This window comes from Furfurilactobacillus rossiae, from assembly GCF_013394005.1.
Lineage (GTDB): Bacteria > Bacillota > Bacilli > Lactobacillales > Lactobacillaceae > Furfurilactobacillus > Furfurilactobacillus rossiae.
In genome coordinates, this window is sequence record NZ_CP040586.1 from 57,672 (window position 1) to 519,044 (window position 461,373).

Annotated in this window: 403 protein-coding genes, 1 tRNA gene, 2 pseudogenes, 1 CRISPR repeat array, 2 riboswitches and 1 other annotated feature (1 of these 410 cut by a window edge); of the genes and pseudogenes, 254 read left to right on the plus strand and 152 right to left on the minus strand. The window is 43.7% G+C overall.

What is annotated here, in order from left to right:
* Both LROSL1_RS00380 and tkt read left to right on the plus strand, forming a co-directional pair.
* On the plus strand, positions 1-776 hold the 3' portion of the coding sequence (locus tag LROSL1_RS00380) for a PTS ascorbate transporter subunit IIC (RefSeq protein ID WP_017261379.1). The gene continues 601 nt to the left of window position 1, outside the view; only the last 776 of its 1,377 coding nucleotides appear in the window; the start codon falls outside the window, past its left edge; the stop codon is at positions 774-776.
* Between the two features lie 60 nt (positions 777-836).
* Positions 837-2,822 (plus strand): transketolase, encoded by a 1,986-nt coding sequence (tkt, locus tag LROSL1_RS00385; protein WP_178913318.1) that lies wholly within the window; start codon positions 837-839, stop codon positions 2,820-2,822.
* A gap of 296 nt (positions 2,823-3,118) precedes the next feature.
* Here tkt and LROSL1_RS00390 read toward each other — a convergent pair whose 3' ends face one another.
* Positions 3,119-4,324 (minus strand): IS110 family RNA-guided transposase, encoded by a 1,206-nt coding sequence (locus LROSL1_RS00390; protein WP_225440509.1) that lies wholly within the window; start codon positions 4,322-4,324, stop codon positions 3,119-3,121.
* Positions 4,325-4,678: 354 nt separating this feature from the next.
* On the opposite strand from LROSL1_RS00390, the gene LROSL1_RS00395 reads away from it, so the two are divergent.
* The 4 genes from LROSL1_RS00395 (at position 4,679) to LROSL1_RS00410 (ending at position 8,695) form a co-directional block, all read left to right on the plus strand.
* Positions 4,679-6,013, plus strand: coding sequence for an MFS transporter (locus LROSL1_RS00395; protein WP_178913320.1), 1,335 nt, complete (start codon positions 4,679-4,681; stop codon positions 6,011-6,013).
* Positions 6,014-6,082: 69 nt separating this feature from the next.
* The gene (locus LROSL1_RS00400) at positions 6,083-6,688 is read left to right on the plus strand and encodes an NAD(P)H-binding protein (RefSeq protein WP_178913321.1); all 606 of its coding nucleotides are present in this window, start codon (positions 6,083-6,085) and stop codon (positions 6,686-6,688) included.
* Positions 6,689-6,704: 16 nt separating this feature from the next.
* Positions 6,705-7,745: a zinc-dependent alcohol dehydrogenase family protein gene (locus LROSL1_RS00405; protein ID WP_178913322.1), complete on the plus strand. Its 1,041-nt coding sequence runs from the start codon at positions 6,705-6,707 to the stop codon at positions 7,743-7,745.
* Between the two features lie 122 nt (positions 7,746-7,867).
* Positions 7,868-8,695 (plus strand): histidine phosphatase family protein, encoded by an 828-nt coding sequence (locus LROSL1_RS00410; RefSeq protein ID WP_178913323.1) that lies wholly within the window; start codon positions 7,868-7,870, stop codon positions 8,693-8,695.
* A 92-nt stretch (positions 8,696-8,787) separates the two neighbouring features.
* Here LROSL1_RS00410 and LROSL1_RS00415 read toward each other — a convergent pair whose 3' ends face one another.
* A complete protein-coding gene (locus tag LROSL1_RS00415) occupies positions 8,788-9,462 on the minus strand; it encodes a hypothetical protein (protein ID WP_178913324.1) in 675 nt (224 codons plus the stop codon).
* Position 9,463: 1 nt separating this feature from the next.
* Positions 9,464-9,943 (minus strand): NUDIX hydrolase, encoded by a 480-nt coding sequence (locus LROSL1_RS00420; protein WP_178913325.1) that lies wholly within the window; start codon positions 9,941-9,943, stop codon positions 9,464-9,466.
* Between the two features lie 173 nt (positions 9,944-10,116).
* Here LROSL1_RS00420 and LROSL1_RS00425 point away from each other — a divergent pair, with 173 nt between their 5' ends.
* The 10 genes from LROSL1_RS00425 (at position 10,117) to LROSL1_RS00470 (ending at position 19,765) form a co-directional block, all read left to right on the plus strand.
* Positions 10,117-10,659 carry a PadR family transcriptional regulator gene (locus LROSL1_RS00425; RefSeq protein ID WP_178913326.1) on the plus strand — a complete coding sequence of 181 codons (543 nt, stop codon included), beginning with the start codon at positions 10,117-10,119 and terminating at the stop codon, positions 10,657-10,659.
* A complete protein-coding gene (locus tag LROSL1_RS00430; RefSeq protein ID WP_178913327.1) occupies positions 10,643-12,223 on the plus strand; it encodes an MFS transporter in 1,581 nt (526 codons plus the stop codon). The genes LROSL1_RS00425 and LROSL1_RS00430 overlap by 17 nt, the downstream gene beginning before the upstream one ends.
* A gap of 564 nt (positions 12,224-12,787) precedes the next feature.
* Positions 12,788-14,158 (plus strand): branched-chain amino acid transport system II carrier protein, encoded by a 1,371-nt coding sequence (gene brnQ / locus LROSL1_RS00435; RefSeq protein WP_178913328.1) that lies wholly within the window; start codon positions 12,788-12,790, stop codon positions 14,156-14,158.
* 130 nt (positions 14,159-14,288) lie between these two features.
* A complete protein-coding gene (locus LROSL1_RS00440; protein ID WP_017261368.1) occupies positions 14,289-14,888 on the plus strand; it encodes a TetR/AcrR family transcriptional regulator in 600 nt (199 codons plus the stop codon).
* Positions 14,878-15,456, plus strand: a complete 579-nt coding sequence (locus tag LROSL1_RS00445; RefSeq protein ID WP_178913329.1) for an NAD(P)H-dependent oxidoreductase — start codon at positions 14,878-14,880, stop codon at positions 15,454-15,456. The genes LROSL1_RS00440 and LROSL1_RS00445 overlap by 11 nt, the downstream gene beginning before the upstream one ends.
* Positions 15,457-15,467: 11 nt before the next feature.
* Complete coding sequence (locus tag LROSL1_RS00450) at positions 15,468-15,857, plus strand: hypothetical protein (RefSeq protein ID WP_178913330.1); 390 nt, start codon at positions 15,468-15,470, stop codon at positions 15,855-15,857.
* Positions 15,858-15,932: 75 nt separating this feature from the next.
* A complete protein-coding gene (locus tag LROSL1_RS00455; RefSeq protein ID WP_178913331.1) occupies positions 15,933-16,520 on the plus strand; it encodes a DJ-1/PfpI family protein in 588 nt (195 codons plus the stop codon).
* A 117-nt stretch (positions 16,521-16,637) separates the two neighbouring features.
* The gene (locus tag LROSL1_RS00460; RefSeq protein ID WP_225440538.1) at positions 16,638-17,183 is read left to right on the plus strand and encodes a PadR family transcriptional regulator; all 546 of its coding nucleotides are present in this window, start codon (positions 16,638-16,640) and stop codon (positions 17,181-17,183) included.
* Complete coding sequence (locus LROSL1_RS00465) at positions 17,176-18,540, plus strand: MFS transporter (RefSeq protein WP_178913332.1); 1,365 nt, start codon at positions 17,176-17,178, stop codon at positions 18,538-18,540. Before LROSL1_RS00460 ends, LROSL1_RS00465 begins: the two co-directional genes overlap by 8 nt.
* Positions 18,541-18,961: 421 nt before the next feature.
* A complete protein-coding gene (locus tag LROSL1_RS00470) occupies positions 18,962-19,765 on the plus strand; it encodes a MetQ/NlpA family ABC transporter substrate-binding protein (RefSeq protein ID WP_178913333.1) in 804 nt (267 codons plus the stop codon).
* Between the two features lie 189 nt (positions 19,766-19,954).
* Here the strand turns inward: LROSL1_RS00470 and xylB are convergent, their stop codons facing one another.
* The 10 genes from xylB to LROSL1_RS00520 all read right to left on the minus strand — a co-directional run bounded on the left by xylB (position 19,955) and on the right by LROSL1_RS00520 (position 29,467).
* Positions 19,955-21,457, minus strand: coding sequence for a xylulokinase (gene xylB / locus LROSL1_RS00475; protein WP_178913334.1), 1,503 nt, complete (start codon positions 21,455-21,457; stop codon positions 19,955-19,957).
* 2 nt (positions 21,458-21,459) lie between these two features.
* Positions 21,460-22,500 carry an aldose epimerase family protein gene (locus LROSL1_RS00480; protein WP_178913335.1) on the minus strand — a complete coding sequence of 347 codons (1,041 nt, stop codon included), beginning with the start codon at positions 22,498-22,500 and terminating at the stop codon, positions 21,460-21,462.
* Positions 22,501-22,515: 15 nt separating this feature from the next.
* A complete protein-coding gene (locus LROSL1_RS00485) occupies positions 22,516-23,874 on the minus strand; it encodes a sugar porter family MFS transporter (protein ID WP_178913336.1) in 1,359 nt (452 codons plus the stop codon).
* A gap of 105 nt (positions 23,875-23,979) precedes the next feature.
* Positions 23,980-24,675 carry a D-lyxose/D-mannose family sugar isomerase gene (locus LROSL1_RS00490; RefSeq protein WP_178913337.1) on the minus strand — a complete coding sequence of 232 codons (696 nt, stop codon included), beginning with the start codon at positions 24,673-24,675 and terminating at the stop codon, positions 23,980-23,982.
* Positions 24,676-24,831: 156 nt separating this feature from the next.
* Positions 24,832-25,809: a LacI family DNA-binding transcriptional regulator gene (locus tag LROSL1_RS00495; protein WP_178913338.1), complete on the minus strand. Its 978-nt coding sequence runs from the start codon at positions 25,807-25,809 to the stop codon at positions 24,832-24,834.
* 263 nt (positions 25,810-26,072) lie between these two features.
* The gene (locus LROSL1_RS00500) at positions 26,073-26,657 is read right to left on the minus strand and encodes a hypothetical protein (protein WP_017261360.1); all 585 of its coding nucleotides are present in this window, start codon (positions 26,655-26,657) and stop codon (positions 26,073-26,075) included.
* Positions 26,658-26,685: 28 nt separating this feature from the next.
* Complete coding sequence (locus LROSL1_RS00505; protein WP_225440539.1) at positions 26,686-28,110, minus strand: MFS transporter; 1,425 nt, start codon at positions 28,108-28,110, stop codon at positions 26,686-26,688.
* 56 nt (positions 28,111-28,166) lie between these two features.
* Positions 28,167-28,379, minus strand: a complete 213-nt coding sequence (locus tag LROSL1_RS00510; protein ID WP_017261358.1) for a hypothetical protein — start codon at positions 28,377-28,379, stop codon at positions 28,167-28,169.
* Between the two features lie 66 nt (positions 28,380-28,445).
* Positions 28,446-29,027, minus strand: a complete 582-nt coding sequence (locus tag LROSL1_RS00515) for a hypothetical protein (protein ID WP_178913340.1) — start codon at positions 29,025-29,027, stop codon at positions 28,446-28,448.
* A gap of 17 nt (positions 29,028-29,044) precedes the next feature.
* Positions 29,045-29,467: a MarR family winged helix-turn-helix transcriptional regulator gene (locus tag LROSL1_RS00520; protein ID WP_017261356.1), complete on the minus strand. Its 423-nt coding sequence runs from the start codon at positions 29,465-29,467 to the stop codon at positions 29,045-29,047.
* Between the two features lie 350 nt (positions 29,468-29,817).
* Here LROSL1_RS00520 and LROSL1_RS00525 point away from each other — a divergent pair, with 350 nt between their 5' ends.
* A complete protein-coding gene (locus tag LROSL1_RS00525; RefSeq protein ID WP_178913341.1) occupies positions 29,818-30,753 on the plus strand; it encodes an aldo/keto reductase in 936 nt (311 codons plus the stop codon).
* 197 nt (positions 30,754-30,950) lie between these two features.
* Here the strand turns inward: LROSL1_RS00525 and LROSL1_RS00530 are convergent, their stop codons facing one another.
* On the minus strand, positions 30,951-31,508 hold the full coding sequence (locus LROSL1_RS00530) for a TetR/AcrR family transcriptional regulator (RefSeq protein ID WP_178913342.1): 558 nt from the start codon (positions 31,506-31,508) through the stop codon (positions 30,951-30,953).
* Positions 31,509-31,622: 114 nt separating this feature from the next.
* Here LROSL1_RS00530 and LROSL1_RS00535 point away from each other — a divergent pair, with 114 nt between their 5' ends.
* From LROSL1_RS00535 to LROSL1_RS00545, 3 genes are all read left to right on the plus strand, one after another.
* Entirely contained in the window at positions 31,623-32,657 is a 1,035-nt protein-coding gene (locus LROSL1_RS00535; protein ID WP_178913343.1) for an SDR family oxidoreductase, read from the plus strand.
* 192 nt (positions 32,658-32,849) lie between these two features.
* Positions 32,850-33,965, plus strand: a complete 1,116-nt coding sequence (locus LROSL1_RS00540; protein ID WP_178913344.1) for an exonuclease SbcCD subunit D — start codon at positions 32,850-32,852, stop codon at positions 33,963-33,965.
* Position 33,966: 1 nt separating this feature from the next.
* Entirely contained in the window at positions 33,967-37,095 is a 3,129-nt protein-coding gene (locus LROSL1_RS00545) for an AAA family ATPase (RefSeq protein ID WP_178913345.1), read from the plus strand.
* Between the two features lie 65 nt (positions 37,096-37,160).
* Here the strand turns inward: LROSL1_RS00545 and LROSL1_RS13260 are convergent, their stop codons facing one another.
* The 3 genes from LROSL1_RS13260 to LROSL1_RS00560 form a co-directional block, all read right to left on the minus strand.
* The gene (locus LROSL1_RS13260; RefSeq protein WP_178914898.1) at positions 37,161-37,730 is read right to left on the minus strand and encodes a helix-turn-helix domain-containing protein; all 570 of its coding nucleotides are present in this window, start codon (positions 37,728-37,730) and stop codon (positions 37,161-37,163) included.
* A 128-nt stretch (positions 37,731-37,858) separates the two neighbouring features.
* The gene (locus LROSL1_RS00555; RefSeq protein ID WP_178913346.1) at positions 37,859-38,953 is read right to left on the minus strand and encodes a DNA alkylation repair protein; all 1,095 of its coding nucleotides are present in this window, start codon (positions 38,951-38,953) and stop codon (positions 37,859-37,861) included.
* Positions 38,954-39,027: 74 nt separating this feature from the next.
* The gene (locus LROSL1_RS00560; RefSeq protein WP_178913347.1) at positions 39,028-39,933 is read right to left on the minus strand and encodes a helix-turn-helix transcriptional regulator; all 906 of its coding nucleotides are present in this window, start codon (positions 39,931-39,933) and stop codon (positions 39,028-39,030) included.
* A gap of 234 nt (positions 39,934-40,167) precedes the next feature.
* On the opposite strand from LROSL1_RS00560, the gene LROSL1_RS00565 reads away from it, so the two are divergent.
* A complete protein-coding gene (locus LROSL1_RS00565; protein WP_178913348.1) occupies positions 40,168-40,599 on the plus strand; it encodes a nuclear transport factor 2 family protein in 432 nt (143 codons plus the stop codon).
* Between the two features lie 133 nt (positions 40,600-40,732).
* Positions 40,733-41,524, plus strand: coding sequence for a class I SAM-dependent methyltransferase (locus LROSL1_RS00570; RefSeq protein ID WP_178913349.1), 792 nt, complete (start codon positions 40,733-40,735; stop codon positions 41,522-41,524).
* Positions 41,525-41,624: 100 nt separating this feature from the next.
* Here the strand turns inward: LROSL1_RS00570 and LROSL1_RS00575 are convergent, their stop codons facing one another.
* Both LROSL1_RS00575 and LROSL1_RS00580 read right to left on the minus strand, forming a co-directional pair.
* Positions 41,625-42,158, minus strand: a complete 534-nt coding sequence (locus LROSL1_RS00575) for a PadR family transcriptional regulator (RefSeq protein ID WP_017261345.1) — start codon at positions 42,156-42,158, stop codon at positions 41,625-41,627.
* A gap of 62 nt (positions 42,159-42,220) precedes the next feature.
* Entirely contained in the window at positions 42,221-43,963 is a 1,743-nt protein-coding gene (locus LROSL1_RS00580; RefSeq protein ID WP_178913350.1) for an MFS transporter, read from the minus strand.
* 158 nt (positions 43,964-44,121) lie between these two features.
* Here LROSL1_RS00580 and LROSL1_RS00585 point away from each other — a divergent pair, with 158 nt between their 5' ends.
* On the plus strand, positions 44,122-45,066 hold the full coding sequence (locus LROSL1_RS00585) for a zinc-binding dehydrogenase (RefSeq protein WP_178913351.1): 945 nt from the start codon (positions 44,122-44,124) through the stop codon (positions 45,064-45,066).
* A 54-nt stretch (positions 45,067-45,120) separates the two neighbouring features.
* Here the strand turns inward: LROSL1_RS00585 and LROSL1_RS00590 are convergent, their stop codons facing one another.
* On the minus strand, positions 45,121-46,050 hold the full coding sequence (locus LROSL1_RS00590) for a cation diffusion facilitator family transporter (RefSeq protein ID WP_178913352.1): 930 nt from the start codon (positions 46,048-46,050) through the stop codon (positions 45,121-45,123).
* Between the two features lie 75 nt (positions 46,051-46,125).
* Between LROSL1_RS00590 and LROSL1_RS00595 the strand changes: the two genes are divergently transcribed.
* The 9 genes from LROSL1_RS00595 (at position 46,126) to LROSL1_RS00635 (ending at position 54,418) form a co-directional block, all read left to right on the plus strand.
* Positions 46,126-46,728, plus strand: a complete 603-nt coding sequence (locus LROSL1_RS00595; RefSeq protein ID WP_178913353.1) for a TetR family transcriptional regulator — start codon at positions 46,126-46,128, stop codon at positions 46,726-46,728.
* 288 nt (positions 46,729-47,016) lie between these two features.
* The gene (locus tag LROSL1_RS00600; RefSeq protein ID WP_178913354.1) at positions 47,017-48,471 is read left to right on the plus strand and encodes a YhgE/Pip family protein; all 1,455 of its coding nucleotides are present in this window, start codon (positions 47,017-47,019) and stop codon (positions 48,469-48,471) included.
* A 331-nt stretch (positions 48,472-48,802) separates the two neighbouring features.
* Positions 48,803-48,967: a hypothetical protein gene (locus LROSL1_RS00605; protein WP_178913355.1), complete on the plus strand. Its 165-nt coding sequence runs from the start codon at positions 48,803-48,805 to the stop codon at positions 48,965-48,967.
* A gap of 12 nt (positions 48,968-48,979) precedes the next feature.
* Positions 48,980-49,183, plus strand: a complete 204-nt coding sequence (locus LROSL1_RS00610) for a hypothetical protein (protein ID WP_178913356.1) — start codon at positions 48,980-48,982, stop codon at positions 49,181-49,183.
* Positions 49,184-49,282: 99 nt separating this feature from the next.
* A complete protein-coding gene (locus LROSL1_RS00615; RefSeq protein WP_178913357.1) occupies positions 49,283-49,447 on the plus strand; it encodes a hypothetical protein in 165 nt (54 codons plus the stop codon).
* A gap of 11 nt (positions 49,448-49,458) precedes the next feature.
* Entirely contained in the window at positions 49,459-49,659 is a 201-nt protein-coding gene (locus LROSL1_RS00620) for a hypothetical protein (RefSeq protein ID WP_178913358.1), read from the plus strand.
* A gap of 199 nt (positions 49,660-49,858) precedes the next feature.
* On the plus strand, positions 49,859-50,317 hold the full coding sequence (locus LROSL1_RS00625) for a hypothetical protein (RefSeq protein ID WP_178913359.1): 459 nt from the start codon (positions 49,859-49,861) through the stop codon (positions 50,315-50,317).
* A 301-nt stretch (positions 50,318-50,618) separates the two neighbouring features.
* Positions 50,619-52,391 (plus strand): ABC transporter ATP-binding protein, encoded by a 1,773-nt coding sequence (locus LROSL1_RS00630; protein WP_178913360.1) that lies wholly within the window; start codon positions 50,619-50,621, stop codon positions 52,389-52,391.
* A 101-nt stretch (positions 52,392-52,492) separates the two neighbouring features.
* Positions 52,493-54,418: an ABC transporter ATP-binding protein/permease gene (locus tag LROSL1_RS00635; RefSeq protein ID WP_178913361.1), complete on the plus strand. Its 1,926-nt coding sequence runs from the start codon at positions 52,493-52,495 to the stop codon at positions 54,416-54,418.
* A 166-nt stretch (positions 54,419-54,584) separates the two neighbouring features.
* Here the strand turns inward: LROSL1_RS00635 and LROSL1_RS00640 are convergent, their stop codons facing one another.
* Together LROSL1_RS00640 and LROSL1_RS00645 are read right to left on the minus strand one after the other, a co-directional pair.
* Complete coding sequence (locus LROSL1_RS00640; protein ID WP_225440540.1) at positions 54,585-55,580, minus strand: agmatine deiminase family protein; 996 nt, start codon at positions 55,578-55,580, stop codon at positions 54,585-54,587.
* Positions 55,581-55,701: 121 nt separating this feature from the next.
* Positions 55,702-56,514 (minus strand): MerR family transcriptional regulator, encoded by an 813-nt coding sequence (locus LROSL1_RS00645; RefSeq protein WP_178913362.1) that lies wholly within the window; start codon positions 56,512-56,514, stop codon positions 55,702-55,704.
* A gap of 93 nt (positions 56,515-56,607) precedes the next feature.
* Here LROSL1_RS00645 and LROSL1_RS00650 point away from each other — a divergent pair, with 93 nt between their 5' ends.
* From LROSL1_RS00650 to csn2, 9 genes are all read left to right on the plus strand, one after another.
* Complete coding sequence (locus LROSL1_RS00650; protein ID WP_178913363.1) at positions 56,608-57,216, plus strand: NAD(P)H-dependent oxidoreductase; 609 nt, start codon at positions 56,608-56,610, stop codon at positions 57,214-57,216.
* A gap of 341 nt (positions 57,217-57,557) precedes the next feature.
* Entirely contained in the window at positions 57,558-58,475 is a 918-nt protein-coding gene (locus LROSL1_RS00655) for an aspartate carbamoyltransferase catalytic subunit (protein WP_178913364.1), read from the plus strand.
* Entirely contained in the window at positions 58,459-59,778 is a 1,320-nt protein-coding gene (locus LROSL1_RS00660; RefSeq protein WP_178913365.1) for a dihydroorotase, read from the plus strand. The genes LROSL1_RS00655 and LROSL1_RS00660 overlap by 17 nt, the downstream gene beginning before the upstream one ends.
* A complete protein-coding gene (locus tag LROSL1_RS00665; protein WP_178913366.1) occupies positions 59,765-60,850 on the plus strand; it encodes a carbamoyl phosphate synthase small subunit in 1,086 nt (361 codons plus the stop codon). Before LROSL1_RS00660 ends, LROSL1_RS00665 begins: the two co-directional genes overlap by 14 nt.
* Complete coding sequence (gene carB, locus LROSL1_RS00670; protein WP_178913367.1) at positions 60,843-64,019, plus strand: carbamoyl-phosphate synthase large subunit; 3,177 nt, start codon at positions 60,843-60,845, stop codon at positions 64,017-64,019. Before LROSL1_RS00665 ends, carB begins: the two co-directional genes overlap by 8 nt.
* Positions 64,020-64,210: 191 nt before the next feature.
* Positions 64,211-68,332 carry a type II CRISPR RNA-guided endonuclease Cas9 gene (cas9, locus tag LROSL1_RS00675; protein WP_178913368.1) on the plus strand — a complete coding sequence of 1,374 codons (4,122 nt, stop codon included), beginning with the start codon at positions 64,211-64,213 and terminating at the stop codon, positions 68,330-68,332.
* A gap of 208 nt (positions 68,333-68,540) precedes the next feature.
* Positions 68,541-69,446: a type II CRISPR-associated endonuclease Cas1 gene (gene cas1, locus LROSL1_RS00680; protein ID WP_178913369.1), complete on the plus strand. Its 906-nt coding sequence runs from the start codon at positions 68,541-68,543 to the stop codon at positions 69,444-69,446.
* A complete protein-coding gene (cas2, locus tag LROSL1_RS00685; RefSeq protein WP_017261329.1) occupies positions 69,424-69,729 on the plus strand; it encodes a CRISPR-associated endonuclease Cas2 in 306 nt (101 codons plus the stop codon). Before cas1 ends, cas2 begins: the two co-directional genes overlap by 23 nt.
* Positions 69,726-70,394 carry a type II-A CRISPR-associated protein Csn2 gene (gene csn2 / locus LROSL1_RS00690; RefSeq protein WP_178913370.1) on the plus strand — a complete coding sequence of 223 codons (669 nt, stop codon included), beginning with the start codon at positions 69,726-69,728 and terminating at the stop codon, positions 70,392-70,394. Before cas2 ends, csn2 begins: the two co-directional genes overlap by 4 nt.
* A gap of 29 nt (positions 70,395-70,423) precedes the next feature.
* A CRISPR array of direct repeats spans positions 70,424-72,242; the repeat unit is 36 nt; unit sequence GTTTTAGATGTATGTCAGATCAATAGGGTTAAGAAC.
* 114 nt (positions 72,243-72,356) lie between these two features.
* Here the strand turns inward: csn2 and LROSL1_RS00695 are convergent.
* On the minus strand, positions 72,357-73,235 hold the full coding sequence (locus tag LROSL1_RS00695; protein ID WP_178913371.1) for a DMT family transporter: 879 nt from the start codon (positions 73,233-73,235) through the stop codon (positions 72,357-72,359).
* Positions 73,236-73,406: 171 nt separating this feature from the next.
* On the opposite strand from LROSL1_RS00695, the gene LROSL1_RS00700 reads away from it, so the two are divergent.
* Positions 73,407-73,769, plus strand: a complete 363-nt coding sequence (locus tag LROSL1_RS00700; RefSeq protein WP_178913372.1) for a bacteriocin immunity protein — start codon at positions 73,407-73,409, stop codon at positions 73,767-73,769.
* A gap of 95 nt (positions 73,770-73,864) precedes the next feature.
* Here LROSL1_RS00700 and LROSL1_RS00705 read toward each other — a convergent pair whose 3' ends face one another.
* Positions 73,865-75,037, minus strand: coding sequence for an iron-containing alcohol dehydrogenase (locus LROSL1_RS00705; RefSeq protein ID WP_017261324.1), 1,173 nt, complete (start codon positions 75,035-75,037; stop codon positions 73,865-73,867).
* A 266-nt stretch (positions 75,038-75,303) separates the two neighbouring features.
* Positions 75,304-76,548 (minus strand): peptidoglycan bridge formation glycyltransferase FemA/FemB family protein, encoded by a 1,245-nt coding sequence (locus LROSL1_RS00710; RefSeq protein WP_178913373.1) that lies wholly within the window; start codon positions 76,546-76,548, stop codon positions 75,304-75,306.
* Positions 76,549-76,836: 288 nt separating this feature from the next.
* On the opposite strand from LROSL1_RS00710, the gene LROSL1_RS00715 reads away from it, so the two are divergent.
* The 4 genes from LROSL1_RS00715 (at position 76,837) to LROSL1_RS00730 (ending at position 80,905) form a co-directional block, all read left to right on the plus strand.
* Positions 76,837-77,127, plus strand: coding sequence for a hypothetical protein (locus LROSL1_RS00715; protein WP_178913374.1), 291 nt, complete (start codon positions 76,837-76,839; stop codon positions 77,125-77,127).
* Positions 77,128-77,658: 531 nt separating this feature from the next.
* Positions 77,659-78,255 carry a helix-turn-helix domain-containing protein gene (locus LROSL1_RS00720; protein WP_178913375.1) on the plus strand — a complete coding sequence of 199 codons (597 nt, stop codon included), beginning with the start codon at positions 77,659-77,661 and terminating at the stop codon, positions 78,253-78,255.
* A gap of 405 nt (positions 78,256-78,660) precedes the next feature.
* Positions 78,661-80,316, plus strand: a complete 1,656-nt coding sequence (locus LROSL1_RS00725) for a peptide ABC transporter substrate-binding protein (RefSeq protein WP_178913376.1) — start codon at positions 78,661-78,663, stop codon at positions 80,314-80,316.
* Positions 80,317-80,440: 124 nt separating this feature from the next.
* A complete protein-coding gene (locus tag LROSL1_RS00730; protein ID WP_017261318.1) occupies positions 80,441-80,905 on the plus strand; it encodes a MarR family winged helix-turn-helix transcriptional regulator in 465 nt (154 codons plus the stop codon).
* 153 nt (positions 80,906-81,058) lie between these two features.
* On the opposite strand, the gene LROSL1_RS00735 is transcribed toward LROSL1_RS00730, so the two are convergent.
* The 4 genes from LROSL1_RS00735 to LROSL1_RS00750 all read right to left on the minus strand — a co-directional run bounded on the left by LROSL1_RS00735 (position 81,059) and on the right by LROSL1_RS00750 (position 85,259).
* Entirely contained in the window at positions 81,059-82,756 is a 1,698-nt protein-coding gene (locus LROSL1_RS00735) for a hypothetical protein (RefSeq protein WP_178913377.1), read from the minus strand.
* A 66-nt stretch (positions 82,757-82,822) separates the two neighbouring features.
* The gene (locus tag LROSL1_RS00740) at positions 82,823-83,695 is read right to left on the minus strand and encodes an IS3 family transposase (protein ID WP_017260421.1); all 873 of its coding nucleotides are present in this window, start codon (positions 83,693-83,695) and stop codon (positions 82,823-82,825) included.
* A 50-nt stretch (positions 83,696-83,745) separates the two neighbouring features.
* Positions 83,746-84,438 carry a helix-turn-helix domain-containing protein gene (locus LROSL1_RS00745; protein ID WP_178913378.1) on the minus strand — a complete coding sequence of 231 codons (693 nt, stop codon included), beginning with the start codon at positions 84,436-84,438 and terminating at the stop codon, positions 83,746-83,748.
* A gap of 77 nt (positions 84,439-84,515) precedes the next feature.
* Positions 84,516-85,259, minus strand: a complete 744-nt coding sequence (locus tag LROSL1_RS00750; RefSeq protein WP_178913379.1) for an ABC transporter ATP-binding protein — start codon at positions 85,257-85,259, stop codon at positions 84,516-84,518.
* A 451-nt stretch (positions 85,260-85,710) separates the two neighbouring features.
* Here LROSL1_RS00750 and spxB point away from each other — a divergent pair, with 451 nt between their 5' ends.
* From spxB to ribH, 6 genes are all read left to right on the plus strand, one after another.
* The gene (gene spxB, locus LROSL1_RS00755) at positions 85,711-87,576 is read left to right on the plus strand and encodes a pyruvate oxidase (RefSeq protein WP_017261315.1); all 1,866 of its coding nucleotides are present in this window, start codon (positions 85,711-85,713) and stop codon (positions 87,574-87,576) included.
* 110 nt (positions 87,577-87,686) lie between these two features.
* Positions 87,687-88,328 (plus strand): hypothetical protein, encoded by a 642-nt coding sequence (locus tag LROSL1_RS00760; RefSeq protein WP_178913380.1) that lies wholly within the window; start codon positions 87,687-87,689, stop codon positions 88,326-88,328.
* A gap of 64 nt (positions 88,329-88,392) precedes the next feature.
* Positions 88,393-88,539: riboswitch (FMN riboswitch) on the plus strand.
* A 235-nt stretch (positions 88,540-88,774) separates the two neighbouring features.
* On the plus strand, positions 88,775-89,863 hold the full coding sequence (ribD, locus tag LROSL1_RS00765; protein WP_178913381.1) for a bifunctional diaminohydroxyphosphoribosylaminopyrimidine deaminase/5-amino-6-(5-phosphoribosylamino)uracil reductase RibD: 1,089 nt from the start codon (positions 88,775-88,777) through the stop codon (positions 89,861-89,863).
* On the plus strand, positions 89,863-90,474 hold the full coding sequence (locus LROSL1_RS00770; RefSeq protein ID WP_178913382.1) for a riboflavin synthase: 612 nt from the start codon (positions 89,863-89,865) through the stop codon (positions 90,472-90,474). Before ribD ends, LROSL1_RS00770 begins: the two co-directional genes overlap by 1 nt.
* Positions 90,458-91,666, plus strand: coding sequence for a GTP cyclohydrolase II (ribA, locus tag LROSL1_RS00775; protein WP_178913383.1), 1,209 nt, complete (start codon positions 90,458-90,460; stop codon positions 91,664-91,666). The genes LROSL1_RS00770 and ribA overlap by 17 nt, the downstream gene beginning before the upstream one ends.
* 46 nt (positions 91,667-91,712) lie before the next feature.
* Complete coding sequence (ribH, locus tag LROSL1_RS00780) at positions 91,713-92,183, plus strand: 6,7-dimethyl-8-ribityllumazine synthase (RefSeq protein WP_178913384.1); 471 nt, start codon at positions 91,713-91,715, stop codon at positions 92,181-92,183.
* Between the two features lie 68 nt (positions 92,184-92,251).
* Here the strand turns inward: ribH and LROSL1_RS00785 are convergent, their stop codons facing one another.
* The 4 genes from LROSL1_RS00785 to LROSL1_RS00800 form a co-directional block, all read right to left on the minus strand.
* On the minus strand, positions 92,252-92,728 hold the full coding sequence (locus LROSL1_RS00785) for a glutathione peroxidase (protein ID WP_178913385.1): 477 nt from the start codon (positions 92,726-92,728) through the stop codon (positions 92,252-92,254).
* 274 nt (positions 92,729-93,002) lie between these two features.
* Complete coding sequence (locus LROSL1_RS00790; protein WP_012390893.1) at positions 93,003-93,890, minus strand: IS3 family transposase; 888 nt, start codon at positions 93,888-93,890, stop codon at positions 93,003-93,005.
* Positions 93,887-94,423 (minus strand): helix-turn-helix domain-containing protein, encoded by a 537-nt coding sequence (locus LROSL1_RS00795; RefSeq protein ID WP_178913386.1) that lies wholly within the window; start codon positions 94,421-94,423, stop codon positions 93,887-93,889. The genes LROSL1_RS00790 and LROSL1_RS00795 overlap by 4 nt, the downstream gene beginning before the upstream one ends.
* 63 nt (positions 94,424-94,486) lie before the next feature.
* Positions 94,487-94,744, minus strand: a complete 258-nt coding sequence (locus LROSL1_RS00800) for a GlsB/YeaQ/YmgE family stress response membrane protein (protein WP_161000695.1) — start codon at positions 94,742-94,744, stop codon at positions 94,487-94,489.
* A gap of 177 nt (positions 94,745-94,921) precedes the next feature.
* On the opposite strand from LROSL1_RS00800, the gene LROSL1_RS00805 reads away from it, so the two are divergent.
* The 3 genes from LROSL1_RS00805 to LROSL1_RS00815 all read left to right on the plus strand — a co-directional run bounded on the left by LROSL1_RS00805 (position 94,922) and on the right by LROSL1_RS00815 (position 98,106).
* Positions 94,922-95,143 (plus strand): helix-turn-helix domain-containing protein, encoded by a 222-nt coding sequence (locus tag LROSL1_RS00805; protein ID WP_017261307.1) that lies wholly within the window; start codon positions 94,922-94,924, stop codon positions 95,141-95,143.
* Between the two features lie 50 nt (positions 95,144-95,193).
* Positions 95,194-97,320 (plus strand): ATP-dependent Clp protease ATP-binding subunit, encoded by a 2,127-nt coding sequence (locus LROSL1_RS00810; RefSeq protein WP_178913387.1) that lies wholly within the window; start codon positions 95,194-95,196, stop codon positions 97,318-97,320.
* Between the two features lie 426 nt (positions 97,321-97,746).
* Positions 97,747-98,106 (plus strand): DUF6176 family protein, encoded by a 360-nt coding sequence (locus LROSL1_RS00815; protein WP_178913388.1) that lies wholly within the window; start codon positions 97,747-97,749, stop codon positions 98,104-98,106.
* Here LROSL1_RS00815 and LROSL1_RS00820 read toward each other — a convergent pair.
* Entirely contained in the window at positions 98,103-98,600 is a 498-nt protein-coding gene (locus LROSL1_RS00820; RefSeq protein WP_161003797.1) for a MarR family winged helix-turn-helix transcriptional regulator, read from the minus strand. The two genes, LROSL1_RS00815 and LROSL1_RS00820, sit on opposite strands and share 4 nt — an antisense overlap.
* A gap of 112 nt (positions 98,601-98,712) precedes the next feature.
* On the opposite strand from LROSL1_RS00820, the gene LROSL1_RS00825 reads away from it, so the two are divergent.
* The 8 genes from LROSL1_RS00825 (at position 98,713) to LROSL1_RS00860 (ending at position 107,444) form a co-directional block, all read left to right on the plus strand.
* Positions 98,713-99,663, plus strand: a complete 951-nt coding sequence (locus tag LROSL1_RS00825) for a quinone oxidoreductase family protein (protein WP_178913389.1) — start codon at positions 98,713-98,715, stop codon at positions 99,661-99,663.
* 498 nt (positions 99,664-100,161) lie between these two features.
* The gene (locus LROSL1_RS00830; RefSeq protein ID WP_178913390.1) at positions 100,162-100,935 is read left to right on the plus strand and encodes a glucose 1-dehydrogenase; all 774 of its coding nucleotides are present in this window, start codon (positions 100,162-100,164) and stop codon (positions 100,933-100,935) included.
* A gap of 13 nt (positions 100,936-100,948) precedes the next feature.
* Positions 100,949-101,890, plus strand: coding sequence for a phosphoglycerate dehydrogenase (locus LROSL1_RS00835; protein WP_178913391.1), 942 nt, complete (start codon positions 100,949-100,951; stop codon positions 101,888-101,890).
* A gap of 12 nt (positions 101,891-101,902) precedes the next feature.
* A complete protein-coding gene (locus LROSL1_RS00840; RefSeq protein ID WP_178913392.1) occupies positions 101,903-102,928 on the plus strand; it encodes a LacI family DNA-binding transcriptional regulator in 1,026 nt (341 codons plus the stop codon).
* Between the two features lie 97 nt (positions 102,929-103,025).
* Positions 103,026-103,484 carry a LytTR family DNA-binding domain-containing protein gene (locus LROSL1_RS00845; RefSeq protein ID WP_178913393.1) on the plus strand — a complete coding sequence of 153 codons (459 nt, stop codon included), beginning with the start codon at positions 103,026-103,028 and terminating at the stop codon, positions 103,482-103,484.
* Positions 103,481-104,263, plus strand: a complete 783-nt coding sequence (locus LROSL1_RS00850; protein ID WP_178913394.1) for a LiaF transmembrane domain-containing protein — start codon at positions 103,481-103,483, stop codon at positions 104,261-104,263. The genes LROSL1_RS00845 and LROSL1_RS00850 overlap by 4 nt, the downstream gene beginning before the upstream one ends.
* A gap of 341 nt (positions 104,264-104,604) precedes the next feature.
* Positions 104,605-105,645 (plus strand): hypothetical protein, encoded by a 1,041-nt coding sequence (locus LROSL1_RS00855; protein WP_178913395.1) that lies wholly within the window; start codon positions 104,605-104,607, stop codon positions 105,643-105,645.
* A gap of 173 nt (positions 105,646-105,818) precedes the next feature.
* Positions 105,819-107,444, plus strand: coding sequence for an ABC-F family ATP-binding cassette domain-containing protein (locus LROSL1_RS00860; protein ID WP_017261293.1), 1,626 nt, complete (start codon positions 105,819-105,821; stop codon positions 107,442-107,444).
* Between the two features lie 172 nt (positions 107,445-107,616).
* On the opposite strand, the gene LROSL1_RS00865 is transcribed toward LROSL1_RS00860, so the two are convergent.
* Complete coding sequence (locus LROSL1_RS00865) at positions 107,617-108,021, minus strand: VOC family protein (RefSeq protein ID WP_178913396.1); 405 nt, start codon at positions 108,019-108,021, stop codon at positions 107,617-107,619.
* 249 nt (positions 108,022-108,270) lie between these two features.
* Here LROSL1_RS00865 and LROSL1_RS00870 point away from each other — a divergent pair, with 249 nt between their 5' ends.
* Positions 108,271-109,668, plus strand: coding sequence for a flavocytochrome c (locus tag LROSL1_RS00870; protein WP_178913397.1), 1,398 nt, complete (start codon positions 108,271-108,273; stop codon positions 109,666-109,668).
* A gap of 38 nt (positions 109,669-109,706) precedes the next feature.
* On the opposite strand, the gene LROSL1_RS00875 is transcribed toward LROSL1_RS00870, so the two are convergent.
* Together LROSL1_RS00875 and LROSL1_RS00880 are read right to left on the minus strand one after the other, a co-directional pair.
* On the minus strand, positions 109,707-110,153 hold the full coding sequence (locus LROSL1_RS00875) for a hypothetical protein (protein WP_017261290.1): 447 nt from the start codon (positions 110,151-110,153) through the stop codon (positions 109,707-109,709).
* 119 nt (positions 110,154-110,272) lie between these two features.
* Entirely contained in the window at positions 110,273-111,328 is a 1,056-nt protein-coding gene (locus LROSL1_RS00880; protein WP_178913398.1) for an FAD:protein FMN transferase, read from the minus strand.
* Between the two features lie 206 nt (positions 111,329-111,534).
* On the opposite strand from LROSL1_RS00880, the gene LROSL1_RS00885 reads away from it, so the two are divergent.
* Positions 111,535-111,777 carry a hypothetical protein gene (locus LROSL1_RS00885; protein ID WP_178913399.1) on the plus strand — a complete coding sequence of 81 codons (243 nt, stop codon included), beginning with the start codon at positions 111,535-111,537 and terminating at the stop codon, positions 111,775-111,777.
* A gap of 655 nt (positions 111,778-112,432) precedes the next feature.
* Here the strand turns inward: LROSL1_RS00885 and LROSL1_RS00890 are convergent.
* Together LROSL1_RS00890 and LROSL1_RS00895 are read right to left on the minus strand one after the other, a co-directional pair.
* Positions 112,433-113,128, minus strand: coding sequence for an amino acid ABC transporter permease (locus LROSL1_RS00890; RefSeq protein WP_178913400.1), 696 nt, complete (start codon positions 113,126-113,128; stop codon positions 112,433-112,435).
* 9 nt (positions 113,129-113,137) lie between these two features.
* The gene (locus tag LROSL1_RS00895; protein WP_178914900.1) at positions 113,138-113,956 is read right to left on the minus strand and encodes a transporter substrate-binding domain-containing protein; all 819 of its coding nucleotides are present in this window, start codon (positions 113,954-113,956) and stop codon (positions 113,138-113,140) included.
* A 291-nt stretch (positions 113,957-114,247) separates the two neighbouring features.
* Here LROSL1_RS00895 and LROSL1_RS00900 point away from each other — a divergent pair, with 291 nt between their 5' ends.
* Both LROSL1_RS00900 and LROSL1_RS00905 read left to right on the plus strand, forming a co-directional pair.
* A complete protein-coding gene (locus LROSL1_RS00900) occupies positions 114,248-114,634 on the plus strand; it encodes a winged helix-turn-helix transcriptional regulator (protein WP_017261285.1) in 387 nt (128 codons plus the stop codon).
* Between the two features lie 114 nt (positions 114,635-114,748).
* Entirely contained in the window at positions 114,749-115,591 is an 843-nt protein-coding gene (locus tag LROSL1_RS00905) for an aldo/keto reductase (RefSeq protein WP_178913401.1), read from the plus strand.
* Between the two features lie 236 nt (positions 115,592-115,827).
* Here LROSL1_RS00905 and LROSL1_RS00910 read toward each other — a convergent pair whose 3' ends face one another.
* Positions 115,828-116,823, minus strand: a complete 996-nt coding sequence (locus LROSL1_RS00910) for a LacI family DNA-binding transcriptional regulator (RefSeq protein ID WP_178913402.1) — start codon at positions 116,821-116,823, stop codon at positions 115,828-115,830.
* A gap of 194 nt (positions 116,824-117,017) precedes the next feature.
* Here LROSL1_RS00910 and LROSL1_RS00915 point away from each other — a divergent pair, with 194 nt between their 5' ends.
* The 7 genes from LROSL1_RS00915 (at position 117,018) to LROSL1_RS00945 (ending at position 127,879) form a co-directional block, all read left to right on the plus strand.
* A complete protein-coding gene (locus LROSL1_RS00915) occupies positions 117,018-118,400 on the plus strand; it encodes an SLC45 family MFS transporter (RefSeq protein WP_178913403.1) in 1,383 nt (460 codons plus the stop codon).
* Positions 118,401-118,453: 53 nt separating this feature from the next.
* On the plus strand, positions 118,454-120,127 hold the full coding sequence (locus LROSL1_RS00920) for a glycoside hydrolase family 13 protein (RefSeq protein WP_178913404.1): 1,674 nt from the start codon (positions 118,454-118,456) through the stop codon (positions 120,125-120,127).
* Positions 120,128-120,355: 228 nt separating this feature from the next.
* On the plus strand, positions 120,356-121,039 hold the full coding sequence (locus LROSL1_RS00925; RefSeq protein WP_178913405.1) for a WxL domain-containing protein: 684 nt from the start codon (positions 120,356-120,358) through the stop codon (positions 121,037-121,039).
* 126 nt (positions 121,040-121,165) lie between these two features.
* Positions 121,166-122,191, plus strand: coding sequence for a DUF916 and DUF3324 domain-containing protein (locus LROSL1_RS00930; protein ID WP_178913406.1), 1,026 nt, complete (start codon positions 121,166-121,168; stop codon positions 122,189-122,191).
* A gap of 27 nt (positions 122,192-122,218) precedes the next feature.
* Complete coding sequence (locus LROSL1_RS00935; RefSeq protein WP_178913407.1) at positions 122,219-124,513, plus strand: Ig-like domain-containing protein; 2,295 nt, start codon at positions 122,219-122,221, stop codon at positions 124,511-124,513.
* 75 nt (positions 124,514-124,588) lie between these two features.
* Positions 124,589-125,815, plus strand: a complete 1,227-nt coding sequence (locus LROSL1_RS00940; protein ID WP_178913408.1) for a multidrug efflux MFS transporter — start codon at positions 124,589-124,591, stop codon at positions 125,813-125,815.
* A 768-nt stretch (positions 125,816-126,583) separates the two neighbouring features.
* Positions 126,584-127,879, plus strand: a complete 1,296-nt coding sequence (locus LROSL1_RS00945; protein WP_178913409.1) for an ammonium transporter — start codon at positions 126,584-126,586, stop codon at positions 127,877-127,879.
* On the opposite strand, the gene LROSL1_RS00950 is transcribed toward LROSL1_RS00945, so the two are convergent.
* Together LROSL1_RS00950 and LROSL1_RS00955 are read right to left on the minus strand one after the other, a co-directional pair.
* Positions 127,874-128,473, minus strand: coding sequence for a TMEM175 family protein (locus tag LROSL1_RS00950; RefSeq protein ID WP_178913410.1), 600 nt, complete (start codon positions 128,471-128,473; stop codon positions 127,874-127,876). The two genes, LROSL1_RS00945 and LROSL1_RS00950, sit on opposite strands and share 6 nt — an antisense overlap.
* 300 nt (positions 128,474-128,773) lie before the next feature.
* Complete coding sequence (locus LROSL1_RS00955) at positions 128,774-129,148, minus strand: RepB family plasmid replication initiator protein (RefSeq protein WP_178913411.1); 375 nt, start codon at positions 129,146-129,148, stop codon at positions 128,774-128,776.
* A 314-nt stretch (positions 129,149-129,462) separates the two neighbouring features.
* On the opposite strand from LROSL1_RS00955, the gene LROSL1_RS13215 reads away from it, so the two are divergent.
* Together LROSL1_RS13215 and LROSL1_RS00960 are read left to right on the plus strand one after the other, a co-directional pair.
* Positions 129,463-129,597 (plus strand): hypothetical protein, encoded by a 135-nt coding sequence (locus LROSL1_RS13215; protein WP_017261273.1) that lies wholly within the window; start codon positions 129,463-129,465, stop codon positions 129,595-129,597.
* A gap of 235 nt (positions 129,598-129,832) precedes the next feature.
* A complete protein-coding gene (locus tag LROSL1_RS00960; RefSeq protein ID WP_178913412.1) occupies positions 129,833-130,594 on the plus strand; it encodes a MerR family transcriptional regulator in 762 nt (253 codons plus the stop codon).
* 120 nt (positions 130,595-130,714) lie between these two features.
* Here the strand turns inward: LROSL1_RS00960 and LROSL1_RS00965 are convergent, their stop codons facing one another.
* Positions 130,715-131,464: a hypothetical protein gene (locus LROSL1_RS00965; RefSeq protein ID WP_017261271.1), complete on the minus strand. Its 750-nt coding sequence runs from the start codon at positions 131,462-131,464 to the stop codon at positions 130,715-130,717.
* A 352-nt stretch (positions 131,465-131,816) separates the two neighbouring features.
* Here LROSL1_RS00965 and LROSL1_RS00970 point away from each other — a divergent pair, with 352 nt between their 5' ends.
* Positions 131,817-133,223: an MDR family MFS transporter gene (locus LROSL1_RS00970; RefSeq protein WP_178914901.1), complete on the plus strand. Its 1,407-nt coding sequence runs from the start codon at positions 131,817-131,819 to the stop codon at positions 133,221-133,223.
* 72 nt (positions 133,224-133,295) lie between these two features.
* Here the strand turns inward: LROSL1_RS00970 and LROSL1_RS00975 are convergent, their stop codons facing one another.
* Positions 133,296-134,168, minus strand: coding sequence for a LysR family transcriptional regulator (locus LROSL1_RS00975; protein WP_178913413.1), 873 nt, complete (start codon positions 134,166-134,168; stop codon positions 133,296-133,298).
* Positions 134,169-134,276: 108 nt separating this feature from the next.
* Here LROSL1_RS00975 and LROSL1_RS00980 point away from each other — a divergent pair, with 108 nt between their 5' ends.
* The gene (locus LROSL1_RS00980; RefSeq protein WP_017261268.1) at positions 134,277-134,765 is read left to right on the plus strand and encodes a GNAT family N-acetyltransferase; all 489 of its coding nucleotides are present in this window, start codon (positions 134,277-134,279) and stop codon (positions 134,763-134,765) included.
* 50 nt (positions 134,766-134,815) lie between these two features.
* On the opposite strand, the gene LROSL1_RS00985 is transcribed toward LROSL1_RS00980, so the two are convergent.
* The 3 genes from LROSL1_RS00985 to map all read right to left on the minus strand — a co-directional run bounded on the left by LROSL1_RS00985 (position 134,816) and on the right by map (position 138,051).
* Positions 134,816-135,607 carry an SIR2 family NAD-dependent protein deacylase gene (locus LROSL1_RS00985; protein WP_178913414.1) on the minus strand — a complete coding sequence of 264 codons (792 nt, stop codon included), beginning with the start codon at positions 135,605-135,607 and terminating at the stop codon, positions 134,816-134,818.
* A gap of 125 nt (positions 135,608-135,732) precedes the next feature.
* Positions 135,733-137,118, minus strand: coding sequence for a DUF2252 domain-containing protein (locus tag LROSL1_RS00990; protein WP_178913415.1), 1,386 nt, complete (start codon positions 137,116-137,118; stop codon positions 135,733-135,735).
* Between the two features lie 150 nt (positions 137,119-137,268).
* Positions 137,269-138,051 (minus strand): type I methionyl aminopeptidase, encoded by a 783-nt coding sequence (map, locus tag LROSL1_RS00995; RefSeq protein WP_178913416.1) that lies wholly within the window; start codon positions 138,049-138,051, stop codon positions 137,269-137,271.
* Positions 138,052-138,215: 164 nt separating this feature from the next.
* On the opposite strand from map, the gene LROSL1_RS01000 reads away from it, so the two are divergent.
* The gene (locus LROSL1_RS01000; RefSeq protein ID WP_178913417.1) at positions 138,216-139,091 is read left to right on the plus strand and encodes an aldo/keto reductase; all 876 of its coding nucleotides are present in this window, start codon (positions 138,216-138,218) and stop codon (positions 139,089-139,091) included.
* Positions 139,092-139,645: 554 nt separating this feature from the next.
* Here the strand turns inward: LROSL1_RS01000 and LROSL1_RS01005 are convergent.
* Positions 139,646-140,101, minus strand: coding sequence for a MarR family winged helix-turn-helix transcriptional regulator (locus LROSL1_RS01005; RefSeq protein WP_178913418.1), 456 nt, complete (start codon positions 140,099-140,101; stop codon positions 139,646-139,648).
* Between the two features lie 374 nt (positions 140,102-140,475).
* Here LROSL1_RS01005 and LROSL1_RS01010 point away from each other — a divergent pair, with 374 nt between their 5' ends.
* The 11 genes from LROSL1_RS01010 to relB all read left to right on the plus strand — a co-directional run bounded on the left by LROSL1_RS01010 (position 140,476) and on the right by relB (position 152,806).
* Positions 140,476-141,951 carry a Na+/H+ antiporter NhaC family protein gene (locus LROSL1_RS01010; protein WP_017261260.1) on the plus strand — a complete coding sequence of 492 codons (1,476 nt, stop codon included), beginning with the start codon at positions 140,476-140,478 and terminating at the stop codon, positions 141,949-141,951.
* Between the two features lie 29 nt (positions 141,952-141,980).
* On the plus strand, positions 141,981-142,649 hold the full coding sequence (locus LROSL1_RS01015; protein WP_017261259.1) for a Crp/Fnr family transcriptional regulator: 669 nt from the start codon (positions 141,981-141,983) through the stop codon (positions 142,647-142,649).
* A gap of 16 nt (positions 142,650-142,665) precedes the next feature.
* Positions 142,666-143,883: an NAD(P)/FAD-dependent oxidoreductase gene (locus LROSL1_RS01020; protein WP_178913419.1), complete on the plus strand. Its 1,218-nt coding sequence runs from the start codon at positions 142,666-142,668 to the stop codon at positions 143,881-143,883.
* Between the two features lie 47 nt (positions 143,884-143,930).
* Positions 143,931-145,760, plus strand: a complete 1,830-nt coding sequence (locus LROSL1_RS01025) for an aryl-sulfate sulfotransferase (RefSeq protein ID WP_178913420.1) — start codon at positions 143,931-143,933, stop codon at positions 145,758-145,760.
* Between the two features lie 414 nt (positions 145,761-146,174).
* The gene (locus LROSL1_RS01030; protein WP_017261256.1) at positions 146,175-147,122 is read left to right on the plus strand and encodes an L-lactate dehydrogenase; all 948 of its coding nucleotides are present in this window, start codon (positions 146,175-146,177) and stop codon (positions 147,120-147,122) included.
* 347 nt (positions 147,123-147,469) lie between these two features.
* Complete coding sequence (locus tag LROSL1_RS01035; protein ID WP_178913421.1) at positions 147,470-148,855, plus strand: class II fumarate hydratase; 1,386 nt, start codon at positions 147,470-147,472, stop codon at positions 148,853-148,855.
* 240 nt (positions 148,856-149,095) lie between these two features.
* Positions 149,096-150,514 (plus strand): anion permease, encoded by a 1,419-nt coding sequence (locus LROSL1_RS01040; RefSeq protein WP_152323483.1) that lies wholly within the window; start codon positions 149,096-149,098, stop codon positions 150,512-150,514.
* Positions 150,515-150,825: 311 nt separating this feature from the next.
* Positions 150,826-151,071, plus strand: a complete 246-nt coding sequence (locus LROSL1_RS01045; protein WP_017261254.1) for a type II toxin-antitoxin system Phd/YefM family antitoxin — start codon at positions 150,826-150,828, stop codon at positions 151,069-151,071.
* Positions 151,064-151,225: a hypothetical protein gene (locus tag LROSL1_RS01050; RefSeq protein WP_017261253.1), complete on the plus strand. Its 162-nt coding sequence runs from the start codon at positions 151,064-151,066 to the stop codon at positions 151,223-151,225. Before LROSL1_RS01045 ends, LROSL1_RS01050 begins: the two co-directional genes overlap by 8 nt.
* 329 nt (positions 151,226-151,554) lie before the next feature.
* Entirely contained in the window at positions 151,555-152,475 is a 921-nt protein-coding gene (locus LROSL1_RS01055) for an aldo/keto reductase (protein ID WP_178913422.1), read from the plus strand.
* Positions 152,476-152,557: 82 nt separating this feature from the next.
* Positions 152,558-152,806, plus strand: a complete 249-nt coding sequence (gene relB / locus LROSL1_RS01060; RefSeq protein ID WP_017260628.1) for a type II toxin-antitoxin system RelB family antitoxin — start codon at positions 152,558-152,560, stop codon at positions 152,804-152,806.
* A 210-nt stretch (positions 152,807-153,016) separates the two neighbouring features.
* Here relB and LROSL1_RS01065 read toward each other — a convergent pair whose 3' ends face one another.
* Together LROSL1_RS01065 and LROSL1_RS01070 are read right to left on the minus strand one after the other, a co-directional pair.
* On the minus strand, positions 153,017-153,301 hold the full coding sequence (locus LROSL1_RS01065) for a bacteriocin immunity protein (RefSeq protein WP_178913423.1): 285 nt from the start codon (positions 153,299-153,301) through the stop codon (positions 153,017-153,019).
* A 63-nt stretch (positions 153,302-153,364) separates the two neighbouring features.
* Positions 153,365-154,306 (minus strand): sugar-binding transcriptional regulator, encoded by a 942-nt coding sequence (locus LROSL1_RS01070; RefSeq protein ID WP_178913424.1) that lies wholly within the window; start codon positions 154,304-154,306, stop codon positions 153,365-153,367.
* Between the two features lie 240 nt (positions 154,307-154,546).
* Between LROSL1_RS01070 and citC the strand changes: the two genes are divergently transcribed.
* The 5 genes from citC to LROSL1_RS01095 all read left to right on the plus strand — a co-directional run bounded on the left by citC (position 154,547) and on the right by LROSL1_RS01095 (position 159,728).
* Positions 154,547-155,605, plus strand: coding sequence for a [citrate (pro-3S)-lyase] ligase (gene citC, locus LROSL1_RS01075; RefSeq protein WP_178913425.1), 1,059 nt, complete (start codon positions 154,547-154,549; stop codon positions 155,603-155,605).
* A complete protein-coding gene (gene citD / locus LROSL1_RS01080) occupies positions 155,595-155,888 on the plus strand; it encodes a citrate lyase acyl carrier protein (protein ID WP_178913426.1) in 294 nt (97 codons plus the stop codon). The genes citC and citD overlap by 11 nt, the downstream gene beginning before the upstream one ends.
* A 1-nt stretch (position 155,889) precedes the next feature.
* Positions 155,890-156,804, plus strand: coding sequence for a citrate (pro-3S)-lyase subunit beta (gene citE, locus LROSL1_RS01085; RefSeq protein ID WP_017260633.1), 915 nt, complete (start codon positions 155,890-155,892; stop codon positions 156,802-156,804).
* On the plus strand, positions 156,794-158,332 hold the full coding sequence (gene citF, locus LROSL1_RS01090) for a citrate lyase subunit alpha (RefSeq protein WP_178913427.1): 1,539 nt from the start codon (positions 156,794-156,796) through the stop codon (positions 158,330-158,332). The genes citE and citF overlap by 11 nt, the downstream gene beginning before the upstream one ends.
* Before the next feature lie 505 nt (positions 158,333-158,837).
* On the plus strand, positions 158,838-159,728 hold the full coding sequence (locus LROSL1_RS01095) for a LysR family transcriptional regulator (RefSeq protein ID WP_017260635.1): 891 nt from the start codon (positions 158,838-158,840) through the stop codon (positions 159,726-159,728).
* A gap of 262 nt (positions 159,729-159,990) precedes the next feature.
* Here LROSL1_RS01095 and LROSL1_RS01100 read toward each other — a convergent pair whose 3' ends face one another.
* Positions 159,991-161,841, minus strand: coding sequence for an FAD-binding protein (locus LROSL1_RS01100; RefSeq protein WP_225440541.1), 1,851 nt, complete (start codon positions 161,839-161,841; stop codon positions 159,991-159,993).
* A gap of 169 nt (positions 161,842-162,010) precedes the next feature.
* Between LROSL1_RS01100 and LROSL1_RS01105 the strand changes: the two genes are divergently transcribed.
* Positions 162,011-162,937: a LysR family transcriptional regulator gene (locus LROSL1_RS01105; protein WP_178913429.1), complete on the plus strand. Its 927-nt coding sequence runs from the start codon at positions 162,011-162,013 to the stop codon at positions 162,935-162,937.
* Here the strand turns inward: LROSL1_RS01105 and LROSL1_RS01110 are convergent.
* Positions 162,934-163,839 carry a LysR family transcriptional regulator gene (locus tag LROSL1_RS01110; RefSeq protein ID WP_178913430.1) on the minus strand — a complete coding sequence of 302 codons (906 nt, stop codon included), beginning with the start codon at positions 163,837-163,839 and terminating at the stop codon, positions 162,934-162,936. The two genes, LROSL1_RS01105 and LROSL1_RS01110, sit on opposite strands and share 4 nt — an antisense overlap.
* A 124-nt stretch (positions 163,840-163,963) precedes the next feature.
* Between LROSL1_RS01110 and LROSL1_RS01115 the strand changes: the two genes are divergently transcribed.
* The 3 genes from LROSL1_RS01115 to lpdD are packed head-to-tail and all read left to right on the plus strand — an operon-like array spanning position 163,964 to position 166,476.
* Positions 163,964-165,439 carry a UbiD family decarboxylase gene (locus LROSL1_RS01115; protein ID WP_178913431.1) on the plus strand — a complete coding sequence of 492 codons (1,476 nt, stop codon included), beginning with the start codon at positions 163,964-163,966 and terminating at the stop codon, positions 165,437-165,439.
* A gap of 45 nt (positions 165,440-165,484) precedes the next feature.
* Positions 165,485-166,054: a UbiX family flavin prenyltransferase gene (locus LROSL1_RS01120; protein WP_178913432.1), complete on the plus strand. Its 570-nt coding sequence runs from the start codon at positions 165,485-165,487 to the stop codon at positions 166,052-166,054.
* Complete coding sequence (lpdD, locus tag LROSL1_RS01125) at positions 166,051-166,476, plus strand: prenylated flavin chaperone LpdD (RefSeq protein WP_178913433.1); 426 nt, start codon at positions 166,051-166,053, stop codon at positions 166,474-166,476. Before LROSL1_RS01120 ends, lpdD begins: the two co-directional genes overlap by 4 nt.
* Positions 166,477-167,075: 599 nt before the next feature.
* Here the strand turns inward: lpdD and LROSL1_RS01130 are convergent.
* A complete protein-coding gene (locus LROSL1_RS01130) occupies positions 167,076-168,305 on the minus strand; it encodes an ABC transporter permease (protein WP_178913434.1) in 1,230 nt (409 codons plus the stop codon).
* Complete coding sequence (locus LROSL1_RS01135) at positions 168,298-169,191, minus strand: ABC transporter ATP-binding protein (RefSeq protein ID WP_178913435.1); 894 nt, start codon at positions 169,189-169,191, stop codon at positions 168,298-168,300. Before LROSL1_RS01135 ends, LROSL1_RS01130 begins: the two co-directional genes overlap by 8 nt.
* A gap of 187 nt (positions 169,192-169,378) precedes the next feature.
* On the opposite strand from LROSL1_RS01135, the gene LROSL1_RS01140 reads away from it, so the two are divergent.
* The gene (locus LROSL1_RS01140) at positions 169,379-170,227 is read left to right on the plus strand and encodes an aldo/keto reductase (protein ID WP_178913436.1); all 849 of its coding nucleotides are present in this window, start codon (positions 169,379-169,381) and stop codon (positions 170,225-170,227) included.
* Positions 170,228-170,403: 176 nt separating this feature from the next.
* Here the strand turns inward: LROSL1_RS01140 and LROSL1_RS01145 are convergent, their stop codons facing one another.
* The 3 genes from LROSL1_RS01145 to LROSL1_RS01155 all read right to left on the minus strand — a co-directional run bounded on the left by LROSL1_RS01145 (position 170,404) and on the right by LROSL1_RS01155 (position 173,313).
* Positions 170,404-171,045 (minus strand): NAD(P)H-binding protein, encoded by a 642-nt coding sequence (locus LROSL1_RS01145; RefSeq protein ID WP_178913437.1) that lies wholly within the window; start codon positions 171,043-171,045, stop codon positions 170,404-170,406.
* Positions 171,046-171,127: 82 nt separating this feature from the next.
* Complete coding sequence (locus LROSL1_RS01150; protein WP_178913438.1) at positions 171,128-172,522, minus strand: DHA2 family efflux MFS transporter permease subunit; 1,395 nt, start codon at positions 172,520-172,522, stop codon at positions 171,128-171,130.
* Between the two features lie 101 nt (positions 172,523-172,623).
* Positions 172,624-173,313, minus strand: coding sequence for a YoaK family protein (locus LROSL1_RS01155; RefSeq protein WP_017260652.1), 690 nt, complete (start codon positions 173,311-173,313; stop codon positions 172,624-172,626).
* Positions 173,314-173,617: 304 nt separating this feature from the next.
* Here LROSL1_RS01155 and LROSL1_RS01160 point away from each other — a divergent pair, with 304 nt between their 5' ends.
* The 5 genes from LROSL1_RS01160 to LROSL1_RS01180 all read left to right on the plus strand — a co-directional run bounded on the left by LROSL1_RS01160 (position 173,618) and on the right by LROSL1_RS01180 (position 182,765).
* Positions 173,618-177,157 carry a MucBP domain-containing protein gene (locus tag LROSL1_RS01160; RefSeq protein WP_178913439.1) on the plus strand — a complete coding sequence of 1,180 codons (3,540 nt, stop codon included), beginning with the start codon at positions 173,618-173,620 and terminating at the stop codon, positions 177,155-177,157.
* 152 nt (positions 177,158-177,309) lie between these two features.
* Positions 177,310-178,659 (plus strand): amino acid permease, encoded by a 1,350-nt coding sequence (locus LROSL1_RS01165; RefSeq protein ID WP_178913440.1) that lies wholly within the window; start codon positions 177,310-177,312, stop codon positions 178,657-178,659.
* Between the two features lie 244 nt (positions 178,660-178,903).
* Positions 178,904-181,531 carry a cation-translocating P-type ATPase gene (locus LROSL1_RS01170; protein WP_178913441.1) on the plus strand — a complete coding sequence of 876 codons (2,628 nt, stop codon included), beginning with the start codon at positions 178,904-178,906 and terminating at the stop codon, positions 181,529-181,531.
* Between the two features lie 114 nt (positions 181,532-181,645).
* Positions 181,646-182,182, plus strand: a complete 537-nt coding sequence (locus tag LROSL1_RS01175) for a phenolic acid decarboxylase (RefSeq protein WP_178913442.1) — start codon at positions 181,646-181,648, stop codon at positions 182,180-182,182.
* A gap of 43 nt (positions 182,183-182,225) precedes the next feature.
* A complete protein-coding gene (locus LROSL1_RS01180) occupies positions 182,226-182,765 on the plus strand; it encodes a PadR family transcriptional regulator (RefSeq protein WP_178913443.1) in 540 nt (179 codons plus the stop codon).
* Positions 182,766-182,938: 173 nt separating this feature from the next.
* Here the strand turns inward: LROSL1_RS01180 and LROSL1_RS01185 are convergent, their stop codons facing one another.
* Positions 182,939-184,054 (minus strand): TMEM175 family protein, encoded by a 1,116-nt coding sequence (locus tag LROSL1_RS01185; protein WP_017260658.1) that lies wholly within the window; start codon positions 184,052-184,054, stop codon positions 182,939-182,941.
* A gap of 146 nt (positions 184,055-184,200) precedes the next feature.
* Between LROSL1_RS01185 and LROSL1_RS01190 the strand changes: the two genes are divergently transcribed.
* A complete protein-coding gene (locus LROSL1_RS01190) occupies positions 184,201-185,595 on the plus strand; it encodes an FAD-binding oxidoreductase (protein ID WP_017260659.1) in 1,395 nt (464 codons plus the stop codon).
* A gap of 594 nt (positions 185,596-186,189) precedes the next feature.
* Here the strand turns inward: LROSL1_RS01190 and LROSL1_RS01195 are convergent.
* The 3 genes from LROSL1_RS01195 to LROSL1_RS01205 form a co-directional block, all read right to left on the minus strand.
* Positions 186,190-187,146 (minus strand): DNA/RNA non-specific endonuclease, encoded by a 957-nt coding sequence (locus tag LROSL1_RS01195; RefSeq protein ID WP_178913444.1) that lies wholly within the window; start codon positions 187,144-187,146, stop codon positions 186,190-186,192.
* Positions 187,147-187,265: 119 nt separating this feature from the next.
* Positions 187,266-189,980 (minus strand): HAD-IC family P-type ATPase, encoded by a 2,715-nt coding sequence (locus LROSL1_RS01200; RefSeq protein WP_178913445.1) that lies wholly within the window; start codon positions 189,978-189,980, stop codon positions 187,266-187,268.
* 629 nt (positions 189,981-190,609) lie between these two features.
* Entirely contained in the window at positions 190,610-191,176 is a 567-nt protein-coding gene (locus LROSL1_RS01205) for a TetR/AcrR family transcriptional regulator (RefSeq protein WP_178913446.1), read from the minus strand.
* Between the two features lie 107 nt (positions 191,177-191,283).
* Here LROSL1_RS01205 and LROSL1_RS01210 point away from each other — a divergent pair, with 107 nt between their 5' ends.
* From LROSL1_RS01210 to LROSL1_RS01230, 5 genes are all read left to right on the plus strand, one after another.
* Entirely contained in the window at positions 191,284-191,862 is a 579-nt protein-coding gene (locus tag LROSL1_RS01210) for a YbhB/YbcL family Raf kinase inhibitor-like protein (protein WP_178913447.1), read from the plus strand.
* 15 nt (positions 191,863-191,877) lie between these two features.
* Positions 191,878-192,627, plus strand: a complete 750-nt coding sequence (locus tag LROSL1_RS01215; RefSeq protein WP_178913448.1) for a sulfite exporter TauE/SafE family protein — start codon at positions 191,878-191,880, stop codon at positions 192,625-192,627.
* Positions 192,628-192,814: 187 nt separating this feature from the next.
* Entirely contained in the window at positions 192,815-194,185 is a 1,371-nt protein-coding gene (locus LROSL1_RS01220; protein WP_178913449.1) for an FAD-dependent oxidoreductase, read from the plus strand.
* A gap of 179 nt (positions 194,186-194,364) precedes the next feature.
* Positions 194,365-195,294: an ABC transporter ATP-binding protein gene (locus LROSL1_RS01225; RefSeq protein WP_178913450.1), complete on the plus strand. Its 930-nt coding sequence runs from the start codon at positions 194,365-194,367 to the stop codon at positions 195,292-195,294.
* 1 nt (position 195,295) lies between these two features.
* On the plus strand, positions 195,296-196,060 hold the full coding sequence (locus LROSL1_RS01230) for an ABC transporter permease (protein WP_178913451.1): 765 nt from the start codon (positions 195,296-195,298) through the stop codon (positions 196,058-196,060).
* Here LROSL1_RS01230 and LROSL1_RS01235 read toward each other — a convergent pair.
* The 4 genes from LROSL1_RS01235 to LROSL1_RS01250 form a co-directional block, all read right to left on the minus strand.
* Positions 196,041-196,940, minus strand: a complete 900-nt coding sequence (locus tag LROSL1_RS01235) for a sensor histidine kinase (RefSeq protein WP_178913452.1) — start codon at positions 196,938-196,940, stop codon at positions 196,041-196,043. The genes LROSL1_RS01230 and LROSL1_RS01235 overlap by 20 nt on opposite strands.
* A gap of 14 nt (positions 196,941-196,954) precedes the next feature.
* Positions 196,955-197,617, minus strand: a complete 663-nt coding sequence (locus LROSL1_RS01240) for a response regulator transcription factor (protein ID WP_017260669.1) — start codon at positions 197,615-197,617, stop codon at positions 196,955-196,957.
* An 86-nt stretch (positions 197,618-197,703) separates the two neighbouring features.
* Entirely contained in the window at positions 197,704-198,171 is a 468-nt protein-coding gene (gene greA, locus LROSL1_RS01245) for a transcription elongation factor GreA (RefSeq protein WP_017260670.1), read from the minus strand.
* A 60-nt stretch (positions 198,172-198,231) separates the two neighbouring features.
* Positions 198,232-198,981: a glycosyltransferase family 2 protein gene (locus tag LROSL1_RS01250; protein WP_178913453.1), complete on the minus strand. Its 750-nt coding sequence runs from the start codon at positions 198,979-198,981 to the stop codon at positions 198,232-198,234.
* A 200-nt stretch (positions 198,982-199,181) separates the two neighbouring features.
* Here LROSL1_RS01250 and LROSL1_RS01255 point away from each other — a divergent pair, with 200 nt between their 5' ends.
* Positions 199,182-200,405: an MFS transporter gene (locus LROSL1_RS01255; protein ID WP_178914902.1), complete on the plus strand. Its 1,224-nt coding sequence runs from the start codon at positions 199,182-199,184 to the stop codon at positions 200,403-200,405.
* Between the two features lie 130 nt (positions 200,406-200,535).
* On the opposite strand, the gene LROSL1_RS01260 is transcribed toward LROSL1_RS01255, so the two are convergent.
* Complete coding sequence (locus LROSL1_RS01260; protein WP_178913454.1) at positions 200,536-201,456, minus strand: LysR family transcriptional regulator; 921 nt, start codon at positions 201,454-201,456, stop codon at positions 200,536-200,538.
* Between the two features lie 151 nt (positions 201,457-201,607).
* Between LROSL1_RS01260 and LROSL1_RS01265 the strand changes: the two genes are divergently transcribed.
* The 5 genes from LROSL1_RS01265 to LROSL1_RS01285 all read left to right on the plus strand — a co-directional run bounded on the left by LROSL1_RS01265 (position 201,608) and on the right by LROSL1_RS01285 (position 207,283).
* Complete coding sequence (locus LROSL1_RS01265) at positions 201,608-202,498, plus strand: shikimate dehydrogenase (protein ID WP_017260674.1); 891 nt, start codon at positions 201,608-201,610, stop codon at positions 202,496-202,498.
* A gap of 14 nt (positions 202,499-202,512) precedes the next feature.
* Complete coding sequence (locus tag LROSL1_RS01270) at positions 202,513-203,757, plus strand: MFS transporter (protein WP_178913455.1); 1,245 nt, start codon at positions 202,513-202,515, stop codon at positions 203,755-203,757.
* On the plus strand, positions 203,738-204,499 hold the full coding sequence (gene aroD / locus LROSL1_RS01275; protein ID WP_404825827.1) for a type I 3-dehydroquinate dehydratase: 762 nt from the start codon (positions 203,738-203,740) through the stop codon (positions 204,497-204,499). The genes LROSL1_RS01270 and aroD overlap by 20 nt, the downstream gene beginning before the upstream one ends.
* A gap of 99 nt (positions 204,500-204,598) precedes the next feature.
* Entirely contained in the window at positions 204,599-205,534 is a 936-nt protein-coding gene (locus tag LROSL1_RS01280) for an FAD:protein FMN transferase (RefSeq protein ID WP_225440542.1), read from the plus strand.
* Positions 205,535-205,552: 18 nt separating this feature from the next.
* Positions 205,553-207,283, plus strand: coding sequence for an FAD-dependent oxidoreductase (locus LROSL1_RS01285; RefSeq protein ID WP_178913457.1), 1,731 nt, complete (start codon positions 205,553-205,555; stop codon positions 207,281-207,283).
* A gap of 426 nt (positions 207,284-207,709) precedes the next feature.
* Here the strand turns inward: LROSL1_RS01285 and LROSL1_RS01290 are convergent, their stop codons facing one another.
* From LROSL1_RS01290 to LROSL1_RS01305, 4 genes are all read right to left on the minus strand, one after another.
* Positions 207,710-209,689: a KxYKxGKxW signal peptide domain-containing protein gene (locus LROSL1_RS01290; protein WP_178913458.1), complete on the minus strand. Its 1,980-nt coding sequence runs from the start codon at positions 209,687-209,689 to the stop codon at positions 207,710-207,712.
* A 210-nt stretch (positions 209,690-209,899) separates the two neighbouring features.
* Entirely contained in the window at positions 209,900-210,298 is a 399-nt protein-coding gene (locus LROSL1_RS01295) for an ArsC/Spx/MgsR family protein (RefSeq protein WP_178913459.1), read from the minus strand.
* Between the two features lie 63 nt (positions 210,299-210,361).
* Positions 210,362-211,255, minus strand: coding sequence for an IS3 family transposase (locus tag LROSL1_RS01300; protein ID WP_178913460.1), 894 nt, complete (start codon positions 211,253-211,255; stop codon positions 210,362-210,364).
* Positions 211,252-211,923, minus strand: a complete 672-nt coding sequence (locus tag LROSL1_RS01305) for a helix-turn-helix domain-containing protein (protein WP_178913461.1) — start codon at positions 211,921-211,923, stop codon at positions 211,252-211,254. The genes LROSL1_RS01300 and LROSL1_RS01305 overlap by 4 nt, the downstream gene beginning before the upstream one ends.
* Positions 211,924-212,362: 439 nt before the next feature.
* On the opposite strand from LROSL1_RS01305, the gene LROSL1_RS01310 reads away from it, so the two are divergent.
* The gene (locus LROSL1_RS01310) at positions 212,363-212,935 is read left to right on the plus strand and encodes a hypothetical protein (protein WP_178913462.1); all 573 of its coding nucleotides are present in this window, start codon (positions 212,363-212,365) and stop codon (positions 212,933-212,935) included.
* Positions 212,936-213,028: 93 nt separating this feature from the next.
* Complete coding sequence (locus LROSL1_RS01315; protein WP_178913463.1) at positions 213,029-216,190, plus strand: bacterial Ig-like domain-containing protein; 3,162 nt, start codon at positions 213,029-213,031, stop codon at positions 216,188-216,190.
* Positions 216,191-216,283: 93 nt separating this feature from the next.
* Here LROSL1_RS01315 and LROSL1_RS01320 read toward each other — a convergent pair whose 3' ends face one another.
* Positions 216,284-217,360: a DNA glycosylase AlkZ-like family protein gene (locus LROSL1_RS01320; RefSeq protein ID WP_178913464.1), complete on the minus strand. Its 1,077-nt coding sequence runs from the start codon at positions 217,358-217,360 to the stop codon at positions 216,284-216,286.
* A 155-nt stretch (positions 217,361-217,515) separates the two neighbouring features.
* Between LROSL1_RS01320 and LROSL1_RS01325 the strand changes: the two genes are divergently transcribed.
* Positions 217,516-218,190: a GntR family transcriptional regulator gene (locus tag LROSL1_RS01325; RefSeq protein ID WP_178913465.1), complete on the plus strand. Its 675-nt coding sequence runs from the start codon at positions 217,516-217,518 to the stop codon at positions 218,188-218,190.
* Positions 218,191-218,295: 105 nt separating this feature from the next.
* On the opposite strand, the pseudogene LROSL1_RS01330 reads toward LROSL1_RS01325, so the two are convergent.
* Positions 218,296-218,541 (minus strand): annotated as a pseudogene (locus tag LROSL1_RS01330) (type II toxin-antitoxin system PemK/MazF family toxin); the annotation flags it as partial.
* Positions 218,542-218,633: 92 nt separating this feature from the next.
* Positions 218,634-218,912 carry an AbrB/MazE/SpoVT family DNA-binding domain-containing protein gene (locus tag LROSL1_RS01335; protein WP_178913466.1) on the minus strand — a complete coding sequence of 93 codons (279 nt, stop codon included), beginning with the start codon at positions 218,910-218,912 and terminating at the stop codon, positions 218,634-218,636.
* Between the two features lie 127 nt (positions 218,913-219,039).
* Positions 219,040-219,103: riboswitch (Fluoride riboswitch) on the plus strand.
* 56 nt (positions 219,104-219,159) lie between these two features.
* On the opposite strand from LROSL1_RS01335, the gene LROSL1_RS01340 reads away from it, so the two are divergent.
* A complete protein-coding gene (locus tag LROSL1_RS01340; protein ID WP_178913467.1) occupies positions 219,160-221,436 on the plus strand; it encodes an HAD-IC family P-type ATPase in 2,277 nt (758 codons plus the stop codon).
* Positions 221,437-221,478: 42 nt separating this feature from the next.
* Here LROSL1_RS01340 and LROSL1_RS01345 read toward each other — a convergent pair whose 3' ends face one another.
* Complete coding sequence (locus LROSL1_RS01345; protein ID WP_178913468.1) at positions 221,479-222,330, minus strand: alpha/beta hydrolase; 852 nt, start codon at positions 222,328-222,330, stop codon at positions 221,479-221,481.
* 171 nt (positions 222,331-222,501) lie between these two features.
* Between LROSL1_RS01345 and LROSL1_RS01350 the strand changes: the two genes are divergently transcribed.
* Entirely contained in the window at positions 222,502-223,011 is a 510-nt protein-coding gene (locus LROSL1_RS01350) for a GNAT family N-acetyltransferase (protein WP_178913469.1), read from the plus strand.
* 95 nt (positions 223,012-223,106) lie between these two features.
* Here the strand turns inward: LROSL1_RS01350 and LROSL1_RS01355 are convergent, their stop codons facing one another.
* Positions 223,107-223,538 (minus strand): flavodoxin family protein, encoded by a 432-nt coding sequence (locus tag LROSL1_RS01355; protein ID WP_178913470.1) that lies wholly within the window; start codon positions 223,536-223,538, stop codon positions 223,107-223,109.
* 129 nt (positions 223,539-223,667) lie between these two features.
* The gene (locus tag LROSL1_RS01360) at positions 223,668-224,906 is read right to left on the minus strand and encodes a S41 family peptidase (protein ID WP_178913471.1); all 1,239 of its coding nucleotides are present in this window, start codon (positions 224,904-224,906) and stop codon (positions 223,668-223,670) included.
* 85 nt (positions 224,907-224,991) lie between these two features.
* Here LROSL1_RS01360 and LROSL1_RS01365 point away from each other — a divergent pair, with 85 nt between their 5' ends.
* The 4 genes from LROSL1_RS01365 (at position 224,992) to LROSL1_RS01380 (ending at position 228,050) form a co-directional block, all read left to right on the plus strand.
* Complete coding sequence (locus LROSL1_RS01365) at positions 224,992-225,909, plus strand: helix-turn-helix domain-containing protein (protein WP_178913472.1); 918 nt, start codon at positions 224,992-224,994, stop codon at positions 225,907-225,909.
* 185 nt (positions 225,910-226,094) lie between these two features.
* Positions 226,095-227,075 carry an aldo/keto reductase gene (locus tag LROSL1_RS01370; protein WP_178913473.1) on the plus strand — a complete coding sequence of 327 codons (981 nt, stop codon included), beginning with the start codon at positions 226,095-226,097 and terminating at the stop codon, positions 227,073-227,075.
* A gap of 461 nt (positions 227,076-227,536) precedes the next feature.
* Positions 227,537-227,767: a type II toxin-antitoxin system RelE/ParE family toxin gene (locus LROSL1_RS01375; protein ID WP_178913474.1), complete on the plus strand. Its 231-nt coding sequence runs from the start codon at positions 227,537-227,539 to the stop codon at positions 227,765-227,767.
* 4 nt (positions 227,768-227,771) lie between these two features.
* Entirely contained in the window at positions 227,772-228,050 is a 279-nt protein-coding gene (locus LROSL1_RS01380; protein WP_178913475.1) for a helix-turn-helix domain-containing protein, read from the plus strand.
* An 87-nt stretch (positions 228,051-228,137) separates the two neighbouring features.
* Here the strand turns inward: LROSL1_RS01380 and LROSL1_RS01385 are convergent, their stop codons facing one another.
* Positions 228,138-229,004, minus strand: a complete 867-nt coding sequence (locus LROSL1_RS01385) for an oxidoreductase (protein WP_178913476.1) — start codon at positions 229,002-229,004, stop codon at positions 228,138-228,140.
* Between the two features lie 214 nt (positions 229,005-229,218).
* Between LROSL1_RS01385 and LROSL1_RS01390 the strand changes: the two genes are divergently transcribed.
* From LROSL1_RS01390 to LROSL1_RS01400, 3 genes are all read left to right on the plus strand, one after another.
* Positions 229,219-229,806, plus strand: coding sequence for a TetR/AcrR family transcriptional regulator (locus LROSL1_RS01390; protein ID WP_178913477.1), 588 nt, complete (start codon positions 229,219-229,221; stop codon positions 229,804-229,806).
* 86 nt (positions 229,807-229,892) lie between these two features.
* Entirely contained in the window at positions 229,893-230,660 is a 768-nt protein-coding gene (locus LROSL1_RS01395; RefSeq protein ID WP_178913478.1) for a spr1630 family ClpXP-sensitive toxin, read from the plus strand.
* 37 nt (positions 230,661-230,697) lie between these two features.
* Positions 230,698-231,888 carry a spr1629 family repressor/antitoxin gene (locus LROSL1_RS01400; protein WP_178913479.1) on the plus strand — a complete coding sequence of 397 codons (1,191 nt, stop codon included), beginning with the start codon at positions 230,698-230,700 and terminating at the stop codon, positions 231,886-231,888.
* Between the two features lie 66 nt (positions 231,889-231,954).
* On the opposite strand, the gene LROSL1_RS01405 is transcribed toward LROSL1_RS01400, so the two are convergent.
* The gene (locus LROSL1_RS01405; RefSeq protein WP_017260694.1) at positions 231,955-232,887 is read right to left on the minus strand and encodes a YczE/YyaS/YitT family protein; all 933 of its coding nucleotides are present in this window, start codon (positions 232,885-232,887) and stop codon (positions 231,955-231,957) included.
* 275 nt (positions 232,888-233,162) lie between these two features.
* On the opposite strand from LROSL1_RS01405, the gene LROSL1_RS01410 reads away from it, so the two are divergent.
* The gene (locus LROSL1_RS01410; RefSeq protein WP_225440544.1) at positions 233,163-234,308 is read left to right on the plus strand and encodes an acyltransferase; all 1,146 of its coding nucleotides are present in this window, start codon (positions 233,163-233,165) and stop codon (positions 234,306-234,308) included.
* A 52-nt stretch (positions 234,309-234,360) separates the two neighbouring features.
* Here the strand turns inward: LROSL1_RS01410 and zwf are convergent, their stop codons facing one another.
* Together zwf and LROSL1_RS01420 are read right to left on the minus strand one after the other, a co-directional pair.
* Entirely contained in the window at positions 234,361-235,824 is a 1,464-nt protein-coding gene (zwf, locus tag LROSL1_RS01415) for a glucose-6-phosphate dehydrogenase (protein WP_178913481.1), read from the minus strand.
* A gap of 153 nt (positions 235,825-235,977) precedes the next feature.
* Positions 235,978-236,274: a putative quinol monooxygenase gene (locus LROSL1_RS01420; RefSeq protein WP_017260697.1), complete on the minus strand. Its 297-nt coding sequence runs from the start codon at positions 236,272-236,274 to the stop codon at positions 235,978-235,980.
* Positions 236,275-236,379: 105 nt separating this feature from the next.
* Here LROSL1_RS01420 and rihA (LROSL1_RS01425) point away from each other — a divergent pair, with 105 nt between their 5' ends.
* Positions 236,380-237,315: a pyrimidine-specific ribonucleoside hydrolase RihA gene (rihA, locus tag LROSL1_RS01425; protein WP_178913482.1), complete on the plus strand. Its 936-nt coding sequence runs from the start codon at positions 236,380-236,382 to the stop codon at positions 237,313-237,315.
* Between the two features lie 47 nt (positions 237,316-237,362).
* Here rihA (LROSL1_RS01425) and LROSL1_RS01430 read toward each other — a convergent pair whose 3' ends face one another.
* Genes LROSL1_RS01430 through LROSL1_RS01445 form a run of 4 tightly spaced genes read right to left on the minus strand, consistent with a single transcriptional unit; the run spans position 237,363 to position 241,318 of the window.
* Positions 237,363-238,298, minus strand: a complete 936-nt coding sequence (locus tag LROSL1_RS01430) for an NADP-dependent oxidoreductase (RefSeq protein WP_017260699.1) — start codon at positions 238,296-238,298, stop codon at positions 237,363-237,365.
* A 36-nt stretch (positions 238,299-238,334) separates the two neighbouring features.
* On the minus strand, positions 238,335-238,793 hold the full coding sequence (locus LROSL1_RS01435) for a heme-degrading domain-containing protein (protein WP_017260700.1): 459 nt from the start codon (positions 238,791-238,793) through the stop codon (positions 238,335-238,337).
* A gap of 9 nt (positions 238,794-238,802) precedes the next feature.
* Positions 238,803-239,834, minus strand: coding sequence for an inositol 2-dehydrogenase (gene iolG / locus LROSL1_RS01440; RefSeq protein ID WP_318653000.1), 1,032 nt, complete (start codon positions 239,832-239,834; stop codon positions 238,803-238,805).
* A gap of 26 nt (positions 239,835-239,860) precedes the next feature.
* Positions 239,861-241,318 carry a sugar porter family MFS transporter gene (locus tag LROSL1_RS01445; protein WP_268885891.1) on the minus strand — a complete coding sequence of 486 codons (1,458 nt, stop codon included), beginning with the start codon at positions 241,316-241,318 and terminating at the stop codon, positions 239,861-239,863.
* Between the two features lie 419 nt (positions 241,319-241,737).
* Between LROSL1_RS01445 and iolG (LROSL1_RS01450) the strand changes: the two genes are divergently transcribed.
* Genes iolG (LROSL1_RS01450) through LROSL1_RS01470 form a run of 5 tightly spaced genes read left to right on the plus strand, consistent with a single transcriptional unit; the run spans position 241,738 to position 247,261 of the window.
* Positions 241,738-242,748, plus strand: coding sequence for an inositol 2-dehydrogenase (gene iolG, locus LROSL1_RS01450; RefSeq protein ID WP_178913483.1), 1,011 nt, complete (start codon positions 241,738-241,740; stop codon positions 242,746-242,748).
* A 16-nt stretch (positions 242,749-242,764) separates the two neighbouring features.
* Positions 242,765-243,673, plus strand: a complete 909-nt coding sequence (gene iolE / locus LROSL1_RS01455; RefSeq protein ID WP_017260704.1) for a myo-inosose-2 dehydratase — start codon at positions 242,765-242,767, stop codon at positions 243,671-243,673.
* Positions 243,674-243,701: 28 nt separating this feature from the next.
* Positions 243,702-244,739 (plus strand): Gfo/Idh/MocA family protein, encoded by a 1,038-nt coding sequence (locus tag LROSL1_RS01460; protein ID WP_178913484.1) that lies wholly within the window; start codon positions 243,702-243,704, stop codon positions 244,737-244,739.
* A 27-nt stretch (positions 244,740-244,766) separates the two neighbouring features.
* Positions 244,767-245,807 (plus strand): Gfo/Idh/MocA family oxidoreductase, encoded by a 1,041-nt coding sequence (locus LROSL1_RS01465; RefSeq protein ID WP_178913485.1) that lies wholly within the window; start codon positions 244,767-244,769, stop codon positions 245,805-245,807.
* Between the two features lie 32 nt (positions 245,808-245,839).
* Positions 245,840-247,261: a sugar porter family MFS transporter gene (locus tag LROSL1_RS01470; protein ID WP_178913486.1), complete on the plus strand. Its 1,422-nt coding sequence runs from the start codon at positions 245,840-245,842 to the stop codon at positions 247,259-247,261.
* Between the two features lie 124 nt (positions 247,262-247,385).
* Here the strand turns inward: LROSL1_RS01470 and LROSL1_RS01475 are convergent, their stop codons facing one another.
* A complete protein-coding gene (locus LROSL1_RS01475; RefSeq protein WP_178913487.1) occupies positions 247,386-248,231 on the minus strand; it encodes a MurR/RpiR family transcriptional regulator in 846 nt (281 codons plus the stop codon).
* A gap of 181 nt (positions 248,232-248,412) precedes the next feature.
* Here LROSL1_RS01475 and LROSL1_RS01480 point away from each other — a divergent pair, with 181 nt between their 5' ends.
* The 10 genes from LROSL1_RS01480 to LROSL1_RS01525 all read left to right on the plus strand — a co-directional run bounded on the left by LROSL1_RS01480 (position 248,413) and on the right by LROSL1_RS01525 (position 257,602).
* Complete coding sequence (locus tag LROSL1_RS01480; protein ID WP_178913488.1) at positions 248,413-248,874, plus strand: PTS sugar transporter subunit IIA; 462 nt, start codon at positions 248,413-248,415, stop codon at positions 248,872-248,874.
* Positions 248,874-250,199, plus strand: a complete 1,326-nt coding sequence (locus LROSL1_RS01485; RefSeq protein ID WP_017260710.1) for a PTS ascorbate transporter subunit IIC — start codon at positions 248,874-248,876, stop codon at positions 250,197-250,199. Before LROSL1_RS01480 ends, LROSL1_RS01485 begins: the two co-directional genes overlap by 1 nt.
* 32 nt (positions 250,200-250,231) lie before the next feature.
* Entirely contained in the window at positions 250,232-250,519 is a 288-nt protein-coding gene (locus tag LROSL1_RS01490) for a PTS sugar transporter subunit IIB (protein ID WP_017260711.1), read from the plus strand.
* Positions 250,520-250,533: 14 nt separating this feature from the next.
* Positions 250,534-251,607: an L-ascorbate 6-phosphate lactonase gene (ulaG, locus tag LROSL1_RS01495; RefSeq protein WP_017260712.1), complete on the plus strand. Its 1,074-nt coding sequence runs from the start codon at positions 250,534-250,536 to the stop codon at positions 251,605-251,607.
* A gap of 44 nt (positions 251,608-251,651) precedes the next feature.
* On the plus strand, positions 251,652-252,272 hold the full coding sequence (locus LROSL1_RS01500; protein ID WP_178913489.1) for an orotidine 5'-phosphate decarboxylase / HUMPS family protein: 621 nt from the start codon (positions 251,652-251,654) through the stop codon (positions 252,270-252,272).
* A 231-nt stretch (positions 252,273-252,503) separates the two neighbouring features.
* Positions 252,504-253,511 carry a ribose utilization transcriptional repressor RbsR gene (rbsR, locus tag LROSL1_RS01505; RefSeq protein ID WP_225440545.1) on the plus strand — a complete coding sequence of 336 codons (1,008 nt, stop codon included), beginning with the start codon at positions 252,504-252,506 and terminating at the stop codon, positions 253,509-253,511.
* Positions 253,512-253,761: 250 nt separating this feature from the next.
* A complete protein-coding gene (gene rbsD / locus LROSL1_RS01510) occupies positions 253,762-254,157 on the plus strand; it encodes a D-ribose pyranase (RefSeq protein WP_017260716.1) in 396 nt (131 codons plus the stop codon).
* 17 nt (positions 254,158-254,174) lie between these two features.
* Positions 254,175-255,659: a sugar ABC transporter ATP-binding protein gene (locus LROSL1_RS01515; protein ID WP_178913491.1), complete on the plus strand. Its 1,485-nt coding sequence runs from the start codon at positions 254,175-254,177 to the stop codon at positions 255,657-255,659.
* Positions 255,659-256,630 carry an ABC transporter permease subunit gene (locus LROSL1_RS01520; RefSeq protein WP_017260718.1) on the plus strand — a complete coding sequence of 324 codons (972 nt, stop codon included), beginning with the start codon at positions 255,659-255,661 and terminating at the stop codon, positions 256,628-256,630. The genes LROSL1_RS01515 and LROSL1_RS01520 overlap by 1 nt, the downstream gene beginning before the upstream one ends.
* A gap of 12 nt (positions 256,631-256,642) precedes the next feature.
* Entirely contained in the window at positions 256,643-257,602 is a 960-nt protein-coding gene (locus tag LROSL1_RS01525; RefSeq protein WP_161003918.1) for a substrate-binding domain-containing protein, read from the plus strand.
* Between the two features lie 167 nt (positions 257,603-257,769).
* On the opposite strand, the gene LROSL1_RS01530 is transcribed toward LROSL1_RS01525, so the two are convergent.
* The gene (locus LROSL1_RS01530; RefSeq protein ID WP_178913492.1) at positions 257,770-258,810 is read right to left on the minus strand and encodes a CdaR family transcriptional regulator; all 1,041 of its coding nucleotides are present in this window, start codon (positions 258,808-258,810) and stop codon (positions 257,770-257,772) included.
* A 193-nt stretch (positions 258,811-259,003) separates the two neighbouring features.
* On the opposite strand from LROSL1_RS01530, the gene LROSL1_RS01535 reads away from it, so the two are divergent.
* The 3 genes from LROSL1_RS01535 to LROSL1_RS01545 all read left to right on the plus strand — a co-directional run bounded on the left by LROSL1_RS01535 (position 259,004) and on the right by LROSL1_RS01545 (position 261,830).
* Positions 259,004-260,314, plus strand: coding sequence for a GntP family permease (locus tag LROSL1_RS01535; protein WP_178913493.1), 1,311 nt, complete (start codon positions 259,004-259,006; stop codon positions 260,312-260,314).
* A gap of 12 nt (positions 260,315-260,326) precedes the next feature.
* The gene (locus tag LROSL1_RS01540) at positions 260,327-261,469 is read left to right on the plus strand and encodes a glycerate kinase family protein (RefSeq protein WP_178913494.1); all 1,143 of its coding nucleotides are present in this window, start codon (positions 260,327-260,329) and stop codon (positions 261,467-261,469) included.
* Between the two features lie 103 nt (positions 261,470-261,572).
* The gene (locus tag LROSL1_RS01545) at positions 261,573-261,830 is read left to right on the plus strand and encodes a hypothetical protein (RefSeq protein ID WP_178913495.1); all 258 of its coding nucleotides are present in this window, start codon (positions 261,573-261,575) and stop codon (positions 261,828-261,830) included.
* 157 nt (positions 261,831-261,987) lie between these two features.
* Here the strand turns inward: LROSL1_RS01545 and LROSL1_RS01550 are convergent, their stop codons facing one another.
* Positions 261,988-262,386, minus strand: a complete 399-nt coding sequence (locus LROSL1_RS01550; protein ID WP_178913496.1) for a hypothetical protein — start codon at positions 262,384-262,386, stop codon at positions 261,988-261,990.
* A gap of 197 nt (positions 262,387-262,583) precedes the next feature.
* Here LROSL1_RS01550 and LROSL1_RS01555 point away from each other — a divergent pair, with 197 nt between their 5' ends.
* Entirely contained in the window at positions 262,584-263,990 is a 1,407-nt protein-coding gene (locus LROSL1_RS01555) for a DNA cytosine methyltransferase (RefSeq protein WP_178914906.1), read from the plus strand.
* A 353-nt stretch (positions 263,991-264,343) separates the two neighbouring features.
* On the opposite strand, the gene LROSL1_RS01560 is transcribed toward LROSL1_RS01555, so the two are convergent.
* Both LROSL1_RS01560 and LROSL1_RS01565 read right to left on the minus strand, forming a co-directional pair.
* Complete coding sequence (locus LROSL1_RS01560; protein WP_178913497.1) at positions 264,344-265,039, minus strand: SinI family restriction endonuclease; 696 nt, start codon at positions 265,037-265,039, stop codon at positions 264,344-264,346.
* 112 nt (positions 265,040-265,151) lie between these two features.
* Positions 265,152-265,463, minus strand: a complete 312-nt coding sequence (locus LROSL1_RS01565) for a nucleotide pyrophosphohydrolase (protein ID WP_178913498.1) — start codon at positions 265,461-265,463, stop codon at positions 265,152-265,154.
* A gap of 133 nt (positions 265,464-265,596) precedes the next feature.
* Between LROSL1_RS01565 and LROSL1_RS01570 the strand changes: the two genes are divergently transcribed.
* Positions 265,597-267,345, plus strand: coding sequence for a DUF2075 domain-containing protein (locus tag LROSL1_RS01570; protein ID WP_178913499.1), 1,749 nt, complete (start codon positions 265,597-265,599; stop codon positions 267,343-267,345).
* Positions 267,346-267,663: 318 nt separating this feature from the next.
* On the opposite strand, the gene LROSL1_RS01575 is transcribed toward LROSL1_RS01570, so the two are convergent.
* Entirely contained in the window at positions 267,664-268,362 is a 699-nt protein-coding gene (locus tag LROSL1_RS01575; protein WP_178913500.1) for a hypothetical protein, read from the minus strand.
* Positions 268,363-268,589: 227 nt separating this feature from the next.
* Between LROSL1_RS01575 and LROSL1_RS01580 the strand changes: the two genes are divergently transcribed.
* The 3 genes from LROSL1_RS01580 to LROSL1_RS01590 all read left to right on the plus strand — a co-directional run bounded on the left by LROSL1_RS01580 (position 268,590) and on the right by LROSL1_RS01590 (position 271,145).
* Positions 268,590-269,381 carry a DUF6414 family protein gene (locus LROSL1_RS01580; RefSeq protein WP_178913501.1) on the plus strand — a complete coding sequence of 264 codons (792 nt, stop codon included), beginning with the start codon at positions 268,590-268,592 and terminating at the stop codon, positions 269,379-269,381.
* Positions 269,382-270,515: an AAA family ATPase gene (locus tag LROSL1_RS01585; protein ID WP_178913502.1), complete on the plus strand. Its 1,134-nt coding sequence runs from the start codon at positions 269,382-269,384 to the stop codon at positions 270,513-270,515.
* A gap of 348 nt (positions 270,516-270,863) precedes the next feature.
* Complete coding sequence (locus LROSL1_RS01590; RefSeq protein WP_178913503.1) at positions 270,864-271,145, plus strand: hypothetical protein; 282 nt, start codon at positions 270,864-270,866, stop codon at positions 271,143-271,145.
* 90 nt (positions 271,146-271,235) lie between these two features.
* On the opposite strand, the gene LROSL1_RS01595 is transcribed toward LROSL1_RS01590, so the two are convergent.
* The 5 genes from LROSL1_RS01595 to LROSL1_RS01615 form a co-directional block, all read right to left on the minus strand.
* Positions 271,236-272,228, minus strand: a complete 993-nt coding sequence (locus LROSL1_RS01595; protein ID WP_178913504.1) for an ornithine cyclodeaminase family protein — start codon at positions 272,226-272,228, stop codon at positions 271,236-271,238.
* A 3-nt stretch (positions 272,229-272,231) separates the two neighbouring features.
* Complete coding sequence (locus LROSL1_RS01600; protein ID WP_178913505.1) at positions 272,232-273,116, minus strand: sulfite exporter TauE/SafE family protein; 885 nt, start codon at positions 273,114-273,116, stop codon at positions 272,232-272,234.
* 10 nt (positions 273,117-273,126) lie between these two features.
* Positions 273,127-273,939: a TrmB family transcriptional regulator gene (locus LROSL1_RS01605; RefSeq protein ID WP_178913506.1), complete on the minus strand. Its 813-nt coding sequence runs from the start codon at positions 273,937-273,939 to the stop codon at positions 273,127-273,129.
* A 325-nt stretch (positions 273,940-274,264) separates the two neighbouring features.
* Positions 274,265-274,543, minus strand: coding sequence for a helix-turn-helix domain-containing protein (locus LROSL1_RS01610; RefSeq protein ID WP_017260611.1), 279 nt, complete (start codon positions 274,541-274,543; stop codon positions 274,265-274,267).
* A 173-nt stretch (positions 274,544-274,716) separates the two neighbouring features.
* The gene (locus LROSL1_RS01615; protein ID WP_017260610.1) at positions 274,717-274,965 is read right to left on the minus strand and encodes a hypothetical protein; all 249 of its coding nucleotides are present in this window, start codon (positions 274,963-274,965) and stop codon (positions 274,717-274,719) included.
* Between the two features lie 819 nt (positions 274,966-275,784).
* Positions 275,785-275,973, plus strand: a binding site (T-box leader).
* 50 nt (positions 275,974-276,023) lie between these two features.
* On the opposite strand from LROSL1_RS01615, the gene tyrS reads away from it, so the two are divergent.
* The 14 genes from tyrS to LROSL1_RS01685 all read left to right on the plus strand — a co-directional run bounded on the left by tyrS (position 276,024) and on the right by LROSL1_RS01685 (position 291,531).
* Positions 276,024-277,280 (plus strand): tyrosine--tRNA ligase, encoded by a 1,257-nt coding sequence (tyrS, locus tag LROSL1_RS01620; protein ID WP_178913507.1) that lies wholly within the window; start codon positions 276,024-276,026, stop codon positions 277,278-277,280.
* 282 nt (positions 277,281-277,562) lie between these two features.
* Positions 277,563-279,422, plus strand: a complete 1,860-nt coding sequence (gene tdc / locus LROSL1_RS01625) for a tyrosine decarboxylase (protein ID WP_178913508.1) — start codon at positions 277,563-277,565, stop codon at positions 279,420-279,422.
* 47 nt (positions 279,423-279,469) lie between these two features.
* A complete protein-coding gene (gene tyrP, locus LROSL1_RS01630) occupies positions 279,470-280,891 on the plus strand; it encodes a tyrosine-tyramine antiporter (RefSeq protein ID WP_017260606.1) in 1,422 nt (473 codons plus the stop codon).
* A 65-nt stretch (positions 280,892-280,956) separates the two neighbouring features.
* Positions 280,957-282,369, plus strand: a complete 1,413-nt coding sequence (gene nhaC, locus LROSL1_RS01635) for a Na+/H+ antiporter NhaC (RefSeq protein WP_178913509.1) — start codon at positions 280,957-280,959, stop codon at positions 282,367-282,369.
* Positions 282,369-282,971, plus strand: coding sequence for a TIGR01440 family protein (locus LROSL1_RS01640; protein WP_178913510.1), 603 nt, complete (start codon positions 282,369-282,371; stop codon positions 282,969-282,971). Before nhaC ends, LROSL1_RS01640 begins: the two co-directional genes overlap by 1 nt.
* Before the next feature lie 27 nt (positions 282,972-282,998).
* On the plus strand, positions 282,999-283,805 hold the full coding sequence (gene thiD, locus LROSL1_RS01645) for a bifunctional hydroxymethylpyrimidine kinase/phosphomethylpyrimidine kinase (RefSeq protein WP_178913511.1): 807 nt from the start codon (positions 282,999-283,001) through the stop codon (positions 283,803-283,805).
* Between the two features lie 144 nt (positions 283,806-283,949).
* Positions 283,950-285,044, plus strand: a complete 1,095-nt coding sequence (locus LROSL1_RS01650; protein WP_178913512.1) for an ABC transporter substrate-binding protein — start codon at positions 283,950-283,952, stop codon at positions 285,042-285,044.
* Positions 285,045-285,052: 8 nt separating this feature from the next.
* The gene (locus tag LROSL1_RS01655; protein WP_178913513.1) at positions 285,053-285,970 is read left to right on the plus strand and encodes an ABC transporter permease; all 918 of its coding nucleotides are present in this window, start codon (positions 285,053-285,055) and stop codon (positions 285,968-285,970) included.
* Positions 285,967-286,752 carry an ABC transporter permease gene (locus tag LROSL1_RS01660; RefSeq protein WP_017260600.1) on the plus strand — a complete coding sequence of 262 codons (786 nt, stop codon included), beginning with the start codon at positions 285,967-285,969 and terminating at the stop codon, positions 286,750-286,752. Before LROSL1_RS01655 ends, LROSL1_RS01660 begins: the two co-directional genes overlap by 4 nt.
* A 1-nt stretch (position 286,753) precedes the next feature.
* Positions 286,754-287,803, plus strand: a complete 1,050-nt coding sequence (locus tag LROSL1_RS01665; protein ID WP_178913514.1) for an ABC transporter ATP-binding protein — start codon at positions 286,754-286,756, stop codon at positions 287,801-287,803.
* Positions 287,803-288,675, plus strand: a complete 873-nt coding sequence (gene hisJ, locus LROSL1_RS01670) for a histidinol-phosphatase HisJ (RefSeq protein WP_178913515.1) — start codon at positions 287,803-287,805, stop codon at positions 288,673-288,675. Before LROSL1_RS01665 ends, hisJ begins: the two co-directional genes overlap by 1 nt.
* A 12-nt stretch (positions 288,676-288,687) precedes the next feature.
* Complete coding sequence (locus LROSL1_RS01675; protein ID WP_178913516.1) at positions 288,688-289,539, plus strand: metallophosphoesterase; 852 nt, start codon at positions 288,688-288,690, stop codon at positions 289,537-289,539.
* Positions 289,540-289,884: 345 nt separating this feature from the next.
* A complete protein-coding gene (locus tag LROSL1_RS01680) occupies positions 289,885-290,469 on the plus strand; it encodes a hypothetical protein (RefSeq protein ID WP_178913517.1) in 585 nt (194 codons plus the stop codon).
* Between the two features lie 147 nt (positions 290,470-290,616).
* Entirely contained in the window at positions 290,617-291,531 is a 915-nt protein-coding gene (locus LROSL1_RS01685) for a hypothetical protein (RefSeq protein ID WP_178913518.1), read from the plus strand.
* Between the two features lie 264 nt (positions 291,532-291,795).
* On the opposite strand, the gene LROSL1_RS01690 is transcribed toward LROSL1_RS01685, so the two are convergent.
* The 3 genes from LROSL1_RS01690 to LROSL1_RS01700 all read right to left on the minus strand — a co-directional run bounded on the left by LROSL1_RS01690 (position 291,796) and on the right by LROSL1_RS01700 (position 294,721).
* The gene (locus tag LROSL1_RS01690; RefSeq protein ID WP_178913519.1) at positions 291,796-292,569 is read right to left on the minus strand and encodes a CPBP family glutamic-type intramembrane protease; all 774 of its coding nucleotides are present in this window, start codon (positions 292,567-292,569) and stop codon (positions 291,796-291,798) included.
* A 90-nt stretch (positions 292,570-292,659) separates the two neighbouring features.
* Positions 292,660-293,730 (minus strand): YdcF family protein, encoded by a 1,071-nt coding sequence (locus LROSL1_RS01695; protein WP_178913520.1) that lies wholly within the window; start codon positions 293,728-293,730, stop codon positions 292,660-292,662.
* Between the two features lie 76 nt (positions 293,731-293,806).
* Positions 293,807-294,721, minus strand: a complete 915-nt coding sequence (locus LROSL1_RS01700) for a helix-turn-helix domain-containing protein (protein WP_178913521.1) — start codon at positions 294,719-294,721, stop codon at positions 293,807-293,809.
* Positions 294,722-294,853: 132 nt separating this feature from the next.
* Here LROSL1_RS01700 and LROSL1_RS01705 point away from each other — a divergent pair, with 132 nt between their 5' ends.
* Positions 294,854-296,053, plus strand: a complete 1,200-nt coding sequence (locus tag LROSL1_RS01705; RefSeq protein ID WP_178913522.1) for an MFS transporter — start codon at positions 294,854-294,856, stop codon at positions 296,051-296,053.
* 65 nt (positions 296,054-296,118) lie between these two features.
* Here LROSL1_RS01705 and LROSL1_RS01710 read toward each other — a convergent pair whose 3' ends face one another.
* The 5 genes from LROSL1_RS01710 to LROSL1_RS01730 all read right to left on the minus strand — a co-directional run bounded on the left by LROSL1_RS01710 (position 296,119) and on the right by LROSL1_RS01730 (position 301,324).
* Positions 296,119-298,899 (minus strand): cation-translocating P-type ATPase, encoded by a 2,781-nt coding sequence (locus tag LROSL1_RS01710; protein WP_178913523.1) that lies wholly within the window; start codon positions 298,897-298,899, stop codon positions 296,119-296,121.
* Between the two features lie 173 nt (positions 298,900-299,072).
* Complete coding sequence (locus tag LROSL1_RS01715) at positions 299,073-299,492, minus strand: GNAT family N-acetyltransferase (RefSeq protein WP_178913524.1); 420 nt, start codon at positions 299,490-299,492, stop codon at positions 299,073-299,075.
* 24 nt (positions 299,493-299,516) lie between these two features.
* The gene (locus tag LROSL1_RS01720) at positions 299,517-300,272 is read right to left on the minus strand and encodes an SIR2 family NAD-dependent protein deacylase (RefSeq protein WP_178913525.1); all 756 of its coding nucleotides are present in this window, start codon (positions 300,270-300,272) and stop codon (positions 299,517-299,519) included.
* 69 nt (positions 300,273-300,341) lie between these two features.
* Complete coding sequence (locus LROSL1_RS01725) at positions 300,342-300,665, minus strand: HIT family protein (RefSeq protein WP_178913526.1); 324 nt, start codon at positions 300,663-300,665, stop codon at positions 300,342-300,344.
* A gap of 17 nt (positions 300,666-300,682) precedes the next feature.
* Positions 300,683-301,324: a TetR/AcrR family transcriptional regulator gene (locus tag LROSL1_RS01730; RefSeq protein ID WP_178913527.1), complete on the minus strand. Its 642-nt coding sequence runs from the start codon at positions 301,322-301,324 to the stop codon at positions 300,683-300,685.
* A 165-nt stretch (positions 301,325-301,489) separates the two neighbouring features.
* Here LROSL1_RS01730 and LROSL1_RS01735 point away from each other — a divergent pair, with 165 nt between their 5' ends.
* Positions 301,490-302,287 (plus strand): alpha/beta hydrolase, encoded by a 798-nt coding sequence (locus tag LROSL1_RS01735; RefSeq protein ID WP_178913528.1) that lies wholly within the window; start codon positions 301,490-301,492, stop codon positions 302,285-302,287.
* A gap of 172 nt (positions 302,288-302,459) precedes the next feature.
* Here LROSL1_RS01735 and LROSL1_RS13220 read toward each other — a convergent pair whose 3' ends face one another.
* Complete coding sequence (locus LROSL1_RS13220; protein ID WP_263863243.1) at positions 302,460-302,582, minus strand: hypothetical protein; 123 nt, start codon at positions 302,580-302,582, stop codon at positions 302,460-302,462.
* Between the two features lie 130 nt (positions 302,583-302,712).
* On the minus strand, positions 302,713-303,720 hold the full coding sequence (locus tag LROSL1_RS01740) for a helix-turn-helix domain-containing protein (protein ID WP_178913529.1): 1,008 nt from the start codon (positions 303,718-303,720) through the stop codon (positions 302,713-302,715).
* Positions 303,721-303,864: 144 nt separating this feature from the next.
* Here LROSL1_RS01740 and LROSL1_RS01745 point away from each other — a divergent pair, with 144 nt between their 5' ends.
* Genes LROSL1_RS01745 through LROSL1_RS01755 form a run of 3 tightly spaced genes read left to right on the plus strand, consistent with a single transcriptional unit; the run spans position 303,865 to position 307,312 of the window.
* The gene (locus LROSL1_RS01745) at positions 303,865-304,986 is read left to right on the plus strand and encodes a glycoside hydrolase family 88/105 protein (protein ID WP_178913530.1); all 1,122 of its coding nucleotides are present in this window, start codon (positions 303,865-303,867) and stop codon (positions 304,984-304,986) included.
* Positions 304,983-306,461, plus strand: coding sequence for an MFS transporter (locus LROSL1_RS01750; RefSeq protein ID WP_178913531.1), 1,479 nt, complete (start codon positions 304,983-304,985; stop codon positions 306,459-306,461). Before LROSL1_RS01745 ends, LROSL1_RS01750 begins: the two co-directional genes overlap by 4 nt.
* 2 nt (positions 306,462-306,463) lie before the next feature.
* Positions 306,464-307,312, plus strand: a complete 849-nt coding sequence (locus LROSL1_RS01755) for a sugar phosphate isomerase/epimerase family protein (protein ID WP_178913532.1) — start codon at positions 306,464-306,466, stop codon at positions 307,310-307,312.
* Between the two features lie 98 nt (positions 307,313-307,410).
* Here the strand turns inward: LROSL1_RS01755 and LROSL1_RS01760 are convergent, their stop codons facing one another.
* A complete protein-coding gene (locus tag LROSL1_RS01760; RefSeq protein ID WP_178913533.1) occupies positions 307,411-309,060 on the minus strand; it encodes a malolactic enzyme in 1,650 nt (549 codons plus the stop codon).
* Positions 309,061-309,167: 107 nt separating this feature from the next.
* Here LROSL1_RS01760 and LROSL1_RS01765 point away from each other — a divergent pair, with 107 nt between their 5' ends.
* The 17 genes from LROSL1_RS01765 (at position 309,168) to rihA (LROSL1_RS01845) (ending at position 346,927) form a co-directional block, all read left to right on the plus strand.
* Positions 309,168-310,046 carry a LysR family transcriptional regulator gene (locus LROSL1_RS01765; protein ID WP_178913534.1) on the plus strand — a complete coding sequence of 293 codons (879 nt, stop codon included), beginning with the start codon at positions 309,168-309,170 and terminating at the stop codon, positions 310,044-310,046.
* Between the two features lie 540 nt (positions 310,047-310,586).
* Positions 310,587-320,606 carry a KxYKxGKxW signal peptide domain-containing protein gene (locus LROSL1_RS01770; RefSeq protein WP_178913535.1) on the plus strand — a complete coding sequence of 3,340 codons (10,020 nt, stop codon included), beginning with the start codon at positions 310,587-310,589 and terminating at the stop codon, positions 320,604-320,606.
* A 195-nt stretch (positions 320,607-320,801) separates the two neighbouring features.
* Entirely contained in the window at positions 320,802-322,772 is a 1,971-nt protein-coding gene (locus LROSL1_RS01775; protein WP_178913536.1) for a hypothetical protein, read from the plus strand.
* Positions 322,773-323,354: 582 nt separating this feature from the next.
* On the plus strand, positions 323,355-333,161 hold the full coding sequence (locus LROSL1_RS01780; RefSeq protein WP_178913537.1) for a KxYKxGKxW signal peptide domain-containing protein: 9,807 nt from the start codon (positions 323,355-323,357) through the stop codon (positions 333,159-333,161).
* Positions 333,162-333,382: 221 nt separating this feature from the next.
* Positions 333,383-335,329, plus strand: coding sequence for a hypothetical protein (locus LROSL1_RS01785; protein WP_178913538.1), 1,947 nt, complete (start codon positions 333,383-333,385; stop codon positions 335,327-335,329).
* A gap of 409 nt (positions 335,330-335,738) precedes the next feature.
* The gene (gene asp1, locus LROSL1_RS01790) at positions 335,739-337,301 is read left to right on the plus strand and encodes an accessory Sec system glycosyltransferase Asp1 (protein ID WP_178913539.1); all 1,563 of its coding nucleotides are present in this window, start codon (positions 335,739-335,741) and stop codon (positions 337,299-337,301) included.
* Between the two features lie 3 nt (positions 337,302-337,304).
* Entirely contained in the window at positions 337,305-338,030 is a 726-nt protein-coding gene (locus tag LROSL1_RS01795) for a glycosyltransferase family protein (RefSeq protein ID WP_178913540.1), read from the plus strand.
* 160 nt (positions 338,031-338,190) lie between these two features.
* Positions 338,191-338,847 carry an HAD family hydrolase gene (locus tag LROSL1_RS01800; RefSeq protein ID WP_178913541.1) on the plus strand — a complete coding sequence of 219 codons (657 nt, stop codon included), beginning with the start codon at positions 338,191-338,193 and terminating at the stop codon, positions 338,845-338,847.
* A gap of 11 nt (positions 338,848-338,858) precedes the next feature.
* On the plus strand, positions 338,859-339,452 hold the full coding sequence (rdgB, locus tag LROSL1_RS01805) for an RdgB/HAM1 family non-canonical purine NTP pyrophosphatase (protein ID WP_178913542.1): 594 nt from the start codon (positions 338,859-338,861) through the stop codon (positions 339,450-339,452).
* Between the two features lie 7 nt (positions 339,453-339,459).
* Positions 339,460-340,548 (plus strand): PfkB family carbohydrate kinase, encoded by a 1,089-nt coding sequence (locus LROSL1_RS01810; protein ID WP_178913543.1) that lies wholly within the window; start codon positions 339,460-339,462, stop codon positions 340,546-340,548.
* A 287-nt stretch (positions 340,549-340,835) separates the two neighbouring features.
* On the plus strand, positions 340,836-341,795 hold the full coding sequence (locus LROSL1_RS01815) for a PfkB family carbohydrate kinase (protein WP_178913544.1): 960 nt from the start codon (positions 340,836-340,838) through the stop codon (positions 341,793-341,795).
* 14 nt (positions 341,796-341,809) lie between these two features.
* A complete protein-coding gene (locus tag LROSL1_RS01820) occupies positions 341,810-342,502 on the plus strand; it encodes a phosphoribosylanthranilate isomerase (protein WP_178913545.1) in 693 nt (230 codons plus the stop codon).
* A gap of 40 nt (positions 342,503-342,542) precedes the next feature.
* Positions 342,543-343,172 carry a YczE/YyaS/YitT family protein gene (locus LROSL1_RS01825; RefSeq protein ID WP_178913546.1) on the plus strand — a complete coding sequence of 210 codons (630 nt, stop codon included), beginning with the start codon at positions 342,543-342,545 and terminating at the stop codon, positions 343,170-343,172.
* 6 nt (positions 343,173-343,178) lie between these two features.
* Positions 343,179-344,336 (plus strand): iron-containing alcohol dehydrogenase, encoded by a 1,158-nt coding sequence (locus LROSL1_RS01830; protein ID WP_178913547.1) that lies wholly within the window; start codon positions 343,179-343,181, stop codon positions 344,334-344,336.
* 24 nt (positions 344,337-344,360) lie between these two features.
* A complete protein-coding gene (locus LROSL1_RS01835) occupies positions 344,361-345,545 on the plus strand; it encodes a NupC/NupG family nucleoside CNT transporter (protein WP_161003469.1) in 1,185 nt (394 codons plus the stop codon).
* 26 nt (positions 345,546-345,571) lie between these two features.
* Positions 345,572-345,958: a hypothetical protein gene (locus tag LROSL1_RS01840; RefSeq protein WP_178913548.1), complete on the plus strand. Its 387-nt coding sequence runs from the start codon at positions 345,572-345,574 to the stop codon at positions 345,956-345,958.
* Between the two features lie 27 nt (positions 345,959-345,985).
* A complete protein-coding gene (gene rihA / locus LROSL1_RS01845) occupies positions 345,986-346,927 on the plus strand; it encodes a pyrimidine-specific ribonucleoside hydrolase RihA (protein ID WP_178913549.1) in 942 nt (313 codons plus the stop codon).
* A 65-nt stretch (positions 346,928-346,992) separates the two neighbouring features.
* Here rihA (LROSL1_RS01845) and arfA read toward each other — a convergent pair whose 3' ends face one another.
* Both arfA and LROSL1_RS01855 read right to left on the minus strand, forming a co-directional pair.
* The gene (gene arfA / locus LROSL1_RS01850; protein ID WP_178913550.1) at positions 346,993-348,498 is read right to left on the minus strand and encodes an arabinosylfuranosidase ArfA; all 1,506 of its coding nucleotides are present in this window, start codon (positions 348,496-348,498) and stop codon (positions 346,993-346,995) included.
* 10 nt (positions 348,499-348,508) lie between these two features.
* Positions 348,509-349,828: a glycoside-pentoside-hexuronide (GPH):cation symporter gene (locus LROSL1_RS01855; protein WP_268885892.1), complete on the minus strand. Its 1,320-nt coding sequence runs from the start codon at positions 349,826-349,828 to the stop codon at positions 348,509-348,511.
* A 285-nt stretch (positions 349,829-350,113) separates the two neighbouring features.
* On the opposite strand from LROSL1_RS01855, the gene LROSL1_RS01860 reads away from it, so the two are divergent.
* Both LROSL1_RS01860 and LROSL1_RS01865 read left to right on the plus strand, forming a co-directional pair.
* Positions 350,114-350,968, plus strand: a complete 855-nt coding sequence (locus tag LROSL1_RS01860) for a helix-turn-helix domain-containing protein (RefSeq protein ID WP_017263022.1) — start codon at positions 350,114-350,116, stop codon at positions 350,966-350,968.
* Positions 350,969-351,100: 132 nt separating this feature from the next.
* A complete protein-coding gene (locus tag LROSL1_RS01865; protein ID WP_178913552.1) occupies positions 351,101-353,464 on the plus strand; it encodes a hypothetical protein in 2,364 nt (787 codons plus the stop codon).
* A gap of 90 nt (positions 353,465-353,554) precedes the next feature.
* On the opposite strand, the gene LROSL1_RS01870 is transcribed toward LROSL1_RS01865, so the two are convergent.
* The 4 genes from LROSL1_RS01870 to LROSL1_RS01885 all read right to left on the minus strand — a co-directional run bounded on the left by LROSL1_RS01870 (position 353,555) and on the right by LROSL1_RS01885 (position 357,561).
* Positions 353,555-354,427 carry an IS3 family transposase gene (locus tag LROSL1_RS01870; protein WP_178913553.1) on the minus strand — a complete coding sequence of 291 codons (873 nt, stop codon included), beginning with the start codon at positions 354,425-354,427 and terminating at the stop codon, positions 353,555-353,557.
* Positions 354,428-354,477: 50 nt separating this feature from the next.
* On the minus strand, positions 354,478-355,170 hold the full coding sequence (locus LROSL1_RS01875) for a helix-turn-helix domain-containing protein (protein ID WP_152323476.1): 693 nt from the start codon (positions 355,168-355,170) through the stop codon (positions 354,478-354,480).
* A gap of 115 nt (positions 355,171-355,285) precedes the next feature.
* Positions 355,286-356,557, minus strand: coding sequence for an oligosaccharide MFS transporter (locus LROSL1_RS01880; RefSeq protein WP_017263020.1), 1,272 nt, complete (start codon positions 356,555-356,557; stop codon positions 355,286-355,288).
* Positions 356,558-356,586: 29 nt separating this feature from the next.
* The gene (locus LROSL1_RS01885; RefSeq protein ID WP_017263019.1) at positions 356,587-357,561 is read right to left on the minus strand and encodes a glycoside hydrolase family 43 protein; all 975 of its coding nucleotides are present in this window, start codon (positions 357,559-357,561) and stop codon (positions 356,587-356,589) included.
* 255 nt (positions 357,562-357,816) lie between these two features.
* Between LROSL1_RS01885 and LROSL1_RS01890 the strand changes: the two genes are divergently transcribed.
* The gene (locus tag LROSL1_RS01890) at positions 357,817-358,707 is read left to right on the plus strand and encodes an ArsR/SmtB family transcription factor (RefSeq protein ID WP_161003458.1); all 891 of its coding nucleotides are present in this window, start codon (positions 357,817-357,819) and stop codon (positions 358,705-358,707) included.
* 304 nt (positions 358,708-359,011) lie between these two features.
* Here the strand turns inward: LROSL1_RS01890 and LROSL1_RS01895 are convergent, their stop codons facing one another.
* From LROSL1_RS01895 to LROSL1_RS01905, 3 genes are all read right to left on the minus strand, one after another.
* A complete protein-coding gene (locus LROSL1_RS01895) occupies positions 359,012-360,979 on the minus strand; it encodes a glycoside hydrolase family 127 protein (RefSeq protein WP_178913554.1) in 1,968 nt (655 codons plus the stop codon).
* Positions 360,980-361,062: 83 nt separating this feature from the next.
* Entirely contained in the window at positions 361,063-362,466 is a 1,404-nt protein-coding gene (locus LROSL1_RS01900; protein WP_318653001.1) for an MFS transporter, read from the minus strand.
* Between the two features lie 36 nt (positions 362,467-362,502).
* Positions 362,503-362,697: a hypothetical protein gene (locus LROSL1_RS01905; protein ID WP_178913555.1), complete on the minus strand. Its 195-nt coding sequence runs from the start codon at positions 362,695-362,697 to the stop codon at positions 362,503-362,505.
* Between the two features lie 253 nt (positions 362,698-362,950).
* Between LROSL1_RS01905 and LROSL1_RS01910 the strand changes: the two genes are divergently transcribed.
* Complete coding sequence (locus tag LROSL1_RS01910) at positions 362,951-363,916, plus strand: AraC family transcriptional regulator (protein WP_225440546.1); 966 nt, start codon at positions 362,951-362,953, stop codon at positions 363,914-363,916.
* Between the two features lie 76 nt (positions 363,917-363,992).
* On the opposite strand, the gene LROSL1_RS01915 is transcribed toward LROSL1_RS01910, so the two are convergent.
* Together LROSL1_RS01915 and LROSL1_RS01920 are read right to left on the minus strand one after the other, a co-directional pair.
* Positions 363,993-365,033: an aldose epimerase family protein gene (locus LROSL1_RS01915; protein WP_178913556.1), complete on the minus strand. Its 1,041-nt coding sequence runs from the start codon at positions 365,031-365,033 to the stop codon at positions 363,993-363,995.
* Positions 365,034-365,132: 99 nt separating this feature from the next.
* Positions 365,133-366,062 (minus strand): IS30-like element ISLpl1 family transposase, encoded by a 930-nt coding sequence (locus LROSL1_RS01920; RefSeq protein WP_085844568.1) that lies wholly within the window; start codon positions 366,060-366,062, stop codon positions 365,133-365,135.
* 293 nt (positions 366,063-366,355) lie between these two features.
* On the opposite strand from LROSL1_RS01920, the gene LROSL1_RS01925 reads away from it, so the two are divergent.
* Positions 366,356-367,459: a GntR family transcriptional regulator gene (locus LROSL1_RS01925; protein WP_178913557.1), complete on the plus strand. Its 1,104-nt coding sequence runs from the start codon at positions 366,356-366,358 to the stop codon at positions 367,457-367,459.
* 92 nt (positions 367,460-367,551) lie between these two features.
* Here LROSL1_RS01925 and LROSL1_RS01930 read toward each other — a convergent pair whose 3' ends face one another.
* Positions 367,552-368,928 (minus strand): sugar porter family MFS transporter, encoded by a 1,377-nt coding sequence (locus tag LROSL1_RS01930; protein WP_178913558.1) that lies wholly within the window; start codon positions 368,926-368,928, stop codon positions 367,552-367,554.
* Between the two features lie 514 nt (positions 368,929-369,442).
* Here LROSL1_RS01930 and LROSL1_RS01935 point away from each other — a divergent pair.
* From LROSL1_RS01935 to LROSL1_RS01950, 4 genes are all read left to right on the plus strand, one after another.
* On the plus strand, positions 369,443-371,053 hold the full coding sequence (locus tag LROSL1_RS01935) for a xylulokinase (protein ID WP_178913559.1): 1,611 nt from the start codon (positions 369,443-369,445) through the stop codon (positions 371,051-371,053).
* A 12-nt stretch (positions 371,054-371,065) separates the two neighbouring features.
* The gene (locus LROSL1_RS01940) at positions 371,066-371,794 is read left to right on the plus strand and encodes an L-ribulose-5-phosphate 4-epimerase (RefSeq protein WP_017263012.1); all 729 of its coding nucleotides are present in this window, start codon (positions 371,066-371,068) and stop codon (positions 371,792-371,794) included.
* Positions 371,795-371,962: 168 nt separating this feature from the next.
* Complete coding sequence (gene araA / locus LROSL1_RS01945; protein WP_017263011.1) at positions 371,963-373,387, plus strand: L-arabinose isomerase; 1,425 nt, start codon at positions 371,963-371,965, stop codon at positions 373,385-373,387.
* 340 nt (positions 373,388-373,727) lie between these two features.
* Positions 373,728-374,297, plus strand: a complete 570-nt coding sequence (locus tag LROSL1_RS01950; protein WP_178913560.1) for a sugar O-acetyltransferase — start codon at positions 373,728-373,730, stop codon at positions 374,295-374,297.
* A 55-nt stretch (positions 374,298-374,352) separates the two neighbouring features.
* On the opposite strand, the gene LROSL1_RS01955 is transcribed toward LROSL1_RS01950, so the two are convergent.
* Together LROSL1_RS01955 and LROSL1_RS01960 are read right to left on the minus strand one after the other, a co-directional pair.
* Positions 374,353-375,054 (minus strand): ABC transporter ATP-binding protein, encoded by a 702-nt coding sequence (locus LROSL1_RS01955; protein WP_178913561.1) that lies wholly within the window; start codon positions 375,052-375,054, stop codon positions 374,353-374,355.
* A gap of 300 nt (positions 375,055-375,354) precedes the next feature.
* A complete protein-coding gene (locus tag LROSL1_RS01960) occupies positions 375,355-376,419 on the minus strand; it encodes an ABC transporter permease (protein ID WP_017263008.1) in 1,065 nt (354 codons plus the stop codon).
* A gap of 192 nt (positions 376,420-376,611) precedes the next feature.
* Here LROSL1_RS01960 and LROSL1_RS01965 point away from each other — a divergent pair, with 192 nt between their 5' ends.
* Together LROSL1_RS01965 and LROSL1_RS01970 are read left to right on the plus strand one after the other, a co-directional pair.
* Complete coding sequence (locus tag LROSL1_RS01965) at positions 376,612-376,845, plus strand: hypothetical protein (protein ID WP_178913562.1); 234 nt, start codon at positions 376,612-376,614, stop codon at positions 376,843-376,845.
* A 244-nt stretch (positions 376,846-377,089) separates the two neighbouring features.
* The gene (locus LROSL1_RS01970; protein WP_178913563.1) at positions 377,090-378,076 is read left to right on the plus strand and encodes an aldo/keto reductase; all 987 of its coding nucleotides are present in this window, start codon (positions 377,090-377,092) and stop codon (positions 378,074-378,076) included.
* A gap of 78 nt (positions 378,077-378,154) precedes the next feature.
* Here the strand turns inward: LROSL1_RS01970 and LROSL1_RS01975 are convergent, their stop codons facing one another.
* Both LROSL1_RS01975 and LROSL1_RS01980 read right to left on the minus strand, forming a co-directional pair.
* On the minus strand, positions 378,155-378,649 hold the full coding sequence (locus tag LROSL1_RS01975) for a GNAT family N-acetyltransferase (protein ID WP_178913564.1): 495 nt from the start codon (positions 378,647-378,649) through the stop codon (positions 378,155-378,157).
* 140 nt (positions 378,650-378,789) lie between these two features.
* Positions 378,790-379,740, minus strand: a complete 951-nt coding sequence (locus tag LROSL1_RS01980; RefSeq protein WP_178913565.1) for a helix-turn-helix transcriptional regulator — start codon at positions 379,738-379,740, stop codon at positions 378,790-378,792.
* A 127-nt stretch (positions 379,741-379,867) separates the two neighbouring features.
* Between LROSL1_RS01980 and LROSL1_RS01985 the strand changes: the two genes are divergently transcribed.
* From LROSL1_RS01985 to LROSL1_RS02015, 8 genes and pseudogenes are all read left to right on the plus strand, one after another.
* Complete coding sequence (locus tag LROSL1_RS01985) at positions 379,868-380,143, plus strand: Mor transcription activator family protein (RefSeq protein WP_178913566.1); 276 nt, start codon at positions 379,868-379,870, stop codon at positions 380,141-380,143.
* A 73-nt stretch (positions 380,144-380,216) separates the two neighbouring features.
* Positions 380,217-380,480 (plus strand): Mor transcription activator family protein, encoded by a 264-nt coding sequence (locus LROSL1_RS01990; RefSeq protein ID WP_017263002.1) that lies wholly within the window; start codon positions 380,217-380,219, stop codon positions 380,478-380,480.
* Between the two features lie 128 nt (positions 380,481-380,608).
* Positions 380,609-380,878: a Mor transcription activator family protein gene (locus tag LROSL1_RS01995; RefSeq protein WP_017263001.1), complete on the plus strand. Its 270-nt coding sequence runs from the start codon at positions 380,609-380,611 to the stop codon at positions 380,876-380,878.
* A gap of 13 nt (positions 380,879-380,891) precedes the next feature.
* The gene (locus LROSL1_RS02000) at positions 380,892-381,497 is read left to right on the plus strand and encodes a DUF805 domain-containing protein (protein WP_017263000.1); all 606 of its coding nucleotides are present in this window, start codon (positions 380,892-380,894) and stop codon (positions 381,495-381,497) included.
* Positions 381,498-381,509: 12 nt separating this feature from the next.
* Positions 381,510-382,142, plus strand: coding sequence for a hypothetical protein (locus tag LROSL1_RS02005; RefSeq protein ID WP_178913567.1), 633 nt, complete (start codon positions 381,510-381,512; stop codon positions 382,140-382,142).
* Positions 382,143-382,214, plus strand: a pseudogene (locus LROSL1_RS13265) (zinc-ribbon domain-containing protein); the annotation flags it as partial.
* 99 nt (positions 382,215-382,313) lie between these two features.
* Complete coding sequence (locus tag LROSL1_RS02010; protein WP_225351486.1) at positions 382,314-383,081, plus strand: hypothetical protein; 768 nt, start codon at positions 382,314-382,316, stop codon at positions 383,079-383,081.
* Positions 383,082-383,101: 20 nt separating this feature from the next.
* Complete coding sequence (locus LROSL1_RS02015; protein WP_178913568.1) at positions 383,102-383,686, plus strand: hypothetical protein; 585 nt, start codon at positions 383,102-383,104, stop codon at positions 383,684-383,686.
* A 121-nt stretch (positions 383,687-383,807) separates the two neighbouring features.
* Here LROSL1_RS02015 and LROSL1_RS02020 read toward each other — a convergent pair.
* A tRNA-Asn gene (locus LROSL1_RS02020) sits at positions 383,808-383,879 on the minus strand.
* Between the two features lie 237 nt (positions 383,880-384,116).
* Here LROSL1_RS02020 and LROSL1_RS02025 point away from each other — a divergent pair.
* A complete protein-coding gene (locus tag LROSL1_RS02025; protein WP_178913569.1) occupies positions 384,117-384,944 on the plus strand; it encodes a mechanosensitive ion channel family protein in 828 nt (275 codons plus the stop codon).
* A gap of 17 nt (positions 384,945-384,961) precedes the next feature.
* Here the strand turns inward: LROSL1_RS02025 and LROSL1_RS02030 are convergent, their stop codons facing one another.
* The 4 genes from LROSL1_RS02030 to LROSL1_RS02045 are packed head-to-tail and all read right to left on the minus strand — an operon-like array spanning position 384,962 to position 388,535.
* A complete protein-coding gene (locus LROSL1_RS02030) occupies positions 384,962-385,858 on the minus strand; it encodes a polysaccharide deacetylase family protein (RefSeq protein WP_178913570.1) in 897 nt (298 codons plus the stop codon).
* Positions 385,839-386,156, minus strand: a complete 318-nt coding sequence (locus LROSL1_RS02035; RefSeq protein ID WP_017262994.1) for a hypothetical protein — start codon at positions 386,154-386,156, stop codon at positions 385,839-385,841. The genes LROSL1_RS02030 and LROSL1_RS02035 overlap by 20 nt, the downstream gene beginning before the upstream one ends.
* Positions 386,156-387,370, minus strand: coding sequence for a glycosyltransferase family 2 protein (locus LROSL1_RS02040; RefSeq protein WP_178913571.1), 1,215 nt, complete (start codon positions 387,368-387,370; stop codon positions 386,156-386,158). The genes LROSL1_RS02035 and LROSL1_RS02040 overlap by 1 nt, the downstream gene beginning before the upstream one ends.
* Before the next feature lie 19 nt (positions 387,371-387,389).
* Entirely contained in the window at positions 387,390-388,535 is a 1,146-nt protein-coding gene (locus LROSL1_RS02045; protein ID WP_178913572.1) for a family 20 glycosylhydrolase, read from the minus strand.
* A 347-nt stretch (positions 388,536-388,882) separates the two neighbouring features.
* On the opposite strand from LROSL1_RS02045, the gene LROSL1_RS02050 reads away from it, so the two are divergent.
* From LROSL1_RS02050 to LROSL1_RS02085, 8 genes are all read left to right on the plus strand, one after another.
* On the plus strand, positions 388,883-389,818 hold the full coding sequence (locus LROSL1_RS02050) for a phosphate/phosphite/phosphonate ABC transporter substrate-binding protein (RefSeq protein ID WP_017262991.1): 936 nt from the start codon (positions 388,883-388,885) through the stop codon (positions 389,816-389,818).
* Between the two features lie 71 nt (positions 389,819-389,889).
* Positions 389,890-390,672, plus strand: a complete 783-nt coding sequence (gene phnC / locus LROSL1_RS02055) for a phosphonate ABC transporter ATP-binding protein (protein WP_404825817.1) — start codon at positions 389,890-389,892, stop codon at positions 390,670-390,672.
* Positions 390,669-391,454: a phosphonate ABC transporter, permease protein PhnE gene (gene phnE, locus LROSL1_RS02060; RefSeq protein ID WP_178913574.1), complete on the plus strand. Its 786-nt coding sequence runs from the start codon at positions 390,669-390,671 to the stop codon at positions 391,452-391,454. Before phnC ends, phnE (LROSL1_RS02060) begins: the two co-directional genes overlap by 4 nt.
* Positions 391,454-392,257, plus strand: a complete 804-nt coding sequence (gene phnE, locus LROSL1_RS02065) for a phosphonate ABC transporter, permease protein PhnE (RefSeq protein ID WP_017262988.1) — start codon at positions 391,454-391,456, stop codon at positions 392,255-392,257. Before phnE (LROSL1_RS02060) ends, phnE (LROSL1_RS02065) begins: the two co-directional genes overlap by 1 nt.
* A 10-nt stretch (positions 392,258-392,267) precedes the next feature.
* Complete coding sequence (locus LROSL1_RS02070) at positions 392,268-393,212, plus strand: nucleoside hydrolase (protein ID WP_178913575.1); 945 nt, start codon at positions 392,268-392,270, stop codon at positions 393,210-393,212.
* A gap of 287 nt (positions 393,213-393,499) precedes the next feature.
* Complete coding sequence (locus LROSL1_RS02075) at positions 393,500-395,878, plus strand: ATP-dependent DNA helicase (RefSeq protein ID WP_178913576.1); 2,379 nt, start codon at positions 393,500-393,502, stop codon at positions 395,876-395,878.
* Between the two features lies 1 nt (position 395,879).
* Entirely contained in the window at positions 395,880-396,494 is a 615-nt protein-coding gene (locus tag LROSL1_RS02080) for a uracil-DNA glycosylase (RefSeq protein ID WP_178913577.1), read from the plus strand.
* 167 nt (positions 396,495-396,661) lie between these two features.
* Positions 396,662-397,303: an SDR family oxidoreductase gene (locus LROSL1_RS02085; protein ID WP_178913578.1), complete on the plus strand. Its 642-nt coding sequence runs from the start codon at positions 396,662-396,664 to the stop codon at positions 397,301-397,303.
* 178 nt (positions 397,304-397,481) lie between these two features.
* Here the strand turns inward: LROSL1_RS02085 and LROSL1_RS02090 are convergent, their stop codons facing one another.
* On the minus strand, positions 397,482-398,342 hold the full coding sequence (locus LROSL1_RS02090) for a VOC family protein (protein WP_178913579.1): 861 nt from the start codon (positions 398,340-398,342) through the stop codon (positions 397,482-397,484).
* A gap of 268 nt (positions 398,343-398,610) precedes the next feature.
* On the opposite strand from LROSL1_RS02090, the gene LROSL1_RS02095 reads away from it, so the two are divergent.
* From LROSL1_RS02095 to LROSL1_RS02105, 3 genes are all read left to right on the plus strand, one after another.
* Positions 398,611-399,801, plus strand: coding sequence for a sensor histidine kinase (locus LROSL1_RS02095; RefSeq protein WP_162129512.1), 1,191 nt, complete (start codon positions 398,611-398,613; stop codon positions 399,799-399,801).
* Between the two features lie 1,069 nt (positions 399,802-400,870).
* Entirely contained in the window at positions 400,871-402,025 is a 1,155-nt protein-coding gene (locus LROSL1_RS02100) for an MFS transporter (protein WP_178913580.1), read from the plus strand.
* Between the two features lie 677 nt (positions 402,026-402,702).
* On the plus strand, positions 402,703-403,845 hold the full coding sequence (locus LROSL1_RS02105; protein ID WP_404825818.1) for a cation diffusion facilitator family transporter: 1,143 nt from the start codon (positions 402,703-402,705) through the stop codon (positions 403,843-403,845).
* 84 nt (positions 403,846-403,929) lie between these two features.
* Here LROSL1_RS02105 and LROSL1_RS02110 read toward each other — a convergent pair whose 3' ends face one another.
* Positions 403,930-404,148 carry a P8 family protein gene (locus tag LROSL1_RS02110; RefSeq protein WP_161003424.1) on the minus strand — a complete coding sequence of 73 codons (219 nt, stop codon included), beginning with the start codon at positions 404,146-404,148 and terminating at the stop codon, positions 403,930-403,932.
* 133 nt (positions 404,149-404,281) lie between these two features.
* On the opposite strand from LROSL1_RS02110, the gene LROSL1_RS02115 reads away from it, so the two are divergent.
* Positions 404,282-404,596 carry a DUF7671 family protein gene (locus LROSL1_RS02115; protein ID WP_178913581.1) on the plus strand — a complete coding sequence of 105 codons (315 nt, stop codon included), beginning with the start codon at positions 404,282-404,284 and terminating at the stop codon, positions 404,594-404,596.
* A 564-nt stretch (positions 404,597-405,160) separates the two neighbouring features.
* Here the strand turns inward: LROSL1_RS02115 and LROSL1_RS02120 are convergent.
* Positions 405,161-407,461, minus strand: a complete 2,301-nt coding sequence (locus tag LROSL1_RS02120) for a cation:proton antiporter (protein ID WP_178913582.1) — start codon at positions 407,459-407,461, stop codon at positions 405,161-405,163.
* A 402-nt stretch (positions 407,462-407,863) separates the two neighbouring features.
* Between LROSL1_RS02120 and cysE the strand changes: the two genes are divergently transcribed.
* Both cysE and cysK read left to right on the plus strand, forming a co-directional pair.
* Positions 407,864-408,436 carry a serine O-acetyltransferase gene (cysE, locus tag LROSL1_RS02125; RefSeq protein WP_017260732.1) on the plus strand — a complete coding sequence of 191 codons (573 nt, stop codon included), beginning with the start codon at positions 407,864-407,866 and terminating at the stop codon, positions 408,434-408,436.
* A complete protein-coding gene (gene cysK / locus LROSL1_RS02130; protein ID WP_178913583.1) occupies positions 408,429-409,346 on the plus strand; it encodes a cysteine synthase A in 918 nt (305 codons plus the stop codon). Before cysE ends, cysK begins: the two co-directional genes overlap by 8 nt.
* 57 nt (positions 409,347-409,403) lie before the next feature.
* On the opposite strand, the gene LROSL1_RS02135 is transcribed toward cysK, so the two are convergent.
* On the minus strand, positions 409,404-409,991 hold the full coding sequence (locus tag LROSL1_RS02135; RefSeq protein ID WP_017260734.1) for a MarR family winged helix-turn-helix transcriptional regulator: 588 nt from the start codon (positions 409,989-409,991) through the stop codon (positions 409,404-409,406).
* Positions 409,992-410,115: 124 nt separating this feature from the next.
* Between LROSL1_RS02135 and LROSL1_RS02140 the strand changes: the two genes are divergently transcribed.
* The 4 genes from LROSL1_RS02140 to LROSL1_RS02155 all read left to right on the plus strand — a co-directional run bounded on the left by LROSL1_RS02140 (position 410,116) and on the right by LROSL1_RS02155 (position 413,336).
* On the plus strand, positions 410,116-410,553 hold the full coding sequence (locus LROSL1_RS02140) for a hypothetical protein (RefSeq protein ID WP_017260735.1): 438 nt from the start codon (positions 410,116-410,118) through the stop codon (positions 410,551-410,553).
* 361 nt (positions 410,554-410,914) lie between these two features.
* Positions 410,915-412,039 carry an A/G-specific adenine glycosylase gene (gene mutY, locus LROSL1_RS02145; protein ID WP_178913584.1) on the plus strand — a complete coding sequence of 375 codons (1,125 nt, stop codon included), beginning with the start codon at positions 410,915-410,917 and terminating at the stop codon, positions 412,037-412,039.
* A gap of 7 nt (positions 412,040-412,046) precedes the next feature.
* A complete protein-coding gene (locus LROSL1_RS02150; protein ID WP_178913585.1) occupies positions 412,047-412,883 on the plus strand; it encodes a ribonuclease H family protein in 837 nt (278 codons plus the stop codon).
* 24 nt (positions 412,884-412,907) lie between these two features.
* Positions 412,908-413,336, plus strand: a complete 429-nt coding sequence (locus tag LROSL1_RS02155) for a hypothetical protein (RefSeq protein ID WP_178913586.1) — start codon at positions 412,908-412,910, stop codon at positions 413,334-413,336.
* A gap of 63 nt (positions 413,337-413,399) precedes the next feature.
* On the opposite strand, the gene LROSL1_RS02160 is transcribed toward LROSL1_RS02155, so the two are convergent.
* On the minus strand, positions 413,400-414,080 hold the full coding sequence (locus tag LROSL1_RS02160; RefSeq protein ID WP_178913587.1) for an SDR family oxidoreductase: 681 nt from the start codon (positions 414,078-414,080) through the stop codon (positions 413,400-413,402).
* Between the two features lie 267 nt (positions 414,081-414,347).
* Here LROSL1_RS02160 and LROSL1_RS02165 point away from each other — a divergent pair, with 267 nt between their 5' ends.
* Entirely contained in the window at positions 414,348-415,223 is an 876-nt protein-coding gene (locus LROSL1_RS02165; protein ID WP_017260741.1) for an alpha/beta hydrolase, read from the plus strand.
* Positions 415,224-415,879: 656 nt separating this feature from the next.
* On the opposite strand, the gene LROSL1_RS02170 is transcribed toward LROSL1_RS02165, so the two are convergent.
* The gene (locus tag LROSL1_RS02170; RefSeq protein WP_035143922.1) at positions 415,880-416,257 is read right to left on the minus strand and encodes a hypothetical protein; all 378 of its coding nucleotides are present in this window, start codon (positions 416,255-416,257) and stop codon (positions 415,880-415,882) included.
* Between the two features lie 56 nt (positions 416,258-416,313).
* A complete protein-coding gene (locus LROSL1_RS02175) occupies positions 416,314-417,036 on the minus strand; it encodes a demethylmenaquinone methyltransferase (protein WP_178913588.1) in 723 nt (240 codons plus the stop codon).
* Positions 417,037-417,198: 162 nt separating this feature from the next.
* On the opposite strand from LROSL1_RS02175, the gene LROSL1_RS02180 reads away from it, so the two are divergent.
* From LROSL1_RS02180 to LROSL1_RS02210, 7 genes are all read left to right on the plus strand, one after another.
* A complete protein-coding gene (locus LROSL1_RS02180) occupies positions 417,199-418,956 on the plus strand; it encodes a sensor histidine kinase (protein ID WP_017260745.1) in 1,758 nt (585 codons plus the stop codon).
* Positions 418,937-419,671 (plus strand): LytTR family transcriptional regulator DNA-binding domain-containing protein, encoded by a 735-nt coding sequence (locus LROSL1_RS02185; protein WP_178913589.1) that lies wholly within the window; start codon positions 418,937-418,939, stop codon positions 419,669-419,671. Before LROSL1_RS02180 ends, LROSL1_RS02185 begins: the two co-directional genes overlap by 20 nt.
* A 763-nt stretch (positions 419,672-420,434) precedes the next feature.
* Positions 420,435-420,890 (plus strand): CidA/LrgA family protein, encoded by a 456-nt coding sequence (locus LROSL1_RS02190; protein WP_017260747.1) that lies wholly within the window; start codon positions 420,435-420,437, stop codon positions 420,888-420,890.
* Between the two features lie 15 nt (positions 420,891-420,905).
* Positions 420,906-421,685, plus strand: a complete 780-nt coding sequence (gene lrgB / locus LROSL1_RS02195) for an antiholin-like protein LrgB (protein ID WP_178913590.1) — start codon at positions 420,906-420,908, stop codon at positions 421,683-421,685.
* Positions 421,686-421,928: 243 nt separating this feature from the next.
* Positions 421,929-422,384 carry a CidA/LrgA family protein gene (locus LROSL1_RS02200; protein ID WP_178913591.1) on the plus strand — a complete coding sequence of 152 codons (456 nt, stop codon included), beginning with the start codon at positions 421,929-421,931 and terminating at the stop codon, positions 422,382-422,384.
* Between the two features lie 9 nt (positions 422,385-422,393).
* Positions 422,394-423,173: an antiholin-like protein LrgB gene (gene lrgB / locus LROSL1_RS02205; RefSeq protein WP_017260750.1), complete on the plus strand. Its 780-nt coding sequence runs from the start codon at positions 422,394-422,396 to the stop codon at positions 423,171-423,173.
* A 92-nt stretch (positions 423,174-423,265) separates the two neighbouring features.
* Entirely contained in the window at positions 423,266-423,787 is a 522-nt protein-coding gene (locus tag LROSL1_RS02210) for a GNAT family N-acetyltransferase (RefSeq protein ID WP_017260751.1), read from the plus strand.
* A 401-nt stretch (positions 423,788-424,188) separates the two neighbouring features.
* Here LROSL1_RS02210 and LROSL1_RS02215 read toward each other — a convergent pair whose 3' ends face one another.
* Positions 424,189-424,818 carry an HAD family hydrolase gene (locus tag LROSL1_RS02215; protein ID WP_017260752.1) on the minus strand — a complete coding sequence of 210 codons (630 nt, stop codon included), beginning with the start codon at positions 424,816-424,818 and terminating at the stop codon, positions 424,189-424,191.
* Between the two features lie 165 nt (positions 424,819-424,983).
* Between LROSL1_RS02215 and LROSL1_RS02220 the strand changes: the two genes are divergently transcribed.
* The 3 genes from LROSL1_RS02220 (at position 424,984) to LROSL1_RS02230 (ending at position 427,629) form a co-directional block, all read left to right on the plus strand.
* The gene (locus LROSL1_RS02220; RefSeq protein WP_178913592.1) at positions 424,984-426,411 is read left to right on the plus strand and encodes a C69 family dipeptidase; all 1,428 of its coding nucleotides are present in this window, start codon (positions 424,984-424,986) and stop codon (positions 426,409-426,411) included.
* A gap of 332 nt (positions 426,412-426,743) precedes the next feature.
* Complete coding sequence (locus tag LROSL1_RS02225; protein ID WP_178913593.1) at positions 426,744-427,457, plus strand: zeta toxin family protein; 714 nt, start codon at positions 426,744-426,746, stop codon at positions 427,455-427,457.
* Positions 427,447-427,629: a hypothetical protein gene (locus tag LROSL1_RS02230; protein WP_178913594.1), complete on the plus strand. Its 183-nt coding sequence runs from the start codon at positions 427,447-427,449 to the stop codon at positions 427,627-427,629. The genes LROSL1_RS02225 and LROSL1_RS02230 overlap by 11 nt, the downstream gene beginning before the upstream one ends.
* Positions 427,630-427,726: 97 nt before the next feature.
* Here the strand turns inward: LROSL1_RS02230 and gap are convergent, their stop codons facing one another.
* Complete coding sequence (gene gap / locus LROSL1_RS02235; protein ID WP_178913595.1) at positions 427,727-428,734, minus strand: type I glyceraldehyde-3-phosphate dehydrogenase; 1,008 nt, start codon at positions 428,732-428,734, stop codon at positions 427,727-427,729.
* Between the two features lie 399 nt (positions 428,735-429,133).
* On the opposite strand from gap, the gene LROSL1_RS02240 reads away from it, so the two are divergent.
* The 4 genes from LROSL1_RS02240 to LROSL1_RS02255 all read left to right on the plus strand — a co-directional run bounded on the left by LROSL1_RS02240 (position 429,134) and on the right by LROSL1_RS02255 (position 432,850).
* The gene (locus LROSL1_RS02240; RefSeq protein ID WP_017260757.1) at positions 429,134-429,469 is read left to right on the plus strand and encodes a hypothetical protein; all 336 of its coding nucleotides are present in this window, start codon (positions 429,134-429,136) and stop codon (positions 429,467-429,469) included.
* Between the two features lie 72 nt (positions 429,470-429,541).
* Positions 429,542-432,076 (plus strand): M1 family metallopeptidase, encoded by a 2,535-nt coding sequence (locus tag LROSL1_RS02245; RefSeq protein WP_178913596.1) that lies wholly within the window; start codon positions 429,542-429,544, stop codon positions 432,074-432,076.
* 145 nt (positions 432,077-432,221) lie between these two features.
* Positions 432,222-432,530, plus strand: coding sequence for a type II toxin-antitoxin system Phd/YefM family antitoxin (locus LROSL1_RS02250; protein ID WP_017260759.1), 309 nt, complete (start codon positions 432,222-432,224; stop codon positions 432,528-432,530).
* Positions 432,531-432,532: 2 nt separating this feature from the next.
* Complete coding sequence (locus LROSL1_RS02255; RefSeq protein WP_178913597.1) at positions 432,533-432,850, plus strand: addiction module toxin RelE; 318 nt, start codon at positions 432,533-432,535, stop codon at positions 432,848-432,850.
* Positions 432,851-433,093: 243 nt separating this feature from the next.
* Here LROSL1_RS02255 and LROSL1_RS02260 read toward each other — a convergent pair whose 3' ends face one another.
* From LROSL1_RS02260 to rihC, 5 genes are all read right to left on the minus strand, one after another.
* Complete coding sequence (locus LROSL1_RS02260) at positions 433,094-433,345, minus strand: YdeI/OmpD-associated family protein (protein ID WP_017260761.1); 252 nt, start codon at positions 433,343-433,345, stop codon at positions 433,094-433,096.
* A gap of 3 nt (positions 433,346-433,348) precedes the next feature.
* Positions 433,349-434,005, minus strand: a complete 657-nt coding sequence (locus LROSL1_RS02265; protein WP_178913598.1) for an NAD(P)H-hydrate epimerase — start codon at positions 434,003-434,005, stop codon at positions 433,349-433,351.
* A gap of 28 nt (positions 434,006-434,033) precedes the next feature.
* Complete coding sequence (locus LROSL1_RS02270; RefSeq protein WP_178913599.1) at positions 434,034-435,905, minus strand: FAD/NAD(P)-binding protein; 1,872 nt, start codon at positions 435,903-435,905, stop codon at positions 434,034-434,036.
* A 587-nt stretch (positions 435,906-436,492) separates the two neighbouring features.
* Positions 436,493-439,228 carry a lectin-like domain-containing protein gene (locus LROSL1_RS02275; protein ID WP_178913600.1) on the minus strand — a complete coding sequence of 912 codons (2,736 nt, stop codon included), beginning with the start codon at positions 439,226-439,228 and terminating at the stop codon, positions 436,493-436,495.
* Between the two features lie 412 nt (positions 439,229-439,640).
* A complete protein-coding gene (gene rihC / locus LROSL1_RS02280) occupies positions 439,641-440,555 on the minus strand; it encodes a ribonucleoside hydrolase RihC (RefSeq protein WP_161002220.1) in 915 nt (304 codons plus the stop codon).
* A 281-nt stretch (positions 440,556-440,836) separates the two neighbouring features.
* Here rihC and LROSL1_RS02285 point away from each other — a divergent pair, with 281 nt between their 5' ends.
* Positions 440,837-441,595 carry a tyrosine-protein phosphatase gene (locus LROSL1_RS02285; RefSeq protein ID WP_225440568.1) on the plus strand — a complete coding sequence of 253 codons (759 nt, stop codon included), beginning with the start codon at positions 440,837-440,839 and terminating at the stop codon, positions 441,593-441,595.
* Between the two features lie 522 nt (positions 441,596-442,117).
* Here LROSL1_RS02285 and LROSL1_RS02290 read toward each other — a convergent pair.
* Both LROSL1_RS02290 and LROSL1_RS02295 read right to left on the minus strand, forming a co-directional pair.
* The gene (locus LROSL1_RS02290) at positions 442,118-442,819 is read right to left on the minus strand and encodes a B3/B4 domain-containing protein (protein WP_178913602.1); all 702 of its coding nucleotides are present in this window, start codon (positions 442,817-442,819) and stop codon (positions 442,118-442,120) included.
* A 111-nt stretch (positions 442,820-442,930) separates the two neighbouring features.
* Positions 442,931-443,566, minus strand: coding sequence for an NAD(P)-dependent oxidoreductase (locus tag LROSL1_RS02295; protein ID WP_017260767.1), 636 nt, complete (start codon positions 443,564-443,566; stop codon positions 442,931-442,933).
* Between the two features lie 126 nt (positions 443,567-443,692).
* Between LROSL1_RS02295 and LROSL1_RS02300 the strand changes: the two genes are divergently transcribed.
* Positions 443,693-444,340: a GyrI-like domain-containing protein gene (locus LROSL1_RS02300; protein WP_017260768.1), complete on the plus strand. Its 648-nt coding sequence runs from the start codon at positions 443,693-443,695 to the stop codon at positions 444,338-444,340.
* On the opposite strand, the gene LROSL1_RS02305 is transcribed toward LROSL1_RS02300, so the two are convergent.
* Positions 444,332-445,765: an MFS transporter gene (locus LROSL1_RS02305; RefSeq protein ID WP_017260769.1), complete on the minus strand. Its 1,434-nt coding sequence runs from the start codon at positions 445,763-445,765 to the stop codon at positions 444,332-444,334. The genes LROSL1_RS02300 and LROSL1_RS02305 overlap by 9 nt on opposite strands.
* A gap of 89 nt (positions 445,766-445,854) precedes the next feature.
* Between LROSL1_RS02305 and LROSL1_RS02310 the strand changes: the two genes are divergently transcribed.
* On the plus strand, positions 445,855-446,664 hold the full coding sequence (locus tag LROSL1_RS02310) for a CPBP family intramembrane glutamic endopeptidase (RefSeq protein ID WP_178913603.1): 810 nt from the start codon (positions 445,855-445,857) through the stop codon (positions 446,662-446,664).
* Between the two features lie 353 nt (positions 446,665-447,017).
* Here LROSL1_RS02310 and LROSL1_RS02315 read toward each other — a convergent pair whose 3' ends face one another.
* Both LROSL1_RS02315 and LROSL1_RS02320 read right to left on the minus strand, forming a co-directional pair.
* Positions 447,018-447,461 carry a universal stress protein gene (locus LROSL1_RS02315; protein ID WP_017260771.1) on the minus strand — a complete coding sequence of 148 codons (444 nt, stop codon included), beginning with the start codon at positions 447,459-447,461 and terminating at the stop codon, positions 447,018-447,020.
* Between the two features lie 36 nt (positions 447,462-447,497).
* Positions 447,498-449,087 carry an Nramp family divalent metal transporter gene (locus LROSL1_RS02320; RefSeq protein ID WP_017260772.1) on the minus strand — a complete coding sequence of 530 codons (1,590 nt, stop codon included), beginning with the start codon at positions 449,085-449,087 and terminating at the stop codon, positions 447,498-447,500.
* Positions 449,088-449,393: 306 nt separating this feature from the next.
* Here LROSL1_RS02320 and LROSL1_RS02325 point away from each other — a divergent pair, with 306 nt between their 5' ends.
* From LROSL1_RS02325 to LROSL1_RS02335, 3 genes are all read left to right on the plus strand, one after another.
* Positions 449,394-449,573: a hypothetical protein gene (locus LROSL1_RS02325; protein WP_178913604.1), complete on the plus strand. Its 180-nt coding sequence runs from the start codon at positions 449,394-449,396 to the stop codon at positions 449,571-449,573.
* A gap of 172 nt (positions 449,574-449,745) precedes the next feature.
* A complete protein-coding gene (locus LROSL1_RS02330) occupies positions 449,746-450,642 on the plus strand; it encodes a cation diffusion facilitator family transporter (protein WP_178913605.1) in 897 nt (298 codons plus the stop codon).
* A gap of 40 nt (positions 450,643-450,682) precedes the next feature.
* Positions 450,683-450,988, plus strand: a complete 306-nt coding sequence (locus tag LROSL1_RS02335; protein ID WP_017260775.1) for an HU family DNA-binding protein — start codon at positions 450,683-450,685, stop codon at positions 450,986-450,988.
* Positions 450,989-451,130: 142 nt separating this feature from the next.
* Here the strand turns inward: LROSL1_RS02335 and LROSL1_RS02340 are convergent, their stop codons facing one another.
* Positions 451,131-452,414 (minus strand): ABC transporter substrate-binding protein, encoded by a 1,284-nt coding sequence (locus LROSL1_RS02340; protein WP_178913606.1) that lies wholly within the window; start codon positions 452,412-452,414, stop codon positions 451,131-451,133.
* A 202-nt stretch (positions 452,415-452,616) separates the two neighbouring features.
* Between LROSL1_RS02340 and LROSL1_RS02345 the strand changes: the two genes are divergently transcribed.
* Complete coding sequence (locus LROSL1_RS02345; RefSeq protein WP_178913607.1) at positions 452,617-452,961, plus strand: hypothetical protein; 345 nt, start codon at positions 452,617-452,619, stop codon at positions 452,959-452,961.
* 3 nt (positions 452,962-452,964) lie between these two features.
* Here LROSL1_RS02345 and LROSL1_RS02350 read toward each other — a convergent pair whose 3' ends face one another.
* Positions 452,965-453,531 (minus strand): GNAT family N-acetyltransferase, encoded by a 567-nt coding sequence (locus LROSL1_RS02350; RefSeq protein ID WP_017260778.1) that lies wholly within the window; start codon positions 453,529-453,531, stop codon positions 452,965-452,967.
* A 154-nt stretch (positions 453,532-453,685) separates the two neighbouring features.
* Between LROSL1_RS02350 and LROSL1_RS02355 the strand changes: the two genes are divergently transcribed.
* On the plus strand, positions 453,686-454,288 hold the full coding sequence (locus LROSL1_RS02355) for a hypothetical protein (RefSeq protein WP_178913608.1): 603 nt from the start codon (positions 453,686-453,688) through the stop codon (positions 454,286-454,288).
* 42 nt (positions 454,289-454,330) lie between these two features.
* On the opposite strand, the gene LROSL1_RS02360 is transcribed toward LROSL1_RS02355, so the two are convergent.
* The gene (locus LROSL1_RS02360; RefSeq protein ID WP_178913609.1) at positions 454,331-455,143 is read right to left on the minus strand and encodes a Cof-type HAD-IIB family hydrolase; all 813 of its coding nucleotides are present in this window, start codon (positions 455,141-455,143) and stop codon (positions 454,331-454,333) included.
* Between the two features lie 144 nt (positions 455,144-455,287).
* Entirely contained in the window at positions 455,288-456,481 is a 1,194-nt protein-coding gene (locus LROSL1_RS02365; protein ID WP_178913610.1) for a CynX/NimT family MFS transporter, read from the minus strand.
* Positions 456,482-457,315: 834 nt separating this feature from the next.
* Between LROSL1_RS02365 and LROSL1_RS02370 the strand changes: the two genes are divergently transcribed.
* Positions 457,316-458,167, plus strand: a complete 852-nt coding sequence (locus tag LROSL1_RS02370) for a methyltransferase domain-containing protein (RefSeq protein ID WP_178913611.1) — start codon at positions 457,316-457,318, stop codon at positions 458,165-458,167.
* Between the two features lie 90 nt (positions 458,168-458,257).
* On the opposite strand, the gene LROSL1_RS02375 is transcribed toward LROSL1_RS02370, so the two are convergent.
* Complete coding sequence (locus tag LROSL1_RS02375; RefSeq protein WP_178913612.1) at positions 458,258-458,722, minus strand: ASCH domain-containing protein; 465 nt, start codon at positions 458,720-458,722, stop codon at positions 458,258-458,260.
* Between the two features lie 159 nt (positions 458,723-458,881).
* On the opposite strand from LROSL1_RS02375, the gene LROSL1_RS02380 reads away from it, so the two are divergent.
* Together LROSL1_RS02380 and LROSL1_RS02385 are read left to right on the plus strand one after the other, a co-directional pair.
* Positions 458,882-459,829, plus strand: a complete 948-nt coding sequence (locus LROSL1_RS02380; RefSeq protein ID WP_178913613.1) for an NADP-dependent oxidoreductase — start codon at positions 458,882-458,884, stop codon at positions 459,827-459,829.
* Positions 459,830-459,840: 11 nt separating this feature from the next.
* Positions 459,841-460,212 (plus strand): DUF1304 domain-containing protein, encoded by a 372-nt coding sequence (locus LROSL1_RS02385; RefSeq protein ID WP_017260834.1) that lies wholly within the window; start codon positions 459,841-459,843, stop codon positions 460,210-460,212.
* Between the two features lie 356 nt (positions 460,213-460,568).
* Here LROSL1_RS02385 and LROSL1_RS02390 read toward each other — a convergent pair whose 3' ends face one another.
* A complete protein-coding gene (locus LROSL1_RS02390; protein WP_404825820.1) occupies positions 460,569-461,303 on the minus strand; it encodes a hypothetical protein in 735 nt (244 codons plus the stop codon).
* Positions 461,304-461,373 lie beyond the last annotated feature (70 nt).

Genomic DNA, 461,373 nt, shown 5'->3' on the forward strand with positions numbered 1-461,373 from the left:
TTGGTAATAAGAAAAACAGTACTGAAGACATTGAAATGCCTAAAGGATTGAGTTTCTTACGTGATTCAACCGTATCAATCACGTTATTAATGGGAATTGTTTATATTATTTTAGCAATTGTAGCTGGACCGCATTTTGTTGAAACAAAACTCAGTGCTGGTACTAATTACCTGGTTTATGCACTGGTTCAAGCAGGTACATTTGCCGCCGGTTTCGTCGTTGTTCTTCAAGGTGTTCGCATGATCTTGGCCGAAATTGTCCCCGCCTTTCAAGGGATCGCGACAAAACTTGTGCCTAATTCTAAACCTGCTTTGGATGTTCCAATCATCTTTCCATATGCGCCTAACGCTGTGCTAATTGGCTTTTTCACTAGTTTCATCGTCGGCACAATTAGCATGTTTATCATGATTGCTTTGAAAACAACGGTTATTATTCCCGGGGTTGTCGGTCACTTCTTCTGTGGCGCTGCGGCAGCAATTTATGGGAACGCGACGGGTGGCCGTCGTGGTGCGATTATCGGGTCGGCGGTCAACAGTTTATTGATTAGTTGGTTACCGCTTCTCATCTTGCCTGTCTTAGGTACGTTAAAACTGGCGGCTTCAACGTTTGCTGACACTGACTACCTAGTTCCTGGTATCTTACTTGGAAACCTTGGTAACTTGGGCACGGTCGCCGTTGTGGCTGGAATACTAGGCTTCTTAGTAATTGTTGTTTTGATTAGTCTGATTTTAAATGGACGCGATAAAGCAAACTCGAAGGCAGAAGCAACAAAATAGTGTTTTTGACCCGGTCAAGTTATTCTACCGGGTCATTTTTGAAAGGAAGATAAAAGAGAAATGACATTTACTGAAAAAGATACCGCAGCCGTTAATGCAATCCGCTTTCTGAGTGTTGACATGATTCAAAAGGCTAACAGTGGACACCCAGGTTTGCCAATCGATGCTGCACCGATGGCCTATGTTTTATGGGAAAGATTGATGAATTTCAATCCCGAAGATCCTAAGTGGCTTAATCGTGACCGCTTTGTATTGAGCGCCGGTCATGGATCCGCACTGCTTTACAGTTTGTTGCATCTTAATCACTTTGGCTTAACAACTGACGATTTAAAACAATTTCGTCAGTTAGGGTCGCTAACGCCTGGACATCCAGAGGTAACTGAAACAGCAGGTATCGATGCGACAACCGGTCCTCTTGGACAGGGATTGGGAATGGCCGTTGGAATGGCCATGGCGGAAAAACATTTAGCAGCTATGGTGAACAGACCAGGATACAATGTGTTTGACCATTACACGTATGCGCTTGTTGGTGATGGTGACTTGATGGAAGGCATCAGTCATGAAGCGATTAACATTGCTGGTGATAAGCGCCTAAATAAGTTGATTGTGCTTTATGATTCAAACGATGTGTCATTAGATGGTCCACTTTCGTTAAGTGCTAATGATGAGGTCAGCGCGCGTTTTAAAGCAGCTAAGTGGGACTATGAACGTGTTTTGGATGGCAATAATTTGGACGACATCTACGCCGCAATTAAACAAGCTCAGCAAAACGATCGGCCAACCTTAATCGAAGTCAAAACAATTATTGGTTACGGTACGCCTGAAGCGGGGACGAATAAGGTTCACGGCTCTGCACTGGGTGAAGAAAATGTTGCCAAGATGCGTGAATTTTATGGCTGGTCTGCTGCTCCGTTTGAGATTAGTGATGAGATTTATGATACTTACAGTGCAGCCGTGGATAAAAAGCAACGCGGTTACAAGAATTGGCAAAGCATGTTTGCCGACTACCAAACGAAATTTCCAGATGTTGCTAAGAAATATTTGGATAATAAGCTAGATTTAGCAAATGTTTCGCTGGACTATGATACGTATAAGACGCCAACAGCAACTCGGGTGGTTAATGCTGATTTGATGCAACAGATTGCCGCAGAGAATGACAATTTTTGGGGCGGTGCCGCTGATTTGTCTTCGTCCAATAAGACAAGTTTGAAAGCCGACGAAGCCTTTACACCATTAACGCCAAAAGGTCGCAATATTTACTTTGGTGTGCGTGAGTTTGGCATGGCAGCAGCAGTTAACGGTATTACGTTGCATGGTGGTACGCGCGTGTTTGGTAGTACGTTCTTCGTCTTTAGTGACTATCTAAAGGCGGCCGTTCGTTTGGCTGCTATCCAGCAAATACCATCAACCTTTATCTTCACACATGATTCACTGGCCGTAGGTGAAGATGGGCCAACCCATGAACCAATTGAGCAGTTAGCCGCTTTGCGAAGCATTCCAAACGTTAATGTGCTTCGCCCAGCAGATGCAAACGAAACATTGGGCGCTTGGCAGACTATTGCCCAGACGACTGATCGGCCCAGCGTACTTGTCTTGACGCGACAGGCCACACCACTGCTTGAAGGGGCAGACGCTGACAAAGTGTCAAAGGGTGCGTACGTAATTTCACCCGCTAAGAGTCAAACACCCGATGGCATTTTAATTGCTACTGGTTCAGAAGTGGCCCTAGCGATAGAAGCACAGCAAACATTACGTGATCGCTCGTATGATGTGTCCGTTGTTTCGATGCCAAGTATGGATATTTTTAAACAACAATCGGCCGAGTATCAAGAATCCGTCTTACCCAGAGATGTTCAGTTACGTATATCCATCGAAATGGCGTCTTCATTTGGATGGGGTGCCTTCACGGGTACTCGCGGTGCCAACGTGAGTGTTGATCGCTTTGGCGCAAGTGGTAAAGGACCAGAAGTTGTTGCTAAGTATGGTTTTACGACTGACACGATTATTAAGACCTTTGAACGATTATGGAAGGCGAACGATAAATAGCTGATTTTTAAACATCCCCTAGTCTATTGAGTGATTTTAAGAATACAGGATTGTGAAAGATTAAAAATAGAACTGCTAATTGATTACCTAGTGAGGGTAGCGATTAGTAGTTTTTTCTACCTCTAGTCAAGTATTAATATAGGTCTAGCAGTATTTATGTCTTTGAATTGATTTGAACTTAGGGATTCAAAACGGTTTCTTTGCGATTTGAACAGTTTGGAATACGATTTTTGAGTACACTAAATAGACCTTAGCCATTTTATTTTTTGAGTAAGGCTAGTACACTATAGACGTAATCAGAATGATTGGCGCTTGACGCCGTATATATACATCTGATTCGTAATCACGAGATGGTAAATCGTTCGTAACAGGCGACCCATCGCAGCGATGGCAATCCTCTTAGTCCCTGACTGAGGAGATTGTTTTTTTCTGCGTTGATAAAAGTCGTTAATATGATTCGGATGGTAGTGAGCGACCGTCGCGATATTACTGATTGTGCGAAATAGTAGCTTACGGGCAAATGTGTCACCACGCTTACTGATATGGTCAGCGGCCACGAATTCGCCGGATTCATAATGGCGTAAGTCAATGCCAATAAAGGCATTGAGCTTATTAGAGCTACTGAAACGCCGAATATCGCCCAGTTCACCGATTAATAACACAGTGGTTGTCTCCGCAAATCCAGGGATACTCATTAAAATATCAAACTCTGGAAGGGACTTAGCTAACGCTGTCATGGCTTTAATCAGCTGTTGTTTATGACGGGTTAGTTCGCTGACTCGTTTAGCGTGGTAGCGCGTCTGCGACACCGACGGTGCCTCAACGCGATCCGCTGGATACGATGCTTGTGCTAGATGGAGTAATTTCTTTGCGACCATGATCGCGCGATTTAGAGAAATATTCTTGGGAGTCGTTTCCATGATTATTTTTCCTAATCCGTCTGGACTGAGTTCTTCAAGCAGATCGGGGTGTGGATAACGCTGCACGATGTTCCAGTATTGTTCGCCATCCGGTCTACTAAGCAAAGATTCTATTTCCGGGAAAGTTAATTGTAAACTACGATGTAATCGATTCTTCTCACGAACGACATCTTCATTGAGTTGTTCATAGAAGTGACTATCGTCCATCAAGTCGTGGTAAACCGGCTTCTGGTAATATTCCAATCGACGCTTTATAACGAGCTGTGTTTGAGCTAAATGCAAAGCATCGTTATTGTCTGTCTTATTTGGCCGTAGGCTATCTAACTGCTTTTTGGCAGCCAATGGATTCAAACGCGTATAAGCATAATGATTATCTTCTAGAAATCGCTGTACCCGACGAGAGTATACACCTGTGGCTTCAAACACGATTTGCGGTTTTGCGTACTCTTTCATCTCTTTGAGTAAGTTTTGAAAGCCAAACCAGTTATTATCAATCTTGAATTGTTTAACGGTGACACCATCATTCACTATGGCTACTGCCGAAGTAGCCTTACTAACATCAAGACCAAATGCGACTGTCATTTGATTCACCATCTTTCTGAAGTTGTTCCACGTTAATATGATCAATTTAATTTTCAAAACACGACCTGAAGGCCAACAGACTAAGAACAAATTTGGATCATACCGGTGAAGTTGCCATTTTTTATTACGACGTCAAAGCGCCAAAAACTACCACGGCTTGTCAACTTCACCACCACTTTAACAGAAACTAAAAGTGGCGAGAAACGATTCCGTCGAATCATTTCTCGCCACTAAGGTTAGTCTGTTTTTATCCATATGAATGACGATTCGCCGAAAAAAGAAACTTTTCTTGTTGCGTTGAAGTGCAGTTGAAGGTCTAAGCTTTCAAACATTGCATAACAACAGGAGGACAACATGGCAACGAAGAAAAGATTCGATTGGATACTATTAGTTATTTTGATGAGTTATTTTATGATCTTGCTTGATAATTCAATTATTTTTACGGGAACTGTCAAAATTGCTCAAGATTTACAGCTAAATCAGCAAACTTTATCTTGGATTAGCAGCGCCTATTCGTTAACGTTCGGTGGATTTTTACTGCTTGGCGGTCGGGCAGGGGATTTGTTTGGTCGGCGACGTGTATTTCAAATTGGTCTGGTTATCTTTGGAATAGGTTCACTACTAGTTGGATTATCAGTTAATGCACCGATGATTATCGCTTCCAGAGCCTTTCAAGGAATTGGCTCGGCCATTCTTGCACCAACGACCTTGGCTATTTTGATGGATACTTATGACGGTCCTGCACGTGTACGTGCCATTGCATATTATGGTGCTATGGCCGGAATTGGTGCGAGTGTTAGCTTAGTTATTGGCGGCGTGTTTGCCAGCCTGCTGACATGGCGTGTTGGATTTTTCATCAACGTTCCTATCAGTATGTGGATGTACTACTTATCTGTTCGTCATTTACAGAAGGATGGCGGTCAATCTGGAAAGCTGGATTGGCTTGGTACGTTAAGCTCTTTATTTGGAATGAGTGCGTTGGTGTACAGCATTGTTGGTACTTGGGGAAAGTTATCCGCGCTCATACTGGCAATTGTGCTACTGGTGATCTTTGTTTACCAAGAATATCGAACGAGCCAGCCGATTATGCCGTTACGGTTGTTTAAGAATCGTGAACGTATTGGCGCGTACTTAGGACGTTTCTTATATTTGGGCGCAATGCTTGGCTTTTGGTTTATTACACCACAACTGATGCAAAGACAATTAGGTTTTAGCGCGTTAATGGCTGGTGTCGCTTTCTTTCCATTGACGATCGTTAACTTTATCGTGGCTTTACAGGTCGCGCGTTTAACGGCGAAGTTTGGTAATGGGCGCTTACTGACAATTGGTATATTCTTAACGTTGATTGGTATGACATGGATGAGTTTCTTTACGGTTAGCACTGGCTATTGGCTGGGCATTGCCTTACCAATGGTTATCATTGGCGTTGGACAAGGACTCTCGCTTAGTCCATTTACTGCTGCGGGCGTGGCGCACACTGATGTAAGGGACGCTGGTGCGGCATCTGGTGTTGTCAACGTGATGCATCAGATTGGTGGATCCGTGGGATTGTCAATTTTGGTTAGCGTTCAAGGTCTGTTTAAAAATCAGGTGATAGGCTTTCACTATGCTATTTTAATCGGCGCAGGTTTATTGCTGATTTCGTTGTTGGCAGCGATTTTCTTAATTTTGCCAGAAAAGCAAAAGTAAGTGTTGCCTTCAAGTTACTGTAAGGTTGTAAAGTAATCATTGTTACACGTGAAACAGGAGGTAAATTAAATGGCAAACGTACTTATTATCGGCGCCACGGGCTCAATTGGTCAGGTGACACGTCAATATTTCTTGGAACGCACGGATGATCAGTTAACGTTAATGGCACGCATTCCAGATCGGTTAGGCAAACTGAATGAGCAGCGCGAGCGAGCAATTCAGGGAAATGTGACTGACACTCAAATCTTAAACGATGCACTTCAAAAGCAGGATGTTGTATTTGCTGCTTTAAGTGGCAATTTACCAGAAATGGCAACGGCAATTGTGTCAGCGATGGATCGTGCCAATGTTGACCGACTGTTATTCATTACGTCGATGGGAATCTACAACGAGATTCCGGCCAGCGTTGGTGCAGACGGTAACCTTGAACATAATCCAATGTTGCAAACATATCGGGATGCTGCCGATATTATTGAGGCATCTGATCTGAACTATACGGTGATTCGTCCGGGATGGTTTGATAACCGGGATGATACGGACTATCAAGTGACGAAAAAAGGAGAACCGTTTGGCGGCCACGATGTTTCACGCGAAAGCCTTGCTGACTTAGTGATGCATCTTGCCCATGACGCCACGTATGGGTCACGTGATAGCCTCGGTATTAATAGAAAATAATTGGAGGACGTTAATAATGAAAACAGCAGTGTTTGTAGAGCCAGGAAAAGTTGAAACGCAGGATTTACCTAAGCCAGAAATTAAGCAGCCAACAGACGCAATTTTGAAAATCGTTCGGGCCTGTGTTTGTGGATCAGACTTGTGGTGGTATCGTGGCATTTCTGACCGACCAAAGAATACGCCAGTCGGGCATGAAGCCATCGGCATTGTCGAGGAGGTCGGCTCAGAGGTAACTGACGTTAAACCTGGTGACTTTGTCATTGCGCCATTCACACACGGTTGTGGTCACTGTGCCGCTTGTCTGGCCGGCTTTGATGGTGATTGTTTGAATCCAAGTGACGATGAAGTGGTCGGCTATCAGGGTGAATATTTACGATTTAAGAATGCAAATTGGGCGCTGGTTAAGGTGCCTGGACAGCCATCAGATTATACAGATGACCAATTGAACGATCTGTTAACATTAGCCGACGTTATGGCAACAGGTTATCATGCTGCGTCATCCGCTGAGGTTAAGAAGGATGACACCGTTGTTGTTATGGGCGATGGTGCTGTTGGTCTGTGCGGTGTAATTGCCGCTAAGTTGCGTGGTGCCAAACGGATTATTGCGATGAGTCGTCACGAAGATCGTCAAAAATTGGCCAAGGCATTTGGTGCAACAGATATCGTTGCAGAGCGCGGAGATGATGCAGTGAAGGCTGTGATGTCCCTGACAGATGGTGCTGGCGCCGATGCCGTTTTGGAATGTGTCGGAACGGAACAATCAGTTGACACAGCAGTTAAGGTCGCACGTCCAGGTGCCGTTGTTGGTCGTGTCGGTGTGCCACAAAAAGCGGACATGAATACCAATAGTTTATTCTGGAAAAATATTGGTCTCCGTGGTGGAATCGCTTCTGTAACGACTGATGATCGGAACATTCTCTTGGACGCAGTGTTAAAGGGTGAGATTCATCCAGGTAAGGTGTTCACCAAACGGTTTGATTTAAAACACATTGAGGATGCTTACGAGGCGATGGACAAACGTGAAGCAATCAAGTCGTTGCTCATAGTGCGTCAATAATTTACATTATGAACATTTCCTAATAAAATTGGCGAGTTCTCTAATAAACAGAGAACTCGCCAATTTTATTTGATATGCTTATGTAAGCGGTTTCTAGAACACTTAATTGAGGAGATTTTCATATGTCATTTAAGAAGAAATTTGCACTTATTCTAGGTACTATTACAGCTTTAGGGACGTTTGGAATGGCCAACGTTACTAGTGAACCGGCTATGGCTACTAGCACAAAACCAGTGACCATATACTTAACTCGGCACGGAGAAACGACTGCCAACGTTATGATGCGTGTCCAGGGCTGGAGCAACTTTCCACTGACTAAGAACGGGATTAAAGTAGCCGATGATTTAGGCCGTGGCTTGAAAAACACTAAGTTCAAGGCAGCCTACACAGGGGACTTAACCCGACAAACAGTAACAGCGCAGGAAGTGTTGAAGTACTCAGGCAATAAACATGTCTCTGTTAACCAGAACAAAGATTTGCGCGAAGGTGGTTACGGTAGTTTTGAAGGTGACAGTATCGCTGCCGATAATAACAAGATTGCCGGCGTATATGGCTACAAGACTGGCGATGAGTTCATGCAGAAAACGGGTAAGGATTACTGGAATCAGCTGCAGGACGCCTACCACAAGCTCGACACTCAAAACAGCCAGGATACTAAATTAGTCAAAGCTGATCGTGCCGAAAGTGCTAAAGAGGTGCAGCAACGGATGACGACGGAACTCAACCACATTGCGAAGACAACTTCGAAAGATGGCGGTGGTAATGTGTTGGTGGTTAGTTCAGGAATGTCCATCAACGAATACTTGTCCACAATGAGCAAGAAGTACGAGGGCAAGCCATTAAAGAACGCGGCTGTCACTAAGCTTGTTTACAAGAATGGTAAGCTCCAAGTATCTGGTCCAATTGGAACATTAAGCTACGTGGATAAAGGCGCAAAGGCCAGCAAGTAATTTTCACATAATGAAACAAATTTAGAAACCGCGAAAAGCCCTGCATAGGCGACCAAACATTGGTCGTCTAGCAGAGCTTTTTTGAGTTCGGTTCACTTTTGTAAAGCATCAGGAGTAAGCGAGTCTAGCTCTGTCAGCCATTGGACGCTATCTTCGTCTGCGTCTGCAGGGATGGTGTATTTGAGCGGTTGAAAAACGGTGGCAACGGCTTGCCAATCCAGACCCTGCTCAGTCTGGAAACTGTGACGCAATTGATCAATTTGTTGATTGGACACACTGCTTAACTGTTGTTGATTCCCTTTAAACATCAACAAGAAACTGTTGACCGTCAGTTGTGTGCTAAGAGATGTGTGCCAATCATTTGGAGTTAGTTGATTGTCTGTAAGATGTTGATCTGCAAGCGGCACTGCAGGCACTTCTTTGGTCAAAAAACGTTGCAGGTGTGACCATTCGTGATTAATGATTGCGTAAAATTGCCATGGCACCTGAATGGCGAAGGCTTTCAAAGTATTGGTTGTAATTGTCGCAATATTCCAAACGGACGTGTTAGTTTGTTGAGCCTGTTCGAGCCAAGTGCGTAAGAAGTGTTGCGTGGTTTGTTCAACCAACTGCGTCTGATTATGCCGAGTTAAATGCCAGCGGACGAGCAAAAAGTCGACTAAATCGGCCTCACCAATCGTATGTTGGCCCTTATTACTAATTCGCTGGCGTAAATTGCGTAGCTGCTTTTGCCGACTACTGCCAGCGTATTTACCTTGTTTAACCATGTTACAAATTGTCCCTCCATTGGATGTTAACGTGCTTTTCAAACTGACGTACAATCGCCAAGTCGACTGGATCAATATTGATTGTATTCAGGTCTTGGCTGGGCACAAACTTGATTTTATCCATTTCGTCACCCTTGTGAAAAATAAAGGGCGTTGGTTGTGAAATATCACCGGCACAGACGGCACGATTTCTGGTTTCTTTTTTGTCTTCATCGAAGATAGTAGCTATTCCGCAAAGCGTCAAGTGCTGTGCGGTTTGATGTGTTTCTTCACACAGTTCGCGAATAGCCGTTTGTAAAACTGATTCAGTTGGCGCTTCTTTAGGCTCACGTTTGCCAGCGGGAATTTCCCATCGCAAACGCCAGTTGTTAAAGCCGACGAGGTAACATGCTTGAAATTGACAGATGACAAACGCACTGGAAAATAGGTCATCCGGATATTGTGATGGATCAGTTATAGTTGTGTAGTCTTTTAAAAGCATTAGGCCATCATCTTTCATATTGCGCTATTTTAAAACTATCGTACAAGTGTGCCGCTACGGATGAAAGCAATTTAATTAAAAAAACGTTTTAAGTTCATTATTGACGAATGTATCAGTCTGATATATGATAATTTCACAAATAACATATCTGACTGATATATGGAGGCGTCTTAATGTACGAATTATTTGTTTTGGGACAACTGACAGATAAACCGATGACTGGCTATCTGTTACGGAATGTTTTACAACGAATTGTCGGTAACCGGCGAAAAATTAGTTTTGGCATGATCTACCCGCTATTGGATCGACTGGAAACAAAGGGATTTATTACATTGACGGACAGTCAGGATGACGCTAATCGTGGCAAAAAGGATGCCACACTGACTGAGCTGGGTAGAGAACGATTTGAAGAACTCATGACGGCTCCAGTTCCATTGAATCAAAACACTGATTTTACGTATGAAGTTAAGTTTCGTAATTTTCATCAAATTGACCTGAGTTTGCAACTCAGTATTTTAGGCGAATTTGAACAGTATTTGGAAAATAAAATTGAAGATGTTGCAGATGCCGAAGCTTATTTACAGCAGACGAAGATCACGCCAGATGATCTTAAAGATGCCGTTCGGCTGATGGCGTTAACCAAGGTTCAGGCAACAGCGGCATTGAAATGGACTAAGTCAACAATTGAGGAGGTACAGAATGGAAACAAAGACTAATGTTGGTGGGGCTCGCCGCTGGTTGAGCTTGGCAACACTGTGTGTGGCGGTGTTTATGTCACTGTTGGATGTGACGATTGTTAACGTGGCGTTGCCAACGATCCAAAAAAGCTTTAATGAATCATTTAGTGACGTTCAATGGATTATCAATGCGTATACCCTGGCGTATGCTGTTGTCTTATTGGTTGCTTCCAAACTCGGCGATATTTTTGGACGCAAACGAATTTTCTTTATTGAATTAACAATTTTCACGTTAGGATCACTCGCCTCAGCATTATCAACAACGGGGTTACGGCTTAACTTATTCAGAACGATTCAAGGAATTGGTGGCGCAGGCATTATGGGGCTGTCGATGACGATTGTGGCATCTACCTTTGTCGGACGTGACCGTGGACTGGCGTTTGGTATTTGGAGTTCCGTGATTGGGGTCGCCACCGCTATGGGGCCGCTACTTGGCGGGTACTTAATTCAGCTATTCAATTGGCGGGCTATTTTTATGATCAATGTGCCGATTGGTGTTATCGCATTGTTAGGTGCTATCTACTTTGTTGATGAAAGCTACGGTAATCGCCAGGGGTCAATTGACTGGATTGGTATGTTGATAAGTATTGCAATGGTGTTTAGTCTTGTATTCGGCCTGGTTCAAAAAGAGACTCATTCAGCATGGCATTGGTCGAACTTGCACGTTGCCGGTTATTTGATTGCGGGAATTGTGCTACTAATTGGTTTTATTTTGCTGGAACGTCACCTTAAGAGTCCGATGATTGACTTGACCATTTTTAAATCAATTTCGTTCGATGGCACCATTATTGCTGCTTTCTGTTTGGGCGCTGGGTTATATGCTTTCTTCACGTATTTGACGATTTGGATGCAAGATTATCTTGGATATTCTGCTATGCAAACGGGGGTTAGACAGTTAGCAATCAGTATTTTCAGTATGATTTTAGGCCCTATTGCTGGCATGTTGTCCGGCCGTTGGCAAAAACGTTGGATGATCAGTGGCGGGTTGTTATTAATTGGTTGCGGCTTTTTGATTATTTACCACGCCGTTAGCCTCAAGGTTATGTATATTGACTTTGTGGCTGGCTTTGCGCTTTTAGGCATCGGTAATGCAATTGTGAACCCGCCTTTGTCCTCGGCAGCGATGGATAGCGTGAAAATGAGTCAGGTTGGTATGGCAAGCGGCGTAATGAATGTCTTTCGGCAATTAGGGATCAGTTTTGGAGTGGTTATTTACGGTTTACGTTTGAGCCATATTTATGACCCTGCAGTTACGACAAACATAAAAGCAATTAGCCAGTTACCACAACAAGCAGTGGCAGGAATTACGAAAGGCCTTCACCAGGCAGGACCAATGGCCGGCCATAGCGTTGTTGAAGGCGCAAAGAGATTTACTGCACATTATGTAAATGGATCGGAAGTTTTACGACAAATGAACAAAGCGGTGTTCAGCGCATTTAATCAGGGCTATAAAGGTGTTCTTGTGACAGCTATTACCCTAGTTGTTGTGGGCGCAATTGCTGCAGGTCTTATGATTAAGGAACCGCATCACGCGCAAAAATAATGATGTGACATTTCCCGGGAAATACATTTCACACTGTTTCAGATTAAAATCTATTGACATTTCTCATCAATTATTTAGAATGGCTAACAATAGATTAAACAAGTTATGAAGCAGAGGAGTAACAGGCAAGATGTGCTTGAAGCGAGCCCTAGTTGATGAGAATGGGTGGCACAATGTTTGTGAAAGTAACCTGTGAGCTTTTGAATTCCAAACGAAATTCAGTGGGGTGGTGCCCATTATCGTCACCAAACTCTAGTCGATTGATGGCTGTAGTTTATGAGATTATGCTGGCGACAGTATAACGATGCAAGGTGGTACCGCGTTCGCGCCCTTCGCAACAGAGATGTTGCGGGGGACGTTTTTTTGTATGTGAGTGTGACCAGCTCCGGTTTGAAGCCGAGCGATAAGGAGAAAGGCGAACCATTCGGTGAATTTCTGAATGATTTGTCTTTCAGCTTATGCACAGGATTCAGGAGTTGGGAGCGCGTTATAGCCATGTAGCAGTAAGCATTCCAAAGACACTAGTCTCCTTAAACTTGGACCACAGAAAGCGAGGTTGACCATATGGATCAACGAGAAAAACATTTAACAAGACGCGATTACTACGTCTTAGGATCACTACTATTCGGTTTGTTCTTTGGTGCCGGCAACTTAATTTTCCCGATTCACTTGGGTCAACTGGCCGGTAAGGGATGGATCACCGCTACAATTGGTTTCCTACTCTCTGCAATTTTATTGCCATTGTTGGCGATTATTGCTATCAGTGTGACACGTAGCGATAGCATGTATGATCTTGCTAGGCCAGTGAGTAGACGATTTGCATCATTCTTTCTGCTAACTACGCACGCCAGTTTGGGACTGTTGATTGCCTCACCCCGGACGGCGACGGTTACGTTTGAAATCGGCGTCGTTCCTTTTATTCCAAAAGGGACTGAAACAATCAGTTTAGCCATTTTTTCATTTTTATTCTTCTTGGCGACATTCCTGCTGGCCAGCAATCAACAAAAAATCACGCTGTATGTTGGCAAACTCCTCAATCCAATGTTTCTCCTGTTATTAACGTTTATTTTCTTCTGGGCCTTGGTAATCAAAGGTGATTTAACCCATGTGCCTTTTGTGAGCGCGGCTAATTCAATTGGTGGGCTGACAAACGGGTTTCTACAAGGGTATAACACGATGGATGCTCTGGCCGGTCTTGGATTTGGGGTAACGATTGTCAATGCGCTCAAGTATATGGGGGTGCACAATGAGGGCGCTCAGTCACGGGCCATCGCTAAGATTGGTCTTTTCTCAATGTCACTAGAAACAATTATTTACACGTTTTTGATCATGCTTGGTGCCGTTAGTTTACGGTACACATCAATGAGTGCTAACGGTGGGCTAGCCTTTGGTCAGATTATGGAACATTATACCGGGCTGATTGGGACGGCCTTATTAGCCGCACTGACGTTGCTAGCCTGCCTGACCACCGCCATCGGGCTCATCACATCACTGGCACAAGACCTCAGTCGTCGTTTTCCACGTGTTCAGTACCGGACTTTTTTGCTGGGGACGACGGTGGGAGCTTTTCTGATTGCTAATATCGGCTTAACTCAGATTATTGCCTTCTCAACGCCATTATTAATGTTGTTATATCCATTGGCTATCAGTCTGATTGTGCTGGGGATCTTGCAGCCTTTGATTCATCAGAATGCCACAATTTATCGGACGACGATTTATCTAGTCCTAATTCCGGCAATCTTTGATTTCATTCACGCTTTGCCACCAGTGTTTGCCAAATTGACGGTGGTTAAAGCCTGCAATCATTTTGCCCAGCAGTTCTTCCCCTTGTTCAAAGATGGACTGGATTTCTTACCGTTTATGCTTATCGGTTTAATTGTCGGTCTGGGATTAGTCGCCTTGCAACGAGAGCCAAAACAAAATTCGGTTGAATAGTGTTGCACTTAAAGTGAATTAACGAAGCGAACTTTATTGCCTGATGAGAATTAGGATGAAGTTCGCTTTTTATTGTCAATTTAGGTGAACAGTGTTATCCTAAAATCAAAATTCAAAGGAAATGATAGATGTGGCAGATTTGAGGACAACGGATACGCGTCAGCGAATTGTTGAGTATGCCGTTGAGTTTGTCGGTGAGAACGACTTTCACCTGCTATCTTTACGGACGGCGGCTAAGACCGTTGGTATTGCGCCATCGGCAGTGTATAAGCATTTCAAATCAAAAGATGATTTGTTGGATGCGGCCTTGCAAGAGGTCTCACGTCAGTTTGAAACCGAAGCTATTCAAAGTGTGGCGCAACTTAGTCCCAAGGAACACCGGGAGATTATTGCAAAGCTAGGGAAAATGATTGTGTCTTGGGCAGGAATAAAACCGCACGCAGTGGCGTTTCTTTTCTTTAGTCCTAGGGCACTTGCTGAGTATCGGCAGCAGAATTTTTTCAGTAATACTGAGGAACCCTTTTTACGTTATATGAGTCAGGAAGTCTCAGGGTTAAAGCATGACTATCATCTGACCGAAGAGAGTGACTTGTTGTTTACCAAGCTGTGGTCTTTCATCTTTGGCTACGCACAACTCATTGTTAACGGTGCGCTAACTTATGATGAGGCTGTTGTGGACAGTATGATTGATGACATTGTGAAAAACGGGGGCGTTAACGATGCAAAGTAAAACAACAATTGTTTATTGCCATCCGTATGATAAAAGTTTTAATCATCAGGTGTTGATGACGGTTCAAGAAAAGTTAGATCAGTTAGGTGAGGCGTATGACGTTATTGACCTGTATAAAGATCAATTTGATCCCCGCTATTCTGTAGCTGAACTGGCTAAGTTTAAAAATGGTGACACCACGGATCCACTAGTCACTAGATATCAAACGGTGCTGCGAAATAGTACGAACCTCATTATCATTACGCCGATTTGGTGGAACGACCTGCCAGGTATGTTGAAAGGCTTTTTTGATAAGGTGATGAAACCTCAGTTTGCCTACATCAACACTCCAAGAGGCGTTAAGGGTTTGATGACGAATATCAAACGGGCTGATGTTTTAACAACATCCACGTCACCAACATGGTATTTAAAGTTGTTTTCTGGGAATGCAATTAGCCGTGTTTTTATGGGGGCAACGCTTAAACAGCTGGGAATCAAGCAGCGGCACTGGACCAATTGCGGCGGCATTACGAACAGCCATTTTAGTCAACGACAAGCGTTTTTAAAACAGATTGTGAATCAAATTTGAGGGTGATCTTAATGCAAATTGGATCTTTAGCGGATTGGTTTACGGGTGCAGCGACGTTTGCAGCGGTGCTCACGACATTACTTTTCAACTTTTTCGAACGACGACGGGCGGCCAAACAGAGCATTTACAGGGCTAAGACAGCCATGGCACGTTTAAGTTTGGATGTGATTCGACAAGTTGATGGTTTGACTGACGACGTTAGCGATGGTGATTCATTGAGTGCCATTCATACAATGAGGATCTACGTCTTTGTGCTAACACTGATCGGCAACCAGCAAGTCAGTGAACTCTTGGAGGCTAGCGAACTATTTTTAGTGACCGCCAACAAGACGGCTGTTGGTAAAACAGATAAGTCTGAGTTGAAGGAAGCTTATGATCAGTTAGTAGCAAGGACAATCTAGAGCAGTTCTGATAATCTTTCAAAAGGTGTACACTATAAATGCGAACGTACATTCGAGAAAAGTGGGAGATTATTTATGAAAATAGCAGAGTTTGTCCTTTTGGATCAATATGCTGACTGGGAGGGAGCCTATCTTTCCAGTCAATTGAATCAGAAGAAAGATTGGCAGGTTAGGACGGCATCAATCAAGTCGTCAGTCAAATCTATCGGTGGATTTACAACCCAAGTCGATGATCTGATTTCTGATGTCCCTGAGCATATTGATTTATTGGTTCTAATCGGTGGCAATTCTTGGAGCATTACCGATGAGGCACTTTATCAGCTTATTTCGGGTAGTCTAACAAACGAAATTCCAGTTGGGGCCATCTGTGGGGCCGTTGATTTTCTAGCGAGAACAGGTTTGTTAACAGGATTTAAGCACACTGGGAATGCCCAATATTTGTGGAAAGATTATGTAGACTATAAAAACCCAACAGATTTTCAAAACGTTCAGGTTGTCAGCGATCGTAATCTCGTTACTGCCAACGGGACTGCTGCGTTAGACTTTACAGAACGGGTTCTTAAAATGATTGGTTCCTCAGCAAAGGAGATTGCGATGGGCGTCGAGTTACATAAACTTGGTTTTTATGCTTATACGGAGAAGTACGGCAACCCTTATCAGTAATGATGCTGAATTACGCGGACACATCAAATGTGGCCGTTTTTTTGTTTGCTTTTTATATCTTTTAGATATATATTGTTTGCATCTAAAAGATATAAAGGGACGGCAAATTCTAAAATAATGAATGAATTATATATTTTGGGCGAACTGATGGAGAACCCTAAAACGGCTTATCGTTTGCGTCAATCAATGCAGGTTTCACTTGGCCGTCACCGAAAGATTAGCTTTGGTGTCATCTATCCATTGTTTGAACGTTTGGAAAAAGAGGGCTACATTACGCTAACGGTTCAAGGCGATGACAAACGGTCGACAAGATTGGCAGCCATCACCAAGAAAGGTGAAGTGCGATTCTTGGAATTAATGTATGCGCCAGTTCCTGAGGGCGCTCACACGGATGATATTTTTCAAATCAAGCTGGATTCAATGCAGCATTTGCCATTAACCGATCAACAGGGATTGCTGGATCAGTATATGAACGAGCAGATTGCCATTGTGAATGACTGTCAAACGGAGTTGGAGCACTTAAAGAAGCACGAGCACAAGGATCACTGGTATGCGGCACAGAAGATGCAGTTACGTCTCCGCCAAGCGCAGGTGACAGAGCAGTGGATCCAAGGCTTTAAAGTAGCACTGGAGAAGAACGGGGGCTTTCAGTCGAATGACTAAAGAAATCAAAATTGCGTTATTAATGGCGGCGAGCCTCTTCATGGAAATCATGGATGGGACGATTGTGACCACGGCGTTGCCGAGTATGGCGAAATATTTTCAGACAGGATCAGCCACAGTCGCACTGCTAGTGAGCATTTACCTAATTACTGTTGCGATTTTTATTCCATTAAGTGGGTGGCTCGCTGATTGGTTTGGCAAGAAACGCATGTGGTTATTGGCCGTTGGCTTATTTACGTTGAGTTCGCTGGGCAGTGCGCTGGCGCCTACGTTTGCCATTCTGCTGGGGATGCGGGTGATCCAGGGAATGTCAGTCGCAATGATGACACCAACGGCTCGACTGATCGTGTTGGAAAAGACGATCCCGTCACAATTGTTGCGAATGACGAGTTACTTAGTATGGCCGGCCTTAATTGCGCCAGCGATTGCGCCGTTAATCGGTGGTTTGATCGTGACATGGTGGAACTGGCGCTGGATTTTTCTGATTAATTTACCGATGGGAATTATTATTATTTTGATTGGGATTTTTCTGATTGATCAAGATAATCAATCAGCAGAACATCGCCAGTTTGACGTTATCGGTTTTGTTGAGATCGCAATTGCATCAGGATTAATTTTAGCTGGGGCAGAATTAGCGACTCATGGTCGTTCGGAATGGCTATTAGCAGCACTGATGGTGGTCATTGGTGCGGGGATGTTAGTCTTTTCCTATTTTCACTTACGCAAAGTCGAAAATCCTTTGTTTTCCGTTTCGTCACTACGAATTGAATCATTTCGGTTCACACAAACGGGCGATAGCGTTTTGTGGTTATCAGTTGGGGCCATGCCATACTTAATGACGGTTTATTTGCAAACGATTTTTCAGTGGTCACCGGTAAAAGCATCAGGTTTCGTGATTTTTATTTTTCTGGGAAATATTGGCATTAAACCCTTCACGACAGTGATTATCAAAACGCTAAAATATCGTGGCGCACTCTTTAGCGCCTTCTTGATGGTGATGGTCAGTTCGTTCTGTTTGGCACTGATTACGATATCAACATGGCCATGGATAATCGCATTGTTGGCGTTTATTTCCGGGGTTGGGCGTTCCTTAGCGTTAACTGCCTACAATGGGCTGACATTTGCTGATGTGCCGTTGGCTGAACGTAACAGTGCGAACACGTTAACGGCCGTGATTATGACCTTAGCGCAAGGATTAGGTGTGTCCTTAATTACAGTGATCGTCTCCGTTCTCAGTCAAACAATGACGTTGGGACATGCTTACCAGTTTGGTTTTGTTTTCTTAGGATTGCTCATGTTGTGGCCAATGTTTGAGTTAACGACGGTCAGTCGAAATATTGGTGAAAGTACGATTTAGTTTTAAACGAGTTACTTTCAGTAGATTATTTTTTCTCATTGACTTTTAATGATAACGGGCGTATATTTTTGTCAATCAAACAACAAAACGAATTGATCAGGAAAGTAATGTTGATTGCCAGCGCTTAGAGAGCCTCTTTAGCTGAAACGAGGTCGCAGGGCACAATATGAAAATGGCCTGTGATTGGTGTCACCGAACTGCAAGGACAGGTGGCAATGACCGGCACTCATTATTGTGCACGCCATGAAAATGGCTAGTAAGCATCAAGATGCAAGTCTTGGTGAAACAAGAATGGTATCGTGCGCGAGCGCTTCTTAAGTGGTGGACTTAGGGAGCGCTTATTTTTGTGCGCGATGTAAATGTTGCCAGTTGTTTGTTTAGTTGACCGTCGTAAACTTGATTTGATAGGGAGAGGTTCAATATGAAAAAAACGGGACGTTTATTAGCAGCATTAGGAATCACTTTTGGATTAGCATTAACATTAGCAGGCTGTGGAAAGAGTAGTAATAAAACGGTAAAGGTCGGTGTTGTGGGCGACCAGGACGCAGCTATTTGGAAGGCCGTTGGCAAGGAGACTGAGAAGAAGGATCACATTACCTTAAAGATTGTGAACTTTACCGATTATACTCAGCCGAATGCGGCACTGTCAGACCACAGCGTAGACATTAATGCGTTTCAAAGTTTAAACTTCCAAGATGCGTGGAACAAAGCACATCACACTAACATCGTTGCTATTGGGAATACTTATTTTCAACCATTAGCGCTGTATTCTAATAAGTTTAAGAAATTGTCAGAAATCAAACACGGTGCGCAGATTGCGATTCCAAATGACGCGGCTAACGAAACACGGGCATTAGTGCTTTTGAAACGGGCTGGATTTATCAAACTGAACAAGGCTAGCTTGCCAACGACTAAGGACGTCACTGAGAATCGATTGGGCTTAAAGTTTACAACTGTTGATGCGGCACAAACAGCGCGTTCTCTGTCCAGTGCGGATGCTGCAGTCGTTAATGGTAACTACGCTTCGGCTGCTAAGCTGTCACTTAAGGATGCTCTTTACGCTGAACACTTAAAGACAGGTGGTCAGTACATCAATGTTGTTTCAACCTTGAAGAAAGATAAGAACAACGCAACGTACAAAAAGATCGTGAAGGCCTATCAGACGGAGGCAACCAAGCAGAATTTGAAGAAATACTACAAAGGAAATACGTTACCGGCCTGGTAGAATTAATGCCAAATTAACGAGCATCTGAGAATGTTATCAGACACAAAAATACCCCTGAATGAATCTTCAACCGGATTCATCCAGGGGTATTTACTGTCTAAGCAGTTAATAAATGTTCCACGTGTAACATGAATCAATATTCATGCGTGCACGAGTGTCAATAAATTTATAAGGTTAGTCACACACCGACTAACTGTTTTGACGACGCAATTGCAACAGTTGATGGCTTAGAGATGCCGTTGCCTCGTAAACTTGATGGTAAACAGCGTAAAATTGCTCATATTGTGCGACATGCTCCGGTTGCGGCTGATATATTTTACCGTACTGAACAAACTTTGCGACACAAGTTTTCCAGTCAGGATACCAACCCAATCCCATGGCGGCAATCATGGCAGCTCCTAATCCAGGGCCCTGTTCATTAACAAGGCTGGTGACTGGTGCATTAAAAATATCTGCCTGTAGTTGCAGCCAAAACGAACTTTTGGCGCCACCGCCAATAGAGACAACCTGTGAAAATGTACGATGGTTGTTCTGATAAATTTGCAAAATATCTTTAAAAGAATAAGTGATTCCTTCCAGCACTGATCGGATAAAGTCGCCTTGAGTCTGAACACCATCTACGCCAATAAAACTGCCGCGAATATCGGCATCTGCGTAGGGTGCTCGCTCTCCTACAATGTATGGTGTAAAGATAAGCCCGTTTGCGCCGATTGGCCGCTCGGCGGCCAGACTAGTGAGTTCATCAAAAGAATGGTCTGGAAGAAAAGTTCGTTTGAACCAGCAAAGACTGTAACCCGCGGCTAGGGTAACGCCCATGGAATAGTATTGGTCAGTGATCCCATGATCTTCAAATTGAAGCACGCCACGGTAATTGCTTGTTTTAGGTTCCGTCTTCAGAACAACGCCAGAGGTCCCAATGCTTACCATAACTTGTTTGTCATCAACAATACCGGCGCCAATCGCGCCTGCAGCGTTATCTGCTGCACCTCCGAAGACTTTAGTGCTAGTAGATAGACCAGAGAAGGATGCATAACTGCTCGTAATATTGCCGACAAAATCCGTGGAATTAATTAACGGCGGGCATAAATCGATGTCGATATTTAATGAATCCAGGATTTCTTTGCTCCAAGTGCCTTCGTTAACGTCAAGCATGACCGTTCCAGTGGCATCAGAGTAGTCGATAGCTAATTTGCCAGTCATTCTAAAACGAACATAATCTTTGGGAAGCAAAACCGTAGCAATCTGTTTATAAATTTCTGGCTCATTTTCTTTGACCCACAGTAACTTGGGCAGCGTGAACCCTTCTAAAGGTTGATTCTTAGTGATTGTTTCAAAACGATCACCCAAAACGTCTGTAATTTCATGACGCTGTTTTGCTGCGCGGGTGTCATTCCACAAGATTGCAGGCCGCAGTATTTGATGATTTTCGTCAAGCAGGACGAGACCGTGCATTTGACCAGAATAACTGATGCCTTCAATGTCTTCTGGTTTGAGATGATCTTTCAAGATTAAATTTACAATGGCAACAGTAGTCCCAGATACCCAGTCTTCAGGATTTTGTTCACTGTACCCAGGATGTGGTTGGTTGAGTGGATAATCAAACGATTGCTGAGCAACAATCACACCTTCCTGATTAACGGCTGAAACCTTGACAGCACTGGTGCCAAGATCAATGCCCAATACATAACTCATGCTTAGACCCCCTCAGAAACATGATACCGTGCGTGGTAGGTTTGATTAACGTCTGCTTTTAAAATCATGTTACCAAAACCTTCGAGGTTAATCGCATTGGAAAGAATATGTGGTTCCACTGCAATACCAAGGAATGGTTTTCCTGCACCCTTATTAGTTTGCATGGCTGGTGTAAACCCATTGGCTGTAAAAATAGTAACCCCGTTACGATCTGCAGTCGTTTGCAATGTTAAGTTGCTTTCTTGATCACGAATGGTAACGTCGGCACCTGCAGGCGTGAGAAAAGTATCATCAATCCCAGCGCCGTGATTACTGTCAATAATGCTTTTAATTGCCTGACCAACATTTTTAAAATTTCTATAATCATACATGTCGTTGTCGATAGGGGCCAGAATGCCGTTTGGCACATGTTCCTCATCCAATGCTTCAACAAATTGAGCATTACTCTTTATGTCATGGTTTTTGATGTCTTGATTATCCTTATTTAAGTTGAAGTAGGCGTGACAAGTGGGACTGAACAAAGTGTCAGTATCACAGATGGCTTGGTAAGTGATGTCAACAGTGTCGTCTTCTGAAAGCGAATAAGTGACTGTGACTGTCATGGTGCCAGGGAAGCCGTCCAAAGACTGGTCTACCTGTCGACTGAATTGAAGGTAGTTATCACCATCGTCCGTGGATAAAATAGTTCCTTCCCACTGCAAATAAGCAAATCCGTGGGGACCACCATGAAGAGTGGTAGCGCCTTCATTTTGCTGTAATTGAAACTGCTTTCCGCCAAGCGTAAAGCGACCATTTTTAATTCGACCAGTTACGCGGCCAATTGTGGCACCTAAATAGAATGGATTGTTCAAATAATGCGCAATATCAGGTTCATTTAATAACACATTTTGTGTCGTTTTATCGTGACGTGCTAAACGGTATTCGTACCAGGTTGCCCCAAAATCCAATACACTAATACTCGAACCACGTTTATTGATTAATGTAAACTTCTTAATAAGACGACCGTTATGATGATCAAATTCTTCGATTTTATTAGTAATCATAATGTCCTCCTACCATTATTTAGCGCGGTTATGCAGCTCTTGTTCAATATCTTCAAGGCTGCGGCCGCGGGTTTCGAATACGAATTTTGAGACGAATACAATTGCTAAAATACAAATAATCCCGTAAATAGCGAAGATTGATGTTCCTAACCAAGTTAATAAAATTGGGAAAGTTAATGAAACGATTAAGTCAGCAAACCAGTCGATAACACTCGCGAAACCAGTTCCTAACCCACGCACATTTAACGGGAAAACTTCTGCCATTACGACCCAAGCAATTGGTCCCCAAGTTGCAGAAAAAAAGACAATGTACACGGCAAGAGCAATCATAACGATCCAGGCAGAGAGTCCAGAACCTTTTTCAGCAAAATTAGTCACGATTGCAAGTGTAAATAGTGAGACCGCCATACCAACGGAACCAAAGTTAAGCAGCGTGCGACGGTTAAACTTATCCATGATAATGACAGCGATACCGGTGGTAATAACGGAGACGACACCTATCCCAACAGTCCCTAAAATGGCAGCCGAATTTCCGAGTCCCACCTGTGAAAAGATGGTTGGAGCGTAATATAAAACAGTGTTACATCCAGTAATCTGTTGGAAGATACATAGTCCAACAGCAATTACCAATGCAGGGTGGACAAGTTTTGAGAATAAGTCTTTTAGAGTACCAGATTCTTGTTTGTTAGCTTTTTCAATAACTGAGAGCTCATCGTTAACTTCTTCTTCATTGTCTCCCCGAAGACGCATCAATACATTTTTAGCATCCTCAGTTCGCCCAACTTTGTATAAGAATCGTGGACTTTCAGGTAGCAATACACCACCAATCAATAGGATGATCGCTGGTAGTGCAGCAAACGCTAACATATAACGCCAGCCATTTGTGACGTTAGCAAAACTATAGTCAATGATGTAGGCCAGTAAGATACCAGTCATAATCATTAATTGGTTAAGACTGGAAAGCGTGCCCCGGATACGAGCAGGAGAGATTTCAGCTAGGTACATTGGTACTAGTGCCGACGCACCACCGACGGCGACACCTAAGATGACCCGGGCGATGACCAAGACTATCACATCAGGTGAAAAACCTGATAGTAGGGCACCAATTAAGAAAATTAATGCTGAGAGCATCACCATTTTCTTGCGCCCGAACCGATCGGACATTGGACTGATGATAGCAGCCCCAATAATGGCACCTAAAAGAACAGCACTAACGACTAGGCCCTGCTCAAGGGAGGTAAGTTTCATTTCTGCTCGAATGTAAAGCAATGCACCAGAGATAACACCTGTATCGTAACCAAATAATAATCCGCCTAGCGCACCAAAAAAGTAAATATACCAACTGCTGCGGCTTTTTGCCGTTTTGTTTGTCATGATGCTTCTCCTTTCAAGAAAAGTGTCCTTATTCCTAACTCGGGAACGAGGACACGGCATGTTCAAACATTAGTCAGAACATGAATACCAGCTATTAAAAGACGATTATTTGTTACCACGCAGTGTAGGATAATCAGCGAATAGAACATGACGAATAGGTTCATCTTCGTCCACGTTCGAAAAACGTGGTACTGGTTCAAAGAAGCGATTGTCGACGTTGTCATCATTTGATGAAGAAACTTCCCAAACCATGATCTTGCCTGTGCCTTTGCGACCCATCCAACGGTGATAGATGCGTTGTGTCATCGTGACACTTTCTCCGGGTTCCAATGAAACGACGCCACCGGCAGGAACAGTGATTTTCTTGCCATCCTTAACTAAATGCACATCCGATTCTTTATCGAGTTGTTCATCGGCTGTTGCGTTGTAAACGGTAATGTCGAGAATACCGCCGCCACGGTTGATAGTGTCTTCTTCCTTAATCTTGTGGAAGTGCATTGGTAATTCTTGACCGTCTTCAAGGATCAAAATTTTTTCACAGTAAGGTTTTGGATAAGTTTTTTTGTCGTTGAAATTACCATTACGGAAAGTGAACGTAGCCAAGCCACGTTTAGCAAAGTCATCACTGCCAAAGTCTGTGACATCCCATCCCAACATGTTGTCAAAGGTTTCCTGATATTCTGGGCCGGCATTCTTCACGTCTTCGGTTGTCCAGTTAGCAAATTCTGGGAAATAAACTTTGTGTTCTGAGGCAAAAGCAATTAAGTTGTCCAAAATGGTGTTAATTTGTGAACGTTTCATGATATATAAATCTCCTTAGATATAAGACTAGGTATTTGTTAGTTAATTTAATGAAATGAAATCGATTTCATAAAAGACCATAAAAATCGGTAATTGATTTTTATGTAATGCGCTTAAGGAAGCGCTTACAAAAGTTTTGATTAAAAAAGTAATCTATTATCGAATTACTAATTTAGTCTGGACGATATCATGCGTCACGGGGCGATCGGGATTAGCGAGGCGATCCATGAGTGTAATAAAAGCTTTGGTACCAATAAGATATGCTGGTTGATCTACTGAAATAATAGGATATTGAACAAAATCAAACCAAGGTTGATCATCAAAAACAGCTAGTTTCATATCCCCAATTTGCCATTCTTTAAGGACTTTCAGCACATTCATTAGAATCACATTGTTACCACAGAAGAGGGCATCACACTGATTAGTTTGAATGAGATTAAGTGCCAATTCTGCTGTGTGCTGACCAAGGTAATCATCGAGTGCAATATCTTGCTCACGAATTGGGAAATCGTGAGTTGTTAGTGCTTTTCGGAAGCCATTTAAACGCTCTGTACCGGTTGTGGCGACGGGGCTAACAATGGCATTAACGCGGGTCGCGCCTTGCTTAATTAAAGCGTCAACGGCGTTAAAACTGCCCTTCTCGTTATCAACTAAAACTGTGTCATATAAATTGGCATCCTTACCTTGTGGCATACGGTCGATGAAGACGAGAGGCATGTCATTGACCATTGAATGATAGTTGGCATGATTACCAGTGCTAGCCAAAATGATGCCATCTGCCTGATGATCAACTAGCATATTGATATAACGCTGTTCTTTATCTGGATTTTCGTCAGTGTTGCAAACAATCACAGAGTAGCCACGTTTAGTAGCCGCATCTTCGATACCACGGACGAGGGTAGTAAAAAATGGATTTAATACGTTTGAAATGACCACACCAATAGTTTTTGTAGTGTGATTTCGCATGCTTTGTGCGAGAGCACTCGGCCGATACTGCAATTCGTCCATCCCATCTTTAACCTTCTGGATTGTTTGTTTGCTGACCAATTCAGGTTGGTTAAGAACACGAGAAACGGTTGCTTCTGATACTCCCGCATATTGTGCTATTTGTTTAATAGTAACTTGCTTTGACAATTTTTTACCGCCTTTATGAAATCGATTTCATATACAAGATAAACCCTAAAAATTTGTGTGTCAAGATAACTTTATTATTTTTGATAGCGCTTTCTTAATTTGCTATACAGATGTTTGGATATGTGTAAACAAAAACGACATGCACTTAATGTGGCTAAGTACATGTCGTTTTATGGCAGTTAAAATTCACTACGATTTTTGTCTTTTGTAACTGGAAGTCCTTGAGAAACATTCCTTTGTTACACGTGAAACAGACAGATCTTTTAGGCGAGTGCGGATGGCGCCTTAAGTTGTGGCCCTTTGCCTTCACGAGCTAAGACCCAGTCATCAAGGTTCCACTCTTCTGTTCCACGACGCCATTGACCGAAGTCCCAGCGTGATTCACGTTCGATTTCAACAATTTCGTTGTTTGGTCCAATTGAGACCCAATTATAGGAACCGTTGTGATGAGCGAACTTGACCCACAGAATCGGTGTGGTTACGAGTTGACCAGCATCATTGGTGAAGGTGCGCGTTTCTTGGTCAATGCGCATGAAGCTCAGTTGATGAGCGTAGGCTGAATCAATGGATTGAAAGACCTGAGTAGCAAGGTTGATTGCTTGTTGACTCCTTGGCAAGTTGCCTGGTTCTTCGAAACTGAAGTTGTTGTAGCTGATGAGGCGGTTGTCGCTACCGTAAATAACCGTTACGTGAGCGTTATTGAGAACTACTGGACCTTCCTTTTGGTAGCGAACGACGGTTACCTGTTCGCCATTACGAGGGTGCTGTTCACGGCTAACTGCAACAAAATCATCTGGAATAACAAGGTTGCGGTTTTCTTTGCCGTTAACGTTCAAATACTTTGTCATAAGGAACTCCTCCAAATTTAAAGAGATATTAGTGTTGATGAGCGAGATTGGCGTTTTTAGCAATCGTCCGTTTGCGTGCACGATTGAACACAATGATACCCGCGCCAGCTAAGAGCAATAAGCCAAACAGATAGGCGGTTCGTTGTGCGGCAATAATATTAGCTGCAGACTGACCGATAGCTGTGGTTGTTCGATGACCTGCATCAAACGAAAGGTGAACATAGAAGGTTAGTGTTGAAAGCGTAGTTCCCAACACGAGTCCGAATTCACGCATTAATGAGTTAATCGATCCTGCCATCCCACGGTCGGCGGTTGAGACACTTTGCATGATCAGCGTGTTGTTTGGTGTGCCGAAGACAGCCGTGCCGATAGCGATCAGTGCTGAAACACCGATGAAGACGATTGGTTCAACATGACCATTGCTGAGCACTAGGCCAATCTGAGCCAGCAGAAGGATGATTAAGCCAGCAGCCATAACACGCTGTTTGTTGAATTTATCCGTTAGTGTGCCGGCAATAGGGTTTGCTACTAAAGCGACAATCGGTGAGGCCATTAGCAGCAAACCACTGACTTGACTGGAATACTTCAACACGATTTGCAGGTAGATTGGTGCCAACAATGTGAAGAAGTAACCGACAACAAAACTGATCAATGCGGCAACAACGTTTTGCGTAAACGCGTTGTTTTTAAGCAGGTTGAGATTTAATAATGGACGCGCTGCCCGACGTTCGTGATAGACGAACACAGCGATCATCGCAAAGAAAATGATCAGGCCAATAGTGGCCCACAGCGGATGGGTCATGATGACACTGGATGCAACGAAGAAAGAAATGGCCAGGATGATCAAGTCACCGACGCCCAACCAATCTACATTTGGCCGGGAAAGTTTGCCAGGTCGTGGAAAGATAAACCATTCGGCAATGAGGCAGATAATACCCAGCGGAACGTTGATCCAGAAAATGTAACCCCAGGGGAGGAAGGCCAAAATGAGTCCGCCTAACCCTGGTCCCGCAAGTGATCCTAATGAGATGAACAAAGCTTCAATGCCAAGTGCACGTCCCAGATACTGTGGTGGGAAAGTATCCGTTACGATGGCATAGCTGTTAGCCATCGTCATACTGGCACCTACAGCCTGAACAAAGCGACCGAAGAGGACAAACGGTAAGTTGATTCCAAAACCTGCCAGTCCTGAGCCAATCAGGAACAGTGCGGTGCCAATTTCAAAGATGAATGGTCGACCGAGCTGATCGCCAAGTTGACCGAAAAATAGTAACAACGCACTGATGGTGATGAGGTAAATGCCAATAATTGTCGTTGTTGCGTTTGTTGAGACGCCCAAATCTCTTGCAATGGTCGGAATGGCGATGCTAACGATGCTACCGTCAATGATGACCATGAAGAAGAATGAGCCAAGAATACTTAAAATAAGCCATCTTTTAAGCAACGATTCCACTTCCTTTCTTTCACCTTTTTTAAACAGGATTGCGTAAAGTGAATGAGGGAAGGTGTTTATTCGCCGTCTTCATCGAGTTCACGTTCCAGTTGGCGAATCTGTTGCTCGAGATCCTTGATGGTGTCCCGAACTTCATCCAGCGTTAGACCCTCTGAGCTGTAGCCCTTGTAGTAAGCAGTGACGTAATCGTTGTCTTCGAGACGTTGCAGTTCATCGCGTAATTGGCCTAAACGTTCAACGTCATAATCGTACTTGTCTTCGTTTAACATGATGAAGCCTCCTCGGAATTGTGTGGTTTCAAACGGAAAATAGTGAGCGGAGTAGGGCAGACGGTGCTATCCCAATGGCTGTGGTGCCGGTAATTGCCGACGTTTGCCCTCACGAACCAGAACCCAGTCGTCAAAATTCCACTCTTCGGTTGAACGGCGGGAGAGCAAGTAGTTCCAGCGGGAGTCACGCTCAACTTCAACGATTTGTCCGCCTGGCCCTACAGAAACCCAGTTATATGAGCCATTGCGGTGTGAAAATTTGACCCAGAGGATTGATGTTTGAACGGTTCGGCCACCGTCTGTGAAAGTTCGTGTTTGCTTATCAATGCGCATGAAGCGCAAATGGCGAGCAAAGTTCGGATCAATCGATTCAAAGGTTTGTTGTGCAATCTGTAATGCTTCTTCGCCACGTGGCAACGGTGCGTCACTATCGATACTAAAGTTGTTGTAGCTTAGTAGCCGACCGTCGTTGCCGAAGATAACTGTGACGTGGGCATTGTTGGGAACGACTTTGCCAGCTCGTTGATAACGAATTACCGTCACGGTTTTGTGATTTCGCGGGCGTAGATCACGGGCGACTTCCACGAAATCATCTGGTAACGTCAACATCTTGTTTGGCTCATGGTGAATATCAACAAATTTTGTCATCAGGTATGCCTCCTTAATTACGTTAAACTAACGGCAATTTGGACTAAGGACTCTGTAAACGCGTCCACTTGTGCTGCAGATAGGGCGCCTAAACTTTCCTGATTAATGTGGGCTAACACATGTTTAAGAGCTGGAATCAAACGAGTGCCTTTGTTGGTCAAACTGATATTCCAGGATCGCTTATCATCTGTGGCCCGTGTCTTTTTGACTAGTCCCAGCCGGATCAGTTCATCCAAACGACGCGTCACGTTGCTTGGACTGAGATAAATTTGGTGAAATAACTGATCCTGTGTCATTTGTCCTACCAAGTTCAGTTTTAAGAGGAAATAGTAGTTACTGGCGGTTAGTTGAAGTGGCATGAGTTCATTATTTAACTGCATTTGCAACTTACGAGAAACGATATTGAGTTGTGCTAAAATCCCGTCATCTGTTGCCAGCATTGGTTTCACCTTCCTTACCTTTTTAGTGTCTAGAATTATAAAACCAAAGATTTATTTGCGCAAGCAAGTAAATATCAAAAACTTCGCAAATACAAATCTTTTTGTATTTGGCGATGTTCAGTTTACTTATTAAGTCAGTTAATGATTCATCACGCCCTGATGGGACAGCTTCTGACGGTTTTCTATTTGGATAGCTAGCCGGTGCTGTTTTTAACAAGGGGGGTTACGGAGTTGAAATTGGTTTGCTGAGTTAAAAGTTTCGTAGCAGGGGTAACCACTTGACCGCACCCCCATTGTTAGTTTTATAGTTAAAGCGAATACACAACAACTTTTGATTTGGAGGAAAAACTATGAAACAACGCAACATTGGCGGTACCGATTTTAAGGCATCCGCAGTCGCCTTGGGAATCATGCGAATGGAAGCGTTATCCGCTGACGATGCTGCAAAAACGCTAGACAGTGCGTTTGACGCTGGCATCAATTATATTGACTCAGCTGATATTTACGGGATGGGCAATTCCGAAAAGGTCTTCAAACAGGCCTTGGCAAAGTCATCTGTCAAACGTGATCAGCTCTATATTCAATCGAAGGGTGGGATTATTTTTGATCCTGCTCGCAGTCATGGCAGCTTTGTGTTTGGCCAACGCTATGATTTTTCAAAACAACATTTGATTGAATCAGTTGATGGTATCTTGGAACGGATGGGCATTGATTATTTAGATGCCTTTCTGTTGCACCGGCCAGATCCACTGATGGAGCCTGACGAAGTGGCAGCTGCTTTCGATGAACTGCAGGCTTCTGGTAAGGTGCGTCATTTTGGTGTATCAAACTTCAATCCTGAACAAATTGAAATGTTGCAAGCAGCAACGAGCCAACGTTTGCTCATTAACCAATTACAGTTCAGCATTATGCATTCTGGCATGATCGATGAAGGATTGCACGTCAACATGACGGATGATCGTAGTGTGATGCATGATGGCGGACTGTTGGAATATTCACGTCGTAAGCATATGACGGTCCAGACATGGTCACCATTCCAGTACGGTTTCTTCGACGGAACATTCATTAATAACGATAAGTTCAAAGAGTTAAATGACAAACTACAAGAACTGGCTGAAAAGTACGATGTTTCTAAGAATGCTATTGCCACAGCCTGGATTTTACGTCACCCAGCTAACATGCAAGTGTTGTTATGCACAGGATTCGGGGTCAGGATCGCGTTTTGGATATGTAGTAGCAAGGACAGCACGGATTCTATGGGGAGTGAGCGCGTTTTAGATACATAGAAATGGGTGCGTCACATAACGGTCAGAGACAGGATAGCGTTATATCAATAAGCGCAAAATAACCCCCATCATTCGCCAATAATGATGGGGGTTTGACGACGCATTTCAATTTCAATGTGATAATACTAGCGTTGTTATGGAAGAGCAATCATTAGGCTGATCATTGATTGACATCCTTGGACGACATAGAAAGGCTTTTACTCTTTAAGGGCCGCCAACGTTGATTGTTGAAACTTTGCTAGGATTTCATGAATTGTTTCTATAGACTCCCTTTGTCCGTTACTCAGCCATTCACGCCAAATTGCGTAGACACCAGCGCTCATGAACTTAACCCAGTAGGTTTGTTGGGCAATGCTGATATCCTTCCAATTGATGGTCTCCTTATAGAAAGTGGCCATGTTTTCGTTGAACACAGTTTGAATAATGGGTTCAAATCCACGTTTGGCAGCCAGATTAAAAGTATCAGTCATGTCCGTAAAAAATTTTCCTAATGCTGCAATTTTCTGATCCTGTGGCGTGTTGGTCATAATGTCATTAAAGCGTGCGTCAATCTGCGGTTTAAAATACGCGATCAAAACATCCGCTAGTGTCTCAAAGTTTCGGTAGAATGCCATGCGACTGACGCCGGCTCGGCGGACGACCTGAGCGATAGTAATCTCAGCCAGGTCTTTAGTTTCCAACAGTTGTAGTAAAGCTGTGGTGAGATATTCTTGCGAGTCTTGTTTGATTTGTTGCGCATGTTTGGTGGCTGCCATTACAATTCTCCTATTCTGTCACAGATGCCCGTTTTTGGCTTGTTTAGCTATAAGAAACACTCTACAATTCTTCTACAGATGTTACAAGTATAACGTAAGCGGAGGAATTCAAAAATGGATAAGAAATTAGTTGTTGTTACAGGTGGTAGCGGGTTTATCGCTGTTCATATTATTTTGCAATTATTGCAGCAGGGTTATGCGGTTCGGACAACTGTTCGATCAATGAAGAAGACAGACTTAATCCATGAAATGTTAGCAAAGGGTGGTGTGGCGGATTTTAGCAACTTGGCGATTGTTGAAGCGGATCTCACGAGTGATGATGGTTGGACCGAGGCTGTAAAGGGTGCAACCTATGTGATCCATCCCGCATCACCGACGCCAACATTAAACTTTAAAAATGAAGACGAAATGATTCGTCCGGCCGTGGATGGCGTGCTTCGCGTTATGCGTGCCTCACGTGATGCTGGGGTCAAACGTTTTGTATTGACCTCCGCTTATGGCGCGATTTTTGCCGGTCACAAGAACCGGACCACGCCATACACCGAAAAGGATTGGACGGATCTGTCGGCCAAGAATATTCATCCTTACCAAAAGTCTAAGACAATGTCTGAACACGCGGCGTGGAATTTTATTAACAGTGAAGGTAATGGGATGGAATTGGCCACGGTTAACCCAGTTGGTGTTATGGGGCTCGTGTTGTCCTCAGATTACTCACATTCAAACATTCAAATTCAAGATTTATTAGAAGGTAAAATCAAAGCTGTACCAAAGGTTGATTCCGGTTATGTTGATGTTCGTGACGTCGCAAGTCTGCACATTTTGGCGATGACGTCACCTAAAGCTGTGGGTGAACGTTTCTTAGCGACGACGGGTGAAACATTGTCGATGTTGGATGTGGCAAACATTCTTCGTGAAGCGTTCCCACAATTTGCGTCAAAGCTACCAACGAAGACAATGCCAAACACACTGGTGAAAGCTGTTGCACTGACTAATCCGATGTTGAAAATGGTGGCGCTACTAGTTGGACAGTATGCCGAGACAAGTAACGAAAAGGCAGTCACCATGTTGGGCTGGCATCCACGTTCAGCACGTGAGGCAATTATTGCCACTGCACAGTCAATGATTGATTTGGGAATTGTGAAAGCTTAATTTAAATAGCAGTGAAAGACGGAATCCGGATAAGATTTTGTCTTTTTTTAGTCTGGCAAACATTGCGCTATCAAAATGCGTATGTAAATGTGTAAGAACCTAAATTACTCGATGTAAAAAGACTGTTCCACGATATTTGAGCTTGGGTGTAAACTTGTAGCACACGATTAACTCGTAAAATAGGAGACCATTATGAAATTTTTGCACACGGCTGACTGGCATATTGGTAAAAAGTTGCATGGTTTTGATTTACATGAAGAACAGGACGATGCGTATCAACAAATTTTACAAATTGCGTTAGCAAATAAAGTCGATGCGGTCGTTGTTGCAGGCGATTTATATGACCGATCATTGCCCAGCGAAGATAGTGTCAAACAACTGAATCATATGTTGATTGATTTAAATTTGACTAATCATTTTCCGGTTTTGGCAATTAGCGGAAATCATGATAGTGCCACACGTTTGCATGTCGGCAGTGAGTGGTATGCCCAAACCAATTATTTCTTAAATACCGAGTTGGCGGATGCATTCGAGCCAGTTGAACTGGGCAATACGCAGTTTTTCTTGTTGCCTTATTTTGAACCGTGGCAGGCTCGAAACGTGTTTGAAGACGATAGCATTAAGACGGTTGAACAAGCGATGACATTGGTCGTAAATCGTCAACAAAAAGCGTTTAAGGCAGGGATGAAACACGTCCTAATCGCGCATTTCTTTGCCGCGGGCAGTAGTCAAACGGACTCTGAAACGAAAGTCGTTGTTGGTGGGCTTAATGCGGTGCCACTGGATTTGTTGGGTGCATTTGATTATGTTGCACTTGGGCATTTACACAATCATCGAGCGCTAACTGACGACAAGATTAAATACAGCGGCTCACCCGTCAAGTTTTCACTGTCCGAGGCTGACGAGCAAAAAGGCGTTTGGATTGTGGATTCAGATGCCGGAACAACAACGTATGTACCAATTAAGCCATTACGGGATGTCGTTAACTTAACGGGTTCTTTCGAAGAATTAACCGATCCGGAAACGTATGACAAGTTAGACCGCGATGCCTATTATGGCGTGACATTGACAGACAAGGCCATCATTCCAGATGTAATGAATCGCTTGCGTCAGGTTTATCCACGAATCGTTAGTTTGGATCGACAGAACGGCCGCGATGAGCTACCGACTGTCCAAAGGGTGGACCCAACCTTGGCACCAATGGCGTTGTTTGGAAAGTTCTTTGAGCACGTCAATGATGACGAAATGAGCGAGCAACAACAGAAGTGGGCTGAACAAGGCCTGCAGGAAGCTGAACACGAGGATTAACATGCGACCATTACGAATTCGCTTAGTAAATTTCGGGCCCTATAAGGACCAAACAATTGATTTTGAAGATTTTAACGACGCACCACTATTTCTGATTAGTGGCAAGACGGGTAGCGGTAAAACAACCATTTTTGATGCGATGTGTTTTGCGCTGTTTGGCCGTTCATCTGGTGGTGACCGCAATCCCGATGAAATGCGCTCGGACTTTGCTGACCAAACGGAAGAGACGTTTGTAACATTCATTTTTGAACATCACGGGCAACAATATGTGATCAATCGCAAACCTAAGCAGACGCTTGCTAAAAAGCGTGGCACGGGGACAACTGAACAAGTTGCCAGCGTAGATCTGACCGTTACTGATCGCGATGGCAAAGAACAAAGCTGGACGAAACGCGGAACAGTGGATCAGAAACTATTTGATTTACTCCATCTGACGCCGGCACAATTTACTCAGATCGTCTTGTTGCCTCAGGGCCAGTTCAGACATTTTCTTGAGGCAAACAGTAATGATAAGGAAGCTTTGTTGGCCGATTTGTTTGGGACCGATTTATACAAACGCTGGGCCAACAATTTAAATGATCAGCTAAAAGCGATGCGTCAGGCCTCAAAAGATCAGAGTACGCAATTGGCGACGTATGCAAAAATGATTAAGTGGCAAGATGACACAGAAGTCCCAGTCGCCGATGCGCCGGCAACAGACATTTTGGCCGCTCTGATTCAGCAAAATGAAGCGATGAAGCAGGAGTTAGCACGCAGGCGGCAAGTAAATGACAAGGAATCAGCCCGGTTGAGCCAATTGACGACCCAGGTTAAAACAGAAGAAAGTTTGTTAGCTGTCTTTAACCAACGTGAGCAAGCGCAATTGGCACTGACCAAGCTCAATCAGCAGACGGCTGATATAGAAAAACTAACTGCGCACATCAAACAGTTGGAGTGGGTTCAACAAACTGTGCCACTGCGAGAAAAGGCAGTAGAAACGAAACAACAGGAAATGCGGACCACGGAACGACTGGCCTCGACTAAGACTAGTTTGACCACCGCTCAACAGACATTGACTGACGCTGTAGCAGTTGTCGAACAATTAAATGCGCAGAAACCAGAAGAGGTCAAACGGCAATCTGAACTGACACGCCTAAGACAAGTGCGACCGTTGTTTGAAACTGTGGCGACATTGAATAAACGGCAAGTGGCACAACAACAGCAGTTAAAGACGGCTCAAACAAACGCTGAGCTAATTGCTAAGCAACTCAGTGAACAACAGCAATTACGCGATCAGCTGGATCAGCAACTCACGACACTGCAATCATTGGGCGCTCAACAACTGACGGTTAGGGATCAACAACATGCGTTAAAAACGTTAGTCGCTCAACAGACTGACCTTGATCAACAGCAGCATGCGTTGCAACTTCGTCATCAACGAATAGAGAAAACAGCACAACAATTGGCGGAACTGACTGCCAAACAAAAAGGTGCGGCGGACAACTATCAACAGCTAGATCATGATTGGACTGTCGGGCAAATTCAGCGTTTGAGTGCGAAATTGGAAGATGGTGAACCCTGTCCTGTATGTGGTTCTACGGAACATCCTAAGGTTGCAGTGGCAACAGTCACAGCTGTAACCGAAGATGAACTGAAGGAAGCGGATAAACAGCGACAAGACCTAAATCAGCGCGTTGCTAATGTTACGGGACAACTCAATGAATTGAAGGCAGGGCAAGAAAAAGATCAGTCTGTTTATAAGGAAAACGAGTCAAATTGGGCTAAACGTATTGCGCAGTTAACGGATCAGTCAGTGGCTACCGATAATGCACGCACCGCGTTATCACAATTTAAGCAACAACTGGCCAATACAGTTCAGCAACTGAGCGATGCTTTGGAGCACCGTACTCGACTCCAGCAGCAATTAGCCGTCGTCAAACCTCAATTAGAAACGTTGACCGCTCAGCGTGATGAGGCTAATAAACAGGTACAACATGTGCAAACGGAATTAGCTACCGTGACAGCACAACTCGAAGATCGCCGTCATGATCTTCCAGACCAATTCAAAGATTTAGCTTCCTTAGATGCGCATATTAAGCAAGTTGAACAGGCGAGTCAGGCTTATATAGAGCAGACGACCAAACAACAGGATGACCAAAATAAGGCACAACAGAACGTTACACAATTACAAACTCAGGTAACGAGTCTGACTCAGACTCAAGCTGAACAGCACAAGACTGCCACGGCCGCCCAGCAGACATTTGATGAGGCATTAAATAAACGGCGTCCCGTTGTGGAACTGGCAGCGTTCAATCAATTGGCAAATGAAGTTGATGAACTTGATGAGCAAAGAAAAGTTCATCAACGTTTCTTAACAGATAAAAGTCGTGCTACTGCGCAAGTTGAGACACTGACGAAACAAATTGGTGACCAAACCAAGCCAAATGTGGAAGAAACTGTCAAAGCCCGTGAAGTACAGACTGAAAAGCAACGGACTGCCCAGCAAGCATTCTATGACTTTCAACAGGTGGTTCAAAGTAATGAAGATGTGGCGACCAAGATGAAGACGTTAATGGATGAAAGCCGTGAAGCACAACAGCAATTGGCCGAAATGGCTGAGTTAGCTGACACTGCTACTGGTAGAAGCGATATGCATCTGAGTTTGGAACGGTATATTTTACAAACTTATCTTCAAAAAGTGCTGACAGTGGCCAATGTGCGACTGGCCGTACTGACGAATAGACGCTATCAATTCCGTTTGGATACGTCGGCTGGTTCGCGGGCCACAGATACTGGGTTAGAGATCAATGTATTCGATGATCAAGCTGGTAAAGTCCGTAGTGTGCATACCTTGTCTGGTGGGGAAAGCTTTATCGCAGCATTGTCACTGGCCTTAGCGCTAGGTGAAGTCATTCAAAGCGAAGCGGGCGGAATCACAATTGAAGCACTCTTTGTGGATGAAGGCTTTGGTTCACTGGATGGCGAGGCTTTGCAGATGGCGATGGAAGCTTTACAGACCATTGAAGGCAATAATCGGATGATTGGTATTATCAGCCACGTGACAGAAATGCAGGAACAAATTCCGGATCAACTGCAGGTTGTTTCGTTAGCGAATGGGCAGAGCACGATTAAGTATCAGCATGAGCTGTAGTTAAAGATATTTCCTGGGAAATAAAAAATCGACCAATTTGAGAAAATTGATCGATTTTTTGAATTCTATTTGAAGAAAATTGATTTAAAAAGAAGGATTACGCCTAGATAACCATCTTTTTCACTTTGCATGATACCAGCCCACATTCCTGAAATCATATCATGAATAGACTGCGTTATGCTCGGAATAAGCAGAAATGTTAAACAGAGTCCGCCGATTATTAACGTTTTCTTTGACAAGATTCGGTTCATTTGTGTCCAGTTGATTGTACAAAGGAGCCAAATCAATGTCACAATGAAAGGTAATTCTAACCAATCACGAAGGTTACTAGCAGACATGTGCAGTGCCAAGCCGATCAAGTACCCAACAATTGATAGGCCTGTCACACTAAGAACAAATTTGCTTAGTCTTGATAACGGTTCTGGCTCGTGTGACTCAAAGTTGTGAATCAGCTTGTCGTCGCCCTTAATTAAATCATCTAATGATAAATCAAAAAGTTCACCGAGCTTAATGACATTCGTGAAACTTGGTAACGCAGTGTCACTTTCCCATTTCGAAATAGATTCACGCGAAATATTCAAACGTTTAGCCAGATCAGCTTGTGACCAATGTCGTTGTTCACGTTGTTGCTTGATTTGTTAACTGATTTTCATACGCTTCGCCCCCTCAATTTCTCCTATGACCCAAGTGTAAAGAGTATTTCGCGGAAGAGGTAGGACTTTATAGTTACATCAAGCTGTTATTGACATAAAAAATTAGTTAACTAGGAAATTGTTAAATCAACATTTGTGTCGGCGACTGGCACTGTATTGACCAATAGCTCAATGTGATGCACCCCAGCATATAACGTGCGGGTGGTAAGCTGCTTCCACTTTATTGAGAAATGCCCGTTTATCGCTTGTTGTGATTTTAAGTTGACACGTTTGATAAAGAAATTCTTGGCAGATGTTTGCTGGTTCTTCTTAACATAGTGTACGCGGTAACCGAGATAAAGTGGTAAATCGCTCTTTGTTGAATTCGAGAGCTGATAACTAAAGTCAGAATTTTGATTTAGGAAAATGGTCGGTGAAGATGTTGTTAACGAGATGTTTGTCAGTAATGATGCATCACGTTGGCTGTAGCCTAGTAGTGTCAATACATCCGGATTTCCCGCCTTAAACAGTGTTCGCAGGGCTCGGTTAATAATCCAGTCCGTCGTTTGGGAGTCATGCCAGTGTGTCTTACAGAAATCGATGACCAACTGGGGATGATCTTTACTAATGTCGTTTAGGTTATTAGCGACACTTTTTTGAACGTACGTGCTTTGATCGTGAACTAAATTTTCCAGAATCGGGAAAATTGGTGTTGGATCTTCCACAAACTGTTTGAGACGAATCCCCCAGGGCAGACGTGGCCGAATGCCTTCGCTAGCAAGGCGACGCTGATCTTCATTTTGACTCTGAGACCAAGTGACCATTTGCTGAATTGTTTGTTCTGGTGAGTCGACTAGAAAGGGACGGATGGCAAATTCTGCCGAGGATGTTTCGGTCAGAACGCCCAGTGTGCTCATGGAGGTTTGCCAATTGTTGCGGCCATAAAGCGCCACGTAGTTTGGCAGACATAGTGCGGCAAGGCCGGTAATAGTTGTACTAATATCACACAGAATACCGGCAGCCTCTGTAAAGTCGCTTGGCAACTGATGATGCAGCGCCCGTGTGATTTGGTCGCGACGTTCCATTAACTTGAGTGCCGGCCATTGCTCATCAACCGTGTCTCGAATAAATGTCGGAACATCAAATGTTGAATAGTGTTGTGTAATCGCTGTGCCTAGCTGGGTTAAGAAAGGTGTTGAATATACATCCTTTAGAGCATCTGCCATGGTTCGTCCTCCATAAAAAGTTGATTATATTCTGATTATCATACAGTACAAAACATGACACCCTTTGTCAGGCTTTAATAATGAACCAAACATTTCTGAATTTCATCTTTCATTCGCTGCCGTAGTGAGCTTGGTTGTACCACGGTTAAGTGTGATCCAAAAGACAACAAGTAAGTAATTAACCAGTCATCGTCATTCATCTTTGTGTTAACCAGATAGTCACCGTTTGATTGTTGAACAATTTGATTTGTTGGAAAGGCTTCAAACAAGCGGTACTTCAAGACTGCATCCGCGTGCAACTGAATGTCGATACGGTTGGATGCGCTAGACTGTTGAACAGAATGGTTAGTCAACCACGGTTGTTTGCCATCTGCCAACGATTGTTTGTTCGTCACGCGTAGATGATCAATTCGTGACAGTTTAAATAATCGGTCTGCTCGACGCTCTACTGAGTATCCCCTTAGATACCATGCTTTATCTTTAAAAATGACTTGGTAGGGAAACACTTCACGGGGCAAATATTCATTTTTAGCGCTTAAATAATTAAACGTAATTAGTCGAGAATGAATAATCGCATCGCGAAGCTTAGCTAGTGTGCTCTTTTGGTTACGTGAGTCAGACCATGTCGATGGGTCGATCGTGATCCAGGCAACGGGCTGTTGATGAAACAGGGCCGATAACTTTTCGACCGTTTCATTGTTGTCGACGCCGAGGTTTTTTAAGCCATTCAAGGCAGCTAAAATGGTCGTTTGTTCCTGCTTATTAACGATTGTATTGTCGATTTTATATTCCGGCAGGAGGGCAATACCACCATTGCGACCTTGTAGAACATAGATGGGGACACCGGCGGCCGACAAGTCATCGACATATCGGTATACGGTTCTGACCGAAACACCTAGTTGCTCAGCTAGAGCCGGCGCAGCGACTTTATTATGGTTCATTAGTAGATAAATCATTTGGAATAATCGATTGGACTTCATGGGATTGGGCCTTTCTATAGAGGATAGGCGTTATTAATCTGCGTTAAATTGACTGCGATAACGGAGACGAATAAAAGTAAACTTGCTCAATTAAGTTTGCTCTTTTTTTGGAAAACATGACAGTCTATTGTCAGGTTTATGCTGGTAAGCTGAATTCAATCAGTAAGGCAGCGTGCGTTTGACACTAAGCCAGCTGATTATTTATGACACACGAAAATTTAGGAGGAATTAGTTATGAGTAGTGAACAATTTGCATATAAACCAGGTACCGAGGCATTTTTCAATATTGTCATGGAAGGTCTAAAGGGTGAGGTAGACACAGATAATTACTGGGAAGCCGTTGATGAAAATGCTGTTTTTGAATTCATGTACAATATTCCTGGTTTTACCAACAAAATTGAGGGGCGTCAGGCCTATATGGATTGGTTTGCAGGTTATTCAGCGGTGTTGGATAGTGCGGATGGTTTGCGAGTTTACAAGGATGCTGACAAACACGCGGTGATTTTAGAATATGCTGTTCACGGCGTGGTACCCAGTACAGGTAAGAAATATGACAACAATTTTTGTTCCATCGCAATTCTTAAAAATCGTAAAATTGTTCACTGGTATGATTACATGGACACGATGGCCGTCATGCTCAGCAACAAGCCGGAAGATAAGAAATAATCGTTAACTTTGTTTTGAAGCAAAAGAAATTATTGTCTTGCAGGCAGCTTACCAAAAGGTGATAGTTAGACTATTAAAAGCGAATATAAGGTTATGGGTATGCTATTATTCGTTAATTTGGGAGAGTGCCTACATGACAATCCAGCAGTCAGAAGACAATGCACAGTATCAAACGGATAATAACTTATCAATTCGACAACGCCTGCATCAGCAATATAGCACAAATAAGCAGGGACTAATGCCATGGCTGCGTCACCAAATGACCATTCACTCAGGTGATCGCATCTTAGAGTTAGGCTGTGGCAATGGTAGCTTGTGGCAAGGATATTTGGGGCAACTGCCTTCAACGGTTGCGTTAACGCTGTCTGACTATTCACAGGGGATGATCGATTTAGTGACAAACCAGTTTGGAAACGACCAACGAGTCAACTGTATGAAAATTGACGCACAATCAATTCCTTTTTCTGATGAATCATTTGATATTGTTATCGCAAATCACACGTTGCACACTGTGCCTGATATTGCACTGGCTATTCGTGAGATTGCTAGGGTATTGAAACCACACGGCACCTTTTATACCGCGGTCAATGGCAATCAGGGGATGGAACATTATCTGCACGAAGCGATTCAATCAATTCAACCGACGAACATGGCGTTTGCCGAGCAGTTAAGTTTTAATTTGCAAAATGGCGTGCCACAGTTAGACAGGGCTTTTAGTCAAGTTCATCGACGGGACTATCCCGATAGTCTGCATATTACCAAGACACAAGATTTAATTGCGTGGATCCAGTCGACTAACATGGCAGATGATGGGATTGATGATAAGTTACTGCAAGAGCTGACCGTTTATTTTGAAACGTTAAGACTGCGTAATGGTGCGATCGATATTCCCAAGCAAGTCGGGTTATTAATTGCTGAAAAATAAACTAGGCTTAACAATGCTTGACTAAACAAATAGGCTGACGAGGAAATTAATCTTCGCCAGCCTATTTGCTTATTCAGTTTTGTGCGTAAAGACGAGAACTTTACTTACCATCTGGATGTTCCTGCAACCATTGTTTCAAAAAGGCGATTTCTGTTTTGCTCGAATTAATGCCGTATGCAAAGGCTAATTTTTGCCCGGTCGACATGCACCGATTATGTGATGGTAGATAGTCGCTAAGTCGCTGTTGAAGTTGCTCAATTTCTTCCGATTCCTGCTGGATTTCATCCTTAACGATTTGTACGATTCGTTCTGGATCGACAAATTCGCCAAACATTAACCGTGCCAAAAAATCGGATTTGACGCTTTCTGCTTCTACGGGCGAATGAAGGTACTCGGCAAATTCCGCTTCACCTGCTGGCGTAATCGAGAAAACGTTTTTATCAGGTTTACCCTGCTGGGGGACAATTTCCTTAGTGACCATTCCGTCTTTTTCGAGTTTTCGTAGCGCAGGATAGACCATTCCGGCCGAGCTATCAAAGAAGAATGCAAAACTTGTTTGAAACAGTTGGGTGATGTCATAACCTGTTTGAGGACCGCTTTTTAAAATACCGAGGACGATTTGCCGACTTTTCATGGTCTATTAACTCCTTTAGTGATTAAGTACAGGTTATCATAGAATCTTCAAGAACCGCTTTTTTATCGCGCAATTTTAACATCGTGCTTGATAATCGCCAAGTAATCTTTGCGCCGGTAAAATAAGAGCGCTACGAAAATGAAGCTAATTGCAAACGGAAAGGCGTGTCGATATAAGACCAGGAAGGCCTGCGATATCATTGATTTAGTGTGCTTAGCAATACCGTCACCAGTGCTTTTGATTTCGTAATTATCCTTTTTCACAATAGCGACAACCTTCTGTGTTACCCGTTCTTGAATTTGTTTACGTACAATAACTTGTTGTTGAGCAGGAAGCTGATTAACGTGCGCTCTTTGGGTCGCAAGTTTTGTTTCCCGGGCAATAATCTGTGCCTGTTGGTGCTTGCTGATACCATTGTTCTGGTGAGTTGAGGTCTTGGCTCCTGTGCCTATGAAACGTTGATGAGTGGCACTTAGCATTTTCTGCTTGGTCGTTTGAGAGAGGGAGGTTTGCTCAATTCGGGTTTGCGCGTCATGCCAGGCGGTTGTTTTGGCCGTGCTGATGTTACTAGTAAGCAGTGAGACGAAGATGGCGACAGCGAGAACATTGCCAATTTGACGCAGAACGCCCATCACTGATTGAGACGCAGTTAGCTTTTCACCTTCAAAGTCGGACGCGGCTAAGACGGTGATTGGGCCGATAATCACACCATAACCAGCGCCGAGCAGCATGAGCCCGATCAATGTTTGCCAGTAGTGGTCTGGGTTCATAAAGCCAAGGATGCCATAACCAATCGCCATAGAAAGGAAGCCAAAGCCAATAATCAAACGGGGGCCATAATGTTCAATCAAGGTACCGGCGATGGGCGACATAACAAAAATCATAAATGAAGCCGGCGTGATGAGTAATGCGGCCACTAGCTCTGTTTTCCCCTGAACCTGTGTGAAAAATGTCGGCATGATTACCATGACTGACACTAACAGTAGACCGGCCAAGATAACGGTCAGGGACGCGCCGGAAAACTGCCGATCTGCGAAGAGATCCAGACGAACCATAGGTGATTTGACACGCGATTCTAGGAAAATGAAGGCGACAAAAGCAATTATGGTTAGCCCGGCAAGAGATAAAATACGAGCGCTTGTCCACCCCCAGTCAGTGCCTTGCGTGAGTGATAGTGTCAATGAGAATAACGTGATCATTAAGAGAAACATGCCGCCAAAGTCGATTTTAGCGTTGGTTCGTGACTCGTGTCGCAGTGGTAACTGCAATGTCACGCCGATAAAGGCAATAAGTAATAACGGCAGGTTAATGTAGAAGACCCAACGCCAGCCAAGAAACTCTGTTACAACACCGCCAATGGTTGGTCCTAAAGTTGATGCCAGTCCTTGTGTGAGGCCAATGGTAAGCAGTGCCGTTTTACGTTTGGACTGAGAAGTTGATGCAATGGCGATGGTCATACTAGTTGGGAAAATGATGGCAGCACCAATACTTTGGATACCACGACCAATGATCAATGTTGCGGGAACGTTGGCGTCTCCGGAAACAAATGAACCAATCGCAAACGTCAACAACCCAATCAGATAAACTTTGTTGCGCCCGAAAATGTCGGCAATCCGTGCTAGTGGAATTGTGAGCACGGCAAACGTAATTGTGTAAATGTTAAGCGCCCAAGATAAGCGATCTAAAGGCACGTTCATGCTAGTCTGAATTGCTGGGAGCGCAATGTTCATTACCGTTGTATCCAACATGCATAAGAATGTTCCGATACACATGGTTAGGATTAGTAGCATATTTTTATTTTTCATATTCAATGTCACTTTCATATTAACAATTATAGTATTGTTCGAACGTTTGATACTATAATTGTTAATAGTAACATTGTCAATATAAATTTATTTTCCTTAAATCAAGAAAAGGCTTACAGTAGAAGTGAACATTAAACAAATCGAATGGAGGAGTTAAGATGCGTTCAGTTGTTATTAATGAGCCAGGGGATTCAAGTGTCTTAAAAATTGAGGAACGGCCAATTCCTAAGGCGGATGCTACGCACACCGTAATTCACATCAAGGCTTTTGGGATTCATCGCTACGAAGTATTGACGCGGGCTGGTGGTTCTCCGTCGGTAAAGTTTCCACGAGTTATCGGCGTCGAGGCTGTTGGGGAAGTGTCTGAGCCAGCGACAAACTCAAGATTTACTAAGGGGCAACGTGTTCTTGTTATCAATGGTGGTTTTGGTCGTGAATTTGATGGCAGTTATCAAGAGTACGCATTGGTTCCAGATGATTTATTGTTTGCAGTTGATTACGATGTTGACTGGCAAACACTGGCACAGTACCCGGAAAACTTTTACACAGCATTTGGTGCTATGAAAATGACGCGTGTGAAAAAGGGTCAATCACTGCTGGTTCGGGGCGGGACTACGGCTGTTGGCATGGCAATGATTGGACTGGCAAAGTCACTTGGAATTGAAGTTTCGGCAACCACAAGGAAGCCAGAACGAAAGCAATTGTTACTGGATCAAGGAGCCGACCATGTGGTCCTTGATAAGGATAATCAACTGCAAACAAGCGAAAAGTATGATGGCATTGTTGATATGGTGGGCACGGTCAGTTGTCAAAACTCAATTGAACACGTCAAACGTGGTGGTGTCTGCTGTATGATTGGTTTGTTAGCTGGTGAATGGGTCTTTAAAGAGTTTGACCCCTTCACATTAGGTGGTGCATATTTGTCTGTGTTTGACGGTGGCGAACCGAGTCAGGCATTATTTGATGAAATTTTCGATTTAATCAAACGTAATCACCTCAGTATTCCTATTTCCAAAACGTTTAAACTGTCGGAAATTGCTGCCGCACAAGATTACGTCATGGCCAATCCTCAACCAGGACAAGTGATTGTCACTACGGAATGATGCTATTTAGGTCAAAAAATAACGTGTAACCCATTCAAATTTTTGGGTGACGCGTTATTTTTTTGATTCAAGAGCGTTGGGGCGAACTTGAATACAACAATATAAAACTGGCAAGTGCGTTTGAATTTCCCCTTCAATTGCTTTGCAAAGGCGGTAACTATCCGCTGTTGTGAGGCGATTATCGACCATGATTTCAGCTTCGATGATAATGTTGTCACCTGTGAATCTACCATTGACATAATCTGTGTGAATAACGTCGTCGAACTGATCAATGAAGTGCCAAATTTGGCTTCGCAATTTGGGATTGAATCCATTAGACAATTTTTCGGCACTGGTACTGAGAATTTGGTTGCCATTAATGATGATGTAAAGGCCTAATATGAATGTTGACAGGCCATCAAACCAGTTGATACGTAGCCAGTAAGCAAGTAAGATTGCCAGCATGGTCCCGTAAGATGTGAGTGCGTCACTGAGCGAATCACGTGCTGAGGCGATGAGTGAGCTATCATGTGCACGAACACCAATGAGGTGGTTAATGTGACTGATGACGAGCATTAAAGTTCCTGAAATCGCTGCGGCGTAGGCGGCAATAATACGAATTTGGCTTGCTCGACCGATGATAATGGCGGCGATGCTTCGACCTGCAGACCACAAGCAGTTGAGACCGACTAAGTCCATAATAATGCCAGTTAAGAATACTGCGATAGTTTCATACTGCCAATGACCTTCCTGGTGCATGGTGTCTCTTGGCAAACTTGAAAAGTGCAAACCAACCAACAGCAAAATAGATGACATGACGCCAGTAACGTTATTTTTACCATCTGCGACTAAGATCATTGCGTGGCTAAAGTGGCCGACAATCAGTTCGCCAATTGACATTAACAGGTAAACGCTCATATTGAGGTAAATTAGCCGTTTGGCAATGGCCATTTTGCGTTTACTATTCGTTTGTAACTTCTGTGAGACCGCGACTTCTTTTGACATAGGGCTCCTCTGGGTTTTATTCGCAAAAATGAGTAAAATAAACATATTAGGATGCATCAGAAAGAGGGCGTTGGCATGACGGAGAGCACTAAGGAAACTAATACAGAATCGGCACTCAGAAAGGCCTTTATTAAGCTAGTGGCCGCCAAGAGTTTTCGGAAAATGACAGTCCGTGACATTGCCACGACTGCACACGTTAGTCGAGGGACTTTTTATCTGCACTACGTGGACAAATATGCCATGCTGGACGCCTATGAAGATCAATTGGTAACGGGAATTGCGCAAATATTTGATACCTATGCGAAGACTTCTTGGGAAGTTGGCAGTCGGGTTGAGGATAATGTCTTTTATCACATGTTTGTTTACCTCAATCGGCACAAACAGATGGTGCAAACGCTGTACCGAATTCCGGAGTCAGATGTAATGCGGAAAATGACGGCGTTTATTACTGCCGAGGTTGCCCGTGAGACAGTCGCATCTGTTTCGAGTCCGAATGGTAAAGATATCCCACTAGATTACGCGCAAGCCATTCTTGTACAGAATGTTTCCGGCATCATTACACAGTGGTTTCAAAAGGCACAGCCGGAATCGCCCCGTGAGATTTTTGCCATTTTCATGAATAGTCGAACGTTATCGCCGGTCGATTTAACGTTACTTGTTCAGGATAACAATCAATAAGTTGCTACCATTTAGTCTTGGTCGCAACTTATTTTTAGTATAGGGACGCGCAGCGAGCACACACAATGAGCATTTGGGTAAAAAGTGTTCATTTGGCGTTGTCACTTGAAGATATGAACCGGCCCATAACGCCGGCATAGCAGGTATTTATGCCATTTGAGTGATTAATCAACCCCGTGCTAAATTGACACTTTCGGCTATCTTGCACATTGATTGGCCTTCTTTTCTCACTTAACATCGACAACCGAAATGAGTTACGAACTTCAGTTGAAGGAGAGTTTAAGAGAGATGATTAAAAAAGAATGGCAGCAATTATGGCATAGCCGCAGGATGCTCATTGGATTAATTTTAATTGCATTGATCCCGGCGATTTATTGCCTTTTATACCTATCGTCGATGTGGGATGCTTACGGAAAAATGGACCGGATTCCCGTTGCAATTGTGAATCAGGATCAGCCGCAAAACTATTCTGGCAAACGGATTGCGATTGGTAAACAATTAACAACTAAACTACGTCGTTCGGATTCACTTGATTATCATGTGACAACGGCTAAGACGGCTGCCGCAGGGATTCGGAACGGTAAATACTACATGGTCGTGACGATTCCCAAACGGTTTTCTAGTGACGCGACAACATTATTAACAAGTTCACCACAACGTTTGCATATCCGCTACACAGTCAATTCTGGCCGTAACTTTGTTGTTTCCAAAATGACCGCAGGGGCGGCAACGGCGATTCAATCGAAGGTTTCAAACCAAGTCAGTACGATGTACGTCAGTGTGTTGCTGACGACAATTGAACACGTACAAGTGGGGATGGCGAATGCAGCTAAGGGCAGTAATCAGGTGACGACTGGATTGACCAGTCTAACTAACGGCATTCAGCAAGTTGGGACGGGAACAACTAGCTTGCAGCGGGGATTGCAAGCTGCTAACGTAGCGTCACCAGAGATCGTTGGTGGTGTGGGTAAAATGAATGCTGCCCTAGCAAAGCTCCATGATGGTAGTTCGGCGCTCACTCTAGGAAGTACGCGACTTACCACTAGTCTTGCAGGTAGCACTCACCAACTACAGCAATTGCATGAGCAACGTCGGACAGCCGATGACATTGCCTCGCCAGTGGTTGCTGACACAACAGACGTGGCGAAAGTGCCAAACAACGGAACAGGCATGGCACCATTCTTTATTGCCATCGGACTGTTTGTCGGCGGCATTGGTTTAGGAACTATGTTCGATGCCTATTTACCAAAGTCAAGGCCTAAGTCTGCTGTTGCTTGGTGGCTGTCAAAATTTTCAGTTATCGGCGCACTTGGTGTTGTACAAAGTGGTTTACTCTTATTGGCGTTGACTTGGGGTAATCACTTAATGCCGACTTCCCAGATTAAATTGGCAAGTATGCTGTTGTTAGGTTCGCTGACTTTCTTGTCATTGATATTTTGTTTGCGAATTGTGCTTGGCGGTTTCGGTACCTGGTTGATCACAATTATCTTGGTGCTCCAACTGTCTGCTTCGGCAGGTGTGTATCCGGTCGAACTGACAAGTGGTTACGCTCGAGTTATCAATCCGTATCTTCCGATGACTTATCTCATCGACGGGTTGCGACAGTCAATTTCGCTCAATGGCAGTATTGCAACGGATGTACTTGTTTTGAGTGTAATGATGATTGTTTTTAACGGGTTGATAATTATGAAGTACCGATCTGACTTGCGGCGAGACGTATTTAAACTAGTCGATTTTGCATAATTCCATCAAAAAGCACGGGCCGGTTGGCTCGTGCTTTTTTGCACAAATATGAATACTAGACAGCAAGTCACTAAAAGTCGGTAAAACTTGGGGAGCTTAGAAATATGTAGCCCTTATTAAGATCAGAAAAAGCTAGGTATCAAACGTCCCACCGCGTAGCCTTCAATGACATATTTACCTGTCCGGAAAATATGTTATCTGGAATCAAAAAAGAAAAAAGTTCAAAAAAAGAATTGACAGCATATATAACATGTTATATAGTCATCACGTTGTCAGATATATAACATGTTATATACAAACCAAACCACATTAAAACAAAGGAGATCTATTTATGAATACTGCTGTAATTATCGGAGGAGGCACTCTCATCCTTTGGATTATATCTTCAATATTTATCTACGTGCATTATGGTGCAAAACCAGATCAACGAATGAATATTACTAAACTTGCTGGACTATATACTGCCATTGCAACTGCTGCATGGCTGATTATTTAAGGAGAAAAGAATATGAAAAACGCGATTAAACTTGGTAAATATGCTGGTATTAGTTGGGCTACACTGAGTGCTGCCATCTATTTAATTTATGGGAATAAACCAGACCAGCTATCAAATATTGGTGAACTAGCCCTAATTATCGGTGCGATTTCAAGCATAGCGTGGCTATCAATTGACGCACCAGACGACAAGATGTTAGTTCAAAAAAACAAATAAAAAGTTGACAATATATATAACATGTTTTATATTCAAAAACGTTGTTTTATATATAACATGTTATATAAAATGCTACATGATGAAAAAGGAGATTTATTTATGAACACTGCTTTAATTATTGGAGGAATTACACTTATTGTTTGGATTCTATCGGTTATTTTTATTTACGCACGCTATGGTGCGAAACCGGATCAACGAATGAACATTACTAAACTTGCTGGACTATACACTGCCATTGCTGTTGTTGCATGGCTTGTCATTTAAGGGGAAAAATTATGAAAAACGCTATTAAAATTGCTATGTATGCCGGTATCAGTTGGATTGTATTGAGTGCTGCTATCTACTTGATTTATGGAAATCAGCCGGACCAGCTATCAAACATTGGAGAACTAGCTTTAATTATTGGTGTGATCTCTGGTGTCGCGTGGTTATCAATGGATGCGCCAAAAGACAAAAAGGTGATTAACAAAAAGTAATTGTGAAAGCTTCGTAACAATGTCAGTGCACCCTCGTGTTTTTGGGCAGCATTAACTTTAGTCGTTGACTGATATACCGGAATTAACCTGATCGACTGTTTGATTTTGGGTCGCGTACACTAATTATTTGTGGTATTTATAGTGTAACTGAGTTATTAGTGAAGGCACTCTAATTTAAAAAAGCAAAGGATGTTTCAATATGGCAGTGACAGAAGCTCAAAAACGGGCACAAAAAAGGTACAACGAGAAGAATAAAAAACGGCTAAAGGTCGCATCCTATCGTAATTCCGCTAAGACATTTATTCGAACTTATGCAAGTGATGCAGAGCTCGACGAACTATCCGATCTTATAACCGAACGCCGGCGCATTAATCAATTACTGACAAATCTTGATCAGATACGGGCTTTTATTAACGATGAAGCGTTTCTTGAAAAGCATGCACTCAAGGTTGAAATTTGGCGACGGCCAAAAGAGCTGCTGAAACATAGAAGTGAACAAACAGATGATGTTACAGCCGTTCAATCCTGGTTTGATGAAAAAATTGCGCCTCGATTTAATAAGGAAGAACCCATTGTTGAGATCAATCAGCAAGGTCATAGCGAATTCTATGATGGAAATACAGGTGTTGAAGTTTTAAACGAATTTGCTCAAAAATAAAAAAGCGTTTCAATGAAGCACAAACCCTCAAGGTTGAATGACATTCGGCCTTGAGGGTTTGCTTTAAGAAGAGTCTTTAAACACTAAAAAACTTATGATTCACGTAAGCTTATTTAGTTGTACGTCTAGTGGGATGGAAATAGTGCGAAATACGAACATTAAGCACATTTTGAGATTAATTAATTTCCATTAGTCAGGTGAGGCGACACCAACTGACTAATGGAGATTTGGACTAAGACCACACTTAGGTCAAGGAAACTGAGTGTAAAAGAAAAATTAAGTAATCATTGGAGAAAACATCATGGAATTAAGGACTGATAGATCGAAAATCGCAAAAGTTGATCGGTCACGGAAAAGATTCGACTTTACCGGCTTTCTACAGTTAATTCGAAATACTCAACCGAAGTATTGGCAACTCTGGCTTGGACTCTTTTTAGGGCTGATTGCGACAAGCGCACAACTAGCAGTTCCTAAGCTAGCTCAAGGTTTGATAAATGATTTGAAACATAGCTTAAATACACAGTTGTTAGCAACAGTTGTTATCTTATTTCTGCTCAGCGCATTGATTAGTGCAACTTCAGGGGCATTATTAGGTATTTTTGGGGAGAATGTCGTTGCTAGGCTACGCGAAAGATTGTGGAAGAAGCTCGTACGTTTACCAGTAAGTTATTTCGATAGTGTGAAAACTGGAGAAATGACTTCACGATTGGTCAATGACTCGACACAAATTAAAGACCTACTTGCCAATTCATTTCCGCAGATGGCCACGTCACTACTGCAACTGGTAGGGGCTTTAGTAATCATGGTCCTCATGGACTGGAAAATGACCGTCATTATGTTTGTTGCCATTCCACTACTGATGCTTTTTATGTTACCAATCATGAATCAGACCAGTAAAATTGGCCGTCAACGACAAGACGCGTTGGCCCATTTTAATGGAACGACTGGCGAAACACTGAGTGAAATCCGGCTAGTTAAGTCTTCTAACGCAGAAGAATACGAAACAAGGACGGGATTTGAACAAATCGATAATCTATATCACATTGGTTTACGTGAAGCCGTTTATGACGCAATGGCTAATCCTATTATGTCTGCAGTAACACTGGCACTTCTAGTTGGATTACTGGCATATGCTGCAGCGCGTGTTTCAGATGGCACCATGAGCTTGGGAACGATGTTGTCACTCATGATGTATTTGTACCAAATCATGGATCCGATTGAGAGTCTGGGCCAATTTTTCACTTCTCTATCAAAGACAAGTGGTTCTACTCAGCGAGTTCGGGCCTTGCTTGAAGAGCCAGAAGAAAACTTTCGAATTGGCAAACCGCAATCTGTTACTGACCAAACATTGGTAATGAGCCATGTCGACTTTGCGTACGCCGATGACAAACAAATGGTTCTTCACGACGTTAATTTTGAGGCAAAACCTAACAGTGTTGTGGCATTTGCTGGCCCATCGGGTGGCGGTAAATCAACTATTTTTGGAATTCTCGAACGCTACTATCAACCTACAAATGGCCAAGTTACTATCGGTGGCAAAAGTATTACGGACATTAGTCTGAAAGATTGGCGTTCACAAATCGGTTATGTCAGTCAAGACTCTGCCATTATGGCTGGAACGATTCGGCACAACTTGACTTATGGTGCTAGTCAAAAATATTCAGACGATGAATTGTGGCATGTTTTGCAGTTGGCGTACGCCGATCAATTTGTACGCGATATGCCAAGCGGATTAGATACACAAGTTGGTGAACGCGGTGTGAAAGTCAGTGGCGGTCAACGACAACGTTTGGCTATTGCCAGAGCATTTCTTCGCGATCCAAAGATTTTGATGTTAGATGAGGCAACGGCCAGCTTAGATTCTGAATCAGAAGCGATGGTCCAAAAAGCCCTTGGAGAATTAATGCATGGTCGGACAACTTTCATTATTGCTCATCGATTAAGCACCATCGTCGACGCCGATAAAATCTATTTTATTGAACATGGACATGTCAGTGGTAGCGGCACTCACAATGCATTAATGAACACACTGCCGCTATATCGTGACTACGTGAAAATTCAATTTAAAAAATAGCAGATTGTCGAGAGTTGAACGTAAAATGATTCATTTTATCGATTCCAATCGCAAGTTTAACTGGAGTCGATGGCCAAACAAACGAAAATGAGGACATCGTATTGAACTTCTTAGAATTAAAGAATATCCATAAAACTTATTATGTAAATAAAGAACCATTTCCTGTTTTGAAAGGAATTGATCTTAAATTTGACCGAGGTGAATTTGTTTCTATATTGGGCGAGTCAGGTGGTGGTAAATCTACACTGATGAACATCATCGGGGGATTAGACCACGCATATGAAGGGGATGTCTTGCTAAACGGGAAGTCTATGCATGATGCTAATGAACAAGCCATGGACAATTTTCGCCGTCAAACAATAGGCTTTATCTTTCAAAGCTTTAACCTGATTAGTCATTTAACGTTGTTAGATAACGTCATGATTAGCCTGGAAATGACTGACCTGCCCCATTATGAACAGGTTAAACGGGCAAAAAGATTATTAAAACAGGTGGGGTTGGAAAATCACATCAGTAAGTATCCAAACCAAATCTCAGGAGGTCAAAAACAACGTGTTGCCATTGCACGAGCATTAGCATCTGATCCAGATATTATCGTTGCAGATGAACCGACTGGTGCTTTGGATGCAGAAAATACTCAGGAAATTTTGGAGCTAATGAATGACATTGCTGAGAAGGGCAAACTGGTTATTTGTGTCACGCACAGTCAGGATGTTGCAAACTATGGTACACGGATAATTCACATGGAAAATGGAAAGATTGACGAAGATCGTCAATTAAAGCCTTCATTTCGAAAAGAGGGTAAACAACTTTCGGTTAAGACAAGGCATCTGAGTTTTCGTTCAACGCTGAAAATGAGCTTGCAACACCTGCGGTACAATACCAAAAGGAATTTATTAATTGTGGTTGGCGGCTCTATTGGTATTTTCAGTGTTATCTTAATGCTTGCGTTGGGCAATGGCGTTAAAGGATATATGAATAAACAGATTATGTCGCACATTAACCCGACCACAATTCAAGTGGCCAAAAAAGTTAGTGGTGATGTCACTTCCGAACAAGATCTAGAGGTGACTAAAGCAGATCGTGATCGAATCCAAAAAGTTAATAATGTCACTCGGGTCGTGCCAGGATACCAAAGGGACAGTGGTGTTCAAGTGAAATACAGAGGAAAGTCACAGCAAGTTAAACAATTTCAAACATGGAACAAAACAGAAAAGGTTAGTGACATCAAGACGGGGTCTCGACCCGAAAAAAATGAAATTTTGTTAAAAAGAGAAACCGCTCAAAAATTTGCTAAAAATTACAAGTCGTTGGTTGGTCAAAGAGTGAATTTCAGCATCGCTGCTGTGGATAATAATGGGCAGCCAATTATAGTTACACGGAATATGCGTGTTTCCGGCATTATCAATTTTGGCAAAGACACTGTTAACTACAATAGTTTGAAGGACATGTATAAGCAAAATGGGGCAAAGTTACGATCTAACTTCGTGACTGTTTCCACAAAAAATATCCAAACAACGAAACGTGCGCAAAATGAAATTAAGGGTATGAAGGTTAATGGTAAACTAGCTTTTTCCATTACCGGTGTTGGCGCGATGTTGGGGACGGTGAATACGTACATTTCGTTAGCTTTTTATGTATTAGCAGGCATTGCGGCTATTTCACTACTGGTCTCAGCCATCATGATTATTGTTGTCCTGTACATCAGTGTTTCGGAGAGGACGAAAGAAATTGGTGTACTCAGAGCGTTGGGCGTTCGCCGACGTGATATACGCAATTTGTTCGTGTCGGAAGCATTTTTTATTGGATTATTCAGTGCGACACTTGGAGTCGTCATTGCGGGGTTGGCACAGCTATTAATTAATCAATTTGCTGTCCCTGCCATTCACTTCAGCATCATTCAGATGAGCGTAAGTTATGCCTTTTTTGGAATTTTCGCTGGTGTAATAATTAGTCTGTTGTCAGCAGTGGCTCCAGCCCATCAGGCATCTAAATTAGATCCAATTGAATCGTTATCGGTCGAATGATAGCTTATTAAATAACTCAAAGAACTTTTTATAGTGGCTTTTAATGACGTAATCGCTGCTCATTTAAAAGCACGAAGGCCAAAAGCACTCACGTGATCCGTGAATGCTTTTGGCTTTTTTATGTCGTCATGATTTTACTACCTGAATTGTTACACGTGAAACGCGGTTACGGTTTTGGTGCAAACTTCGCTGGCACATCCCAGGTAGTGCAATGAACCGCGCCACCAAGTGTAGAAACCTTGGTGATGGGGATGCCGACGACGCGTTTAGACGTGTGTGCTTGAATGGCATGGAGTGCTTCTTTATCTCTGGCCAAATTGAACTGTGGCACATAAATCGTGTGTGCCGTTTCCAGCATGTTGATATACAAACCGCGGGCAGACGCAATTTTTTTGTCATATTGTCCGGCATCAGTATAGGCCGATTTGAGCGTAATCAAACGGACGTGAGGGAGTGACTTTTTAACAATCTGTTTGAATTTGTTTTGGAAAGCTCGATCTCCTTCAAAATCACTTATAAACGCGGTGTTTGGTGTCAGAAACTTGATCATGCCATCGGTGTGGGCGAGCGTATCGCCCGGCTCCGCAGGTACAATGACAACTTTGCTGACATTAAGCTTGTGTTTAAGCTCGTTGATGATGTCATGATGTGACCAGTGTGGATTATCTTTAAACACCCGATTGGTAATTACTACTGCGTTATCTTTGTCCCACTGAACGTTGCCACCGTCTAAGACCAACTTAGATGAGTGATAGTCGAAATGTGATTGATTCAGCCAATTGGTGAAGTTCGTATTCAAGTAACTACTGTCGGCTTTGGGCAAATAGGCAGGTGAGTATCGGAACTTCACCATTGTTGTCGTGATAATCGGTGCCACATCACGGACCCATATATCGTCATATGTGTAAGGAGTGGTTGCAAACTTACCACGCTGATTAGTTTTGGTGAGGCTGGTTAGTTGGTCGGCGTTAGCCAATCGCTCAGAAAATGTTTGATTATATTGAATTAAATCTGGATAAATACGGTGGTAATAGTGATCCGATTGTTTGGGCAGTGCCGTATAAATTATGGTTGAATCTCCTCGTGCGGACATTGGCAGGAACAACAATAGACTTGCCAGTAGAATACTGAACATGAATATCGATAACCGTTGATACTTCATATGTCTGACCACCTTTCAAGATGGCCTAAGTCTAACATGAGGTTTGGCTTATATATTTATATAAAAATATAACCCCGACAGGAGTGGAAAAGGTCGGGGTTGACAGGTTTGGTTTATATTTTTAATTAGCAATTAAACATTCCAGTCGTAGCACCGCAGTGGTGGCTTCTGGTAAACGGATATCTTCATCCATGTTGATTTGCCACAGTGGGCCACGGAGCGTGAGTTTATGTGCGACAGCGTATTGATGAATCAAATCGATTCCGTTACAAATAGCGGTATCGTCATTGTCGATATCGATTGCCAGATAATCGCCAGCTGGTCGATTGACCGTAGTAATGAACGCGTTATTAATATCCGTAGTCGCTTCTTTAATTAAACGGAAGGGCGCATTGATGAATTGAGCTGCATTTGCATTTGGCAGATCGAGGACAAAACCCGAACATTTACCATTAATACTAACGAGTGGATCCAGCCGTTTGTAAAACTCTGCAAAGGCCTCGGCAATTTGTTGGCGGGAACAGTCGTGTAACGTCGTCGATTGCCAAAAAGATTGCGTTTTATGTTCATGAATATAGGGCGCGTCACAGTGAATCGGTGTCTCTGAATTAATAGCCGTCATTCTGCTGCCTAACGACTGTTTGACCGCTAATAAATCGTGAATTTGTTCATCAACGCGAGACTGCAGGTTTGTCAGTAGAACGTTTGGTGATTTCTTACTCTCGGTCGAACTAATTTGCTTGATCTCATCGAGTGAGAGACCGAGTTTGCGTAGCGTCAGAATGAAGGATAACTCATACAGCTGATCATAATTGTAGAATCGGTAGCCTTCATCGCTAACCTCAGCTGGTTTAAAGACGTTTTGTTCATCGTATAGAATCAATGTTCGCCGTGTCGTTTGGGCAAGCTTAGCAAACGCACTAATCTTCAACATAAAATTTCTCCAAATAATTTGCACTTTCGAATTGACTGTAACGTAGCGTGACAGTTTAGTGTAGGTTACATCAGTTAGAGGAGGAATTCAATTATGAGTGATAAGGCACAAGTGACGATTATTTACGTGCATCCGTGGGGTGGTAGCTTTTCGCATGCTGAACTAGAACAAGTTACGCAAACGTTGGCTGCACGCCAACAGGATTACAAGCTTATTGATCTGTACGCGGATGGGTTTGATCCCGTTATGCGTGCCACCGACCTTTCCGTTTATGGCAAAGGTGACTTTAAGGATCCGATGGTGGCTAAATATATCGACATCATTCAGAAGACCAATAAGGTCATCGTGATGTTCCCAATCTGGTGGTTGAGTATGCCTGCCATGTTGAAAGGTTTCTTTGATAAGGTCTTTCTGGCCAACCATATTATTAATTTTGTTGGCAAAAAGGCTGTGCCACATACTGCAGTTAATAGTGCTATGGTATTATCCACTTCGGAATTAACCAACGATGAATTATTCAAGGGTTATGAAGGTTCTGTTGAAAGAATTGTGAACTTCCCGTTGGAATCGATTGGTGCAAAACAAGTGACGTGGCATAACATGGGTGATATTATTGTTGCCAAGCGTCCAGCATTAACGGATTATCTCAAACAGATTCCAGGTTTTGTGAACGCATTTTTGGACGAAGACGACACTAAGTAGTGATTGTTAGTTTCAAATTAAGCACTTCAAATTCACGATGATGTGACCAAGTTGGCTCATCATCTTTTTTATAATCGCGTATGTTAATTCCAATAACGACCGGATTTGTTCGTAAAAGTCACAATTTCCTCTTTGCAAACGAAAAGGACAGTGCTACACTAAACCAAATTAAATAACCTTTAATTAAGTCCGAGAGGCTTAAAAGGAATTCGGTTTGGTTGCAGTACTGCATGACAATACTCGCAGACCATTTATAAGCAAACACAGCGAAGCCCCTGAAAGATTCTCGGAATTTTTCAGGGGCTATTTGTTTGCCAAAAAACAAATGAAGGAGCTGCAACATGAATCAATTTACGAATTTGAACACGTTGACGAACGAAGAGGTTATGCAGTTAATCGAGCAAGCGATAGCGTTTAAACAAGGTATCGCAGAGATTCCAGAACAAAAAAGAACCGTTGCTAATTTGTTTTTTGAAAACTCGACGCGCACCAAAAGTAGTTTTCAAATGGCAGAGCTTAAACTTGGCTGGTCGCAGATTGTGGTTGATCCAAGTAGCAGCTCAACGGCGAAAGGTGAAAGCCTGTCGGACACCCTTAAAACCCTAGGTGCTATTGGTGTCGATGCCGTCGTGGTTCGCCATCGACAAACAAACTGGTATGAACCCTTGCTACATGATGAATCCGGGCTAATGCCGATTTTAATCAACGCCGGTGATGGTTCTGGACAACATCCTTCACAAAGTTTGCTTGACCTCATGACGATCTACGAAGAGTTTGGTCATTTCGAAGGGTTACATATTCGTATTGTTGGCGATTTGAGTCACTCACGAGTTGCACGTTCAAATGCAGAAATCTTGCAACGGTTGGGCGTTAGCGTCAGCTTTGCCGGTCCAGCCAGTTGGTATCCGGAGGATTTCAATCAGTTTGGCCAGCGTGTTGAGCTTGATGATGATTTGTCAGCAATCGACGTGATGATGATGCTCAGAGTTCAACACGAACGGTTGTCAGAAGCAGCCGATGAGCAGTTTGACGCGGCATCTTATCATGAAGCCTACGGTCTTACGGTAGCTCGGTATGAACGTCTGGCACCACAAGCGATTATTATGCATCCCGCACCTGTGAACCGCGGTGTTGAAATTGCGGATAGTCTAGTTGAATCACCAAAGTCACGGATTTTTAAGCAAATGGCAAACGGTGTCTTTGCACGGATGGCTATTTTGACAAGTGTTACGGAGGCGAAACATGCGGTTAATAATTAAAGGTGCCACGATTGTTGACGAAACAGGTGCGGTGGCCCGTCGAAATGTTCTGATTCAAGGTGACAAGGTAATGGCAATTGTGGACCATGATCTTGAACCAAACGATGACGATCATGTTATTGAGGCACAAGGAACAGTACTAATGCCCGGCTTAATTGATGTTCATGTTCATTTCCGTGAACCAGGTTTTGAGGATAAAGAAACGATTGCTACAGGGAGTCGAGCCGCTGCACGAGGTGGTTTCACAACTGTGCTGGCGATGCCGAACTTAAATCCGGTACCAGTAACGGCCACACTATTGCGGCAACAACTGCGTCGTAATGAAGAATCGGGATTGATTCACGTGAAACAATACGGTGCTATTTCCGCCAATCTGACGGCTGAGACGGTGAGTCCTATCGAAGAGCTGGCAGCGGCTGGGGCCATTGGCTTTACGAATGATGGCAAGGGGGTCCAAAGTGCCGCTACAATGTTGGCTGCGATGAAAGCTGCTAAGGCTGTTAACCGGCCACTCGTTGCCCACCTTGAAGATCAATCGTTGATGAATGGTAGTGTGATGAATATGGGCGAACGGGCAGACCAGTTGGGATTGCCAGGTGCAGATCCACTGGCGGAGACATCTCAATTGGCGCGTGATCTGGTGCTAGCGCAAGCAACGGGCGTTCATTATCATGTTGCTCACCTTTCAACGAAGGTTGGTGTGGAACTCGTCCGGGTTGCCAAGACGATGGGAGTGCATGTGACTGCTGAAGTTTCACCACATCATCTATTGCTGGATGAGACGGACATTCAATCTGCTACGCAAACAAACTTAAAGATGAATCCGCCATTACGTACACCGGCTGACCGTGAGGCGGTTATTGCTGGCTTGTTGGATGGCACGATCGATATGGTGGCGACTGATCATGCACCACATAGTGTGGCGGACAAACGTGGCGATTTTCGCACTGCAGCATTTGGTATCACAGGATTGGAAACGTGTTTCCCACTGCTCTACACCCACTTCATTGAGAGTGGCTTGGCTACCTTGGCGCAGTTACAACAATGGTTAGTAAAGGCACCTGCATCGGCATTTGATTTAGATGCGCCAACTGTCCTGAAAGTTGGGATGAAAGCTGATTTAGCGATGTTTGATATTTCGCATCGACATACAATCAACGCAAATGAGTTTGCGTCTAAAGCGGTTAACAGTCCGTTTGTCGGCCAGACAGTGACGGGGATGACGTTATTAACGATGGTCGATGGTGAAATTGTGTATGACGCAACAACTGATAACACAGGAGGTCATGATGACAACGAATAAACGGGCACTGGTGTTAGAAAATGGATCAGTTTATTGGGGAGAAGGCTTCGGTGCCGACTGTGATGCGATGGGTGAGTTAGTGTTCAATACGGGCATGACCGGTTATCAGGAATCTCTTACAGATTTGTCCTACCGCGGTCAATTACTGACGTTTACGTATCCGCTAATTGGTAATTATGGCATTAACGCAGTCGATTTTGAATCACTAAAACCAGCTGCCAGTGCGGTGATTGTTCACGAAGTCGCTACTCAGCCATCCAATTGGCGTGCTACGCAGTCGTTACCAGAATGGGCTAAAGCGATGGGGTTACCAGGGCTAACCGGCGTTGATACACGGACGCTGACGAAAGAAATTCGCTCACTCGGAACAGTTAGGGCAGCACTGGTTGATGCACCATCAGATGACATTTTTGAACAGTTGAAGTCGTTTGAACAACCGGACTTAGTCGAACAAGCCACCACAAAATCGGTTTACGTCGCGCCGAATACAGGCTTGAACGTTGCCTTAATTGATTTCGGGATGAAAAATTCAATTCTTCGTGCATTAGCCAAACGGCAAATAAATGTCACTGTGTTCCCGGCAGATACAGATGCTGAAACGATTTTGAACACGCATCCTGATGGCGTTTTGCTCTCAAACGGACCTGGCGATCCACGGACAATGACGTCTTGTCTGACGCAAATTAGAACGCTCGAAACACGCGTTCCATTGATGGGTATTTGCCTAGGCCATCAATTATTCGCACTAGCCAATGGTGCCGAAACATTCAAAATGCACGAAGGTCATCGTGGCTTCAATCATGCAGTGAAAAATTTACAAACAGGCCATCTTGCTTTTACCTCGCAGAATCACGGTTACGCGGTGGATGCTGCATCAGTTGTTGGCACCTCACTGGTGGTTACCCATGAGGAAGTAAATGATCACATCGTTGAAGGATTACGTTTGAAGGACCAGTCAGCATTTTCCGTTCAATTTCATCCAGATGCAGCGCCTGGTCCACACGATGCTGACGACCTGTTTGACCATTTTGTTGACTTAATGACGCAGAAAGGAGCCCCTCAACATGCCTAAACGGACAGATATTCATAAAATTATGGTCATTGGTTCTGGCCCGATCGTGATTGGTCAAGCCGCTGAATTTGATTATTCCGGTACGCAGGCGACGATGGCATTGCGCGAAGAGGGCTATGAAGTCGTACTGGTAAATTCAAATCCGGCGACGATTATGACTGATCCGGAGATTGCCGATAAAGTCTATTTGGAGCCATTGACGTTACCGTTTTTAAAGCAAATAATTCGCCAGGAACGGCCGAAAGCAATTCTGCCAACACTTGGTGGACAAACAGGTCTGAACATGGCCAAAGCGTTGGACGAAGACGGTATTTTGGCCGCATTAAACATCGAATTATTGGGCACTAAGCTCACCGCTATCGAGCAAGCCGAGGATCGTGAGCAGTTTAAAGAACTTATGGCCAAACTGAATGAACCGGTACCTGCTTCGAAAACGGTCACGGAATTAGCGCCGGCATTGGCGTTTGCAAAACAAATTGGTTATCCCGTCATCGTTCGGCCAGCATACACACTTGGTGGCACTGGTGGGGGGATCGCTAATGATGAGGATGAGTTGCGGGCAATCGCTGCAAATGGACTGGAATTATCCCCGGTAACGCAGGTTCTTATTGAACGTTCAATTGCGGGTTACAAGGAGATCGAGTTTGAAGTGATGCGCGACCATGCGGACACAGCACTCATTGTGGCATCTATGGAAAACGTTGATCCTGTGGGTGTTCACACCGGTGATTCGATTGTTGTATCCCCGGTGCAAACATTGTCTGACCGTGATTATCAAATGATGCGTGATTCGGCGCTAAAGATTATTCGCGCTCTTAATATCGAGGGTGGCGTCAATATTCAGATGGCGCTTGATCCAAACAGCGATCATTACGACATTATTGAAGTGAATCCGCGGGTGTCTCGCTCGTCAGCACTAGCTTCCAAGGCCACTGGTTACCCCATTGCAAAAATGGCCGCAAAGATTGCGGTCGGATTGAACTTAGATGAAATCAAAAATCCGGTGACGAACAAAACTGTAGCAGCGTTTGAACCAGCAATGGACTATGTAGTGGTTAAGATTCCGCGCTGGCCGTTTGATAAATTTCCATTAGCTGACCGTCAATTAGGGACTCAAATGAAGGCAACTGGCGAAGTGATGGCGATTGGTCGCAACTTCGAGGAAGCACTCAACAAGGCGGTACGATCGCTAGAAATTGGTGTTACAGACCTAAGAGAGTTACGCTTCGAGCAGGTCACCACGCCACTTTTGTTAGCGAGTTTAATGCCAGCACGCGACGACCGATTGTTCAGGGTCTCAGAATTATTGCGACGAAATGTGTCACGTGAAACAATTCATAACAAAACGAAAATTGACATGCTTTTCTTAAGCAAAATTCAGCATGTCGTGGAACTTGAACAGTTGCTAGTTGACCATATTGGCGATGAAACCACGCTACGTCTCGCCAAACAAAACGGAATTAGTGATGCACTGATTGCGTCACTATGGCACTGGTCGTTTGACCAAGTTCGCAGTTGGCGAGAAGAACAAAAAGTTACCGTCAGCTACAACATGGTTGACACTGTCGCAGCGGAGTTTGATTCGCAAACACCTTATTATTACGCAACGTATGATGGTGCCAATGAAGCCGTGAAGAGTGGCCGGACGTCCGTTCTGGTGCTGGGTTCCGGCCCCATTCGAATTGGGCAAGGAGTTGAATTTGATTACGCCACTGTCCATGCGGTTAAGGCAATTCAGCGTGCCGGCTACGAAGCGATTATCATGAACTCTAATCCAGAAACGGTTTCGACGGACTTCTCAATTTCGGACAAACTGTACTTTGAACCCTTAACGCTGGAAGACGTCTTGAACGTGGTGGCACAAGAACAACCGCTGGGTGTCATGGTTCAGTTTGGCGGGCAAACGGCAATCAATTTAACTCAAGGATTGGCCGACCATGGCATCAAAGTTTTAGGTACCAGCGTGACTGACATGAACCGGGCGGAGGATAGACAGGCGTTTGACGACGTGATCAAGCAACTGCAATTGCCGCAACCGGTGGGGATGACGGCGACAACGGTGAATGGTGCGGTTAGTGCAGCCAGCGAGATCGGTTACCCCGTGTTGATTCGGCCGTCGTATGTCTTAGGTGGCCGAGCGATGGAGATTGTCGCCGATGAATCAGAATTGCGTGACTACATGGTTCGAGCGGTGCAGGTTTCAAACGACCACCCGGTACTGATTGATTCGTACTTAGAGGGCACTGAAGCAGAATTGGATGTCATTTCAGATGGTGACACCGTTGTTATTCCGGGATTAATGGAACATATTGAGCGGGCTGGCGTGCATTCCGGCGATTCAATGGCCGTTTATCCGCCACAGCATTTGAGTGAGCACGTGAAACAATCGATGGTGAAAGCCGCCATTGATCTGACTAAATCCTTAAATGTGTGCGGCATGATGAACGTGCAGTTTGTAATTCACGACAATAAAGCATATGTGATCGAGGTCAATCCACGTGCGTCACGGACGGTGCCATTCATTGCCAAAGTGACGCATACGCCAATTGCACAGCTAGCGGCACGCGTAATGCTGGGCGATAAGTTGGCCGACCTCGGCTTTGAAACGGGATTGTTGCCTAACAGTAGCCAAGTTGCGGTAAAAGCACCAATCTTCTCCTTTACCAAACTGCCAGATGTTGATGCACTGCTGGGACCAGAAATGAAGTCAACGGGCGAAGTTATGGGGATGGCACCAACGTTTGAAAAAGCGCTATACAAAGCTTTCGTTGCGGCTGGGATTCAGGTGCCAACGTTCGGTCGGGTGCTGATTACTGTTGCCGATCGTGATAAACAGGAAGCATTGGCACTTGCCCGTCGTTTGACAGACCTCGGCTATGATCTGGTTGCCACAAGTGGAACCGGAGCAATGCTTGAACAAGCAGGTATCAAAACTGATGTGCTCGGTAAGGTATCCGAGTCTGACGATAATGCTGTAACCGCCATCCACGCGGGGAAACTGCAGATGGTGATCAATACTTCGAGATTAGATGAGTCTGCTAAAAGCGACAGTCTCCAGATTCGTGAAGCTGCAATCGCAAATGATGTACCGTTGTTTACGGTGCTGGATACGGTGGCAGCATTGCTGACGGTGCTGGAGTCGCGGAGTTTGGGTGTAGCGGCGATGTAAAAACAACAAAATTTGGCATCATTGATTTGTGTTTTACAATCAATGATGCTTTTTATTCAGTTATACACAGATAAAAATATTAATAGATCGTAAATGCATTGGTTCTGGGCGAAAAGTTCTTATTGTAAGGTTCAGTGAATGTAATAAAATGTAATTGTACAGCGATGAAAACGTTTGCGGAGGAATACGTGATGGATAAATCAAAACCATATGGAATTGGCCTAGATATTGGTACAAATTCTGTCGGGTTCGTGGCGACTGATGCTGAGGGGCACCTTATCCGATTGAAAGGAAAGACGGTTATTGGAGCGTACCTGTTTAATGCTGGAATATCGGCAGCGGAAAGACGGGGGTTTCGGACGACAAGACGTCGATTATCGCGGGTTAAATGGCGCCTAGGACTTCTTAGAGAAATATTTGAGACTCATTTTCAGGAAAGTATGGGAGAAAATGAGGATAATGATTTCTTTTTACGTTTCAAATACTCGAATATTTCACCTAAAGACCCACAATTTTCGACGGCTAAGGGTTTATTTAATGATCGAACGGATAAGGAATTTTATGATCAGTATCCGACTATTTATCATTTGCGTCGGGCTTTGATGACTGAAGACCATCAGTTTGATATTCGGGAAATATACATCGCAATGCATCACATTGTTAAGTATCGTGGTCATTTTTTGAAAGAAGGACGTGCCAAAGATTTTAAGGTTGGAGATTTAAGACTGCTAGATAATTTCAAAATGATGAATGAGCAAATTGACGAAATTAATCCTTTGTGGCAGTTAAAATTACCAACTGATGATGCATCTATTGAGTCGATAACCGCTACTTTACTAGACAATACTCAGAGCCAAAATGATCGTCAAAAAGCAGTGACGAAAGTAATTCTGGCAACACTTGTTAAGGCGAGTGACAAAGACATTAACGCTGCACGTAAACGGTTTGTTGGCGAATTGAGTAAGGCTATGGTTGGTCTTAAAACAAAACTTTGGGTTCTTGCAGATGTTTCGCAGAATGGTGATTGGGAAATTAAGTATGAAAACTACGCTGACTTTGCGGAGACGATCGGTTCCGGTGAAAATGATACCATTCAAAGTCTTTTTAACGAGATCAATGATCTTTATGGGGTTATTACGTTGGCTGGCATTATTCCCAAAGAAGCTGAGTCATTTTCTGACGGGATGGTTCACAAATATGAACATCATCGCAAAAATCTAGAAGTGTTAAAAGCTTATTGTGCGGAACAATCAGATGGTAAACGGGGACGACAGATTCGTCAGACTTATGATAAGTATATTGACGGGGTAGATAGCAAACAGTTTACGCAGGAAGACTTTTATAAGGCATTAAGCAAGTTCACTGCGGAGGATGAAGCGACTTGTGAAAATGCCAAATTAATTGCTCAGGAAATTGCAGTTGGAACGTTCATGCCTAAGTTGCGAACAAAGGCTAACGGAACCATTCCACATCAATTGCACCAAAAAGAACTAGATGCAATTATTGAAAATCAAAAAAAGTATTACCCATGGCTTGGTGAAGTCAATCCCGTTGAAGGTCATCGTCGCGCATTGCCATACAAATTGGATGAATTAGTCAGTTTTAGGATTCCATATTATGTTGGACCAATGGTCACACCAACAAAGGGAGATCCAGAAAAAAGTAAATTTGCATGGATGGTTCGAAAAGAACCGGGTACCATTACACCATGGAATTTTGATCAAAAAGTAGATCGATCCGCGTCTGGTGAAGCGTTTATTCAACGAATGAAAACGACTGATACATTTTTAATTGGCGAAGATGTATTGCCACAACAAAGTCTGTTGTATCAAAAATTTGAAGTACTAAATGAATTAAACAAAATTATGATAAACGGCAAGCCAATTTGCAGAGAACAGAAACAACGGCTTTTCAAACAACTGTTTATGCAATATAAGACTGTGACAGTGAAGAAAGTTCAACAAAATTTAATAGCGAATGGTGAAGAGTCTGAAAATGCACCAATTACTGGCTTGTCAGATCCTTTATGGTTTAATAGTTCATTCAGCACTTATATCGATTACAAAGATATTTTGGGTACAGCTGCTGTTAACGATAATGCAAAGCAAAGCGATATTGAGCAGATAATTGCATGGTCCACAATTTTTGAAGATGCAGCCATTTTCCGAGAGAAGTTAAATGATATTAGTTGGCTTAATGACAATCAACGCAATAAGCTCAGTCATAAACGTTATCGCGGCTGGGGTCGTCATTCTCGCAAATTGTTAGCTGGTCTTCGTGACGGAGAAGGCCAGACTATCATCGAACGGCTATGGAACACAAATGACAACTTCATGCAGATTCAAAACGATAGTGAAATAGCGCGTCAAATTACCGAAGCAAACTCAAGCAAGATGGCAACCGCTGAGGGAACAGATGAAATTATCGATGGTTTCTACACTTCACCCGAAAACAAAAAGGCCCTGCGTGAAGTAATGAAAGTTGTGAAGGATATTCAACGTGCGCATCATGGTCAGGCACCTGCTTGGGTCTATATTGAAAGTCCCCGAGAGGCGCCAAGACCCGGTCAGCGGACAGTTAGTCGAGAACAACAGTTAACAGATTTGTATGAGGGTGCAGCAAAAGAAATCGTTGATGATGCTATATCAAGTGAGCTGAAAGACAAGATTAAGTCCAAGGCTAAGTTTAGTGATCGGTTAGTGCTTTACTTTTTGCAAAATGGGCGCGATTTATACACTGGCGAACCATTGTCAATCGATAATTTATCTTCCTACGATATTGATCATATCTTGCCACAGAGCTTAATTAAGGATGACTCTATTGATAATAGAGTGCTAGTTCACTCTGCCGTGAACAGAGATAAAAATGCTTTATTTGCCTCTGAATTGTTTATGAACAAAATGGGAAAACTTTGGAATCAATGGCATCGACAAGGTCTGATTTCGAGTAGAAAGTTACAACATTTGATGATGCGGCCAGATCAGATTGACAAATTTGCAACGGGATTTGTGGCACGACAGTTGACGGAGACCCGGCAAGTGATTCGTTTAACGGCGAACGTACTATCGAATTTGTATCAAAAAGATGATACTAAGATTGTTATGATTAAAGCCGGGTTAAATTCCGAATTCAGAAAAATATTTGATTTCCCGAAGAACAGAAACGTAAATGATTACCATCACGCATTTGACGCGCTATTAACTGCAAAAATAGGGCGCTATTTGCTGAAACGTTATCCACGTTTGGAACCATTCTTTGTTTATGGAGACTTCGTTAAGAATTCGGATGCGATGAAACGATTGCGCAGCTTTGATTTTGTTGGCCAGTTGGCGACAAAACAGACAAATGGTCAAAAGCAGCTTGTAGATCAGCGAAATTTAGAAAATGTTAAATTAGCGAATAAAGATACTGGTGAAATTGTTTGGGATAAAGCTGCCGAATTGAAAGAATTAGATCATGTTTATAATTTTAAAACGATGCTGATTCAGCATGCAATGGAGCAACAGCATGGGGCAATGTTTCAACAAACCGTTTATAAGGCCAGTGAAAATAAACATAAGAAGCTTATTCCAATAAAGGAAAATAAATCGACTGCTATTTATGGTGGTTACAGCAAGGGAGCAACAGCTTATTTAGCTATTGTATGGATTGAAAGTTTAAATAAATATCGAGTATTGAGTGTTGACGCTAATAATGCTGACATGGTTGAAAAAATCAGAAAAGAGTCGATTGAGGAAGCAAATGCATATTTGCTACAGTCTTTTATTAGCTATTTAAATAATGAATCTAAAAAGCAGTTCGATTCTAAGGATGTTAAGTTGGTAGTCCCCAAAATGTTAATGGATCAGGTCGTACAGGATGAGGGAATGCTGTTTGCAATTGGAACCACTATTTATTATCACAATTTACAACAGTTGTACTTGTCTAGAAAAGATCAATTGATACTGAAATCGAAAGAGTCAACTAGTGAGCAAGTTAATGAAGTGATTGAAGACACTTTTAAACAAATGAATCGGTACTTTAAACGCTATGATGTGAATAATTTTAGAAAAAAACTGACCGAAAAGAAACAATTTATTGAAGATTTGCCGTTACAGGATACAGATAAAACTATTGGTAAAAGGTCAGTAGTTGACAGGATATTTGTAGGTCTTCATGCTAATAAATCTTTTGGAGATTTAAAAACTGTCGGAATCGGAACACCCTTTGGTCAGTTGAATAAAAGAAAAATGGTATTAACTCGCAATGCAAAGCTTATTTACACTTCACCATCAGGTCTTTTCACTCGCACTGTTCCACTGAGTTCTTTGTAAAACTAAAGGGCGCCATCGAATGTGAACTCGATGCCGCCCTTTTACTATGTACGGTCCGAATAGCGGACCCAAAGATTTAAACTTGGCTCGAAAGCCTTGCTTGATTTTAACGCTGTATGTCAGATCAATAGGGTCAAAAGTTGAGGTATGTCGGTCTCAACAACAAAAATATAGCACATAATTTTTCGAACTACAAGGAGGAACATATATGGGGTGGCGTAACGTGGTTATCACACAACATTCAAAGTTATCTTTATCAGCTAACAATCTTGTTGTGCAGACGAATCAGAATGTTTATCGAATACCAATTGATGACATTGACGTGTTACTAATTGGCACTACTCAAGCGGTCATTACAACTGCAGTGATTGCTGCACTGGCGAGTACACACGCTAAAATAATTTTTTCTGGAAAAGATGGCCAGCCGGTTGGCGAATTTTGGGGAACTCAAGCACGTAAACGAACAGCTGACTCAATTACAAATCAAGTGAACTGGGAGACGGATAGATGTCAGCGACTTTGGACAAATGTCGTACAGGCCAAGATAACAAGTCAAATGCAGGCGTTAGATAATACGGGAATAGATACAACGCCTTTGGTAGATGAACTAGATCAGCTGGAAGTAGGAGACATCACTAATCGTGAAGCAGTGGCAGCACACAAGTATTTTCCACTACTATTTGGCAACAAATTTTCTCGTCGCCAGTTGGATTCTACAAATGCAGCATTAAACTATGGCTATGCAATTCTATTGTCATTAGTAGACCGTGAAATTGTTAGCAACGGGTACTTAACTTGTATTGGTATGCATCATCGGAGTGATGAGAATCCGTATAACCTGGGATCAGACTTGATGGAACCTTTTCGTCCAATCGTTGATTACTGGTTGAGTCAGCAGAAATTTAATGAGTTAACACCAGATGTGAAGTTCGGTTTGGTCCAGCTTCTGGATTTAGAAATTCATTTTAATGGCAAAACGATGCTGGTACGAAATGCTTTAAGCGAACACGTTCGTAACTGTGTGAATTACCTAACTGGCGATGTGGAAAAAGTTGAAATCGATGTGGAGGTTCCAAATGAGGTATCGAGTCATGCGATTAATGGTCATGTTTGATTTGCCAATGGATACAACTGAAGATCGCCGAAATTATCGGCACTTTCGAAAGGCGCTGATTAACGAAGGATTTTTGATGATTCAATATTCAATATATGTGCGTGTTTGTGTTACACGGCAGTCGGCCGAATTGATGGAAAAAAGAATTGCAATGGTGACACCATTACAAGGAATCGTTCAGACTTTAATGGTCACCGAAAAACAATATCAAGCGATGAACTTTCTCGTGGGTTCTCCAAAAGAAGATTTGCGAAATTCAGCTGAAAGGACGTTGATTATATGAACTTGGCTTTTGCATCTTTTAAACCCTTTACTTTGAAGGACAGTACTATTTCAGTAATTGATGTTGCCAGTTCAAACTTATACTTAAAACTGATTCAAAGTTTTAGAGATGAAATCGATTTTGTCCATGTTAGTGATAAGGAATGGAAATTGCTACCAGTGACAAAGCTTTGTGAGTGGACAGGCGATTTAATGCTAGATGTGGAGCTCGATAAACTATTATTACGAAAGGTACTACTGCATTTTGGAACAGTTATTGGGGATGAGTGGTCAAGCATGGCCGATGAAGCTAGGCAACTGAATGCGCATGTGCTTGAAGCCAGTTATTTAATGGATTTGCCTTTGGAAGTTAAACCGATACTCGATGTCGAAACAGTGTTGAAGAATACAGGATTGTCGTTTTCCGATGACGTGTCTAAGGATCCATATGCTAAAATAGAAGCGTTAATTAAAACTTTTTCGGAAATTAATGAGCGTCGAATTATTGTTCAAACTAATCTGAGCCATTATCTCAATGTCACCCAGTTTTGTCAGCTGGAGGAGTTAGTGGAAACGATTGGTACTCAATTGTTTCTAATAGAATTCTCAGACCGCGACCGTCACGAGTTGTTTAAGAAATGCGATTATACCTTCATTGATGCCGATTTTGTTGATTGGCGTAGTTAACAAGGTTAAAAATGCGTGAAAGAAAAACGGTTTTAGATGTATGTCAGATCAATAGGGTTAAGAACCTAACTTTTGCGGATCATATGCCAACGGTGGTTTTAGATGTATGTCAGATCAATAGGGTTAAGAACTGTGGGCGCGCCTGCTTGTTCTTATCAGTCGTTTTAGATGTATGTCAGATCAATAGGGTTAAGAACGTGTCTCATTATTCAGCATTAGCTTCTGAGGTTTTAGATATATGTCAGATCAATAGGGTTAAGAACTTAACAGAATTCCGAATTCTATCAAAATCAGTTTTAGATGTATGTCAGATCAATAGGGTTAAGAACCACCATCACGCATGCTCACATCCGTTAGTCGTTTTAGATGTATGTCAGATCAATAGGGTTAAGAACCCGTCATTGTCGCTGTAGACGTAGGTGCCAGTTTTAGATGTATGTCAGATCAATAGGGTTAAGAACGGCGAAGAACCCTGAATTAAATGTAGATACGTTTTAGATGTATGTCAGATCAATAGGGTTAAGAACAAATTCGTCAGACAGTAACTATTTCAACATGTTTTAGATGTATGTCAGATCAATAGGGTTAAGAACATCCGTCAATAGCTGGGGATGCAACGGCAGGTTTTAGATGTATGTCAGATCAATAGGGTTAAGAACTCTATGGATGGGTTCTAGACAAAGATGGTAGTTTTAGATGTATGTCAGATCAATAGGGTTAAGAACCCTTGATCAGAAGCGGCTTAATAACTTCAAGTTTTAGATGTATGTCAGATCAATAGGGTTAAGAACTTCGTATTTGTCATTGTCGTTACGTGGCTCGTTTTAGATGTATGTCAGATCAATAGGGTTAAGAACTGAAAGAAATTAATTACAGGCGACAATGTGGTTTTAGATGTATGTCAGATCAATAGGGTTAAGAACTCACAAATTCTCGGATGTGTCCACAAACCCGTTTTAGATGTATGTCAGATCAATAGGGTTAAGAACTCAATCCTATCAGCTTCATTATTTACCGCGGTTTTAGATGTATGTCAGATCAATAGGGTTAAGAACAACGAACAGGCTCGTTCGTCTGAGTTTTTACGTTTTAGATGTATGTCAGATCAATAGGGTTAAGAACGCCGTATATAATTTATAACTATCACGTATCGTTTTAGATGCATGTCAGATCAATAGGGTTAAGAACTGTTGGCGTCATTCTGTGAACCGCCCTTGCGTTTTAGATGTATGTCAGATCAATAGGGTTAAGAACTGCCCGGGTTCGGTTAAAATCTTATTACATGTTTTAGATGTATGTCAGATCAATAGGGTTAAGAACTAACAAGTTCATCATTATTATTTGGCTGAAGTTTTAGATGTATGTCAGATCAATAGGGTTAAGAACTGTAGTTCTTACCTACATTTATATAGTACCGTTTTAGATGTATGTCAGATCAATAGGGTTAAGAACCAATGTAATGATAATAATTATCAAAAGCAGGTTTTAGATGTATGTCAGATCAATAGGGTTAAGAACACAACGTTCCAAGTGACTTTCCCAATATGTGTTTTAGATGTATGTCAGATCAATAGGGTTAAGAACTGACTGGTTTGTCGATCCTTTTGTCACGTTGTTTTAGATGTATGTCAGATCAATAGGGTTAAGAACTATAGCGTCGATATTTTCGACAAAGCCACTGTTTTAGATGTATGTCAGATCAATAGGGTTAAGAACGTGTTATTCTATTTTCATACCAATAGAACGGTTTTAGATGTATGTCAGATCAGTAGGGTTAAGACAGACAGTCACCACGTGTTATCAACGAAACTTGTTTTAGATGTATGCCAGAGCAATAGGCCTGAGAATAAAGTTTAAGAAAACTATGTACAATTTCGTTGGTTTAGGCGCATATTAACAAAACTAAGACACGTCTCAAACTGTAAGGAATAGTTTGGGGCGTGTCTTAATTTTGCTTTTTTGTTAGTTTCTCGCCGATAACACCAACCCGCCAATAGTCAGCACGATTCCGACAATCATCGCCGGTGTAATTGGTTCCTTCAGTATGAGCCACGCGGCGATTACGGTAACGACGGGGACAAGGTACAGGTAGATGCTGGCCTGTACCGGACCGAGTTTTTGCACGACAAAGGTCCATAGCAGAAAACATAGCGCGGAGGCGCCCAACCCTAAGAACAGAATGTTGGCCAGATTTAATGGCTCTGCTAGGGTGGGAAGATTGATGCTGCCATGGGTCAGCCAGAAAATCGGCAGAATGAAAATGATACCGTACATAAATGTGCGTCGCGTCATTTGAAACGAATTGTAGTGAAAAGTATTCATACGTGTCACGATGTATGAATACAACGCCCAAATGACAGCCGCTAACAATGCCAATACATCGCCAACAATGCTGCCATGACCACTGCCGCCGGTTCCGTTGAACGAAATGAGTGCGATACCTGCGATAGCTAATACGAAACCGGCCATGAAGCTACCAGATAACCGTTTGTGATCAAGCACAGCGGACAAGATGGCGATGAAGAGCGGGGAAACCGAGACAATGACCCCAATGTTAGCCGCAAGGGTGTAGGTCAACGCTAGATTTTCGCACAAGTAATAGAGTGAAATTCCTAGTAAACCGGCAAGGGCAAACGTCCCTTCACGTTTCCACGACGTAAACTTAAAAATTTTCGGATAAATGAGGAATAATGCGATTGCGCCAATGATAAAACGAATGAGTAAAATTTCTACCGGCTGAAAACTGCGTAACAGTACTTTTGTTGAAATAAACGTTGTACCCCACAGAAAAATGGTAATGAGTGCCCCGATATGGCCACTTAATGATGATGTCTTTTTCATGATGCCCGCCTTTTACACTGATATTATTCAACGCTATCATGCTGTAGCTACGATTGTAAACACCGTTTGGTAACATTGTGTCTTTCTCTCTTACTAGAAAACGTTTACAATAGGAAAGGTAGAGTTATACAACAATATTTTTTCTGCTAATACCTAAAAAGGAGCGATTATATGAGTACAGACAAGGATTTAACAGTTAGAGCAAACGCAAAGCAATACATAGATGATTTATACAATCAGTTGATTGTTCGAAAAGATCAGTCGTCGGAATTACGTGATATCACAGATGTGTTATTACAATCATACAAGAAAATGGATGACGTCAAGAATCCCGAAGCGCTGGTTAACAGACTCGTTAACTATATTAGAAGTCAGGCGCTGAAGGCCAAGATTCATTTTCCATCCGACCAAGAAAATCTGGTTATTGAACTGGAAACGATTGGTCAAAAGGCAGGGCTAAATGGCGTCTACATGGCAGATTACTCTGACAAATCGCAATTCTACAGTTTGCTAGAAAAGATTCCTAAGCGATAAACAGTAATTTTGAGACATAAAAATAGTGGTCATCCAACATTTTGGATGATCACTATTTTCAGTTACTACTCAAATTTAATGTATCTTGTCAAAGCTTATTTAGCGTCGTAAGCTGCTTGGAAGATCTTGATGATATCTTCTTTAGTACCTTTACGAGGGTTGGAGAAGGCGTTCCCATCCTTCAAGGCATTTTCAGCCATCAATTCAAAGTCTTCAGGCTTTGCACCGATTTCCTTGATGGACTTTGGAATACCGACATCTTGTGACATTTGCTTCATGGCCTTGATGGACAATTCAGCGGCGTCACGAGTTGACAAACCATCAGTGTTTTCGCCCATGATCTTAGCTAATTCAGCAAAGCGTTCTGGGTCAGCAACGATGTTGTATTCTTCAACGTAAGGCAACAGCAATGCACAGCAGACACCATGTGGGGCGTCATATTGACCACCAAGTTGGTGAGCCATGGCGTGAACGTAACCTAAGTTAGCATTGTTGAAGGCCATTCCGGCTAACATTTCAGCCTCAACCATCTTAGTACGAGCTTCTAGGTTATGACCGTTTGCAACGGCTTCGCGTAAGGAAGTTTCGATTAATTTGATTGCTTCAATACACTGTGAGTCAGTGATTGGGTTGTGGTCAACGGAAACGTAAGGTTCGATGGATTGAACGAAGGCGTCCATCCCAGTTGCGGCAGTTAAACCGGCTGGTACGTCCAACATCAAAGTTGGGTCGTTGAAGGAAACCAACGGAATGTTACGCCATGAAACAACAACGAACTTCAAGTGTGTTTCTTCGTTCGTGATAACGGCGTGACGGGTCAATTCTGAACCTGTTCCGGCAGTCGTGTTAACGGCAATCAATGGTGGCAAAGCCTTGTCCAAGGTTTCAATTCCGGCCAATTTAGTAATGTCGTCACCGTTTGTCAGGATGATACCGGCACCTTTACCAGTATCGTGAGCAGAACCACCACCGACAGTGATGATTGAGTCGGCACCAGATTCTTCATATAACTTCTTAACTTCTTTAATATTGCGGATCTTCGGGTTTGGTTCAACATTGTTGTAAACAACGTAATCAACGCCAGCTTTGTCCAATGAAGCCAAAGTTTGTTGAACGGCACCATCTTTCAAACCTTCCAAAAATTTGTCAGTGACGATAACAGGTTTCTTCATGCCTAACATCTTGGCACGGTCACCAATCTTTTCAATGACACCAGGGCCAAAGAAATTAACACTTGGCATTAAGAAATCGTAACTACGTTCAGCCATAACTGAAAAACCTTCTTTCATTATTTGTGAAAACATTTAACAACTCATTCACAAATAAACTATAACTATAAAAGTTACAATTATCAAGACCATTTTTAACGATTCACAAACTCGATTATTGCGCGGATTGTATGCTAGTTATCAGATTGCCGTTTTCACGGAATCGCTTTCATAGATAATAAACAAAATTCACAAGCATGACTATTTATTTGTTGCGTAATTTAACTGTTAACAAACGACACGTATTTGAAATAGTAGGGAAATTTTTAAGAAACGAGCTGTTTGAGACCTTTTAATGTTGAAATAATTTGGTGTTTTGCTGGTCGTAAAATCTTGGTAAATTCACCAATTTCTTCAGCCGGATAACCATTAAATCCCTTTTTGAACTCAAACACGCCATCAGAGCCATCGAACTCACCAGCAATGCCGAGAAAATTGTAGGTTTGGATGTGCTGCCGGAGTGCTTCATGCATCATGGCATCTTGAATGAGAAATGGGCCACGAAACATCTTGAATTCTTCGTTTGTGTAACTGAAAACATAGTCCATTTCTTGTGGTTGGATGATAAACATTGCACCGGCGATATTTAACGTCGTGCCATATTCGTCAGCAAACATTTTAGCTTGAGCGATTTTTCGCGTGTGGTTATTTAATTGACGTTTGAGATCAGCAATCTTGGCTTCGTTGTAACCTTTATGCTTGGCGGTCAGTTCGTTGATTTGTGCATCGTTGTGCGTGATTTTTTTCTGATAAATGGCAATGTAATTGTTCAAATTCAGTTCCGCAACGACAAACTGAACCTGGTTGCCATACGTTTCAAAAGCATCTTGGTAATAAGCGAGCGACTTGTCTTTAAAGTGCAGCCGCTCAGCCGTTTTATTGGTGTTGTATTTAAATTCACTGAGTTCATCAAACGGAATTTCTCGGAGGGTGACGCCAAATTCTTTGGCTTTATTAAGGTTATAGCGTGCTTTAGGACTGTAACTTTTGGTCAAGGTGTCAGTGTTCAAGTGACTTAGATCCTTTTTATAAACATAGTGATTAGCATGCGCAGCGGTCTTATACCCAACGGACTTGAAGTCAGCGTAATGGTAGCCGATTTCAGAGAATGCTTGCGTTAGTGTTTCATTTTGCGAATCAATGATTGTGCCGTCGTTATCCAAAACGTGACAGTCTAGGTTCGGCACGAGTTTCAATTCGAGTCCTTGATGCTGAAAGGCATATTGCTCCAAGTCAGCAAGAAAGACGCGTAGTCGGGCGACGCTGACTTTGTTCGGTGCAATCACTGGTCCACCGTATACTTCGAACCGATAACCGAAATGAATTTTTCGACCAACCAATAGTGCGGCCATAACTAATTCATTGTCCTCATATAGGCCACGAAACGTGGTGAGGTTATGTTCCCGTAATAAGAGTCGTTGTTGCCAGATGGTTTGATAAAAATTCCGGGTGGGGCAATGTTGTTCAAACGACATAAATTCGGTAGGATTGATTTCTTGTACAGTTAACATAGGCAAACCTCCATCAAATCAAGATTAGACTCACTATCAGGGTTCGACCTTTAAATGGCCTTAAAGTTGATTATTAAAACGGCAACAGGGAATTTTTTTAAGAAAGTTATCAGTAGTTTTAAAAGATGGTGACCTAACTATGCCTTGGAAATATTAATACTGTTTTTTATTGAAATGAAAACGTTTTTAATGCAGCACTGCCTCCCTCGGTGATAGCTTACTGACCTACGTCAAGATTGCAGCTGATAAGCGCAGAGTTCACATCGAGTGTCTAAGGGTGACGGCTGTATGTCGATGATCATTGCCAACAACACGATCTCTGCAGGACCAGTCAAGATTCCGGTATTCATGATTGAATCCATTCGCCTTGATGGTGACGGCAACAAGGTCTGGAACGTCAACACCTGGGTCGGCCGCGGCTATAATAATGGCAAGCCGGTATCGATGAAGCTGCCAATGCGCGACAAGATCGCCACGAACGTCGGCATGCTGATCGTGCACAGCAACAAGGAAATGGCCCACCTCAACACAGTGCTGCCAGGCCTGTATCGCGATTACAGCAACAAGCCGCTGATCTAACTAAAGAAATAGGATTAACCAACGCGCATCTTGCCACTTGGGTAATCCTATTTTTGGATGCTGCACAGATTTCAGATTATTTTTATTTTGAATTTTTTTCGAATGTGCCAAGCCAAGGTAAACTCAACAATTGCGATGATCAAAACAATATGGTGAAAAATCATCTTAAATAAATAAGACTGCCTGAGTAGTGGCAGTCTTAATCATTAGGGTGGTACCCACGTAGCACAAATTCATAATCGTTTTATATAATGTTAGTATCATAATGCGCCTCAATAAGTGCATTACAGCAAGATTCTGTAAATTGGTTGGTCGACTAATTTATTTCCTGGGAAATAATTAGAAGCACCGGTAGAGAATGCTGGCGCTTTTTTATGTTTGCTGCGTTGCAGTGGAATGTCCTAAAAGAATGGAAAGCCGACCAACAAGCACTAACAAACGGCAATGTAAAAACGATTTATCGTGACTGACAAACATCTTGGATGGTAAAATTTGCGTATCCTGAGACAATTCAAAATGAGAGGTGCCAACATGCATATTGGTAAGCAGATTCAGTCTCATCGCCAGCAACTAAAATTAACCCAAGATGAGCTTGCCGAGAGACTATATGTGTCGCGACAAACGATTTCTAACTGGGAAAATGGCCGTAATTATCCAGACATTGAGAATCTGTTATTGCTTAGCAAGCTGTTTGACACATCTCTAGATGAATTAGTGAAAGGAGATGTGGCGGCGATGCAACATAAAGTGTATACCGACAAAACAGATCGTGATGTGAAATGGATGCTTGGTTTGACAGTCGCTGGATTTATTGCGATAGTGCCATCAATGTTCTTACCAAGAGGAGGATGGGTGCTTCTGGCTCCCGGATTTTTCTTTATTGCGGCTTTCCTGTTCAGTTGCCATATAGATTATCTAAATCACAAAGCTGATGTGCACACATATAAAGAAATCATCGCTTATATGAATGGTGAAAATGTTGATCAACTACGCCAGCAACGTAATTGGTGGCATGATGGGTGGGACAAAACTAAAATTGTGCTGGCTTTCACGCTGTGTGGCCTAATCTTAACGTTTGTGGCTATGGTTCCGTATTTTATTTATCGTTTTATTGTTCAGTTAAGTTGATTGCGGAGCGTTGAATCTTTCAAATGTCAAAATCCCATAAAAAATCGTTGACGTGCTGAACTGAAATGGTTATGCTTACTTTCAGTTAGTCATGGGCTAATAAATTTTAAGCAAAAGGAGTGCCAAACATGTCATTAAAACAATTCTGTTGTTGTCAAAACTGTTTATCAACCAAGTCGATGACCATGGTGAACAATGTCTGTTGACACAACGGGATTTCTTTAATGACGATGGCACGCTAGCTTGAAATTTGGCGGTCAACGTAAAAAAGAATCATGTGACAACGCATTTTGTCCATCTGTGGATAAGATGCGTTTTTTGTGTACGAAGACGATACTCTTCGTCCTCGGTCGCTGATACTACTCTTATCCACGACAATTGATAAATTTGAGGGGTATGACAAGTATGGAATTTTCTTTAAAGCGACGTAGACGAATTTTAACGTTAATGACGGTATTACTGGCACTTATGGCATTGGTACTAACGACATGTGGCAAGAAAGGTACTAGCAGTGATCGTCAAACACTTAAATTGTCGGCACAAACACCGCTAGATACTATTGATTTATCTAAAGCCACTGGCTATGGTCAAACCGGTAACGTATTCGAGAGCTTTTATCGGTTAGGCAAAAAGGGCAGTCTTACGCCCGGATTAGCCAAGTCCGCTGAGGTTAGTCAGGATGGTAAGACGTACACTTTCCATTTGCGACCAAACTTAAAATGGAGCAACGGTGATGCGCTGACTGCAAAGGACTTTGTTTATTCATGGCGGCGCACACTAACGCCTTCGACCAAGTCGCAATACGCTTACCTGTTTGACGGTATTAAGAATGCTAACCGCGTAAATGCTGGTCAAGCATCTGTTAAATCGTTGGGAATCAGTGCACCGAATAAAAGCACGGTTGTCGTTCAGTTAGAGCGGCCAATTGCGTACTTTAAACTGTTGATGGCGTACCCGCTGTTTGCACCGCAGAACCAACGGATTGTTGATAAATATGGTAAAAAGTATGCCACCTCTTCAAAGTATATGGTATACAGCGGTCCGTTTAAGATGACGGGTTGGAACGGGACCGGTAACCATTGGCAGTTCGTCAAGAACAATCAGTACTGGGATAAAAAAGTCGTTAAGCTACACAAAATTACGTATCAAGTTATTGGCAATAACACGACCGGTGTAGAAATTTTCGATCAAAAGAAATTAAGTTTGACGTTATCGTCTAACCAACAGGTCAAAAACTACAAAGATGATCCGCGCTTCCGGCAGTATCCTTATTCGTACATGACATATTTGAAATGGAATTTTCATGATTCTGATGCTACGAATAACAAAGCAATCAATAACTTGAACATTCGTCAGGCGGTCGCATTGTCTGTCAACCGAGCTCAGCTGACAGAGAAGGTTTTAGGTGATGGTTCTCGCGTGCCAACTGGGTTTGTTCCAGGTGGATTAGCCACTGATGCCAAGAACAAAAAGGACTTTGCTAGTGAGCAAAAAGTTGCCCATACAGTCGCTTATGAACCGGCACTAGCCAAGAAGAAGTTTGCCACAGGCTTGAAAGAAATTGATCAGAAAAAAATCACACTTACACTGCTGTCGACAGACGATGATGGCACGAGTCCGATGGTGGCACAGTTCCTTAAGAGTCAGCTTGAAAAGAACTTACCAGGATTAACGCTGAACATTCGCTCAATTCCTTCTAAGGCCGCTAATCAGCAAGGTCAAAAAGGTGAGTTTGACATTATGCTCTCAGGTTGGGGTGGCGACTTTAACGATCCGGTAACCTTTTTGCAAATCCCCCAGACCAATACGGCGTATAATTACGGTAAGTGGTCAGACACGAAGTACGACGATTTAATTGATCGTGCTCAGAATGCAGACGCTAATGATTCTAGCAAACGTTGGCAAGACCTGGTTCAGGCAAGTCAGTATTTAAATCAAGTACAGAGCTTTACGCCACTGTATCAAGCAAACTATGCATATTTGCAGCAGAACAACGTTCAGGGGATCATCCATAACACGGCCGGCACGCAGTGGAATTATAAATACACAAGCATTAAGTGATGGAAGTTTGTCGGTTGTCATGAATGGTTCACAATTATGTAACTGGATTTTTAAGGGTCCTATGTGATAGTCTTGTTGGTATTAAAAAGGATCTTTAAGTGGCATTGTAAATGGAGGAATCACCATGGCAGCAGACGTTAAACCACGTTTGATCGACGACCAGCTTTGTGTCGCCGTTTATAACGCGAATAAATTATTTAATCATTTTTATATTGAAACACTGAAGCCTTACGGACTAACATTCCCGCAATACATTGCCCTATGTGTGTTATGGGAGCAGGACAAGTTAACGGTCAATGAAATTGGTGAACGTGTCAGTTTGGACAGTGGTACGTTAACGCCATTACTACGTCGCTTGGAAACCAACGGCTGGGTCAAACGGACGCGGTCAAAGGTTGACGAACGTCAGGTTGTTGTTAAATTGACGGCTAAAGCCAAGTCTAAACGCGATGAAATCTACCAACATGTAACTGATTGTCAGGATTTGCTGAATTACGATGACGATACCTATGTAAACTCACGTTCAGCAATGTTCGATTTGTCAGATCGGTTAAAAGCTGTCGAAGGCGAAGATTTGTCCGCTAAGTAGTTGTTGTCGACACTCAGAAATAAGTTATACAAAAACGCTGTGTAAGAAAATGGGTCACTAATGGCTCATTGGCTTGCACAGCGTTTTTTATGTGGAATCGAGTGGTAGGTGAAGTCATCACAGACTGCTAACTTTTAACATTTTGTATTTTTACTACGCTTGAGGACTAATAGTCGCGGCCTTGTTTGAACGATACAAGGTGAGACTCAAAATAATTAGCCATACACCAGTAATTAAGAAGTTTCCCCAACCGAGTTTTGGAAGTAACGCAACCGCATTAAGACCAACACCGGGGATGAGGACTAACACGGTTATAAACGAGTTGGCTAGGCCAAGACTACTGGATTGACTGGCTGTATATACAGCGGCAAACGGCAATCTCATGCTTTGCCCAGCAATGATTTGAGAAATTAATAACGCATAAAGCGTTGCATTAATATCAGTGATTAAGGCCTGCCAGCCAAGTAAAGGTGTTAATAACACGGCAAGTAGTAATGCCTGTGGGATTAATAATCTAGCCACGACCATCCAAACGGTTGCTTGGCGAAAGTCATGGGCGTGAAAACCAGGAATGATTTTGAAAACGCTCATGGCTTCGGGAGTACTGCTGTATCTAAGGTTGATGATCAGTTGCGGAATACTAAAGGCCATTGCGTAAACGGTCAGCGTTAGCCAACGATTCTGCAGAAGTGCTTCCCAATGACCGCCGTCGATACCGAATTCGACAAGGAAAACGAATACGATGACCACGGTGAGCCCCAAAACAGGATATACCCGCAGATGGTAGTCTCGTTCCGTTTGGTTGAGCCGCCAAGCCAGGTTGAAATACTCACGTTTGCGAAGATTGTGACGGTACGGCAAGACCATTAATCGTTGCCAAACGCCAACACGTGGCCTTTTATCCGAGTGAGTGGCTAATTTTTCTAGCATGACTTCAAACTGACTACTGATGTGAAGGTAGTAGATGACACTTAAGATTAACCCCAGGATAGCAAAGCCAGTGAAGATGATTAGGCTTGGCGTCCATGTGCCTTGCCACGCAGCCAATGGTGCGGCGAACCAGAATGGAAAAGCGATGACGCTCCACCAATGCCAAATTGGCGAAATCGTAAAGCTGACATTGAGATTGTCTAACAAGTTTGGCAATTGGGTAGCCGCATAGATTAAAATCATGAAAGCAACTTGAAAGATGTTAATCATGTTGCGTAGCTTGTCACCTTTAAATGTATGAAGAATGACAAAGTACAATAACAAAGCAACAAACGATGTGAATATTGTGAATAAAATGGTATCAATTAAAAATAAGATGGCAAATATTGGGGATGCTCGCCAAATCAATATCAGAGATGCTGGACCAATGAGTAGAAAGGCAATAATACCAACATAGTAGCTGATGTGAATCAAACGCGCAGCATTTAGCGTTTGATCATTAACGCCACGGATACCAATAATCTGTCGATCTCGTGGATCGAGTAATACAGACGAAAAACTCGATAAAATAGTGGTGAATAATATCATGAAATAAGCGAGAAAAAAGTAGCACATGGCTGAAAATGAAGTGCCAAATAATAGCAATAGGCCGAAAATTACGCCGTAAATGCCGTAATACCACAGTGACCGTAAAAGACCACGAGCGGTGGGAATTTCGTCATCTTTCTTAACGTTGTCCGTTTTCATTTGCATAAAGACAGTGAAGAAGGAAGTGTCGCTAGTATCAAGTAATAGCTTATATTTCAAAATAAGTCGCAGTTTCTGGTAATTAATATGACGCTTGGCGAACAACGATTGAAAGCGATCCAAAAAAACAAGTAGTCCACTTTCTTTGTTAGCTTTTCCTTTTTTATAGAGCATTTAGGACACCCCCAATACGTCGATGTGGACATGACCCAGTCAAGTAAACAGTCGAAATAATATAAATTAACTTGCTTTGCGAACGGTCTGATTCCGATATTCATTCGGAGTCAGGCCGTTTAGTGTTTCTTGCGGACGACCATTGTTATACCAGTCGATCCCAGCGTCGACTAAGGCGACAAGTTCTTTGAACGTGCCGGCCGGTCGTAGATCAAACCATTCATCTTTGATATGACTCCAAAAGGTTTCCATGGCGCCATTATCAATAGGTTTACCACCACGAGACATACTGTGTGTGATGTGATGTTGACGTAATTCTAAGTCATAGATTCGAGCTGTATACGCAGAACCACGGTCAGTATGTAACAGTGGTTCTGCGTCTGGGCAAGTTTCTAAGGCCCGGTGTAATGTGATAGTCACAGCCGCCGCTGTTTCTGTGTCACTAAGATTATAGGCAATGATTGAATGGTCATAGAGGTCTTTAATGGCACTTAGTTTCACTTTGTTAAGGGTATCTATGCCGTACTGTAATTCAGTGCAGTCGGTAACCCATCGTTGGTTTGGTTCGTTAGCGGAAAACTTACGGTCAAGGATGTTTGCGGTAATGACTTCAGCTTTCTGGGACTTACGGTCAACCTTCGCTTTACGAATTGAAGCGGTCATGCCGTGAGCATCCATCAAGCGATACACACGCTTGCGATTAACGTGAAACTCAGTTTCACGGTTAATCAGCCGTGTCATTCGTTGTGAGCCATAGATGCCATAGTCACGAGCTTCACGTTCTTCAATGAACTGCCAAATGACTTCATTATCAAGCTCACGTTGATTAGGCTTTCGGTGTGTCCATTTGTAATAGGCGGCGCGCTTGATACCTGTAAGGGCACAAAGCTGTTCGATGACATAAGGTTTGTGCGTTCGTGGATTAGTTTGTTCAGACAATTCCTGAATCGCCTGATAACGTTCGATTCGGGTTACTGGGTGTAACCAATCTATTGATTCCTCCTTTGAATCTCCCGTAATTTTTTTGCCAAATCTTCACGTGTTTCTAAGAAGTCATTGCGCTCTTCCAGCTCTTTGATGCGCAACTCTAAACGCTCTTTTTCGCTTAGCTCCTCAGGTTCACGATTTAGTCGCTTTCCACGACGATCCTGAAGCGCATGAATCCCATCCTTCTCGTATTTACGTACCCATGTGTAAACCTGTTGATAGGACACGTTAAAATGATTGGCAGTTGTGTGATAATCCTTCTCATGAACGAGGGCATATTTTGCGATTTCAATACGTTCTTGATAGCTGGTGGTTCGACCTTGTTTCATATGGGTTGTTTGTCCTTTACTAGTGGCTTTGATTTCCTTGCCATTAGTATACTGATTTACCCACCTTCGTAAAACAGAAGTAGAACTAATCTGATACTTTTTAACGATATCTAGTTGAGACAGTCCATTGACTAAGCGATCATGAACTGCGGCATTCTTTGTATCTTGCGAATACCGTTTCCATTCATGACTTGGTTCAAGCGCTTTAAAATCTTCTAATTGTTCAAGGCCAAGCCACTTTTTAAGTGTTACAAATGCGATTCCAAAGTCCTTGGTGAACGCCCTCATGCTTTTGCCTGAGTGTTTGAACTGATAAAGAGTGTCTAGCTTTTGTTCAAGACTATACGAACGTCCTTGTTTTTCCATACAAAAATCCCCTTAGAAATAGATAGACGATTTATTATTTCGTCTGTCTACTCTAAGGGGACAATAACAATGAACGCTTAGGCTTTTTCACCATGCTCTTTGAAACCGGTCATGTCATTGAACAGCTGTTGGAGGGTAGTGTCAGTGCTGTTTGATAGATCAGCAAACGTTCCGTGGGCCGCTACCCTGCCATCGTGAAGTAACAAGATTTGATCACTAACGGCCTGGACGACATCTAAAATATGAGAAGAGTAACAGATGGTTTTGCCTTGATCCCGAAGTTTACCCAAGACCTCTTCAATGATTAGGACGGTGTTGGCATCAAGTCCGTTCAGTGGTTCATCCCAAAACAGTAAGTCAGGATTGTGTAGAAGACTCGCAATAATCAATACGCTCTGCCGCATGCCTTTTGAAAAGCTGCTGATGGGTTTGTTGAAACTATCTCCATTACCTAGGATGGTGAGCAGCTGTTGCGCTTTGTAGCGAGCATCCGCCTCGGTTAACCCATAGAGTTGGCCAATAAAACTAAGGTATTCATTGGCAGTGAGGGCTTCAAAAATATCAGCATTTTCGGGTACATAACCGATTCTCTGCATGAGTTCATCACGATGTTCGTGCAGTGACTGGCCTAAAATAGTTATCTCACCGTCACTAGGTTGCTCTAGGCCAAGAATGATTTTTAAAGTGGTACTCTTACCAGCACCATTTTGACCGATATAGCCGACGATTTGACCAGCTGGAATTGCAAACGTCACGTCTCTTAGCACCTGATGATTTTCAAAATGTTTGGCAACATGGTTCAATGATAAAACATCTGTCATTTTTAAACGCCTCCTCGATAATAACTTTTTTATTATTTTATCGTAAGATAGCGTTTGGGTGGCGAAAAGACTACCGATTGAAGTGCTAACCTTCGGCACATTATGGCGGAATTTTTGTTAACTGGTGACCAGAAACCTGATTACGTTTCACGTGTAACAAATGGCCTAAAATTGTGAAAATGGGCTAGCTTGACTGCCGGAAAGTGAACTAAATATTGAGCTTTATATTCTCTAACCATCTTTTCTGAAAAGCTAGGCTAAGACTGTTGTGGCAAGGCATTTAGAGCACGTATTGTTAACTATTTCACAGCTTCACAGATGAAAAAGATGCGTTTACATTAATCACCGAAAGCGATTTCATTTTTCACAAAGTTTCGATATTGAAAATTTATATTGAAACTTTGATAAACAGTAATTAAAAACTGTCATGATTTATGAAAGGAGACCAGATATGGCCAATAAGATTAGTGGTTCAGATGCAGTACTGAAGGTAATTGAAGCGTGGGGCGTGGATCATATTTTTGGTTACCCCGGTGGTTCGTTTGATTCAACAATGAACGCTCTTTATAACCAGAGTAATAAATTGAAGTTCATTCAGGTTCGTCACGAAGAAGCTGGCGCATTGGCTGCCTCAGCAGAATCAAAGTTGACTGGTAAAATTGGTGTTTGTTTTGGATCAGCGGGTCCTGGTGCCATCCACTTAATGAATGGCTTGTATGATGCTCGTCATGACCACGCACCGTTGCTGGCCATTGTGGCTCAGGTACCTTCAAGCAATATGAACCGGGATTTCTTCCAAGCCATGGATGAGGAACCAGCCTTCAACGATGTTGCTGTTTGGAATAAAACCGCAATGAATGCTGAAGGGTTGCCACAGCTAGTTGACGAGGGGATTCGGCACGCCTATAAGTATCACGGCGTTGCCGTATTGACGATTCCTAAAGACTTTGGCTGGGCCATGATTGATGATACGTATGAATCAAACGCAGTTAATCACGTTGCGCCACTATATCCAGAACCAGATCCGCAAAAAATCGAAGAAGCTGTCAAACTGATCGAACAGGCTAAGGCGCCCATGATTTACTTTGGCAAGGGTGCGTTTGGTGCCGCTGATGAATTAAAGGCTGTTTCTGAAAAGTTTAAGATGCCACTGGTTTCATCTGTTTTGGGCAAAGGTGTCTTGGATGAAACGTATCCAGCTTACATGGGCTCAACGGGTCGAGTTGCACCTAAACCTGGTGCTGACCTTGGCTTTTCTACTGACTTGATCGTTTGGGTTGGGAATGACTCGCCGTTTAGCTCGATGCTCTTTACTCCGAAGGCGAAGGTTATCCAGATTGATGTAGATTCTGAAAAGCTTGGCAAACGGCATCATATTGACGTGCCAGTTCTCGCCGATGCCAAGAAAGCGCTAGCAGCTATTGCAGCTAAAGGTGAACAGCAGGAACCGAGTGCTTTTTATAAAGCTGCGCTAGCTGACAAAGAAAATTGGCGCTCTTGGCAAGATAGTTTCAAAGATGATGAAGAAGTACCACTTCGGCCAGAACCAGTCTTTAATGTGTTGAACCAAACGGCTAGTGATAAAGCTGTCTTTGCTGTTGATGTTGGTAACGTCAACATCAATTTTGAACGTTTAGTTGATATTCACGGCGATCAAAAATGGACGACTTCCGGTCAATACGCAACCATGGGTTATGGTTTGCCGGCTGCGATTGCTGCGAAAATCAATTACCCGCACCGCGATGTATACAGTCTGAGCGGTGACGGTGCGTTTGCCATGCTGATGGAAGAAATCCTGACTCAGGTCAAGTATCATCTGAATATTGTGAACATCGTCTTCAGCAATGAAACGCTAGGCTTTATCGAAGCTGAACAAAAAGACGACAGTAATCAGCCACTCTCTGGTGTTGATCTGCCAGCAACAGATTGGGCCGCTATTGCCCGTGGGATGGGTGCAGAGGCTTATACCGTTAAGACATTGGACGATTTCAAACAAGCCATGGCCGCCGCAAAACAGGCAAGTGCGCCAGTGGTCATTGATGTGAAATTTACCCATGAAATGCCACTAACAACGCAACACATGTTCCTTGATCCGAGTTTCCAGCCTAAGGACAAGGTAGATGCCTTCGTCGAAAAGTATCAGGCTCAGGCATTAAAGCCGTTTAGTTACTTTTTGAAACAAGCTTCTGGAGACAACGGAAACGAAGCCGATGCATCGACGGGCGCTTCTGAAGACACGGAGGAGGAAACACCAGTGGAAGCTGACCCACAATCAGGTGATATCGACGCGTCTACTGGAGCCTCGGAAGAAGATTAATTGCTAATATAAAATTTAGTTTGTTCGCTAACCGACAAATGCAAGATTGAATTTCAGCAAACACAAAATGCCATGTGATAAAGTCGCCACAAAAAGTGGGGATGATGCACATGGCATTTTTGTTTAATTGGGCCGAAGTTGAGCCAGACGAATACGCAATGACAACGACTGATGGCAGTATTGTTGACCTTGGTGAACGGAACTATCTGCGGATTGATGGCGAAGGGGATGAAAGTAGTGCCGAATTCATGCGTGATGCGGCAATTTTGCTAGCGTTGGGGAAATTCCTGTCAACTGCACCGACACATGGGATTCCCATTGCAACCTTTCGTAAATTTGTACACTACCCGTTGATGGTGAACTGGTACGGCACTTTGCACGATGACCATGAACGCTACCAGATGCGAATGAAACAACCCAATTTTATGCCTGCAGATGCTGTGATTGCTGCTATCAATCAACTAAGGGAAAGTATGCCAATGATTGGTGATGTTACTTATGAACGGTTCAAAGAGGGGCTGGAAGCACAGGTTAGCCAAATCGGTCTAGTTACACCAGCATTGGTTGAAAAACTGCAAATGTTTATCGGCAATAGCCCATTTGTTATTGATCATGGCGATGACTGGCACCGAGAACTGTACTTAAACGACGTGACGGCGTTGCCACGATCACAGTGGCAAATTATTTTGCGCCAGCAGATTAGCGTTGCTGATCCAGTAGCGGCGCGCAATTACCCCATCGTCATAAATTGAGTCATCATAATTTGTGCGTTGACAATTAATTTGAAAACTAATATCTTTATGCCAGTTGAATAAATCATTTCTTCGGGGCAGGGTGAAATTCCCGACCGACGGTGACAACAAGGTGTCGTTTGACAGCTTGTTGAAGTCCGTGACCCGCGCAAGCGGTTGATGCAGTGTGAATCTGCAACCGACAGTACAGTCTGGATGGGAGAAGAAATTGGTGATGATCATTTGTGGCCGACCAGTTAATTATGCAGTACGTTTTTTAAATTGGTGCAGTCTCACAACAATCATCGTTACAAACGTTGATGGAATGCTTTCATCAGGGTTTGTTTACCTAGGCAAATTTACCGCCCCGTGAATTTTTATATTCGCGGGGCGTTTTTTTGTAGAGTGATGCCGAAGCTCGGGAAGAACCGAGCAATTTTCAATACATTTAAAAACGGGGTGGTTGGATGATACAGTCGGACTATATGGCGCAAGCGATTGCTGCAGCACGTTTGGGCGCTGGTTTAACGTATCGGAACCCACTGGTGGGTGCTGTGATTGTGAAAAACGATCGCGTACTGGCTGTGGGACATCACGTTGGCTTTGGTCATGCCCATGCTGAAGTTGACGCGTATCAACATGTAACACACCCCGAAGATGTGATTGGTTCAACGATGTATGTCACTTTGGAACCATGCAGTCATTATGGCAAAACACCACCGTGTGCACACCAATTGGTGAAGTGGGGTGTCAAAGAAGTTTATGTTGCGCAACAGGACCCGAATCCCTTAGTTGGCGGGAAAGGCATTGCCTATTTGCGTGAGCATGGGGTTCAGATTCATGTGGGCCTGATGGAAACGGTCGCTCGGCAATTGAATCGTGCCTACAACTTTTACTATGAGTATCAACGACCGTTGGTGACTGTCAAAGTTGCTCAAAGTTTGGATGGTAAATTGTCATTGAACGATGGCAAACGGACTTATTTGACTGATATAGTAGCCAATGCGGACGTTGATCACTTACGCGCAACACAGCAGGCAATTTTGATCGGCAGTCAAACGGCAATCGATGATGATCCACGTTTGCTGGTCAAAGGAAGGGTAGCCTACCCACCTGTTCGTGTTCTTTTGGATCGCAGAAATCGAGTATCTCATACATCACGTTTGTGGCAAACGAATGAGGCGCCCCTATGGCACTTTGTGACAGGGAAAGAGTCGACAAAAGGCATTGAAGACAAAGATACACGGCGAACCTTTAAAACGTCGGAGTGGTCAATTGACAAGGTTATTCAAACGTTATCGGATCAAGGTGTTCAATCTGTGTTAGTCGAAGGCGGCGCTCATATCCATGATGCTTTTCTTCGTGCTGGATTGGTCGATCAGCTTATTATTTATCAAGTTCCGGAAATCTTTGGTGGTCGGTCACTGGCATCCTTCGCCAGTCGTGCGGATTCAATGCGAATGAGATTTACCCCAGTGACGATAGAAAGCTGTGGGAATGCCACTAAAATGACATTCATCCGGCCATCACTGGCGGCAGATTGGGGGCTGGACTGATGTTTACTGGAATTATTGGTGGTCTTGGTAAGATCACACAAATTCATCGTCAGGGCCATACCCTAATGCTAGAAATCACGATACCGTCGAATATTAGAACGGGTCTGCAGCTGGGCGACAGTTTGTCAGTAAACGGCGTTTGTCTGACGGCGACATCGGTGAGTGACTCAAACGTAACCCTTGACGTAATGCCGGAAACATTCAAACGAACGACGCTGTCCTCAATGAACATTGGGCAACCTGTCAATCTTGAACGAGCGCTTCCTGCAGATGGCCGATTTGACGGTCATATCGTGCAGGGACACGTGGATGGCGTCGGCCGCATTATTCGAGAATGGCAGGATGAAAACGCACGGTTTGTTCAGATTCGATTGCCACAAGCGTTAGCTAATCAAGTGGTGACCAAAGGTGCAATTGCCGTTGATGGCACCAGTCTGACGGTTGTGAAGGCAATGGCCAACTGGTTCACTGTCAGTCTTATCCCGCAAACACAGTCCGCTACTATCCTTGCGATTAAACGGACGGGTGCTGAGGTGAATATTGAAATCGACGTCATTTATCGCTACTTACAGAACATGAAGGGAGACCAAGCATATGGCAACGCTTACTGAAAAAATGACAACGGCACTGACGGCCTTGAAGCATGGCAAACTGATTCTAGTGGTCGATGATGCCAACCGAGAAGCCGAAGGGGACTTGATTGGACTTGCCTCGCTAGCAACGCCAGATTCAGTTAACACAATGACGAAGGATGGTCGCGGTTTGATTTGCGTGCCTATGACAGCCACAAAAGCTGAGCAGTTAAACCTGACTTTGATGACTACGGAAAACACAGAACATTTTCATACTGCGTTCACGGTTAGCGTGGATGAACGTCACACGAGCACCGGTATTTCAGCATATGAACGCGCAACGACAATCCGCCGCTTGGGTCAGGTTGACGCGGCTGAGGCTGACTTTGAACGACCAGGACACATTTTCCCATTGATTGCACGGGAAGGTGGTGTGCTGGTTCGGCGTGGACATACAGAGGCGGCAGTCGACTTGGCCCGTCTGGCAGGCGAGGAGCCAGCAACTGCGTATATTTGTGAAACATTAACCACTGACGGTCATATGCGACGTTTGCCAGAACTAAAACAGTTAGCGACGAAGTTAGGAATTCCGTTGATCACAATCGATGACTTGACTCAATACCGTTACTTGATTAATGACAGGGCAGTCACGGCTGATGTACAGGTTAAGTTACCCACGCAGTATGGCAAGTTTACATTAACCGATTATGAGAGTGCGACGGATCAACGTTTGCAGTTACTCCTTCATTCAACTTCGGCGAGTGCAAGTGATGTTCCGTTAGTACGTTTGCACTCGGAGTGTTTTACAGGGGATGTGCTGGGTTCCAAACGTTGTGACTGCGGTCAACAACTTGCTACGGCGATGACTAAAATCGGCGCGGAAGGTGGCTATTTGTTGTACTTACGCCAAGAGGGTCGCGGGATTGGACTGAAAAACAAACTGCGCGCCTATCAGTTACAAGAACAGGGGCTCGATACTGTAGAGGCAAACGAACATCTTGGCTTTGAACCAGATGAGCGTGACTACGGGATTGCCGCAGCCATGTTACATGATCAGGGTGTCGACAGAATTCGTTTGATGACCAATAATCCAGATAAAATTGCTGGTCTACAAAAATATGGCATCGAAGTGGTTGAACGTGTGCCACTTGAAGTGCCTGTGTACGCCGAGGATCACGATTATTTAAGAACAAAGCAGTTTAAATTTCATCATGCTTTACATGTTGATTAAACGGTGGATAAATTCATAAGAACTATTAATAGTGGAGGATAAGAAAATGACAGTTTTTGCAGGAGAGTACTTAGCACATCCAGGTAAAATTGCGATTGTCGTCAGCCGTTTTAACGAGGCGGTGACAGGCAAACTACTGGGTGGCGCGCAAGATATGCTACACCGGCATGAAGTAAACGATGATAACATTGACGTTGTCTGGGTACCAGGTGCGTTTGAAATTTCAGGGATGGTCAGGCAATTACTAGCAACAAATCGTTACGCAGGGGTAGTTACACTTGGTGCGGTGATTCGTGGCGAAACTAGCCATTATGATTATGTCTGTAACGAAGTGGCCAAGGGCGTGGGTCAATTGGCCTTGAACAGTGACGTACCAGTCGTCTTCGGTGTATTAACAACGGATACCTTAGAGCAGGCGCAACAACGGGCTGGTGGCAAGGCCGGTAACAAGGGGAGCGACGTAGCAGCGGATATTCTTGAGCTAATTGATCTGCATAAGCAATTAGCCAATGCTTAGGTGATCTACTGTCCGCATGTAGATACAAAAAATCACGAGCCAACAGAACTCGTGATTTACATAGATAATTATTCAGCTTGGCTTAATGCGTCCACAATATCCGTTTCAAACTTCTCAGGCTTTGTCTGTGGTGCATAGCGTTTGATGACCTGGCCGTCGCGACCTACTAAAAACTTGGTAAAGTTCCATTTTATTCGACCATGACCAGCAGCGTCCTTTAAATAGGTGAATAACGGATCTTCATCGTCACCATTCACAGTAACACGCTTTGTCATCGGAAAGGTTACGCCATAGTGAACTTGGCAGAAATCATCCGTTTCCTCATCCGTCGCTAGTTCTTGGTGGAATTGATTCGACGGCAGGCCAAGAACATTGAAACCCTGATCATGATACTGTTTGTACAGGCTTTCTAAGCCTTCCAGTTGTGGCGCAAAACCGCATTTGCTAGCAGTGTTTACAATCAAGAGAACTTGACCGCGATAGTTGTCTAATGGGATGGTTTGGCCGCTCATTTCAGTTTCCGAAAAATCATAGATTGATGCCATTAAATATGCTCCTTTCTAGTTGCTTGATATTGTTACACCATTGCTTGTGGTTATTGTGCGTCAATTTCATAAATAATGCGAGAATCGAGATTTTCCGATTTCGAGGATGGCACGGGACGTTTCACGTGAAACGGAGAAAATGGAAGTACTCTTCCAAAATCAAGAATTAGCCAAACATGGAAATATACTTCCATTCCTCGAAAGGTAAATCATAGAAAAAAGCCATCCAGAGGGGGATGGCTTTGAAGTGAACCCACAAGTTTGGACAACTAAATTAAGCTACTAACTGATTGGCAAGTTCTCGGTATTGTACTGGTGACTTGCCTTTTAGCTTGGTCCTGATTCTACGGTTATTATAAAACTCAATCCATTCAGTCATCGCTTGCGCGAGACTCTCTGGATTTTCGAAGTGTTCATCCATCATCTCTGCTTTCATGAGATGAAAGAATGATTCCATGGCGGCGTTATCTAAGCAAGTCGCCTTACGGGACATACTCTGAAAGGTATGATGAGTTTTAAGCGTTTTTTGCCACTGCTTATGTTGGTACTGAAATCCTTGATCTGTGTGTACCGTTGTTCGATAAGGAAGCTCAGGTAGTCCATCTAATGCTTCTTTTAGTGGCTTCAACGCAAACTCAAGAGTTGGATGTGCGCTAATGTTAAATGCCAAAATTTCACCCGAAAATAAATCCATGATGGGCTCTAAATAGATTCGTTCACTTTGACTCATCTGACCGTATCGAAATTCACTAACGTCGGCGACAAGTTTTTGATATGGTCGATCTGTCTTGAATCGCCGGTGTAACTTGTTTTTGGCGATTCTACCAACAACTCCTTTGTATGAGTTATATTTACGAGTTTGCTTATTAAAGGCCTGACATGTCCAGCCTTGTTCCTTCATAATTCGGAGGACGCGTTTGTGATTAACTTTAAATCCCTGTTCATGCATAACTAACGTTATGCGACGGTAACCGTATTTTTGAGTATACTTGGCATCTGTTTGGCGAATTTCATCAATGGCTTGGATAACCTGGTCATCATCATATTTTCGTCCCTGGCTGTGCTTAGTGTAATAGTACGTGCTACGTGGTATCTTAACGGCTTTGAGGATAAAACTAATCGACGTTTTGAAGACTCGCCTCAGATCATCAATTAAGGTCACGGTTTCGCGTGAGCTGATTTTTCGTGATCTAAGGCATCGAGTTTTTTTAGGAATTCATTCTCGATTCTTAACATCTTATTTTCTTGCTTGAGTTGCTTTAACTCATCTTTATCGTGGCGTGCTTGAATTTGTGCTGTTGTGGGTTTGGTTACTTTTTTATGCTTATGCTTAGCCATAGTCTTTGGATCTCCTCTCACTCTATTTAGGCCACTGAGTCCCTTTAAATCAAACTTTCTTTGCCATTTCCAGATAGTACTTGGTGAAGAGAGATTGAAGTGTAGTGCTGTTTCTGAAAGCGAAGCTTGGTGCTGTTGTTTCCAGTTTAATACTTCTATCTTGAACTCACTAGAGTATTCCAAGTTCATAGGTCTCGGTTTTAATCCTGCAATGCCAAAACGATTAAAGCGATGAACCCATAGGAGAATCGTTTCATTGTTGGCAATATGGTATTTTCTGGCCAATTGAATGGAACTAATACCCGTTAAATATTGTGTCACAATAGAAATTCGTAACTCTAAATTAAATTTAGTCATAATAAATCCCCCGAGATTGTTGTCCAATCTCGGGGGTTCACTTCACTTTTTTTCTATGAAACCTCATTCTTTACGTTTACGCATGCCGAAAATTGCTGAAACAATCAACACCAGAATTACCGCTCCAATAATGGACGGGAAGACTGCCATGCCAGCAAGCATTGGGCCCCAGTGACCGAAGATCATTTGACCCAGCCACGCTCCGACCAGACCGGCAATAATGTTACCAATGATGCCGGCTGGCAAATCACGATTTGTGATCATCCCAGCAACAACACCGATTAATCCACCAACAATAAGCGACCATAACCATCCAAACATAAGCAAGCTCCTTTCTTATGAAAGCAATAAGGTTTTGCGTTGATTTAACGTTATCAAGAAATGATGAATAGCTCAATTTTTATGCCTAAAATAATTCGCATTTGTGGTACATTTACACTTGTGCTACATTCACAGATGTGATATAGTATTTATCGAAGGGAGGTTACCGAGAATGTCATGAAAATTGATGTGAAGACGTATTTGGTCGAGCATGACTTGACCATCTATGAGGTGGCTAAGCGTAGTGGCTACGGGTATACCACCTTACACAAGTCGTTTAATAAACGACAAACAGATGCGACCCCGTTGAATATTAGGGATCTAGATGCATTGGCGCGTGCACAGCACGTTCAAATGTGGGAAATCCTAAGGGATCTGGAGTCACATTATATGAACTAACCTTTAAAGAGCTTTGAACTGAAGCATTAGTACAGAGGAGGAAATTAAATATGGCACAACAAAACTTTTCTAACGATCCGTTTGGCAACAACATGGACGATATTTTTAATCAATTAATGGGTAACATGAATGGGATTAACTCAGAATCACGTTATCTAGTTAATGGTCGCGAGATGACACCGGAAGAATTTGCAGAATACCGAAAAAATGGTCGTTTGGCAGCGTCTGAACAAGGGCGTAGCAAACAGGCGGCTCAAAGCGGAAAGAAGCAAGGCATTCTGGAAAAACTGGGTCGTAACTTAACTCAGGAAGCTCGCGACGGCAAGCTGGACCCGGTGATTGGCCGGAATAAGGAAATTCAGGAAACAGCCGAAATTTTAAGCCGTCGTACTAAGAACAATCCTATTCTTGTTGGAGATGCTGGGGTTGGTAAAACGGCCGTCGTTGAAGGACTGGCACAAGCAATTGTGAATGGCGATGTGCCAGCAGCCATCAAGGACAAGCAGATTTGGTCAATTGATCTATCTTCATTAGAAGCAGGTACACAATATCGTGGTAGCTTCGAAGAAAATATTCAAAACCTGATCAAAGAAGTTAAAAAAGCTGGCAATGTCATCCTATTCTTCGACGAAATTCACCAGATTTTAGGCACTGGTTCAACTGGTGGTGAAGATGGTGGCAAAGGCATGGCCGACATCATCAAGCCAGCACTGAGCCGTGGTGAATTGACGGTCATTGGTGCAACTACACAAGACGAATATAGAAACACCATCATGAAGAACGCAGCACTTGCTCGCCGATTCAATGACGTTACGGTTAATGCGCCTAGTGCAGAAGATACCGTGGCGATTCTGAAAGGGATTCGCAAGTTGTATCAGGACCACCACAACGTTGACTTGCCTGACGAGGTTCTGAAGGCCGCTGTTGATTACGCGGTTCAGTACATTCCACAACGCTCGTTGCCTGACAAGGCGATTGACTTGCTGGACATGACAGCTGCACACTTGGCTGCACAGCATCCAGTTACTGACAAAGTTAGTTTGGAAGCACAATTGAAGCAGGCTGAACAAGACAAACAGGCTGCCGCTGATAAGGAAGACTTTGAAGCCGCTGGTAAGGCAAAAGCCAAAGTCGATGCGTTAACCAAACAGTTGAAAGATGGCGGTCACGAAGAACGCCCAGTCGCAACTGTCAATGATGTCGCCGCCGCTGTTGAACGGTTGACTGGAATTCCGGTTTCACAAATGGGCGCCAGCGATATTGAACGGTTGAAGACCATTAACAAACGCCTTAAGGGTAAGGTCATCGGTCAGGATGAAGCGGTTGACATGGTTGCTCGGGCAATCCGTCGTAACCGTGCCGGCTTTGACGAAGGCAATCGTCCAATTGGGAGCTTCTTGTTTGTCGGCCCAACCGGTGTCGGAAAGACGGAATTGGCTAAGCAACTCGCGCTCGACATGTTTGGTAACAAGAATGCGATTATCCGTTTGGACATGAGTGAATATACGGATACCACCGCTGTTTCCAAACTAATTGGGACGACTGCTGGTTACGTTGGTTATGAAGACAACGCCAATACGTTGACGGAAAAAGTTCGTCGTAACCCATACTCCATCGTGTTACTTGATGAAATTGAAAAGGCTAACCCACAAGTGTTAACCCTGTTACTGCAAGTCATGGATGATGGCCGTTTGACAGACGGTCAAGGAAATGTGGTCGACTTTAAGAACACCATTATCATTGCCACATCTAACGCCGGCTTTGGTAACGAGAGCTTGAGTACCGATGAGAATCAGAACAAGAGCTTGATGGACAAGTTGGCACCATACTTCCGTCCAGAATTTTTGAACCGGTTCAACGGAATCGTCGAATTCAGTCATCTAACTAAAGATGACTTAGGTCAAATTGTGGACCTGATGATCGATGACGTTAACCAAACGTTGGCTAAGAAGCAAATCACCTTGAAGGTAACGGATGATGCCAAAGCTTGGTTAATCGATCAAGGGTACGATGAAGCGATGGGCGCACGTCCATTACGTCGGGTTATCGAACAACAAATTCGTGACCGTGTCACTGACTTCTACTTGGATCACTTGGATGCCAAACATCTGGAAGCAGATTTGGTTGACGGTGAAATCAAGATCAAGGATTTGGACAAAGACGGCGTTACCGAATAGTGTTTGAACGCATAAAGACCCAGTGCCGCATGCTGACACTGGGTCTTTAGTACATATATATTTTCTTGCAGTGCTATGGTCGTCTGCCGTTGCGGCAACCAGAGACGCCGTTCCATGAGGACCGGACTCAACCCGCTAAGACCGCGGTTTTCGTCTTCGATTTTGAGCCGAAGTTCCGTCTCAAAAGTCGTCCCACACTACTAAACGACCAAAAGCGTGCCATTAAGTAGCGTCGACACGGAACTATGTCTCTGGTTGCCTCCACTACCACATGCTTATGGATATAGGATTAACTTGTCCTCAGGATTGCACCAAGGTATTTACAATAGTTTAGAGTTTCGTTACAACTATTTTTTGAGGGACGAGTATACGAAATTAGATTTCTGGTAAAAATTGATACACAGGACAAAGGAGAAACAAATAACAATGAAGACAGAACTGGAAGGTTTCAGGGTCAAGTCAGATAAACACGCAGAAGCCCAGGAATGGTTGAAATTTCTGGCAGATAATCGGCAAGCGTTCTTGGCAACCTTACCCGCAGAAAAGATGTTAGTAGAATCAGTCTTTTCGACAATGATTGGCAATGATCTGTATCTGTGCTGGTATTCTATTCAGGGCGATAATCCAAGGCCGGTTGAGGATTCTGAGAGTGAGCTGGACAAACGGCATGTCGCATATTGGGAGGACTGTATTGATGAAAGTGTGCCATCGTTGAAGTTTGATCATGTAGTGAACTATGTTCCGGAAGAGTTGACGAAGAAGATGGCAGCGCTGTATGAGAATTAAAGTTTGATTGTTGCTAGTGCGTGCATGACGTCCACGGCGTTTTGCATTTGCGTGTCATCGAAGGGTGCCAGCGCTTTAGCGTAAAGGTCACGCTCCGTTTGGTGCATGTCGGCGTGCAGTTTAGCAATTAGTTGACCAAGGTCGGTTACGGAAACGTAAACGGCCTTTTTATTATCTGCTTGGTGAAAACGCGTCAATAGTTCTGCTGACGCCAGCTTTTTAACGTAGCGTGAAAGCATTCCTTGTGAGAAGGGAACTTTGCCGACCAAATCTTGATAAGCCAGTGTTCGTTCAGGCGCTTCAGTCACAAAACTGAGGATTTGCATTTCCGAGTGTGTCATCTGCATTTTACGAAGTTTAGTAGCAACTTGATCAGTCAGTTGATCTTGAAAATGATCAATGGATGTTTGCCAGAAGGCTTTTTTAAAGTCTTCATGAACATCATTTAAATCGTGGATAGATTGGTATATTTGCTGCATTTGCGAGTTAGTCATGCAATGTCTCCTAAAATAAATTACCGGTAATCTATTGTATTTTAATATCAAATGGTTATACTCAATTATAAATTACTGGTAATTAATAATCAAAAAGAAAGTTGGCAATAATATGAAAGCAGCAGTTGTAAATGATTTTAAAGAGGCACCAAAAGTTAGCGTAATCGAGACGCCGAAGCCAGCCGCAAACGAGCAGACGGTCCATGTGCTCGCTGCCGCAGTGTATCCCCGTGTACGTTCACAAGCAAATGGCACGCATTACACAAGCACCGGCGAATTACCGTTTGTACCAGGACTAGATGGTGTTGGGCAAACGGAGGCGGGCCAGACAGGTTACTTTATCACGTCAAATGCCAAATATGGCGCACTGGCTGAGAAAACAGTGATTGATCACCACCGTTTTATTCCCTTGGGTAATGATATTGATGCAGCAAGAGTTGCAGCGGGGATGAATCCAGCAATGTCCGCTTGGATGTCAATTAAGGTTCGCGTGGGGGATTTGACGGGCAAAAAAGTCATGATTTTAGGCGCAACCGGAGCAGCTGGGCAGATGGCCGTTCAAATTAGTCGTTATCTCGGCGCAAGCGAAGTTATTGGTGTGGGCCGTAATCAAACAAAACTGGCAGCATTATCTGAACTAGGCGCAACACAGACGATTTCGCTTCGAGATGATCAGGAATCATTAAGAGTTGCGTTTACAGCAGCTGCCGACGTGGATGTTGTGTTGGATTATTTATGGGGCACCGCAGCATCCACAGCGATGAAAGTGATGTTACCGGCTCGCCAGAACCACAGTCAACAATTGCTATGGATTGAAATTGGCAGTATGAGCGGCGCCGATATGGTGCTCCCAAGCGCTGCACTCAGATCCGTAAACTTGAATTTAGTAGGTAGTGGTCAAGGTAGCATTAATGCTAGACAATATTTAGCGGAACTGCCTGAATTGGCGCAGTTAATCAGCGCTGATCAATTCAAGATTGCCTCGACAACGATGCCTTTAACAGAGTTAAATGAAACCAATTGGAATGATGTCACAAAACGTGTTGTTTATACGATGGACTAGTTAGTTTGAATGGGTAGCAATGATGCTATTTACTTGATATTTGATTAGAAAGGTCAGTGTGTTGTCTTCTTTGTCTTATATGATGTGTTAAAAATTATAGCGATATTTTCAAGATACATTCCTGCGTAAATGTAGTGTAGTCAGGCAGAAACAGAGTTCCGTGAAGGTAATACTTAATGGTATGGTCTTGACCATTTAGTATTACAGGACGAGCTTGAAGACGGTGGTTTTGCGGCTTCAAGTCGAGTGCGAAGACCGTGTACTTCGGGCTGAGACCGGTCTCACGGAACGGCGTTTCAGCCTGACGAAACGACAGTTTAATTCGTTTGCAAAACACTTATCTGAAGAATAAATGAGGAGAATGTCACATCAACGCTGGTGTGGCATTTTTTATCGTGCAAAGCTGGCATCACCACTTAATTGACACACTGAAGGTAAACGGCTATATTGACCTTTGTAAAGCTAGGTTAAACGTTTACCTAAAAAGGAGATTTCTTCATGAAAACTTTTGATAGCAGTTGGTTTCGACTCGATGATAAGGTGGCAATCGTGACTGGTGGTGCTTCAGGACTAGGCGCATTTTATACGCAAGCGTTACTCAAGTCTGGTGCCAAGGTACTGGTTGTTAGCCGCTCACAAAAGGGCTGGCCAGAACTTAAAAATTTTGCCACTGATAATCAGGCGGATATTGCGTTCATTCAGTGTGATATTACTGAGACTGATGCCCCGCAACGAATCATGGACGCTGTTCAATCTACGTTTGGAAAACTCGACATTTTGATTAATAATGCTGGCCTACAGCGACGTGCTACCTGGGACAAATTCACGGACGAAGATTGGCGCGCCGTAATCGATGTGAACTTAAACGCCCTCTATTACTTGTCACACGCGGCGGCTAAACAGATGGCCCCGCAACATCATGGCAAGATTATTAACGTCGCATCTATGCAATCGTTTAGAGCGGGTAAGTTTATTTTTCCGTATACCGCTAGCAAACACGGTGTTGTTGGTTTGACCAAGGCGTATGCCGATGCGCTCGCACCCGATAACATTCAGGTTAATGCCATTGCCCCTGGCTACATCGATACGCCAATGACGAAAGCACTACAGGACGACCCGGAACGGAACACAGAAATTTTAGCGCACATTCCGGCTGGTCACTGGGCGGATCCGCGGGAGTTAATGGGAACCATCGTGTTTCTCGGCAGTGAAGCATCTAACTACATTACTGGTGCGACGATTCCAGTCGACGGTGGGTATCTCTTGCGATAGAAAGGAAGACTTTATGACAAAACGAGTTGTTGTACCGGAAAATTGGCAGCAGTCCGGCAAGGATTATTTAACTGAGCATGGGATGAGCCTCATTGAGGTGCCAAACGAACATGCAGACACGTTACGTCAATTAGGTGATCGTGTTGACGGCATCGTTTATATGCTTGATCCATTTACAGAGGACTTATATCCAGCATTGCCAAACCTTAAAGTAATCGCGCGACATGGCGTTGGTTACGACAATATTGATCCGCAGGTAGCTACAAAGCATGGTGTATATGTCACTATTACGCCGCAAGCGAACGCATCGACGGTGGCCGAAACAACCTTAGCGGATATTTTGGCCGTATCGAAGAACCTGTTTCAGGATTCTCAACATATGCGCCAGGGCGACTTTAATTATCCGCAAACCCACCGAGGCTTTGACCTGGAAGGCAAAACGCTGGGAATATTTGGATTTGGTCGGATCGGTCAGCTCGTGGCGCAAAAGGCGAGTGCTTTGGGGATGACAATTTTGTATACCAATCGGCACCCACGTGAAACAACGTTTGCTAAGCAAGTGACCTTTGATGAACTATTGCAAAAATCTGATATCGTGACTTTACATGCGGCTGTGACGTCTGATACACGCAAAATCATGAACCGCGAGGCGTTTGCTAAGATGAAACCTGGGTCCGCCTTAATCAACTTAGGCCGTGGCGCATTGGTTGATGAAACAGCGCTGATCGATGCCTTAAATTCCAAACGGTTACGTGCGGCTGCTCTCGACGTTTTTGACGAGGAGCCATTGCCGTTATCTAGTCCATTGTATCAATTTGATAATATCTTGCTGACACCACACATTGCTTCAAACACGACAGAGTCTATGAACCGCATGGCGATTGGTGCTGCTAGTGAAGTGGTTCGTGTGTTGAACGGTAGGCAACCACAATGGGCGGTTAACACGTTACAGTGAGGAGCATTTGAAATGACGAAAAAGCCACTTACAATTAATGACATCGCAGCCCAGGCTAACGTTTCAAACGCCACGGTATCACGTTATCTAAACGGGCATTACGAAAAAATGTCTGCGGCCACACGGACACGCATTCAACAGGTGATTGACGCGACTGGCTTCCGTTTGAACCGTCAAGCACAATCGCTCAAGCGGCAGTCCAGTCATCTGATTGGGATGGTCGTCGCCGATGTTGAAAACTTATTCTCGTCACTTTTATTTAAGGGCGCGGATCAAGTTTTAGCGGCAGCGGGCTATCAAATCGTTTTGATGAATGCCGATAATGACCTTAAAGTTGAACGTCAACAGTTACAACGTTTGCTAGAACTGCAGGTTGACGGCATTATTTTGCAGCCCGTTAGCGCTACAGCAGCCAACTATGCATTTTTAAAACAAACGCAGCCGGTTGTTGATGTCGTTGATCGCCAGTTGAGAGGTACAAACTGGCCTCAAGTCACAACGGATAATTATCGTTATTCAGCTCAGTTGACGAAGACAGTTGCCAGACGCGGCTACAATCAACTGGTTGTTGTGACGCCGCCGTTGGGTGATAACACAGCTCGTGATGAGCGTTATCGGGCAGTTACTGACCTTTGTGAGCGACAGACGTTTATCCAGCCGCTGCAAACACTCATTGTTCAGCCAGAGACCCCAAATGCGAAGTTGTATCAACAACTTCATACGACTCTGAAAAACCGTGCTGGTCACACAGCTTTGTACGTGCTTCAGGGTCACTTACTACTCCAAGTGATGACAGTGTTGGCGGAGAATCAGATTAAAATTCCTGATCAGGTGGGGCTAGTGGCCTATGATGATTGGTCATTGTCACAGCTGATGCAACCCGGCATTACCACAATTCAACAACAGCCACGAGCGATGGGTCAGCAGGTCGCGACAAACGTTCTCCGTCAGCTGGCAGGCTGGTCCGTTGAACCACTCACGATGGTTGAAAGTGCACTTCATGAACGCGATTCCCTAGGTACGTTTGCCAAAAAATGACCACTCACGTAGCAAAATTGACCGCTCATTCAAATACTATTTCATTTATGATCGTTTCGACGTTTAATTAGTCTTGTTCATAAGGGAGGGATGTCCATTGAAAGTTCATGTTGAAATTGATCCGGAATGCAAAGAACCGGAAGTCATTATTCGTGCGGCAACCGTAAATGATGAAGTTAAACAACTTGAACAACGTTTAGTGGGCATCCACACGAGTGAAAATACCCTTGCTTGTTTTCAAGGGAACACGCAATACTTCGTGTCACTGGATGATATTTTGTTTATTGAAACCGCTGATCGGTTGCTGCAGGTGCACACAGCCTTGGATATCTTCAATAATAAGCGACGGTTGTATGAACTAGTCGATGAATTACCTGGATTTTTCTTACAGGTTTCTAAATCGACCATCATCAATTTGCATTATGTCAGCGCACTGAACAAATCACTATCCAGTTGTCTGGTTTCGTTTGCCGGGAGCCACAAAGAAGTTTATGCGTCACGTCGTTACACAAAACAACTACAGGAACGATTAAATGAAATGAGGTCTTTGTCATGATGAGTACGAGAGTAAAGTGGGGTCGCTGGTTCTGGGGATTATTCTTTTTAATCAGTGCAGGTTTATTATTAGCAGTTAAGATGGGCTGGTTAACCTACCAGTTCGGAGCCTGGACAATCGTCGGAACGTTGGTATTGGCGGCGCTGGCAATTAAAAGTATCGCTTATTTCAGCGTCAGCGGTGTCATTTTCAGTTTAGCGTTTATGAGTATGCTGTATGCCAAACCGCTTGGTATTACTGGGCTAGTACCGTGGACCATTCTTGGCGTTGCGTTGTTACTCAGCATTGGTTTATCGCTCGTGTTACAACCGTTGCGTCACCGTTTCTACCGGCGTCACGCTTACTTTATGGCAAATCGCTGGGCCAGTCATCATGGCCGAACGTTTCAGGGCACAACGTCAACGGAAACGGACCATGAATCATCTGTCAATGTAAACGTACGCTTAGGCAACGCTGTCCGTTACGTGCAGTCTGAGGATTTTAAGCAGGCTAATATCAATGTGACGATGGGCGAAGCGAAGGTTTACTTCGATAAGGCTAATATCAATGGTGACCAAGCAACGATTTTTCTAAACGGCAATATGGGCGAAGTGGACCTTTACGTGCCGCAAGATTGGAATGTGGATATTGAAATGGACGCCACAATGATCGACATTAACGAAAAAGGTGTGAAGCCGACCAAAACAGGGCCTGACGTCTTGATTACGGGTGCGTTTAAAATGGGTGACATCGATATTATCTATACAGATGTTCCGGCGTCAGCTAACAGTGAATCTTAAAATGTTTAGAAACTGATCTTAGGTGGGCACTTTATTTCTGAACTTTGGAAATAGAGTGCTTTTTTGATTACCTTGAATTCTCCCCGGATTGAGACGATAGCATCCACACCGCCCGCTGCTACAAAGATAAAGTCACCCACATACTGAAGTAATGTCCTTATAGATAGGGATTATTTGAGCAAAGCAAGAGTGGTTGATTGATTAATGAAATAGACAATGAAAAGATGATACTAATAGTTTGGTAATCGCTTACAGAAATCGCTATACAAACACGAAATGCAGTGCTAAAATTTACAGTTGTAAAGAGTATGAAAATTAAATCACAAGGGGTGCATTACATAATGAACAAATTAGGTATGAAGGCAGCTACAGTTGCTGCAGCATTAACCATGGGCAGTTCATTAGTAGTATTACCATCAGGAACTGCTAAGGCTAGTTCAAATAATAACCAAGTTGTCATCAAACAATTGGATGGCAGTCCTCACAACAACGAATCATTTGGTGTTACGACTGTTGCCATGAAAGGTAAGAAGATCTTGGCTGCTAAGGTTGACGAATTCCAATTCATCAAGACATCACAGTCGAAGGGCTTTACCAGTGTTCCTAACAGTGACAAAAAGTTTGGTCAAGAAGGTTACAAGAAGGGCGAAACTTTAATTTCCAAAGCTAACAACGACAAAGCATACTCTGCACTGATGAAGAATATTGCTCACTCAACTAAGGGCCGTGAAGAATCTTTGACTGCCATTGAGAACTACGTCAAGGGTAAGACTGCTAGTCAACTTTACGCTGCTGCTAAGAAGAACAAGGCAATGCAGAAGAAGGTTATCTCTGGTGCTACCTTAACCAGCACGAACGGTTACGTTAAGGCTATCGCTGATGCAGCTACCAAAGGTTACACCACTAAGGGTGCTAAAGTTTCCGGCGACAACGTTGTGCTGAAACAAACCAATGGTGCTCCACATGGTAATGAATCATTTGCTGTTACGACAGTTGCCATGAGTGGTGACAAAGTTGCTGCTTCAAGCATTGACGAATTCCAGTTCATTAACACAAAGCAAAACAAGGGCTACAAGGGTGTTCCAAACAGTTACTCCAAGTTTGGTAAAGAAGGTTACAAGAGTAACGAAATCTTGATTTCCAAGCAAGCCAACGACAAGAAGTACTCTGCTTTGATGAAGAAACTTGCTAAGTCTAAGCAGGGTCGTATGCAATCAATCAACGCCATCAACAAGTGGGTTGCTGGTAAGACTGCTGCACAAATCACGACTCAAGCTAACAAGACCGTAAGCAAGAAGAGTAACCTTGTTTCAGGTGCTACGTTAGTTGACTCTAACAACTACTTGAAGTCAATCGCTACTACTGCAACTTCCAATCAATAATTGAATCATTTTAAAAAGCTTCCACCATCTATGGTGGAGGCTTTTTTGTGCCAACGAGGCTTAGACGCAGGGCCGAAAATGTGATAACCTAGAACAACTTATACAACACTATATAAAGCTGTGGCATGAACATTTTTATGACGCGGCTTTTTCTTAAAGACGAGAGGATATTAATGTTAACAGTAAACAACGTCAGCATGCAGTTCGGCACACGAAAGCTGTATGAAGATATCAACCTTAAATTCACCGCGGGTAATTGTTACGGTGTAATTGGGGCAAATGGTGCAGGGAAATCGACCTTCCTAAAGATTATTGAAGGTAAATTAAAGCCAACGACTGGAACTGTTTCACTCGGACCCAACGAACGGATGTCCAGTTTGAACCAGAACCATTTTGCCTTCGAAGATGAAGAAGTTTTGAACACGGTCATTCAAGGTCACGCTAAGCTGTATGCCATTATGCAAGAAAAGGACGCTTTATATGCTAAGCCAGACTTCAGTGATGAAGATGGTATGCGCGCTGCTGAATTAGAAGGCGACTTTGCTGAAATGGACGGTTGGAATGCCGAGGCCGAAGCCAGCCAGATGTTGCAAGCGCTTGGCATTGATGAATCCATGCACCACATGAAAATGAGCGAATTGACTGAGCCACAAAAGGTGAAAGTGTTACTTGGTCAGGCGTTGTTTGGCAATCCCGACATTCTGCTGTTGGACGAACCGACAAACGGACTGGATGTTCAATCCATCGCCTGGTTGGAAAATTTCTTGGCTGACTACGATAACACCGTGATTGTGGTTTCACATGACCGGCATTTCTTGAACCAAGTTTGTACCCATATCTGTGATGTCGATTTTGGCAAGATTACGCTCTTTGTGGGAAACTATGATTTCTGGATGGAAAGTAGTGAATTGGCTGCCAAACTGAAGTCTAGTGCCAACCAGAAAAAAGAGGAACAGATTAAGGAACTGCAAGACTTCATTGCCCGGTTTAGTGCCAATGCGTCGAAGTCTAAACAGGCTACTTCGCGTAAGAAGCAGTTAGACAAGATTACGCTTGATGACATTAAGCCGTCAACACGGAAATACCCGTTTATTCAGTTCACGCCAGAACGTGAACTTGGGAACGATTTACTGCGTGTTGAGGATGTTTCGAAAACCATCGAAGGTGTGAAGATTCTTGATAACATTACGTTCACACTGCGTCCTGGAGATAAAACGGTATTGATCAGTCGCAATGAACTGGCGACGACAACTTTGATGCAAATTATTTCCGGGGAAATGAAACCTGATACGGGAACGGTCACTTGGGGACAAACGGTTAAGAAAACGTACTTGCCCCGTGATATCAATAGCGAGTTCACGGACTCTGATTTGACTGTCATTGACTGGCTTCGGCAGTATGCGCCGAAGGGTGAGGATGACAACACATTCTTACGCGGGTTCCTTGGTAAGATGTTATTCTCCGGCGAGGATGTCATGCGCCAGGTGAGTGTCATGTCCGGTGGTGAAAAGGTCCGTTCAATGCTGTCCAAGATGATGCTGAGTAAGGCGAACGTCTTATTGATGGATGATCCAACTAACCACTTGGACTTGGAATCAATCACGGCATTGAACAACAGTCTGATTGATTTTAAGGGTTCTATTGTGTTTACGTCACATGACCATGAGTTCATTCAAACGATTGCAGATCACATCATTGAAGTGACCAGCAAAGGACTAGTTGAACGATTCGACACGAAGTACGATGACTTTTTGGAACATGAAGTTGTTCAAAAGCAAGTTCATGATTTGTACGACTAGAAGTTTTTTTCTACTCAGGTGTTTGAGGGATAGCCTTGCTTGCCGCCTTCGGCTGATATTCGCGTGCCATGTAAACTTAGTAATCAAAAAAAGTCTATTTCTATCGCACCTCAATTTTTGAGGCACGGGTGAAATAGACTTTTTTATTTGAATCAATATTTTCCTGCGTTAATCAGGTGGTGGCGTCGATATTCCAACGGACACCAAATTGGTCCGTGACAATGCCGAAGAGGCCGCCCCAATCTTTCGAAGTAAAGTCAATGACACGCTGACCGTTTTCGGATAGTTGGCCGTAGATGTCTGCTGCGTGTTTTGCGTCGTTAAAATGGAGACCCATCGAAACCGTTGCTCCTGGCTGGACGTCAGGCGCGCCGGGGATAACATCGAGTGCCGTAATTTGAAAGCCTGCCTCGATGGTTAACACACCATGCACCACTAGATTGGCTGTTTTGTTATCGCTGGTTTCAAACAGTTCACCTACACGCTGGATATCTAGGTGACCGCCAAAAACTGATTGATAGAATTTTAGTGCCTTATATGCCTGGCCGTGAAACGTGAGATAAGGTAAAAATTGCATTGTATACACACCTCCTGTTGTGTGGCGTTGATATTAAGTTCAGCTTACCATATTAACAAAATTAATTAATTCACAAACGTTTGACTATGATTAGGCACATCGTTTATGCTTACGACGTAAGTGATGTGTCGTTTCTTCTGCTAGTATTAGTGAATTACAGAGCAAAGTTTGATCGATGGCACATCCAATTCCTAAATAGAATCAATTTTAGTCACTCATTTTGCAAACAAATAAGGAGCGTCAATTAAAATGGCCGAAAAATTTCGTTTTCAACCAACTGATATCAATGCACTTCAGGACAGCTATGATGTTGTCATCATCGGTTCAGGTAGTACTGGGATGGTAGCTGCCATTCAGGCACATGAACTTGGCTTGAAGCCGGTTATCTTTGAAAAGATGCCAAAAATTGGTGGTAACACGATGCGTGCTTCATCTGGGATGAACGCCGCTGAAACCAATGTTCAGTTACATCATGGTGTTGTCGACAGTTACGAGGACTTTTACGCTGAAACCCTTAAGGGTGGTGGCGATTTAAACGATAAAGAATTGCTCGGCTATTTCAGTTCACACGCTGCTTTATCAATTGATTGGTTAGCTGACCACGGTATTCGTTTGGACGATATTACCATCACTGGTGGGATGAGCAAAATGCGGACTCACCGGCCAGCAAGCATGGCGCCAATTGGTGCGTTCTTGGTTACTGAGTTATCAAAGGTCGTTCAGAAGGAAGAATTACCACTGTTCACTGGCGTAACGGTCAACAGCTTGGTGAAAGATTCAGATGGCAAAGTTACGGGCGTTAACGAAACATTGCCTGATGGCAGCCAAAAGGTGGTTGGCGGTAAAGCTGTTATCTTGGCAACAGGTGGTTTCGGTGCCAACAACGATATGATTGAAAAGTACCGGCCTGATTTAAAGGGTTACAAGACAACGAACCAACCCGGGGCAACTGGTGATGGTTTGAAGTTAGCAACAGACGCCGGTGCTGCTTTAGTTCAGATGGATCAAATTCAGGTACACCCAACTGTACAACAAGATAACCCGCATGCATTCTTGATTGGTGAAGCCGTCCGTGGCGAAGGTGCCATTTTGGTGAATGCGCAAGGCAAACGGTTCGTTAATGAATTAACGACGCGTAAGGTAGTTTCTAATGCCATTACAGCTCTGCCAGAGCACAGTGCTTATCTGATTTTGGATCAAGGTATTCGTTCACGTGTTAAAGCCATTGAGTTCTACGACAGTATTGGTTTGGTTGTAACAGGTTCAAGTCTGTCAGAATTGGCTGGCAAACTGAATATGGATGTTGATGCGTTGTCATCAACTGTTTCCACGTGGAACACCGCTGTGGCTGATCACGATGATAAAGAATTCGGTCGCTCAACTGGTATGGATCGTGATATTTCAGCTGGACCATTCTTTGCTATTCATATTGCACCCGCAATTCACTACACAATGGGTGGCATCAAGGCCAACCATAAGACGCAAGTATTGGACGAAAGCGGTCAGATCATTCCAGGCTTATTTGCTGGCGGTGAAGTTGTCGGCGGATTGCACGGTAACAACCGGATCGGCGGAAACTCGATCGCTGAAACGGTAATCTTTGGTCGTCAGGCTGGGGAACAAGTTTACGATTACATCAAAGGCTAAATAGTGTGTTAATAATACTGAAAAAAGTGGTTTGAGAGTTATTTTCTCGAACCACTTTTTGGTCTGGTATAAAATTTGCTTGTTTGAACCATTGAACGTTGATGTGGGTTGAACGAAAGCAACAGTATGTCAGCTAATGCCAAAAAAGGTGAAATCAGCATGATTAACGTGTCAATCACAAAGTTTACGCCCAGATTGCTGAAGTAGTCTGTAAACATGAAACTAAACGACACAGCAGGCGTTATGATCTGATGCGAAGGCATGTTAACTTCACGTGGGTGAGACTGTCGTGAAAGATGAAGGATGTGAAATAAATTTGGGAAGAATTGGTGAGCAAACGGAAAACTCATATAGGCAAGGACAAGATAATCGTCGAGTGGGCTGAAAGCAAAGCGAACGCCGACTCCAGGTTGTAATGAAAATAGTAATAACAAAAACAACATTGCCGGTAAGCCAATTAAATAACCCCGAATAATCTGTTTCAAAAAAATCCCCCCAGACCTGGATGAACGAATTGACGCATCGTGTTTTGGAGGGATTATACAATATTATTTTTGTTGTCGTCGAGTGAATAAGCTTCGAGAAATCATCTAATTAATGTAAGCTAATTACCCATTTTGTAATTAGTGTGTTTATCTAATTTAAACTTGGTCTTTAGGCCGTCTGTAACGTAGATTTTTTTGTCGTTTGTAATGAAGATAGCCTGAATTTTGGGCTTCTTATTCATGTATGCTAAGCCATCTTTTAGTCCCTTATCAAACGCAGCATTGGATAAGGCGTCACCGTCAATCGACTTTTTAGAGACAATCGTGACACTGGCTAGATTATTTTCATATGGGTAGCCAGTTTTGGCATCGAACAAATAAATGTATTTATGACCGTGGGACATGAGGTACTGCTCATAGGTACCAGCAGTCACAATTGACATGTCAGATTCTTTAATGGTGCCAACAGCGTCGCCACGAGGTTTGACTGGGTTCTGAATACCGACTTGCCAAGGCTTGTTATGGCCTTCCGGCGAATTGCCCATCACAATGATGTTCCCGCCTAAGTTAATAATGCCGGAGGTAACGCCGTTTTCCTTAAAGACCTTTTTGACTTGGTCCGCAATATAGCCTTTTGCAATTCCGCCAAAGTCGAGCCGCATGCCTTTCTTGGTAAGGTAAACAGTGCGATTTTTATCATTCAATTGAACGTCATGGTAGTCGACAAGCGGCAATGCCGCATCAATTTCTGACTGTTCAGGGACTCGTGCACCTGGCAAACCGATTTTCCATAAATTGGTAACGGCACCAATTGCCATGTCGAAACTACCCTCAGAATTTTCTGAAACGTCGAGGGCTTTTTGAACCATTGGATAAAAGTCTGCAGGCACTTTAACAGGTTTGATGCCGGCATTTGCGTTAATTTTATCAAGTTGTGATCCGCCACGTGTCAACGTGGATTCATCGTCCATGTGATGAATTTCCTTAAAGCCTTTATCAATGACGGACTTCTTGCCTTTGTCGTAAATTGACAGGGTGCAGACGGTGCCCATCACCATCTCAGTTTTCTCATAAGGATTTTTTACCATTGTGTGCTTTTGAGGTTTCTTTGCACAGCCACTCAATACTGCCAATAAGGCAACGGTTAGGCTACCCCAAATAAGCGCTTTTTTCATAATTGCCAAACTCTCCTTAAATGCCACAATTTATAGTTAAAGCTAAACTTTGATGGCACGCTCATATGTCTTGTGAGAACTGTTACATTTTACCGCAAAACGCGAGCAATGTGGGGTTGATTTTGAAAACGATTACAAACGGCGGTAAAATTAAGCCAAGATAAGTCTAAGCAGATTGTTAACTTGCAATCAATGGAGGAGCAAACATGAAAAATCATGGTAAATTGAACGCAACACTTTTAACCCCTGCATACTGGGAGAAATATCATCTGTCGGACGGTGTTGATTTCGCTAATCAGTTTCAAGCAATCGACGCGCAAGATCTGGGCGAAAATGATCGTAAGCAAGCGTTGGACGAACTGCTAAAGAAGATGGCAGCCCAAGGGTATAACAATCCAGCTAACTCAATGTATGTTCTGTATTCAGCTATTTTGGTTCAACGAAACTGATACTCGGTTTTGTGGTGGATGTCGCTTTCGCTTCCGGTTGTCAACATTGACGCGCTCGCCGTGGGACCGGTTCAAACTCCCTGAAAACCGGAATCTTTCACCTCGTCGCCAAGCCTCGTGAGAACCGCGAGTCTTGGCGACCGTCCGTAACCTAAATTCGGAAAAACACCGAATTAACGTTACCTTCACGGCTCGGTATCAATGTTGACGCCCTTCAGCAACACAGCGATGAACCATTCACTAACATCAACATCATTTGATCCAAAAGTGGTCTGTAAGTATTTTTATTATTTGTCCATAGAATAGAAAATTGATAATGGTTTATTTCCTGCTACATGAGTGGAGCTGGCCTGAAACATAGTTCCGTGTCGGCACCACTTGTCGGCATGGGTCTGGCCGCTTAGTGGTGCGGGACGACTTATGGGACGTGAGTTTCGGCCCATAATCGAGGGTGAAAACCGCGTTTTTTGCGGGTTGAACCCGGTCCTCATGGAACGGCGTTTTAGGCCAGCGCAACGGCCTTTAAACCACACAAAATATTTATCTGAACAATCTGTAAGCAGATTTCAGTGATAAGAAAATAGGTGTCTTCACTATCGCTCATTTACGCAATGGAGTAGTGAAGACACCTATTTTTATACACAATTGAGTTTAATTAATCTGTAGTCGACAACGTTAACCGCTTTTCCAACCAGTTTTGACCAACAGTCAGCAATGAGCAACATGCCCAATAAATGAGTGCGACCAATAGATAGACGGTCATGTAGTCAAACTGCTTACCGCCCTGGATTTTGGCACGCATGAACATTTCGGAAACGGTGACCATCGCGGCCAGCGAAGTTCCCTTGAACATATCTAGCAAGATATTGCCCAGTGCGGGGATGGCAATCCGGAATGCTTGCGGCAAGATGACGTAATGGACGGCTTTACCATACGACATGCCAAGCGAATAGCTAGCGGCCCATTGACCATCTTCGACGCCCATAAAGGCAGAACGAAAGACTTCGGAAACAAACGCTGCTGCGTTTAGAATGAACGCAATGGCTGCAGCTACAAAGGCGTCTAACTGAATGCCAGTGTAGGGCAGCCCAAAGTAGAGGATGAACAGCAGAACTAACGAAGGCACACCGCGCATAAACGAAATGTACGTCCGGGTCAGCCAGTGAAGCCAATGGCGTTTGCTCATTTGACCGAGGGTGAGGAAAAAGCCGAGTGCGAGTGCGCCGATAAAGCTGACAACGGTGAGCTCAACTGTTAGTGGCAAGCCGCCAAGAATGTAGGGCAAAGCATGCCACGCAAAGTGGGCATTAAAAAAGTTAGGAATAGTCAGCCAATTTAGCAATGAATTCATGAGCGTTCCTTATTTGATCTTGAAGTAAGTTGTCTTAACGTTAGGCTTTTTGGAGACGTCCTGGCCGCCATAAAATTCCTTCGATAGTTTGGTGATGGTGCCATCCGCTTCTAACTTCTTGATTTCTTTATCGACTTCCGCAGTCAACTTCGTGTTGCTCTTCTTCATGATGATGCCTGTACCATTTTTATCGTTTTGAGTGGTGAAGTAGAGATTCTTTGGAATGGTTAGAGGCAAGTTAGGCAATGCCTTGAGCGCCATGGATTGTAAGTAGTAATCGTTTAGAATGACGTCAGTTCGCCCGTTTACAACATCGCGGAGGTAAACGTCGTTTGACACGTTATCGTAATTAACTTGCTTAGCGCCGAGCTGACTGGCCAAACGTTGATAGCCGGTACCAGCTTCACCGGCAGCCTTTTTACCCTTTAGGTCAGCGAAGCTGTGAATCCCAGATTGATCTGACTTGCGGACAACCATGCTGTCAAAACTGAATTTATAAGGAGTGGAAAGGGCAAACTGTTTTTCACGCTGTTTGCTGATGCTAAAGTCGTTGGCGGCCATTTGAGCAGTCCCGTTGTTAACGGCTGTCAGCATTCCGTCGACATCCATTTCTTTGAAGGTCACTTTTTTATGGAGTCCCTTGGCAACGGCTTTGACGACTGCAATGTCGTAGCCAGTTAGGGCACTCTTTTTATTGGCGTGAAACGAAGTTGGATACAATGTACCAGACGTTGCGACGACCCACGTTTTTTGGTCGGCAACCTTTTGGTTAGTTGACTTGGCCGTTTTACCACAACCAGCTAGTGTGAAGACTAAAATCAGTGCCATGGCTGATGCCAAAGCGGTTAAACGAATCGATTTCTTGGAATGAAACACAACAATCGCCCCTTTAATTAGATTATCTTAAGCATAAAGGTTTATGTGAAAAATGTAAACGCGTTCATAAAATAAAGTATTACCGTTATATGGCATTATTTTTGAAAATAAGAATATAAATTTCACAAACTATTCAAACGAAGGTTCAAGTTAGGGACTACTATCGTTAATATGCTATAGTTTAGTTTAGGTAAACAGCTTCACAGCTGTGTTTTAAAAGGTATTCACAGGAGGATTGAAGTCGTGACGAAAGTTTATAACGTTGGTGTCGAGGCAACATTGGATGTGATCGGTGGTAAATGGAAGCCAGTTATCCTTTGTGATTTGCACGAGGGGCCAATGCGGACAAGTGAACTGCGTCGGGCCATTCCAAACGTGACACAGAAGGTTTTAACGGCACAGTTACGTGATTTGGAACGTGATGGTATAGTGACCCGAAAAGTATTCAATGAAGTGCCACCACGTGTGGTGTACGGATTGACGGAACATGGTCAAAATTTAAGCGGCCTATTGGAACAAATTTGTCAGTGGGGTGAAGAAGACGTCCGTCGTCGGGCAGCCAATGGTGAAAGTGTGGTCATTCGTCATCTCGGTGAGACTGCACCGAGCCGAGAAGAACTGCTTGGTTAATCCACGTTTGTCAAGGTACTTATTGGTAACCTAGGCACTTGCAAGTACCGTCTTGTTTTACTAAACGAACGCGCTAGTATTGAATATGAAAGCAAGTTGAGGAGGAATTTCAATATGGATGAATTAACATTAAACAATGGACAAAAAATCCCTCAGTTAGGATTAGGTGTCTTTTTGGTGCAGGACGCAACGGACTTAAAACGTTCTGTTGCTGATGCTTTAAAGGATGGTTATCGTCATTTTGACACGGCGGCTATTTATCATAATGAGGCTTGGGTTGGCGAAGCCTTGGCTGAAAGTGATGTTAAGCGTGAAGACCTGTTCATTACGTCAAAAGTTTGGGACAGCAACACGACTTATGATGAGACAATCGCGGCCTTCAAGGAATCACTGAAGAAGTTACAAACGGACTATCTGGACTTGTACCTCATTCACTGGCCAAGTGAAGGGTACACGGAAAAGTGGCGTGCCATGGAAGACTTGTACAATGATGGCAAAATCAAGTCGATTGGTGTATCAAACTTTGAAAAGCCACATCTCGATAAGTTGTTGGCTTCCGCAAAGGTTAAGCCAGCGGTTGACCAGATTGAAACGCACCCATACTTCCAGCAAAAAGAGTTGCACGATTACTTAACAAGTTTGAACATTGCTCACGAGGCTTGGGGCCCATTGGGTCAAGGTAAGAGTGGCGTCATGGAAGATGCAACATTGAAGCAGATTGCTGATGCGCACAAGAAGAGCGTGGCGCAAGTTATCTTACGTTGGCATTTGCAACGCAACATCATCGTCATTCCAAAGTCCATTCACGCTGAACGGATTGCGCAAAACATCGATGTGTTTGATTTCAAACTCAGCGACGACGAAATGAACGCTATTGCGGGTATCGACAAGAATCGTCGTGGGTCGGAAGATCCTAACGACGAGGAATGGTTGAAGAACTCATTGTCGATGAACTAAATGCATTTAGATGCAAATTAAAGCGGACTGTAAATCTCGGGAATTCCCCTGATTTACAGTCCGTTTTTCGTGGTTATTTGATTAAGAGGCTTTGCACTCGACCGAAATTGATACCTCATAGTCTATATATCGAAAACAGGTCAAGGTTGGTATCAATGGGCGAATTCAAACGATTATAGTTGCAAAGCGAGTTCGATACACTGCTAGCTAAACCCGACAGCTAATCGATAAATTGCTCACAACTGCCTAGTGCTATTGCGCTCAACGACTTTAATTGGCAAAAACTTGGACTGGATTGGCTCATTGTCGCCATTCAACAGAGCTGCACAGCCAGCGCGGCCGATTTGGAAGAAGTCCTGCGTGACACTGGTGATGGTCGGTCTGAAAATACGGGTCAGTTTGGTTCCATCAATACTCATGACAGAGAGTTGCGCAGGGACTTCTAAGCCGTAATCGCGGGCCTGGTCGATGACACCGATGGCGGTGAGGTCACTGTTAGCGATAATTGCGGTGACCTCTGGTTGTTTGCCAAAATGCGCCATGGCTGTTTCTCCATCTTCAAACGTAAAGTAACCAGGGACTAACCAGTCCTCGTTGATTGCTAGACCATATTCTGCCATTGCTTCACGATACCCGGTCATGCGCTGTGTACCGACAAATGATTGTTCATCCATACCAACTAAACCGATTTTGTGGTGACCATGCTCGATGAGATATTTGGTTGCTTCATACCCGATAGCATGATCGTCAGAGGCGATAAACGGACCGAGGTTTTCTTTGGCGGCAGTTGAGAGGAAAATATGCGGAATACCACTCGTTTTCAAGCTCGACAAAGACTCATCGCCAAGCTCCAAAGCGACGATCAAAACGCCCATGACGTCTCGTTCAATAACCGTTTTAATGGCTTTGTCCTGAAGTGTAGGATTATTTTCGCCGGCGTATAAAATCATGACACTATTGCCGTTTTTGGTCGCCACATCGTGAATACCGGCGATGATTTCATCGGCAAAATTTGATTTAGTGGCTGAAATCACGACGGCCAGTACGTCACTTTGATGGCTGGCTAAGTCGGCGGCGTAGGCATTTCGCTGATAACCTAGGTCGGCAGCGACTTTGCGAACATGATCAGCCGTTTTTGAAGCAAAAAAGTTTTCTTTGTTTGATAGCACACGCGAAACGGTCGAGACAGAAACGTTCGCCGCCTGCGCGACATCCTTAATGGTTACTCGCATAAGCACTCCAATAAAATTTACTGTCTCAAGTTTACCATTCGTAATTATACAAGTATACGCAAACGTTTGTGTTATTGTTTTAACAATGTTGCAAACGTTTGTGTAATGTGATAATGTACTTTTTGAAAGCGCTTACGGTAATACGTAACGTGAAGTCAACAAGACCCAGGTACATATTTATAGGAGGCTTGATTATGCAAGCGACGGATTCAGACACTAAAGTAAAAGCGTCGACGGAAGTTGATGTGAACAAGGGATTGCCAAAATTAAAGTTATCCGCAATCTTTGCGATGACTTTTGGATTTTTTGGTATTAACATGGCCTTTTCACTTCAATCATCACAAATGGGACGGATTTTCCAGACCATTGGAGCAGATCCAACTAAACTTGGTTTCTTCTTCATTTTGCCACCATTGGCAGGGATGGTTGTTCAGCCTTTAATCGGTAAATATTCAGACAAAACATGGAATCGGTTTGGTCGGCGGATGCCTTATTTAATGATTGGTGCCCCGATTGCCGCTTTGGTTATGATTCTGTTGCCAAACGCTGGTTCATTCGGTTTCGGATATGGTTCATTATTAGCGCTATTATTTGGTGCCTTTACCATTTTATTCATGGACCTATCTTCAAACGTATGTATGCAACCATTCAAGATGATTATCGGTGACATGGTTAACGAAGACCAAAAGGACATGGCCTGGTCTTGGCAACAATCATTTTCAAACCTTGGTGGTGTGTTTGCCACCATTGCCCCATATGTTTTAACACTGTTCGGGATAAGCAATATTGCGCCAAAGGGACAGGTGCCAAACTCCGTTAAGTTGGCCTTTTACATTGGCGCTGGGATTCTGTTACTGACTTCGCTTTACACGATTTTGTCAGTTAAAGAATATAACCCAACGGAATATGACTTATATCACGATATTGATCCAAACGAAAAGAAGCCCGATGTTAGTCTGTGGCACTTGGTTAAAGTTGCCCCAAAGGCCTTCTGGGAAGTTTCATTTGTTCAACTCTTTGCCTGGTTTGCTTTCCAGTATTTGTGGACATACAGCACTGGAGCAATTGCGGATAATGTTTGGCACACAACCAACCCAGCATCCGCAGGGTATCAAGCAGCTGGTAACTGGTACGGGATTTTAACGTGTATCCAATCCGTTGCCGCTGTGCTGTGGGGCATGTTGTTGCTGTCACGCACTAAGGCGACGCAACGTAAGCTATGGTACAGAATTGGTTTAGTTATGGGTGGTGTCGGCTTTATCATGGTGTTCTTCACCCACTCACAAATGGGCTTGATCTTCCCATTCTGTTTGATCGGGATCAGTTACTTAACGATGCAAACACAGGCGTTCTCACTGTTTACGGAATCTTTGGACGGCACAAATGAAGGCGCTTACTTAGGACTGTTCAACTGTGGGATTTGTTTACCACAGATCATTGCATCAGTGGCCAGTTTCGCAATTTTCCCACTTATCGGTCAGTCAATGCCTGGCATGATTGTCGTCGGGGGTATTTCCCTAATTATTGGTGCATTTGCGGTCAGTGTAATTCACCCAGCACTTTCAGAAACAAAATAGTCAGTTTGAAAAAATGAATTAAATTAGCTAAGAGACAAATGAGGAGGTTCATCATGCAACATCAATGGTGGCAAGGTTCAGTTGTATATCAAATATACCCAATGAGTTTTCAGGACAGCAATAATGACGGGGTTGGTGATTTGCCTGGGATTACATCACGGCTCGATTACATTAAGCAACTTGGCGTCGACGTGATCTGGTTGAACCCAATTTACAAATCACCTAATAAGGATAATGGTTATGATATTGCCGATTACAAGGCAATCAATCCCTTATACGGTGATATGAATGACTTCAATACGTTGCCTAAACAGGTTCATGAGCACGGAATGAAATTGATGATGGATTTGGTTGTCAATCACACGTCTGATCAGCATGCTTGGTTCAAGGAGAGCCGTCAGTCTAAAGACAATCCATACGCTGACTATTATATTTGGCGCGATCCGGTTGACGGCCATGAACCGAACAACTGGCAGGCTGCATTTGGCGGTCCAGCATGGACTTACGTGCCAGAACGCGGGCAATATTACTTACATTTGTTTGCTCCAGCACAGCCTGATTTGAATTGGGAAAATCCCGATGTTCGTCAAGCCGTCTTTGATATCGAACGGTTCTGGTTGGACAAAGGCGTCGATGGTTTCCGGATGGATGTTATCAACCTGATTTCTAAACAACCTGGTTTACCTGATGTGCCTGGTGAAGCGACTGCTGGCACAACGATGGACTTTGTCGCTGATGGACCACGATTAAATGAATTCTTGCACCAGATGAATGAAGAAGTGTTGTCGCATTATGATGTGATGACGGTGGGCGAAATGCCTGGTTCAACACCAGAGGACGCAATTAAATATACCGGGTTGAAGAGCGAAGAGCTGAACATGGTCTTTCAGTTTGAACACGTTGGTTTGAGTGCTAACCCTGATGTTCGGTTGGGTAAATGGAACGATCAGCCGGTCAAACTGACAGAGTTGAAAGATTCCCTCAACCGTTGGGAACAGGAGCTAGATGGCAAAGGTTGGAACAGTTTGTACTGGAACAACCATGATCAACCGCGTGCCGTTTCCCGGTTTGCCAACGACAATCCAGCGGTCCGCGTTAGGGCTGCTAAGATGCTAGGGACAGCATTGCACATGCTGCAAGGAACCCCATACGTTTATGAAGGTGAGGAGCTGGGGATGACCAACGCTCACTTCACGTCACTATCACAGTATCGTGATCTGGAATCATTGAACGGTTACAAGGAAATGGTTGAAGAAAAGCACCTTGTGTCCTCGAGTCAAATGATGAAGGACTTAGCCAACATTTCCCGTGATAATGCGCGGACACCAATGCAATGGAGTACTGCGGCAAACGCTGGCTTTTCTGAACACACACCGTGGTCTGAGATGAATACCAACTATCCTGAAATTAATGTAGCGGTTGAAGAAAATGACCAGGATTCGGTCCTTAAGTACTATCAGAAACTAATTGCCTTACGTCATGGCAGCGACTTGATTAAGTTTGGTGATTTTGAGGCACTAGACGCGGATGACGATCAGGTTTATGCGTACAAACGTCATTATGACGGGCACACATTGTTAGTTATGTGTAACTTCACTAACGACACCGTTACACGCGATTATCATCAGGGTGAGGCGACCGGAGAACTTATTGGTAACTACGCCGATGACCAGGGTGTTACGTTACGCCCATATGAGAGTAAGGTTTATGAGTTTGACGAAAAATAATTAGATCAGTTGAAAGTGCGTTGCCAGATGGCGCGCACTTTTTTGTTTTCACGTGGAACATTTTTATATTTAGAATTTTCTGATTACAATCATAAAATTTGCCTTAACATACTGGCAGTTGCTATTCTGGAACTAACAATTATGGTGGTCAACTTACAAGCATGCAAAGTCAAACGCACTGATGAATAGACGCAAGTTCAAATGTGCGTTCAAAAAGGAGGACCAAACATGTTTAAAAAGACACAATTATTTGGTGTCATTGCCGCGGCTGGGTTGCTCATGGGTCCTGTGATGGGCGTGAAGGCAGCTGGTGATGTGGGCACCGCGACAACACAAGTGACGGCAGGATTTATCGCTGGACAGGGGCCGACTGGACCAGTTGATCCGTCAAAACCTGGTGATGGGCCCATTACCGACCCATCTCATCCCGGCACTGGCGCTACGGGAGCACTACGATTGAACTATGTTTCCAAGTTGATTTCGTTTGGTACGCAGCCAATTAGTTCGGCCACGACAAAGCGAGTGGGAACATCTGGCTCAGATATGATTGGAACATTTCAATCAGCTCAAGTTGCAGACGAACGTGGGACTAATGCTGGCTGGGCGCTGAAAGTTTCCGGGACACCGCTGAAGTCTGGTTCGGATGAACTTACGGGTGCGACATTAAAGTTGCCCGTCGGACAAGTCGTGACGGAATCGGGTATCGATAACGGCGCGGTTGCCAGCGAAGTTAGTAACGCTTTGGGCACAGGTGGCACACTATTATCGGCTGCAGCAGGTAAGGGTGGCGGCCTAACAGTTGACCGTTGGACGCCAGCCCAAACAGAATTAACCATTATTGGTGGAACGGCAAAGGCCACGAACTATACAACCAATTTAACGTGGACACTGCAGGATTCGCCAACAAGTTAACAATTATTCTGACCCCATAATTGAAGTCACCGGTCAGCTGTCAGTTGAACGGTGCTTTTTTAAGAGTGATGCCGAAGCCCGAGAGAAATCTCAATCACTGCACCAAAACACAATGGAGGAACCGCAATGAAACGACTACGAGGATTACTGGTGATCCTATCCGCAATAGCCGCGGTGTTTGTCACAACTGGATTAGTTAAGGCGGCTAGTGATGACGCAAATGTAAATTTTAACGTTCAAGCGCAAATTCCAGATAATCAAATAGATAAAAAGCAAAGTTACTTTGACTTAAAAATGAATCCGGGTCAGACGCAGACGGTATCGACGGTGGTTCAAAATACGTCTGACAAGGAAATGAAGATTAAGAATGAGATTCACACGGCACATACGAATGAAAATGGTCAGATTGAGTACGTTGCGGAAGCAAAAAAGCAAGATTCATCGTTAAAAATACCGTTAAAGAAAATTACCCAATTACACGAAGCGAAGATTATTACGGTTCCTGCTAATAGCAAAAAAACGGTGTCAGCAACGATTCGTGTGCCTGACAATTCGAAAACTGGCGTGATTCTCGGCGCATGGTACTTTGAAAGAGTTGATGCGAAACAGAAAGACAAAAAAGCTGGCGTAACCGTGCATAACAAATATTCTTATGCAGTTGCGATGAAGCTAACGGTGAATCATGAAGTGTCAGCAGTGCTGAAACTAAATGATGTGAAACCTGGTCTGCGCAATTACAAGAAGGGAATTTTTGCAAACCTGCAAAACACTGCAGCAGTTATCATTCCAAATTTGACTGTTCAAGGCAAAATTTACGAGCAGGGATCAACAAAAGTTGTAAAACAGGCTAAACTACAACAGATGATTATGGCGCCAAATTCTAATTTTGATTTTCCAATTCTGTTTGGCGGAGAAGAATTGAAGCCCGGCAAGTACACCTTGAAGATGACGGCGAAGAATGAAAACGATACATGGCATTTCAAACGTCATTTCACGATTCGGGCTAGTGACGCCAATCGCATAAATGATAAGTCGCTCGATAAGGCAAAGCCACGTCATCCAGGCTGGTACATGTTGGAAGGTGCAGGCGCTGTGATTATTTTAGGTGCCATTATTGGTGGTGCGACATGGTGGTTCCGGCGTCGGCGCTAACCATGTGAACAAACGAGGAGGTGCAAGATGCGTAAATGGCAGCAAACACTGACCCGGTTTATTATGGTGGGCCTGTTGCTGGTGGTCTCGGTGCCATCAACGATTAGTTCCGTTGGTGTTCGAGCCGACACTAGTAGTCCAGCAATGTCATCGGCAAATGAGTCAACGCGGGCACATGAAGACATGGATGCGCATGCATCTGTTGAAAGCGCGCCATTTAGTGAGTCGCAACGCGCTGGCATTGATGAAAAAAACGACGACACGACTCAACGGCCAGCGAACGCTGAATCTGAGAACGTCAATGCAAAGACGGATGAAGAACAGCAGAAACAAGCTGAGGCACGGCTAAACGACGATGGCATTAGTACCCAGTTGGTAACACGCTTGGATACGACAACGTTGATTCAAAATGGCCAAACGGTTCGAGGAAACAATGATTTGTTAGGGGTACTGGGCGGTTTGACAGTTAGTCTAAATGATGTTGTTAAGGCGACAGTATCTATCTTGACGGGTGATTGGACAACTGATATTGGCACGCCGATGAAGACTGGCGACAAAATAACTGTTATCAACCGGGCGCTTGGCTTGATTCCACTCTATACGGAAAATCAAACCGTGGTTGACCCCGGAATGTCAATTACCCAAGTTAACGCCGGCAGTTTGCCAGGCACTGTAACCTATGACAAACGGACGGGTACGATGCCAGCAATCTTTGGGCAGTCATTACAGTTAAGCGCTAACGTCGCGTTTAATTACACGACAGCTGATCAAGTCAACAGTGTTTCGTTTATGATCGATGGTCAACAAATTGCTGGGGACGCGTTTACAAGTGCCGATACGGTAATTTCAGGAAAGACATTAACCGTGAACACTGCTAAAATAGCCGCTCGCAACTGGACTGCGATTAAAACCGCTCTTAATGGCCTTTCAGGTGGAAGTACGCATACGTTGCAGGTGGTTGCTTATCATAATGGCCGGCCAATCAATCCGTGGATGAGTGCCAATAGCATCAGTTTGTTCGTCAATCCAGACAAACCAGTGATTAATGATGTGTGGTCGGGTCAACGGCGCTTATCTGGGACGGCATTGCCGGCTGGGTCGACGATTAAGGTTACAGATAGCAGCAATAATGTGTTAGGCACAGGTGCTGTCGCTGATGGTGGCACGTATACTGTTGGACTCAATCGTGCTGTTGCCATTGGCGAAACGATTACTGTAACAGTAACTAGCCAAGGAATGAACGAGACAGCGACAACGGTCGTTAAACAAAATCAGGCGGTTCAGGTTACCAATGCGCCAAAGTTTGTTTGGAATCAGCAGGCGTCGACGGCCGATACAAACGATTTCTGGCAACTGACGGCCTCAGGTGCGGGCTTTCCAAGTGCGAGTAATGCCACAGAATTGGTGATCGATGGCAACAACTTGGGCGCAGACAATCCCATTACACGGGGTGCTACAGCAAGTGTGGGTTCAACAACGGGTGTGAATCCGGCTACGAAGGTGACGACACTTAATGGCCTTGATCCTCAACAGACGCACAAAATGATGCTGACGATTCCAGGGATGAATGATGTAGTAACCGACACAGTACCAATCGTGATTGCTGTGCCAACGCCCCATTCTGTTATTGCAGGCGATGGCGCCACAACGCTGACGGGTAAGTTAGCACAACCGGGCAGCCGTGTAACGGTTAAGGACAATAGTGGAATGACCTTGGGAACTGGCACAGTGACAGTCGGTGGCACGTATCAAGTTACGTTGAATCGGGCTGTTGTTGGCGGTGAAACGTTAACAATCAGCGCGACAAACGGATCTGGCGGTACCAGTGCGACAGAAACGCTTAATGTGCCACAGATGGAGCAACTAAGTATTCAGTCGGTGTCTCCCTTAAACTTTTCGCCCGCTATGATCAAAACAGGAACGACACTGGCGCCACCGCGAGCGCATGACTTTGCTGTCAGTATTGTGAATTCGTTGAATGGCGGTGCAGGGGCTAATTGGACACTGTCTGCCACGCTGGTCAATAACGAGCTTGTGAGCACGACTGATCCGACTCACAAGTTGGCGCAACCGTTGATTTTTACGGATGCGAATGGCGTTAAAACACCACTATCAACCAGTTCGTTGCCAATCTTCACGAACAATTCAAGCAATGTGACGATATATCCTACTAGTCAGTTCAGACGGACGGGGATGACGGATACTGCAACTCAGCAAACCCTTAATCGCGGCATGGGTCTTAGCGTTAAGAGTGACGCGGTGTTCGCGGAGAGTTATCAGGGAATTTTGAATCTCAGTTTGACAACTGGGCCAAACAAATAATCGGTGGGCGACACTTCATATCTAAAAAATTAAAGTGGTATAGTGATTCTATTAGATTTTTAGAGGAGTCACGAAATGAAGCGTCAGTCACTTGAGCAATGGCAGAAAAACATGTACGCACTATGGATCGGTAATTTTGTTACTGGTGCTGGTGCCAGCATGAGTCTGCCATTTTTACCGTTGTTTATTAGTGAGATGGGCCATTATCCAAAATGGGAATTAACGTTATATGCCGGTCTTGCCTTTTCGGTCACTTTCTTAAGCCAGGCGATTGTCTCACCTTTGTGGGGACGGCTGGCCGATAGAACAGGGCGTAAACCGATGCTACTGCGGGCGGCAATCGGGATGACTATCACGGCCACTTTGACCGGGTTCTCACCAAACGTCTGGGTCTTAATCGGCCTTCGTTTGATTCAAGGCGCGTTTTCTGGATACATCAATAATGCGTACGCCTTGATTGCCAGTGAGGTGCCAATGGAAAAAAGTGGTCAGACGATGGGCACATTAACGACCGGGGCGGTTGGTGGTCAGTTAGTTGGTCCTGTCATCGGTGGTTACATTGCCGGCATCTTTGGTTACCGGATTCCATTTTATATGTTTGGTGGTCTGATGCTGATTGCGTCGTTAGTCACTTATTTCTTCGTCAAAGAAGACTTTAAACCGATTACGGGTAAGGCCGCCACGGAGCACCAGAGTGCATTTGCCGGTATCAAACATGTGCGCATTGTGTGGGCAATGATCATTTCGTCCATGCTGATTCAGGCGGCGACGACATCGATCAACCCCATCATTAGTCTGTTTGTTAAGGAGCTGATGCATGGTCGTGGGAATGTTGCCTTAACCAGTGGAGTGATCGCCGCTCTGCCAGGAATTGCAACGTTGATTGCGGCGCCACGCCTAGGTGCGCTGGGTGATCATATTGGACCACAGCGAGTGTTGATTGCCGGACTTGTCTTTTGTGGTTTTGTTTTCTTCCCAATGTTTTTTGTCACCACCGTTGTCATGCTGGGCATTTTAAGATTTTTGGTCGGCATTTCGGATGCGGCGCTACTGCCAGTGACACAAACAGTGATGACATTGAACACTCCTGATGACGCAGTGAGTCGTATTTTCAGTTACAATCAGTCATCACAGGCAATTGGTTCCGTCGTTGGTCCAATGTTGGCCTCAGGGGTAGCAGGTGTACTCGATTACCGTTACGTTTTCCTGATGACAACGCTGTTGGTCATCATTAATTTGGTTGTTGTCATGTGGGCTTATCGCACCGACCACGGTTCAACCACAAGTAGCGAGCAGGCATAGTTAACAAAACAATCGGTCCATTCCCCAAAACGGAGGATGGACCGATTGTTGTTTTCAACCAAGATTTTCAGTTAATGTCGCCTGCGGTTGGCCACTATGACACGCTCGCCGTGGGACCGGTTCAAGCCTCCTAAATTCGGAGTCTTTCACCTCGACACAAAGCCTCGTGAAGCCCGCGAGTCTTTGCGTCCGTCCGTAACCTAAATTCGGTAAAACCACCGAATTAACGTAACCTTCACGGCTCGGTATCACCGTTGCCGCCCTCCGGCTAATATAGCAGTGAGCATTAAACGTTATGCAGACAGCTATTGCTGAATAGCGGTGACAGATATGTAAAATTTAATCATTAGCTATAAGAGTGGAGCTGATTGGAGACAGAGTTCCGTGTCGACAACACTTGGCGGCGGGGATTTGGCCGCTTAGTGTTGTGGGATGACATATGAGACGTGGGCTTTCGGCTCATGTGCAAGGGCGAAAACTGCGACCTTTGCAGGTTGAACCCGGTCCCAGGGAACGGCGTCTCCGGTCGGCGCAACGGGTAATTGACACTTTAAACACAAGCTTCATCATGGCAGCTGTCGTTAAAAGATAAATTTTTCTAAAGGGATTTTAATCGTCATTCAGTGAAACAGCCCAATGTTTCAATTCGAGCATCAAACTCATGTTACGAAAGCTAACATGCACCTATACCAATAAGCACAATTGGCTTTACAGACAGTCGTTACACACCTATACTGCTTCGTAATAAGAGAGAAAGATGTGATGTGAATGAATGCTGCAAATTCTGCTTTTATGGTGCTGTCGACGATTCTAGTATTGTTCATGACGCCGGGGTTGGCGTTTTTTTACGGTGGGTTGGTGTCCAAACGGAATGTGGTCAGCACGATGCTATCCGTGTTTGTTATTTGTGGCATCGCCATTTTACTATTCATCGCAGTAGGCTACGAGCTTGCCTTTAATAGCGATATAGGTGGCGTGATCGGTAAGGTCGATCATTTCTTTCTTGGCGGTGTGTCATTAACAAAGCTAACTGCGACGAAGATTCCTGAAGCGTTATATTTTTTGTTTGAAATGATGTTTGCCATTATTACACCGGCGTTGTTCGTGGGTGCCGTTGTTGGCCGAATTCGCTTTAACTTTTTGCTCGTATTCATTGTGTTTTGGAGCTTGCTTATTTACTACCCGATGGTTCACATGGTGTGGAGTGCAAACGGATGGTTAGCTCGGATGGGCGTGCTGGATTTTGCCGGTGGAACAGTGGTTCATATTAATGCTGGTGTCACAGCATACGTTCTATCTGCGTTTCTCGGTCGGCGGCTGCATCCACATCAGGATCAACCCTATAATTTACCGTGGGTTCTTTGTGGTACGGCTATTTTGTGGATTGGGTGGTACGGTTTCAATGCGGGCAGTGCACTGGCAATCAACCAATTGGCAGTTACGGCAATGCTGACCACGACGGTCGCAACGGCCACATCAATGGTGGTGTGGCTAATATTGGAAATGACGATTCGAAAACAAGTGTCTCTGGCAGGTATCTGTACAGGTACGCTGTGCGGACTAGTTGGCATCACGCCCGCAGCCGGTTATGTTACTGTTGGCGGGGCGTTTTGGATTGGCTTATTGGCGACGCTAGCCAGCTACGGGTTCGTTCATGTGGTAAAAGACAGAATCGGTATCGACGACGCTCTAGATGCATTTGGCTGTCACGGTGTGGCTGGAATTACCGGGTCGATTCTGACTGGCGTATTTGCCACTCGCACAGTTAATCGCACAATTGCCGAGAATGGCTTATTTTATGGTGGTGGATGGCACTTGTTAGGTATTCAAACATTGGCTACCGGTGTCACAATCATTTTAGTAGCAATTGCGAGCGCTGCAATCATTTTAGTGTTGCGTCGGTTCGTTGCCATGCGGGTCTCAGCTACAGATGAGCGCGTTGGCCTGGACGAAAGTGAGCATGGTGAGCATGCGGAAAACACTGATGAGTACAGTACGGAAATTGGCCAACATCACAAAGAATTTGCGGGTCAATTAGCACATTTCAATCGGCATCAATCATGATTTATGGTGTGATTGATCAAATTGGTCAAATTCCTGTTCGACACGGCGCTCTGGTACAAACCAAATCATCATGGCGATAAAGGTGCTGAAAATGACGGCCGGCGGGAACCAGATGCCGATAAACAAGCCGAGTATTTTGGTGCCAAAATCAGCGACTATCTTAACGGGACGGTTGATTGCATAGCGAAGCTTTTTATTATCCGGGTCGGCTTTAATCAATGCCAAATCGACTGAAAAGTATCCAATCGATAATAACAGGAAAATGAATCCATAGAACAGTTCCGCTGTTGAAGAAAAGAAATGTTCATCGACAAATTTGGTTGCGTAGGGGAAGAACGACGCGCTGAACAACATGAGTCCGTTTGCCCACAGAACCCTGCCGTCAATTTTATGAACCAGTTGAAAGATGTGGTGCTGATTATTCCACATAATCATTAAACCGACAAAAGAAATAAAGTAGGCAAGATAGCTTTGCTTTAAGTCCCAAATGGCTGACCACGTGGCGTGAGCCGGTTGTTTAAGCTCCAAGACGAGAATGGTCATCGCAATTGCTAAGACTGCGTCAGTGAATGCAGTTAAACGTTCTTTACTCATGGAAAAAGCCTCCGAAGATAATCAATTATGTTTTCAGTGTAAGCTAAAACACGACAAGTTGTCTGCTAGAAGACATATAGAATTGGCTATCTGGTGACAGTAGCGCAAATAAAAGAGCTTGTGACATAAACTTATTGAGGACGAAAAAATATGAGCAATATTGCGCTCCAAGTCCTGAGAATTCCGCTTAACCTAAAACTGACCCATTCCCAAAATTTCAGGAATAGGTCAGCTTACATTAATGCTCATTCTCAAATCGGACTTATGTCACAGCCCTTCGGAGGTTATTTCAATTTGTCATTAGGATTGTTGTTTCCACTTGCTGGCGTCTACTTGAACCAAAAATTCAAAGTCTGGATTGAGTTGAATGGACACGATCCGTTGATCGTCAACAGTTGTTGCACGGGTGAAAAAGTCATGCCGAGCCTTGCCTTCGCCTAGGTCGTAGGTAATATTAGTCCGACTCAGATCTGCAAGGGTCTCCGGTATAATGTCATCAATGCTAGCGTCGTCTTCAAGATCATTGGTTAGCCAAGTTAATTCATCGAAGTTAAACACAACACTAGTAGTTCGCAGATGGTGCATACGGGTTAATACTGCAAAGAACAGACTGAGTTCATTTTTGGACAGACCATCAAAGTTTACGGAATCAATGGAAAATGTGTTTTGAGTCATGACAGTGATCCCCTTTCACAATAAATATTTTTATAGCAGTACGATAACCTGAAAGGCGGATTTCTGCAATTAATCTGTTCCTGGTTTTGTTACATAGCTTAAAAACTAATGAAAATGTTAATATGTCCCATTGCAGTTGCTGGGGCGCTGTTTGTAGAGAGCGTTTGCACACCAAGATAAAATTAAAAGATTAATACTTGCCTTATAGTTACTCGAACCTGTTATACTTAATACTGTTGTTAGGAACCTAAGCATCAAAGCGTTAGTATTGATGGGTTTTATCAAGGCTGCGTTTGAAAAGGAGTGTGGCACATTTGAGTAAGAATTGTGTTATTGATATTGATAGTCCGAAAATGGACTGGGTCGTGGATCAATTATTCACGAAACCAGAGGAAACGGACGCGAACAGCCCACACAGCTTCAACGTTTGGGTAGGCCAGGAACACTAGCCGACCACGAAACACCTTGCCATAATTAAATAATTATTATTTTGAGATCTCAGTGATTAAAAGCTGAGATCTTTTCTTTTGTCTTCTGAGGTACTGGCTTGCATTAAAGTGTGCTTTAAGATTTAATAAAATGGCCTTGCATCAGACGAATGCCAATATTGTATTGATTTTTTTCGAATATGCTTGACCCTTACGTTACGTGAACGTTTATGTTGGTTTTATGGAGGACAATGAAATGTCGTATTTGATTTCAGACTTGGCAGCTTTAGCGGGAGTTAGTGCACGAACCCTTCGCTATTACGATCAAATAGGTTTGTTGCATTCAACTGGAAAAACAAGTAGTGGTTATCGCCAATATGATGAAGAAGCAGTTTTGCGTCTCCAACAAATTTGTTTTTTTAAGCAGTTCAACTTGCCATTAAAGCAAATTGGTTTAATTATGCGATTACCTCTGTCTGAACGTGAAGAACAATTGCGTATGCACCGGCATTTGTTGGTTGATCAACAACGTCAGTTGACTCAGTTGATTGCGACTTTGGACGCTGCCCTCCAACTAAATCAACAAGGAGGTAGTATTATGACAGATGAAAAAAAGTTTGCCGCTTTTAAACAGACACAGGTTACTCAAAATGTACATGATTTTGGCTCAGAGGTTACGGAAAAGTGGGGTTATGCTGCTTTAGCGGACGCCAACCAGCAATATCTGGGCTTGTCGCAAAAGGATATGGCAGATGCTAGGGCTATTGAAACAGAAATGCTTGATAAGTTGGTACTAGTGATTGATTCAAAAGATGAAAATAGTGGAATGGCTCGCGAGGTGGTTAAGCTGCATCGTAAGTGGTTGAATTATTTTTGGCCCAGTTACTCGCCCCTGGCCCATAAAGGTTTAGGCGAACTGTATGTGTCGGATCTGCGATTTAAAAACTATTATCGAGATAAATCGAAACGGGATCGGGCTGCTATTGTGCTAAATTCATTAATTCAACGATATGCATAATTTTTTAATATCGTAAAAAGGGAGCAATTACGCGCTTATTTCGCCAATGCGTGTGATTGCTCCTTTTTAAATTTGGCTGAATTAGTTTGTAGCTTTTGCTATTTTAGGAATGCTCTTCGATTACACTGCTACCAATTGGTGTTGCTGTACAATACCGCGCTCCAGTGATTGACTTTCTTGTTCCGAACTGACGAGTAGTCCTGACAAACGTTGGATAACCGCTATTCGCAGGAATTCAGATTCGGAAGTGGCGGCCGCAATTGCTGCCCAGGCACCAGCTTCGGCGAGATCCCGGGACATAATGGTTGCCTGCGTGATTGTTTGGTTAGCACGATCAAAACGTTGTGTTGCCAGAGCGCCGTTTCGTAAACTGTAAACGGCCAACATTGCTTGCTGGTGACGAGGAGAAGTGATGCCGAGGGTCCACGTAAAGGCTGTATCAGCGGCTGTACCAACTTGAACATTACCATCAGCTTCAATTGCCACGGCGAATACTTGGTTATGACTGAGCAATGGCGCCAAATACTTAAGGTAGGCCTGTTGCATTGCCCATTGTTGAATCATTGTGTGCGTGATGGTATCTGTCATGAACGCCGTTGGGGTGGCATTGTCGACAAACATAAACTGGTGTTGAAGGGGAACAAGTTCTTGCTTGGTAAGTGCTTGCCGTGTCTCGATTGGATTGTTTGCATTGAGAGCCGGCGTGGTGATTTTATTGACGTGACGAAGAAAATGCCGGATATTACTCAGCGTTTGATCGAACAAGGCGTGTGCCTGATCATCCGGTGTGACAACACCCATTTTAATGGTGAAGGGTGTCCCGGCGACATTAACAATGCGGGTCATAAATTTACTTTCTAAAGTTGTCATGATAAATTTCCTCCTCGTGTAAGTGAATTGAAAATGGGTTATCGCTCTCGCTGAAGTGATAAGAACATTTCCGTTTGGATTAATAATGAGTTTAAGGAGGGCATCATAAAGTCAGCTTAAATCCTGTCTAAGGAACTGCAAAGTTGGTAACGATTCGGTTGCGATGGGTCTATTTTGTTGATGTAAGCGGTTAACTGACAAATTTTGAAAGTTTTACTTACGAAGCACAGAAAATTCTGCTAGTGTAACCTATTGTGCCAGCAGACGGTGATTCTTCACGGCAGTTGCTAGGCACGTATAGATTAGGAGGACTTTTTTGAACGAAACAGAAGACATTAAACGATTTCCAATTATGATTGGCCTACTACTTGGTGGATTTATTGCAATGTTTAGTGAAACAGCATTAAACATTGCTTTATCAAGTTTGGCTAAGCAAATGGATGTCCAAATGGGGACCATTCAATGGCTGGTTATTGGGTATTTATTGGTCGTAGGAATTTTACTACCCCTTTCCGGGTTATTGACACGGTGGTTCACAACGCGTCAGCTATTAGTATTTGCTTTAAGTGATTTTATCGTCGGCGCAGTAATTGCTGCACTGGCACCATCGTTTGGGATGCTGTTAGTTGGCCGAATGATTCAGGGAATCGCAACAGGGATTATTTTGCCACTAATTTATCTGGTGGCACTTTCGATTTATCCAATGGATAAACGCGGTGCTGCGATGGGAATTATTGGACTGGTAATCATGTTTGCACCAGCAATTGGACCCACTTTATCAGGATTGATCTTGGGTGCACTGTCATGGCAGTACATTTTTTGGGTAATGGTACCACTTTTGGCGATTGCACTTTTTCTAACGGTAACCTACACAAAAAATGTGGGCGAAATTACCCGTCCGCATGTTGATATATTATCAATCGTAGAATCGACATTGGGTTTTGGTGGTATCGTTATCGGTGTCAGCTTGGCCAGTGAAACGGGCTGGGGATCATGGCAGGTTATCTTGTCTCTATTGGTGGGTGTCGTCAGTTTAGCGTTGTTCTGCCAGCGCCAATTAAACATTGATGAACCAATCCTAAATGTTCGTGCGTTTGGCATTCGCAACTTTTCCGTTGGTACAGGGTTAGTGATGATTGATTTTATGGTCATTATGAGTTCGATGTACCTTCTGCCAACGTATTGGCAAGATGGGTTGATGGTTCCTGTCGCGCTGACGGGTGTGTTAATGCTGCCAGGCGGTATTATTAATGCCTTAGTATCAACTGTTGCAGGTCGTTTATTTGACCGCATGGGCGGCCGCCGTCCAGTGATTGCTGGCTTTTGTTTAGCCGCAATTGGTGCGATTTTGCTGGTATTTACGAATAGCTCATCTGCCTATTGGTACGTTGTCGTGGCCCACGTAATTTTAATGATTGGTGCACCGCTAGCGATGTCACCGTCACAAGCCTTTGGTCTGGGTGCATTGCCACCACAGATGGCTGCTGATGGTAGTAGTATCATGAACACACTGCAACAGGTGTGTGGTGCTATTGCGACAGCGTTGTCCACGAGCTTGATGAGCAGTGGTGAAGCGGGCAAACGCACACGTGACGCCATCTCGTCGGGCACCAGAATGGGCTTCATGTTAACTTTGGCGTTAGCGATTATCGGGGTTATCGTTGCAACCGTATTTGTTCGGCAGCAACAAGCACCAGCAGACGTTGATGAAACCTCTGCCACACAATCGGCAGGTCATGAAGCACCCGTCGAGCATTAATTAATGAAACGAGATTCAAAAAAAGTTGGGTAATTGTTGCCACGTTGTGTGGTGAAACAGTTACTCAACTTTTTAATTACGCCAGTTACTTAACGTAATGTCCACAAAGGCATCAATTAGTGACTGCTGGCGCGTCTGTTTATGGGTCAACATGTGTGCACGAATTTCGTTGTGGATTGGATTATCAATGGCAATCAGCTGGCCGCTTGCTAGTTCTTTTTTGATAGTTGAAGTTGGCAAATAGGAATAACCGATCCCACTTTCGACCATTTCCTTAATCGCGGCGATGCTCCACAGTTCCATGATTTGTGGGCGGCGATGAAACTCACCCCACAGTGATCGTTCAAATTGATTGCGGTAGCTGCAATCTGGCTCATTGATGATGAAGGGTTCGTGGCGATCGCTGATGAGTTGGGTAAACGTCTTATGTTTATCGGCGGCTGTGACCAAAGTTAGAGATTGTTCTCCTAAGTCATGTTCAACCAGTGCCGTAGTGGTTAAAGATGGCCACATCATGAAGGCAATATCGGCCTCGCCATCTTGTAGCTGCTGTTGATTATAGGAACAGGTGGCATTGGCGATTTGCAGATCAACATCCGGATACTGTTGGCGAAAGGCTTTAATGATAGCGGGTAGGTGAGTGACAGTTAAGGATTCCGGAGCGGCAATTCGCAGAGTACCGGCAACCGGCGACTGATCGGTCAAATGTTTAACTTGTTGGAAGTCTGCTAACAATTGGTCAGCTAGTGGTCGCAAACGTTTGCCAGTGTCTGTTAAGAAAAGTTGCCGTCGTTCATATTTAAAAAGACTGCCACTTAGTTCTTGTTCCAGTGCTTTCACTTGAGCAGAGACTGTTGATTGGGTGTAGCCAAGTGTTTTGGCGGCCTTGGTAAAACTGCCTGTATCAAGAATGGTTTTAAAAGTCGTCAGTTGGCGAATTTCCACGTGTGTTTGCCCTCCATCGATATAATCGATCAATAATATTTAAAATATCAATTTTACGAATGAATGATTCACGTGTAAGCTTAAATCATCTTGAAGGGAGTCACAAGCATGAATATTGAACCTTATCATACAAACGCTCAGTTAACGGCAGGATTGGTAGACCTGATTGAATTTTGTCAAAACGATGAAGCTCATCTTGGTATCAAAATGATTGAACAGCCGGATGTTTTTGAAATTGAACATCACTATCAGGAAAATGGCGGTAACTTTTGGATTGCCCTAGATGGCGATAAGGTGGTCGGCTCAATCGGTTTACTGAAAGTTGGTCAACAAACAGCCGTTTTGAAGAAACTATTCACCTATCCAGAATATCGTGGTGAGCCGCATCGACTGGGTCGCAAGCTTTTTCAAACGTTGCTGACATATGCACAGGCACAGTCAGACATCGACAAGCTGGTCTTAGACACACCAATGGGTGAGCATCGTTCGCACTTCTTTTATGAGAAGCAGGGTTTCAAACGTATTTCCCGGGAAAAGTTGACGGTTGATTATGAATTTCCGGATCGCGATTCGCTCATTTATGAACGTGAACTCTAAGCGTCAAATAGTTGTTCGATCAGTGTCAGCAATAGCAAAAATGTCAGATGTTAATTTAGATTGAGTTGCAATTTTATTGCCAAAGCAGTGAAAGCTGCATCAGCCGTGGATGATATTCTGAAGTCTGCAAACTGCGTGAACCAGGTGGCGTGGGGATTGATTTCGATAACCTGTTGCGGCGAACAATGGCGATAATACCCGTTTGATCCAGTCACAATTGTGAGGTCACTTTGAGACAGCAATTCATCGGCTAACTGATCGTTTAAGGGGACGCGCCATGCGCCATCGGTCAAACGTTGGCGCACATAAGCATTGGCTTGTTTAAGGTTGGGTGGTAAAGTACCACCGAGATGACGAAATGCCGGTTCTGGGGATAAAAGGCCGTGGCAAACAGGGCAGCGTGGGACGTCTGAATGCAGTGCCTGAATATTAAAGATACGGCCACATTGAAGACAAAAATTAACGTTAATGCTACCCCAGACTTCAATTACGTGGTGGCTACCAGCGACTTGGTGCAAGTGATCGACATTTGTGGTGACAATGCCATCAATGAGGTGCTGTTTTTCTAACTGCGCAATAATTCGGTGAGCTTTAGTGGGACCATATTTGCGAATCGGGTCCAGCATTTCCCGATGAAAACGCTGATAAAAGGCGGCAGGGTCATCTTCTAACCAAGTTTGGGAGAACAAACCAAACTGGTTAACTGCGGATTCCATGTCGGGAATATGGCTTGGCACAGAGATGCCAGCGCCTGTGAGAAATGTTGGCCGGTGAGCCGTGGTCAGTTGTTTTACGAGCTGGTCAATTTGTCGATCAAATATTGTTTGTTCTGGTTCCAACATAGGCTCACCTTCCTTACTTAGTCTCATACTGTCAGTGTAGCGAAATTATTCGGCAGGGTGGGTGAACTCGTTTAAGTCGACAAAAAAATGATATTTGCGCGCAAACGCAAATATCATTAGCAGCATTATTTTGCACTCTCGGTCAGTGCTTGTTCTTTAGGGTGATTCTTAAGAAAAATCGCATAGTCCTTTTCGACCTGTGGAATATACGCTTCGGCCCAATCTGTCATTGCTCGGTCAAATTTCTTAGAGTTACCGATATAACCGGCAATCATTGGCCCAGTCGGTGTCTGACAATGGTCCACTGCCAACAAACGACCACATGATTCAGCATAAACGTGAAATTGATCCTCGCTGAGAGTGGCAAGATCCACTGAAGTTTTCATATCTCTGAACTGGCGAACATAAAAGCTGTGCTTTTTACTTTGGAAGTAACCTAAAAAGGGATCAGATGCTGATTGGAGAATCTTCTGGCTGTCGATGATACGGCGGCCTTCGTTTTCTTCAAACGTTGAGGTCAAAGCTAGTTGACGCTCCGCACCGGTCTTTCTGGTTGGCAAAGCTTCCTTAATCTGTAACACTAGGTGACTGCCATCAATACTGGTGAGCAAAACTAAATAACAACGTGAGCCGAAACTCCCAACGCCAACACAATGACGAGCAATATCAGTGATGTGGTATTGGGATAACAACAGTGCGATATCAGTACGTACAGTGGAACGATAATCGGCTAGGTAATCGATAATATTACGCGTAACATCATCATTGGTGTGACGCGTAATTTTTGCGTTATCAACGAAGCGCAACCCAGCGTCGGTCGTTTGCGTGAACTTCTTAACGACTTGTTCGGAGTTCCGTTTGCCAGCCTTATCCAAGAAATACTGAATCATTTCAGCCGTTGGATCACCTTCTGGTACAGCGCCAAGAATGCTGGCCACGTCGTTCGCTGGATAGAAACGGTCGATTGTCGACCGTTTGATACTGGCTTCAATTCCCGCCCGATAACTTTTTGCTACGTTCCGTGTGATTTTATGAATCTTTTTATCTGTGTAACCATTCTCGCGGCCAGCCAAAATAACGCTCACTAGCAGTCGTTTGACATCGCGCTCCCACGAATTGACACCAGCTTCATCGAAATCGTTTAGGTCGAACACTAATCGCCGTTCGGGAGAAGCAAAAAAACCAAAATTGCCAAGGTGGGCATCGCCCGAGATGATGACGGGAATGTGGGTACTGGCTTGGTGGTTGAGGTCAAACGCCATTAGCTCGGCAGTGCCTCGAAAGAACGTGAAAGCTGATACACCCATTCGCCGATACCGTTCTGGCAGTAATTCAGGAACCAACATGTCTGAGATACGCTGCATTAAAAGCGTTGGATCACGTTGCGTTTGTTTGAATGTGCCAAGTGCGTCAAAGGGGACCTTTTCACGTAATTTGTCGCCCATGTGCTCTAAGTCCGTTTGGCTACTATTGACGATGATGTTATTGATGTCTAAACCACGATTTGCCATGAAAGTTAAGGATGCCTCCTGAGTAAATATTGGTTTGATTATACCCCGTGGTTCGGTATAGAAACAAACAATCCTAAATCTTGACGTCAAAAAAGGCTATCCAACTAATAGCGGTCGGGTAGCCTCAAAAACAAGATTATAAATACTTCTCTATAGATACTTAGCGTCAGCTTCGTGATCCTGACTCGATAAAATCTTTGGACCGTCTTTGGTAATTGCTAGGGTGTGTTCATATTGACAACTCAAGCTACCATCAGCCGTACGAACAGTCCATCCGTCATCAGCAACAGGCGCACAGCGCCAGTCACCAACGTTGACCATGGGTTCGATGGTGATGGTCATGCCATCACGCAAACGTAATCCTTTACCGGCCTCACCGTATGCAGGAACCATTGGATCTTCGTGCATCGTTGGCTGAATGCCATGACCGACGTATTCACGAACGTCGCCGTAGCCCATTTCATCTTCAACATAGTGTTGGATGGCGTAACCGATGTCACCAATCCGGTTACCGACGACAGCTTGGTCGATACCAAGATACAAAGCCTTCTTAGTAACTTCCATCAACTTTTTAACTTCATCGCTGACATCGCCGACAGCGAAGGCCCAGCAAGAATCTGACATGTAACCGTCTACACTAATAACCGTGTCGACTTTGACCAGATCACCGTTCTTTAATAGCAGGTCCTTACGTGGAAAAGCGTGACAAACTTCGTCGTTAACGCTGACACAAGTGGCGAAGTCATAACCTTCGAAGCCTTTTTCTTCAGGCTTGGCTTTATGTTCTTCAAAGTAACGGACAGCAAATTTTTCGATATCCCAGCTAGAAATACCGGGTTTAATAATGTCACGTAAACCGATGTGCATACCGGCTAAAACAGCACCGGCTTTACGCATACCCTCGATTTCGCGAGGTGATTTCAATGTAATCATGACTGATTTCTCTTCCTTTTGTCTTTGATAACTATACTTATTTAGTATAACCATTTTAGGATAAAAAGAGTAGCGTCTCGCTTGAAAAGGCTTGTCGCCCTTACCTTTTGCATTTCGATGGTGAGTTCACTATGATGAGTGTTGAGAGAATAAAGGGGCGAATAATGATGAGCAAAGAAATTTCAGGAATTAATGATACGACCACACTGTCAAACGGTGTTGAGATGCCACGTCTAGGTTTAGGTGTCTGGCAAGCAGAGCCTAAAGACGCCGTTAATGCTGTGAGTTCAGCAATTCAAATGGGTTATCCAATGATTGATACCGCTAAAGCGTATGGCAACGAACAACAAGTGGGCGAAGGTATTAAACAGGGTTTGGCAGCCGCTGGTAAAAAGCGGGACGACTTATTTGTGACGACTAAACTTGCCAACTCTGATCAAGGGTACGAATCCACGTTGACTAATTTCGATGCTAGTTTGAAACGTTTAGGTTTGGATTATGTGGATTTATATCTTATTCACTGGCCAGTTGCCGGTAAGTGGGCCGAAACTTGGCGTGCGTTTGAAAAGATTTATCAAGATGGTAAGGCACGTGCCATTGGGGTCTGCAATTTTTCTGAACAGACGATGAAGTCATTGATTGCGTTAAGTGATATCACGCCAATGGTTGACCAAGTCGAATTTCACCCATGGTTGCAACAGCCGTCTCTGAAGAAGTACTTAGCTGACACCGGTATTCAACAAGAAGCGTGGTCACCACTTGGTGGGACTGGTGGTTCCTTAATGAAAGAACCTGTAATTCAGGCCATTGCTAAGAAGCACGGCAAATCAGCTGCTCAAGTGTTGATTCGCTGGGATTTACAGAATGGATTGGTGACGATTCCAAAATCTGTTCATCCAGAATACATTAAGCAAAACGCTGATGTGTATGATTTTAGTTTGGACGATGACGATATGAAGCAACTGGCTGTTATGGAGCAGAACAAACGGACTAGCTACTGGCTAACCAGTTTCGATTGGTACTTTGGTGATGAAAAATAGTTTGTAGAAATTACGTGCCGCATTCGTTAAGCGTGTGGCGCGTTTTTGTTTGCAGTTCAAAAAAGGTATTGTGGATTTAGTGCGGTGGATGCCGCTTACGGTTGGCAATATTGACACACTCGCCGTGGGACCGGTTCAAGCCGGAAGTGCGCCGTCTATCACCTCGCCGCCAAGCCTCGTGAAGACCGCGAGTCTTGGCGTCCGTCCGTGTTGTAAATCCGAGAGAACCATTCGGATTTACAACACCTTCACAGCTCGGTGTCAATGTTGCCGCCCTCCAGCTACTATAGACGCAAGAGGTTTACGCAACCGTTAATAAGTAACAACCGGTTAGTTGGATACAATAAGCGAAGCAATCAGAAATTGCCGATTAGCGAACATGCCTTGTCTATAATTCAATTGAATCGTGAGGTAACATCATACTGATCGAATCCGGTTTGTTCAACAGATTATTGAACCGTTAACTCAAAAATAAAAAATAACGCCTGAAATTGAGGAATGGTCATAAACTAACACTCAATTTCAGGCGTTTATTTAGTTGAAAAATGGTCTCATTATTTCTTTCGATTAAACTCTGTAAAGCCATTGTCTTTGGCTGTTTCGATTGTTTTAACCAACGTGGGCATAAAGCCGTCGCCCAGTTCGTTTTCGAGGGAATCAAGGATTTCCTTTTCATGTTCACGAAAATCGGTAACTAACTTTTCACCTTTTGAGGTTGGCGCCAGAAAATGACGACGATCTTTAGCATCGGTTTCTGAACGAATGTACTTCTTTTTCATCAATCCAGTGATTGCTTGAGAAACGGCCGATTCAGAGACGTTAACACGGTCTGACAAATCAGTCAGGTTCGTTTTAATATCAGTTACAATCGCCACTAAAACACCTAATTCACTGTTGTTTAAATCATATTTAGCTGCATATGCACTGAAACGTTGGTACAAAATACGAAAATCACGAATGACAACAGTTTCAAATTGAAAGAAAGTGTCGTTGTTGTCTAGTTCACTCATGATATGTTTCCTCCCATTGCCGGAATCAGTAACCCACTTAAAGTTTTAATGACTTTATTATATCAGGTTATCGCCGTCATGACAGGCTTTTTAGAACTTATTTGATTAACTTTCTATACCAAGTGATTTTTATCCAGAATTTAGGCCAATTTGAGGAAGATTTGTGGGACTGATTTTAAATAATTAGCACCAAGAAAAGGTTAATGACGGTCATCCTTTTCAACAATAAATAGCGTAAATGTATGATTGTTAAATAAATCAACTAAGATGGTGTCAGCACTTATTCAAATATTCACAAACTGTTGGCATTCCAACATAAAAACCAAGTATATGATGCTAGGATAAACTTGAAAACTGATGAGGAGGCGAGTCAAATGCGTGATGAAGAGCCGACACTACACTTTTATGGGGGACCATATATTGCCTTAGTGCCAACACTGATCTTCATTTTATTAAGCGGTGTATTTACGATTGTTTTTCATTATTATTCCTTGAAAGCGCTTACTATATCTGCAGTAATCGGTCTTGTGATTGTTTTCTTTATGGCTAGGAATCGCAAACAGTATTGGAACACCATTGTTAGCGGCCTGGCACGATTTGGAAATGCGAAATTAATTTTTGTCTTTTTAATTATCGGAGTTTTTACAAAATTATTGTTAGTTGGAAAGGTTGGCCAAGGATTTGTATGGCTGAGTTTAATGTTGGGACTTCATGGTGCGGCCTTCACAATATTGGCATTTATAGGAACGGCCGTTTTCGCCTTAGGATCAGGAGTTCCATTTGCAGCATTGTTTGCAGCACTTTCTATCTTTTATGTACCAGGTATCTTAGTGGGATCAAATCCAGCAATTCTTGCAGGTGCCATTATTGGCGGTGTTTATTGTGGGGATGCACTATCACCAAGCTCCCAACTAACTAATGCAACATTGGGTTTGGAAACAAATTCTACCACAGGTGAACCTGCTGATTTAGTTAAAACATTGCAGCAACGAATTCCTTGGATTGCTGGCGCTGCACTTATCACAGTCATTCTACTCGGCATTTTTGGTGGTCAAGGAGGCACGCCCCATTCATCAGCTGCGCTGGCTAAGTTTTCTGACCCTCGTGGTCTATGGATGCTGATTCCAATTATTGTGGTTGTTCTGATTTGTATTCGCACTAAAGAAATTTTGACTGGTCTTACTTGGGGCGTTGTAGTGGGAACTGTTGTTGGGTTGATGACGAATTTGTTTCAATTTAAGGACGTTATTAGCATTGATCCACATAATCCAACGTTGCTTGCAGGCATTTTATTCGATGGTGTGTACAGTATGGTTGATATCTCTTTACTGACAATATTTCTTTATGGACTTATTGCAATTATGCACGCCAGTGGTGTGGTTGATTTGATTTGTGAGCGGATTACAAGTCATAGGTTTGTTCGTACGGCTCGTGGGGCTGAACTAACAATTGCTGCTGGTATTGGACTCGTCAATATTTTGCTCAGTGGTTGCGACTTGCCAGGAATTTTGCTGTTTGGCGAAATGTCTGACCATATAGGGCACGCCGCTCACATTTCACCAGAACGAAGAACATATTTGATTATCACAGTTGCAACCTCATTCACCGGTATTATTCCAATTAATAGTGTGTACGTGATGGGCGTGATTAGTGTAGCAACCCAAATGCACACCAAATTCCCATTCTTACCAGTACCCACTCCAACTGCAATCTTTGGTGCCACATTCTTTAGTTTGATATTAACGATATTGTGGCTGTGCTGGGTACTATTTGGATGGGGTCGAACCATGGAGCCAGAGGTGCAAACAACAAACGCAAAGGTCAATTCAGAAAACATTTCTGCTGTGTAGATAAGTGAGAAATGGTGGTATTGAAGAATATGGAAGATATAAGAGCTTTGCAATCAAATCAATTATTTAGAAGCTTTGATTTTACGGCATTCAGAACGCTATTGGCAAATATCCCTTTGCAAAAGGAAACTTATAACAAGGACGAAATAATAGTTGAAGAAGGAGCAGAAGTACAACGCGTCGGTTTTGTTTTAAAAGGTGCTTTGCGTGTTACTAACTACACGGCAGAAGGTCTTGAACTCAATAATTCATATTTTTTTGGATCGGAAATGTTTTCGGAATATCTAGTGTTTTCTCATGCAAGATCCTTTGTTTACACCTTAGTCTGTGCTGAAAATTCAGAAGTTGTATGGATGAATGCAAATCAATTTCGCACCTTGGTGCATCAGAACGCGAATCTCTCGCAAGCAATGATCTATTACATGTCATGTCGAGGTTATCGTGATCAACTGCTTTTAAGGTGTATCGGGTACAAAACAATTCGTGAACGATTGGCCTTCTGGCTACTTGGCATTCATCAACGTGATGGTGATAGTGTTCCAATCCCATTTTCACAGCAGATTCTTGCCGATATTTTGCATGTCAGTCGAAGTAGTTTAAATCACGAGTTAAAACAACTCTCGGAGGAACGTATTTTAACCTATGAGGATCAACATTTGCATATTATAAATCGGGATGCATTAAGTGAATTGCTATAAAGAGGAGATGGCATGAATGAGTGATGAAGAATATGACCTAATTATTGTTGGTGGTGGTCCTGGCGGAATGACGGCCGCCATTTATGCCGGGCGTGCAGAATTAAAAACGTTATTGATTGAAAAAGGTAGTTTTGGGGGACAGATCACAGATAGCCTAGATGTTGAAAACTTTCCAGGTAGTCCACATCTGTCAGGCCAAGCATTAATGGATCGATTTAAGGAACATGTTACACAGTCCGATTCAGTTAGTTTGCTAACTACTCGCGTTAGTGGCGTTGAAGCTGCCGCAAATCATAGACAAATTGTTCATACTCGACGGCGAGGCGATTATACTGCACGAGCAGTAATTCTCGATGTGGGCGCCAAACCACGTCAACTAGGAATTCCAGGCGAAGCTGAGTTTTCAGGCAATGGTGTTTCCTATTGTGCGACTTGTGACGCTGAATTTTTTAAGAATCAACATGTATTTGTCCTCGGTGCTGGAAATCAAGCTATTGAAAATGCAATTTTGCTAACTAAATATGCATCGAAGGTATCTGTAGCCGTTATGCACGATGAAGGTATTTTAGATTGTAATGAGGTTGATCGCCGTGAAGCTATGGCAAATAACAAGATTGAGTTTATTTGGAATTCAACACTGGCATCCATTAATGGTGAAGATTCCGTTACTAGTGTCACGGTTCGTAACATTTTGACTGGTCAGGAACATGACGTAGATGCAACCGGCGTATTCTCGTTTGTTGGTATGGTTCCACAAACAGACTTTTTGCCTGATACTTTGGCCAGAGATGTGCACGGCTATATTAAAGTAAATCGTAATCAAGCTACAAATGTGGCAGGAGTATATGCCGTTGGTGACTGTACGGATACACCACTTCGACAAGTTGTTACTGCTTCCGGTAATGGTGCAGTTGCTGAGGTCAACGTTGAACGATACTTGAAGGAGACCGCACAACTGGAGAAGATTATGGGCGACACTAGTGGCAATGAAGCCGTAATGTTCTACTCGCCATACGATGATGAATCTGTCAAACGTTTGGAGCATATCGAGGCGCTGTTAACGCCACGCTATAAAGTTAATCTTGATGACATAACATCGCAAGCATTGCTCTATCATCAACTAAATATTGGTTCGGATTTTGCAGTTGCACTGTATCAGCAGGGACACCTCAAGCAAGTCGTGGATTTAACACAGGGTTCAGCAGAGAGCAAACTTAGTCCAGTCCGTCAGTAAAAATACAATTAATGAAACTAAGAATATAAAAAAGGAGTGTATGAATTATGGGCCAGCCTTTAGTATTTCCAATGGGAACAGTCATTTATAAACCAGATAAGGCATGGAACGGATATACAGTCGTACCAACAATTAACGACGGGATTTTGATGTTCGACATGAACGGTAATGAGATTCGCCGTTGGAACTTTCAAGGTATGCCACCAAAGCTATTACCAGGTGGTCACCTCATGGGAAATTCAGGAATGCGTTATCCAGAGAATGGTATGCAAGATGGCGTTAATTTAGTTCAAATTGACTACGATGGTAAGGTTGAATGGCAATTTGATCACTTTGAAAAAATTGATGATCCAGGTCATGATCATCGCTGGATGGCACGTCAACACCACGATTATCAACGTGAAGGCGCCAGCGTTTACTATTCTCCGAACGATCATCCGGCAATTGATCATGGTAAGACATTGATTTTAGCTCATCGGACAATTCATAATCCTGCAATATCCGATAAAAAATTGTTGGACGATATTGTGTACGAAGTAGATTGGGATGGCAATATTATTTGGAGCTGGAGCTGTTCTGATCACTTCAATGAATTTGGATTTGATGAAGCAGCGAAAAATATCTTGTCTCGTAATCCCAACATGCGTGAGCCAGATGGTGGCGTTGGTGACTTCATGCACACTAATTGTGCCAGCTATTTAGGGCCTAACAAATGGTATGACCAGGGTGATGAGCGATTCAAGCCAAACAACATCATCATGGATTCACGTGAATCCAACATTTTGTACATTGTGGATCATGATACTGGACATATTGTATGGAAGTTGGGCCCAGATTATACACACGATCCGAAAGCAGCAGCAATTGGTCAAATTATTGGTCAACATGGATTGCACATGATTCCCAAAGGGTTACCTGGTGAAGGGGACCTTCTACTGTTTGACAACGGTGGTTGGGCCGGATACGGTGTTCCGAACCCTGGCAGTAAAGATGGTTCAAAGAATGCATTGCGTGATTACAGCCGGGTACTGGAAATTAATCCAGTTACGATGAAACTTGTTTGGAGTGTGACGCCAGAGAACATGGGTGCTGTAATGCCCGTGGACAGTAGCAAGTTTTATAGTCCCTATGTGTCTGATGTTCAACGTTTGCCAAACGGCAATACAATGATTGATGAGGGGGCCGACGGGCGGATTCTTGAAATCACCAAGGACTACGAGGTTGTTTGGGAATGGATTTCACCTTACTTCACTCATAACGATGATGGACCTCGGAATAACATGATTTACAGGGCTTACCGTTATCCTTACAGCTATGTACCACAAGAGCCAAAACCAAATGAAGTGCCAATTGAGGCGGTCGATAATACGACATTTAGATTGCCAAATGCTGGCAAAAAGGGTGCGAAGACGGTGGTGGATGTCGACGGCACGCTACCATACTATCCCGATGTGGCTCTTTGTGTGGCAACTATTGATGAGTCAAATGAAATGCAGGCTAAGAAAAAAACCGTTCACCTATTTGATGTTGATCGAAAGGTCTTTGAAGAAATCAATCAGGATGGTTTCAATTCCGAAGTACTGAACGGAAAGAGTGATAAGCCACAACTCGTTATGTTTGGTGCTGAACGATGTCCGCATTGCAAAAAGGTTCATCCACTCTTAGAAAAGGCCTTTAAGGAAGACTTTCCAGGCGAATTTAAGGTTTATTATACTAATGTCGATAAGAATCCGAGCCTGACGGAGTCCATGAGAATTACTGGTACACTTGTCGTTGCTGTCTTTCAAAATGGCAAGGAGATCGAACGGTTCCGCGGAGAACTGGACTATGATGGAATTTGTGACTTTCTTGATGAGGCTTTGACTGCAAAGGCCTAGAATAGTACAAAAAATGACTTTGAGTTTCGAGAAATGTAAATATCGGTTTAGAGATGACACTGTTATTTTGATGGTGCCATCTCTATTGTTTTAACTAGCAATTTACATGTTAGTGAAACATAGCCACCGCCTAGCGTAACGGAAACTAAAGCACACTTCAAAAAGTGCATCACCTCACATTATCAAACGTAATCACCATCTTTACACTTGACTATAATCTAGTCGACAGGTTACGCTACTCCTGATCGATTTGCAGATGATAGTGATGTGATCGATGATTAACCGCCGTTTGAAATGGCCGCCCGCTACGCTTTACCGCCATGAATTGTAGTGAGAATGGTCGATTGAATTCGTGTTCTACAACACAATGACGATAAAAACGAATTGCCCTTGATAAAGAAAGGAAGCAAAATTTTGGCTAATCAAATTAAACATACAAAAGTTGTTCTTGTTGGTGACGGGGCTGTTGGCTCCTCATATGCATTTGCAATGATGCAACAGCAAGTTGCCGATGAATTAGTAATTGTTGATATTCAACAAGATCACATCAAAGGGGATGCCCTTGACTTAGAAGACGTTCAGCCTTTTACGTCACCGTTGGATGTCCATGCTGGCAGTTATGCCGATGCTGGTGATGCCGACTTAGTTGTCATTACTGCCGGTGTTCCGCGTAAACCGGGTGAAACGCGCTTAGACCTTGTTAACAAGAACATGAAGATCTTGGAATCCATTGTGACACCGGTCGTTGACAGTGGTTTCAAGGGGACCTTCATTGTGTCTGCTAACCCTGTTGATGTGTTGACCGCCGCTACACAACGTTTGTCAGGATTCCCGAAGAACCGAGTTATCGGGACTGGGACGTCCTTGGATAGCAGTCGTTGGCAAGTTGCTTTGGCTCACAAACTGAATGTCGATTTGCGCAGTGTTAATGCGGATATTCTTGGTGAACATGGAGATAGCGAATTTGCTGCCTATTCTGCTGCGACAGTTGACGGCCAGCCATTGTTGGATGTTGCCAAGAAGGCGGGCGTTTCACAGGCTGAACTTGAACAGCTGGAACAAGAAACGCGAACCAAGGGTGGTAGTATTATCAAACTAAAGGGAGCCACATTCTATGGTGTCGCTACCAGTTTGATGACATTGAGCCGGGCAGTATTACACAATGAAAATATTGTGTTACCTGTTGGTGCACCAGTTGATGGGCAATACGGATTGTCCGATATGTACATTGGCACACCGGCATTGATCAACGAAAATGGAATTGCCAAAGTTCTCGAAGTACCGTTGACTGATGAAGAGCAGGCCAAAATGGTCGCTTCAGCCAAACAGTTGAAACAAGTGCTTGATGATGCAATGAACTAAAAATGATTTCAATGAAACGTCGCCGTAGTTGGTGACGTTTTTTGCTTGCAAGATGAAGTTTGTCGAAAAAAGTTTTGTAAACACCATATTCGTTTTGACTTTCACAATAACTGCGAGCCAATGCAAATGAGTGAAAACAAGTGTTTACAGTAATTGTGAAGCACTCAACAGCAAGCTATTAATGTTTTTAATGGCAACCGCTTCGTTTGACTATAATTAGTTACGCTTAGTAGACTTAGAAGCGTTAAGTGAATGAGGTCACAAACTGGATTAAACGTTCCACCGACCTCGCTTTTTATTTGTTTATGTTTGTTACTAAATACACAAAGAACTGGAGGCACATTTTGATGTCAGATTATCGTGTTGAAGAAGATACCATTGGGCCAGTTAAGATTCCTAGCGAAGCACTATGGGGACCACAAACCGAACGGAGTCGCAACAACTTCCCAACAGGGCAATTCATGCCAATTGCAATTATTCGCGCCCTGTTACAGATCAAAAAAGCTGCTGCCGAAGCCAATCAGGAATTGGATCAAATTAGTGCAGAAAAAGGTCAACTCATCATTCGCGCCATCGATGAGCTACTGAGCTTGAGCGACGAAGACTTACGTAAGGACTTTCCACTTCGTGTTTATCAGACAGGTTCTGGTACGCAAACGAACATGAATACAAACGAAGTCGTGGCCCACGAAGCTGCTAAGCTGGATGACTCAATTGAAATCCTTCCTAACGATGACGTGAACCATGGTCAGAGTTCAAACGACATTTTCCCAACGGCGATGAACATCACTGCTAGTGTTGCCGTTAAAGAATTGGAAGAATCTGCACAACACTTGATCGCCGAGTTGAAGGTTAAGCAGGACAAGTACTGGCGGACAGTTAAGATCGGCCGGACTCACTTGCAAGACGCAACGCCATTGACGTTTGGGCAAGAAATCAGTGGTTGGGTCAGCATGTTGGAACATGACCTTGGCTACTTGAAGAGTTTAGATGGCACATTGCTTGAATTAGCGATGGGTGGTACCGCGGTTGGTACTGGTTTAAACGCTGCGCCTGGTTTCGCCGATGACATTGCTGCCCGGATGAGCAAAGTCTACGGACCTGCTTTCACGGCTAAGACAAACAAGTTCTATGGCTTGGCTGCACACTCCAACCTTGACGTTGTCCACGGTGCAATGAAGACCTTGGCTGCTGATCTGATGAAGATTGCTAATGACGTGCGTTTCTTAGCAAGTGGCCCACGTGCTGGCTACGCCGAGTTGAACATTCCTGCTAACGAACCTGGCTCATCAATCATGCCTGGTAAGGTTAACCCAACCCAGGCTGAAGCGATTACGATGGCCGCCGTTCGGGTAATGGGTAACGATGTCGTTGTGACCATGGCTTCTTCACAGGGTAACTTCGAAATGAACGTGTACAAACCAGTACTGATCGACGCTTTCCTTGAATCAGCTGAATTGTTACGTGGCACGATGACCGGCTTTGCTGACAAGATGATCCATGGTTTGACAGTTAACGAAGAACGCATGGAAGAATTGGTCGACAATTCATTGATGACGGTTACGGCTTTGTCACCACACATTGGGTACCATGACAGTGCCAAAATTGCTCAGCAAGCTGATCAAGACGGAACCACATTACGTGTTGCTGCCTTGAAGTCTGGCAAAGTTACTGCTGAACAGTTCGACGAATGGGTTAATCCATTGAAGATGACGAACATCGACCGTAAGTAAACGACAGTCGGGTTTCGCGTCTGAACAAAGCACTATTAGTATTAAAAAAACATTTCTTGATTAACAATGCGTTGCACAACTCCTGAAGACTAGATGTCAGGGGTTGTCTGCGCGTTTAGGGATATACAAATATCCATGTTGGTTAGGTTGGCGCTGACATCGCAAGATGCACGCACCTTAGAATGTGAAGAAACGGCCTTCGTCGATTAAGCGTCGGCGGGGACACGAGAGGGATAAAACATGAAGCTTGAAAACGTTAAGTACAAAAATTTTCTGTGGCCAGTGTTAGTTGGACTGATCATTTGGTTCCTTGCGCCAATTCGGCCAGACGCTGTTAGTTTAGCAGCTTGGCATATGCTTGCCATCTTCGTTGGGACGATCATTGCTTGTATCACTCAGCCAATCGCAATTGGTGGGGTTGCTTTAATCGGGGTTACACTGACAGTCCTGCTGGGCATCGTGCCAATGAAGGATGCCACAACGGCCTTTGGTAACAACACGGTTTGGTTGATCGCGATGGCTTACTTCTTGTCACGCGGGTTCATCAAGACTGGTTTTGGTCGGCGGGTAGCGCTGATCTTCGTGCGTTTGTTTGGTAAACGGACGTTAGGTTTGGCTTACTCGCTAGTCGGTGTTGACTTGGTTACTGCCCCCGCAACACCAAGTAACACGGCCCGTGCCGGTGGGATTATCTTCCCAATTATCGAATCACTAGCAACAACGTTTGGCTCTCATCCTAAAGATGGGACTGAACGTAAGATTGGTTCGTTCCTTGTTTATACCGAATTCCAAGGGGACATCATTACTTCAGCAATGTTCCTGACTGCGATGGCACCAAACTTGGTTGCCGTTGCAATGGCTGGTAAAGCTGGCGTTCACATTACGTGGATCAGCTGGTTCATCGCCGCTCTGGTGCCTGGGATTATTAGTTTGATTTGTGTGCCATACATTATTTACAAGTTATATCCACCAGAGGTTAAGGAAACGCCAAACGCCAAGGACTGGGCTGACAAAGAATTAGCTGACATGGGACCAATGAGCACGCCTGAAAAGATCATGATGAGCGTCTTCTTGATTGCCTTGCTGCTTTGGATCGCTTCAAGTTTCATCGGTTTGGATGCAACCTTGGTTGCCTTTATCGCAGTTTCACTGTTGTTACTGACGGGTGTGTTATCCGTTCAGGACATCCTGAAGGAAACAGGTGCTTGGAACACATTGATTTGGTTCTCTATCCTGATTTTCATGGCAAACGAACTGACTCAATTAGGTTTAATTAAATGGTTATCTTCATCAATCGGCACGGCGCTGCATGGTGTTAGCTGGATGATGGTGCTGGTCATTCTGTTTATCTTCTACTTCTACACACATTACTTGTTTGCTTCTGGTACTGCCCACGTTACGGCAATGTACGCTGCACTATTGGCTGTTGCTTTAGCTGCTGGGGTGCCTCATATGTTAGCGGCAATTATGTTGGCCTTTGCAGGTCCACTGTTTAGTTCTACTACCCACTACGCAAGTGGTCCGGCCACAGTGCTGTTTGGTTCTGGCTTCGTGAAGCAGTCCGACTGGTGGCGTCTAAACGCCATCCTAGGTGTCTTCTACATCGTCGTATGGCTAGGCGGTGGTCTGCTTTGGACCAAAGTACTGGGTATGTGGTAATAGAAAAGTGAGCGTGAGCAGGCCGGGTTTGACCCCGAGCAATAACATGGAGGTGAAGAATTCGGTGGTTTTCCGAATAATTCAGCTTCGGGTTATGCACAGGGGTTAGGCCTGCGAGCGCGTTATGGCTATGTATTAATAAAGAAGTTATCCAAAATCTTTTGAACTTAATACCAATCAAGAAGAACCGAAATCGTGTTTTTGACGATTTCGGTTCTTTTCGTCCAATGAACCTCAACTCAATCTGCTGGAAATTTGCAGCATAACGATACTACAATGCTGTTATATGAGTAAGCAAGGAGGCAACAGCGATGACAAAATCACTTCCAATGTCGGCATTGCGAAACTATAATAACGTGTTTGATGAAGTGCGCGATGGCACAACAATTCGTTTTACGAAAAACGGTAAAGACGCGGGCGGCGTCTTGGTCAATACGCAAGAGTGGGAACATGTACAAGCTGAAATAAGGCTTTTAACAGAATTAAATAGAGCGGATCGTAACTTTGGTACAGTGATTTCTCATGATAAGTTCCGTCAGAAGCATCGACATGAATAATGCCTATACGCTCTTTTTTTCTCAGTATTATGACGATGATCATCAACAAATTGAATCGAGTTTGGCGATGTTTGGCTATCAACGTGCGTCGATCAACATGATCTTAAACAAGATTGATCGTACTATCGATCTCCTGCAAAGCAATCTATTCTAGGACCTAGATTAGATAAAAACACAACGATACCAAATAATTACAGATATTTAGCGAGTGGGGACTATTTACAGTTTTATCAAGTCTTTCCAGAGACTAAAACAATTCGTGTTTATCGTCTCTTGAATGTACATACTGATTACTTAGCAACACTGGGCTTAAATTAATTCGGGTAAATGTTCCCAGAAGACGCACTATGCCAGTGAGAAGGTATTTGTCGAAGTATATAAACCGGCTATATGGCAGTCTGAGCCCAATCAAATTGTTTTACCTTCACCGCAAACTCCCTTATGATGACCGTGTATATATCACAGCAAGGAGGACGTTTACACATGGCAAAAACAGTCACAATCGGCAAAAGTAACGTTTCGACAACTAAGTTAGGTTTAGGGACAAACAAAGTCGGGGGTCATAACCTGTTTCCTGGTTTAAAGGATGAGGATGGTGCGGCTGTCGTTAAGGCAGCTTTAGACAGTGGCATTACATTACTAGACACAGCATTTATGTATGGCCTTGGCCGGTCAGAAGAAATTATTGGCGACGTTTTACAGAACTACGATCGCAGTAAAGTTGTCCTGGCAACAAAGGCTGCTCAAGACAGCGACAATGATTTAAAGAATAACAATACCCCGGCATTCCTGAAGAAGTCCGTTGATATTGCGTTGAAACGTTTGAAGACTGACTATATTGATATCTTCTATATTCATTTTCCAGATGAAACGACACCAAAGAACGAGGCAGTGGCGGCGTTAAACGAGGTCAAACAAACTGGCAAGATCATGGCAATCGGTGTTTCCAACTTCAGTTTGGACCAGATCAAAGAAGCTAACAAAGATGGATTAGTCGATATTGTGGAGGACAATTACAGTCTGGTTCACCGTGAAGCAGAAAAGGAATTGTTCCCATATCTTGAGGATAACAAGATTTCGTTTGTCCCATACTTCCCACTAGCATCTGGTTTGCTGACTGGTAAGTACGGTCCTGACGATGCGGATAAGTTCAAACAATTCTCAGCTGAACAATATCAACTGATTATGAAAGGGTTGGATGTTGTCCGCGGGATTGCTGACAAGCATGACGCGACTGTCGCTCAAACGATTTTGGCATGGTACATCGCCAATCCGGCTGTTGGTGTTGTGATTCCGGGTGCTCGCAAACCTGAACAAGTCGACAGTAATGCGAAGGCGTTGACCGTTGTCCTTTCTGATGAAGAATACAAAGCAATTGATGACGCATTTAGTGCGTTTAAATAGAGCATAGTGAAAAAGTCTTTCGAATAAGACTTTTTTCTTACTATTTTTGGACAATGTTTTACAAAGGCGAGGGACAGTTTATATGAAAAATGTGCAGCGCAATGACACGACAATAACGATTAGGATTGCAAAAAATGATAAGGCCTTTTTAGAAGCGTATGCTAACTCAAAAGGAATTGGCGTCGGTAAATTTATGCGCGACTTAGCTTTAGAAAAAGTAGAAGATGAGTATGATTGCGAAGCGTTTATTGAAGCTGAAAAAGAATTTAAAAAGGATTCAGTCGTTTATTCTCAAGAAGAAGTGGAAAAAGAGCTGGGATTTACTGACTGATAGAGCTCAATGACAATAAGCATTTTAGGCTGGTTTATACAGAAAAAAAGTGAACGAACATCGTTTCTAAAACGATAGTCGTTCACTCTTTTGTGTTTTAATAATTTTTCAAAGAAATAATCTAGATTTTTGGTATTATTCAACTAATTCCGTGATGGGACACGCTGTGCTTCATCGTTTTGACTCACATATATCTAGCAAATTGCACATTCAGTTGATGATAAACGGAACGACATTGGTATTACCATAGTGCGTCTTATGGTCTAGATCATGGTACAAATCGTGTAACGCCTTTGGGACTTGGTATTGGTGGAGAATCGCGTATTTTGAAATATCTGATCTGACTTTAGCCACAATTACATCATCGTTGCCATTGTTATTAAGCTGTTTAGCATAGCCCAACAACATGTCGCGAAGTTCTGGAATTGCTTGAATTTCATCGTCTTGATAGGCTTTGTCAATGTCGTTAAAAACGGCCGTTTGTGATTTATTCATAATACGTCACATCCTAATGGTTTAATATACAAAACATTATACATCGATGCGTCGGAATTGACGTTAATCCATTTCCAACAGAACACGATTGGCCACGGCTTCGTTGGTGATGACGTCCGTCAAAAAACCACCACGTAGAGCGCCAAGTAAAGCGCGACTCTTGAATTTGCTCTTCACAATACCGACACGGCGGGGAACCGTTAGTAGTTCGTCCATTGACACGCCCATGGTTTTATCATGATTATTCAGTAAATTACCGTCCACGTCATATGGCCGTCCAAACAGCACACCGGCAATCTGTTGATCATCAACGTTTTCAAATAGGTCACTGAAATGCTGCTTCCAAACGGGGATGGTATTGATTGAGGCAAGTGTGCCAATGCCGGCAAACACCATGTCCATTCGGGCTGCGGACGACAACGCTGGCACTAAGGCAGGTTCACTTTGTAAAGTTTCACGAATCTCATCGTTGTTGACATAAAGCGGCGCTGGTAGGGTGACGTACTGGGCGTCAAACTTGGCAGCCGCTTTCTGGACAAGCGGCACTGTACTGGCGGCCGTGTTCAGCTTTAAGTTTTCACCAACAAACTGTGTGAAGATAAGGTTTTCGCGGACTTCCGTTTGAAACCGGTCAATGATGTTCCATACGGTGTCACCCCACGTCATCCCGACAACGTGACAGTGACGGATCAGTTCCTGAATTTCAGCCGCAGCAAAGTCAATGACGTTCGCCGAGTCTTTGTCCGGTGAGTCACTATCTTTTAGGATCATCATGTTGCGGATATTGAATTTTTGCTTAAAGGCAAGCTCCATTTCGACGTTGCGGGAAACAGGTGTATCGATACTGATTTTGACCAACCCTGAGGCCAGCGCCTCATCCAGGGATTTACTAATGAGGTAACGACTGAGGTGGTATTTTTCCGAGATATCTGTAATAGGCAGTTTGGATAGGTAATAATCCTGTGCGATCCCGGCTAATTGTTCACGGTGTTTGACATCATCCATGTGCGGTTACTCCGTTCTTTAGACTTCTATTGTCTATCTCATCACAGAATTTTAAAAAATGCAAGTGTACTTTAAAATGTACAAAAGATTAAATTGACGTTTTTAAGTATTTAAAAAATCGGCTTTCAATTTGCAATATTAACACGAGCCGAGTAAAATAGCACCTGTAGAACACGATATCTGGTTCGTTACTTTTTCATGGCATGTGACGAACTGCACGAAAAGGGTGGTACATGGCGAATGAATAATGAAATTGTTGATTTGCACTTGAATGACCCACAGGTTCGCAAAACGTGGGAGGATTTTCTGACCTCGTTAGGCATTACGGATTTTCAGTCGCAAGAAACAAATGCAATTGACTTCACCCTTGGCATTTACGAAGGGGACAAGTTAGTGGCGACAGGGTCTGCTGCCGGGAATATTTTGAAATACATCGGCGTTTGCAATAAAGGCGTCGATCAAGGGTCACGGTTTAACACAATTGTCTCTGCGCTCATCAGCCGTTTGTTCCAACAGCAGGTATTCCATCTGTTTGTCTTCACTAAGCTCAAGTACTCCGAAAGCTTCCAACATGTCGGGTTCCATGAGCTAGCGCATTCAGATGTTGCCGCATTGTTGGAAACTGGGGACAGCAGCATTGATGATTATCTCGATGCGATTCCGCGCGTAGCCGACCAAACGAACAAGCGGGTGGCTGGCATCGTAATGAATGCCAATCCGTTTACTCGGGGGCATCGTTATTTGGTCGAGCAGGCAGCTAGTAAAAATGACGTCGTTTATGTTTTTGTCGTTAACACGGATGCTTCTCTGTTCACAACGGCCGAACGGTTTGAACTGGTCAAACAGGGAACAGCCGATTTAAAGAACGTCATTGTTGTGAATGGCGGCGACTACATGGTGAGTTACGCCACGTTCCCGGCTTACTTTTTACAGACACCCGATCAGCAAGTTGATTACCAAACGACCCTCGATGCGCGCATTTTTCGTGATCGGGTTGCACCGGCGTTAAACATCAAGACCCGTTACTTAGGAACGGAACCGCTGTCGCGAACGACTGGGATCTATAACCAGGTTTTGCAACGTGAACTTCCGCCGCAGGTAGCTGTTAAAATCGTCGATCGAAAAACGACCAATGACGGGACGATTGTCACCGCAACAGCCGTTCGTAAGGCAATTGCAGATGATCAACTTGATTCATTAGCTGCCTTGTTACCACCTAGCACGACTAACTTTATTAACCAACATTTAGACTCACTACAGTTTCGCATCAAGAAAGGAATGAACATTAATGGAAATTAAGCAGACCGCACTTGCGGGCACGCTGGAATCTTCCGACATTCAAATTATGTTGTCGAAGGGCACAGACGGTATCACCATTGATTTGGAATCGGACGTTGAAAAACAGTTTGGCGATCAAATTCGTAAGGTGATTACGGATACACTAGCTGAATTCGATATTGGTAACGTCAAGGTCAAGGCTGTCGACAAAGGTGCTTTGGATTGTGTTATCAAGGCACGGACGATTGCCGTTGCCCAACGCGCATTACAAACTCAAGATCAACCAGCATGGGAGGCATTCTAATATGGCTGAAACTGAAGAACGCTTACGCCGGACAATGATGTTTGTTCCCGGTAATAACCCCGCAATGGTTAAGGATGCCGGTATCTACGGTGCTGACTCCATTATGTTTGACCTTGAAGATGCTGTTTCGATGGCTGAAAAGGATGCCGCTCGTGCATTAGTTTACGAAGCCTTGAAATCACAAGACTACGGCAATGCTGAACTGGTTGTTCGCATCAATGGTGACGACACACCTTATTACCACAATGATATTAAGGCAATGGTTAAGGCCGGCATCGACGTTATCCGTTTGCCAAAGACTGAAACTGCAGACATGATCAAAACGTTGGAAGCAGATGTTTTAGCTGCTGAAAAGGAATTCGGTCGTGAAGAAGGCTCAACCCACTTGATGGCCGCTATCGAAAGCGCTAAGGGTGTCTTAAATGCCCCAGCAATTGCTGCCGCTTCTGACCGCATGATCGGGATTGCATTGTCTGCTGAAGACTACACAACCGACATGAAGACACACCGTTACCCAGATGGTGCCGAATTAGAGTTCGCCCGCAACATGGTTCTGCATGCTGCTCGTGCTGCTGGCATTGCTGCGTTCGATACTGTCTTCACCAACATGGATGATACTGAAGGATTCTACCGTGAAACGCGGTACATTCACCAACTTGGTTTCGACGGTAAGTCACTGGTTAACCCACGGCAAATTGCCATGGTTAACGAGGTCTATCAACCAACTGCCAAGGAAATCGCCAACGCCAAGAATGTTATTAACGCCATTGAAGAAGCTCGGATCAAGGGCTCCGGTGTTATCTCGATGAATGGTCAGATGGTTGACCGCCCTGTTGTTCTTCGTGCACAACGGGTTATGCGTTTGGCAAAAGCTTCACACTTAGTGGATGAGGAGGGCAATACCATTGAAAAATAATGTAAATCGCGAATTACCAGATGATGTGATGAGCGCCTTAGACTACCAACCCTACCAAACGACAAACATTGGTAACCCAGATATCCAACGGGTTGCGCCAAGTGTTCACGTTCAAACGGGTGACGACAAGTTAGTCGACTCCATCGAAGACGTTGTTAAAGCAACGGTTAAGGATGGCATGACCATTTCATTCCATCACCACTTCCGTAATGGTGACTTTGTGTTTAACAAGGTGATGCGGGTTATCATTGATGCTGGCATTAAGAATCTAACATTGGCACCATCTTCACTGACTGGTGTTATGAACGACATGGTTATCGAAGCCATCAAGGCTGGTACGGTAACCAACATTACGAGTTCAGGGATGCGGGGTTCATTAGGTGACTTCGTGTCACACGGTAACTTGAAGAACCCAGTTATCTTCCGTTCACACGGTGATCGTGCCCGTGCGATTGAACATGGCGACATTAAAATTGACGTTGCGTTCCTTGGTGTGCCAAACGCCGACAAGCTAGGTAATGCCAACGGGATGGACGGTAAAGCTGTTTTTGGTTCATTAGGCTACGCTTTGATGGACGCACAGTATGCTAACAAAGTGGTACTGTTAACGGATAACTTGATGCCATATCCGAACACGCCAGCTTCAATCAGACAAACACAAGTTGACTATGTGGTTCAAGTGGACCAAGTGGGTGACCCAGACAAAATTGGTTCTGGAGCAACTCGTTTCACAAAGGATCCTAAGGAATTGAAAATTGCGTCAACAGTTAATGATGTGATTGTTAACTCCCCATACTTTAAAGATGGCTTCTCATTCCAGACTGGTTCTGGTGGTGCTGCCTTGGCAGTTACCCGTTACCTGCGTCAGGCTATGATTGACAACAAGATCAAGGCATCGTTTGCTTTAGGTGGCATTACCAAGCCAACGACAGACCTGTTAAACGAAGGCTTGATTGACCGCGTGATGGATGTGCAGGACTTTGATAAGGGTGCTGCTGATTCCATGCACACCAACCCTAAACAACAGGAAATCGACGCTTCATGGTATGCCGATCCTGATAACAAGGGTGCAATGGTTGATCAACTGGATGTTGTTATCCTGAGTGCTCTGGAAATTGACACGAAGTTCAACGTTAACGTTATGACTGGTTCAGATGGTGTCATTCGTGGCGCCGTTGGTGGTCACCAAGATGCTGCGACTGCCAAACTGACGATTATTTCTGCACCGTTAGTGCGTGGCCGAATTGCAACGGTTGTGCCAGATGTTACGACGGTTGTAACGCCTGGTGATTCCATTGATGTTCTGGTTACCGAATACGGTATCGCCATCAATCCTAAGCGTAAGGACCTACAAGAATCATTAGGTCATTTAGCTGGTGTGCCCGTGTACACAATCGATGAATTACAAAAGATGGCTGCTGCCAAAGTTGGCACGCCAAAACCACTTGAATTTACCGACCGCACTGTTGCCCTCGTGGAATACCGCGACGGTAGTGTGATTGACGCGATTCATGAGGTAAAAGATTAGAGAGCGTGAACACCCCGGTTTAGAGCCGGGCAATAACATAAAACAAGCGTTGTAAAGGTGAACTTTCCTTTGCAGCGCTTGTTTTGAGTTATGCACAGGCTCGTGGGGTGTGAACGCGTTTTGGCTATGTAACAGTGTCAACCCACCATGTTTTTGGGCAGCACCTCACGTTTCGTCACCCAAGGACGCCGTTCCATGGGACCGGGTTCAACCTGCTAGCGCAGTTTTCGCCCTCGATTCAAAGCCGAAATGCACGTCTTTGAATTCGTCCAGCAATTCTAAGCGGCTGAACTCGCCGCCAAGAATTGCTTTCACGGAACTCTGTCCTTAGCTGACTGCACGCCACTTGCGGACAGTTTTACAGAGTTGACGCCTAACTTTTCCACGAAACTGTGTACAAAATCGCATTTTCCCACCCGCTATGCGAAATGGCTAACCGACATTTGAGAAGTATGGTAGTCTTTAGATATTGTGATTAACATTCAACGGAAGGGGCGCAAACGACGTGAACACGCGCGACTTGGCCTATTTTTCATCATTAGTAGAATTGAGAAACTTTACGGTGGTTGCTAGCCGTTTCAATGTAAGTCAGCCGACCATTACGGTGGCGATTCAACGGCTGGAAAATGAGTTTGGCGCGCCGCTGGTTCAACGTGATCGTGCCCATAATAAACTGGCCATTACGCGTGCGGGAATCTTGCTGTATCAACGTGCTCAACGCATCTTAAAGGACTTAGATCTAGCACATAGTGAGGTTTCTCGCGCCAATCAATCGACCATTCAGTTTGGCATGCCACCAATTATCGGCACGATGTGGTTCCCATTAATTGCAGGTCAGTTGTTTTCAAAAGGGCTGTTAAATTACACCCAAACGTTGGAAGTTGGCTCTGATCAATTGTTGAAGGAGTTAGAGTCCGGCAAAATCGACGTCGCGCTGCTCGGATCGGTTCGTCCACTTCATGAAGAAAATCTTGATATCACATTATTGGCATCGCATCCATTTAAAGCAGTTGTCAGCAAGGAACATCCCTTGGCAGATGCTGGACATATTTCGTTTGAACAATTGGCGCGTGATAATTTTATTACAATGACCGGGAAGTTTGTTCATCCACAGGCGTTGAAAGCCTACAGTGAATATGCTGGTTTTAAACCGAATGTCATTTATAGCACGCCAACGTTGTCGCTAATTAAAGGGTTGGTCAGGGCTAATTTAGGTGTTAGTTTACTGGTTGACGATGCCGTTCTGCCTAGCGACGACGTGGTTGCGTTGACGTTGGACGATCCATTACCTGAGCGGTTTAACATGTCGCTAGTCGTGCGCAAGGCCTTTTTGCCGAACAAGATTCAGCAAGAATTCATCAGTACACTATTTGCGCTCAAACAAACGGTGGCGTAGAGGTCTAACAGCTTAAATGCTGATGGCCCTCCGACTATAAAGAACTGAATTGGCTACTGAACATTTATGTATGTTCAGTAGCCAATTTTTTATAGTTATCTGTTATAGGAGTGAAGCGGACCAGAGACTGGTCCCACGGAACGGCGTCTCTGGTCGGCGCGACGGCATTATATTGGCGTTACACTAACCAGTAATAAATCGAAACCGCCGCAGCACTCTTCATTGAGTATTGCGGCGGTCTTTTAGACTAAAAATCGGAAAATTAATGAGTTACTTTTGAGAGTGCATCCTTTACGGCGTCTTTAATAGCGCGGCTAGATACCGATGCACCCGAAACAGCGTCAACATCATAAGTGTTGTTAGCGACCATGCGTTGAGGCAAAACCTTCACAGCCTCGCCGCCAACTTCACCGGTTTCGCTTTGTTGCACGACCTCAACATTCTGCAAGCGATCACTATTATAAGTGATGCGAACGACGACCTTGCCACCGATACCGGTTGAGCTGCTACCAAGATATTGGTTGGCACCAACTTTGATATCTTGAGGCGTTTCGTCAGAGACTAGGTCGTTACTACCAGTTAATGTGGGTTTACTTTCGGTTTGGCTAGCACTAGTAGAAGCATCAGTTGCAGATGCGGCTGTTGTATCGCTACTATCAGATTTTGGTTTAGCCGCATTTTCACCGGCAATTTTTCCGAAAATCAAACATTCTGCAAGATTTCCGCCGCCTTGATACTGGTTAGCTGAAATGCCACCCAGTTCACCAGCACCGTACAAATGAGGAATTGGTTGCTGATTGGCGTCCAAAATCTCGGCATTGACGTTACGACGTGGACCACCTTGTGTATTTAACACGTCATGAGTTAGTTCAATGGCGTAGTATGGGCCGTCATCAAATGGTCGCATGGTTTTAGGATCACGATTGAATGCATAATCTCTGCCCTGTTTGGCAAACGTATTAAAGTCATTGATGGTCGCGGATAAGATTTCAGGATCAACATTGATCTTATCTGCTAAAACCGCTAGAGAATTTGCGCTTTCGAGGTCGTCTAAAAATTCAGGGTATGGCAGTTTCTCTGCATCTTTAAATTGATTATACTGAGCTTGGTCAAAGACTAGGTATGGGTGGACGTTGGTCCGTGGAATTCGCCATGTGCCGTGGTCATAAATGTGGCCGTGACGGTTCGGTTCATCTTCTTTAAAGTAACGGCTACCATCATCTGCAACAGTAATAATACTACCGGAAAACATGCTGTCACCAGGTGTAAGCAACAATCGAGCCCGTTCGCCTTGTTTAGGCTTGAATGCCATACCACTGAGAAAACCAAGTGCTTCGTAATTATTCATATGCCACATATCGGCACCGACTTCCTCAGCCATACGTAAGCCATCACCACGGTTGTACAAAGTACCTAGTACGCCAAGATGACTGGCACCTAAGTAGTCTTGAATATCTTTTTGGCTGTTTTCAAAACCGCCAACAGCTAGTACGACACCATTCTTGGCTTGAATATTGTATGTGTGTCCTTGACGTTTGATTTGTGCTCCTGTAACAATTTTGGTTTCTGGATCTTGCAACAAATGCAATGCTGGTGACTCAAGCCAAACGTCGATTTTATCAGCGCGGTCCATAACTTTTTGGCGTAAAATTTGCCAAAGTGCGGCGTCGAACATGCCTTTATGAACTGTTGTGAAATCGTATGAATGGACACCTTCATATTCCGGGTATTCAAACACTGCTTTATCCAAAGGCAATGGTGCAATCTTTGCTAAATCTTTCTTAGCACTGATTGGTTCAACACCGAGGTATTTGCGGACATAGTCACGCATGTGGACCATACCGTCGACATAAGTATCAATCATTTCTTCGTCAAGTTTCATCGGTGCTGTTAATGCTTTGTAGTATTTTTTAGCTCCGTCAAAATCATCACCAGTACCAAGAAGCTGGGCAGAATAACGGGTGTTACCACCTTCATGTCCGTTTGGGGCAGCATCAGTTAGCAAAACTCTGGCACCAGCATCGGCTGCAAAACGTGCGGCAGTGGCACCAGCTCCACCAAACCCGAGAACAATCGTGTCATATGTTGCGTCCCATGAAGTTGCGTTAGTCATCAATGTCATCCTTTCAAATCCTTGTGCAGTTATTAACAATAACCACATTATCTAACCGATAATATTGAAAGTGAAATGCCAAAATCAGACGTGGGCTATTACAAAACAGTAATGATTTAGCACTTATCATGATAAAATAAACGAAACACAGTTATGAAAGTGAGCAACGATGAAGAAACGATTGGTTGATTTTTTAGCGGCGGTTAACCGTTATGACACGATGACGGCGATTGCTCAAGGACTATACATGAGCCAGCCGTACGTCAGTCGACAGATTGGTGAGGCTGAAAAAGAGTATGGCGTTCAGTTGGTTGACCGAACATTGCCGATTCATTTAACGTATGCTGGTGAGCGATTGCTGTCGTATTTGCAACAGGAACAACAGTTACATCGAGCGATGGATACTGAAATGGAAAGCTTAGGAAAGTTTGAGTATGGTTCACTCTCGTTGGGCATTAATCAACCGTTAGCGGCCAGTTGGTTTACCGAGCTACTTCCTGATTTTTACAAACGTTTTCCACAGATGCACGTATCTATTCAGGAAGTTACCACTTCCAGAGCAGAGAATATGTTGCCAGATGGGCAGTTGGACATGTTTATTGGCAAGACAGTTTATCATCCACGGGTGGTGACGAAACCATTAGGCATCATGAAATTGGCACTACTGGTGCCGGCTACGTCGCGGCTTTATCGCAAGGACAGGTTCTGGCGACAGGCCACTGCAGAAACGATTAGCCGGCTAAATGGTGAAAATTTCATTCGTATTGGCGGTGAATCACGGTTTCAAGAACTAGTAGACCATGCTTTTCGCGACAACGGCATCCATGTTAACAACCGAATGGAGGTCAGTGACTCGCGGATTGCCTTCAGTTTGGCATTAAAACAATTAGGGGCCGTTATCGTTAATGTGAATAGTGCCAAGAAATTATCAACAGATCTGCCCATTAACGTGTTTGAGTTTTCGCCGGAAATGATGAGTTTAGATTTCAGCGTCGCCTATCGAAAAGCATTAGTACCATCAGAACCGTTGAAGTTTTTAATTCAAACGTGTGTTGAGAAAGCCGATGTATTGATGAAACAAGGATACGAGCTTTAATGTTGCGGGTGTGATTTGATAGCGTTTTGAATATAATGCAATAGTTGCTGAACAGCGGCATTATGGCAATCAGGGTCGTAAACAAACTGTAGGTGACTCGTGACAGGCGTCGTTAGTGGCCGCATCACTAGCTGATCAGTCATAAAGGGGCGCACGGACTCTTTGAACAGTAGCGTGCATTGTTGGGAGTTGGCGACAACGCTTAAAATAGTTTCAATATGAGTACTTTCAAAATGAATCGACGGGGTGAAACCAGCTGCCTGACATAATTTAATAAGGGTTTCGTAAACACCGGAACCCTGAGGGAGTGACGTGAACGCATTGTCGGCTAAGTCGGCAGGCGCAATCGTCGCTTTTTTTGCGAGGGGATGGTTCGCCGGCAACACGACCACTAACTCATCGTCGAGTAGATTGACCTGACTTAAGTGATGATGCTGAAGGTAGGCCGTATTTAAATCACGAATAATGATGGCATCCAATAGTTGTGATTGCAGTGCTGAAACGATGCGTTGTCCTTCAGTTTCCTGAAGTTGGACACTGACGTTTGGATAATCCTGCATAAAATTGGTTAGGGCTTGCATGAGTCCATATTGAGACATGATCGGGACACTGCCGATGCGGATGCTGCCGCGTCGCAAGTCTTCGACTGAAGTGACTGCCTCACGCATTTCGTTGTACTGACTGAGCAATTGCTGAGCGTAGCGGTAAAAAGTTTCACCACTTTCCGTGATTTGGAGGCTTCGACGATTGGTCGTACTTATTAGTTCTGCGTCGACTTCCTGTTGGATACCTTTCAAACGTTTGGAGAGGGCTGACTGGGTCATTTGCAAACTGACGGCAGCGTTAGACACACTTTGGGCTTCGTAGGTCGCAATGAATGCTCGTAAATCATCGATTGTCATGCTATTTTCCTTTCTATTCCATTTAGGAATAACAATACAACAAACGCGATTTGTTCACAACGTGTTTCCAACGTAAGCTGATCATTGTAAAGCAAGGTTGAAACGTGCGAAGGGAGCGATCGTAATGGCAAACGAACCATATGATTTGAGAAAAGTATTAAACGAACTGAAAAATGAACCGGGCCAGTATCATGAAACAGATGAGCTGGTTGATCCTAACGCAGAGTTGTCTGGTGTTTATCGCTACATTGGCGCGGGTGGTACCGTGATGCGGCCAACTCAAGAAGGTCCAGCAATGATGTTTAATAACGTCAAGGGATTCACAGATACGCGCGTTCTAATTGGGCTACTTGCCAGTCGCAAACGGACTGGATTGATGTTTCATCACGATTATCAAACATTGGGTCAATGTTTGAACGATTCGGTCGAAAATCCTGTGGCACCGGTTATGGTGGATGAAGATCGGGCACCGGCCCATGAGGTAATTCATCGGTCAGACGAGGATGGTTTTGATATTCGTAAGTTAATTGCTGCACCGACAAACACCGAGTATGACGCAGGACCGTACATCACGATTGGACTCGTCTACGGTTCAAATATGGATAAGACCATGAGTGACGTTACAATTCATCGGATGGTACTGGAGGATGAAGACACTATCGGTATTTTCATTATGCCCGGTGGCCGGCACATTGGTGCGTTTGCAGATGAATATGAAAAAGCCAACAAGCCAATGCCGGTTACCATTAATATCGGGTTGGATCCAGCGATTACATTAGGGGCAACGTTTGAACCACCGACTACACCACTTGGCTATAATGAGCTGGGCGTGGCGGGGGCGATTCGCCAAGAACCTGTTCAGTTAGTTGATGGCGTCAGTGTTGATGAAAAGGCGATTGCGCGTTCTGAATTCACAATCGAGGGCTACATCATGCCAAACGAACGGATGCAGGAAGATATTAATACGCATACTGGCAAAGCCATGCCTGAATTTCCTGGGTACGATGGTGACGCTAATCCAGCAGTGCAGGTCATCAAGGTTAAAGCGGTGACTCATCGTAAAGATCACCCGATTATGCAAACGGTTATTGGTCCAAGTGAAGAACATGTGAACTTGGCAGGTGTGCCAACAGAAGCCAGCATTTTGTCGCTGACTGACCGTGCGATTCCAGGGAAAGTCTTAAACGTTTATAATCCGCCTGCAGGTGGCGGTAAGTTGATGACAATCATGCAGATTCATAAGGATAATGAAGCTGATGAGGGGATTCAGCGGCAGGCGGCCTTACTCGCGTTTTCTGCGTTTAAAGAATTGAAGACGGTTATTTTAGTCGATGAAGATGTCGATATCTTTGACATGAATGACGTGATTTGGACTTTGAATACGCGCTTTCAGGCTGATCAGGACATCGTTGTGTTACCAGGGATGCGTAATCATCCACTTGATCCATCTGAACGACCACAGTATGATCCGAAGTCTATTCGTATCACGGGGATGTCCTCCAAGATGATTTTGGACGGAACAGTGCCGTACGATATGAAGGATCAGTTTGTCCGGGCTCAATTTAAAGAAGTCAAAGACTGGCAGAAGTACTTGAAGTAATTACTAACTATCAACAGAGGTTGCAAACGACAGAAGGAGGCAAAAATGAAACGCATTGTGATTGGAATTACTGGCGCATCCGGAACGATTTACGCAATTGCCTTGCTCAAGGCATTGAAGCAGTACGCAGATGTTGAAACACACCTCGTCATGAGTACCTGGGCTAAGAAAAACCTGGAATTGGAAACAGATTTATCACTCAGCGAGGTGCAAAATTTGGCAGACTATACGTATAACATTAATGATCAAGGTGCAGCTATCGCAAGCGGTTCATTTTTGCATGATGGCATGGTTATTGTACCGGCAAGCATGAAGACGATTGCGGGTATCGCTGTTGGATATGGAGATAATCTGATTGCACGGGCGGCTGATGTCACAATGAAGGAGCAACGCAAACTGATCATCGTTCCACGTGAAACGCCGTTAAGTGCGATTCACCTTGAAAACATGACGAAGCTGGCACGTCTCGGTGTTCAGATGATTCCGCCAATCCCAGCCTTTTATAATCATCCCCAAACCATTCAGGATTTGATTGATCATCAGACCATGAAGTTACTGGATGCATTACACATTGCAAATAATGTTGATCAACGCTGGGAAGGGATGGCTAAATGATGCAAAACGATAGCCGGACGTTTCAAACGACTCGGCAAGACTATACTATCCAAGCCGACGTACGTTTAATTGGCAAGGATGCGCTGATTGTAGTAACTGGTGGTGACCATCCACATATTGGTGATGTCACAACATTGACGGCGACTACAGACATGCAAACAGTTAAGTTTCCCAGCCATGACGGTCGGTTTCACAAGGATAATGTCGTTGGGGAACAAGTCGCTAAGGCAATTCAAGCCGTTTTACCGGGTAGTTGTACGATCACGTCTGGTATTCATGTGGATCATATTTCGCAAGCTCAGATTGACGCAGCGATACCGATGGGCGATGACCTGGGTGTTCAAATCAAAACGTGGCTTCAACAACAAACGATTTCGGCATCCGCACCAGTTTATTATTCCGATGATGAAAAACCTCAATAAGAGTTATGCTCAGCGTTCCGCGGAGTGGGGACGGCCGTTTCATGGGACCGACCCAAGCCCACAAGACGGTCTTGGGTCTCGATTCTGAGCTCATAACCCGATCTCAGAAGTCGTCCAGCTATACTAAGTGGCCTATCGCCACTAAGTATAGCTACCACGAAACTCTGTCCCCACTCCGCTTCACTTACATAACGAATAACTGTCATTTTTTTACAATATTTAAGCTGAATGATGAATATGAGCTAGCAAATTTTAGTCAAGGTTAGTGTCGAATGATGCATCGATTGCCGAATCGGTGTGAGTTAAGTACAATGTGAGCTGGAGGGGTCAGTGTTGAAACTAACTGCGAAAGTGGTGTTAATTCGGTGATTTGTGCCGAATTTACAGCACGGACGAGCTTGAAGACGGTGGTTTTGCGGCTTCAAGTCGAGACACAAGACGGTTTATGGCTTGGGTCGGTCCACGCAGTAGGTTTCATAAACTGACAACCGGAAGCGGAATAATTCAACAAACGTAATATCTTCAAAATTCGATAACATTAAAAACAGGATTTGACTGCCGTATATCATGACAATCAAATCCTATTTTTAGTGGAAAAACTATGCACGACGTTTGCGACCAAACTGGTACCAATGCTTGCGATTGCTGTAATCTAACACGTGCTGCTGGTATACGCGGCAGGCAACCCAAGTCATGAGGACCAGCGCAATGGCGGCAATTGCGACGCTTGCCCAAACTTCTGAAAGTGCGGCGTTACCAACTGCGTAACGAACGGGCATCAGGCTTTGGGAGAGGAACGGTACATAAGAACCGATTCGAATGAGTAGGCTGTTGCTGTTCACTGCGATAAAGGAGGCCACGTACGCCAGCATCCCCACCGTCGTTAACGGTGACAACGCTTGGCTGACTTCTTCTTGGCGTGTGACCATGGAACCTAGCATTGCCGCAATAACGGTGTACAACATGACACCGAGAACAAAGTAGGCAACTAGCACACTCACCATCCCCGGTTGAATCTGACTAAAGGAAAAGTCACCTAAAAAGCTGATATTGTGATTGAAGTATTGCATCCCAATCAAACCGGCAATTCCGGTAATGATGACCTGCAGGACGATCAGCGCTAGCATGCCAGTCACCTTGCCAAAGAATTGTGTCACCGGACTGACACTGCTGACCAATATTTCCATGATGTGAGAGCCTTTTTCGGTAGCCGTTTCCTGGGCAATCATACTGGTGTACATCGCGATAAACATGTAGATCAAAAAGGTGACGACAAACGCGACGACCAAGTTAGCCCCTTGTTGGTTGGATTTTTGACGGCGAACGACCCCATTTTGATAGGCGACGTTTTGTGTTTTATACGAAGCGGGGGCAAACAGTTGTTGTAATTGTTTGGCAGTCAATCCCAGTTGCTGGGCGGCCTGTCGCAGTTTTAATGTATTCAAATTATTTTTGAGCGTGTCACTGTCTAGCGAATTACCATTGGTACGTTGTCGGTAAACGGCACTAACCGTTTGACCGGTCACAGTGACATTGAGGTAGCCATCGATTTTTTCGTGACTCAGCCGTTTTTCAGCAACTTGTTCAGAGGGAACGGCTTTATTCACTCGATAATCGCCATGTGTGGGTGATTCCACCAATGCGTTACGCAAAGCCACGTTATTGCTGGTGATGGCAATGGTTGGCGTCTGATTGGTCTTATTAGTGATAAACGCAAACAACGCGATGGCCGCAATGATTAATACTGGAAAGAATAGTGAAAACAGATAGGCAGGCGACTTGATGTTCTTGCGAATAACTTGGCGGGTGACGACCATAAACTTATTCATGATTGGCCACCTCGATTCTGAAGATTTCGTCTAACGACGGTGGCTCTTGCGAAAATTCCGGAATATAACCTTTGCTGGTAGCGGCTTTGAATAATTCGTGACCCACGGCTTCATTGTCTAGCGTTAGTTCATAGGCATTGCCACGTTGCTGAACGTCATTGACGCCAGGAAAGGCGACTAGTGCTGATTTGTCCAGTGGTGAGCGCAAACGGACGCGGGTGTTGCCGAACTGTGACCGAATCTCATCTGGTGTGCCGCTAAGTACGGTTTCACCGTTTCTTAGCATCAGTAGATGATCACTGATGCGTTCCACATTTGCCATGTCATGAGAGGAGAAGATGATGCTGGCGCCATGTTGCTTCATTTCGATGATACTGTCTTCGAGCAGTTGGGCATTGACGGGATCAAGACCACTAAAGGGCTCATCAAGGATAATGAGTTTTGGTTGATGAATTAATGTGGCAATTAACTGAACCTTTTGTTGATTCCCCTTAGACAAGTCCTTGATCTTATCTGTCAGTTTGCCCTTAACATTAAATCGCGCCATCCACTGTGGGAGGGCTTTCCGCGTAACGGCCGGTTTTTGCCCACGAAGGGCGGCAAAGTATACCACTTGGTCCTGGATGGACATGCGGGTGTAGAGGCCGCGTTCCTCCGGCAGGAAGCCGACCGTATTATAGTCGTCTTTTGTCAGGGGATGACCTTGCCACAAAACGGTGCCACTATCAGGTGGTAGAAGGTTTAAAATCATTCGAAACGTGGTGGTTTTGCCAGCGCCGTTTTGACCGATCAGCCCCATGATTTCGCCTTCTTGAATAGTAAATGACTCGTCCCCAACACCTTGTTTAGGACCGAATCGTTTTGTTAAGTTTGCTACAGTTAGCATGCGATTACCTCGTTTGGAGTGCGTCATTACCGTGAACATTAACACTGTCAGTATATGAAAAAATGCAACGAATGAACAGAATATTTGTTTGTTTAGATGGGTTATGGCTTGCATTCGAGTGGGTGGAAAGCGCTAGTATATAGTCACGGTGGTTGTTAACTGCCTTTTATTAAATGGAGGTATGAAAATGGCAACAGTTACAGATACTTATAAGTTAAGTAACGGCATTGAGATTCCTAAAGTCGGCTTTGGCACATGGCAGATTCCTGCTGGTGACGTTGCCTACAATTCTGTCGCAAACGCCCTTAAGGTTGGCTATCGGCACATTGATACAGCGAAGGCATACGCAAACGAAGCGAGTGTTGGCCAAGCCATTCGCGATTCAGGCATCGATCGCAAGGACATTTTTGTGACGTCAAAATTGCCCGGCGAGACGAAAACATACGACGGCACATTAGCGGATTTTGATGCAACATTTAAAGCTCTGGATATTGATTATTTAGATTTGTACTTGGTTCACGCACCGTGGCCATGGTCACAAATTGGCACTAACCACGATAAAGAAAACGTTGACGTTTGGCGCGCCATGCAGGAAATCTACAAGAGTGGTCGGGTAAAGGCCATTGGTGTTTCAAACTTCAATGTACACGACTTGCAAAACGTGATGCAGGATGCTGAAATTGCGCCGATGGTCGACCAAATTCAGTACTACGTTGGTTTCACAGAGCCAAAGATTGTCGACTTTGCTAAGCAAAATAATATTCTGGTTGAAGCCTACTCACCATTAGCAACTGGCGGTTTGCTGAACAATGAGGACGTCGCCGCAATGGCTAAAAAGTACGGCGTTAGCGTCGCCCAACTAGCTTTACGGTTCTGCATCCAAAACGGGTTGTTACCGTTGCCTAAAGCAACGAGCGCTGCTCACATTGAGGCGAACAAAGAACTCGACTTTACGATTCAAGATGAGGACATGGACAAGTTGAACAACATGCCTGACACTGCACCATCACATTTTCACAATGCAACACAAGGTTAGTTTGAAATCTTGTTAACTAGTTAAACAAAAGAGCCGTTGCGCAAACAATTTATGTTTGTACAGCGGCCCTTTTACGTGTCTGGAGTCGACCGCTCCGTCAAATTGAGACGGACCGTTCCATATTTTGATTCTTCATGTTACTCCGGGAGTGTCCCCCAAAAGAAAAAGACTAAACATCAGTAGCCAGCCGGTGAATCTGCTTCAGTGTTGGGCTGGAAGACAGCGATGCTGGCACGGTTATCACGGGTGGAATCGGTGATTAGCTTAATGACATAATCGCTGACGCTGGCGCGCGAAACAATGGTGTTTGTAACTGTGGTGCCACTGGCTGAGGTGCCATAGTCAATGGTTGCGTCATTGGTCATCCAGGCACAACGAATTAACGTATAATCCAAGGCTGAATTTTTGATCACGTCGGCCGCACGAACGGATACGGACATTAAGTCACCAACGGCCTGATTTTCCCATTCTTTAAAAGCACCGGTTAGTTCGTTCTCGATACCGATGCCAGTAATCCACAATAATCTTGAAACGTGCGCTTTTTCCATAGCAGTAGTGATGACTTGTGCCTGCTTTTCATGTTCCGTGTCACCACCAAGGGTTTCAAAGACAATGTCTTGATTAACCATGGCCCAATTTACCGCAACGGCGTCAGTTGCATCGCCCTCGATAATCGTTTCACGGGTAGGATCAGTAATTGTCAGGCGTGATGCGTTCCTCAAAAACAAGGTTAAGTGGGCATCCGTTTCGTTTAACAAACGTTCGGTGACCTGACGGCCGATTGTGCCATTAGCCCCCAAAATTAAAACATTTTGCATCAGTAATACCTCCCAAACTCGGTCATTTCGACCAAGTGACGTCAGTATAGAACCTTCGAGTAACTGTAATGCAAATGACTTTCTAAACTTTCTTGTGATTTAACCGCAGACCGTGAACCAATACAAAGAAGTTAATCAACAAGAGTACCGCCAGCACAATAAAGCCACGCTGTGTGCCTAACTGAGTGCGGAATGTAAAGGAGTGGGTGCTACCAGCCTGTGTCAGCGCGACTACCGCAGACACAATCGCCGTTCCGACGGCACCGGCGAATTGCTGAACGGTGTTGTAAATAGCGTTACCATCACTTTGCTGTTGGTCTGACAGAGATTTTAGGCCGGTTGTCATGATGTTGCCGAATGCTAGGCCGGTACCAAACATATAGAGCAGATACCAACTTAAAATGATGCCAGGAGTCAGAGAGCTTGTACCAAACATCATGCCGCCCAAAGCGACTAACTGACAGAAAGCACCGGTCAAAATTGGCCGTGTTGGACCGAAATGGTCGAGAATCGTGCCACCTAGGGGCGCAAATAACGCTCCTAGCGCAGCCCCAGGCAGGACAACTAACCCGGCAATTAAGGCACTTTTACCGTTTACGAGTTGCAGGAAGTTTGGCAGGAGAAAGGATAATCCCAGCGCACTGATTTGAACGAGAAAGAATGCTAAAAGGTGCCAACTGAAAACGGGTTGACTAAAAACTGTCAACTTGATCAGTGGCTGATCAATGCGTTTGGAGCGCCAAATGAACGCTGCGAGGGACAAACAACCAATGATGATGCCTAAAATAACAGGCCACGGTTGGGTCGTCACGTGGGCCATATTGCTGAGACCAAGGATAAAGCTGATGAAGGTCAGCGCGACTAGCCCCCAACTGAGAACGTCAAAATGGACTTTTTCTGTTTTATTGACTTGCCGAATGGTCAGTAACCCGGTAATCAGCGAGAGTAGCAACAGCGGGATGAGGAACATAAAAATGTCCCGCCAGTTGAGGTTGCTGACAATCAGGCCGCCATACGTTGGTCCTAATGCAGGTGCAACCGCGGTGACTAGCGTGCCAATGCCCATAAGCAGACCAATTTTGTCCATTGGTGCCTGCTCCAAAATGATGTTAAACATCAATGGCAGGGCAATCCCAGTTGCAACACCCTGAATTAGTCGTCCTAGAAGAAGCACGCCAAATGTCGGGGCAAACGTATCAACGAGCAGGCCAGCAATGAACAGCAAGTTAGCAGTTAAAAAGAGTGTCCGTGTTTTGAATCGTCGTTTGAGGAAGGACGAAATTGGGACAAACGTCGCAACAATGAGCAGGTAGCCAGTGGTTAACCACTGAACGGTTCCCGTACTGATATGAAATTGCCGCATCAATACGGGAAAAGTAATATTCATGGCCGTCTCGACCACCACACCGGCAAATGACATTAGACCGGTGGCGAAAATGGCAAGGATCAAGCGACTATTGAGCGTTCGTTGTTGCAAAAAAAGACCTCCTTAAGGTGCAATTAAACGTTACTTCGTTTATATCACAGTCTCGGAAGGTCTCGCTAGAACGAATTTATAAAACTTTTTATGGAAAGTAATTAATCACTGAAATGAATGTTCTTTTGATGAAGTGCAATGGAGTAGCCGACGATGATCAATAGGATGCCAACTGCGGCAAACCAAATCGCGTGAACGTTGAAGGATAATTGCAAAAGAGCCGAAATGATGGCACCTGCCGCAAACGCCACCACCAACTCTAGGTAAAGCAACGCGCTTATCAGTTGACTGCGGTTGTGATGGAAATGAAACTCACCAATCGCAATCATGGCCATTTTAAGGTTACCGGTGGAATAAACGCTGTTGTAGCCGTGACCTTCAATGGCATTGAAGGCCGTCGTTTGCATGGCCATGACCATTGCTAACGGTGGTACCGCGAAAATATCCGACACGCTCCGTGGTTCGAACCCAACGATGATACAAACCAGCATTTCCAGTAAGAGAGTGGGGATGCGCCAATAGTGTGTGTTGTGGCGATGCTTAAATAAACTGACGGCCAGCACGCCCAGTGAGAAAAAGAGGATGGCTGCCACCTTGGTCATGAGGCTAGGCAGATTGCGTTTGGCAACGTCGACACTCAGAAAAATGATGTTGCCAGTCTGCATAGCCGCCAGTGAGCCACCGCGCTGTTCAAACGTATAAGCGTCGATAAAACCACCGACCATTGTGAGAGCTACGGCGAGCCGTCGAAGCTGGTAAATCTGGGGAACACCGTCTTTATCTAGGGGCATAATAAACTTCTTTCCGATTTCGTATAAGGAATAGTTTAGCACAACCGCGGAAGATTAAAATTCAATGATAAAACGAAGGCTACAGTGATGAAAAATAAATTGTTATTTTTTGAACAAAGCGGACCATTAAATCCCAGTTTCAATAATGATACATGGGGTATATTGTTCAAAACTTAATTGTGGTAGTGCCTCAAAAGGTTGCAATATCAGCATCTTTCACGAGTCACATCAATTGTTAGAGAAACTAATTATTCTTATGATTACGATAAGAACATTGGTGGAAGCAATAGATGGAGGCGACGAAATGATGATGGAAATTAGTATGCATTCAAAATGGTTGGCTAAAATGGTTCATGGCTTTTCTGCCACACTGATTATGTTTGGCACACTTGGTGGGCTGGCTTGGAGTCCACCATCGTCTGCAAAAGCGGAAACGAAGACAAAACAACGAACTGAGCGCAATGAAGGGATAATCAATGTTTCGGCGAAGGATTTTTTGGAACGCTTTCACCTTAATGGGTCAGCAACATACAAGTATGATGCGAAAAACGATACGGGGATTGTGACGCTTACGGAAGATGTGAAGGAACAGGCTGGTAATTTTACGTTAAAAGATCGGATTGATCTTGATAAGAGCTTTGAACTGACTGGTTCGGTTAACCTCGGTAGTGATTCAGAGACTACAGGAGCTGACGGTATTGGGTTTGCCTTCCACCCTGGGGATACAAAAGCAGTTGGGTATCGCGGTGCCAACATGGGAATCGGTGGATTGCAAAATGCCATTGGTTTCCAGCTAGATACTTTCCATAATAGTTATTCAGCCCCTGATCCTAACGGAAAATATCCCAATTATCAGTTAGGGTGGGAAGCCGATCCAAACGTCAATCCGTACGGGGCGTTTGTTACAACGGATGGTGAAAAAGGCTGGGCTACGATTGACACGGCTACGGTGCAGAAGTTTGATGGCTCAAAGAATATCGATGGTAAGTTTAGACCTTTCAAAATTTCTTATGATGGAAAGACGCGTTTGTTAACGGTTCAGTATGATGCTGCTGAAGGCGCAAAGTATTGGACGTACACGATTCCTAAGGGCGAGCAGTATCAACAGATGGCGATGGCTGTCAGCGCTTCTACAGGGGGCTCGAAAAACAAACATCAGTATAAATTTGATGATTTCAAGTATGAATCTTGGTCCGGTATTAACGTGCGGTATGTTCGTGAAGATAAGGATGGTTATCACGATATTGCTGATCCTGAAAGCATGTCAGGGCCAGATGGACAAGAGTACAAAACAGAACAAAAAGAGATTTCCGGTTACAAATTTAAAGAAATGGGTAAAGACAGTTTGCCCGCTAGCGGAACATACAGCGGTACCGGTGGCACGGTCATTTACGTTTATGAATCGACTCAGTCGGACTCGGCTGGGGTTAAGGTGATCCATAAAACGGAAGATGGCAAAATTTTGAAAACTGAAAATGCCACTTACGGAAAAGATTCAAGTGGCAATCCCTTGCCGCCAATCGTTGGTAATCAATATTTTACTCAGCAGGGCACATTTGACGGGTATGTCTTCGTTAAAGTAGATGAAAGTGGCTGGGCGCCAACAGGTTTCTTGGAGAAAGACGAGGGTATCGTGACTTATATTTATCGCGATAAGAATGCGCCAGAAACTGCGATGCCAGTTACGGTTAACCACGTTGATAAGAGCACAGGCAATTTATTGAAAGAAGGATTGGCGACATTTCCAGATGGCTTGTTTGTCGGTCAACGATATACATCGGAAATTGGTGAGTTTCCTGGTTTCAAGTATGTTGGCATCGACGAAAATGGATTGAAGCCTACAGGAATTCTGGACAATAAAGGTGGCGCTGTGACCTATTACTATGAGCCAGAACCAGAGCCTGCTGGAGAAGTGAAAGTTCATTACCAAACAGAAGATGGTAAGACACTAGGTAGTGCGGATGCCGATTATCCAGATGGTCAACACGTCGGTAAGCAGTACACGACGAAGCAAAAAGCGTTTGATGGGTACGAATTCGTGAAAGTGGATGAAGAAAAAGGCTTGTCGGCTACTGGTACATTAACCGCCGCCGATGGTGATGTGTACTACATCTACAAGGCAGTCGAGCCAGACCCCGAACCTGCCGGCAAAGTTACCGTTCATTACCAAACGGAAGACGGTAAGTCATTAGGAAGTGCAATGGCCGGTTATCCGGATGGTCAACATGTCGGTAAACAGTACACGACTGAAAAACGCGATTTTGATGGCTATGAATTCGTGAAAGTGGACGAAGAAAAAGGCTTGTCGGCTACTGGTACATTAACCGCCGACGACGGAGATGTTTACTACATCTACAAGGCCACCGAAACGCCTGATCCCGATCCCGAACCTGCTGGCAAAGTGATGGTTCGTTATGTCACCGATGATGCTGAACCTAAGGAGTTAAAGGACTCCGAAGAGGCCAACTACTTAGACGAGCAGGTTGTTGGTGGGCGTTATCAAACGACTAAGTATACGTTTGAGGGATACAGTTTCAAAGAAATATCCAGCGATGGCCTGCCAGAGAGTGGTTATCTGACCGCCGAGGGTGGCACAGTAACGTATGTTTATTCGAAAGAAGATGACCCAGCAAAGTGTGGACGTGTTCACGTGACTCATCAGACGGTTGACGGCGAGAAAATGGATAGCCACGAAGCAGATTATCCAAATGGTCAGGCAGTTGGTGAACGGTATGAAGCTAGTCCACGTGATTTTCGGCCACTGACCTATCTATTTACGACGGAGGACAGTGACCCTGCGACGGGTACGTTAGAAGAAGCGGACAAACAGGTAACGTTCGTTTATGGCGACGCTGATGATGCTTTGCCAAATGTGAAGGTTGAATACAAAACGGAAGATGGCGACTTGCTGGGTAGTGCGGTTGCAACATATCCAGAGGGTCAACAAGTGGGTAAACCGTATCAAACAAACCAACGTGAATTTAACGGATATAGCTTTGTTAGGATAGATGCCGCTGGTCTGGCCGCTAATGGTGACATTCCAGAAAGTGGCGGCACGGTAACTTATCTTTACCGGGCTAATCCAACAGATCCGACGCCTGGTGAACCAGATCCAGACCCAGATCCAACAGATCCGGAGCCATCACCCGTACCAGATCCTAAGCCGGACCCAGATCCGGAACCGACGCCGGAACCATCCGATCCGACTGAGCCATCAAATCCAGGAAACGGATCAGGTTCTGACAACTCGGAATCTAACAACGGTAGTTCTAACACAGACAGTTCTGATAATGAATCGAACGGTAACGATGTTAATAGTGGTTCCAACATTGGCGGTGGAAACGGCAATGCCAGTAACTCAGATAGTTCGAGTGTAGCTGACAATGGATCAGGGACAACAATTTCAGATTCATCGTCAGCAGGTAATCAGAATGCTGACACTGGAAAAGAAAATTCAAATAATCAACAACGAGCAACGACCGGTAACACAAATACTGATAACCAGTTAACTAGTGGTCAATCACAAGGCTATCCAGTAACCGATGTGCTGGGTGAAGTTCAACAATCGGGGATGACGAGTGGTGAATCTAGTACTGAACAGTCAACGTCTTCTGTTGAAGAAGCGACTGCCACGCATGATTCAGGTCAAGCACTAGCAGGTAATCAGCCGGCAATGGCGCAGACTGATCCCGGCGAACCAGCGGTTAAGTCACCAGTTAAAAAGGATTCAGGTGGTTTACCGTTCGTGGGTCAACGCACGGAAGCACTAGTTACTATTGGGGTCCTCGCGCTGTTAGTAACATTTACAGGATTCTACATGTTTAAAAAACGGTCTAAAAAGTAATTTTCCATCTTAATTGAAAGCACTGACTGTAATTGGTGTACCAAGTGACAATTACAGTCAGTGCTTTTTGATGGGTTGCGTCCGAAAACGAGTTAGCGTAGAGTAAATTGCATCTCTTTTACAAAAAATGAACGGATAGGAAAGGAAACATCATGGCACAGACACCGCCCAAACAACTTGCTCGTAAGCTAACACACCGTCACATTCAAATGATTGCGCTGGGCGGCACGATTGGTACTGGCCTATTCTTGGGTTCTGGTAGTGCGATTCATCAGGCTGGACCGGCCATCATTTTAGCCTATGCCATCGGTGGTTTCTTTTGTTATTTAATGATGCGAGCTCTGGGTGAGTTGTTGCTGTCTGATTTGAAGAAAACCTCTTTTTTGGACTTTATTCAAACATACCTTGGCAAACGCGCAGGTTTTGTCATTGGCTGGATTTACTGGTTGTGCTGGTTGAGCCTGGCCATGGCTGATTTAACGGCAACTGGTATTTACTTAAAATACTGGTGGCCGGGCTTGCCCCAATGGCTACCACCACTGATAATTATTGGCCTCCTCGTTTTGGTCAATTTGATGTCTGTTGGCGCGTTTGGTGAGTTGGAATACTGGTTTGCGATGATCAAGGTGGTCACCATTGTGGCGTTAATTGCCGTTGGGGTCATTTTGCTAGCAACGCAAGTAAACGTTAATGGGCACACGGCTGATTTAGCGCGATTGTGGCAGCACGGTGGTTTCTTCGCCACCGGTTGGTCGGGCTTCTTGACCTCATTTACGCTGGTTATCTTCGCCTTTACCGGTATTGAGATGTTGGGACTGACTGCCGGTGAAACGGCCAACCCGCAAAAGGAGTTGCCTCGAGCAATCAACAGTTTGCCAATTCGGATGATTTTGTTTTACGTTGGCGCGTTGTTTGCGATGATGATTATCTATCCATGGCAACAGTTGCCAGTTCACAGCAGTCCATTTGTACAAGTATTTAATGGTCTGGGAATTAAAGCGGCAGCTGGTGTGATCAACTTTGTGGTATTGACTGCGGCTTTGTCAGCGGCCAACAGTGCCTTATTTAGTACAAGTCGGACGTTATTTGTGTTGGCTAACATGGGTGGCGCGCCGAAGCGGCTCAAAAAGGTTAACCGGTTTAACGTGCCTAAGCCGGCAATGCTTGTTTCTGCCTTTATTCTGTTACTAACTGTGCTTTTAAATTACCTACTGCCAGGTACCGTCTTTACGCTAGTGGCCAGTATGTCGACGATTAACTTTATTGTTGTATGGATGGCACTTATCGTGTGCCACTTGCGTTATCGCCGACAAACGAAGCAGCCCAGTCAGCTATTCGCAATGCCGTTCTTTCCTATTAGTGATTGGATAACGTTGGTCTTTTTTGGTCTCGTCATCGTTGGACTGTTTTTCGTTCCTCAGCGTTGGTGGATGGTGTTTGGCGCCGGTGCTATCATACTGGCATTGATGTTAATCGGCCGGATTGTCGTGAAAGAACCCTGATTATCATTGAGTTTTAGTTTATAAATTAATGTGAGATAAGATTGTGACTCAGTTTGATACCGTTGTAGTGGTGGGAACCGCCAAACGGCAATCAGTGAGCTGCAATCTTTTTTTATGGCTTTCATAGGCGTTAACTTTGCGCGTCTTCATTTGTGTTTGTTAAAATTATTGCAACGAGTCGTGCATGACAGCGGTTATGTAGCGATCGATTCCACCGAAGTTAGAATGAGAAAGGACTGAGGCGATGAACCAGATTGCACACACTAAAGAAGAACGGCGTGACTTTATCCATCAGGGATTAAGCGCCAAAGAAGTTAAGGACCGTCAAGCACTTGACGGTAAGAATGAATTACAGGAACAAAAGCCACCGAGTATTTGGCGGAAGCTACTTCAACAGTTAACGGAAATTACAGCCATTATTTTGCTGGTTGCCGTTGGGATCTCCACCTATATGGCAATTGCGCTCAATGGCGGTTGGACTAAGCCGATCGTTATCGGGGCGATCGTCATCTTAAACGTTGCGATTGGGTTATATCAGGAGCAAAGTGCAGAAAAGGCGTTGGCAGCACTGAAACAAATGAGTGTGCCAACGGCCAAAGTGCGACGTGATGGTGCCGTACAGGAGATTGCGGCAGCCGATATTGTCGTTGGCGATGTGGTGCTTCTCAACGCCGGTGACCGGGTACCAGCTGACGGTTTGCTGGAAAGTGTAACCGCCCTGGCTGTGGATGAAGCCATCTTAACGGGTGAAAGTGAAGCGGTTGAAAAATCGCTGACCGGTAACGGTAAGGATGTCGAATCAATCGGTGATCAAGTTAACCGGGTATTTGCTGGTACGTCGGTTACTCGCGGATCAGGGACGATGATTGTCACGGCCATTGGGATGGCGACGGAGCTCGGTGAAATTGCTGGTTTATTGAATAAGACCAAGCCAAAGCAGACGTTGTTGCAAAAACGGTTGTCACGGTTGGCCTTAACCCTAACTGGTGTTGCCATTGCTGGTGGGGTACTGATCTTTATGCTCAGCATGACACAGCAGTTGGGCAGCGTTGCTGACAATTTGATGATGGGTGTCTCACTAGCTGTAGCGGCGGTTCCGGAAACGTTGCCAGTGATTGTGACCATCAGTTTGGCTGTCGGTGTCCAGAAAATGGCCAAGCGGCATGCCATTATCCGTCAAATCAGTGCCGTTGAAACAATCGGTAGCATTGATGTGATTGCTTCAGATAAGACGGGGACCTTAACCCAGAATCAGATGACAATTACACGACTGTGGGTGCCTGGTGAGCAACCGGCAAACATTAGCGGAAATGGTGAACTCGATGTATCTGCAACACGACTATTACGCTATTTTGGTCTGGCTACGAATGCTACCATTGTCGCCACGGATGATGGCGAACAGACCACTGGTGATGCGACCGAACTGGCTATCGTTCGGTTAATGCAGCAGCACGGTTTATCGAGAAACGAATTCGAACAAGAAGCACCACGTGTGGCGGAACGGCCATTTTCATCGGATGTGAAGTCCATGGCGACCCTTCATGAAACGGTAGAAGGTAAATTTTTGCTGATTGTCAAAGGTGCTGTGGATCGTTTACCGGTTAAACTTTCCCAGGCAGAGCGTCAACGTTTGGACAATGTACATGACGCGTTTGCACATGATGCACTGCGTGTGTTGGCCGTCGGGTACCGTGTCTTTGACAGTGACCCAGGGCGTGACTGGACGAAGCTAGAAAGAGACCTAACCTTTGCAGGAATTATTGGTCTGATTGACCCACCACGACCTGAAGCTGCACCGGCCGTTCAGCAAGCACGTGAGGCTGGCATCAAGCCAGTGATGATCACGGGTGACCACAAGGAAACTGCCAGGGCGATTGCTGAGCAAATTGGGATTTACCGCGACGGTGACCTAGCCGTTTCTGGCCGCGAGTTGAACGCTTGGAGTGAAGAAGAACTGGCCGACAAGGTCGAACGGGTCAGCGTGTTTGCCCGAGTGTCACCTGAGGACAAAATTCGAATTGTGAATGCTTGGCAGAGTCATGGCAAAATTGTGGCAATGACCGGTGATGGTGTCAACGATGCGCCCGCATTAAAAGCCGCCGATGTTGGTGTGGCAATGGGCATCACAGGAACCGAAGTGGCGAAGGGGGCGGCTGATGTCATCCTGACTGATGATAACTTTGCTACGATTATTGATGCTGTTGATTCTGGGCGGACGATTTACCAAAACATCCTTAAGGCCGTCGAATTTTTAGTCGGCGTTAACTTCGCCCAAATCTTCTTAATGATCGGTAGCGTGTTAATGGGTTGGGGTGCGCCGCTGATTGCAGAACAATTGCTGTTAATTAACGTGCTGGCCGATGGGATTCCTGGTTTCTACCTAGCCCGCGAACCAGGTGAAAGATCAGCAATGAAACGACCACCAATTCCAAATGAGCAGAGTATTTTTGCAAACGGACTTGGCAAACGAATGGCGTGGCGGGCCGGTATCTACACGGTACTTACGCTAGGCATCTATGCATTGGGCCGCTTTGGCTTAACAGATAACAAAGCTGTCGTTGGCTCCACAATGTTGTTCCTTGTCTTGGCACTAGGGTCAATGATTGATATTTACCCAATCAAACGACGTGAACCAATGACGTGGGCGTCAATTAGAGCAAACCACTCACTCAACCTCGCATTAGGCGTTGCGGCAGCAATCATCATTCTGATTGCTCTCGTACCTGCTTTGCAAGGTGCCTTTGGACTAACCAGTTTAACGCCCTTGCAATGGCTGATTAGTCTTGTCGCTACGCTTATCCCAACCGCTATTCTAGAAGGATTGAAGCGATTGGATTGGCGTAAACGTTCAGAATCAGTGGTAGCAGAATAGGTATAAAAACTCACTAGTTTTATGATTAGTGAGTTTTTTTGTTGACTTTATGTCGATAACGACATAATATAATCAGTGTCGTTATCGACAATAATAAAAAAGAGGCAATTAATTATGACAAAAGAGTTTGTAACACTAGATGATTTCTTGGGCACCCACTTTATTTACACGTACGACAATGGCTGGGAGTACGAATGGTACGCTAAAAACGATCACACCGTTGATTATCGAATTCATGGTGGGATGGTCGCAGGCCGTTGGGTAAAGGATCAGCAGGCTGACATCGTGATGTTAGTGCCAGGCGTTTACAAAGTCACCTGGACGGAGCCAACCGGGACTGATGTGGCGTTGGACTTTATGCCAAATGATAATAAAATGCATGGGACGATTTTCTTCCCTAAGTGGGTTGAGGAACATCCAGAAATCACGGTGACCTTCCAAAATGAGCACATTGATTTGATGGAAGAATCACGTGAAAAGTACGAAACGTATCCTAAGTTGGTGGTGCCTGAATTTGCGTCCATCACATATGTAGGTGAAGCAGGTCAAAATAACGAATCTGTCATCAATGAAGCACCATACGATGGGATGACTGATGATATTCGCGCAGGCCGCTACTTTGACGACAACTACCAGCGCATTCGCAAGTAGTTTATAATGGCTTCAAGTAAACGATAGATTGTGAGCGTGTGTTATGCCGAAACCAAGAATTTTGCCAAACGTTATTTTGGGTTTATTAGATAATCATCCCAACATGTCCGGTCGTGACATCGAAAATGAATTCCAAACAGAAATTGGTGAATTTTGGCAGGCCTCTCATAGTCAAATTTACCCAGAATTAAAACGGATGTTGACGGATGGTTGGATCAAAATTGTCACTGAGCGCGTGGATGAGGATGCTAAGGTTATTCGCTATGACATCACAGCAGCCGGTCACGACCACCTATTGGCTTGGTTGCACGAACCAATTACAGCCGAAAATGATGCGTTGAGTTCATTGAAGCTCTACTTTATTCATGATCGTCACAGTCCAACATTGGCGAAAATATTGCGGACGCAGGTAGAATTGCACACGAAAAAGTTGAGCCATTTGCGACAACGACAGCAACAACTTTTTTCCAAGGATGCTCAGATTGATCGACAATATGGTCATTTTTTGATTTTGACCCGTGCCATTGAACGAGAAGAAAACAATGTCGATTGGCTACAACGAACACTAGCTGGGCTGAAGTAACTAATTTGGGCCTGAATCATGGCTGATTGTTAGAAACTAGATAGCATGTAGATAACTAAACAGCCTTTATGGGGAATGTTGGTCCTCATAAAGGCTGTTTGTTTTGTTTGAAAGCGTCAATGACAAGTACTTGGTTTTATAGCTGGCTAGTAACGCGGTCACTCAGAATACCTCTATTTCTGCTTACGAGCCTGCCGTTGAGCTTGTTTTTGAGCCTGCTTGCGTGCTTGCTGTGTTTGACGCTGCAAACGTGGATCCTTTTGACGCTGTTCTTTAAACCAAGATTCCCATTGCTGCTTTTGAATCTGGGTCAAACGGCCGCCTTGGCGTAGTTGTTCTTGTAGCTGGGGATCGTCACTTTGATCCAACCATTGCTGCCAATAGTTACGACGATGGGGGTTGGGACGAGGTGTTCTTGGTGCGCGAGTTGTCTGTTTAATATCGGTTGCTTTAGCTTGCGATGTCACCAGTGCTGATGCTTGCGAAGTCTGGGTCGAAGCAGGCTGACTGGTCGAACTATCTGCAGCCACATCAACTGGCAATGTTTGCGAGTTCACGTTTTGAGTATCGTCTTCAAGAACTGCTCCCTCTGCGTTTGCTTTCAACATAGCTGTGATTTTTTCTTGCTGTTCTCGGAAAGCTTTACGGTCAGCCGTGGAGAAATCAAGGAAGTCTTTTCGTTGATCCGGTGTTAATTGCTCAACATCGTACATTTCCTGACGATCACTGCTACTGCTCAGAAAGTTCCAGATTGGGTAGGCGAGAAAGAAAATGATGGCCCACGTGGGTTTAAAGTAGGCGAGAATGATGGCTGCAATACTAATTGCCATTTGAATTCGGTTATTAAAGCCGAATATTTTGATGTAGACCTGCGCCATATCTGACTTGTTGGTGTATTCAAAATGAATGATCGACTGGGTGAGAAAACGGAAGAGGACATTGACAACTGCGGATAAGACTCCGTAAGCCATCACGGTTACTCTGGTCGTATTAGTGGCCATCATGCTGGTGAACAATGGCATCAATGACAATGCCGCCAGAAACACGAAGTCCATAATTAGAATGCGATAGGTCATCGAATCAATTTCGTCAAACGCCGTGGCGTGCGAGTACCACATGTTAGCGACGTAGAAGAAACTGATAAAGTAGATGCCAATTTCCTTTGCTAATGATAAATAGGCAGATGGCGAATCTGTCACGACGCCGTGCAAATCAAGTACCATGATGGTGATAATAATGGCGATGATGGCATCACTGAATGCATCAAGCCGCACTTTAAGCTTATCCATAACTGCTCCTCGATAAGAATAGTTTAGTTTGATTGTACACGTTTATGCTGTTCACAAATCGATAAACACAAATGTTTGCCATTTGAGATGAAGAAATTTATGGTAATCGGTGTAAGTAACTAACAATTTGTAAGGAAGCGACTTAGATGGCAGTATTTAGTGCATATTCACAAGATGAAATCTTAGATGCTTTAAAGCAAGCAACACCACACGCTGACGTGTACACGGACGCAGATAGTCTGGCTAAACACAAGAATGACCCTAACGGCATCGGTGATGCGGATGGCGACTTATTAGCCTACGTTGAGGTGGGCGATACGGAAGACGTGAAGGGCGTTTTGAGCGTAGCCCGCCGGTTTCATATTCCGGTTATTCCACAAACAACGGCGACGAGCACGGTTTCTGGTTCTGATGCAGAAGCTGGCGCCATCATGTTGTCAACGATTCGTATGAATAAGATTTTGGACATCAGCCGTGAGGATTCAGTGGCAGTTGTCCAACCGGGTGTAATCAATCAAACATTGAACGATGAAGCCAATAAAGTTGGCATGTTTTATGCACCCGACCCTGGTTCACGGCCGATTTCTGCAATTGGTGGTAATGCTTCAACCAACGCTGGTGGGATGAGCACTGTTAAATATGGTGCCACCCGTGATTCTGTTTTGGGTTTGAAGGTTGTCTTAGCTGACGGCCGTGAACTCAAGTTAGGCGGTCGGACGTTTAAACAGGCGTTTGGCTATGACCTGACGCACCTATTCGTTGGTTCGGAAGGTACGCTGGGCATCATTACTGAAATCACAGTGAAGTTATTCCCAATTCCGCTTGGACACGCGGTGATGGGGTTGGCTTTCTTCGATAACATGACCAAACTGTCAGAGGCAGTGACGGAAGTGCGGGCATCTGGTGTTTATCCAGCAATGTTGGAGGCTTTGGATGCTAACACGGTTGCGGCTTTGGATAAGTATGAGGGCACGCGTTACGCTGACAATAGTGGTGCGATGCTGATTCTTCGTTTGGACGTTGGTGGCGACGAAGCGTTAAAGGTTACTGAAAAAGTGTTGAACGATCATGGCGCACAACACATTCATGTGACTTCCGACGACGCCGAGATGAAGGCCATCGAAAAGTTGCGGCAAGATATGTTACCAGCGGTCTTTGCCGGACACAATCACGTTATGGAAGATATGGCCGTGCCGATGTCTAAACTAGCACCAATGATGGATTACGTCAGCGAAGTAGCCGATCAACTTCACGTACAAATCTTTACCGCTGGCCATGCTGGTGATGGTAACGTTCACCCAAGTATCGTTTGGCCTAAGGAACAAACGGAGGTGCCGGACAATGTTATCAAGGCACTGCAACTGATGTTCCGCAAAGCCTTGGCACTCGGTGGGACGATTTCTGGTGAGCATGCGGTTGGTATGTTGAAGAACCAGTGGGTCAACGAAGAACTCGGCGATGATGTTGACATGGTTCAACACCAAATCAAGTCGTTGCTTGATCCGATGGGCATCCTGAATCCAAAACGGAAAATCAATTAAGCACACAGTTGCTACATCTTTGATGCGACTATAGAAAACGACCTACACAAGGTTTAGATCATTAACCCTGTGCAGGTCGTTTTTGGATTTGAATCTAGATTTCGCTGTCGCCTACGGTTGTCAACAGTGACACACTCGCCGTGGGACCGGTTCAAGCCCGAAGTTCACGGTCTTTCACCTCGCCGTGAAGCCTCCCAAAACGAGTCTTCACGACCGTCCGTAACCTAAATTCGGGAAACCACCGAATTAACGTTACCTTCACGGCGCGGTAACACTGTTGACGCCCTCCAGCTTGGATAGTCGCAAGTCTACTGTCCTGTCTCAGTTTGCATTGAACTAAGTATTTCAATTATGTGGGTGGAAACAGACTAGCTGTTTTATCATGTGCAATGTGAAAGGAACTGATGTGAAACAGAGTTCCGTGTCGGTAACACTTGGCGGCGAGAATTTGGCCGCGTAGTGTTACGGGACGACTTCTGAGACGGACTGTGGCTCAGAATCGAGGTGGAAAACCGCGGTTTGTGCGGGTTGAGACCGGTCCCAGGGAACGGCGTTTCAGGTCAGTGGAGCGGAGTCAAACATCAATGATGCATGCTAGCTCTGTGTCCAACTGCCATCGGCATAGTTGATGGTAGCACCGTTCTGAGCGTTAAATACGTAAACGTTAATATTTAGTGCTTGGCCGTTATCCGTTGTGCTGACTGCCTGAACATGAGTGCCGCGGGGAACGAGTTCGTTGCCTTGATATAGCGGCGTGACAACGTAGTAGACGGGGATGTTTGGCCGTTCTCTGACAAAGTCACGAATTGCGGTTTCGGCGTAAGCCATCCCACCGGCAGTGCTTTGGCTACGTCCGTTTGTACCAACGTTTTGGGCACGAGTGCCAGTCGTTAAGTTGTTGCGCTGCATGATGGCATTGCTACTGGTGTCGGGTCCGCCAAGATTACCAACTAACGACCACGCCAACGTGTGGGAACGGTTGTAGAAATAACCGCGATAACCGTTTAACTGAGCAATGCGATTGTTGCCTTCGTATCCCGTTGGATCAGCGCTTTCAGCAAAGGAAGGTCGCTTCATGGCGGCTGTGGCGCTGACACTGTTGTAAGTGACTAATGCCTGACCTGCTTGACTGCGCCCCAACGTGTCTGGCGAGTCAATCGTGTACCAGGCTTGTTCATGGTTGTGCTCTAAGGCATCATGAATTTGTAAACTGGTTAAGGTTGATTTGCCCAAACTGACGTAGTTTTCTGGATACTTATTCGCATCGAATTGTAGTGCCAGTAACTGACTGTCCGTAGCGTCACGGGGCACATCGGCGGTAGTCGGCGTCGTTTGTGTACTACTGCCTGAATTACTGCTGAACCAGTTTTCAGCTTGTTTGGTCCAGTGACGGTAATGACGGCGCATTGTGGTGACTTGGCGGGGGCCATGGGTAAAGGCCTTGACCTCGGTGTTATTAGTCGAAAAGAAGTAACCGAACACTAACACTGCAATGGTTGCCAAGGCGGTAATGAGCTTACGCTGCTTTAGTTTGAAATGTTTCTTTTTCATGATTCAATCCTTATTTTATTTGTTCTTGTCTGCCACCTAATAGTTTACTCGCATGGCAAACGAAAAGCAGTACTGTCAACAAAATTGACGGTACTGCCTCTTTTGTAAATTAAGTGTTGTTAGTTCATGCGTGGTTGTTTCCGTTTGTGCCACTGCATCCGAATAATCTTATCGGCTTCAGTAACAACTAACGTGACAAACCCGGCGACGATCGCCAATCCCCATTGACTCCAACTCATTGGACCAGTCTTGAAGATATCCTGCATAAACGGAATGTACGCTTGCGCGAGTTGCAGCAACATCAGTGCGGCAATGACGACAAACGCCATTTTGTTTGTCCAGAAGTTCTTTGAGAAGGCCAGATGTGGACTGCGAATGTTGAACAGGTAGAACACCTTGCCTAACACAATGACGTTAACGGTAATCGTGCTGGCAATGACTTGGCTGACGCCGTTATTGGTGAGCCAGTCAAACGCCCACAGTCCCATCGCCGCTATTAAGACGGACACATAGGCCATTTGGAACACGTCATGTTTGTTCATCAGGGTTGAACCAGTTTTCTGCGGTCGCCGCTGCATAATGCCTTGTTCTGCGGGTTCAAAAATGAACGCAAACTGAATTGTGACGGCTGAAACCATGTTGATCCAAAGCAATTGCGTTGGCACTAAAGGTAGTTTTTGTTGCATCAAAATACTGAACGCGACAATTAAACCTTCGGCGAAACTCGTTGGCAACAGGAAGGCGATGGTCTTCTTAATGTTGTCGTAAAGTCGCCGGCCTTCACGAATGGCCTTTGTCATCGTCGTAAAGTTATCGTCGACTAAAATCATATCTGCCGCATCCTTGGCTACATCGGTTCCCTTGATCCCCATCGCGACACCGATATCAGCGCGTTTCAAAGCGGGCGCATCGTTGACACCATCACCGGTCATCGCGGTAATCTTCCCGTTTTCCTGGTAGGCTTTGATAATGGCCAATTTGTTGCTTGGAGTTGTGCGGGCAAACACATCGTACCGATTGATGTTGGCACGGAGTTCGTCAGGTGACATGTCGTCTAACTCCGCGCCTGTGATGGTTTGGATGTTGTCTGCCAAACCTAGTTGACGACCAATGGCAGTTGCCGTGTCGGGATGGTCACCGGTGATCATTTTAACTTTGACCCCGGCTGTCCGCATTTCTTTTAACGCATCAATAACTTCTTCACGTGGCGGGTCAATAATCCCGACGATTCCGAGAAAGTCGACACCATCGCGCAAGGTTTCGTGTGTAACTTCGCTAACATCTTTGCCCACGAGTTTACGGCCCACTGCCACAACACGTTTGCCTTGAGTAGTTAAGTCGTGAATGACGTCGTTCCAGTGATCGACATTAAACGTTGGGTCCGCAGCCTGCGCCATTTCATAAAGCTTGTCAGGCGCGCCCTTTACGAACACTTCATGTTGACCGTCTTCACGGACGCTGAGGCGGGCGATGTAACGATAGTCAGAGTCAAACGGAATGCGATCCAGTTCCTCAAACGCAGGTTCGTCCATGCCGCAGCCTTTGTGGTATAGCGTGAGAAAGGCACCATCAGTCGGTTCGCCATTCAGGATCCACTGGCCATCTTCTTCTTGTAGCATGGTATCGTTGGCTTCGAAACCACTGATTAACAGTTCTTTCAAGACTGGGTCATCCTGAACGTTAACTGGTTGACCATTTGCCACAATTTGACCTTTAGGTTGATAGCCAGTTCCCGTAACTTGATACTGATGATCCTTAGTAATGATATCCTGAGCTGTCATTTCGTTCTTCGTTAACGTCCCAGTTTTATCCGTGGCGATAATGTCGACAGCACCTAGCGTTTCCACGGATGGCAATGTTTTAACGATTGCCTTATTGCGCGCCATCGTGTTCACGCCCATCGCGAGGATGACGGAAGTTGAAGCCGGCAACCCTTCAGGCAGGGAACCCACAATCATGGTGATGATTGCTAGCGCGAGGGTTGGCAACGCGTATAAGTGACGCGCCCAACCAAAGATAAACAGTGCAATGGCAACGGCGATGATGAAGTAGGAAATCCAGGTTCCCAAACGATCGAGTTCCTTCATCAATGGTGTTTTGGTTTGTTTAACATCCGTTACATCATCGGCAATTTGACCAAGTTCAGTGTCGTGTCCAGTTGCCGTGACGATACCAGTAGCACTCCCATTGGTCACGGCAGTACTGGCGTAGGCCATGTTTTCACGCTCAGCTAGCGGTGTTTTACTGTCTTTCAGTGGGTCAAAGTTCTTGAGCACAGAATCTGGTTCACCGGTCAAAGCCGATTCTTGAATCCGTAGATTATCAGAGTCGAGAATTCGCATGTCGGCAGGGACATTGTCACCCGCTTCCAGATAGACAATATCCCCAGTTACTAACTCGGTGGCCGGCACATCTGTCCGTGCACTGTCCCGAATAACAGTGGCTTCGGTAGACAACATCGACTTGATCTTATCAAGCGCGTTGCTGGCATTAACTTCCTGAAAGTAGCCAATCAAGGCATTAATGATAACTACCAGACCGATAACGACGGCGTCGGAATAGTGACGAATGAAAAGGGTAAAGGCAGCCGCAAATAGCAGAATGTAGATAATTACGTTGTTAAACTGACGCAGGAATATCAACCATTTTGGTGTGACATGAGCTGTCAGTTCATTTGGCCCATTCTTGGCCAGTCGATCAGCGGCAGTTGCGGCTGTTAGCCCCGTTTCGAGATCACTATGGAAGTGATCCAAAACCTCGGTTTCCGTTTGTACATAGACAGGACTAGGTTTGGGGTCAGGTGCATCAGGTGCGGTATTTGGGTTCTGTGACATTAAATGAAGACTCCTTCTGAATTGAGTTAGTTTTAGTGAGAAAAGTATATCATGTCAGCTTACCATCATTAAAGCAATATCGTTTCGAAATATAATGGCTAAAGAGTAAAACCTTATTGATGACTGTGGGTGATGATATGTCGCTTGCGGTTGTCAACAGTGACACGCTCACCGTGGGACCGATTCAAGCCCGAAGTTCACGGTCTTTCGCCTCGCCACAGAGCCTCGTGACCCGCGAGTCGCTGTGCCCGTCCGTGGTGTAAATTCGAGAAAATCATTCGAATTAACACCACCTTCACGGCTCGGTATCACTGTTGACGCCCTCCAGCTAATCTAGCAGTCAAGTTCACAAAAATATCCTTTCATCCCAGAATCTGGGCGGATGAAAGGATATTTCTGACAGAAGTGGAGCTGAATTGAAACAGAGTTCCGTGGTAACAACACTTAATGGCGTGGTTTTAGCCATTTAGTGTTGTAGGGCGAGCTTTGAAACCTGGTTTATGGGTTCAAAGTCGAGGTTGAAGACCCAGACTTTGGGGCTGATACCGGTCCCACGGAACGGCGTTTCAAGTCAGCGTAACGGGTACGATGTGGTACTTGCCGGCGCAACAGCATGTCCACACAGATATCTATTTTTGTGACTCATCGAACAGCCGCATCAGATTGTCGACAAAACTGTCATCGCGATCGATGGCAGGGTTCGTAAACCAGCCGACACTTTCGCTGACAACTTCACCGATGATCATGGCCCGGACACCACGGGAGATGGATAACTGTTGTACAGGATCGCTGATAAAATCGCCAATGTACTGCTGCATCATTTCAGATAAATGACGTGTTTCATTAAAAGCTGACAGGTGGTCGGGCAGTCCAGACGATCGCATCACCGCTAGTGATAGGTCCAAATTTTGGCGGCCATAGTTACGGATGGTGGTGGCCATTTTGATTAGCGCCTCTCGACCATTTAAATCGAAGCAGGCCGTTTGGACTTCATGATTCAGGGTGGCAAAAAAGTTCGTTGCCACACCAAGCAACAGGTCGTTATGGTTTTTGAAGTAGAAGTAAAGGGCCTGCGTTCGACAGTTAAGCGCCTTGGCGATGTTGCCAAAAGTAGCGGCATCAGCGCCGTCAGCTTTAATGAGATCTGTGGCTGTTTGAATGATTTTTTCAGCAGATAAATCGCGTTTTTGAACCATGAATTAATGACTCCTTCATAGAAAGTGGTTTGCTTATATTTACATTTTACAACATGTAAATTATACTTACAAAGTGTAAAATAAAAAAGAGATGTGAGTTTTGAACAATGAAATTACGATTTCCGTTTTCAGATAGGACAATTCCTGATCAGTATGGTGGCAATGCGATTGCTTCGGAAAAAATCGAAGGGGTGACCCCACAATCATTTCCGTTTGAGATTCATGACATTAATAATGCTACCAAGGTGGTGGCGTGGAAGTTGATTGACTACGATACGGTGGCCATGTTTGGTTTTCCGTGGACACATTGGGTGGTTGCCGATGTGCCCGTCGAAGGGCAGTCCTTAATTGTGCCGGCAGATTTTAGTCGCCACACGAACGTGCCTCAGGGTGAAAACAGTTTGCACTCTGTCATTCAGGATTTACGGGCACCGTGGTGGAAGTTGCGTGCTCAACATATATGGCTGGAACAACACTACGCCGGTCCACGGCCAAAATCGGGAACGCATCACTATCAATTGACCGTTTATGGGTTCGCTCAACCGTTGGGATTACAACAAAGTTTTTCTTTGGCTGATCTGATGGCGCATGTGAACGACGATGACATTACAGAAATGGCATTTCAAAACTTGCTATACACCAAGGCTTCGACCGACAAACAGAGCGAGGCTGATGAGGTTTTTTAGAGAGAAGGATAAAGCATGTTGTGGATTGAGTTAATTATTACTGGTTTTATTATTGGCACCCTGGTGATTTCGATGGGCGGTGGTGGCGCGGCTATTTATTTAGGCGTATTAACTGGCATCTTTCACTTGACGGCTGCTGTAGCGGCTGCAACTTCACTATTTACGGCTTTTCCGTCGTTGTGTGTCGGCGCCTACAGTCATTATCGCACGGGTAATGTAGAAGCTAAAGTTGGTAATCGAATGTTACTGGCAGCGTTGCCTGCGACTATCGTTGGTTCTTTGTTGTCACCGTTTATACCGACCAAAATCTATACCTGGGTGATCGCGATTATCTTGGTGTTACTCGGCGTCCAGATTATTGCACGTCAGTATTTGCCACACCGGAATAAAACAGCAAACGGTGGTACCAAACGGATTCAAGCGATTGCGTTTGGTATCTTAAGTGGCCTAATGGTTGGTGTTGCCGGGTTAAGTGGTGGCGGTCCAATCTTGGCTGGCCTATTGCTTATGGGATTGGATACCGTGCACGCCGCCGCGACCTCTTCATACGTGTTAGTCGGTACGACGCTGATCGGGCTGCTCTTTCACATGTCTAGTGGTCACGTGGATTGGTCCATTGGTTTCGGCCTCATGATTGGAGCAATCATTGGTGCAGCATTAGCTCCAATTATCATTAACCGGTTAAACAAACGGGTGTTAAACTTGGTTTTGCAGCCAATGATGGGCTTATTGCTAGTTATCATGGGCTTGAGGATGATTCTTTAATCCGTTTGTCTAAATAGCAGAAAAATAAATTGTAAAAAATTTAAATTGGCCGATAGCTTTGATGTTATCGGCTTTTTGCGTGTTTAAATTTGTGAGTGGGTCTTGCATCAAAAACGTGTAAGTTTTACAGTATGTGTGTTAGAAGAATTAGAATGATTCTAAAACATACGATGGAGGTTAACTATTTATGAGTAAAACAAAAATCGTTATTGTCGGTGCATCACACGGTGGTCACGAATCAGCAATTGAACTGTTGGATAAATATCGGGACGTGGATGTCACGATTTATGAAGCAGGTGATTTTGTCTCATTCATGTCATGCGGGATGGAATTATTCTTAGAGGACAAGGTAACTGCTCAAGAAGACGTCCGTAACTTTAAACCGGAAGATATCACCAGCAAGGGTGGCCACGTGTTCAATAATCACGAAGTTACAGCCATTAACGCAGATAAGAAAGAAGTCAGCGTGAAGGATGTTAAGTCTGGTCAGACTGAGCAAGTCGCTTATGACAAGCTGATTTTGAGCTCTGGTGTAACGCCAACGGTTTTGCCAGTTCCAGGTCACGATTTAGATGGCATCTACGCAATGCGTGGTTACGATTGGGCCAGCAAGATCAAGGCGGCCACTACGGATGATAGCATTAAGAACGTTGCCGTCATCGGTGCTGGATACATCGGAATTGAAGCTGCCGAAGTCTTTACTGAGGCTGGCAAGCACGTCACATTAATGGATATGATTGACCGCCCATTAGGCAACTATCTCAACGAAGATTTGACTGACGTTGTCACTAAAGAGTTGACTAGTAAGGGTGTTGAACTGGCCTTGTCTCAGTCGATTAAGTCGTTTGAAGGCGACAAGTCTGTTACTGGTGTAAAGACAGCTGACAAGACTTATCCAGCTGATCTCGTTATTTGTGCGGCAGGGGTTAAACCAAATACGGCTTGGCTGTCAGGTACAGTTAACTTAACAGACCGTGGCTTTATCGATGTTAACCCTTACTTACAAACGAATTTGCCCGATGTCTATGCCATTGGGGATGCGATCCTGCCATTGTCTATCCCAGCTGGTAAGCCAATGCCCATCGCATTAGCAACCACCGCTCGTCGAGAAGCTCAGTACGTAGTTGATCACATCTTTGAAGATACGCCTGCTGTACCATTCAAAGGAGTCGTTGGTGCGTCTGCATTAAGTGTATTTGATTATCACTTTGCCGCTGCTGGTTTGAACACCACTACTGCCGCTAAAGTTGATGTGCCAGTCGCAACCAGTGCTTACAAGGACACTTTACGGCCAGCTTATGTGCCAGAAAGTGCTGGTAACACAGATGTTTATACCAGTTTGACGTTTGATCCGCTGACTCATCAAATCCTTGGTGGCGCCGTTCTGTCCAAGTACGACATCACTGCTCAAGGCAACGTGATTGCTTTAGCTGTTGCGCATAAACTGACATTGGAAGATTTAGCTACTGCTGACTTCTTCTTCCAGCCTGGTTTTGACCGTCAATGGAGTTTGTTGAATCTAGCTGCTCAACATGCGCTGGGTCGGGCACGATTCTAGTAGTGGAAATGTTATAAGATAAAATGAAGGCCACCGAGATGAAAATTCTCAGTGGCCTTTTGCTGTACATATGAAATATGCTTTACTGAATAAAGCTGAATTAAGGGTTAATTAATGATTGGTTAAGAGTTGGTTTACGAATACCTATCATAATGGTTTATGTAGAGGGGGAAGAAAAAATGACTGAAGTAGCGCTTCAATTGAAACATGTTTCTAAACGGTTCGGTAAACACCAAGCACTGGATAATGTTGATTTAACGATTAATCGAGGAGATATCTACGGTCTTATTGGTGAAAATGGTGCCGGTAAAACAACCATTATGAGATTGATAACGGGATTATCACCGCTGCAAAAGGGGACTATCACCTTATTGGGCCAAGCATCTGGGCCAAAATACCGTGAAACACTCAGTCGTGTGGGAACCATTATCGAAGCTCCAGCGTTTTTTCCGCATTTGACGGTGGTGCAAAACCTGCGCTTGGTTGCTAAACAAAAAGGAATCGTTAATCCTGATGAAGTTGATGACACGATTAAACTGGTTGGGTTAAGCGAAAAGGAAAAATCCAAAGCACAAAAGCTGTCGTTAGGACAGCGCCAACGTTTAGGACTCGGTATTGCCTTGCTAGGTAAGCCGGATCTTTTAATCCTTGACGAACCGATTAACGGGCTTGATCCAGAAGGCATCATCGAGTTTAGACAGCTACTAAAGCAATTAAATCAGGCCAATCAAATGACGATTCTAATTTCTAGCCATATTTTAACGGAATTATATCAGGTGTCTACTAGATTTGGCTTCATTCATCGAGGCCGTTTGATCAAAGAAATTGATAAGGTCTCGATGGATCAAGCAAACCAATCCGGATTGATGGTTCATGTCGATAACGTTGATACAACCTCACAAGTGTTAGATCAGCTAAGGGTAGGTAAGTTTACTGTTATCGATGATGAACATGTAATGATTTATAACTTGGTTGCTGACGCGGGATTAATCAATCGTGAATTGCTTACGGCGGGTGTTCGTGTGTCGGAAATTGAACGGCGCGAGGGGTCCTTAGAAAGCTACTATACGCAATTAATTACTGACGCCAATAAACAGGAGGCTAACTAAAATGGGACGATTATTTAGAGCGGACACGTATAGATTAATGCGCACCAAAGGAATCTACTTGACGTTGTTAGCGATTATTTTGATGGGCATAAGCTCAGCCGTTAGCAAAAATGTTGGCGGTGTCGATGTTAATATGAATTTGATTGACACACTTCGTACTGGTAAATGGACTTTGATTCACGCAATGATGGCTGCCTCACTGTCTGTGAGTGTGGTGTTATTCCTACTGATTGTCGTGTTTGTGGTGACTGTTGGTTATGAATTTAGTCAAAAAACATACAAGAATACACTGACTTCAGGCGTCAGCCGACTCACCTTTGTTGTTGAAAAATTTGGGATTATGCTGCTGACAATTTTTATTATGATGCTGTCCTATTTTGTTACAGTGCTGATTGCTGGTTCAATTAAGGGTTATCCGGCTGGTGGATCGGCCGGGAAAGTGTTACAAACATTATTTACCAATACAGTGAGTGACGCAGTGGCAGTGGCAGTTGTTTTTGCCGTTGCAATGTTTGTTTTAGCGCTGTTTAAAAGCATTATTCTAGCGAGTGTGATGGTTCCAGCTTGGCCGATTGCGATTTCAATACTTGCGGCTGAGACAGGTTGGCACTGGTTGAAGTACGTTAACTTTTTCATAACCGTCAATGATTTTGCTGGAGGTTTTTTGAAATGGTCACAGATGGCACCGTACATAAGCGTCGGAATTGGCATCATTATTGCGGCATGGCTATTAACAATCGTGACGCTTAATCATCAAGAACTGTGATTGCGGGGTTGAAGACGACTGTCACACTAAAGCGGTTCTTCGTATGGTCATGGGCAACGGTAAATGTGCCACCAAGTTGCTCTAAAATTGATTTAGTAATACTTAACCCAAGACCGGTGCCGGTCTTGGGATTTTTTGTGTTGAAACGTTTGATGTCTTCGATGTTGAAAGAGTCACTCGTATCATTAACGAATGTGAGAACAAGATGCCCGTTTTCGTCAGTTTGCGCACTGATTGAAGCGACAGAATTCGCATATTTAGCCATGTTGCTGATGAGATTTTGTAAGGCACGGTTGAATAATGGCTTGTCAGTTAACAAGATTAGGTCTGGTTGAATTGTGAGCTTTGGTTCCAGTTGACGTTGCGTGAACATGTCATAAAAAGAAAGGATATTCGTTTGTAACAAGTCGGAGATGTTCAAACGTTCGGGCTTTAAGCTGATTCTTTTCTCGTTTAACAGACTAAAATCCATTAGCGTTTTGAGATAATCGCTAACGGTAGCTAAACTTGTCGCAACTTTGGCTAACTTATTTGCGTCAAGAGATGTAACTTCCTGTTGCAATAATTGAGTGTAGCCAGAGGCCACAGCGAGTGGTGTTTTGATATCGTGTGATAGATTAGTCATAACAGCGCGGATTTCTTGTTCATTGAGTACTTGTTGACGGGTTAGTAAATTTGTTTGATCTAAATTCACGTTGATTTCGTTTGCTAGGTTGGCTAATGCACGCGAATTAACTGGCAGTGTCACGTTTGCATTCGTGTGATGATGATTGATATAAGTCAGACTGTGGGTCATATGCTGGATACCAAGTGTTTGTCTAATTAGTAAATAAATTAACAGTAGGCAGAGCAATGTCATAATAACTAAAATAATAAGCATTACTTTATCCTCCTTTAATTAGATAAACGAATCCCAATACCCCAAACAGTTTCAATATATTCAGGCAATTCAGCAAAATTAATCTTCTTACGCAAATTACTGAGGTGAACGGCCAAAGTGTTTTCGGCACCGATATAAGGTTCGTTCCAAATAGTCTCGTAAATGTCTGCTTTACTGAATACTTGATGGGGATGTGCAATTAACAATTTTAGAATCGCGAACTCTTTGCCAGACAGCGTGATGTTGTGATTTGCGCGTGTAACTTCATAGGTGTCAGTGTTTAAGCTAATGTCTGCAAACGTATGAATAACGGGGCTAACTTCCGGCTGTCGCAGTTGGACTTCGATACGAGCTCGGAGTTCGTCGAGGTCAAATGGCTTGGTTACATAATCGTTGGCCCCAGATTGCAGTAACTTAACGGTTCGCTCCTTGTCCTGAACAGCGGTGAGCACGATTATTGGCACTAGGCTAAATTGACGGATCGTTTTCAGCACGCTGTCACCGCTGAGGATGGGTAACATCAAATCGAGCAAAATTACATCCGGCCCGAAATTCCGTGCAGTATTAATGCCAGCGGCGCCGTCTCGGACGTACTGAACATCGTAATGTGGCTGAAGTGCGGTCATTAGCAGATCATCCAGACTTTGATTGTCTTCAATAATAAGGACCTTTTTCATGAACAAACACCTTTCGAAAAATGATTACCTTCATTTTACCTGATTCTAAAACGAAAAAAGGCTTGCCAGTGTAGGCAAACCCTTAATTAACCCTTAATTTTCCTGATTGTAACCTGATAATCCCCATTTGGTGCCTTAACCGTGACGGTGTCGCCAACCTTATGATTGATCATGGCGTGTCCTAAGGGTGAATCAAACGAAATTTTGTTAGCATCTAAATCTGCTTCAAACTTACCAACAATCTGGAAAGTGTCAGTATCGTTTTCGTCCTCGAATTGCACATCGACATGCTTGCCAACCTCGATCTGATCTGTCGTTTCTGGTGTGACGACCTCCGCGTATTGTAGCAACTTGTTAAGATAACGCAAACGGCTTTCTAGGTGACGCAAATCACGTTTGGCGGCGCTGTACTCAGCGTTCTCCGATAGGTCGCCTAATGCGCGGGCCTCCTGCAACTGTTTGATGCGGTTGGGACGGTCCAACTCCAAACGGGTGATTTCCTGTTCAATTTGGTGATAGCCAGCTGGTGTCATTGAATTCGCGGTTAACTGCATGCGAAAAACTTCCTTTGGTGTGATTATTCCCCACAATTATAAGCCAGTGGGCAGTCATCGTCATCCTGCATGCAGGTTTTCTCGCAGCTGATCAATGTGCGCGTCTACTTCCATCTCACCGCGCCGCATAGCCATTGAGGCTGTGTGAATAGTGCTCCCTGGTCGACTTACTTTGTTATAGACGAGAGTTGGATTAAATAGAAAACGCTGTGCACCAGCTTCGTAATCAGCGGTAAATAACAGATCCTCAGCCAATTTTAAATGGGTATCAAAACGCAGCATAAGTCGATTGATAACACTAACTCGGAATGCTTTATTCCAAGTGTAGCCACCAATTTGGGTACCGTGTTCTGTAGCTTCGGATAACATGTCGTCTTGACTAATTTCGTGCCATCCGGTGATACCGGAAACGGCTCCGCGAGCATAGCCACCCCAACGATAGCCGACAGTTACAAGGTCGACACCGGGTTGGCTCATACCATCTATGAAGGTTTGCAGATAGTTTGGTTCACATAGATCATCACCATCAATAAAGCAGATCACAGGTGCGCTCGCATGGTCAATGCCATAGTTGCGGGCGGCTGAGACACCGCTGTGCTCTGGCAAATGCGCGGCAATAAACCGAGAATCATTTTGCGCCCATTTTTCGATAACACTATTTGAACCATCTGTTGAATGGTCATCAACCATAATGACTTCGAAATCGCTTAATGTCTGGCGCGCTAAACTGTCCAAACAGGGATCCAGATAATTACCAAGATTATAAACAGTCACAACGGCAGTAATGGCTGGTTGTTTTTGTTCGCTCATGATTTAACCTCCCTCAAGGAAATATTCACTTGGTTTGATGATACTTGGAAACAAAGGAAAAGGGGGAGAATCATACTTGGCTTGCTTCTCAAAGGATTGTTATTTCATGAGTGGCATACTAAAATGGCATTATGTGAAAACGCTTACATGTATACTTTGTTACTCAATTCAAATCCAACAAGGTATAGGTGCAGTTAATGATGAAGGACAGTATACGTGTTAAAACGACGCTAAGTCTGTATCTGAACTATCTGGTTCACGGGATGGCTATTGTTATCTTGGCTCAAAATATGACGGCCCTAGGTCATCAATGGAAAGTTCCAGATGCCGGTGTAGCCATGGTCATTTCTTCACTAGGCATCGGCAGACTGCTAGTGTTGTATATTTCTGGTTTTCTTTCTGACCGTATTGGACGTAAATTTTTTGTCCAGCTAGGCATTTTAACGTACATTCCCTTTTTTATTGGCATTATATTTAGTACCACAACAACCCAGGCTTATTTTTGGGGGATTTTGGCAGGAATGGCAAATTCATTTTTAGATTCCGGCACATATCCTGCCCTAATGGAATTTTTTCCTAAATCTCAAGCGACGGCCAACATTCTAATTAAGGCGTTCGCATCCATCGGCGAACTCATTTTACCGTTACTAGTTGCTGGGTTGGAACAAGATCAATTATGGTATGGATGGTCGTTTGTTATTTGTGCTGTAATTCTGAGCATTAATTTTATTTATCTATCTTTCCGTGAGTTTCCACAAATGACGACAGGTGATGACAAATTACCACAGGCCAAGTATGTGGCCAGTAACGTTGAGTCAGCCCATCATTCTAAGCCGAGTACTAAACGAATTATGTTGGGCGTCATTCTAACTTTGTTTGGCTACGTCTCCATGGCAACTTTCTATTTAATCAGCCAGTGGTTAACCAAATATGGTGAAGTGGTTAGTCATTTGGGAATGGTTCATGCACGGTTTTTAGTCAGCCTGTATAGTATTGGTTCAATAATTGGCGTGCTTCTCATGGCAGTTATTGTAGATCGTGTTGTTAGTTCATTATGGGTGATGATAGGTGATACTGTTGTTTCATTGGTTGTACTTGTGTTAATGGCATCCGTTCCGCAAGAATTGGTAATGAATGCTTGCTCTTTTATCATTGGAGTTTCTGCAGCAGGTGGTGTTATGCAAATTGGACTAACAGTAATGAGTGACATGTTTCCTGCCGCTAAGGGTACTGTAACGGGCATATATTATACTGCTAGCGGGCTTGCGTCATTCACGATTCCGTTGGTTACAGGAATCATTTCTAAAAGTAGTATTCATGGCATTATGTGGTTTGATGTCCTGATTGCTATAATTGGTGTGGCCTGCACGGTAAGTGTTGCAATATTCAGCCGACAGTTAAATATTGAATATAAAGTCCAATGAAAATGAATAAGAATTCAACTAATTAATCTTTATACAAAGTGACCGTGTTCTCAAAATTTGAGAGAGCGGTCATTTTAATTCGGATTTTGAACCAGAGAAAATACGTTTTAACACAAGTTTTGGTAATTAATCATTCATAGCCGTTTATGTCGGAAGCACAGTATCGCATTAAAAATTCTTTAAAGCGGGTGACTGAAGGTGCCATGAATTGATTGATTTTTGTGACCAGATATAACTGGTGTGCTACATAATTATCAGTCAGATGGATTAACTTAACGTGTTCTTGTTTTAGTTGAGGCAAATTCGGTACGAGTGCGATGCCAAAACCATGTTCAACGAATGAAACGATAGTGTAATCTTCTTCGACTTCATATTTTATTTTGGGCTCAATTCCGGAATGTTCCAAAATTTTATCGAGTAATGGTCGAAGCCCGCTACTTTGAGAATAAGCGATTAGCGAATATTTAGCGATATCACTAACAAAGACATTCTTTTTATGTGTCAGAGGATGGTGAATAGGGACTGCCAAAACGATTTCCTGCTTTACTAATGGTGTAAAAAGGAATTCTTTATTGGCGTCAGTGTCACCGAGTTTTTGAATGCGAGATGCTAAAACGAGATCTAGTTTGTCCTGACGTAAATCTTGTAATAGCTGATAGGAATTGCCTTGAGTAAGTGAGAAAGAGATATGAGCATTGGTATCCGAATGTTGAAAGGCGTTAATCGCCGAGGGTACCAATCCTTGACCAAGTGTATATGTGAACCCTAAATCAATATGGCCCGTATTTGCATCCATAAGCTGTTGAATTAACGTTTCACCTTGAGACAATTTGGCAAGACCGGCGTCTACGTAGGTTAGATAAGTTTTCCCAAAACGCGTGAGCCTAATGTTTCGTCCTTCGTGTTCAAACAGCGGAACACCTAATTCCTTTTCCAATCCACTGATGGCGTAACTTAAAGATGGCTGTGAAATTCCAAGGTGCTCAGCAGCAATAGCCATATGTTGAGTTCTGGCAAGTTCTTGAAAGAAAAGCAAGTGACGTAAATTCATGGGATCACCTCTTAGATGAATGATAGAAGAATTCTATTAATCGAACAAGATAACATTATTTATTTGTATGTTTGTAACCGCTAACATAACTAGTGAATTGAGTAACAAAGAAACCCAAATACTTAGGAACAAGAAAATAGGAGTGATTGAAATGACTGAACGTATTGATGGACACACAATTTTAATTGGCTTGATGGCTTATCCGATTCGTCACTCGATGTCGCCAACTATGCATAATAATGCTTTTGCAAAGTTAGGATTAAACTATGCATATTTGGCTTTTGAAGTCGACAACGACTCTCTACCGAGTGCCATTCAGTCGATTCGAACGTTGGATATGCGTGGTTCCAATATTTCAATGCCTAATAAGCAAAAGGTCATTCCATTGTTAGATAAATTGGATCCTGCCGCTGAGATGGTTGGTGCCGTTAACACAATTGTTAACGATCACGGAACATTAACTGGTTACACCACCGATGGTACAGGATTTATGCAATCATTGAAAGATGAAGGATTAGACATTCGTGGTCAGAAGATGACTTTGGCTGGCGCTGGGGGTGCAGGAACTGCTGTGGCAATTCAGGCTGCACTAGACGGTGTAAAAGAAATGTCGATTTTTAACATTCACGATGAATTCTGGGACAATGCTAAACGCAACGTGGACATTATTAATGAAAAGACTGATTGCAAGGCCACACTCCACTCTATTGAAGATAAAGATGACTTTAAGAAAGAAATTCAGGACGCAGCGATTTACTGTGATGCAACTGGTGTGGGGATGAAGCCTCTTGAAAATGAAACGTTGGTCACTGACCCAAACTGGTTCCGTAAAGATATGATTGTTTTTGATACTGTTTACGCACCGCGAACGACGAAATTGATGCAAGTAGCTGAACAAGCCGGTGTTGAGCATGTGTTTAACGGATTAGGAATGATGTTAGAACAAGGTGCAGAAGCCTTTAAACTATGGACGGGTGAAAGCATGCCCGTTGACTATATTCGCGACCTTCTCTTCAATGACGATAAAGTGGCTAGTAAATAGCAGGAGTACAGGTTATGAAAAATAAGTATATGCCGACTGCACTGAGCTTGTACTTAAACTACTTTGTGCATGGGATAGGTGTCATTATTTTGGCACAAAATATGGCTCAACTAGCACAACACTGGCACACGACCGCCGGCGGAGTTGCAGTAGTCATTTCTTCATTAGGAATTGGTCGATTATTAGTGCTACTTGTTTCGGGTGCATTATCGGATAAATTTGGTCGTAAACCATTTGTATTACTTGGTATTGCCACATATCTCTTATTCTTCGTTGGTATTGTGGCTAGTCCAAACATTACGATTGCGTATATCTTTGGTATTCTTGCCGGGATTGCTAACTCCTTCCTAGATTCGGGAACCTATCCAGCATTAATGGAAATGTTTCCAAAGGCGAAGGGAACAGCCAATGTAATTATCAAAGCGTTTATTTCTGCTGGTCAATTTATTTTGCCTTTGTTTGTCAGCTTTTTAATTGCGGGAAACATCTGGTATGGCTGGTCGTTCATGATCTGTATTGCAATTTTGGTGTTGAACGGTATTTTCCTGATTATTGCTGGTAAATTTCCAGTGGCCAATCAACTTCCAACGGATGTACAAGCAGATGATTTAACAGATGAAAAAGCTGAATCTAAAGGGAATTTGTGGTTTGATGGGACATTGTTTATTTTATACGGATACATTTCCCAAGCGACATTTTATTTAGTCAGTCAGTGGTTGAGTCAATATGGTCAAAAGATTGCTGGTATGGGTGAAACAAGTTCCCGAGCTTTGATTAGTTATTACAGTGTTGGTTCACTGGTCTGCGTTTTTGTCACTGCCGCATTGGCTAGAAAGGCTGTCAAAGAAATTCAGTTTTTGGGTGTATATACTTTAATCTCATTTTTATCATTACTAACTATGTATCTCGTTCCGAATGGATTAGTTTGTTCAATCATGTCTTTCGTAGTTGGTTTTTCTGCGGCTGGAGGCGTAATGCAACTAGGATTGACCGTTATGTCTACTTTCTTTCCTAAAGGGAAAGGAACCATCACTGGGGCCTTCTATACAGCTGGTTCCATTGCCTCGTTTACGATTCCACTGTTTACAGGGATGATGGCAAGCAATCTAGCAAATATTATCTTGTTTGATGTTTTCATCGCATTAGCCGGTTTCGTTGTTGCGGTGTTAATCACCATTCGTTACTATCATTTGTTTGGCAAAGAAGAAGTGGAAGCCTCGAAAGGAGAGACTAATCTTGATCAATCAAGCAACAGTTAAACTCAGAAACATCACTCTTGGTGTTGGTCGTCCGAAAATTGCGGTGCCGATTACCGGTAAAACAGCAGATGAAATTGGTGAACAGGCTCAGAAGATCGTCACGGTCAAACCAGATGTTGTGGAATGGCGAATTGATTATTTTGATGGTGTGTTGGATGCAGGGCAGTTAACCCAAACAGGTCAGCAATTGCGCCAAATTCTTGGTGACATTGCGTTGCTAACGACCTTCAGAACCAAAGGTGAAGGCGGCGAACTGGCATTGGCCGATGATGGTTATTTCAAGGTTTGCGAGACTGTTCTTCAAGGGCACTTTACCGATGCACTAGATATTGAACGTTTTCATGATGAAACAGCCGTGAAAGGATTAGTTGGCGAGGCCCATGAAGAAAATGTAGTCGTCATTATGAGCAATCATGACTTTGACAAAACACCAGCTGCTGATGAAATTCAGTCACGTTTAACAGGTATGGTTGAGCTCGGCGCTGATGTTGCCAAGATGGCAGTAATGCCTCATAACGCTAACGATGTTCTGACGTTATTAACGGCCACTACTAAAACTGCAGCGTCGGTAAATCAGCCGCTGATTACAATGTCGATGGGTGATTTGGGCAAAGTTTCTCGAATTGCGGGTGAAACTTTTGGCTCTGCATTAACGTTTGCAACAGTTGGTGCCGCTTCAGCACCAGGACAGATTCCACTACAGAATTTACGTCAAGAACTAGAAGATTTGAAGTTGAACTAGAAACAAGAATAGCATGACAGATGGGCCGACCAAATGACTGATTGTTGGTCGGTCCGTAGTTTATCATTGATCAGGCAGTGTGAGTCAGGAGGTATTGCGGTGTCGAACGAAGTGACTACAAAAAAGTACGTTTCTCAGTTTGAAATGTTTGGCACGGTGATTTCACTGACCTTATTCAAACGCGATCAGGCTGTAGTCGAGACCGTTTACGATTACTTACAGGATGCGGATCGGATATTTTCAGCTAATCGGGAGGATTCCTTGTTGATGAAGATTAACCGTCAAGCTGGTGTGCAACCAGTGCAAGTACCACGCCAGTTGTACGATCTGATCAAACGGGGTGTAGTGGCGAGTCGCAAATACCGTGACAGTTTTAATGTCTTGATCGGTCCACTTGTGAAACTATGGCGAATTGGTTTCGATGGACAGCGGTTGCCAGATCCAGCAGATATCAAGGCACGGTTGCAGCTTATCAAACCCGATGATGTTCTGTTGAATGATGAGCAGCAAACGGTTTATCTGAATAGGCGTGGAATGGAATTGGACCTGGGCGCGATTGCCAAAGGGTATTTTGCCGATCAAATTATGGATCTGTTGCAATCGAATGGTTTGAAAGCTGGCATTGTGAACCTTGGTGGTAACGTTCAATTGTTTGGCCGCAATCCGTTAACTTCGGATGGCCGGTGGCATGTGGGCATTCGCAATCCGCAACAACCAACGGGGCAACCGTTGACGACAATAAGTACGGTGGCAGAAAGTGTTGTGACTTCTGGTATTGATGAACGATACTTCATTGTTGACGGTTACAGATATCATCATATTCTTAGTCCGTTAACTGGTTATCCAATTGATAACGATCTTGCCTCTGTTAGCATCGTGACACCGGAATCTACATTGGCTGAAATCTTGACGACGGTCTGTTTCTTTGCAGGTAGTCGTCGTGGGCTCGAATTGGTTGATCATATGATAGATGTCGAAGCCGTTTTTGTTACCCGTCAGAATAAAATATTAATGTCTCGTGGTTTGGAAAGATAAGTAAAGGAAGAATCCATTATGAGCAATGAACAGCAAATTACCGGCCAGGCTAATGGTCACAACGGTATTATTAATTATGAAGTGGATGTTTCAAATGACCATATCGACGATTTTAAGGTGTTAAAGCATTCTGAAACGCCCGGTATTTTTAATCAGGTGGTTGACACACTTAAGCAAAATATTATTACTAACCAGTCATTTGATGTTGATACGATCAGTGGTGCGACCGTGATGACAAAAGCCCTATTAACATCGGCCAGGTCTGCGGTTAACGCGGCTGCTGTTAAGTTACATTCGGTTCCAACAAACACGGAGCATCAGGATGTTGAACTAACCGCAGACGTTGCCGTAATTGGTGGTGGTGAAGCCGGTTTGGTTGCCGCTAGTCGGGCACTCAGTTTGGGACACAAGGTGATTTTAGTCGAAAAAAACGGTTATCTTGGTGGCGCAACTATTCTTAATGGTTCTAACGTGACGGCCACTGGTTCAAAGGTTGCGGCGCGCATTTTCCCAGAACAGCAAGATTCACCGGAACAATTGTTCAATGATGTGACAAAAGAAAGTCGTAACACGAACTTGCCTGAGTTAACTAAATTAATGGTAAATAATATCGGTTCAGCAATCGATTTTGTCAGCGACTATGCGGATCTCGAGTACCAAAAAGCTCAAACACAAACGCCCGAGCACTCTGTGGAACGACAGATTGAGTTGCCGAGTGCTTCTAGTTTTGAATTCATAAAAAAGGTTCCAGCGGCATTTAAACAAAACGGTGGTCAAATACTTTTAGATGCCCGTGTTGAAAATATTTTGACCGATAATGATCGTGTAACTGGTCTTGTAGCAGAAGCTAAAAATAAAACGATTACTATTCACGCACAGGCTGTTGTTTTGGCCGCAGGTGGGTATGGTGCCAATCAGAAGATGCGTGGCACTGAAAGTGAAGGTATCGACTATTATGGCCCAATGACATCTACGGGGGATGCGTACAGCTTTAATGACAAACTGAGTTTGAAATCACACGATCTCGGTTGGTACAAAGTTTATCCACATGGTGTTGAAGTGGAGCCGGGGATTGCCAAACTGACAACGTACGCTTCAAAAAAAGCCACTGACATGGGCGCCATTTATGTGAATAACCGTGGTCAGCGGATCGTTAATGAATCAGACGTTTACGCCAAGTTCCGAGATGCTATTCTTGATCAGCCGGGCAAAGTTGCGTTTATGGTGATGGACGAACGCACTTGGAAAGAAGTTTATGCTTTGCTGGTGCTACATGATTTCACTGCGGCTGAGATTAAGGGCTACTTTGATAATCCAGACAAGAAGCCAGTGTTTGTTAAAGGCGGTCTACGTGAGGTTGCTCAGGCAGCTGGCATCAATTCTGATCAATTGGTTAAAACGGTTCAACACTATCAGGAACAGGCCAAAACGGGAGAAGACCCAGACTTTGGTCGTGATGCGCAGTACTTACATCAGTTTGACGGTGAAACATTCTACGTTGTTGAGCAACGTGATCGGTTTGCGACAACGCTTGGTGGTTATAGTATTGACCCGTCGACCATGCAACTTAAGAATACAGACGATCAGGATGTGACTGGTTATTATGCTGCGGGTGAAATTGTGGGCGGTGCTAACGGCCATGATTCCATGCCAAGCATGATGAATACATGGGGAATTTCCTCGGGATATTTGGCTGGCACCTATGCTAGTCAAGCGGTGGAGTCTGAAAAGACAGCAAGCACTTATTAAACTGGGCTAAGTTGAATTTGATGCAATTTTTCGTTTTCAAACCAACTGACCCAACTAATCGCCAGACTAGCTAGCCTGGAGACAGGCTAAAAATGAAGTTAATACAAAACAAATAACGCCACTTCCGCGATGGAAGTGACGCTATTTTTGTAGGCGCACTCGGCATGCATATGATATTAAGTGCTAGGCGGTGAGAGCCCGCTGTGACTTTTACTAGCTGAGTGACATGCTAAAGATTGTCGATTGTAGCTTATGGAAGGGGGTAGGGATAACTGGGGCGCATAGTACCGTTTTTGGTAAATAAACGATGAAAGTTTCAAGCCCCTACCTCCTATTCTGTTCCTTTTGATTAAAGACAATACATTCTCAAACGCTATTGAGACAACGACAATCTTAATTTAATTTCTTGCAAATACTGACGACTTTTCAGTGACGCTTTTTATAGTTGAACCCGAGCAATCCTAAACCCATTGAAACAACACCTAGAATTTCAGCCGTAAGCGAAACCTGTTGGTTGGTCTGTGGCAATACATTATTTGAGGCCTGAGATTTTTCATGACGTAATTGTCTCGTGTTTGTGATCGGTTTTATCTTCTGTGTTGGCAGTGGTGGAGTAGGCGGTGTCGATGGGCTAGGCGGAGTAGGTGTCGTCGGTGCTGGTGGAGTAGACGGTGTCGTCGGCGTCGGTGGAGTCGGCGGCGTCGGTGGAGCAGGTGGTGTTGGTGGAGTCGGCGGCGTCGGTGGAGTAGGTGGAGTCGGTGGAGTAGGCGGTGTTGGTGGAGCAGGTGGTGTTGGTGGAGTCGGTGGAGTCGGTGGTGTTGGTGGAGTCGGTGGAGTCGGCGGCGTTGGTGGAGTCGGTGGTGTTGGTGTAACGGGCACCTTAACCCATATGATTAAAGGTAGTAGGTCTTGAATAATTGGATACTCTGTCTCGCCTAAGATGGTTTGGATTGACTCTTGTGAATCGGGATTGGTATTGAATATTTTTGTCGCGGCTGCATTCCATAGTCTGTTTACGTTTGCATATGGCCAGTCTGAAGATATCTGCTCCATGATGCGTCCTGGTATAGCGACTGGAACGATATTGAAGCCATCTTCTTGTACAGGCATTTCTGGAGATTGATTTAAGTCACCGCTTGTTCCCCACTGTATAAAGCGATTCCAAAAGTCCTGGACAATATTTGTTATTTGGGCTGCAGATAAGTCCGGGTATTGTGTGGCAAACGCAGTATTGAGAATGGACAACATTTGAGATATGTCTCCCATTGAACCCGTATCAATTATTTGTTGAATTCCTTTGTTGACCGCTATTGAAGCCGGTGTTTGCACATAGTCATTAAGGATTTTTCCCGTCTTCAAGGTGGCATCGATAAAATCAGTGATTTGAGACGAACCAGCGGACTCACTAATGTTTTCAATTCTCTGAACGTATTGACCCACGACATCGTCTGGTAAAGATCCTGTTGACGATTCAAAACGACTTATGGAAATAGTCAGTTTGTTTAGTAGCTCAGTGAGGCGGGCAATGCTAGTGGCAGTTTGGACGAGGCCGCTTTGTTCATTGAGAAACACATGAATTGCATCTCCAGCCTCGAAAATCGGATTGCTAAGTGAAGTTGGCAGTCCCTGCAATGATGTCTGAACCTGAAAGGTTGATACAATATCTGATAGAGCATTATAGAAATTATCAGAATCAAGTGTGTTTGAAACTCCGTCGTTGTTTACGCTGCTAATCATTTGGTCCAAACTTTGTTGAACGGTCATTTCCTGGTTACTCGTAAGAATATGTGATTTAACTGCACCGTTTAGTGCCGTCTTTAAATCGTTCGCGGCCTGATTTAATTGTTCAGTGTCGATAGCCTGTGAAGTCAAGCTACGTGAGTCAGATGATTTATCTTCCGACATGGTTTTGGAGGCTTGGTAGTTAGCAGAACTAGACGTGGGGGACGGCGAAGATGCTTGGACAGGCGCACCTGAATGATTAGATGTCAATGAATTTACATCGTTTGAAGATGAATCTAAGACAGTTGCGGCATGAGAAGTCAATACTGTAGAACTACTTGATGATGAGTAAGAGTCATTTTCAGGTTTTGGTACATTTAAAACTGATGACGAAGATTTGCTGGCAATTGTTGATGTATTAGATGATTTTTTTAATGTATCTGCATGGGACGACACGGTTGACGTGTGAGTATTATCACTTGCTGACTGACCACTAGATGCCAATGAGTCAGAGCTTTCTGTATTAAACGTTTGAGAAGGTGTATCTGGTGTGGATGCGCTGACATTCACGTTAGCAACAGCAAGGTCAACTGAGAAAACCGTCAATATTGTTATTCCCATGTACACCCAGTGCTTACCAGACTTATACATTTTATAATGTTGCTTCAGTTTTGAGTATTTCATCTTGTAAGGCCCTTCTTTGCAGAGTGAAATTATTCAAATTTTGCTTAAATCTGTACATGTAATTGGTGATCACTGCACTTTACAGTTCCAATAAGTTGTACACAACTTATTGGAACTAGTAATTGAACAAAAACCTATTTTTATTAGTGAAGAATTGGCTCAGTCCGCACAAGAAAAAAGCGCGGACTTTTAGTAACTTTTGAAAGCGTGTTACCCATGGCTTGCCAAAAGTGCCCGCATTTCAGCAATCCGTTCTTTGTGGGAGATGAATACGCCGAGTTCTTCTTGACCGTGGGTTACCAAGAGGTTTCTCTCGTCATCAAAGATGAGTGGAAAATGAATCAAGTGACTGTCTAGGCTCATCATCTGTAACAAATCATTCAAGCTCATCGCATCTACGCCAGATATTGATTTCAAAGATGTTGATCGACGAGCCAAGATGGAATCTACACCATCTTCTGAGGCAGCAATGAGTCGCTTTAAGGTCTTAACTGACAATCGATCATGCTGAGTGATCCTTCTTTCAGTAAAAGGCACGTTATGTCTTTTAAACCATTGAACAGCTTCTCTAGATGGTCGATTAGATGGAGTGGTATAAATTATTACCATAGTTAATATTGCACTAGGCCCTGTCAAGTTGACAGATGAAATAATATAAACTTTTGTTTGTCTCTAAACGGCTTCATTCCAGTATTCATCTGGAGTGAGGCCGTTTCTTTGTGCCGAACGATTATGATGATTGAAGTATTCGATGCCGTCTTCAACCAACTCCACGAGCTCTTGGTAGGTCTTTGCCAGCGGATGACGATCCATCCAGCGAAGTTTGAACTCATTCCACCAGCGTTCCATTGGGGCGTTATCATATGGTGTTCCTGGACGAGACATGCTTCTCGGGACATGATGACGACTTAAAAAGTTATTAAATGCTCCGGCTGTGTACGCTGGGCCACGATCCGTATGCACCAGTGGATGAACATCGCCAGATGCCTCAAACGCACGGTGAAAAACTTGAATCTCCGCTGCCGCAGTCTCAGTAACGCTAAGATTGTAAGACAACAATCGGCGTCCATAGAGGTCCATGACGCCACTTAAGCGCATCTTGTACTGGCCGTTTACGCCGTACGTTAACTCTGTTGAATCAGACAGCCAGACCTCATTGGGCACCTCCACGTCAAAGTCCTGGTTGAGCACGTTGTCTAAGATATACTGCTCACTTTCTTTACGTCGATGATGTTTCTTAACCCGAATTTGACATTTCAGTCCGAGTTCACGCATCACACGACGAACCATTTTTATCGTAACTGGGAAGTCAATCAATTTATCATGTTGGAGATTGATCAAGAGATTTCCAGCTCCGATACCTTGGTGATGAAAATCGAACCAATACTGTGTTCGTTCCTTAAGTGCTCGGTCTCGCTGCTCCCAAGCAGTCTCTGAACGATTCAAACCTTTATGATAGGCCTGACGGCTGATCCCAATAAGGCCTAATAACTTTGTGATGGCTCCGTGCTGTCCTTGACTGACTTCCTTGATTGCGTGGTAGGCCAGTCGGTGTTGTTGATTCACCCCTTGCGCTGAAGTTCCTGTAATTTTTTTGCGAATGCTTTATATAACTCCTGATCTTTGAGCCGCGATTCTAACTGGCGAATGCGGAGGTTGGCCTTATCTAAATCAGTTAGTTCGTGCTCTGGTTTGCGGTGACCACGGTTATCCACTAGTGCCTCATAACCACCATTTTTGGCCTTCAAGACCCATGAGCGAGCTTGTTGATATGAAACTTGAAAATGATTAGCTGTCTCAGTGTAACTATGTTCACCCTTAACAACGTATTCGACAATTTCAATGCGTTCTTCGAAAGTTGTTTTTCGACTCATGATGGGGACCTGCTTTCTAGACGGCGAAGCCGTTAATTTGTCTCCATTATACTTTGAAATCCATTCTTCAAGTTGTCGTGTTCCACGTAAACCAAATTTTATGCTAAGCGTTTCAAGTGTACCTTCGCCTGCCAAGTATGCTTGAACGACCCTTAGTTTAAACGTTTGAGAATAGTGGGCATTGTTTCGCACTGCTTGTAATCCTGCAGGTCCATATCGTTGGAAAAGTCCAATCCAACGTTTCAGTGTCTTGGGGGTAATTCGCTTCATCTTGGCGAAGGTGCTTAAAGAAATTTCTTGTTGCTGATACTCCATAATGATTGCCAGTTTTTGTCGTGTTGTATGTCTTGATCTAGGCATAGAAAAATCCCTCCATGATTGATAGATGAATTATGATATTTCATCTGTCAATCATGAAGGGATTATCGCATATACCAACCTTTTTCTCAAATTTTAAAAGCCTTAGTCAATAAATGGCTCACGCTTGAATAGTACATATACACGAATTGGTATACATATATTATTTTCCCGATTAGCCCGTCACAAATTTATCTTTTTGTAGCGAGTACATCTTGTGGACGATTTACAAGCACAATGATATATTGTAGTCGCTAAAAAATCAAGGGGGTAACACTTGTAGTAGCTAATGTAAAACGATTGAATTTGCGATTGGCAAATCAACGGTTTTCATCATCAACATCGACGTGTTATTGACTTGCTTAGAGCAGACTAAACAAAACATGAGTGTTCCTTGTAAATGTTACGTTCGGACACAAATCAATAAAGAGGGAAACTAGATATGAAATTTAGTGCCTATAACAAATTACCGTATGAAGATGCAGCCAAAAAGAAACGAGCTTGGATTCCAGGAGCATTTTTGACGATTGGAATGTTTGGTGTTTTTACCTATTCCGGAATTTCTGAAATAGTTCATGCAGACACTGGATCAACAGATGCAACCGCAATCAAAGCGACCACAACAAATTTGACGACGGAAACAGCGCATGCATTAAGTGCTTCAAGCGCGGTTTCGAGTAATACTGGTTCAGAAGGCACACTAACTAGTGATGTTTCAAAAGCATCATCAACCCCGAGCGCGGCAGTGAATAGCAATACGTCCCCTTCGACACCAAGTAGTGAAATAAGTGCATCGAGAAGCACAGAAGCAACGAGTCAGTTTGAACAAAAACAGGATGCCCTGAGCGGCAGTGCCGTAGCCTCATCTAGCGCTGCGCATTCAAACATGCAATCGACTACCTTATCGGACACTAACAGCCATTCAGCAAGTAGCGCCGATCCTAATACCCAATCTGCTAAGGAAAATTCAGTTGTATCAAGTGCAACGAGTCAAGCTTCAATGGGGGACAGCTAATTATCTTCGGCAGAAAGTGTAACTAGTCAGGCTGAGAGCGACACGGAGACTACAGCACAGCCTGTTCAACAGAATCCTACACACCAAGCCCAAGTGACACCCGTTCAAACGAGTTTCACATTATCAAGTGCATCTCAAGTCACTGCGCCACCATTAAATCAGGCACCGGCGTTGTCCAATTTCTTTGTGACTGGTCAGGGCGACTATATTTTATTTAATGCATCTGGTGTTTTTGATTTATTTCCGTACAGTGTTACCAATTTAAATAAGCAACTATATGGATTTTATGTTGTGTTGCCGACATCGATTACGGGACAAGGTTTGACCGTTATGCAAGCGGCGGCGGATGATCTAGTGGCCCAAATGAAGGCAAAGGGCTTTTCAATTGATTCTATGACAGCTTACCAATTGAATGATACGACAGACGGCCGGCAGGTTTATTATTTCAGACCTAATGATGGTGCTAATGACACCAATGCAAACATATCGTCTAGTTGGCCAGTTCTTCATCTACCTGTTCACACGGGTGCGGATGTTAGCACAACCCCTAAGGCAATAAGTATGAATGCCAATACGATGAATGAATTAGCATCGAAGGGCGTGCTGTTTGCTGGTTCCGGTAATTACACAGTGGGCGGTGGATCATATCCCACAATGTCAGCGAGTTCGCTAGGCATAAATGCCCCAGATGCAAACTTAATGGGGATTGTCTATTCTGGCATTACTAGGGTATTGACCTATACACATGCGACGGTGACGGATACCTATAACATAGTTGATGCCGAAACTAATAAAGTCATCAAGGTGTTGACCAAAGTTGGGCAGGATGGAACTCAGTATTCTCGAAAAGGTTTTATTGACTCGTTAGTCGCTTTAGGACTTGATCCGGCGATGTACGTTAACACTGATATAAATGTCAACGATGGCACGTTAACGGATGATATAACTCTCACACCAGCACAATGGAGTTCAGGTCAAACATTTGTTGCTGGACATACCTATACAGTAACCGTTGGGCGCGTTAAAACTAGCGTTACCGGTCATGATAGCAACTTGATTGCCGGCCCAAAGACGACATGGACGGCTAGTGATAACTTTGATGGAGCGACTGATATCAATGGCAAGGCCCTACAATTAGTCGATGTAAAAGTTACTGGTAGTGTAAATACGCAAGTTCCCGGCGATTATTCGGTAACGTATGGTTACGTGGATAGTCAAGGCAATAATGTCAGCAAGAAGGTAGTTGTTCATGTTACAGCCACTCAAGCGTGGGTATCAGCACATGACAGTAACTTGATTGCCGGCCCGAATACTACGTGGACGCCTAGCGATAATTTCAATGGCGCAACTGATGCTAATGGCAAGCCACTACAGTTAAGTGATATGACAGTCACAGGAACCGTAAATCCGCAGGTTACTGGTGGGTATTCAATCACGTATAGTTATGTGGATAGCCAAGGAAATTACGTTAGTTGGACGGCGGGCGTGTACGTCACAGCCAGTAAGGCGAGCGTAAAGGGTCACGACAGTAACTTGATTGCCGGCCCGAATACGACATGGACCGCAGGCGATAATTTCGACGGCGCGACTGATGCTAAAGGCAAACCGTTGCAGTTAAGTGACGTCAAGGTGACCGGCAGCGTAAATCCACAGGTTCCGGGCGACTATTCTGTAACGTACAGTTATACGGATAGCCAAGGAAATAATTTTGATAAGACGGTAGTTGTTCACGTTACAGCTAGTCAGGCGAGCGTAAAGGGTCACGACAGTAACTTGATTGCCGGTCCCAATACAGCGTGGACTGCCAGTGATAATTTCGATGGCGTGACCGATGCCAATGGCAAACCACTACAGTTAAGTGACGTCAAAGTAACTGGCAGCGTAAATACACAGATGCCTGGTGATTATTCTGTAACTTACAGTTATGTAGACAGCCAAGGAAACGATGTTAACAAGATGGTGGTTGTTCACGTCGCAGCAAGCCAGGCAAGTGTAACCGGCCATGATAGTAATTTGGTTGCTGGTCCCAATACCACGTGGACTGCTAGCGATAATTTCGACGGCGCAACTGATGCCAATGGAAAGGCCTTGCAACTCAGTGATATAAAAGTAACAGGCACTGTAAATCCACAGGTGCCTGGTGACTATTCTGTAACTTACAGTTATGTAGATAGCCAAGGTAACAATGTCACCAAGATGGTGGTTGTCCACGTTGCAGCTAGCAAAATTAGTGTATCAGGTCATGACAGCTCCTTAATTGCTGGTCCCAATACCACGTGGACGCCTGCTGATAATTTTGATGGTGCAACTGATATAAGTGGCAATCCACTGCAAATAAATGATGTGAAGATAACTGGTAATGTAAATCCACAGATGCCTGGCGATTATTCAGTAACGTACAGTTACGTGGACAGTCAAGGCAACAGCATTAGTAAGACAGTAACTGTTCATGTCACGGCTAGCCAAGCCAGTGTAGACGGCCATGACAGTAATCTAGTTGCTGGTCCCAATACCACATGGACTGCCAGTGATAACTTTGATGGCGCGACTGACGCTAACGGGAAAGCGCTACAGTTAAGTGATATAAACGTGACTGGAAGTGTAAATCCTCAAATTCCCGGCGATTATTTGGTAACGTACAGTTATGTGGACGGTCAAGGGAACAATGTCAGCAAGACTGTTGCCGTTCACGTCACCGCTAGCCAAGCAAGTGTAGACGGCCATGACAGTAATCTAGTTGCTGGTCCCAATACCACATGGACTGCCAGTGATAACTTTGATGGCGCGACTGACGCTAACGGCAAGCCGCTGCAACTAAACGATGTGAAGGTAGCCGGTAATGTAAATTCACAGATGCCGGGCGATTATTCAGTAACGTACAGTTACGTGGACAGTCAAGGAAACAGCATCAGTAAGACAGTAACTGTCCATGTCACGGCTATTAAGAGTGAAACAAACGATCAGAAATCCGCAGGTGATTCAAGTCAAGAATCATCTACCATAGCCAAACCTGGCATGACTGCTGCGACTGAATCTTCAACGCAAAATCAAGAAAACGTGTCTGTAGGAGTAGCAAGGGACAGCCTGCCAAAGATTTCATCTGCGTCTGGTTCCCAAAAATCTCAAACTACGAAAGCTAAGACCACGGCACTACCGAAAACAGGGCAACATGCTGAACAAAGTCTGTCTCTGCTAGGGTTGATTTTGGGCCTATTGGGATTTGGTTTGTACCGTCCCAAGCGTGATAAAAAGTAAATTGGGTTATTTGAAATAAAAGCAGCCTCCAAATGAAATGGTTTTAACCAACTCATTTGGAGGCTGCTTTTGATGTGATTGCAATGCAACGCGTTAACTTTTCACACCATAGGCTTTCCCAGTGTACGTGATTTTTCCAAGCGCTCGTCCAAAAATAGTGGCGTATTCGGCTAGCCGCCGTGCAATCAGTCGTTTGCGCTGTTTATTAATAATCTTGTATGCTTCCACGGTGGCATTGAGCTTCTTTGTTGTGAGTTGATATCGCCAAGTGCCGTACAAATCACCATCAATTAGGATAATCGGCTCAATCTGTCCGCCAGTATGCCAAATCTTCTTTTGATGTTTCGTGGTGAGCCACGTTTTGTCCGCATAGCCAATCAGTAGGGGGTCAAACTTGCATAGCATGATGAGCGCAGGCATTTTGGCGGGCAAATTATCTGTGGGTCCGTAGTACGTTTTACCGGCGTATTCAAACGTTGCCAAACTGCTCAAATCCATCTCCGTAAAGTGGAGCGCCGTTTGGGAAAGGCCAGCAAAGTGGGCGTAGTCTTGCAAGGTGGCCGGACCATAAGCGGTAAAGTAGGCAATTGCATAACGCTGAAGTGTCGGTAAAAGCGATTGCTGAGGCACTGGCGAACAGGCGGTGAAACTGGTATTGGTGGCGGCAATGGCAGGCAGGTACAACCGGCCGTGCATTGATTCGTCTAGCAGCAGAGCACTCCAAGTGAAGAGGATGGGGGCTTGCTCGCCAAACTCAGCGAACAGCTCGTCACGGGTAAAGTGGGGATGAGCTTGGCCAAACGTGTGAAAGTGGTCGAATGCCTTCTTCGGATCGATGTTGTTTTCGCGCAGGTGTTTAGTGACCCATGTGGCACGGTCGCCGAAAATGGTGACGAATTCTTGCCACGAGTGTTGCGTGAAGAGATGCAAAGTTTGCCGATTGCCCCAAGCTTTAACGATTGGTGACGCCTGCACGGCTGTTTGAAAGTCTTGCGGGGCGATGTTGTCGATTCGATTATATAAATTTAGTAATGCAGCATTGCCGTATTGGGCTTGGATACCCAGTAAGTGATCGACCGTTTGTGACAGCGTTCTATTGGCAGGGTTAACCAGTAAACTATTTTGGAGACGCAGGTGCCGAATCTCCGTTTGCGTGATGGTGTTTGTCATATTAGTTCCTTTACTGATTCGAATTAGTTAACATTAGTAAAATCCGCGAGTTTATAAATGATGCGACATCTGTATTCTAGACCAGATGTCAATTTAGCGTGCCAAGTTAACAATTAGTGTATAGTGTATGTAATATTTCAAACGAGGTGGATAATATGCCCATTCCAAAGAGCCAACCGATCAAACGTGAGACGGCGACAGACCATGCTTATCAGCAAATTCGCAGCTGGTTGATTGATGGCACGCTAGAACCAGGCGAAAAACTGGCAGAAACCGCATTGGCAAACGCGATTTCGATTAGTCGGACACCAGTACGTGAGGCTTTACAACGTTTGGCAACGGATGGTTTCGTCATTATGAATACAGGTCAAGTCACGCGGGTGGCGCCACTGTATCATGATGACGTAGCAACGTTATACCAGCCAATGGCCGCCATTGAAGGACTAGCTGCTCAGCTAATGGTCAGCAAAATTAGTCCTGCCGAGCGTGATGAACTGCAAAAAATCGATTCGCGGTTAACGACGGCGCTGCATAAACAAGATGTTGAAACAGAGCTGAGCGTTGACCGAGCTTTTCACGAACAGGTTTTAGCGGTTGTTGACAATCCATATTTAACGCAGTTTAGTGATTTCCTATACAGTCACATTTTACGGTTTGAAACATACTTTTTCAGTCACCACAATGTCAGTATTGACATCAATGGTCGGCAGCACGAAGCGTTGTTAAGCGCAATTGATCATCATAATGCTGAGGCGGCCAAACAGGCGTTGACCAATGATTGGTTGGAAACCATGACACAGATTCAACGAGCGCAGGAACAAGATAACTAACTTTAACATACTGTATACAATGTCCACTGGATGCAATAAAAGATACCCCTAATTATTGGCTATTTTGAAGTCTAATAATTAAGGGCATTTTTTCTTGAAGCGATATTAGATTGTTTGCGTGATATTAGTAAGGACTTGCGATAAAAGATCTTGGAGTAATGATTCCACCAATACTGGTTGTCCCTCTAAATAATCGAAAGATTTCAGTTGTTCTGTGAAAATAGTGCCATTAGTATTTGTGCGTTTATCGAGTTTAACGTGCAACGGATGATAGTAATTTCCATGTGAGATTGGCACCAACCACATAAAAGGTGATGTGTGAGATAGAATTTGTTTGCTAACTACCACTGCGGGTCGCCAGCCTCGTTACTCATGGCCTTTTGAAGGGTCAAAACTAAGCTTTATGATGTCACCTTGTTTCGGCAAATATTGTGACTCTGTCATCACCAAATCTCCTGTCCAGTTGAGGGTGTGTCCCAGTCCTTGAGATCATTAGGCTGTTGATAACTTTCAGGAGTTCCCTTATATTCAGCGTATTTTTCTGACAGTGTCTGGGTAACTGGTTCAAGTTCAACAATTGTTTTACCATTTGATTTTTTGGTCTTAATTTTTAAATTGTCACCGACTTCCAGATTGGCTGCCTTTAGAATACTTTTGCTTATAATTATTCCATTACTATTACCCCAAGGTCGTAGTTTAACGATAGAACTTTGATTAGTCATCACGCTCACCACCTTTTTAGCAAAATATAAGCACATGTTTAAACTTTGTCAAAGGATTAATCCTCTCAAACATCATAATCGCAAAAGATTGAATTCATCAAAGTTAAGCGATACAATACCCGTGTAAAACTTAATAGGCGATGACGTTCGCCGCAAATAATTATTGATAATTTGATGACGTCTACTGCATGTGTATTTTTCGTGCAGTAGGCGTTTTTTTTATTTATATTGGAAAGGTCGATTAGCTATGGATAAACAATTGACGCTAGGCGGTTTAAGTCGCCAGGAGGCCGAAATACGTCTTCAACAAAATGGACTTAACGAAGTTTCGGAAACAAAATTCAATTTTTGGAAGGCCATACTTATCCGCCTTTGGGAACCGTCAGCATGGATTCTCGAAACGGCATTAGTGATTGAAATTATTCTTGGCAAAGAGATTCAGGCTGGTTTTATTGTTTTGATGTTACTATTCGCTGCGGTGAACGGTGCAATTCAATCTGGGCGATCCAGCAAGGTGTTGCATCAACTTGCGCACGAACTAACCCCTCAGGTTTCCGTTTGCCGATCAAAGCAATGGCAAAAAATGGATGCTAAGAAACTAGTGGTTGGTGATCTAATCAATTTGCGAAGTAGAGAAATTGTGCCTGCAGATGTGAAACTCGTGTCGGCAGATCTTGAGCTGGATGAAAGCAGCATTACTGGCGAATCGAATTCGGTCAAGCGGCAGAAAGGCGAGCGGGCATTTGCTGGAACAGAAGTTGTGAGCGGTGATGCTTTAGCAATTGTGACGGCAACGGGGATTAATAGTCGTTCTGGCAAAACAATCAGTTTAGTTAATCAAAATTCTGCCCCTGGTCACTTGCAACAACTGTTAGGAAAAATCATTGGTTATCTTGCCATTTTGGATGCTATCTTAGCCGTTATCATGATTATTGTTGCCGTCGTCCGACACGAAAACTTGATTGAAATGTTACCGTTTTTGGCAATGCTCTTTATTGCGACAATTCCGATTGCGATGCCTTCAAGTTTTGCAGTTGCCAACTCAGTAGAAGCAAATGTATTGAGTAAAGAAGACGTACTAGTTAGTGATTTAAGCGGAATTCAGGAAGCAGCTAACATGGATGTTTTACTGGTTGATAAGACGGGTACAATTACTGTCAATCGCCCACAGGTAACGGCGTTTTATAATCTATCTGAATTGACGGACGATGAGGTGATCCGTAACGCTATTAGCGCGGCGGACATTGTTAACTCAAGTGTCATTGATCAAGCCATCATCAATTACGCGGCAGACAAGAACGACCGCTCATTAACCGTCAAACAATTTCAACCGTTTGATGCGACTATTGGTTATTCGGTCGCAATCGTTGGGCCTAATAGACAATCCATTTACCTTGGGGCGCTCAAACGGTTGATGACGATTGACGATGGTCAAACTCCCATTCCCGCAACGGTTGATTACAATGCTGGCCGAACGGTAGCGGTAATGCGGAACAATCGATTATTAGGCATCTTTGTCTTGCAGGATCAACCACGTGCTGACAGTACGGCATCGATTCAGGCATTGCAGGAGCGCGGCGTGAAGGTAGTAATGCTGACTGGTGATAACCGGAAAACGGCCCAAATTATTGCCAATCAAGTTGGTTTAAACGGAACCGTTTTACCCTTCGCCGATTTAAACAATGACACAGCGATTGACAAGTTAGCTGGAATCGCAGAAGTTGTCCCCGAAAATAAGTTAGCGATGGTCAAGCAATTTCAACGTCGTGGCTATATCGTTGGCATGACTGGCGATGGTGTTAATGACGCGCCGGCACTCAAACAGGCCGAAGTGGGGATTGCTGTGGCAAATGCGGTGGATTTAGCCAAACGATCAGCCAAGCTAGTGCTCATGACGGATGGCTTAAGCTTAATCGTTAAAATCCTCGATAGTGGACACCGCGTTTATCAACGAATGATGACTTGGACGATTACCAAGCTTTCGCGAACGGCTGAACTAACAATGCTGCTCACGTTTGGTTATCTAGTCTTTCATTTTATGCCTCTCACATTGAATGCCATGATATTGGTAGCGATTCTAAATGATTTGGTAACGTTGGTTCTCGGAACGGATAACACGCACATTAGGTTACAGCCAGAAAAATGGAACCTGAGTAACTTAAGCAAGGTAGCAGGCGTGTTTGCAGCGGGATGGACTATCGTCGGGGCTGTGTTTGCAACGACATTAGTTAAAATGGGTTATTCAGCAGGTCAGGTTAGCACAGGGTTGTATGTTTATTTAATCTTTAGTGCGATGTTAACGATTCTGATGACCCGAACAACTAGGCCGTTCTGGCGGAGTAAGCCTAGCTTAGCAGTGATTATTGCGATTACGCTAAACTGTTTGTTGACGTTGCTGTTAGCTGCCTTGGGATGGGGCATCACTCAGATTTCAGGGGTGTTAATTGGTATGACTGTCGTTTTGACGATTATCATAGCTATGGTATTAACATTAATCTGGAAATTGATTAATTTAAGTCGTTAGGCGGCATAGATTATCAACATGAGCTGATCTAAGGTTAAATCATTATTTTCCCCACAAGAACTGAATAATATACCGGTTAACTTCATCGTTATCATGCAACTTGCTATGTTGGGCATTCGATCCTTTGATCATGTGCTCAACATAGCTTTTTGGTTTGCTGCCTAATAAATATTTCAGTGATTGCGCTGACACGTTGCTGACACTGCCATCAGAATTAGAGCCGTCACCGAGGTTGCCGTAGATATTCATAACGTCAACTTGATTCGTTGGATAATTATTACGGTGTGTCAGCATGTACCTGTATGAACTGTTAAGATGCTGTGGCTTGCCATTTGCTAACAAATGATTGCGGTTAGCTTTGTCGTCCATACCGAGGATGCCATCAAAATGACCGGCCAGATCGACCTGCTTTTGCAGTTGAGGGAGTGAACGTTGCTTGCCGTAGTTGACTTCGTAGTACATGAGGGCCAGATTGCCCATTGAGTGAGCGACAACGTTGAATTTAGTGATGTGATATCTTTTCTGCAGGGTGGTCAGTACGTTTTTAACCCACTGTGCATCGTTGTTGTAATTTGATTCACGGTTATTGGCAAACAGCACTTGGACAAGTGGATTGACCTTGCCCGTTTGCCACTTACCACTGAGCGTTACGTGACCAGAACGGCTGACATGAGCGGTCAACACTTTTTGTGCGGCCCCAGCCTTTTGAACGGCTGCGATAATATTGTTAGCAGACGAGGGGCCACCACCGTAACCGTGCAGGAAAATGGTCGGTGTTTGAGAATAGTTGTATTTGCTATGATTTTGCTTGATGGCTGCTTGTGTCTGAGTGGTGAGAACAAGCGTTAGCGCGATGACAAACGTACCGAGTAGTGCGAAAACTCGTTTGAACATAATGTAAATCCTCCACTTGAATGATTTTTGGTATCGCTATTGTACGGTGCCTGTTTTGAATTCGGCAAACAAAGCTATTTGATTGTTGGAAATTTGTCACTTAGTGCGCAATTTGCAATTGACTTTGACCATGGAAACACTGATGATCGTAACCAACAGGAGGCGATGCAGATGGCAAGTGAGATTACGATCCGTCCCTTTGTGGATACAGATGCCGAGAAAACCGCCGCCATGGTGAAAGACGTGTTACTGACGGTTAACGTTAAAGATTACGGCGAGGCGCTGATGTTAAAAACGGCTGCTGAACATGATGCGGCACATCTTCGTGCGATGGCGCATTATGCTAACTTCTACGTTGCTGTGAACGATGTAAACGAAATCGTCGGTTGCGGCGGCATTAGCAATTATTGGGATGTGCCACAAGAGGCAATCATTTTAACGGTGTTTGTTGAGCGCCATCAGCAGCGTGCGGGAATCGGTCATGAAATGATGCGCCAGCTGATGAATGATCCTGTGTTTTTGCGATCCAAACGAATTGAAATTCCGGCTGCCATCAGTGCCGTGCCATTTTACAAACAGTTTGGCTTTGACTATAAAGACGGCCGAACGGAACCAGATAATGAGGGAAATATTCGGCTGGAACTATTCAGGACGATAAAAGATGATCATAAGAAGGCTTAGCTAGCTCAAAAGCGTTACTTGAGTGCATTTTATCGCACCATTCAAGTAACGCTTTTTGAATTTATAGACCATTCTTCCTTAGACTGGTTGATTATTTAGTTATGCGCCAGCATGCTTTCAGCAAACGTTTTAACGGCCTGGATTTGCTCAGGTTTCAAGGTGACATCTTTCTTGGCACCAATCATGCCTTTACCGCCCATCATTTGATGGAAGTGGCCGATCACCGGAATGCCTTGTTTGTCAGCCAATTTGGTTAAGGACTTATCGGCCGGCGTTTCCGGGCCACCAGAAGTAGTGAAGATGGCGATGTGTTTAACCTTGGTAGCGTCTAAAGATCCCACAAAGGCACTCAGTGTTTTATCTGGACGCAACATGTAAGTACCACCGCCGACAAAAAGGACATCAACTGGATCAGCAGGCAACGGCGTGTCGATTTTTTCAGCCTGAACACCAGCCACTGCTGCAATTTGATTGGCGAATGCCTCTGTGTTGCCATTACGAGTTTGATAGCGAACTGCAATTGTCATACTAAAGCCTCCAAGTTCTAAGTAATCTTGGCTTTAGTATAGGTGCGAAAGAAAACGTTTGCAAGAACCTGGAGGTGGCAAACTTAGACCTCAATGGCATGACGTTAACATTTAATAAATTGAGTCGTTTTACTGAATCAAATTCTTTAATACATAATTCAAATCGACATCTTCCGTCAGCATTTTCGGTGTCCACGGAATGTGAATATCTGGGGCATAGCCAATATTGTCGACACCTTTTCCCTGATCAATGGCAGTCGTTCTGGTTGTGGGGTACCAAAACTCAAACGCGGGAAATACTTCGGCGGCTTCGTTAGCGTAGTCGATGACACCCGCCGAGTTGCGGCCAATAATTGTGACTTTAGGGGATGCGCTGGTGATATGGATGAAATTATCACCGGAACTTCCGCACTTGCGGTCACAGAGGACATAAACGTGGGTTGGCTTAGCATGTCCAGAAATAACTGTGTCCTCATCATCAAAACTATCTGAGAAGTGGGCTAGCCCAGCATGCTCGTGCCTTTTAAAGTCATTCAAAATGGTATTTAAATAGGCTTGCGTACTCTGGTCATCTTCGCTGGCAAACTCGTTAAAGATCCGACGCCGATTGCGTAAATTTGTTGGCGTATAGTTGGTTTCTTGGACAATATTTGGGTCGATCTTATTAAATATAGTGTTTAACGTTGTTGAATTGGAAAACAGCCAGTTCAACAAGGGATAGTAAACGTTATCTGAGCCACCACCGTTTATACGCACATCAATAATTAAATTGTCTAGTTGAGACAGTTTTTCGGCATATTGCTCTAATAGATGATTCATTGGAATCGCGCTAGCAAAGTCTTCTAATGTCATGAGGCCAGTTGTTGAAGAAAGTTGTTCATAGTCGTGCCGAATTTGTGGATTGTACCGTTTGCTAAGTTTTATGGTCAGTGTTGTGCCGTTAGATAATGTCACGGTGTGTGCTTTACGTAAAAGTGGCGACCATTCTTGGTGTTCAATATTTGCGTCCAATCTCGTTTTATAGAGCTGTGCCATTGCTTCGATTGAATGATCATCAATGGCGACGATTTGCGAGCCTACTGGTATTTTCTTGTCGTAGGTTTTAGTTACGTACAATGTGTTTTGATACCGCTGGGTAAAAAATGGCGTCCGTAGTTCCGTGTGATTTGGACGGTACAGAAAACAATGTTGATCCTTAAAATCAGCGAGGTAATCCTCGATGATGTCGCTCAATTGATCAGTGTTAAGCGAAGTAGTCACTTGTTGTCGAAAAGCGTCCGGATGGTCCCACGTTGCCTTGTCTTTAAAACCGGCGTAGTCGTGATGCATGATGTGAACAATACGATCAAAAATTTCTAAGTTGGTCATTTTAGTTACCTCCGTTTGAGATTAAAGCTAGTGTAGGTAAACGAAGGAACGTGATGTTCTGTTATACGTCTTGTATACTGGACATATGGAACAAACAGTGTTTGGCATTACGTGTCGACAAATTCGACGCAATAAAGGACTAACGCAAAAAGAGGTTTATCTTGGCGTAATGTCGCGGTCCTATTACGCGGCGTTTGAACACGGTGATTACAGTATTTCTGCCGAAAAATTGATTGCCGTAGTGGCTAATTTGCGGATGACGATGGCGGAATTTATGTTTATTTATCGTGGTTATCAAGCAAGCGAGCCAGATCAATTACATCATCACATTCAGGAACTGTATAATCATTGGCAACTTGATGAGCTGATGGCGATTTACGAGCAGTATCGTCACAGTAATGATCAGTTGCAACGGTTCAACGCGATTTTGGCATATGCACTGGTGTACATTACCAGCAATCATTCGCTAAAAATGAGTACGACACCCATTGATGAGTTGTGGGCCTATTTCATGAATTTGAAGTCGTGGACGTTAACGGATGCCAAAACAGCGGACATTCTGTTGTCATTATTTCGCGTTAAGTCACCGCAACATGAACAGTATATTTTCAACGAAATTGTGAACACCTACCACCGTTTTGAAAAGTTGTACGACCAGGAAAATAATCTGGCAAGTGGTCTGGCAAACGCCTATTTAGATTGGCTTCAAACGTTATTACTCGAACATCGTTATTCACTGGCTCATGAAGTGGTTGATCAAATGCGGAAAGAATCACTGTTTGATCAAAACATGGAGGCGACGGTGTTACGACGATTGGCACGAGTTTTAGTTGATTTATATGATGACTATCCGCAGGCCAAACGTGACGGGGATGAGTTGCTAAACTGGTTAAGCAATTTACATTATGGTCAGACAAACATACTAACCGCAATATTTGAGGTTCATAAACTGCGAGGCCAAACGCATTATGAACGGTATAAAATGCCGAAGCAGTCTCAGTAAGTCGTAGTTACATTCAGGTGCGTACTTTTCATCCAGCGACAGACTGCTACACTAGAATCTGTGGGCGATTAATGTGGTGACCGTTTGAACATGTAATCGTCAGTGACTATGAGAAATCTGACATTCGATGCCAGAGAATTATGATAAAGTTGATGTGAAAAATAGCTTAGGGGGAGACACAAACTATGCAATATCGTACGTTAGGTAAAACTGGCTTTAAAGTCAGCGAAGTTTCGTTAGGAACCTGGCAACTCGGCGGTAAATGGGGCGATCCGTTTAGCGAAAAAGATGCTTTGGACACGTTGGAAGCCGCTTATGACGCCGGCGTTAACTTCTTTGACACCGCTGATATTTATCAGGATGGTGCCAGCGAAAAGGCCATCGGTAAGTTCTTGAAGGGTAAAGAAGACAAGGTTCACGTGTCAACTAAAATTGGTCGCAAACTCGATCCGCATGTTGCTGAAGGATACACCAAAGAAAACATCGAAAAGTTCGTGGATGAATGTTTGACCAACATGGGTGTCGACAGCTTGGACAACGTTCTGTTACATTGCCCACCAACTGCCGTTTACTACAATCCAGAAGTCTGGTTCGAATTGGACAACTTGAAAAAGGCCGGCAAGATCCAAAACTACGGGGTTAGTGTGGAAAAGGTTGAAGAAGCCATTAAGGCATTGAGCTACAACATTTCAACTGTCGAAATTATCTTCAACATGTTCCGTTTACGTCCAGCAGATTTGTTCTTCAAACTGGCTAAGGAACAAAACGTCGGCATCTTGGCACGAGTACCACTGGCTTCCGGCTTGCTATCCGGCAAGTACACGGCCGACACCAAGTTTGGTAAGAACGACCACCGTTCATACAACCGTGACGGTTCCGCCTTTGATAAGGGTGAAACATTCTCCGGCGTGGACTACATGACTGGTGTGAAGGCTGCTGATGAATTGAAAGAACGGTTGGGTTCAGACAACTTGGCCCAAACGGCTTTGCGGTGGATCTTGATGTTCGATGCTGTTTCCACGGTTATCCCTGGTGCATCCAACCCACAGCAAATTGACCGCAACGTGAGCGCCGCTGATGCGCCCGCATTGACGCATGACCAGATGCTCATCGTCAACGATGTTTACAACAAGTACATTAAGAATCCAGTTGAGTATTTGTGGTAAAAGAGAAGAGCGTGAACAGACCCGTTTTGGCCTCGAGCAATAAGAAGTAAGAAGAATTATTCGGTGGTTTTCCGAATAGTTCGGCTTACAGCTTATGCACAGAGGCCAGGGTCTGTGAACGCGTTTGCATTGTAATATTAAAAGGATTAAATAACATCCAAAATCGGTCACTGCGAAGGAGAGTTTCTACCTTTACAGTGGCCGATTTTTATTACGCATAGAATTTGGGTGACTGTGGCCTGCGTTATGATCAGTTGAAGTATTCAAAAGAAAAGGTCTAAAGGGTGCTAATTACATAAGTTAAATCAATAGCAAAATAATAGCGATTACGCTATTATGAATGCATAAAAAATGGGGACAAATTTATATATTCGTCAGAATTCGAAGCGTTTTATAATGCATTGCGTCCGGCTGATAAGGCAAAGTTAGCTTGAACAATCCAGCAGGTAAAGACTCTTGGAATGAGAATAGCTATTCAACAAAAATGGGTTAAAAAGTTAGATAAGAATCTTTATGAAATACGTTCTCGACAATCTTCCAATATCCAACGGGCAATTTACTTTCAGATAGTTGGAAATGATTACGTAATAACACATGGATTTACGAAAAAGACGCAGCGGACACCACAGCGTGAAATTAACCATGCTAAAAGAATTCGTGATGAGTATTTAAAACAGATGAAAGGACAGTGATAGAATGGAATTTAAAAAGTTCGATGACCTTTTAAAGGAAAGTATGAAGGATCCTGAATTCGTAAAGGGATACGAGAAGGCGGAAAAGGAAGGTCAGGCTGCTATGCAAATTTACAATTTACGAAAGAGTCTGGGTCTGAGTCAGGCGAAGTTAGCTAAACGGGCAGGACGATCACAGTCAACAATTGCTCGTATTGAGAACGGCAATATGAACCCTCGACTGGAAACTTTGGAACAAATAGCCAAGAGTGTTGGGAAAGAAGTCAAAGTTACAATCGTGTAATCTATAAAGAACGCTAATTCATACTTTTTTAAATAAACAGACAAGGTCTCGCAAATTTATTAACTACTTGCGAGGCCTTGTCTGTTTTTAATTAAATTGTTCGTTACTTGTAGCGTCTTCCTTCTTCGTCAAATTTCGTTCAGCAATTCGCATTGCGAACCGGATGCCGCGGTCGATAGTCTTGTACGAAAACTTGCGAACGGCGATGACGACGGCTCGATCACCCCAAGATAACTGATAGCGTGTTTTTGGATTAACGGTCGTAGCCGCTTTGAACATCAGGTGGGCGATATCATCCGCTGTGGCGCTGAAGTTCATGCTGGCGTTAGCGTAAATTTCAACCATCTGACGGTAAGGAGACTCTTTTGGCGTTGCTTCCAACATATGATCTGCAGCAATCTGTTGCCAGTTTGTTTTCGTGCCACCTGGTTCGATGATGATGACGTCAATGCCGAAGTCTTTGACTTCCAAACGAAGGGAGTCGCTCAAGGCCTCCAAAGCGTGTTTGGAAGCGTAGTACCAGCCACCAAGTGGTGAGTACATTTGGCCACCGATAGAAGAATTGTTCAAAATTTTGCCGGCATGTTGGGCACGCATTGTTGGTAAAACGAGTTGAATCAAATCAGCGGCGCCGAAGACATTTACGTCGAATTGACGTTTGGCCTCAGCTTGGTCGACGTCTTCAACGGCGCCCATGGAACCATAACCGGCGTTGTTGATCAGCACGTCAATGCGGCCTTCGTTTTCCAATGCGGCATCGACAAACGCCTTGTTGGAGTCGTGGTCCGTGACATCTAATTTCATGGTGTGGATGCCTTGTTGTTCCAGTTCAGCCATAGGTTCCGTGTGACGGGCACCAGCGTAAACCGTGTAGCCAGCGTTATTGAATTGAATGGCAGCGGCCTTGCCCATGCCTGATGAAGCACCAGTAATTAAAGCAACAGATTTAGTCATAATGAAGTTCTCCTTTTTGATGTTCAAACGAACAGCAGTGATGGTGTCAACGTTAATTTCGTTTGAAGAATGATTGTTCTTTTTAGATTTAAAATAAAAAATCATTCGCGATGAGCATGTGACCAATATAAAAGAACGAACGTTCTTTGTCAACAATAAAATCAAAATAAATAATAAATTGACGAGGAACAACCATTCTTTTATAATGTAATGCATGCGAACAAAGAATGAACAACGGCCACAGGAAATTATTGATGTCGTGGCGCACATGGTGATTGAGGAAGGCATTTCCAGCATCGCCATGGGGAAGGTGGCCAAGCGCATCGGCATCTCACAATCGAATATTTATTTGTACTTTAAGAACAAGGATGATTTACTCAAACAGGTATTCTTGGCGCAAAAAAACAAAATGAGCGATTATATGCGCGATCATTTCAGCGAACAGCCAGGGGCAATTGCTAATATGAAGTTATATGCACGAATTATTTATCAATTTGCCATTGAAAATCCTGTTGCGATGGATGTCATCACACAATACGAGAACTCCCCAATTTTTGCTCAGATTGATATTTCAGCAGAAGAAGCCGAGATGGACTTTGACCGGGTGACAGTGTTAGTTAAGCGAGGAATAGCTGATGGCATCGTGCGGGATACTGACCCATATGTGCTGATGGCCATTGCGTTTGATACGCTGGTTCGGTACGCTAAGTCAGTTCGTGACAAGATTGTCGATCCGATTCAAGTGCCATTGGAAACAATTTTAGACATTCTGGAAGCGGCATGGTTGGCACCGAAAGAATAATCTATCGGCGGGTGTAGTATTATCATCTTTTCGTTTTCTTTCACTTTAAAAAAATGTACAATAAAGTGAAATATATGGAGGCGATAATGATGGGGTTAAAAGGGAACGTTGAAGACTATTTTATTTCTAGCGAGTGCGCACATATATTAGTTGACGGCGCATTAATTGGTAACCAAAATTATGCACAAATGCGTATTCGTGAAAATGAACAGTTAATTGTCAGTCAAGGCTTGAGTTGGGCAAGAGGCAATTTTGTCGATACGGCTATTGCCAATGAAATAACTGATAATCCTCAAGCTGGTATGATTTATAACCAAGCTGTGGCAGGTTATACTTGGCAGTATTTGCAATTTCAAACAAAGCCAGAAGATAACTCAATGATCATTGTTCGCCCTACACGTTCGTCAAATATTGAACATGGTTTTAAAATGGACACTAAGCATCTCATTAACAAAAACAGTTTGAGATTAGGCACTATTAATGCCAAGTATTTCGATGACAAAGAATCACGAGTTGTCGAACAGCTGGATCTTGGATTAACTCTTGAGGACATCGACACGGACGTTACTCGAGTGTTAGAAGATGGAACGCTTAAGCAAAAATTCAGCAAATTCTATATTTTTTCATACTCTATGAATGAACAACGTGAAATTGACAAAGCGGTATTGTACATGATGAATCCACGTTTACAGAGTTTAGAATTGATTCAGGACTTGTCTGGACTTATTATTGCAAGTCAGTTTGGTAGGCTGACGGAGGATGAAAAAGAGGCCGTGAACCACGATATCGTTATTCCACAAAGTGAAAGTTATCCTGTAAAAATCACCCAAACTCGGTCCGGTGAGAACGCATAACTAAAAAAACAAAGGATTAGATTGAGGTGAAACAATCATGTCAGTGACTTTTAATGGATTGAGGCTACGAGACATTAGAGAGGCCAACGGCTGGTCACGACACGATTTGGCTGACCACTTGGAAGTTAGTGAACAGACCGTGTGGCAGTATGAAGTAGGCGAAATTGTTCCAAGATTTCAGATATTAGTACAATTAACAACCTTGTTTGGAGTCTCGGTCAAATATTTTCAAGAAAAGAATTTGATTGCTCAAAGATTTGATGAGCGCCATGTGGCATATCGGGCTAATTTGAGGTCTTCTGCTAAAAAGAGTAGGAATGAACTGGCCTTTTTAAATAGAGCTTCTGATTTACTTGATAGTCTGACAACTAACGTTTCGTTTCCGAATGAAAATATAAAGCAATTGCAAAAAGCGACGGTTCAGTTAAGACGTGATGCTGAGGTAACTATTGATCAAATTGCTGACATGGCACGAGTTAAACTTGGCATTAACAATAAGAATTCGAATCTGATGGAAAGCATTGAAAATGCGGGCGTATTTGTAATCGAACGGAATTTACACGAGGATATTGACGCATACAGTAGTTGGTCCCAAGATGACGTTCCATTCATCGTTTTAGAGAATGGAAAATTCTCAGGAACAAGGCGTAATTTTGATTTGGCGCATGAACTGGGACATTTGTTGATGCATCGCGATTGGAACTTCTCTATGGAGGCACCAAAGGAATACCGAAAAGCAGAACAAGAGGCCAATGATTTTGCTGCGGCCATGCTAATGCCTGCGGATCTACTAGAATCTTTGATAAAAACGGTTGTTGTTCGGCCAACCATTCCTGACCAGTATTTACCTATCAAGGTAAAGCTAAATGTATCACTAGCTGCAATCGGTGTGAGAGCTACACGACTGGGGATCCTTAACGGCACACAGGAAAGATATTTCTTTGCCTCCATGGCTAGGAAAAAATATCGAAAGAGAGAACCTGAAGAAAACAAAATTCCCTACGTACGACCAGGCAGAATAAGAGCTATTGTTGAGGCGCAAGTGAATGCGAATCCTGATTTTCTGAACAAGTTATTAAGTAAAAAGGGAATTAAACAAGAATACTTTGAGGAAAGTTTAGGTATAGAGACGAGTTTTATTAACAAATTTGTTGCTGATACTGCTGGCCGAATTGTTCCTTTGAGAAGAAATTCAAAAAACTATTTCGACTCACGAAAAAAGCTGTAAACAAAATTTATATATGTTTAAAGGAAAAAGCAACCATCATAGATAGTTGCTTTTTCCTTTTATAGCTCATTTAGTTTCGTCATTGTTATCATGTCGCCGTTTAGCTTCATTCTTCAGCATTTCATACTGTGCCGACATGTTGTCGTAAATTTGCTTGGCGTTGTCCAAATTCTTCTTAGTGACGTTCAAACGGCCAGCCAACTCTGCATTTGAGTAACCGGATAACCGTTGTTGGGTGTGGACGGTCATTTTGTAGGCGTGAGAGACAGCGCCGTAACTGACGCGGCCTAACTCAACGATTTCAGTGCCGACACCCTTGAAACTTGGTTGCGTGCTAAACCGGTCGATGCTGGTGACAGCGTGTTGACTGACATGAGTGTTCCAATAAGTAATCAGTGGGCCAGTAAAGAAGGCGACGATGATCGTTGCGATGCCGACTGGGCCGCCAGCTAAAAGCGCTGCGAGCATGAAGAGGACATCTTGAACAATCCGGACGATGCGGTATTGAATGTGCAAACGGTCCGACGCAATTGGTGCAATCGCATCATAAGGGGCAACCCCAAGGTCGGCGGTCATGTATAGAGAAGCGCCTAACGTAAATAGCAACAGACCAATAATGGCATCCGCCAAAATCGTAAACAGGTTAACAGTCGACGGTAAAATCGATTTATAGATGGCGGAGAACCACTGAATTTCATAACCGACCAGTACCATGTTCAGCACGGTCCCAATCCCGATCTTCTTGCGGTCAAGTAAAACGATGAAAACGAAAATGACCACGTTAGCAGCCAATTGATATGTACCTAAACTGAGGCCAAATTTGTTCGCCATGCCGGTGTTTAAAGCGGTGAAGGGATCTAAACCGACTTGGCCTTCGCGCAAGAATGTAGTCCCGAGCGATAAGATGGCAATGCCGAAGAACGACATCAGTGTTTTTAAGGTCACACTGATGACCTTGTTGGGTTGAGGTTGATCCTTAGTTGATTCGATGTTTGTCATAGAGACCTCCTAGGACGTTAATTGCTTAAATTATCGTCTAACATACAAAAAGTTATCGTTAATTTCAAGGGTTAGTGCTTCATTGGTCTATTAGAAGACTAAGATGGAAAGCGATGAACGACTGGTCTTACAGCTATTTGCGACCATATTGGTTCGTGGATTAAGTTAACGTTAAAAAGTCGCACTTACACGGCGAAGTCCACGTGATGGGGTGCTATCGAATCGGCAGACGTGTAAACTAGTTAGTAATGAATTTACTGAAAGGAGGACGAATCGTGGCAGAGGTTAATGAAGAAAATGATCCGAATCGCACAGATGTTGGCGACTTCTTGAAAGTGTTTGCCTGCACCGCAGTGATGTTACAAACGGTCCTCGGATTCGCCCTCGACGTTGGCCCAAGTACTGCTCAGCAATCTTGGATTATCGGTTGGTACAATGCCGTTAAGTTCACCGCCCCTGCCTTTATTTTCGGAATCCTCTACACAACGGTTCGAACGACCTCACTGCGAACTTTGCATGGCGATTATCTGCCTTATTTACAGAAGCAGTGGACAGCCTTGTTTACGCCAACCATTTGGTGGACGTTGGCTTATCTAGTCTTAATGCCGAGTCTGCAACAACGGGAACGCTTCGACGGTCTAGTGAGTTTCAATTGGCAGTTTGTGAACGGTAACGCGGCGCCACATCTGTGGTACAACACGATGATGTTGCAATTCATCGTGCTGATGCCACTGTTCGTCGGCTTAACTCGATGGCTGACCGGTCATTCTGGACGAGGTGTAGCGGTGAGTTTGGTCACCCTAGTTGGTTACGTTTGGTGGGTCGCTATTTACGATGTGGAAGTCTTCAACGGCCCGCGTGCAAACGACTGGTACCTGCTGGATCGCGTGTTTATCAGCTTTATCCTGTACGCCATTGCTGGGATTCTGCTCTGGGTGTTCCGTGACCAGCTGATACCGCTGCTGACGCGTTGGTGGTGGGTCGCCGCCATTACTCTGATTTGGTCCTGGTGGCGCAATAATGTTGAGTTGAAAAGTTTCAATGGCGGACTGACATTTGCTAATGCGCCTTATTTGAAACCGGCAGGAGTAGTTTACGCGCTGAGTGCAATTGTCCTCATTATTGCGCTGGCGTTGTGGCTGATCAAACGGCAATCTCAGTTGTTGCCCACAGTTCACTTTCTTGCCGTCTATGCATACCGCGCCTTTCTGGGCAACGTGTTTTGGATGAACCTATTGTGGCAGGGTGAACGACTATTCGGCTGGCAGAGCAACAATGCACTGGGCGCTCGCGTCGCCGTGACGTATGTACTCGGATGGGCGCTGGCGTTTGGCTTCGCGATTGAAGGTCACCGGCTGGAAACGTGGATTAAAGCGGGTGCCGAACGGATTTACCTGAAAGTCGAACAGTCTAAAGCTTGAGTGAACGTAAAAAACCTTCGCAGATGAAATTCTGTGAAGGTTTTATTTGTCTCTATTTAGTCGGGTCAAACGCCCAGTAGCGTCCAGTCCGTGTTAACAATTCGTCGGCTTGCTCCGGTCCCATGCTGCCTAATGGGTACTGGTGAATAATCGGTGAGGTCTTTTGCCAGCCTGCTCGAAGCGCGTCGATAAACTGCCAGGCAACGGCGATTTCACGCCACTGTGGGAAGTTTTCCGTATTGCCATCGATAATGTCGCTCAGCAGCGATTCGTACGCTTCCGGAGTCTCGAATCCAGTTGCTGGTTGCGTGTTGGCAAGAATCGCGTTGGTCGAGCCAAACGTTTCTTCGTCACTGTCCCGCGTGTTGAGTTGCATCGACAATCCTTCATCGGGATCAATGAGGATCGTCAGGATGTTTGGCGCCAAGTGGTCAATCACTTGATGATGTTCCTCAAATAGTTTGAGCTGTGGGGCTTTGAACACCACGTCAATCCGTGTCGTTTTCGTTGCCAAACGTTTGCCTGTTCGGAAGTAAAAGGGCACGCCATCCCAACGGTAGCTGTTAAAGTTCAGTTCACCGGCGACAAACGTTTCCGTTCGTGAAGTCTTGGGGATGCGCTCCTCGTCGAGATAGGCGGGTTCCTGCTGGTTGCCAAGATACTGACCCAGCACGAATTGTTGATCAACTTGCTGCAAGTCCGGCGTCTTCAACATGCGTAATGCGGCTACCTTGGCCTCCGTCACGTCCTCTTGTCGAAGCGAGATGGGCTGGTCCATCGCTAACAAACTAATCAGTTGGAAAATATGATTCTGCGTCATATCGCGGGTTGCCCCCATCTGATCATAGTAACCGGCTCGGTTTTCAAGCCCGACCGTTTCACTCAGCGTTACCTGAACATTGTCGATGAAGTGGCTGTTCCAGATGCCCTCGGTTAGACCATTGCCAAACCGCGTCAACATAATGTTCTGCACCATTCGTTTCTCGAGGTAGTGGTCAATCCGAAAAATCTGGTCCTCGTGAAAGAGATGATTCAATTGTTCATTTAACGCCTTGGCACTGGGATAGTCCTGACCAAACGTTTTTTCGATGACGACGCGTTTATATCCTGGACGGGCCAGAAAACCACTATCTGGCAGGCTGGCAATGATTGGGCTAAACAAGCGCGGCGCAACGGCAAAGTAAAAGATGCGGTTGCCGCCGAGATCAAACTGCTTGTCGATATCGTGTGACTTGGTAGCAGCTGCCGTATAATCGGTAGCTTTTGTCACATCCATCGTTTGATAGAAGATATGTTGTAAAAATCCGGGAATGTCTGGTTTCGTTGACCGTCGCAAAAAGGGTCGAATGAACTCCCGATAATCATCGTCTGTAAAATTCCGATTCGACAGAATCAGTACCGCAAAGTTCGCAAGTTTCCCAGTATCAAATAGTCCCAGCAGCGACGGCATCAGCATCCGTGTTGTCAGGTCCCCCGTCCCGCCAAAAATCACTAATTGTACGTTTGAAGTTGCCATGTCCGCACTTCCTCCACGCGTTTTGTGATAAATCTAGCATGAAATAAATACGAGGGAGCAATTCAGTATTTGAAAATGGAGATTGCGTCATGGCCAGGCCAACAGTATTCATTCAGTGATTTTACGAACATACGATTAGGCCTAACATAAAATTTAGTTCTCATCGGAAACATACTGATGAACAGCAGGCAAGTGTGTAACAAGATTTGACAATTCACGATTAAATTGTTGATTGTGCCCAGAGTTAGCATGTAATTCAATAGAGGATTCGCTATCCCAGGCTTCGATCATTTGAAGCTCATACTGGTTTTCAACATCCTGGAACAAACTAAATGATATATTGCCTCGGTCTTTTCTAGCGTGGTCAATTTCAACTAAGGCAGCCTTTTTAAACTGTGTTAACAATTCTTGATCATGTTTGATATGAAATTCGCAGTTAATGATTTGCATAATGGTGTCCTTTCTTGAATAAAACATGTAATGTAAATGTGGATTAAAGTACATTTTCCACAATTGAAAAGTGATATTGTTAGTGGAAAAGTTGGAGGCCTTGTTTTGGAAAAAATTATTCTGGATTGTGACCCTGGTCATGATGATGCAATCGCAATGATGATCGCAGTAGCAAACCCCAATATTGAGTTGTTGGCTGTTACGACCTCTGCGGGTAACCAAACGCCTGGGCGGACATTGACCAACGCTATGTCGTTGCTGACTTTGATGAAACGTCAAGATATTCCAGTAGCATCGGGTGATAAAAAGCCTTTGATGCGTGACTTGATCACTGGTGTTAGCATGCATGGTGTTACTGGTTTGGATGGTGCAGATTTGCCGCATCCAGATTTTTTTGCACAAAATGTACCGGCAACGGAACTAATCGCGAGGGTTTTACAAGAGCAGGATGATCCAGTAACAATTGTGGTTACTGGGCCATGCACCAATATCGCACTATTTTTATCCGTCCATCCTGAGTTGGTCAATTCAATTAAACAAATCGTCATTATGGGTGGCGGTATGGGTCTCGGAAACTGGGAGCCTACTACAGAATTTAATATTCTGGTGGACCCTGAGGCCGCAAAAATCGTCTTTGATTCTGGTGTGCCAATTGTTTTAGCACCCTTGAATGTTGCTTTTGAAGCGCAACTACTCGATGAAGATGTCAAAAAAATTAACAAGATTACAAACCCAGTTGGTGAAGCAGTTTCTGGATTAGTTGCTTATTACGGCATTGCTTTTGGTCAGGATCGTTGGGGATTTAAGGGGTTGCCACTATACGATCCATGCACTATTGCGTGGCTGATTGATCCAGATATGTTTGAAGGTCGTGTCTGCAACGTTGAAATTGAGACTAAGGGAGAGTTAACGTCCGGTGAGACAATTATTGATTACTACAATATGACGCACCGTAAAAAGAACGCTAACGTACTTTTTCATATAAACAGGGAGAAGTTTGCTCATTTAGTTATTTCTAGCTTGGAGTCGTTTGATAATTAAAGAATAACCGTTCAAATGCCTAAAAATAGGCTCTTGAACGGTTATTTTTATAACGTCACGATGACCTTTCCATCAGGATTTCCGTTTGAAACGAGGTTTTGCCCGTTTCGAATACCTAAAAGAGTGAAAGACTCCATCTTGCCGATGCTGACGTGAAGCTGATTATTTCTAATCATTAAAGATATGGCGGCAAAGGCGTCGCTGTCTAAATAATCTTTCTTGGGAATCATTTGGCGGTATGAAGCATCTGGTTTTTGCGTTGTATCGTTGGGAAGTGTTGTTAAGGATACATAGATTCCCCTCGGTTTAACGATAGGGACACCAGCTTTGGCACCAGTGCCACCGTTTGTGGCATCAACAACAATGTCGGCTACGGAGTTGAACTTTTGTCCGACATGCTCAGTATCGTAGGCACCAAATTCATTTGCTCCGAGTTTTAGCACTGTTTCTTTTGCTGTATTGACATCTGTACCGATGACGTATAGTCCTAGTGCTTTGGCCATTTGAACAATCATTGATCCGACGCCACCTGCTGCACCTAGAACTACGATTGTTTGACCTGGACGCACTTGAGCGATATGAACGAGAACGTTGTATGCAGTGATTCCTGAAAGGGGGAGTCCTGCTGCTTCGTTTCGATCATACTCAGCAGGTCGTAAACCGATGTTAGCACTTGAAACTTTGAAATATTCAGCGTAGGTGCCTGTACCAGCATGTGCAATGATTTCATCGCCAATGTGATAATCAGAAACATTATTACCAACAGCAGTAATGCGTCCGACCGCGTCTGTCCCTAAAATTGTTGGGAATAGAAGAGTAACGGAATTTTTGAATCGTCCGCTTCGTACAGCTACGTCAAATGCATTGATTGCAAAAGCTTCGTTTTTTACTAATACTTCATTGGCCGAAATCGTGGGCATTGGCATTTCCAATTCTTCCATGACGTTGGCATCGCCGTATTGATTGAAGCCGAATGCTTTCATCTTTGATAACCTCCTTGGCAAAGGAATCTACTATTTTTATGACTGCTTTAAGGCAGACAATGCCTTATATGCCAAATCGTGATCGCCCTCATCAGTTAAGCCAGAGACGATTAATGTGCCTACAATACCAGTGCCTTGAACGCAGATTGGAAAACCACCACCAACGATTGCGTAATCCTTGGGGCTAAGTCCGTTTGATTGGTAGTAATTATCTGGATTATCAGCATAGATTGCTTTTTCTAGTAGCGAACTATGCTCGTAAGCATTCACAACATTGGCTTTTTTCTCAATCCAAATATTGTTTTCATTGGTTGTGCTCGTGCCGGCATGGAAATAAACTTCACGGTCATTCTTTGTAATTAGAATGCATACGCGTTGAAAATCATCTCCACCAATGGTTTTTAATTTCTCAACTAATCGATCAACATCTTTTAAACCGAAGTGATCTAATGTTGCGGCATCTTCCTGTTTAAGAATCTCATCAATTGATAACATACTGACCTCCTAATCTAATGAAAAGTTCGTGTCCACCTTTTGTGGGAGACCTGTTTCTAAGGACTTCTGAGCTGCAATGGCCGCACGTTGCGCCATGATGACATCTTGTCCGGAGGCAACGACGGGTTCATCGTTTAGAATTGAATTAACAAATGCCTTCATTTCGTTAATGTAAGCATTACGATAGCGTTGAACAAACATCGGTAGAGGCTTTTTCATAATCTTGTTTTTATCAGTGTACAGTTCGACAGTGCTTTCACTAACGTTTTCTGCTTTTAACATTCCTTCAGATCCGAATACTTCAACACGTTGATCATAACCGTAGACGGCACGACGACTATTATCAATAACGCCGTATGCGCCGTTTTCAAACTGCAAAACGAGCGCTAATGTGTCAATATCGTTGATATCCTTGAGTGTGGGATCGATTAAGGTGCCACCCTTTGCGTAAACTTCGGCAATGTTGCTGTTCATCATGTATCGAGCCATGTCAAAGTCATGCATGGTGAAATCAAATAAAAGTCCGCCGATTCGCTGAATGAGATCATGAGGTAATAAGTCAGGGTCCCGCGAAGTTATTTTAACGACTTGTGGTGTTCCGATTTCTCCTTGTCGAACATTTTCAAAAATATTGCGGAACTGAGGATCCATTCGACGGTTAAAACCCATTTGCAACTTAACGTGGTTTTTTTTGACGGCTCGAAGAACGTTAACGCTGGCTTCTTCAACGGTGTTCATGCTCAGTGGCTTTTCGCAGAAAATATTTTTACCTGCGTTTGCTGCGGCCGTCACAATTTCTTCGTGAGTATCCGTAGAAGTAAAGACAAAAACGGTGTCAATATCGGGATTGTTCAAAATGTCGTGATAGTCGCGAGTTCGATTTGTAATCCCGAGATCGTTTAATTCAGTTGAGATCTTTTCGATAAAAACATCTGCAACCTGAACAATATGAATTTCAGGAATCGTCATTAGATTGTGTAAGTGCATTTGACCTGCACGACCAAGACCGATAATACCGACGTTAATACGTTTCATACTCATAATTTAAAACCATCCTTTATGCATTATTATTTTGATTCGGGATTAACTCCTGAATCATCGCCATATTTAAATTCCAGTTGGATTTGTTCGAGAGATTTGCCTCGTGTTTCTGGAGCAAATTTGTAAGCGAAGATGAACGATAGAATGTTGCAACCAACGAAGACTACAAAGGTGAGAGATAATCCAATGGCTGACATCAATATTGGGAAAAAGAACCCAACTAAAAAGTTTGAGAACCAAAGGAAGAATGTTGATACGCCCATGCCGAGACCACGCAAATTTTGAGGAAAGATTTCTGAAAGCAACAACCAAGTTGTGGGCGAAATGCATCCTTGGAAAAAACCGAGAAACGACATGGTCAAAAGAATTACAAAGAAGGGCAGCAGTGACGAATGACTAAGCGTAGCCGATACAATCGCGATTAAGACCAGTGAAATGCTGGTTCCCGTGATTCCTGTTAAAAGCATTCGTCGACGATTGACTCGATTCATCATACGCATGCCAATGTAGGTTGCTACCACTGAAACCAAGCCATTAGAGATGTTAGCGATTAGTGCGGCACTATGACCAAAACCAGCTTTCATGAGAATCGTCGTTCCGTAGTACATCATGATGTTGATTCCAATAATTTGTTGCATAACACCTAGACCGATACCAATTAGGACTAAACGACGAATCCATGGCTTACCTAAGTCGCGAAAACGAGCTTGAGCAGTTTCTTTTTCCTGCGCTAAAGTATCCTTGATTTGTTGAATTTCTCTTTCGGAGCTGGCCTTGTCCGGTCGAATTTCGGTTAACGTAGACAACGCTTCCTTTGTTCGACCTTGCATGGTTAACCAGCGGGGCGATTCAGGTACAGTTAACATCCCGAAGAAAAGTAAGACAGCCGGAACCATGCCAAAAGCGATCATATAGCGCCAGATATTGGAAACATTTGTAAAAATAGAACCTAACGCTGCGTTAACGATGAAGGCAAGTAATTGACCGCCAGTTATCATTAGTTCGTTTTGCGTAACCAATCGTCCGCGAATGGCAGGCGTCGACATTTCCGATAAAAATGTCGGCACGATGACGGATGCCCCACCGACGGCCAATCCTAATAAGAACCGGAAAATGATAAGAATAAGGGCATTAGGTGCGATGGAACAGATAGCAGTTGCGACAAAGAAAACAAATGAGAGATAAAGAAGGACCCGCTTTCTACCGAATTTATCTGCTAGACGTCCTGCCGCAATAGCGCCGATAGCTGCACCTAATGTAATGCCACTCGTGACCAAACCTTCGTCAGTTGGCGTTAAATTTAGTTCCTTAGGTGACGACATATAGGAAAGTGCACCATTAATGACTCCGGTATCGACTCCGAACAACAGTCCACCGAGAGTTGAGATGATGGCGATACGACGTAGGTTTTTTGAAGCTTTTGTGTTAATTGGCACTTTTGACTGCACATCTGAAGCTTCAAGACCAGTTGAATCATCGTTCAAAATAGCCACCTCCAGAAAAAATAAATTTGTAGACGATTCAACTGTTGAACCGTCATTTTTTTTGAGCAAATTATGATATGAAATCGACATCTTTGTGCAAGCCGGAACGCTGTAACGGCCTTATCAAGGACATCATCTTCACAAAGTGATTGTGCGCACAAGAAGATAATTTAACTTCGATTTGAATTATTTCACGAGTGCTTGTGATTGTCAACACATCAAAGTAAAACGCTTTCTTTTTTGACTTTAAAATAAAAGGAACTGTTGACAAAAGCCTTTATCATGCTATTATGACGTCAGATGAAGCTGGTAGCTGAGAACCATAAAACGATGCGTAAACGGTATAGCTAAATATATTTTCACAAGCATTTGCTCAGTTACAAAATGCTTCATACCATAACATGAAAGGAGGTATTCACATGAACAATGACAAAAAAATCACAATTGGAATTATCGGTATGGGTCGTATTGGAAATGTTCATTTCAAAAATTTAAAGCAGATTGACAATGTCGAAATTAAATCAATTTGCGACATTGTTGCTAAGGATGACTGGGTCGAAAAATATTCGGTGAAAAAGGTGGTCAAGGATTATCACGAAGTATTAGATGATTCTGATATTCAAGCGGTCTTGATATGTACACCCACGGATTTACATCCACAAATGACTATTGATGCAGCTAAGGCGGGTAAAGATATTTTTTGTGAAAAGCCGGTCGGATTTGACGATGCTGAAATTTTAAAAGCATTAGATGCTGTCAAAAAAGCCGGCGTTAAATTCGAAGTCGGATTTAATCGTCGGTTTGATAAAAATTTTGATCGGATAGTCGATTATAGAAGAGACGGCAGTCTTGGAAATGAGCAGGTATTAAAGATTACTTCTCGTGATCCGGAACCACCTTCGATGGATTATGTTCGTCACTCTGGCGGTATTTTCATGGACATGACGATTCATGACTTTGACATAGCACGATTCATCACTGGCGAAGAAGTTGATCGCGTGTTTGTAACTGGCAACGTCATGATTAATGACGAGATTGGCAAGGCCGGAGACATTGACACTGCCATCATTACGTTAATGTTTAAGAATGGCATGATGGGCGTGATCGATAATAGTCGACAGGCTGTTTACGGATATGATCAACGCATTGAATTGTTTGGCTCAAAGGGCATGGCACACGCCGATAATGTGATAGATTCGACGACGACTTATTCGTCAAAGGATAACGTCGAAGGTGATAAACCAATGTTTTTCTTCCTGCAGCGTTATATGGACGCATACAAAAGAGAACTTGAGTCATTCTTTGGCGCGGTTCGCGGAGAACATGAAGTCCAATGCACATTTGAAGATGGCATTCGTGCAATTCGATTAGCTCAAGCAGCAAAGAAGTCATTAGATACAGGCGCAGTTGTTTCAGTTCAAGACATATAAAACGGAGGCAATAGTTATGGCATCAGATGTTAAAAATGACATTAAGTGGGGCATTGCTCCTATTGGTTGGCGGAATGATGATATTCCATCAATCGGAAAAGAAAACAATCTTCAGCAATTATTAAGCGACATTGTTGTCGCAGGGTTTGATGGCACCGAAGTGGGTGGCTTCTTCCCAGCACCAGAAAAGTTGAACTACGAACTTAAATTACGCAATCTACACATTGCCGGTCAGTGGTTCAGTAGTTATATCATTCGTGACGGTATTGAAAAGGCGAGTGAAGCCTTTGAAAAACACTGTCAATTTTTGAAAGCGGTTAATGCCCCAGTTGCTGTTGTCTCTGAACAAACGTATACGATTCAAAGATCTGATACAGCTAATATTTTCACGGACAAACCACATTTTACAGATAAAGAATGGGATGAAGTTTGCCAAGGGTTAAACCATTACGGTGAAATTGCTGCCAAGTATGGGATTAAGGTTGCCTATCATCACCACATGGGAACTGGCATTCAAACGAAAGAAGAAACAGATCGCTTGATGGCGAACACGGATCCAGACAAGGTCGGTCTGCTTTTCGATACAGGACATATTTATGTTTCTGATGGAGACTACATGAGCCTATTAAACGACCATATTGATCGAGTTGTTCATGTTCATTTCAAGGATGTTCGTAAAAAGCAAGAAGATGATTCACGCGCAAAAGGACTCACTTTCCAGCAGGCCTTTTTGAACGGGATGTTCACAGTACCTGGTGATGGCGATTTGGATTTCAAGCCTGTATTTAAGAAATTGGTCGAAAACAACTACAAGGGCTGGATTGTTGTTGAAGCTGAACAGGATCCTGACAAGGCTAATCCGCTAGAAATGGCTCAAATTGCTCGCAAATACATTGATAATAATTTAATTTCTCAATTTAACTAAATCAATTAAAAAAATAGGAGACTACATCATGGCTGAAACACATGTTACCAAAGTAGGGATTGTTGGTATTGGTTTTATTGGATCAGATCACTTACACCGTTTGACGAAAACTATTGCTAACGTGGATGTCACTGCTGTTTGTGATATTGTACCCGGCAAAGCACAGAAAGAATTGGATCGACAGGGGTTAACTGCTCATGACTATTTGGATTATCATGATTTGGTTAACGACCCAGATGTTGACGTTGTTGTATGTACTGCGAATAACGAAGCCCACTACGAAATCGTAATGGCAGCTTTAAAAGCCGGTAAGTTCACATTCTGTGAAAAGCCATTGGCCTTAGATGCAAAACAGTGTTTGGATATCATTGCCGAAGAAAAGAAATATGGCAAACGGATGTTGCAGGTTGGATTCATGCGCCACTACGCACCTGAATATGTACAAATGAAACAAATGATTGATGAGGGTAAAATTGGCGCGCCATTAATGATTGACGAACGTCATTATAACCAAACTCAGCCGGAAGAATATGATTCAAGTCGGTCAATTATTGAAACAGCAATTCACGAAATTGATTTGGATCACTGGTTAATCAATGATGACTATGCAAATATTCGTGTCTTTAGTCCAAAGCAAACTAAGTACGTTCAAAATGCTAAGATTCAAGACCCAATGATTGTCATGATGGAAACTAAGACTGGCATTAACATCATTATTGAAGTCTTTGTTCGTTGTCAGTACGGTTACGATATCAAATGTGATGTTATTGGTGAAGAAGGGGTTCTGGAATTGCCAACGGTACCACAAGTTGCTACTCGTTTGAATGCTGAATACAGCACTGCCATTTTGACAGACTGGAAGGCTCGTTTCGAAAGTGCTTACGATATCGAATTCCGTGACTTCATCGATCATGTTTCACAAGAAGAATCACCAGTTGGTCCATCTGCATGGGATGGTTACATTGCTGCAGTTACTGCGGATGCTGCCATCACTTCATTGAACGATAAAGGTGCTACCCAAGATTTGAGTTTCCCAGAAGCACCAGCATTATACGCTGAAAATTAAGGTTATTAATTCTTGGAGGAATTAACCATGGCAAAACAGGTAAAGCCAGTTCGCGTTGGAATTATTGGTTTAGGTCGTTTAGGTTCAAGGCACGCACGTCACTTAACTGAGAAGATTCAAGGTGTTGATGTTGTTGCAGCATGTGCCCTTGATAAAGATCAATTGCAGTGGGCACATGCTGAACTTGGGATTGAAAAAACATTTCTCGACTATAAAGAAATGATTGATCAGTCTAGTTTAGACGCTGTTGTTATCGTTGCACCGACACCATTCCATCCAGAAATGACAACTTATGCTATGAATGCGGGATTGCATGTATTTTGTGAAAAACCACTTGGACTTGATCTTGAAGAAGTTCAAAAAATGGCAGATACCATTCACCAACACCCTAAGCAGATTTTTCAAAGTGGATTTATGCGCCGCTATGACAAGTCATATCAGTACGCAAAGAAGATAGTTGATGAAGGCAAGATTGGCAAAATCATTTATATGCGTGGTTACGGAATTGATCCAATATCCGGAATGGAAAGCTTCAAGAAATTTGCATCTGAGGCCGACTCTGGCGGTATTTTCGTGGATATGAATATTCACGATGTTGATTTAATTCGATGGTTTACACATCAGGAACCAGTCGAAGCATATGGATTAACTAGTAATATTGCCGCTCCTGATTTAGCGGATATTGGAGAATTTGAAACTGGGGTTGCTCAGTTGAAGATGGACGGTGGTGTTATTGCCACTTTAATTGGTGGCCGTCATGCCGCACATGGCAATCAGGTTGAACTGGAAGTGATGGGCTCTAACGGTTGGCTTCGTGTCGGTGAACATCCAGATCTTAATCGGGTTACGGTTTTTAGTGAAAATGGTGTATCTAAGCCATCTTTGCAAAGCTTTGGAGCCCGCTTCGATGAAGCCTTTCTGGATGAAGTTCAAGACTTTATTAGCAATATTGCTAAAGGTGAACAGCCCGAGGTAACGGTAGAAGATGGCATACGGGCTTTGAAGATTGCCAAAGCATGCCAGGAATCTGCTAATACTGGAAAACTGGTCAACATTCCAAAGGGATGATCTAAACCTACTATAAGAAAGAAGACTCGATAATGGATCAAAGTCAGGATCAAAAATCACATGTTGGCTTTTTATGGGCTGCTACATTCATCTCTGCGATGGGTTCACTCCTTTTTGGATATGATACCGGGATTGTCAATGGGTCTCTACAGTTCATGGCCAAAGCCCAACAACTTGATTTAACATCCTTTCAACAAGGGATTGTTTCTTCAGGATTAACCTTAGGTGCAGCATTTGGTGCAATCTTTGGTGGACCATTAGCCGATAAAATTGGCCGTAAACGAATTCTAACCATCTTGGGAATCATCTTCGCGGTTGGTGCACTTGGTTGTGCTTTCTCGACCAGTATTGTTGTGCTGATTATATTTAGATTTTTACTGGGTCTAGCAGTTGGCTCGGCCTCTGCAAATGTACCTGTTTATATTGCCGAAATCGCGCCATCTGAATTTCGAGGTAAAATGGTCACGACTGCTCAAGTTATGATTGTTTCTGGACAGTTTATTGCATTTGGTGTTAATGCTGCTTTGACGCCACTTGGTGCAGGCAATGCTGCAATCTGGCGGTGGATGCTTGGACTTGGAACCATTCCTGGAATTATTTTGTGGTTGGGGATGTATCTTGTGCCTGAATCACCCAGATGGTTAGTATCGCAAAACAAAAACTCAAAGGCACTTGAAGTGTTGAAGAAGATTCGTTCTGCTGCATCAGTACCATCTGAAATGGCTGAAATTGAAGCCAAGGACAAGGCTGACAAGGAAGAAGCTGCCGAACAGGCCAGCTTTAAAGAATTATTCCAGACACGCTGGGTGCTACAAATCCTTATCACTGGGGCTATGTTAGGTATTATTCAGCAATTTGCAGGCATTAACTCCATAATGTATTACGGTGGCAAGATTATTCAAGATTCAGGATTTAATCCAACGGTTGCTGCCATTTTGAATACCGGTAATGGACTACTGTCTGTTGTTGGTGCGGTTCTAGGAATGTTCACAATTGACTGGCTGGGTCGTAAAAAATTGGAGTATTCTGGACTAGTCATTTGTGCAACTACGCTAGTCATCGCCGGGATTATTCACTCGACAGTGCCAAACGCAAGCTGGGCAGGTATCACTATCGTTATCCTTGTTTACATTTACATTATTTTCTTCCAAGGTACTTTAGGTCCTGTTACTTGGTTGATTAATTCGGAAATCTTTCCACAGAGGTTCCGTGGTATTGGAACTGGAATTACCATTTTTATACTTTGGATTGGTAATTTCGTTGTTGGGTTATTATCCCCAGTACTACTGGATTGGAATATGTCATATACCTTTTATATATTCGCTGCATGCTGTGTTTTAGGAATAGTGTTTGTTCATATAAGGGTTCCTGAAACAAAGGGGGTACCCCTTGAAGAAATTGAAAAATATTTCAGATCTAAATATGATAAATCTTATAAAGAGGATTCAAAATAGTAAAAGTCTTTACTATCGTCAATGAAGACGGCAAAAGAAAGGTCAATCACAAATTTCTGTGATTGACCTTTCTTTTATATGGGTATTGTAAATGTCGTTTTGGTAAAAAAAGACTTTGATGTAATTACGCAGGATGTTTTTTCGAAATAGTCGAGCGAATTTCATCAAGAACTGTTTCTGCAGATTTGCCAAAATATTGTGCCGTTAGCATATACAAGCAATCGTTGATTGCCAATTGAGAGGTTAGTGATAGCAGTGCCTCAGAACGGTACCGAGAATCTTCAGAGATGGAGAAGAAGTCTACATTCCCGTATTCAGCTAAAGGTGAATTTGGAAAACTTGTGATAACGATTATTGGCACATGTTTAGATTTTAAGGCCTCAGCGATTTCAAGCGTGTCCGTATCATTTCCAGTGTGCGAAATTACAACCGCACAGTCAGAATCAGACATTCGAGAGGCTTGCATTAAGGCCAAATGGTATTCGGTATCATGCAGAACGTTTAAGGGTACTCGTAGAAATTTGTGATAGGCGTCAAGAGCCACAATGTTTGATCCACCTAGACCAAAGAATTCCAATTTTTTAGCGTGGACGATGAGATTTACGGCTTTTTCCAAATCCTTTTCGTCCATTAAATCAAATGTGCCATTTAGGGTTTCGATGTTTGCATCGAGTGTTTTTTTAGCAACCATCTTTGGCGTGTCAGTGTCAGCAACTTCTTGAATGGTGGGTGCGCTTTTACTCATTTGATTTGAAAGTGCCCATTTAAGCTGTGAGTAATTAGTGTAACCTAATTGTTTTGCAAAACGCGAAATTGTGGCGACAGAAACATGGCAGTCCCCAGCTAGTTCAGTAACGGTTTTGGAGGAAGCGTTAGTTTGGTTGGCGAGAAAATAGTCTGCGATGCTCTTGCTACTGCGTCCAAGGGACGGGTAGATGTCTTTAATCCGATCAAAGATATTTAATTCCATTTGTTTTTATCTTCCTTAATTCGTAAAACTAATGATTTGTAGTGTGACATAACGATAACATGACAATTTAAAATTTTCTAGCTTGCAATGAAAGCGGTTTCGACTATAATAGTAAATGTAAAAAGCAATCATTTCTAGTTGATAATTCATGACGTTATTTTACATTACGGAGGTAAAAATTATGGACACCGATCCAAAGCTTTCTGTTGATGAAGTGCAGTTAAAGGTACATGCATCAAACTGGGAAGAAGCAATTCAGGTTGCTGCCAAGCCATTAGTAGATGGTAAAAAGATCACTAATGATTACGTTACGGCAATGATTGATTCCGTTAAAAAATTAGGCCCTTACATTGTGATTGCACCAGGATTGGCGCTTGGTCATGCACGACCGTCAGAAGCTGTGCATCAAACAGGATTCGCAATTGCAACATTGGCGGAACCCGTGAAGTTTGGAAACAAAGACAACGATCCAGTTGATCTGGTGGTTATTCTTGCTTCTACCAGTGATACGGCCCATCTTTCATTGTTACAAAAGATTGTTATGTTTTTGAATGACAGTCAAAACTTAGAAACTTTACGTTGTGCGAAAACACGAGAAGACGCAAAGCATATTGCTGAACAGATCAACGGGGGCGATCAGTAATGCAAGTGATTAATTTCTTGGTTTATCAGGTTTTGAGTAACGAAACTATTTTTCTTGGCTTGGTAGCGTTGGTTGGGTTATTGCTCCAACGCAAAAAGTTTCCGCAGGTTGTTGATGGCACAGTTAAAACTGTTATTGGATTAACCGTTTTATCTTCTGGTGCCGGAATTTTAATTACTTCTCTATCGCCAGTGGTCACAAAGTTGAACTCAACACTTCATGTTAAAGGGGTTCTACCAACTAATGATGCTGTCTTTGGCGTGGTACTTCGCTTTAGCAGCATTGCAAAGAACACTGTTATCACTTTCCTATTGGCATTCTTCCTCCATTTGGTATTAGTAAGAATTTCATCAGGAAAGAATTTTAAGAACGCCTATTTAACCGCCCATCTAATGCTTTACCACGCAGCGTTTATGAATGTTACGTTGCCAGTTGTATTACATACCAACGGTTTTTGGACGATTGTTGTTGGGACGGTTTTGAACGCGGTCTACTACACGTATTCACCTGCAATTCCAAGAATCATTTCACGACCATGGATGCATGATGTGTCCACGCTAGGGTTTATGGATCAGGTTGGGTCGTTGGTTGCTCACTTTATTGGTAAATGGTTTGGTAGTTCCAAACCTGAACAGGATGCCGATAATATGAAGTTGCCTAAATGGGCCTCAATGTTCCGAGACAATACGATTGTTCTGTTCTTCTTAATGCCAATTATCTTTGTTGGAATCGGATTAGCCGTTGGTCCTGCAGGCATCCAACAACTTGCAGGGAAAGGTCCTGATGCTACGAACTGGATCATGTGGTTAATTCTACAAGGATTCACGTTTACGGCAGGGATTGTTATCTTACTTTCTGGTGTACGGATGTTTATTGGTTCAATTGTGCCAGCATTTAAAGGGATTTCTGACAAATTCCTTCCTGGTGCAATTCCAGCTTTGGATGCACCAACCATCTTCCCTTATTCACCAATGGGTGGGATGTTTGGTTTCCTTGGTTCGACCGTTGGCTGTATTTTAATCACGTTTGCCACAATCATTTTCAAATCTCCTGTTATCGTGTTCCCAAGTCCAATCATTATGTACTTTGACGGGAATGTTATGGGGGTATTTGGTAATAAAGCTGGTGGTTGGCGTGGTGCCATTATGGCCGGATTTATTACTGGGATGATTTCATCCGCCGCTGTCATTCTGTTCTATCCACTTACTGGTGCTGTGTACGGCAGTGGGTTGACGTGGTCAAACATCGACTATGCTCTTGTTTGGATGCCACTTATGTACCTGCTAAAGTTCATTCGCACCGCGATTGTTGGCTTTATTCTGTAATTTAAACGCAAACGAAATTTGGAGGAAATATCATGAAAATTATTGCTGTATGTGGTTTAGGTGTTGGATCAAGTGTTATTGCAAAAATGAACATTGAGAGTATTTTGTCTGAAGAAGGTAAGGATGAAGTTGATGTAGACACTGTCGATTTAGGCAGTATTCGGAGCGCTCCAGCTGACATTTATGTAACAACACGGGAATTATTTGAAGATTTCCCTGAAGAGGACAAAGAAAAAACAATCGTTTTGACAAACTTTGTGGACAAAAACGATATTAAGGCCCACTTAGATCCAAAAATGGCGGAATTAGAGAATAAGTAAGGAACGTGGGGAAAATGTCAGTTGATAATGTAAATGATGTCACAGAACAAACATGGAAAGATGAAGTGTTTCCAGAGTGGGGAACGTGGTTAAACGAAGAAATTGATCGCACTGAGGTACCACAAAACAAGTTTGAAATGTGGTGGTTAGTTAATATGGGCATTTGGCTTAAGTCTGATCAGCAGACGAGTGTTGCCATTGATTTGTGGTGCGGTACTGGTAAAACAACACATGATAAGGCTGACATGTCGCCACGTCATCAGTGGTCCCGTTTGACCGGTGGCCGTAAAATTCAGCCTAACTTACGGGCTCAGCCAATGGTCATTAATCCGTTTGCAATTCATCATCTTGACGCATATCTTGTGACGCATTTTCACCATGACCACATTGACATGAATGTGGCTGCGGCCATTTTGCAAAACGTAAAGGAGCCAATTCCATTTATTGGGCCTAAAGATGTTGTTGATCAGTGGCTTGACTGGGGGGTTCCGGCTGACCGGTGTCGTATCGTTAAACCCGGGGATGTCATCAAAGTAAAGGACATTGAAATCGATGTGACAGATTCCTTTGACCGCTCGGTGTTAATTACTGATCCCGACGAAAAAGATCTGCCTGATGATAAACAGGTGCCTGATATGGATGCTCGAGCCGTTAATTATGTTTTGAAAACTGATGCAGGCACCGTATACGATGCTGCCGATTCACACTTTTCATCTTACTTTGCTAAACATGGTAAGGACTTTGACGTCGATGTCGCAATTGTGGCATATGGAGAAAATCCAATCGGTGTCCAAGACAAAATGACTTCCGTAGATGTTCTACGGACTGCAGAAGACTTAAATACAAAAATTGTCATTCCGCTACATTGGGATGTATGGTCAAACATGCTTGGAGACCCGAGTGAAGTTGAAGCATTGTGGGAAATGCGTAAAGAGAGGTTGGATTATAAATTCCATCCATTCTCTTGGTTACCGGGTGGACGATTTGTTTATCCTGACGACCAAGATAAACTGGAATATTATCATGATCGTGGATTTAAGGATCGTTATACGCATCCGATTAATCTACCATACAAGTCATTCTTGTAATCACTAAAGTAAATATTGAAAGATCTCTTTCTGAGGAAGTCGGAATGAAATTACAGGTCGCAATTGATCGTAAGTCGTTAACCGAAACTGAGCAGTTAGTTCGAAGTTTGAATGGTGTCGCCGATATCATTGAGTTTGGCACATCGCTGATTAAAGATTTTGGGTTTAATGATGTCAGTAAACTTGCACAGTTGGCTCGTCACAGTCGTGTATTGTATGACATTAAGACTGTTGATGAAGGCGCCTATGAATTTCATTCCGGCTTTTATTATGGCGCCGATTATCTGACGGTCATGGGGTCAGCGTCTCCGGCGACAATTGCTTTATGTTATGAGGAAACTAATGCGGTTCAGCACATGATGATTGACTTGACTGATGTTCCTGAGAATCAAGTCGCAAAAATTGATACTTTCGATAACGCCGTTTATTTGGTTCATCACAATAATGATCTTGGTACGAAAATTGACGCACCCGAAATGGTCGCTAATTTTCATCAATTACATCCTAAAGTGAAGCATATCGCTGTAGCTGGCGGAATTGATTTAGACAATGCTCAGAGACTTAGGAAACAAGGTATCGCAGAGATAGTTATTGTTGGTGGGAAAATAAGCAGCGCAATGTTTGCTGAGGGAGCCGCTAGATCCTTTCGAGAAATCCTAAAGTGATAATTTATTGCTGAGGCAATTTGAACTAGAGAAGAGATAACCAAAATGGTTGTCTCTTTTATTTTGGTTTGAAAATTCATGGACTTTAGCAAACGTTTCCAATCCTTAAATAAAGGGATTTACTTAAACAAAAATAATAAAAAACATGGTTATCTCCTTACTTTTTGTTATGATGATATGGTAAAAGTTTTACTAATAGGCATTTCATGTGATGAAAGTTTGGTGACAACTGTGGGTAAACGAGTAACTATCAAAGATGTGGCCGAAGCGGCAGAACTATCAATTACGGCTGTTTCTCAAATATTGAATGGTAAAGGAGAACGATTTCCCAAAGCCACCAGAGATCGTGTAATGGCCGTGAGAGATAAACTCGGCTACGTTCCAAACTTTAATGCAAGAAGTATGATTAACCACTCAATGAAGACTGTTGGTATCATCGTGCCTAATCTTGTTAACCCTTTTTTCAGTACTTTCCTGAGGGGTATTCAAAGTGCAATGTATGAGAGTGAGTGCGTGCCGATTATTTTGTCGGCAGATCACAATGAGACCCTGGAAAGGTATTATTTAAAAACATTCATTGAGCGCGGCGTTGATGGTGTCATCATTGCGGGATCGGCGATTGGGAATAAAGGAATTAAGGACTTATTACAACCGATTCACATTTCGTATCTGTTATTTGACCAAGCTGATCCCATAAGTGGCGGGGATCAAATAATTGTGAACGATGAGCACGGTGGTGAACTGGCCACATCCCATTTGATTCAGGCTGGACACAGAAAAATTGCCGTTGTGATACCAGAGCAGCCTTCACAAAATGTGAAATTAAGATTGGCAGGTTATCGGCATACACTTGAGCAAAATCAGATTCCGTTTGACTCACAGTTGATTTTTCCGACGGTACTTTCGAAAATGGGTGGTCGACAAATCGCTGCTGATATTATCGAATCCAAGGTAACGGCCGTCTTTAGTACTAACGATGAAATGGCCATTGGGCTGATTCGGGGATTGCAGGAAGCAAACGTGCGCGTGCCCGAGGATGTTTCAGTGATCGGATATGATGACATTGACTTAGACGATTATGTAACGCCACGATTAACAACAATTCATCAACCGATTTACGACATGGGCGTGTGGGCCGGTCAAATGATTATGAGTCGCTTGAGCACACCGGAATTGAGTCCACAACTTAAGATGGTTGATGTTAGTTTGAAGGAACGTAACTCGGTTAAAAGATTGTGAATTACCAAAATATGACATCTCGATATTAGGCTTGGTTAACTATTTCTTTCCAAATGTATAGGTCACTTGTGTCCTATCATTTAGGAAGATTTTTTTGTCTAGATTGCTAGTGTATAAACAAAATTTCTAAATTTGAGTACGAAATGTTGTAAACGCTTACATAAATTGGTATCCTATACGAGTGAAGCACGTAAATCGTTTTACTGGATTTTTTCACAAACATTAATCGAAGGGTGGTTCAACGTTTCAAATGAAGAAAACAACAGTTATCAATTCAGACTTATCGCGTGTTATTGCACAAATGGGGCATTTTGATACGCTGGCAGTTGGCGATGCAGGAATGCCAGTGCCTGCTGGGACAGAGAAGATTGATTTGGCGGTTACTAAGAACCTGCCAAGTTTTATCGATGTGCTGAAAAACATCTTAAGTGAACTTCAAGTACAACGGATTTTTCTGGCAGAAGAAATGAAGACTCAAAATCCGAAACAACTAACGGCGGTTAAAGAATTATTACCAAACGTTGAGATTCAATTCATTCCGCACGATCAGATGAAGGCAGATCTTAGCAAGGCGCATGCATTTGTACGGACAGGGGAAATGACGCCGTATTCAAATATTATTCTTGAGAGTGGCGTAACCTTTTAGGGGAGGCAAAATCACAGATGGAAATTGACATGCAACATATTTCTAAAGCGTTTGGTCCTAACGTCGTTTTAAAAGACGTTAACTTTTCCGTTAAGGGCGGAGAGGTCCATGCGTTGATGGGAGAAAACGGTGCAGGCAAGTCAACAATGATGAACATCTTGACGGGCTTATTGGAGCCTAACGGTGGTTCAATCAAAGTTGACGGTAAAGAAACACATTTTGCTAGCGCGTTGGAAGCGGAACAGCACGGCATTAGCTTTATTCACCAAGAAATGAATAATTTTGGTGAAATGCCGATTCTAGACAACATGTTTTTAAACAAGGAAATTAAGACGCGGTTTGGCTTTATCGACAACGCAAAAATGAAAGCGATTGCACAGGAATCACTGGCCAAGCTTGATGTGAAACTAGACTTAAATCAGCCAATTGGCAATTTATCTGTTGGACAACAGCAAATGATTGAAATTGCGAAGTCTTTAATGACAGAAGCCAAAATCATTATCATGGATGAACCTACGGCTGCCCTGACAGAAAATGAAATTGGCAAGTTGTTTGAGGTGATTAAGTCACTTAAAGCACAGGGTGTGGGGATTATTTATATTTCACACAGAATGGAAGAACTTTTTGAAATTTCCGACCGTGTGACTGTTATGCGTGATGGACTAACGATTAACACGTACAACACAAAGGGAACCAACGTTAAACAAATCGTTCACGACATGGTTGGCCGAGATATGGGTGACTTTTATCCTGACCGTCATCCCAAGTTTGGCAAAGTCATGTTAGAAACCAACAAGTTAACGCGTGAAGGTGTCTTTAAAGATATTAGTTTCAGCGTACGTTCTGGGGAAATCCTCGCCTTTTCTGGATTAATGGGTGCAGGTCGAACGGAAGTCATGCGTGCCATTTTTGGAATTGACAAACTTGATTCAGGGACAATCACGGTAAATGGAAAGCAAGTCAAGATCTCAAATCCAAGTGATGCTATCAAGGATAATATTGGATTTTTAACTGAAGATCGCAAATCTGAAGGGCTTATTCTGGACGACAGTATTGCTGACAACATCGATCTGCCAAGCATTGAGGGATTCGTCAAGCACGGCATGATTGATCGTAAGGCTGACAGGGATTTCGTTAACTTGCTGATGAAGCGACTGACCGTCAAAGCAAACAGTGCTGAAGATGAAGCAGGCAGTTTGTCTGGTGGTAACCAACAGAAAGTCGTTTTGGCTAAGTGGGTTGGTTCCGGATCGCAAGTGCTAATTTTGGATGAGCCAACTCGTGGGGTCGATGTTGGTGCTAAACGTGAAATCTATGATCTGATGAACGAACTAACAGATCGTGGAACTGCCATCATCATGGTTTCTAGTGATCTTGATGAAGTACTCGGTTTTTCAGATAACATTGCCGTACTGTACGAAGGAAAGCTAATGGGGGTTGTGCCAACTGCTACCGCGACCCAAGAGAGTGTTATGACATTAGCAACGGGAGGAGAAAACTAATGGATAACCAAACAGAAACAAAGCGTCACTTTAGCTTTGGCGACTTTTATTCGAAACTTGGTCCGCTGGTCGCCCTGATTGTTCTAATTGTGCTTGTATCAATTTTGAATTTTTCGTTTCTTGATCCACTGAACTTATTGAATTTACTTCGCCAAGTCTCCATTAACGCGTTAATTGCCTTTGGGATGGAATTTGTTATCCTGACTGGTGGAATTGACCTATCTGTTGGATCGATTCTAGCGTTAAGTGGTGCGTTTACCGCACAGTTAGTATTGATGGGTGTACCGTCGTTTATCGCCTTCCTGATTGGGATGGTTACCGGTGGTATCTTTGGTGCATTGAATGGTGTCCTAATTGCGTATGGTAAAGCAGCACCATTTATCGCAACGTTGGCGACACAAACAATTTTTCGTGGTGCAACGTATGTGTTTACTAAAGGTAACCCAATTACAGGCGCCAAGATGAGCAATAACTTTGGCTTCCAATTCTTTGGTCAAGGTTACTTATTCGGTATCCCATTCCCTGTCTACATCATGGTATTGTTCTATATCCTTGCGTTTATTCTGTTACACCGGACAACGTTTGGTCGTAAGACTTATGCCTTGGGTGGTAACCCTCGGGCTGCTTTTGTTGCTGGTGTTAAGAACAATAAAATGATCATTTGGATCTACACTCTGGCAGGTTTTCTTTCTGCGGTTGCTGGGATGATCTTAACGTCACGTCTGGCATCTGCTCAGCCTGATGCAGGGGTGGCCTACGAAATGGATGCCATTGCCGCCGTTGTGTTAGGTGGAACGAGTCTAGCAGGTGGTAAAGGTAAGATGTTCGGAACGTTGATTGGTGCCTTAATTATCGGGGTTCTAAACAACGGTATGAATTTACTTGGAATTTCGAGTTTCTATCAACAGATCGTTAAAGGGATCGTGATCCTGGTCGCTGTCCTGCTCGATCGTAAGCAGGCCAAAGCCTAGGGAGGGGTACTCATGAAAAAGGGTAAACGATATGTACTTGTTCTAGTTGCATTGTTTGCATTGAGTTCAATTATTTTAACCGGGTGTAAAGCAGTTTCATTAACGCCGCCAACATTCGGTGGCACGCACACTACCAAGAAGTCAAAGGACAAGCTGAAGGTTGGGGTATCACTCTCAACATTGAGTAACCCGTTCTTCATTTCAGTTCGTAACGGGATTAATGGTGTTGCCAAACAAAATGGCACTAAAACTGAAGTGTTTGATGCACAAAATGATAGTTCCAAACAGTCCAGTGACATTGAAGATCTGATTCAGAAGAAGGTTGATGTTATCATCATTAACCCTGTTGACTCAGATGCCATTGTTCCTGCTGTTAAGGATGCAAACAACGCTGGTATTCCAGTTATCGCCTGTGATCGTGGGTCTAACGGTGGGAAACTACTGACGACGGTTGCTTCTGATAACGTTAAAGCCGGTAAGATGGCTGCTCAATACATGATGAGTAAAGTGCCAAAGGGCGGTCAGGTTGCTGAACTTGAGGGAACGCCTGGTGCGGATGCTGCCATTCAACGTGGTAAAGGATTCAATACCGCTGCCAAGAACAATCTGAAGATTGTGACGAAGCAAAGTGCAGATTTTGACCGTGCTAAGGGACTTTCCGTTATGGAAAACATTTTGCAGGCTCACTCATCTATCCAAGGTGTGTTTGCCCAAAATGATGAAATGGCACTCGGGGCTGTTAAAGCCATTAACAATCCAGATCTAGTTGTTGTTTCCATTGATGGTGAACCTCAAGGATTAACTGCTGTTAAGCAAGGCAAGATTTCTGGTATTATTGCCCAGTCACCAGAAGTTGAAGGACAGTTGGCCATCAAGGCTGCCTATGCACACTATCAAGGCAAGTCAGTACCTAAGCACACAACGTCACCAATTCACTTGGTTACGAAAGAAAATGTGTCTAAGTATAAATAGTCAGATGAATAAAGGCTGTTAAAGAGCGCTTTGATCGATATTGAGAAAATCGATTTAAAATAGCCCCGGCAATTTTGTTTTGAATTGCTGGGGCTATTTTTTGTTTGCGTTCAAAAGTATATTAATCCGCTTAATTAGTTAAGGCTGATTTTAAGAAAATAGTGTCCCTAACTATTCAGCTTAATCAGTAAACTGCCAATATAAAGTTCCACAAGATCCTTAAAGTTCCGTGGATTCAGTCCCGTCTCCTCATGAATTTTGTTCAGCTGGTAGCTAAGCGTGTTGCGGTGAATGTGTAGGTTAGTGGCGGCGTGTACTAAATTGCCGTTAGCATCGATAAATGCATCCAGTGTTTTGAACAGTTCTCCCTGATCACCGTCAATGGTGGCATTGCGCAGACGTTCAAGAGTATCGGGAATAATCAATTTACTGTTGGCGATTGCGCTGATAAACTGAACCTGTTCAAACGAAATCAGGCTCGGATCGGCTAGTTTTGTTTGAATATCAATGACTTGCAGCGCTTGATTGACCGTTGTTTTAATAAGGTTCGTTTTGGTGCCGATCCCAATGGCAATGTGGTTGTCCTTGGCAAAACTAGTTAACCGTTTAATCGTTGTGTCGTAGGCAGTTAAAACTAGGCTAGTGTTGTCACTCAATTGAAGCAAGTAATCCGCAGTATCCATGGGGATTTGCGGCAGGTGTGTGGCGTGCAGGGCTAGGGCCACTCTTGGTTGTTCAACCTGGATGCCCAATTGCTCAGCTTCCAAGTACAAGGATGAACTTTTAGAAATGACGGTTTTCGTTTGAATCCACTGGTGCAGGAAACGATTTAGACGGGAGGTGTGTTCCTGACGAATGGCGTCCGTTTGCGCTTGGGAAATCAACAGTTCCGTTGCAGTGCTCAATAAAGATGCCAATGGTGTAACTTTCTCCGGATCACCGGTAATTCCGATGACACCAATAATTTGGTGGTCAAACACAACCGGTGAATTGACGCCAGGTTGACCGTGTTCACCATATGATTCGGCCATTGGTAATGACTGGCCCGAGCTAATTGCTTCAACGGCACCGCGATGGAGTGATCCAATCCGCTTTTTATCACCACTGGCAATGATGGTGCCGGTTTCGTCCATCATATTGATATTGTAAGGAATCTGTTTCATCATCTTATCTACGATTGACTGTGCAAGAGTTGGCTCAAGCTTCATTTAAATCACCCCGATTAACAGCGTTTGATTAGCGCTAGTTCCCTATAGTTATCTTAAGACATCTAAGTATTGTGAATGAATATGCAAAGTGACCAAATTCACACAACATTTTTGGCAGTTTGATACTGTTTTATGTAACCGCTTTAACGTAAAGTATACCGTAAAGTTAGTAATCTATTTGGAGGGATGTACTGTGGTAAACGTAACGGTGAGTTGGATCGGTGCGCTGGTTGGGTTAGCTTTAGCCATTATTTTGATTTTACGTAAACTCAACCCAGTGTACTCGTTATTATTGGGGACGATTGTCGGCGCCATTATCGGGGGTGCCAACTTGGTCCAAACGGTGAATATTGTGGTCGCCGGAACCCAAAGCGTGATGGGGACAGTGGTGCGCGTGTTGGCCGCTGGTGTGCTGGCTGGTGTCATGATGGAATCTGGCGCTGCTAACACGATTGCCAAGACGATTGTGAACAAACTTGGTGAGGGACTGGCGATATTCTCGCTCGCCTTATCAACGATGATTATCACAGCGGTTGGTGTCTTTATCCCGGTAGCTGTGTTGATTGTGGCGCCGATTGCGCTTGAAGTTGGTAGCCGCATGAAGATTTCCAAACTGGCGTTGCTGGTCGCCCTGTCTGGTGGCGGTAAAGCCGGTAACATCATTTCGCCAAACCCTAACACGATTGCGGCTGCGCGTGGCTTCCATTTGCAACTGAGTTCTGTGATGGTTGCAGACTTTGTACCAGCGTTGTTTGGCCTTGCAATGGCCGTATTACTGGCAACAGTTTTGAAGAATCATGGTGACATTGCCAGCATGGCGGATGTTGAAGCAAACCAAGACACGGGTGCGACGCCTGATCCAGATAATTTGCCATCGTTTCGGTCAGCCATCGTTGCGCCACTCGTGGCCGTTATTTTATTGCTGATCAATCCGATCGGTAGCATTCTGCACATTGCTGTCCTGCAGAAATTCCAGGTTGACGCGATGTACATTCTGCCTTTGGCTGGGGTGCTGGGGATGTTTGCCATGCATCAAGGTCGGCAGATTCTCGCTTACACTAAGTCAGGTATGGATCGAATGACGGATGTCGTGCTTATCTTGATTGGTGCCGGAGCTATTGGTGGTTTGATTACCGCCTCGACTCTGCCAGCCGTGATTGTTCATTTGATCAAAATTTCTGGTATCTCTGGCACGTTCTTGGCACCAATCGCCGGAATTCTGATGGCTGCCGCAACGGCTTCGACCTCAACCGGTGTCATTCTCGCGACCGGTTCGTTTGGCAAAGCCATTCTGGCCTTCGGGACCGCGCCACTGGCAGCCGCTGTGATGGTTCATACCGGTGCGACGGTGATTGACCACCTGCCACAGGGGAACTATTTCCACGTCACCGCCAACGCGATGAATATGGATCTGAAGGCGCGGATGAAGTCCGTTCCGTATGAAACAGCTGTTGGTCTGACGATGACCATTGTCGGCACGCTTATGTATGGGTTCTTACTCTAGGAGGACAACAAAATGAAATTTGTGATTGCACCAGACTCATTTAAAGGAAGCCTCACTGCCAAGGAAGCGGCAGATGCAATCGAGACCGGTATCAAACGGATTTTCCCAGACGCCGACTACGAAAACGTGCCCATGGCCGATGGTGGCGAGGGCACTGTCCAATCGCTAGTTGATGCAACGCATGGGACTTTTCGGACGATTGATGTCTTGAACCCACTGCAAGAGACCGTTCCCGCTGAATATGGCATCTTGGGCGACGGACAAACAGCTGTAATCGAAATGGCAGCCGCCAGCGGTATTCAGTTTGTTAACGATGAAACGAAAAATCCGTTGATCACTACGACTTACGGCACCGGTCAGTTGATTGCGGATGCACTGCAACGTGGCGCTACCGAAATCATTATTGGTATTGGCGGTAGTGCGACCACAGATGGTGGTGCGGGAATGGCCGAGGCGTTGGGCGCCAAGTTCTTGGATGCTTCTGGATCGCCAATTAAGCGTGGTGGCGGTGGTTTAGCTGACTTGGCGACTATTGATGTCAGCGAGATGAACCCGTTGTTGAAAGATGCACATATTCGAATTGCGTCTGATGTGACGAATCCATTGGTTGGTGAAACTGGTTCCGCTGCTGTGTTTGGACCACAGAAGGGTGCGACGCCTGAGATGGTTAAGCAGTTGGATGCGAATTTGGCACACTACGCTGAGGTGTTGAGGACAACTCTGGGTGTCGATTTGGCAGATTACCCTGGCGCCGGTGCTGCTGGTGGTCTGGGTGCCGGACTACTTGCCTTCACCAACGCCAAAATGGAAAAAGGTGTTGAGATTGTCGTTCAAATGACTAAATTGAAAGAACGCGCTAAAGACGCCGACTTTGTCTTCACTGGTGAAGGTGGCATCGATTTCCAGACCCAATATGGCAAGACGCCGATGGGGACAGCGCAGGCCGCTCATAGCGTGAGTGACCATGTGACGGTCATCGCTTTAGCCGGTAACGTGGGGAAGGGCATTGATCAGTTGTATGACCTCGGGATTGACGTTGTGATGGGGATATTGCCCGGCGTTGAGGATTTGCCGACTGCGGTTGCACATGCGAAGGATAACTTGACTAGTACTGCGGAGAATGTGGCACGGTTGATTAGGCGTGCACATAAATAAGCGGAAAATAAGATATAATTCCTGTTAGATAAATCCATTCTTTGTGATTACGCGAGTGCTTGAGATTTGAGTCATTTTTTTTGGACGACAGGAGTTGATTCAAATGTTCCTTCAAAATCTAGCTATTTCAATTTTTTTAGTTTTTGGCGTGTTACTTATTATTGCTGGTTTTAAAATAAATTCGCATACTTTGACCGATTATGCTAGCGTCGCAGATAGCACTGATGCAGGCCCATGGATTGCTTTGTTGAGTTTTCTGTTTAAAAAGGCTGGCTTCAAACGATACGGCAAGGCGGCGTTTGTGATGGTCGGAGGTCTCCTAATAGCTGTATGCATTGTGCTACTGATAGTTTTGAATTGATGACTGGAATTTCTATTTTGTTTGAAAAATCCCTCTATTTGGATGCATTTAATATAAGTACTTTTGATGAGTTAAGCTGTTACAGAAAAAACGTCACAGTATGGTAGAATCTCAATTTTTTAAGATTCTACCGTACCGTGACGTTTTATTTGTATATTTATAGGTTGCTAAAGAACTGAATGATGATTAGCTTTATTTGTTCAATTAAATCGATTCCTGTGAAATAATAGTAAGCTTTCCAACCAATATAAAATACTACGACAAAGCCAATGACTGTTAGCAGTCGATCCCAGGTACGACTATATCTACTTCTTCGGTAAGCACGCTTTTGAAGTTTACGCTGTTGCTTTTGCATCTTTTGTGACTGGATATGTTGTTGTTCCGCATTAATTTCGCGCTGCGCAGCGAGTGCTTGACGTTGCCGAGAATCGCTGATTATTTGAGCATTACGTCGCTGAACTTCTAAGTCGTGTTCCTGTTTAGCTTGTAAATAAGCTGCATGCCACTTAGGATCGTTTTTGCGTTTCTCATAAAAATCGAAGCTATGATATGCCATTGAGACTACACCGCCATTCGTTATTCTGATTTGATTTTATCGTAGAAGGATTAAAAATGGGACATATTGTAAAAAGTAGTTTTAAAGGTAACAATTGATTTTTATATAATAGACAAATGAAAATGACTTGAAATTTCTAAATGAATTGATATGATGGGGTATATAAAAAATGTTTTCGAACAAAGGAGGATAAACCCATCACAAATCTATCAACTAGGGAAGTCGCGCGGATATTGAAGTGTTCTCCACAGCAAGTTAGAAATTTTGCTAAAAATGAGAATCTGCCATTTGAACGTATTGGTAAAATGCTTGTTTTTAATGATCAAGAAGTACAAAAATGGGTTACTGAAACTGGGTATGTTATAGAACCTGACGATCATCGACGCAAAAGTCAAAATGTGCCAGCAAAAATCGCTTTGAGTTTTTTTACCGGAGCAGGCGGTCTAGATATTGGAATGGCAAAGGCTGGAATCCATCCGTTATTAGTTAATGATATTGATAAAAATGCTAGAAAATCAATATCACAAAATTATCCGAATGAGGCCTTGGTAGGCGATGTGAATAATTTAACGATGCAAAAAGTGTATGACTATGCGCGAATCCCAAGTAACAGGCGTGTTGACTATATGTTTGGTGGACCACCGTGCCAAGCATTTTCTACTGCTGGAAAGCGAAAAGGTTTTGAAGATACAAGAGGAAATGTTTTCATTAATTATCTAGAATTGATTGGGCAAATACGTCCTAGATACGCGGTTATTGAAAATGTTCGCGGGCTTTTATCCGTTCCTGCAATTTTTAACGAAAAAGATAAAAGTGGTATTAAGGGCGGCGTTCTTTTTTATGCTCTTCAGAGATTACGGACATTTGGTTACACCGTCTCTTTTGATTTATATAATTCTGCAAATTTTGGTGCACCCGAAAGCAGAGAACGGGTAGTAATAATTGCAAAGTTGGGTGATGACAAGGTAGCATATTTAAAACCAACAAACGATGAATCAGGGAAATTTGGATTATCCAAGTGGAAGACGTTTGGGTCGGCCGTCAAAGGGCTACCCAAGCAACAAAGTTTTGTTGAATATCCAAGTAAAAGGGCTAAATATTTAAAATATATACCAGAAGGGGGAAATTGGCGGAGCTTACCCGACGAATTGCAGCGTGAGGCAATGGGGAAGTCATATGCACTCCCAGGGGGGAAGACCGGATTTCTCAGACGTCTAGCCAGAGACAAACCATCTCCAACGTTGGTTACAAACCCTACTATGCCAGCAACTGATTTAATACACCCCATTTATGATCGCCCACTGAGTGTAGAAGAATATTCAAGAATTCAGGGATTCCCAGATTCTTGGCACATTGAAGGCAAGTTGACAGACGTTTATAAACAGATAGGCAATGCGGTTCCTGTTCCACTAGCGAAAGCAATCGGTGAAAGAATTTTAGACGACGATGCTGGGGAAAATTATAAAAAAATAAAGGGATTTAAATATTCTCGTTATAAAAACACAAATGACATAGAGTGGGAGTCAAAAATCTTAGAAGAGATTAAAAAATCATCTTTATACACATTGGAAGAGATTCTTGAAAAAATAAATCATGGGTTTTAGAATTATTTCGCCGATATGTGAAATTTTGACACCACCTTAATAACTGCTTGATGATCCTTCCTTCTAAAGAAGATTAAATTCTGTAAAGAGAACATCAGCAAAGTGATCGTTTCTTGCATGGATGTTTGATTCTCTGCTGCTCAAGAACGGTGAAAGGGTAGTTAACGAGCGGTAATTTATTTTTTGAGCTTTTAATAAAAAACTGTTGATCGTTTGATGTTAAAAACGGTTAACAGTTTTTTTAATTTAAGTTCAAGATCAAGTTGGAAAAAATATATCTTTTCAGATGTCTAATTAATGATGTCGTGATTAGCATTTACTACGTTCTTCAAAAATTGATTATACCCAGCTTCCTAAGCGCTTTGAATATGCATTAAAGTATTTAATTGATCCCAATTAAAAGAAGGGACGGGCCGCTTATTTTTCATATGAGTCGTTAGTCTATTCCATTTCTTTATTTGAGTACCGTTTCTTATAGCTGAGCTGGAGCTATTTTCTGTATTGTCTCGATTTTTTATTTGAATAAACTCACTCCCTAAAGCTTGTGCGTTGAAACGAACAAAATCGCAGGCACGCAACGTTTCACCTTCTGCCCAAATCCAACCTTCTGTGCTTGCAATCGAGTTAATGTATTCTTCTAATAGCGCACCTTGTATATTTTCAGCACTCATGAAAAGATTGTGAGCGGATAAGGAGTCGTCAAGCCTTTGTGTACTCCAACCTTCTCTAGTTTCTACAATTACTCCCAGCGCCGGGTCGTTAACTGAATGTTTCACATTCGCATGGCGGGTTGACGGTCTATTTGTGTGGGCATCATAGTATCGCTTTAACCATTTGGAAATATAATCATCTGCATTTAAAGAAGTTACGGGAACGTTGAGGTTTGGAAATAATACATTTATATTGCTAAGACCAATTTTAAATAATTGTTCGACTTTTGCCTGTTCCTGTGGTGATTTGCTTGAATAATCTACTGCTTGAAGGCGAGACAGTCTAGAAATAAGATCAGTACTATTTTCTCCATAACTAGCTAATGATTTTGATGACATTGTTGAACAGCACCCCTCATTATTTTTTGAAATTCCTTCTCTAGTGCTATTATAGCAGCACATATTTAAAAATATTATGCTTTTGTAGCAAAAAGATAGTTGAACAAGTACTTTAGATTGACCAAGAACGATGCTTATTAATCTCAAGTTTCTTTTGAACAAGTTCATTTGGAGCTACATCTAGCTCGTTGCAAATGTAGTAAATATACGTAAGCACATCTGCAACCTCTAATTTGTAAGCATCTTTTTCCTTGTCAGTGAGATTAGAAGTACTAGTCCATTGAAAATGTTCTAGCATTTCGGCAGATTCAATGCTGACTGACTTAGTGAGGTTCTCTAATGTGTGATATTGTTTCCAATTTTTAGAGTCTCTGAATGCGAGCAATTCTTGCAATACTTCTTCGAATTCTGGGCTTTTATTCATTTGATATATTCCTCCAGTTATTAGACTAAACAGTTCTGGGAATTACGCACCTTTACACAGTATAATTATTGTGTAAAGTTCAAAAAATAACAGCCCTGATACGTATATCACTGCTAAAGGATATTTCAAAAATATGAAATCCAATATTAAACCACCAAAAGTTAAAGAAGTGCCATACAATCGGTCCAGCATTGATACGCTTAGTGACAAACTTGCCAATGATAGTGAGGCCACTTTGTTGTTGGAATACCCGACCGTTTATATTGTTCACAGTCATAGTGGCAAAGACAAGTATGACGTATACGTTGGCGAAACAAACGATATTAAACGTAGAAGTATTCAGCACTTAGACGATGACCCTAGATTACGCCTAGACTGGAAGCAGTTTCGTGATGGAAAAAATGCACAAATGATCATGATTGGTCATGAGCATTTCAATAAGTCGTTAACCTTAGACATAGAGAATCAACTGATGCTGTATATGTCCGGATTGACGCAGGTTAGCCATCTAAATAATCGTCGTGATAATCCACAAAATAAATATTACACATCCAAAGAAAAAAATGAGATTTTTTCGAAGATTTGGCGAAAACTAAATAGCTTAAATCATAGACTTTTTCCGATTGAGGAAGTAGTTAAGAACTCTGCATTATTTAAAGCATCGCCATTTCACGATCTGACAGATAGCCAACAAGAGGCCAAAGATCAGATATTGCAGCGTGTAACAGAGATTTTAGACAACGGTCGCACTAGTCAACTGATTTTAGTTGAAGGTGAAGCAGGATCCGGAAAGACCGTACTTTTGAGCACTATTTTTTATTTACTGAGTCAATTTGAGAGTGAAGATGGCAAAAAGATTGACGCACATTTATTGGTTAATCATGACGAACAGCTCAAGGTGTACGAGGAAATTGCTAAAAAGTTAGGTCTGGGTAGCAATACTGTTGATAAGCCCACTCCCTTTATCAACAAACGATCGACTGATGAAAAGGTCGATGTTGCTTTAGTTGATGAGGCGCACTTGTTATGGACCCAAGGCAAACAATCATATCGAGGATCAAACCAACTGGCGGATATTCGTAAGCGCGCTAAAGTAACAATTGCTGTGTTTGACAGGCATCAAGTACTTAGAACACAAGAATTCATTGAGAAAAAAGATATGGATTTGATGGAAGCGAGTGCTCGCAAAGATGGCAATTTTATTAGACTCAGAGATCAATTGAGAATGAATGCCAATCCCGACACTATTCAATGGATTGAAGACCTCACTGAAAAGCGTGTTGTAGGGAAAATTCCAGATGATGATCATTATGATTTGCGTATATTTGATGATCCTCAAAAAATGTATGCGGTCATAAAAGAAAAGGCACATCATTCTGAAAATGGGTTATCTAGAATGCTTGCTACATTCGATTGGAAATTTGTTGGTAACGGAAAAGGTGATCACGGGCATCCGTGGGAAGTCACAGCTTCCTCCGCTTCACATTTGCATGACTTAACGTTGCCTTGGAATCTTCAACTGCCACTCGATGCAAGTCAAAAAGGACAAGGGAAAAAACTCGCTTGGGCGGAGCAGAGACAAACAATTGATGAAGTTGGATCTACGTATACGATTCAAGGATTTGATCTGAACTATACGGGGCTGATCATTGGACCGTCAGTTAAGTATCGCGATGGAAAGATTGTTTTTGATCCTAGTGCAAGTGCTAATACTAATGCGGTGCAAAATCGAACTATGAAGTCTGGCGATAAGCGGACTGTTTATGAAGAGTTGTTGCCGAATGAATTGCACGTTCTCTTAACGCGTGGCGTGAACGGATTGTACATTTATGCTGTGGATGCAAAATTACGAACGGCCTTGCTAAAAAACAATCAGAGGTAGAAAAAATTCTCTATTTCTAAAGTTGGCAAAGAGATTGTGTAAGTAAAACTAGTTGGATTGATAGCAACTTTCTTTGCTGCTATTAGCTCTCAATACAGCTATGTGTATATCAATCAGTCTAAAGAGCTTATACATTGTTGTATCACTAAAAAACGTCGATGATTGGAATTTCGAAAATTCTGACCACCGACGTTATTTTTGAGGGGCTATTTGTCCAGTTTCAAAATAGAGCCTCTGTTGACTACTTTTAAAAAACTATAAAAATGGAATCAAGCTATTGGAAATACCTTGATTTTGATGAAATTGAGCTTTTTGCATTTATAGACCCGAAGCTTGTTGTAAAACTTGAGTTAAGGATGGCCAATCAACGGGTAGTTTTATGTTAGCCGGATTAAAATCTAAAAATTGCTGGTATTTGTATATAAATAAAACTGCAAGAATAAAAACAACAATAGATGCCCAAGTGCCTACCCTTTGAAAACGAATGGTTGTGTAAATTGAGGATATGACAGACGTGGCTATCAATGCTAAAAGAGATGTGTGGATGATAGGAAATAGAATTGCTGGTGTGAGACCATTCCCTTTGATTAGCTGGAAAAGTGTGACCATATTCATATTAGCGTATACATTCATTTGTGTGGCAGATGGTGTAATTTGAGCAACCTTAACAAATAGTATCGTATAAACTCCTACTATAATGACGATACCTAATGGACTCTTCCAAGATTTCGTTTTATAAAAAGAAATCAAATAAAGGATGACTGCAACTGAGATGGCTGTAATTAGTATGTGTGATGGAGTGAGCACCCTTTGCAAGGAATTTAACAGCAAACCATAAGATTTAATAAAGGTACTAACAATTGGTAGGACAACATAGACTATCCAATCAGGGATTGAATTTCCCTGACTTGTGTTGTTCGTGTGAACGGTGGTGTTTTTAAAGAAGTATGTAATATTAGTTGTTTGATTAATGGTCGCATGGTTATGATCACCATTTTGATTAATAGAGCTATTCAAGTTCTCTTGCCTGACTTTCTAAAACTTATTTTATTTAATCTTACGCCTATTTGTCATTTTTTGAATATTAAAAATTATTAACTAGGATGGAGGGCGAGTTTTGCAAAATCAATGTTTTCTCAAATAGAGGAAATTGATATCATTTATAATGTTTAAAATGGCTAGAACGTATGTTCACAATGATGCTATAATTGTATGAACTAATGTATGATAAAGAGGGATAAGCAATGACAGGTGGAGTAGCTTTTAAGAAACTAGTTTATTTTGACGAACAAGCAGCTTTGGACATTTTGGAAATGTTTGATAATGGTAGTACTACGGAGATGATCAAGACTGTAACTGAAAAAATTGCAAAAGCCAGTGTAAGTGCTGATGCCAAGGTTGGGGTAGGCATATTGCAATCGTTCAAGCTACGATTGTCAGGAAATGCCAAAGCCGGAATTACCAATCTTGTGGAGAGTCAGGTTAAGTCAACCATACTAAGCAATTTCTTAACTAAGTATGCTGATCACAAATCGGAATTCGGCTTGACCGATGTAAAAAGCATAAATTTAACATTGACGGAAAGCTCGGCCGCATATTTTCGTACATTAGGCAGATATATGAAAATGGTTAAAAACTTTGAAGGTATTGATGCTGACATTACCCCAGAAGAGATTAAGTCTCTAAAATCGGTTGATTTTTCAGACTTTGATGTCGTCATGGATGAAGCAACTGGGTATTATCAGTTTATTGGCGAAGATTTAGAGAATAATACAAAAGCCATTTATAGATTTAACTTTGAGGGAATTCGAAATAATTATAAATTGACTGATTTGACACTAATGAATCTACGGGTTATTGGCGTGAAAGTTGGACAAGTAGAAAGTCTAAATATTGACTTAGGAGACGATGTCTTGATCAAAACGTCGGACGAAGAATATGGTGGTCAGGATATTTTTGATGAACAAGAAGATAAATTAAAAAACGGCGATGTAAAGTATGACGTCATAGATGTACTGATTTCTGGTGTAATTTAAATGCAGAAAATAAATGTAAAATTATATCATAAAAATGATAAAAGCTTTCAAAGTACTATTCAAAAAGTGATCGGTGAGGGGTTTGATTTAGCTATAATCGTTTTACCGGATAAAAATATTTTAGAAGCGCTAAAAGATGTTCTAAAATCTGTGCAAGAGAAGGACATACATTACACCTATATATATGCAAACTCAGGATTTTTTTCGAGCATAAAAGAATTTGCCTATGAGACCATGAGTGATTTGTTGTCGGTAGTTGCAGTCACATTGCAAGTTGAATTGATTTTGTTGAATAATATTCCGGACGTAGTCATTAGAAATATTAAAAGCCAAAAAAATGTGTTTAGTCTGGGCGATGTTCAAGACAAAGCAAGTAGAATGACCGAAGCTAATTTCAAGACAATAAAGAGAAGTCTTTCGGAAAAAATAATTGGTCAAGATGTTGCTAAAAAAAGATTACTTTTGACGCTTGGAAAAAGAATCTATAGTCAAAATAATCACCCACTCGTTATAGGGCTAATTGGACCACAAGGTGTAGGTAAGACTGAGATGGCAAAGACCTTAGCTTCTTCGATGGGACATGGCGAAATATTTAGAGAACAAATGTCAATGCTCAATGATTCTAATAGTGTTGAATATCTTTTTGGTGGAAGTAGTCAAAAGAGCACATTTGCAAAAAAATTACAGCAGAGAAGTTCAAACATTATTTTACTTGATGAAATTAATCTTTTACCAAAAGGAATGCTGGCCGCCTTTTATCAATTTTTCGATGAAGGTAAATTTGTAGATACTGCATATACGGTGTATGTAAAAAATGCAATAATTATTTGCACAGGAAATTATCTTAGTAAGACTGATATGGCCCAAAAAATTGGATTTCCTTTATTTTCAAGATTTTCATCAATTTGTTCTTTTGAGCAACTAACACCAGATGACTACTCCGAAATTGCGTCTAGTAAGGTGAATGATAAATTAAATGAAATTTCACCTAAATTTAGGCGAGATATTAACAGTAAAAAAATAGTTTCAGAATTAAAAAATAATCCAATGAAATTTCCAGATGTTAGAAACTTAGATCACTATATTGATGACTTGTTTACGGAACAGATTTTGAAGGGCAGGGGGTTGTTGTAGTAAACAAATTCACGTTGGCGCGTAGAGGTTGCAAGGAAGCTGATAAGGCGTTTTTGAATGTTACTCAAGTGATTGATATGCGGCAAAGTACATCTAGTTACTAAGAACCCTAAGATGAACATGAGTCATTTTGAAATTCTCATTTCGAGAACAAATTTCTTTAAAAATTGATTGAGCGACTATTTAAAAGCTAGCCATAGGTAATAGAACTTTTTAGGAGGGAGTGTAAAGACTCACTCCTTTTTTCTTTACCCAATCCATACCCAACCTTTACATTCCCCATCTCGAATTGTTACATCCGTTTGCTAACCTTATCTCTGTAAGGCAGAGAAAGAGAGGAGCAATTAGATGAAACTGGGAAAACGTTTGGGTGTAGCGGCGGTGACGCTGAGCTTATTGGGAGTGGCGCTGGCGGGGTGCTCGTCGAATAATGCGGCGGCCGCGACGTCGGATAAATGGTCGACGGTGGTGAAGACGGTCAAGAAGGAAGGCACCGTGAAGTCGGTGGGGATGCCGGATACGTGGGTCAACTGGATTGGTTCGTGGAGCGACGTTAAAGCGAAATACGGTGTCATACTTAAAGATACGGACATGTCGAGTACTCCACAATACTTTAAGTCTACGTACTAAATAAGACTCAAAATCAAAAATAGATTTTGAGTCTTATTAGTTTAGATATGTTGTCGCGAGCTTCTGTCAGTCAGCGAAGCTAAGCTAAAATCAATTCAGTACTGCACCAATTCCGTCCTTCTCTGCAGCCTTAACAATCCGGTCCGCCACAATCACGTCCAGCGCTGCAGTCCCAACGGTCTTAAACACAGTGATCTGATTTTCTTCGGTTCGTCCGTCAATTCGTCCATTAATAACCTGTCCAAGTTCACCATTAAACTTATCCTTCTCGATAATGCCACGCTTTAGCGGCTGAATCATGTCACCTGCTTCGGCTAAAACGCCGTCCATTGTGTCGAAGATGATACGGTCGGCTTTAACCAGTGCTTCAGCTGGTAACTCGGCCATTTCTGGTGTGTAGGCACCGACACCATTGATATGAGCGCCAGGTTTTACTAGTGAGCCATTGAACGTCGGTCGTCTAGAAGTAGTGACGGTGGTAATGATATCAACAAAAGGGACAACATCATCGGCGGAATCAACAACCTGAAATTTTGTTTTAAATGTATAACCAAACTTAGCTTTGGCTTCGTCACAAAAATCTTGTGCGCGTTTCTTATCAAGATCTGAAACATAGACAATAGTTAGATGACGTACTGTTAACATTGCCTCTAGTTGAGCCATCCCTTGACCGCCCGTTCCGATGAGGAGGGCGGTTTTTGCGTTCTTTTTGGCCAACAAATCTGTCGCGGCACCTTGAACGGCACCAGTTCTTAATTGGGTCAGGTAAGTGCCATCCAGAATAGCATTCACGATGCCTGTTTTGGCATCTAAAGTCACCATTGTTGCAGGAACACTAGGCAAATGTTTGGCAATGTTATCAGGATAAACAGAGACTAACTTGATACCGAGGGCCGGAGATGCACCGCTCATGTATCCTGGCATGTAGAGGCTCTGTCCGTTATGTTCTGGAATATCGATGTTAGTTCGCAACGGAATGTCAGCACGGCCGGAAGAATACAAACTGAGCGCTTCTTTGTCGGCTTTAATGGCGTCGCTCATTGTAAATGTTTGTTGAATATCTTTTGCGGATAAATAACGCATGTTTTAAGCCTCCTTACTAGCAGTGTTATCAGACTTGGATTTATTGCCCAAGTACAATGAAACCGCTGAGTACAGCAGAACAGCAATCACAATCCATTGAATAATTGATGTGTTCAAACTTTTAACTAGGAAGACGGCGACTAACACACCGACGATTCCGAAGACTGAGAACATAGTGATTTTTCTTGAGTAGTCGTTTAGCTTGATGAATTGCATGCTACCGATTGAAACGGAGAAGGTACAACCACCCATCATAATTGGAAAGGCTGCAACGGGATTCATGCCCATTGCGTAAACAGTAGCCATGGTAAGTGCGTAGGAACCAATCCCGATGTTGTTTAAAGCTCCATAGACAAACATAAGCAGACCAGTTAACCATAGTTTCCAGCCATATAGTTCTGTAGCTGTTCCGTTTGATGGAATGAGTCCCATTTTACCAGCTACAATAAGTGCAGTAGCGACTAGCAAACCAACAATAACAAAATTACGAATTACGCGTTCCGGTAATTTAACGACAAATCGTGGTCCAAGGTAGGCACCGATAACCTGACAAATAATGGCGACGAGCAAGGTTTTGATGCCAACTGTAATGTTTGTGATGTAGGCCAGCGACATGACAAACACGGGAATAACACATTGTGTGTTCAAAGTCCCGGGCAGTTTCTTCATAGAAACCCACTTAGCCTTTGGATAAAGAGCTGTCGATATCGCAAAGTCGGATATTCCAAATGTTGACAGGAAATAGATCATGGCCTGAGCGATTGGCGTCCAGATTGAGCTCGCCGGTTCACTCATAATTTCATCTCGGTGACGGAGTAAATCACGAACTAAAATAAAAATGAATAACAGATTAATTAAAACAATTGCACTGATTAAAGCAACTCGCATAACGATCTCCTCAATTCTTATCGAAGTAGATGTCACGCACTCCTTCCAAATCAGGTCCAAAAACTTTTTCTGCCTCATCGTGTAACAATGAAAGAGTACGTAAATCATAAGCATCATGTAATACGTATTCTTGAGCGAGAAAGATCATTGAACTATTTTTTGTCCAAATTACACCTGTGTTAGCAGAGTCTGCTGGTAATTTTCCGTAAACGACTTCCTGCCCATCGCTGACAACATTTACCCAGCGACCACCGTAGTCCAATACCTTATCAGCTTCAAAAAAATGTTTATAGAAACGTCTAAAAGGTAAATCGTAGCGGTGATGATTACTAAATAAGATTACAACGAATTCATGAAGCCGACTTTCTGCATCTGCCAACGCTTGAGTGATTTCAGGCGTTAAGTCCTCAGAATAGATTTGCACGTACAAACTGTGAGTAGCATGTTGAATTTGGTAAAGAATTTTTTCAAACACCTGATCATAGGCATCTAATGCCCACACAGAACCATAATCAGTAACGGTTCCCAAACCAGATAGAGAATTCTCCAAGTTTGAAATATTATGTTCACTCTCAGTTTTAAAACGTGCAACTAGTTCGTCTACTGGAATTGCAGTATATACAGGTGTGTCATCTTTCGATTCAAGAATAAATTTTTTGTCTTCAAGTGAAGACAGTACATTGTATATTTTTGAACGAGCGATACCAGAGTTTTTACTAATTTTGTAACCTGTTGATGCGTCCATCTGTAAGAGGGTTACATACGCTTTGGCTTCACTTTCTGTGAGCCCGAAACGCGTCAATAATTCTGTTTTTTGATCCATGGTTTCCTCATTTTTAATAGTAGCTACCATCGGGTACTACTATAATTCCATTTTTTTATTTTGTCTACAGTTTGTGATTCTTTTAGCTAATATTGTTTGATTTGCATACTAGAATATTATGCTTCGAATACACACTTAAAGAAAGGGCTTAGATATATGCAGCATATATGTTAACTTTGTATGCTTTCACAAACGCAAAAGACCACCTCTTAACTGTGCAGATGCTCGCAGCCATGAGGTGGCCAAATTATAATGATTATTGTTAAAGACAAAAGATTTTTATTAAATGAACGCTATTTAAGACTAGCGAGCAGTTTTCTAAAGACTATGGATTGTCAAAAGTCTCAACAGCTTCTACTGCTGACATTGAATTATGAGGACTTTTGGTTTGATAATTACGCCGTGCCTCTGGTTCTGTCTCGCCAGTGACAACTTCCATGCCATGGCGAGTGACAACCAGCTGTTTGCCAAATTTACGGATCGTGCCAGTTGGAAAACGTTCTGGATTTTTACGGAAGACCTGACGAACATAGTCGTCAGCTTTTCGCCATCGGCTAGCTGCCTCACTAGATGACATGATGTCACTATCGTTAAGATTAATCATAAGTTACTCCTGAAGAGTGATAAAAGTTATTGTATTGAATGGAAATTACTTACGTAGAATCATTGTAGCTTTCTATGTTTAAGAGAATATAAAAAATAAAGAAGATTTTGTGACATTATATGTATCCGGCCCGCTCTGTTTATGAGGGGGCCTTTCAATAGTTGCTGTCCGAATCAGTCATGATTATTGTCCTTTGTTATTGCTTTGGCGAGTTGACCAGCTAATGTCCATACGCCAATGATTGAGGCGGTTAAACTCACCATAATCAAAATAGCGGCGATAAAAGGTACTGAAACGAATGTGAAAGTTGTCAGAGCAAACGTTAACGGTGCCAACAAGATAATTGTAATAAGTGTTTGGATGCTAATTTTTTTAATATTCATATTTACCAGTAACTGTGTTTTGATTTTTGTGTTTTCCATATTTTCACCTTTAGGTTAGTTTTCCTTTAGTGTCATTTGATTGCCGCAATTTTCGCATTCGATAGTACGTGTGCCAGCAATTTTCTTAAAAACGATGTCATTACATTCCGTGCATTTCAGTGTTTCGTCGATTGATTTCATCATGTTGATTTCCTTTATTTCCGATGTGACTAAGAATTTATTCTGCGTGACCGCAATTTGCACAAATATGTTGACCATTGCTTGAAGTTCTTGTAAAGACAATATCGCCACAATTGCTACACTTTAGTGTTTCATCGATTGATTTCATGTTTATCACCTCCAATGTTTATTTCAAATAACAAAAAGAGCGCCCTAATTAGTAACAAGAGTTACTAATTAGGACGCTCATCAACGCGGTACCACCTAAATTCAGAGATTAGTCTGCACTTAAAATCCTCCGTAACGAGGGGGAGACACGTTTTCGGTTCAAGGTATTTCGTCAGTATGCCCTGCGTGATTTTCACCAACCATCACTTCTCTAAACCCTGAGGCAAACTTTCTACTGTCTGACACGAAAATGATTTGTTATTTGTTGTCATGAATACTATCATCGTTTTTTAATAAAAGCAACCCCGAGTTTAATAAAAATTGTAAAAAATCTCATAAAGGGGAATTTTTAAGAAAAATAGTTCGACACAAAACAAATGTCGCACAGTAAACGTTGATATAATTGCGTTTAAAACGCTTTCTAAAAGCACATAAACTTAAACGCCAAGCTCATTAAAACATAATGCCATAAACTATTGACGGAATCCTTATGAATACCGTATTGTAGGCGTTGTAAACGTTTTAAATAAACAAAACTTTTTAATCGTCCAAAGTAGATATATATTCTTTTTAAAGCGAGCTAATGGCTGGTGTGAATTAGCAAAGGAGATATATCGAATTACACTCGATTTCTTTGAAAAGTACGGTTTGGTCCCGTTACCAATCAATGAGTGACACGAAAGTGTAAATCGGGTGGTACCGCGGTTAATCGTCCCTAGGATATATTATCTTAGGGACTTTTTGTTTTGTAAAAAAGAGGAGGAATGAACGTGAACATTATTGATGAACTAACTTGGCGTGATGCAATCAATCAACAAACTGATGCAGAAGGCTTAAAGAAACTGGTATCGGATCATAAAATTGCTTTGTATTGTGGTGTTGATCCCACTGGTGACAGTATGCATATAGGTCATTTGATTCCATTTATGATGATGAAACGGTTTGAACTAGCAGGTCACCACCCATACATTTTAATTGGTGGCGCTACTGGGAGCATTGGTGATCCAAGTGGTCGAAAGACAGAGCGTCAGCTTCAGACGATGGAACAAGTTAATCACAATGTGGAGGCGCTGGGTGCACAGATGAAGCGCTTGTTCGGTGGTGATGCAAATGTAACGATGGTGAATAACTATGAGTGGTTATCGAAGATTTCATTATTGGATTTCCTTCGTGACTACGGGAAAGTTGTTAACGTAAACACGATGTTGGCCAAAGACATTGTGGCTAGCCGTTTGGAAGTAGGAATTTCATACACTGAATTCACGTATCAAATTCTTCAGTCAATTGATTTTATGACGTTGCATCGTGAACACAATATTCAGTTGCAAATTGGTGGTGCTGACCAATGGGGGAACATTACTTCAGGAATTGACATGATTCATAAAATTATGGGTTCTGATGAAGAAGTATATGGACTCACTATCCCATTGATGTTAAAGGCCGATGGTACTAAGTTTGGTAAAACAGCTGGTGGTGCTATATGGCTTGATCCGAAGAAAACATCACCATATGAGTTCTATCAATTCTGGTTGAATCAGGACGATCGTGACGTGGTTAAATACCTGAAGTTCTTTACTTTCCTAAGCAAAGATGAAATTGATCAACTTGCTAAAGAAGTGAAAGAAAACCCGGCTGGACGCCATGCTCAAAAACGTCTTGCGGAAGAAGTAACCCGGTTCGTTCACAGTCAAGAGGCCTTGGATCAGGCAGAAAAAATCTCTGATATCCTCTTTTCTGGCAACGTCAAGGAATTGAGCGTAGCTGAAGTTCAAGAAGCTTTTGAAAAGGTACCCCATGTTGAAATGAGCTCGGATTCAGTCAATATTATTGATGTATTGACTGAGACTGGAATTGAACCTTCACGTAGACAGGCTCGAGAAGATGTATCGGCTGGAGCCATTTACGTTAATGGTGAAAAAGTAGATGAAATTGATGCAGTAGTTGATCCATCTACTAACTTCTCTGGAAAATTTGTAATTTTCCGTCGTGGGAAGCGCAATTACTTCCTGGCTAAAGTTAAAAATTAGAAAAAATATCATAAATCGAATATATGTTCCCGTAAAGGCTTGCCAATTATTTTTAAATTAAATTGGCAGGCCTTTTTCATTTTTAAGTCCACTTTACGATACCCGATAAAGGGCTAGAATGCTCAATTCGTAAAATAGAAATGCCGCCGTTAAAGGGCTCATTGAATTCTCACTTGTGAAAACGCCTTCAAAAGACCCTTTACAGGGACGTTTGAGCTGGAATATATTATTTGCGATGAAACACGCGTGCTTCAAAAATATATCGAAAGAAGCTATTTAACGATGGATGGACTTAAACCAGCACCAAAAGATCTGGACCTTAATGCACTCTTCATTGGTGACAAGGCAGAAAACGGGCAATTATATAAAGACTTACTAAATGAACTGGTTGATGAACATTTAGGATGGCGTAAAAATTATATTCCTCAAGACAAGGGCATGATCAGCCCAGAACAACAGTCTCAACCAAATTTCAAAGCAACAGTTAACAGAATGAAAGATGTTTTAGATGAATTGTCCCAACGGATTCGGACTGAATCAGTGCCGTGGCATTCAGCTGGTCGTTACTGGGGTCACATGAATTCGGAAACGTTAATGCCTTCTATCCTTGCGTACAACTATGCAATGTTATGGAACGGAAACAACGTGGCTTATGAATCATCCCCCGCAACTTCACAAATGGAAGAAGAAGTTGGTCATGATTTGGCCGAATTAATGGGCTACAAGAATGGTTGGGGCCACATTGTCGCCGATGGTTCTTTAGCAAACTTGGAAGGTCTCTGGTATGCACGAAATATCAAGTCATTACCTTTGGCAATGAAAGAGATCACACCGGAATTAGTTGCTGGCAAGTCAGATTGGGAACTATTAAACCTGCCAACTAGTGAAATTATGGACTTGCTTGAAAAAGCTGGTACTAAACTTGACGAAATTAAGAGTAAATCTGCTCGTGGTGGCGAACATTTACGCGAACTGGGTAAGTGGTTAGTGCCACAAACCAAGCATTACTCATGGTTAAAGGCGGCTGATATTATCGGTATTGGTTTGGATCAAGTTGTACCTGTACCAGTTGACGATAATTACCGGATGGACATTAACGCGCTTGAAGATATTATCAACAAATTGACAGCAGACAAAACACCTATTCTTGGGGTTGTCGGCGTTGCCGGTTCAACTGAAGAGGGTGCCGTTGACAATATTGACAAGATTGTCGAGTTGCGCAAGAAGTTTGCCGCTAAAGGCGTTTACTTCTACTTGCATGTTGACGCTGCTTACGGCGGTTATGCTCGTGCCATTTTCCTGGATGAGGATAACAAATTTATCCCATACGAGGACCTAAAAGATGTCCATGAAAAGTACGGTGTCTTCACAGAAAAGAAAGATTATATCAAGCGTGACGTATACGAAGCCTACAAGGCATTTGACGAAGCTGAATCAATCACTATCGACCCACATAAAATGGGTTACGTACCGTACGCCGCTGGTGGGATTGCCATCAAGGATATTCGGATGCGTGACACGATTTCTTACTTTGCTACCTACGTTTTCGAAAAAGGTGCAGACATCCCTGCGTTATTAGGTGCTTACATTCTTGAAGGATCTAAAGCAGGTGCAACTGCCGCCGCTGTTTGGGCCGCTCACCGCGTATTGCCATTAAATGTTTCTGGTTACGGTAAGTTAATTGGTGCCTCAATGGAAGGTGCTAACCGTTATTACAATTTCTTGAGCAATCTTGAATTCAAAGTTGGCGAACACACAATTGAAGTTCATCCGTTGACTAATCCAGACTTCAACATGGTTGATTACGTACTGACTGAAAAGGGAAACCACAGTCTAAAAGACATTAACGACTTAAACCACAAAATGTATGAGGAAGCTTCTTACGTTAAGGGCAGTCTTTATGGGAAAGAATACATTGTTTCGCATACTGACTTTGCTCAATCTGACTATGGCGACAGTCCGTTGAACTTTGTGAAGAGTCTTGGTGTGTCTGAAGAAGACTGGAATGATGTCAAGAAGGTAACGATTATCCGTGCCTCTGTCATGACACCATACATGAATAAAGCTGAAAACTTCAATTACTTCACACCAAAAATAAAACTAGCCATGCAACACGATCTTGAAGCCATTTTTGAAAAATAGTCTCTGAGATTTAACGTGCAAATAAAATCTAAAGGAGAACTAGAAAAATGGAGAAGCAGGCTACAAAGATAGGTCTGACGACATTCATCGGGATGACAATGGCTTTGTGTGCAACTGTTCGGAGCATTCCTTCTGTTGCGGCCACTGGATGGACACAAATCACTTACATGATATTCGCGGTTGTCTTTTTTGCCCTACCAGTTGCGTTAATTTCCGGTGAATTAGGCACGATGATGCAAGAAGAAGGTGGCCCACAGCTTTGGGTCAAAACAGGCCTTGGTGAGAAATGGGGCTTCACAACAGCATGGTTATTGTGGGTTCAAATGTTCCCCGGCATGGTTATGGTGGCCTCAACTATTGGACCACTATGGGGAAACACTATCGGTAACGTCAGTTTAGGCAATAATCACTGGTTTATTCTTGCTAATATTTTGATTTTTTATTGGATTATCACGTTCTTGAACTTGAAGTTTGATATGGCTAAGGTCGGTGGGAATATCGGTGTTTGGCTTGGTGTCTATATTCCTATCGTGATCATGTTGATCATGGGAATTGCTGCCATGATCAAGACGGGAATCAACCCGGCTGGTTACTTGGGTACATTCAGTTGGCACAAGTTATTACCTAGTTTGGCTAATATTCAAACATTGCAATACTTCGCCGCAATTTCGTTTATTTATACCGGGATTGAAATCTCCTCAGTCTTTATTCCGCGCCTTCACAACGCCGCAAAAACTTACACACGTGGGATTTTCATCGCTTTGATCGGATTAGTTTTGATGAATATTCTGAACGGTATTTTGGTGGCAAACGTTGTTCCTAACGGAAAAATTGAACTGTCTAACATTACACAGCCAATTGTACTTTGGAGCAAAATTCTGGGTTGGCCAAGTATCATCGCCAACATTTTCAGTTTCATGGTTGTTATTGGGGTTTTAATTCAATTATCTGCTTGGGTAACAGGACCTTCAAAGACTATGACTCAGGTTGCGCGGGAAGGTCAATTACCAGCGTCATTTGGCTATCACAAGGTCAACAAATATGATGTTTCGAAAAATGTCGTTTTAACACAAAGCATTATGATTTCACTGTTTGCATTGTTATATGGGGTAATGAAGAACGTTAACGGGGTTTTCTTAACGTTGACGAATGCGACCACAGTTATTTACGCATTAGTGTACATTCTGATTGCATTGTCGATTATCCGTTTGAGAAAAATACAACCCGATGCATCGCGACCATATCGTCTCGGTCAGCACGGTAACTTTATTGCATATATGTGGGCATATCTTCTGATCTTTGGGATTGCCGTTATCATTGTTGCCACGTTGATTGCAAGCGATTTGGTTCAGGCAATTTTCGTTGTGCTCATCACGGTTGCGTTATTCATCGCACCACTCATTATTTACAGTCATAAAAACGACTCTTGGCTAGAACAAGTACAAAAAGATTTAAAGGAAACGAAGTAATTTGTTTCTATTTTGGGGAGCCTCTTAATTAAAGTGGCTTCCCTTTCTGTTAAGAAGGTATCTAAATGAAAAACGATGATAAAGAACATCAGAAATTTGGTTTGGCAGAAAGTATTGTAACGCTGTTAATCATGTTTTCAATTCTGGGCACGTTGATTATTAAGTATCAATTGGCACCACAAATTCCAATTTTACTTGTCTTTACGCTGTTGATGTTTTACGGACATCTAAGGGGATTTTCGTGGGATGAAATTTTCGATGGGATTACAAAAGGCATAACGCCCGGGTTGATTCCAATTATTATTTTCTTGATGATTGGTCTCTTAGTGTCGACATGGCTTTCCTCAGGCACAATCGCAACGATTATGGTAGTTGGATTTAAAATTTTATCGGTCCGCCTATTTTTACCGACAGTATTTTTGATTTGCGGATTGATTGGAATCACTGTTGGCAGTGCCTTTACGACAATTTCCACAATGGGGATTGCATTTATGGGAATTGGGCACGTCTTAGGTTTTCCCTCTGCCTTAATTGCAGGCGCGATTGTTTCAGGCGCTTTTTTGGGAAATAACATGTCACCACTTTCTGATACGTCGAATTTAACAACTGGAATTGCAAAAGTAGACTTATACGAACACTTGAAAACAATGGCACAAACGGTATTGCCATCCGCACTGATTGCGTTGGTTATCTATGTATTTATGGGTAACACGACGCACACTGCTAACTTACAGTCGGTGAGGCATATTAGTTTAGTCCTGACAAAAGCCTTTCCAGTTTCCGTCTGGTCATTGTTACCAATTCTTGTGTTACTGATTCTAGCTTGGCGCAAAGTGCCAGCAGTTCCAACGTTACTTAGTGGCGCCATCACAGCAATTATTTTGAATGTGGTACGTGGTTCAAACGCATCTGTACAGAAAATTGGCACGATGTTGATGAACGGATTCCATGCTTCTACAGGATCTAAAGTTGTCGATAAGCTGATGAGTGGCGGTGGAATTACGAATATGCTAGGCTCAATTTCACTTATTATTTGTGCTTTATCATTGGGCGGATTGTTAATTGAGTTCGGTGTGGTACACGTATTGATTGATAGTGTAAAGAATTTTGTGAATACACCTGGAAAATTAATCTTAATTACTGCTCTAAGCGGTATTGGCATTAACTTTGCGGTTGGTGAACAATATTTATCCATTATCTTGCCTGGAACAACTTTTGAAGGTGCGTTTGATCGCCTACATTTAGAAAGAAAGTATCTATCGCGAACGCTAGCAACGGCAGGGGCAGATATTAATGCACTTGTTCCGTGGGGTGTGAGTGGCATCTTTATTTCAGGCACTTTAAATGTCGACTCATTGAAGTACATCCCGTTTGCATTCTACCCGTATTTAAATCCCTTAATGACAATTATTCTTGGTTTCACGTTTGTCACATGGAAGTATCACGCTGCCCAGGCTAAACGTGCAGGAGGACAGTAATGAACAGCGCTGACTTACATGATCGCGTTCGATTGGAAATTGAGACAGGTGTTAAAGAACTCCTGTCAAAAATGCATCTAGAAGAAAATGATCTTTTTGTTGTCGGATGTAGTACGAGCGAGATTCAAGGTATCCGTTTGGGACAAGACCCTAATCAAGAAATTGGAAACTGGGTCATTTCGGCATTACTCGATGTGCTCATTCCGAGAGGTATCAATCTAGCCGTGCAAGGCGGCGAAGAGATTAATCGTGCTTTACTCGTTGAACGTTTCGTCGCGAAGCAACGACAATATGAAATTGTATCTGTCATACCATCCCTTCAGGCTGGCGGTGCCGCTCAAACTGCCGCGTATGACCTTTTTAAAGATCCGGTAGAAGTGGAACACATCACTGCGGAAGCTGGAATGGACATTGGTGATACTGCAATTGGCATGCACGTTAAGTTTGTTCAGATACCTTTTAGAACTTCTATTCAGACTGTTGGTCAAGCACATACAACTTATTTGGGAAGTAGACCGAAATTTATTGGCGGTGAGCGCGCAATCTACCATAAACGTACACGTGATTTGCCGCCTGACATTATTCCAATGAAGCGTAATTAAAGCAATGGGAGTAGAGGAGAAATGATAATGACAGTACCCCAGGTATTAACAATTGCGGGATCAGACTGTGATGGCAGTGCCGGTGCACAGGCAGATTTACTGACCTTCTTTCATCAGCAAACTTATGGTCTATCGATTATGACATCTTGTGTAGCGGGTAATTCTGTTGGCATTCAAGACAGCACTGACTTACCACATGATTTTATTGTGAATGAATTTGAATCTATCTTTTCTGATTTTCATGTGGCAGGAGCTAAGACGGGGATGCTATCTTCTCCTGATGTGATTGAGGTTACACGTTATTATCTAGAAAGATATCAGGTCAAAAATTTTGTTTTAGATCCTGTTATTATGACTAAGCATGGGGCCCAGCTAATAGGAGATAAGGCTGTAAGTGCAATAATCCGTAAACTGATTCCTATTAGTCTCTGCATCACACCAAACTTTTATGAAGCGCAGGTGCTTTCAGGAATGACTATAAAAAGTGAGCAAGATTACTATAGTGCGGCGTTAACCATTCAATCTGAAGGTGCTAAAAACGTCTTAATAAAGGGTAGTCATGACGATGTTGACGATAAAGGCCAAATTACGGATTATTTACTGAGCGAGGATGGGCAATTGAAGCAGTATAAAAAAGCACTACGCCCAACAACGCATATTAATGGAACTGGTGATACGTTGTCTGCCTGCATCGTAGCTGAGATTGCGAAAGGATCTTCGATTGCCACTGCCGTTCAAACGGCTGAAGATTATCTTTTAAACGCAGTTACTTGGGATTTGAATATTGGTTCAAAGTTTGGACCAATCAATCATTGGGGTACCAATATTAGCTGAAATGTTTTTGGGGAGTGAACCATTTGTGTTCACTCCTTTTTTCTTTACCTAATCCATACCCAACCTTTACATTCCTCATCCCGAATCGTTACATCCGTTTGCTAACCTTATTTCTGTAAGGCAGAGAAAGAGAGGAGCAATTGGATGAAACTAGGTAAACGTTTGGGTGTAGCAGCGGTGACGCTGAGTTTGTTGGGAGTGGCACTAGCGGGGTGTTCGTCGAGCAATGCGGGGGCTGCGACGTCGGATAAATGGTCGACGGTGGTGAAGACCGCCAAGAAGGAAGGCACCGTGAAGTCGGTGGGGATGCCGGATACGTGGGCTAACTGGATTGGTTCGTGGAATGACATTAAGGCGAAGTATGGTGTGTCACATAAGGATACGGACATGTCGAGTGCGCAGGAGTTGCAGAACTTTAAGAATGTGCAGGGCAAGAAGGCCTCTGACATCGGTGATATTGGCATCAACGTAGGGCCGACTGCTACGAAGAAGAACCTGTTGATGCCATATAAGAGTCAGTATTGGGATAAGATTCCGACATGGGCAAAGGACAAGAAGGGTTACTGGGCGGCCGGTTATACTGGCACGATTGCGTTCATCACGGATACGAAGAATGTGAAGGCTAGTGATGCGCCGAAGTCGTGGGCTGACTTAGCGAAAGGCAATTACAAAGTGTCTGTCGGGGATGTGGCTACCGAAGCGCAGGCGCAGTATGCCGTATTGGCAGCCGCTCACGCTAAGGGTGGCAGTGAAACGGACGTCAAACCCGGCATCGACTTCTTTGCTGATTTACATAAGAAGGACCGCTTATCAACGGTCGATACTTCAATTGATAACTTTAAAAAGGGTGAGCAGCAGGTGGCTGTCGTTTGGGACTTCAATGCGTTGAACTATCGCAAACTGATTGGTGGCGATAAGGACAGATTCAAGATCAGCATCCCCACAGATGGCACAGTCACGAGCGGTTACGCGGAAGTCCTGAACAAGAAGGCGGCACATCCAGCGGCGGCCAAACTAGCGCGGAGTTTCATCCTGTCTGACCAGGGACAAATCAACTTGGCGAAAGGGTTTGCTCGACCAATTCGGTCAGACGTCAAACTACCGGACAGCGTAAAGAGTCAACTGTTGCCGGATAGTGACTACAAGAACGTTTATCACGTGAAAAACAACGACAAGTGGAACACGACCACGGTCAAACTTGCGCAGATGTGGCAGTCAGACGTCATGGGCAAGAAGTAGGTCGCTGCATGAAAACAAAAACGAAGATTTTCTCACCATTTCTGATTTTGATGGGTGTCACGATACTGTTACCGATGGTGGCGATGTTACTGACAAGCTTTCATTTGGATGGCGACGGTCAGTTTACGCTCGCCAATTACACGACCATTTTCATGCAGGCATATTATCGACAGGCCATCTTTAATAGTCTTGGGATTTCAATTGTGGCAGCTTTGATTGGGCTGGTTATCGCTGTTCTCGGCGCGTGGGCGATTACACGTTTGTCCGCAAAAGCTCAGGCGGCGGCGTTGACGCTATTTAACATAGCAACGAGCTTTGCCGGAATTCCGTTGGCTTTTTCACTGATTATCTTGTTTGGGAACGACGGCGTTCTGAACGCGATCATGGCAGGTCTTGGCTCAGCGGTCCACAGCCCCAGTATTTATTCACTAGGCGGGCTAATCCTCGCCTACGTGTTCTTTGAAGTCCCTCTGGGCATCCTGTTCCTGTATCCGCCATTTCGTGAAATCAGCCGCGACTGGCAGGAAGCATCACTGATGTTGGGCGCGAGTCGTCGCTTTTATCTAACCCACATTGTGTTACCAATCGTGTTACCAAACTTAATTGAGACCTTCATCATTTTGTTTGCAAACGCCATGGGGACGTATGAAACGATGTACGCGTTGACCGGTAACAACATTGCGACGATTCCGATCATTATTGGATCATTGATCAATGGCTCATTGAACGCAAATATTCCGTTGGCGAGTGCACTATCGACGGTGTTTGTGCTGTCGATTGTCCTTTTAGTGACAATTGGGAACTGGTTAACTAAACGTAAACGGACGTTACAGACCGTAACAGAGGTAGCAAAGAAGCCTGCTCGCAGAGACCACGGTTTGATGGATGGTTATCCAGTATTGATGAGGGGGATGAGGAGTAAATGACGACAGAACGGAAGTGGTCGGTCGGCATCCTCACCATGATTGCCGGACTGTTATTACTGCCAATTTTGGCAACGCTTGTTTATTCGTTTGCGACAAACTGGGTGAAGACGATTTTGCCGGCGTCGTGGACACTGAAGTGGTACGGCCAGTTGGTGACCAACAGCGATTTCATGACGGCGACGATTAATTCACTGATTGTTGGCGCTGCCGCGGTGGTTGTGGCGATGGTCATTTTTCTACCCGTTATCTTTTACATCAACGTATTTGATGAGCGGCTGAAAGCGAAGGTGCGCTACCTGATGGTCATGCCTTACGCGGTGCCGGGAATCGTGCTCGTGACCGGATTAGTCCAAATTTACGGCAACTTGCCGATCCCTAAGTTGATCTTTCTGATTTTAATTATCACCGCGCTCAGCTTTCCGGCGTTTTACCAGAGTCTGGATAACGTCTTCATGAGTCGCGACTTTCGGGGGATGTTTGAGCAAGCACGAATGCTGGGCGAGCGACCAGTGAGTGCGTTTGTCCACGTGATACTGCCAAACATCAAGACGGGTGTTTTCGTGGCGATGTTGCTGACATTTACGACAGGTTTTAGTGAATATGTAATTACAAACATCTTTTTAAACGGTGATTACGAAACGTTCAAAATTTATATGTATCGATTGATGAAGGCCAACGGGAACGCCAACAGCGTACTGACAGTTTGCTACTTTGGGCTACTGATCCTGGTCGCTATCATATTGATGAAACTCTCCGGCAAAGACGTAAAGGCAGGGAAGTAAGATGGACGATTTACTGACGGCTGAACAATTAAACATCGGCTTTAATCAAACGCAGGTGATTAAGGATATGAGTTTTGGCGTCAAGAAGGGGCAATTGACTTCGTTTCTTGGTCCCAGCGGCAGTGGCAAAACAACGGTATTACGTGCCATTGCCGGATTGAACAAACACATTAAGGGACACATTCGGTTGGCCGGTCACGACATTACCAGTTTGCCGCCTAACCAGCGTAACATCGGCATGATCTTCCAGTCTTATGCGCTGTTTCCAAATTTAACGGTTGCAGACAATGTGGCATATGGACTGCGCGTTCAGCGCCGTCCGAAAGCTGAAATCATTAAACGTGTCGATCATATGTTGGAATTGACTGACATGATGACAAAGAAAGATGCCTACCCAGATGAATTGTCTGGTGGTCAAAAGCAACGGGTGGCCCTCGCGCGGTCGATGGTGCTAGAACCACAACTGTTATTGCTGGATGAACCATTGAGTGCGCTGGATGCCAAAATTCGGGTTGAACTGCGCAATCAAATTCGTCGCTTTCAACAGGAACTGGGCATCACTATGATTTTTGTCACGCATGATCAAGCAGAAGCCATGGCGATTTCTGATGATATTTTGATCATGAACGATGGCAAGATTCAGCAACAGGGCAGTGCCACCGATATTTATGAACGGCCACGGAATATGTTCATTGCGAAGTTTATTGGCAATAACAACATTCTTGATGGCACCACATTGCGTAGCCTTGGCTGTGTCGTTAATGAACAACGGCAGTATGTGATTCGACCAGAGTTATTTACGTTTGATAACGGACATCAAGGTAGTCAGGTACAGGAGAATCGTTGCTCAGCGAATGCGGAGGTGATCTCAATTCCAGGTGTGGTCGAGTCAGCGTCACTGCTGGGTGACCGGCTCGAATTTACGTTTGTAACAACAAGTGGGACGCACTTGAAGGTAAAACGGTTGAACACAAGCGATCATCCAAGTGTCGGCCAACACGTGAACGTGTTGCTAAGAAAAAGTGCTGTGACACCGTTGATGGAGGCCTAATGTTAACGAAGACAGAACTAAGCAAGATTGATCGCCAAACATGGAGTGGTCACGCACATACGGAATTTTGTTCACACGGATCTGGTGAGCCAGTGGAAGACTACATTGACGCGGCAATTGCAGCAGGTTTCAAGACGTATTCCATTACTGAGCATTTTCCCATGCCACCGAAGTTTTTCGAAGAGGTTAGCGGTTCGCGTCACGCCATTTACACAGCGGCGATGAATGAACGTGAACTGGATGCTTATTTGGAGAAAATGGCGCTGATTAAAATGCGCTATGCTGACCGAATTCGCGTGTTGGTTGGTTTTGAAATTGATTATTTTCCACGTTACCAAGATTGGACAGCTGCGATGCTGGAAAGGTACGGGCAGCGCATTGATGACGCAATTTTATCTGTCCATTTTCTTCCCACAGCGACCGGCTTACGAACAGTGGATGATAGCGAGTTTGATTTTCGCGACGGCGTTTTAGCAGAATACGGCAGTCCAGTGGAGGTTGCTAACGCATATTTGAGCACTGTCATTGAAGCAGTCAGATGGGATGCGCCGAATAAGCCTGGCCGGTATGGACACATTACGTTGTATCGCAAGTGGTTGCAACAATTCTCAGAGGAGACGGTGTGGAAAAATGATACGACCACACAATTAGTTAACCAGTTACTTGATGGAATTGCCAAACGTGGTGAGATGCTGGACTGCAACATGTCAGGTTTGCCTCGTGTGACCCAGCAGGAACCGTCGCCAACGTTTGCCATTATTGATGAGGCATTGAAGCGGGAAATTCCAATGGTTTACGGCTCTGATACACACAGTGTGGCAGATGTGGCACAAGGCTATCAAACATATGTTGAGAAGCAACTCTATCGGTAGTGAGGGAAAAGGATGAAGCTAACAGTTGCACCAAACGATGCATTTCGGATTTGTCAGCTGACGGACCTATACTTCGGCAGTATGCTATTGAACCCAGCGGATACGCGAACATTGAACGCTTTACGGCACTTTTTTAGCAGTCACACGTATGACCTGATTATTGTGACCGGTGATTTGATCTGGGACAACGAAACGCCGCAGGAAAGCTTGAATGCCTTCTATGACGTATTGAATCAGACAAATACACCAGTTGCGGTAACTTATGGTAATCATGATACCGAGGGGCCGTTAACACGTACTGAAATCCGTGGGTTTGAATCTGAATTACAATTACCGGTGCCAAAGACTAACGTGTCCGTCAATTCAGATCGTGAAAATTACACGCTCGATGTTTATACTGACGACGTACTTCGGAATCGGTTGTTCATTTGGGATAGTGGTGATTATCTCAACTGGAATTTGGGCAAAAGCTATGCACCCTTGGAATTTGAACAAATCGAGTGGTACCTGAAACTTAGTCAGGCGGACAAACGGACGAATCGTGTGGATCTGGGGTTCCTTCATATTCCATTACCAGAGTATGTCGACGCTGCCGACTTCATTCTGGATGGCACAATGGGTGAGCAGACCTGCCCGTCCGATTACAAGTCTGGGTTGTTTTACGAGATGATGCGGCAACACGACATTAAAGGTCTATTTGCCGGGCATGATCACAATAATAACTTTCGAAGTCGGCTGGGTGACATTGAACTAGACTATGGTAATGTCACTGGATATAACGCATATGGCGTGGCTAAGCGTGGTGTGCGGGAGATTGATCTGTATGCAGACCGGTTTGAGACACGGGTTGTGACGTTTGAGTAAAAAAATAATATAATTTTGATAAAGTTAAAAAAATTGCAAAAAATGTGTAATAACGCCAAATGGTAAGAGCGTAGCCTTTAAACACAGGTTACGCTCTTACCATTTGGCGTTTTACATAAAAAGTGGTGCAATACTGCATATGAAGTGATTATAAAGTTAAACAGTCAAGATATTTTTCAACATAAATTAATGAGCTGCCCATTTCATTGCTAATACAATGGAAAATAGCCTTAACTCAGCAGCCTTTTTAGAGCAATTAAACACTAATATTATAGCAATTGCAAAACGTTAACTTTTTCCGATTAAGGAACTATCATTTATTGTGATGAAAGGGGGAAGTCATAATTGAAAGGCGAAGAATATGATCATGAGTCAGATAACGAAAGCGAAAGCAATGCACAGCTGGAGGTGAACTTTTCAGAAAAAAGTTTCAAAGTAGAGGGTCGAGAAACTTTTGTAAATAAGATGTTTCAGGTATTAAAGGCTGAGTTAGAGCAATATACAGTCCCTTCGACCATTTCCAAGAATGAAACAGATAAACAAGGCGACAATCAACCTAGTGAAGATGGTTTTAGGACCTCTAACAACAAATTTATTGAAGCCGGCATTTACACGTATGACGATACAAACGATAAGTTTGAAATCATCACAAGCATGCCAGGTTCTTCAAATAGTCAAAAAATGATTAATATAGCATTGTTACTGTGTCTTTTTTATGATCGTCCAGTGTCTAGAGACGAGATTAAAGAACAGGCAGAAGTTCAAAATGCTTATGATCCAAACAATATTTCCGCACATTTTTCTAAGGATAGGCAGCAGTTCATAAAAACTAAGGCTACTTCAAAAGGCTGGACTGTTAGTTTGACTGTTCCTGGACATAAAGATGCAGTGGACTTTTTGAATGAACTTTTTGAGAGTTTAACAAACTGAGACAATAATTAGATAGTTGGGACAAAAAAATAGCAAGCTGCAACTTGCTATCCAAATTGAGTGTCTTCCACAACCCAACTACCTCATTATAATCAGAAATCGATTATATTTCTAGACACTAATGTTTAAAAGAAATGAGGTATTTTTATGGCGAAATTTAACGAAGCTGTATACAGACAAAACGGTGTTGAAAGAGTAATTAATGTCGACGACATTGTAAAACAATCATCCTATGTTGATGTTGTTGAACATTTGTATTGTCCAGGAAAAGGATGCCACGCCAAACTGGTTTTCAATAGGAAATCAAATGGCACTAACTATTTGAGCAAACATAAAGGGTATGAACACGACACTAAATGCCCATACTTTTCGGATTCAGAAATCGTTCCTAGGGCAGAAACAGAGTATATAGAGGAGGATGGAGCTCTATCTGATGATGGCATCAATAGACGGAAAAAGCAGGCTCAAAGCGAACTAATGAGTTTTCTAAATCCTCAAACTAAAACAAAAAAAGCTACACCAGGTGATAAACCTAAAGCCAGAAATAAGACCGTTGGCAATGGAGAAAAGAACATTGTTATACAGTTGAGATATGACCCCAATGCGGATGGTGTGGAAAACAATAATAATCTAAAAGTAAGAGAACCCGCTTTTTATAATCGTTTGCCACAACAGATCTCTGAACTTGACAGTTTTAAGAATTTAAAAACATCAGCTAGGATTTTGGCCGTTGATGTAAGTGAACAAGACAATTTTTGTACGATTTTAGGTGAATTGGGTAGCACAAAGATAAAATTTATTTTCCCGGAAGCATTCTTTGCAAACACTAGTTCAGTAGTGTCAAGCCAGCTTTCATCTTTCTTCGAAACTTTGAGTCAGTTTGTCAAAAATGTTGATACCGAATTATATATCACTACGCTTTGTCAGACTCGAGAAGTAGACATGACAAATTTGCAAGTTTACGTTTATACATCAAACTTTTTGTCTTTTCAAACACGAAGAAATACGTATAATTCGCTTGATGCTATTGCTATAGCGATTAGTAGAAACTCAGTATTATAGTCGAATTTCAGAGGCCGTTTGAAAGCAAAAACGTTTCTCGCAGAATTTTTCCATTGAAGACATGCAAATTTATTGCATGTCTTTTTTGAAACACAACTTTCAATCTGAACAAATGACAGGTTACTTAGCTCACGATTTTTGAATGTAATAGACTATTGCATCACCGTTTTACCGTACCCTGACCTATGCTGGTCTTAGATGAAGTCTGAAATTAAGTATAGTAGATTAAATCGAGTTAATGGTTCTAAGAAATTTCGTTTACTTTCACCAATTTCCCGAATAATCATACAGCAGATGACTTGCCGTAAACGTCCACAGGTTCCGTGTCCGTAACCACAAACATCCGTCCAGCAGCGTTGGCAGCCCAACATCTATCAGTACTTCTGTCATGTGATAGCTGTAGGAACTATAATGCCAAGCGCCAAACAGCAGTGAAGTGATTAGAAAGGCTAGCCAGTAGCGCAAAGTAGGACGTTTTATCCACAGCAGGGCAACGAAGATGAGTGAGAATAAACTCAACCGAAAAACGTCCTCACTCGGAATTTCGTACCAATTATTGATGACGTAGCTAATGAATTTATGCCATGCGGTGCCGTGAAAAGTCACAGTACTTTCGGCGGTATCGGTCACGGTTTTGACGTGAATTTCGGAAATTAACATGTCGAGGATGTTCGAGACAATACCCTGCACAAACGTGATAACAACAACTGCTAGCACACTTTCAATCAGACCAGTTCGACGTTTGACACGAGGACGGTTGGGCATCCAGCGACTCAACTGCCAGAAAAAGAAGAAGATGGTGCCAGCGGCGTAGTAGCTGTATATGCCGCCGAGCACCGTTATCAAGCTCAAGAACGGCGGTGCAATGAGAAGGTGGAAGTGCTCAAGGTCGGGAACCACTTCGGTAATGATGCCGGCAAACGCACTCCAGGCAATCAAAACCCATGCCAGCGCGGAACTTCGACCATACTTAAAGGCTAGTGTGATGTCATTTTGGTCGTTTTCTTCCAAAATGAAATATTTTTTGATTCTCGACAAACAAACCACCTTCGTTTCGCGTATGTAATGGGTGTGATAGTAGACAAAACGAGTGCTGATTTAAGTAACCAGCACTGAGACAGACTTTTATTAAATAACGTGATACTCAAGTAGCACGGCGAGTCCAGCGAGAATCACTAGAGAGGAAATAGTTAGAGCATGTGCCCACTTGTGCCGAGCAAACACGGCGATATATTCACGGATAATTGCGTTTGGTAAGAAAAATTTAGCAGTGTGCGAACCAATGCCATCAGCTTTTAGGTTGGCCCGTTTGGCAATCATGCCGGCGCGCAGGGTGTGATAGTTACTGGTTACGAAGATGGCATTCGGCTGTTTGCCATCTTCAAACGTCATCAGTTTCTTTGAAAATAACATGTTTTGTAACGTATTAATGGATTGGTCTTCCGCAATTGCATGGTCGGCGGGGATGCCTTGTTTTAATGCATATTCATGCATGGCAACACCTTCAGGTCGGGTTTCGTTACCACCTTGGCCACCTGAAAGAATAATCGTTGGTGCATTGCCGGATTCATCGAGTTGTTGGTGATAAAACTCGATGGCGCGGTCCACCCGCTGAGCTAGTAACGGTGGTACATCACCGCCGTTGATTAAACCACTGCCTAAAACGATGACATAACGCTGATTGCGTTTGGGCCGGTTAAATTGATAGAGGACCAAAACGGTAAGGTAGTTATAAAACCAAAAGAGTAGGTACAGCACGACGATATCGGTCACCATGTTGAAGAAAACGAACCACGGTTGTGGTAGCAAACGTCCGGCCCAACCGTCAATCCAGGGAATCAGTAGCACGCCGATACCGAGAATTAACGTTAACATATTGCCGAGTGAGTGGCTTTCCCTACGCCAGACGATGACGGCATTCCAAATTAACAGGATACTTTGAAGTGCAAACACCAACCCAATTGCAATTATGGCCAAAACAAACGGAACACCGAATAGCACGATCAGAATATGATTTTCCATGTTCAAAATCGTTGACCCCAGCGCCAGCAACATTGAGTAGAAGGCGATGTTAAACCAGATGCCGTTAATCAACCGGCGCTTATCTCGATACCAGGACCAAGCAAAGATTAGTGCAAAAATAATAGCAATCAGCCAGACCGATTTAATTATTGGACCGGCCCCATAGTTGAAGTGCATGAATCTAATTCCCCCTCGTGTTCGTAACTCAATTGTGCAGGTTGAACGCTATTTTGACAACAATTTACAATTAATTTTATGCGCTGGGAGTGCGGTCAACAGCTTCGCGTAGTTGTTGCCAAACGTCTGACGGCATAAAACGTTGCAGGTAGTTAATTTCGTGTGCCAGCAATGCTGGTGTACCAACCTGTTTAACAATGATTAATGCTGCTTGTAGACGATTCAATCCAGCATCTTGTTTACCAGTTAAGTACATAATCATGCCGACAAGAATTTGATATTTAACGGTCTCATAGAATTGCCGAGGATGGATTAACAGGCGTTTGAAGAGTGCCAAAAAGTGCTGAGCAGCTTCTAAGCGATTATGTTCAGCACAGGCACAAATCAAGTTGTTCAAGATGCGGAATTGGGCAGACACATTATCCGTTTGTAAATTCACGTAGGCCAGCCCGCGTTTATACATCAGATCGGCTAAGGTGATCGCCTGATCGACTGGCAGGCACATCAGCGAGTTGCCAAATAAGTAAAGCTCGTAGAATCCCCAATGCTCAGCGCTTGATAGGTAGTTAATGATGAGTTCCTGCGAGGACGACGCCAGTGTTGTTTGGGTTAGTGATGCAATACAGGCATCTAACATTGCGTCATTTAAATCGAGAAAGAGTGGCAACAGCTGTTCGTGGTCTTTTCTAAATGTGCTTTTTAACTGACGTAAAGCGCCAATATTATCTGCCAGATATAAACGGCTCACGTCATGCAAATACTGCTCGTTTGTCGAGTGATCTGACTGTGCGGACTGGTCAAAATAGACGAACTCTGCGATGTCGACATTAATCCGTTCGAGCAGGCGGGTTAATGTTGCAAACGAAATATCAGTTAGACCACGCTCGTATTTGGATAAGAATGACGCAGTAACGATGCCATCACTGACCTCTGTCAGCGACAGATGTTTGCCACGCCGCAATTGACGGAATGTTGCACCCATTGAAGGCATAAAAGACTTCTTTCTATTTGTATAATATGACAATTTGGACACGCTACTCAGAGTCTAATGCTAATGTGAACAACGAACAATAGCTATTTATTAAACGCGTCGACGCGTGATTAATCGATATGAGGTGTTGTCATGATTAAATCACGCTTTAATTTTCAATTTTTGTGGCTGTCTTTCACAGTTTCGACACTGGGCGACTGGCTACTAAAAATCGCTTTGCCAATTGCCATTTATCAACTGACAGGTTCAGGTGCGCAAATGGCCTTTATCTACGGGATTCAATTTTTACCATGGCTGTTTATTTCAGTCTTTAGCGGCATTATGGCTGACCGTTTTGAAGAACGCAAGATTTTGTTCTGGGGTAATTTAGGTGCCGCCTTGGCTACCAGCTGTCTAGCCATCTTAGTGCATAGTCACACAACTGGATTCTGGTTCTATCTATTGATTTTCGTGCAGGCTAGTTTCGCGCCGTTAATGCATCCAGCTTTTCAAAGTATTATTGCACGGATCGTTGATTCAACGAGACTGTATAAGGCGAATGCTTCTTTACAGGTTGTGGACAACACACTGAGCCTAATTGGTCCGATGGTCGGTGGTTTGTTGACTGCGATTATTGCACCACAGTTAGCGGTTTCCATTGATGCGGCAAGTTTTTTAATGGCGGCCATCTTGAGTTTCGTTGTCCACCCCAGCGCAAAACATCGAACTGCATTAATTTCAGAGTCGACAGTAAGCGCCATAAAGGCCGGGTTCGTTGCTTCATATCAAAACAAAATTGTTTGGTATGGGGCTCTGTTATTCTTTTGGACAAACTTGGGTACCAACATGTTTGCCGCTAACTTTATTTATTTTATGCGCCATTCACTGCACACATCTGTTTCGATTGCTGGTATTACGATGGGATTAGCAGGCATTGGGGCTATTATCGGCTCTCTTGCGACGCCATGGTTAAGTCTTCATTTTTCAGCAGGCACCTTAATTGTTGGTACGACATTATTAGCAGGCATCGGCTTGGTTGGTGTGGGCCTGAGTCACCACTTCCTTTCAGTAGCAGCCTTTTATGCGCTGGTTAATTTCTGTGGCAATGTGAATGCAGTGGTGTTCTTTTCATTACGACAAACGGTTATTCCACAAGCAATCCTTGGACGAGTTGTCAGTGTGACACGAATGATCTCATACGCTTCGATTCCCATTGGTAGTTTTCTGGGAGCGGGGTTAGTGGCGGCGCATTGGCCGTTAGCAGTCATCATTGTAGTAGCGGGGATGATTCGTTTTGGCGCCGGTGTATTTGGCTGGTTTACACCTTTAAATAGTTCTTCGAACGTCAATTAATTTGGTCACAAAAAGTCCGCAATAACCGATTCTAATCAGTCATTGTGGACTTTTGAAACGAACTTTTATTGTTTTGCATGATGTTGTCGAACCAAGTACTTACGCAATTCTTCCAGCAAGAATAACGGAATTGGAATGACAATCAAGAAGATCCATTCACTAACGCCTAGTGGTGCCGTGTTAAATAGTCCCTGCAAGAATGGAATATAGATTAAGCAGGCTAGTAGTAATACTTCAAAGGCAATTCCCCACCAGATGCGGTGGTTGCTGAAAATACCGATGCTGAAGACTGAAGATATCTGTGTCCGACAGTTGATAGCTGCGGCAATCTGACAAAAGACAATTGCGGCCAGTGTCATGGTGGTGGCTTCGCGGTAGACATCGCCATTGCTTGCCAATGCGATGCTAGGCCAACCATTCATCTTGTTAACGAAGAAGTAGGCGACCGTTGAAATCACAGAGGCGACTAGACCATATAAGCCAAATGCTTTCCAGATGATGGACTTGTTTAACAAGTGGGCTGTCCGCGGACGCGGTGGCTGATCCATGATTCCTGGTTCGCTTTGTTCAGCACCAAGGCCAAGGGCAGGTAGCATGTCCGTTCCTAAATCAACGGTCAAAATCTGCATAACGGTTAATGGCAGTGGCACCAGACCGCGAGTGAACAAGAAGATAACGGATGGTGCTGCTTCTGGTACGTTGCTGTTTAGAATGTACAACAAGAACTTTTGCAAATTGCTGTAAACGGTCCGGCCTTCTTCAATAGCCGCCACGATAGAAGCAAAGTTATCGTCTGTCAGGATCATATCCGCGGCATCTTTAGCAACATCGGTCCCAGTGACACCCATGGCAATTCCGATATCAGCCTTCTTTAAGGCTGGTGCGTCATTGACACCGTCACCAGTAGAAGCAACGATATCGCCGTTTGCCTGACAGGTGGAAACGATACGGAATTTATGTTCAGGTGCAACGCGGGCGAAGATAACTTCACCTTTGACCGCTTCACGAAGTTGATCGTCACTCATTTGGTTGAGTTCATCACCGGTGATGACGCGCGCTTTGTCAGAAGTGAGCCCAATTTTGACGGCGACACTCTTGGCAGTTAACGCACTGTCGCCAGTGACCATAATGATCCGGATGTTGGCGCGGTGACACTTTTTGACTGCGTCGTAAATTTCTGGACGTGGCGGGTCGGCCATAATGGTCAGCCCAACGAAGATCATGTGCCGTTCAGCTGCGTCGATACTGATTGCTTTGTTGTCTTGAGGGAGCGTTGAACTATCCGCGCCGACTTCTCGATAGGCAAACGCCAATGCGCGTAACCCTTGAGCCGCGTACATTTCATTGGCGTGATTAATCTCGTTGCGGTCGGCATCGGTCATGGCACGCACATTACCGCCATCTAGAATCTGATCACTGATGCTTAACATGCCATCGAGCGCACCCTTTGTGTAAATGACGCGGCCACCGTCAGCAGTGGGGTGAATCGTCGTCATCCGTTTGCGATCAGAATCAAACGGCAATTCTGCCAGCCGTGGCATTTCTTTAGCAACCGTTGTCTTATCCAGCCCAGCCTTAGCTGTTAAGATATCGAGGGCTGCCTCAGTCGGCGTGCCCAGGATTTTCGGTGTATCTTGACTGGTTGCTGGCGCCTGAACCTGAGTGTCATTATTGAGTAGCGCAATTTGTAGCAGTCGTGAAAGGTCCGCATCCTGTGTGGTATCGAAGTCTTTGCTACCAAACTGAATGTGGCCGTTGTTGACATACCCAGTTCCCGTAACAGCATAAGTGCGGGTCGGCAGCCACACATTGTTGATGGTCATTTGGTTTTGCGTCAACGTCCCGGTTTTATCAGAACAGATGACGGTCGTTTCGCCCAGTGTTTCCACACTGTTGAGTTGTTTCAGCAAGGCATGTTTTTTGGCCATCCGTTGCGTGCCTTGAGCTAATGATAGTGTGACAGTTGGCAACAAGCCTTCGGGGATGAATGCCACAATCATGCCAAGCGCAAAGATAAACGATTTAGCGACCGGATAGTGAACGAAGAAGATGGCCAGAACAAAGAAGACAACACCAATCATAATCGCGATAAGTGATAGCTGCCTTGTTAGACGGTTAAGCTCTTGTTGTAATGGTGACGCAGTTTGTTTTTCGTTCTGAGTGAGACTAGCAATTTTACCAAATTCCGTTTGCATTCCAGTGCTGAGTGCAATCGCGGTTGCCGTGCCACTGGTGACGACAGTACCGGCATAGACGATGTTCTTTTCGGCAAACTGACCGTCGCCATGATTATAGGTTGAACGCTTGGAAGTGGGGACGGACTCACCGGTGAGGGCGGATTCGTCAACTTGCATCGAGGAGACTTCGGTCAGACGGGCATCGGCAGGAATCGCGTTACCAGCCTGAATGGCGAAGACATCGCCCGGTACCAGATCATCCGCATTGATTTGCATGTCCTTGCCATCGCGCGTGACCTGGACAAACGTTGGTAACATCTTGCGCAAGGAATCCGTTGCCTTTTGTGCGGCGTGTTCCTGCCAAAATGAGAAACACCCATTGATCAAGTTGACAGCCCAGATGGCAATGCCGAGTTCCACCATCCCAGCGAACATGGCGATGAAACCACTGACCCACAGCAAAATGGCCATCATCGACGTAAAGTTCTTGAGAAAGCTTAGTAACTGCGACTGACGTTTGCCATGTCGAATGGTATTGGTTCCATATTGTGTGAGCCGTTTTGCCGCCTCATCATGACTGAGTCCTTCTGCTGAAGTGCCGAGTTGTTCTTGTAATTGTTTGATATCCATCTTAGCAAAATCATCATTTGTTAATGTTTTCGTTGCCATCGTCCTCGCCTACTTACATTTCTAAATTTAGATGCTAGGGCCAGTATAGGCCTTTTATAATTTTCGTTAAATTAGAGTACATCGAAATTCAAAACAGTCGAGTGAGTGATTACTCACCTAACGAATTGACTACAGCATACGCTTCTCATTAACAAAGTCAAATTTGGATGGATTTATTCACGATGCCACACCATCCCAATGCTTTCGGGAGCCGTTGGTTGGAAACCGAACTGTGCGTATAGGTGGTCAGCGGGCACATCGGCGATCAAACTGACGTCTGCGTCCGCGGGGGCATTTTTAGATAAATAGTTGGTTACAGCGCGCATTAATTGTTTGCCGAGACCGTGACCTTGCTCACTTGGTGTGACGGCAACATCGACGACTTCGAAGACGATGCTGCCATCGCCAACAACGCGTGCCATCGCCACTAATTGGCCCTGTTTACGGATTGAAACGCCCATTAAACTATTTGGCAAACCGCGAGTAGCTGAGACTAGGTTACGTGGACTTAGACCTGCAACTTTGCGAAGTGCACAAAATTCTTCTGGTGTGGGCACAGTGAGTGTTAATTGATAATTTGTTTCATTGGACATACTAGTCATCTCAATTCTGTTCTATTATTTTGTCACTGTTGTGATAGGCAGGTTTAGCTTACCCGCCAATGCAGCAAATGTTTTATCAGCTGTCGCACGAATCACTAAAGTGGCTCGATCATCGAATTCCGTTTGGGCGGGGTTGATGTCAACTAGGGTTGAGCGACTTTCAACATGGTCGTAGTATCCATTAGCGCCAGTGACGAGGACTAAGTCAGCGGTGTTTGTCCATAGATCAGCCCGTTCGCGTTCGGCGGGCACTGTCGCAATATTGCGGAATATGGGGTCTGGCGAAATGAGGCCACCACAATTTGGGCAGTGAGGTACTGGCTCACGCAAAATTTCGAGGGGATAAATGCGACCGCACTGCACACAGTGATTAATGTTCAAACTACTCCAAATATTGGCTGTGTTGTGACTGCCAGCACGCTCATGAAGATAATCGACATTAGTCGTAATCACGCCGTCTAACAGTTGATGGTGTTCAAGCTGAGCTAAAACTTTATGTGCAGCGGTCGGGCCGACATTAAAAATAGGATCGATAAACAGCTGGTGAAATTGGCGATAAAAATCATCGGGGTGTGCTTCAAGGTAACTTTCAGATGAAAGTGAACCTGTCGTACCGCCACTCAATTGTTCCAAGTCGGGGATGTCACTGGCCACCGAGATGCCGGCACCTGTTAGCGCAATGGTGTGATGTGAATTTGAAATAAGCTGAGCCAACTGATTAATTTGTTCGTCAAAGTTGGCTGATTGATGGTGCGTTAAAGCATTAAACATGACTGAGGACCTCGATAACATTTTTTATTAATAAACGGTCAATTATGAAGGATGTAATGAGGGTAACGTTTACGCAACGGGCACAAGGTGAATGTGAGCGTGATCAACTCGTTGACCAGCAATTTGGCCGACATGACTAAAAACTTGATAACCTCGGGGATGTAGTTGCGCATCGAGTGATTGTTTGGCCTGTGACAGTAAATCCATCATGGCATGTTGTTCCTCTGGTGTGGCGTCAAACAAGGTTTGGCAATGCCGTCGCGGCACAATTAACATATGACCGGGAGCCATTGGATGAATGTCATTAAAAGCGACCGCCAGATCGTTTGATAATAAAATTTCGTTAGCTGGCTTGTCACAAAATGGACAATTGGTTTGTTTAGAGGTAGTCATGGAAAGGACATCCTTCCTTAAAATCGTGATTGAAGAAGTTTGCTGATAGTGGGGTCTAAGTCACGCACACTCAGTTGTCCTTGGTATTCGGGACGCACCACTTGTTGGTATTTAAAGTTTACGTAGTCAATTAGTGCTTGTCGTGCACTCAATGAGTGGGTGACAAGATAATGTTCGTCGAGCAGTGTGGGAATCATTTCGTGATCCGCCAGCAGCCAGAGTGTTGGGTTAGCTTGATTGAACAATTTCAGTGTCTGACCATGCGTGTAAAATTGTCGTTGTTGTTGGTCAAATTTTTCAATCGCAGTATTTAGTGTTGAAGATAATTGGGGATATTCAGTCGCTAATTCTTGGCGAAAACGGCGCGACAGACTGCTCTCAAACAGTAATTGAGCTTTAATCAATTCATTAAGGCCGATGAGCATGGCCGTTTGATCATTATTAGCGGTGGGTAGTTGCAAGTCGTCGATGAAGTCGCAATACTCTGTAATGACAGCTATCATTACATCATCTTTTGACGAGAAGTAACGGTAAACGGTTGTGCGGCTTGCATGTGCAATCCGGATAATATCGTCCATTCGCAGGTCCGAAAATCCGTTAATGTTCATATAGCTTATAAGATGATGTAACATGTCGGTTCGCTTTGAAGTTTTGGCCATGATACACTTCCTTTCCAATCTCAGCTAAAATCCTTCATAATTGTGGACGAGTATAACACCATTCTAAAAAAAGTGTACAAAAACGACTAAAAATGTTCTTTTTGTTTCATTCATTACAAGAAAACAGTTTATAATGATGCCAATTAGAAAAGTGGCGAATGAATTATGAAGCGACATACCAAGGTTTTACTGATTATTAGTCTTTTATTGCTCGGATTTGTGGGGTGGGATGCTGGGCACAGTCTACTATATCAACACCGTTTATTGACACTTCATGCAAGACAGACCCACACAGCCACAGTGTTTATCGGTGGTTATGGCTCAAACGCCAAGGCTTTTGACCAGATGACGACACATTGGCAACGGGCAAGGATTGCTAGCCATCGCGAGCTGGTTCGCATAAACCATCGCGGACAACTGAGCTTTTCTGGTGATCGACGGCCCTCAACTAATTATCTGGTTCAATTGGCGTTTGCAGACAATCGTGATCCGGCTGCTCAAATCAGACTGTTACCTAAAATTATGCATGAATTGCGGACCCGACAGCACATTACCGAGGTTAATTTTGTAACGCATTCGATGGGTGGTGGCGTTGCATATAGTTATCTGGTTACCAACCACCATGATGCTCAACCGCAAGTCCGTCATTGGGTCGCCATCGCTAGTCCATTTGCAACAATTAACAGCAATACTTCCATTGCTCACAGATATAACCGTTATCTCAAGCGGGCGGCTGACCTGCCACGTAATCTGAAGATTCTGGCGATTGGGGGTAATGTGTGGGGCTTAGGCACGGACACAGAGGTATCAGTTGCTGGTGTTAAGGCATTACGACCACTTGCAGCGCAATATGTTCAAACGTATCAACAGCACATTATTAACGGGGATATCTTATCTGTTCAACACTCAGCCTTACGGTCTAATCCCGAAGTTATTTGGCAAACGGCACAATTTCTGTTTTAAAAGTAGTTGCATAAAGTTAACCGGTTATTCTTGATATCGATTAGATAAAACCAATTAAAAAGGGATTTGTTAACAAAAATTGATTGTCCAATCATTGCATAAAATGAAAAATACGTTGACGTTTAATTGCCATCTTTTGATGGTTAATCAAACATCAACGTATTTTTTTGCCTTACATTTCAAACAAAACAACCCACATCATGCGAATTGCTTCGATAAGCATTGTTAGCAGCCCTAATCCTAGGACGCCCCCAGCGACATACCACAAGGCGCGTTGCAATTTAACTTTATCCATGGCAATCTCCTCTATTCACCTTGAATTCTAGTCGAAACGGTCTGGATGTGCAATTAGTAAATTTATGAAGAGTAATAATTGTTAGTGGTATTCAATGTGTTTTTTCAGGGGCCCTTGTGTGCGTCGGTTATTAATTGGATTCGTGATTAATCGGAATAAAATGCAATTTTTTGATGCGCGTAGTTCGAGGCAGTTCGTGATAATACTGCTGATAGGTTTGGTAAAAGTAGGTCCGGCTGGAGAAACCAACGTTTTCAGCAATTCGGGCGATTGGAATTTGTGAAGAAATAATGAGTTCGTGAGCCCTCAAGAGACGTTGACGGTTAAGCAATTCTGTAAAAGTGAAGCCAGTTTGCCGGTGGATAAAGTTGCTTAGATAGTTTTTGTTGTAAGCACACTCTTGTGCCACCTTTTGTAAAGAAGTATGCATGTAATCGCGCTCGATAATTTTTAAAATTCGGCGGATTGTTACGCTGTCTTTATCGTGGATTTGTTCAGCGATTGTTTCTTTACGAAAGATGCGCATGAGATCGATCAGTAGGATGGGGAGAAAATTTGTGATGATAACCTTCGAGTATTCCTCAGGAAAGTAGTACTCAGACAGAATTCGATACATGATATTGCGAGTATCATCATTAGGCTGAGAGTGAAAGATACGAAATTGGCGTTCTTCATGGTGCGCCATTTTTTGTTGGTAAAAGATATTGAAAGCGATACTAGAGGCGCTACTCATTGTGGCCAGCCAGTCAAGATTAAGCGACTTATTTTGGAATAGGACGTTCATCAAAATGTCTTGTTCACCTAGTGAGTGAATCGTGTGGCTGGTTCCAATATCCATTAGTAATACATCGCCAGTATGTAAATGAATTGTGTGTCCGTTTACAATCTGTGTGCATGAACCTGCGTACATATAATTAAGCTCCAAAAACTTGTGTGAGTGCAACGGATAATCAGCAAAGCGATTGTGCTTGCTGATAAAAATATCTTGGTTTCTGAAAAAATAGCCAGCGTTTAATTGCACACCACTAGGAAGTGACGTTTGTGCTGAACTGGGGATGTCTTGTACAAACGCATTGGTGCGCAGTTGTTCATGCTCTGCAGGACTAATTTTAAATAGAAGTTGATCGAGTTTATTCATAAGTTTCTCACCTGTATATTCGATACAAAATGTCTGTATTCATCGCATTGATATGAATAGCGTAACATTGTTAAATAATTATGAAAGCGTTTTCTAAATAAACATGTTAAAAAATGAGCATTCGTTTTGAAAGGATGATTTTGAATGATTAGGATTCGGGATGAACGTGTGATTCGCGCCACAATTGAGTCTTTGCTGGACAACTTGGTTCATTTATCTGATCCTACAGGTGAATTTTCAATCAAGGTTGCAGATGGATCAATTATTGATAACAAGAGTTTTCACTATTGGGAGTGGACTTCCGGTATTGGACTTTATGGCATGATGAAATACTACAAAATCACAAACGATGAAGATGTGCTAAATCAAATTGTCGAATGGTTTGATGAAGAACTTCCTCAAAGCATTGAAAAGAATATCAACACAATGGTTCAAATGCTCACATTGGCTGACTTGTATGACATCACCCACGACAAACAGTACTTGCCAATCTTAAATGAATGGGGGACGTGGCTGTATGAAGAGGCACATCGGACAAAGTTTGGCGGATTACAGCACGTTACGTTTGGTGATTTGAATCCACAGGAAATGTGGGATGACACTCTCATGATGAGCGTGCTACCAATGGCCAGACTTGGATTGTTGTTTAAGCGTCCGGAATATATTGAAGAGGCTAAACATCAGTTTTTGTTGCACATTAAGTACTTGCAGGACAAACACACGGGACTTTGGTATCACGGTTGGACATTCAATGAAAATAATAATTTTGGCGGTGTCTTTTGGGGCCGTGGCAATTCATGGATAACTATCGCGATTCCAGAATTCTTAAATATGATCAAACTGGCTTCAAATGATGGAACTCGTGAATTTTTAACTAATTGTTTGAACGATCAGGTGGAAGCCCTTAGTCAATGCCAAGATCAATCCGGGCTCTGGCATACGGTGCTGGATGATCCTACTTCGTATTTAGAAGGTTCTGCGACTGCTGGATTCACTTACGGTATTTTGACGGGTGTGGCCAATGGCTATCTGGATTCTCGATATCAAAGTGTTGGGATGAAGGGTATAGACGCACTGTTTGACAATATAAGCTCAGATGGGGCGCTAGCGCATGTTTCTGCGGGCACACCGATGGGTGATAACGCTGAGTTTTATAAGCAAATTAAGATTTCCACAATGCCATATGGGCAGTCCATGGCAGTACTGGCCTTAACGGCATATTTACAGGACGTTAAGAAAGGACAGACTGGAGGTATGAAATTATGAGTGCACAGGCAAGCGCGACTAATAGTGATTCTCTTGAGACGGCGGCGAAACCAACAGAAAACGAAACATCAACGCAGCATATTATTCGTAGTGACCGAGCGTTTGGGTGGCGTGACAAGATTGGTTATGCATTTGGTGATTTAGGCAACTGTTTTATTCTGGGATTGGTTAATTCGTTTTTGATGATTTATTACACGAACGTGTTGGGAATTGCTGGTGCGACGGTAGGGCTACTATTCTTGTTGGCACGGTTCATTGATGCCTTTGCCGATATAACAGTTGGCCGACTAACGGATACGTCGAAATTGACATCAGAAGGACGATTCCGCCCTTGGATTCGAAAAATGAAATATCCATTCTTGGCTGGTGCTATTCTCTTATTTGTACCAATTGTTAACCAGTTTCCGATGGGCGTTAAAATGGTTTACATTTTCTTTACGTATATTTTTTATGGCATTTTTCAATCAGCAATCAATATTCCATATGGATCAATGGCTTCGGCAATCAGTGCAGATCCGAATGATCGCACTTCACTGTCAACCTTTCGCAGTATTGGTTCAGCGCTGGGCGGTGGATTAACTGGATTCTTCATTCCTATCTTCATGTACGCAACAACCGACAGTGGAAAACGCATTGTTTCTGGTAACCATTTCTTTATTATCGCTTTAGTCTGCGCCGGTTTAGCCTATGTCTCATACTTGTTTACGTATCATCTTTCATATGAACGTGTTCAAGTGGAAAAGACTAAACCTGTTAAGCTGACAACTGTTTTAAAAGGCATTGGTAAGAACCGTGCACTCATTGCCTTGGTATTTGCTGATGTATTGTTGGTGATCAATCAGATTTTGGCCGGCACGACCACAACATACTTATTCAACGACTACTTCAGAAGTCCCGCAGCCATGTCGGTTGCGATGCTGTTTACCTATGCGACTGTTATTTTATTAGCGCCGTTTGCTACGTATTTAACAAATCACTTTGGGAAGAAGGAAGCTTCTGTCACTGCATTGTTTATTGCAACTGGGCTTTACCTCATCATGTTCTTCATGCATACACATAATGAGTGGCTTTTCTTAGCAATGTTGTTTATTGCCACACTTGGTGCAGGTTTATTTAACCTAATGGTGTGGGCATTTATCACAGATGTTATTGATTATCACCAAGTCGTTACTGGATTACGTGAAGATGGAACCGTTTATGGTTTGAATTCGTTTGCCCGAAAATGTGGTCAGGCACTCGCAGGTGGAATTGGCGGGATTATGTTGTCAGTTATTGGATACAAGGCCTCGGCGGCCGGTGGTGTTGCACAAAGCGCCGCAGTTGTTAATCGAATTTATGGTCTAGCAACATTGCTTCCGGCTGTATGTGTCGGAGTGGCGGCAGTCATTCTATTGTTGTGGTATCCACTAACTAAATCTAAGACACAAGAAAATACTAAAATTCTAAAGGAACGTGACGCAAAGGAGGCAGATTAATTTTGACGAGTGAGTCATTACCAGTTGGAATTCGTGCTCATGATGTGTCGATAGTAGATGATCCGGAAAAACTAGCAGCCAGAATACGAAAGCTTAACGTTCACACAGTTCAACTAGCACCAGGAAAATCATTTCCGAGGTTGACGAAGAACGGTACTGTGTTTGAAGATGCTACAGTTCATAGAGTCAGTACTGCATTTTCTGAAGCTCAAATTAAGATTGTGGTTCTGGGATGTTACATCAACTTAATTCATCCAGATTTAACTATTCGCACAAGTAGTCTAAAACGGTTCGAACTGACGTTGCGTAAAGCTCGGCAATTTGGTGCCAATCTTGTGGGCACAGAAACGGGTAGTGTTGATCCTGAGTTTCACCTTACATCGGCTAACTTCACTCAAGAACATTTTGACGAAGTTGTTCAGGAAGTTAATCTGTTACTACCGACCGCGATTGAATCCAATGTAACGATTGGACTAGAGCCTGGCATGAACCATCCAATCTATTCGCTTGAAACGACAGCCGCATTGCTAAAGGCTATCCCAGATAAACATGTCAAAATCATCCTAGATCCGGGAAGCTTGGTAAGACCTGAATCAGCATCTCAAGAACTGTCTATGCTACAACAGGCTTTCTCGATGTTTGGCAAACGAATAGCAGCAGTTCATTTAAAAGATTATGTGTTTACAAATGATGGTCAGTTGAAGATTGTGGTGCCTGGAAAGGGAATCGCACCATTAGTTGAAATGAATCATTGGCTAACTGTTGTACATTCTGAAATACCAGTTATTTTGGACGAATTACCGGTTGGCTCAGTGGAACAAGCATTGACTGATATTAAACAAAAATTTTAAATAAAAACAATCACATCCGCTAATCATTTCACTGGTAACGGGTGTGATTGCTTTTGTTTTAGACAAAATTTTAATACTGAAGCATCACAAACTGGAACTTAGTCGTCTAAATTCAATTTGGTATATTCTGGTGTCCATTTCGTATCCAGGACGGCAGCCTTCACATCGTCAATTGGTTTTTCGTTCAAACCTTGATCGACAGCGCTTTGAGCAACGGCCTCGGCAACGGTTTCGGAGAAGACGTTGAGTTTTTCAACGGGTGGAAGGACTGCCGCACCAGGTTGGTTAACGTCTACGATGCCGCCGAGGGAGTGAGCGGCCTTGCTGATCATGGTATCATTCAGCACTTTGGCGGAAGCAGCGATGGTGCCGAGGCCTAAGCCAGGGTAAACCAGTGCGTTGTTGGCCTGGCCGATTTTATAGGTCACACCGTTATACTCAACATCATGAGCCGGAATCCCCGTCGCAATCAAACCACGACCATCAGTCCATTTAATCAGGTCGTCAGCGGAAGCTTCTGCCAGCTTGGTTGGGTTGGACAGTGGGAAAATGATGGGGCGTTCTGTGTGAGCGGCCATGTTACGAACGATATCTTCAGTGAAGGTGCCTGGCTGAGTTGATGTTCCCACCAGAATTGTAGGGTGGATGGTATCAACGACGGCAGCCAGGTTGGTCAATTCGTCTGCATTCGTGAATTCACTCCGTTGACGGGCAAATGGCCGTTGTTCGGGGGTGAGGTCAGTCATGTCATCAAACAGCAGACCCTGTTTGTCGACCATATAGAAGTGTTTACGCGCTTCATCCGCACTCAGGCCTTGTTCGACCATTTCATCGAAAATCCGTTTGGCAATACCAGCGCCGGCTGATCCTGCACCAAACGTCAGGTAGGTTTGATCAGTCAACTTTTGCTTGGAAATGTTCAATGCACCGAGGATACCTGCAAGGGTGATGATCCCAGTGCCTTGGATGTCATCGTTGAAGGTGACGTATTGGCGTTGGTACTTTTGCAAAATTTTGGCGGCGTTGTTTCGACCAAAGTCCTCAAAGTGAAGGTACATATTCGGGAAGAGCGATTCAGCAGTGGTAACAAACTGATCGACGAATTGATAATACTTGTCGCCTTCGACACGTTTGTGGTGATTGCCGAGATAAAGGGGATCGTTCAGCAAGGATTCATTGTTAGTACCAGTGTCCAGAACAACAGGTAAGACCTTGTGAGGATCAATGCCAGCTGCGGCGGTGTAAACCATGAGCTTACCGACAGAAATGTCGACCCCTTGAACGCCCCAGTCACCGATGCCGAGAATTCCTTCACCATCTGTGACAACGACCAACTGAATGTCGCGGTCGCCAGCCACATTCTTTAAGGTTGTCGCCATGTCATCAGGGTCGTCAATGGAGAGGAAGGCCGCATATTGTGAGCTTAAAAATAGTTCACTGTAATTTTCAATCGTTTCAGAAATGGTTGGATCGTATACAACGGGCATAAATTCAACGACATGTTGACTAAAAAGCTTATAGAAGAGAATCCGGTTTTCATTGAATAGATTCATCAAGTACAGACGCTTGTCCAACATGGTGGACTTGGCTTGATACTGCGCATAAACACGGTCTAACTGATTTTCCATCGTTTGGACGCGTGGTGGCAACAAACCAATCAGACCAAATTCGCGGCGTTCGGCGTCGGTAAACGCAGTGCCCTTATTTAAAAATGGATCTTCTAAAATTTCAGTTGGTGTCATTTTCATATTAATGCCTCCATGGACGTTTTGATAAATTAAAGATACAACCCTGTTATAATCATAGTCAAACAGTTAGTTTGATATAAAAGATAACAATATGGAGATTATTAAAAATGAATACACGTGATTTGGAATACTTTATGGCTGTGGCGGAGCGTCAAAACTTTTCCGCCGCCGCAACTCAGTTTCACGTTAGTCAGCCAACCATCACGTTAGCGATTAAACGGTTGGAAACAGAGTTCGGTGATACCTTGATTCAACGGGACCGGACCCACGCACAGGCACATTTGACCCCGGCAGGAGAAATTTTACAACGGCGGGCCACTTTGATTTTGCAAAATTTGAAATTATCACAACAGGAGATTATTCAGACCAAAGCGACGACCATTCGGTTTGGCTTGCCACCAATTATTGGAACGGTCTACTTTCCCAAATTAGCGGGTAAACTGATGGCAGACGGCATTCTCACACATATCCGCACACGGGAGGCTGGTTCTGACCAGTTGCTAAAAGAATTGAAGAATGGCGATATCGACATCGCATTGTTGGGTTCAATCCAGCCGCTACCAAACGACCTATTGCACACGCAGTTACTGGCGGAGCGGCCCTTTCACGTCATCGTCAGCAAGCAGCACCCTCTGGCTCAACGTGACCGGGTAAGCTTTCACGAACTCGCCAAGGAACGGTTCGTCACGTTAACGGATAATTTTATTCATCCGGCGGCGCTGACTGCTTATTCAAAAACGGCCGGTTTCACGCCAAACGTCATTTATAAGTCGCCAGACATTAACTTGATCAAGGGATTAGTGGCTGAAAACCTTGGCGTCAGCATCATGGTTAGTGATGCCATTAAGTCGGGGGATGAGGTTGCCTCGCTGACGATTGCGGATGCCCTGACTGAACGTTTTAATATTTCACTCGCTTACCGGCAAGGTTTTGTGCCAAATGAGATGCAACAGCAATTTATTGATGATTTAAAGCGCTTAAGATGACCAATATAAACGTTTAGTATCTATTCTGTTCATGTTAGGAAAAGGATATCAATAACAATCGTCCATAAACGTGTTTGATTTTGTCAAGAAAAGGTACAGCTACTAGAAACTTTACTAGAAAAAAGGCGGGTGTAAGTTAACTAAAATGGTTAGCAACTGTAAATGTTATTCACTTATCATTTTATAATCTTAAACTTGAAACTACTTGGTGCACAACTGATTTCGAAACTGGTCTAAAAACGCGTCCTGTCAATCTTAATGGTAGGTGATCAAATTTTCGATTTGGTCGTTTGCAATTTGTGTACAAACAATATTTAAGCGTGCTAAACTGCTTTTGGAATCAGGTTAGAGGTGGTAATTGTTTAGTAACTAGACATTAGTTCAAGTTAAAGATGGACTTGAACAATGGTTAGTTTGTTAACTTACTTTGGTGCAATTTCGTGAGCAATCGTCGATGTACATATAGCGAGACGACGATTTAGCCAGCGATGAATATTAAATCAATTACAATTTGGATTCACTTTCAAGGGGGTATTGATTATGTCTCGCAGGAATAAAGAAATCGCAGATACGATAACAAGTGAGAAAGAGCATTACAAGATGTATAAGTCTGGCAAGCAATGGCTGTTCGCCGGAATTACAGTATTTACGTTCGGCGGCTTCCTCGTTAATAGCGAAAAGAACGTTGAAGCAGCAACAGATCCTAATGGCGGCGGGGCGCCGAATGATCCACAATCGGACGCTACGAAGCAAACCAACACGCCACTGGAGTTTACGTCGACAGTAACGCAAAACCAGGCGACTGCTAGTGCCGTACAACAGCCTGTTGGTTCGGCAACAATGCCGGTTAGTCAGGCGAATAGTGTCGCCCAGAAGTCCACGTCTACAGCATCGACGGATCAAACGACTATTGAGCAGAACACTAAGACCCAACAGCAACCACTACAAATCAACGCAACATCTGCGGCTAGCCAAGCACCAGTTAGCACGACAAGTGTCCAAACTAAGTCAGTAGCTACGCCTCAGGCCAGTCAGGCGCCGCAATTAAGTGCCACGCCAATGGCTGCCTCCACTGCACCAATGGGGAGTCAGTCACCTACATCGGCTGCTAGTGGGACGCAAAACGGCGTCACTAGTGATAGCTCATCAGCAACAGCCACACCTACTAGCCAGGCACCAACGGTTATGGTATTGCCAAATGACGCGACGAGTCAGCAGGTTGCTGATGCAAAGACGGCTGCCCTCAAGGCGTTTGCAGAAACTGGCACGCCGCAGGAAATCACTCAGATGGATGCTACTAGCACTGCCGCTACAACGCCGACTTCTGGCGTCACCTCTGATGCCACAGCTGCTCCTACATCTGGTGCAACTATGGGTGTCACTTCTAACGGCACTTCCGGCGCCGCTACAACCGCTGCCTCTGACGCAACTTCCAATAGTGCATGGACGAACTATTCTGAGGTGCTCGCAAAGGTCAAGGACGTTGTGCGGTCAAAGTTTACCAGTGCATCATATGCAGCGCTCAATACTGCTTTAACCAATGCAGCCAGTTTGACTGACACTTCTTCGCCAATTGCGTTGAAGCAGGCACAAGAACAGGTTCAAAGCGCCTTAAATGGATTAGTTATTATGCCTGGATCCGATGCTGTCGGTGATACTAATGCACTGATTGCAGCTGATCAAACGCATTATCCGGTTAGTGATGCATCGCAATACACCACTACGACATGGCAAGCTTATCAAGACGCTTTATCAGCAGCGCAAAATGCTGCTTCGGACAACGCCACGACTGCCAATACCTTGGCTGTATTGAGCAAAAAACTTAACGATGCCACAGCCAACCTTGAATTAAACAAAGCTGATGTTTTGTTTGGTAAGTTAACAAGCTCACTCGGCAGTGCGGCAACAGCCATCGATAATGCCGGAACGTTTACGATTGCTTCGATTCAGAATTTGAAGAAGGCCCAAGCAGTTGCCCAAAAGTTGACAGCAACTAGTTCAGCTCAAGACATTCAAGATGCTTTAACAGCCTTAAACGCCGCTCAATCAGCGCTGATTCCAGCCGGTTCATTGAAAAACTTGCAGGATCAATTGAACACTGCCAAATCCACGTACATGAACTTCCAGTCTTCTGACGCAACGGCTACAAACTACGCCTACAATGCCTATACCAAGGCCAGCTGGGATTCATTTACGAGTGCTTATGTATACGCACGGGCCGTTATGAATAACAATGCTGCCACTCAGGATCAGCTAAGCAATGCGATTTTTAATTTGAAACAAGCAACCCAACAATTAGTTAGTGAAAAAGCTGCTCAAGATGAGCTGAACACCACGATTACCGGTGCGCAACAGCTACTGGCTGAAAATAATGGTGGCGCTTACAGTACAGATAGTACCTATAACTTGAATGTAGCGGTTCAAGCAGCACAGGCATTACTTGATTCAACGGGCGCACCATTGAAGACTACCACGACTGACGAATTGGTTAACGCAACGACTGTAATTCAAAATGCTGTTAACCAGTTATCAACGGTTGCCAACACTGATTGGGCTGACCTAAACAAGATGATTAGTGATTCCAAGCTGCTTAATCCTGCTAATTTTGATGGCAAGACATATGGCAATTTGGTTGATGCGCGTTCGAATGCCGTTGCTGATTTGTATGATGAACCATCGTCTGCCTCGGTTAGAACGGACACGTCGAATTTACAGACGGCTATTTGGGGTACCATTGCGAATGATAGTGCCGCGGCTTCAGCACGTGCCGCACTTGGGCAGATTATTACTAATGAAGGAACGGTCGATCCATCCCTGTACACAAATGAAACATACGGAATTTATAAATCAATTTTGGATAACGCATTGAACTTGATGAACACCGGCAGTTTGGACACCAAAAAGTTACAACAAGCAGTTAGCGATTTGCCTTTCTACTTTAACAACCTGCTAAAAACGGTAGATGCTGATCAAACAGCTGCAGTTGTTAATATTCAAAAAACTTCAGGAACGATGACACTTGGCATCGGTTCATGGGATACGGTAAGTACAACGAACACTGGTCATGATATTAGTTTTGGTGCAGCCGGATCTTTTAACAAAACTAATGATGGCAATGGGACAATGATCACTAAAATCACGTTGCCGGCAAGTTTGACACCATTCTTCAAAACATCAAATTGGCAAGATTATACGCAGCTGGCTTACAACATTGAAGTCAGCAATGGTCTTATACCGACGGATACAGGGACTGGGTTAACTTTTGGCAATGTTGATCCAAGTAAGGCAATTTCATTAACCGACGCGTTGGCTAAGACACACGTAATTTCATCTACCGCTGGTTCCGTTTCCGACTTTAAATTATCACTGAGTTTCGACGCTCACGGACGACCTGTTTTAACTATTATTACCGGGAAGTCGGCCAAAACAGGGACTTATAATAACGACCAGTTCTGGTTTAGAATCGGGATTTCTAATTGGGCTAAAGATTCCCACCAGTGGCTTGCTAGAACCACTGGCGATCAAGCGTCAAACGAAGTCATTGTTGAGTCCCACATTAACGGGTTGCCAAGCATCTCACAAATCGGTAAATCTACTATTTTGGCTAATCACTACAGTAGTACGGTTCCAGATGAGGTAACGCCGCCGGACGCCGGTTTGAATTACTCCAGCGATGCTATTACCGCACCTGATCCAGCTGTTAAAAATCGCTCAGACGGTGGTATTGCCATGGTTGGGCTGACCTCAACTGATAGTGAGGCTCCGGAAAAGTTGGTTCAACAGGCGGTACCGCAGTTTAAGACAAGCAATGTTTCATCAGATATTGTCCAAGGAATCAACACCATCACCGGTAACGTGGCGGTTGATCACACGACGGATGACCTTGGCGATACCTATCAGGTTGTCTTTAATGACACGAAGAAAGTTACGATTACCAACTCTGATGGCACTAAGTCCACAGCTTACCAAGTAGTTGCCACAGCTGTCGGCAACATTGATAGCAATGGCAATTACACAGCTAGCTTTGGTCGTCACGATGGCACGACAATGAGTGGTGTCACTGTGCAAACGGGCGATATTGTGACGGCCTACATCCAACGGGTGAACACAATTAGTGGTGCTATTTCACAAGGTACGATGGGCTACGCAATTGCCAGTGTACCGTCTGCTCAGACTCCATTTGTTTACGTTGATTCTGACACTGTTAAGGTTGGCTCTTCCAAGATTACTGGGACGATTTCAAGCTTGGTAGCATCTTCAGTGACTGCCTCTGATGCAGTAAACAAGAAAGTTTCCCCAGACGACATGAATGTTTACACCGTTACGGTTACGGTTTACAACCCGGATGGCTCAGTAAATGCCTCTAATAACACCCAAGTTGAAAAGGATGGCTCATGGACGAGCACTGTTGGCACGCCGTTGACCGCCGGCAAGTATGTTCAAGCGACTGCACATGTGTTACAGGGTATTGTGTCCGGCACAAACGCAGTACAGCCGACAGGGGTTCAACTGACTGATTTAGATACCAATGTTTCTGATTCCATTTATGTATTAGCTAATAAAGATGTTTTAAACGCTGCCATTTCTGATGGCACCACCGTTCAAGGTAGCGTGGCTGATCCTGCATACGCCACTGCAACTAAGGATGACTGGGCTAACTTGAACAAACAGATGACAGCCGCGATAACCGTTAATAATGATAAGGCGGCTACCCAGGATGCCGTTAACGATGCCGTCAAGAATTTGGATGCGGCCATTACGCAAATCACTAAGTCGAAGAACGGACTGGAAGCAGCCATCAAGTCTGCTCCCGCGGCTACTGAGGCGCAAAAGTACACGCCGACAACATGGAGCAACATGCAGGCTGCATTGACAGCGGCGACATTGTTGGATGCTAAACCGGCTGATACCTTAACGGCAGCACAAATAACCGATGCCACTAATGCATTGCTTGATGCAATTAATGGTCTGCAGTTTATGAGTGCCTCTCAAACGACGGGGACGGCAGCTGGTGAGGCAACATCAAACGCAACAACTGCTAATTCAGATGCCGAAAATGCGACGGTCAATGCCAGCGCGGCTGCTCAAAATGCTGACCTTGCTACGTCAGCTGCTTCACAAGCCGCTGCGTTAGCTGCTCAAGGCTCTGATGGAACCACTGATTTGATTCAGGCGGCAATCAATTACACAACTGCCCAAGGGTTGGCTTCACAGGCCGCATTAAACGCTCAGCGGGCAACCGCCGAAGCTAACGCCGCCTCAGCAGCTGCTGCTCAAGCTACATCGGCCGGTGTTGCTGCGAACACGCCTGAAGCTAAGGCATTGGCCAACGATGCTGCTACGGCAGCGAAGAAAGCAGTTGATAACGCAGCAGCAGCCAAAGTTGCTGCAAATAGTGTTGCGAATGCTGTGGTTGCAGCGACCGCTGCTTATGACGCAGCTCGGGCAAACATTGCAACATCAACGGCTAACACAGCAATCAAAGATGCTCAGAAGCAAAATTCCGCGGCTAGTGATGCCATTACCCAAGGTGATAAAACCGCGGCTTTGGCAGCATTAACTACGGCAGATACAGATGTCGCCCAAGCTACCAAAGCATTAGGACAGGCTAGTGATGCCTTGAAAGTCGCCCAATCAGAGGCTGATGCAACAAGCACAGCTGCTGCATTGACAACGGCGACTGATAATGACAGGACCGCCGCCACGAATGCCGAGAATGTTTACCAGGCAGCTAGTGACGCTGCTACAGCTGCGCAGAAGAATCTGGCGGCTATTCAAACCGCTGTTCAGGCTACACGCAAGGCTGCCGAAGCAATGACGGACACTGGGACGAAAGCTGATCCGGCTACCAGTGATGCGACAACTAAGGCGACCACGGCTGCATCAAACGCCACCAGTGACGCAACGACAGCAGACAGTAACGCGGTTGATGCCAATAATACGGCAATAGCTGCTAATAGTGATGCTGCGGATGTTGCAACCTTGACTAAAGCTGGTTCTGATGCCACAGACGCGTTGATTAGTGACGCTGTTAATGTTGCCAGTGCAGCCAACTTGGCTTCACAAGCAACAAGCAATGCTGCAAAAGCAACCAGTGAAGCAACAGTAGCTAGTGCCGCAGCCAGCGATGCAGCCGTTGCGGCTACTAAGGCCGGTACAGATGCCGCTAAGTCGCTGGCAACGTCAGTCAGTGAAGCTGCTGCTGCAGCAATGCAGAAGGCTACGGATGCTACTAAGGCTGCACAGACAGCGACAAACGCTGCTAAGGCGGCTCAAGCAACTTATGATGCAGCTAAAGCCAATGTTGCCACGGCTGCGGCCAGTGCAGCGGCTAGTGATGCCGCGGCGCAATTGAAGACTGCAAATGCAGAGATTACTAAGGGCAATCAAGATGCCGCCAGTGACGCTTTATCAGCCGCTAGCGTGGATAACACCAAGGCAACCGCCCAGTACAATGCCGCTAGTGCCGCTTCAAGCACAGCAACCGCTGAGGCAAAGGCGTTAACAGACGCAGTCAGTGGTGCTGATGCTACGGATGCAGACAAAACGAACGCAGCGGCTGCCGCACAAGCAGCTAAAGATGCTGACGCTAACTTGCAAGCAGCTAAAGCTAATGTTGATAAGGCTGCGACTGATTACACGACTGCGCACACCAGTTACACTAATATGACACCTGGTGCAGGCACTGTTGAAAATAGTGACGGCAGTGAGACAACTACTGTAAAGAACGCTGATGGCTCAACGACAACCACAACGAAAGATAAAAATGGCAAAGTTATTGACATCTTGACGACCAAACCGGATGGTTCGACTGATGATGTTAAGCCTGGATCTGACGGTGCTTCTACAGAAACAACGAAGAATCCGGCCGGTAATGTCACACAAACGGTCGTTACGAATAGCGATGGTTCAAAAGTAACTACAACGCCTAACGACGATGGATCTGTGACCACCGTTACCAAAGACAAGAGCGGTGCAACAACGTCCACTCAGACTAAAGATCCGTTTGGCAACACCACGACGACTACGCCAACCAGCGATGGCGGCAGTCAGACCGTTAAGAAGACAGCAGCCGGGAAAACGATTGAAACGAGCACTACTAATCCGACGACTCATGACACCACAACGGTTACGTCAACGAGTGATGGTGGTCAGAAGACGGTGGTTACCGATCCAAACGGCAAAGTGATCAGCACCACAATTACAGATGCGAGTGGCAAACCAGTTTCGACTAGCACTGTTGATCCGACGACTGGCGACACGACCACCACGACGCCAACGAGCGATGGTGGTCAGAAGACAGTTGTCACTGATCCAAACGGCAAAGTAATCAGTACCACAATTACGGATGCGAGTGGCAAACAGGTTTCAAAGAGCACAGTTGATCCAACGACTGGCAACACCACGACTACCACTCCAACAACGAATGGCGGTACTCATACAGTGGTTACCGATCCAAATGGTAAGGTGATCTCTGATGTTACCAAGGATTCAACTGGCAAGACGACTAATGAAATCATGACGGATCCAACAACCGGTGATACCAGCACGACGACGCCAACTAGCGACGGTGGCACTCACACAGTCGTAACGGATGCCAGTGGTAAGACGATTTCTGAAACGACCAAGGACTCAACTGGCAATCTGATTTCGTCCACGACCACGGATCCCAAGACTGGCAATACGGCTACCACAACGCCAACGAGTGACGGTGGCGAGCAAACAGTCGTCAAAGATCCAAGTGGCAAGACTGTTTCGACGACGACCACGAATCCAACAACTGGTGATACCACAACTGTTATGCCAACGAGTGATGGTGGGGCTAAGACAGTTGTCACTGATCCAAATGGCAGCACAATTTCGACGACCATTACCGATAAGGATGGCAAACAAATTGACAAGACGACGACTGATCCGACAACAGGTGATGTTACCCACGAAACGACCGGCTCTGACGGTCAGCACATTACGCAAACAACTGGCTCTGATGGTCAGATCATCAGTCACCAGGTCACGGACCCAACGAATCCTAAGCAAAAGGTAACGACCACAACGACTTCTGATGGTGGCACAGTCACCGAAATGACGGATGCTGATGGTAACGTAATCAAACGGGTTACACGTGATCCAAATGGCAATGTCGTTAAGACGGAAACCATGGATCCGAAGACCAGTGACACCACAACCGTTACGCCAACGAGTGACGGTGGTAGTAAGACGGTTGTCACAGACGGCACCGGCAAGGTCATCAGCACGACTATCACGGATGCTAACGGAAAAGTGATTTCTGATAGCAAAACGGATCCGGTTACTGGCAATACAACCACGACGACGCCGAATAAGGATAATCCTGGCAACACAGATATCACCACGCCAACATCGGATGGTGGCAAACAGATTGTCACGAAGGATCCACAAGGTAACGTGATTAAGACGGTTACTGAGGATCCAAGTGGCAAGCCAATTAAGACGGTGGTAACCGATCCAAAGACTGGCAACACCATCACGACCACACCGACATCAGATGGCGGTCAAGAAATTGTGACGAAGGATCCACAGGGCAACGTCATCAAAGATGTGATCGAAGATCCAAGTGGCAAGCCAATCAAGACTACGACGACGGATCCAAAGACTGGTGAAACGACAGTTACCACGCCAACAAGTGACGGTGGCACGACGAGTCAAACTACTGGTTCTGATGGTAAGCCGATTTCCAATACGACGACGGAACCAACATCAGATGGCGGTTCAACATCTACCACCACTGATCCAACGGGTAAGCCAGTTTCGTCGACGGTTACGGATCCTTATGGTGACACAACGATGACGACGCCAAATAGTGATGGAACGACAACCGTGGTCAAGAAGGATCCAGCAGGCAATTTGATTTCGTCCACGACGACTGATCCTACGACTGGTAAACAGACGATCATCACACCGACAACAGACGGTAAAGGCACTGTTCAAACAACGAAGGGACCAAACGGAAACGTTACCGAAGAGCTAACAACGAACCCAGATGGCAGCACGTCTGACAAGCAATTTAACCCTGACGGTAGTTACACCATTGTCGACCGTGATCCAAGTAAGAATGTCACAGGCGCAACGTTTGGCGCGACCGATGGTTCCAAGACAATGTTTGCTAAGAATCCTGATGGGACAACAACAGTAACGGCTACCGATAAAAATGGCAAAGTCACTGATACCAAGACGATTCCTGCGAAAGGCGGGGATGCCACAGTCGGTAACACACCTGTTAGCGTTGGCTCGGACGGAACGATGGTGGACCATGCTACAAAGCCAAACGGTGTGACGACCCGGGTAAATCCTGACGGCACAATCGCACTGTTCAGAAGCATGGTTGATCCCGTATCAACGTTTGTCACCAAGGATGATTTCTACGACAACACGCAGCCAAAAACTACGGTGCAGAAGAATCCTGACGGCAGTACGGTTAGCGTGACGACGGATCCAACAACGAAGGCTGTCACTGATGCAACCCTCAAGGGTAGTGATGGATCAACGGTTACCTTGAAGAGAAATGCCGATGGGACGACAACCGCGACGACTACTGATAAGGACGGCAAAGTTACCGGAAGCGCCACGATTCCGTCAATAGGTGGCAGCGCAACAGTTGGTACCACGCCGATTACGGTTGATTCTGACGGTACCATGATAGTCGCAGGACCAACTCAAGGTAGTACTGGTACGAAGATCAATCCGGATGGCACGGTTTCATTATTTAGAGAACTCGTTGATGCTGTTGGCGTCGAGGTTGGCAAGAAAGACTACTACGATAACACCACGCCAACAAGTAGTAGTGCGTCCGACAGCGACAACGGTAATTCGACCGGTTCAACCATTGTGGGCTCCAACGCAACTCCTGGCAATTCAGCAGGCGCTGGTTCAACTAGTTCAACAAACAATACTGGTTCTGGTTCGAACAATACTGGTGTTCCTGGATCAACTGGCACTGGTTCTAACAGCACTGGTTCAACGTCGACAACCGGCGGCTCTAGCGCACCAACTAGCACTGTCGGTTCAACGGCCAATGCAATCTCAAATGCTGTGACCGAGGCCCGTCCTTCGAACAATTCAGCAACAAGTGAAGCTAGTTCCAACGCACCTCAGCCGAATGTGGCCAGTGTGGAACCAAGTGTAACGGTGGGCGCTCACCAAGGGACTAACATGGGCACACCCGCTGCACCATCACCGACCGTCGTTCCAACAATTGGTGGTTTGTCAACGAACACAACGGTTAGCGGAAACAGCAATGCCGAGGCCCAACCGCTTGCGAACACAATAGTTGGATCGCCGATGACGTCAACAGTCCGTTTGAACAGCGGATCGACGTCAACTGTTACGACTGGTATGAAGGGTGAAACGCCGGCAACGAAAGTAGCTACAGATGGTATTTTGCCCGATACTGGTGAAGACACGGACACTGCAGGAGTCATGGGATTACTTGGTGTGGCAGGTTTAACGGCCGGATCAGCAATGTACATGGCTAAGCGGCGCAAGCACGAAGCATTAGAACATGCGACTGACAAACGTCATTAGAACAGTCGGCCCGAATGAATTAGATGATGGGAAGCACAAATGTTTCCCGTCACCTATTGAGGGGATTTTCTGTTGAAAGTCCCTTGAATAGATGACGCAATACTCATCGAGGATTAACTAAGAGTAAGTTAAATAACAGCTTTTTAACAAAACAACGAGATGGACTTTTAAAAGATAGACTGGGGGTAGGGTTTCATGAAGTTGTTTGGTGGGAAAAGACAAACTACGGCGTCAGCACATCGTCATGTATCGCCTTCTAAAACGAAGGTTTCCAATTCAGCGGCAAGCCAACAGTCTGTTGCGGCAACAAAGACGGTGATCCACACAACGGCCCAGCTCCGCGATGGTCAAGATGACAAACAGGATGTTGTGACCGATGAAATTAACCACGACGATGCACAATCATTGGAAGTTGCGATTGAAGAACGGCAACAACTTGAACAACAAGTGGATCAGCTGAATGAACAATATGGGACTGCGCGTGGTCACTTGCGCTCCAAGCTGTTGACTGAAAAGGACTTGTTACGGTCACAATCCCGTCGTGTTAATCGTTTATATGAAGTTGCCAGCGAACAGCGCAAGGATCATTTTGAGATGTTTGGGAAATTACAGGCAAAACGAACGGTCTTGTTGGCACAAATCAAGCAAAATGATGCACATCGTCAGGAACTGCAGCAGTCTTGTGAGAAGCATGATCGGACATTGCGGATGCTACAGGCTCAGCTTGCCACGGTTAAAAAAGAACGGCAGTCATTGAGTGACCAAGAACACGCATTGATTGGTGCGATTAACACGCAGTCAAACTTGACGGACATGATGTCTGTCATTAATGACAAACGGCAACAGATTACTGCAATTAATGCACAAGACCATGATCTCAAGCTGACTTTGAGTGGTTTAAACACGAGTGCTGCTCAGGAGCAAGCCACAATTGATAAACTTCACCATCAGATTCAATTAGCAGCGCAGCAGGCCGCTGACAATCAACAGATTATTGATCTGAAACATCAGGTTGAAGTGTTGACGACCCAGTTGTCAGATAAACACAAGCAACTGTCTAAGGACGATGAAAAACTTGGCGAACTACGCTCACAAAAGAATGTTTTGAGTCAGAGTTTTGATGAGCTGGCAGACCGAATGAAGTTTTACTTCAACTCTACTAAGGTTATTGATACGTATAACTTTGATCCCAAACGTCATTATGTTCTGTATTCTAATACGTTGTTACCACTAGGCCAGCTTAATGGCGAATTCAGTTTGCAACGCATCGACCAGCTCTTCGATAATACGCGTACAAAATATGATATCCTGACGACTGATTTCAACCGTGAGTTAGGTTCAATTTGGGCCACTTATCAAAGTCAGGGAATTTTGCGACATGCACACGATTTGATAAATCCATACTTAGCTATGCAACATGATGGTCACCATCAGGCACATCAAACGGACGTTGTCTTGCCACTGGATCAAGCGCAAGAGTGGCAGGTGGAGGAAGGAACACGCGAACAGCCGGAAAAAATCAAGTCTAAAACCGGTTCTCAAGTGGTCACACTGCAGTATCGTACCGATCGGTCATTATCGAGTGTTATGTATTATCAAGATAAGCAACTTTATAAGATGGCAATTTATGACGCACAAAATGTTTTGTTGGCTACTCAGTACGCCGATCCGCACGACGCAACTAAAGCTGCTTCGGAAATTTACTACCGACCCGACCACAGTGTTGCGTTGGAAAAGGTCTACTTCCCAGATCATGTGGTGGTTCAGTCCACAGAGGATGCCAAAATTGTCGAACACGCCTTTGATACTGAAGCGTCCTTCTACGAATGGTGGCTGATCTCACACGCTTTGACACGGAGTCAAGATTCTTTGATCATCGGCACTGAAGCACCATTCTTTAAACAATTGCTGAATGACTGCGCTCGTAAATTTGAATTGGTACCACTGATCAGTTCCACTGCCGATGTATCACTTATAGAAGCAATCATCGCAGATGACTCACCAATCAATAATGTGTTGGTCAGTAACGAGCAGGTTCACCAATCGTTGCTCAAACGCCTGAATCGTGACATGCACATTCAGGTTGTCGATCCAACAGGCATGGTAGCGCCAGAGCCGAAGGAAAAGAAGGTTAAGACACGGATTTATATTCCTAAAGTAGGATAGTTTGAATGATGCCAATAGTGGTTTTTAAAAGGAGTACTCATTGTGAGTGCTCCTTTTTGTCGGATTATTTATTTAGTACTGAAAGTTTGATATTGTCCATATTTTAATCGAATGGTTAGTGTGTTTATTTGAAAGTGATCCAATAATAGTTAAAAAATTAAGACACTTTAGCAAATAATCTAGTCAGGGTACTAAACCGATTTTAAAATAAGTTAATTAAGTGACTTAAATTCGTAATTACATGGTGCACAACTGATTTAGATAGCACACAATATTATTGGTATACCAATTGTACATACGTGTTTATTAATATAGTGTTTTCGGCATAAATTATAGTTGTACAAGTAGACCATTTGCGTGCTACACTCTGTTTGAAATCAATCAAGGGGATGAATGTTAATGAAAAAAAGGCGGGTCACGTATAGTCAATAGTACATGGGGTAAACAAGCAATGGGATATAACGTTAATAAACATAGTTAATAAAAATCTATATATTATTTGAACCCAATTACAGATTGATTTTATCCATATTTATTTTTTAGTTACTTTATCAGTGTTTAATTTCAGGGGGGTTGTTGAAAATGTCACGTAAGAATGAAGAGATTGCAGACACAATAACAAGTACGAAAGAACACTATAAAATGTATAAGGCGGGCAAGCAGTGGTTGTTTGCCGGCATTACTGTTTTTACGTTCGGCGGACTCTTAGCCGGTGGTGAACAAGTCGCAAAGGCCGATGCAACCAGCAGTAATGGTAGCGCTGCTGCTGATCCACAAGCAGATGCAACTAAGCAAACGAATGCACCGTTGGAATTTTCAACGAGTGTTACACAAACAAATACCACAGCAAGTGCTGCAGCAACTTCTGTTGCACCTGCTTCTGCGGCTGCAAGTCAGTCTTCCGTAAAGACCGGCACAGCTTCTGCGCAAACGACGAATTCACAAGCGTCAACTGCACCTAGCTCTGTAGCAAGCAAAACACAGACCGCACAAACATCAACTGCACCGACATCTGTGACGAGTCAAGCAAGTGAAGCACAAACATCGACTGCAGCTACCTCGACAACTAGTCAGGTGAAGGATGTTCAGACATCCACGTCACCTGCCTCCGTAACAAGTGCTACGAATGATGTTCAAGGATCAACGGCGCCTGCCTCTGTGACAAGTGTTGCAAAGGATGCTCAAACGTCAACTGCACCAGCGTCAGTAACAAGTCAGGTAAAGACTGATCAGACAAGTCAATCCAAGGATGCAAGGACATCGACAACTGCCACATCGATAACAAGTCAGACTGAACAGTCGTCGGTAGCACCTGCATCTACAGCAACAAATACATCAACAGCAGCATCACAAACATCAGCGGCTTCTACAGCGCCGACTAAACAGGTGACCGCTTTACCAGACAATGCGACTAGTCAACAGGTTGCCGATGCTAAGTCAGCAGCCTTAGCGGCATTTGCTGAAACTGGCACTCCACAAGAAATTACGCAAAAGGATGCAACAGTTACCAGTGCTGCTACTAGCTCGGCAGCTACTTCTGCAGCAACAACCAGTGCGGCTGCTAACCAAGCGTGGACTGATTACAGCAAGGTATTAGCTGCTGCGAACGCCGTTGTTCCGGGTAATTACACTAGTGCTACTTATGCAGGATTACGTACTGCAATTGCTAATACGAGCATGCTGACATCATCTTCTGCCAAAGTTGCACTGAAAGCAGCAGAAGAACAATTACAATCTGCTATTGATAACTTGGTGACCAATTTAGGCGGTAAAGGTTATGACACAATTACAAGCGTTATTGCCGACGACCAAAGTAAATATCCAGTTACCGATTCAGCGGCATACACTACGGAATCTTGGCAAGGATATTTACATGCACTGTCAGCAGCACAGTCTGCGGCAGCGGATAAGTTTACGACTGGGAGTACCTTCTCGGTTTTGAATAAACAATTACTCGACGCGACAGCTAATTTGGAAGCTAATAAATCTACTGTGTTATTTACACAACTAAGTAGTCAAATTGAAATTGCGAATGAGGCCATTAACGAGCCCGGTTCATACACAATTGAATCTTTGCAAAATTTAAAGGTAGCAGAATCTGCAGCTGCGCAATTAACGAATAAGTCATCTGCACAAGATATTCAATCCAGTTTGACAAATTTGAAGGCAGCACAGGTGTCACTAATTCCATCAGGGTCTTTATCACAGTTGCAAGTAGCGTTGAATACTACTGGTCTTACTTATGGGACATATCAGACATCCAGTGCTACAAATGATAACTATGCATACGCACAATACACACAGTCTAGCTGGGATACATTTGCGAGCGCATATGTATACGCTAAGGCTGTTATGAACAATGGTGCGGCAACACCGGACCAGATTAGTACAGCAATGTACAATTTGCATCAAAGTTATGCTGAACTTGTCGGTAAGCAGACGGTGAGTGCGGTATTGAGTGATGCCATTGCAGGTGGAAATCAAATTCTTCAAAAGAGTGAAAGTGTAACAAAGGATTCGAACGGAAACAGTGTCACCAACATTACCTATACAGAAGCATACAGCCCAGAAACTACTAACAACTTAATTGCCGCAATTGCGACTGCCAGCACTTACTTAAACAGTAGTAATGCTGTTAAAAATAGTGCTACCCCAGATCAACTTATTGCAGCCACAAAAGTTATTCAGGATGCAATTAGCGGGCTTATGACTACAGCAGATACAGCCCGTGATGATTTGAATAATTTGATCAATGTAGCAGCTAATATGAATAACGGCGATTATGTTTCACAGGGATATGGAAACGTCACTAGTGCGGCTGAAAGTGGTAAACAAGCTTTAAATGATGACTCAACTGCAACTGATTTACAAAGTGTTGCAGCCAATTTACGAAACGCAATTTGGGCAGCTCAACCAAGCGATGCAACTAACTCTGCGGCAAAGGCCAATCTGAGTGCGGCCACTAGCACTGCAATTGCACTCAATGCAACATCAGAAGAGTATTCAGTTGACACATATCAAAACTTTGTCGCTGCACTGGCAGTGGCAAAAAAGCTTCTCGATTCTGCTAGTTTAGATGCAGTCGCAATGCAAAAGGCAGCAACTAATCTGACATTCTATCAAGGCAATCTGGCTCACACAATTCCAAAGTCGAATGTGGGTGCTGACACAATTACAAGTGGCGGCACCACCCTGCCTAAAGCTGGAGGACTTGGCCTTCAAGGCGGCTGGGATACAGTTGGCCTAACCAATGATAATAAAGTTAGTTTTGGTGGTGCTGCAGTGTTTGGACTTGGTGCAAACTATAATCCTAGTGTGACATCGACAATAACATTACCGATTTCATTGACGCCATTTTTCAAGACGGCAGATTGGCAAAAGTATGTTGACGTTGGCTATTCACTTCAGACGTACCTCCTAGCTGTAAAAGTGGCAGATATCGGAACGGGTGTTGATATATGGGGAGATGTATCGGCAGATAAAGTGATAGGTTTGTTACCATACACTGATTCTAAAGGTGCACAACAAGCTGGTGCACTTGCAAGTGGTGACTTCAAAATTCAATTAAGCTTTGATGCCACTGGTCGTCCAGTTTTAACAATTATTACAAAAGAGTTGAACGGAATTTTAGGCGGTTCTAACAAAGTTCAAGTTCAATATTACTTCCAGGTTGATGTTCCGAAATGGGCTACGGAGACCAAACAATACCTACCAAGATTTACAGGTGATCAGTCTCTTAACGATGTCACATTTTCATCATTCATTGCCGGTGCATTGGCAAGTTCAGTTAGCGGTTCGTCTACAAAATTGCGTAATGTATTCAACACGGATACAAATGGCGCCTTAACACCTGGTAGTGATCAACCGGACTATACAGGATCGGCAGCTGGCGGAATTGCCAAACTAATTGTTCCGGGTAGTGATGGACAGACATCGACCATATTGGTTCAACAAGCGGTTCCACAGTTTACAATTAATGATCTAACATCTGAAATTGTTCAAGGAACTAACACAATTACCGGCAAGGTTTCCATTGATCATTCAACGGACATGCCTGGTGATATTTATCAAGTAGTCTTTACTGATCAAACTACTGGAGCGCAAACTACTGCGACAATCAATACCGATGGCACTTTTGTTGCTAGTTTCGGAAATCGAATCGGTACAACAGTTACAGGAACAACAGTAAACACAGGAGACCTTGTCACGGGTCAATTGCAACGTGTGAATATGACAACTGGTATTGTTTCCAAGGGGACGATTGGCTATGCGATGGCTAGTGTCCCAATGGCACAGACGCCATTTGTTTATGTTAATTCAAGTGATATCAAGGTTGGTTCAAGCACTATTTCTGGTACAATTTCAAGCTTAATTAAGGCCACAACGACGTCGTCTGAGGCTGCGACATCCACCACAATGAACAAACCATCGGCTAATGATTTAAACGTTTACACCGTTAGTGTTACCGTTTATAACCCAGATGGCTCGGTTAACGCGCAAACGACAACTCAGGTTGCTAAAGACGGTACTTGGACAACTCAAGTTGGGACGCCTTTAACAGCTGGGAAGTATGTTGAAGCAACAGCGCACGTTTCAGTTGGAATTGTTTCAGGAAACAACGCAGTGCAACCGACTGGGGTGCAGCTGACTAATTTGAATACGAACGTTTCCGACCCAATCTATGTTGAAGCCAATAAAGACGCATTGAATACTGCAATCGCAACTGCAGACACAGTTTCACAACAGCAAGGGACCTATCCCAACACCACTGATGTTCAGTGGTCAACGCTTGCAGGTGCACTGAGTGATGCGAAAACAGTAACTGCCGATAAGACAGCGACACAGACAACGGTTAATGAGACACTCAAAAAGTTGGATGCTGCGATGACAGCAATCACGCTGTCTAAGTCAGGACTTGAAGCTGCTATTACCGCAGCTCCACTAGCAAGCAATGCTTCAAAGTACACGCCAACCAGTTGGAGTAATCTACAAACGGCTTTGGATCAAGCACACGCAGTGGATCAGAACTCGGCAGCCACAGCTGATCAAATTACTAGCGCAACAAATGCATTGTTAGATGCAACAAGTGCTCTTCAGTTTGTCACCGCTGCGACTACGACAAACAATGCTGCTAGTGATGCAACTTCAATGGCTGCTAATGCCAACAGCGATGCAACGCTCGCCACTAGTGGCGCAACGGCTTCTAAGGACGCTGCCGGTGCAGCTAGTCTGGCAGCATCTGCGGCCAATGATTTGGCCGCCAAAGGCTCTGATGCAAGTGACAATTTGTTAACCGCTGCGGTTAAAGCAACGCAAGCCCAAGAATTAGCTGCTCAGGCAGCTGCCAATGCAACGCGGGCTGCTAATGAAGCGAAAGCTGCTTCACTATCTGCTAGCGCGGCTCAGTCCGCAGCGACGGCCGCTAACACAACAGAATCTAAGGCAATTGCACAAACGGCGACATCCGCAGCTCAAGAAGCAACACGGAATGCTGCCGCTGCTCAAACTGCTGCTGCTGAAGCAGCTAATGCCGCACAAGCAGTTCAAGCAAGTTACCTAGCAGCTAAGGCAAACGCAGCAACTGCTGCTGTTAGTGCAGCGGCTTCAACGGCTAGTGCACAGACATCTGCAGCTACTTCCGCAATTGCGGCTGGCAATCAAAGTGCTGCCAGTGCAGCATTAAGCGCAGCTAGTGCAGCTTTATCTGACGCTAAGACAAAAGCATCAGCCGCTGACACGGCTACCAAGGCCGCTGCCAGTGCTGCCAGCGATGTTCAGTCTGCTGCAAACGTAGCTGGCGCACCAGCCAACGCACAATCAAATGCTGCCGCTGCCAGTGATGCTGCTGCTAAAGCGGCAGCCAACTTGAAAGCTGCAAACGATAGCGTCACCGCGGCCTCAACGAGTTACGATACTGCTAATACAGCTTACACAACGATGAAGCCAAGTACTGGTGGTACGACTGGTACGGATGCTAACGGTAACAAAGTAACGACAACATTAAACAGTGATGGCTCGACAACGGCTGTCACTACTGATAAAGACGGGAAGACCATTTCTACAGTTAAGACTAATGCTGATGGCAGTTCAAGCACAACGACGCCAAATTCCGATGGCTCAAGTACCACCGTTAATAAGGACAAGGCTGGTAAAGTCGTAACATCAGCAACAACGACGCCAAATAGTGACGGTTCCAGCACAACAGTTGTGACGGATGCAGCTGGTAAGACGGTATCGACAACAACGACTGGATCTGATGGTAGCACGACGACAGTCATTCCAAACAGTGATGGTTCAAAGACTACTACGCAACGTGATCCTCAGGGTAAGTTAGTATCCGAGACCAAGAAGAATGCTGACGGCACAAGTGTCACAACAACGCCAAATTCAGACGGGTCATCTACTAGCGTAAACAAGGATGCTTCTGGAAAAGTAATTTCGACTACGACAACTGATCCGTTTGGTAACACAGCAACAACGACGCCAATGAGTGATGGTAGCAGTCAGACGGTCTTTAAGGATCCATCTGGTAAGACATTGTCGACCGTTACAAAGGATGCCAACGGCAAGGTTACATCCACTGTAGTTCCGACGAGTGATGGTGGAACGGTTACAACGACGCCAACGAGTGATGGTGGTAGCGTTGTGGTCACCAAGAATGCAAATGGCGACACGCTGTCAACTGTTACAAAGGATGCTAACGGCAACGTTGTTTCTAAAGCAACAACTGATCCGAATGGTAATAAAGTCACAGCAACGACTGGCTCAGATGGTTCAACAACGACAACCACTGTGGATCCATCTGGTAAGACGATCTCAACAACGATCAAGGATCCAGCCGGTAATACTACGACGACAACTATTGGTTCAGATGGCAGCACAACAATTACGGCCAAGAATCCTCAAGGTACTGTTGTTTCAACAACAGAAAAGAGACCTGATGGCAGTTCAACAGTCACTACGCCTGCTAGCGATGGTAGCACAACGGTTGTTACTAAAGACGCCACCGGCAAGGCAACTGCAACAACGGTTACTGGCAAGGACGGTAGTTCGACGACTACCACACCAAACAGTGATGGCACCGACACTGTAGTGAAGAAAGACGCTAGTGGTAAGGTCATTTCTACCACAACGACCGGCGGTAATAGCGGCAACACAGGGTCGACCACAACTGGTTCAGATGGTAGCACAACTACAACATTGCCTAATGGTGACACAACCACGACTGTTAAGAACTCCGATGGCTCTACTACAGCAACTACTAAGGATCCATCCGGAAAGGTTGTTTCCACGACACAAACGAGTTCCGATGGTAGCAAGGTTGTCACTGAAACGGGTTCAGATGGAACTGTGACGACCACGAACATTGATCCAAGTGGTAAGACGACTAGCACGTCAGTTAAGAAACCAACTGGTGAGACGACTACTACAACGGTTGGTAGTGATGGTTCAACAGTAGCTGTCACGACTGATCCAAGTGGTAAGACAATTTCGACAGTTGACAAGGATGCTAACGGAAATGTTACGTCTAAAGTAACGACCAATCCGACAACTGGAGAAGTGACAACGGTAACGCCAACCTCAGATGGCGGCACAAAGACACAAACTACGGATTCAAAGGGCAACGTTATCTCAACTGTCACTAAAGATCCGTTTGGCAACACCAGCACGACGACACCTAATTCGGATGGCACCAGCACAACGGTTAACAAAGATCCGAATGGCAAGGTAATCTCGACTGTTGATACCACGACCTCGGGTGCAACTGAGACGACAACGCCAACAGCCAATGGTGGCAGCCAGACAGTCACTAAAGATCCAAATGGTAACGTTACTTCGACAAACGTCAAGAACTCTGATGGATCAACCGTTGAAACTACACCAACCTCAGATGGTGGTTCGCAAACGGTTACTAAGGACCCAACTGGTAAGGTAACATCCACGACCACAACGGATCCGAAGGGTAACACATCTACGACCACGCCAACCTCAGATGGCGGCACGAAGACGGTTGAGAAGGATCCAAACGGTAATACTACGTCAACCACAATCAAGGATCCAGCGGGGAATGTCTCAGTTACTACACCAACCTCAGATGGTGGCACGAAGACAGTTACGACTGATCCAACTGGTCATGAGACATCTACAACGACCAAAGATCCGTATGGAAACACCTCAACAACGACACCAACTTCAGATGGCGGTACACAGACGGTTACCAAAGATCCAAATGGCAACACCACTTCAACGACTGTTAAGGATCCAAGCGGTAATACAGCAACAACCACGCCAACCTCAGATGGTGGTACTGAAACCGTTAATAAGGATCCTCAGGGTAATACGACATCTACCGTTCAAACGGGCTCGGATGGTTCATCCACTACTACGACGCCAAACAGTGATGGTACGAGTCAAGTTGTTACCAAGGATCCAAGCGGTAAAGTAACTAATACCGAAACGACAGGAACGCCCGCCACAGATAGTCAGACGACTCAGAATAGTGATGGTACCAGCACAACGGTTACTAAGGATCCGAAGACCGGGGCAGTCACCACGACGACTAAGGGCGTCAATGGTAACATCACCGATGTTGCAACGAAGAACAGTGATGGTACTTCCACGGACAAGCATTTCAACAACGATGGGAGTTACACAATTGTTGATAAGGACGCGGACGGCAATGTCACTGGTGCAACAGTTGCTGATCGCAATGGTGGTAAGGTTGCGCTCGTTAAGAATAGTGACGGCACAATAACAGCAACGACAACCGATCCAACGGGGAAAGTTACTGGAACTGCCACAATTCCTGCTAAGGGTGGAACAGTTACGGTCGGTGGCAAGACTGCAACAATTGGTAGCGATGGTACTATGACCGTCGGCGGTCCAGCTGCTGACAGTATTAATACAAATGTTGATCCGAAAGGCACGGTTACATTATCACGGGCACTAGTTGATGCCACTGGCGTTTCCGTAGATCCTAAGAATTACTACGATCACACTTCTGCTGCAGGCAGTGACAGCGCTGGTTCGACGGGTACAACAGGATCAGACGGTAGCACTGGCTCGACTGGAACTACTGGATCAACAGGTACAACAGGATCAGACGGTAGCACTGGTTCAACAGGGACAACAGGATCAGATGGTAGCACTGGTTCAACAGGAACTACCCCTGAACCAACGGTTACGCACAATTCAGATGGTTCGACAACGACGACAACTACTGATGCTTCGGGCAAAGTGATTGATGTCGTTACCAAGAAACCGGATGGTAGTTCAACAGAAGTGAAGACAACACCAGCTGGGACGGTAACAATCAATCGCGATCCAGAAAACAAGGTAACTGGCTCAACAATCAGCAATCCAAGTGGCACAAACGTTACGTTTGCTAAGAATTCTGATGGCACCACGACCGCTACGGCCACTGATGCCGCAGGGAAAGTAGTTGGTACACAGGTATTTCCAGCTGCTGGTGGAACTGCAACTTTAAATGGTCAAGCTGTCACAGTTGATCCAGATGGCAGTGTTACTGTTGCAGGTCCTAACAAGGGCGATATTGCCACGACTGTTGACCCAACTGGCCAAGTTAAGCTATTCAGGTCCTTGGTAGATGCACGGGAAACAACCGTAGATCCAAAGGACTACTACGACAACACGACTTCCGCCGGTTCAGGATCAACTGGTACGACTAATGGGTCTGATGGCTCGAATGGCACTAACGGCACAGCAGGAACTAACGGTACAGACGGCTCAGCAGGCGTCAACGGAACTAATGGCACCAATGGAACGGCTGGTACAGACGGTTCAAACGGCGCTAACGGAACCAATGGCACCAATGGCACAAATGGTGTAGCCGGTACGAATGGTACTGCAGGTGCTAATGGCACTAATGGCACTAACGGCACTGTAGGTGCCAATGGCACAAATGGCGTAGCCGGTACAAATGGTACTGCAGGTGCTAATGGCATCAGTGGAACCAACGGCACATCGGGCGTCAATGGTGTTCAAGCTAACGGGTCCAGCGCTGCTCAACAACCTGCCGGGACGAAGACGGCTGCGCCGGTTGCTGAAAAAGCTGGCGTGGTCACAGCCCACTCAGCTGTTGCACAACCACTAGGCAACGCAACGGTTCAAACGGCCTCTGACGCTAAGACGACAACACTTGCAACACCTTCTGCCAAGCAGGATGTTCAAACAACTGCTAAGAAGGACGCCAACGTTACTGAAAACAAGGCAACTGCTGCCGCTAACACATTACCGGATACCAATGAATCATCGGCTGGTGTTATGGGATTACTTGGTGTAGCAACGTTAGCTGCTGGTTCAGCAATGTTGCTTGGCAAACGTCGCAAGCACGAAGTTGATAATTCGGACACAAATGAACAAAAGTAGTAAGTAAACATGTATTTAAGATGACGGAAAGCAATTTGGCTTCCCGCCATCTATTGAGGAGACTTTCTGACAAAGCCTCTTGAATAGATGGCGGTAAGTCAAGGTGTTCAAACGTCAATGCGGTGACATCGTTAACGTCTACTAAGGCGTTTGATACAAAAAGCGAATTTACAGAACGTTTGAATCGTACTTTTCATCAAGCGAGTTGGGGGAGATAGCTTATGAAATTATTTGGACATGGTAAAAAGGTGACTGATTCAGCAGCACCGGCAACTGCACCGGCGGAATCGCAGAAGCAGCAAATGTCGACTGCTCAGGCAGTCATTCATTCCACGGCGACGGTTGAACCAGCAGATGTTAAAAAGAACGAACCTGTATCAGTTCCGAACCCTGTCGCTAGTGAGGATGCATACGAAAAGTTAACCACTAAGCGTGAGCAACTTGAAAAGCATGTGAATCAGCTTAATCAGCAGTATGGGGATGCACGCAATGAACTGCGCTCGCAGCTTCTAACCGAAAAGGATTACCTTCGCGCGCAATCGCGGACTGTCAATCATGATTATGACAAGTTGGCGAAGCAACGCGATGCTGACTTTGAGGTCTTTTCTCAACTACAGGATCGTCGCAATAAGGTTGCCGCCAAGCAGCAACAACTGGCTGCATCGTTGAACGAGACCAAACAGAGGTTTGCGGAACAATCGACTATTTTAGCCAAGATGAAGGCTCAATCTGTCCAGATTGCCAAGCAACGTGAACGCTTAGACAAGCAGGAACACAAGCTACTTAACGAGCTTGGTCAACAAGGTAATTTAAATTCTTTAATGGAAGAGATCGATGCCAAACGCAAACAAATTTCAGATATCAATGTGCACGATCATGAGCTAGAACAAGCTGAAGACGGCATGAATCAGGATATTGTTAAGCAAGAAAAAGTTGTTGCTGCTTTGAATAAACAGGTTTCAGTTCAAGAGCAGGCCAGCAGCAATGATGATGCGACCGCGGATTTACAGAAACAACTGGCTGCAATCGACAAGCAGTTGAGTCAACAGCAGGATAAATTAACTTCCGATGACGATAAACTAAAAGCGGCCAAGCGAGAAAAGGCCAACTTAGCAGAACAGTTTCAGCAGTTAACTGACCTGATGAAGTTTTACTTCAGCTCAACAAAGCTCATTGATAACTTTCAATTTGATCCATCACATCACTACGTTTTCTATTCCAATACGTTGATTCCGCTTAACCAGCTTAGTGAGCAAAACGGATTGGAGATTATTGATCATCTATTCGATAAGACTGACGCCCATTTTGATGTGCTGACGACTGACTTTAATCGTGAACTGAGCGAAATTTGGGACAGTTATCAGCATTCAGGTGTTGTACATCATGCAGGGCGTGTTATTAATCCATACTTAGACTTTCAGCGTGACGCTGGTACGCAACAACATGCCGATGTTGCCTTACCACTGGACCAAAGTCAGGACTGGCAAGTAAATGCTGGTACCGAGGAACAACCTGAAATGATTCGCTCGGCTAGTGGCAAACAAAGTGTTACATTGCAATACCGGGCAGACCGGTCACTTGAAAGCGTAAAATACTTCCAAAATGACAAGTTGTTCAAGATGGCCATTTATGACCAGCAAAACGTTTTAGTCGCAACGCAATACGTTGACCCACGGGATGCCAAACACGCTGCTTCGGAAATTTATTATCGTCCCGATCACAGTGTTGCTTTGGAAAAAGTGTTTTTTGAAGATCACGTGGTTGTTCAAACGACGGATGCTGGCAAGACTGTTGAACGGACGTTTGAAACGGAGGATGATTATTACGCTTGGTGGATCAAAGCACACGCCTTAACCCGGCCAGAAGATGCGCTGATTATTGACACCGAAACACCGTACTTTGAGCAGTTGCTGAATGATGATGATCGTCGTTTTGAATTGATTCCACTTATTACGACTGTTGATAACAAGGCGTTGATTGAGCAGCTTGTTGCTGATGATTCACCAGTTAACAATATGATTGTTAGTGACGAATCTGTTCATCAGGCCATCCTCAAACAGCTGAAACGCGATATGCACATCATGGTTTTAGATCCATCCGGTGTGACAAACGAAAAGGCGAAGGCAGCGACTATTAAAACTAGAATTTATATTCCTAAGGTTAGCTAAGTGGTGATTAATCTAGTTAATCTGGGCGGTTTCACCCGTTCAAATGAAGCCGCCTTAAATATCCCCTAATCGATTCGCGTTTAATGGGTCCCCCCACCCAGTAAACGCGAATTTGTATTTAACAGCATGGAACTTTGACTTAAACAATACTATTAATGGTAGAGTCCGCTTACGGTTGCCAACATTGAGACAACACCGTGGGACAACTTCTGAGATGTGCATTTCAGCTCAGAATTGAAGTAGAAGATTTCGAGTTTTAGAGGGCTGATATCTGTCGCCACGGAACGGTGACTTTAGGCGGCACAACGTCAGAAGATTCACGAAAACACAGGCGTTAGTGCTAACTCTTGGGAATACGAAAGTGGTTAAATAAGGGTAGAGCAATTATCGGAAACGAGGGAGTGACAAGATGATTTATTTCGTTGATTTTTCAATGCCGGAGAAGAAATCAGGGATTGAGCATGCCGAGTTAAAACGGCTCGCACTATTTCGTGACCACGGGATGGCCGCACGACTGCTGACACGTGATTATAGTCCGCGGTTACATTGGAACCTTAATGAAGCTCAAGTTAGTGATGCTGAAAGTATGAATATGTTTGACTACTTTCAGGGCGCTTTGGCTGCCGCATCACAGCCGCTAACGATGAATGATTTACGTTTTCCTGCTAATCATGAAGGTTTAGATATTCAGTGGCATGAGGACGAGGGTCGCTTTTACGTTCTTCAAAATGGCCAATTATACCGTCGCGTCAGTTTGTTTGCTGGTACCCAACAAGTTAGTAACGTTCAGCTGTTTGACCGTTTCGGTAATTTGTACCGTGTTGACCAGTACGACTGTCGTGGCTTTAAAACGATGGAGCAGTATTATTCACAGGACAACAAGGTGGATATGGAACGTTACCTACATTTGGACGGGTCGCCAGCCATCATTCGGTATTTAAAGAATGACGCGGGCGGGAATGAAGTTGATAGCCGCTATACTTTGCTCGATTACCAAGGCCATGATTACGATTTCGACGGGATGAAAACATTCTTGCGTTTTTACCTAGACGAAGTTGCTAAGCACGATCCGCAGGTCAGCGTCTTCATTTCTGACCGCACGATGATCGACGATTGGTCGATCAGTCATATGACTGCCAAAGCGTATAAAGTCCTGCACTTACATAATTCACAAACGGTTGACGCTAATGATCCAGCGCATGCAGCACTGAATTACAATTATGCGTATGCTCTGCATAATCTTCAGGATTGGGACGCCATCGTAACAGCGACTCAGAAACAGACACAAGCTGTAAAAGATCGCTTTAAACCGAAGATTCCTGTATTCACGATTCCAGTTGGAATTGTTCCAGCAGCGACATTGTCGATTCCTCACGTGCCGATGGCTGAACGGACACCTGGTAAAGTGATTGCTGTGGCACGAATTGCCAACGAAAAACGGCTGGATGATTTGATTAAAGCTGTTCATCAGGCCCGCGAATCGGTTGATAATGTCACACTAGATATTTATGGTTATGAGAACTCCGAAGACAATTTTGCGGAACCCAAAAAGATAAAAAAGCTCATTAAAGAGCTGGATATGGGCGATGTAGTGACGCTAAAGGGTTACGTTCCTAATCTGACACCGGTCTATAATTCTGCGCAGATATTTGGTTTGACCAGCCGAATGGAGGGCTTTGACTTAGCGTTACTGGAGGCCGTTTCACATGGTGTTGTTGGTTTAGCTTATGATGTTAATTATGGCCCTGCAGAAATTATTGAAAATGGCAAGAATGGCCGGTTGGTTGATTTAGGCAATTGGCATCAAATGGCAGACCGACTCGTCAAAATGCTTAAAAATCCTGTTCGGCTGCAAGAATATAGTGATGCAGCCTACGCCAGTGCCGGCCGTTTCGGGGCTGAGCCCGTTTGGAATGCTTGGGTTCAGTTACTGATTGACGCAAACTCTAAAGTTGCCGACAAGGAGGGGTAGATCATGGACTTTTTATTGGATAATCGACTAGTTAGCCAAGATGCAGATGTTGTAAAAGAAGCTGTGGATCAGTACAAGCTCTTCCTGCCGAGTCATCCAGACGCCCAACTTTTGATTACGCAGTACACGCCTGAACTAGCTAGAATTTTGGCCAAGGCAGACATCAAACCAAACCGCGTGCTAAGCGTCTTTAATTTACTGCAGCAAGCTGTTCACGTACCGCAAAAAAAGTTAACTAGTGAACAGTTGACAAAGGTCCCACCAGTTTATTCGGTTACGCCGGATGGAGAGAATCGGGCGAAAGTCGAGGATGCTGATGCCATACTGGCACGCATCAGTTACTATCCCAAGAGTGGTGAACAAGTCGAGAAGGTTGAACACGTTGATCGTGTCGGAAACGTGACCTCGATTGATACTTATGATTGTCGTGGCTTTCTTTCGCGCACACAAACCTTTCATCGCAATCATGCACTGGCGACGGAACAATACTTCACGGCGGATGGCACAGAGGCCTGTTTAAACATCTTCATGAATAACGACCAAGGTCAGCTAACCAATACCGTTTGCCGCGTCATGAATTCGCGCGACGAAATTTATGAATATGATAACTTGGAACAACTTTTAGGGATAACGTTAGATCGCTATGCTAAAGAGCAAGATGGTGTTCGAATTTACACGAATGAAGCACATATCATTCCGACGGACATTACCATTTCACCGATTGGATAAACTAAAATTTAAGCGCGGTCCGCACTGGTAGCAAGGTGAGGGCTGCGCTTTGCTTTTGCATTTTCAATAATTGAATCACAGCTAGGTAACAAAACATGATAAACTGATAATAATTTGCGAATCTTAACAATAATGAATTCGCGTGGGTGGGAGAAAACTAATGACGAATGTGTTAACGTTTGATTGCTATGGGACGTTATTAAACGAAGACGGTACCTATAATGAAATTGAACGGCTGGCAGCTCAGATTGGTGTTGATCAGAAGCTGGCGCGACAACGTTTCATTAGTTATCAGGATGACCGCAACAACATGCATCCATATATTGACTACGACTTGTTGACCCGTAACAATCTAATCCATCTCGACTATCAGTTTGGACTGGAGCATCAGTTTGAACGCTATTATGTAGAAGTTCTTCAAGCTCATCGAGAGTTGACGCCATTCCCCGAGGTCATTGAAATACTGCAAACCTTCGTTGAACGTGGCTACAGGCTTGTCATGATGTCCAATTCATCGTGGGACATCATTCCGTTTAATGCCAAGACCCTGCAAGTGCCATTTGACGTTTGGACCGCCGAAGATGTGCATGCCTACAAACCGGATTTGAAGTTCTTCAAGGCGATTGAACAGCGTTATCATTTCAATGACGACAATCACATTCACATTGCTCAAGGTTATGGCAGTGATGTCGTACCTTGCGCAGAGCTTGGCTGGAATTGTATTTGGGTCAATCGTGATGGTCGCAAACCCACTGGTAGTGAACGACCGATGCATGAGGTACGCACGTTGGATGAAGTGATGCAATATTTGGATTAAAGGAGTTTGACATGACAAAGTTAGTGATTGCGACTGGAAACCAGAATAAGGCGAAAGAATATCGAGAGATGTTACCGACTGGGATAGGTGTAGATGTCATCACACTTAAGGATCTGGAAAATGTTCCTGACATTGTTGAGAATGGAACAACATTTGCTCAAAACGCTAAAATTAAGGCTACTACTATCATGGAACATTTTAAATTACCGGTGTTAGCCGATGATTCAGGACTAATGGTTGAGGCATTAAATGGTGAGCCTGGCGTTCATTCTGCTCGATATGCAGGATATCATGATGATAAGGCAAATCGTGAAAAACTGTTAAATAAGCTAAATAGTGTGTTAAACCGTGCGGCAACATTTCATACGACGATTTATGCCGTTAAGCCAGATGGAAATGTCTTGGAAGTTACTGGTGAGGTTAAGGGGCAAATAGTTGATGCACCACGTGGGAGTGAGGCCTTTGGTTACGATTGTTTGTTCCAACCTGATGGCGAGTCACGGACGTTTGGTGAAATGACCAGCGAGGAAAAAGACGCAATCAGTCATCGTGGTCGGGCAATGCGAAAGTTTTTAAAGAGCTTTGACCAATGGTGGCAGAACTGAGGTAATCATGACAGATCGAGAAGAACAAATTTTATCCTGGATTAAACAAAATCCAATGATAAGCCAAAATGAACTGGCAGAATTAGCAGGTATCACTCGGTCAGGTGTGGCAGCTCATATTTCCAATTTGATGAAAAAAGGTTATTTGCGTGGCAAAGGCTACATTGTGACACCACCGAGTTATGTGACAGTTATTGGTGGAATAAATATGGACATCTTTGGTGTTGCCGATGAAAACGTGGTCGATAAGAGTTCCAATGCCGGACATGTTTACTATGCGGTTGGAGGACTTGGCAGAAATATCGCATTAAATTTGCGGAAACTTGGTATTCAAAACTACTTTATTTCTGTCTACGGCGATGATAACAATGGTGAACAATTTAAGGCAGACGCGCTGGCAAATGATATGGATATTACATATTCCAAACAGTTTGCTGATACCAATTCGTCGACTTACTTATATGTCAACCAGCCTGGCGGTGATCGCGTGGTCGGCCTTGACGACATGAGTATCAACGATCGAATTACACCTGAGTTTTTGGAAGATCGTGAAGATATGATTAACAATTCAACGTCAGTTGTTATTGATTCGAACCTTCCACAACAAACCATTGAGTGGTTGTATGATCATTGCCAACGACCGATGTTTGCCAAGGCAGTTTCAGTCACCAAAGCTGGCAGATTGTTAAAAGGCATCGGTTGTTTAAATACGCTTGTTTTGAACGCGGTTGAGTCAAAGACTTTATCTGGGATTGAGGCCACTGACAAGCACACAGCGATTCAAGCGGCTCAGCGAATAATAGATAAAGGCGTTAATAACGTGTTTTTATATATTGATGAAGTGGGTATGCTTTATCAAGATGAGCGTCATCAGTTATTTTATCCTGAGCAAAAAATTAATCAACGTAATACTAATGGAGCCGGAGCAGCTGCAACGGCGGCATTAGTATGGGCACATAAAAATGAAATGTCATTTGAAGATAGTGGTCAGTTGGCCAACGCAGCTGCATATCTTAGCATGGAGAGTATTCAGGCGGTGAATGAAAATCTGACCCACAGAACGCTTGAAATTAAGCGTCATGAACTGTTTGAATAAAAAAATTGATAGATGAAGACCTTGCAGGAAAAATGCAAGGCCTTTTTTGTTTGCTCGAAAACGGCGACTTATGATTGTTGATTATTAGCCAAATGAATCCTTGTGAATTAAAAAATAAATGAAACTGCTAACTATATATGTACAAAGGGTTTGTCAGTTCAAACCATGAAAGCGGTAACTATTTTTGTTGACAGCGCGAGACAAAGGGTATAAATTCTAAGGTGTCAAATGTTTATGCGCATAAACAAATGTCAGTAAAGGGTGAATTCAAATTAAGGAGAACAATTATGATGAATTATTCACAAGCTGTTTCACCTGACGATTATGTTGTTGTAATCGGTGGCATGAACATGGATATTTTTGGCATGCCAAGTGACAAAGTCGTTGATCGAGATTCAAACCCAGGAATAGTCGGAATGTCGGTTGGCGGGGTTGGCCAAAACATTGCACAAAATTTGGCTCATTTGGAAGTACCAACGTACTTAATTACCGTATATGGTGATGACTACAATGGTCAATTACTAAAGACATCCTGTGAGAATAATCATATTCATCTAGACTATGCAGAACAGCTAGCGCATCAGCGTTCATCTACCTACATGTACATTACGGATGAAACGGGTGACATGCTTGTTGGTGTGAATGATATGGATATTTGTAAGCAGATCACACCGGAGTTTTTAAAACAGAGATTAGATTTTATTAACGACGCCACGATTTGCCTATTAGATGCCAACCTTGATCCTTCTACGCTGAATTGGATCGGTACGCACGTGACAGCCCCATTGTTTGGCGACACTGTGTCAACGATTAAAGCACCTCATTTTGATGGCATTTTGGATAAAATGACGGTTTTAAAACCCAATGCATTAGAAGCATCGTTGCTATCTGGCGTTAAAATAACGGATTTGAATACGGCCAAACGTGCTGCAGAAGTTTTGCTTGATAAAGGTATTGCAAATATTTTCATCTCGATGGGGGCACAAGGAATTTTATGTGCGAATAAAGATGATATGGCGTTTGTTAAACCCTTTAAAACAACGATTGTTAATGCGAATGGGGCTGGCGATTGCGGAATGGCGGCCATAACCTGGAGTTACTTTGACGAACCTGATCGCCCGCTACATGAAATTGGACGAATTGCACAGGCCGCTTCAAGTATCGCTTTAGAGAGTGATAAATCTGTTCCCGATATCACACCAAAACTGGTTCAACAAAAAATAATGAGTGACACAATTGCAAATTAACGGAGGCAAAAGTAATGATTAAACAAATTTATTCCCTAATTCAGTATGACGAAAGTGTTAAGACAATGGACGCCGGCGCGGACAATATTGGTTTGGTTCCAATGCAAAATGGTGGTGTTCCCGCACATCGCGTACCACTAGACCGTGTTCGCAAGATCTTTGATGAGGCCAAGCGTCGTGGCGTTACCTCTGTTGCAATCATGCTTACAAATGATCCTGAAGAAATGCTGAAGCTCGGTGAAGAAATTCAGCCTGACATCTTACACATTGCGGGTGACGGGTATGCAGCAGACGAAACGTTTGCTAAACGGTTAAAAGATGTTGCGCCACATACAAAGTTGATGCAGGCCGTATTGGTTGATAATGAATCAGCCATTGACCGTGCCAAGAAGTTTGAACCGTTCGTTGATTACATTTTGCTAGACTCTGGGCTTGCACATGACACTGGTATTGGTGCAAGCGGTCAAACGCATGATTGGGATATTGATGCACGGATTGTTAAAGCCGTTAATGTGCCAGTTATTGAAGCTGGTGGCCTTGGACCTGATAACGTGGCTGATGCGATTAAGAAAATTCGGCCATACGGTGTTGATTCATTAACGAAGACAAGTATTAAGTATGAAGGCGGCAACATGGAAAAGGATATCGACAAAGTTCGTGCCTTCTGTGAGAATGCTGACGCTGCTGCCAAGGAATTGGGACTGTAAACTAACGTTAAAATTCTAAGGAAATTAAGGGAAGGATTGCGTGACAAAAAATCGACTTACCGTTAAAAAAACAGTTATTGCGCTAGTTGGCATTTTTCTGGTTTGCATCGGCGTGGCATTTAATAACAACACGCGATTAGGTAATGACCCAGTCGGAATTATTTACGATGGCTTGCGGGCTGCTTTTCACATTCCACGAGTTCAACTAGGAATGGTTTCCAATGTGTTAAACATTTTTCTGATTTTGCTGCTGTTTCTTGTTGGCCGTCATTACGTAAATGTTGGTACTGTCATGTATTTAGTACCGTATGGCATGTTTATTACGATCGGCTCGCATCTATATCCACATATATTTACAAATGACGCACTAATTACCCGTTTAGCTGGCGGTGCAACAGGAATCATCCTGTATTACATCGGGATTAGCTTGTTTGTAGCTGCCGATATAGGTGTTGATCCATTTAATGGATTTATGTTGACCATTCGAGATAAAACGGGCTGGAGCATGCGGCGTAGCAAAATGACATTTGATGTTTGCTTAATGCTTGCAGGTTTTTTGATGGGTGGCAAGTTTGGCATCATCACGATTGTCACAGCGTTGACTACTGGACCGACTATTCAAGCATTGAGTGAATTGATCCAAAAAAGAGTATTTATGGAAAGGACTTAATAAAAGATGGACTTTAAGTTACTTCAAAAAGTTAAAGTTGTCAGCACAGACCACCTTGACGAAACATTGTTAGAAATTATGAAAACGGAAAATTATCAACGTCCCCTGTTTGTTATGGACCATTTTCTATCGCAGGTTGAGATTGTTCAGGATGTTCAAACGGAGTTAAAAGCAAATGGTATTGAATATGCAGTGTTCGATAAGGTTGTTTCGGATCCGCCGACTAGTGTTGTCGATGCCGGCGTAACGGCTTTTAAAGAGCATAAGGCAGACAGCATCATCGCAATTGGAGGTGGCAGCTCGATTGATGTTGCCCGCGGTATCAACATTGTTCGCGTAAATGGTGGAAAAATATCAGATTATGTAGATCCACAAGCGGCAATCAAACCTTGTCCAGGGCTGATTGCCGTGCCGACGACATCTGGGACAGGTAGCGAGATGTCTAACGCACTGGTTGTTACTGACGAAGCAAGCAAACAAAAGCTGGCAATTCTGGCAGATGATGCGGTTAGTGAATACGCAGTCCTGAATCCTGATTTATTATTGTCATTACCTAAAAACATGACAATTGCTACAGGATTAGATGCTTTCTCTCACGCTGCAGAAGGATATCTGTCTAAATTGGCTTCACCGGTAACGGATGCCATTTGTGAGAAAATTATGTTCCTTTTATATAACTACTTGCCACGAGCGGTTAAAAACGGTGCTGATCGAGAAGCTCGTGAACGGGTTATGGTAGCCGCAACTTTGGCAGGTTGGATGTTAAATAATGCAGGTACCAACGTTGGCCATTCGATGGCACATGTGTTGGGATCTAAATATCACATCGTTCACGGTGAAGCCGTCGCATATGCTTTGCCTGGTGTCCTTCGTTTTGTTGGCCCCGTTATGCCACATAAGGTCAGAGAAATTGGCCAGATTTTAGGTGCTGTTTATCCTGAAAATGCACCTGAGGAACAGACAACGCTAATTGCGGAACGGACTTATAAAGACTTCCGTGACCAGATTCTTGGTCTGCATCCATTTAGTGATTACAAGATTAGCCACGAAGAGTTGGCAACTAACGCAGAGGCCGTTGCACACGAACGCTTTGCAGGTAATACACCACGCGAAGTTACTGTCGATGCGGCTGAAACACTATTGGCCTCGTACGGAAAACAATAAAACATAGAAGGGTAGTCGGAGATTATGAACTTTGTGTTCTTATTAACCGGGTTAGCACTTGTGTTTGGAATTGGTTGGCTAATTAGTAGCAACCGTAGAAAAATTCGGTATAAATCAATTGGCATTTTGTTTGCATTGCAGTTAATTATTTCTTTTTTATGCTTGCATACATCAGGTGGGGTCAAAACATTAGCTGGAATTTCGTCATTCTTTAACTGGCTAATGGTTCAAGCCGCCGGTGGGGTTAATTTCGTCTTTGGCGGATTAGTTATCAAACCCGGCGGTTCCGTTTTCTTCCTCAACGTTTTGATGCCGATCGTCTTTATTTCCGCTTTAGTCGGCATTTTGAATTACATTAAGGTATTGCCATTCATTATTAAGTGGACTGGTTGGGCATTGAACAAGGTTGCCGGAATGGGCGAACTTGAAAGTTACTTTGCCGTTTCCACCGCTATTTTGGGCCAACCAGAAGTATTTCTAACTGTTAAAGATCAAATTCCGAAGTTAAACGAACAACGCTTGTACACCATTTGTGCGTCAGCCATGAGTGCTGTATCAGCTGCTATGTTGGCATCATATATGAAGATGGTGCCTGGTAAATTCGTTGTGGTTGCGGTATTTTTGAACATTTTATCAGCATTAATTATTTCTTGTATTGTGAATCCATATGAGACGGAATCAAACGATGAACTCGTTCAAATTTCCAAAGGAAACAAAGAACCATTCTTCCAGGTTTTGGGTAATTACATTGTTGACGGTTTTCAACTAGCAATCACTGTTGGCGCAATGCTAATTGGGTTTGTAGCGTTGGTTACCTTCCTAAATAACACGTTCTTAGCTCTATTTAACGTCAGCTTTACGACACTTATTGGGTATGTGTTCGCACCGGTTGCGTTCTTAATGGGTGTGCCAAGTCATGACATTATTAAAGTTGGTAGTTTGATGGCAACAAAGTTAATCACCAACGAATTCGTGGCCATGGGCACATTGCATGGCATGACAGCCAGTTTGAGTGCGAAAGCAACGGCCATTATTTCTGCTTATCTTGTGTCATTTGCAAATTTTGGTACAGTTGGGATCATCACTGGTTCAATCAAGTCCATTAGCGAAGAACAAGGCGCCTATGTGGCGAAGTTCTCAATGAAGCTACTTCTCGGTGCAACACTGGCTTCCGTTTTGACTGGTACAATCGTCGGTTTGTACTTTTAAATAGACAATCTAGATAGGTGATTTTGATGAAGACGATAAAATCAAAGCTTGTAACGACAGTAATGATGACAATTGTTTTATTTGTCAGCAGTAATTGGCTAGTCACCAGTGGGCATTCACAGGGGCAGACGACGGGGATGCTGATTAGATCTTCGGCTTTCGTGATTTTGTTATATGCGTGGGCGCTTGTTCGTTTGCTGAGTACGAAGCGGTTTGCCAAAGCGTTTATGATATTTGTAGATACAGTCTACCTTATGGGATTCGTAAGTATTATTGCGGTCGCTAGTACAAAGTTGACAGGTTTTATACAAATTAGCGCAGTATTGATCGCCATTATTGGTTTATTGGCTTGTTTAATCATCTTCTACTTAATCAAAAAATATCCGCTAAGCGTAGTTAACAAGGTAAACTAGACATAGGTAACCTGAAAGGAGTTTGACATGACAAAGATTATTTTAGATTGTGATCCTGGACATGATGATGCGCTAGCAATGACTATGGCGATTGCTTCACCAAAGATTGAATTAGCAGCTGTAACAACTTCAGCGGGGAATCAAACACCGGAAAAAACGCTAAACAATGCTATGCGCATGTTAACATTAATGCATCGCGAGGATATTCCCGTTGCTGGCGGAAACCGGACACCATTAGTTAATAAGCTTGCAACGGCTGGTAACGTTCATGGTAAGACAGGACTAGATGGTGCGGAACTGCCAGACCCAGATTTCAAACCACAGAATATGACGGCGATTGAATTAATGGCGAAAACCATTAGAGAGAGCGATGAGAAAGTTACGCTGGTTGTGACTGGGCCGATGACGAATGCTGCCTTGTTCCTGCGTGTTTATCCAGAACTTGCTGATCGAATCGAACAAATTGTTTTCATGGGTGGCGCTATGGGGTTAGGAAACTGGACCCCGTCCGTTGAGTTCAACATTTATGTGGATCCTGAAGCCGCTAAGATTGTGATGAATGCTGGCATTCCTTTAGTTATGGCACCACTTAATGTTACGCATCAAGCGCAGATATTGAAGGATGAAATTGAGTCCATTGACGATATTAAAAATCCTGTTGCTCATGCCTTTCGTGGTTTACTTGATTTCTTTGAAATCTATCACGAAAATCCGAAGTGGGGATTCAAAGGTGCACCACTACATGACCCATGTACCATTGCATGGTTGATTGACCCGACGCTGTTTGAAGGTGAACAGATGAATGTCGATGTGGAAACACAGGGTGAATTAGTTAAGGGCGAAACGGTCTGTGATTACTATGAACTGACTGGTAAACCGAAGAACACTAATGTGTTGTTGAAGGTTGACCGTGAGCGGTTTATTAAGCTGATTATGGACTCGCTAAGGGCTTTTGATGATCTGAATTAAAGGCTTGAAATTAAAAATGCATTGCTACTACAAAATGTCTTTCGTAGTAGCAATGCATTTTTGAGTTACTTCACGGCCATTCGAATCATATTCCAAGATAATGGTTCCAATTTAGCGCTGATATTTTCTCCAGTAAGTTCAACGCTAGCTAATGGCCGAATTGCCATTTTGCCATCGCGGTTGTCAGCCTTAACGTCATAACCGTAAAATTGGGTTGCTTCTATGACGTGATCAATGTCAAAGCTAGTAGGATTGATTGATAAGTCGGCGTTTTCGTGTTGGCTTTTATTTTCGGCAAAAACAATCAGTTCATTGGCATCTTTATTATAGATGGTGACGCTGTCCATCAATGGAACATTTTTAAATTGACGAGAGTTGTATGTTGGAACATCAACGCTACTATTTAATACAACGCCATGCCCATACGTTGCCATTTGCATGAATGGATAATAAATGGATTGTAACCACACGCCGCCGTCCGTATCTGTCATAATTGGCGCAATGACGTTGACAAGTTGTGCAAGGCAAGCAATCTTAACGCGGTCAGCGTGTTTTAGCAATGTCATTAGCAAACTACCGACGAGTAAGGCGTCTTCAAAGTTATAAACATCTTCCAACAGGTGAGGACCAACCTGCCATGGTTTAATCTTGTTGTCCGCATCGTTTGAATGGTACCAAACATTCCATTCATCAAACGACAAGTTGATTTGTTTGCTTGACCGTTTGCGGGCCTGAACAGCGTCACACATAGCAACGACACCACTGATGAATTGGTCCAAGTCCTCGTTTTTCGCTAAGAAGTTATCCAATTCGGTTGGGTCGTCATCGCCGTAATAGCCATAGTAACGGTGTAAGGATAAGTAATCCACATTATCGTAGCATTCATCTAATACTGTTTCTTCCCAGGTGCCAAACGTTGGATTGTCGAGGGATGAACTGCCACAGGCAACTAGCTCAATACTATCATCCACTTGTTTCATTGCCTTAGCAGTTTCGTTAGCCAGATGTGCATATTCAGATGCGGTTTTAGTACCAATCTCCCAAGGGCCATCCATTTCGTTACCTAAACACCAAGTCTTAATAGCAAATGGTTTGGGATCGCCATTTTTGACGCGCAGATCACTTAGTTTAGTGCCACTTGGGAAGTTACAGTATTCGACTAAATCAGCTGCCTCTTGAATGCCACGGGTCCCTAAATTAACAGCCATATTAGGCACGGCTCCGACCTTTTTTGACCAGTGCATAAATTCATGTAGGCCGAATTGGTTTGTTTCCAGTTCACGCCAAGCAATGTCTAAGCGGGTTGGTCGTTGATCTTTGGGACCGATACCGTCTTCCCACTTGTATTGTGATAGGAAATTGCCACCTGGATAACGAATCAATGGAACGTGCAGACTTTTTACTGCTCTGATAACATCTTTTCGAAATCCTTCTTCATCTGCTTCTGGATGAGCAGGCTGATAAATGCCGGTGTAAACAGCACGTCCTAGTTGTTCAATAAATGAACCATAGATACGATTATCAATTTTTGAAATGGTATTACTTGCGTCGGTATTGATAATAGCTTTCATAGAATTACCCCTAACTTTCTTTAATTTGACCACGACGATCGATTAGTGTTTCTCGAATCGTCGTTTCTTTACGTTCGAACTTTAAATAGGCGATCATAATAAGTGCGCCACCGATGAAGAAAATGGCGGGAAGATAACTAAAACAGAACTTGATAGCGGAAAGTGACGCGGCATTTTGCGCAATGCCTGCCTTGTATCCAGCGTGGTTAAGAATCATTGATGGAGCCCAACCACCTAGACCGGATCCCATCTTAATTGCGAACGAACTGCCGATGGCGGTTAGGAAACCGCTTGCACGAATCCCGTTTTTCCATTCACCATAATCGACCGTGTCCGATAGCATTGCGAATGGCATTGAGACGGAAATTCCAGTACCGATGGATGCGATGCTCCAGGCAACAGCTAAGGCAATGAAAGAGTGACCGGTAAATGCGATTGCAATTTGACCCAAGGCTGCAAGTAATAATCCGGCAATTAAAACTTGTGTTTTAGCAAATTTTTTAACAAGGAATGGAATTAATAACATACCGACCATTTGAAACATAACCAATGCGTTCAATACTGATGCAAATCCTTTAGCACCGAGATTGTATTGCGTGTAATACACTAAAACAGAGGTTCGTGAAGCGTTTCCAAGCCAGTAGAAGATAAAACCAAGAACCAAGATGAACCAAGGCCAATTAGATTTGGCAGCTCTGATCGAGTCTATGATTGGTAAGGGTTTCTGTGATTGAGTGTTAATTTCACGAGTATCGAGGAAAGCGAACATTAAAAGGGCGAAACCAATAACAGCCAATACGAGAGCGGTTGTGCGCCAACCGGTGACCGCACTGCCACCGCCAAAAAAGGCGACAAAACTTAAAGTAAAGGTTGCAGTGATGAAAAATCCGATGTTACCACCGATCATTCGTGTGCTATTCAACTTGATTCGTTGGTCAGAGTCATTACTGAGGTTTGGCAAAATGGAACTTATGGGAGTTCCGACCCCGGTATATGAAATTCCAAACAGAAGGTAGGTAATCATTGCCCACCAAAACTTGCCAGTTGAACTTAGCGAAGGTGACCAGAACATGAGAATAAAGAATATTGCAAAGGGAAATGCAATCCATAAAAAGTATGGACGACTTTGTCCCCAACGCGTATGGGTGTGATCAATGATAAATCCCCATACTGGCGCATCAAAGGCATCAAGGATTCGTGCTGCTAAAAGAATCGTACCCGCTGCGGCGACTGATAATCCGAAAACATCAGTATAATAGTACAAAATAAAAGTTGTAACAGTGGTATAAAGCAAGTTTCCTGCCATATCTGTACTGGCATAGGCTAGCATCCGATGAAACGGAATTTTGGTTGAAGATTTGAGCGATTCTGCAATGTGGCTTTTCACAATGGTTCCTCCTGAGGTGAATAAGATTGGTCGATATTTTTTAAAAGCGCTTTCATTGACCTTAATTTACCCATATCATTAAGCAATTAACATTCAATAGCTCACAGAGTATCTATAAAAAATCACACTTTTAAACTAGCGATGCAGTTTTGAAAGAGCATCGGACGCATAATAAGGGGCGATAGGGAATTGATGGCTGGTGGCGACGAAAACGCACGGAGGAAGACAATGACTCAATATTTATCTATATCATGCTTGCCCTTTCCAACATTTATCGAAGGTGGATATGCGACTTTTGAAGTGGGCGAACAACATCCAAATCGAGATGATTTACAATATTTCATCCTTATGGTTATGCGTAAAGGTTGCTTGTTCATCGCCGAAGATGACGCTCACTATACGATCAAGGCTGGTCAGATATTTGTATTGCGTCCAAGACATCACCATTACTCGTGGAAGCCAGTGGCAGAGCGAACGGAGTACTACTGGATTCATTTTTATGTGGCTGGAGAATGGAGTCAAAGCGTCAATCCGACACCATTAACACCAAGTATTGCCGTTCCAACGCTACATTACTACACACCGTCAACAACTGTTTATTTGGCAAAGCAATTCAATATTCCAAATCAAGATCAGCTCATGCCAACAATTCGGCAAATTTTCGAAGAAAGCCAACAGTCCAACAGCTACGGTTTTTGGCGATCTCAGCAGTTATTTATTGATGTACTTCAAGCCGTACAATATAGTTCGGCCAAGGAAACTCGTCTTGCAGAATTAGCAGCACATGTTCAAGAATACTTACGTACTCATTACCAATCACGGATTACAAATGAGGAATTGAGCCGGGTCTTTCATTTTCATCCCAATTATATTAGTCGAGCAGTTAAACAGACGACTGGCTTGACGCCGGATGAGTTTGTTAAACAGTATCGGATGGAAGAAGCAAAACGTCAGCTACTTAATACGTCACTTCCAATTTCTACTATTGCTGAAAGGGTTGGTTATCAAAACATTTATTACTTTTCAACTTCGTTTAAGAAGCAAGTCGGTGTCTCGCCTCGAACATATCGAATCAATGGTTAACGCAGCATCATAACAAATCGATGTGTGATATTTTATAAATTTATCTTTGGCTTTTACATTTATTGATGTGCTAGAGCGCTTTATACTCACCGTAAAGCGCTTTCGTTAATTTAAAAATAGTGAGGTACAAACATGCATTCAAAACGCTTCGACATGCAGTACAATGCCCATGGAGCAATTACAAGTCTTGTCGATAAGGAAGACACTGATCAGATGAACTGGGTAATTAATCCTAGTTACTTAGATAAAGTAGGATACACTGACAGAGATAAATTGTTTGGTGAATTCGAAATAGTAATCGGGGACCATCGTTACAAAAGCATTGAATTAACGCCGGTTCTTGAAGAAACTAATGAACAATTGATAGTTAAATATCAGCTCCCCGAAGCAACAATTTCGTTGAATTATGAATTGATTAACAATCAGTTGCAGTGGCAAATTCTGTTACAGAATAATACGTATGAGCCTGTAAAAATAACAAGTCTCGGTGTCTGGTGTTCGCTGGCATATGTTATGTTTCGAGATCGAGATGTTCTCCAAAACATTCATCGTTCCACAGCTGTTTTTCCTTCAGTTGCCCCGAACTTCACTAAATTAGCCGGAATGCGTCGTGATAATGAAGGAAAGAACATGGGGCTATTTCAGACAGCAGGTGTGGTTCAGTCAGTTGGAACCGCTTGTGAGTGGACGAATCGATTCTTTGAAAATGTATCGCCGTCATTGGATGGTATGTTGTTTCATCAACTTATCTTGGCTGGCGGATATCCACAAACAAAAGCACCAGAAAGAGATTGGATATACCCGCATAGTAGTATCACTTTAACCGACGAAATGAAGTGGTCTTTTGTTCTCGCCCCCTTTAGCAATCAGGATAATTTTACTGATGTGGCCCAACATTTTGGTCACCCGCGCATAACATATCCACCAATTATCATTCAAAATCAGACAGCTACAGTAACAATCGAGGGACCAACGAACGATTTGGTTGAACGAATTGTTTTACGTACTAATGTTGATAACAAGATTATTGAACGTGATGTAACCTCCAGTTTTAAACAAAACGTGTTGACGTTAACGCCAACAGAGGTGAGTGAACATGAGCTGCTGATTAATCTTGAAAGTGGCAGACAAGATCGCGTTGTGTTTAATGTTATGCCGCCGCTCCAACAAGTTATTCAACAGCGCGTGAATTGGCTAAGTACTCATTCTTTCGAAGGTGCCTCAGGAAAACATCCATATGCATTCAATCCAGTTTCTAACCAAGGAGAATCATTAGGAAAACTGAGTTTGATCTTGATGGCAAATCTGCTAAATCCGACCGAAAAAACAGTGACTCAGGTACGGCAGGTCGAACAGAGTGCTGTATACTACATTCGTCAAAAATGGTTTGTTGATGGTGATTTTAGTAAACCGACGTCCCTATATGGAGACTTTTATCGCGTAATGGATTTCGAATATATTGGGCATGTCTACTACTTATTATCACTGTTTGGGGAAAATATTCTAACACTCAATCAACCGACAGTTTATCTTCACTGGGCTGCGGATGTCTTTAATTTACGAGTTAATCCAGACATGCATGAAAGCCAGCGTGCAAAGGAAGAATCGCAAATGTTAGGCGTGTACTTTTTATACATTGACGGTCTGCTGAGTGACTTAAAAGCTCATGGCATGAATGAGGACTATCGGCTAATTAAGGATTGTTGGGACAAAGCCGTAAAGCGTGTGGCAACTGATAGCCAATCATATAAAGCTGCCATTACAGAGCACTTTTATGATAATGCTGGTTTTGGACCGGCCACTGGAGCTTTGGCCAATGCAGGCTATACGAAGGCAGCCAGTCGATATGCAGAATTGTTGAAAGCCAACATAGGCTTCAGCAATGATTTTCGAAGCCAGGCGCCAGACCGTTGGTGGGAAGCGCTTTCTTATATGATTCATTCATTATGGGGCGGGATTACAGCTGCTTCTAGCCTGCTAGCCTATGAAAAATTGGGTGACACTGAGCTGTTACGAGGCGCTTATCGTGCATTTGCGGGTGTGTTATACATGTATGATGCAAACGCAACCACGCCAGATCGTTTGCTCAAACCAGGAGAGGCTGCCTCGACATATAGTATTGCAGGGCCAAACATTAATCGACCGGATCTATCTCGAAATCGTTTTGGCCAATCAGCTTTTGCTCAAGACGGTGGTATTTTTACCAGACTATTTCCTGATGGTGATACAGGTCATGATGATTGGGATATGGGCGAAGAATTAGCCGCTTACTTAACAGGATTTGGACAAAAAGCGTACATGTATACAAAAGCAGATGGAACACTTGGTGTGATAAATGGTAACTTGGCCAAACTGGGCCATGATGAGTACAAGGTTACCAGTTATGCACCATACCCTAGCGAAATCCTAGATGTTGAAAGAGACAGGTATTTAAAGACATCTAGTAAGACGGTTCGTTACAGTATTCAAAGTGGATTTAAAGCGAATGAGGATTAGCATTCTTGATTAAATGTTTTATATAAAATAAGCCATTAAGGAGAGGCTATGGACATGACCCAGTCAAGTAAACAGTCGAAATAATATAAATTAACTTGCTTTGCGAACGGTCTGATTCCGATATTCATTCGGAGTCAGGCCGTTTAGTGTTTCTTGCGGACGACCATTGTTATACCAGTCGATCCCAGCGTCGACTAAGGCGACAAGTTCTTTGAACGTGCCGGCCGGTCGTAGATCAAACCATTCATCTTTGATATGACTCCAAAAGGTTTCCATGGCGCCATTATCAATAGGTTTACCACCACGAGACATACTGTGTGTGATGTGATGTTGACGTAATTCTAAGTCATAGATTCGAGCTGTATACGCAGAACCACGGTCAGTATGTAACGGTGGTTCTGCGTCTGGGCAAGTTTCTAAGGCCCGGTGTAATGTGATAGTCACAGCCGCCGCTGTTTCTGTGTCACTAAGATTATAGGCAATGATTGAATGGTCATAGAGGTCTTTAATGGCACTTAGTTTCACTTTGTTAAGGGTATCTATGCCGTACTGTAATTCAGTGCAGTCGGTAACCCATCGTTGGTTTGGTTCGTTAGCGGAAAACTTACGGTCAAGGATGTTTGCGGTAATGACTTCAGCTTTCTGGGACTTACGGTCAACCTTCGCTTTACGAATTGAAGCGGTCATGCCGTGAGCATCCATCAAGCGATACACACGCTTGCGATTAACGTGAAACTCAGTTTCACGGTTAATCAGCCGTGTCATTCGTTGTGAGCCATAGATGCCATAGTCACGAGCTTCACGTTCTTCAATGAACTGCCAAATGACTTCATTATCAAGCTCACGTTGATTAGGCTTTCGGTGTGTCCATTTGTAATAGGCGGCGCGCTTGATACCTGTAAGGGCACAAAGCTGTTCGATGACATAAGGTTTGTGCGTTCGTGGATTAGTTTGTTCAGACAATTCCTGAATCGCCTGATAACGTTCGATTCGGGTTACTGGGTGTAACCAATCTATTGATTCCTCCTTTGAATCTCCCGTAATTTTTTTGCCAAATCTTCACGTGTTTCTAAGAAGTCATTGCGCTCTTCCAGCTCTTTGATGCGCAACTCTAAACGCTCTTTTTCGCTTAGCTCCTCAGGTTCACGATTTAGTCGCTTTCCACGACGATCCTGAAGCGCATTAATCCCATCCTTCTCGTATTTACGTACCCATGTGTAAACCTGTTGATAGGACACGTTAAAATGATTGGCAGTTGTGTGATAATCCTTCTCATGAGCGAGGGCATATTGTGCGATTTCAATACGTTCTTGATAGCTGGTGGTTCGACCTTGTTTCATATGGGTTGTTTGTCCTTTACTAGTGGCTTTGATTTCCTTGCCATTAGTATACTGATTTACCCACCTTCGTAAAACAGAAGTAGAACTAATCTGATACTTTTTAACGATATCTAGTTGAGACAGTCCATTGACTAAGCGATCATGAACTGCGGCATTCTTTGTATCTTGCGAATACCGTTTCCATTCATGACTTGGTTCAAGCGCTTTAAAATCTTCTAATTGTTCAAGGTCAAGCCACTTTTTAAGTGTTACAAATGCGATTCCAAAGTCCTTGGTGAATGCCCTCATGCTTTTGCCTGAGTGTTTGAACTGATAAAGAGTGTCTAGCTTTTGTTCAAGACTATACGAACGTCCTTGTTTTTCCATACAAAAATCCCCTTAGAAATAGATAGACGATTTATTATTTCGTCTGTCTACTCTAAGGGGACAATAACACTACAACCGTTCCTTAATGGCTTATTTTTGTTACATTTTCGATTGCCTAATTATCAGAATCATTTGCTGGCGTCGGTGTATCTTTTGGAGCCTCGACTTCACCAGCCTGTACTTTATCCTCTTTTTTCAAGAAGAATGCAGCGAACAGTGTAATGACGAAGACTAGAACACCCATCCAGATGTACGTGTGTTGGTAACCGATCACATCGTATAATTTACCGGCAACAGAGGAGAAAATGAAGACCGATATTTGCTTAGCAAAGTTAGACGCGAGGGCATAAACCGTAGCGTATAAACGAATATCAAAGGCACCGGCGATGTACTTCATGATAGACGTCAATAATAACGGCATTTCCAGTCCGGCGAGCAAACGGAAGAAGACAACCCAGCCCCAGGTTGGTGACAAAGCAGAACCTAAGATCCGAATGCAAGTGATGAAGCCGTAGATGATCAAACCATTTTTAGAACCGATTTTGTTGATGATCCATGGCATTGGGAACATGAGCAAGAATTCAATGGCCGTTTGACCGGAAGTCATGTAACTATAAACCAATGTACCTTGTGCGGCGGTATGGAAGAACGTCTTGAAGAAGATAATGAATTGTTGGTCGAACACATCGAAAATAGCTGATGCGCCCATGTAGAAAATGGCCAGAACCCATAAGTTTTTAATCTTGAACACAGACATAACGGTCTTCATGTCCAAGGAGTTAGATGTGTCCCCAGCGGCAGAAGCGTTGTCCATGTCGATTTTGTCACTGAATAACAGTAAGCCAGTTAAGATAATGGCAGCAACGGTACATGCCCAGAAGATTGAGTCTGGTGACCACAGGAATAAACGACCGGCAATCAATGAAGCGACAACACCGGCAACAGAACCTCCGACACGTGAGTGAGCATATTCAAACTTGTTAGCTAAACTGGCACGTTGAACATACTGTTCAATAACGGAAACCCCACCGTTTAAAACAAAGCTGAGGAAGGTCCCAGTGACGATGGCAACCAAGAAAGAATTGATATGGAGCAATGGTAAGAAGACCCATTGGAAGTAAGGTCCGATAAAAATAGCAACGACAGAGATTAGAATAACTAAGTTCTTTTTGAATAACAGCTTGTCGGAAACGACCCCGAAGATTGGTTGGAAAATAAGCGAAATTCCGGCCATCATTGAGAAGACAGCTCCAGATTCAGTTCCGTTTAAGTGACCAACTTGTTCCATCCATAGTGTTAAATAGCCATAGACGGTAGCCCAAATGAAGAAATAACTAAAGTGGGAGAAGGGGAACCCCCAAAAGTGTTTTGATTCAGTTTTTTGCATGATGTTTTTAACCTCTATTTTCTAAATGATTAGTCATAGTTGTAAGGCACTGGTTTGCCAAAGTTAGGGGTGCCATCATCGTTCCACGTAAAGGGTTGAACCTTCGTATGGCGATTTGGATCATACAGTGGATCGCCCTTGATTTCTGTGTAGTCACGGCAGTGGTAAACCAAAATATCTGTTTGACCGTCTTCGGCTACTGTGAAGGAATTGTGGCCAGGCCCGAATTGGTCATGGTCAAGGTCACTTTGAAAGACTGGTTTTTCTGCCTTGTGCCACTGACTGGCATCAAGTAAATCAGCATTTTCATCAATACTTAGCATACCCATGCAGTAATTTTCATCGGTCGCACTAGCTGAGTAAGTTAAGAAGTATCGCCCATTACGATGGATTACGGCAGGACCTTCGTTCACCCAGAAAATCTTTGTTTCCCAGTCAAATTCCGGTTTAGTCAACATTACAGGCTTAGTTTTAAGTGTCCAAGGGTTGGCCATTTCAGCAATGTAGATGTTGGAATTACCCTTAATGGCTGGATCCTTTTGTGCCCAAACGTAGTACAACTTGTCGTTGGCTTTAAAGCACGTTGCGTCGAGTGAGAAAGAATCCATTGGCGTTTTAACTTGGCCATGTTCAATCCAATCATCTTCGCTGCGCATTGGATCAGCGTTATCGCATTCAATACAGAACATACGGTGTTGGAACATGCCATTTTTGTCGAATGCCGTTGTTTCGGCTGCGGCAAAGTAGATGAACCACTTGCCGTCGATGTAATGAATCTCTGGTGCCCAGATCAATTGACTCATTGGACCGCTGTCATGTTTACGCCAAATAGTTCTTGGTGCAGCATGGGCGAGACCGGCCAATGTTTTGGCACGACGGATTTCAATGAGGTTATATGCAGGTACCGAAGCGGTGAAATAATAATAGCCGTCTGTGTGCTTATAAATAAATGGATCGGCGCGCTGCACAATTAGTGGATTAATGTAATCTGTTGCAGTTGTCATATCAACTTGTCCCTTCATGTCTTGTTTGGTAATCGGACGAACGACGTTAGCTAACTTGTTATCCTTTGTACAAGATTAGAGTACAGGCAGAAGCAAACGCTTACAATGATGTTAATGATATTTATTCGAATAAATTTGGATAATGTAAGCGTTTATATTATAATTTCAGTAAAAGAAACCGCTTTATATTAATTTAAAGCAATATAAATGTTGTTTGTTACCGTCTGATCAACAAAAAGGTTGGTGTTATCCATAATGGAATTGGATTTGTCTAATGAATCTTTGCTAGCGTATAAAGCACTAGCCAGTCCAGTTAGATTGGCTATTCTCAGAAAGCTTTCATATAAGCATTTGAGCGTTCGTGAACTGGCTGAAGAAATGAAACTTAGTAGCACAATTGTGTTGATGCATCTCAACAAACTCGCTGAAGCGGGCCTGATTGAATTTGAACGAGTCGGTCATAACAAGGTGTCTAAGTTAAAGGTTGATCATATCAATGTGAACTTCCCCCAAGAGATTTACACGGCGTTTGATGTTCAAACGACTGATGTGCCAGTGGGACACTTTACTAACTTTTCAGTGAAACCGTCATGCGGTCTGGCCGGAAAAGATAATTATATTGGCAAGGTCGATAATCCGGCATATTTCATGGATCCAGAACGAATGAGTGCGGGAATGATTTGGTGGACAGAAGGATTTGTTGAATATCAGTTTCCAAACTATCTGGCTAGAAACGATACGTTGCAGATGTTAGATTTATCCATGGAGCTAGGCTCTGAATTCCCATTTTCTAATAACGTTTGGCCTTCTGACATCACGTTTTCGATTAACGGCCACGCAATCGGCAATTGGACAAGCCCTGGTGATTTCTCTGATACTCGGGGAAAGTACACGCCGTTGTGGGTGCCAGATAACGTTAATCAGTATGGTATTTTAAAAACGGTTCGTGTCACTGATCACGGGAGCTATCTCGACGGACAACCATTCTCTGAAGCGTCGCTAGATGATCTAAAGATAGACGGTGATACTGTCACAGTTCGTTTTGAAGTTAAAAAGAATGCCAAGAACCGTGGCGGCTGCACGATTTTTGGCAAAGGGTTTGGGAACTTTAATCAAGATATCGAAATGAAGATGTTTTATAGCTAAAAGTGTGAGAAATTCAGGATGAAATTAGGTAATGAAAAGCAAGCTGAACAATTCAGCGAACTTCTACAACTGAGTAGTTGATTTTCATCCATTAAGTTATCAATGATGACTAACCGTTGCGCCAACCTGAGAGGCCGGTCATGAAACTGGGTTTAGCTTGCCACCCCGCAATCTTCACCCTCGCTTACGAGCCGAAGTTCGCGTCTCGTAAGCCGTCCGGCATGTATATTTTTGGAGCATAAATTAACTTTTAACGATAAAGAAGCATTAGACCTCTCAACTTAGTCTAATGCTTCTTTGCTTTCTAACGATTCAGCCATACTCGCATGGCGCCTTCAGTACGATTAGCCCACGCATAGTAGGGGATTAATCGAAGATTAGCTGGGATGGTTTTCTCACTTGTCAAGGGTTGATAAGGATTGTCATCCGCATTTGTTAGTTCTTCTTCTTGGGCTGAAACATCTAACGTGGTGACGCCGTTTAGTAAGGTTGGTTCTTTTTTGACTAGAACGTTTGCTTTAGGTGAGACGTGATACAAACCTAATTGTGACGTGTGATTATCAGCTTCCTCGGCACAATAGATTACTGGCCCTCTTTGCACAGCAATCTTGTTTTGATCAGCGACGATACGGTTGCTGGCTGCCATAAACTTAACGCTCATATCTAGGCTTAAGGTAATAGTCATTTTCGATTCATTCACTGGAATATAGACGAAGCCATCATCGATAGATATTGACGCTAGATGACCATTGATGCTGAGCTGATAATTACCTAATGACCATTGTGGAATACGAATACCAAACCTAAACTCGCAATTTTCAGGATTGGTAATCTCGAATAAGACATCACCGGACCAAGGAAAATCACTCTTTTGATTAATGGACACCTTGTTGTTGAAAGCCGCTTTATTTGCGATAAATTGATGGGCAAGAATGGTATTGTCTTTTTCAGTATAGAGATAATCGCTTAATGACGTAATCAAACGGGCTAAGTTAGCAGGGCAACAGGCGCATCCGAACCAATCGGCACGATGCGTAAGCACGTGGCTTTTGCCGGGATTAAGTGCGGATGCTTTGGGATCAGCTTCAAGCGGATTTACGTAAAAGAAATGTTTACCGTCCAAAGACATACCACTTAAACTTCCATTAAACAGTTCCTTTTCCAGAATATCCGCATACTCGCCTTTTGATTCAAGCTGTAGCATTTTCTTTGCGAAGAAAGCCATCCCAACCGAGGCACAAGTTTCACCGTACATGGTGTCGTTTGGCAAATCGTAGTCATATGTGAGTGATTCACCAGTTGTTGTTGAACCAATGTTGCCGGTGATATACATGCGACGTTTAACAATGTCATTCCAGAATCGATGGCAAGCATCTAAAAGTGTTTGGTCATGCGTATAAAGAGCTACTGAAGCCATTCCGGTACAAAGGTAAACCACACGGACAGCATGACCTTCGGCCGTTTGTTGGTCTTTAATTGGTTTATCTGCCTGATAATAGGTTCGTGGCATATCGCGCATGTTTGGAATCAAGTCGCGTTCAAGGCCATCGGCGATGTTTTGCTTATCAAAAAAGTCTGGGTCTGTGCCTCGCTCAACCAAGAAGTAATGTGCCATGTCTAAATATCGTTGGTCATTTGTGACTTCATAGAGTTTGACAAGTGCCAATTCGATTTCTGGGTGTCCATCGTAACCGTGAATCTGATCTGGATCAGCACCAAAGTTTCGACAAATACAATCAGCCATTTTAGTTGCAATGGTCAGCGCTTTGCCACTGCCGGTGACTTGGTAGTAAGCAACACCAGCCTCGATGTAATGTCCCATTGTATAGAGTTCATGCGACTGTTGCAGACGTTTGAATTTACGTTGTGGTTCGTCAATTTGAAAGAGGGTAGACAGGTAGCCGTTGTCCTCTTGTGCATCAGCGATAAGACTAACCAGTGTGTCAGTAATTGTTTTTAAATCGTTATTAGGCTGATAGCTAAAGGAGTAAGCCGCCGCCTCAAGCCACTTGTAAACGTCGGTATCCTGAAATGGAAAGCCGTAATGATGGCCCTTTTGTTGACCAGCCGCAATTTTTAAGTTTGCAATTGCATGGCTATTTTTATTGATACCATTATTCTGTGGATCTTCTGAAATGTCGACACTGGCCTCGTCATTCATAACGGACCATTGATAGGGGAGCACTTCTTTGACGACTAATTGTTGATAATGAGACCAAAATTTTGAAGTGATATCAACGTGATTAAGCTTCGGTTTAAAAAGCGTTTGCATATTGAGAGATCCTTTCTTACTATGAGATAAATTGATATACATGCTGTGCAAAAATTTATTTGGTAGTCTGGTGTGCTAATAAATTATTCATTAATTATTTTCACGACGCTCTTCCAGTTCGGCTGTAACGATGGGTTCATGTTTTTCCCAACGACGGTAGAAGACCATGCAAACTGCGCTAAGTGCATAGATAACAACTGGTACCCAGATGAAAGTGAAGTTAATTGCAGATAAGCTTTACCACTCTGGACCGCCTTTGAGGCTGTGAACCCAAAGGATGCTAAGATTCGTGCGGCAACAAATGAGCCAATACCTGATCCCATCTGAATACAGAAAGAGGCTCCCATTGCAGTTAGGAAACCGTTGGCGCGTATTCCGTTTTTCCATTCTCCAAAATCAACGGTGTCGCCGACCATGGAGAAGAACATTGTCATCGCGGAGCCAGAGCCAATACATGCTATGGACCAACCGATTAGACTTGATGTGACATTAGCGCCTGCCATGCCAATCCAGATTTGACCAATCATAGTCAGCGACAACATTAAGATTGTAGTGCCCCATTTGTGTAAATACTTAACCACAAATGGCACGGCAGCCATTCCAAGAATTTGAATGATGGAAAAACCATTAAATATTGAAATCAATGCTTTGTCGTTTAAATTATATTGAAAATAATATGGTAGTGCGGCATTTCTTGCAGAATATGCGGTCCATAGCAACAAATTTGCCAGAACAATGAGCACCCAAGGCCAATTGCTTTTAGTGGCCTTCAGACTTTCCCGAATAGTGATGATTTTTTCCTGGTTCACGTTTTTTTCACGCATATCTAGGAATGCAATCATCAAGATGATAAATGCGATAATGGCATAAACACCAACAGCCAGTGACCAACCACGTCGATCATTTCCGTTGCCCAAGAATGATGCGAGCGGAATGACAAATGTGACTGCAAAGAAGTTACCAACATTACCAAGTACCATCCGAATTGAGTTAGCCGATGTTCTTTCATCTGAGTTTGACGATATGTTTGGTAAAACAGAAGTAATCGGAGTTGATAGGGCGGTGTATGCCAGTTCAGCCACAATGTACATGGCGCCAGCATACAGGACCTTCATCATGCCAGATAGTGCAGGCGTGGTAAATAGCAACCAGATGGAAATGGTGAATGGCAGGGCCATCCATAAGAACCACGGACGGTTTTTACCATACTTACTGTGAGTGTGGTCGACCAGCACACCCATTACAGGCGCACCTAGGGCATCAATGAACCGACCAATTAGTAATAAGACACCAGCAGTGCCGACATCCAGACCAAAAACATTGGTGAAAAAGTACAACATGTAAGAACCGACTAACGTATAAAGCAAATTTCCGGCCATGTCGGTGAAACCGTAAGTCAACTTTCGGTGAAACGGCAGTTTGTCACTAGATAATATTGCTTGCGCCGTGGCTACATTTTGATCGGTATGATCAGTTTGAGCGTTCATAGTAATCCTCCAATTGTTTGCGTGAATTGTATCGACTTATTTTGATGAATTCTTTGTATCCTTAGCTAGACTCATATAGGTAAAACCCATTAAGACCATGACAGTCAATATTGTGACGAGATTATTTTGGATTTGGTGGTCATAAACAAGCCATGTAACGGCAATCAAAATTACCTGAAGCCCCCAGGAAAGAATTGATTGTCCTGCGAAATGGATTGATAGCAATTTCATGATATTTTCCCCTCAACTCGAATAACTGAGTTTTAGTTATTAATGACAAGCGATGATTCTAAAAAATGGTTGTTAAATGGTTGTTATGTGCACTAACAAACAAAAAACATTGTAAGCCCTTTCAATTTTGGTTAAAGGTCGCTATTATGATAATTGGTTGCAGAAACCGATATTCATACGAAGCAAATAGTTGATGTAGTCACTTTTTAATACATTTGGTGACGATTTCCGATATATGAGAAAGGACGATGAGATGATGCGCTATTTTTCCTTTACACTTGACAAGCCTGTTTTATATTACAAAGGTGGCGAGTTTGTTTCGAAAGAGATTTGGCAACATCAACCTGTCAATCATAAGGGTGATTACGAGATAATCCTTTGTATGAAAGGAAATATCAGCGTGCAGATTAATAATGAACAATTTATCATCCGCCCACACGAGGTCATGATTGTGCCACCATATACTGATTTTTGTGGTTGCCGACCTTCAAATCCACCAGTCGATTTTTATTGGTTACATTTTTTTAGTCAATTCAAAGAACGTGCGTTTAACTCTAGTACTAACAACGTTTTGAAAGAGTGGTTAACACACGCAAGCAGTCGGCAACAAGTTGTGTTACCACGCGTGTTTAAACCAGATAACGTGGATCAAATTGCGGTTCAAATTCATCAAATATTGGCAATTCAGGATAACCCAGTCATTTTAGGCCAACGCGACTTTTTAACCTCTGCGTTATTGATACAACTATTTGATAGTTATTCAGCACATGAAAAAGAAGCACACGAAGGCGGTAAGATGAGATTCATCAAGGAATGGATTCGTGTGAACATGAGTAGTGAACTTTCAGTTGATGAAATAGCTATGGCAGTTCAATTGAGTCCAGACTATTTAACACGTTTGTTCAAACAATCAATGGGTATAACGACGCTGCAGTACTTGACTCGTTTGAAAATCGAGGTTGCGACCTTGCTATTGGTTCGAACGGAAATGTCGGTTAAGGAAATTGCAGATTATGCTTATTTCAATGATGCTAAAACTTTCATGCGCCGTTTTCGTGCCCAAGTTGGCATGTCGCCAACAGAATATCGGCGTTCTTATACGTCAATTCATTTAAACAACCCGCATGTTGATCCACAAATTCCATTGCCAAAGGAAGTTAGCGACCTCATTACCTATATTCCAGAAAATGGTACAGTTCAAAACAAATCACGAAAATAGGTGTAAAAAATGATCGTAACTTCTACGTTGGCGCAGAAACTACGATCATTATTTTTAATAAGCTTAGTCAAGTTGCTTAATAATGCAGTCGATACCCAATGGTTTGCACGGATGTGTCGCCAGCAGTGAGGATAATGTTGCCAAAACCGGTGTGTTTGGTGGCATCAGGTAACGTCTGGGCTTCGAGGGCGACACCTTCGTACGGTTGACCAGTACCGTTGGAACGTTTGAAGTTCATATTATCGTGTGTGAAAGAATTAGCTGTGAAGACAACGAGTCCGTTACGTTTTGAGAGCACATCAACGGCGTGACCGGAAATAGGATCTGCCAAAGTGGCAATCCGGTTATTATCGTCTGGGGTCACTTTGAAGAGGTCATCAAAGCCTTTTTCTGCAGTATCTTGCATCCTAGCAATAGCAGTGCCAAGTGTCGTGGCCTTCTGGAAATCAAATGGTGTGTCTGCAACTTCAATTAGCTCACCAGTTGGAACCTTTTTATCATCAAAGGCTAAATGTTCTGTACTGTTAATTTGTAATGTATGCCGTTTAATGGTTTCGTTGTTTCCAAGATTAAAGTAGGTATGGAGTGTTGGATTGAAGACTGTGTCGGCGTTTGATCGCCCAACAAAGCTGATTCGCACGACGTCATTATCACTGAGCTGGTAGTGAATTTCGGCATCCAGATCACCAGGGAAACCATCTTCTGACGATTTCTGTAAGTGACGGAAGATGATTTCTGGCTCCCCATTCTTGGTAGAAATTTCACCATCCCAAAGCTGTGAGTTGAACCCATGCGGTCCACCATGTAGGGTTGTTGACCCTTCATTAACTGGGACGTGAATCGTTTTTCCGTTCATCGGGAATTCACCATTGCCAATGCGACCGCCTGTGCGCCCAATACCCATGCAAACGTAAAATGGATTGGCTAAGTAATCAGCGCTATGGTGATAATTCAAGACGAGGTTGTCGCCACTTGGCAATAAGATTTCATAAAGAGTTGCGCCAAGGCTTAAGGCAGATACGGTGACACCATGGGCGTTGACAAGACTAAAACGATAGATTTTCTGACCGTTAAAGGTATCAAACGGTTGAACTGTTGCGTGAATAGATTGTGACATACGGAAAACTCCTTTATTAAGTATGTTTCACATATATATTCGAATGAATTAAATGTGAGGTTTTAATGAATTGAAATAAATATATGGTAGATTGCAAATTTAATCCGAATTTTTGGACAAATTTGTCAGCATAACCTGATACGGTGTTTGCCAGTCGAGTATTTTAAGCGGTCGCTGGTTAATTTGGAGTAACGTCGTCGTTAAATCTTGAGCACTAATGTGCTCAAAACGAGTCCCTTTAGGATAAAAATAACGTAAATTCCGATTAAAGCGTTCATTACTACCGCGTTCAGCTGGCGTATAAGCATGGCAGTAATAGGTCTTAATACCATATTGTGATTCAAGTGATACTAGCCCACTAAACTCAGTGCCACGGTCCACAGTAAAGCTGTGAACCGGACCATTAAAAGTGGTTAGGAACTTAGTTAGTGCTTCATTAACAGTCGCTGTCGTCCGATCTTTTAACCGGTATGCCCAAAAGAACCGTGATTTGCGATCGATTAAAGTTAATAAAACTGCCTTACTATGCCCACGAGGACCAACGACTGTATCTAGTTCAAAATCGCCGATGCGATTACGTTGATTAATCATCATGGGACGCTGTTCAATTGATCGCCCCAAAGATTGATTATATTTGGATCGTTGGTCAACGTTACGCCGTTGGCGTACGCCATGTTCAGGTAGATCATTCAAGGAGAAACCAATTCTCCCCTGATTTAGCCAATTATAAATAGATTTAGTAGCTAGTTTAAATTCGTGAGCAATCATTCCTGGTGACCAGCTTAGACGTAAATGGTTGAGAATTTTTTGCTTTAACTCATCGCTCAGCTTAGTTTTCCGACCACATCGTGATCGCTTGTATTCGGCATCTGTTTGTGCTAATTCAGCCTGATAAGGTTGACATCGAGATAATTCATAAGAAATTGTTGACGGTGATCGGTTCAGCCGAACGCCCATTTGGATATTGGACAGCCCTAGTTCACAAAAGGTTTCGATTTTAATTCGTTCGGAATAGGTTATACTAGACAAAAGATCAGCTCCTAAAAGATGGGTTTGTGGTAAACACCATTTTAAAGGAAGCTGATCTTTTTTGTCCGAACAGCGTTCGGATTAATTTTACAATCTACCATATAATTACATTACCACATTTTACGAGAAAGTAGACCGTCAAAGAGAAAGCGGTTACAAATAAATTTGCAAATTTATTGTGATATCGGAACTTTTACACTACACTAGAATGAGTGAATGATTCGTTTCAATTTATTAGTAATGGTGGCGTGTCTTAAAAGTGAGCATCATTACATATCAAATTAGGTGGAAATATGGAAAACAAGTATCAAAAAGTTAAAGATGGTTTGAAAGAGGCAATTCTAACAGGGAAATATAAGGTCAACGATAAGTTGCCAACTGAAACAGAATTAATGGCGATGTACGATGTTTCTCACTACACAGTTAGAAGAGCCGTGGGGGATTTAGAGGGTAGCCACTTCATTTATCGGATTCAAGGCGGCGGGATGTTTGTCCAAGACTGGCATAAAGACTGGTCGAATGATAATGATAGTAAAATGATTGGCGTCATCACAACGCATATCGCGGATTACATCTTTCCGGATATTATTTCTGGGATTGATCGTATTATTTCAGAAGCTGGCTATTCTTTATTGATTAGTAATACACATAATAACCATGAAAAAGAACGTAAGAGCTTGATCAATATGTTGGATACTAAAGTTGCGGGCCTAATCATTGAGCCCACACAAAGTGCGCTGCGTAATCCTAATATGGACTTATACCAAGAAATTAAGGATGATCAGATTCCAACATTATTTATTAACGCCAAATATCCTGACTTGGACTTCCCGAGCGTTACGACAGATGACAAGGCTGCTGAAGAACGCATGCTGGAATACCTTTTTCGAATGGGACATCAAAGCGTTTTGGGCGTTTTTCAGGTAGATGACATTCAGGGTGTTAACCGAATGAATGGATTTGTTCAAGCATATCAACGGCATCCTGAATTTTCCTACCAGAGTAATCTCATCATGTATCAATCAGGGGATGACTTTGAACGGGTCATGGGCCGAATACGGATATACTTGGAGCAGGATGAACGACCAACGGCGATTGCTTGTTATAACGACCGTTTGGCGATTCAAGTTATGGACTATCTGCGCTCGAACGACTATCGAGTGCCTGAAGATGTCTCAGTTGTCGGCTTTGATGATTATTTGATGTCTCAATATATGAGTCCCTCATTGACCACGTTGAACCATGAGAAGGAAAGAATGGGTGAAGACGCAGGGCGCATGTTGATTAAGTTGTTGAATCGTGAAGATGTTCAGGATATCAATTACGAACCAGACTTAGTCAGACGGAATTCAGTCGTTAAACCTGCTGATGCTACTGTTGATACTAAAACTGAATAAGAACTAGCTGGAAAAGGCCGTTTCGGGAAGAAATTAATCTTCTCGAAGCGGCCTTTTTTAGGTTCCTACTAACTCTCAAACACGATTAAATATTATTTGTTTTCAGCGTTTGAAACAGTCTTTTCATCGGCTGTGCGTGAACGTAAATCAGCTTCAATATCTTCAAGCGACTTGCCACGAGTTTCCATAAACTTAGTGTGTGTGATCCAGATACAAATTGCACAGATTAGAGCGTAGAAGAGGAACGAGTTAGCCAATCCCATAGTGCTCAACATTGTAGGGAACGTTAACGAAACGAGCATGTTAGCTGCCCAGTTTGTAGCAGAACAAAGCGATGTTCCCAGACCACGAATATTTAATGGGAACACTTCACTGATGAAGACCCATGTAACAGGAGCCCAAGTTGCTGCATAAAAGGCCACATAAATAGTTAATGCAAGGGCACTCACAATTGCCGCAACTTTTGAACCGTTATCAAACTTCAACACAGTACTCATGATTAAAAGTGACAATCCCATCCCGGTTGCACCAAAAATGAGCATCTTTTTACGATCAATGTGATCCATCAAAAGCAAAGCAACAACAGTGACAATGACATTGATAACACCGATACCAATATGGGCTAGCAGAGCGGCTTCCACACCCCATCCAACTTTGGTGAAGATGGTTGGTGCATAGAAAATAACCGTGTTACTGCCAATAATTTGTTGAAAAATCGCGACACCTAATCCAGTGATTAAAGCAGGACGAACAGTCTTACCAAAGAGTTCACCCCAACCACCGGCTTTTTGTGAGGCTTGAGCTTGAATGTCGGTTAGTGCAATTTCAACTGCTTTATCATCGCCGTTGTTGGTGTTTTCCAAAACGGCTTTTGCTTCATCTAATTTACCAACTTTGACTAAGAAACGAGGACTTTCTGGTAAATATAGGGCACCAATGAACAATAGAGCGGCTGGAATAGCTGCGAAACCAAGCATCCAGCGCCAGCCCGTGAATAGTCCTGAAAATGTGTAGTTCAAGATATAAGCTAGTAAAATCCCAATCATAATCATCAACTGCCACAGAGTTGTGATTGCGCCACGACGCTTTTTAGGCGCCAGTTCCTGTAGGTAGGCAGGAACCAGAGCTGAGGTAATTCCCACACCTATTCCAAGGATGATTCGTGTGACTAACAAAACATAGAATTCTGGAGCAAACCCAGAACCAAGTGCGCCAACGAAGAAGATCCCGGCGGCCCACAGTAGCAAAATACGGCGACCGTATGTGTCCAAGAACTTACTAGTAGCAAGGGCACCAATGATCGCACCAATCAAGACAGCTGAAACAACCATCCCTTGTTGCCATGAACCTAACCGCAATTGCTTTTGAATAAATAAGATGGCACCGGATACAGATGCAATATCATAACCAAACAGAAGGCCACCTAACGAACCAAACGTATAGATGAAGCCATTCGACACTTTTTTCAAGACGAACCCTCATTTCTATAAATAGATGTGAACCGTTGAGACGCCAACTGAAGAAGGACATCAAGCAGTTGAACTAATCGCCGATTCAGACGCGAAGTAAAAAATAGCAAATACAAACACACTAGGTAAAAAATGAAAATTTGTCGACAAAAACAGAAAACGCTTTCAGGAAACAATTTATATCATTCATTCGAATAAATCAATAGAAAAACGACAAATTTATGCGATTGTAGTATAACTGGAACAAATTTTATGATTAATTATGTGAGACCAAATAGCTGATTTAAAAGCTTCTGGCAGCTTTCATCAGTTGCTATCTAATAGATAAGAAATGGGAATTGCGTGATTGCCGTTACCTATAAGTAACTACGCGAAGATTATTTAGTTCACTGTATTAATACGTATAAATAAAAATACTGTTGATTTATTCGAATAAATAATTTACACTATGGTCGTTGACAAAAATGAAAACGTTTTATTTTATTTTTTGAATTTGTATTTGGAGGATGTTCACATGAACTTAGTTGAAACCTCCCAAGCGGTTAAGAGCGGTGATGTTTCACTAGGTATCGAGCTTGGTTCAACACGAATCAAGGCGGTTCTGGTAACTCACGACTTTCAGACAATTGCATCTGGCAGTTACGTTTGGGAAAACCAATTCGTTGATGGTGTATGGACGTATCCACTAGAACAGGTTTGGACTGGTATTCAAGCCAGCTATACCCAAATGGTGGCAGAAGTTCAAAGCAAGTATCACAGTCCGTTGACTAAAATTGGGTCGATTGGTGTCAGTGCCATGATGCATGGCTATCTGGCGTTTGATCAGGCCGGTAAGCAATTGGTTCCCTTTAGAACCTGGCGTAACAACATTACCGGTCAGGCAGCTGATGAATTGACGGCGTTATTCTCATTTAATATTCCACAACGTTGGAGTATTGCTCATTTATATCAAGCAATTTTGAATGATGAACCTCACGTTAAGGATATTGACTTCATTACGACATTAGCTGGTTATGTACATTGGCAATTATCTGGAAAGCGTGTTTTAGGTGTCGGTGATGCATCTGGGGTGTTCCCGATTGATGAAAAAACGGGTACGTATTTCAAGGCAATGTTGGAAGCGTTCAATACTCAGGACGCTGTTAAACGTTACTCTTGGAACACAAAAGACATTCTGCCGGCCGTTTTACCAGCAGGTCAGCAGGCCGGAACATTAACGAATGACGGTGCTAAACTGCTCGATGCTAGTGGCAATCTTCAGGCGGGTAGCGTAATGGCTCCACCTGAAGGAGATGCTGGTACAGGGATGGTTGGCACCAATAGTGTTCGCAAACGGACTGGAAACATTTCCGTTGGTACGTCAGCCTTTTCAATGGTCGTTTTGGATCAACCTCTAAAGGCAGTCCATCGGGACATTGATATGGTCATGACACCAACGGGTGCACCAGTCGCAATGGTTCATATCAATAACTGTTCATCTGATATCAACGCCTGGGCCAACTTGTTTAGTGAGTTTGCGGCCAAGCTGGGTGTGGATCTTAAACCTGATCGGTTATATGAAACGTTGTTCTTACAAGCTACCCATTCAGATCCAGATGTTGGTGGGCTAGTGAACTACAGCTACTTATCAGGTGAGAATATCACCAAGATGTCAGCTGGTCGCCCACTGTTTGTACGGACGCCAAAGAGTGATTTTACATTAGCGAACTTCATGGCAACGCAGCTCTATGCTGCGTTTGCACCACTCAAAATTGGGATGGACATCCTGACAAATGAAGAAAACATCAAAACAGATGTCATGATTGCTCAAGGTGGTTTGTTCAAGACACCAGTTATTGGTCAACAAATCCTCGCAAATGCTTTGAATACGCCAATTACGGTGATGAGCACGGCTGGCGAAGGTGGTCCATGGGGGATGGCAGTGTTAGCCATTTATGCATTACCTGGCGAGAACGAAGATTCCCTTGAAGACTTCCTGGATCGCAAAGTTTTTGCCAATCCAGAAAGTATGACCTTGAGTCCAGAACCAGATGGCGTTAAGGGTTATCAACAATTTATCGAAAATTACCAAGCTGGCTTGCCTGTTGAAGGTGCTGCTATTGATGATATTCCAGAACGAAAGTGAGGCTGACTGTTAATGCTGGAAGCGTTAAAACAAGAAGTTTATGAAGCAAATATGCAATTACCAAAGTTGGGACTTGTTACCTTTACATGGGGCAATGTTTCAGGCATCGATCGTGAAAAAGGTTTATTCGTCATTAAACCATCAGGTGTTGAATATGACGAAATGAAGCCTTCTGACATGGTTGTCGTGAATTTAAAAGGTGAAGTTGTTGAAGGAGACATGAACCCTTCAAGTGATACACCGACTCACACGGTGTTATATAACGCCTTTCCAAACATTGGTGGAATCGTACACACACATTCACCATGGGCCGTTTCGTTTGCGGCTGCCAAGATGGATGTGCCTGCGTTGAATACCACGGCTGCAGATACGTTCTTTGGGGATGTGCCCGCTGCTGACGCGTTAACTAAGGAAGAAATCGAAGAAGACTACGAAGGTAACACGGGCAAGACGATTGTGAAGACCTTCAAGGAACGTGGTTTGGATTACGAAGCAGTGCCTGCTGCCCTGGTAAGTCAACACGGTCCGTTTGCTTGGGGTGCTACTCCGGCCAAGGCTGTTTATAACTCTAAAGTTCTGGAAGTCATCGCTGAAGAGGATTATCACACTTTGCAATTGACTCGTAGCGATACCGAATTGCCCCAGTACTTATTGGACAAACATTATTACCGTAAGCACGGCAGCAATGCGTACTACGGTCAAAATAATGCGAAGTCCAAGTCGCATGCGTTAAGAGAGTGAGCGTGACTAATCCCGTGTGAATTTGAGCAATAAGAAGGAAGGCGAAACATTCGGTGGTTTTCCGAATGATTTGACTTTCAGCTTATGCACAGAATTCAGGGATTAGGGAGCGCGTTATCACTACGTAGTAGTAAAAATAAAAACATTAAACACAAAGGAGAATTCATTATGTTAGCAGTTCCAGATTACGAATTTTGGTTTGTTACAGGTAGTCAGTTCTTATATGGTGAAGATCAATTAAAGCAGGTTGCTAAGGATGCCGAAGATATTGTTGACAAGCTGAACGCTAGTGGCAAGCTTCCTTATAAGGTTGTCTTTAAGGATGTTATGACGACAGCTGATGGAATCACGAAGTTTATGAAGGAAGTTAACTACAACGACAACGTTGCTGGTGTTATCACATGGATGCACACTTTCTCACCAGCTAAAAACTGGATTCGTGGGACTAAATTGTTACAGAAACCATTACTTCACTTGGCAACGCAATATTTAAACAAGATTCCTTACGACACCATTGATTTCGATTACATGAACTTGAACCAAAGTGCTCATGGTGACCGTGAATATGGTTACATCAACGCACGTTTGGGCGTTCACAACAAGATCGTTTACGGCTACTGGGGTGATGAAGAAACACAAACTGAAATCGCTAAGTGGGAAGACGTTGCTGTTGCCTACAATGAAAGTTTCAAGTTGAAAGTTTGCCGTTTCGGAGACACAATGCGTAATGTTGCGGTTACTGAAGGTGACAAGGTTCAAGCACAAATTGACCTTGGCTGGACCGTTGACTACTACGGTGTTGGTGACTTGGTTCAAGAAATCAGCAAGGTTAGTGAAGCTGATGTGGACAAAGAATACGAAAAACTGGCAACTGACTACACCTTGGTTCAAGGTGACAATGATCCTGAAACATATAAGCATTCAGTTCGTGTTCAATTAGCTCAATACCTTGGTATTAAGAGTTTCTTGGACCGTGGCGGGTACTCTGCATTTACGACAAACTTTGAAGATTTGTGGGGCATGGAACAATTACCTGGTTTGGCCGCTCAATTGTTGATGCGTGACGGTTATGGCTTCGGTGCTGAAGGTGACTGGAAGACAGCTGCCCTTGGCCGTTTGATGAAGATCATGTCACACAACCAAAAGACAGCCTTCATGGAAGACTACACGTTAGACTTACGGAAAGGTCACGAAGCCATTCTTGGTTCCCATATGTTGGAAGTTGACCCATCAATTGCTAGTGACAAGCCACGGGTTGAAGTTCACCCATTGGATATTGGTGGTAAAGCTGATCCAGCACGTTTGGTCTTCACTGGTTCTGAAGGTGACGCGATTGACGTTACGTTGGCTGATTTCCGTGATGGATACAAGTTCATCAGCTACCCTGTTAACGCAAATAAGCCAGAAGCTGAAACGCCAAATCTGCCGGTTGCTAAGCAATTGTGGACACCAAAGGTTGGCTTAAAGGCCGGTGCCACAAAGTGGATTGAAAATGGTGGTGGTCACCACACTGTCTTCACCTTTGCTTTGGACGAAGAACAAATCAACGACCTTGTTACCATGTTTGGTTTGAAGTCGGTGGTTATTGATTAAGAGTGCTCGCGAAGCCCGGTAGAAATCGAGCAATAACGTGAAACTGCTGCCATGCAGGTGACTTTTCCTGTATGGCAGCAGTTTTAGGTTATGCGCAGGTTTCTGGGCGATAGTGACACGTTTTGGCCATGTAGACTGATACGGGTGATTTTCCTGTATCGTGCCAGTTTCGGGTTATGCACAAGGTTTAGGGGTTGAGAACACGTTTCGGCTATGAAGGTAGCGAGCACATGCAGGTGACTTTTCCTGTATGGCAGCAGTTTTAGGTTATGCGCAGGTTTCTGGGCGATAGTGACACGTTTCGGCTATGTAGGGCGTAGTACAAACTTGAGGTAAATAAATGATAAAAACAAATAAACAAAGAATGTTAGCAGGCGATATTTTTGACGTTTACGACGATGAACTTGTCGCTGAACGTGCGGAAGCACGTAAACAAATTGAGGAATTTAATGCACTAGGAGAACGAGATCCTGAACGCAGTACGGCGATTATTAAAAAGTTGTTTGGCGAGACGGGGCAAGACTGTAGTGTCCATGCGACTTTCCGCTGTGATTATGGATATAACATTTATGTTGGTGACGATTTCTTTGCCAATTATGATTGCGTAATGTTGGATGTGGCGCCCATTCGAATTGGCAAACATGCTTTGTTGGGTCCCAAAGTACAAATTTATTCGGTTAATCATCCTGCTGATCCAAGGTTGCGCCGTAACGGAGCGGAAGGTATTGGCAAACCAGTCACAATCGGCGACGATGTGTGGATTGGTGGCGGCGCAATTATTTGCCCTGGCGTAACGTTGGGAGATAATGTCATTGTCGGTGCTGGGAGTGTCGTGACGAAGTCCTTTGGTGACGATGTCATTATTGGCGGCAATCCGGCGCGCGTGCTTAAGACAAACGTTACAAAATGAAAAATCGCATGTTGCGGAAGCCGTTAAACTTCTACAACATGCGATTTTTAGTTTGTTAGTTCTGTGATTCGACAGTTTCCTTATTCTCAAGCTTCTTCATCTTACCATCATCGATTTGATACACAACATCGCTTTTAGTAATCAATCGTTCATCATGAGTTACCATGATAATCGCTTTATTTAAGTCATGAGCCTCGCTGACCAATCGATCAACGACATCAAACGAACGGGTCGAGTCCAAACTGGCTGTTGGTTCATCAGCCAGGATAATGTCAGGTTCGTGATATAGCGCTTTAGCGATTGCGACACGCTGGCGTTCACCACCGGACAGTGCGTTTGGATAGGCATCATCTAGGTTCTTCAAATCTAGTCTATCCAGCAATTGCCGCATTTCCTTTTCTTGAAATTTTTGGTGGGCCAAACGGTCAATGAGCTTAAATTGTTCAGAGACAGTCAGATAGGGAATCAAATTTGAACTTTGTAGAATAAAGCCGACATGATCAAATCTGTACTGTAACCGCTGTTTTTCTGATTGGGTGGCTAAGTCAGTACCGTTTAGCAAAACTTTGCCACTTGTTGGTGTTTGTAATCCGGCCGCGATGGTCAAAAAGGTACTCTTACCAGATCCTGATGGTCCGATGATTGAAACAAATTGGCCTTGTTGGATTTCGAAGTTTACATCACTAAGGGCATTCACTGCGGTATGGCCGCTTCCGAAACGTTTTGATACGTTAACAAGTTCCATTACGTTTGCCATGTTTTTCTCCTTTACGTCTTGTTATTGCTTAGCTTCTCCCGGGCTTCGGCACCACTCTCATAAACGTGCACCTGACGCCCAGAAGCTTGTGCATAACCCGTAGATGAATGATTCGGAAAATCACCGAATTCTTCATCTCCATGTTATTACTCAGCTTCTCCCGGGCTTCGGCACCACTCTCATAAACGTGCACCTGACGCCCAGAAGCTTGTGCATAACCCGTAGATGAATGATTCGGAAAATCACCGAATTCTTCATCTCCATGTTATTGCTCAGCTTCTCCCAGGCTTCGGCACCACTCTATTTAATTGCTGTGACTGGGTTAATTTTGGCAATCGTGCGCCAGGATAGTAGGGATCCTAGAATTGAAGCGAGGATTAACGAGATGGCATAAATGCCGAGTTGTGGGTAGTTTAGTGCAAACGGCATGCCCGTTGGTGCGATGGCGCCGATGCCAATCGTGATCAATAATCCGATGGCAACACTGATTACGCTCATAACGGCGGCCTGTGTCACAACGCTAGCAAGGATGTGACGTGTACCGATTCCTTCAACCTTCAGCACGCCAAATAGTGACTGCTTTTGTAAGGTTAGAACATACATAAAGATTCCGATAATGGCCAGTGACATGGCGAACAAGAAGTAGATCATTGTGTTTAAAGTTGTCTGTTCAGCACTGTAACCAGGCAGATTTTGTATGAAATCATTGATAGGGAGCCGTTGCAAATTGTGTTTGTTCCCAGATAACTGGCTGTCTTTGGTGATGATTGCATTGATGCCGAGCGGTTTTGTGACAGGCGTGCCAGCAGCCTTGATTTTGGCCAAGGTTGCCAAATTCATATACATGGTTGGGGCAATACTGTATGTGCTCTTACCGTAACTGCCGACAACGGTTAATTTGGTGTCGTTCGAGCCCAAACGGACCTTGTCACCAATCTTAATCCCCTGGTCCTTCAGGTTTTGTGAAATAATGATTTGATTATCACGTTGGACTTTATGGCCGCTAGTAACTTTAGGCATAATAAAGCTGTTATTGGCAGTTCCCAGAGCGGAAATGTCGATTTTGTTATTACTACCAATTTTGCGAACAACGGTACTATCAAGCGCAATGTTTGCGACCTGCTTACCCTTGACGTCATTAGTTGCATCGGTGGTTAACTGTGATGCCATGATGTTTTTGTTAGCGTCCTTGTTCAAATAAACGTATTTAGCCTGCCATTGATCGACTGCTAAACGGTTGCCTTGAGAGAGACCACCAGCCAATCCGGCTAGAATGAAGACAACAAGCGCAATCAGAACCATCACACCAGTTAACAGACTGTAGCGTAGCTTTTCATAGCGCATTTCTTTTAGCCCTAAATACATGATGATTTCTCCTTTTCTTCCGTAAATTTAGCTTTATTTATCAAGTGATAAATAAGATTACAACTAATTGTACGCTTTTTCCTAAGAAATGCAATTTGAGCGCTTTTTCTATCGTGATTTGGCATGCAAAATAATTGTTTTAACTTAACCTAAAATATTTTTCCTGCTATAATGTCATTGGAGGTGGAGTCCATGACAACGATTTATGTGGCACCAAATGTGAAGCAGCAAAGCGTTGAATTGTCCGATGGCAGTCGTGGTGAAGTTGAGGCAGAAACTGAGGGCGCTGGTCAAACCCGATACAGCTTCGATTTTAATTATCATTTGCACCCGAGTTTTTGGGTTGATCGTCCGTTAAAGAGCGGTATGACAGTAAATGTGCAAACGTTGGACGGGCCTGAAAAGTTTCAAATTGAATTACGTTGATTGTTTTATATATTTATTGGGTCGAGCGTACGTGATTATATATAAGATTGGCAACAAATCTGCTTTAAGCCGCAGGTTAAATGAAAGAGCATCAATTCACTGATATCACAGTGGTTGATGCTCTTTTATAGTGAGTTGGGTTTTCCTGAAAACGTTTGCAATAAAAATAGGTAAAAGCCTATAATTAACAACAGTATAACCGCGTCAAATCGGCGTTGGTCGCAATTTTAAGTGGAGGCACAGTATGTATTTAGCAAACGAACATCGGTATGAACAGATGATGTATCGGCGAGCGGGTAAGAGTGGCTTGAAATTATCCGTTCTCGGTCTCGGATTCTGGCACAATTTTGGTAGTGTGGACGAGTATGAGACCCAAAAGCAGATCGTCCGAACGGCGTTTGATGCAGGCATAACTTATTTCGATTTGGCGAATAATTATGGTCCAGTGGCAGGTAGTGCTGAAACGAACTTTGGACATCTGATGGATGAAGACTTAAAACCCTATCGTGATGAACTGGTTATTGCCAGTAAGGCAGGGCATCGTATGTGGGACGGCCCGTACGGCGACGGTGGTTCGATGAAGAATATTTTAGCAAGTGCCGATCAGAGCCTTCAACGCATGCACTTGGATTACGTGGACATCTTCTATTCACATCGACCAGATCCTGACACGCCAGTTGAAGAAACGGCATATGCCTTAGATAAGCTGGTACGAGAGGGGAAAGCCTTATACATTGGGATTTCGAAGTACAATCCAGAGCAGACAGCTGCCATTGAGGCGGTCTTTGACGATTTGCACACGCCATACATTGTTCATCAAGATCGCTACAATCTGTTTGACCGCCACATTGAGGATGGTCTGCTAGACAAGTTGACGACCGACCAAACGGGACTAGTTACATTTAGCTCGTTAGCACAGGGCCTGCTGACAGATCGTTATCTGAACGGTATTCCTGAAGACTCCCGTGCACATCGATCCACGAGTCCGTTTTTGCATGAGGATCAGGTTGAACAAACCCTGAGTACGGTCAAACGGTTGAATGAAATCGCCCAACAGCGTGATCAATCGTTGGCCGATATGGCAATTGCCTGGTTATTACATCATCAACAAGTCACAAGCGTGCTGATTGGGGCTAGTCGTCCGGAACAACTTAGAGACAACTTGGGTGCTTTAAAACACTTGGACTTTAGCGATGACGAGTTGAAGGCGATTGATGCAGCTTTGAAATGATTTTGGATAGTGGAAAAAAGCGTTTGAACTGACGACTTCATTCGAAGTCATTACGTTCAAACGTCTTTTTATTATGCATTAATAGTGACGGCCCAAAATGATCAGGTCGCGAGGAGTTCCTGCCATATTAGCGATTTTTGGCAAATGTCCCCACTCTTCGTAGCCAAACTTATGGAACAAATGCAGGCTGGCTGCGTTGGAGTCGAAAATGTAAGCCACTACGCTGGTGAAATGAAAGTTGGCAATCTGTCGTGCTAGTAACGACATCACCTGACTACCATAGCCATGACCGGTAGTTTGTTGATCTAAATAAATAGAAATCTCGGTCGTATGAGCGTATCCACCGCGCCCATAAAAAGGCGACAGGCTGACCCAGCCAATAATGGTATCGTCATCTTTAACCATCCAAATGGGATAACTATCTGATTGGTGTGCCTCGAACCATGGCTGCCGATCATCGACGGTCACGGGCGCTAAATCGGCAGTGACGGCGTGACTGGGGATGCTTTGGTTGTAAATGTTAACAATGGTGGGAAGGTCGGATTGAGTGGCAATTGTTAGGGTAAGGGACATGTGTAGGACTTCTTTCTAGCAGATTAAATTTAATTATAGAAATACTAATTGTGATGTGGCAAGGATGAAAGCTGAAAAGTAATTAAAAAGATGAATTGAATTTTTTTTCTTATTTTGAACTTTGACATAAAATACGTTCATTAGTCGTCATATTTCTGAAGCATAGCGTGAAGATCAGCCCTTATTTCATCGCGCAATTTTGTTGGTTTTAAAACGTTTACCAAATTGCCTTGACTGAGTAACCACATTTTAGCGCCGGTATCGTATGTTTTTGCTTCAATCAGAACGCAATGACGAACTGAATCTCTTTTTTTTACAACGGAGTTTGGAAAACGATCTAAAGCAGCTTCAACAATGCCAGAAAACTCAAAGAGAAGGGTGATTGTCTGACCCGGTTGCATATATTGAATCTGTTGGCGCAATTTGCCATCTTCGAATCTGTCAGCATAGTTTTGAGTTATTTTTTTGTTAACCTGATGATAATCCTTTATTCGATCAGCTCGAAAGAAGCGATTACCTTTTCCATGAGGATTAAATGCGATTATATAAAAATAGTATTCGGAAAAAATGACGGATTCTGGCAAGATAATGTATGTTTTATATTCACCACGTTGACGTTGATAAGTTATTTGGATTGCTTGTTTTTTAATAATAAACTGACTAAATTGCCAAATTGTTCGTAGAAGTGGTTGATCATGATGGACTGGAAGATAGTAAAAACTTTCATTTTGAATAATCGGTCGAATTTCATGCTGTTCTTCAGGCGTTACAAGATTCAATAAGCCGTTCACTGTCGTTTTCATCTCTTTACTCGTCAAAGATCGACTAGCCAATAATGTTTTGATAATGACTAAAATAGATTGTTTTGAAATGCTATCTTGGTCTGTTTCTAAAACATAACCGTTGAGGCCACGCTTGTACTGCATTTGGTAGAAAAGCTGTTGATCATCAATGAATTGACGAATTTGACTAAAATCTCTTTGAATAACGCGTGCGTTGACATTGAATTGTTTAACTAGATCTTGTTTGTGGACCACTAGACCACTTAATAACTGTTGAAAAATAAATAATTGTCGGTATGCTGCATTCATTATGTACACCGTCCTTGAAGCGACCTGAATTTTAAATATTATTCAGGTCGTTTTTATTTATAAATAGACTTATTGCGTCTATGCAAAATTTTAGACTGAATTTATTGAGTATACAAGGAGGCCAGTTATGAACGAGATTTATATGTGGAAACAAATTTATCAAGAATTTTATGAAAGCGTTGGTAAAGGGGCAACGTTAAAGATATATCAAACTTATTCTGGCAATCAAATTAGTTTCCCGAAACGACTATTGAAGCCCCAATATGAGTACGAACAAATTATGAACGAGTATAGAAGTGGTCTCACAATAACAGATTTGGCAATTCGACATCAGTACAGTGAAAGAACAATTTATCGAATTATTAATAGGCACGAAGGTGACCGGGACACCTTTAATCTGTAATGACATTTGCATTACAGGAGTCATAACGGGTTTGATAATCTTATCTTAAAAATTGATTAGTGGGGGTCATCATATGGATGTGACGCCAGAATTACTTCAAGAGTCATATGCACAACTAAATGAAGTGTTGGGCACCGAGCAAATGATGAAAGTGTTCGAGATATATCGTGGACGTCAAATTTCGTTTCCAATGCGTTTATATGACCGAAAGAAAGTAGCCCAAAAAATCATTGCTGAGTATAACGGGCATAACTTAGTGCAGTTGACTCATAAATATGATTATTCTCAACGATGGATTCGCCAAATTATTCGTCAAAATGGTTCAAAAACGGAATGATTTTGCATAGTTCAGGACGAATCTCGTGAAATCTTCACTACGTTTATACGGACATGTGCCTTGCAGGCCGCGTTAGTAACTGCACAAGGTTGTTGCTATGATGAAAAACGAAGGTGAGGAGGGGGCTTATGGACAAGCAAAAGGTTGATCCTACCACATTACCGGACGTATATCGACGAATCTATGATTTGTTGGGTGAAGATAAGCTGTTATTACTGTGGGACGCATTTAAGGGCGAGGAGATTAATTTTCCAATTCATTTAAATGATCGTGACAAGGTAAAGCCTAAGATAATTGAAAGTTACAATGGTTCAAATTTAGATGCCCTAGCAAAACAGTATGGTTTTACCAAACGCTGGGCTCGTCAAGTAATTAAATTAGCAAAAAATAATAGTTGAGGGGAACTTTATCATGGAAGAAACGAAATTCTGTACAAATTGTGGACAAAAAATTAGCACACAGGTTAAATTTTGTCCTTTTTGTGGTGCAATACAAAATACTAAAGAGAATGATTTTTCTAACGAAACGGCCGAAAATAGTACTTTAAAAAATCAATCTGTGAGCCAAGGGCAAGCCAACAATGGCAGTAGTTCTAGCGAAAAGATGATCAGTCCAAATGAAAGTCACGAAAATGATTCGGCTAGTAACACATTTGCTTCAAAATCGTTTGCGGCCACTAAGGACGCTCTAAACAAAGTATTTGAGTTTAGTGGGCGGACATCGCAAACCGATTATTGGTATGCGCAGGTCGGATTGACTGTTATTGCAATATTGGGCTTTATTCCGATATTTATTCCAATTATCGGTGTCATATTGATGACACTGATTTATGTGGCACTGGCCATCGTTTCAATTGCTTTAAGTATACGTAGATTTCATGACACGAATCGATCTGGCGGATACTATTGTCTGATATTTATTCCATTCATTGGCGGCCCCGTTTTACAAGTGTTTATGGCGGAATCAGGCAATGAATATAGCAATCAGTTTGGGCCAGAGCCTGTGAGCTTAACGTAGTGGGTGGATGCAATGAAAAAGGGTCCAAAAATATTAATTGCAATAATCGTTTTGGTTGTTTTTGTTACTGGAATAGTTGGAATCAAGAATCAGTTCATTATTTCAAAGGATCAACTGGCTGCCAACATCACTAAAGCCACTCAAAATGAAGACGGTGACTTGTTTCTAAAACAGTTTGATAAAGATAGCCAAAATTTAGGCTTTGCCAAAATAGGAGCACAGAGTGTTGTTGAACAATGGCATAGCCATGCTTCAGTTCCGACAGCGGAAGTCGGGAAGCGTATCACGGACGGGCATACAATTGCTGGTCCATCCGTTAAATACAAGTTTTATGTAGAGTCAAAGAAAGTATTTGGATTGTTTGACTCATACTATTTGGCGGCAAAACCAACATCCGTTCATTTTATGACCACGGATGATACAGCGAAAATGCGAATTAACATTACGAATGGTGGGAAACATATAAAAGCTACGGCACAAGATTTTAGAAACGGGCTGTTTCCCGGAAAATATAGCTTTCATGTTGACAGTCCTACTGAAGATGGGCGAAATCAGTCTGGTGATTTTTATGTAGCCGTAGCCGGTAGTGAAAATCGATTCGATATGGTTCTTTACTTTATTGATTCAGATTCAGAAGGGGAATAAATGAAAAAATGTGTGAATTGCGGGCATTTAAATCCCGACTCAGCAAAGTTCTGTCAAAAGTGTGGTACGCCTTTAACCAGTAATCCACACGGTGATAACAGGTCGAATGATGATCAAAATAATGCAAAGGTTGTACGCAAACATCATGGCTGCCTTTGGCTAGTCCTGATAATGATAATTTTATTGCTCGTTTCTGGGCTGGGTTATTGGCTTTACGATACTGGTCGAATCAACATTGGGGGTATGAATGCTGAATCAAGAAGTACCCGTCATGATAGTGAAGCAAGTAGTTTGAAAAAAGAAAATGAACGTTTGAAAAAGACTAAAGAAAGCATTACGAACACGAAGTCTACGAGTTCAAGTTCAATTACAAACTCGAGTTCGAGTGCTACAGCTTCGACGCAAACAAGCTCTAATGACGTTACCCCATTAAGTTCATCTCAAAAATCTGCAATTTCGTCTGCATTTACAAGCTGGGCATCTCATCGAGCCCAGATGGGAAATATGGCTGTTAGCGACTGGTATTTTGATCATGGATCAGCTGGTGATTCTGATTGGGTAGCAATGACCTCTGATGGAAAAGTGTTAGTGCAAGATAACGGTAATCCTGGTTCTGCAAATTACAAAATTCAAGCAATCGGTGGCGTCGTATTCTACTCAGCTAAGGATGGAACAACAGGTCTAGATAGTGGACTAAGCAGTGGTAGCAATGCTGACGGCTATTCAACAAATATGAGTTTTAGCAAGCCGATTAGTAAGTATTTATTAGCTAACAATGGAGTTGTCTATGAGCTTAAAATACCTGCTGGCACCAGCGCTTCGCCGACTACTGGTTTTACTAATGGAGAAGGTGCAGGTGATGGCAATCAGACTTTCCAGGTCTCACAGGATAATGCCGCTCAAAATGAATTAAAACAGTTAATTTCTCAAAATAAGTGAACTGAGAGGTAAGATTTAAAATGAAGAAAGCGATCCTAGTAGCTGTAGCTGTCTTACAATTAGGCTTGTTGGCGGCATGTAGCAGTAATAATTCAAGTAGTTCGAGCAGTAGTTCAGATACGGCAAAAAGCAGTAGCTTAGCCAGTTTGAAGCGAGAAAATAAACGACTAAAAGAGAAGAATAAGAAAGAAGCAAGTTCGTCAACTCAGAACTCGGTCAGTACGGAAAGCGATAGTGTTAGCTCTGACGCAAGCAGTGTTAGCACTAGTTCGGCAGTGTCGATTGCAAGCAGTTCGTCGCAAGCGCAATCTTCCTCCACTGCTCCAACGGGTCCAGCGGGTGAAACTGCCCAAAGCATGCGTGATTCATTATCTAGTCAGTTTGGTTGTGATTCGGCAGCGTTGGCCTCAGTACCAGATAGCACTTTAGTTCAACAATATACTGCCTCTGAAGGCGCTGGAGAGGATATTGCCGGATTTTATAATCGAATTCATTCAGCGTATCCAAGCATAGGTGGTAATGTTATGGGGCAGAATCCTGATAACAATAGCAACGATAGTAGTATTGATAGCAACGACGACAATAATGAAAATGATGATGATTAAAAAATATGGGTAACCACAAGTAAATGTGGCTACCCATATTTTTTGATCTGTGTAGACGAAATTATTGTTGGCCTTGAAAAGATGTAGATTAACAAATTCCTAATAAAATTAAGGCTTAAAACTGCTCGGGTTGGAATCGAACCAACACACTTTCGATTAACAGTCGAACGCAGTACCATTGTGCCACCGAGCAATATCAATCAAGTTGATTTGTTAATATTAGCAAGCAACTTATGAGAAGTCAATGAGTAAATGAGATTATTTAAAAGAAATCGTTTTCTAAGCCGGTTCACCGCACTTCAAAAGTTGACATTCCGGCATTTTTTCAAATTTTCGTCACAAACGCTTAACTCACCTCAAATTGAACAGATGAGTATGCTAAAGTTGTGAATAGTAAATCATCACGGAAGAACTGGAGTAACGAATGATAATGATGACCGCAGCAAGTTTTAGCGAATTTTTTGAACAGTTTAAGTGGCAGACGTTTGGCCCGCATTTATTGAATATGGTACTTCAAATTGCATTATATTCAGTGCTGTTCTGGTTCATTAACCGAGCAATTGTATTTTTGATTGACCGAAGTTTTGGCACCTATATGAAGAATCGGCGCATTAACCAAAAAAGGGCGGAAACGTTACATACCTTAGTTCGCAATACTACTCGTTACATCGTTGTCTTCTTTTTTCTCTATACGATTTTGAGTGTTCTTGGCTTTCCAATTGGAACGTTGATTGCGAGCGCCGGAATTGTAACGGTTGTTGTTGGGCTCGGTGCTCAGGGCATTATTCGTGACGTGATTGCTGGTTTCCTAATTTTGATGGAGCAACAGATGGAAGTCGGCGACAATGTCATCATCAATGGCACGACATCGGGACGCGTAGTTGCGTTTGGCCTGCGTTTGACAACGATTAAAGATGCTGATGGCGGCCTGAATTACATCACCAATAGCAGTATCACTACGATTACGAATCAGTCACGCACAAACATGCGGGTCCAGATTGATTTGCCATTGAAGGCAGATACAGCTACGAATCAGGCCATTAAGACTGTTAAGGCTGTGAATGACCGTTTGTTACCTAAGCACCCAGAGGTCGTTGGTCGCGCGGTTATTCAGGGGCCAACGATTTTGCCCAAGACCCATCTGCTGGCGATTTCGGTCACAATGTATGTAAAAAACGGGGACCAGAGCAATGTCCGATCCACGTTTACGACGAGCTATTTGAATGCATTACATCGAGAGGGAATTGAGTTGCCTTAGGATAGTCATTTCTGTTCTTATAATCGATTTTGTTTTAACCACCGATGGACGCTAGGCCAACTATTCGTATTAATAATCACCCGCGGCGTGTTTTTCAGATCCGTGTTTTCATCAACGATACCAGTGTTTAGTGTGTAGATGACCTCCAGTGGTTGACGTTCCAGAAACTCCTGAACCTGTGCATCACCACTCCCATAAGGATACGTGAAGATTGGCGTTTCGGCGTCAATCTTTTTTTGCATCACATTTTGGCTAGTTGCGTAGTCACGTTTGAAACGCATAAAGTTGCGGGGAACATTGAAGACTGGTGTGCCGGCACTATTAAGATAATGCATGTTGTTAGTATGCACGGCAAACGTCACCAAGTCGCCAGCCTGTTTTCTCATGGCTAAAATTTGTGACCACGTTGCCAGTTTAGTGCCTGCTCGGTAGGCCCCAGTATTACCCGTAATGATGGAAACTGTAAACGGAAAGTGGTGTTTGATCATCACTGGGGCGGCGTTATCCACAGTAGTTCGATCGATATCATCAAACGTTAAGACAACGTAGCGACCATGAATGCGTCGGTGTGATTCCACCATTTGAACCATTTGTGCCGTGGAGATCACTTTAACGTGTTCACGAGCTAAAGTGGCCATTTGTTGCTTGAAATCACTGAGATTGACGTTGAAATCGTGAAACTGACTGTTGGGGGACAAACGCTCGTCCAACTTGACCGTTTTGTTGTCGTCCAAGATCCGGTGATAACAGAAAACCATGATGCCAGCGGGCTTCTTTTCATCATGAGTGGAAATAGCGTAACTAGGTTTATTACCCAATTCAAATGCAATATTGCGTTTGACGCTCACCGCTAGCACTCCCAAAACGAGTAGTAAAAAGCCGGCTAAAATCCATTTACGCGTTGTCTTGCTCACGATGCTTTGCCCTCCGTTTCAAAGTGTTAATGTGCAGTGTGCCAAAAAAGGTGATCAAAACGGCCACAATGATGACGAGAATTGCCAGCGTTTTGTACAAATGTAGTGATAAATTCAGGACAAGGTAATCCGAAACGAGGGCGTCAGAATAGACGCCTAGCAAAAAACAAACATTGATGTAGATAATGAATCCAGTAATTAACCAAAGTACTAATAAAATCACTGCTCTACGCAGACGTTCCCAAAGTGATGGTCGTTTGCGGATGATCAATGAGCGAGGATCTTTTTGTTGACGCATTATAACCCCCGATCTGGACTACGCCATGTACCTGCATGGTGGGGATCCAAGAAGAATGAGGCCAGTGCTGACAGGCAACTGACCAAATTAATAAACCAGTAGAAAATGATGTAGACGGGCAACAGTAGCAAGTCTTGCCAGGTGATGAAATCGGACTGTTTGGAGTCGGCAAAGCCAATTAAAAATTGAATAATGCTGATCAGCACTAATAAAAATAGGACCACGCCATCCATAATTAATGTTTGTGTGAAGGCAATGGGAAATACATAAAAAAGTAGTACAAATGCACAAGCTAACGCCCAGGTATCACTGAGGATCATATCCAACAACAGCCATTGTGCGCTGAGTGGTCCGCGTAACAACATGCCCTTATTGCGCCACAGTACTTCAAAGCCACCACGGGCCCACCGTTGCCGTTGATGTATTAGTGCACCGACATGTTCAGGTACTAAAATCCACGCCACGGCGTCAGGACAGTAGCTGACTTGCCATTGGTGTTGATACAAACGCCATGTGATATCGATGTCTTCAGTCAAGGCTTGCGGATTCCACCAGCCGACATCTGCAAGTGCTTCACGGCGGTAGGCCACCACAACGCCTGAAACAGTAGTGATGTGACCGGTGATAAAGGCCTGACCACGTTTGATAATGTCGATGACACCGATATATTCCAACAATTCAAGGCGCCCTAATAAACTAGTCCGGTTGCGCACGATAGGTTTGCCGGCGACTGCACCAAGATTGCGGTTGTCATAAAAGCGGGCCAGCATTGGTTGTAAGACATCAGCATCGACGTAACAATCGGCATCAAGACATAGCAAGAACTTACCGTGAGCCTGTTTAGCCCCCTCATTAAGAGCATTGGCTTTGCCACGATTAGGCATTAATGGGACAAGCTTGATATCACAACGTTTGGCATATTGTCGTGCCAATTTTTGCATAACATCAAACGTATTATCGTCGCTGCCGTCGTCGATAAGGATTAATTCGATGTGCTGGTAGCTTAAGGCGGCGACGGATTCAACCACACCGCTGAGGGTAGTGCCTTCGTTATGCGCCGGGATAAGCACCGATACCAAATCGTCTGGTTGACCAGTGGGCTGATTGACGAGAGGAACAGTGCGTTGTTGGATTGAAAAAAAGATTGAGCTGATGATCCAGATAATCGAAACAATTACCGGATATAAAATGACGTATGTGCTAATTAAGTTCATGATGCTCCCCGAAGTGTTGTTAGATAGGTTGTCGTGCAAGTTGAAGAAATTGACTCAAAAATTTTTGAGAAGCCGTTAATATTTGTTTGTCATTAATTTTGCTGTGAGCATCTTTGTCGGCCCAAATAGAGACACTGCTACCGACAATGTTGTGCAGTGAATTGAGGCTTGAATCGTTGTCGTTATCCCAGATGGTGGGGTCCCAATTTTGCTTCATGTCATTGGTCATGTACGCGACGTTGCGAGATTTAATGTTTTTTTGTGACAAATTAAAATAGAGGTAATAGTCGTTATAGTTGAATACTTTGAACCCATGATGAATCAATTCAGGCATTGTGGCCCACGCTTTTTGTCGTTCTTTACCAGGTGCACCTTTTTCATCGGCCGTCCAATTCCAGTAAGTAATCTGGATGTGCTTATCATATTGATTTAGTGCCCGACTCATATAACCATCATTCCATGCCTCAGGGATGAATCCTTGGGCCTGAATGTTCTTGGCCAGCGCATTTAGATAGGTTATGTAGGGCTTATTGCTTTTTGTTTGATCGGTAAACTCATCGCCGCCCAAGTGAAAATGCATGTCTGCCTGACCCGAAAATGACTGCGCCACTTCGTTATCAAGTTGTTTAACAAACGTTATGCTGGCGTTACTTAAGTGAAATTCGCGACCGTAACTCTTATTGTTGTATGTCAGTTGATTAATTTGTTGTGTTTGATGATTGGCACGCATCGTTTCGATCATGCCGTCAATGTGTGCGGGCGTATCGACTTCTGGAATTAGCGTAATGTGTTTTTGCTTAGCAAACGTAACCAGATCAGCGATCTGTGACTTGCTATAAAAAGCCTGGTGCGTTTTGTTATTACGCCAAACCCCATTTGTTTGTGTTGCATTAGCCAATGTTTGACCAACTGTGTCATTTTCAATCGCAAACGACTGTGCGTCACTAAGATGTAGTTGAACAAAGCGGCCACGATTTTGGGCGACCTGCGAAATAAATGATTTGATTGTATCAGGTTGATAGTAGCGGCGTGCGACATCAAGAGTGAGGCCATTGAATTGGCCGTTTTCAGCTTGTTGAGTGGCGGCACAAACGTTAATTTGTGTTAAATAAATGCCGATAACGATTATAAAAGTGATGAGTAGCGAATAATGTCGTAATTTCATAACGTTGTTCCCTTCATAAAGCATCGTTTCATATCATACTGCATGCGAAGATTGAATAACTGAAAAAAATCAAAGCTTTATGAAAATGGTTTATTTTTCTAAGCAAACTTTAACAAGAAATATTTACAAATGTTTGCTTGTTTTATTGGAATGCTTTTTTAGAAAGTTCGTCAAAATGGCAAATAAAACATTTTACGAAATATAAAAATAATAATTTAACAGAAAACACAAACTATTACGATATTTATAAATTAAAGGTTCGTGAATTAGATTGAATTGTCACGGAACTGTCGTTTACAATTACTCGTGTACTTAAACAGCAAACTTTGTGAGGGGGATTCACACGAATGCATCGTAATTTAAAACGACTGTTAATTGGTTTGACTAGTACGCTAGCTGCCGCAACGTTAATGACGTTCGGACATCCAGGTGACGTATCGGCTAAGTCTACATATACGCCTAAATCTTTGACCGTCCAATTTGTCCCGTCTTCAAATGCCAGTTCCATTGAAGCCAAGGCAAAACCGCTGGAAGGCTTGCTTCAGAAACAGTTACATGTTCCGGTGAAGGTTAGTGTTTCGACTAACTACAATACGATTGTTGAAGCTATGGGATCGAAGAAAGTTGACGTTGGCTTTTTACCACCAGATGGCTACGTTCAAGCGCACAAGATGAATCATGCGAAAGTACTGCTACAAGCTTTACGTTATGGTGTGGATGAGCCAAGTGGTAAGAATAACAAGAAGTTGGTTAACTATTATCGTTCAATGATCTTGGTCAAGAAGGATAGCGGCATTAAGTCATTGAAGGATTTAAAAGGAAAGAAGATTGCCGTACAGGATACAACATCAACAGCCGGCTACATCTTCCCCGTGGCCGAATTAGCCAAGCATGGCGTCAACATCAAGAAAGACAATATCAAAACCGTCACTGTTACAGGACATGATCAAGGCGTGATGTCTGTGGTTAACGGCAATACGGACGCCGCTTTTGTATTTGCCGATGCCCGTCAGATTGTTCAGAAAGACGTTAAGGATGTCTTCGAGACTACTAAACCACTTTACCTCACAAACAAAATTCCTAACGATACAATTTCTGTACGCGGAGATATGAGTCCAAAGTGGCAAAAGAAAATTTCTCAAGCGTTTATTAAAATTGGTAAGTCTAAAGATGGACGGAAAATCATTAAGTCTGTGTACAGCCACGAAGGCTACGCTCCAGCCAAAGACAGCACTTTCAACATTATTCGCAAGTATGACAAACAAGTTAAAGATGCAGAATAAAAGGTGATTCTAATCATAAAGTGAACGGGGCTAACTTCGCTCACTTTATTTTTGTGAAGAGGGAAATGTTTATGACTAACCCGGAATTAAAACCGGTAATTGACGTGCAACACGTTTCTAAAGTTTATAACAATGGCACAAGTGGGCTGACTGATATCAATCTACAAGTTAGGCCTGGCGAGTTCGTTGTTATTGTGGGGCTTTCCGGTGCCGGTAAGAGCACGCTGATGCGAAGTTTAAATCGTCTGCATCAAGTGACGGAAGGACGTGTCCTAATTGATGGACAATCAATTACTGAGGCTAAGGGTCGAAATTTGCGTCAGTTACGTCGTGAAGTGGCGATGATTTTTCAAAATTTTAACTTGGTTAAGCAGTCGACGGTGTTGCGCAATGTTTTGGCTGGTCGACTGGGATATTATCCGACATGGAGAAGTAGTTTGGGGCTTTTTAAGGACACAGACAAACAACGTGCATTCAAAGCATTAGAAAGGGTTAATCTGTTAGATAAAGTGTACCAGCGTGTTGATCAATTGTCGGGTGGCCAGCAACAACGGGTTGCAGTAGCTCGGGCGTTTGTTCAGGATCCCAAAATTGTCTTGGCAGATGAGCCGACTGCCTCTCTTGATCCTAAAACGGCCCATTTGATCATGAATGATCTTAAAAGTATGAATCAGGATCTAGGTAAGACAGTGGTGGCAAACCTACACTCAGTATCTCTAGCTAAAGAATATGCGACCCGAATTGTCGGCCTCCGTGCTGGCCGAATCGTTTATGATGAGGCGATTCGGGACGTCACTGATACTGACCTAACTGATATATATAATGGCGGTTCGTTAACGGGAGATGGCCAATGAGAATCCCTAAGCGAACAATTGCACAACGATTTCACGTTCGGCTAGTTGGCAGTCTGCTCATACTAATAGGCCTGTTAATAGTCAGTAATAAGTTTTTAAGGCTTGATTTTAATGCTTTAATTCAGAACTTTGACCAATTCTTGGCCCTTTTAAAGGATATGATGCATCCGGACTGGAAATCTGCACCATTTGTTGTTCAGCCAATGATGGAAACCATTCAAATGGCACTTATTGGGACTACGGTTGGCACACTCCTGGCGATTCCAGCTGCGGTGATTGCAGCCCGCAATGTCATCACGAACAAATGGATCACTGGCGCAGTGCGAATTGTTTTTAACATTGTGCGCACATTGCCGGATTTACTACTTGCTGCGCTTTTTGTAGCTATTGTAGGTATTGGTCCGTATGCTGGTGTGCTGACATTGACGATTTTCTCATTTGGAATGATCACAAAACTATTTTACGAATGTATCGAAACGATTGACAACGGCCCGCTTGAGGCTATTTTAACGACGGGTGGCAAACGTAGTGCCATGGTTGTCTTTGCGGTTTTACCACAAGTTTACAGCCGTTTCGTCAGTTATATTTTGTATACTTTCGAAATTAACGTTAGGGCCTCAACGGTGTTGGGCTATTTAGGGGCGGGCGGTATTGGTCAGCAGTTACAAACATCGTTATCCGAGTTTCGCTACGATCAAACTGCAGTTATTATTTTGGCGATTTTAGTTGTGGTTTTAGCAATTGACGGCGTTAGTAACTTCGCAAGGGAGCGTCTGCAGTAATGGATTCAACACAGTATAAGTTATCAAAAAACAATCATCTGAAACGTCGCTGGTTTTGGGCCCTACTTATTGTACTTGTTTATGGATGGGGAATTTTCGGCATAAATTTTAGTAAGGTACAGTCGTCAGCCGGTGCAGTTACCAGAGCTGTGTTAATGGGCATTGTACAACCTGATTGGCATTACGTGTACCAAGGTAATGGCGAGGATCTAGTTAGCGTGATGCTCCAAACATTGGCGATTGCGTTTGTTGGCACCATTATCTCAGCTTTTATCAGTATTCCGTTCGCCTTTTGGGCAGCCAAGCGGCGTCAACGACACTTTTCAGTTGTGTCCACTAGTGGCCGGGTCATCTTGGCTGTTGTAAGAACTTTTCCAGAGATTGTGTTAGCAATTATGTTTATTAAAGCAGTAGGACCAGGTGCTTTTGCGGGTGTATTAGCACTTGGCGTGCATTCAGTGGGGATGTTAGGCAAACTCTTTGCCGAATCAATAGAAGCAATCGATATTGGTCCTAGTGAATCAATTGCCAGTGTCGGTGGGAATGCTGTGAATGGTCTTATGTTTGCTACACTGCCACAAGTGTTGCCTGCATTTGCGTCCTACAGCCTTTATCGTTTTGAAATATCAGTCCGTTCCGCGACCATTTTAGGTATGGTTGGCGCTGGTGGTGTTGGGACGCCGCTTTTGTTTGCAATTCAAACGCGTTCCTGGAGTCGCGTTGGCATCATCCTTATTGGGATTATTATCACGGTGACAATTATTGATTATTTATCGGGCTGGTTGCGAAAACAACTGGGCTAAGGAGAAAGGAATGAATGAGATGAAAGTGTATTTCAACCATGATGGTGGCGTTGATGATTTAACTTCCTTATTTCTTTTGTTACAAATGCCAGAAGTGGAATTACTTGGCGTGGGGGTAATGGGTGCCGACAGTTATGTGGAGCCCGCCACTTCAGCGACTCGAAAGATTATTGATCGTTTTGGCGGCGGTAAAACAATTGAAGTTGCAAGTTCGGATACTGGTACACGACATCCATTCCCAACGGCTTGGCGCATGGAAACTTTTTCTATGACAGCGTTGCCCTTGCTTAACGAGTACGAGCCAATCAAAACACCATTACGAGGCGATACTGCAGCGAACCATTTACAGCAAATCTTGAGTGGGGCGAATGAGCCTATAACGCTGTTATTTACGGGGCCGTTAACGGATTTAGCAACAGTTATCCATAGCCAACCTGAACTAACAGATAAAATCGCACGCTTAGTATGGATGGGTGGAACTTTTCTTGATCGCGGAAATGTTGAAGAACCAGAAGCCGATGGTCACGCGGAATGGAACGCTTTTTGGGATGCAGAAGCTGTTAAAACGGTTTGGAATAGTGGAATCAAGGTTGATATGGTCGGGCTGGAAAGTACTAATAACGTGCCTTTAACGTCTTCCGTGCGACGTCACTGGGCACATCGTCGGCAACAAGTTGGTTTTGATTTTTTAGGCAATAGTTATGCGTTAGTGCCTGAGCTGAGGCATTTTGTTACAAATTCGACGTATTTTTTATGGGATGTTTTGGCAACTTGCTATTTAACTCATCCAGAAATAACCACTACCAAATTGGTGTATGGTGACGTTATTACGGAAGGACCGTCGCTTGGGAGAACGATATTAGCAGCTGCGGGTCGGCCAATTAAGTTGGTTGAAACCGTGAATAGTGTGCAGTTTTTCGATTTGATTGATACATTGGCTACAACAGCAAAATAGATTCATTTGTGGCGTGCTGATATTCTGGACCAGTAAGATTGTGCAATGCAAATTTGGCCGGTGGTTTGACATAAATGAAGCGACCAGTTTGTTTTACGAAACGTGTGGTGAACGGTCATTGAGAGGATTGAGTCTAACTCTTCAATTAGGAGTGGGCTCATTTTTTCTTTGTGCTTGAACATAGACGCGAGACTACGTTCTTCCTTACCCATGACAAGTTCTGAATTTAACTTCTTCTTGTGCTAAAGTAGACGGAGACATTTTTCAGAAAGGGCGAGGTGAGTGACGTGGCGACAATCAAACTAGGTATCCGTGAATTGGTAGAATTTGTCTTACGAAGTGGCGATTTAAATCCACAAACAGATGCTAGCAGCAATACGGCACTCGCTGGCGCGAATATCCATCGCCGCCTACAAAAGCAACGGCTTAAAGATCATCCAGATTATCAAAAAGAGGTTGGGTTAAAGACGACTGTGACGATGAATGATCAAAGTTACAGCATTCACGGGCGCGCTGATGGCATTTTTGAGACAGATGATCAGTTACATATTGAGGAAATCAAAACCTCTGATTTAGTCTTTGAAGATGTGCCAGAGAGCACTCTGACACTCTTCTGGGGCCAGGTGAAAGTATATGGCTATTTGTTGATGAAAGATCAACAACGAGATCACGTGACACTACAACTTACGTATTATCAAACAAACGAAGACAAAGTGACAATTCGGGAGCAAGAATGGTCGTTTGAAGAGTCGCAAAAATTCTTTCAAACTCTCATTGATGAGTATGAGTCTTGGCTAATTTTACGGGCCGATATGCGTACTCAGCGAGATCAAACGATTTCGTCACTAAAGTTTCCATACGCTACTTACCGTACTGGTCAACATGAGTTGGCAGTGGCAACCTATAAGTCCATTATGCTAAAAAAGCAAATGTTGGTGGAGGCACCGACTGGCACGGGAAAAACGATTTCAACGTTGTTCCCGACGATTAAAGCAATGGGTGAAGGGCTTATTCAGCGGACGTTTTACCTGACTGCCAAGCAAAGCACGCGGCGTGTTGCCGAAGATGCTTTATCTTTAATGGCTACTCAAGGTCTTTTACTGAAGAGCATCACATTAACAGCTAAAGAAACAATTACGTTTCCGGAGGAAGTCGACGTTGCACCGACGGATAATCCGTTTATGCTGGGGTACTATGATCGATTGAAGCCAGCGTTGATGGATGTTTTGACACATGAATACCAGATTACCCGGGAAGTTGTTGAAACGTATGCGCGCAAGCATACGTTGGATCCATTTGAGTTTTCTTTGGACATCAGCCTATTCTGTGACATCATTGTTTGTGATTATAATTATTTATTTGATCCATTAGTGTATCTGCAACGATTCTTTAGCGAGAAGGACGAAGACAATTTCTTCCTTATTGATGAAGTTCATAATCTGTTAAGCCGGGCACGAGAAATGTACTCAACTAGTGTGGATGAACAGTCGATCAAGGAGCTAAAACCACTGTTCAAAGGAGATCGCGGCTTCCATCGCCATGTCAACACGTTGATTAAAACCTTCAAGGCATTGGCATCCTTATTGGACGATGAACAATCGGAGAATCTCACCATTCAGCCTCCACTGACGTCATTTGTTGAGGAGCTACAACACTTTAACGATTTCATTTCTGATTGGCTACCAAAGCAGGAAGATGGCGAAGAACTACAAAAGGTGCTGGACGCTTACTTTGCCTGTCTAGACTATGTTCGGTTAAGCGATAATTATGGCGAAGAGTATCGAACGCGATTGTTTCAAACAAATCGTGGACTCTGTGTGCGACTAGTTTGTTTGGATCCCAGCTCGTTTCTTAATCAGTCGATGCATTTGGGTCGTGGTGCCGTTCTATTTTCCGCAACTGTGACACCGCTTAGTTATTACCAACAGGTGCTGGGCGTTGATGAGGATGGTATCACTTATCAGCTGCCATCGCCGTTTGAGCCCCGGCACCAGGCAATTTTGGTGGCAAATTATATCCAAACGACATACCGTCAGCGGGATGCCAATTTGTTGAAGATTTTGACGAGTATTCATACACTAGTGGCGGGTAAAACAGGCAACTATCTCATTTTCTTTCCATCCCATGGTTATCTGACGACCGTTGTTGAGGCCTATCGGCAGGCTTACCCAGACGAATGGGTGATTCAACAGGAGTCGGCAATGCAGAGCGCAGATCGTGATGCTTTTTTGTCGAAGTTTCAACCAGATGCCACTCAGTCACTAGTCGGTTTTGCTGTCCTCGGTGGGATTTTTTCTGAAGGTATTGATTTGCCAGCGGATCGGTTAATTGGCGTGGGAATCGTCAGCGTTGGACTGCCTGGTTTAAACGTTGAGACTGATCTCATTCGGGACTATTTTGATGAAGCAAACGGTCATGGGTTCGAGTATGCGTATCAATTGCCTGGCTTGAATAATGTGCTGCAGGCGGCGGGACGATTGATTCGCAGCAGTCATGATCAGGGCATTGTCCTTTTGATGGACCAACGCTTCAGCCAACCACGTTATTCAAACCTATTTCCACCACATTGGCGTTTTTGGCGAGGCGTTAACAATGTCCAAGCATTGTCAGCTTGCATAGACGCATTTTGGAAACAGACACAAGCATCACAAACAAAGGAGTCTTAGTGTGGCCACATTTTTAACACCAGCACTTATTCAACATGCTCATGAATTAATTGACGCTAACGAAAATTTAGAGGGTTTTGTTCCTGGAGAAGGTTCATTGACGCCTAAACTAGTGCTTGTTAGTGAGGCGCCAGGGGCAAAAGAGGCAGAATTAAGTCACGGTTTTCAGGGACCAGCCGGGACGGAATTGAACGATTGGCTGGCATTGCTTGGCCTTACTCGCGATGAAATCTACATGACTGGCGCCGTTCGAGCACGGCCATTTACAGAGAAGAATGGTCGCAAACGTGATCGACGCCCAACTCAGGCGGAGTTGAAGGCATTTGCGCCATTATTGGATCATGAATTGGCGGCTTTGCCAGCCGGAACGTTACTTGTTCCGCTGGGGAACACTGGCTTGCAGCGTTTGCTGGGTAACAAGATGAAAATCACTCAAGTTCACGGTGAATTAATGAAGATGCCGATTTTAACTTTCCGTGCAGCAGTAGAAAAGTTCAGGCCAAGTGTGCGAACATATTCATTATTCCCGCTGTTTCATCCGTCTTATGTCCGTCGTTTTCCCAGCAAACGTTCGCTGGTTGAGGATGATTTAAAAATGCTAAAGACTTTCCTATAATAAAAACTTTTTAAGAAACGTTTCATGCCCGATTACCGCAAGGAAATCTGGAGCATGGGACTTTTTTTATTAAAAGGCAAAAAAGTGGTTTTAGTTGAACTTTCAATTGTAATGTTTATAATTACAATTGAAATTGAAAATCACACGACCATTTAAGGAGGTTCATTATGCAACATGTTTTAATTTTAGGTGCCGGTGGAAAGATTGCGAAATTAACTGAAACCATGTTATTGGCAGAAACGGATGCAATGATGACACTGTTTCTACGCCATCCTGAAAAGATTGCAGTTAGCGATGAACAACGAGAAACAGTGGTTACCGGAGACGCGGCCAACGCGGACGACCTTGCTCAAGCCATGAAGGGGCAGGACGTTGTTTATGCCAATTTAGCAGGTTCAAATATTGAAACGCAAGCGCAACAAGTTGTTAAGGCAATGAATGAAGCGGGTGTTAATCGTCTGGTATGGATTTCAACACTCGGTATCTATGATGAAGTGCCTGGTGCGTTCGGGAAATGGAACCATCAAATGTTGGATGATGGGTATTTGCCATCATATGCGGCTGCCGCAAAAGTGGTTGAGGACTCAGACCTAGATTACACGATTATCCGACCTGCTTGGTTACAAAACCAAGACGAGATTGATTATGAATTGTCAAACAAGGGTGATGCCTTCAAAGGTACAGAAGTGTCCCGTAAGAGTATTGCTGCGGTTGTCACAAGCTTAATCACGGATCCGACAAAACACATTCGCGCTTCATTAGGGGTCAACAAGCCTAACACGGATGGGGCAAAACCTAGCTGGTACTAGTATGGAGCGGAGCTATTAATATGTAACTTTCGTCCGCATAGCGCGTGGCGATGCAGGTATTGTCCTCTAACTTAAAGAATAGTAGCGTAAATAACGACTGTTTGTGATTACGTCATAATGTGGGCCAAACAGTCGTTATTTTGGATGAAAACGCTACTCTTTTTTCAGGTGGACCGCATTATTGATCTTCACCAAAGACAAGATTGAGCGTATTTAGATCTGGGTCGGAAAGTTGGATTTGTTCGTCCGGCTGTTCAAATGGATAGTGTTGGTCGGTTAGTTGTTGACGTAGTGCCTGCCATGCAGAACGTGTACCAACATCAATGTCAAAATCCATCAATCCGGTTTGATTAGGGGCCATTTTTGGATAAGGACCGTGCCAATCGTTCAACGCGATGTGGTGGTGATAACCGTCAGCGGCTAGAAAAGAAGCATGGGGTACCAACCAATCCTTGAGGTCAAATCCCAGTGTCTGTTTGTAAAAACGCGTACTTACTGACAACTGGCTGACACGTAAATGAATGTGCCCCAGCCTAGAGCCCACAGCCAAGCCCTGCCAGTGACTGTCTGCTTCGCGAAGTAACGCATCTGTATCCAATGTAATCGTTCGTTGTGGCATGCGACCATCTGGCAGCACTAGCCAGTTTTTCCGAGGAAAGTCATAATACACTTCCACAGCATTCATTTCTGGATCCCAAACGTATACGGACTGGCTAAAACGATGATCGGCCGCTAAAAATACAGGGATGTGATTTTGTTGATAATGCTGTAGCGTGTTGGCCAGGGCACGGTGTGTTGGTTGCACCCAGGCCGTGTGATAAAGTCCGGTTGTCTGTAAGTTACGGATGGTGTCATAACCTTGCCTAAGGGTTAACCGCGGGCGTTCATCGCCTGGAATCGTTAAAACAGAATTTTTTGACGTTTGTTGCAAGACCATGAGACCAACTTGTTGTGTGTAAAAGTTGGTCATTTTGACAAGATCGTGAACGCGTAAAGTGACGTGGCTGATCTGGGTGTGCGGAGAAATTTGAAATGTCATTAGATCACGCTTTCTGATAGTACATAAAATGTGTGTTTAAGACACTTTTAAACGGCTGAATCTGCTAAAAAAAGTATATGATTATGATAGAAACAATGACTGAGAGGATGACAATGTGCTTAACACCATTGTATTTATAATTACGAGCCAAAGTGCATTACTGACGTGGCTATTTTTTTGTTTTGCGATGCGCAAGACAATAACGAGAAGGCAAATATGGATTTGGTTCGGTCTAACAATAGTGGCTGAGCTTGTGGGACTAGGTTTAATGGCAGCGGGACCAACATGGCCCAAAGGGGTGCCTGCAATCTTGCCATTTTTTGTCGTTAATAGCTTAATGTTGACTTGGGTTACCAGAATTAACTGGATTACGGTTGTGCCATTATTAGTGATTTTTGACTCGTTTCGCCGTTTTGTTGGCGGGGTGCTTGGCCTCATCATTCAATTCTTTTTGACACCAACATTGACCATTTATACACGCACCATCTTTGACAAGAAGTTTAATCTCGCAATGGAATTAAATCAATTAATGGCTGTTCTGCTCGCAATGATTTTATTTCCAATATTCGGTCTTATCGCAGGGCGATTAAACAAACGTTACCATGTCATTGATCGGCTGGTTGTTTTGCGACCGGATGGGTCCGACTACACGTTAGTTGCCATTTACTTTATGGTTTACTTTGTCTCTTTATCAGCGGCGTTGGACCAAAAGCTCCAATTTTTGACCGACCTCACCATGATTTTAGGGATGTTGCTAGGCGGTTTTTATTATTACCTTGTATTATCACGTTTTGAACAATCACGCAGTGAACAGTTGTTAGAAAACTTACGCGGTTATGATGCATCAGTTAGTCGGATGAATGAAGAAATGCATAAAGTGTCACACGATTATCAGAATATTTTACTGGGCCTGAGTTATTTTGTTCGGCGTTCAAACGACAAGGAGCTGCAACACTATTTTGCGCAGGTTACTCATGACAATAATCAGCGGATTGAAAGCATCAGCGATGGCGAAATTGAACGGCTACGTTATTTAAACAGCGGTTACGTAAAAGGATTACTGTACTCAAAGCTACTTGAAGCCGAAAAACGCCACATTAAGTTTGAGGTCCGCATCAACGAAGAGATTAAACTTCGTGAAGAACGTTCTGTTGACCTTGTTCGAATTTTTGGAAATGTCCTTGACAATGCGCTTGATGCTGCATTCGAAAGCGATAAACACGTTAAGTTAAGCGCCGCACCGTCCGAAAAATGTAACGTCTTTCAAGTCACAAATACGATTCCGCATGATGTCACTTTTGATCTGACTAAGGCTTCTCAAGTTGGCGTATCAACGAAGCGGGGTCACATGGGAATCGGCATGAGCAATATTCGTCGTTTGGCAAAACAAGGTATAACTGTTGAACAAACGATTGATGGCAACCAGTTTATGACAACTATTCATGTACCTAAGGCTTAAAAGGCGACAATCTGAGATTTGTCAAAAGTGCTGATGCCTGAGTGAAAGGCGATAGAAAAAAAGATTATTTCAAACTGCCATTCAGTTGACCTAGAAGGTCGATTGGGTGGCAGTTTGCTATTTAAATTACTTGAATCGTTGCACAAAAAAGGCTCCGAGCCTTCTCTACCCGGAACCTGTTACATCAAGGAAAGATCCTCAATCGGCGTGACATTCGTTTTACAATTCGGAATGAGCTAACACCTCAATATTTAATTTACGTAACGCCGTGTCCTGACCTACCTGCCCACTTGTAAACTGTCTGCTAATGTGGGCGGAGTAGTAATCAACATTACCACTGGCCGCTCATCACCATTTGATCGACAGGCAAACGGCGGTATCGGTATTACGCGTGGAACACATATGACTCTGTATCGGCCATACACCTCCCAAGTGAATCCTTTACGGTTTTGGTACGGGAAACGTGGAAACTCAAAGCATCGAGTTTCTGTTATACAAACTTGGTCATTGGTATCGCCTGCTTAGAGAGTTGAAAAACAACCAACATCACATGCTCAACTTGAAACTTTGGTATAGAACTTTTGAAACAGATGAAACAGAACTTGTTGGAGCTTTAATTCGAGTAGCTACCATAACCTACTAGTCACCGACTTTTGGCGCGGACGGCTAATTACGTCATCAATGCGCGACAGATGTCTTTCAACATCATAACTTTACGTGGCCTGCGGACTACCGGCTGAAAATGCCGGGGTAGCAATCAAACTGTCAACCGTGGTTCCAAGAACCAACCCGGCACAGTTTCTATGAGAAGGCGTCGACTGAGGAGGTAATTCCTTTCCTCACCAGTATAGTAACACGAAACGTAACCGCTTACAAAAGAAAAACTCGCCAACTTAAGAAATTCTTTTAAAATGTTTTGAGAGCCATTTCAAAGTATTGGTATACCGGCAATATGAGAATTGATCATTGTAAAAATTTATTGTTTTGCCATAATAGATAGCAACCGGTTTAACCGGATTCATGGAAGGCGTTTGACATGCGCTGTTCTTGCGGAAGGATGTTTTGTCATGTGTTAAAGCACAAGTGGGTGTTATTAATCAGCATGTTGATCAACATGGGAATCGGATTAGTAATGCCAATTACGACGATCTATATTCACACGGTTCTCGGAAAGCCGTTGTCAGTGGCAGGCACGACGTTATTGTTTTTCTCAGGTGCATCGATGGTCGGCAACGTCATTGGTGGTCGGCTGTTTGATCGATGGAGTCATAAAGGTCCAGTTATTGTTGGTCAAACGATTGCTTCATTGTCATTATTAATTATTGCATTGTCGCCAACCTGGCCGCTGTATCCGATTGTTTTGATCTTTTATGGGCTAGGTATCGGAACGGCGTTTGCATCCTTCAACGGGCTGGTTGCAATCTTGCAAGCTGATGAGCCTTTGATGTTCAACTATTCGTTCCTCGCAGCCAACGTGGGGATGGCTGTTGGCTCTTTGAGTGCCGGTGTGCTGTTCGCCATCAGTATTCACCTCACGTTTCTTGTTCCTGGCATCTTGTTTGGTCTAGCTGTCCTCATCGATATTTTCAAACTGGAGGATGGAAATGCTCAGACAGTTAAAGGACCGACGAATAATGTTGTTTCCAACCCAATCCATGGCGCGTTTCGTTCAATTATTTTGATTGCGTTCGCTTTCTTTGTGATTTGGATTGGATACTCGCAGTGGAACACTAATTTATCCACATACATGACTAGTCACGGGGCTAGTGTGGCCGAGTATAGTGCATTGTTTACACTGAACGCTGTTGTACTTGTACTGATTCAGCCATTTGGAAACCGAATCCTGCCACGCATCTTTCCACGCAAGAAATATCAAGTCATTTTCGGTACGGTAGTATTTGCATGTTCATTTTTAATGATTATTCACCAGCCGCACTATATAAATTTTGTGATGGGAATGCTACTGCTGACGTTTGGTGAAATGATCGTAATGCCAACGATTCCAGCTTGGCTAAATGAATTTGCGACGCCAGGCAACCGGGGAACCATTCAGTCCATCAGTAGTCTGGCAGGCGGTTTTGGTCGGGCTGTCGGACCTTTACTAGGTAGCTTAATCATTGAAGCCACGTCGTATCCCGCCATGTTTATGTGGTTGTGTGCCGCGGATATTGTTGGCGCGGGGCTGCTGGTACTGGCCGTTGACAGACAACCGAATGGCAAATAAACTTTGATTTGCTGTATTGCACAAAAAATTCAGTCATATTGAATATTTATCAAGTTGGAAGCTTGAAGGTGCTGATTGATGTCGCTTGTGGTTGTCAATAATGAAACTCCGTCGTGGGACCGGTTCAAGACTCCTGAAACCCAAAGCCTTTCACCTCGCCATGAAGCCTCGTGGGAAACCGAGGCTTCATGACAGTCCGTGTTGTAAATTCGAGAAAGCCATTCGAATTTACAATTCTTGCACGCCTTGGTTTCAGTGTTGACGCCCTTCAGCTACTGATGCGCTCATTCGCGTCCATTACTAAGTCATCAAATTTTGTTATGTAAACGGAACTAATTTAAGATTGCGACCGTCCCATGAAACGGAGCCTCTGACTGGCGGAACGCTTTCAAATCTGAAAAAAGTAAAAAAATAAGTCCACCGGCGTCGTTTGAAAACGGCATTCGGTGGACTTATTTAGTGTAAACAAACATTACTTGCTGAACTTATCGTCACGAACGAACAGGGTGACTTCAACACCATCAACATTGATGGTACGACGTTCTTCTTTGGCTTCTTGGCCTTCTGGGAATTCTTCTGCCATGTATGTTCACCTCTTTCAGCGGTTATGAAAATTCATAACACAAATCTCAATTACAATTATTATTGTAGTCGTTTCACTGAAAGTTTGCATAATTTTGTGCACGAAAGCGACAAAGTTAATTAGCATTTTATTTAAAATAGGTGGCAACTCACTTTACTTGTTTCAATACTTTAAAGTCGCTAAGCTGGATAGCGAAAGTAAAAGATGGAGCGCGACAATCATTAAGAATCATATTGGAAGACACATAGAACGAGAACAAAGAAATTGGTTACAAACGCAGGCAGCCGAAATTAGCAAATTGGGCGGAGCGATGCGACATTTGAGCTTGAATGTTGTGGCATATGTCTCAATTTCAGTTATTGAATATGCTTTGGCGGCAATAAGTCAATCGCAAACTTTGCGTGCGGATGCGTTTAACAATCTTTCGGGGATTATATCTAGTTTATTGTTGATGCTTGGTTTGCACATTGCTAGGGATACTGACGACGATGAATTTGATCGTGGTGTCGAAATGACTAAACAAAAACAAACTATGGGAACGATGCAAAGGGTTCGTTTTACGCGATTTCGTGCTGAAACGATTTTTACTTTGGTTACCAGCGTCATCATGCTTGGTATTTCCCTGCAGGTTATCTATAGCGGCATTCGGGGACTTATTAATCCGGATACGCGTGTCGTTCCGCAACCAGTGGCGCTGATTGGGGCAGCTATTGCCAGTGTCATCATGCTGATCGTATGGTATTTGAATCGGCAAGCAGGCAGAAAATTGAAAAATGCTGCATTAACGGCTTCTGCACAAGATAGTTTAAGCGATGCCTTTACCAGTATCGGAACGTTTGTATCAATCGCCGGGGCATTATTGTTTAACATTTCATGGCTGGATGGCGTGGCCAGTGTTGTGGTTGGCTTGTTTATTTTATTTGCTGGCTTGAAGATTTTCTTAGACAGCAGTCTTAATTTGGCGGATTACTTTGATCCTCGGATGGAGGCCACGTATCGTGATGCAATTGAAGATGTGGACGGTGTCCGTGGCGTGGGCGAATTAAAGGCACACTACAACGGCAATCTTGTGACACTAGACGTGATGATCTATGTAGATGCAGATATGAATATTTTGGACAGTTATGGTTTGAGTGAACGCATTGAACGTTTGATGCGTCATCGGTACAGCATTACTGATACTGACGTGGCTACTGTGCCAGACCCTGCAACTATTCACAAACACAAGAAGCATTAGATAGACAAACAAAATACCAGTCAGATGAACGATAAATTCGTCTGACTGGTATTTATTAATGGAATGTTTAATTGTCGTTCGCGACTACTTCTTTAACAACTTTTCAACCGCTGCCTTAAGTTCGTCGTCCTTCATGGACATATAAGGTGCTACTTCGTCGGCCGTTTTGTTGGTGTCGTGAGTATCCTCGTCCATGTAGTGGTTCCATACTGCGTCGCGAATCGGTAGGGTGCTGTCGCTCCAGTCAAACACTTCGTTCATTGGTTGATCTAGTAACTTTGTCATTTCAACTGCTTGTGCCATGTTGAAATCAGCCTCCCTTTCTTTTATGATCACCATCTATGGTAGTCCTTTTTGACCAATGTGAACCAATTAATTGAAATTTTTTTGAAAACGATGTGGTAACATCAAAATAGATAATTTGGAGGATTAACAAATGAAGGGTAAGTACGAAGTGACACGGTTTGTCGGTATTCCGATGACGACTGATGATAGTGGTAAATATGTTGTGAGCGGCGATGGTAAACCCCATGAATGGCGGGTTGGCAAACATACGAAGAGCAAATTCGAGCGTTTGGGACAATTATTTCTAACTGAAAACAATCTGATGGTGGCCATTATTGCGGCTTATCCCGTGCCATTCAAAGAACGTCACCAGTGGACGCCGATGCAGCGTTTTACCAGTGAACACATCCGTGATGATCTCGTTGAGCAATTACGTTCCTCAAACAATATTACTGACGGGTTGTAGGATGATGGTGCGCGCTTCCGCTTACGGTTGCCAACATTGACACACTCGTCGTGGGACCGGTTCAAGCCATCGAAGTGCGATGTCTTTCACCTCGCCGCCAAGCCTCGTAAACCATCGAGTCTTGCCGTCCGTCCGTAACCTAAATTCGGGAAAACCACCTACTTTCACGACTTGGTGTCAATGCTGGCGCCCTTCAGCTGGCATAGTAGCGAGTTTCGGCTAACTTTCGTTTACCTTTTTGATAGGTAAAACAGCGAACGCTGAAATATTGACTATAGGAGTGGAGCTGACCGAAGAAAGAGTTCCGTGTCGGCACCATTTGGCGGCGGGAACCTTGCCGCTTAGTGGTGCGGGATGACTTATGAGACGGGCACTTCGGCTCATAATCAAGGTTAAAGACTCCGGGTTTTAGGAGGCTGAGACCGGTCCACATGGAACGGCGTTTTCGGTCAGCGTAACGGCAGTGAACCAATTGAAAGTTAAAAGACAGTAAAACAGCCAACCTGCTGAAATCACATCAGCAGATTGGCTGTTCTTTTGTTCTTAGAAGGTTCGAAGGAAAAGTTAACTGTCGCTTTCCGCATTTTTCATATAGACCATTTGATCGTAAGATACTTGTTCCCGCAATATTTTGGCCATATCCATTGAGATTTCGTCTGCACTGAGCGCGTCTTGAATATACTGATACTCAGCCTGAAAGGCGGATAGGAAAAGCGAGTTGATGGCCTCACTTTGATCCGTTTGATCACGACTGAATCGTTGCGACCGCTTAATGTAAGAATCACGAACAGCGTTGATAGCTGCTGGGTCACGGGTAATATCCTGGTTGAACAGCCACTCCATGGCAGCGTCGTTGCCAAGTTTTTCGATGGTTTGCATCAAACGGCGCGTGTAGGAACGAGCAGCGTGAGGATTATCATGGAGAACCTGAATGAGGGCGTTGGTGGACGCCGTGTCATTCTTCGTCAATGCTTCAGCAGTGGCACTAGAGACGGCCTCTTCACCGCTAAGACTAGTTGAGACGTTGGCCGAGCGGATAGATACTGATGCCGCAACACTCTCTGCAGTTGGGTTGGTCGCACCTGTTTGAGCGGCACTCGTAACTACGGCATTGTTGATTGGTGCGCTACTTGTCTCAATCTTTGCAGCTGGAGTAACGTCTCTGACGGTATTGACTGGCGCGTCAATGACCGTAGTTGTTTGATCTGATTCGCTTTGATAGGAGGCTAGGTGTTGCTTGTACATTTGTCGGCCTCGCTTACGAATCTGGCGTTGTTTGCCAGGGTGAAGTAGACGCATCAATACAAACTTCAATCGTAATTTAACTTGGGTGCTGACGGTGGCGTTGGCTCGCCGACTGGTGATCATTAACAGGTATTTACGGTATATTTGTTGTTCGCTGGTGTTGAGATTACCATTTTCAATTTCATTGTTGATGGCGTCTGCTTCCGCTTGAGCAGCACCGTCAAAGAGGGCCGAAACGGTCTTTCTGTCAGGTCGATGTAAGGTGCCTTTCTCATCAACCAATGTTTCGATGACGGTGTGACGGGCGGAGTTGTTTGGCACGTTATTCTTCAGCCAGGCAATCGCATAGTCCAGCATGTTTTGGTGTGAAACCTGGAAGTCCTCTTTATTATCGTCATCCTGTTTAGGCAAAATGAACGGAATTGTGAATAAAGGAACGACTAAACTGATCAAGATGATGATGGCAGAGATGAAGATAAGTTCATTACGCATCGGGAAGGACGCACCGTGTAGTGTTAATGGCAATGAGAAAGCCATCGCTAATGTGACGGTGCCGTGAACGCCACTCAATGCTAGTAAAGCTGCGGACTGGTTGGGGTCCTTGCGGAATGGTAAGTTGAGAAAACGCCGGATCCAGAGGAATCGGATCGCAATCATCAGCAGGTAAATCCCGACAGCTAAACCAAGCAAAATTAGGATCGAAACTTGGTGCTTAGCGAACAAGTTGTCGATGATGGTTGGTAGACTCACGCCAAGCAGGACAAACACAAATCCGTTTAAAATATCGGTGAGCAGTCCCCAGACACTTGAACTAACGACCTGCATTTTTGTAGAGGTCAGGTGCAACTGATTGCGTTCAATACCATGAATTAAACCTGCTGCAACGACGGCTAAGATGCCGGAAACGCCAAGTTCTTCAGCAACGTAATAAATCAAAAACGGTGTCAATAGCTGAATGGGCACGCTAGTAGATGCATTATCAACATTCCACCGAATTAATCCAATTCTTAAGCCAACAATCGCCCAGCCAAGGATCAAACCAACTATGATTCCACCGAAGAAGGTTTCCAAAAACGTCAGCACACCACTTGCAGGTGAAAAGTTACCGGACGAAAAGGCTGTTAATGCTAAGTCAAAGGCCACAATACCAGAAGCATCGTTGAATAGTGACTCACTTTTCAGCGTTTCCATTAACCCGGATGGCAGTTGCAAGTTCTTGGTGATTGAGCTGACCGCCGTGGCGTCGGTTGGACTGACAATCGAAATTAACATGAACGCGAGTGGTAAGGCAAACGCTGGGTAAATCCAGTGGACACCGAAACCAACGACAATGACTGTAGTAATCACGAGGAGGATTGCGAGTGACAGCGTGTCAGAAAAGTTGCGCCGTAGCCGACTATTTGACGTTTCCTGCGCGTCATTAAACATAATGGGTGCAATAATCGCAAATAGAAAAAGCTTTGGATCAAATTGATAATGATGATAAAAAGTGACAAATGATAACGCAATCCCCGCCGCGATTTGATAGAACGCGAGTGGAATTGCGGGGTATTGGTTATAAATGATTTCAGCGGCAATAACGGCTAAGATCAAAATACCAATAAAGAAAGCTAAGCTCATATTTGTTCACAAACCTTACATTGAATTTGGCTTTATTATACGCGCCAGGGATGCTAAAACGTTAGCCAGGACGTTTGACGGGAAATATGCAAATCGTTGACTTACAAAAGATAAGCACGTATACTACTATTATAAAATTCATGGAAGAGGTGTTAGCGATGATGAACATGAACTGTTGTAGCGGATTGATCAACCGACCAAGTTTATGGGGAAGTCTAGAAACCGCTAACACCTCTGGATTGCTTATGCCGTAATTGGCATTCGACAATCGTCATCAAGAAAATTTTGTTAGCATTCACCCATCTGCTTGGTTCTAGGGCCAGGACAGGTGTGGTGAATGCTTTTTTGTTCATCTGCGCCCCATAGGAACGCATAATTATCAGTAACGGAAGGGAGGTTGCCATGTTTAAAACGGTTGACCGTATTATCAAGGAAGATCCGGCGGCACGAACGCGTTGGCAGGTGGTGCTGACTTATTCAGGATATCAGGCATTGGTCGGCTATCGATTGTCGCATTGGCTGTGGATCAGACAACATTTATTGCTTGCTGAGCTAGTTAGTCATTGGACGCGCCATCATACTGGTGTGGATATCCATCCAGCAGCAACCATTGGCGAGCGACTATTTATTGACCACGGCATGGGTGTTGTGATTGGTGCCACGGCAGTGATTGGCGATGACGTTACAATGCTTCATGGTGTCACATTAGGGTCACGTCATGATCAGCCGGGCAAACGACATCCAACAGTTGGCAGTCATGTGCTCCTTGGCGCAAACGCATTATTGTTGGGCGACATTAAGATTCATGACTTCGCTAAAGTTGGTGCTGGCGCTGTTGTGCTCCACGACGTTGGCACAGGCAGTACCGTTGCCGGTAATCCCGCAAAGGTTGTCCGCACATGGCATCCCAATGAACCGGTTACGCATTTAGAAGATACTCAAACAAATACAAAGGTAGGTCATCAACATGATTAAAAAAGAAAATATTTTAGATTATATCGGTCACACACCCATTGTTAAGCTTCAACGTTCGGTGCCAGATGGTGCCGCTGATGTTTATGTGAAGTTGGAATTTTTTAACGAGGCTGGTTCAGTGAAGGACCGGGTGGCTCTAAAAATGATCGAAGCAGCAGAAACAGCTGGCACTTTGACACCAGATATGACGTTAATCGAACCTACTTCTGGAAACACAGGGATTGGCATTGCTGCGGTAGCGGCCGCTAAGGGTTATCATGCAGTTTTAGTAATGCCAGATACTGCTAGTAAGGAACGAAAGCAAATTATGAAAGCTTACGGCGCCGAATTGATTGAAACACCTGGTAGCGAAGGCATTACTGGTGCCATTAACTTGGTGAACGACAAGCTCAAGGAAGGCGGCTACTTCCGTTTGGGACAATTCATTAATGAGTTGAACCCACAGGCACATTACGAGACGACTGGTCCTGAAATCGTTGACTATTTCGATGGCACGCCGGATGTTTTTGTTGCCGGAATTGGTACTGGCGGCACAATTTCAGGTGCTGGACGATTCTTACGTGAGACTAACAAAGATGTTGAAATTATTGGGGTTGAACCTGCTACGTCAGCTGTTTTGAACGGTGGTCAGCCAGGCAAACACCCAATTCAAGGAATCGGAACTGGCTTTGTGCCTGATGTTTTGGACACCCACGTGTACGATAGCGTGACAGACGTAACTGGTGATGACGCTGTTGCTACTGCCCGGTCAATTGCACGTCAAGAAGGCATTATGTTGGGCTTCTCTGGAGGTGCTGCCGTTTGGGCGGCCATTGAGAGGGCTAAGACGTTAGGCACAGGTCATAAAGTGCTGGCGTTAGCCGCTGATAATGGTGAACGTTACCTTTCAACGCCACTTTATGCCGACTAAAAAAATTATTTTGTGTCGATAATCATCAACAGGTTAGGCTCGCTTAACCGTTGATGGTTATTTGTTTGCATTGCCATCGTCAGTGGCTCGGTTTGAGTCAGCATTATCGTTGCGGTGACGCATGGCCACCAAGAAACGGACAATAACATCTTGTTCCTCTGGTGAAAACTCGTCGGCCACATTTTCTTTTGCTTCTTTGTCATCGTCCTGAATTCCATGTGCTAAGGACAGTAGCCATGTGCCGGCATCCGTTAAGCTATAAAACTTTTCTCGTCGATTTTCTGGATTGGTTTGCTCATCGACCAAGCGTCGTGAGATTAGGCGTTTTAGATATTTGGATAGTGTGCCTGGTAAAATGTCGAGGGCGTCACTGATCCCATGTGCATTGATTTGGGGATGTGCTTGAATTGTTTCCATGACATCGCGAAGGGGTCCGCGGAAGTGCTGGTCGATATGATTGGCCCAGTCTTGCATATTATGTTGTTCATGATGATTATGATGGCCCATCTCTCTTGGCCCGCCACCAAAACGTTTGTGCATCATCATTGCTTGCTGAAAACGCATGTCAAACGGGTGGTTGGCCGTTTCAAAATTGAGCAGACCTGTATAAAGGTCGTTGATTTCTTGTGCACGTGAATGGTCCATATCCATGCCTCCATTTGAATTAATATATTTATTTTACCGCGAAATGTTTCTTTTGGAAACAATAGGTGCTATACTCATTTTTGTTTCCGAGAGAAACAATCATTTTTTAAACGGAAGTGATCCTATGGATTTAGCAGAAGCAACTCGTTTCGACATGGTTTCTGTTGTGGTAAACGCGGCCACAGAAAATATTGACGCGTTTGATTATGCTTTACAGACGGCAGTTCATGATAACGCCAGTCTCAACATTATTGTATGGATAGATGATGATAATTTAAGTGTTTTTAATGCATTGAACCCAAGATACGTTCGCAAACAACACAATCAGGCTGATAAGTTTGCAACAGATTTAAGTGATGTTGCTAAGGCGATGGGTGCCAAGAACGTGAAAGTTTCCATCAAGCGGGGCAGCAATCTGGCCCGGTTAACGGAAGAAGTGTATTGCACTGATTTTTCGTTTGATGTATTGGTGATGGGGTCAGACCATCACGATCATGCGCAGATTCGGCGGGCGGTAAATCAGGCTAACGACGAATTAGAAGTGGCAACTGTTGTGCTTTAATATGATAGCTATCCAAAGACGCTTCTAATTTGAGCGTCTTTTTTTGTGCTTGAGAGATGAAAAACGTTAAACTTTTTGGCTAACCGTTCCGCCAGACAGGGACGGCCGTTCTGTGGGAACGGTCTCAGCCCGCTTTGCGGTCTTCGACCTCGATTCAGAGCCAGAAACCGTCTCTGAAGTCGCCCTGCAATACTAAGCGGCAAAATCCGCCGCTAAGTACTGCTATCACAGAACTATGTCCCTGTCTGGCTACACTCCTAATACCAATGTGTATTCTCAAACTGATTAAACTAACGAATACACATCAGTTAGCTGAAATATGCTAAGATAACAGCACTAACAAACGGATGGGAGCGCAGCAATGGAACAGTGGTCAGAAGAAACGATTGCAGCGTTTCGAAAAACATTATTAAACTGGTATGACGAAAATAAACGGGATTTACCATGGCGGCGAGATCATGATCCGTATCACGTGTGGGTATCGGAAATTATGTTGCAACAGACGCAAGTGAATACGGTTATTCCTTACTATGAACGCTTCATGAGCATGTTTCCCACAATTAATGATTTGGCTGCGGCCAAACCGGAGCAATTGTTGAAAGCATGGGAGGGCCTTGGCTACTATTCTCGGGCACGCAATCTGCAACGGGCGGCACAGGAAATCGTCAACGACCGGCATGGCGAATGGCCGACAACGGCAGCGGGTTTGCAGGAACTGACTGGCATTGGTCCATACACAGCGGGCGCGATTGCCAGCATTGCGTTTGGCGAACCGGTGGCTGCAGTCGATGGAAACGCCTTTCGAGTATTTGGGCGTTTGCTGATGATTGATGCCGATATCACCAAGCCGGCAACTCGCTCAATTTTTGCTGAGACGATTGATCGAATTATTGATCCACAGCGACCTGGGGATTTTAACCAAGCAATTATGGACTTGGGCAGTAGCTACATGACAGCGAAGAATCCGGATGTTGCGCACTCACCGGTAAAGGCGTTTGACCGTTCATACGAAACAGGGCACGTACTTGACTACCCGGTTAAAACGGCAAAGCCACGGCCAGTGCCAGTCGATTATGTTGCACTAGTCATTCACACACCTGCTGGGTATTTAATGACCAAACGATCATCGACGGGATTACTGGCAAACTTATGGACCTTTCCACTGATTAAGGTCAGCGATTTGTTAAAGGATGATGAGCAGGAAACAGACCTGATGGACCCCGATGTTGTGTCACGAGTTGAGCAGGCGTTCGAAACGGAAACGGAAATTCCGGTTTCATTGGCATTGATTGGTGGTCGCGCCGTGACACACACGTTTACCCATCTAAAGTGGCAAATTCGACTGGTCTCTGCAGAGTTATCGGCCGTGCCAGACATCAGTTTGTTTGCAGGTGAAATTGTGGCTGAATCGGCGTTTGATCATTATCCAATGCCAGTTGTCCAACAAAAACTGTGGCGACGTTGGCAAGCTGCATCAAAAAAGTGAGGTAATTATGGCAGGAAAAAAGTTTTATGCAGTAGCACATGGCCGCAAGACGGGGATTTTCACGACTTGGGCAGCAGCCAAACAGCAAGTTGACGGGATGGCTGGAGCACGATACAAGAGTTTTCCAACACGCGATGCTGCTCAACAATGGTTGAACGCCGGCGGACAATACACCGCGTCAGGCCACAAGCCAGCGGCAGCCTCTACACGGCAACATACGATGACCAGTCAACCAGTAACAGAAAAAATCGTCATGTATTCTGACGGTGGTTCTCGGAACACGGGTAATGTTGCTGGTGGTCACGTGCGTCAAGGTGATAAGGCTGCTTGGGCTTACCTGATTAAAAAAGACGGCATGCAATATTACGATTCACTGGGTGAGTTTGGTGCGACCAACAATAAAATGGAGATCACTGGCTTATTGCGGGCGCTACAGGCGTTACAACAGTCGGGTTTGAACAGAGAACCAATTTTGGCCGTGTTGGATTCAAAATATGTCCTGGATGCGATTACTAAACGTTGGTTAGCCGGTTGGAAACGACGGGGATGGGCACGTAGTAACGGTGCGCCACTGGCCAACAAAGAGCTGTGGCAAGCAATGAGCGACCAGTTGACCGCCTTTCCACATCTACGATTTGAGTGGACGAAGGGGCACGCTGATAATTCTGGTAACGTGTTTGTGGATGAACTGTTGAACCAAACAATGGATGCCATGAATGGGGAAAATCCGATCGGCAAACGGTCCGAAGTGAACCCGTTAGCGACAGTTGCAGATCAAACGGTGGCTATTGACGACTCTAGTAATGCGGCGTCAGATGATTCTGAACAAATGAATTTATTTTAAGACTTTTAGAGACAGGTGACGGGTATGAATAAGTGGCTACAGCTCGTAATTTCCTATACATTGGGACTGATCTTCTTTGCCTTTTTTACCTTGGTAGCGCATTTGAAACCAGCTGGTGGCTTATTTTACACACTTACGGCGTTTGATTATGGCAATCTTGTGAATTGGTTATTACTTTATCCGTTTGCCCGCGCGAGTGTTAGTCGCTGGCGCCAACTACGACGACAGGGAAAAACTGTTGATAACCGGACGTTTATCCGTCGTGCCTATGACGAAAACGGTGAATCCTTTGCGCAAACAGAGTACAACAGTGCGTGGGCTTCACATGGCTCGCCAAATGGTGGCTCAGCGCTGGTGACATTTACGCTGTATGGCTTAGTTTATATTTTTGCAGCTGTTATCGACGTTTGGCTTTTGATTCGACTTGTATTTGTTACGCACCGAAAAAATTAAATAAACGAAAAAGGTTCAAACACAATAATCTGCGTTTGAACCTTTTTTGTGTAACGGTACAAATTAATAATCTTCTTTAATGAGGTCGTGATAGGCCAAATCAACGGGCTCACGCTCTGTAAATAGTTTGTAGTAGGCCTTCGCAATGTTAACGGGATCCTGATTTTCACGGTGACCTTCACGAACGTAGGTATTGATGGTCACTTGGCCAGCAAAGATGTTAGTTTTTGCCAAATCTTGATTGAGGGCTAGGACAAAATTCTTCATTGCCGCTTTTTCCATGCTTTGCAGAGGCGCACCAGTTGATGGTTTGGTGGCCGCAATACTGTTAGTGAATAGCAAAGCCGTTGGTTGTGAACTTTCAAGTAGGGCAGGAATGGCTGCGTGGGCTACCGCTACCGGCGCAACTGCACCGATCAGCATGCCAGTTTCAGCTGTCTCAGCCGTGAGTGCTCGTGGCTTAATGCCAGGACGGAATGTGGCGTTAAAGATGACGGCCGTCAGTTGACCCAACTGTTTGACTTGATCAAACGCTTCGTCAATAGTGTCCGCCTTTGTCAGATCAACTGGAAAAATAGTAGCGTTGATCTGCTGATGTTGAAGATCGTCAGCAGTTTGTTTTAGGATATTTTCATCGCGGGATAGCAGCGCAATTTGGAAACCTTGCCGACCAAAAAGTGCGGCCTGGGCTTGAGCCAAGCCAGTTTTACCAACACCAACGATTGCAACAACGGGTTGTGTCATAATGATCCCCTCCAATTCAATCTCAATATATGTTTGGCAACAGTATAGATGATTGATCAGAAAAACTCAGAAAATAATGCTCGCTATTTCGAAAAAACAGAATAGTTGTTAGCTGACGGTTTGTAAACGAGCTGGTTATTCTCACTGTGGCAAACTTAATTTGCTGTTAAGTCACGCGTTGCGACTGGTCACAAGGATTCGAAAGCGTTAAAGTTAATTAGAAATAAACGGCTGAGTGGGAAACATCAGCGATGGGGAGGTTTGCACGTGCACCGACGGATTTGGACAATTACCAGTGCGCTCGTTTTAATGCTGGGCGCAAGTTTTGTGTTGTTCCATAAAGTAACCAGCATTGGCGTGACTGCCGAACCACTGGAGAGTAGCGAAGTTAACAAGAGTGTTATCCAAACGCACACGCCGACCATCTTCATGCCTGGCTGGGCCACTTCGGCTAACTCGTTTAACGCTATGATCGGTTATATGCAGGGTGAACGTACTGCAGGCAAAGTGATGCGAATCAATGTCGACTTCTTTGGCCGCATTCACGTGATCGGTCACCTTAAAAAAACGGATATTAATCCGCTCATTCAAGTTACGTTTGACCGCAATCTAGGGAATAGTTATCAACCACAGGCAAAGTGGCTCAATCAAATTCTGATGTTGCTCAAACGTCGTTATCACGTTAACGAATACAATGCCGTTGGCCATTCATGGGGCGGTAGTGCGATGGTTACTCAACTGATCCGCTATGGTAACGATAAGCGATTGCCAAAGTTGCATAAGATGGTATTGTTGAGTGCACCGGTCGATGAAAGTATTGATCGGCCTAAAGATGTTTTGCCTAGCGGAAAGCCTAAACGTTCATCACACAGTTATCGTCAGTTGATCGCAGATCGCAACAATTTGTGGGCCAATAGTCAGGCACAAATCTTTAATGTTTATGGTTCCGCTAATGGCGAAGATACGGACAATTCAGTGCCTATTGTGCAGGCACAGGCTTTGCGCTACCTTGTTCGCGGCATTGTGCCGCAGTATCACGAGATTTTGATGAACAATACCAATCATCACCAAATTCACACCACAATTCGTAGCTACAAGCTAGTCACCAACTTGCTCTTTGGCAAACCAGGTAGTAAACCTTAATCTTACAATTAAGTTAGTCATTGCGCGTACACCTACGGTTGGCAGCATTGACACACTCGCCGAGGGACCGGCTCAAGCCCGAAGTTCACGGTCTTTCACCTCGTCGTCAAGCCTCGTGGAGTGCCGAGTCTTAACGACCGTCCGTAACCTAAATTCGGGAAAACTACCGAATTAACGTTACTTTCACGGATCGGTATCAATGCTGCCGCCCTTCGGCTCACATAGAAGTTTCAAGTATCTCTTCCTTGGTTTAGACGATGATGCATTGCTGTTTTTAGCTATGGTTCGTCTAAATTGTATAGTCAACTGGCCGTGATTTGCCGATTCGCTCCTTCGTTAAGAATCTTGCTTGATGATGCTGAAAGGAAATGTTTAAGAAGCTGTAGGTTGGTAGTGTTGAATCCTGCTGTGTCGGTGGTGTTAATTCGGTTGCTTTTGCCGAATTTACAGCACGGGACGAGCTTCAAGACGTGGGTTGTGCGGCTTGAAGTCGAGGAATAAGACTGTGCTTTTCAGGCTTAATCCGGTCCCCACAGCAGGGTTCAAAAATGGACAACCGAAAGCGGGCGAAATCGCAATCATTTTCACAAAAATCGATAATCAAAAAATCCTGTTAATTAGTGAGAACTAATCGACAGGATTTTTATGTGAATACGTTAATGGCGTGACGCCCGCAAATTGCCACGTTGATGGTTTTTGACTGTATGTGCTTTGAACCGTGGCGTTGCCGCTTCGCCGACGAACTTGAAGTGTTTTAACTGTCCGTGAAATGGCTGCCCAGCTGCTCGCGTACGGGCCCACTTGTCCATTTCATCTGCCATGTTGATGGCCGCGTCATGACGTTGTGGTGCATTTTCAGCCAAGGCTGCTTGAGCAATATCACTGCGTAAGGCAGCCGTTAAATTGTGATTATAATCAACGAGTTCTTGCGTAATCGGGGCATCCTTGTAACGGTTGAATAACCGTTCAATGTACCGCATTGCATCCTTGCTATCTTTGGGCTGATAATACCGATCTTCTGACACGAGCGCCATCCTTTCTATTAATACAATGGCTTCAGTTTAACGAAATTTGTCACATTAGTAAACGACTACTTAGTTGGTTTGATTCCAGTATGACAAGCCGCCGCGCCAAACGTAAAGCGACGGTAATGGACCTCTTCAAAGCCGGCTGTCTCAAATGCTTCGGCCAACGTTTGATAATTGGCAAATGCCTGAGTAGTCCGCTGAAGATAATCGTAGTCATCATGAGCATGGGCAAATACGGCCCCTAACCACGGCATGACGGTGCCGAAATACCATTGCCAAACGGGCTTGATAATTGGCGCGGTTGGTTGAGAACTTTCCAAGCACACGAGCTGACCACCAGGACGTAAGACGCGTAGCATCTCCGTTAAACCGGCGTTTAAGTCTGCTAAATTACGCATACCAAAACCGATTGTAATCAGGTCAAAGCTGTTGTCGGGAAAGGGCAAGTGAAGTGCGTCACCAAAAGAAACGGTCGCCTCATTCGTTAAATTATTATCGGCAATTTTTTGTTGAGCCAGCTTAACCATTGCCTGACTGAAGTCAACACCAATGACTTGACCATTGCGGCCAATGCTATTGGCTATCGAAACCGTCCAATCACCTGTCCCACAACATAAGTCGAGGACCGTGTCGCCAGGTAAAAAGTGGGCTTGGCGCATGGCATATCGCCGCCATGTGTGTTGTAACCCGAGGGAAATAATGTTGTTCATGCGGTCATAATCCGGCGCGATGCGGGTGAAAAGAGCCTGCACACTTGCCGGATTTTTTGGAGTACTTTGAGTCAATTTGCTCACCACCAATCGAATAATATTAATATATGCTCTTTAAGCCCGACACACAAACGTTTTTAAAGTTGCCTCTGTTTCACAAGTTTTTGCGCGGGTATAATTTAATGGGACACAAATGAGTAACAATAATGATGAAGGTTTAAGAGACAAGGAGAAATCATGTTAACGCTATTTTTGTTACTGATGCAGCGGGTTGGACTGATCATTATCCTCGCCTTTCTTTTGGTGAATGTCAGTTATTTCAGACAATTAGTAAAGGCTGACGATACATGGACAGCGAAGGGAATGTTGATTCTCATTTTCGCTGTTTTTGCGATTATTTCAAACTTAACGGGGGTTGAAATTACTTCCCACAACACGTTGGTGTCAACAACTTGGCTAACTGGTCTACCAGCTACTGATTCAATCGCTAACACGAGAACCTTAGCGATTACGGTGTCCGGCTTAGTTGGTGGGCCACTGGTCGGAACGGTGGTTGGGTTGATTGCCGGTGTGCACCGTGTGATTCAGGGAAACGGATCCGATCTGTTTTATATTTTCAGTTCGATTATTGTTGGTTTTCTTTCTGGGATGATTGGCAAACGTTATCTCAACGAGAGCAGATATCCAAGCATGACGACGTCGGCACTGATTGGGTTGATGATGGAATCAGTCCAGATGCTTTTTATTTTCATTTTTAGTGCCTCTGGATTCAGTTTAGTAAAACTCATCTTTTTCCCCATGATGATTTTAAATAGTGCCGGAACGGCTATCTTTATGTCAGTCATTTCAGCTTACATTAGGCAGGAAGAGCAGTTGCGGGCCGTGCAAACGCACGATGTGTTGGAACTGGCAGACCGGACATTGCCATTTTTTAGTTCCGGTTTAACCGAAGCCAATGCACAACAGGTCGCAAGCATCATTCGTAAGTATACGAACTTTGATGCAATCGGCATTACGGATACGACGGATGTTTTGGCTCATGTGGGGCCGGGGAGTGACCACCATATTCCCGAAAAAGAAATCAAGACAGATTTATCCAAACGGGTCATTGCGACCGGTCAGATGCGAATTGCTCATTCTAAGGCCGAAATTGGCTGTCCGCATCCAGGATGTCCGTTGGCGGCCGCAGTGGTGATTCCACTAGTCGTCCAAAACCACGTTGTGGGTACGCTGAAGATGTACTTTACCAATCCGAAAGATTTAACGCCGGTTGAGGAACAGTTGGCAACGGGGCTAGCCTCAATTTTTTCTAGCCAGTTGGCATTAGGGGCTGCTGAGGAACAATCTAAGCTCGTCAAGGATGCCGAAATTAAGTCCTTACAAGCTCAAGTCAATCCTCACTTCTTCTTTAATGCAATCAATACGATATCTGCGTTGATGCGAACGGATGCTGACAAGGCACGCACTCTGTTATTGCAATTATCGACGTACTTCCGAACAAACCTGCAAGGTGTCCGTCAAACGGAAATACCATTGCGGCAGGAACGCGAACATGTTGATGCATACCTATCGCTGGAACAAACGCGATTTCCAGATAAATACGATATTACGTTTGATACGCCATCGGATGATGAAGTATTGATTCCACCGTTTACCATTCAAGTGTTGGTTGAAAACGCGATTCGACATGCGTTTGATGATCGACGATACGGTAATCGGGTGTGGGTAAAAGTTGAAGCCCAGCGCTATGCGACTGAGATTAGTGTCAGCGATAATGGTTTCGGGATTGACCAAGATGTTTTACCGCAACTTGGTCATCAAGTGGTAACTTCTACGAATGGTAGTGGTACAGCGTTGGAAAACTTGAATGCGCGGCTGGTGGGGCTTTATGGTCCAAACAGTCAGCTACATTTTAAAACATCTTCGACTGGCACGACGGTAAGTTTAACAATTCCAAATAAGCAGGAGGCAATTCATGAAAGTCTTAATCGTTGATGATGAACCGCTCGCGCGTAACGAGCTAGAATACTTGCTTAAGCAGAATTCACTGGTTGATCAGGTGTCTCAAGCAGAATCAATTAGCCAGGCGTTGACACAATTATTAACTACTCCCAGTGACCTCGTTTTTCTCGATATTTCTTTGAACAACGAAAACGGTTTTGATTTGGCGAACAAACTTGATCAGTTAGCGAATCCACCGTTAGTGGTCGTGGCAACTGCCTATGATGATTATGCGGTTCGTGCATTTAACATCAATGCGGTCGATTACGTGCTTAAACCATTTGAGCAACAACGAATCAATCAGGCGTTATCAAGAGTTGACGAGGTGCTTCAGCTTCGTGAAGAAGCCAATCCAGTTGCCAAAACCAAGCCGCGTAAGCAACTGGGGATGATTTCAATAACCGAAAACGAAAAGACACGTGTTCTTAAGCAGGGGGACATTCTCGCTGGCTTCGTTGAAAATGGTGAGCTAATATTGACGACCAATGAGGGTCGCTTCCACACGCACCAGACGTTAAGCTGGCTGATGACACGATTGTCTGAAGATCAGTTTATGCAGGTACATCGCAGTATTGTCGTTAATATCACCGCCATTTCTGAGGTCGAACCGTGGTTTAACCACACCTATCAAATTAAGCTGACCAACGGCGACAAGGTGCCGGTCAGCCGTTCCTTTGTTAAGTCGATGAAAGATCGATTGAATATGTAAGCATTCTGTATGCCACTTGCGGTTGTCAACATTGACACGCTCGCCTTGGGACCGGTTCGAGCCTCCCAAGTTCGGAGTCTTTCACCTCGCCGCACAGCCTCGTGAAGTTCCGAGTCTATGCGACCGTCCGTGTTGTAAATCCGAGAGAAGCATTCGGATTAACAACACCTTCACGGCTCGGTATCAATGTTGACGCCCTCCAGCTATGCTATATAGTAGTTAGCTTCATATGCATATCTTTTAATATCTAACAGTAAGATGGTGGCAAAATGTTTGCCTGTTACAGTAGTGGAGTTGACTAGAAACATAGTTCCGTGTCGGCAACATTTAGCGGCGGGAACTTGGCCGCTTAGTGTTGCGGGATGACTTATGAGACGTGTACTTCGGCTCATAATCAAGGTTAAAGACTCCTGGTTTTGGAGGCTGAGACCGGTCCCCATGGAACGGCGTTTCTGGTCAATGGAACGGCATAAAAACTGTTATTTTCAAAGCATTCGCAACTAGACGAGTGCTTTTTTGTTTACCCAAAACAGGTGTATGAGCTTGGATTGAACAATCGTGAACTTAGTGAAGTAAGTTAACAAATGTCTGGTAGTAAATCACTTCCCGAGCAGGGTATTTCAGCTGGAAAAATGTGCGTTTGACAAGTGAATCACGTTTTTTTGTGAATTGGCGACTACACTTTAACTGTTAGAAAGTGCTGGTACGGCAATCTTTGCCGTCACTAGTGACACTATTCACAATATTGGAAAGGACGTTTGTCATGGCAGAAAATAATAAATCTAAGACGGCGACATCAACTAAAAAAGATGCGCCCATTCTGGTTCAAATCGGTATTTATGCCACGGTACTATTTATTTCCTGGCTCATTTCTGAGTTTGTTGCAAAGACTTTTCCAAAGTTCCCATTACCAACGCCGGTTATTGGGCTGGTATTACTCTACTTAGCATTGACGTTCAAAATTATTAAAGTAGAGTGGGTTGATTCCTTCGGTAGCTTTATGATCAGTCTCATTGGTTTCCTTTTTGTTCCTTCTGGTATTCAATTAGCAGGTACGCTTGGTATCCTTCAAAACGAAGGCTGGAAGTTAGTTATTGTTATTATTCTATCCACTATCGTATTGCTGGTTGTTGTGGCTTACACCGCGCGGCTCTTTATCTGGATCCGGGTTCACTGGTTCCACGGCGATGCAACTGTTAATCAGGATGATCAAAAGTAAAAGGAGGATTGCTTTATGTCGGTTTCAATTTTAGCGGCTGCTGCGGCACCGGTCATTAAAGGACCACTGGCTTACTTTGCGACACCATTCTTCGGAATCTTCTTGTCCATCGCTGTATATTTATTGGGCCAATGGTTATTCAAGAAATTTAACGGGTTCTTCTTATTTCAGCCATTATTTGTTGGGATGGTCCTTGGGATCATCGTGTTGGTTATCATGGCCAAAATGTTGGGCATGGACACAGCTAAGTTCTACACCACGGCTTACAAGCCCGGTGGTGACATTATCTTCTGGTTCTTAAACCCAGCAACGATTGCGTTTGCCGTTCCGTTGTACAAACGTAACGATATTGTCAAAAAGTTCTGGTTGGAAATTCTGTTGTCACTGATTGTTGGGGCATTCGTCTCACTGTTTGTCATCTTCGGTATTTCCAAACTATTCGGTCTCAGCAACGTCGGGATTGCGTCCATGTTGCCACAAGCTGCAACGACTGCGATTGCGTTACCAATTTCAACAGCTGTCGGTGGTAACGCTGCCGTAACGGCGATGGCATGTATCCTGAATGCGGTTATTATTTACGCATTGGGTGGCTGGCTTGTTAAAGTCTTCCGTTTGAACTCAGATCCAATTGGGACTGGGCTTGGTTTAGGGACTTCCGGACACACCGTTGGTTCAGCATTTGCTTTACAGTTAGGTTCCACTCAAGGCTCTATGGCTGCCATTGCGGTGGTTATCATCAGTATCGTTATCGATATCGTTGTGCCAATCTTCGCTGCCTTAGTTGGTCTCGGTTAATTTAAAATGATTTTATGAACGTCGCCAAACGAATATGTTGGTGACGTTTTTTATGCGCCAAAACACCAACATTACTACCAAAAAGACTTACTTTGTGAACAAACTTAACGATTGTGTCGTCCTCTAAGAAAACGGTTACAATAGCTACGGTATTGGTGTTCATAGCATAAATAATCCGTTATAATTTTGCTCAAGAAGAGTTTTGTTCACAAGCATAGGTAAACTTTTTGGAGGCGATTAAAGATGGCAACACATGGTAAGCATCCACAGAAGACATCGAACCGTGCACCAATTTTGATTCAAATTGGGATCTACGCAACAATTCTGGTTATATCGTGGCTTATTTCCGAGTGGGGTAACAAGACGTTTCCTAAATTTCCGCTACCGACACCAGTTGTGGGATTAGTTCTCATGTATCTGGCCTTAACCCTACACATTATTAAGGTAGAGTGGGTCGAGGACTTAGGCGCTTTTTTAATTAGTATTATTGGATTTCTGTTTGTGCCTTCTGGAATCCAGCTGGCAGGAACGCTCAATATTTTGGAAAACGAAGGCTGGAAGTTAATCTTAGTTATCATTATCTCAACCGTGATTTTACTGGTTTCCGTCGCCTATTGTACCCGCTTCTTTATTTGGCTCCGCGTGCATGTTTTGCACAAGGATGCGCAGGTGGATGCGGATACCAAGGATGAAAGGTAGGTGGCGAACATGACAAGTACATTCATTTTAGGTGCAGCTGCACCAGTCATTAAGGGACCACTTGCTTATTTTGTGACACCGTTCTTTGGTATCGTATTATCAATTGCTGTTTATTTATTGGGTCAGTGGTTATTTAAAATTTCAAACGGTTTCTTTTTATTTCAGCCATTATTTGTTGGTATGGTAATGGGTATTTTGGCGTTAGCAATTCTTGCAAAGTGGCTAGGGATGGACACTGCTGCTTTTTATACGCAAGCTTACAAACCCGGCGGTGATATCATTTTCTGGTTCTTGAATCCAGCGACGATAGCCTTTGCGATTCCGCTATACAAGCGTAACGACATCGTGAAAAAGTTCTGGCTGGAAATTTTATTATCATTGATTGTTGGTGTCTTCATTGCACTATCGTTGATTTTCTTAGTTGCCAAAGGATTTGGTCTCAGCAAAGTTGGTCTGGCATCCATGTTGCCACAAGCTGCAACAACCGCGATTGCGTTACCAATCTCGACAGCTATTGGCGGTAACGCGGCAGTTACAGCGATGGCATGTATCTTAAATGCCGTAATCATTTACGCGCTGGGTAACTGGCTCGTTAAAGTTTTCCGTTTAAAGTCAGATCCAATCGGTACTGGTTTGGGATTAGGAACTTCTGGTCACACCATTGGGTCGGCGTTTGCTTTGGAGTTAGGCACCATCGAAGGCTCGATGGGGGCCATTGCGGTGGTTATTATTGGCATTGTAGTTGATCTAGTAGTGCCGATTTTTGCAACCTTGGTTGGGTTACGATAAAAGTTTCCTGTTTATAATAGTTTTCAATTGACGGTTTTACACATTGCGTTCGATACTTAAAGTGTAAGTAATATTTGAGGGGGCGACGCAACGTGGAAATTCGGTTAGCACGGGCCAGTGATGTTCCGGTAATTGCCAGAATTCACGTTGACAGTTGGCAACAAACATACTCAGGCTTGTTGCCACGCAAAGTGATCGATCAGCATTCATATCCAGACCGTTTGGCTCTGTGGGAAAAGATTTATCAGTCAGACCGCACGTTAGTTGCCATTGATGAACACAGCGGGCGTTTGTTAGGCTTCATTACCGGTGGACCGCAACGCTCACATCCGGAGATGACAGATTATCCAGGCGAAATTTACGGCTTATATGTTGATCCTAAATTAGAGCATCATGGTATCGGGACGCGGTTGTTTTATAGCAAACGGGCGGAACTGCTTAATGAACGTTTGCTACCATTTACCATTGATTGTCTTAGCAGCAACGTTCCAGCACTTGGATTTTACCAGTCGCATGGTGGGGAGTTGCTGAAATCGGGGACGTATGTGGCAAACGGCTGTGATTTTGAAACACAAGTCCTGACATTTAATATGCGCGTTTTGGGCTTGGATTGAGTGATTTCTACTTCGAAAAAGGAAAGAATCAAAGCAATGTGATTTTTCACATGCCTTGGCTCTTTCCTTTTATTTTTGGCTTAAAAATGTGACTTCGTTGTCGTTTCAAGCTCATCTTTATAGCAAGGATGACGCTTACGGTTGTCAATATTGACACACTCGCCGTGGGACCGGTTAAAGCTTCCTGAAACCAGAGTCTTTCACCGCGCCACACAGCCTCGTGAAGTTCCGAGTCCATGCGACCGTCCGTGATGTAAATTCGAAAAGATCGCTCGAATTAACACCACTTTCACGGCTCGGTATCAATATGGACGACTGGCAACTAACATAACGGATGTCTTCAAAAACAAAAGTACCGTCCATTTCCTGAATGTCAGGATTGAACGGTACTGATCTCATATCTAAATTAAATTAAGTAAATCATGTGGTTTATCTAGCACTTCTTCACTGTCACGAATGAGTTTTTGATCCTTGGGGCCGCCCCAAGTAGCCAAGGCAAACGCTAGGCCAGCGGTGTGGGCTGCCTGTAGATCGTAAATGGTGTCGCCAACATAAATGGTTTGTGTTGGATCGAGTTTCATCTTATGAATGATGGCAAACAGGGAGTCTGGCGCTGGTTTACCGCGTTCCACTTCGTCAGCGGTAACGTGATCATCCATGTATTGATCTAGGGGAAAGTTTTCGACAAGGTCGCGCTGATACTCTGGTGCGGCCTTGGATGTCACGATGGCTGTCTTTAGACGCGGGTTTTCATGTAATTGTGCAAGTGCAGACGTTATTCCTGGGTAGACACGCATGGTATCATATGTATCCTTTGTGTATGTTTGCCACGTATCAAGCAATCCATCGATTTCGTTGTCAGGAATGCCAATTTCTTGTAAGGCGATTTTGCCAGTTGTGCCAAACGTCGGGGAGAGTTGGTCATAATCGAATTGGCGGCCGCTAGCGGCTAGTGCACGCTGCATGGACAACATGTACATTTTTTCGGAATCAATCAGTGTACCATCCACATCAAACACAAAGTTTTGCATAAATAATCCTCCATACTAGAATATAAACGGAATTTACCATCATTATAGCAGACTGATGTTTATGACAGAATTTTCTAGTTCCGTCCGCTGTTGTAGAAACCTGACCGGGTGCGTTAAAATGGCAGTTAAGTAATTGAAAATGTACTGGAAGGATTGAGTAAACACATGAAATGGGATAAAGCTTGTACAACCGTTTTAGTTGGGAAAAAAGCGTCCGTTGATGGCTCCGTAATGGTAGCGCGTAACGACGACACATTCTTGCCAATCACACCACAAAAGTTTGAAATGAAACCAGCTGCTAATGGGCGCCATGAGGAATTAGCATCTACTCAGAATGGTTTTAAGGCACCACTACCAGAAAGTGGTTATCGTTATCAAGCAACGCCAAACGTGGACGTTCAAAGTGAAGGTATCTACGACGAAAGTGGCTTCAATGAGAAGAATGTTGCCATGTCTGCTACCGAAAGTGTTTACGCCAACGAAAAAGTTTTAGCTTATGACCCATTGTTGCCTGATGGCATGGCCGAAGACACTATGCAAACGATGGTTCTGCCATTCATCAACTCCGCTAAAGAAGGGGTTGAGTATTTAGGCAAGTTGGTTGCCAAGTACGGCTCACCAGAAGGTAACGGGGTTATCTTCGCTGATAAAAACGATATTTGGTACATGGAAATCGTTACTGGTCATCACTGGGTTGCTTCACGAATTCCCGATGATGCCTATGTTGTTGCGGCTAACCAGGTTGGTCAGGAACAAATTGATTTCGATGACCCGGACAACTTTATGTGGTCTGACGGTATTCGTGAGTTTGTTGATGAACATCATTTGAACCCTGATAAGACTGGTTGGAACTTCCGGCATATTTTTGGAACGGATACCGAAAAGGATCGTTACTACAACACACCACGGGTTTGGTTTGCACAACGCTACCTGAACCCAGAAATCGAACAGGATCCAGAATCCAGTGATTTGCCATTCATTAATCATGCCAACCGGTTGATTAGCGTTGAAGATGTTGAATATATCGAAGGCTCACACTATAACGAAACGAAATATGATCCACTCGGTCATGGTTCCGATGAAGACAAGCTGCGTTACCGGGCAATTTCATTGAACCGGACACAGCAAAGTCACGTTTTGCAAATCCGTAACGATGTGCCAGAAGCATTGTCTGCCGTTATGTGGATTTGTATCGGTATTCCTGCCTTTACGCCATATTTACCATTCTATGCCAACGCAACGGATACGGATCTTAGTTACAGCAACACATCCATGACTTACAACGTTAAGGATGCTTACTGGATGTACCGGACAGTTTCCATGCTGACAGAAAGTCACTATAGTCACTTCGTCCAAGACGATGTTGACTATCTTAAGGACTGTCGTGAAGAGTTACGTCGCTTAATTGACGGAATTGATAAAGAGGCACAGGCTAAGGGCTTGACTGGCGACGCTTTGACAGCCTATCTGACGGAGCAAAACCACCACATCGTTGATGTCATGCGCGACAAGACAATGGCAATCATCGGTCACTTTGTTACTGAAGGATTGAACCGTTCCAAACTGACATTTGATTTTGACATTAACTTGTAGAATTTTGTATTGATTTAAAATGACCCACATACTGGCGTTTGCTAGCGTGTGGGTTATTTTGTTTGAACCAGCGATCACGTAAAATGATTGTTGCTTATGGGGACAAAACTTTGTGGAGGTCAATCAAAAATGGTCAGTATTACAAAATTTGTGTATAAAGCTTTTATTATTAGTCGAAAATATCCATTTTTAATTTCTAGGCGTCCCTAATTTACTTCTGGAATTCATTTTGCTATGTTAGTTGCATAGAGGGCATGATGCCTTTTGCTCTCTTGGCAGTTGGTGTCAAATGTTGGTTACTACGTTACGAGGTCGTAGGAGGATTCGGAGCGATGGCGGAAGAGAAGGATATTCATTTCATGAGCGAGGATGAATTAAAACAGCATTGGCGGGAATACGCTGATTTACATGAGGACGAGTTCTTAAATCCGATATTTTCAGGTGTTAGGCAGAAGAAAAACAAGTGGGCAATATTGACGGCCGGAGCGCCAGGATCTGGAAAGTCAGAAGTAATCAACAGTATTTATGGTCCATTGATGCAGGATTTTGTGCACATAGATGCTGATGATTTTAGAAAGCTTTTTCCGAAATATAATGGTGCTAATGCGTCTGACTATCAGAAAGGTGCGACGAAGTTAGTGGATAGGGCATTCAGAAGAGCCTTAAATGAAAGTCAGTCGTTTATTCTTGAAGGCACATTCAACTCTCAAAGCTCGGCCAGTAATATTAAGCGTGCGTTGAATCATGATTATTCTGTCAGGATAGTCTATACTTACCTTGAACCTGAAATTGATTGGCGGTTTGTCGTTCAACGGGCCATAAAAACAGGTCGCCAAGTTCCTAAATCGGCATTTGTTAATGGTTTTCTCAATATTCCACAAAATATCGCTCAGATTTTGTCTAAATATGGAGATCGAATAGAGATAGAGATGTATGCAGGTTTGGGACATCAACAACATATTTATCGTGGCGTGGAAGCTGTGATAGAACACTTGCCAAATGACATTTCGAGAGACAGGCTGGAGGCAATAGTCAATGGAAACTAAAGATCAGAAGTTTATGCGTGAATTAGTTGAAAAGTATCATAACAATTCAGATGAATTTGAAGATAGCGCTACTGATGAAGAGAAAGAGGCCTACATGCAGGCTGGTGCAAGAGAACGTAGCAGAAAAATTTTAGACGTTCTTTATCCGAACAAAAATGAAAAAGAAGCCTAGTTGTCATTGATTAATGAGACTTTGTAAAAAAGAAGGAAACAAGCTGATGATATCATCAAAGGCTTGTCTCCTTCTTCTTTTTACTAATGAATGTTATTTAAGCCACAGCTTCTTTTTTCAGAATCCGAATCATGTTGCAGACAAAACCGAATTCATTGTCGAACCAAGTGTGCGTCTTAACAACTTGGAAGTCTCCATTTCCAGTGACTTCCGTTTGCGTTGGGTCAAAGACTGCACCGTGGGTGTCGCCAATGATATCGCTAGAAACGATTTCATCCTCGTTCCAACCAAATGCTGGATTGTTTTCTGTGTACGGTTTGATGGCTGCGTTGACTTCGTCAGCAGTTACCTTTTTGTCCAAAATAGAAACGAGTTCACAAATGGAACCATCAATAACAGCAACCCGTTGTGCGTGACCGTTTAGACGGCCTTCAAGCTCGGGGATAACCAAGCCAATTGCGCTAGCCGCACCGGTTGAATGAGGAATGGTGTTCGACGATGCAGTCCGGTTTGGCCGGAATTTTTTGCCCTTAGGACCGTCGAGTAGATTTTGTGAGCTGGTGAAAGCGTGAATCGCGGTGATTGTGCCAACTTCCAAGCCGAATTCCTTATTTAAGAAGTAAGCCATCGGTGCTAAGGCGTTAGTTGTGCAGGAACCGACTGAAACAATTTGGTCATCATGGGCAATCAAATCATCGTTAACACCTTCAACAAGTGTCTTAATCGGCCCAGCTGGTGCAGAAATGACTACTTTCTTGGCGCCAGCGTCTAAATGTGCTTGGGACTTCTCTTTCGATGTATAGAAGCCTGTACATTCAAGGACGATGTCAACACCGTCGTTTGCGACCCACGGAATTTGGGCGGCATTACGTTCAGCGTATACCCGAATTTTTTTACCGTTAACGATCAACGAATCATCTGTGGAGCTTACGTCAGCGTCAAAGATACCAAACGTTGAGTCGTATTTAAGTAAGTAGGCCAGCATTGCTGGACTCGTCAAATCATTAATGGCGACCACGTTTAAATCAGGATCGTTAAGCGCCAACATCCGCCGGAAGGAGTCCCGGCCGATTCGTCCAAAACCGTTAATACCAATATTTGCCATAAGTGTAACCTCCTAAGCTAAGCACATGTTAGTAAATCTTTTTCACTACGACGCAAGGTTACCAAATTTTTAGAAATTACGCAGTTTTTTGTACTTTAGGCGTGTTTGCCCGGATTGGTGTGTGACAATAAATTTGTTAGTTTGATTTAATTACAGTATTTATATTAAGGCCATGGCACATAATAGTGCTTGATTTGGATTAAATAAAATGAATGTTTGTAGTCAATTTTGACGACCACAATCGTCCAAAGTTGTGGTGCAAACCTTTATGCGAAAGCGATGGTAAACGGTATAATTAGAGCTGACGTTAACTGCTATGGATTTCCACTATGTGGCAGTCACACATGCACGTTTGGGTTTGTTATTTTTAATATGTAGATTTATCAATGAGGTGAAAAAATGAGTCAAGAAATACCAGAAAACATGCATGAGGTCGTTTTAAAGGTGCAAGAATTGAACGAAACACGTCATGGTGCTGATGTTGTGACTGAAGAGAAAGTCATGAAAGACGCTGTTCACGATACGTTGCAGTATTGGGCCGACTATTTGCTTGATGGTCACTATGATGATGTGCTCTGGGATGGCGAAGATCTCGTCATTGAAGACATTATGGGCAAACGGGTTGGGCGTGTGAAGCCGATGAGTGCCACATTTGCTAACGATTATCGGCAAAGTCCAGAAGGCACTTTATTCCGTTTGGAAAGCGAAGCCAACAAAATTATTGCGCAACGGTAATTCTAGTTGGACCACAAAAGACAAATGGAATGGCGTATAATTAGAGTATTCTAATGTAATCGAGGGGAAATTATGGCCGAAATAACACGACTTTATCAGAAATTTCAACCAAGTCACTACAACTTATTTATTGATGTTGAACGTGATACGAAGAAAATTAGTGGGACATCTACCATTACCGGGGATGCCAAGACCACAGACATTCAAGTGAACCAGAAGGGCATGACCATTGCCAGCGTTAAAGTTGACAGTCAGGACGTTCCATTCACGACGGATGATGCTGCTGAGGTAGTTAACATTACGCTGCCTAAGACCGGCGAAGTGACGGTAGCGATTGAGTACTCGGCGCCACTAACGGACAGCATGATGGGCATTTACCCGTCATACTACGAGTTAAACGGTGAAAAGAAGCAAATCATCGGAACTCAGTTTGAAACAACGTTTGCTCGCCAGGCGTTCCCGTCTGTCGATGAACCAGAAGCCAAAGCTACCTTTGACCTAGCATTGAAGTTTGATGAACAACCTGGCGAAACAGTGTTAGCTAACATGCCAGAAGTACGCACTGAAAACGGCGTGCACTACTTCGACACAACTGTACGGATGTCGACATATCTGATTGCCTTTGCCTTTGGTGATTTACAAAGCAAGCAGACAACCACGAAGAGTGGCGTGAAAGTCGGTGTATTTGCAACCAAGGCCCACAAGGCTAACGAACTGGACTTTGCGTTGGACATTGCCAAACGCTCAATTGAATTCTACGAAGACTTCTATCAAACACCATATCCACTACCACATTCATGGCAATTGGCACTGCCTGATTTCTCGGCTGGTGCGATGGAAAACTGGGGCTTAGTTACATACCGTGAAGCTTACCTGGTGTTGGATCCGAATAACACCTCATTACGGATGAAACAACTGGTTGCGACCGTTGTTGCCCATGAACTGGCCCATCAATGGTTCGGTGACCTTGTAACCATGAAGTGGTGGGACGATCTGTGGTTGAACGAAAGTTTTGCCAACATGATGGAATACGTGGCTGTCGATGCTTTAGAGCCAGATTGGCACGTTTGGGAAATGTTCCAAACTTCCGACGTTCCTGGTGCGTTGAACCGTGACGCGACGGATGGTGTTCAACCTGTTCACGTGCAGGTTAACAATCCAGCTGAAATTGATTCGTTGTTTGACCCAGATATCGTTTATGCTAAGGGTGCGCGGATGCTGGTTATGGTACGTGCATTGCTTGGTGATGATAAGTTGCGCGCTGGCTTGAAGGCTTACTTCGCCGCGCATCATTATGGCAATGCCACTGGCGCTGACTTATGGGCAGCCTTGGGTGAAGCTTCTGGCATGGATGTTGGCGCAGTCATGAACTCATGGTTGGAACAGCCAGGTTATCCAGTGGTTAATGCCGCTGTGGTGGATGGCAAACTGACATTGTCTCAGAAACAATTCTTTGTTGGTGATGGTAAGGATGCCGGTCGTGAATGGCAGATTCCGTTGAACGGTAACTTCAAAGAAACACCAACCATCATGAAAGATAAGCAGATTGTCTTAGGCGATTACGATGCTTTACGTCAATCAAATGGAAAACCATTCCGTTTGAACGTTGGCAATAACTCTCACTTCATTGTGGAATACGATGACACCTTGATGCAGGATATTTTAGCTCATAAAGATGAGTTAGACAGTATTGATGAGTTGCAATTGTTGCAAGACATGCGGATGCTGGCCGATGGTCGACAACTGTCATATGCAGCAATCGTGCCATTGCTGACACAGTTTGCTGACAGTAAATCAACAATCGTCAACACTGCTTTATACACGGTTGCAGGAAACTTACGTAAATTTACGTTGCCTGACACACCAGAAGAAACGCAATTGCGTCAATTGTATGGCAAACTGAGTGCAAAGCAGGTTGCTCGTTTGGGTTGGGAAGCCAAGGATGGTGAGTCCAATGATGACCAGATGACACGGCCAATCGTTTTGGGTGCCTCAATGTTTGCCAAAAATGCTGATTCAATTGCGGCTGCTCACGACTTATACCAAGCCAATGCGGACAAGTTGGAAACGTTGAATGCAACCTTACGTCCATACATTTTGATCAATGAAATGCGTGAGTTTGGTAGTGAGGAACTCTTCAACAAGTTCTTGACAGCTTATCAGAAGACTTCTGACGCTAGTTACAAGACATCTCTGTTGGAAGGAATCACAGCAACTAAGGACGCTGCTTTGGTGAAAAAGACCATTGCACAGTTTGAAAATGCTGATGTCATTAAGCCACAAGACCTTCGCGGTTGGTACTATGAACTATTGCTGAATAAAGATGGTCAGCAAGCTGCATGGGACTGGATTCGTGACGAATGGTCATGGCTTGAAAAGACTGTTGGTGGTGATATGGAATTTGCAACATTTATCACACGAACTGCTGATGTCTTCAAGACACCAGAACGCTTAGCTGAATTCAAAGCCTTCTTCGAACCAAAACTCAACACACCTGGCTTAACTCGCGAAATCCAAATGGATACTAAGGTTATCGAAAGTCGGGTTGCACTGATTGAAGCTGAACAAGCCAAGGTCAATGCTGCCGTTGCGGAAGCTGTAAAATAAGAAGAGCCGAGAGTAGGATATCCAATGAACAATACATTGGATATCTTTTTTTACTTCAAAGAAATTTTAAAAGGTCTAATTAAAGCTCATTTATAGACTTTTAATGATGCGATATAATAAACTAAAGAAAAGGAGGATGGCTACTATGAAAATTTTGGATGTTCCAACCGTCAGCACGACTGATGTTAAAAAAAGTCCAGCTAAAATTGCCAAAATGGCCGCCGATCTCAACACAGGTGTATATGTGTTAAATCGAGGTAAAGCTGTTAGCGTGACCTTAACTCCGAAACAGTATCAACAATTAGTTGAAGCACAAGAAAGGCTTTTAGATATTGAAGCCGAGGAAAAGGCACGAGAAGCAATTAATAATGATGATGGCACTAGAATTTCGGCCGATAAAGTATCCAAAAATAGTATTCCCGATCAACTAGATCCAGATGATGGTTGGGAGTAATAATGGCAAAGAAATTTAGTGTTCGTTATCTGAAGGATGCTGCACGGGATTATCAAAAACTTGACGGCTCACAAAAGGTTTTTGTTGATAAAGCAATCTCCAGAATTCAAATTTTAGGACTTAACTGTGGTCAACCATTGCTAGGGGATCTCATAGGATATCGCAAATTGAAAAATCGCAAGATGGGCTTGCGAATCGTGTTTGGTCAAGAGAAGGATACGATTGCAATCATTGATATCGTTGCAATCGGTCAGCGGCAGGATGATATTGTTTATCACAATGCGGTTAGTCGAATCAAAAAAGATAATCACAAAATATAGTTTTTGAATTAAAAGAGAGCGGGACATAACACGTTTTGGCTTTCTCAGGTAACGCGAATAAGGCGTTCATGGGTGTTTTTCCCATGAATGCCTTATTCGCGTTAGATGAGCAAAAGTCAGTGTTATGTCCCGCGTTTGCGGCAATTTTTCTTCATCCGCATGACCCTTTGCGGTTGAAGAAAAATTGCCTGTTGACGTTTCATTAGAAATTGAATTGAGGCGTTATGTCCCAGTTTCTTTTCTTTATTCAACCTCACGTTGATCGTATGCACGTTTGGATTTATAACCAGCTTTGAACACTGTTTTCATGGTGGCAATGTGGGCTTCTTTAGTTGTTTCCGATTTAACATCGAAAATGTAGCGCGCCCATTCACGTTGGTATCCCGGGGTCAGCTTTCTAAAAAAGGTTTGCATCTCACGGTCGTTAGCCAACAAATTTGCTACTTCAGGAACGTTCGTTTCAAAATCATCTAGCGTTTTATTCTTTTCTGCCATGATTCAAGACTTCCTTTCAGTCAGTGTTGCTGGGTCGTAAATGCCAATATCGGCAACTGTCACAATGCCGCCAAAACGACGGCCGTTATCGGTTGCCAAACCAAGTTTGTTATAACTCATCGTCACTGTTTCTGTGGCTTCAACAACGGTGCCCATTATTTGGCCGTCGTCTGTACCGAGGCCAGTGGGCATGTCAACTGCCATCACATTAGCCTTGGCGGCGTTAATGGCATCGACCACGTCAGCAAACTTACCAGTAATGTCACGTGAGAGACCGACGCCAAAGATAGCGTCCACGACTGTTGTGTAATTTGCCATGTCAGGTTGATCAGCGATAACGGGGATGTTGTAATGATCGGCAATCGTCAGCTGTTGTTGCGTTTGTTCAGAAGCATGGTCACGATTACCGAGCAACCAAATCGTCACTGGAATGTGATTTAGGTGTAGCAATCTGGCAACGGCCACGCCATCACCGCCGTTGTTACCCGTGCCTGCAACCACTAATACATTGTTTAAATCAAAACTGGTACTGTTTACGATTTGATGGGCGACAGCAAGCGCTGCCCGTTCCATCAGAACCATTGAAGGGATACCAATTTGATTCATCGTGTATGCGTCAAATGCTTGTGACTGTGCTGCCGTAATGTACGTTGTTGCCATAATGAGTTACGCTTCCTTAATCAAAAAATTATTGAACACCTGTGAATGTGTGAAATAAATCAGCGACGGTGGCGTCCGCGGTTCGCAGGAGATTGTCATTCACTCCGGGCCGTGGGCTGGCTGTTGTAAACCAGTGCCGGCCTTCTGTCGGGACACCCCAAAAGTAAAGACCGGTCCGATGTTGACCGTTACTATCGATGAGTTCATTGCGACTCATGTCGACATCAACGCCACCAGGTTCAAAGGTGCTTCCGTCTTCCATGGTAACGCGTTCTGGTCGGGCCAGACCTTCTTTGATCAGATTTTGAATTAGTGGGTTCAGTGTATGGCTGGCAGACACGGCAGGTAGACGGGCCTCAATTAGCCAACTGGCTTCGTAGCGATCCTCAGGTTTTGCTTTTGACCACGTGGCAAACTGATGGGTTTGCGAATCAGCTTCGGCCATCATGCTGGGTCCGAGAAGTGTCACAATACCGGCTTGAATCAACGCTCGCAATTCGGCAATGCGAGTTTCGGGTGGCCCAACAGACAGATATGAATTTTCGTTGTTAAATTGGCCGAGGAAGGTGTTGCGGTAATCTTCTGGTCGTAACAATTGGTTGTCAACAACCTTGCGAACCACATCACGTAAATCGCGAAACATTTCGAGTGCGGAAGTTAGGGGACCTGTTTTAGTACCGAGAAGAGCTTCCTCGACGTCCGTTTGCAAGTAGTTCGCCATGGTTTTAGGATCGTCGCTGTTGGTAACAAATTCAGCCGGGTTCAATAGTTGGTTCCAATTGAGATAGTCGCTTTCGACGATTGGTGAGCGAAAGACGATAGCTGATGGTTCCTTGGCCGCAACGAATTCACGCAGGAACTCATCAGCATCCACCTGTGGATACTTTAAGGCAAGCAAACGTTGATAGTAAACGTACTCCGCCTCATGGTGAAATTGTTCGATAAAGCGAGAGCCAATTAAGGATCCGGTCGTTTGATAGTGGGAGAACCAATCTGGAGTTAAAAAATGTGGCCGATCCAGTTCACCATAACCCTTTTCATTACGTCCCTTGGCTCGCAGGGGAAAACCACGGCGCGATCCGGCAATAATATGAGGCTCGATGCCAGATGGCTGATAGGTGAGTTCGCCTTCTTTGCCCTGATTGAAATGGCCGCCACGACCTTGTGTGAGCATCGTCACCGCATCGAAGAAACTCAGTCCCAACCCGCGCAAAATGATGTTTTCACCGGCTTTTAAATTAGTAAAATCATATTCTTGTGGCTGTGTCGGCGTCGTGTAGTGCAAGTCGTTTTCGTCTGCAAAGTTCAACAGCGACTGTTGTTCATCGGTCAGCGCATCCTCATAATGACCAAGGGCCATGATGACGGCGTTCGTTTGAAAACGATCAACAGCTGTTTTTAACAGGTAGCGATTCGTGGTTTCGATATGACGAATTGACAGGACCTGCTCTTTTCTGAGAATTAGTGAAACTGATTCGGGCAAACGTTGTTGTAGATAATCGTAGAACCACAGTTGATAAGCACCAAAGAGGCTACGGGATGCGTAGCCGTTGTGCACTAACGCCGCTGCTTCGGTAAGTAGGTCAGCTCGGTTAGGTAATTGGTGACTAAACAGAAAGGCTGGTGCCTGCTTATGTGCCCATTCGTATAAATTTGGTCCGGTGACGATTGGACCTTCCATTTGGACACTGTCATCTGTAAACAGCGTGATGTAATCTGGATTCGTATTCATGAGCAATTCGTGGGGCTGACCAACTGGCCATACCCGACCGCCGATACCATATGGATCGATAAATGTTAAATTCAGGTGGTCATACTGGTTTGTCTGACGCTGCCATTCAATTAAGCGTTCGGCGGCTACCAGTCCGCGGGGTCCAGCTCCAATTAAGTCAATGTCCATAGTTCTGCCTCCAACACAATAAAGTAACTGCCACTAGTATATTTCTTCGTGGGTGAAAGTGCATGGATTTATCATTAGAGCGATTTCAAACTTTTGTATCAATTTGGATGTGGATCTAACTGCCGCTTACGGTTGTCAATATTGACACGCTCACCGTGGGACCGGTTCGACTCTCCTGAGGATCGGAGTTTCTCACCTCGCCGCAAAGCCCCGTGGAAACCCGGGTCTTTACGACCGTCCGTGTTGTAAATCCGAATGGTTCTCTCGGATTAACAACACCTTCACGGCTCGGTATCAATATTGACGCCCTTCAGCTCACTTAGTGATTTCGTGATGACAATTGCTCATTAATTGTTGACTCCTTTGAATTGAGTGACTTTTCAAAAAAATAATATTAGTGATTTTAAAGCATTCCATCCTTAGATAACTAAATTTCCTTAAAAGTAATCTAGTGCAGGGACGCATATTTTTAAAATTTGTTTTTTTGAAATGGTAATGAACCAGTAAAAAAACACTGATAGTTTTAATGAAAAAGTTCCCCTACTACAGGTCATTTCACAATGCACCTAGAGTAGGGGAACTTTTATTTAATGCCTTCTTTTATAGCGACCTAGTGTCCATACGGAACCTATCAGAGCTAGTAGGCTGGCGCCCAATGTTCGCATGGGCTTATCACTGTCTTCATCTGTTTCAGGCAGGATGGCGGCTTTTGTTGAAATCCGGTGGTCCTTCATCATTGGCTCAGCCGTTTTGCCGTGAGTAGGCCTAACATCTGAATTGACGATGTTTTGCTGTGCAGTCTCCGGACTAAATGAAAGTTCGTTTGAAATAGGGGGATTGGACTGTGTGCGTTCATTTGGCATTGGCTCGGTTGGAACAACAGGTTCGTTTACTGAAGCCGTTGGCGTTGAGGGTTGAGTGGAAGTTTTAGGGTGAACTGATGGTGTAAATGATGTTACCGGTTCGGAAGGAATTGATGGTACATACTGGTCTTGCGGAGTTTGAGGCAATGATGGTGGTACCGGTGTGTTAGGGTGGGAAGGTGTTACCGGGATTTCAGGCTGGATGGGATACGTTCTCTCATCATTCGCATAAACAATAGTAAAAACCAAATCTTGACTTGTGCCCGTGACATTTTGCGTAGCTACTTGAACCAAATCAGAGTTTAGTGCATTTGTATGGACGACATGAAGTCCGTTAATAATTGGATTTACCACACTTATAAAGTTAGGCGTGCCCGTGTGCCAATCGCCCTTTGGAATGCCGGTATCGATGTCAAATTTCAGCGTGGACAGGGTGTTTGAATAATATACGATTTGCGTAGAACTCTGATTATTCTCAATAGTAATGAAAGTAATGGGATGTGCTTTAAATTGAGGTGAGACAATTTGATTATTTTCGTCAATGTAATTGATAGTTTCGTTAACAGTTTTTGTGTCAGCAACTGAGAAGATTGGAGAGTATACCACAGTAAAAAGTTGGTCGTTGTCGTTGACGGCAACAGATTGTTGTGCCACAGCCGTTAAATTGCTAAGTGGAGCATTATTGCTCGTAACATAGTAACCTGAAACAGTGGGATTTTTGACCTCACCGAAGTTTGTTCCCGTTCCTTTAGTCCAGTTTGTGCCTTCAGGAACCCCGTTATCGTTGAGCGTTGCTGAAGTATATGACCCGTTTGAAAAATAAGTCGTTGTAGTGGTGTCTAATGGATTTTTTACAGTAATAAAAGTGACAGTGGTGTCATGTTTAGGGGATAGTTGAGCACCGGTTTGATCTACGTAGTCAATTTCTTGTTTCACATTCTTGAATGTTGTCGTGTATGCAGGAGCATACACGTAAACAACTGTGCCATTGTCACCGGGTTTTGTTAATGTACCAGATTTTGCCAAACTTTTCTCGCCCATCCTAATGAAGCTGTAATTAGCGATTTCTTTTTGTGTAGTTGTGTATGTTTTTCCAGTGTACGCACCATCAGGATATTGAGCTGTATCTTGTGCGAGCTCAGTACCTTGTTGGTTGACATATTTAACATTAACGGTGGCTGCCGACGAATAAACAAAGAAGTCTAAAAGGAATTGTTGTAAGTTATCTGATCCACCGGTTGATGCGGTTATAAAGAATGCTTCGGCACTCGAATGAATCCAAGAAGAAACATCTTTCGTCCATTTTTTTCCCTCAAAGTTTAGTGTCATTATTTTGCTTTGACCGTCATATTGAAACGAAATAGGTTCAAACGCATTTCCTGCCGGACTATTTATTTCTTGAGCCGGTGCATCCGAGCCAGTGTAATTCAGTACTTCTTGAACATTGTTGTTATTCTGAGTGTAGACAAATGAGCCGAAAGGTAAGCCTTCACCGTCGTAATGATGACCTGAGGTTCCACTATTACCCCGAAATTTAGTGGGGTCAGCTTCAAAGTAGCCAGTGTCCTCAGCAGTTCCTGCCTGATTCCAGTATGTATCTGCTTTCCATCCAAAGGCGTTAGAAAGCCCTCCAAGTCCCATTGCTCCGCCCTTTAGGCCGACTTCATCCGGATTACCATCGTGAAACCCAAAAGAAATACCATCGGCACCGGCATGTTGAGCTTTGTCACCTAGGCTAATTTGACCAGTCAATGTGAAGCTTTCGTCCATGTTAATTTTGTCTTTTAGCGTGATGTTTCCTGATTGATTTGTTTGATTAGGAGTTAGAGTGACTATGCCATTAGTCTTGTCATAGCTGGCGTTGCCATTAACGTTAAAAAAATCATCAATATTATTTTTCGTGACGTTATTCAAGTTAGGGGTTTCAGTAGTCTGAATGAAGTCTAAAGGCAATGCTCTAGATTGAATTGACGAAACATAGTTTTGATTTGTCGATGAGTTAGCTTTGGGAGTTACATTTGCGGCGTTAGATGTTTTAGTGATTGTTTGGCTTGCATCTGACACCGATTGTGTACTCATGATATTAGATTGACTATGCGGGCTGCTTACCGTCGTCTCTGAGTTCACTTGACTAGTTGGCAGGGCTAGTAGAGGCTTTGGAGTGCTATCTGTAACGGAGACACCGCTCGTCTGTGATTCTTGTTGTTTAGAGTCCTGACTGGCTGCGTTCGACGCCGCGCTGAGCGGTTGTTTTTGATTGTTTGGCGATATTGACGAGGCGGGCGCTTGATTAGTTTGAGATGTGACGTTTACCACTGGTGTGCTCGTTGCTGACTCCGCGTTAGCAGTTATAGTTCCCCCACCAACAATAATTGTGGAGATGGTTGCAGCAAATAGCCATGTCCGTCCCTTTTTGTACATTTTGTAATGTTTTTTAATTTCTTTGCTAGTTTGTCCCATTGTAAATAGCCCCCGTTTGCCTTATTGAAACCTTAGTTGTAAAGATAGCCATTAGTTGCTGTAAACACCGATATGTCAGTGATTTAAAGCTCTAAGAGATTGTAGCAGGGCAATTATAAAATGTCTAATACAGGGGATGAATTATTCTAATAAAAATGTTTTTTGCCTTCGAATTAATAAGTAGTTGAGCTATAGATATCTCCAACATACATCTGTTAATTATTTGAACTTTTAAGTTTATGCATGAGTATCGAGATATATATACTGACAGTGGGTGTGTAGAGAAATAGCGGAAGACGCAAAAAAGCTGTTAATCCCGATTTTTGAATCGCGATTAACAGCTAATATAAAAATATCAGTCTAGTCGGTGTTTAAAATACAGATGTCGTAGACCCTTTTAAAACGTTTAAAATTAGTCTTTGAAGTTTTTAACTTCGTCAATAAACCACTTGTTAAAGGCAGCTGCATCAACGTCGACACAGACGCTGGCGTTAGTCTTACCATCGTGGTAGGCGCCACGGACATCGGCAACTGTTTCACCGTTTGCTGGACCATCTGTCACAACATCAACCCAGTAATCCTTGGTTGTGTAGGCTTCGGGGTGCAGGAGGTAGAAGATGGTGTTGGCATCATGAACGGCGGTTCCGTTTTCGTTGTGATCGAAGTCATGACTGATGATTTCGTGCAACATGTGACCTGCGCGGCCAAACTTGTCGATGGTTTCCAACGTTTCGTCGGTAATCAAGGCCTTCATGGTAACGTCCAAACCAACCATCACAATTGGCACACCAGAATCGTACATGATTTTGGCAGCGTGTGGGTCAGTGAAGACGTTGAATTCTGCGGCACTGGTCATGTTACCGTGACCTAACGAACCCCCCATGGCGATGATTTTTTCAATGTGATCCTTAACTTCTGGGTATTGGATAAACAATAGCGCAATGTTTGTATATGAACCCGTTGGCACAAGGATAATTTTTTCATCGCTAGCCATAATGGCATCGTGCAAAGCTTCTACGGCAGACTTGTCGATTGCTTTGTCAGTTGGTTCAGGGAAGTCGTATCCGGCCATTCCTGAAGCACCGTGGATGCGAGCAGCATCTTCGAATTCTTTAATCAATGGTGTCTTGGCACCACCCGCAACAGGAACGTGTTTGCCATAGAAGTTATCGATGGTCAGTGCGTTTTTCGTCGTTTTATCAACCGTAACGTTACCGGCCACAGCAGTGATGAGTTGCAGGTCGATTTGTGGGTCGTTTAAAGCCATTGATAAAGCAGCTGCGTCATCAATACCTGGGTCAGTGTCCATAATTACTTTATAAGTCATAATATGATTCCTCCAGTATATTCTTCCGTGGCGTAACGCTCACTGACGCTACCGACGGTTCTCTTTCATCATACTAAAAAATCGGCCAAAAAGAAAACGCTTTCGCACATTATGAACATTTTCTAATGAATGAAGACGCTTGCTGACCAAATGTGTTGATTAAGTTGCAGTTTAATTGAAAGTTGCCACGTTTGTGGTTGTACAAGGCTCCATCCGAAAAGGTATAATGGTAAAGCAAACGAAAACTTTAGGAGGCGGCAGCTATCGAACGCATATTACCAATTAAGAATGGGCACAACTTCCGGGATTTGGGTGGTTATCAGACAAACGATGGTCGTACGACCGCTTGGCAGCGCGTTGTTCGGTCGGCTAAGTTAAACACACTTGATCGAGCAGATCTTCAAGTACTCTCTGAATATGGTGTTCACACCATTCTTGATTTTCGAACGAACAAGGAATTGCTCAGCGCACCGGATCGTGTTCCCGGCGGCGCCAAGGATTACCATACGCCGATTCTGGCCGTTGATGATACGCGCAGTTCCGCCTCACGTGAAGAATTACGTGATGACTTGAGCGAACCGGGATACGGCCATCGCCAAATGGTCCAAACGTATCATGAGATGGTTGCCGACGACTTTTCACAAAATGCCTACCGCATGTTCTTTGATTACTTATTGGCCAATCAAAGTGGCGCCGTGCTGTTCCACTGTACGGCAGGAAAAGACCGAACTGGTTTAGGCGCAATCATGCTGCTATCTGCTTTAGACGTCCCTCAGGAAACGATTCTAGAAGATTATTTGCTGACTCGGTTAGCCTCAAAAGCAATGCTGGCAGAAAACCAACAACGTTTGGAAGACGAAGGGGCATCACAGGCGGTAAAAGATAACGTGACTGCTTTGTGGACCGTTAGCGAAGACTACTTCGATGCTGCCATGGAAGAGGTCAAGATTCAGTCAGGTGACATGAAACATTATCTAACTGATAAGATCGGACTGACGTCGGATAAAATTGAAATGTTAAAACAACTGTATTTGGAATAAGCGATGAAGACGGCATTGAAGCCGCCTTTTTCAATTTGAAGATAAAACGGATCATTTAATTGCTACAAATTTAAAGGTTATTCATTTAAAAGGAATAAACCTGTTGACTTTGATTTCAGCAGGCTTGGCCGAGTATAGGTGGAACCATAAAAAATGTAAGCGTTACATGATGTTTACACAAAAGCGTCTACTATACCGATTGGAGGGCGTCGACATTGATACCGAGTCGTGAAGGTGTTGTTAATCCGAATGGTTCTCTCGGATTTACAACACGGACGGTCGCGGAGACTCGGAACTTCACGAGGCTGTGCGGCGAGGTGAAAGACCGTGAGCTTCGGGCTTGAATCGGTCCCACGGTGAGTGTGTCAATGTCGACAACTGAAGGCATAATTCAATGTTATGTAAATAATCAATTCTTCTCCAACACAATAAAGCGGAACAGTTGATGCTCAACGCATCCACAGTTCCGCTTTATTTCAATCAAATTGATATGTTGTAAAAGCCAATTGGCCAACAAACATGTTAGTCAATGGCTACTCGTGGCTGATCGATTGTTAAAATACTGGTTTCAGCATCGGCGTTGAGGTAGGTTTTGGTCAATTCTTTTAAGTCGGCTAATGCCGCTTCCAGTACGTCTTTCCGCTCTGGATTGACACATTCTAAGCATAGAAAAGCATTAGTTGTGTCCTCAGTAAGCATTGTTCGCTCACCATCACGCCAGTTCCAGCAGCGGCAGATGATACCAGCGTCATCTTTGTACACCACTTCGCCTGGCAGCGCAGGTTCTTCGTCATCTTCACCCAGTGGGTGGAAAGGTTCACCACCATCGGCCACGGTCAGTTTGATGTCACCAACCATAGCATCGATGTTTTCGCCACCACAAGGGAGGGCGTGCCGCAGTGAAATCACGTTGTACAGATCAACTAGTGGGTTGATGCTGCTAACTGGTTTGCCCTGTTGCGCACGTTTGAGCAGGTTTTCGATGGATGAACGGGCACCTTTTTTCGTTTTGAACTTGCGGTAGGCCTCTCGCCAATCGGCAACCACACCGTTTTGAGCGATGGGTGTTTCGGGAACTAACTGTTGTGCTTGCTGATTAGCGTCATCCAGCACAGCCTGGGGAAATTCACCGTGGTTGTCGAAGTTGTGCAACGTGGCAATGCCGATCGTTGTATCAGGAAACAGGTTCCAGAATGCGGGTTCAATTTCAAAAGCTTTAGACATAAAAAGGCCTCCTCAGAATTTTTCGCGTCACTTAAGATTGTAACGCAGGCTGAGTGGCCAGTGTACGAGTAATTTCGCAAACGAAACAGGTAAAAGGCGTATTTTTGAAAACTAACGTGAAACGACAGAAATGTGTTCGTTGATATGTTGGTGATTCTGAATCTCATCGACGAATGCAATCGCATAATCTGCGTAACTGACTTCACTTAGACCGGCGGCATTATAACTGCGGAAATCAGTTCCCAGTTGATAGTGACCGGTGCGAGGTGCTCGAAAGACAAACTTTTCTGCTGGTGAAATATAAGTCCAATCAACGCCATCGCTAGCCCGCAGAAGTTTGAGGACGTCATTTAAACTATTTGCTGAATTTTTGGCAGCTTCTGGGAATCCTGGTTCGTCAAACAACCGCTGTGAGCGCTCGGCATCCGTGTACAAACAACTGGAACTGCCCACGACCATCAACCGAACGCTAGATTGCTTCGTGATTTCAATTAAATGTTTAATCAAGGCTGGATATAAACGACTACTATCATTTAATTTACCTGTGCCGAACGCGCAAACGAGCACGTCCAAATCTTCAATATCATCACTGGTTAATAACGTAGGTTCAATTTCCAATACCTCGGCGTCTGAAGATACTCTACGGTGGTCGCGTAAGATTACCTCAACGTCGATGTCTCGTGACTGTGCTTCCTGTAAGATAACGTTACCCGTTCGGTTTGTAGCCCCGATAATGCCAATTTTCATAATGTGAAATTACTCCTCGTTTACAATTTGTACTGTCGTGTGGTTTACGACACTCTAGCAACAGTATAATGAAAGTAGCGTGACATTACCAAATAATCCGAGTTTGAATTTTGTGGAGGCCTAAGAATGGCAGACAAATATGAATGGCGTAAATCTGAGCGAGAAATTTATCCAACCATGAAGCGACCAACGATTACGACTATCCCGGCACAAACGTTTATTACTTTAACCGGGCAAGGAGATCCAAACACCGCGCCGTTTGGCGATAAGGTGGCTGCACTGTACGCGATCAGTTACGCCATTAAAATGGCACCTAAAAAGGACGTTGTTTTCCCCGGTGCGTTTGATTACACCGTTTATCCGCTTGAAGGCCGCTGGACTCTGCCAGAGGGTTATAATCAACCGACAATTGATAAAACACAATTATTGTATACGATCATGATCAAACAACCAGCCTTTGTGGACGAACAGGTGTTGGCGCAAGCGAAGACGATGGTTAAGGATAAGGTGTCTGCAGCATTATTGTCAGAGATGAAACTCACAACGGTTACTGAAGGTCTCGTGGGGATGCTGTTACACGTTGGTTCGTTTGACACTGAACAGGAAGATTTCGAGCGACTCGACTATTTTCTTCACAACGAAGGTTATGAACGCACAGAAAAAGCGCACAAAGAGATTTACCTGTCTGATTTTCGACGGGTGGCCGAAGACAAACGGAAAACTTTATTGCGCGTCAAAATTGCCAAGAGTCAACAATTACAGGATCTACTTTAATTTGCGACCACGTAGTACGTGAGATAAACGCAGTGAGGTCAACAACGCGAGGACAATCATGATGAAAGATACAACAAATGAAACACGCAGGCCGTAGTAAAATGCTTCTGGATGGGCTGGTAAATAAGTGGTGACATGATAGCCCATGAAGTGGCTCATTGCCCCAAATAAGGTCGTGGTTGCGGCCGCTGTGCCAGTAACCATACCTAAGTTACGGGCTAACGAATTAATACTGCCTGCGATGCCAAGTTCCGATTTATCGACAACCGACATGACGATATCGCCGTTGGGCGACTGAAACAGACCAGTTCCTAATCCCATGACAATTGTGATCAAAATGTACTGCCAAATTGGCGTAGTTCCGTTCAAAAACAAAACGAAGCCTAATTGCGACAGTGCAATAATGCCGAGACCAGTGCTGGCGACAGTCGCCTGTGACAGTTTGTCCGCCAGAAAACCGCCAATTGGTCCGGCGATAACCAGCGTGATTGGGAAGACCATCAGTAAAATTCCGGCTTGTCCAGGTGTGAATCGACGAGCGTTTTCCAGGTAAAATGGCATGAGGACGACGCTAAAAAAGTTTGATAAGAAAATCAAGACGGCAGCACTCACGCCTAGTGTAAATGGCCGATTACTGAAAATGTGCAGCGACATCATTGGCGCTGATGTGTGCCATTCTCGCTGAAGAAAAATCACGATGGCAATTAGTGCCAAAATAAAACCGATAATCGGTACGGCGGTGGTGAAACCAACTTGTTGGCCGATGAATACACCGCCGAACAGACCGATAATGAAGATTGACCAACTAATCAAGCCAAACCAGTCAATCTCACCACCTGGCCGTGATTCGGTTTTAGGCAGTGCAAAGACACCGATTATGATGGCAATCAAGCCAATTGGAACGTTGATCCAGAAAATGTCGTGCCAAGACCCCGTCGCTAAGATAAGTCCGCCTAGTGCTGGTCCGGCGACCGAACCGAGCGCGACAAATGTACCGACAAATCCCATTGCTCGGCCTCGCCGGTTGATATCAAACGTACTGGTTACAATGCCATACGTGTTGGAAAGGGTTAAGGCGCCACCAAACGCTTGGACGATGCGTGCCAATAGTAGCAACCAAAATGTTGTGCTGACGGCTGCTAAAAGGGACCCAAGAATGAACACCCCTGTACCAATGCGGAAAATACGCACTTTTCCATACATATCGCCAAGACGGCCAAAGAAAAGTAGTAACGCGCACATGAAAATGAGGTAAAGTGAAACTACCCACTCCGCTTGATTTAGGGGAATGTTTAACTGACGTCCCATAACGGGGATGGCGATATTAACGATGCTGGCGTCCAGATTGGACATAAATGCGAAAATGCCAATGGCGACGAGCACCCACCAGTTATTTGTCGCAGTATTGATGGCTTGTTTTTGCATCACAAACGCCTCCATTACTATTACTGTATTGAGAATATTGTAAACGTGAACTAAAAAAATGGGTGAAATTTGTCCTTGGAGATGTTGCAATGAAAAAATGGTCTGCAGGCCAAACAATTAGTATTCTGACAGGCATTACGGTGGCGATGATGATTGGTTTAATCGTTCTTCGACGCTTGTTTGGTCAGTTTATGGATAAGACGGCGTGGGAGTTAAGCGTTGAGCTGATTGCTGTAATTGCCATTGTGGTTATAAATAAATATTGGCTCCACGTGCCGTTATCTTACCGTTGGCAAACGCATGGCTTGTTTTGGAACGTTTGTTGGCTGGGATTACTCCTCGTTTTTATTAACGGTGGGGTATTCATTGGTAGTTACTTTGTTAATACAAAATTTGTGCCAGGGATTGAAGCAGTTGTCATGTCATTGCTCGTCGGCTTTTATGAAGAAAGTTTCTTTCGGGGCATTATTTTAGGCCAGCTCGTGCATAACTTTAAGGGCCGTTATCGCATTGTGAATGCCGTTTTGGTCAGCAGTGTTCTCTTTGGACTTATGCATGCCGGTCACTTTTTCGATAACTTTGGTCAAAGTGGGATTAACACAACGCTTCAGATTGGTTATGCCATTTGTTTGGGGGTGTACTTCTCTGCGGTGACACTGCGCACCGGCTCATTATTTTGGCCGATGGTGATGCATGCAACGTTTGATTTACCGTCGTTCTACCTTGAGTTTGCAGAACACGCCAACATTCTGAGTGGTTCGATGTCAGGGGAAGAGTTGGTGTTTTCTCTGATTAGTGACGCGGTTCATTATTTGCCAGTTCTTCTGGTTGGATTGTGGCTGGTTCGGAAGTCACAGTTGGCCGAGATTCACCATGCCAATCAAGCTTGGGTCAACTAACTTCAACATTGCTTGGTGACGTTGGCTGAAAATAGAGGCTTAGAGTTAGAGTTCGCTTGCGGTTGTCAACATTGACACGCTCGCCGTGGGACCGGTTAGGAGTCTTTCACCTCGCCGCACAGCCTCGTGAAGTTCCGAGTCTATGCGACCGTCCGTAACCTAAATTCGGATAAACCACCGAATTAACGTTACTTTCACGGCTCGGTATCAATGTTGACGCCCTCCAGCTAAATAGTAGCAAGTTTCATCTAACTTTCGTTACACAGAATAAAAGTAAAAAAAGGTATCTGAGAAGTGATTAGACTTCTTAGATACCTTATTTGCGTACATTCAAACAGCAGGGGTGGTTCAAATTAACGCAGGATCATAACGGAGATGGGCGAGTACTTTGCCATATATGCGGCTTGAGAACCGAAGTACTTACGAATCCCCTTTTTAGATAACGAGCCAATGATCAGCAGGTCAGCGCTGACCTCAGGAATTACATTTTTAACGATTGTTTCACCTGGATCGCCTTCATCAACAATGACTTCAACATTTTCAACGCCACCATCTTCGGCAATCTTTTTATAACCTTGAACGTGGGCGACTAACTCATCATGCTCGCCATGAACATAGTCCTTAGTGAGTGCTTGATAGACGTTCATATCATCGCTTTCCAGAATGGAAGTAATAATCAATGTGGCGCCATCTTTAGCAGCACGACGAACGGCATACTTGAAGGCTAATTGTGCATCGGCTGAGTCATCGACCCCGACTAAAATTCGTTTGAAAACTTTATCTACATCTTCTGACATGTCTATTCATTCTCCTCAAATTAGATTTGAAATCGACTACTTAGCTTCAGCAGTGGCATCGTTTTCTTTTGCTGCTGCGGCAAGCTGTGCTTCGTACCGTTTGTTACCGTGATAGAGATCAATGACCATCCAAACGAGTAAAGCAACAATGGCAGCGATGACGATGTAGGCAACAACGTTTGCGATGTTGACGTCTTTTGCTGGGAAGAATGCTTGAATTTGAGCAGGCATGTTGTAAATGTTCAAACCGATTAAGAGAAGCACGGCGACCCAACCTGCAATCTGAGTGTACCAGTGGTTGGTGAATCGCTTACCCATTTCCACTTTGCTGTTGGTGAACATCAGTAATGGCAGCATGGAAAATGGCAGGGCGAAGGCTAAGAAAACCTGAGAGTTATTCATCAAGTCATTCAACGCCTCATGTTGATGAACCGCTGATTGACCGCTAGTCAAACCAACACAGATTAAAACAGGAACAACGGAAATTAAACGGGTCACTAAACGACGCATCCATAGTGGCATCTTCATATGGATGAAACCTTCCATGATAACTTGACCAGTTAAGGTACCAGTGATGGTTGAGTTTTGACCAGAAGCTAACAGAGCGACAGCAAACAGTGTGGATAGGATTCCTGTCCGAGCAACACTGGCAAGCACACCATTACTCATGGTGGAAGTATCATTCAAGGCTTGGTACAAACCGAAGAATGACGGGTCCTTAACGGCACCACTCTTGAATACGGCAACACCCATGACTAACAGCAATGCATTAACGAAGAAGGCAACCGTTAACTGAATGTTTGAGTCCCACATGGTGAACCGAACTGTTTGTGCAACTTGGTTTTCATCGTTGTGATCCAGCTGACGCGTTTGGGAAATAGCCGAGTGCAAGTATAGGTTATGTGGCATAACCGTGGCACCGATAATTCCAAGTGAACCAGTTAGTGGTGAAATACCACCAATAACGGGGCCTTTTGAAATGGTCTTGGCGCTAGGAATCAAGCCCACAATAGCAGCACCCCAGTCAGGGTTTGATAAGGCAACTTGATAGGCAAAGACGACGAAAATAACGACGATCAATGCGACAACGATTGCTTCAATTTTACGGAAACCGATTTTAGTTAATAACAATAATAGCAAGACATCAAAAACGGTAATGAAAACTGAAATAACCAGTGGAATATGGAATAAAAGATATAACGCGATTGCGGCACCAATGACTTCGGCAATATCCGTTGCCATAATGGCAAATTCTGTCATTAACCAAAGCACGATACCAAGTGCCTTACTCGTACGGGCACGAATCATTTGTGCTAAGTCCATTTGACTCACGATACCCAGTTTAGCCGCCATGGCTTGTAACAACATTGCGATTAAACTTGATATCAAGATAATGGACATCAGCAGATACTGGAAGTTTTGTCCACCGGTGATAGAAGTTGACCAGTTACCGGGATCCATGTAACCCACGGCAACTAATGCACCAGGTCCAGAGTACGCAAGCAAGGTTTTCCAGAATCCTTTTCCCATCGGAACTTTAACGGTACCGTTAATTTCTTCGAGCGAACGGCCGTTAGCATAATGAATCAAATGCTCTTTTTTCGGTTTTTTGCTTGTTGTGTCCAAAAGCAAATACCTCCTCACATAATTTTGGTACCCGAATATAATACAACATTTTTTTAGATTTGTGGACACTCAATTTAAAATTAGGTATATTATTTTTAAGGGATGGCTAAAATTAAATGAAAGGATGTGGAAGTCATTTTACTATCAAACAGAATTTTGCTAGCCGTTGATATCTTGGCACTATCGGGGCACAAAACAAGTGAGACGAACCTAGTACTATTTTTAGGAACGGGTAACAATAGACTTATAAAAACGGTTTCATTATTGAAAAAGCGTCGTTTATTGAACGAAACTAGGGACGGAAAAATGTATACATTGACTCAACTTGGCCGCGACAAGGTTCGTACATTACACAAACGATGCGATACGGTTGGCGCAATTATGCAACAGGTTCCTGAATCGATGATGTTAAATGGAGACGGCATGCTAATAAAGGCGCCACGCCTTTCATATTGGGAACATGGCTTGAATTACTTTCGACGATAATAAAAAAGCAACATTAAGTTTGATTGCGTAGGTCAGTGTACATAGGTTTAACCAGCATGGGCTAAGCAAACAAACTTAGTGGAACTTTTTGCATCAAATTAATTAGTAATAATAGTGTGAATTTACTTGAAACTGTCCCTTTAACGTGTGACCTACAGAAAGATAGATGATTATGGAAGAACATGAACGGCCGCTTACGGGTGGTAAATTTGCGTTTGTGACGATGCTCAACATCTCTATTACGGTTGTTGAAATCGTTGGTGGTTTATTAGCAGGTTCGTTGGCCCTGGTCACAGACGCCATTCACAATTTCGGTGATTCATTGTCCATTGTGTTGAGTTATTCAGCACAGCGGATTGGCCAACGCGACCAAGACGAGCGTGCGACATTTGGCTACCATCGTGTTGAAATTTTAACAGCATTTGTTAACAGTCTCGTGCTGATTTTGATTTCCATTGTGTTGGTGTGGGAGGGGATTCAACGACTGTTACACCAACAACCAATCAATGGATATGTCATGTTTTGGACTGCACTGATTAGTTTCAGCTTTAATATGGGGTCCGCTTTGTTAATGCATGCGGATTCACGGGGAAGTTTGAATATTAAGGCGACATATTTGCATCTATTGGCGGATGCCTTAGCTTCAATTGCGGTGATCATTGGATCTTTGATGGTGTTGGCATTTCATATTTATTGGATCGATGCAGCGTTAACTATTGTGGTCTCGCTCTACATTATTTATGAGACCGTTGATGTCGTGAAACAAACGTCCAAAATCTTGCTACAAAACGCCCCGGTACTGGATTATGACGCCATTATTGAAGCGATGACGCGGGTGCCCGGAGTGGTCGACGTGCATCACCTTCACGCGTGGATGGAAGACGAGAAGGACATCATCTTTTCCGCTCATGTGAACATTACGCCTGACGCGATTGAAGATATTGAGTGGATTACCGCTCAAGAAACACAGCTGTTACAGCAACGGTTCAATATTTGTCACGTAACCGTTCAAATTGAAATCACGCATGGATTAAACAGTGCCAAGTTTGCCAAGCACGAAATGTTATAGCCACGTTCCAAGGTCAAAAAATTTAAGGGGTATAAAAATAATGAAAGAGAAAACAACGAAAAAAGAAATAGTTAAAATGGTCGCCAAACATGCGGAGGTCTCGCAAAGCACATCACAACAAGTGATTGATGCTTTGTTTGATTGCATCGGAGAGGAGCTCGCTGCTGGGCGAGACGTTGAATTGCGTCGCTTTGGCACGTTTGTCGTTCATACAAATAAAACACGTGTCATCAGTGACATTAGTGGTCAGCCAGCAACTGTACCAGAACATCGGATTGCCAAGTATCGATGTGGTACGAGCATGAGAGCAATATTGAATGGCACACATGAGGGCATTACCAACTAAGTAATATTTGTCAGTAATGAAGAATGCTTACCTTAAAAATGCCGCTCCTTAAAAATCAGGAGCGACATTTTTGAGTTGGCTAACGAGAACAGAGTGTCCAACACTTCCATGTTGGTGGGAAACCTGTTTGTAGAGAAGCAAGTTAGTCGCCATTTTTCTGTGCTGCCAGCGCCTTGTTTTGCAGATCTGGTAAAACTTGTTTTGGTGTTTTACGCAGTGAAAACATATCATCAATAGCAGTGATATAGTCTTGGCGGAAAGCAGAGTATCCTTTGAACGTTGGTTGCTGAACACCAATATTCAAGGAATCAACGGCCGTCTGCTGGTTTGGATTTTGCTTCAGATACTGTTTGTAACTGGCCAATTTAACTGACGATTTTCTGACTGGTACATAACCAGATGCTTGTGACCATTTGGCACTGGCCTTCGTAGACATGGAGTATTTCATAAAGTCCCAAGCGGCCTTTTGTTTGGCCGTGGACAGACCCTTAAACATCATTAAATCCGCACCGCCAACTGCGGATAAACGGGTCGATTTATAAGCAGGCATTTCCGCCGTTCCCCAGCTAAAATCCTTTGGTGCATGCGTCTGAATGGCTTGAATTGCACTTGAGGAGCTGATGTAAAAGAGTGATTTTCCCTGCGTGAATGCGCCAGAATAATACTTGTCAGAGCCAGCCGGCTTGATGTAGCCTTTTTTGATGTTATCAACAAAGTAGGCGCTGGCAGCCTTAGGTCCTTTGCTGTTCATTTGTGGTTTCAAACGATTATTGATAATCGGACTGCCAAATTCTTGAGCAATCCCGGCAAATTCGATGTCAAAACCAGCATCAATACCCAGCGCCGCAATATTGTCCTGCTTAACTTTGGCTCCGTCATTAGCGATGTCCTGCCATGTTTTGGGGACAGCTAAATGATACTTTTTGAGAAGCGTCTTGTTATAAAATAATAACCGTGGTGACTTGTTGAGTGGGATTGTGTAGTAATTTTTTTTGTAAGTCATGTTTTTAGTGAATGTGGGATATAAATCAGCAAAGTCTTTCTTAGTTAGACCTTGCTTGCCATTCACTAATTTAGTAATGGGTTGGATCAGTTGGTGGCTTTGCAAATCTGCGACGGCAGAGTAACCTAATTGCCCAAGAGCAGGTAACGTATTTGATTTACCAGCGGCCATGATTTTCTTCTGGAGATCGCCATAGTTTCCTTGATATAGTGCAGTGACGTGGACTTTGGATTGAGCGTGATTATAATCTGTAACCATATCTGCTAATGCCTTTTCTGACGGCCCCGTCATGGCATGCCACAGAGTGATGTTGACCCGCTTCTTTGTTTGGCTGGCAGATGCCGTTTGCGGTCTGATTGCTGTTGCAAAGCCAACTAACAACGGTACTGCAAGTAACCAGGTTAACCAATGATTTCTCTTCATCCCAAATACCCCTCCATGTTGGTGATGATTCTGAGTTGAAACGACAGGAAAATGCTAATGAAAGTATTGCTAATGACTCTATACGGCTTAAGTTTTGCAAAACAATGTAAAGGTTAACTACAGCTTTTTGTGTTAATTATGTATCGTTTGTGTAAAGACGATATTAGTTATTTAATAAAGGTAAATTTCGAGGAGGCTAAATATGTTATCGTCAGTTGCGATTAACGAAATCGTCGATGGTTTGTGGTTAAGCGTGACGTCATTGCTGAATGAAACGAATCGGTTAAAGAAGCACAGCCGGTCACAGCGGGATTATGATGCGGTGATTAGTGAAAGGGTGACGCCACGTCTAGTAGCGCTGGATGAATTAATTGACTGGCTACCAACAGATCGGCTCAGTGATACGGCACAAACACGATTAGCAGCCATTCGCCAAGGAATGGACCAACTAAAAGAAGATCAGCATCGTCAATTGGATGCTGATCTTCTTAAAAAACGTAATTTAGATCGCGAAGAAGGACGAATTTCTCGTCACCGGCGATTTTAGTGATTACCACATCACATTAGGACCGACGTTTAGGGCAATGGTTGAGTTAGCAATTTGCTCTTGGTGATCGAGTGCGACAGGCGTAAAGCAACTTAACATTGACACGGTGCCAATGTTATCACTTTTGATGGGCTTACTTGATGAGCCGCCAATTAAAACGGTTTGAGGCGAAGTTGTCCAACCACCGAGTTCATAAAATGGGACTAAGTCTGGTGGACACGTGAAGATACTAAAATCGGCGTCATCGTGTTGAATTAAGGCAAAGGCAGTCATGATGAGTGACGTACCGAACCCTTTATGAAGATATTGAGGGGCAATCATCACTTCAGATAGGCCGCTAACTTGATAGCGTTGATCATTAAGCGTGACGGACGTGGTTGGAATTTTCAGGGATCCCGCCAGTTGCCCGTTTTTGTCATGCATGACAACGACAATCTGTTGTTCAAGATAGTAGCGCAAATCGTTTTCGTCAGCGTCTTCGACATTGGGCCAATAATGATGGCTGAGTTCGGCTATCGCTGCTTTGTCAGTAGCAGGTAGTGAGAAATAGTGGTACGTATCTGTTTTCATAATATCCTTAATATTTTGATTGGCTGATATTTATCAAGCCTAAATTAAGTCACTTGAAAAGACTGTATTTAAAACAGGAAAAGTGACATTGTGTTGGTTAGTGTTTTAATTTAACCATGAAACGATGCAATTGACCAGAAAGGTGGCGGAAAAAATGGGTTCAAGAATGATGCATTATGCCATTGCACAGCAACTAGCACCTGAAAGTACAGCTTTTTCGATTGGCAGTTTGGCGCCAGATGTAAGTGGTCACAATTTTGACTTTAAATCGCAGACCCACTACATGACCCTAAATGATGATGGTAAAACTCGTTCGATTCATCCGGAGATGTTTGCCGAAGAGTATCAACAACAATTATTGCTGAATATGTTTGTTCGTGGCTATTATGCACATCTATTAGAGGACAAGGTGTGGTTGGACACCGTATTCAATCCGGTCATCAGACCGCAATTAGGCACACAGCGTGAGCAAAAACTGGCTGCTTACTACGCTGATTTTCATACACTGAATCTCATGATTGCTGAGCGCTACGCACTGCGACCCTTGCCAGTTCCAGATTTCACACACGATTTTGCAGGTGCTCAGGGCGTGCGTGAAATTGGTGAAGGTGACGTGCCACAGGTAGTCAGAGACTTGCGGGAAGATTTCGAACCGGTTCCCAAACGTCAATTAGTAATGTTGTCGCTGGATCAAATAGAACAGTATATTAACACCTGTGTGCAGGTTGTTCAGGATCACCTTAGCGCGCTTAAATAAGCGTGCCAGTGAGTTGTTTGCGGTTGTTAATGCGGCTTAGCGTTAATTGGCTAAACCGAGGACCATATCAATTGTCCGTAACACGCCGTCATCGTCGTTGGTCCATTTAGTAACGGCCTTGGCACTTTGCTGAACTTTGGCTGACGCGTTCGCCATAGCATAACTGTGGCCGACGTGATCCAGCATCGCGATATCGTTATCATTATCGCCAAATGCCATCACGTCGTCGGGGCTGATGTGCCAGTATTGTTCAAGTGCGTGCAAGCCGACCTGTTTGTTGATATGAGCGGGAATAATGTCTAAACCACCAAACCCACTTGCTGTCGCGGATAACGTTTTCGGCAAGTGTTGGTTGAGATAATCAGCTCGCTGGCCTGCCTGATCGTCCAGCCATACCAAATCCAGTTTGAACATATCATCATGAACATCGGTCAAACGATCACACAACTGGAGACCACTGTAGAAATAGTTGGCCTGTGCCATCAATTCTGCGTTTGTATTACGTTCAACATAAGCACCATGTTGACCAGAAAGAATGACCATACCGCCGGTCAACACTGGGTCGGTGTGAATCATGGTGAGTGCTTGATTGAGATCGGCCGTCGACACGGTATCCGCAAAAATGACCTGATCATTTAAGCTGACAAGACCACCGTTTTCAGCCAGAAACGCAATATTGTCGTAATCGGCAAACATATCGGTTAGATGTTTAAGCTGATTGCCACTCGCAATGACGAAGCGAACGTGACGTTGCTCAAGCTGATCTAGTACACGTTTGAAATGCATATGATCAAATTCATGATCATTAGTAATAAACGTGCCGTCGATGTCAGTCGCAATCATTTTAATAGTCATAGTGAGTTAAACCACCTTTCTAAGGGTAGTCAGAGCGTATCATGATAGCGCTGCCAAGACCAACCCGTTATCAAAAAAATAATATCTGGTAATTAAAAACCACGTGAGGCTAAAGCCCAACGTGGTTATTTTTAAAGATAAATTTTAGTGGAAAACGTCTTCCTTACTGTTAACGTACAAGGCAGCTGCAATGGTCAAAATTGAGATTACCAACAGAACAGCCATCAGAATATTCCAACCGCCCAGCATCACGTGTAGTGTGCCATAAGCGATTGGCCCGGCAGCAGCGATCAGATAGCCCAAAGACTGTGCCATTCCTGACAGGTCAGCCGTTTCTTGTGGCGTACGTGTCTTAAGGTTGAATAGTGTCATAGCTAATGCGAATGATGCCGTTGTTGCGCATCCTAGGATGATACAGATAATAGCGAAATACCAAATCGTATGAATCGGTAACAACAGGCCACCAATTCCGATAACAAAGCCAGCACCAATCGTCATTAGCAAGGTAAATTGATTTTTAACGCGTGCGGAAATAATTGGTACCGCGTAAGCGGCAGGCAGTGACGCAATCTGATACAGCCCAAGTAGAAGACTGGCAGTGTTGGCCGATACACCACGGTCGGTCATCAACGTTGGCAACCACGTAATCAGCGTGTAGAAGACAAACGACTGCAGACCCATGAAAATCGTCATCATCCAGGCAGTGGGTTGCTTCCAAACGGACGCGTGTGGTGCAGACGCTGTTTGCTCGTCAACCGGTTGTGCCTTGTGATTGTAACGTAAGTTGGGCAACCACGTAATGATGTTGATAATGGCGACGATGGAGAAAATTTGGATGGTCAGTTGCCAGCCAATTTTGCCAGCCAATGGCGCAGAAACACCGGCAGAAATGGCGGAAAAGAACGTCATGGAAAATGAATATAAACTCGTCATTTCACCAATCTTGTTAGGGTAATTTTCTGCAACCAGAGCTGGTAACAGGACGTTTAGAAAGGCAACTCCGATACCGACAAGCAAGGTCCCAATGATCAGTGCTGTTGCAGAATAAACACGCATCCAGTTCCCGATGACCAGAACAATCAGTGCAAACAATAACGCCACTTCGGTTCCTACCTTAGCGGACACACGCGGGGCAATCGGGGACAGAACCGCAAAACATAGTAGTGGAATAGTGGTTAAACTACCGGCCAGTCCACTTGATAAGTGCAACGTGTGTTGAATGGGTGCCAGAATCGGTGGGATGACGGTGATGACCATCCGCAAACTGGAACCCAGCAAGATAATGCCGAGTAACAACCAACTACTGTGTTTGACAGCCTGTTTCGTTTTGTCAGACATGAAAATAAAACCTCCTCAGCGAGGATTAAAATTTTGTTTTAGTTATATTATGTAGCAAATAATCACGGCACAGTTTGCGCGATGATGTTTGCGGCATGGCCGAACAATGCGACCGTCTTAGTTTACACGCGATTGTTCATTTCAGCAACAAACAAGCTGGTCGGGTGGTCATAATTATACTGATAATGATTTAGAGGCTCGTTTTGATTGCGCTTGCGGTTGTCAACATTGACACGCTTGCCGTGGGACCGGTTCAAGCCTCCCAAGTTCGGAGTCTTTCACCTCGCCGCAGAGCCTCGTGGAAATCCGAGTCTCCGCGACCGTCCGTGTTGTAAATCCGAGAGAACCATTCGGATTAACAACACTTTCACGGCTCGGTATCAATGTTGACGCCCTTCAGCTCACATAGTGGCAAGCTTTTAGTATGTATCATTATAGCGACAAACTTTTTTTGTAAATGCAGCCTCAATTTTTTATATAGTAGTGGAGCTGACCGGAAACAGAGTTCCGTGTCGGCAACACTTGGCGGCGAGAACTTGGCCGCTTAGTGTTGCGGGATGACTTATGAGACGTGTACTTCGGCTCATAATCAAGGTAGAAGACTCCGGCTTTTAGGAGGCTGAGACCGGTCCCCCATGGAACGGCGTTTCTGATCAGCGTAACGGTATGACGTTATTTAAAAAGCTGCTATATCAAATTTGCCAACTTATCAAAAATTGACGTAAAGAATGATAAAACGAGTATTCTTAGACTAATTAATAAGAGAAAGCCCCTGATGATATGAGCAACAAACCGGTGCAAACGAACTAGATAAACTGCATTGGAGATGGACACATGAATGATTTAGATTTAACCACCATTGTGAATGCAATGGCGCTGGCCCCGAATGGTCGAACAGTACAGGAACATCAAACAGCGTACAGAATTGCCTTGGCTGTGGATTGGCAGATCAAACCGGGCATGAAATTGTTGGAACTTGGGTGTGGACAAGGCGATATGACCGCTGTTTTGGGCGCTGCCGTTGGTGAGACTGGGCAAGTGGTGGCCTATGACCCGGCACCGCTAGATTATGGCGCGCCAATTACGATTGGTGAAGCTCAGAAACATTTAGCCAATTCATCGTTTGGCAAAGAACTTGAGGTGCATTTGGCGACCGATGTGATGCGAGACGACATCACGTATCCGGACAACTATTTTGACGGGCTGGTGATTGCGCACGCTTCGTGGTATTTTGACAGCCTTGAACAGTTACAGACCACCTTGCGGAAAGTCGCACCGTGGTGCAAACGAATTTTCTTTGCTGAATGGGACATTACGCCGCGATTGACAAATCAGTTTCCTCATCAATTGGCCGTGTTGATTGAGACACAACTTGCCGCATTTACGCCTAACAGTTTCGCTAATGTGAGAACGCTGGTGACTAAAGAATGGCTTGTTGATGTGATCCACAAACTCGGGTATACAGTGCAAACGACTGACCAAGATGCATTGAAGATGGAGGATGGGTATTGGGAAGCCAGTTACACTGCTGAAACAGGATTAGCGGCTGTGACTGCAATGTCCTTGCCCGATAAGTTTAAGCAATTGATGGAAACTGAAATCCACACATTACAGGCTTATGATTTAACGCAGATGAAAACGTTGGACAGTTTTGTGGTGACAGCTACCCGGAATGATGTTCAATAGAATCAAAATAAAAAGGATCATTCGTTTGATCTACTGATTAATACGGTAGTGTTCAAACGGATGATTCTTTTTGTATACAATCATTTTACATTAAAGACTGGTGGGCAGGTAAACCACCTTGAATGTTAAGGCTACCACAGGCGTTTGATCCGTAAAGGATTGCCCAATTGCATCAGCCTGGGCTTGTAATCGAGCGCGGTGAGATGTTTGCCAAATGGACAGGGAAATGCCGTCTTCTAAGTAAGCGTGTTCCGCGGTCACGTGGTCAAATGGCATTTCCTGCACAGCAACGTATTGCAAAATGGCCACCGCATGAACGGAGCCGTCAAACAGAATTTCGTAATCATGATTAGGGACGGGCAGGGTTTGTTTGTCATGCTCATACAAGGCTGCCAGTGTTGTCGTGGCCTGTTTCATGCCAGCAACAACGCGCATTGATTCAATATCGGCGGCCTCAGAGCCACCGCCAAACGACCACGCGTGATGTGGCGTATTTTTAGCGGTTGGATATTTTTGGATGAATTGTTGCCAAATTTCGTCAGCGTTTAATGACATTGGACAGGACCTCCTAGCCTTTATTATACCCATTAACAAACCAACCGACCAAAAAGAACCCTGAGGGAGCCAAACTAGGCAGTTCACTGGGGCTCAATCAGCTGATTTCATATAATTGAGTTGATAATGACATGCTTCTCGATGAAAGGAGCGTTTTCCATGAAGGCCATGGTAAGTAACCGTTTAGGAAGTGTGGCGACACTACAGGAACAAACTATGTCGATACCGGAAATTGGACCTGATGATTTGTTATTACGTGTGGAAGCGACTGCGCTTAATCCACTGGATTTTCAGATGATCACAGGACAACACGATCGTGCATACGCATTCCCGTTAATTTTAGGACGAGATGTTGCTGGAAAAGTGGTTGGTAAGGGTAGCCAGGTGAAGTTATTTAGTTTGGGGAATGAGGTCGTTGCCTACCAACCTGAACGGCAGTTAGGAACATTTGCTGAATACGCGGTGGTGCCAGCAAATCAGGCTTTGGTTCGTCCTCGGCAAGTCAGCGCGATTCAGGCTGCTACCTTGCCGACTTCTGGGGAGACGGCTTATGAAGCAATTGTGGACGTTTTGAGACTGCATAATAATCAAACGATTTTGATTCAGGGTGGCGCAGGAGGTGTTGGTAGCTTTGCAATCCAAATCGCTCACATGCTGGGGGCGCACGTTATCACCACGGTGCCACGCCGTGATGAAAAGTTCGGGATTGTGCTAGGAGCTGACCAGGCGATTGATTATCAGGTAGTTGATTTTCGTCAGGTTATCCAACCGGTTGATGCAATTTTGGACACGGTGGGCGATAAAGTGCTGATTGATAGTATGAATTATGTACGCCAGGGTGGTCATTTAGTGTCAATTGAGGCTGCACCAGACTTACTTGTCGCTGAGGGTGGTTCGTTTGCTGGCGAATTTTTCAAATTGCAGGCGAATGTCGGTGTGTTGGGTCAGTTACTGACGTTAGTGGCCAAACGGCAAGTGAAACCGCTGATTGAAAAGGTGATTCCGTTCACGGCACCAGCTATCAGAGCGGCGCTTAAAGTGGTTGGTAGTGGACATGAACGCGGAAAACGTGTAATCTCCGTATGGAATCCACAATTAGAAAAGTAGGTTGGTAAATAATGTTAGCATTCACTTTGGGGTTAGTTGCCGTAGTTGGTTTAGAGCATTTATTCATTATGTGTTTGGAGATGTTTTGGTCAACGGGGCGTATTGCACAACAAACGTTTGGTAGTGATTCATCATTTTTGGAACAACCACAGGTTAAGGCAATTTTCAAAAACATGGGAATCTACAACGGATTTGTTGGTGTCGGAATTTTATGGAGTTTGTTTGCATTGCCAACAATGGAGATGCGGGCCGTATTGATTCTCTTTACTGGCTTTGTCGTTGTTGCCGCGATTGTCGGCGCAGTTACGGTGAGTCGTCGCATCTTTGTCGTTCAAGGACTGCCAGCACTGTTTGCAGTTCTTTGTGTGCTACTTTTTCTGTAGACAACAGACCTAGTATTAAAAGCAGTATAGATGTCGCGTCCGGTTGCCAACATTGAAACGCCGCCGTGGGACCGGTTCAAGCCCGAAGTTCACGGTCTTTCACCTCGCCACAAAGCCTCGTGGGAAACCGAGTCTCTGCGACCGTCCATGTTGTAAATCCGAGTAAACCGTTCGAATTAACAACATTTTCACGGCTTGGTTTCAATGTTGACGCCCTTCCGCTACGTTAACTATGTTAAAGCGCGACAGCTAATAAATCGGAGTATCTAGTCGGTTCTGTCTTAGCTACAATTGTAGGCCAATAAATACAAAGCAGGTGAGCTTCCACTATTGGAAAAGCTCACCTGCTTTGCTGTTTATTTATTATTTTCTGTAGCCACTCGCGTTGTGAAATGATGTTTTAATGATGGAATGAAATGTTTGTCAGACCAACCTTGAACCCAGCCCTGTGTGAGGAAGGCCCAGACGGTACCGAAGTTGACCGCCCATAACTGGAAGTGGTTTGTGAAAAGACAAATGATCATGATAATAACTGGTGGAATATAACTCAGCATTTGTGAAGCCGTTGCGAGGCCGCGTAAGTAGCGGAAACGAATGATATAGGATAAGTCATCGTTTGGATGCATGATGATGTTTGCTCGCTGATAGAGAGACACGGCCGCGCCAACACCAAACAAGCCAATGACATCGATAACAACCAGTGCAGCCAGCTCCCATGGGTGGCTGAAATCGCCGTGCAGATATTTGATGCCAAGCACATCCGACCAGAATGGGACAATAATCTGAATTAAATAGCTAAACGGGACGATATACAAGATGTTACGAATGAGTCGACCCCAGTCGAAACGGCCGATGAGTAATTGGTCCAGAAAGGCAATAACCACGCCATAACCGGTGAGGACAATACCCAATCCCTGACTGGCCACAGCCGGACTCGTTGTATGCAATAACCAATGGGTGAGGTTAACGGCCGATGCTGTCCACACCGCACTTCCCATGTTGGTGGAAATTGTGAGTGCATTAAAGGCGGAGTTCAAAATGATTGAAATGATGAGCCAGGTAAATCGCTGTTTGGCATCTTTCATGTGCACGGGACTGTCCTCTTTTCACAAAGTATATGGTTAGTATAATCGAATTTGGACCAATGTTTAAGATTTTCTC

Excerpts from the sequence above, each read along its gene's own strand:
- LROSL1_RS01915 (WP_178913556.1), bottom strand. The coding sequence starts at position 365,033 with ATGTCACAATCTATTCACGCAACAGTTCAACCGTTTGATACCTTTAAC.
- LROSL1_RS01065 (WP_178913423.1), bottom strand. The coding sequence starts at position 153,301 with ATGAATAAATCACAAACGGCCGTTTTTAACGACATTGACAAAGCCTAT.
- LROSL1_RS01740 (WP_178913529.1), bottom strand. The coding sequence starts at position 303,720 with ATGAATAAACTCGATCAACTTCTATTTAAAATTAGTCCTGCAGAGCAT.
- LROSL1_RS01020 (WP_178913419.1), top strand. The coding sequence starts at position 142,666 with ATGAGTGATGAAGAATATGACCTAATTATTGTTGGTGGTGGTCCTGGC.
- LROSL1_RS02295 (WP_017260767.1), bottom strand. The coding sequence starts at position 443,566 with ATGAAAATTGGCATTATCGGGGCTACAAACCGAACGGGTAACGTTATC.
- LROSL1_RS01360 (WP_178913471.1), bottom strand. The coding sequence starts at position 224,906 with ATGACCAACTTAGAAATTTTTGATCGTATTGTTCACATCATGCATCAC.
- LROSL1_RS01000 (WP_178913417.1), top strand. The coding sequence starts at position 138,216 with ATGATGAGCAAAGAAATTTCAGGAATTAATGATACGACCACACTGTCA.
- LROSL1_RS01435 (WP_017260700.1), bottom strand. The coding sequence starts at position 238,793 with ATGTTATCAATTGATGAGATTCTTAAACAGGAAGATGCCGCAACATTA.
- LROSL1_RS00660 (WP_178913365.1), top strand. The coding sequence starts at position 58,459 with ATGCGGTTAATAATTAAAGGTGCCACGATTGTTGACGAAACAGGTGCG.
- tdc (WP_178913508.1), top strand. The coding sequence starts at position 277,563 with ATGGATGGACTTAAACCAGCACCAAAAGATCTGGACCTTAATGCACTC.
- citC (WP_178913425.1), top strand. The coding sequence starts at position 154,547 with ATGAATAATGAAATTGTTGATTTGCACTTGAATGACCCACAGGTTCGC.
- LROSL1_RS01570 (WP_178913499.1), top strand. The coding sequence starts at position 265,597 with ATGAAATCCAATATTAAACCACCAAAAGTTAAAGAAGTGCCATACAAT.
- LROSL1_RS01925 (WP_178913557.1), top strand. The coding sequence starts at position 366,356 with ATGGAAAACAAGTATCAAAAAGTTAAAGATGGTTTGAAAGAGGCAATT.
- asp1 (WP_178913539.1), top strand. The coding sequence starts at position 335,739 with ATGATTTATTTCGTTGATTTTTCAATGCCGGAGAAGAAATCAGGGATT.
- LROSL1_RS01215 (WP_178913448.1), top strand. The coding sequence starts at position 191,878 with ATGTTGTGGATTGAGTTAATTATTACTGGTTTTATTATTGGCACCCTG.
- LROSL1_RS00890 (WP_178913400.1), bottom strand. The coding sequence starts at position 113,128 with ATGAATTCATTGCTAAATTGGCTGACTATTCCTAACTTTTTTAATGCC.
- mutY (WP_178913584.1), top strand. The coding sequence starts at position 410,915 with ATGGAACAGTGGTCAGAAGAAACGATTGCAGCGTTTCGAAAAACATTA.
- LROSL1_RS01120 (WP_178913432.1), top strand. The coding sequence starts at position 165,485 with ATGAAACGCATTGTGATTGGAATTACTGGCGCATCCGGAACGATTTAC.
- LROSL1_RS01615 (WP_017260610.1), bottom strand. The coding sequence starts at position 274,965 with ATGGAAAACACAAAAATCAAAACACAGTTACTGGTAAATATGAATATT.
- LROSL1_RS02290 (WP_178913602.1), bottom strand. The coding sequence starts at position 442,819 with ATGTCTAAAGCTTTTGAAATTGAACCCGCATTCTGGAACCTGTTTCCT.
- LROSL1_RS01960 (WP_017263008.1), bottom strand. The coding sequence starts at position 376,419 with ATGTATTTAGGGCTAAAAGAAATGCGCTATGAAAAGCTACGCTACAGT.
- hisJ (WP_178913515.1), top strand. The coding sequence starts at position 287,803 with ATGTTAACGAAGACAGAACTAAGCAAGATTGATCGCCAAACATGGAGT.
- LROSL1_RS02115 (WP_178913581.1), top strand. The coding sequence starts at position 404,282 with ATGAAGGGTAAGTACGAAGTGACACGGTTTGTCGGTATTCCGATGACG.
- cas9 (WP_178913368.1), top strand. The coding sequence starts at position 64,211 with ATGGATAAATCAAAACCATATGGAATTGGCCTAGATATTGGTACAAAT.
- LROSL1_RS01585 (WP_178913502.1), top strand. The coding sequence starts at position 269,382 with ATGCAGAAAATAAATGTAAAATTATATCATAAAAATGATAAAAGCTTT.
- LROSL1_RS01365 (WP_178913472.1), top strand. The coding sequence starts at position 224,992 with ATGGAACAAACAGTGTTTGGCATTACGTGTCGACAAATTCGACGCAAT.
- LROSL1_RS02360 (WP_178913609.1), bottom strand. The coding sequence starts at position 455,143 with ATGACTATTAAAATGATTGCGACTGACATCGACGGCACGTTTATTACT.
- LROSL1_RS02150 (WP_178913585.1), top strand. The coding sequence starts at position 412,047 with ATGGCAGGAAAAAAGTTTTATGCAGTAGCACATGGCCGCAAGACGGGG.
- brnQ (WP_178913328.1), top strand. The coding sequence starts at position 12,788 with ATGGATCAACGAGAAAAACATTTAACAAGACGCGATTACTACGTCTTA.
- LROSL1_RS01390 (WP_178913477.1), top strand. The coding sequence starts at position 229,219 with ATGCGAACAAAGAATGAACAACGGCCACAGGAAATTATTGATGTCGTG.
- LROSL1_RS00545 (WP_178913345.1), top strand. The coding sequence starts at position 33,967 with ATGCGACCATTACGAATTCGCTTAGTAAATTTCGGGCCCTATAAGGAC.
- LROSL1_RS01145 (WP_178913437.1), bottom strand. The coding sequence starts at position 171,045 with ATGCAAAATGTTTTAATTTTGGGGGCTAATGGCACAATCGGCCGTCAG.
- LROSL1_RS01720 (WP_178913525.1), bottom strand. The coding sequence starts at position 300,272 with ATGTTTAATGCTTTAACGCACCATCAATCAGCCAACTTTGACGAACAA.
- LROSL1_RS01490 (WP_017260711.1), top strand. The coding sequence starts at position 250,232 with ATGAAAATTATTGCTGTATGTGGTTTAGGTGTTGGATCAAGTGTTATT.
- LROSL1_RS02380 (WP_178913613.1), top strand. The coding sequence starts at position 458,882 with ATGAAGGCCATGGTAAGTAACCGTTTAGGAAGTGTGGCGACACTACAG.
- LROSL1_RS00410 (WP_178913323.1), top strand. The coding sequence starts at position 7,868 with ATGTCATTTAAGAAGAAATTTGCACTTATTCTAGGTACTATTACAGCT.
- LROSL1_RS01485 (WP_017260710.1), top strand. The coding sequence starts at position 248,874 with ATGCAAGTGATTAATTTCTTGGTTTATCAGGTTTTGAGTAACGAAACT.
- LROSL1_RS00665 (WP_178913366.1), top strand. The coding sequence starts at position 59,765 with ATGACAACGAATAAACGGGCACTGGTGTTAGAAAATGGATCAGTTTAT.
- relB (WP_017260628.1), top strand. The coding sequence starts at position 152,558 with ATGAAAAATGTGCAGCGCAATGACACGACAATAACGATTAGGATTGCA.
- LROSL1_RS00810 (WP_178913387.1), top strand. The coding sequence starts at position 95,194 with ATGGCACAACAAAACTTTTCTAACGATCCGTTTGGCAACAACATGGAC.
- LROSL1_RS00830 (WP_178913390.1), top strand. The coding sequence starts at position 100,162 with ATGAAAACTTTTGATAGCAGTTGGTTTCGACTCGATGATAAGGTGGCA.
- LROSL1_RS00455 (WP_178913331.1), top strand. The coding sequence starts at position 15,933 with ATGAAAATAGCAGAGTTTGTCCTTTTGGATCAATATGCTGACTGGGAG.
- LROSL1_RS01860 (WP_017263022.1), top strand. The coding sequence starts at position 350,114 with ATGACTCAATATTTATCTATATCATGCTTGCCCTTTCCAACATTTATC.
- LROSL1_RS00885 (WP_178913399.1), top strand. The coding sequence starts at position 111,535 with ATGAAAAATCATGGTAAATTGAACGCAACACTTTTAACCCCTGCATAC.
- LROSL1_RS01210 (WP_178913447.1), top strand. The coding sequence starts at position 191,284 with ATGAAATTACGATTTCCGTTTTCAGATAGGACAATTCCTGATCAGTAT.
- LROSL1_RS01775 (WP_178913536.1), top strand. The coding sequence starts at position 320,802 with ATGAAGTTGTTTGGTGGGAAAAGACAAACTACGGCGTCAGCACATCGT.
- LROSL1_RS00795 (WP_178913386.1), bottom strand. The coding sequence starts at position 94,423 with ATGACTAAATTTAATTTAGAGTTACGAATTTCTATTGTGACACAATAT.
- LROSL1_RS01420 (WP_017260697.1), bottom strand. The coding sequence starts at position 236,274 with ATGCAAATCATTAACTGCGAATTTCATATCAAACATGATCAAGAATTG.
- LROSL1_RS01375 (WP_178913474.1), top strand. The coding sequence starts at position 227,537 with ATGAGAATAGCTATTCAACAAAAATGGGTTAAAAAGTTAGATAAGAAT.
- LROSL1_RS02220 (WP_178913592.1), top strand. The coding sequence starts at position 424,984 with ATGAAATGGGATAAAGCTTGTACAACCGTTTTAGTTGGGAAAAAAGCG.
- LROSL1_RS01355 (WP_178913470.1), bottom strand. The coding sequence starts at position 223,538 with ATGACAATTGCAGTTCGCTATCAAACTCGTAATGGCAACACAGAGGCA.
- LROSL1_RS01190 (WP_017260659.1), top strand. The coding sequence starts at position 184,201 with ATGGCAGTATTTAGTGCATATTCACAAGATGAAATCTTAGATGCTTTA.
- LROSL1_RS01685 (WP_178913518.1), top strand. The coding sequence starts at position 290,617 with ATGGCGAAATTTAACGAAGCTGTATACAGACAAAACGGTGTTGAAAGA.
- LROSL1_RS01980 (WP_178913565.1), bottom strand. The coding sequence starts at position 379,740 with ATGAATGCAGCATACCGACAATTATTTATTTTTCAACAGTTATTAAGT.
- LROSL1_RS00940 (WP_178913408.1), top strand. The coding sequence starts at position 124,589 with ATGAAGCGTCAGTCACTTGAGCAATGGCAGAAAAACATGTACGCACTA.
- LROSL1_RS02300 (WP_017260768.1), top strand. The coding sequence starts at position 443,693 with ATGGCAGACAAATATGAATGGCGTAAATCTGAGCGAGAAATTTATCCA.
- LROSL1_RS01100 (WP_225440541.1), bottom strand. The coding sequence starts at position 161,841 with ATGACTAACGCAACTTCATGGGACGCAACATATGACACGATTGTTCTC.
- LROSL1_RS00825 (WP_178913389.1), top strand. The coding sequence starts at position 98,713 with ATGAAAGCAGCAGTTGTAAATGATTTTAAAGAGGCACCAAAAGTTAGC.
- LROSL1_RS01550 (WP_178913496.1), bottom strand. The coding sequence starts at position 262,386 with ATGGCATATCATAGCTTCGATTTTTATGAGAAACGCAAAAACGATCCT.
- LROSL1_RS00630 (WP_178913360.1), top strand. The coding sequence starts at position 50,619 with ATGGAATTAAGGACTGATAGATCGAAAATCGCAAAAGTTGATCGGTCA.
- xylB (WP_178913334.1), bottom strand. The coding sequence starts at position 21,457 with ATGAGTTATGTATTGGGCATTGATCTTGGCACCAGTGCTGTCAAGGTT.
- LROSL1_RS01765 (WP_178913534.1), top strand. The coding sequence starts at position 309,168 with ATGAATACACGTGATTTGGAATACTTTATGGCTGTGGCGGAGCGTCAA.
- phnE (WP_178913574.1), top strand. The coding sequence starts at position 390,669 with ATGAGAATCCCTAAGCGAACAATTGCACAACGATTTCACGTTCGGCTA.
- iolG (WP_318653000.1), bottom strand. The coding sequence starts at position 239,834 with ATGAGTATGAAACGTATTAACGTCGGTATTATCGGTCTTGGTCGTGCA.
- LROSL1_RS02365 (WP_178913610.1), bottom strand. The coding sequence starts at position 456,481 with ATGTCTGACAAAACGAAACAGGCTGTCAAACACAGTAGTTGGTTGTTA.
- LROSL1_RS00985 (WP_178913414.1), bottom strand. The coding sequence starts at position 135,607 with ATGTTGGAACCAGAACAAACAATATTTGATCGACAAATTGACCAGCTC.
- LROSL1_RS01135 (WP_178913435.1), bottom strand. The coding sequence starts at position 169,191 with ATGCTAACTGTAGCAAACTTAACAAAACGATTCGGTCCTAAACAAGGT.
- LROSL1_RS00870 (WP_178913397.1), top strand. The coding sequence starts at position 108,271 with ATGGCCGAAAAATTTCGTTTTCAACCAACTGATATCAATGCACTTCAG.
- cas1 (WP_178913369.1), top strand. The coding sequence starts at position 68,541 with ATGGGGTGGCGTAACGTGGTTATCACACAACATTCAAAGTTATCTTTA.
- LROSL1_RS13220 (WP_263863243.1), bottom strand. The coding sequence starts at position 302,582 with ATGGATAAAGTTAAATTGCAACGCGCCTTGTGGTATGTCGCTGGGGGC.
- LROSL1_RS00395 (WP_178913320.1), top strand. The coding sequence starts at position 4,679 with ATGGCAACGAAGAAAAGATTCGATTGGATACTATTAGTTATTTTGATG.
- LROSL1_RS01515 (WP_178913491.1), top strand. The coding sequence starts at position 254,175 with ATGGAAATTGACATGCAACATATTTCTAAAGCGTTTGGTCCTAACGTC.
- LROSL1_RS02005 (WP_178913567.1), top strand. The coding sequence starts at position 381,510 with ATGAAAAAGGGTCCAAAAATATTAATTGCAATAATCGTTTTGGTTGTT.
- LROSL1_RS01865 (WP_178913552.1), top strand. The coding sequence starts at position 351,101 with ATGCATTCAAAACGCTTCGACATGCAGTACAATGCCCATGGAGCAATT.
- LROSL1_RS01015 (WP_017261259.1), top strand. The coding sequence starts at position 141,981 with ATGGAAGATATAAGAGCTTTGCAATCAAATCAATTATTTAGAAGCTTT.
- LROSL1_RS01975 (WP_178913564.1), bottom strand. The coding sequence starts at position 378,649 with ATGTCCCTTACCCTAACAATTGCCACTCAATCCGACCTTCCCACCATT.
- tyrP (WP_017260606.1), top strand. The coding sequence starts at position 279,470 with ATGGAGAAGCAGGCTACAAAGATAGGTCTGACGACATTCATCGGGATG.
- LROSL1_RS01715 (WP_178913524.1), bottom strand. The coding sequence starts at position 299,492 with ATGTCCAATGAAACAAATTATCAATTAACACTCACTGTGCCCACACCA.
- LROSL1_RS02355 (WP_178913608.1), top strand. The coding sequence starts at position 453,686 with ATGGGTTCAAGAATGATGCATTATGCCATTGCACAGCAACTAGCACCT.
- LROSL1_RS02310 (WP_178913603.1), top strand. The coding sequence starts at position 445,855 with ATGAAAAAATGGTCTGCAGGCCAAACAATTAGTATTCTGACAGGCATT.
- LROSL1_RS01665 (WP_178913514.1), top strand. The coding sequence starts at position 286,754 with ATGGACGATTTACTGACGGCTGAACAATTAAACATCGGCTTTAATCAA.
- LROSL1_RS01875 (WP_152323476.1), bottom strand. The coding sequence starts at position 355,170 with ATGGAAAAACAAGGACGTTCGTATAGTCTTGAACAAAAGCTAGACACT.
- lrgB (WP_017260750.1), top strand. The coding sequence starts at position 422,394 with ATGACAAGTACATTCATTTTAGGTGCAGCTGCACCAGTCATTAAGGGA.
- phnE (WP_017262988.1), top strand. The coding sequence starts at position 391,454 with ATGGATTCAACACAGTATAAGTTATCAAAAAACAATCATCTGAAACGT.
- LROSL1_RS02025 (WP_178913569.1), top strand. The coding sequence starts at position 384,117 with ATGATGACCGCAGCAAGTTTTAGCGAATTTTTTGAACAGTTTAAGTGG.
- LROSL1_RS01735 (WP_178913528.1), top strand. The coding sequence starts at position 301,490 with ATGAAGCGACATACCAAGGTTTTACTGATTATTAGTCTTTTATTGCTC.
- LROSL1_RS02090 (WP_178913579.1), bottom strand. The coding sequence starts at position 398,342 with ATGACATTTCAAATTTCTCCGCACACCCAGATCAGCCACGTCACTTTA.
- LROSL1_RS02345 (WP_178913607.1), top strand. The coding sequence starts at position 452,617 with ATGTTATCGTCAGTTGCGATTAACGAAATCGTCGATGGTTTGTGGTTA.
- LROSL1_RS00430 (WP_178913327.1), top strand. The coding sequence starts at position 10,643 with ATGGAAACAAAGACTAATGTTGGTGGGGCTCGCCGCTGGTTGAGCTTG.
- LROSL1_RS01605 (WP_178913506.1), bottom strand. The coding sequence starts at position 273,939 with ATGGATCAAAAAACAGAATTATTGACGCGTTTCGGGCTCACAGAAAGT.
- LROSL1_RS00695 (WP_178913371.1), bottom strand. The coding sequence starts at position 73,235 with ATGAAAAAGACATCATCATTAAGTGGCCATATCGGGGCACTCATTACC.
- LROSL1_RS02095 (WP_162129512.1), top strand. The coding sequence starts at position 398,611 with ATGGCAGCGGGACCAACATGGCCCAAAGGGGTGCCTGCAATCTTGCCA.
- LROSL1_RS00925 (WP_178913405.1), top strand. The coding sequence starts at position 120,356 with ATGTTTAAAAAGACACAATTATTTGGTGTCATTGCCGCGGCTGGGTTG.
- LROSL1_RS00460 (WP_225440538.1), top strand. The coding sequence starts at position 16,638 with ATGAATGAATTATATATTTTGGGCGAACTGATGGAGAACCCTAAAACG.
- LROSL1_RS00990 (WP_178913415.1), bottom strand. The coding sequence starts at position 137,118 with ATGGCAAATCGTGGTTTAGACATCAATAACATCATCGTCAATAGTAGC.
- LROSL1_RS00405 (WP_178913322.1), top strand. The coding sequence starts at position 6,705 with ATGAAAACAGCAGTGTTTGTAGAGCCAGGAAAAGTTGAAACGCAGGAT.
- LROSL1_RS00525 (WP_178913341.1), top strand. The coding sequence starts at position 29,818 with ATGAAACAACGCAACATTGGCGGTACCGATTTTAAGGCATCCGCAGTC.
- LROSL1_RS02180 (WP_017260745.1), top strand. The coding sequence starts at position 417,199 with ATGTTAACGCTATTTTTGTTACTGATGCAGCGGGTTGGACTGATCATT.
- greA (WP_017260670.1), bottom strand. The coding sequence starts at position 198,171 with ATGCAGTTAACCGCGAATTCAATGACACCAGCTGGCTATCACCAAATT.
- LROSL1_RS01115 (WP_178913431.1), top strand. The coding sequence starts at position 163,964 with ATGGCAAACGAACCATATGATTTGAGAAAAGTATTAAACGAACTGAAA.
- LROSL1_RS00855 (WP_178913395.1), top strand. The coding sequence starts at position 104,605 with ATGAACAAATTAGGTATGAAGGCAGCTACAGTTGCTGCAGCATTAACC.
- rdgB (WP_178913542.1), top strand. The coding sequence starts at position 338,859 with ATGACAAAGTTAGTGATTGCGACTGGAAACCAGAATAAGGCGAAAGAA.
- LROSL1_RS01240 (WP_017260669.1), bottom strand. The coding sequence starts at position 197,617 with ATGAAAAAGGTCCTTATTATTGAAGACAATCAAAGTCTGGATGATCTG.
- LROSL1_RS01530 (WP_178913492.1), bottom strand. The coding sequence starts at position 258,810 with ATGAAGCTTGAGCCAACTCTTGCACAGTCAATCGTAGATAAGATGATG.
- LROSL1_RS02370 (WP_178913611.1), top strand. The coding sequence starts at position 457,316 with ATGAATGATTTAGATTTAACCACCATTGTGAATGCAATGGCGCTGGCC.
- LROSL1_RS02240 (WP_017260757.1), top strand. The coding sequence starts at position 429,134 with ATGAGTCAAGAAATACCAGAAAACATGCATGAGGTCGTTTTAAAGGTG.
- LROSL1_RS02185 (WP_178913589.1), top strand. The coding sequence starts at position 418,937 with ATGAAAGTCTTAATCGTTGATGATGAACCGCTCGCGCGTAACGAGCTA.
- LROSL1_RS01940 (WP_017263012.1), top strand. The coding sequence starts at position 371,066 with ATGCTGGAAGCGTTAAAACAAGAAGTTTATGAAGCAAATATGCAATTA.
- LROSL1_RS01200 (WP_178913445.1), bottom strand. The coding sequence starts at position 189,980 with ATGTCACAGAACCCAAATACCGCACCTGATGCACCTGACCCCAAACCT.
- LROSL1_RS01710 (WP_178913523.1), bottom strand. The coding sequence starts at position 298,899 with ATGGCAACGAAAACATTAACAAATGATGATTTTGCTAAGATGGATATC.
- LROSL1_RS00815 (WP_178913388.1), top strand. The coding sequence starts at position 97,747 with ATGAAGACAGAACTGGAAGGTTTCAGGGTCAAGTCAGATAAACACGCA.
- LROSL1_RS02385 (WP_017260834.1), top strand. The coding sequence starts at position 459,841 with ATGTTAGCATTCACTTTGGGGTTAGTTGCCGTAGTTGGTTTAGAGCAT.
- LROSL1_RS00895 (WP_178914900.1), bottom strand. The coding sequence starts at position 113,956 with ATGGCACTGATTTTAGTCTTCACACTAGCTGGTTGTGGTAAAACGGCC.
- tkt (WP_178913318.1), top strand. The coding sequence starts at position 837 with ATGACATTTACTGAAAAAGATACCGCAGCCGTTAATGCAATCCGCTTT.
- LROSL1_RS00400 (WP_178913321.1), top strand. The coding sequence starts at position 6,083 with ATGGCAAACGTACTTATTATCGGCGCCACGGGCTCAATTGGTCAGGTG.
- LROSL1_RS01640 (WP_178913510.1), top strand. The coding sequence starts at position 282,369 with ATGAACAGCGCTGACTTACATGATCGCGTTCGATTGGAAATTGAGACA.
- rihC (WP_161002220.1), bottom strand. The coding sequence starts at position 440,555 with ATGACTTATAAAGTAATTATGGACACTGACCCAGGTATTGATGACGCA.
- LROSL1_RS01225 (WP_178913450.1), top strand. The coding sequence starts at position 194,365 with ATGACTGAAGTAGCGCTTCAATTGAAACATGTTTCTAAACGGTTCGGT.
- LROSL1_RS02260 (WP_017260761.1), bottom strand. The coding sequence starts at position 433,345 with ATGGCAGAAAAGAATAAAACGCTAGATGATTTTGAAACGAACGTTCCT.
- LROSL1_RS02135 (WP_017260734.1), bottom strand. The coding sequence starts at position 409,991 with ATGGACCATTCACGTGCACAAGAAATCAACGACCTTTATACAGGTCTG.
- LROSL1_RS02265 (WP_178913598.1), bottom strand. The coding sequence starts at position 434,005 with ATGGCAACAACGTACATTACGGCAGCACAGTCACAAGCATTTGACGCA.
- arfA (WP_178913550.1), bottom strand. The coding sequence starts at position 348,498 with ATGAAAGCTATTATCAATACCGACGCAAGTAATACCATTTCAAAAATT.
- LROSL1_RS02305 (WP_017260769.1), bottom strand. The coding sequence starts at position 445,765 with ATGCAAAAACAAGCCATCAATACTGCGACAAATAACTGGTGGGTGCTC.
- LROSL1_RS01580 (WP_178913501.1), top strand. The coding sequence starts at position 268,590 with ATGACAGGTGGAGTAGCTTTTAAGAAACTAGTTTATTTTGACGAACAA.
- LROSL1_RS00640 (WP_225440540.1), bottom strand. The coding sequence starts at position 55,580 with ATGAAGTATCAACGGTTATCGATATTCATGTTCAGTATTCTACTGGCA.
- spxB (WP_017261315.1), top strand. The coding sequence starts at position 85,711 with ATGGCCAATAAGATTAGTGGTTCAGATGCAGTACTGAAGGTAATTGAA.
- LROSL1_RS01320 (WP_178913464.1), bottom strand. The coding sequence starts at position 217,360 with ATGACAAACACCATCACGCAAACGGAGATTCGGCACCTGCGTCTCCAA.
- LROSL1_RS01165 (WP_178913440.1), top strand. The coding sequence starts at position 177,310 with ATGGCACAGACACCGCCCAAACAACTTGCTCGTAAGCTAACACACCGT.
- LROSL1_RS01905 (WP_178913555.1), bottom strand. The coding sequence starts at position 362,697 with ATGAAATTGCTATCAATCCATTTCGCAGGACAATCAATTCTTTCCTGG.
- LROSL1_RS02050 (WP_017262991.1), top strand. The coding sequence starts at position 388,883 with ATGCATCGTAATTTAAAACGACTGTTAATTGGTTTGACTAGTACGCTA.
- LROSL1_RS01175 (WP_178913442.1), top strand. The coding sequence starts at position 181,646 with ATGACAAAAGAGTTTGTAACACTAGATGATTTCTTGGGCACCCACTTT.
- gap (WP_178913595.1), bottom strand. The coding sequence starts at position 428,734 with ATGGCAAATATTGGTATTAACGGTTTTGGACGAATCGGCCGGGACTCC.
- LROSL1_RS00800 (WP_161000695.1), bottom strand. The coding sequence starts at position 94,744 with ATGTTTGGATGGTTATGGTCGCTTATTGTTGGTGGATTAATCGGTGTT.
- LROSL1_RS00820 (WP_161003797.1), bottom strand. The coding sequence starts at position 98,600 with ATGACTAACTCGCAAATGCAGCAAATATACCAATCTATCCACGATTTA.
- LROSL1_RS00735 (WP_178913377.1), bottom strand. The coding sequence starts at position 82,756 with ATGCTCTATAAAAAAGGAAAAGCTAACAAAGAAAGTGGACTACTTGTT.
- LROSL1_RS00905 (WP_178913401.1), top strand. The coding sequence starts at position 114,749 with ATGGATGAATTAACATTAAACAATGGACAAAAAATCCCTCAGTTAGGA.
- LROSL1_RS01955 (WP_178913561.1), bottom strand. The coding sequence starts at position 375,054 with ATGGCAAACGTAATGGAACTTGTTAACGTATCAAAACGTTTCGGAAGC.
- LROSL1_RS01500 (WP_178913489.1), top strand. The coding sequence starts at position 251,652 with ATGAAATTACAGGTCGCAATTGATCGTAAGTCGTTAACCGAAACTGAG.
- LROSL1_RS01700 (WP_178913521.1), bottom strand. The coding sequence starts at position 294,721 with ATGCCTTCAATGGGTGCAACATTCCGTCAATTGCGGCGTGGCAAACAT.
- LROSL1_RS00785 (WP_178913385.1), bottom strand. The coding sequence starts at position 92,728 with ATGGCATCAATCTATGATTTTTCGGAAACTGAAATGAGCGGCCAAACC.
- LROSL1_RS00710 (WP_178913373.1), bottom strand. The coding sequence starts at position 76,548 with ATGTTAACTGTACAAGAAATCAATCCTACCGAATTTATGTCGTTTGAA.
- LROSL1_RS01430 (WP_017260699.1), bottom strand. The coding sequence starts at position 238,298 with ATGAAAGCATTCGGCTTCAATCAATACGGCGATGCCAACGTCATGGAA.
- LROSL1_RS01395 (WP_178913478.1), top strand. The coding sequence starts at position 229,893 with ATGATGGGGTTAAAAGGGAACGTTGAAGACTATTTTATTTCTAGCGAG.
- LROSL1_RS01840 (WP_178913548.1), top strand. The coding sequence starts at position 345,572 with ATGAAGACGATAAAATCAAAGCTTGTAACGACAGTAATGATGACAATT.
- LROSL1_RS01380 (WP_178913475.1), top strand. The coding sequence starts at position 227,772 with ATGGAATTTAAAAAGTTCGATGACCTTTTAAAGGAAAGTATGAAGGAT.
- LROSL1_RS00510 (WP_017261358.1), bottom strand. The coding sequence starts at position 28,379 with ATGTTAAACGAAGACAAGTACGATTATGACGTTGAACGTTTAGGCCAA.
- LROSL1_RS01370 (WP_178913473.1), top strand. The coding sequence starts at position 226,095 with ATGCAATATCGTACGTTAGGTAAAACTGGCTTTAAAGTCAGCGAAGTT.
- LROSL1_RS01110 (WP_178913430.1), bottom strand. The coding sequence starts at position 163,839 with ATGACAATCGATGATTTACGAGCATTCATTGCGACCTACGAAGCCCAA.
- LROSL1_RS00850 (WP_178913394.1), top strand. The coding sequence starts at position 103,481 with ATGATGAGTACGAGAGTAAAGTGGGGTCGCTGGTTCTGGGGATTATTC.
- LROSL1_RS02255 (WP_178913597.1), top strand. The coding sequence starts at position 432,533 with ATGGCAAAGAAATTTAGTGTTCGTTATCTGAAGGATGCTGCACGGGAT.
- LROSL1_RS02000 (WP_017263000.1), top strand. The coding sequence starts at position 380,892 with ATGGAAGAAACGAAATTCTGTACAAATTGTGGACAAAAAATTAGCACA.
- LROSL1_RS00700 (WP_178913372.1), top strand. The coding sequence starts at position 73,407 with ATGAGTACAGACAAGGATTTAACAGTTAGAGCAAACGCAAAGCAATAC.
- LROSL1_RS02160 (WP_178913587.1), bottom strand. The coding sequence starts at position 414,080 with ATGACACAACCCGTTGTTGCAATCGTTGGTGTTGGTAAAACTGGCTTG.
- LROSL1_RS00725 (WP_178913376.1), top strand. The coding sequence starts at position 78,661 with ATGGAATTTTCTTTAAAGCGACGTAGACGAATTTTAACGTTAATGACG.
- LROSL1_RS01035 (WP_178913421.1), top strand. The coding sequence starts at position 147,470 with ATGTCAGATTATCGTGTTGAAGAAGATACCATTGGGCCAGTTAAGATT.
- LROSL1_RS01650 (WP_178913512.1), top strand. The coding sequence starts at position 283,950 with ATGAAACTAGGTAAACGTTTGGGTGTAGCAGCGGTGACGCTGAGTTTG.
- LROSL1_RS02325 (WP_178913604.1), top strand. The coding sequence starts at position 449,394 with ATGTATACATTGACTCAACTTGGCCGCGACAAGGTTCGTACATTACAC.
- LROSL1_RS02230 (WP_178913594.1), top strand. The coding sequence starts at position 427,447 with ATGGAAACTAAAGATCAGAAGTTTATGCGTGAATTAGTTGAAAAGTAT.
- LROSL1_RS01785 (WP_178913538.1), top strand. The coding sequence starts at position 333,383 with ATGAAATTATTTGGACATGGTAAAAAGGTGACTGATTCAGCAGCACCG.
- LROSL1_RS00610 (WP_178913356.1), top strand. The coding sequence starts at position 48,980 with ATGAAAAACGCGATTAAACTTGGTAAATATGCTGGTATTAGTTGGGCT.
- LROSL1_RS02200 (WP_178913591.1), top strand. The coding sequence starts at position 421,929 with ATGGCAACACATGGTAAGCATCCACAGAAGACATCGAACCGTGCACCA.
- LROSL1_RS01885 (WP_017263019.1), bottom strand. The coding sequence starts at position 357,561 with ATGACAACTGCAACAGATTACATTAATCCACTAATTGTGCAGCGCGCC.
- LROSL1_RS00655 (WP_178913364.1), top strand. The coding sequence starts at position 57,558 with ATGAATCAATTTACGAATTTGAACACGTTGACGAACGAAGAGGTTATG.
- LROSL1_RS01140 (WP_178913436.1), top strand. The coding sequence starts at position 169,379 with ATGGCAACAGTTACAGATACTTATAAGTTAAGTAACGGCATTGAGATT.
- LROSL1_RS01260 (WP_178913454.1), bottom strand. The coding sequence starts at position 201,456 with ATGAATTTACGTCACTTGCTTTTCTTTCAAGAACTTGCCAGAACTCAA.
- LROSL1_RS00500 (WP_017261360.1), bottom strand. The coding sequence starts at position 26,657 with ATGACAAAGTATTTGAACGTTAACGGCAAAGAAAACCGCAACCTTGTT.
- LROSL1_RS01830 (WP_178913547.1), top strand. The coding sequence starts at position 343,179 with ATGGACTTTAAGTTACTTCAAAAAGTTAAAGTTGTCAGCACAGACCAC.
- LROSL1_RS02250 (WP_017260759.1), top strand. The coding sequence starts at position 432,222 with ATGAAAATTTTGGATGTTCCAACCGTCAGCACGACTGATGTTAAAAAA.
- LROSL1_RS01130 (WP_178913434.1), bottom strand. The coding sequence starts at position 168,305 with ATGAATAAGTTTATGGTCGTCACCCGCCAAGTTATTCGCAAGAACATC.
- LROSL1_RS01465 (WP_178913485.1), top strand. The coding sequence starts at position 244,767 with ATGGCAAAACAGGTAAAGCCAGTTCGCGTTGGAATTATTGGTTTAGGT.
- LROSL1_RS02275 (WP_178913600.1), bottom strand. The coding sequence starts at position 439,228 with ATGGGACAAACTAGCAAAGAAATTAAAAAACATTACAAAATGTACAAA.
- LROSL1_RS01250 (WP_178913453.1), bottom strand. The coding sequence starts at position 198,981 with ATGAGCGAACAAAAACAACCAGCCATTACTGCCGTTGTGACTGTTTAT.
- citD (WP_178913426.1), top strand. The coding sequence starts at position 155,595 with ATGGAAATTAAGCAGACCGCACTTGCGGGCACGCTGGAATCTTCCGAC.
- LROSL1_RS00450 (WP_178913330.1), top strand. The coding sequence starts at position 15,468 with ATGCAAATTGGATCTTTAGCGGATTGGTTTACGGGTGCAGCGACGTTT.
- LROSL1_RS01675 (WP_178913516.1), top strand. The coding sequence starts at position 288,688 with ATGAAGCTAACAGTTGCACCAAACGATGCATTTCGGATTTGTCAGCTG.
- LROSL1_RS01730 (WP_178913527.1), bottom strand. The coding sequence starts at position 301,324 with ATGGCCAAAACTTCAAAGCGAACCGACATGTTACATCATCTTATAAGC.
- LROSL1_RS01045 (WP_017261254.1), top strand. The coding sequence starts at position 150,826 with ATGACAAAATCACTTCCAATGTCGGCATTGCGAAACTATAATAACGTG.
- cas2 (WP_017261329.1), top strand. The coding sequence starts at position 69,424 with ATGCGATTAATGGTCATGTTTGATTTGCCAATGGATACAACTGAAGAT.
- LROSL1_RS02085 (WP_178913578.1), top strand. The coding sequence starts at position 396,662 with ATGCAACATGTTTTAATTTTAGGTGCCGGTGGAAAGATTGCGAAATTA.
- LROSL1_RS01345 (WP_178913468.1), bottom strand. The coding sequence starts at position 222,330 with ATGTTCAAACGAGTTTTCGCACTACTCGGTACGTTTGTCATCGCGCTA.
- LROSL1_RS00910 (WP_178913402.1), bottom strand. The coding sequence starts at position 116,823 with ATGCGAGTAACCATTAAGGATGTCGCGCAGGCGGCGAACGTTTCTGTC.
- ribA (WP_178913383.1), top strand. The coding sequence starts at position 90,458 with ATGGCAACGCTTACTGAAAAAATGACAACGGCACTGACGGCCTTGAAG.
- LROSL1_RS01610 (WP_017260611.1), bottom strand. The coding sequence starts at position 274,543 with ATGATTAATCTTAACGATAGTGACATCATGTCATCTAGTGAGGCAGCT.
- LROSL1_RS01325 (WP_178913465.1), top strand. The coding sequence starts at position 217,516 with ATGCCCATTCCAAAGAGCCAACCGATCAAACGTGAGACGGCGACAGAC.
- LROSL1_RS00415 (WP_178913324.1), bottom strand. The coding sequence starts at position 9,462 with ATGGTTAAACAAGGTAAATACGCTGGCAGTAGTCGGCAAAAGCAGCTA.
- LROSL1_RS02110 (WP_161003424.1), bottom strand. The coding sequence starts at position 404,148 with ATGGCACAAGCAGTTGAAATGACAAAGTTACTAGATCAACCAATGAAC.
- LROSL1_RS01405 (WP_017260694.1), bottom strand. The coding sequence starts at position 232,887 with ATGACAAACATCGAATCAACTAAGGATCAACCTCAACCCAACAAGGTC.
- lrgB (WP_178913590.1), top strand. The coding sequence starts at position 420,906 with ATGTCGGTTTCAATTTTAGCGGCTGCTGCGGCACCGGTCATTAAAGGA.
- carB (WP_178913367.1), top strand. The coding sequence starts at position 60,843 with ATGCCTAAACGGACAGATATTCATAAAATTATGGTCATTGGTTCTGGC.
- LROSL1_RS01895 (WP_178913554.1), bottom strand. The coding sequence starts at position 360,979 with ATGCAAACGCTTTTTAAACCGAAGCTTAATCACGTTGATATCACTTCA.
- LROSL1_RS00705 (WP_017261324.1), bottom strand. The coding sequence starts at position 75,037 with ATGGCTGAACGTAGTTACGATTTCTTAATGCCAAGTGTTAATTTCTTT.
- LROSL1_RS01010 (WP_017261260.1), top strand. The coding sequence starts at position 140,476 with ATGCGTGATGAAGAGCCGACACTACACTTTTATGGGGGACCATATATT.
- LROSL1_RS01590 (WP_178913503.1), top strand. The coding sequence starts at position 270,864 with ATGAAACTGGGAAAACGTTTGGGTGTAGCGGCGGTGACGCTGAGCTTA.
- LROSL1_RS01050 (WP_017261253.1), top strand. The coding sequence starts at position 151,064 with ATGAATAATGCCTATACGCTCTTTTTTTCTCAGTATTATGACGATGAT.
- LROSL1_RS00935 (WP_178913407.1), top strand. The coding sequence starts at position 122,219 with ATGCGTAAATGGCAGCAAACACTGACCCGGTTTATTATGGTGGGCCTG.
- LROSL1_RS00480 (WP_178913335.1), bottom strand. The coding sequence starts at position 22,500 with ATGATTACTAATAAAATCGAAGAATTTGATCATCATAACGGTCGTCTT.
- LROSL1_RS01270 (WP_178913455.1), top strand. The coding sequence starts at position 202,513 with ATGAAAAATAAGTATATGCCGACTGCACTGAGCTTGTACTTAAACTAC.
- LROSL1_RS01070 (WP_178913424.1), bottom strand. The coding sequence starts at position 154,306 with ATGGATGATGTCAAACACCGTGAACAATTAGCCGGGATCGCACAGGAT.
- LROSL1_RS01335 (WP_178913466.1), bottom strand. The coding sequence starts at position 218,912 with ATGACTAATCAAAGTTCTATCGTTAAACTACGACCTTGGGGTAATAGT.
- LROSL1_RS01255 (WP_178914902.1), top strand. The coding sequence starts at position 199,182 with ATGAAGGACAGTATACGTGTTAAAACGACGCTAAGTCTGTATCTGAAC.
- LROSL1_RS00880 (WP_178913398.1), bottom strand. The coding sequence starts at position 111,328 with ATGAAAAAAGCGCTTATTTGGGGTAGCCTAACCGTTGCCTTATTGGCA.
- LROSL1_RS00965 (WP_017261271.1), bottom strand. The coding sequence starts at position 131,464 with ATGACAACTTTAGAAAGTAAATTTATGACCCGCATTGTTAATGTCGCC.
- LROSL1_RS01770 (WP_178913535.1), top strand. The coding sequence starts at position 310,587 with ATGTCTCGCAGGAATAAAGAAATCGCAGATACGATAACAAGTGAGAAA.
- LROSL1_RS00465 (WP_178913332.1), top strand. The coding sequence starts at position 17,176 with ATGACTAAAGAAATCAAAATTGCGTTATTAATGGCGGCGAGCCTCTTC.
- LROSL1_RS00570 (WP_178913349.1), top strand. The coding sequence starts at position 40,733 with ATGACAATCCAGCAGTCAGAAGACAATGCACAGTATCAAACGGATAAT.
- LROSL1_RS01760 (WP_178913533.1), bottom strand. The coding sequence starts at position 309,060 with ATGAAAATGACACCAACTGAAATTTTAGAAGATCCATTTTTAAATAAG.
- LROSL1_RS01560 (WP_178913497.1), bottom strand. The coding sequence starts at position 265,039 with ATGTCATCAAAATCATTAGCTAGTTATGGAGAAAATAGTACTGATCTT.
- LROSL1_RS01950 (WP_178913560.1), top strand. The coding sequence starts at position 373,728 with ATGATAAAAACAAATAAACAAAGAATGTTAGCAGGCGATATTTTTGAC.
- LROSL1_RS02215 (WP_017260752.1), bottom strand. The coding sequence starts at position 424,818 with ATGCAAAACTTTGTGTTTGATGTGGATGGTACACTGATTGATTCCGAA.
- LROSL1_RS01285 (WP_178913457.1), top strand. The coding sequence starts at position 205,553 with ATGAGCAATGAACAGCAAATTACCGGCCAGGCTAATGGTCACAACGGT.
- LROSL1_RS02330 (WP_178913605.1), top strand. The coding sequence starts at position 449,746 with ATGGAAGAACATGAACGGCCGCTTACGGGTGGTAAATTTGCGTTTGTG.
- LROSL1_RS01220 (WP_178913449.1), top strand. The coding sequence starts at position 192,815 with ATGAGTAAAACAAAAATCGTTATTGTCGGTGCATCACACGGTGGTCAC.
- LROSL1_RS01310 (WP_178913462.1), top strand. The coding sequence starts at position 212,363 with ATGAAATTTAGTGCCTATAACAAATTACCGTATGAAGATGCAGCCAAA.
- LROSL1_RS00555 (WP_178913346.1), bottom strand. The coding sequence starts at position 38,953 with ATGGCAGATGCTCTAAAGGATGTATATTCAACACCTTTCTTAACCCAG.
- LROSL1_RS01820 (WP_178913545.1), top strand. The coding sequence starts at position 341,810 with ATGATTAAACAAATTTATTCCCTAATTCAGTATGACGAAAGTGTTAAG.
- LROSL1_RS00530 (WP_178913342.1), bottom strand. The coding sequence starts at position 31,508 with ATGGCAGCCACCAAACATGCGCAACAAATCAAACAAGACTCGCAAGAA.
- LROSL1_RS00625 (WP_178913359.1), top strand. The coding sequence starts at position 49,859 with ATGGCAGTGACAGAAGCTCAAAAACGGGCACAAAAAAGGTACAACGAG.
- LROSL1_RS02190 (WP_017260747.1), top strand. The coding sequence starts at position 420,435 with ATGGCAGAAAATAATAAATCTAAGACGGCGACATCAACTAAAAAAGAT.
- LROSL1_RS00720 (WP_178913375.1), top strand. The coding sequence starts at position 77,659 with ATGCATATTGGTAAGCAGATTCAGTCTCATCGCCAGCAACTAAAATTA.
- LROSL1_RS02315 (WP_017260771.1), bottom strand. The coding sequence starts at position 447,461 with ATGTCAGAAGATGTAGATAAAGTTTTCAAACGAATTTTAGTCGGGGTC.
- LROSL1_RS02340 (WP_178913606.1), bottom strand. The coding sequence starts at position 452,414 with ATGAAGAGAAATCATTGGTTAACCTGGTTACTTGCAGTACCGTTGTTA.
- LROSL1_RS01935 (WP_178913559.1), top strand. The coding sequence starts at position 369,443 with ATGAACTTAGTTGAAACCTCCCAAGCGGTTAAGAGCGGTGATGTTTCA.
- LROSL1_RS01235 (WP_178913452.1), bottom strand. The coding sequence starts at position 196,940 with ATGCTTATTATTTTAGTTATTATGACATTGCTCTGCCTACTGTTAATT.
- LROSL1_RS01295 (WP_178913459.1), bottom strand. The coding sequence starts at position 210,298 with ATGGTAATAATTTATACCACTCCATCTAATCGACCATCTAGAGAAGCT.
- csn2 (WP_178913370.1), top strand. The coding sequence starts at position 69,726 with ATGAACTTGGCTTTTGCATCTTTTAAACCCTTTACTTTGAAGGACAGT.
- LROSL1_RS00490 (WP_178913337.1), bottom strand. The coding sequence starts at position 24,675 with ATGAAACGTTCACAAATTAACACCATTTTGGACAACTTAATTGCTTTT.
- LROSL1_RS02120 (WP_178913582.1), bottom strand. The coding sequence starts at position 407,461 with ATGAGCTTAGCTTTCTTTATTGGTATTTTGATCTTAGCCGTTATTGCC.
- iolE (WP_017260704.1), top strand. The coding sequence starts at position 242,765 with ATGGCATCAGATGTTAAAAATGACATTAAGTGGGGCATTGCTCCTATT.
- LROSL1_RS00760 (WP_178913380.1), top strand. The coding sequence starts at position 87,687 with ATGGCATTTTTGTTTAATTGGGCCGAAGTTGAGCCAGACGAATACGCA.
- LROSL1_RS00645 (WP_178913362.1), bottom strand. The coding sequence starts at position 56,514 with ATGTTGAAGATTAGTGCGTTTGCTAAGCTTGCCCAAACGACACGGCGA.
- LROSL1_RS02170 (WP_035143922.1), bottom strand. The coding sequence starts at position 416,257 with ATGGCGCTCGTGTCAGAAGATCGGTATTATCAGCCCAAAGATAGCAAG.
- LROSL1_RS02045 (WP_178913572.1), bottom strand. The coding sequence starts at position 388,535 with ATGAAATTACGACATTATTCGCTACTCATCACTTTTATAATCGTTATC.
- LROSL1_RS02245 (WP_178913596.1), top strand. The coding sequence starts at position 429,542 with ATGGCCGAAATAACACGACTTTATCAGAAATTTCAACCAAGTCACTAC.
- LROSL1_RS01745 (WP_178913530.1), top strand. The coding sequence starts at position 303,865 with ATGATTAGGATTCGGGATGAACGTGTGATTCGCGCCACAATTGAGTCT.
- LROSL1_RS00515 (WP_178913340.1), bottom strand. The coding sequence starts at position 29,027 with ATGACAAAATTTGTTGATATTCACCATGAGCCAAACAAGATGTTGACG.
- lpdD (WP_178913433.1), top strand. The coding sequence starts at position 166,051 with ATGATGCAAAACGATAGCCGGACGTTTCAAACGACTCGGCAAGACTAT.
- LROSL1_RS00535 (WP_178913343.1), top strand. The coding sequence starts at position 31,623 with ATGGATAAGAAATTAGTTGTTGTTACAGGTGGTAGCGGGTTTATCGCT.
- iolG (WP_178913483.1), top strand. The coding sequence starts at position 241,738 with ATGAACAATGACAAAAAAATCACAATTGGAATTATCGGTATGGGTCGT.
- LROSL1_RS01695 (WP_178913520.1), bottom strand. The coding sequence starts at position 293,730 with ATGCACTTCAACTATGGGGCCGGTCCAATAATTAAATCGGTCTGGCTG.
- LROSL1_RS00595 (WP_178913353.1), top strand. The coding sequence starts at position 46,126 with ATGACGGAGAGCACTAAGGAAACTAATACAGAATCGGCACTCAGAAAG.
- LROSL1_RS01350 (WP_178913469.1), top strand. The coding sequence starts at position 222,502 with ATGGCAAGTGAGATTACGATCCGTCCCTTTGTGGATACAGATGCCGAG.
- LROSL1_RS00605 (WP_178913355.1), top strand. The coding sequence starts at position 48,803 with ATGAATACTGCTGTAATTATCGGAGGAGGCACTCTCATCCTTTGGATT.
- LROSL1_RS01525 (WP_161003918.1), top strand. The coding sequence starts at position 256,643 with ATGAAAAAGGGTAAACGATATGTACTTGTTCTAGTTGCATTGTTTGCA.
- LROSL1_RS00575 (WP_017261345.1), bottom strand. The coding sequence starts at position 42,158 with ATGAAAAGTCGGCAAATCGTCCTCGGTATTTTAAAAAGCGGTCCTCAA.
- rihA (WP_178913549.1), top strand. The coding sequence starts at position 345,986 with ATGACAAAGATTATTTTAGATTGTGATCCTGGACATGATGATGCGCTA.
- ribH (WP_178913384.1), top strand. The coding sequence starts at position 91,713 with ATGACAGTTTTTGCAGGAGAGTACTTAGCACATCCAGGTAAAATTGCG.
- LROSL1_RS00565 (WP_178913348.1), top strand. The coding sequence starts at position 40,168 with ATGAGTAGTGAACAATTTGCATATAAACCAGGTACCGAGGCATTTTTC.
- LROSL1_RS00745 (WP_178913378.1), bottom strand. The coding sequence starts at position 84,438 with ATGGAAAAACAAGGACGTTCGTATAGTCTTGAACAAAAGCTAGACACT.
- LROSL1_RS00540 (WP_178913344.1), top strand. The coding sequence starts at position 32,850 with ATGAAATTTTTGCACACGGCTGACTGGCATATTGGTAAAAAGTTGCAT.
- LROSL1_RS01855 (WP_268885892.1), bottom strand. The coding sequence starts at position 349,828 with ATGCTAGCCTATGCCAGTACAGATATGGCAGGAAACTTGCTTTATACC.
- thiD (WP_178913511.1), top strand. The coding sequence starts at position 282,999 with ATGACAGTACCCCAGGTATTAACAATTGCGGGATCAGACTGTGATGGC.
- LROSL1_RS01195 (WP_178913444.1), bottom strand. The coding sequence starts at position 187,146 with ATGAAAAAGAAACATTTCAAACTAAAGCAGCGTAAGCTCATTACCGCC.
- LROSL1_RS00520 (WP_017261356.1), bottom strand. The coding sequence starts at position 29,467 with ATGCTGGCAACAGATGACGGGATTTTAGCACAACTCAATATCGTTTCT.
- LROSL1_RS01400 (WP_178913479.1), top strand. The coding sequence starts at position 230,698 with ATGTCAGTGACTTTTAATGGATTGAGGCTACGAGACATTAGAGAGGCC.
- LROSL1_RS01105 (WP_178913429.1), top strand. The coding sequence starts at position 162,011 with ATGAAGAAACGATTGGTTGATTTTTTAGCGGCGGTTAACCGTTATGAC.
- LROSL1_RS01810 (WP_178913543.1), top strand. The coding sequence starts at position 339,460 with ATGACAGATCGAGAAGAACAAATTTTATCCTGGATTAAACAAAATCCA.
- LROSL1_RS02350 (WP_017260778.1), bottom strand. The coding sequence starts at position 453,531 with ATGAAAACAGATACGTACCACTATTTCTCACTACCTGCTACTGACAAA.
- LROSL1_RS00485 (WP_178913336.1), bottom strand. The coding sequence starts at position 23,874 with ATGACAAACAAAACGGCAAAAAGCCGCAGCAGTTGGTATATTTACTTT.
- LROSL1_RS00920 (WP_178913404.1), top strand. The coding sequence starts at position 118,454 with ATGCAACATCAATGGTGGCAAGGTTCAGTTGTATATCAAATATACCCA.
- LROSL1_RS01025 (WP_178913420.1), top strand. The coding sequence starts at position 143,931 with ATGGGCCAGCCTTTAGTATTTCCAATGGGAACAGTCATTTATAAACCA.
- zwf (WP_178913481.1), bottom strand. The coding sequence starts at position 235,824 with ATGGCAACTTCAAACGTACAATTAGTGATTTTTGGCGGGACGGGGGAC.
- LROSL1_RS00960 (WP_178913412.1), top strand. The coding sequence starts at position 129,833 with ATGTCGTATTTGATTTCAGACTTGGCAGCTTTAGCGGGAGTTAGTGCA.
- LROSL1_RS00750 (WP_178913379.1), bottom strand. The coding sequence starts at position 85,259 with ATGACAGATGTTTTATCATTGAACCATGTTGCCAAACATTTTGAAAAT.
- LROSL1_RS01340 (WP_178913467.1), top strand. The coding sequence starts at position 219,160 with ATGGATAAACAATTGACGCTAGGCGGTTTAAGTCGCCAGGAGGCCGAA.
- LROSL1_RS01005 (WP_178913418.1), bottom strand. The coding sequence starts at position 140,101 with ATGAGTGAACTAGACAACAACGACACTTTCTTTCAATTTGAAACTGTT.
- LROSL1_RS01185 (WP_017260658.1), bottom strand. The coding sequence starts at position 184,054 with ATGGATAAGCTTAAAGTGCGGCTTGATGCATTCAGTGATGCCATCATC.
- LROSL1_RS01160 (WP_178913439.1), top strand. The coding sequence starts at position 173,618 with ATGATGATGGAAATTAGTATGCATTCAAAATGGTTGGCTAAAATGGTT.
- LROSL1_RS00590 (WP_178913352.1), bottom strand. The coding sequence starts at position 46,050 with ATGTCAAAAGAAGTCGCGGTCTCACAGAAGTTACAAACGAATAGTAAA.
- LROSL1_RS00955 (WP_178913411.1), bottom strand. The coding sequence starts at position 129,148 with ATGACTCAAAACACATTTTCCATTGATTCCGTAAACTTTGATGGTCTG.
- LROSL1_RS01540 (WP_178913494.1), top strand. The coding sequence starts at position 260,327 with ATGAAATTTGTGATTGCACCAGACTCATTTAAAGGAAGCCTCACTGCC.
- LROSL1_RS02140 (WP_017260735.1), top strand. The coding sequence starts at position 410,116 with ATGGATTTAGCAGAAGCAACTCGTTTCGACATGGTTTCTGTTGTGGTA.
- LROSL1_RS02375 (WP_178913612.1), bottom strand. The coding sequence starts at position 458,722 with ATGTCATTAAACGCTGACGAAATTTGGCAACAATTCATCCAAAAATAT.
- LROSL1_RS02270 (WP_178913599.1), bottom strand. The coding sequence starts at position 435,905 with ATGGACATTGACTTAATTGGAGCTGGACCCCGCGGACTGGTAGCCGCC.
- LROSL1_RS01290 (WP_178913458.1), bottom strand. The coding sequence starts at position 209,689 with ATGAAATACTCAAAACTGAAGCAACATTATAAAATGTATAAGTCTGGT.
- LROSL1_RS01725 (WP_178913526.1), bottom strand. The coding sequence starts at position 300,665 with ATGACTACCTCTAAACAAACCAATTGTCCATTTTGTGACAAGCCAGCT.
- LROSL1_RS00425 (WP_178913326.1), top strand. The coding sequence starts at position 10,117 with ATGTACGAATTATTTGTTTTGGGACAACTGACAGATAAACCGATGACT.
- LROSL1_RS00715 (WP_178913374.1), top strand. The coding sequence starts at position 76,837 with ATGTCGATGATCATTGCCAACAACACGATCTCTGCAGGACCAGTCAAG.
- LROSL1_RS00650 (WP_178913363.1), top strand. The coding sequence starts at position 56,608 with ATGAGTGATAAGGCACAAGTGACGATTATTTACGTGCATCCGTGGGGT.
- LROSL1_RS01815 (WP_178913544.1), top strand. The coding sequence starts at position 340,836 with ATGATGAATTATTCACAAGCTGTTTCACCTGACGATTATGTTGTTGTA.
- LROSL1_RS01055 (WP_178913422.1), top strand. The coding sequence starts at position 151,555 with ATGGCAAAAACAGTCACAATCGGCAAAAGTAACGTTTCGACAACTAAG.
- LROSL1_RS01750 (WP_178913531.1), top strand. The coding sequence starts at position 304,983 with ATGAGTGCACAGGCAAGCGCGACTAATAGTGATTCTCTTGAGACGGCG.
- LROSL1_RS01795 (WP_178913540.1), top strand. The coding sequence starts at position 337,305 with ATGGACTTTTTATTGGATAATCGACTAGTTAGCCAAGATGCAGATGTT.
- LROSL1_RS02070 (WP_178913575.1), top strand. The coding sequence starts at position 392,268 with ATGAATGAGATGAAAGTGTATTTCAACCATGATGGTGGCGTTGATGAT.
- LROSL1_RS00445 (WP_178913329.1), top strand. The coding sequence starts at position 14,878 with ATGCAAAGTAAAACAACAATTGTTTATTGCCATCCGTATGATAAAAGT.
- LROSL1_RS01385 (WP_178913476.1), bottom strand. The coding sequence starts at position 229,004 with ATGACTAAATCTGTTGCTTTAATTACTGGTGCTTCATCAGGCATGGGC.
- LROSL1_RS01565 (WP_178913498.1), bottom strand. The coding sequence starts at position 265,463 with ATGAATAAAAGCCCAGAATTCGAAGAAGTATTGCAAGAATTGCTCGCA.
- LROSL1_RS00560 (WP_178913347.1), bottom strand. The coding sequence starts at position 39,933 with ATGAAGTCCAATCGATTATTCCAAATGATTTATCTACTAATGAACCAT.
- LROSL1_RS01835 (WP_161003469.1), top strand. The coding sequence starts at position 344,361 with ATGAACTTTGTGTTCTTATTAACCGGGTTAGCACTTGTGTTTGGAATT.
- ribD (WP_178913381.1), top strand. The coding sequence starts at position 88,775 with ATGATACAGTCGGACTATATGGCGCAAGCGATTGCTGCAGCACGTTTG.
- LROSL1_RS01040 (WP_152323483.1), top strand. The coding sequence starts at position 149,096 with ATGAAGCTTGAAAACGTTAAGTACAAAAATTTTCTGTGGCCAGTGTTA.
- LROSL1_RS01545 (WP_178913495.1), top strand. The coding sequence starts at position 261,573 with ATGTTCCTTCAAAATCTAGCTATTTCAATTTTTTTAGTTTTTGGCGTG.
- LROSL1_RS00420 (WP_178913325.1), bottom strand. The coding sequence starts at position 9,943 with ATGCTTTTAAAAGACTACACAACTATAACTGATCCATCACAATATCCG.
- LROSL1_RS00615 (WP_178913357.1), top strand. The coding sequence starts at position 49,283 with ATGAACACTGCTTTAATTATTGGAGGAATTACACTTATTGTTTGGATT.
- LROSL1_RS00915 (WP_178913403.1), top strand. The coding sequence starts at position 117,018 with ATGCAAGCGACGGATTCAGACACTAAAGTAAAAGCGTCGACGGAAGTT.
- LROSL1_RS01655 (WP_178913513.1), top strand. The coding sequence starts at position 285,053 with ATGAAAACAAAAACGAAGATTTTCTCACCATTTCTGATTTTGATGGGT.
- LROSL1_RS00840 (WP_178913392.1), top strand. The coding sequence starts at position 101,903 with ATGACGAAAAAGCCACTTACAATTAATGACATCGCAGCCCAGGCTAAC.
- LROSL1_RS02035 (WP_017262994.1), bottom strand. The coding sequence starts at position 386,156 with ATGCGTCAACAAAAAGATCCTCGCTCATTGATCATCCGCAAACGACCA.
- LROSL1_RS00470 (WP_178913333.1), top strand. The coding sequence starts at position 18,962 with ATGAAAAAAACGGGACGTTTATTAGCAGCATTAGGAATCACTTTTGGA.
- LROSL1_RS00390 (WP_225440509.1), bottom strand. The coding sequence starts at position 4,324 with ATGACAGTCGCATTTGGTCTTGATGTTAGTAAGGCTACTTCGGCAGTA.
- LROSL1_RS01595 (WP_178913504.1), bottom strand. The coding sequence starts at position 272,228 with ATGCGTTATTTATCCGCAAAAGATATTCAACAAACATTTACAATGAGC.
- citE (WP_017260633.1), top strand. The coding sequence starts at position 155,890 with ATGGCTGAAACTGAAGAACGCTTACGCCGGACAATGATGTTTGTTCCC.
- LROSL1_RS01900 (WP_318653001.1), bottom strand. The coding sequence starts at position 362,466 with ATGAACGCTCAAACTGATCATACCGATCAAAATGTAGCCACGGCGCAA.
- LROSL1_RS01995 (WP_017263001.1), top strand. The coding sequence starts at position 380,609 with ATGGACAAGCAAAAGGTTGATCCTACCACATTACCGGACGTATATCGA.
- ulaG (WP_017260712.1), top strand. The coding sequence starts at position 250,534 with ATGTCAGTTGATAATGTAAATGATGTCACAGAACAAACATGGAAAGAT.
- LROSL1_RS01910 (WP_225440546.1), top strand. The coding sequence starts at position 362,951 with ATGATGCGCTATTTTTCCTTTACACTTGACAAGCCTGTTTTATATTAC.
- LROSL1_RS00585 (WP_178913351.1), top strand. The coding sequence starts at position 44,122 with ATGCGTTCAGTTGTTATTAATGAGCCAGGGGATTCAAGTGTCTTAAAA.
- LROSL1_RS01205 (WP_178913446.1), bottom strand. The coding sequence starts at position 191,176 with ATGGTTCAAAAACGCGATTTATCTGCTGAAAAAATCATTCAAACAGCC.
- LROSL1_RS00945 (WP_178913409.1), top strand. The coding sequence starts at position 126,584 with ATGAATGCTGCAAATTCTGCTTTTATGGTGCTGTCGACGATTCTAGTA.
- LROSL1_RS00980 (WP_017261268.1), top strand. The coding sequence starts at position 134,277 with ATGAATATTGAACCTTATCATACAAACGCTCAGTTAACGGCAGGATTG.
- LROSL1_RS01705 (WP_178913522.1), top strand. The coding sequence starts at position 294,854 with ATGATTAAATCACGCTTTAATTTTCAATTTTTGTGGCTGTCTTTCACA.
- LROSL1_RS01890 (WP_161003458.1), top strand. The coding sequence starts at position 357,817 with ATGGAATTGGATTTGTCTAATGAATCTTTGCTAGCGTATAAAGCACTA.
- rbsD (WP_017260716.1), top strand. The coding sequence starts at position 253,762 with ATGAAGAAAACAACAGTTATCAATTCAGACTTATCGCGTGTTATTGCA.
- LROSL1_RS00770 (WP_178913382.1), top strand. The coding sequence starts at position 89,863 with ATGTTTACTGGAATTATTGGTGGTCTTGGTAAGATCACACAAATTCAT.
- LROSL1_RS01600 (WP_178913505.1), bottom strand. The coding sequence starts at position 273,116 with ATGCGAGTTGCTTTAATCAGTGCAATTGTTTTAATTAATCTGTTATTC.
- LROSL1_RS01265 (WP_017260674.1), top strand. The coding sequence starts at position 201,608 with ATGACTGAACGTATTGATGGACACACAATTTTAATTGGCTTGATGGCT.
- LROSL1_RS01965 (WP_178913562.1), top strand. The coding sequence starts at position 376,612 with ATGACAACGATTTATGTGGCACCAAATGTGAAGCAGCAAAGCGTTGAA.
- LROSL1_RS00730 (WP_017261318.1), top strand. The coding sequence starts at position 80,441 with ATGGCAGCAGACGTTAAACCACGTTTGATCGACGACCAGCTTTGTGTC.
- LROSL1_RS01990 (WP_017263002.1), top strand. The coding sequence starts at position 380,217 with ATGGATGTGACGCCAGAATTACTTCAAGAGTCATATGCACAACTAAAT.
- LROSL1_RS00805 (WP_017261307.1), top strand. The coding sequence starts at position 94,922 with ATGAAAATTGATGTGAAGACGTATTTGGTCGAGCATGACTTGACCATC.
- cysK (WP_178913583.1), top strand. The coding sequence starts at position 408,429 with ATGATTAAAAAAGAAAATATTTTAGATTATATCGGTCACACACCCATT.
- LROSL1_RS01460 (WP_178913484.1), top strand. The coding sequence starts at position 243,702 with ATGGCTGAAACACATGTTACCAAAGTAGGGATTGTTGGTATTGGTTTT.
- LROSL1_RS01800 (WP_178913541.1), top strand. The coding sequence starts at position 338,191 with ATGACGAATGTGTTAACGTTTGATTGCTATGGGACGTTATTAAACGAA.
- LROSL1_RS02040 (WP_178913571.1), bottom strand. The coding sequence starts at position 387,370 with ATGAACTTAATTAGCACATACGTCATTTTATATCCGGTAATTGTTTCG.
- LROSL1_RS00620 (WP_178913358.1), top strand. The coding sequence starts at position 49,459 with ATGAAAAACGCTATTAAAATTGCTATGTATGCCGGTATCAGTTGGATT.
- LROSL1_RS02155 (WP_178913586.1), top strand. The coding sequence starts at position 412,908 with ATGAATAAGTGGCTACAGCTCGTAATTTCCTATACATTGGGACTGATC.
- LROSL1_RS01470 (WP_178913486.1), top strand. The coding sequence starts at position 245,840 with ATGGATCAAAGTCAGGATCAAAAATCACATGTTGGCTTTTTATGGGCT.
- LROSL1_RS01230 (WP_178913451.1), top strand. The coding sequence starts at position 195,296 with ATGGGACGATTATTTAGAGCGGACACGTATAGATTAATGCGCACCAAA.
- LROSL1_RS02225 (WP_178913593.1), top strand. The coding sequence starts at position 426,744 with ATGGCGGAAGAGAAGGATATTCATTTCATGAGCGAGGATGAATTAAAA.
- LROSL1_RS00865 (WP_178913396.1), bottom strand. The coding sequence starts at position 108,021 with ATGCAATTTTTACCTTATCTCACGTTTCACGGCCAGGCATATAAGGCA.
- LROSL1_RS01660 (WP_017260600.1), top strand. The coding sequence starts at position 285,967 with ATGACGACAGAACGGAAGTGGTCGGTCGGCATCCTCACCATGATTGCC.
- nhaC (WP_178913509.1), top strand. The coding sequence starts at position 280,957 with ATGAAAAACGATGATAAAGAACATCAGAAATTTGGTTTGGCAGAAAGT.
- LROSL1_RS00835 (WP_178913391.1), top strand. The coding sequence starts at position 100,949 with ATGACAAAACGAGTTGTTGTACCGGAAAATTGGCAGCAGTCCGGCAAG.
- LROSL1_RS02010 (WP_225351486.1), top strand. The coding sequence starts at position 382,314 with ATGATAATTTTATTGCTCGTTTCTGGGCTGGGTTATTGGCTTTACGAT.
- LROSL1_RS01170 (WP_178913441.1), top strand. The coding sequence starts at position 178,904 with ATGAACCAGATTGCACACACTAAAGAAGAACGGCGTGACTTTATCCAT.
- LROSL1_RS00580 (WP_178913350.1), bottom strand. The coding sequence starts at position 43,963 with ATGAAAAATAAAAATATGCTACTAATCCTAACCATGTGTATCGGAACA.
- LROSL1_RS00860 (WP_017261293.1), top strand. The coding sequence starts at position 105,819 with ATGTTAACAGTAAACAACGTCAGCATGCAGTTCGGCACACGAAAGCTG.
- cysE (WP_017260732.1), top strand. The coding sequence starts at position 407,864 with ATGTTTAAAACGGTTGACCGTATTATCAAGGAAGATCCGGCGGCACGA.
- LROSL1_RS01520 (WP_017260718.1), top strand. The coding sequence starts at position 255,659 with ATGGATAACCAAACAGAAACAAAGCGTCACTTTAGCTTTGGCGACTTT.
- LROSL1_RS00600 (WP_178913354.1), top strand. The coding sequence starts at position 47,017 with ATGATTAAAAAAGAATGGCAGCAATTATGGCATAGCCGCAGGATGCTC.
- LROSL1_RS01780 (WP_178913537.1), top strand. The coding sequence starts at position 323,355 with ATGTCACGTAAGAATGAAGAGATTGCAGACACAATAACAAGTACGAAA.
- LROSL1_RS00930 (WP_178913406.1), top strand. The coding sequence starts at position 121,166 with ATGAAACGACTACGAGGATTACTGGTGATCCTATCCGCAATAGCCGCG.
- araA (WP_017263011.1), top strand. The coding sequence starts at position 371,963 with ATGTTAGCAGTTCCAGATTACGAATTTTGGTTTGTTACAGGTAGTCAG.
- map (WP_178913416.1), bottom strand. The coding sequence starts at position 138,051 with ATGATTACATTGAAATCACCTCGCGAAATCGAGGGTATGCGTAAAGCC.
- LROSL1_RS01880 (WP_017263020.1), bottom strand. The coding sequence starts at position 356,557 with ATGCAAAAAACTGAATCAAAACACTTTTGGGGGTTCCCCTTCTCCCAC.
- LROSL1_RS02015 (WP_178913568.1), top strand. The coding sequence starts at position 383,102 with ATGAAGAAAGCGATCCTAGTAGCTGTAGCTGTCTTACAATTAGGCTTG.
- LROSL1_RS02335 (WP_017260775.1), top strand. The coding sequence starts at position 450,683 with ATGAAAGAGAAAACAACGAAAAAAGAAATAGTTAAAATGGTCGCCAAA.
- phnC (WP_404825817.1), top strand. The coding sequence starts at position 389,890 with ATGACTAACCCGGAATTAAAACCGGTAATTGACGTGCAACACGTTTCT.
- LROSL1_RS01475 (WP_178913487.1), bottom strand. The coding sequence starts at position 248,231 with ATGGAATTAAATATCTTTGATCGGATTAAAGACATCTACCCGTCCCTT.
- LROSL1_RS01155 (WP_017260652.1), bottom strand. The coding sequence starts at position 173,313 with ATGCCCCTAGATAAAGACGGTGTTCCCCAGATTTACCAGCTTCGACGG.
- LROSL1_RS01480 (WP_178913488.1), top strand. The coding sequence starts at position 248,413 with ATGGACACCGATCCAAAGCTTTCTGTTGATGAAGTGCAGTTAAAGGTA.
- LROSL1_RS01985 (WP_178913566.1), top strand. The coding sequence starts at position 379,868 with ATGAACGAGATTTATATGTGGAAACAAATTTATCAAGAATTTTATGAA.
- LROSL1_RS00950 (WP_178913410.1), bottom strand. The coding sequence starts at position 128,473 with ATGAGTAAAGAACGTTTAACTGCATTCACTGACGCAGTCTTAGCAATT.
- LROSL1_RS01970 (WP_178913563.1), top strand. The coding sequence starts at position 377,090 with ATGTATTTAGCAAACGAACATCGGTATGAACAGATGATGTATCGGCGA.
- LROSL1_RS01180 (WP_178913443.1), top strand. The coding sequence starts at position 182,226 with ATGCCGAAACCAAGAATTTTGCCAAACGTTATTTTGGGTTTATTAGAT.
- LROSL1_RS00970 (WP_178914901.1), top strand. The coding sequence starts at position 131,817 with ATGATTGGCCTACTACTTGGTGGATTTATTGCAATGTTTAGTGAAACA.
- LROSL1_RS01305 (WP_178913461.1), bottom strand. The coding sequence starts at position 211,923 with ATGCCTAGATCAAGACATACAACACGACAAAAACTGGCAATCATTATG.